Genomic DNA, 461373 nt, shown 5'->3' with positions numbered 1-461373 from the left:
CCGCCTCATCGAGTTCGCGCGGGACGGACTCGAACGAGATGCGCATCATGAACATCGAGAACGGAAGCTGGAACATCGTCAGGACCAACGCGACCCCCACGAGCGAGTTCTGGAGCCCCACCGCGTTCAGGATCACGTAGAGCGGGATGAGCAGCGTGGCGTACGGGACCATCAGGATCGCCAGCACCAGCAGGAACAGCATGTTCTTGCCCGGGAACGAGAAGCGCGCGAACGCGTAGCCGCCGAAGAACGACACGATGAGCGTCAGGGCGACGGTCAACACCGACACGAACAGCGAGTTGCCCAGGTACACCCAGATCCCCGACTGGAAACTCGCCAGCTTGGCGTAGTTGGCGAACCCCCACCCGTCGACCTGGCTCGTCCCCGCCTGCGGGCTGACGGACGCCACGCCCGTCCACACCAGCGGGTACAGGAAGATGATCGCCAGCGCGCCGGTGAAGATCTTCGAGGGGAGTCCCCAGAGCACGAGTCCCTGGGAGCGACGGCGACGGCCCGTGGATCCCGGTGCGACGATCGCTCGCGTGCTCAGGGTCGCGGGGCGGGCGGGAGTGTCGGTCAGGGCCATGTCAGGCCTCCTCGGTGCGGCGGAACGCGCGCAGCTGCACGACGTTGATGACGACGAGCGCGACCAGGATGATCACCGACAGCGCGGCGGCGATGCCGAGGCTGTTCTGACCCTGGAAGGCGATGTTGTAAATGAGCTGGACCACCGTCATGGTGCTGTTGTCGGGTCCGCCCTTGGTGAGGATGTAGAACTGGTCGAACGCCAGGAGCGAGCCGGTCACGCACATCACGGTCGTGAGCGCGAACGTGGGCCGCAGCAGCGGCACGGTGATGTCGCGGAAGATCTGCCAGCGGCTCCCGCCGTCGATGCGCGCGGCTTCGTAGATGTCCTCCGGGATGCCCTGGAGACCCACGAGCAGCAGCAGCATGTAGAAGCCGGCGAAGCGCCAGACGATGAGGAACACCGTCGACCACAGCGCGCCCTCGGGGGAGCCGAGGAATGTGATCCCCCACGACTGCATGAGGCCCGCGAAGGGCCCGGCGATGGGGGAGTAGAGCACGTAGAAGAGGAGGGATGCCGAGGCCAGGCCCAGCGCGCTCGGCAGGAGGAACGCGGTGCGAAGGAATCCCTTCCAGGCGGTGGACTCCTGGACGAGGAGCGCGAGCCCCAGGCCCAGGCCGATCAGGAGCACCGTCGTGATCACGGTGTACATCACCGTGAACCGCACCGAATCCCAGAAGAGGCGGTGGTTCACGGCATCCGCGAAGTTCTCGGGGAAGTTCGGGCCCATGTTCCCGCGCAGGAGGGGCCACTCGGACCCGGACATCTGCAGGACCAGGAGCAGGGGGATGACGAAGAGGGCGACCACGAACAGTGCCGTCGGGGCGGCGTAGAGCCAGCCCTGGACGGGGCCGCCGAGCGCGGAGCGCGCGTACCGGCGGGGGCGCCGGGTCGAGAGGGAGAGAGCCACGGTGTTCCTTCCGAGGGGTGCGGGGGTGCCGACGTGTCCGCCGGCACCCCCGCGAGGATTACTGCGACAGGACCGCGGTGATCTCGTCGTTGTCCGCGTCGACGGTGTTGCCGTCGCCGAGGACCGCGTTGCGCACGAGCGTCAGCCACGGGCTGCCGGGGGCGTTGAACGCCTGCTGGAAGTTCAGCGCGACGGGCGTCTTGCCCTTGCCGGCGACCTCGTTGATCGCGACCTGGCGGGGGTCCTTCGCGGAGTACTCGTTGTCGGCGAGGTCGGAGCGCGCCACGGTGCTGCCGCCCTTGGCGAGAACGCCCACCTGCGCGTCCTCGGAGGTCAGCCACGACAGGAAGTTCCAGGCCTGGGCCGACTGCTTCGAGTCCTTCGAGATGCCGATGCCGTCACCACCGACGAAGGTGGACTCGCCGCCGTCGACGCCCGGGATGCCCGCGACGCCGGCGTCGAAGGTCAGGCCCGGCAGCAGGGTGGCGGGGAACGGCATGATGCCGACGTTGCCCTCCTGGAAGCCGGCGACCCAGGTGGCGCCGGTCTCGTCGGTCGAGCCGGGGGCGACGGCGCCCGAGGCCTGGAGGTCCTTCCACGTGGAGTAGACGTCCTTGGCCGCACTGTTGTTCAGCAGCGACTCGGTGCCGTCGGCGTTGAGCACGTCCTCGCCCGAGGCCCAGATCGAGGGGAACCAGGTGAACAGGAGGCAGCCGCCGCAGTTCAGGCCCGTCGAGGTGCCGGAGACGCCGGGCTTGTTCAGCGCCTGCACGGCCTTGGCGGTCTTGGCGAAGTCGGCGAGGGTCGCGGGGGCCTTCTCGGGGTCGAGTCCGGCCTCCTTCACGAGGTCCTTGTTCCACATCATGACCGACAGGTCGAGCACGAACGGCAGGACGTACTGCTTGCCGTCGAGGGTGCCGGCATCCAGGTGTCCCTTGTTGAGGGTGTCCTTGTAGGAGAGGCCGTCGATCTGCGAGGTGACGTCCTGGAAGAGGCCCTGCTGCACCCAGTTCGGCACGTAGACGATGTCGGCGGCGAAGAGGTCGGGCAGTCCGCCGGAGCCCGCGGCGGCGCCGACCTTGGCGACGTAGTCGTCGTTGGGCACGACGGTCAGCTCGACCTGGTTCTTGTGGCTGGAGTTGTAGGCCTCCACCAGTTCCTTCGCCTGCTTCTCCAGCGGCGCGCGCGTCCACAGCGTCAGGCTGGTGCCGTCGTCGGTGCCCTCCGCCGGGATGTCAGCGGGGGCGGTGGTGGTGCTGCTGCTGCCACAGGCGGTGAGCGACCCCACCAGCACGCCTGCCGCGAGCGCGGCGGTCAGCGTCCGCAGTGCGGTCCGGCTCCGGGAATGCATCATCGGTACTCCTCTTGCTCTTCATCGAGTAAGCGCTGCGGCGGGCGCCGCTGTCGCACATGTGATCGGGACGGGCTCGAAAACTCGAAACCCATTTCGGGACACTATCCACCTGAGGCACTATGGTCAACACATCTCGATAAGGTTTTCGGAAGGAGGCGCCGGTGAGTGGCAATGGAGCGAATCGTGCGGTGACGCTCGGCGACGTGGCCAAGCGGGCGCAGGTCTCCATCGCGACGGCGTCGAAGGCGCTGAACGGGCGCGAGGATGTCGCCGACGCGACGCGCCGTCGTGTGCTGCTCGCGGCCGACGAGCTCTCCTTCACCCCGAACGCGATGGCGCGGGGTCTGGTGGCGGGCCGGACGGGCACCGTGGGCCTGCTCACGAGCGACCTCGAGGGCCGCTTCGTGCTGCCGATCCTCATGGGCGCCGAAGACGCGTTCGGGGCGGGGCAGGTCAACGTCTTCCTCTGCGACGCCCGCGGGGATGCCATCCGCGAGCAGCACCACCTGCGGGCGCTGCTCAGCCGGCGGGTCGACGGCATCATCGTGGTCGGCCGGCAGACCGACCCGCGGCCGTCGCTGGGACCGGACATCCCCGTTCCCGTGGTCTACGCCTACTCTCCCTCCGACGATCCGCGCGACCTCTCGCTCGTACCCGACAACCGCGCCGGCGGGCGTCTCGCCGTCGAGCACCTGATCTCGTGCGGCCGCACGCGCATCGCCCACGTGTCGGGCGACCCGACCTACGCCGCGGCCAAAGACCGTCTCGCCGGAGCCCGCGAGGGGCTCGCGGCGGCGGGGCTGGAGCTGGTGGGCGAGCCGATGTTCTCGGAGTGGTCCGAGAACTGGGGGCGCGACGCGGCCGCGATGCTGCTGGCCCGGCATCCCGACATCGACGGGATCTTCGCGGGGTCGGATCAGATCGCGCGCGGCGTGCTGGAGACCGTGCGCGAGCTCGGCCGCACGGTGCCCGACGATCTCGCGGTGGTCGGCTACGACAACTGGGAGATCCTCGCGACGAACTCGCGTCCGGCGCTGACGACGGTGGATGCCAACCTCCAACGCCTCGGCCGGCTCGCGGCGCAACGGGTCTTCGAGGCGATCGACGGCGCGCGCCTGGATTCGGGGACGACCGAGCTCCCGGTGCGTCTGATCATCCGCGGATCGACGATCGCGCGCCGCTGACTTTTCGCTCCCTTCGAAATCTTCGAAAAGGATTGAGAAAACGTAAGCGTTTCCTTAGCGTTTCATCCCGCATGTCTCTCTCGGCGAAGAGAGAGACCGAGAGGATGAGACATCGTGGACTCCCCACATCGCTCGAGCCGTCGCACCTGCCGCGCGGCCATCGGCACGATCGCCTCCGCGGCCATCGTCGCCACCCTGGTCGCCGCAGCCCCCGCGCAGGCCGCCAACGCCGACATCGGCTACCCCACGTTCTCGGGTAGCCCGACCCCCGTCCCGGCCACGGGCGTGACCTACACCCCCGGCAACCAGCTCCAGAAGATCTTCGACGCCGATGTCGCGGCCGGCGCGGGCACGAGTGTCGACAAGGACTTCTGGATGGACCGCATGCTCGCCCGCACGGGCGACGCGGGCAGCTTCGGCGACAACAACCAGTGGCTCTTCACCCGCGGACGCGCGGCGTTCATGAAGGAGCACAACCCCGCAGCCCTCGGGTTCGGCGGCCAGCTGGCCTACTGGGAGGCCATCGACGGCCGCTCCGGCTACACGATCACCGCCCGGGTCGGCGGCGCCGACGTCACCCTGACCGAGGACGTCGCGCAGCGGAAGCAGACGCCGAGCTACTGGCGGAGCGTCCACCGCGGCGGCGGCATCGAGGTCGTCCAGACGAAGTTCATCACCGATGCCAACGTGCTCGTGACCGACCTCGAGGTGCGCTCCACGGGTGGGGCGGTCGACGTCGAGCTCGTGGCATCCTCGCCCTACGCCACCACCGCCGAGGGCGACGAACTCGTCGGCCACGTCACGGCGCTGAACGACCTGACGAAGCTGTCTCCCCGCTTCTCCGGCGACGGCTTCTCGCCCGCGGGCGCGACCCTGGCGCGCACCCTGTCGATCCCCGCCGGCGGCAGCGCGACGACCAAGGTGCAGCTGGGGCTGATCACCGACGAGATCGCCGAGGCGCGGACCGACTACGACGCCACGCGGACGCAGTCGCCGGCCGAGGCGTACACGACTCACGTGACCGCCTACAACCGGTGGTGGGCCGAGAACGTGCCCTACCTGGACACCCCCGAGGACAACATCGACAAGACGTTGTTCTACCGCTGGTGGCTCATGCGGTTCAACTTCCTCGACGCCGACATGCCCGGCAACACTTACCAGTTCCCGGTCGCGATGGAGGGCGTCCTCGGGTACAACAACTCGATCGTGCTGACCACCGGCATGTTCATCGACGACCTGAAGTACTTCCGCGACCCGATCTACTCGTACGGGCCCTGGGTCTCGACGGGCGAGACGAGCAAGAGCTACAAGTTCGTCGACAACCCCGGCGACCCCGCGAACTGGTCGAACAGCTACACCCAGTACATCTCCGAGGCGGCGTGGCGCTCGTACGAGTTGCACGGTGGCCCGACCGCGATCGCGGGGAACCTGGCGAAGTACGCCGAGGACGACGTCGAGGGTCTGCAGGACGCGTACGACTTCAACAAGAACGGCCTCATCGAGTACAACTGGGGCGCGATGACCGGCAACGACGCGGATGCCGTGTCCTTCCATTGGAAGGGCGGATACCAGGATCGCGCCGAGAACGCCTACCTCTACTCCAACGCCCTCGCCTCGGCCGAGGCCTACCGGACGGCCGGCAACACCGCCAAGGCCGACGAGATGGAGGCGTTCGCGCAGAACATCAAGACCCAGGTCATGAAGGTGCTCTGGAACCCCGACACCAAGCTCCTCGAGCACGCGATGGCCAGCAACGGCGAGCACGTGCCCTGGAAGGAGATCAACAACTACTACCCGTTCTCGGTCGGCCTCGTGCCCAAACCCGGCGACCCCGACTACAAGGACGACTACGTCGAGGCGCTGCGGCTGTTCGCGGACGACAAGCAGTACCCGATCTTCCCCTTCTACACCGCGAACCAGGCCGACCAGGCGGCCTACAACGCCACCGGCGGCCAGGGCAGCAACAACTTCTCGGTCATCAACTCGACCGTGACCTTCCGGATGCTGTCGAAGGTGCTGCGCGACTACCCCACCGACGCGATCAACGCGGAGTGGTACAAGAAGCTCCTGTACTGGAACGCGTGGGCGCACTACCAGAACGGCGGTGACAACCGTCTGCCCGACCAGAACGAGTTCTGGGCCAACGGCTCGGCGGACCCGCAGAAGATCGACTACCGCTCCTGGATCCACCACACGATCCTCGGCGCGACGAACTTCACCATGATCGAGGACGCGATGGGTGTGCGCACCCGTGACGACGCCAAGATCGAGCTCGACCCGATCGACATCGGTTGGGACCACTTCACCGCGAACAACATCCGCTACCGCGACCGCGACCTGACGGTCACGTGGGACGCGCCCGGCGGCACGCGGTACTACGGCGACGACGTGCCCGAGGGGTACTCCGTCTTCCTCGACGGCACGCTCGCCTTCACCGTCGACAAGCTCTCGCACGTCGTCTACGACCCCGCGTCGGGGACGGTCGAGGTCGTCAAGGGCGACGCCAAGGTCACCACGGCCACGGCATCGTCGGTGAAGGCCCCGCAGGACGTGCGCTTCGCCGATGACGCCCGCGTCGTCGACCTGTTCGCCAAGGCGGGTGCGGACGTCCGCACCGCCAGCACGGGCAGCGCGAACCTCGCGAGCTCGGCCACCGCGACCTTCTCCGCTTCCGGCCGTGCGCCCTCGGGGGCCGTGGACGGGACGACGATCAACGAGCCCTTCTGGGGCACCGCGGGCTCGCCCAACGCGAAGGACTCCCTCACCGTCGAACTCGGCGGCGAGAAGACCTTCGACGACATCCGCCCGTACTTCTACGACAGCTCCTCGTCGGCGACCGCGCCGGGATACGCCGAGCCGTCGGTCTACACCCTCGAGGTGCGTCGCGGTGGGCAGTGGTCGGTGATCCCGCAGCAAGCCCGCACGCCGGCGTATCCGCGCGCGAACTACAACCACGTGCAGTTCCCGGAGGTGACCGGTGACGCCGTGCGTCTGACGGTGACCCACGCCAGCGGATTCAAGACCGGGGTCAAGGAACTGCAAGTCTTCCGCACGGGCGTGGCCGCTCCGGCATCCACGAACGAAGCTCCGCTGGTGACGGCGTGGCAGAACCTCCAGGCATCGGTCGGAGGCGCGGCGGCCTTGGTCGGCACGGTCAAGGACGACGGACTGCCCACGGGGACGGTGTCGTCAACCTGGAGCGTGGTGAGCGCGCCCGAGGGGGCGACGGTGCTCTTCGACGACGCCGCGGCCGCCTCCACCACCGCGCGTTTCTCCGACAAGGGCCAGTACGTGCTGCGCCTGACCGCCGATGACGGGGAGAAGACGTCGCAGACCGACGTGACCGTCCAGGGCGAGCCGGTCACCGCGGGGACGAACGTCGCGCCCGAGGCGACCCCGACCGCCGAGTACACGGCGGGATGGAACAACGTCAAGGCCGTCAACGACGGCAAGGTGTTCTTCACCGGCGGCAGCCAGAGCGACATCTGGGGCACCTGGTCGGGCAATCACCCGGCGACCCGCTGGCTGCAGTACGAGTGGAGCGCGCCGCAGCGCATCGCCGGAGCCGAGATCGGCTTCTGGCGCGACCAGGACGACGCGAACTCCGCCAACGGCGTCAACGTGCCGAAGGGATGGAAGGCGCAGTACTGGACCGGTTCGGACTGGGCCGACGTCGCCGACGCCTCGGAGTACACCGTGAAGCGCGACGAGACGAACTCCGTCACGTTCGACGCGGTCACGACGACGAAGTTCCGCGTCGTGCTGCAGGCGGCCGGGAACGGACCGTACGCGGCGGTCGCCGTCAGCGAGCTGAAGGTGTTCGCCGACGCCCCCACCTCGATCGAGCCGATCGACGTGCGCACGTCCATCGGCACGAAGCCGGTGCTGCCCGCGACGGTGGATGCCACCTTCTCCGACGGCAGCCACGCCGACCTCCCCGTGACGTGGGCCGCGGTCAGCGACGCGCAGGTCGCCGGTGAGGGCAGCTTCCCCGTGTCGGGCATCGTCCCCGGCTCGCCGGCGTCGGCCAAGGCCACGGTCTGGGTCCGCGCGACGGCTCCGGGACAGATCAATCAGGTGGATGCCGTGACCAGCCGCACCCAGCCGGGTGTCGCGCCGGTGCTGCCCAAGGCGGTGGGCGTGCTGTTCAACGACGGCTCGCGCCAGGACCTGCCGGTGACGTGGGACGCGGTCGCCGCGGACTCCTACGCCGCCCCCGGGCAGTTCACGGTCGCCGGGACGGTCCAGAGCGACCTGCCCGGTACCAAGGCCGCGTCGGCCGCGGTGACCGTCGGTGAGGGCGGCGACGACACGAAGGCGCCCACGGTGGCGTTCCAGGTGTCGCCCGCGGCCCCCGGCTCGGGCTGGTACACGCAGGCGGTCGCCGTCGACGTGACGGCGCGCGACGACCAGGACGCCTCTCCGCGCATCGAGGTGCGCGTGGATGCCGGAGCGTGGGCCGCCTACACCGGCACCGTCTCGGTGACCGGCGACGGATCCCACGTGGTGCAGGCGCGGGCGACGGATGCGGCGGGCAACACCTCGCCGGTGGCCGAGCAGACCGTGCGCATCGATACCACGGCCCCGGCCGTCGAGGTCACGACCGACGCGGTCTCGCGCACGGTCAAGGCGTCGGCGACGGATGCCGGGTCGGGCGTCGCGTCGATCGAGTACCGCCTGGGCGACTCGGGTGACTGGACGGCACTGACGGGCTCCGTGCTCGTCGGACTCGACGAGACCAAGGTGCAGGTGCGTTCCACCGACAAGGCCGGCAACGTCTCGCCGGTCGTCGAGCGCACGGTGCCGAAGGCCGACGGCTCGCAGAAGCGCAACGTCGCTCTGCTCGCCACGCCCACGGCATCCGGAACCGCCGGATGGAACAAGGTCACCGGCCTCAACGACAACGTCCAGCCCACGTCGTCGGGCGATGTCACGCCCAACGACAACGCGAACGTCTGGGGCATCTGGCCCCAGGTGGCCGACCAGTGGGTGCAGTACGACTGGACCGAGCCCGTGACCATCGGCGAGCTGGGCGTCTACTTCGTGTCGAACATCGACGCGCAGGGGCTCGGCATCGACGTCCCGGCGAAATGGGAGGCCGAGTACTGGGATGCCACGACGAGCGCGTGGGTGCCGGTGAAGAACGCGGGGGCCTACGGCACCGCGAAAGACACGTACAACACGGTGTCGTTCGACCCGGTGACCACGACGAAGCTCCGCCTCACGCTCGACCCGGTCGGGACCGAGCAGGGCAAGGGCAGCGTGGGCATCAAGGAATGGCAGGTGTGGGAGCAGCCGGAGACCCCGGTCCCCGACACCCAGGCGCCCGTCGTCACCACCACGGTCGACCCGGCCGCTCCCGCGAGCGGCTGGCACACCGGCACGGTGACGGTCTCGGCCTCCGCCATCGACGACCGTGACGACGCTCCCGTCGTCGAGGTGCGGGTCGGCGACGGCGCGTGGGCGGCCTACACCGCGCCCGTCGAGGTCGCGACCGACGGGACGACCACCGTGTCGTTCCGGGCCAAGGATGCCGCCGGCAACACCTCCGAGCCCGTGGGCGTCGAGGTGAAGCGGGACGCCACCCAGCCGACCGCGGACGCGGGGTGGAACGCCGCATCGCGCACGGTGACCCCCACCGGCGCGGATGCCGGCTCGGGCGTGGCTGTCGTCGAGTACCAGCTGGGCGAGGGGGCGTGGACCGCCGCATCGGGTCCGATCGCCGTCGGCGACGCCGCCACCACGGTGCGCGTGCGGGTGACCGACGTCGCCGGCAACGTCTCCGACGTCGCCGAGGTCGCGGTGCCCGTCAAGACGACCGACCCCGGCACCGACCCCGGCACCAACCCCGGTGGCGGTGGCGGCACCGATCCGGGATCGGAGCCGACGGGGTCGCTCACCGGCAACGAGGTCGTCCGGATCGGCGTCGCCCAGGTGGCACCGGGTGGGCAGCTGCCGGTCTCGGTCAGCGGCGCGGCTCCGGGAACGGTGTTCGCGGTGGAGTTCCGCTCCACCCCGGCGCGCCTGGGCACCCTGACGGTCGGCGCCGACGGCACCGCCGGCGGAGTGTTCACGGTTCCGGCCTACGCCGAGGCGGGGGTCCACACGGTGGCGCTGATCGTGCCCGGCGGTGAGCTCACCGCGCAGGTGACGGTGGTCGCCCCCGGGGCGACGTCGTCGCAGACGCCGCCGCTGGCCGTCACGGGACAGGATGCCGCGTCGACCCAGGTCGCGATCGGCATCGGCGTGAGCGTGCTGCTGCTCGGGCTGATCGTCCTGGCGATCGCCCGCTTCCGTCGGCGCCGCTCGGCCTGACATCCCGGGGCCGGGGGCGTCTCGCCCCCGGCCCCTCCCGCTCGTCCCGTCGGTCGAAGGAGACCACCGTGATCCGTCCTGCCCCTCGCCGCTTCTGGGCGGCCGCGACCGTCGTCGGCCTGATGGGAGGGCTGCTGGCGCTGGCGCCGGCGAGCCCCGTCGCCGCGCTGCCCAATCCCCTGATCGGCGACGGCTCGGTCTACTCGGCCGACCCCGCCACTCTCGTCGCCGACGACACGCTGTACGTCTACGCCGGTCGCGACGAGGCCGATGCGACGACGAACGACTTCATCATGAACGAGTGGCAGGCGTTCTCCACGACCGACGTCGAGGGCGGCGCGTGGGAGCACCACCCCTCGCTGATGCGCCCCGAGCAGGTCTTCTCGTGGGCGACGCCGGGCCGCGCCTACGCGGGTCAGGTCGTGCAGGGCGGCGACGGCCGCTACTACTGGTACGTCCCCGTGCACGAGGCCGGCAGCAGCTCGCCCGATCCGTTCGGCATCGGCGTCGCGGTGTCCGACACCCCGCTGGGCCCGTGGAAGGACTACGCGGGCGGGCCGATCGTGTCGCAGGAGATCCTGGGCAACAACGCCCACAACATCGACCCCACCGTCTACGTCGCCGACGACGGGCGCGTCTGGATGTACTGGGGCAGTTTCGGTCGCCTGCTCGGTGTCGAGCTGGCATCCGACATGAAGACGTTGATCGGCACCCCCACCGAGTTCCGCAGCGGAGTCGACGGCTTCTTCGAGGCCGCGTGGCTGTTCGAACGGAAGGGCACCTACTACCTCGCCTACGCCGCCAACACGGCCGGGCTCGACAGCTGGTGCACCCCGGCGGTGTACCACGCGTGCATCGCCTACTCCACGGCCCCGACGCCGATGGGGCCGTGGACCTCGCAAGGTCGCGTGCTCGCGCCCGTCTCGTCGACCACGAGCCACCCCGCCATCACCGAGTACCACGACAAGTGGTACATGGCGTATCACACGGCGGATGCCGTCGGAGGGAACCACTTCCGCCGATCGGTCGCCGTCGACGAGGTGCAGTGGGACGACTCGGTGACCCCGGCGCGCATGAAGCCCGTGGTCACCACTCCGCCCCACGACGTCACGACGACCCCCTCGGCGAACGTCGCCCCGTGGGCCGCGGTCTCGGCGTCGAACGAGCCGGTGCCCGTGCAGTATTGGAAGGCGGCGCTGAATGACGGCATCATCCGCCCGAATCCGCTGCCACCGGACATGTGGGGCTCGTACGCCGCCGACCGACCGGCATCCCAGTGGATCCAGTACGACTGGTCGGAACCCGTGCGCCTCGACCGCTCGTCGATCCAGTTCTGGAGCGATCGCGAGCCGGGGAGCGGCGACGGGGTGTCGGCGCCGTCGTCGTGGAAGCTGCAGTACTGGGCGGACGGTCGCTGGAGCGACGTCGAGAATCCGAGCGGATACCCGACGACGACGCGCGAACTGCACGAGGTGACCTTCTCGCCCGTGACAACGACCCGGTTGCGGGCGGTCCTGAACGCCTCCGCGGGCACCGGTCCGTCGTCGGGCTACTCCGCCCTCGCGGTGGAGGAATGGACCGCGGGTGCCGTCGCGCCGACGGGGGTCGAGCCGGCCGCGTCGAGCACGCTCGTCGGAGAGGCTCCGGTGCTCCCCGACACCGTCGCGCTCCTCTACGGCGACGAGCGCGTGGCCGCGCCCGTGACCTGGGATGCCGTCGACCCCGGCGCCTACGCCGCTCCCGGCACGTTCACGGTGAACGGCACCGCGCGGGGCTACGCCGCCGGTCGCGTGCAGGCCACGGTGACGGTGATCGGCGCGGACGCGTGGCGCACCAACCTCGCGAAGACGGGCACGCCGGTCGCCGACTTCACCGCCGGCTGGAATTCGCTCGCGTCGATCAACGACGGCACCATCGTCTACGAGGGCGGCGAGGGGTCGCAGGTCTGGGCCACGTGGGCCGGTGTCCGTCCGGCGAGCCGCGACGTGGGGTACACCTGGGAGGAGCCGGTCACCGTCGACGCGGTGACCGCGCACTTCTGGAGCGACGTGCCCGGAGCCTCGGGCGCCGGCAACGGCGTGGCCCTCCCCGCCGCCTGGCACGTCGAGGCGCTCGTGGACGGGAACTGGACCGAGGTCTCGGGGGCCGGCGGCTACCCGGTCGAGGCATCGGCTCCCAGCCGCGTGTCCTTCACCCCCGTGACGACCACCGGCATCCGTGTCGTGCTCGACGCGCAGTCCGACGGCACCACGCATGCTGCCGTGGGCCTGTCCGAACTCGAGGTGCTCGGCGAGACGGTGGATGCCGCCGCCCCCGAGGTGTCGCTCGAGGCGCGGGGTCCGCAGGGCGCGGGCGGGTGGTTCGTCGGTCCCGTGACGGCGCGGGCCGAGGCGACCGACGACCGCGACCTGCGCGTCGCCATCTCGGTGGCGGTGGACGGCGCCCCGGAGGAGACCACGACCGATGTGCGCCGCGTCGACACCGTCGTCCGTCAGGACGGATCGCACACCGTCACCGCGAGGGCCACGGACGCCGCGGGCAACGTCTCGCCCGAGGCGACGGCATCCTTCCGCATCGACGCGACCGCCCCCGCGGTCACGGCGACCGTGGACGAGGGAGCCCGATCGGTCTCGGCGACGGCGACCGATGCCGTCTCGGGCCTGGCGGGTGTGGAGTACGCGCTGGACGACCCGCTGCAGTGGAAGCCGTACACGGCCGCCGTCGCGGCGCCCGACCTGGAGCGGCACGTCGTCTACGTGCGCGCGACGGACGCGGCCGGCAACGTCTCGAACCCGACGGCGGTGACCGTTCCGCGGTCGCCCGACGCGCCGCTGACCGGCAACATCGCGCCGTACGCGACGCCGACGGCCTCTTCGGCGTCCGGCTGGGCGCCCGTCGGCGGGGTGAACGACGGCAGCACGACGGGGACCCCCTGGGGCACCTGGCCGCGCGTCGGTGAGCAGTGGGTCCAGCTGACCTGGGATCGCGCGGTGACAGTGGACCGGGCGAGCGTGCAGTTCGCCCGCGACGCGGCCGACGACGCGAACGCCGGTCTCATCCCGCCCCGCTCGTGGGTGCTGCAGTACCGCGACGACTCGGGCGCTTGGAAGGACGTCACGACCTCGGACGCCTACGGCCGGTCGTCGGATGCCGCGAACGAGGTGCACTTCGCCGCGGTCGAGACCACCGCCGTGCGCGCGCTGATGCAGTCGTGGGGCGCCGCCGAGAGCCAGGGGTCGGCCGGTATCGCGGAGTTCGAGGTGTGGGCGGCTGCGGACCAGCCACCGGTCGACACCACGCCGCCCGCGCTGGACTTCGAGGCGGCCTCCCCGGCCCCCGCGTCGGGCTGGTACCGCGAAGCCGTGCGCGTCGCCGCGACCGTCACCGACGACACCGATCCGTCTCCGGCCGTGCGCGTGCGGATCGACGGCGGGGCATGGACCCCGCTGGCCGACGACTTCCGGGTCACCGGTGACGGCACGCACCTCGTCGAGGCCGAGGCGGTCGACGCCGCCGGCAACGTGTCCTCGCGGATCGCGCGGACGGTGAAGATCGACGGGGCCGCGCCCACCGTGACGACCGTCGTGACGCACGAGGCCTCGGGGCCCGTGGTCGAGGTCGTCGCCGCGGACGAACTGTCCGGCGTCGGATCGATCGAGCGCCGCGTGGACGAGACGTGGGTCGCCCTGGTCGACGGCCGGGTGGCGCTGCCCTCGGGCGAGGGAACGGTTCCGGTCGTGCTGCGGGCGACCGACGTCGCCGGCAACACGTCCGACCCGCTCACCGTGGCGGTCGACACGGGTACGACCGAGCCGGTCGACCCGTCGCCGACGCCGACACGGACATCCTCGCCGTCTCCGACCGGGGCGAGCGCGTCGGCCGACGGATCGGCGACGGCCGGGGTCACGGGTCCCGCGACCCTCGCCCGGACCGGCACCATCTGGCCCCTGTCCGCGCTCGCGCTCGCGGTCGTCCTGCTCTACGTCGGCGTGATCGTCCGTCGCCCGCGGCGGGATCGCCAATAGGCGGGGCTGTGCGGGGCCGCGTTGTCGCGGCCCCGCATCGCGCTACTTCTTGGCATCCTGACGCGGGATGATGATCTGCTTCACGATCAGCAGCAGCGAGGCCGTGACGGGGATCGCGACGAGGGCGCCGAGCAGACCCAGCAGCGTGCCGCCGACGAGTGCACCGATCACGACGAGCGACCCCGGGACCGAGATGGTCCGGCTCATGACCCGCGGCGTCAGGATGTATGCCTCGAGCTGCATGTAGACGAGGTACACGATCGCGAAGATGAGTCCCGCGGTCGGGTTGACGATGAGGGTGAACACGGTGGCGGTGCCCCAGAAGAGCACCGATCCGACGAGGGGGATCAGGGTGATGCCGAACGCGAGCGCCGCGAGCAGGGCGGCGAAGGGCTGCCCGACGATCGTCAGGACGATGAAGGCGAAGACCGCGTTGATCAGCGCCAGCACGACCATGCCCGACAGGTACCCACCGACCGAGTCGGTGATCTGACCCGTCATCTCCGACACCGTCGCGCGGTTGCGGGCAGGGCTGAGGCGCACGAGCGAGTTCTTCATCGACGGCAGGGATGCCAGGAAGTACAGGCTCAGCACGAGCACGATGATCGCGCCGGAGATGCCCGTCGCGATCGTCACGCCGGCCTGCAGCAGACCGCCGCCGATCGCGGTGAGGTTCGACGGGTTCGTGAAGAACTTCTGCACCTCGTTGATGATGTCGCCCACGCTGTCGCCGAAGTTCGACTCGATCCACAGGACGAAGTCGCTGGTGCGCAGGTCCGAGACGAAGGTCGGGACGTCCTCGATGAATTGCGAGATCTGCCGGACGACCGGCGGGATCAGCAACCACAGGGCGGCGGCGAGGATGACCGCCAGCCCGCCGAACACGATGACGATCGCCCAGGCGCGCGAGATGCCGCGGCGCACGAGACGGCGCACGAGCGGATCGAGGGCGAGGGCGATGAACAGGGCGATCGCGATGTAGATGAGGACCGTGGAGAGGTTCGCCAGCGACAGGCCGAGGAGGAGCGCGGTCAGCCCACCCAGCGTGAGGAAGAAACCCGCCGCGTAGGGCCGCGCGATCGCCGACCACACGGGGCGGTCACGCGAGGTGACCTCCCCGGCGTTGGCGCCGGCGGCGGAGGGATCGGGGTGCGACGAGCGGCTCATGGTCACACTGTAGGGCTCGCCGCGGCCGAGCGCGGGTGCGCGATAGGGTCGGGTCCGGAGGACCCATGACCGACGCCGACCCCACGACGATCCTGCAGGGCCTGCGCGGCAGCATCGACAACATCGACGCCGCGCTCATCTTCCTGCTCGCCGAGCGATTCCGCTGCACCAAGCAGGTCGGTGTGCTCAAGGCGCAGCACGGGATGCCGGCATCCGATCCTTCTCGCGAAGAGCAGCAGATCGCCCGCTTGAAGCGTCTGGCCGCCGAGGCCGACCTCGACCCGGAGTTCGCGGAGAAGTGGTTCAACTTCGTCGTGGCCGAGGTCATCCGTCACCACCGGTCGGCCGCGGGCACGTCGGCCGACGACTGATCCGGCGCCGCGACACGCCCGGGCGTCGTCGCGACGTCGGGGTCGCGCACCTCTCCGGCACGCGCCCGCGCGTGCCACGGTCGCCCGGAGATCGCAACCCGACCGCTGGTTTGCCAGCGGATCCATCAGCGTGAAACGGTAGATACGGCCCCCAGCGGGCCGCCCACCCGACCAGTCCGCGGTCGCCGGTGCCGGCTCGGGGGAGTCGCACCGCGAGCGTACGGTCGGCGGCCAGGACCCGGATCCGACATCCGGTGTCGGAGCGCTCGCACCCCCGGTGAGCGCCGGACGGCTGCCACCCGGGCGTGACCGATGCGGCCACCCGAGGCCGCGCAGGTGCACACAGTGACCCCTCCGCACGCCATCGCGGCGAAGAACCTCTTCAAGGTCTTCGGCCGCTCCCCGCAGTCCGCCGTCGAGAAGCTCCGTGCCGGTGCGCGGCGCGACGACCTCGGCGACGCCGGAACCGCCGCCGTCATCGACGCGAGCTTCAACGTCGAGCCCGGCGAGATCTTCGTGATCATGGGCCTCTCCGGCTCCGGCAAATCCACCATCATCCGCATGCTCAACGGCCTGCACGACGCCACGGCCGGCACCGTCGAGGTGCAGGGCGACCCGCTCACCGGCGTGAGCCCCGCACGCCTGCGGAGCCTGCGACGGGAGCGCATCGCGATGGTGTTCCAGCACTTCGCCCTCCTTCCGCACCGCACGGTTGCCGCGAACGTGGCGTACCCGCTCGAGATCCGTGGCGTCGGCAAGGCCGAACGTCTGGCGAAGGCGAACGAGATCCTCGCGCTCGTGGGCCTCGAGGGCTGGGGCGACAAGCTTCCCTCGGCCCTGTCCGGCGGGATGCAGCAGCGTGTGGGCATCGCCCGCGCGCTCGCCGCCGACACCGACATCCTGCTCATGGACGAGGCGTTCAGCGCTCTCGACCCGCTCATCCGCCGCGAGATGCAGGAGCAGCTCCTCGAGCTGCAACGGACGCTGAAGAAGACGATCGTGTTCATCACGCACGACCTCAACGAGGCGATGTTCCTCGGTGACCGCATCGCCGTCATGCGCGACGGCCGCATCGTCCAGATCGGCACGCCCGAGGACATCCTCACCGATCCCGCCAACGACTACGTCGAGCAGTTCGTGCAGGACGTCGACCGCGCCCGTGTGCTCACGGCGGCGAACGTCATGGAGCGTCCCCGTCCCCGGGTGGATGCCGCCGCCGGCCCGCGCACGGCCCTGCGCCAGATGCGCGACGCGTACATGTCGGCCGTCTACGTCACCGACCGCGACCGCAAGCTCCTCGGGATCGTCACCGACCGGGATGCCGTGAAGCTCGTCCGCGCGGGCGAGAGCTCGCTCCTCGGGCGGCTCAAGCCCGTGCCGCAGAGCGTCCGCGAGGACGAGGTGCTCATGAACCTGTTCGTGCCCGCTGTCGAGTCGCCGCTGCCGTTGGCGGTCCTGGATGCCGAGGGTCGCCTCACCGGCGTCATCCCGCGCGTGACGCTGCTCGCCGCCCTCGGGCCCGGGCCCACCGCCACGGAGGAGATCACTGTGCTCCCGCAGCCCGTGCCGTCCGCCGAGATCGACGCCGTGCTGGCCGACGCGGGTGACGCGCCGGAAGCTGTGGCATCCGGAATCGAGGGGGTGCGCTGATGGACGGGTTCCGCATTCCTGTCGGCACGTGGGTCGACGCGGGCGTGGATTGGCTCCGCGACAATCTGTCGGGCCTGTTCGACGTCATCGCCGTGGTCGTCCGCTTCCTCGTCGGGGGACTCAGCGACGTACTGCTGGCCGCGCCGATCATCGTCGTGATCGTGGTCGCCGCGCTGCTGGCCTGGCTGATCCGTTCGTGGAAGCTCGCGCTCGGCACCCTCGTCGGGTTCGCGCTCATCCTCGCGATGGGGCAGTGGGTGACCGCGATGCAGACGCTCGCGCTCGTCGTCGTGGCGGCGGCCGTCGCCGTGGCGATCTCGGTGCCGCTGGGCATCTGGTCGGCGCGCAACCCGGCGGTTCGGGCGGTCATGAAGCCGGTGCTCGACTTCATGCAGACGATGCCCGCGTTCGTCTACCTGATCCCGGCGATCACGTTCTTCAGCATCGGTGTCGTCCCCGGCGTCGTCGCGACGGTCATCTTCGCGCTGCCTCCCGGCGTGCGCCTGACCGAGCTCGGCATCCGGGGTGTGGATGCCGAGACGGTCGAGGCCGGACACGCCTTCGGTGCGACGCCCGCGCAGATCCTCCGTGGCATCCAGCTCCCGCTCGCGATGCCTACGATCATGGCCGGGGTCAACCAGGTCATCATGCTCGCGCTGTCGATGGCCGTCGTGGCCGGAATGGTCGGCGCCGACGGTCTCGGCAAGGAGGTCGTGCAGTCGATCTCGACGGTCAACCTCCCCAAGGGCGTCGAGGCGGGCCTCAGCGTGGTGATCCTCGCGGTGTACCTCGACCGCCTGACCGCCGCTCTCGGCACCCGCGCCGCGAACACGTCGTCGCTCCTGGCCGCACTGGCCCGCCGCCGCGGCCCCGGCACCCCGGCAAGCCCGCAGGGCGATGCCGCAGGCGAGGCCGACCGCGAGGTCGCCTCCCCGCGCCGCGCCCCGATCACGACGGGCGCCTGACCCTTTGCGTGAGTCGCCAGGATTTGCCGCCTGCGATGCACCGATGGCGACAAATCTTGGCGACTCACGCGAGAACGAAACGACATACGGAACCAGAAAGAGAGCATTCACATGAAGAACACGCGACACTTCACAGCAACCCTCGCCCTCGGCACCGTGGCGGCCCTCGCGCTCGCCGGATGCGCGAGCGGCAACCAGGCCGAAGGCGGCGCCGGCGACGGCGGCGACAAGGGCACGATCACGCTGGGGTTCCTGCCCTCGTGGACCGACGGGCTCAGCACCGCGTACCTCCTCGAAGACCAGCTGGGCAAGCTCGGCTACACCGTGAAGATGCAGACGCTCACCGAGGCCGGCCCGCTGTACGCCGGCCTCGCGCAGGGCGACGTCGACATCTACCCGTCGGCGTGGCCCGAGCTGACCCACAAGTCCTACATGGACACCTACGGTGACGCCATCGAAGACCTCGGCTCGTACTACGACAACGCCAAGCTCACCATCGCGGTCCCGAGCTACGTCGACATCGACTCGATCGACCAGCTGCAGGCGAACGCCGCGCGCTTCGACGGCAAGATCTACGGCATCGAGCCGGGTGCCGGCCTGACCAAGCAGACGCAGGAGACGATGCTCCCCGGCTACGGCCTCGACGGCGACTACGAGCTCGTGACCTCGTCGACCGCGGCGATGCTCACCGAGCTCGACAACGCCATCGCCGCGCAGAAGGACATCGCGGTGACGCTCTGGCGTCCGTTCTGGGCCAACGACGCCTACGACGTGAAGGACCTCGCCGACCCGCAGGGCCTCATGGGCGACCCCGAGAAGCTGCACTTCCTCGGCACGGCCGGCTTCGCAGAGAAGTATCCGGATGCCGCCGAGCTCATCGCCGGCATCCAGCTCGACGACGCGCAGTACGGCTCCCTCGAAGACCTCGTCGTCAACGAGTACGGCGAGGGCCGTGAGGCCGAGGCCGTCGACGCGTGGCTCGAGCAGAACCCCGCCGCGTTCTCGACGCAGCGCGACTGACCCCCGCGTCCCGAGCCCCCTTCGCCGCCTCAGGCGGAGGGGGCTTTCGCGATCCCGCGGGCGGCCGTGAAGCGGGTGCGGAAGCCCGGGTGTCCGGCGGGCATCGCGAGCACCGAGTCGGGGGTGCGTCCGCGCAGCCGCGGGAAACCGGCATCCGCGACGAGGTCGTCGTCGAGCGTCTCGAGCTCCGCCCGCACCAGCGGCCACGGCTCGTGGGAGTTGGCGGCCCAGATCGTCCGCCCCAGATGCCTCTCGTGGAAGCCCCAGCGCGCCGTGAGGAATCGCGAGAGCGGGGTGTCGACGGGGTCTGTGCCGAGGCGCGCCCGCAGCCGGGTGCCCGGATGCCGCCCGGTGTGCCGCCGCGACCGGTACTCGATGAGCGGCCCGTCGGTGCGCACCCCCGCGCGCGCCCAGCGGTAGGGCAGGCCGAACAACGCGCGCGCCGCGAGCACGGGCGCGAGATGCTCGGCCTCGAGCGTGCGGAAGACGACGCCGCGCCGGCCGGCGTCGTCCACGGCGTACGTGCGGACGTTGATCTCGGTGAACGTGCCGACGAAAGGAACCGGCGGGAGCGGCAGGAAGCGGAACTCGCTCAGCACGAACGGCACGAGCCCTACCCATGCCGAGCCGTCGTGCACGTCGGGCCGGGTCCCGGCGGGGAGCATCGGCGCGATCTCGTCCGGGTCGACGCGCCAGTGCACGAAGACGGCGCGGTTCCACCGCTGCTCGATGACGGCGCGGCCGGGGAGGGTGGGAGCATGGCGTTCGACAGGCACGGGCCGATTCTCGCCCTCAGCCCGGCGAGCGGGGGGACACTGGACACATGCCCCCGTCATCTGCTGCGGATCCTCGGCTCGTGGCATCCATCCGCGCCCTGCTCGCGCTGCGCGCCGAGGGGGCGACGATCTGCCCGTCCGAGGCGGCGCGTGAGGTCGGCGGCGACGACTGGCGCGACCTCATGCAGCCGGCTCGGGATGCCGCGCGCGAGCTGGTCGACGCCGGTGAGGTCGAGGTCACGCAGCGCGGCGAGGTCGTCGACGTGACGACCGCGCGGGGGCCCGTGCGGATCCGCCGGGCGCGCTGATCCGGTGGGTCAGGGGGCGGGCTCGGGCGGCGTCGCGGAGGGCAGTTCGAGCGCGACCTTCTTCTCGAGGTTCTCGACGGCTTCGTCGCTCAGCCAGATGAGGCCGTCCAGCTCCTGCCGCACGCGGCGGTAGGCGACCTGCCGCTCGTTCGGGCTGGCGGCCTGGTCCACGGCGACACCGAGGAGCTGCTGCGCCGTCTCGAGGCGCTTGCGCTCGTCGGGTGTGAACGCGGCCGCCTTCACGCGCCGCGCATCGCGCTCGGCGAGCTCGAACGCGACCTCGTAGTCGGTCACGGCGTCGCGGTACTCCTTCGCCCGCTCGGGGGACGGTGTCTCGCCCGCGGCGGGGCGCAGGTTGTCCGCGACCTTCTTGGCCCGCAGGAACGCCGCCGTCAGCGGCTGCCGCCCGTCGCTCATGGCGGGGTACGCGATGAGCTTCGACACGTCGAGCTCGTAGTCGAGCCAGCGGTGCGTGACGTCATCGTGCTGCGCCTCGACTCGCGTGAGGTCGTCGCCCGCGGCGGGCGCCGCGACCGCCGGGGCGGGGCGGGATGCCGCGACCTCGCCGCCCTGCATCCGGATCAATTCCAGCTGCTCGCGGTGGCGGCGGCGGGCGGAGAGCTCGCGTTGCTTGTTCACCGTTCCGATGGCGCCCATCGTCATCCCGAACAGGGGGAAGACGAGCCACCAGTAATGTCCGGCGAACTGCAGGAATTCGTTCACGGCGCCACGCTACGCGTTCGGGTCGTTCTTGCGGGCGCGCTTCGCCTGACGCTCGGTCCAGGACTTGGATGCCGCGCGCCCCATGTTCTCCATCGACCAGGTCAGCGCGCGCTGCGCCTGCTCCGCCCATTCCGACGTCATCCATCCCCAGGCCTCGGCGGGCTCGGCCTCCGGTCGATCGCCGCGGCCGTGGCGCGCGGCACGCTCGGCGCGCTCGAACGCGTGGTGCAGGGCCCGCACGGCGTCGCGGTAGGCGAGGAAGTCGGCGGGTTCGAGGCGGGCGGCCGTCGAGGAGGGTCGCAGCCACTGCGCGCGCTCCTGCGCCCGGAGGAACTCGGCGGTGAGCGGCGACCGCGAATCGCTCATGGTCGGGAAGTCGATCGCGAGCGCCGGGTCGGTCTCGTAGGCCATCCAGCGCTGGAGGATCGCGTCGTGCTCGGCGAACAACCGCGCCACCGGAAGCGGGGCGCTGCCGGCGCGGATCGCGGGCAGCATCGCCTTCGCGGCCCGCACGGCCGCCCGGCGCGCGCGGATCTCCGCCGAAGCCGCGCGCAGCTCGCGCTGGGCCGCGGCGAGGCGAGCGCGTGCGGCGCCGACGACGTCGGACGAGGCACGGGATGCCGCCCGCTCGGCCTGCGCGCGCATGACCTCGGCATCCGCAATCTTCACCTCGGCACGCCCCCGCGTGACGGCGTGGCGGGCGGTCTGCAGGTCGAGGAGCGTGGCATCCAGCTCCAGACGTCGGGCCGCCGACTTGCTCATGGGGCGGTTCGCCCACGCCCGCGTGGCGCGGTCGGTCGTGGAGGCGCCGGCCGGGAGGGCGCGGCGACGTGTGCCGCGCACGCCGATCCAGCCGACGGTGCCGGCTCCGGCCGCGGCGGGAGCGATCCACCACCAATCGGCTATCAGCGCGAGGAGCGGTTCCACGGTTTCATGCTACGTCTGTGTTCCGCGAAGCGCCTGAGTCGCCAGGATTTGTCGCCTCCCGCCAGCCCGAGGCGACGATTCCTGGCGACTCACGTCTCGTGCGGCGGGAGGATTAGCCCGGCCGTCGGGGTGTGAGATCGTTACCGAGTGAGGAACCGGCGATTCGCGGCGCGGGGCGATAACCGCCCCCGGGCCCCTTTCCGGCTCACGCCCGGGCAGGCGATCACGCTCGCGTTCGGCTTCGTCCTCGCGGTGGGGACCGGGCTGCTCAGCCTTCCGATCGCGACCGAGGGGCGAGCTGCGACCTTCCTCGAAGCGCTGTTCACCGCCACCAGCGCCCTGTGCGTGACGGGGCATATCGTCGTGGACACCCCGACGTTCTGGACACCCTTCGGGCAGGTCGTCATCATGGTGCTCATTCAGATCGGCGGCTTCGGGGTCATGTCGCTCGCGACCCTCCTCGGCCTGCTCGTCGCCCGACGCCTCGGATTGCGCACGCGGTTGACCGCTGTCAGCGAGACGCACACGGTCGCGGTGGGCGACGTGCGACGCGTCCTCCTCGGCGTCGCGGCGATCACCGTGATCGTCGAGGCCGTCGTCGCGATCGTGCTCGCGGGGCGATTCGGACTCGGCTACGGCGAGCCCCTCGGACGTGCGCTGTGGCTCGGGGTCTTCCACGCCGTGTCCTCCTTCAACAACGCCGGCTTCGCGTTGTTCAGCGACAACCTGATGTCGTTCGCGACGGACCCGTGGGTATGTCTGCCCATCTGCGCCGCCATCATCCTCGGCGGTCTCGGTTTCCCGGTGATCATGGAGCTACGTCGGCGGATCCGCTTCCCTCGCCGCTGGACCCTCAATACCGTGACGGTGATCTCCGGCACGCTCGTCCTGCTCGTGGCCGGTGCGGTCGCGCTCACCGCGCTCGAGTGGTCGAACCCGGCGACCCTCGGTCCCCTGGACCCGGCCGGTCGTGTCCTCGCCGGGTTCACGATGTCGGTCATGCCGCGCACCGCCGGATTCAACTCGATCGACGTGTCGCAGATGCACGGAGCGAGTTGGTACGTGACGGACATCCTCATGTTCATCGGCGGTGGGCCGGCGGGAACGGCGGGTGGACTCAAGATCACGACTTTCGCCGTCCTGCTCTTCATCATCGTGGCCGAGCTGCGCGGTGACACCGCGGTCAACATGTTCGGCAAACGCCTCCCGCGGTCCACGCACCGCGAGGCGCTGACCGTGGCGCTCCTGTCCCTCGCTCTGGTGGTGGGCTCGACGCTGGCCATCATGGTGATGAGCCCCTTCGGCCTGGACCGCGTCCTGTTCGAAGTGATCTCGGCGTTCGGCACGGTCGGGCTGTCGACCGGCATCACCGCGGACCTCCCCGCGGCCGCCCAGCTCATCCTCATCGGCCTGATGTTCATCGGCCGACTGGGCCCCGTCCTGCTCGGGACAGCACTGGCTCTGACCCGAGAGAAACGCATGTACGAACTCCCCAAGGAGCGTCCGATCATTGGATAACGCAGCCCCCTTCTTCCGTCGTCGTCGCGCGCGCGAGAACGCCTCCGCCGTCGCGGTCATCGGTCTCGGGCGCTTCGGCGGCGCACTCGCGGTCGAGCTGGCCAGATCCGGTACCGAAGTGCTCGGCATCGACACCGATGAGGACATCGTCCAGTCCCTGAACGGCGTGCTCACGCACGTTGTGCGCGCGGACTCCACCAAGCAGGGCGCCCTGGAGCAACTGGGGGTCGTGGACTTCGATCGTGTCGTGGTGGGGATCGGCAGCGACATCCAGGCCAGCATCCTCACGACGTCCCTCCTCAAGCGGATGGGCGTGCGTTCGATCTGGGCGAAAGCGATCAGCGAGCAGCACGGGCTGATCCTCGAACAGCTCGGCATCGAGCACGTGATCTTCCCCGAGGCCGACATGGGTCGCCGCGTCGCGCACCTTGTTCGCGGGTCGATGCTCGACTATGTCGAGTTCGACACGGACCTCGTCGTCGCCAAGACCGTCGCTCCGCAGGAGATGGTCGGACTGACGCTGGAGGAGGCGGCCGTGCGTCGTCGTCACGGCGTCACGGTGGTCAAGATCAAGGGGGCTGACGGGGAGTGGCACGCCGCGGGCGGATCGTCCGTGGTCGAGGCGGGGAATCTGCTGATCGTCATCGGTCCCGTCGAGCGAACCGAGCGTTTCGCAGCCCTGCTCTGAACGCGTGAGTCGCCAGGATTCGTCGCCTGGCCGTGGCCCGCGGCGACAATTCCTGGCGTCTCACGCCACGGGTGTCAGCCGAAGATCAGCGACAGGACGGTCGCGCCGCCGCCGGTGATGACGAGGGCGCCGATCACCACCCACGCGGTGATCCTGACGCGGCGCTGCCGGCGCGCGTCGAAGCCCGCCATGTCGTCGTCGTGGTCGGTCATCGGCGACTCCTTCTCGTGGGGCGGTAACCGCGAACGGCTCAGGCGACGGGCTCGGTGACCGTCGGACCGAAGACGCCGGGAAGCGTCTCGGTCGACAGGCGGCGCAGCTCCGACACGGGGACGGTGAAGACGTCCTGGATCTCGAGCGTCGCCTCGGCACCCGGCTCGACGTCCGTGACGCCGATGCGGAGCACCGGGTATCCGCGTCCGTTGCACAGACCGCGGAACTTCACGTCCTCCTCGCGCGGCACGCTCACCAGCACGCGGCCGGTGGACTCGCTGAACAGGGCGGCGGTGGCATCCACCCCGTCACGTTCCATCAGCTCGGTGAGCCAGACGCGCGCGCCGACGCCGAAGCGCATCACGCCCTCGGCGAGGGCCTGTGCGAGACCGCCCGACGAGAGGTCGTGGGCGCTGGAGACGAGCGACTGCGACCCCGCGGCCTGCAGCAGCTCGGCGAGTTTGCGCTCCTGAGCGAGGTCGACCTTGGGCGGAAGACCGCCGAGGTGGTCGTGGATGGTCCCCGCCCACTGCGAGCCGTCGAGCTCGTCGGCGGTGACGCCCAGCAGGTACAGGTTCTCGCCGGCATCCTGCCAACCGCTCGGGATGCGCGCGGCGACGTCGTCGATGATGCCCATGACGCCCACCACGGGGGTCGGGTGGATCGGCTGGTCTCCGGTCTGGTTGTAGAACGACACGTTGCCGCCGGTGACCGGGATGCCGAGTTCGAGGCATCCATCGGAGAGACCCTCGACAGCCTGGCTGAACTGCCACATGACCTCGGGGTTCTCGGGGCTGCCGAAGTTCAGGCAGTCGGTGACGGCCGTCGGCACGGCACCGGTGACGGCGACGTTGCGGTACGCCTCGGCGAGGGCGAGCTTCGCGCCGGTGTACGGGTCGAGCTGGCAGTAGCGGCCGTTGCAGTCGGTGGCGATCGCGAAGCCGAGGCCCGTCTCCTCGTCGACGCGGATCATTCCGGCGTCGTCGGGGAAGCTCAGCGCGGTGTTGCCGAGCACGTAGTAGTCGTACTGGTTCGTGATCCACGAGGTGTCGGCGAGGTTGGGGCTCGCGACGAGGGTCGTGAACTGCGCGCGGAGGGTGTCGGCATCCGTCGCCCGGGGGAGCTTCGCGGCGGAGTCGGCCTGCAGTGCGTCGATCCACGTCGGGTAGGCGACCGGGCGCTCGTACACGGGACCGTCGACCGCGACGGTAGAGGGGTCGACGTCGACGATGCGCTCGCCGTACCAGTCGATGATGAGGCGGCCGTCGCCGGTGACCTCGCCGAGCACGCTCGTCTCGACGTCCCACTTGCCGACGACCTCGAGGAACGCGTCGAGCTTCTCGGGAGCCACGATCGCCATCATGCGCTCCTGGCTCTCGCTCATGAGGATCTCTTCCGGCGTGAGCGACGGGTCGCGCAGCAGCACCTTCGACAGCTCGACCTTCATGCCGCTGTTGCCGTTGGCGGCCAGCTCGCTCGTGGCGCACGAGATGCCCGCGGCCCCGAGGTCTTGAATGGCCTCGACGAGGTCGTCGCGGTAGAGCTCGAGGCAGCACTCGATGAGCACCTTCTCGGCGAACGGGTCGCCGACCTGGACCGCGGGACGCTTGGTGGGTCCGCCGTCGGCGAAGGTGTCGGATGCCAGGATGCTCGCGCCGCCGATCCCGTCGCCGCCCGTGCGGGCACCGAACAGCACGACCTTGTTGCCCGCACCGGAGGCGTTGGCGAGCTTGAGGTCTTCGTGGCGGAGGACGCCGACCGCGAGGGCGTTGACGAGCGGGTTGCCCTGGTAGACGGAGTCGAACACCGTCTCGCCGCCGATGTTCGGCAGGCCCAGGCAGTTGCCGTAGAAGGAGATGCCGCTGGTGACGCCGTGGACGACGCGCGGGGTGTCGGGGTGGTCGATGGCGCCGAAGCGGAGCTGGTCCATGACCGCGACCGGGCGCGCGCCCATCGAGATGATGTCGCGGACGATGCCGCCGACGCCGGTGGCCGCGCCCTGGAAGGGCTCGATGTAGCTCGGGTGGTTGTGCGACTCGACCTTGAAGGTGACCGCCCAGCCGTCGCCCACGTCGACGACGCCGGCGTTCTGACCCATGCCGACCATGAGGCGGGTCTTCATCTCGTCGCTGACCTTCTGGCCGAACTGGCGCAGGTAGATCTTGCTGGACTTGTAGGAGCAGTGCTCGCTCCACATGACGGAGTACATCGCCAGCTCGCCGCTCGTGGGGCGACGGCCGAGGATCTCGCGGATCTTCGCGTATTCGTCGTCCTTGAGTCCGAGGGCGCCGTACGGCTGGTCCTTCTCGGGAGTCGCGATCGCGTTCTCGACGGTGTCAGCGAGAGCTGAACGGGCGGCGGGGTTCGGGGTGGTCACGCGGCTGAGCTCCAAGAATCGCAGGGGCCGGACGGGGACAGTCTAGTTGGGCGGCCGCCGCGGGCCGCCGTGGCTCCGGGATCCGCGCAACCTCAGCCGATTCGGGGGGATCCGGGCCGCGGCTGCGCGAATCGCTGAGGTTGCGCAGAGGCGGTGGGGCGCGGCATCCGCCCGGTCACTCCGCGACGTGGACGACCTCGCGGTTGCGCCAGTGGCCGATCGCGCTGAGCACGACGCCGACGAGCGCCCACGCCGCCAGCACGAGCCAGGGCTGGGTCGTGTCGGCTGCGGGGAAGTAGCTCAGGTCGCGGATGAGGGTCGCCGAGGCGCCGGGCACGAAGAACTGGCCGACGCCGCCCCACGGTGCCGCGAGGAACTGGACCGGCATGCTCGCCGCCGACAGGGGATTGCCGATGAGCATCGTCGTCACGGCGCCGACCGCGATGCCCGGAGGGCCGATGAGCGCGTTCAGGCCCACGATGAACGACGCGGTCCCGAGCATGGCGAGAGTGACCCCCGCCGCGAGGGGGAGCGCGTCGCCGGGCAGGATGCCGAACCAGGTGTGCGCGATGAGGGTGACGGCGGTTCCGGCCACGACCGCGTAGACGACCAGGGCGGTGATCCGTCGGGCCACCCCCGTCACCAGGAGCGAGATCAGGATGCCGCCGACCAGGCCGCCCAGGACGAGGGGGAAGCCGATCGCGACGATGCCCGCACCGTTCGGGTCGGCGTCGACGAGGGGCACGACGTCGGTGACGGTGACCGTGACGGCCAGGGGGTTCTGCCCCAGCGCGGCCAGCTGCGCGGACACCTGCGCCTGCAGGCCCTGCGCCACTCCCCGGAGCGCCGTCGCCACGGCCGGGCCGGCCGCCGTCGCGACGACGACCTCGGGTTGCGGGCCCGTCACGATCGCGCCGTAGACCTCCCGTCGCTGGATCGCGTCGATCGCAGCGTCCCGGCTGTCGTAGGTCGTCGGGGCGAAGACGCCGTCGGCGTTCTCCGCCAGGCCGTCCTCGACCTGGGTGACGGATGCCGCATCGCCGACGACGGCGAGCGGGATGTTCTTCGCGGATGCCGTGGCCACCGGCCACAGGAAGGCGAGCACGATCAGCGTGACGGCGACCGCCGCGCCGACGGCGATGGCGAGAGAGCGGGCCCAGTGCGTGGGCGGATCGACGCGGGCGGACATGGGTGCCTCCAAAGAGAATGAGCGTTCTGGGTGTGACTATACAGAACGGGTACTCTGTTTGCATGCCGAGACTCACGGAAGCGTCCTCGCAGGCCCGCCGCGACGAAATCGTGAGCGCCGCCATCCGGGTGATGGAGCGAAAAGGCATCGCGCGCACGGCGATCGCCGACATCTCATCCGAGTCGGGACTGTCGACCGGCTCGATCTACTCGCACTTCGAGAGCAAGGCGCAGATCGCCCTCTACGCCGCCAACGCCGTGATCGGGGCGCGCGAAGCGCACATCGCGGCCGCAGGCGGGGAGCCGCGCTCGCCGTGGGACCTCGTGGCAGGCTTCCTCCGCGGGTTCGACGACGACGGCACCCCCGCCTCGGTCGTCCTGCAGATGTGGGCGGAAGCCGCGGTCGACCCCGAGATGAAGCAGCTGATCACCCACATCGTGGGGCGCATCCGGCGCGCCTACGAGGAGGCCCTCGGTCCGTGGGTGGCCGAGCACCCCGGCACGGATGCCGCGGACCTCAGCCTCCACATGGTCGCGCTCGCGCAGGGGTACATCGTGCAGCGCGCGTTCGGCGTGAAGACGACGTTCGAGGAGTACTCCGTCGGTCTGCGCGCGGTGCTCGGTGGTGACTCCGCGGTGTGAGAGCGCGCCGTCACGGCAGGTGCCGCGGCACCACCCGTCTCAGGCGCTCGACGAGGTCGGCATCCATGAATCCGTAGTCGTTCGGGATGCCGAGCACCACCACGCGCGTGTCACGCAGCTGCGGCACGAACCGGCGCGACAGCTCGCGCTTGTGCGTCGGCTCCATGACGAGGATGAGGTCGGCCCATGCGATGTCCTCGGGGGTCGCGACCTCCTCGGCGTCGGGCTTCAGGCCGACCGAAGCGACCTCGATCCCCGGCCAGTCGCGGAAGACCGCCTCCGCCGTCGGACTGCGGAGGCGGTTGCGCGAGCACACGAAAAGAACGTGCAGCGGCGGCATCCGGTCAGGCGGTCCTGGCCACCCGCACGCGCAGGCTCTTCATCAGCGGCTGGTCGCTCTGACGGCTGTAGTCGTCGGGGCCGAGCAGCACGTTCATCTCGGGGAAGTACCCGGCGGCGCTGCCGCGCGGGGTGTCGTACTCCAGCGCCCGGAACGCCGTGATGCTGCGGACCGACCCGTCGCGCGAGGTGGCGACGATGTCGACGAGGTCGCCCTCGGCGATGCCGCGGTCGCGCATGTCTCTGCGGTTCATGAAGATGAGCTCGCGGATGTTGCGGACACCGCGGTAGCGGTCGTCGGCCGAGTAGATCGTGGTGTTCCACTGGTCGTGCGAGCGCATGGTCTGGAGCACCAGCACGTCGGAGTCGGCGGGGATGACGTCGGGCAGCTCGGCGGTGGAGAACTCGGCCTTGCCCGAGGGGGTGCGGAAGTCGCGTTCGCGCGCCGGCTGCGGGATGCGGAAGCCCCAGTGCTGGCGGACGAGCTCGTTGAAGCCCTCGAACCCGGGCAGCACCTTCGCCATGGTGTCGCGGATGCGGTCGTAGTCGCCGACGTACCACTCCCACGGCGTCTTCGAGGCGGGCATCGCGGCGCGGGCTAGGCGCGCGATGATCGCCGGCTCGCTGAGCAGGTGCGGCGAGGCGGGCTTGCGCGACCCGAGCGAGAGCATGACGGAGCTCATGGCATCCTCGGTCGAGATCGACTGCGGACCCGACTCCTGCTCGTCGCGCTCGGTGCGGCCGAGGCACGGGAGGATCAACGCGGCCTTGCCGTGCGTGAGGTGGCTGCGGTTGAGCTTCGTGCTGACGTGCACCGTGAGTTCGCAGCGGCTCATGCCCTCGGCCGTGAGCTTGGTGTCGGGAGCGGCCCGCACGAAGTTGCCGCCCATGCCGACGAACACTCTGAGGTCGCCGCGGTGGAGGGCCGCGACCGTGTGCACGGTGTCGAGTCCGGGATCGCGGGGCGAGCGGATGCCGCAGACCTCGTCGAGCTTCGCGAGCCACTCCTCCGTCGGCTTGTGGTTGATGCCGCACGTGCGGTTGCCCTGCACGTTGCTGTGGCCGCGCACGGGCGAGGGTCCGGTGCCGAGGCGGCCGACGTTGCCGCGCAGCAGGAGGAGGTTGACGATCTCGCGGACCGTGTCGACGCCGTGCTCGTGCTGGCTGACGCCGAGGCACCAGCTGATCACGGTGCGCTCCGACGCGAGGTAGATGTCGGCGGCCGCGCGGATCTCGGTCTCGGTGAGCCCCGCCTGCGTGACGAGGGCGTCCCACGGCGTCGCCTCGACCAGTGCGCGGTAGGCCTCGTAGTCGTGGGTGTAGCCCTCGAGGAACGCCTGGTCGAGCACCGACGGGTCGCGCTCGGCGGCCTCGAACACGACCTTGGCCATGCCGCGGATGAGCGCCAGGTCGCCGCCCGGGCGCACCTGGAGGTTGAGGGTGCTGGTGGGGTGATCGTGGAACGTCGCCATGTCGACGATCTCGTGCGGCACGATCGTGCGGGTCGCCGCGACCTCGCGGAGCGGGTTCACGTGCACGACCTGCGCCCCGCGCTCGACCGCCTCGGCGAGGCTCGTGAGCATGCGCGGCGCGTTCGAGGCCGCGTTGACGCCGAGGACGAACAGCGCGTCGCAGTTCTGCCAGTCCTCGAGGTCGGCGGTGCCCTTGCCGGTGGCGAGGGAGGCCGTGAGCCCGCGGCCCGAGCCCTCGTGGCACATGTTCGAGCAGTCGGGGAGGTTGTTCGTGCCCAGCTCGCGCGCGAACAGCTGGTAGAGGAACGACGCCTCGTTGCTCAGGCGCCCCGAGGTGTAGAAGGCGGCCTGGTCGGGGCTGTCGAGACCCTGCAGGTGCTGGGCGATCAGGCGGAACGCGTCGTTCCACGAGATCGGCACGTAGTGGTCGGTCGCGGCGTCGTACGCCATCGGACCGACGAGGCGACCGGCATCCTCGAGCGCGAAGTCCGTCCACTGCGACAGCTCGGTCACGGAGTGCTCGGCGAAGAACTCCTTGCCGACGCGCTTGTGCGTCATCTCCCACGTGACGTGCTTGATGCCGTTCTCGCAGATGTCGAGGGCGACGCCCTTGTCGTCGGGCCACGCGCACCCGGGGCAGTCGAAACCGCTCTTCGGGTGGTTCATCGTGAACATGGCCTTGGTGCCGGCGATCGGCTGGCGCTGCTCGAGCAGGACCTTCCCGACCGTGAGCGCCGCACCCCAGCCGGCGGCCGGGTGCTCGTACTCGCCGGTGCTCTCCCAGTCGCCCGTGACCGCGGGGCCGAGGCCGCCCTGACGCGGTGCGTCCTTCATCAGCCCGAACGCGTCACCCATGTTCACCCTCCGATGGTTTCGGCGCCGAGTCGGTGGCATCCACACACCGTGCGCCTGCCGTCAGCGTACGCCGGAGCTTTCCGCGAGTGCGGGGGTTGTGGATGGAACGAGGATGCGATCCGGACGTGTGTAGAGGTTCATGCTGCCGCCGCGGACGAACCCCGCGACGGTGAGTCCCGCGCGCTCCGCGAGCTCGATCGCGAGAGACGACGGCGCGGACACGGCGGACAGGATCGGGATGCCGGCCATCACGGCCTTCTGCACCAGCTCGAAGCTCACGCGGCCCGACACCTGCAGCACGGTGCCGCGCAGCGGCAGCCGGTCGTTGAGCAGGGCCCAGCCGACGACCTTGTCGACGGCGTTGTGTCGTCCGACGTCTTCCCGGACGACGAGCATCTCGCCGGTCGCGATGTCGAAGAGCGCCGCGGCGTGCAGTCCGCCGGTCTTCTCGAACACCTTCTGCCCCTCGCGGAGCCGGTCGGGGAAGCCGGCGAGGTCGACGGCATCGACCCGGATGCCGTCCTCCGACACGTCGTACGACGACACCTTCTCGACGGCCTCGATGGATGCCGTGCCGCACACGCCGCACGAACTCGTGGTGTAGAAGTTGCGGGCGATGTCGGGGGAGGGGAGCGTCACGCCGGGAGCGAGCGTGAGGTCGAGGACGTTGTAGGTGTTGCCGTCGGCGCCGCCCGTACCCGGTCCGCCGCAGTGGATCGCCCGCGCGAACTGGTCGCCGCGGTGGAGGACGCCCTCCGACACGAGGAATCCGGCCGCGAGTTCGACGTCGTGCCCGGGCGTGCGCATCGTCACCGACAGCGGGGAACCAGCGACCCGGATCTCGAGCGGCTCCTCGACAGCGACCACGTCCGGCCGCTGCCGGTTCACGCCGTCCAGCGTGATGCGGGTGACGCGACGCGGAGCGGTCAGGCGGCCCATGTCAGGACCGGCCGCGCGAGGAGGGGGACATGGGTCGAGCGTACGCCCGGCCGACGGGCGCGGGGCGGCACCGGGGACCGCCGCCGCGGGGCGCCATACAGCGCCGAGGTGTCCGACCCGTGTGGTGGAATGGCAGCGAACGGATGGAGAGGACCGACATGTCGGCACGGGCGGGGCGCGCGCGCCGCGCGGCACGCGGGGTCTCCGCTGCCGTGGTCGCGACGCTGGTCGCGACCCTGTCGCACACCGTCGCCGCCGGCGAGCTCCCCTCCGTGCTCAACGTCGTCCTGGCCCTGAGCCTCGCGTCGCCCCTGTGCATCGCCCTCGTCGGACGCACCGTGTCGTGGTGGCGTCTGACGGCCGCGATCGCCGCCAGCCAGTTGCTGTTCCACTCGCTGCTGGCCCTCGACCTGAGCGGGGGCATCGCGACGGCCGGTCACCACGGCGAGGCGGTCGCGCTCGCCGAGGTCGCGGCATCCGCCCACTCGCACGGGCTCACGGGCACCGAGTCGCCCTGGATGTGGCTGGCGCACGCGTTCGCCGCGGGGGTCACGGTCCTCGCGCTGGGCTCGGGGGAACGCGCGCTGCGCGCGGTCGCCGGGCTGCTGTCCGACACCTTCCGCGCGCTGGTGCCCCTGACGGCACCGCGCCCGCTCGCGGTGCCCCGGGTGCGTCCGGAGCCGCCGCTGCTGACGGTCGGCATGACCGTCCTGTCGGTGATGAGGCATCGGGGTCCGCCGCTTCCGGCGTGAAACCCTCCCACCTCCTCACCCCTCGCGTTCCGGCGTGCGATCACGCCTGCGCACATTCAGAAAGCAGCATTCATGTCCCGTTCCCTCTCGCGCGCCCTCGTGGGCGCGGCCGCCGGCCTCGCCCTCGCTCTGGGCGTGCCCCTCGCGGCATCCGCACACGTCACCGTCAACCCGAACACCGCCACCCCGGGCAGCTACGCCACGGTGAACTTCCGCGTTCCGACCGAGTCCGAGACAGCCTCTACCGTCAAGGTCGAGGTGACGCTCCCGACCGACACCCCGTTCACCGCCGTTCTCGTGCAGCCGGTGCCCGGCTGGACGGCGACCGTCGAGAAGGGCGCCTACCCCGCGCCCGTCGAGGTCGACGGCAACACCGTCAGCGACGGACCGCTGAAGATCGTCTGGCAGGCCGACCCCGGCGTGGGCATCGGCCAGGACCAGTTCCAGGTCTTCTCGGCCGTCCTCGGACCCGTGCCCGACACCGGACACGTCGTCCTCCCGGCCGTGCAGACGTACTCCGACGGCGAGGTCGTGAACTGGTCGGCGACTCCCGACGAGGTCGCCGCCGACGACACGCTCGAGCCCGCTCCCGTGCTGTACATCAACGACGCGCCCCCGACCACGGGTCACGGTGCGTCGCACGACACGTCGACCGCGGCACCCGCGGCCGACGGACATGACGACCACACCATGTCCGAGGCGTCGGCGTCGTCCACGGACGGTTCCGCGGGCGCGGCCCTGGGCCTCAGCATCGCCGCGCTCGTGATCGGCATCGGCGGCGCGGTGCTGGGCGCACTGGCGTTCGCCCGCCGTCCGAAGAAGGCCTGACCGTGCGCGCGCTCACGGCGCCCCGGCGTCGAGTCGGCGTCCTCAGCCTCATCGTCGCCGCGGTCGCCGTGGGCGCCGCGTTCGGCGGGGCACAGGCCGCATCGGCCCACGACAGCCTTGTCTCGTCGACGCCGGCGGCGGATGCGACGGTGTCGACGGCATCCGATGTGGAGCTGACGTTCAGCGCCAACCTCCTCGGTGCCGACGGGGGGAACGAGGTGATCGTGGTCGGGCCGGACGCCCGTCACTACGAGACCGACTGCACCGCGCTCGCCGGTCCGACGCTGACCACCCCGGTCGAGCTCGGGGCCGCCGGCGAGTACCAGGTGACGTGGCGGGCGGTGTCGTCCGACGGGCACCCCGTGTCGGGAACCTACGCGTTCTCGTACGCGCCCGCCGCGGGAGAGCCGGTCGGCCAGGGCGCCGAGTCGTCGCCCTGCGCGGGCGTCGCTTCGCAGCAGGCGGAGGCGGCACCGGATGCCGCGGCGCCCGCGGCCGCACCCTCGGGGCTGGTGATCGGTCTGTCCGTCGGTGGCGTGGCGGTCATCGTGGTCGGCGTCGTCATCGCGCTGCTCCTGCGGCCGCGCCGGAAGGGCGACGCCGACGCCGAGTGACGCGAACGGGGAGGGGCTGCGCCCCCTCCCCGTTCTCAGCGCGTCGGGGAGTCGAGGGTGCAGAGGTACCGCTGGGTCATGTGGCGCTGCACGAGACGGTTCACCGGCCACGCGAGGCGCGTGAACCAGCGGCCCGGACGCGAGAACGCCGTGATCGTGAAGGTCACCTCTCCCGAGGGGGCCAGGGTCAGTTCGAACCGTTCCTCGCCGCTCTCGGGGTGCCCGGGCAGTGAACCGTAGGCGAAACCGGCGTGGTCGTCGTCGCGCTCCGCCCACACGACCAGACACGGGATGCCGAACGGCCCCAGCCGCATGTCGATCCGGGTCCCGACGCGCAGCGGCGTCTGCGACAACCGCACGGTCGCTCCCGCCCGCCGCTGCACCGCTCCGCACAGGAGCGCGTCGGCGGCCTGCTCGAACGCCACCCGACCGCGACCGATCACGCGTTCCGCGCGCACGTGGTGATACCCCGGCGGCAGCCGCCCCGCCGTCGCCCCGATCTCGGGGTAGGTCAGGTCGCTCATGCCGCACACGGTACTCGCGCGCGGCCGTCGCGGGCGAGGCTTGCGAACAGGACCGGGCCGGATGCCAGGACCCGCCGCCTACGCTGAGGGGATGCCTGTGATCGCGGTCTCCGCGCACCTCGCCGCGATCCTCTCCGCGGTCGTTCCGCTCCCGGCTGAGGAGCGACCTCTCGAACACGCCCGCGGCCGAGTGCTGCGGCATCCGGTGCACGCGGCCGTCGACGTGCCGGGCTTCGACAACTCGGCCATGGACGGGTTCGCCGTGCGGGTCGACGACGTCGCGACCGTCCCCGTCGCGCTGCGGGTGGTGGCCGACCTGCCGGCGGGGACGCCGCAGAATCCAGCCCTGGGGCCCGGCGAAGCCGTGCGGATCATGACCGGTGCTCCCGTGCCGACGGATGCCACGGCCGTCGTCCCCTTCGAGGACACCCGTCTCGGCCTCGACGGGTCGCTGTCCGAGACCGAGGTGCTGATCGCCCCGCCCGGGCCCGGTGCCCACATCCGCCGCCGCGGGTCGGACACGCCCGCCGGCGCCGTGATCGCCCCCGCCGGTGTGCGGCTGACCGCGGCGCGGATCGCGGCGATCGCGGCATCCGGAACCGCGTCCGTCGACATCGCCCGGGCGCCGAGGGTCGCCGTGATCTCGACCGGGTCGGAACTCGTCGCGCCCGGGATGCCGCTGCGGTACGGGCAGATCCCGGAGTCGAACAGCTACCTGCTCGCGGGTCTCGCCGAGGAGGCGGGGGCCGAGGTCGTGCTCCGCGCCAGCATCGCCGACGAGGGCGACGGACCGCGGACATCGATCGCCGAGGCCGAGCGGCTCGGGGCGGACGTCGTCGTGTTCTCGGGCGGGGTGAGCGCGGGCGCGTACGAGGTCGTGAAGAACAGCCTGGGCGACCTGCTGTCGTTCGTGCAGGTCGCGATGCAGCCCGCGCGGCCGCAGGGCTTCGGGCGGACGGCCGCGGGAACCCTCGTGTTCGGTCTGCCGGGCAACCCGGTGAGTGCGGCGGTGTCGTTCGAGGTGTTCGTCCGCCCCGCGCTGCGCGCCTTGGAGGGGGACTCCGGCGAGGACCGCACGGTCGTCCGGCTACCGCTCGCCGAGGGGTGGCGGGTGCGCGCCGACCGGGTGCAGTACGTCCCCGTGCGGCTCGACCGGACCGATCCCGCCGCGTGGCGCGCCGTGCCGCCCGCGCCCGGCACCCGCGGCTCCACCCGCGGTCTCGGCGACGCGGACGGCTACGCCGTGATCCCGCCGGGCGAGCGCGACCTCGAGCCCGGCGACCTCGTCGAGGTGCGGGTCGGATGAGCCTCGACGCGATCCTGCTCGCGGGAGGCCGGGCCGCCCGTGTCGGTGGAGCGCGGAAACCCCTGTTCCGGCTCGACGGAGAGACGCTCCTCGCCCGTGCCGTGGCCGCGGCCCGGGGCGTCGGGGCCGCGCGGATCGTCGTCGCCGCGCCGGTCCTCGCGCCCGACCTCGACGTGATCTGGGTGCGCGAGGATCCGCCGTTCGGCGGTCCCGTCGCCGGGACCGTCGCGGCACTCGCCGCGGTCGAGGCCGACGAGGTGCTGCTGCTCGCGTGCGACCTCGTCGACCCGGCGGCCGCGGTCGGTGCGCTCCCGTCGATCCCCGGCGGCGCCGACGGAGTGTGCCTGGCCGAGGGCGGCCGACCCCAGTGGCTCACGGGCCGGTACCGGATTGCGGCGCTCCGCGCGGCGGCATCCACGGTTCCCGGGGGCGGGCGGGATGCCGCGATGCGGACGCTCCTCGGGGGCTTGCGGATCGCGTTCGTCGACGCGGCCGCGGCTCTGTCGCGCGACATCGACACGTGGGACGATCTGACGGCGGTCGGAGGCTCGGCCGCGAGCGAGCCCGAGGAGGAGCCGTGACCGAATCCCGCACCCTGCCGCCCGAGGCGCTGAACGAGTGGAGCGCCGCGCTCGCCGAGCGCTTCGGCCTCGCCGAGGGCGATGTGCCCATCTCGATGATCCTCGACCTGGCGCGCGACGTCGCGAACGGCGTGGCTCGGCCGGCCGCGCCGTTGAGCGCGTTCGTCGCGGGTCTCGTCGCGGGCCGCGCCGGGGGGACGCCCGCCGACACCGAGGCCGCGGTCGCCGCGGTGGTCGAGCTGGCGAAGGGGTGGAACGCGGGCTGAGCGCCGGGCGGTGTCATCCACCGCCGATCACGTCTACTGCCAGACCGCCCGAGGCGCCCGCGAGGCGCGCATCGTTGGTCCAGAACGCGGTGCACCTCACGCGCTGGGCGACGGCGAGGTGCAGCGCGTCCGCCGTCTGCAGTCCGCGGTACCGCGCCCGAAGCCGAGCGGCGCGGAGATAGTCGTCATCGTCGATGGGGAGGAGCTCGAAGCGGTCGAGGGCGTTCCACATCTGCGCCTGTGGCAGTGCGTCTCCCTCTCGCATCGGGCCGACGAGCGCCTCGAGCATCACCAGCGGGCTCGTCGCGAGCGGCTCGTCGGAACCGGCGAGAGCTTCACGGGCTCGGCTCCCGACGCTGTCATCGCGCTCGACGGCGTAGATGACGAGACAGCTGTCGACGTAGATCACGCCCTGTTCTCGGCGATCACGGCCTCGATCTCATCGACCGGACGCGCCAGGTCAGGAGTCAGGGGGTTCTCCGCGAGCCATTGCGCGAAGGCGTTGCTCGCCCGTCGCGGCTCGGGGGCGATCGGCACGATCCGCGCGACAGGGATACCCCGTCGTGCGATCATGACCTCGACGCCGGACTCGGCGTCGGCGATGAGCCGCGAGAGGTGGTTCCGGGCCTCCAGGACGTTGTACATCATGCCCGGCAACCTAGCCAGGTCCCTGGTGAGGACGAGCGCGAAGGCGGACGCTTTCACCTCCGGCCGCCCGAAACTTCACGTCCCGACGTACTCGCCGCGCGGACGCAGCCGCATCGCGGGCTCGGCGTACTCGGCGGCGATGTGGGCGATCCACCCGGCCGTCCGCCCGACGACGAAGATCGTGGCCGCGGTGTCCTCGGGAAGCCGGGCCGCCGAGGCGAGCGCCGCCAGAGCCAGGTCGACGTTCGGCGCGAGGCGCGCGCGATCGGCGACGACCTCCTGCAGCCGGCGCACGGCATCCATCGTCCCCTCGCCGTCGGGCAGGGTGGCGAGGAGCGGGAACAGGGCGTCGGCCCGATCGTCGACGCTGTCGTAGAGCGGGTGACCGAACCCCGGGATGCCATTGCCCTCCTGCAGCGCCTCGGCCAGGGCCCGTTCCGGCTCCAGGCCGCGACGGACCCGGGCCAGCAGGCGGGCGGTGCGGGTCGCCGCGGAGACGTGGAGAGGGGAATCGGCGGCGCCGAGCGCCGCGCTGACCGCCGCGTACCCGTCGGCGCGTGCGGAGGCCGCGACGCGCGCCGCGAAGGTCGATACCGCCAGATCGTGGTCGATGAGCAGGACGAGGGCGGCGTTGACGGCGGCGACGACCGGAGCCGACGGGCCGGGGATCCAGGCGGTGACGAGGGAGCGCGCGAGATCGGGGTGCGGGTGCCCGCCGAGGGCGACGGGGAGCCCGGTGAGGAGGGTCCAGCCGATGCGATACGCCGTTTCGGGGCTCGCCTCGCGGCGCAGCGGATCGTCGGCGGCGAAGCCCGTCAGGGCCGCGCGCAGTCGGTCCATCGGACCCGTGTGGAGCGGCAGCGCCTGCACCATCGCGCGCGCGGAGCCGATCGCGGTGTCGGGCGCGTCGACGCGCTCGGCATCCCACAGCCACGCGACGACCTTGGCGAACGGGCGGCCGATCAGGTCGCGGGCGCGACGACCGCGGTAGAGGAGCTCGCCGTCCTCGATGTCGGCCACATCGGTGCGGATCACCCCGAGGGGCAGACCGGTCGTCGGGTGCGCGGGCGTGTGCGCGGCCGTGCGCCGACGCGCGGCGGCGAACGCCTCGACCTCGAGCGCGTCGAACGTCGACCCGCGCGCGTCGCGGTCGCGCGCGAGCAGGCCGCGCGAGACGTAGGCGTACAGCGTCGCGGGCTTGACGCCGAGGCGGGAGGCGGCCTGGGCGGCGGTGAGACGAGGAAGTGACGGCGGCACATTGATCCGATCAACGTTGACGGTGGGAACATCATGTTCGCACACTGAGCGCATGAGCGAGCTGATCGATGTCCCCCGCGGACTGACCGGGGTCGTAGCGGCCGAAACCGCCATCGGCGATGTGGACGGCGAGGCCGGCATGTACCACTACCGCGGAATCCCGGCGGTGGATCTCGCGCGCGAGCGCACGTTCGAGGACGTGTGGCACTTGCTGGTCGTGGGTGAGCTTCCGGATGCGACGACCCGGGCATCCTTCCTCGACCTGGTCGCGCAGGCCGCCGCCCACCCCGCCGTCGACCGTGTCGTCGAGACCGTGGTGGCCCGCACCGACGACCCGCTCACCGCGCTGCGCGCGGCCTGGCCGCTGCTGGCATCCGCTCGGGGAACCCGTCCGCTGTACGACCTCGACGAGCGCGGGCGGCTCGACGACGCGATCGCCTTCGCGGCGGTCGCCCCGCGCGTGATCGCCGCCGTCGCCCGCGGCGCCGACCCCGGCCCGACGGGGCCGGTCGTCTCCGGCTACCTCGCCGCGCTCACCGGCATCCATCCCGATCCCGCGCACGAGCGCGCGCTGACGGCGTACCTCATCGCCGCGATGGACCACGGCTTCAACGCCTCGACGTTCACCGCGCGGGTCATCGCCTCGACCGGCGCGGACATGGCCGCGTGCCTCACCGGCGCGCTGGGGGCGCTGTCCGGACCGCTGCACGGCGGAGCGCCGGCGCGGTCGCTGGAGAGCCTCGACCGCGCGGGTGACGACCCGGAGTCGTGGATCCGCGCCGAGCTCGCCGCCGGCCGTCGGCTGATGGGCTTCGGCCACGCGGTGTACCGCACGACCGACCCGCGTTCCGCGCTGCTGCGCGCGGTCGCCGAGAGCTTCGGCGGACCGCGCGTTGCGCAGGCTCTGGCGTTCCAGGGCACGGCCGAGAGGCTCCTCGCCCAGCACAAGCCCGACCGGCCGCTGCACGCCAACGTCGAGTTCTACGCCGCCGTCGTCATGGAGGAGTGCGGCATCCCTCCCGAGATGTTCACGCCGACGTTCGCCCTGGCCCGGACCGTCGGGTGGACGGCGCACGTCCTGGAGCAGGCGCGCGACCCGAAGATCATCCGGCCGTCCGCGCGGTACGTCGGGCGGTCGCCCGCGTAGGTCGCTGGGGCGCCTGTCCTGACGTTGAGTGTCCAAGACACGCCGCATCCCGGCCGCGCGATGCGGCGTGTCTTGGACACTGAGCCGTGAGGCCAGCGGCCATCGGGGTCGCACGTCCTGGACACTCGACAGCAGCCGGGGGCTTACGAGAACACCACCGTCCACGACACCGCGCGGGGCCACAGGGCGTAGCGGGGGAGCACGTCCGGACCGCACGCGCGCGAGCCGAGACCATGCTGTGCGGCGTCGAGGTACAGCCACAGCCCGCGCGACGGCGGCAGTTCGTGGGCGTGCGCGATCCCGGTGCGCTCCTGCGCGGTGTGGCGCTGGAGCTGGAAACCGGGCAGGCCGGTCGACCCCGAGGCGACGGCGCGCAGGTGCAGCGGGCCGAGATCGAGCGCGCGCAGGCCCGGTCGGTGCCCGCTCTCCTGCGGCCGCCCGTACGCGACGGTGAGGTCATCGACGGATGCCGAGAACCGGCCCACGTACGCGGCCTCGGCGCTGTCGGCGTAGGACTCGGCGGGCCCTGTTCCGAACCACTCCACGGGGTCGTCCGCGACCGCGGAGGGCAGCCCGAAACGTGCTCCGACCCGCGGCCACGTGCAGTCCCACGGTCCGAAAGGGCGGATGTCGGTGTGCAGCCGCAGGCCGTCGCCGTCGAGCGCCCACGTGAAGGTGGTCTCGATGCCCTGTGCGCTGTGCGCCGCCATGGACCGGACACGCTGCACGAGTCCCTGGTCGGTGCGGTCGACCGACAGCACACGGTGTTGGAGACGGTCGAGCCCCCGTTCGAGCCAGCGCACCGACGAGGCGGGGGTCAGCTCGTCGCCACGGCCGTGGGTGAGCACGGGGTCGGACGTCTCGTAGGATCCCTGGCCGTCGAGCTGGTCGTTCTCGGTGGGCGCGCGCCACAGCTCCGGGACGGGTCCCGACACGTCGATGCCCCTCCACTGCACTAGCCCGCCGCGGCGGTCGAACACCGCGTCGCCGAGTGCATCGCCGTCCCACGTCGCGGTCCCGCGACGGCGCGGGTGCGCGGGGATCGACCGCAGCACTGCCTGTGCCCGCGACACGACATGACCGGCCGCGCCCCACGGCGGTGCCTCGCGCCACACGGCCTCGAGGGTGATCCAGCGTTCCGTCGCGGCATCCGGGAGCTCGTCGACCGGCAGGTCGATCGTCCCCTCTTCGCCCGGCGCGAGCGGGGGCAGGGTCACGACACCGCCAGCGATGCGGACGCCGTCGTCTTCGACCCGCCAGTGCAGGTCGAGGTGGTCCGTGCCGAGCGTGTGCTGTCGGTTGCGCACGTGCCACGAGCGGCCGCCGAGATGGTCGAGCGCGATCGGTGTCCACACCGCGGCGAGCTCACCGAGGCCGGGCGAGGGTGTGCCGTCCGACAGGACGAGGCCGTCCATGAGGTAGACGCCGTCGTGCACGGGCTCTCCGAAGTCGCCGCCGTACGCGAAGTACTCGGTGCCGTCCACGGTGCGGGTGCGGATGCCGTGGTCGCGCCACTCCCACACGAATCCGCCGTGCAGGCGCGGGTACTTCTCGACGAGCGCCTCGTAGTCCGCGAGGGAGCCGGGTCCGTTTCCCATCGCGTGCGCGAACTCGCACAGGACGAACGGCTTCGCGCGCTGGCGTGCCCCCTCCGCCGGTCCGATCTCGTGGACGGCCATCGTCTGCTCGCCGCAGACCGAGGCGATTTCCTCGAGCGTCGGATACATGCGCGAGTACACGTCGGTGTACGCCCCGCCGTAGTCGCCCTCGTAGTGGATCGGGCGGGTGTCGTCGCGCTCGCGGATCCAGCCCGCCATCTCGGCGAGGTTGCGCCCGGTGCCCGACTCGTTGCCGAGCGACCACATCACGACGCTCGCGTGGTTCTTGTCGCGTTCGACGGTGCGGCGCGCGCGGTCGAGGCACGCGGCGCGCCAGGCGGGGTCGTCGGCGGGATTGCCCGTCCACTCGACGTCCCAGAAGCCGTGCGTCTCGAGGTCGCATTCCAGCACGACCCAGAAGCCGAGCTCATCGGCGAGTTCGAGGACGCGCGGGTGCGGGGGTTGGTGGGCTGTGCGGATCGCGGTGATGTTGTGGCGGCGCACGAGGGCGAGCTCGCCGCGCACGTAGTCCTCGTCGAAGACGCGTCCCCGGTCGGGGTCGGTCTCGTGCCGGTTGACGCCGCGAAAGATCAGCGGACGCCCGTCGGCGAGGAGCCGGTCGCCGACGATCTCGATGCGGCGGAACCCGACGCGCAGGCGCACGGTCTCGGCATCCGTCGACACCTCGACGTCGTAGAGGCGCGGGGTCTCGGCGGTCCACGCGTCGACCGCGTCGATCGGCAGCGGCATCACCTCGTCCGCGGAGGCCCACGTCTCGTCGACACCGAGCTCGGGGACGCGCACGGTCACCGGCCAGCCGCCGCGCGGCTGCACGTCGAGCACGCCGGCGCCGGTGGAAGGATCGCGGTCGCCGCGCACGAACACGTCGTCGAGACCGTTCGCGGGCCGGCCCTGCAGCGAGACGCTCCGGAAGATGCCGGGGAGCCACCACTGGTCCTGATCCTCGAGGTAACTCGCGGCCGACCACTGGTGCACGCGCACGGCGAGCACGTTCTCACCGTCCACGAGGTGGTCGGTGACGTCGAACTCCGTCATGAGACGGCTCCCGGTGAACCAGCCGATCTCCGTGCCGTTGAGCCACACCGTCGCGAGCGACTCCACGCCCTCGAAACGCAGCAGCGTGCGCCCACCCGGGCAGAACTCGGGATGCCAGTCGAAGACGCGCCGATGATCCCCGGTGGGGTTGTGGTCGGGGACGTGGGGCGGATCGAGCGGGAACGGGTAGCGGATGTTCGTGTATGTGGGATGCCCATGCCCGTGCAGCACCCAGTGCGAGGGCACGGGGATCGTGTCCCACCCGGCGATGTCGGCGTCGACGGCGACGAACGGCGGAGGGCCGTCGAGGTCGTCTGCGGGGTCCGCGTCGTGCAGGCGGAACGCCCAGTCGCCGTCGAGGCTCTGGGCGGGCGCGTCCGAACGCAGCCAGGCGCGCGGGGGCAGGCGGGTGTCGGATCCGGGGGTCGGATCGCCGAGGTGGCTCATCGGTCCTCTCGAAGGGCATCGGGATCGGCCACGACGGTGACGTCGGGATGCCGCTGCAGGAACGACGCGGGATTGTCGGCCGTGACGGGGCCGAGGAGGGCGGAGCGCAGAGCGGCGGCCTTGGCGGCGCCGGAGGCGACGAGCACGATCCGGCGGGCCGCGAGGATCGTTGCGACGCCCTGGGTCATCGCGTGCGTCGGCACCCGGGCGAGATCGCCGTCGAAGTGCTCGGCGTTGGCCCGGCGAGTGCTCTCGTCGAGCGTGACGACGCGCGTGCGGGTGTCGGCATCCGATCCCGGCTCGTTGAACCCGATGTGACCGTTGCGCCCGATGCCGACGATCTGCAGGTCGACTCCTCCCGCCTCGGCGATCGCGCGCTCGTAGGCCGCGGCATCCGCGGCGGTCGACCCGCTCGGCACGCGCACGTGCGCGGCCGGGATGCCGAGCGGCTCGGCGATCACCGAACGGACGTACGCCGCGTACGAGCGGGGGTCGTCGTCGGGCAGCCCGACGTACTCGTCGAGCGCGAACAGGCGCAGGCCCTCGGTCGCGAGTCCCTCGGCGCGCCGCCGGATGAGCGCGGCGTACAGTGCGAGCGGCGATGACCCGGTGGCCACGCCCAGCACGCCGTCGGGGGCGACGGTGGCGACGACACCCGCGGCGACGTCGCCGATCTCCTCCGGAGCGCAGACGACCACGCGGGTGGTCGCGGAGACGGGGGCGAGGCCGGTCGGAAGGGTGACCCCGGTCACTTGATCGCACCCTTGGCGATGTCGCCGATGAACTGGCGCGCCCCCAAGAGGAAGACGACCAGCAGCGGCAGGACGGCGAGCAGCGCGCCCGCCATGACCATGCCGTAGTCCTGGCCGAACGCGGTGTTCAGCTGCGCCATCGCGACCTGCAGGGTCACCTGGTTCGGGTTCGTCAGGACGACCAAGGGCCAGAGGTAGTCGTTCCAGGCGGCGATGAAGGTGAAGATGCCGAGGAAGCCGAGACCCGGGCGGATGAGCGGCAGGCACACCGTGAACCACTGGCGGAAGAAGCCCGCGCCGTCGAGCACCGAGGCATCCATCAACTCGTCGGGGATCGACGACACCATGTACTGGCGCAGCCAGAAGATGCCGAACGCGTTCGCCGCGGCCGGCACGATGAGCGCCTGCAACTGACCGACCCATCCCAGGTTCGTCATCGTGATGAACTGCGGGATCACGGCGAGCTGCATGGGCAGCATGAACGTCACGAGCGTGATCGTGAAGAGCGTCCGGCGCAGGGGGAACTCGAACTTCGCGAACGCGAAGGCCGCGAGCGAATCGAAGACGAGCACGAGGAACGTCACGCTGCACGCGACGATGACGGTGTTCAGCAGCGAGCCCGCGAAGTCGATCCGCGAGAACACCGCGCCGATGTTGTCGAACAGGCGCGGGCCGGGGATGAACGTCGGCGGCGTCGTGTAGATGTCGCTCGTCGAGTTGCTGGCCATGACCACCAGCCAGTACAGCGGGAAGAGCGAGATGATCGCGCCGAAGGTCAGGCCGCCGTAGAGCAGCACGCGCCCCGGGGTCGCCTTGCGCCGCCGGCGGAGGGGAACGCCGGCGGTGGTGATGTGCTCGGTGACCGTGGCGGGCGGGGGCGTGGTGACGGTCATGCGCGGGCCTTGTCTTCCTTCTTGCCGGCCGTGAAGCGCCAGCTGATGATCGTGAAGATGACGACGATGAGGAAGACTCCCCAGGCGATCGCGGCGCCGTAGCCGAAGCGGTTGTAGCTGAAGGCCTGCTGGTAGAAGTACAGGACCATCGTGAGGCCGCCCTGCCCGGCGCCGCCGCTGTTCGGGTTCGTCGTGCTGGAGCTCGCGGTGAGCACCTGGGCCTCGGTGAAGCTCTGCATGCCGGTGACGGTCGAGACGACGAGCACGAAGATGATGGTGGGGCGCAGGAGCGGCAGCGTGATCGAGAAGAAGCTGCGGATGGGGCCGGCGCCGTCGAGCTTGGCGGCCTCGTACACTTCGCCGCCGATGGACTGCATCCCGGCGAGGAAGATGATCGCGTTGTACCCGGTCCACTGGTACGTGATGAGGATCGAGATCGTCAATTGGATGCCGAAGGGCGTCGACAGCCACTGCACGCCGGGCAGACCGATCGCGTGGAGGAACGAGTTGGCCAGACCGAAGTTCTCTCCGAAGATCGAGCCGAAGAGCACCGCCATCGCCACGACGGAGGTGATGTTGGGCACGAAGTAGGCGATGCGGAACGCGGTGCTGAACCGCACGGCGTTGTTGAGCATCGCGGCGATGGCGATCGCGATGGCGAGCATCGGGAACGTCGACAGCGCGAAGATGATGAACGTGTTGCGGACCGACAGCCAGAACGTGGGGTCGGTGAACAGGCGCGTGTAGTTGTCGATCCCGGTCCAGTGCGCCGCGCCGAGCCCGTTCCAGTCCTGGAACGACAGCACGAGCGAGTACAGCGTGGGGAAGATGCCGAAGCCGAGGAACAGCAGGAAGAAGGGGGCGATGGCCACGTACATCGGCCAGTGCCGCTTGAGTCCCCGGCCCCGGGGGCGCGCGCTGGGGCGCACCCCCGAGGCCGTCATGACGCGCGTGGCGGATGTCACTTAGAGCGCTCCCACACCTGCTGGGCGGCGGCCAGGGCGTCGTTCCAAGCCTGCTGCGGGTCCTTGCCCTGCGACTGCACGTTGGCGAGCTCCGTGATGAAGGGCGCCTGGAGCTCGTTGTCGATCGGGCTGGTGTAGCTGATCGGCATCTTCTCGGAGGCGGCCTTGAAGACGTCCGTGGTCACCTGGCCCCCGAAGAAGGCGTCCGGCTCCTGCAGCGCGGGCTGTTCCAGCGCCTTGCTCGAGGAGGGGAAGTTGCCGACCTCGGTGTAGGTCGTGGCCTGGTTCTCGGGCGAGAGGAGGTAGTCGACGATCTTGACCGCCTCGTCCTTGTTGCCCGTGGCAGCGGGGATCGTCAGGAACGAGCCGCCGACGTTGGCGGGCCCGCCGGGCATCGCCGTGACGTTCCACTTGCCCGAGGTGTCGGGAGCGTTGCTCTTGAGGTCGCCCTGGTACCAGGCGGCACCGAGAAGCGTCGGGAGCGATCCGTTGTTGACGGCGGCGGCCCAGTCGGGGCTGCCGTCCTGGATGCCGGCGACGAGGCCGCGCTGGTTGGCTTCGATCGCGGTGTCCCAGGCCTTCTTGACCTGAGCGCTGTCCCCGAGGAATTCCCCGTCCTGCGAGACCATCTTCGTTTCGCCCTGGCCCATGACCTTGGTGAAGACATCCTCGAGTGAGACCTCGAGGTAGGCGCCCGTGGCGGCCTTGAGCTTCTCTCCGAACGCGAAGTAGTCCTCCCACGTCGAGGTGGCGGCGGCCACCTCGGCCGGGTCGGTCGGCAGGCCCGCTGCTGCCAACACGTCGGTGCGGTAGTACAGCGCGGTGGGACCGATGTCGGTGGGCAGGCCGATGAGCTTGCCGTCGGCGGTGGTGGCCTCGGCGAGCTTCCAGGCGGGGAAGTCCGCGAGCTGGTCGTCGATGCCGAGCGTCTTGAGGTCGGTGAAGAGGTCGGCCTGCTGCAGGAAGTAGGGCATGTCCTCGCCCTTGATCCCCGTGATGGAGGGGATGCCGCTGCGACCGGTGAAGACGGTGACGAGCTTCTGCTTGACGTCGTCGCCGATCGTGGTCACCTCGAGCTTCGCGTCGGGGAACTGCGTCTTGGCGGAGTCGACGACGGACTCGCCGAGGCCGCCGGGCCACGTCCACAGGGTGAGGGGGCCGTCGGACGAGCCGCCGGCGCCACCGGAGCAGGCGGAGAGGGAGAGGGCTGCGACAGCGGCGACGGCGACGGTGCCGAGCGCGCGTCGGCGGCGCGGGGTGAGGGTCGTCATGGGTGGGTCACTCCTTGATTCGGGTGGGAGGTGCGGGGGTCAGGGGACGGGCGTGGGGGCGGCGTCGAACGGGAAGGCGCCGTCGTGCAGCGCGTCGCGGAGGAAGGCGAAGCGCGCGGGGTCGGCGGCTCCGGGGTGGGCGTCGAGCCAGGGCACGAGTTCGTCGAGTCGCGGGGAGGCGGCGGCGCCACCGGGGCGGGACACGGTGACCGCGGCGACGAGCGTGGCGAAGTCGACGCGTTCGCGCAGCGCCCACGCGGTGAGTTCGGCCGCGGCGAGGGCGCCGCCGAAGACATCGCCGGCGCCGGTGGCATCCAGGAAATCGATCCGGACGGCGCCGACCTCGATCTCCTCGCCGGTCGAGGAGTCGACGGCGATCGCGCCGTGTCCGCCGCGGGTGACGACGCTGAGCGGCACCCGCTCGGCGAGGGCGCGGGCGGCGGCGCGGGCGTCGTCGCGGCGCGTGTAGGCGCGGGCCTCGGCTTCATTCGGCAGGAAGGCGTGGCATCCGTCGAGGACCGAGAGGACGTCGGGGTCCCAGTTCTCGTCGGCGTCCCAGCCGATGTCGGCGAAGACCTTCGTGCCTCGAGCAGCACGCTCGCGCACCCAGTCGGAGACCGACGCGTCGATGTGGACGGCGGCGACCGGGGTGACCGGGGCGGTGGCAAGGACGGATGCCAGGGGGGCAGCGGGACGCCCGCCGGTGACGAGCGCGCGGTCGCCGCCGTAGCCGAGGGCGGTGGTGACGGGGAGGTTCCAGTCGGCGCGCTCGTGCAGGTCGGCGGCGATGCCCTCGTCGGTCAGGCGTTCGCGCACCAGGTGCGAGAACGCGTCGACGCCCACGTCGGCCGTCAGGGCGGTCGGCACCCCGAGGCGGGCGGCGGCGATGGCGTAGTTGGCGATGCCGCCGGGACCCCAGCCGAACGCGGGGGTCCAGTGCTCCTCGCCGAGACGCGGCGCGTCGGCCAGATCGGCGAAGACGAGGTCGAGGAAGAGCTGACCCGCCGTCAGGAGGCGGGGCGTGGGACCGGATGCAGCTGTCATCGGCCCCTCCTCTCTGCGGTGACGACCGGGGCGTTGCACCGTTTATAGCACTGAGCGATCAGGAACGCGCAAATTTTTGCGTGTAAACATTTTGTTACTGAGCGATTTTGAGCGCTATGGTGATCGCATCATGAAAGACGTGAGAGACCGCGAGATCCTCCAGCACCTCCGCACCGCGCGTGCGGCGACGGTCGCCGAGCTCGCCGACGCCACCGGTTCGAGCATCGCCACGATCCGCCGCGACCTGCAGCGCCTCGACGACGCCGGACTCCTCCGCCGCACCCACGGGGGCGCGGTGATGAGCGAGGGCGACGCCCCGTTCGCCACCGTCGAGCCCGTGAACCGCGAGGGCAAGGAACGCATCGCACGCGCGGCCGCCGAGACCGTCCGAGATGGCCAGGCCGTCATCCTCGACGTCGGGACGACGACCCTGCAGCTCGCGCGTCTCCTGCGCGGGCGTGCGATCACCGTCATCACGAACAACCTCGCGATCTACGACGTGCTGCGCGACGAGCGCGAGACGCACCTCGTGCTGCTGCCCGGCGACTACGACCCCGTGTACCGCAGCGTCGCCGGCCATCTGACGACCGAGTCCCTGCGCCTCATCCGCGCCGACCACGCCTTCCTCGGAGTCAGCGGCATGTCGCCGGAAGGCGACCTGCGCGACACCACGCTCGCTCAGGTCCCGATCAAGCAGGCCATGCTCGCCGCGTGCGACGCGGCGACCGTGCTGGCCGACCACAGCAAGTTCCCCGGCAGCGGCGCCGGACGTATCGCCCTGCCCCTCGCCCTGCGGCGGCTCATCACGGATGCGCCGCTCGAGGGCCCGATCGTCGAGTCCCTGGGCCGACGGAATGTCGAGATTGTGACCGCATGAAGCTTGCCATGATCGGTGGCGGAGGATTCCGCACCCCCTTGGTGTATCGCGCCCTGCTGCTGGACCGCGACCCCGGGCGCGTCGACGAGGTCGCCCTCATCGACACCGACGGCGCTCGCCTCCGCACGATGGCGCGCATCCTCGCCGACCAGGCATCCGACTTCCCCGACGCGCCGCGCGTGAGTGTCCACACCGATGCCGAGGAAGGCCTGCGCGGAGCGGACTTCGTCTTCTCCGCCATCCGCGTGGGCGGCATGGCGGGCCGCGCGACCGACGAGCGGATCGGTCAGTCGCACGGCGTCATCGGCCAGGAGACGGTCGGCTTCGGCGGCATCTCCTACGCGCTGCGGACGCTGCCCGTGGCGATGAGGCTCGCCGAGCTGATCCAGCGCGTCGCCCCGGACGCGTGGGTCATCAACTTCACCAACCCCGCCGGGGTCGTCACCGAGGCCATGGGGCGGGTGCTGGGCAAACGCGTGATCGGCATCTGCGACTCGCCGATCGGTCTCGCCCGTCGCGCGCTCGGCGCCCTCGGCATCCGGGATTCCGCCGACGTCGAGATCGAGTACGCCGGGCTCAACCACCTCGGCTGGCTCACCGCCCTCCGCCGTGACGGGGTCGACCTCCTCCCCGAACTGCTCGCCGCTCCCGAGCGCATCGAGTCGTTCGAGGAAGGCGCCCTGTTCGGAGCCGATTGGATCCAGACCCTCGGTGCGCTCCCGAACGAGTACCTGCACTACTACTCGTACCGCCGTGACGTGCTCCAGGCCGACCAGTACGCCGCGACCACCCGCGGCCGCTACCTGCTCGACCAGCAGGCCGACTTCTGGGTCGACGCGGCGACGGCCCCGCACCCGCACGCCGCGTGGGAGGCCTGCCGTCACGAGCGCGAGGTCACCTACATGGCGACCAACCGCGACTCCGCCGGCATGGGCGACCGGGACGAGGACGACCTCGTCTCGGGCGGCTACGAGAACGTGGCGATCGCCCTCATGCGCGCGATCGCCTACGACCAGTCGGCGCGTCTCATCCTCAACGTCCCCGGTGGCGGCGTGCTCGCCGGCCTGGATGCCGAGGCCGTCGTCGAGGTTCCCTGCATCGTCGGGGCCGACGGCCCGCGCCCCATCGCCAGCGCGACCCTCCCGGCGTACGGGCAGGGTCTGGTCACCACGGTGAAGTACGTCGAGCGGCAGACCATCGAGGCGGCGCTCCACGGATCCCGCGCCGCTGCGCTGCGCGCGCTCGCGCACCACCCGCTCATCGACTCGGTGCGCGTGGCCCGCGCGCTGCTCGACGACGCCGCGTCGAGCTTCACCGATCTGTCCTACCTCCGCTGAACCCGGGGGCGCGGCGCCGACCCGAACCGCGCCGCGTCCCCGCACCACGTCCTCACCCTCACGAAGCCCGAAAACGGAGACACCGTGCACCAGAACCTCACGCTCGTCGAAGAGCGCATCCACCGCGTTCTCACCGAGCGCATCGTTCCCGCCGTCTACTCGGCGCGTGTCCCCGTCGCGCTTTCGGCCTGGACGGTGCCCGACGAGCCGGTCCCGGCATCCGAAGCGCTCGCCGCCGAGTACACGCCCTTCGCCGTCGGCGACAGCTGGGGCCGCGCGTGGTCGACGTGGTGGTTCGAGGTCACCGGGCAGATCCCGGCCGAGTGGGCCGGTCGCACGGTCGAGCTGCTGCTGGACCCCGGGTTCCAGGGCGACTGGCCCGGCAACCAGGCCGAGGCCCTGGTCCACACGCCCGACGGCGTGCAGGTGAAGGGCATCCACCCCCGCAACCACTACGTGCGTCTGGCTGAAGAGGCCGTCGGTGGGGAGCCCGTGCACTTCTTCGTCGAGGCTGCCGCCAACCCCGACATCCTCAAGAACGACTTCGTGCCCACCGTGTTCGGCTCGAAGAAGACCGCCCCCGAGACACCGATCTACACCTTCCGCACCGCCGAGCTCGCGGTGTTCGAGCCCGAGGTGTGGGCGCTGCAGTTCGATGTCGAGGTGCTGTACCAGCTGCTGAAGGAGCTGCCCGAGACGGAGCCCCGGCGCCACGAGGTGCTGCGCGCCCTCGAGAGGGCACTGAACGTGCTGCGCCTCGACGACATCGTCGGCACCGCCGCCGCCGCCCGCGCCGAGCTGGTCGACGTGCTGTCGCGCCCGGCATCCGCCTCGGCCCACCGACTGTCGGGCATCGGACACGCGCACATCGACACCGCGTGGCTGTGGCCGATCCGCGAGACCAAGCGGAAGACGGCCCGCACGTTCTCGAACGTGCTCGCGCTCGCCGAGCAGTACCCCGACTTCCGCTTCGCGGCGTCCTCCGCGCAGCAATACGCCTGGGTCAAGGAGCGCTACCCGCACGTCTGGGAGGGCATCAAGGCCGCGATCGCCAAGGGCAGTGGATCGTCGTCGGCTCGCAGTGGGTGGAGCCCGACGGCAACCTCCCCGGCGGCGAGGCCATGGTGCGTCAGATCACGCAGGGCATGCGGTTCTTCCGCGACGAGCTCGACGTCGAAACGCACGGCATCTGGTTGCCCGACTCGTTCGGCTACACCGCGGCCTTCCCGCAGATCGCGAAGCTCGCGGGTCTCGACTGGTTCCTCACGCAGAAGATCTCGTGGAGCCAGACCAACAAGTTCCCCCACCACACCTTCTGGTGGGAGGGCATCGACGGCTCGCGGATCTTCACGCACTTCCCGCCGATCGACACCTACAACTCCACTCTCGAGGGCGAGGAACTGCACCACGCCGTGCGCCAGTTCCGCGACAAGGGCGTGGCGACCACCTCGCTCGTGCCCTTCGGCTACGGCGACGGCGGCGGCGGGCCCATCCGCGAGATGATGGAACGCCAGCGCCGGGTCGAGTCGCTCGAGGGCTCGCCCCGTGTCGAGATCGAGCATCCCGACGACTTCTTCGCCGCAGCGCAGGCCGAGTACCCCGACGCCCCCGTGTGGGTGGGCGAGCTGTATCTGGAGCTCCACCGCGGCACCTTCACCTCGCACGCTCGCGAGAAGCGCGGCAACCGCGAGGCCGAGCACCGTCTGCGCGAGGCCGAGCTGTGGTGGACCGCCGCGGCGCTGAAGGGTGCCGACTACCCCTACGAGACGCTCGACCGTCTGTGGCAGGGCGTCCTGCTGCAGCAGTTCCACGACATCCTCCCCGGATCTTCGATCCAGTGGGTGCACGAGCAGAACGAAGAGGACTACGCGGCAGCCCTCGCCGAGCTCGACCGCTCCATCGCCGATGCGCTGGCGGCCGCGGGTCTGTCGGGTGCGGTCGTGAACTCCGCCGACCACGCGCGCCGGTCTCTGGCCCTGGATGCCGCGGGCACCCCGCTCGCGCTCGTGGAGACGCCCGCGCTGGGCGTGGCATCCCTCGTCCCCGTCGCCCCCGCGAACCCCGTGGCCGCGCGACGCGACGGCGACGACATCGTCCTCGAGAACGGTCTGGTGCGCGTGCGGCTCGACGCGCGCGGGCTCGTCACGTCGATCGTCGACCTGGTCGAGGGGCGTGAGCTCGTACCCGCCGGACGTGCCGCGAACCTGCTGCGCCTGCACCAGGACCTTCCGAACGCGTGGGACGCGTGGGACATCGACGCCCACTACCGGAACACGTTCGACGACCTGGACACCGCGGACTCGGTGGAGCTCACCGTCGACGGGGACCTGCGCGCCCGCGTGCTCGTGACGCGCACCTTCGGCACGTCGCGCCTGACCCAGACGATCGGGGTGAACGCCGACGACGTGCGGGTGCACTTCGCGGTCGACCTGGACTGGAACGAGCGCGAGAAGCTGCTCAAGGCCTCGCTGCCGTTCGTCGTGCACGCCCACCACCACAGCGCCGAGATCCAGTACGGGCACGTCCGCCGCGCGACCCACACGAACACGTCGTGGGAAGACGCGAAGTTCGAGGTCATGGCGCACCGGTGGGTGCACGTCGAGGAGCCCGGCTACGGCATCGGCGTCACCAACGACGCCACCTACGGCCACGACATCACCCGCACCGTCGGGGCGTCGGGCGAGGTGGAGACCGAGGTGCGTCTCAGCCTCGTGCGCGCGGCGAACTCGCCCGACCCGATCCAGGATGCCGGCCACCACACGTTCGCGTACGCGGTGCACCCCGGAGCCGACATCGCCGCCGTCGTGGCATCCGGTTACGAGCAGAACCTGCCGCTGCGTCGCCCCGCGGTCGACGGCGTCGTCGTCGAGCCGTGGAGCGTGCTGCGGTCGACCGACGAAGGCGTGCGGATCGAGGCCGTGAAGCTCGCCGACGATCGCTCGGGCGACGTCATCGTGCGGGTCTACGAGGCGCTGGGGCGCCGCGCGGCCACGATCCTCGTTCCGGGGTTCGCCGTGGCATCCGTCGACGAAGTAGATCTGCTCGAGCGGCCCCTGCGCGACGACATGGCGCACGCGCGGCACCTGGCGCACGAGGGCGACGGCATCGCGCTCGAGCTGCGACCCTTCCAGGTCGTGACTCTGCGCCTCACGCGCGGATGACGGACGTCGTCGCGCAGGCCCCCGCAGCGCGCGACGGGGGCCTGCGCATCGGCGTGCTCGTCGTGTGGGGTGTCGGGGTTCTCGCGTACATCGTCTCGATCGTGAACCGCACGTCGCTCGCGGCTCTCGGGCTCGAGGCGGCGGACCGGTTCGCGATCACCGCCGCGACGCTGTCGCTGCTGGCCGTCGTGCAGCTCGGCATCTACGGCGCCCTGCAGCTGCCCGTCGGGCTCCTGCTCGACCGGTTCGGTGCGCGGGTCGTGCTGACGGTCGGAATGGTCGTGATGGCGGGAGCGCAGGTGCTGCTGGCCGTCGCGCCGGACGTCGGTGTCGCGATCGCCGCGCGACTTCTCATGGGCGCCGGCGAGGCCGCGATCTTCCCCGGACTGCTGCGGGTGATCGGGATGCGCTTCCCCCGGGGGCTCGCACCCACCGCGGTGCAGGTCACCGGGCTCATGGGTCAGTTCGGCCAGATCATCAGCGTCGTGCCCTTGGCGGCCCTCGTGGGGCTCGCCGGCTGGACCTCGGCGTTCCTCTCGCTCGCAGGGGTGACGGGGGTGGTGGGAGTGCTGGTCGTGGTGGTCGTGCGCGAGAGCCGTCCCGCGGCCGTGGTGCGCACCCCCGTCCTCCGCTCGGTGGGCACGGCGTGGCGGTCGCCCGGCACCCGCCTGGCGTTCTGGGTGCACTTCGTGACCTCCTTCTCAGGCAACGCGTTCGCGATCCTGTGGGGCTTCCCGTTCCTGGTGGCGGGACAGGGCCTGGATGCCGCGACGGCGGGCACCCTCTTCTCGGTCTACGTCGTGTGCGGCATCGTGTTCGGGCCGATCGTCGGCGCCCTGTCCGGCCGGTTCCCCCGCGCGCGCACGACGCTCGTGCTCACGCTCGTCGGGGTGCAGGCGGCGTCCTGGGCTGCGGTCCTGGCGTTCCCCGACCGCGCGCCGCTGCCGCTGCTCGTCGCGCTCGCCGCCGCGATGTGCGTCGGGGGCCCGGCATCCATGGTCGCGTTCGACATCGTGCGCGACCACAACCCGCCGGAGCTGCTCAGCACCGCGACCGGGGTGGTCAACGGTGCGGGCTTCCTCTCCAGCATCCTGGTGATCCTGTTGATCGGTGCCGCCCTCACTGTGCAGGCGGGCGGGTATTCGCCCGCGGCTTTCCGCCTCGCGGAGCTGGTCCAGTTCCCGTTCTGGGCCCTGGGGATCCTCCTCGTGCTACGGGCGCATCGGATCGTGCGCCGCGCGGCGGCCGAGCGGGGCTGAACCCGGCCCCCGCCGGGCGCCGCTCCGGGGCGCCCGGACGTTGAGTGTCCAAGACACGCCGCATCGGCACCGCGCCATTCGGCGTGTCTTGGACACTGAACTGCCGACCCGGGCCCCCGCGCGACGCCCCGGACGAATGGTGGGATGCCGCGGACGATCGGTCGGGCGCCCGAGCCCGCCGCCCGCGAGCATCAGAGGATGACCACCACCGCCCCGGTTCCCGTGACCGCGCCGTCCCGCATGAGATACGGCGGACTCGTCGTCCTCATGCTGCTGAGCTTCCTGCTCGTCACCGCCGAGTTCCTGCCGAACGGCGTGCTGACCGAGATGGCCGCGAGCCTCGGGATCAGCCCGGGCCAGGCGGGACAGACCGTCACCGTCACGGCGTTCGCCGGGCTCCTCGTCGCCCCGACGATCGGCATCCTGGTGCCCCGCCTCGACCGGCGTCTGCTTCTGACCGCCGCGGCGGTGGCCGCCGCGATCTCGAGCGTCGTCGTGGCGATCGCCCCGAGCCTCGTCGCGATCCTGGTGGCGCGGTTCCTGCTCGGGGCGGCGATCAGCACGTTCTGGTCGATGTCGATCCTCGCGGCAGCGGCCCTCGCCGCCCCGGGACGCATCGGTCGAGCCGTCATGTTCACCTCGGCGGGTCTGTCGCTGGCCACGGTCGCGGGGGTGCCGCTCGGTGTCGCCCTCAGCGAACTGCTCGATTGGCGGGTCACGTTCCTCGTCGTCGGTGTCGCCACCGCGGTCGTCGGCGTCGCGGTCCGCGCGGTGCTGCCCCCGGTGCCCGCGGTCACGGTGTCGAGCCTGCGGATCCTCGGCGACACACTGCTCCGCCCCGGCACGCTCCTGGGGATGATCGGCCACGTGCTGGTCGTGCTCGGGCACTTCCTCGCCTACACGTACGTACGTCTGTCGCTCGAGCGGATGCCCGGCATCGAGCCGGGAACCGTCGTACTGCTCCTCGCCGCGTTCGGCGTGGGAGGGTTCGTCGGCAACATCGTGATCGGCATCGTCGTGGACCGCGCGTTCGAGCGGCTCGCGGTGGCGGGACCGGTGGTGATCGCCGCGACGATCGCGGTCGTGGTGCTCCTTCCCGGCGCGTTCGCGGCCGTGGCCGTGGCCGTCGCGATCTGGGGCTTCTTCTTCTCGTCGTGGCTGATCATCGTGAACACGTGGGTCGGCAAGCGCATGCCCGATCGTCTCGAGGCCGGCGGGAGCCTCGTCGTCACCGGTTTCCAGCTCGCGATCACGATCGCCGCGGGCGTCGGCGGCCTCCTCGTCGACACCGCCGGGATCGAGACGGTGGATGCCATCGGCATCCTGCTCCTCCTCCTCGGCGCCGCGCTGTTCGGACTGTCGCTGCGGCGGCGGGGCGCGGAGGTGTCTCCCCGTTGAGTGTCCAAGACACGCGGACGCGGCTGCTCCCCGTCCGCGTGTCTTGGACACCGAACCGGGTGCGGCGGGCCGTTACGCCGTCAGCGCCCGCGCGCGCCAGGCGGACGGCGCGATCCCGGTGTGGCGGCGGAACGCGCGGCGGAAGCCCTCGTCGCTGGCGTAGCCGAGGGCGCGGGAGACCTCCGACACCGAGGCTCCCGCGTCCAGCCGCCGCTGGGCTTCGCGGATGCGGACCTCGGTGACGTAGCCGGCGGGGGAGCGTCCCATGGCGTCGCGAAAGCGTTCGACGAACACGGTCCGCGACATCGCGGCGAGGGATGCCAGGTGGTCGATCGTCCAGTCGTGGCCCGGGTCGGCCTCGACCGCGGCGGCGACGCGGGCGAGGAACGGGTCGGCGATCGGCGCGGGCCAGGCCCCGGTCGACGCCCACGCCCGGACGGCCGACAGCAGCACGGAGCGGATCATCGACCGGCACACGACCGTGTCGCCGGGCCGCTCGCAGGACAGCCCGTCCGGGCGGGGCCCGAGGTTGCCGGCCAGCGCCGCGGCGGCGGGCTCGAGCCGCGCGAACCCGGTGACGAGCACGGTTCCGGGGAGGGATGCCACGATCTCCGACGGGGTGATCTCCGCGGTGACGACGATGACCTCGGCGCCGGACTGCGACGAGAGGACGAGCCCGCGGCATCCGAGCGACATCGCCGCGTCGCCCGCGAGGAGCGTGCGACGCCCGCTGACGGGGTGCCCATCACCGGTCGGGGCGTCGACTTCGCAGCCCGACCCGAGGGCGAGGTCGCCCGTGATCTCGCCCGACAGGAGGTACACCAGCGTCGTCGAGCCCGCCGGTAGGACGATGTCGCCGCCGGCGGTGAGGGTGTGGCGCCGGGTCGAGCCGGCGCGGACGTCGAGGGAGGCGAGGGCGCGCTCGAGGGCGTCGGTCATGCTCGGTCGAACCGTCGCGCGCCCCCGCGCATTCCGCGGGCCTGCGTGCCGCGGGTCGGGCGCGGGCGGTTCGCTGTCCACGACACGCGGGTGCCGCGGCATCCCGTCCGCGTGTCTTGGACACTCGACCGGGAGTCGGGGGCTGTGCCGCACCGCGGGCGCGACCTCAGCTCAGGAAGAGCGCGCCGCTGAAGAGGCCGATCGAGATCGACAGCAGGAACGCCGCGACCCCCGCGATGAAGCCGGCGGCGGCCAGCTCGCGCGCCATGCGCGCATTCAGGCTCAGGATGCCGAGCACGAACGACACGAGCGCCAGGGCCCAGATGCCGATCTGGATCCAGAGGAACTGGTCGAGCTCCGCCACGGCGCTGACCGACACCAGGAAGATGTGCCAGCCGACCACGATCACGCCCGTGATGACCGCGAGGATCGACACGACACGCAGGTCGCCGCGCGGCGTCGGGGGTGCGGGGGGCTGATCCCGCGGCGGCACGTGCTGGCCCGGCTCGAGGGAGTCGGGGAGAGCGTCGTCGGCGGGCATGGGTCGATCCTCGCAGGTTCGCCGCCCCCGCGGCGAGAGGGCTGCGATGTCGACGCCCCCGCGTAGCCTGCGGGGATGAGAACGATCGGCGTCGACCTGGCCGCCGGGGTGCCCGGCACCGCCCTCGCCGAGATCGTGTGGTCGGGCGGCGGTGCGCGGCTCGCGCGGCTCGAGGTGGGAGTCGACGACGCCGCGATCGTGGCATCCGTCGGCGAAGGCGCGTGGCTGGGGCTGGACTGTCCGCTCGGCTGGCCCGACGCGTTCGTCGACTTCGTGCGCGCGCACCACGTCGGAGCGGAGCCCGAGCTCGGCCCCGTCGACGGGGGCGCCGACTGGCGTCGCGGCCTCGTCTACCGCCGCACCGACGTCGTGGTGCGCGAGCGCATCGGACGGTGGCCGCTGAGCGTCTCCACCGATCGGCTCGGCGTGACGGCGCTGCGCGGAGCGGGCCTGCTCCGGCGGCTCGCCGCCCGCGGCTTCCCGGTCGACCGCGCCGGGGAGGGGCGTCTGTTCGAGGTGTATCCCGGCGGCGCCCTGCGCATCTGGGGTTTCGACACCAGGAAATACCGGGTGGATGCCACCCGCCGGGCCGACCTGCTCGCCGTGCTGCGGCAGCGGGCGCCGTGGTTCGATGTCGGTCCGCACGCGGCGCTCGCCGTGGCATCCGCCGACGCGTTCGACGCGATGATCGCGGCGCTCTCGACGCGGGCCGCGGCTCTCGGCCGTTTCTCGCGTCCGGGCGCTGACGACGCCGAAGCCGCACGGCGCGAGGGGTGGGTTGTGCTGCCCGAGGGGGAGCTCGAGGAGCTCGCGCGGCCCTGACCCGCCCGGGGTCCGGGCCGCGCGGCATCCGGGATCAGGAGGCGGTGTAGCCGCCGTCGACCAGGTGGTAGCTGCCGGTCACGAAGCTCGCGGCGTCGCTGGCGAGGAACGCGATGAGGTGCGCGACCTCGTCGGGCTTGCCGAGGCGGCCGATGGGGTGCTTGCTGACCAGGAACTCCTTGACGTCGTCACCGACGCCGTCCAGCAGCGGGGTGTCGATGAAGCCGGGGCCCACCGAGTTCACGCGGACGCCCTGCGCCGAGTACTCCAGCGCGGCGGTCTTCGTCATGCCGACGACGGCGTGCTTCGCGGCGACGTACGCGGGCGACGTGGCGAAGCCGACGCTGCCGAGGATCGAGGCGATGTTGACGACCGAGCCGCCGCCGTTCGCGAGGATCGAGGGGATCTGCGCCTTCATGTTGCGGAAGACGGCGTTGAGGTTGATGGCGATGACCTTGTCCCAGGCCTCGTCGGAGTACTCCGCCGTCGGTGCGGCGGCGCCGCCGATGCCGGCGTTGTTCACGCCGATGCGCAGCGGCGCGAGGGTGTTCGCCAGCTCGACCGACGACGCGATCCAGGCGCTGTCGGTGGCGTCGCCGACCGAGGCCTCGGCGGTCCCCCCGGCCGCGCGGATCTCGTCGACGACCGCGTTCGCGTGTTCGGCGTTGAGGTCGTTCACGACCACGGCGGCGCCATTCTGGGCCAGGAGGAGCGCGGTCGAGCGTCCAATTCCGCTGCCCGCTCCCGTCACGATCGCCGAACGGTTCGCTACGTCGTACTGGGCCATGGGTGGCCTTCTTCCCGGGCGGGCGCGGTGCCGGGAGATCTTCTCGGACGGTCCGTCCTCGTCCTTCGACCCTACGCCCGCGCGAGAGGGGTGGATGCGCATGAATGGATGTTGGGCGGGGTGCAACAACGCTGCGCGAGGGGCCTTGCCACCGTTCACCCCTGCTGCTAACGTGCAACCAAATGGTTGAACGAATCGCACCCACCGACACCGACATCGACCGCGTGTTCCACGCGCTGGCCGACGCGACGCGTCGCGACATCGTGCGCCGCACGCTCGTGGCCGAGCAGTCGGTGTCGGCGCTCGCGGCGGGATACGCGATGTCGTTCGCGGCGGTGTCGAAGCACGTCGGCGTGCTCGTCGAGGCCGGACTCGTCCGCAAGCGCGCCGACGGGAGGGAGCGTCTCGTGAGCGCCGAACCCGAGGCCATCGCCCGCGTGCAGCGCCTCCTCCGCTCGTACGAAGACCTCTGGCGAGGACGCATCGACCGCCTCGACGCCCTCCTCGCCGAAGACCCGGATGCCACGGCATCCACCGGACCGAACTGAAAGACGAAGGAGTCCCTCATGCCTGTCACATCCGTCGAGACCGACACCGAAGCGCTCACCCTGACCCTCGTCGCCGACTTCCCGGTCGGCCCCGAACGGCTGTGGGCGGTCTTCACCGACCCCCGTCAGCTCGAGCGGGTGTGGGGTCCTCCCGGGTGGCCGTCGACCTTCGACACGTTCGAGTTCGCCCCCGGCGGCCGGGCGACGTACCGCATGACGTCGCCGACCGGCGAGAACGCGAACGGCTCCTGGGAGTTCCTCTCCATCGACCCGCCGCGCGGATACGAGGTGGTCGACTCCTTCGCCGACGAGAACGGCGAGCCGCTCGAGTCGATGCCGGCGATGCGCATGGCGCTGACGTTCGAAGCGACGCCCGAGGGCTCGCGCCTCACGAGCGTGTCGCGCTTCGCGTCGGCCGAGGCGCTCGAACAGGTCGTGGCGATGGGCGTCGTCGACGGCTCGACCCTCGCGATGAACCAGCTCGACATCGTGGTGCAGGACCTCCGCGACTACGCGCAGGGAAAGGGCACGCAGCTCGAGGTGCTGAGCGACCAGCACGTGCGCATCACGCGGCTCATCGACGGTCCGCGCGACCTCGTGTGGCGCGCGCACACCGATCCCGACCTGATGCGACGCTGGCTGCTCGGCCCCGACGGCTGGCGCATGACGGTGTGCGAGATCGGCGACACCGTCGGCGCGACGTACCGCACCGCGTGGGCACCCAAACCGGGGACCGAGGGCGAGGCCTTCGGGTTCGACGGCGAGGTGCTGTACATCGAGGCGCCGCGGCGCGTCGTCCAGACCGAGCGCATGAGCGGCACCGACTTCCCGTCCACGAAGAACGACCTCTCGCTCTACGAGGAGGACGGCGTGACGCTCCTGACCCTGCTCATCGAGTACCCGGATGCCGCCACCCGCGACATGGTCCTCGCCACCGGCATGATCGGCGGCATGGAAGACAGCTACCGGCGGCTCGAGGGAGTGCTCGTCCGCTGAGGTGCGGCATCCACGGGTCCGTCCGCCAGATCCATGGATGCGGGCTCCCCGGCGCTGTGTCAGGCGGCCGGGGCCGCCCGGCGCACCAGTTCGCGGATTCTCTGCTCGACCTCGGGCGTGACCTCGATCACGGCGTACGAGACGGCCCACATGGGTCCGTCGTCGAGCTGCGCCGTCTCATCGAAGCTCACGGTGCCGTAGCGCGTCTTGAACTTCGAGCCCGGCTGGTAGAACACCACGACCTTGCCGTCCTTCGCGTACGCCGGGAAGCCGTAGTACGTCTTGGGCGAGAGGTGCGGCGCCTCCTCGAGCACGATGACGTGCACGCGCTCCGCGACCGCGCGGTCGGTGCCCTCGAGCTTGTCGATCGCCTCGAGGCAGGCCTCGTTCTCCTTCTCGAGCTTCGCCGCGCCCTTCAGCCCCTTCATGGCCTTGAGCTCCTCGGCGCGCTGCTTCATCGCCGCGCGTTCTTCGTCGCTGAATCCTGCTCCGCTGGCCGCCATGGCATCCGTCCCTTCGACGTCGTCGCTCCGCAGGATAGCGCCGACGACGGCCGCGCCGGGTGGGGGATCCGCGCCGGGTCGGTCAGGACCGACGGGATGCCACGGAGATTGCGCGGATCGCGGAGTTCCTGCCCACACAGGTCAGGCCTGACGCAGGCCTTCCTCCAGCGCGACCCAGGCGAGCATCGCGCACTTCACGCGCGCGGTGTACTTCGAGACGCCGGACAGCGCCGCGGCGTCGCCGAACGTCTCCTCGTCGAGGGGGATCTGGCCGCGCGAGCGCAGTGCCTCACGGAAGCGACCGATCAGCGCCTCGGCGTCACCGAGCGGCATCCCGTCCTCTCCGCCGTCCTCGTCGAGCAGGGCGACGAGCATCGACGCGGACGCCTGCGAGATCGAGCAGCCCGCGCCCTCCCAGCTGACGGATGCCACGCGGTCGCCGTCGACGTCGACCCGCAACGTGATCTCGTCGCCGCAGATCGGGTTGCGCTGGTGCACCGTGGCGCTGTGCGCTCCGGGGTCGGCCAGTCCGAACCCGCGGCGGTTCTTCGAGTGGTCGAGGATCAGGTCCTGGTACAGGGACTCGAGGCCGCTCATGCGTGCACCCCGAAGAAGCTGCGGACACCGGAAACGGCATCCAGGAAGGTGTCGACCTCGTCGGTCGTGGTGTGGACCGCCGCGCTCGCGCGCACCGACGCGGTCAGGCCGAAACGGCGGTGCAGCGGCTGGGCGCAGTGGTGCCCGACGCGGACCGCGACGCCGCGGCTGTCGAGGAACTGCCCCACGTCGTGCGCGTGGACCCCCTCGACGTCGAACGCCTGCAGGGCGACGCGGTCGGCGGCATCCGTGTCTCCGAGCAGACGGATGCCGTCGATCGAGCGCAGTCCCTCACGGAGACGCCGTTCGAGCGCGGCCTCGTGCGCGTGCGCGGCGTCGCGACCAAGAGCGCCGAACCAGCGGACGGCGGCGGCGAGCCCGATCGCCTGCGACACCGGCTGCGTGCCGGCCTCGAAGCGCTGCGGCGGCGGCAGGAATTCGGCCTTCTCGAGCGTGACGGTGGTGATCATGGATCCGCCGGTGGTGAACGGCGGCAGCGAGTCCAGCACGTCCTCGCGGCCCCAGAGGCCGCCGATCGCGTACGGGCCGAAGATCTTGTGGCCCGAGAAGACGGCGAGGTCGACGCCGGATGCCGGCAGGTCCAGCACGAGGTGCGGGGCCGACTGGCACGCGTCGAGGACGGTCAGCGCGCCGACGCTTCGCGCCAGGGAGACGAGTTCGGCGACCGGGTTCACGATCCCCAGGACGTTCGAGACGTGCGGGAAGGCGACGACCTTCGTGCGCGCGCCGATGAGGCTTTCCGCCGCGGCCATGTCGAGCGTGCCGTCGTCGTGCACCGGGATGTGGCGGAGGCGCGCGCCGGTCCGGGCGGCGAGCTCCTGCCACGGGATGAGGTTCGCGTGATGCTCGCTCTCGGTCACCACGATCTCGTCGCCCTCGCGGAGGCGCCCGGCGTAGCCGAGGGAACCGGCGACGAGGTTGAGTCCGGCGGTGGCGCCGGAGGTCCAGACGAGCTGCTCGGGCGTGCCGCCGACGAACTCCGCGACGGCGGCGCGGGCGTCTTCGAACAGTTCCGTCGCTTCGGCGGCGAGCGTGTGCGCACCCCGGTGCACCGCGGAGTTGGCGGTCTCGAGGAAGCCGCGCTCGGCATCCAGGACCGCGCGCGGTTTCTGGCTCGTCGCGCCGGAGTCGAGGTAGACGAGGGGGCGGCCGTCGATCTCGGTGCCGAGGATCGGGAACTCGGCCCGCACCGCGGCCACGTCGAAGGGGAGTGTCACCCCTCCAGGCTACGCGGCGGCGGCCGGGCGCGGGTGGGGCCCCACCCGCGCGGCCCCACCCGCTGACTTCGGCCGAACGTACGCCGGCGGGGTGATCCCGCGTGCATTCGGCCCGAGTCAGCGGAGGGGGTGGAGGGGCGGGGGCGAGGGGCGGGCGGGGCGGCGCCGTGAGGATCGCGGCAGCGGCCGCACGGAAAACGTCAGCGCCGCAGAAGCCCGGCCCCGCGCGGCGTAGACCGGATGCCATGACCCTCACCGCCCTCCTTCCCACCCTGCGCGCGAGCATCCCGGCGCCCTTCGATGCGACCGCATGGCCCGCCGGATCGGCCCCCACGCTCGACGACGTCACCGTCCGCGCGGTGTCGATCGTCCGCTACGCCGACCTCTGCGGCACGCCGTGCGTCTGCACGGGTCCCGCGGTGATCCCGGCGTCGGGAGGGGTGGCATCCGGAATCCACTCGACGACCGTGGTGGTCGCGACGGTGGTGGATGCCGAGGGTCGGGCGCTCCGGATCGACGCGTGCGTCGCGGAACTCGGCGCGGTGTGGCGCGAGGCGCGTCTGCTCGGCCGGGTGTCGCACGCGTACGACGTGGAGTTCGCCGTCGTGGATGCGGCGGGGCGCGCGGTCGGGAGCGTGACCCTGCCGGACGACGTGCGGGGCGGCGACCGCATCGCCTTCCCGTGCCCCGGATGCCACACGGTCGGCGAGGTCCGCTGATGCTCCTGCACTCGATCGTCTACGCCTGCCGCTGCGCCCGCGTGCAGGCCGAGTTCGAGGCCGCGGAGGCAGCGGACCGCGCGCTCGAGCCCCCGACGACCCGATGACTTCGGGCGAGTGCTCGCCCCCGCGCCGGTCTCGCGTACGTTCGCGGCGAGTCAGCGTCTCGGGAGCGGGGCGGCGCCGCACGGCGGGCGGGGGAGCGCGCGCTACAGCACCAGCCGGTATCCCATGCCCTGCTCGGTCAGCAGGTGCGCGGGGGTCGAGGGCTCGGCCTCGAGCTTCTTCCGCAGCTGTGACATGTACAGGCGCAGGTATCCGCTGTCGGCGACCTGCTCGCTGGCCCAGATCTCCTTGAGGAGCGTCTGCCGCGTCACGAGCGAGCCCGGGTTCCGGGCGAGGAACTCCAGCATCCGCCACTCGGTCGGCGTGAGGTGCACGCGCGCACCGGCGCGGGTGACGGCCTTCGCGGCGAGGTCGACCTCGACGTCTCCGAACCGCACCACCGACTCGCCGCTCGACGGCATCGACCGCCGCGCGTGCACCCGGAGGCGCGCGAGCAGCTCATCGATCTGGAACGGCTTGGTGACGTAGTCGTCGGCGCCGGCATCCAGCGCCTCGACCTTGTCGGCCGAGCCGGTGCGCCCCGACACGACGATGATCGGCGCGGTCGTCCACCCGCGCAGCGCCTGGATCACCTGCACGCCGTCGAGGTGCGGCATCCCGAGGTCGAGGAGCACGATGTCGGGATGCGCTTGGGCGGCGAGCGTGATCGCCGCCGCCCCGTCGGCCGCGGCGACGACGTCGTATCCGTGCGCGGCGAGGGTGATCCGCAGCGCCCGCACGAGCTGCGGGTCGTCGTCGGCGATGAGGACCTTCATCGGGTCTCCGTTCGGGGGAGGGATGCCGAGGCCCCGGCGCCGGGAGCCGTCTGATCGGCGACCGGCAGCGCCACCACCATCGTGAGGCCTCCACCGGGGGTGTCCTCGGGCGTGAGGGTTGCGCCCATGCCCTCGGCGAAGCCGCGCGAGAGCGCCAGCCCCAGGCCGAGGCCGACGGTGTTGTCGGTGTCGCCGAGGCGCTGGAACGGCGCGAACATGTCGCCGCGACGCTCGGGTGCGACCCCGGGCCCGTGGTCGATCACGCGGATCTCGGCGACTCCGCCCAGACGGCTCGTCGCCACCCGTGCGCGCCCTCCGGAAGGCGTGAATCGGACGGCGTTGCTGAGGACGTTCACGAGCACTAGCCGCAGCAGCACCGGATCGGCCCGCAGCGGCGGCAGGTCGGGATCGAGCGCGAGCTCGACGTCGTCGGGACCGAGGCCCAGCTCATCCAGCGCCGCGAGAACGACACCGGCAGAATCCACCGGCCCGAGCGACACCGCGAGCACTCCGGCCTGCACGCGGCTGACGTCCAGCAGGTCGGTGACGAGCACCGACAGCGTGGCCAGGCTCTCGTCCGCGGTCTCCAGCAGCTCGCGGCGATCGTCCGCGGAGAGGTGATCGCCGGCGGCGCGCAGGCCGCCGAGGGCGGCGACGGCGGCGGCGAGCGGCCGGCGCAGGTCGTGGCTCACCGCCGAGAGCAGGGCGCTGCGCACCTGGTCGGTCGCGGCCAGCACTCCCGCCTCGGCGGCGGTCTCGGCCAGATCGGTGCGCTCCAGGGCTGCGGCGAGCTGCGCGACGACGACGTCGAGGAGCCGCCGCTCGGTGGCATCCAGGTCTCTGCCGTGCAGTTCGAGACGGGCGCGTCCGTCGCCGACGGGGATCTCGACGCGTCGGCCGTCCCGCACCGGTTCGCCGTCGGTGGCGAGCACCGACCCGTCGGATGCCACGAGTCGCACCCCCGCGAGCCCGAACGCCTCACGGGCACGGGCGACCAGCGCCGGCACCGCGCTCTCTCCGCGCAGGACGCTGCCGGCAACGGTGGCGAGCAGCTCGGATTCGGCGGCGGCGCGGCGCGCGGCACGGGCGCGGCGGGCGGCCTGGTCGACGACGACGCTGACGAGCATCGCGATGATGACGTAGAGCACGAGGGCGATCGCGTGGATCGGGTCGGCGATCGTGACCGTGTAAAGCGGCTGGATGAACAGGAAGTCGAGGGTCAGGCCCGAGAGCACCGCCGCGAAGACCGCGGGCCAGATGCCGCCGATCAGGGCCACGACGACGACGAGCAGCTGGTAGGCGAGGACGTCGGTGGTGATCGACTCGTCGGTGCCCGTGGCGATGAGGAGCCACGACAGCAGCGGGCCGCCCGCGAGCGCCGTGACGAAGCCGAGGATGCGGCGCTTCGCGCTCAGCGCGGGGCCCGTGAGGCGCGGCAGCGCGAACCGTCCGCCCGCGCGCGCGTGGTTGACGATGTGCACGTCGATGTCGCCGGAGAGGCGGATGACGGTCGCGCCGATGCCGGGGCCCGTGAGGGCTGCGCCGAGGCGTCCCCGCCGGCTGACGCCGATGACGAGCTGCGACGCGTTCACCGAGCGCGCGAAGTCGACCAGCGCCGCGGCGACGTCGTCGCCCACGACCTGGTGGTACGTCCCGCCGAGCGCCTCCACGAGGGCGCGCTGCACGGCGAGGGCGCCGGGTTCCTCGGCGCGCAGACCGTCCTGCGTCGACACGTGCACGGCGAGCAGCTCGCCGCCGGCCGAACGCGCGGCGATGCGGGCACCGCGGCGGAGCAGCGTCTCACCCTCGGCGCCGCCGGTGAGCGCGACGACGACCCGCTCGCGGGCCTGCCACGACCCCTCGATGCCCTGCTCGACGCGGTACCGCTGGAGCGCCGAGTCGACCTCGTCGGCGAGCCACAGCAGCGCGAGTTCGCGCAGCGCCGTGAGGTTGCCGAGCCGGAAGTAGTTCGACAGGGCCGCGTCGATCCGCTCGGCGGGATACACGAACCCGGATGCCAACCGGTCGCGCAGCGACTGCGGCGCGAGGTCGACGACCTCGATCTGGTCGGCCGCGCGGACGACGGCATCCGGAACCGTCTCGCGTTGCACCACGCCGGTGATCTTCTCGACGACGTCGCCGAGCGAGGCGATGTGCTGCACGTTGACCGTCGTGATGACGTCGATGCCCGCGTCGAGGAGCACCTCGACGTCCTGCCACCGCTTCTCGTTCGCCGACCCGGGCGCGTTGGTGTGCGCGAGCTCGTCGACGAGGGCGAGCTGAGGGCGGCGGGAGAGCACGGCATCCAGGTCCATCTCGTCGAGGGCGACGCCCCGGTGCGCGACGTCGCGGCGCGGGACGACCTCGAGTCCCTCGGCCTGAGCGGCGGTGGCGGCGCGGCCGTGGGTCTCGACGATCGCGATGACGACGTCGCGGCCGTCCTCGCGGAGCCGGCGCCCCTCTTCGAGCATCTCGTACGTCTTGCCGACGCCCGGCGCCGCGCCCAGCAGCACGCGAAGGTGCCCGCGCTTCACCGGACGCTCCCGCGGTGGTGCGGCTTCAGTGTCCAAGACACGCCGATGCGGCCCGCGGCCAACGGCGTGTCTTGGACACTCAACCTGGGTGCGGGCGCGAACACGACGCCGGACGCGGCCGCGGGCACCGCGCCGACCGCGGGCGCGCCGAACCGCCGCCGCCCGGGGAGGGCGACGGCGGCGGCGGGAAGCGTGCGCATGTCAGCGATTCTCGCGCGTCATCGGGCGTCCAGCGCGCGGTTGAGCTCGAGGACGTTCACGCGCGGGTCGCCGAGGTAGCCCAGGTCGCGCGGCAGCGTGTGCTCCGCGACCAGCGCTTCGACGTCGGAGACCGGGATGCCACGGGCCTCGGCGACCCGCGCGACCTGGCGCTCCGCGTTCGCAACGGAGATGTCGGGGTCGAGACCGGAGGCCGAGGAGGTGACCGCGTCGGCGGGGATCGCGCCGGACCCGTTCAGCGCCTCGAACGCCGCACGGTTCGTGGAGATCGAGTCGATGAGATCCGCGTTCTCCGGCCCGAGGTTCGACCCGGTCGAGGCGGCGGCGTCCCAGGAGGCGGCGGACGGACGCGACTGGAAGTACTGCGGCAGCGCGGTGCCGTCGGCATCCTGGAACGACTGCGCGATCAGCGACGAGCCGACGACGGTGCCGTCCGCGGAACGCACGAGCGAACCGTTCGCCTGGGACGGGAGGGCGAGCTGGCCGATGCCGGTGATGAGCAGCATGTAGCCGACGCCGAGGAGCGCGGTGAAGACGAGCATCGCGCGGACGGCGACGCCGGCGGTACGCAGGGTGGTGCGCATGACGGGGCCTTTCAGAATCCCGGGAGCAGGCTCACGACGAGGTCGATGAGCTTGATGCCGATGAAGGGGACGAGGATGCCGCCGAGCCCGTACACGAGCAGGTTGCGGCTGAGGATGCTCGAGGCGCTCGCCGCGCGGTACTTCACACCGCGGAGGGCGAGGGGGATGAGCACGATGATGACGATCGCGTTGAAGATGATGGCGCTGAGCACCGCGGATGCCGGCGACGACAGCTGCATGACGTTGAGCACCGCGAGTCCGGGGAAGACGCCCATGAACATCGCCGGGATGATCGCGAAGTACTTCGCGATGTCGTTCGCGAGCGAGAACGTCGTGAGCGCACCGCGCGTGATGAGCAGCTGCTTGCCGATCCGCACGATGTCGATGAGCTTCGTCGGGTCGCTGTCGAGGTCGACCATGTTGCCGGCCTCCTTCGCGGCCGACGTGCCGGTGTTCATCGCGACGCCGACGTCGGCCTGCGCGAGCGCGGGGGCGTCGTTGGTGCCGTCGCCGGTCATGGCGACGAGGTTGCCGCCCTCCTGCTCGCGGCGGATGAGGGCGAGCTTGTCCTCGGGCGTGGCCTCGGCGAGGTAGTCGTCGACGCCGGCCTCGGCGGCGATCGCCTTGGCCGTGAGCGGGTTGTCACCCGTGATCATCACGGTGCGGATGCCCATGGCCCGCAGCTCGCCGAACCGCTCGCGCAGGCCGTCCTTGACGACGTCCTTGAGATGGATGACACCGAGCACGCGCCCCTCGCCCGCGGGCGTGAGGGTCGCGACGACCAGCGGGGTGCCGCCGGACTGGGCGATGGCATCCGTCTCCTCCTGCAGCTGCGCGCGCAGCGTCTCGGGAACGGCCGATCCGGATGCCGCGAGCCAGGCGACCACGGCCGACGCGGCGCCCTTGCGGACCTGCGTGCCGTCGGTGAGGTCGAGGCCGCTCATGCGGGTCTGCGCCGTGAACGGCACGGGCTCCGCGCCCCGGGGCATCTCGGCGACGATCCCCTGCGCGGCGGCGAGTTCGACGACCGAGACGCCCTCGGGCGTGGGGTCGGCCTGCGACGACAGCGACGCGTACTCCGCGAGGAGCGGCCCGCCGACGCCCTCAAGAGGGACGAACGCCGACGCGCGACGGTTGCCGTAGGTGATCGTTCCGGTCTTGTCGAGCAGCAGCGTCGTGACGTCGCCCGCGGCTTCGACCGCGCGACCCGACATCGCCAGGACGTTGCGCTGCACCAGCCGATCCATGCCCGCGATGCCGATCGCGCTCAGGAGCGCCCCGATCGTCGTGGGGATCAGACACACGAGCAGCGCGACGAGCACCGGGATCGACACGGGCGACGCGGCGTAGGAGGCGATCGGGTTCAGCACCAGGACCACGACGACGAACACGATCGACAGGCTCGCCAGCAGGATGTTCAGCGCGATCTCGTTCGGCGTCCGCTGCCGCGAGGCGCCCTCGACGAGCGCGATCATGCGGTCGACGAACGTTTCGCCGGGCTTCGACGTGATCGTGACGACGATCCGGTCGCTGAGCACGCGCGTGCCGCCGGTGACGGCGCTGCGGTCGCCCCCGGACTCGCGCACCACCGGTGCCGACTCGCCCGTGATCGCCGACTCGTCGACGGTCGCGATGCCCGCCACGATGTCGCCGTCGCCGGGGATCAGCTGCCCCGCCTCGACGAGCACGACGTCGCCCACCCTCAGGTCGCCCGAGGGCACGTCCTCGGTGGCGGCTGCGGTGGCCAGCGGGTCCGCGGGGGAGTACGCCACGACGCGGCGCGCGGTCGTGGTCGTCCGGGTCTTCCGGAGCGTCGCCGCCTGCGCCTTGCCGCGCCCCTCGGCGACCGACTCGGCGATGTTCGCGAAGAACACCGTGAGCCACAGCCAGATCGCGATGCCCCACGTGAACCCGAACGGCAGCGAGGCGTCGCCGCCGCCGTCGCCGAGGAACGGCTCGGTGAGCGCGATGAGGGTGGTGAGGGCCGCCCCTACCCACACGAGGAACATCACGGGGTTGCGCCACTGCGACGCGGGGTTGAGCTTCTTCGCCGCTCCGGGGAGGGCGGCGACGATCTGCGCGGCGCTGAACGCGCGGCGCGGAGCGACCGGGGTCGGGGCCTCGGCGGGCGCCGGGGCGTGGGTGAGCGTGGACATGGTCAGACGAGTCCTTCGGCCAGGGGTCCCAGGGTGAGGACCGGGAAGTAGGTGAGGGCGGTGACGATGACCGCCACGCCCGCGAGGAGGCCCGCGAACTGCGGGCGGTGCGTCGGCAGGGTGCCGGCGGTGGCGGGGACGGCATCCTGCGCCGCGAGAGAACCGGCCAGGGCGAGCACGAAGACGATCGGCAGGAACCGCCCGAGCAGCATCGCGACCGCGAGGGCCGTGTTGAACCACGGGGTGTTCGCGGTGAGACCCGCGAACGCCGAGCCGTTGTTGTTCGCCGCCGACGTGAAGGCGTAGAGCACTTCGCTCAGGCCGTGCACGCCCGGGTTGAGGATCGAGGTGGTCTCGACGTCGTCCCGGATGCCGGGGAGCGCGAAGCTCAGCGCGGTGCCGGCCAGCACGAGCGTGGGCGTGACGAGGATGTACAGGCTCGCGAGCTTGATCTCGCGCGGCCCGATCTTCTTGCCGAGGTACTCGGGCGTCCGGCCGATGAGGAGGCCGCCGACGAACACCGCGATCACGGCGAGGATCAGCATGCCGTACAGGCCCGAGCCGACGCCGCCGGGCGCGATCTCGCCGAGCATCATGTTGATCATCGGCATCATGCCGCCGAGCGCCGTGTAGCTGTCGTGCATCGAGTTGACGGCACCCGTCGAGGTCAGGGTGCTGGTGGTTCCGAACAGCGTCGAGCCGAAGATGCCGAAGCGCACCTCCTTGCCCTCCATCGCACCGCCGGCGAGCTGCGGGGCCGTCCCGGCGCCGGCGAGCTCGGCCCACGTGAGCAGAGCCGCGGATGCCACGAAGATCGCGCCCATGACGCCGAGGATCGTGTAGCCCTGGCGGTCGTCGCCGACGATCCGGCCGAACGCGCGGGGGAGCGAGAACGGAATCACGAGCATCAGGAAGATCTCGAACAGGTTCGTCCACGGCGCGGGGTTCTCGAACGGGTGCGCCGAGTTGACGTTGAAGAACCCGCCGCCGTTGGTGCCGAGGAGCTTGATCGCCTCTTGGGATGCCACCGGCCCGCCGGGGATCGACTGGGCCGCGCCCGCGAGGGTCGTCGCATCCGTGAACCCGTTCAGGTTCTGGATGACGCCGCCCGTGAGCAGCACGACGGCCGCGACGATCGAGAACGGCAGCAGCAGGCGGTACGTGCCCCGCACGAGGTCGACCCAGAAGTTGCCGATCACGCCGCTGCGGCGATAAGCGAAGCCGCGCACCAGCGCGACCGCGATCGCGATGCCGACAGCGGCGCTCACGAAGTTCTGGACGGTCAGCGCGGCGAACTGCACCGTGTAGCCGAGCGTCGATTCACCCGCGTACGACTGCCAGTTGGTGTTCGTCACGAACGAGACCGCCGTGTTGAACGACAGGGCCTCGCCGGGGGCGTCGAGTCCGAGCGAGAAGGGCAGCAGCGGCTGCAGGCGCATGAGCGCGTAGACGAACACGACGCCGGCGGCGGAGAACAGCAGCACCGACCGCAGGTACGCCTGCCAGGTCTGGGCACCCCGCGGGTCGACGCCGATGAGGCGATAGGTGCCGCGCTCCACGGCGAGGTCGCGCTCGCCGGTGTAGATGCGCGCGATGTAGTCGCCGAGGGGGCGGTAGGCCAGGCCCAGGGCGACGATGAGGGTGAGGCTGGTCAGGACGATGGACCAGGTGGTTCCGGCATCCATCAGAACTTCTCCGGACGGACGAGCGCGACCACGAGGTAGACGATCGCGGCGACGGCGAGGACGGCGGCGAGGATGCTCATGCGGAGTCGCCCCCTCGCTCGGGTGCGGCGGGGGTCTGCGGGCCGCGGCCGGAGGTGCGCGCGGAGGGAGCGCCGGGCTGCGGGCCCAGCTTCTCGACCCCCTGCGCGATGAGCGCGACCAGCGCGAAGAGCGCCAGGATCGCGACGAGGTAGACGACATCGAGCACGATGACTCCAGGTTCGGGAGCTTCCGCGCGACTGCTGTGGCGCGGGCGCCGCAGGGCGGCACGTGTGTCGATGCAACTCCTGTGCGCCGCGGCATCCCGCGATCCTCACGGTTTCCCTACGGCCCGCCCGCGGACGCATACGGGGTGCTTACGACCCAGTACTCGCTCTTGCTAGGTACCAGTACTCAGTGTTACTTTATAGCGGTAGTCAACGTTGAGGAGTACCGCATGGCGAGGCAAGACACCGAAATGCTCAAGGGGGTGCTCGAGGGCGTCGTCCTGGCCGTCCTCTCGCGTCGGCCGGCGTACGGGTACGAGATCACCGCCGATCTCCGCGAGCGGGGGTTCACCGACCTCGCCGAGGGCACGGTCTACGCGATCCTCGTCCGCATCGAGCAGCGGGATCTCGTCGACGTCGAGAAGGTGGCATCCGAGAAAGGTCCGCCGCGCAAGGTCTTCACCCTCAACGACACGGGGCGAGAACAGCTCGCCGAATTCTGGACCACTTGGGGTCTGCTCGCCGATCGGCTCGAGCAGCTCCGCGACGAAGGGAACTGACATGGCCTGGTACGAGAAGATCATCGGCGACCTGGGCGCCAAGAAGCAGTGGCGGGACTACCGGCGCCGCCTCGACGCCCTTCCCGGCCCCTACCGGCAGGCGGGCCGCGCGCTCGAGCGCTACGTGCTCAACCTCGGGCCGAGCGACGACAGCGACGCGCTGATCCGCATGGTGACCGACCTCGCCGACCTGCTCGAGCAGGCCGCCGCGGCCGAGACGCCCATCCGCGACCTGACGGGCGCCGAACCGTCGGTGTTCGCCGAGGAGTTCATGGCGAACTACGGCGACGGCAGTTGGATCGGACGCGAGCGCGCCCGCCTCGCCCGCGCGATCGACGAGGCGGCGCAGTCGCAGGGCTGAGCGCCCTCTCCCGCACGCGTCCTCCGGAACCGGCTGGCCGGAGGCGATGGCCTCGTGCGCCCTCCGGCCGGAACACGACGAGAGGAACACCATGCCCATCACCGATACCGGTCCCGCCATCCGCGTGCGGAACCTCACCAAGTCGTACGGCGACGTCCGCGTCCTCGACGGCCTCGACCTCGATGTCGAACGCGGCACGATCGTCGCGCTCCTCGGCTCCAACGGCGCCGGGAAGACGACGCCCGTTCGGATCCTGTCGACGCTGCTCCGCGCCGACGGCGGGACCGCGGTCGTCGACGGAGCCGACGTCGCGACCCGGGCCGCGCGCGTCCGCGCCGCCATCAGCCTCACGGGGCAGTTCGCCGCGGTCGACGAGGTCCTGACGGGGCGCGAGACTCTCACGCTCGTCGCCCGCCTGCGTCATCTGCCCGACCCCGCCCGCGTGGCCGACGCGCTGCTCGAGCACTTCTCGCTGACGGATGCCGCGCGCCGGGCGGCATCCACGTATTCCGGTGGCATGCGCCGGCGTCTCGACATCGCGATGAGCCTCGTCGGTGAGCCGGCCGTGGTCTTCCTCGACGAGCCGACGACGGGGCTCGACCCGCAGGCGCGCCTGGACGTATGGGATGCCGTGCGCTCCCTCGCCGCGTCCGGCACCACCGTGCTGCTCACGACGCAGTACCTCGACGAGGCCGAACACCTCGCCGACCGCATCGCGATCCTGCACGGCGGACGCGTCATCGCCGAGGGAACGCTCGCGGAACTCCGCGCGCTGTTCCCGCCGACGACGGTGGAGTACGTCGAGAAGCAGCCCACCCTCGAGGAGATCTTCCTCGCCATCGTCGGCTCCGCCCCGGGCTCCGCCGGCCCGCTCGCCGAGGAGGAATCATGACCACCCACGCCTTGTCCGACACCGCCGTACTCACCGGACGGTCGCTCCGGCACATCCTCCGCAGCCCCGACACGATCGTGACGACCGCGATCATGCCGGTCGCGATCATGCTGCTGTTCGTCTTCGTCCTGGGCGGCGCGGTCGACACCGGCAGCACCGCGTACGTGGACTTCCTGCTGCCCGGCATCCTGCTGATCACCGTGGCATCCGGGATCGCGTACACCGCGTACCGGGTGTTCCTCGACGTGCGCGGAGGGATCGTCGATCGGCTGCGGTCGATGCCCATCGCCCCGGGAAGCGTCCTGTGGGGACACGTCCTCACCTCGCTGCTGGCGAACGCGGTGTCGCTGACCCTGGTGATCGGCGTGGCGCTGCTCGTCGGCTTCCGGTCGGGCGCGTCGTCCGTCGCGTGGCTCGGGGTCGTCGGCATCCTGATGGCGTACACGCTCGCCCTCACCTGGGTGGCGGTGATCGCCGGCCTCGCGGCGAAGACCATCGACGGTGCCAGCGCGTTCAGCTACCCGCTGATCTTCCTGCCCTTCGTCAGCTCGGCGTTCGCGCCCACCGACACGATGCCCGGTCCCGTGCGCTGGTTCGCCGAGAACCAGCCGGTGACGTCCCTCGTGGATGCCATCCGCGCCCTGCTCGCGCAGCAGCCCGTCGGCGCGAGCGTGTGGATCGCACTGGCGTGGTGCGCCGGCATCCTCGCGGTCGCGTGGGCCGTCGCGGTGACGCTGTTCCGGCGGTCCGGCCGCTGACGCCGGACCCGGTGTCCCCGCCCGCCTCGGCGGGTGGGGCGGGGCCGCAACCTCGGTTCAGTGTCCAAGACACGCGGGTCGCCTCGTTCGGCGTCCGCGTGTCTTGGACACTCAACGGGTTGGGGGGCGACCGGAGGCCGGCGCCCGGAGGCGGATCCTGCCGGAGCTGTATGCAGAGACCGCGCATGATGGAGCCATGCCCTCTTCCGACGGACCCGACGTGCGCGTCAGCGCGGGACTCGTGATCCCGGCGTCCGAGCTGTCGTGGCGGTTCTCGCGCTCGTCGGGCCCGGGCGGACAGGGCGTGAACACCACCGACTCCCGCGTGGAGCTGATGTGGGATGCCGCCGGCTCCGCGGTGCTGTCACGGGTGCAGCGCGAGCGTCTTCTCGAGCGACTGGGTGATCGCCTGGTCGGCGGGGTGCTGACGATCGCGGCGTCCGAGCATCGGGCCCAGCTGCGCAACCGCGACGCCGCGCGCGCCCGACTCGCCGCGCTCGTGGGCGAGGCCGTGCGCGCACCCGCGACCCCGCGTCGGGCGACTCGCCCGACCCGTGGTTCTCAGGAGCGTCGCCTGCAGGCCAAACAGCGCCGTACCGATGTGAAGAGGATGCGGCGGCGCCCCACCGACTGAGGCCGAGCGCCCCGGATGCCGCGGGCTCGGCCGTGCGGCGGGGGCGCCCTCGGCTCAGGCCTCCACGCGGACGCGGGCGGGCTCGTCGGCCTCGGCGCGGCCGTGGGCGTCGCCGCGCGTCACGATGAGCAGGACGATGGCCCACGCCACGTAGGCGAACGTGCCCGCGGTCGCCACCAGGTTGGCGGTGTTGACCGACGCGTTCGTGCCGTCGTCGATGCCGCCCGAGGCCAGGATCGTCGTCGGGTCGGTCAGCGCGTGGAGGAGGATCGGCCAGATGAGCGACCCGCCCGTGCGCAGCGTCGCGTACATGCAGATACCGAAGGCGAAGGTGTAGACGACCGTGGGGCCCACGATCGCGAAGCTCTGCCCGGTGAACAGGTTCGACAGGTGCAGCAACGCGAAGATGAGCGAGGAGAGGGTCATGACCGCCCACTCGCGGTACCCGTGGCGTCGGAGCATCGTGACGCCCATGCCGCGGGTGAGGAACTCCTCCGAGAACCCGACGAACAGCCCGGCGATCAGGACCGAGACGACGACCGCCGCCCCGTACCGGCCGTACTCGATGCCGATGAAGTGGAACACGATCGGCACGAGGATGAGGATCGGTCCGAGCCAGAACCACCACTTGCGTCCGACCGGCTGACGTCCGAACAGCGGACGCGGCAGCCACCCGATGCTGGCCGCGATGATCACCAGGATGATCGAGCCGACGAGCGGTTGCACCCCGATGGAGATGAAGGCTCCCAGCGGCGTCGCGAAGATGTCGTCACCCTGCACGAGGCCGCCGAGGACCGGACGCAGAGCGAGGCCGACGAGGTTGTACAGCGCGATGTAGATCGCCGCCATCAGGACGGCGCGCCACCATCCGCCCCGGTTCCAGAATCGCTGCCAGCCGTTCGTGCCGATGGTCTCGCGGTCGGGCGTCGAGGTCGCGCTCACGCGAAGAACCGGTTCGCTCGGGCCGTGTAGAGCAAAGCGATCCCGATGCCGGCCAGGACGATCGTGATGATCGCGCCCACGAGGACGTTCGCGTCCTGGTGGGTCGCCGCCTGGAGGATCGAGCTCAGGATGCTGAGCCCGAGGGATGCCGTGACGATGACGCGGGCGATGCGGTTCGCGCCGAAGAGACCGAAGCTCACCAGCAAGGTGATGACCCCCACGACGATGCCGATCCATGCCGACGGCACGGAGACGCCCGCGGGGGCGATGGCTCCGGTGAGGATCAGAATCGAGAGGCCGATCTGCAGGACGGCGGTGATCCAGGCGATGACGGCGACGAGTGTCACGCCCCCCGGACGGTCGTTGTAGGCCATCAGTGTGCGTCCTTTCCGAGTTCGGCGAGAAGCTCGTTGAGCCCGAGGCCGCCGATGGTCTGAGCCTCGAATTCGAGGGTGGTGCCGGTGTTCGTGTCGGTGAGTTCGATCACGCGGACGGTGCCGCTGTGCCGCGTGCGGACCTCGAGGTCGGCGCGCGCGATGTGGGCGACGGGGTGCAGGTTCTTCCACCCGCCGACGATGCCGGTGGACTGCCGGCCGAGCACGTGGAGCTTCGACTCGGACACGGCCAGGACGATGGAGGGGTAGCTCCCGTGCGAAGCGCTCTGCGCCCGTTGGGCCAGCATCCCGCCCGCGACGCCCCAGGCCGTCTGATTGTCGCCTCCGGCGCTGACGCCGATGACGGAGCCGATGAGGCCCGCCTTCGTCGAACCACGTGGCATGACCACGGCGACGTCGATGATCTGATCATCGGGCACGACCGCCTGGGCACCTTCCCGTGCGTGCTCTTCTCGTGACATTTCCGACTCCTTCGTATCCCTTTCAGGACAGTACCGAGAGAGTTCATTATGGGACAAGTGCGAACAGTTCGCGGTTCTAACAAACCGCGCGTGGAGTCTCAGGCCGTCCGCCAGGCCGCGAGTTCGGCGAAGAGCGCGGCGAGCGACGCGGACTCCTGTTCGATTCCGAAGGCGACGGCCCCGACGGCCTCGAACCCTGCGGGCGTCGCCCGGATCACGACGGCCCGCCGATCCTCGGGCACTGTGCCGCGCACGCGCGCGACGAAACCCTTCGCGCACAGCTGGTCCACGACGTGCGAGGCTCCCGCCGCCGAGAGTTCCAGCGGACCCGCGAGCTCGCTCGGACGTACCCCGCCCTGCATCGCGATCAGGACCAGCGCAGCCCGTTGGCGCGCCGCCAGCTTTCCCCTCGTCGCGGCTGCCGGCATGTACCGGACCAGGCGGGAGCCCGCCTCGCAGATGCGCAGGAGGAGGTCGAGAGCGTCGGAGGGTGAGACGGGAGGCGACGACGGAGCCGGCGTCCCCATCCCGTCGCTGATGGCGCGGGCGATGTCGGTGCTTGCGGAGAAGAACGCGGTCGTCTCCCGGTGAAGGGTGAGCGCCCTCTCCTCACCGGCGGCGGTCAGGACGACCTCCACGGCCCGCGCGTCCGTCGCGGCCGCGCGCGTGACGACCAGGTCCTCCGTCTGCAACCGCAGGACGAGACGCGAGACGGCACGACGCCCGAGCCCGCTGACGTCCGCGAGGCGACGGGTGGTGACCATCCGCTCGGAGGCGAGCAGGACGAGCGCGATGATCTCCTCGATCTCGGCCCAGCTCGTGCCGAAGACGGCGTCGACGACCCGTGTCATCCGGTCGTTGAAGTCGCCCAGCAATCCGATCGCGCGCCCGCGCGCCTCGTCATCCACTCCTGCGCTCGCTCCTCCCCCTCCCGGTATCCAATCAGGATCGCGGGAGGGGCGCCTGCGCGTTCACCCGGCTCGGGTGCTCAGGATGCCGGGGAGTTCGGCGTCTTCCCGCGGTGCGCGGGCACCTCGGCGACGGGCTGGCCACCGCGCTGCTGACCCGGGAGCGGACGCGAGCGCCGGCCGTAGATGAGCTCCGACGAGTCGAGCAGCCACGGGACGAGCGTGATCGAGACGCCGTGCACGAGCATCAGCTGCTGCGCGAGGCGACGCGAGCGGCGGTTGTGGAGGATCGACTCCCACCAGTGGCCCACGATGAACTGCGGCAGGTAGACCGTGACGACGGCCGAGCCGTGCTTCTCGCGGTAGCTCTTGATGAAGGTCGTGACCGGTGACGTGTACGTGCGGTACGGCGATTCGATGATGACGAGCGGGATGGGCATGTCGTGCGCCGCCCACTCCTTCTGCAGGCCCGCGGCATCCTCCTCGGTGATCGCCACGTGCACCGCCAGCGTCTTGTCGTGCTTGGCGGCGAGGGCGTAGTCGATCGCCTTCATGACCGGCTTCTGCAGACGGTTCACGAGGATGATCGCGACGTCGCCCGACGAGCCGAAGTGCACGTCGTCGTCCATGCGGATCTCGTGCTCGACGTCGCGGTAGTAGCGGTTCACGCCGAGCATGAGCGTCGCGAGGATCGGGATCGCGATGAACACCAGCCACGCGCCGTGCGTGAACTTCGTGATCGTGACGATGAGGAGCACGAGCACGGTGAGGGAGGCGCCGAGGGAGTTGATCCACAGGCCCGTGATCGCGGAGCGTCGCTCGTACCGCGCGCTCTGCTGCCGCGCCGCCTCGGGCGACAGCGCGCGAAGGCCGGCCAACGTCCGGCGCCAATGGCGGACCATGCCGATCTGTCCCAGCGAGAAGGACACGAACACGCCGATGATGTATAGCTGGATCAGGGTCGTGAGGTTCGCCTGGTAGACGATCAGCACGCCGATCGCGACGATGCCGAGGATCACCATGCCGTTGGAGTAGACGAGACGGTCACCGCGGGTGTTCAGCGCCTTGGGGGCGTAGCCGTCGCGCGCGAGCACGGCACCCAGCAGCGGGAAGCCGTTGAACGCGGTGTTCGCCGCGAGCAGGAGCACGCACGCGGTCGCGGCCTGGATGATGAAGAACGGGATGCTGCCCATGCCGAACGTGGCGGCGGCCACCTGCGCCATGAGGCTCGGCTGCGGGAGCGTGCAGTCGAAGCCGACCAGGTTGCAGGGGTTCTCGGCGTAGTGCACGCCGGCGAGCAGCGCCAGGAGGGTCAGGCCGACGAAGAGGGCGATCGCGATGCCGCCCATGAGCGTGAGGGTCGTCTGCGCGTTGCGGATCTTGGGCTTGCGGAACGCCGGCACGCCGTTGGAAACGGCCTCGACGCCGGTCAGGGCCGAACACCCGCTCGAGAACGCGCGGAGGACGAGGAGGATGAGCGCGGCCTGCGTCAGCGATTCGGCCTGCACGGCGTATTGGGCGCTGGATGCCATCGGCACATCGCCGAGCACGGCGCGACCGAGACCGACGACGATCATGATGCCGACCGACCCGATGAACAGGTACGTCGGAATGGCGAAGACCGAGGAGGCTTCGCGGACTCCGCGGAGATTGACGATGACGATGAGGATGACGAATCCGACGGCGATCTCGACCCGGAAGGGGTTCAGTTCCGGGAGCGCCGAGATGATGTTGTCGACCCCGGATGCCACCGACACCGCGACCGTGAGCACGTAGTCCACCAGCAGAGCGGCGGCGACCACGACACCGGGGACCTCGCCGAGGTTCTTGCTGGCGACCTCGTAGTCGCCACCGCCCGAGGGGTACGCCTTGATGAGCTGTCGGTAGCTCAGGACGACCACGACCAGCAGGATGACGACGGCTGCGGCGACCCAGGGGCTGAGCGTCAGCAGGGCCGTCCCTCCGATCAGCAGGATCATCAGCAGCTCCTGTGGCGCATAGGCCACGGAGGAGAGTGCGTCGGAGGCGAAGATGGGGAGGGCCATCTTCTTGGGGAGGAGCTGTTCGTCGAGTTTTTCCGACGTGAGAGGCTCGCCGATCAGGATGCGCTTGGCCATCGGCGTCGGTTCGCCGGGCTCGCGACTTTCGTCAGTCACGGCGCGCGACATTACGCGCACTACCGCCCGTACGCAATCTGACCCGCGGCGCGTTCACCGGCTGGTAGTCATCCGGCGAGGTGCACGGGTGACCGTAACGGTGAGAACTCCGTGGCCTCGGGCACTATTCCCTAGGCTCGCCGGGTGCACAACATCATCGGATCGGGGAGCCTGGCGATCTTCCTCGGAGGCGTCGTGGCGTTCCTCGCCTTCGTGCCGTTCGTGGCCGTCAGCTACCGACGGCGCGGGCGGCTCTCGTTCGGCCGGACGCTCCTGTGGGCGGGCGCGGCGGTGTATTTCTGGGCCATCTGGACGTACACCCTCGTCCCGATGCCCGACAGCGACGCCTACCGCTGCGCGGGGAGGAACCTCCGCCCGTTCCAGTTCGTGGACGAGATCCGGGATGCCGTCGCCGTCTCGGGCCGCTACCTCACCGATCCGGTCGTGCTGCAGGTCGCGTTGAACGTTCTCCTGTTCGTGCCGCTCGGATTCTTTCTGCGCGTGCTCGGCGGGCGCGGCATCGTGGTCGCCGGGCTCGTCGGTCTCGCGATCAGCGGGATCATCGAGACGACCCAGCTGACGGGTGTGTGGGGCCTGTTCCCGTGCGCGTACCGCGTCTTCGACGTCGACGACCTCATCGCCAACACCTCCGGCGCGCTCCTGGGATCCCTCGTCGCGTTCGCCGTGCCGCGGAAGCACCGCGGACTGGAGAAGTCCCCGGATGCCGAGATCCCCCGGCCCGTCACGCGCGGCCGCCGGGTGCTCGGCATCCTGTGCGACGTGGTGGGCATCGGACTGCTCGGATCGGGCGTCGCGGTGGCGCTGCAGGCGGCGCTGGTCCTCCTGTTCGACGACCCGGGACGCACGGGTGACCTCGCCTCGGCGGTGGGCACGGGCGTCGGCGCCGCCGTGTGGCTCGTCGTGATCCTCGGTACCGGGCGTTCGGTGGGCGACCTCGCCACCCGCGTGCGGTACACGAACGGCGTGCTGCCGACCTGGCTCGCGCGGGTGCTGCGGTTCCTGACCGGCGCGGGCTCCTACACGGTGCTCGAGGGCCTCCCGGCGCCCTGGTCGCTGCTTTCGGTGGTGCTCCTCATCGCCACGACCGTGCTGCTGTTCGCGTGGCGCGACGGACGGGGCCTCACCGGCTGGATCGGGCGCCGTCGGCTCGTCGACGACCGTGAGGGCGTGGTGAGTCCGATTACCCGCTGAGCCCTGCTCCCCGGGGCTGCTGCGCGGGGCGATACGGGCTGTCGTGCGGAGTTCGTGGGCGACGCGCCGGGTGGTGGCATCCGGTGTCGGCGTGTCGGGCAAGGACTCCGCGGGACGGCACGGCGGACCGAGGCTGGGGGGCCGGGGCCGAGCCCGAGGCCGAGCCCGGACCGAGGCCGAGCCCGAGGCCGAGCCCGGACCGAGGCCGAGCCCGAGGCCGGCCGCCCGGCGTCAGGGCGTCGCGCGGAAGCCGTAGGTCGCCGCGCCGAGTGCCTGGAACTCGGCCGTCGTACCGGAATCCAGGACCTTGGTGTTCGTCGTGCTCCCATCGAGCACCGCCGACCGGACCGCGACGTTCGCGGCGTGGTGGTTCATCGCCAGGTAGTTGTTGCTCCCCGATTTCACCAGGACCATCGTGGGAACCGCACCCGAGGGCAGGACGTTCGCCGGCGGGACGTCGAACGAGAAATGGTTCGTGACCACGGTGTTCCCGCTGCCGCGTACGTGGATCAGCCCGAAGAGGTCGTCCTGCGGGGCGGGGACGCTCTGGAACGGCGGGAAGCTCTCGCGGTTGCGCAGGAAGTGGTTGCTGCTGATCAGGTTGTTGTCGCAGGTGCCCTCGGTCGTGATCATGCCGGAGAAGAAGCTGTGCAGGCGGTTCGCCGTGACGCTGCTGTTCCCGCAGTTCTTCAGGTGGACGCTGCTCTTGCCGCGAGGGAACACGTTGTTGCCCGAGATGAGCAGACCGAAGTGGCCCTCGGCGAAGATCGAGAATCCGTAGGGGCCCGCGCCGACGAGGTTGCCGCTGACGAGGCTGGCCTGTCCGGAGGCGACGAGCTCGATGCAACTGCCGCACTCGGCGATGAAGTTGTTCGTCACCGCCAGCGCGTCGGCGCCCGTGATGACGAGCCCGCGCTGCAGGTACACCAGGCCCATCCCGGCAATCCGCAGGGAGTCGGTGTCGCTGGTGGAGCGGATGCCGATCTTGCCGTTGGTGTAGCTGTTCTGGTTCGGCGTGAATGAGACGCCGTCGAGGCAGAAGTCGATGAACTCGATCGAGCTCAGTCGCGGCGATCCGGAGCGCTGGATGAGGAACGCCTCGGCGTTGCCGTCGGTGTTCTCGACGCGGATCCGGCTGCCGCCGGGGAAGATCTCCCACCACGACGACGTGTCGCCCGCGTTGTACCGGATGCTCGACGACGTGAAACCGTGGCCCGAGCCCTTGATCTGCAGGTAGCTGATGTCGATGACGGCGCGGGTCTTGAGCGAGTAGTCGCCCGGCGGGATGTAGATCACCGCTCCGGGCTTCGACGCCTGGGAGGTCTGCGTCGACTTGATGTCGGCGATGATGCTGTTGATCACGGCGCCGATGTCGGTGGAGGCCGTGACCGTCGGTGCGGAGGGGATCGTCCAGGTCGTCACGTCGTAGATGGCCGAGGGCATGTCGGCTCCTTCGCCGTTCGGGTCGTTCGCGTCAGAGCACGCCGAGCAGCGTGCGGTGGGGTCGTGCGGGTGGCGTGTTCGCGGCGGCGGGGGCTGCTGCGCCGGCCGTGGGTGCCGCGACGGCGGGGCGGGCGCCCCAGGTGCCGACGGCGCCGGCCGCGAGGGCGATGGAGAGGAACCCCCGCCGGGTGAGTCCGCCCGCGGAGGCGGTGGCCGCCGGCGCGAGTCGGCGTGAGCGTATGCGGGTCATGGTTCTCCTTCGAGCCAAATGGATTTGGCATGCAGCCTCGAGGCGAGAGTAGAACGGGCTCGCGGGGCGGGCAAGCGCCAAAGACTTTGGCCTCCGGCCGCGCTTGACGGGTGCGGCATGCGGCCGTTAGCTTCATGCCAAGACGATTTGCCAAAACGTATTGGCGGAGACTCCTACCCACACTTTCCCGAATCACTCACGAAGGAGTCGAAGTGATGAAGCTTCGCACGCAACAGCAGACCGGACTCGTCCGGCGCGCGATCGGACCGCTCGCCGTCGTGGCGGCCGCGGCCGTCGTCCTCACCGGATGCGGTGCCGGCGGCGGCACCGGTGCAGCCGAGGAGGATTCCACCCTCACCGTCGTCGTGGAGGGCGGCGGCAAGGCCGAGCTCCAGCCGATCGCCGACCTCTACAAGAAGGAGAAGGGCACCGACGTCACGCTCGTCGAGCTGCCCTACGACGGCCTGTACGACCGCATCCAGTCCGAACTCCAGGCCGGCACGCCGTCGTTCGACGTCGCCGCCCTGGATGCCATCTGGCTCCCGGCCTTCGCTCCGGGTCTCGCCCCCCTCGACGACCTGTTCACGGACGACGTGAAGAACGATCTCTTCGACGGTCTCGTGGGGGAGTCGCAGGTCGACGGGAAGCACATCGGGATGCCGGTGTGGACGAACTCCGAGATCCTCTTCTACCGCACCGACCTGTTCGAGGACGCCACCAACAAGGCCGACTTCCAGGCGAAGTACGGCTACCCGCTGGCCGCCCCCACCACGTGGGAGCAGTACCGCGACGTCGCCGAATTCTTCACCCGTGACACCGATGGCGATGGAACCGTCGACCTCTACGGCACCGACGTGAAGGGCGCCGTCGAGACCGAGTGGCTCGCCACCGTCTCGCAGGCCGGGGAGTCGCAGATGGTCCTCGACCCCTCGAGCGGCGACGTCACCATCGACGACGCGAAGCACAAGGCGGCTCTCGACTTCTACGTCAGCCTGCTGCCGTACGCGCCGTCCGGTGCCGCCCAGCTCGACTGGGCCGGAGCGCAGAACCTCTTTTACCAGGGCAAACTCGCCATGATGCGCTTCTGGGGCCACGCCTACCGGCAGACTCCGGCGGATTCGCCCGTGAAGGACTCCATCGGCGTCGCGCCCATGATCGGCGGACCCGGGGGAGTGGCCGGGGTTCCCGGCGCCTGGTACCTGTCGGTGCCCGCGAGCGGGACGAAGCAGGATGCCGCGAAGGACTTCATCGCGTTCGCGTACGAGCACAACGACCTCGCCGCCGACACGTCGCTGGGACTCGTCGCCCGCAAGAGCGCGTTCGAGTCGAAGGCCGACGTCGCCGGGTTCGAGAACTACGGGGCCCTCGTGAAGACCCTCGAAGCTCCCGGCTCCGCGCCCCGCCCGGCGACGCCGGAGTGGCAGGAGATCGTCGACTCGGTGCTCGTGCCGATGCTGCAGAAGGCCGTCGAGCCGGGAGCGGACACCGCCAAGCTCCTCTCCGACGCCAAGACCCAGATCCAGTCGATCGTCAACTGACGATCCCGTTCGAAAGCATTCCGTGGAGACCATTGCTCCTCCCGCCCGCGACGGGGTGGCCCCGGCCGCCCCGTCGCGGGACGTGCCGGCGGCCCCGCGTCGGCGCCGCAGCAAGGACGCCGGAGACCGGCGCTTCGCCCTGGCCCTCATGGCCCCGGCAGCGCTGTTTCTCGCTGTGTTCGTGCTGTGGCCGCTCGTCCGCTTCGTCTACGACAGCTTCTTCGAGATCTCGCCGTTCGCGGGAGCCGGTCGCACATTCGTCGGGCTCGCCAACTACGCCGCGGCCTTCGGGTCCGAGACGTTCCAGTCGGCATCGATGCGCACAGTGGTCTACACGGTCGTCGTGGTGACGGCGGAGTTCGTCCTCGGCCTCGCCGTCGCCCTGCTCTTCACCGCTCTGGGACGTCGATCGGCGGTCTTCCGCACGATCTTCATGTATCCGCTCATGATCGCCCCCGTCGTCGCGGGACTCCTGTGGCGTTTCCTGCTCATCGACAACTTCGGCATCGTCAACGAGCTGCTCACCCGTGTCGGCATCCTGTCGGATCCGAGCCAGATCGCGTGGCTGAGCGATCCGCGCATCGCCCTGTTCTCGGTGGCGGTGCCGGACATCTGGCTGACGACGTCGTTCATCACGCTCGTGCTGTTCGCGGGACTGCAGAACATCCCGGGCGACGTCATCGAAGCCGCCCGCATCGACGGGGCTCGCTACCCCCGAATCCTGTTCAGCATCATCCTTCCGCTGCTGCGGCCCGTGATCGCCGTGGCCCTGATCGTCCGGGGCATCGACGCGGCACGGGCGTTCGACATCATCCTCATCCAGACCGACGGTGGGCCGCAGAACAGCACCACCACCCTCAGCCTGCTGATCTACCGCACGATGACGCGCTTCGGCGACCCGGGCCTGGCGAGCGCGATGGGCACGGTCTACCTCGTGGCCATGCTCGCCGTCGCGATCGCGGCCGTCCTGCTCATCTGGCGTCCCGGAGGTACCGCGCGATGAACCCCCTCGAAACGGTCGGCCGCAGCCGCGTGGTGCTGTGGGCACTGCTCGCCGTCGCCGTCGCCCTGTACGGCTTCCCCTTCCTCTACCTCCTCCTGACGTCGTTCAAGACCCCGTTGGATGCCATCGCCGTTCCGCCCACGGTCCTCCCCGGCGTCTGGACGCTCGAGAACTACGTCTCGGCGCTGTCGCGCGCGGGAGTGCCGGCCGCCCTGATCAACAGCGTGGTGACCGCGGTGATCTCGACCGCCCTGTCGCTTCTGTTGGCCGTACCGGCGGCCTACGCGATCACGCGGTTCCGCACACCGAGCGGTCGCGTGTTCATCCTCGCGGCCCTCGTGACCCGCATGGTTCCGACCATCGCCGTCGGAGCGCCTCTCATCGAGGTGATGCGATCGCTGGGCCTCACCGATACCTCGTTCGGGCTGGCCCTCGCGCACACGACGATCTCGCTGCCGTTGTCGATCTGGCTCATGGCCAGCTTCTTCGAGGCGGTGCCCGATGAGCTGGGCGAAGCCGCCGAAGTCGACGGGTGCTCCCGTCTCCAGGCGATGGTGCGCGTCGTGCTGCCTGTGGTGTCCGGGGGGCTCGCGGTCACGGCGATCTTCGCGTTCCTCGCCTCGTGGAACGAGTTCCTCTTCGCGCTGCTCCTCACCTCCGTGCGAGCGCAGACGACGCCCGTCGTCATCGCGAACTTCCAGACCCAGTTCGGCCTCGACTGGGGTGGCATGACGGCGCTGGCGACGGTCTACTCGGTCCCCGTCATCCTGCTCACGCTGTTCCTCCAGCGGCACATCGTCGCCGGTCTCACCCTGGGTGCTGTGAAGGGCTGACATGGCACTCGCAGATAAGGAGAACTCGCCGATGCCTCCGCGCAACAACCGCTACGACGTGACCGAATGGCCCCATGGCGACGCCGCTCAGGACATCGGCGCGGTGATCAACGACATCCTGCGCGACGTCAAAGAGCGCCAGCAGGGGGCCGACGTCGAAGACGGCGGTCGTCCCGGAGCCGTCATCCAGATCCCGCCGGGCGACTACCGCCTGCGCACGCAGGTGGTCATCGACCTCAGCTTCGTGCGCATCGAGGGGGCGGGGCACGGGTTCACGTCCTCCAGCATCCGGTTCAACGTCCCCGAGTCCGAGTGGGCGGGGTTGCACGAGCTTTGGCCGGGCGGGAGCCGGGTCATGGTCGATCTCGTCGACGTTCAGCCGGACGACGAGTCATCCGGAGCCGCGTTTCTCGTGGCGCGCACGGGCAGCCCGCGGATCAGCTCGGTGGAGTTCAGCGGCTTCTGCATCGACGGTCTGCATTTCACGGCGCCCGGACCCGACGACAATGTGGAGAACTCCTACGTCAACGGCAAGACCGGGATCTTCGTCCGGGATGCCAATGACTCCTTCCGCGTGAACGGGATGGGGTTCGTGTACCTCGAGAACGCGCTCACCATCTACAACGCCGACGCGCTGTCGATCCACGACAACTTCATCGCCGAGTGCGGGAGCTGCGTGGAGCTGCGCGGGTGGGGGCAGGCGTCGAAGATCACCGACAACCTCATCGGCGCGGGGTTCGCGGGTCATTCCATCTACGCCGAGAATCACGGCGGTCTGCTCATCACCGCCAACAACGTCTTTCCGCGCGGGTCCAGCAGCGTCTCGCTCCACGCGGTGACACGGTCCAGCGTCACCAACAACCGCCTGCACTCGTTCTACCCCGGCATGGTGGTCCTGGCGGCCGGCAGTTCCGAGAACCTCGTGGCATCCAATCACTTCCTGCGCGACCACGAGCCGTGGACACCGTTCCTCGGGGTCGAGGGACGTTACGACGACGCGTTCGGCCTCGTGAACGTCGACGGCGACGGCAACTCGATCATCGGCAACCACTTCTCCGAGGTGGTCGCCGCGTCACGGGTCCGGCCGGACGGTGCGGCGCCCGTGATCGTCCGGCTGGCCGCGGGCCGCGGCAACCGGGTGTCCGACAATCACGTCGTGGCCTCCGACGTCGACCCGGGCTCACAGGATTCCGCATTCGAGGCGCAGGTCGAGGCATTGCTGTCGACCGCGGAGGCACGGCCGCTCGCGGTGGTCGCGGTGCGCGTGGACGCGGCGTCCACCGGTAACACGATCCTCGACTCCGGGACCGAGGACGAGGTGGATGCCGACCTCACGGTCAACGCGGTCCGCTTCACACCCGCCGTCCGGACGTCGCACAGCACCGTGCCGGGGCAGAAGATGGTACGAACGTGAGGGGGGCGACGATGACCGAGACGCGGCTGACCGAGAAGACGGCGGGGATCCGTGACGTCGCCGCGCGCGCCGGGGTGTCGCAGACCACCGTCTCGCACGTGCTCAACGCCACCCCGCACACCCGGGTCAGCGAAGAGACCGCCGCTCGTGTGCGCGTCGCCGCGGAGGAGCTCGGCTACCGTCCGAACCGCCTGGCCCGTGGCCTGCGCACGCAGGCGTCGGAGATGATCGGACTCCTCACCGAGGAGATCGCGACCACCCCGCACGCCGGTCGCATCATCCTCGGGGCGCAGGAGGAGGCGAGCCGCCACAACCTCACGCTGGCGATCATCAACTCCGAGCTGAACCCCGATCCGGAGGTCCCCCCGGTGCAGGTGCAGGCGTTCCTCGACCGCCAGGTCGACGGCATCATCTACGCCACCGTCTACCACGACGAGATCGTCGCGCCCGAGAACCTCTCCGCCCGCCCGGCCGTTCTCATCGGTGCGCGCGACAGCTCCGGCATCCTGCCCGCCGTCCTCCCCGACGAACGCGCCGGGGCCGTGGCGGTCGTCGAGATGCTCGTCGCGCGGGGGCACCGCCGCATCGCCTTCGCCGCGAGCGCCGAAGACGTCCCGGCCACCCGCGGTCGCCTCGGTGGCTACCTCGAGGCGATGGCCGCGGCGGGGCTGCCCACCGAGGGGTTGGTCGCCGAGGGGAGCTCCGACGCCCGCGGCGGCTACACCGCCACGAACGCCCTCCTGGATGCGGGCCCTACGGCGCTGTTCTGCTACAACGACCGGATGGCGATGGGCGCCTACCGGGCAGCCGGGGAACGCGGGCTCTCGATCCCCGGCGACCTGTCGGTGGTCGGGTTCGACGACCAGGCGCCGATCCCCGAAAGCTTGTTCCCGCCTTTGACCACCGTCGCCCTCCCGCACTACGAGATGGGGGCGTGGGCCGTCGACGCGTTGTACGCCGTCGTCAGCGGGTCGGGCGAGCGGGCGGCATCCTTCGCGCCGACGCTGCTGGCGTGCCCGCTCGTCGAGCGCGAGTCGGTTGCGGCGCCCCGAGCCTGACCTTCCCCCTCCCCCTTCCGGGACCCTTCCTTCGGAGACCCTCCATGCGCCCTTCGCTGCATTTCACCGCCCGTTCGGGCTGGATCAACGACCCCCACGGCATCACCTGGCGTGACGGCGAGTACCACGCGTTCTTCCAGTACGTCCCTGATCGGGTCGAGTGGGCTCCGAGCTGCCACTGGGGCCACGCCAGCGGGCCCGACCTCCTGTCGCTGCAGGAACGCGCCGTCGTCCTCGCGCCGGGAGACGGCGATGACGGGATCTGGACCGGATGCCTCGTGGTCGACGGCGACGACCTGCGCATCTTCTACACCGCGATCACCGAACCCGACTTCGGCATCGGTCGCGTGCGTGTCGCAACGCCCGATGCCGGCCTCGACGGGGCCTGGGTGAAGGGCGAGGTCGTCGTCACCGCGCCCGCCGAGCTCGACCTCATCGCGTTCCGCGACCCCTTCATCCGTCGTGACGGCGATGGTTGGCGGATGTTCGTCGGCGCGGCGGGACGCGACGGGACGGCGATGGCGCTGACCTGGACGTCTCCCGACCTTCGTGCGTGGCGGTACACCGGTGTGGCGCTGCAACGCTCGACCGAGCTGACGGAACCCGTCTGGATGGGGGCGCTGTGGGAGTGTCCGCAGTTCGTCACGCTCGACGGCGGGGACATCATGATCTCGTCGGTCTGGGACGCCGACATCCTGCACTACGCGGGCTACGCCGTCGGCGGGTTCGACGGCGATCGCTTCGACGCCGAGGCGTGGGGGCGCCTGACATACGGCGACGGTCTGTACGCTCCGTCCCTGTTCTTCGACGCCGAGGGCGCCGCGTGCCTCCAATTCTGGATCCGCGGGGTCGGCGACCACGACGCCGGCTGGGAGGGCGCGCACAGCGTGCCGTATCGCCTCGGTCTCGAGGGTTCGGTGCTCACCGCCAGACCGCATCCCGACGTCGCCCGGCACCGCGGCCCGCTCGCCGTCGACGGGCGGGTCGCAGGCCTCGCGGCCGACATCGAGTGGTCGGCGACGAGCGGGCGCCTGACCGTCCGGTCGGGCGGGGCGGAGGCCGTGACGGTGGACAAGGACGACACGGATGCCGTGGTGCGCGTGGGCACGCAGCAGTGGACGGTGCCCGTCGGGGCGGCGGTTCGGATCATCCTCGACGGGCCGGTCTTCGAACTGTCGTCGGAGGCGGGGGTGTTCAGCGCCGTCCTCGCCCCCCTCGGCGACGACCTCCACGTCGAGACGACCGCGGGCACCACGGTCGTGTATCCGTTGAGCTGAACCGTCGGCCTCGGGGACTCCGCCCGTCTCCGCAGGTCAGGGTCTTCGTCGGAGCCCGCGGAACCTCGTCCCACTTCTCGTCGCTCTGGCGCCCTGTGTCCCGCAAGACGTGGGACACACCGCGCCACAAGTGGGACGAGGACCCGGGGCTACAGGCTCGCCGCCGGCACCGAGAACGTGTCGCAGGCGTTGACCCCGCCCGCGCGTCCGGCGTCGAACCATCGCTGGCGCTGCTCGCTCGAACCGTGGGTCCAGCTCTCGGGATTGACGACCCCGCCGGACTCGGCCTGGATGTGATCGTCGCCGACGGATGCCGCGGCGGCCAGGGCGTCGGCGATCTGCTGATCGGTCGGCGGTTCGAGGTAGGGCGTGCCGCTCTCGTCGACCTGATCGCCCGCGTCGGCCACCCACGCGCCGGCGAAGCAGTCGGCCTGGAGCTCGGTGCGCACGCCGTTGCTGTCCGGGCCGGTGCCGTTGTTCGGGTACTGCTCCATGACGCCGATGAGGTTCTGCACGTGGTGGCCGTATTCGTGGGCGAGGACGTACAACTGGGCCAGGGGGCCTGCCGTGGTGTCGAACTGCTCGCGCAGCAGCGCGAAGAACGTCGGGTCGACGTAGACGGTCTCCTCGGGCGGGCAGTAGAACGGCCCGGTCGCGTTCGACGCGGTGCCGCACTGCGTCGAGGTCGCGCCGTCGACGATGATCAGCTGCGGCTCACGGTACCCCTCGACGGTCTTGCCCCAGAACTGGTCGATGTTCAGCGATGCGGCGGCGAGCCGGCAGTCGTCGTTGCGGTTGGCATCCTGCCCGGTCTCGCAGTTCGCGATGCGCTCGCCGCCGGTCTGCGGCGCCGCGGCGCCTCCGCCTCCGACGATCCCGCTCAGGTCGGTGCCGGTGAAGAGCTGGATGAGCAGGAAGACCACCGCGCCGAGGCCCACCGCGCCACCGCCGACGGCGGCGACCGTGCCGCCGCGGCGCTTCGCCGAATTGCCGCCGACGCGGGCGTTGTCGTTGAACGTCACGTCCGAGACGGTAGCGCGTGGCGGGCGCGAAGGAAGGGGGCTTGAAACGCGGCCGTCAGCCGATTCGGCGCACCGTCGCGGTCGCCCGCGGCGGCGCCGTACTCTCCCGCACCACGAGTTGTGGACGGTCCGACGAGAAGCGGCGTCCCGTCTCGCCGGCGATCTCGTTGAGGAGCAGCTGCAGACCCCGGCGCCCGAGCCCGGCGAAGTCCTGGTCGACCGTGGTGAGTGGGGGAGACCACAATGCGGCGAGCGGATGGTCGTCGAAGCCGGCGACCGAGATGTCGTCCGGAACACGCAGACCGGATGCCGTGATCCCGCGGATCACTCCCATCGCGATCTCATCGTTGCCGCAGAACACCGCGGTGACGGCGGGATCCTCCGCCAGACGGCGTCCGATCTCGATACCGGAGCGCGGGTCCCACGTGGCGTCCTCGAGCGGGGGGATGACCGCGACGCGACGCTTGAGCGCGCGACGCCAGCCGGTCGTCCGGCCGTCCTCCCGTCGCGACGGCGGCACCCGCACGTGGTGCACGGTCGCGTGGCCGAGGTCGAGCAGGTGGTCGGTGAGCTCCTCCGCGGCGCGGGACTCGTCCAGCACCGCTTGCCGCAGCCCCGGCTCGCGGACACCCGAGAGCGCGACCACGGGGAGGGAGGGCGGGATGCGATGCAGCGCGGCGACGCCCGGAGGGTCGAACTTCAGGACGCACACGCCGGCGAGCGGCTGCGAGAGCGTGGCGGCGATCGCCCGGTCGATCTCGACGTCGTCGGTGCTCTCGACCACGGTGATCATCACCGTGTAGTCCCCGGCGCGGGCGGCCTCCTCGATCCCCCGGATGGTCTCGGCGTAGCCGTACTGCGACGTGTCGCCGGCGATGACGGCGATTACCTGCGCCTTGCGGGAGGCCAGCACGCGGGCCGCGGCGCTGGGACGGAATCCCAGCTCCGCGATGGCCACCTCCACTGCCTCGCGCTTGGCGGGGCTCACCTTCGCGGCGCCCGTCAGCACGCGCGACACCGTGGGGACGGAGACTCCCGCGCGCGCGGCGACGTCGGCGATCGTCGCCGGCTTGTTGCGCGAGGGGTCCATCGCTCTCCGTCTCTGCGGGCCGCCGCTGATGGTCACTTGACGGCGCCGCTCGTGATGCCCGAGATGATCTTCCGCTGGGCCACCATGAACGTGATCAGCAGCGGAAGGCTCATCAGGATGATGTACGCGAAGATCAGGTGCCAATTCTGAAGGTAAAGACCGGCGCTCGCCACCTGGTAGAGGTTCAGGGGCAGCGTGTCGAGTCGACCGCCCACGACGAACAACGCGTAGAAGACGTCGTTCCAGATGTAGAGGCAGATGAGGATCGTCGCGGTCGCGAGCACCGGCATGAGCAGCGGCAGGATGATCTTGACGAACACCCGCACGGGCGAGGCTCCATCCACGCGGGCCGCCTCTTCGAGTTCGACGGGGATCGTGCGTACGAAGCCCGTGACGAAGAAGATCACGGTCGACATGTACATGCCCATGTAGACGCCGATCATGCCGACGGGGGTGCCCGCGAGCCCCAGCTGACGCAGCAGGAGCACGATCGTGACCACGGCCGGAGGGAGCACGATGCCGCTGATCGCGACGGCGTAGACGAAGGCCAGGCCCTTGGAGCGCCGGCGCCCGAGGATCCAGGCCGCCATGGACCCGAGGACCAGCACACCCAGCACCGCCGGCACCATCACGAGGACGCTGCCGCCGAACGCGGCGAGCATGCGCCCGTCGCCGATGACCGTCGCGAAGTTGTCGAAGAGGTGCCACTCCGTCGGGAGCGCCAACGACGGAACGAAGGCTTCGGCCTGCGTCTTGGCGGCGGTGAGGATTGTGAGCAGGAACGGGATGCCGAGCAGGGCGACGGCCACGAGGATCGCGGCGGCGGGCTGCACGACCCGCCCGATCGGCGTGCGGCGGCGAGGAAGTCGACGCGCGCGCCCCGTGGTGAGGGTCATTGTCTCGGTCACAGGACGTCCTCCCGCTTGCGCAGAATCCGGATGACGGGGAAGGCGAGGATCGCGACCACGAGGAACAGCACGAGGCTCATCGTCGTGGCCTGGGCGAACAGGCCCTGGCCGAAGGTCCGGAAGATGAAGATGTTGAGCAGCTCGGTGGTTCCGCCGGGGCCGCCTGCGGTGGTCGCCTGCACGATGTCGAAGCCGTTCATCGAGCCGAGCAGGGCGGTGGCGACGTTGAAGGTGACCGCCGGGGCGAGCAGCGGGAAGCGGATCGCGCGGAACGTCGTCCACCACCCCGCACCGTCCAGGCGCGCGGCCTCGAGCACGTCGTCGCTGATGGTCTTGAGGCCGGCGAGGTAGATGAGCATCGACAGGCCCATCCACTTCCACGCGTGGATGAGTGCGACGACGACGATCGTCCAGGTCGTGCTGCCGAGCCAGGCGATGTCGATGTTCTGCCCCGTCACGGCGCTGAGGATGTCGTTGAGCGCGCCGTCGGGCTTGAGCATGGCCTGGAAGATGTAGCCGACGGCCAGGGCCGACATGATCACGGGCACGAAGAACGCCACGCGCAGCGCGCGGTTCGTCCGGGTGTCCCGCTCGAGCAGTAGTGCGAGGGCGAGGCCGAAGAGGTTCTGGAAGATCGCCACCAGAACGGCGTAGACGAGCGTCACGGTCAGCGCATTCACCAGCGAGCCGTTGGAGAACAACGAGACGAAGTTGTCGGTGCCGATGAAGTCGATGGAGCTCTTGAAGCTCGACCAGTTCGTGAACGCGTAGACGAAGTTGAAGACGGTGGGGACGGCGAAGAACACCACCAGGACGGCGAGCGCCGGGATCAGGAACCACAGCGGGTGGTCCTTCGCGTGCCGACCGCGCGGAGCGGGACGCGCGGATCGCGGCGGCGGCGTCACCGTGCGGGGACGCTCGAGGGTCGAAGTCATGCGTGTTCCTCCCGGGGGAAGGGGAGCGCCGGGTCGGGTCCCGGCGCCCCCTAGGGATCAGAAGCCGGAGGCGCCGATGGCCTTGGCGAGTTCGGCGAACTGCGACTGCGTGGCCTCCGCGACCTGGGTCTGGGTCTTGGTGCCCTGGATCATGTCGCCGAGGTTGAGGTACAGGTCGGGGTTGGCCACTGCCAGTGCCTGCATCGAGCCGACCGAGTCGCCGAGCGAGCTGCTGACGTCCAGCAGCGCCTGCGGCACGTCGGACGAAGACTTCACGTCGCTCTGCAGCGACACCGTCTTCTGCGCCTGGACGAAGTCGCTGTAGCCGTCGCCGAGCCAGTACGACAGCAGCTGACGCGCTGCGGCCTCGCGCTTGGCGTCCCCCGTCTTGAACGCCACGAGAGCGTTGGACTGGTCGGGGATGAAGGTACCGACGTTGCCGTTGGGGGAGATCGGGAAGAAGCCGATCTTCTCGTTCAGCTCCTGGGTGTCGGCGAGCGACTGCAGTTGCCCGAAGAAGGAGTTGACCTGCACGGCCATCGCGGCCTTGCCGGACAGCAGCGCCGGACCCTGGTCCTCGAACTTCGCGGTCTTCAGGTCGGAGTTGAACAGCCCCTCCTGGATCAGGCCCTGGTAGGTGTCGATCGCGCCCTGGATGGTCGGGTCGGTGAACTTCTCCTTGTTCTCGTTCACGCGGTCCCACAGGCCGTCCTTGGCGGCGTCGGCGAGCTGCACCTGCACCCACCACTGCGTGGCCCACGGGGTTCCGCCGCCGAAGTCGAAGAACGGCGTGACGCCCGCGGACTTCAGCTGGCGGGCGTCGGCGAGGAATTCGTCCCAGTTGCCGGGAGTCGTGGTGATGCCCGCCTTCGCGAACACCTCCTTGTTGTAGTAGACGCCTTCGACCGCCGGGGTCGTGATGAGCGCCGCGTAGCGCGTGCCGTTCAGGATGCCGGTGATGTCCTTCAGCTCGGGCGTGTAGGCGTCGATGAAGGGGGCACCGTCGAGCGACTGCAGGTTCGTCGTGGCGTTCAGCGCCGTCAGCTGCGAGGCGGTGGGCTGCCAGAAGGCGAGGTCGGGCTTGTCGCCGGTGGCGACCTTGGTCTGCACGCTCTGCTCGTAGGGGTCGGGGATCGTCACGACATTGACCGTCGCGCCGGTGGCCGCCTCGAAGCCCTTGACGACGCTGTCAGGGACCTTGTTCGAGTTCTGCGCGGCCCAGATGGTGAGGGTCGTGCCGTCGAGCTTGGTGTCCTGGGCGGGCCAGTCCGACGATCCCGCGGCGGCGCCTCCGCCGGCGCCGGGGTCCGAGCAGCCTGCGAGGGCGAGGGCGGCCACGGCGGCGAGGGCCGTGGCGGCGAAGAACCGCTTCTTCATTGAATTGCTCCTTGTTGGTGTGATCTGTCTGATCCGGTGCGAGCGCCTTCGTCGACCGGGACCGGTCGGGCCGAGAGGCGGAGGGTACGCGCGGAGACACGGGCATCTCCGGCGCGCACGTGGAGGGTCCCCGTCGTGGCATCCCATTCGGTGTGCCAGGAAGGGAGGTCCAGGGGGAAGACCGGGGTCACCTCGACGTCGTGGCCGACGAGGTGGGGGAAGGAGAGGGCCGTGGAGACCGCGTCACCGCGTCGCCAGACCGACACGAGATCGGCGGCGGGCAGGCGTAGGCCCAGGGCGAACCACGGGTCGTCCCAGCGCGGGAGGTCCAGGGGCCAGTGCGGGTGCGCGGTCGCGATCTCGCCGCGCAGTTCCTTCGCGACCGCGATGGCGTCGGCCACCCGCTGTAGCTGCGCGGGCGTCATGCGGTTGAGGTGGCCCGACACGTAGAAGCGGCCGAGGAGGCCGGTGACCAGCGAGAACGTCGACTCTTCTGCATCCATCTCCGGCTGGGGGTAGGCCCAGCTCGCGGCCTGTTCGGGAAGGATCGCCATCGGTGCCGCCGCCGCGATCGGCGGGTACTTGCGGAAGTCCTGCTGGTCGGAGGTCGACTGCATCGCCAGCCGGGACAGCATCGCGTAGTCCATGCGCATCGCGCCCGAGCTGCAGTTCTCGATGATGAGGGTCGGATGCCGGTCCAGCACGCCGTCCAGCCACTCGAGCACCGCCCGGTTGTGGCCGAGCAGCCCGTCGCCGACGCTGTCGGCATCCAGGTCCGTTCCCGGGCCAGGGTTGATGTTGTAATCCATCTTGAAGAATCCGAGACCGAAGTCCGCCACGAGCCGATCGACGACGCCGTCGAGGTGCGCGCGGGCGGCCGGGTGACGCAGATCCAGGTGGAAGCGGTCGTGCTCGACGACGCGCTGACCGTGGCGCTGCAGGAAGGCCTCCGCCGGCAGGCGGTCGGCGAGGGCGCTCCGGATGCCGACTACCTCGGGCTCGAGCCAGAGCCCGGCGACCATGCCCTCGGCGCGGATCGCGTCGATGACCTCCGCGAGTCCCCCGGGGAAACGGGTCGTCGAGGGGATCCATTCGCCCACCGAATCCCACCAGTGTCCCGAGTCGTCGTACCACCCGGCGTCGATGCAGAACACCTCGGCGCCGACCTCGGCCGCGGCGCGGATGAGGGGGAGGAGCTTCTCGGTGGTGGGGTCGCCGTCGAGGGTGTTCATGTAGTCGTTGAAGACCACGGGCATCGCGGCGTTGTCGGGGTGCGGGCGCCGCGTCGCGCGGCGGTGGTCGGTCAACGCCGACACCGCGGCGGTGGCATGCGGGGCGAAGGCGACCGTAACGGGCACGCTCGTGAACGAGTCTGCGGGGCCGAGCACGTGCGTCCACGCTGCGTCGGCGTCGGTGGGACCGGCCAGCGCCAGGTAGCCACCGGCGGTGTCCTCTCCGATCTCCCAACGCCACGCGCCGTTGTGCTCGATCTGCCATGCGAGCGCGAAACCGGCCGCCCGGGACGCGAGCACGCCCATGGGCAGGGCGTGCGCCGTCGACCACGTCCCGGTGGAGACAGCGGTGAAGGCCCCACGCGGGTTATGGCCGGTGAGGTGCTCGGCGAGGGGCACGAAGTCCGGGCCGCGCAGAGGAGTACGCGTCCACCTCCCCTCGCCGAGCCAGTCGCTCTCGCCGGTCACCCGCTCCCAGTCCGAGAGCGCGTCGTCGGTCGTGCCGGCGTCGGTGAACCCGGCCGCCCAGGACGCGACCGACCGCAGCACGACGCGTCCGGTGCCGACGTTGGTGAGAGCGACGCTGCTCGAGACCGCCGCTACGCCCTCGCGAACGGTGAGCGTCAGACGCGTCTCGATGTCACCGGAGCGCTGCCGGATGACGAGGGTCTTCTCGCCGTCGCGGGCGGTCTCGGTGTGGTCGATGTACCGCATCCGAAGGCCGAGCTCGGTGTGCGCGAGCCGGCCCGAGGCGGGCCGGTGGCCGGCGTCGGCGGTGAGGACCTCGACGAACGGGATGCGGTGGACCGGGAACTCCCGGTCGGCGACGCGCACCGCGCTGCAGACCACGGGCGCATCGTCGTCCCACTGGAACGTGAGTGCCACGAGGTCGGTGCCCCACTCGAGGCGCGGGGCCGGGGCCGCGTCGGTGGGGGCGGGGTGCATCGTCGTCATTCGTCTCTCCGTCGTGTCGAACGAGAGGGACGCTAACCGATTCTGAAAGCGTTATCAAGCACAATGTGAAAGCGATATCAAAAATGTGACGACCTCCTTGCGGTCGGAAGTCGCACACCCTATGCTCGCGGTCTGAAAGCGCTATCAAGATGCGATGCGCGTGTCCCGTCACTCAACGTCGAGGAAACATGAGACCCCACACCCATCCCCCGTGCCGCGTCTCCGCGGCCGTCGCCGCCTGCGTGACCGTGCCCCTGGTCGTCGGCCTCGTCGGTGCTCCCGCGGCCTTCGCTGCGCCCGACGACACCCCACCCCGCCCCATCGTCGAGTACACCTTCGACGGGGATGCCGCGGCATCCGTCATCGCCAACGAAGGCTCCAAGGGCGGCGCGTTCGACGCGCACGTGCGCAACGCGGCGTCGCTCGCGCGCGGCACCGGACCCACCTCCGCCGCCGGCGCGTCGGGACTGTTCCCGGGCGCCGCCCAGGGCTCGTCGGGCTCGGCGAGCCCGTACCTCGACATCCCCGCCGGGCTCTTCGACGGAGTCACCGCGCTCACCGTCTCGACCTGGATCAAGTGGGACGGCAAGAACTCCGGCAACCTGCCCTGGGCCTACATCATCGGCAGCGACGCACTGCCGCGCGACAACTGGGGTCTCTACTACGTCCCGAACGAGGGCGGACAGTCCAAGGCCGTCGCCAACTCCGGTGCCGAAGTGAAGGCCGTCTCGCCTGTCCCGCTCACCGCGGGCGCCTGGGCGCAGATCACCTCGGTGGCCGACGGTCAGACGCTGTCGTACTACATCAACGGCGAGCTGGTCCGACGTGAAGCCGCGGCGGTCGACTTCACGAAGCTGGCCGCAGAGTCGAGCACCCGCTCCGGGCTGATCGGGCGGGTGCCGTGGGCGCCGCAGTGGGCCGCCCTGTTCGGCGGCGAGTTCGACGACTTCTCGATCTACGACGTCGCCCTGACATCCGACCAGGTGGCGCAGAGCTTCGCCGCCACCGCGGGCCCCGTCACGGCGGTGGACCAGACGGCCTGGCAGGTGCCGACCACCGCCGGCCAGGCGCCCGTGCTGCCCGCTCGGGTCGGCGTGACGCGCGAGTCCGGACTGAAGACCGACGCGGCCGTCCGCTGGGACGCCGTACGATCGTCGCAGTACGCGACGGCGGGCACGACGTTCACCGTCGACGGCGTGGTCGAGGGTACGGAGCGCAAGGTCACCGCGACCGTCTCGGTCGCCGAGCGGCAGACCGAGGACATCGTCGCCGACCTGAGCCGTCGCACCGGCGACTTCCGCGGCGGCGCCTCGGGAACCCTCTACGGCCTCGGCGACGAGCAGTCGCCCACGCAGGCCCTCGTCAACGGCGCGGCCATGACCAACGTGTCGCAGAAGCCGCCGTTCGGCACGCAGCACCCGGGCGGCGACGCCTTCAACATCGAGAAGACGTTCTTCGACAAGCACGGCGAAGACCTCTACATCTACACCCAGGACTACTACCCGGACTGGCCCTACAACCAGGGCGTTCGCCCCGGCGACGACCGCACGTACGTGCGCGACGCGGACGGAAAGCTCACGTCGGAGTGGACGCCCGGAGGCGACGGGGTGTGGGACTACCTCGAAGTGCTGGAGATCGTGACCGAGGCGGTCGCGACCGGGGCCGACGACCCCGAGAAGTACACGTTCATCCCCTTCAACGAGCTCGACCTGCAGTGGCTCAATACCGACGACAAGTACAACCGCTACCTGCAGCAGGGCGGCCAGCCCGACAGCTACACCCCCGGCGGGGCGAGCGACTGGGCCGCGGCCTGGAAGGTCATCACCGACGTCTACGCCAAGCACGGGCTGAGCCGGCCCCGCATCGCCGGACCCGGGGATGCCGCGTGGCGCGGTGAGGGCAACATCAAGGCGTTCCTGCGCTCCGCGATCGCCACGAACACCGTCCCCGACGTGTACGTGTGGCACGAGCTGCGCGGATACCAGTGGATGCCGGATCGCGCGAACGCGTTCCGCCAGTACGCGCGGGATCTCGGCATCGCCGAGGACAAGGTCCCCCAGATCAACATCACCGAGTACGGCGCGAGCAACGACATGAGCTCGCCCGCCAACCTCCTGCGCTGGTTCTCCAGCTTCGAGGCGGCGAAGATCGACGCGCAGACCGCGTACTGGACGGCATCCGGCACGTTGTCCGACAACCAGGCCAAGGTCAACGCCGCCAACGGCGGCTGGTGGATGTTCAAGTGGTACGGCGACCTGCAGGGCTCGCAGACCGCCGAGGTCACCACCAACCGCGAGAAGGCGATCGCCGCGATCGACGACGCCAACCGCCGCGCGCAGGTGATCGTCGGCGGAGTGCAGCAGGGCCGCGACGGGCTGCTCACGGTCAACGGCCTGTCGAGCGACACCTTCGGCGGCTCGGTCGACATCGAGGTGCGCGAGGACCTCATCTCGGGCACCGACGGCATCGCCGACACTCCGCGCGTCGTCGCCGCGTATGACGACGTCGCGGTCTCGGGCGGCTCCGTGCAAGTGCGCATCCCGTCGGCCGACGCCAGCGCCGCGTACCAGGTGGTCATCACCCCGGCCACCGACCGCGATGTCGCGGCCGAAGCCGCGCAGCAGGCGCCGCACCGGTGGGCGGAGGCCGAGGACCTCGCGATCACCGGGGGAGCCGTGCGCTCACAGCCGGGTGGCGGCTACCGCCTCTCGGGCGACCGCGACGTCACGGGCCTTACGGGCGCCGACGCGCGCCTGGACTGGCAGGTCGACGTGGCCGAGCCGGGCCTGTACCGCTACACGGTGCTCGCCGCCACGCCGGGTCGCGCCGCCCAGCACGAGCTGTTCGTCGACGATGCCGACTCCGCGACCGTGCAGTACGGAGCCAACGCGATCAAGCCCGACAACGTGCGCGGCACGGCCCGCGGCACCGCCGAGGTGTACGTCAATCTGGATGCCGGCACCCACACGCTGAGCCTGCGCACCAGCCGAGACGGGCAGAACCTGCTTCCGGGTGCCGGCGCGGACGGCGGTGTCACCGTCGACCGTGTCGAGCTCACCCGCGTGGGCGATGACACCAACACGCAGCACGCGGTGTACCCCGCCACGACCCTGCGTCTGGCGGGCTCCGCGAAGCTCGAGGGAGGAGCGGTGTCGATCGGCGACGGTGACCGGGTCGACGTCTACCCGTCGGCGGACGAGTCGGGTTACTACGACGTGGTGGTCGACTGGCAGGGCTCCGACCTCGGCCTGACCGTCAACGGCCGCCTCGCGACCACCTTCGCCGAGGGGCAGAAGCGAGCGCGCATCCACCTGCCCGAGGGCATCAGCGAGATCGAACTCCGCAGCACGGGCGGTGCCCGCGTGAGCGCGGTCAGCACGACCCGCGCGGTCGAGGGCGACGCCGCGATCGTCAAGGTCGAGGTGGAGGATGCCACGAAGGCCACGCTCGGCGGAACCGCGGCGGTGAAGGGCTTCGGCTCGGAGCTGACGAACGGTTCCGGCTCGGGCTACGTCGGCGGGCTCGGCATCACCGACGCCGTCCCGGCGAACCAGGGAACGCTCACGATCGCCCGCGGGGCGGGGTTCGACACGGCGGGGGCGTACGACGCGATCGTGCACTACTCGAACGACGACATCGAGGGCCGCCACGATTACAACCCGCAGGTCGTCGACCTGGGGCTGCAGGCGCAGGAAGCCGGTCACGACGGGTTGGTGGGGCGCTCGACGTTCCGCTACACGTACACCGCGACCAACTTCTGGGAGGCCGTGATGCCGCTGAACCTCACCACCGACGGTGGGGCGGTGACGTTCGGCAACACGAAGCAGACCCTTGTGATCGACGAACGCACCAGCCAGCAGGACCAGGTCGTGCTGAACGGGTATGCGATCGCCCCCGACGTCGATTGGATCGCGTTCGCCCCGTTCGTGCTCGAGACCGACGGTGTCGAGATCGGCGTCCCCGCCGCCCCCGCGGCGCCGGGGGTCCAGGTCGACGGCACCACGGCGGTCGTATCGTGGGAGGCTCCGGCCGACAACGGCTCGGCGATCACGGGGTACACGCTCGAGTTCGTCTCGGATGCCGGCGCGGACCGGTCGGTCTCCGTCGACGCCGCGGCGGTCTCCGCCACCGTGGCCGACCTCGCGCCGGGCACGTGGACGGTGCGGGTCATCGCGATCAACGCGGCGGGATCGTCGCCGGCCTCCGAGGCTTCCGCTCCGTTCGTGATCGCGGAGGCCGCAGGCCCGGGTGAGCCGACGCCGACGCCCACGCCCACCGAGCCCGGCTCGGGTGTCGGCTCGGGCTCAGGCACGGCCCCCGGCTCGATCGCGTCGTCGGGAACGGCAGGTGCGCTCGCCGTCACCGGCACCGTGCTCCCGCTCGCCGCGCTGCTGCTGGCGGTCGCGGGCATCGGCGCCGGTGTGATCCTCCGCCGTCGCACCCCCTCGTCACGGGTCGACCGCCGCGAGGACTGAGACTCGGTGGGGGCGGCCGTTGCGGACGCCCCCACCCGAGTGCGTGCACTCGCGCGCTGACGGAGGGTTCCAGGCCGGTCAGCCCCGAGGGCGCGGGGTCCGCGGCGCGTTCGTGAGCCTTCTCAGGCGGCCCGTTCCGCGATGAAGGATGCCACCGCGTCGGCGCCTGCGTGATCGTTCGCGGTGACCGTGACGACCGCGTCGCCGGCGAAGACGATCAACTGTCCGTGGGCACCGTGCAGGCGCCAGGCGTTCCCCGGACCGTCCCACCCGGCCATCGCATAGCGGCGGTAGCCCTCGCCCGCACTGCCCGTCTCGATCCACGCCGAGTGCATGGCATCCACCGTCTTCGCCGAGACGAGGCGGCGACCGTTCCAGAGCCCGCGGTCGCGGATCAGCAGGCCCAGGCGCGCCATCTCGTCGGTGCGGAGGGCAAGACCTTCGCCGCCGAGCACGCGGCCGTTCGGGCAGCGGCGCCAGTGCACCTCATCGAGGCCCAGCGGGGCGAACAGCCGTGGCCGCAGGTACTCCTCGACGTCGCCGGTGCGCTTCGACAGCGCGTGCATCGCGGTATACGTGCTGGCATTGGAGTACTGGAAGACGCGGCCGCGCGAGGGCCGCGCGAGGAACTCGGCGGCGAGGTCGGCCAGTCGCCCATCATCGTCTCGGAGTACGCGAAGTCGATTCCGCCGGTCATGGTGAGCAGGTGCCGCAGGGTGAGCTCGGCGGAGGTGGGCACGAGCTCGCCCAGCGGGGCGTCGAGCGACACGAGACCCTCATCCGCCGCGATTCCGGCCGCGAGCACGGCGACGGCCTTGGCGACGGAGTGGATCTCCTTGCGCACGTCGGGCGCCCAGCGGTGGGTCGCGGTGTCGTCGCCGACCCTCACGTGCACACCGTGCGCGGCGAAACCGGTCGCGTCGATGCGGGCGACGAGCTCGTCGCGGAGGCGGGCGGCGGCGGACACGTCCACAAGGCTACGCAGGTGTGCTCGCCGTCTTCGCGGGCGTCGTCGCCCCCGCCGGCGGTCGCGCACGCGCGCCTGCTGACGCGAGCGCCAGGGCCGGTCAGCCCATCGGGCGCGTCGTGATGTCGAACCCGGCGAAGGGGAGGGGCGCGAACAGCGAGTAGTCGTTCCAGTCCTCGACGCGAAGGGTCGAGATGGCCCAGAAGCCCACGACGAACGTGACGAGGGTGAGCACCACGATCACCATCCGGGCGTTGTGGAGGATGCTCAAGGCGCGTTCGACGGTGTCGGCACGGCGCAGGATCCTCGTCAGCGAGAACAGCACGACCAGGCCGATCGCCACGTAGATCAGCGGGTGCGCGCTCACGGTGACCGAGCCGCACATCGGGGCGACGTCGGTCGGTCGTCCCTCGGCGTCGAGAAAACCCCCGCTGCCGGTGACGCCGCCCGAGCAGCTGCCCATGCTGCCGCGCAGGAACACCGCCAGCATCGTCACCGCCACGATCGCCCAGATCAGGAGCGAGCGGATGCCGACGACCACCGCCGCCCCCGGAAGCAGCGCGTTCACGTGGGTCTCATCCTGCGTGATGGTCATGACGGCCTCCCCAAAGGTTCCTCCCACCCTCACACGGGCGCGCCGATCAGTCCAGGAACTCCCGGGCCGCGACCACGAGGTTCTCGACGCCGCGATCGATCGTCGGCTGCATGACGGGCGCGAAGAACGGCGAGTGGTTGGTGGGGATGTCGCGCTCGATCGTGCCGCCGGCCAGGGCCTCCGCGAAGGTCTGCGGATCCACTCCGCCCCAGAACCAGAACAACAGCGGCGCGCCGGATTCGCGGGCGAACCACGACACGTCCTCGCTGCCCGTGAACATGCCCGGGTCGACGACGCCCGCCTCGCCGAACGCCCGACGGAAGGCCGCGGTCAGGCGGGCCGTGGCATCCGGGTCGTTGATGGTGGGCGGCAGGGAGTGATCGGTCGTGATGGTGGGGGTCTTCTCGGCTCCGGATGCCTCGGCCTCGGCGCGGATGATCCGCTCGACCTTGCTCATGACCCGCGCGCGGGCCGCGTCGTCGGGGTAGCGGAGGCTGAGCTCGAGCTTCGCCTCGGCCGGGATGATGTTGTTCTTCAGGCCCGCGTGGATCGAGCCGACCGTGACGACCGCGACATCGCGCGGGTCGACCTCGCGCGAGACGACCGTCTGCAGGCGCATGACGGTGGCGGCGGCCATGACGACCGGGTCGATCGTGGAGTGGGGGCGCGAGCCGTGTCCGCCGCGGCCGTGGAGGACGACGGTGAGCCCGTCGGATGCCGCCATCTGGGTGCCGGGGCGCACGCCGATCGTTCCGGCGGGGAGCGGTGTCACGTGCTGCCCGAGCACGATGTCGGGCCGCGGATACCGGTCGAGCACGCCGTCGGCGATCATCGCCTGCGAGCCCGCGCCGTACTCCTCGGCGGGCTGGAACACCGCGACGACCGTGCCCGACCACTCCGACGTGGTGGCGACGAGACGCTCGAGCGCCCCGATCAGGGCGGTGACGTGCATGTCGTGACCGCACGCGTGCATCACGGGAACGGCGTTGCCGGCCGGGTCGGTCCCGCGCGCGGTGCTCGCGTAGGCCAGGCCCGTCTGCTCCTCGACGGGCAGGCCGTCCATGTCGGCGCGCAGCCAGACCACCGGACCGGGGCCGTTGTCGATCTTCGTGACGACGCCCGTCCGTCCGACGCCCTCTTCGACCTCGAGTCCGAGGTCCGCGAGGTGCCGGGCGATGACGCCGGCGGTCCGGGTCTCCTGGAACGACAGCTCGGGGTGGGTGTGAAGGTCGGTGTACAGGCTTTCGAGGTCGACACTCATGCCTCCGAGCCTATGCGTCGCGTCGTGCGGTGTCCCGTGCCGCGGCACTCCCGGCGCTTGAGTGTCCAAGACACGCCGCATCCGCCCGACGCCGTACGGCGTGTCTTGGACACTGAATCTCCTCACAGGCCCCCGCTACCCGATGCCACCTCGCCTGTCCAGCCGTCCCGGGTGGGCGGCGAGGGCGGCGAGGCTGGCGGCATGGCCACGACACACTTCGACTACCTCATCGTCGGCGGCGGGATGGTCGCCGACACCGCGGCGCGCGGCATCCGCGAGATCGACGCCGACGGGTCGATCGGCATCCTGAGCGACGATGTCGACGAGCCCTACACGCGCCCCGCCCTCAGCAAGAAGCTGTGGACCGACGACGAGTTCACGTGGGAGAAGGTGCCGCTCGGCACCGCCGACGACACCGGCGCCGACATCCGGCTGCGCACGCGCGCGACCGCGGTCCGCCCCGAGGCGCACGAAGTGGATGCCGACGGCGAGACGTACTCGTACGGAAAGCTGCTGCTCGCGACCGGCGGACACCCCGTGCCGCTCCCGATCGACGACCGCTCCGGCGGCGAACGGGCCCTGACGTTCCGCACCGCCGCGGATTACCGGCGGCTGCGCGCCCTGTCCGAGGAGGTCGAGCGCATCGCGGTCGTCGGCGGCGGCTACATCGGCTCCGAACTCGCGGCCGCCCTCGTGCAGAACGGGGTCGACACGGTCCTGATCCACACCGGCGCGGTGCTCGGCGACGCGGTGTTCCCGGCCGCGCTCGCGGAGCGGTTCGAGAAGCTGTTCCGCGACGCCGGGGTCGAGATCGTCGCGGGATCGAAGGTCGAGGCAGGAGAGGCGGATGCCGACGGCATCCGGCTCGCGCTCGAGGGCGGCGGCGAGGTGCGCGCGGACGCCGTGGTGAGCGGGCTCGGCATCGAGGTCGCGACCGACCTGGCCGAGGCGGCGGGGATCGCCGTCGACGACGGCGTGGTGGTCGACGCGCAGCTGCGTTCGTCGGTCGACGACGTGTGGGCCGCGGGGGATGTCGCGAGCTACCCCGACCGGCTGCTCGGGCGCCGCCGGGTCGAGCACGTCGACAACGCCCATGAGATGGGCCGGGCCGTCGGCCGCAACCTCGCCGGCGCCGCGGAGCCGTACACGCACACGCCGTATTACTACTCGGCGGTGTTCGGCATCCGGTACGAGGCCGTCGGCACGCTCGACTCCTCGCTCGCCACGGTGGAGGACTGGATCGACGCCGACCGCGGCGTCGTCTACTACCTCGACGACGACCGGGTCGTCGGCGTGCTGCTGTGGAACGTCGAGGACGCCCGCGACGCCGCCCGCTCCGTGCTCGCGGAGGCCGACACCCTGACGCGCGACGACCTGGTGGGCCGTATCCGCTGACCGCCGGGCGATAGCCTGATCGCTGCCGTGGCACTCGCCGTGCGACGAGATCAGGGGGCATCCGTGGCGACCGCAGAACTGCGACTTCTTCTTCCGCTCGATCAGGCACGGGATGCCGTGGGCTCGGCGCTGGCCGAGCAGGGCTTCACCGTGCAGCCGACGCCCGGCGGTTCGCTCGACGTCTCCCGCGGGAGCCTGGGGACGACGGTGGTCGCGGGCGCGTTCGCCGAACAGGACATGCACGTGCGGTTCGACGTGCATCTCTCCCCGGGTGCCGAGGGCACCCTGGCCGTGTTCGAGCACTCCGCGGTCGGCGGGTTCTTCAAGGGCGGCGCCGTCGGCGCGGCCCGCGTGGGCGAGATCATCCGCGACGCGGCGCACCTGGCCGGGGTGCGTCTCGCGCAGCAGGGGCTGCTGGCCGGTGGTGCCGGGAGCGTCCCTGCCCCCGCCGGCCCGGACACGGCGTCCGGCATCGACGCGCCGGAGGGCGCACCCGCGCCGCCGGTCGCGCCCGGCGGCCACCCGGCCCCGCCCGCCCCCGGCGGTTACCCCGCGTCCACCGTTCCCGGCGGTTCCCCCGTCCCGCCCGCCGGGTACGCCGCGGTACCTCCCGGGTTTCGGTACGGCGCCCCGGCTCCGGTTCCGGGCGCCGAGCAGCGGACGAACACCGTCGCGATCGTCGCGATCGTCTTGGGCTTCGTCTTCCCGATCGGTGGCATCATCGCCGGTTCCGTGGCGCTCGCCCAGGTGAAGCGGACGGGTGAGAAGGGCCGCGGCCTCGCCATCGGCGGCATCGTGGCCGGGGCGGTCATGACGGTGCTCTCGATCATCGTCGGCATCGCCCTCTTCCTCTTGTTCGCCCTGGGCGCGGCGTCGTCGAGTGCCGGCTCTCCTCTCGATCCGTTCCTCCCCCCGGCGGAGAACGACACCTTCGCGCTCCCGGTGGGCACGTGCCTCGACGAGTTGGCGACCACCTACATCACGAGCGACAACGTGCTCGACTGCGCCCAGCCCCACAACTTCGAGATCTTCAGCTCGTTCCTGGTCGACGACGGCGCCTTCCCCGGGGAGAGCGTGTTCGAGGAGCAGGCCTACGAGAAGTGCGACGCGGCGTTCGCCGCCTTCGTGGGCATCCCGTACGCGGACTCGACTCTCGACTACACCTACCTCTCTCCGACCAAGGAGACCTGGGCGCAGGGCGACCGCGAGATCCTGTGCATGATCTTCGACCCGTCCGTCGCGCAGACGACCGGGTCGCTGGCCGCTTCGAAGCGCTGACCGGACGGGCGTCTCGTTCCGCTCGCGAGCGATGCGAGCCGCGCGATAGTCCTGCGGTGCGGCATCCCTGCGCGTGTGTCCGTCGGGCGGGACGCGCCATGCAGGAGTCGTGCCGGGATGCGACGGCCCCGGCCACGGCCCTGCCTCAGACCGGCGCCAGCGCCGTCGAGCCGCGCTCAAGCAAGGCGAACGGGAGCGTGCCGCGACGAAGGGTGGGGGCGGCCCCGTCGAGGTCGGCGAGGACCGCCTCGGCGGCGCGCTCGCCCTGACCGCGGGCGAACTGGTCGATGGTGGTGAGTCCGAACCAGCGGCCCAGGTCGTTGCCGTCGACGCCGATGATCGAGACGTCCTGCGGCACCCGCAGCCCCGCCTCCCGTGCGGCGAGGACGGCGCCGATCGCCATCTCGTCCGACGCGGCGAAGATCGCGGTCGGGCGGTCGACGGCGTCGAGGAGGCGCCGCGCCGCAGCCGATCCCCCCTCGATCGTGAAGTCCGCGTCGGCGAACGAGGGCGTCGCGCCGGCGGCATCCATCTCTTCGGTGAAGCCACGACGGCGGAGGGCCGGCACCGACGACCCCCTCGTCTCGTGCGAGCCGATGTGCGCGATCCGCCGGTGACCGAGGTCGAGCAGGTGCCGGGTGGCGAGGCGACCCACGGCGCGGTCGTCGACGGTGAGGGTCGTCACCAGGGGATTGGGGCCGGCGATCGCGACGATCGGGACACCGAGGCTGCGCAGGAGCTCGGCCTCTTCGGCGTCGAGCTCGGGTGCGATGGTGATGATCCCGTCGACCCGGCGGCGGCGCACGTTGTCGGAGAACACGCGATGCCGTTCCTCGGCCGCCGCGCTCACGCCGTAGAGGGTGATGTCGAAGCCGCGACGCACGAGACCGTCCGAGATCCCCGCGAGCACCGTGCTGTAGAACCACCGGTCCAGGAACGGCACGATGACCCCGATCGCCCGCGCCCGGCCGGTCGCCAGCGCCGACGCGGCCGCCGACACGACGTAGCCCAGCTCATCCGCGGCGGTCTGCACGCGCTGCCGCGTCGTGGGCGACACGGGCCCGCGCCCGCTGAGGGCTCGCGAGACCGTGGCCGTCGACACGCCCGCCCGGCGGGCGACCTCGTCGATGCCGACCACGGTCTCGCGGATCCCGGATGCCACGGCTCAGGCCGCGGCGATCCAGACGGTCGTGTCGGTCGGGAGCGCGGCGCCGTCCAGCGGTCCGCTCGCCACCAGGACGTCTCCGGCGGGAAGCTCGACCGCGGTGTCGCCGAGGTTGGCGATCACGGTGACGGAGCCGTTGCGGAACGCCACCACGTCGTTGCCGAAACCGTCGATCCACTCGAGCGACCCCGCCCCGAGGTCGCGCGCGCGGCGCTCGGCGAGCAGCGAGCGGTAGAGCGACAGGGTGGATGCCGGGTCCTCGCGCTGCACGTCCCGGGCGAACTCCGCCCACTCGGCGGGCTGCGGCAGCCAAGCGGCGCCGGTCTCGTTGAAGCCGTACGCGGGGGCGTCGGCCGTCCACGGGATCGGGACGCGGCAGCCGTCGCGACCGTACCGCTCGCCCTCGGTGCGGAACCAGGTGGGGTCCTGACGCGCGTCGTCGGGCAGGTCGATGACCTCGGGCAGGCCCAGCTCCTCGCCCTGGTACAGGTACGACGAGCCGGGGAGCGCCAGCATGAGCGAGGTCGCGGCTCGGGCGCGCCGCAGCCCCTTCACGGGGTCGGGCTGGCCCGGCGACTTCGGGCCGATGCCCGCGCCCTGCGGGTTCTCCGCGGTGAGTGCGAGTCGCGAGGCGTGCCGGACGACGTCGTGGTTGGACAGCACCCACGTGCTCGGGGCGCCGACCGCGGCGTACTCGTCGAGCGACTCCGTGATCACGTCGCGGAGGGCCTCGGCATCCCACTTCGTCTCGAGGTAGGCGAAGTTGAACGCCTGGTGCATCTCGTCGGGGCGCACCCACAGCGCCGTCTGCGCGACGGTGGGGAGCCATGCTTCGGCGCACAGGGCGCGGTCGCCGTCGTACTCGGCGAGAACCTCGTGCCACTCGCGCCACACCTCGTGGACGCCCGGCTGGCCCCAGTACGGCACCTCGTCGGCGTCGCCGCCCATCGAGCCGCCCTCGGGGTCGGGGGTGAAGTCGGGGAGGCCGTCGGCCTTGATGAGGCCGTGGGCGACGTCGACGCGGAAGCCGTCGACCCCGCGGTCGAGCCAGAAGCGCAGGATGTCGCGGAACTCGGCCCGCACTTCGGGGTTGGTCCAGTCGAAGTCGGGCTGGGTCTCGTCGAAGATGTGCAGGTACCACTGGCCCGGCGTGCCGTCGGCCTCGGTCACGCGCTTCCACATGCCGCCGCCGAACACCGACTCCCAGTTGTTCGGGGGCAGCTCGCCGTTCTCGCCCTTCCCGTCGCGGAAGATGTACCGCGCGCGCTCGGGGCTGCCGGGGGCGGCCTTCAGCGCCTCCTGGAACCACACGTGCTGGTCGCTGGAGTGGTTCGGCACCAGGTCGACGATCACCCGGATGCCACGGTCGTGGGCGCCCGCGAGCATCGCGTCGAAATCGGTGAGGGTGCCGAAGATCGGGTCGACGTCACGGTAGTCGGCGACGTCGTACCCCGCGTCCTTCTGCGGCGACCGTTGGAAGGGGCTCAGCCAGATGGCATCCACACCCAGCTCCTGGAGGTCGTCGAGGTGCGCGGTGACGCCGGGGAGGTCGCCCAGGCCGTCGCCCGAGGCGTCCGCGAAGGAGCGGGGGTAGATCTGGTAGATGACGGCGGTCCGCCACCACTCGGAGCCGGGAGCGGACTCGAGTTCGGGGCGCGCGTCCTGCTGCGTGAAAGTCATGCGGTACAACCTAGTGCAAGCGCTTGCAGCGCGGGGGAGGGGGTCGACACGTTCGCAGACTACCGGGGCCGCGTTTCCGCCGTGTCACAGGGCGCCCCACGGCTCACCCCGCTCCACCGGGCCGCCGCTCCGCCGCGCCGCGGCCGCCCACCCGTCGCCGCCGCTCCGCCGCGCGTTCCCGGGTGCCGTCCTCCTCGGTGCGTGAGTGTCCTCCTCTGCGCTTCGGCGCCCTCGCCGGTGTTTCGGTGTCCAAGACACGCGGATGCCGCCCACTGCCGTCCGCGTGTCTTGGACACCGAAGCGGACGTCAGGGCGAGGGCCGCCGGACAGGCGGGGGGTCCCGGCGCGGAGAACCCGCGGCGATTAGGCTGGGACGGTGCCCGACGCCTCCGCTCTCTCCCGTGCCGAATCGCTGATCGGCAGCATCCCCGACTACCCCGAGCCCGGGGTGATGTTCCGCGACATCACGCCGCTGCTGGCGGATGCCGAGGCCTTGCGCGTCACCATCGAGGCGCTGCTCGAGCCGTTCGCGGGTCGTTTCGACGTGGTGGCCGGCATCGAGGCGCGCGGCTTCCTCCTCGCCGGAGCCGCAGCCGTCGCGGCCGGCGTGGGACTCGTTCCCATCCGCAAGGCGGGCAAGCTGCCGCGGCCCGCGGCATCCGTCTCGTACGCGCTCGAATACGGCACCGCCGAGATCGAGATGCATGACGACATCGCCGACGGCACGCGCGTCCTGCTGCTCGACGACGTCCTCGCCACCGGCGGCACTCTCGAAGCGGGGCGTGCCCTCGTCGCCCGCCTCGGCGGAGAGGTCACCGGCACCGCCGTGCTGCTCGAGATCGACGCCCTCGGCGGCCGCCATGTGCTCGGCGGCGACGTGCACAGCATCTTCCACGTCTGACCCGCCAGGCGTCCGCCTCCCCGCCGGGGCGCGTCGGTGGTGCCCCTCACGTGAGTGTCCAAGACACGCGGACCGCGCGCCGTGGCATTCGCGTGTCCTGGACACTGAAGCCCAGACACCGTGCCGCCCGCAGCGGCGCGCAACGGCGGGTGTCCAGGACACGCCGTTACGCCGGGCCCCGATGCGGCGTGTCTTGGACACTCGGGCCCGCGCGTGACAGGGCGGCTACCGTGGCCGAATGACAGAACCGACGGATGCCACCCCCTCGGCCAGCGAGCAGGATGCCGCCGATCCCACGGCGCCGCGGCCGCCCGCGGCGAGTTATGTGTCCTCGCAGCGGACGTCGGATCGGCCGTCACCGAGCCCGCAAGGGTTGACGCCGCAGGAGCAGAAGCACCAGCGCGAGACGAGCCTCGTGATGTCGATCGTCGTGATCGCGGCCGTGGTGCTCGGGGCCGTGCCGCTTCTCTACGCGGCCGTGATTGCGCTCTTCCTTCCCGTCCTCCTCGTCCCCTGGCTCGTCGTGCCGGTCCTGCTCACGGTCCTCGCGACGACGGCTCTGCGTCGCGCCCAGCGCGGCGGTCGCCGCGGGCCGCGCATCACCGCGCGGTGGGCGCTCGGCGCCGCGATCGCGCTGTTCGCGCTGCCGCTCGCCGCCATTGCGTACTTCAACGTCGCGATGAACTGAGCGCCCCGCGCGGGCGCTGAGTGTCCAAGACACGCGGACCGCGGGTCGTGGCATCCGCGCGTCCTGGACACTGAAGCCCAGACACCGTGCCGCCCGCAGCGGCGCGCAACGGCGAGTGTCCAGGACACGCCGTTACGTCGGGCCCCGATGCGGCGTGTCTTGGACACTGAACCCGCCGCGCCGCCGCGCCGCCCCGCGTCAGCGCAGCACGCTTGCGCCGAGCTCCACGGGGCTGCCCTCGATGTTGCCGACGATGCCGCGGATGACGCCGGAGCCGTCCTCGCGCCGCAGGCCGTCGTACCAGGCCTGCGTCGCCTCGACGTCGAACGCGTGCGTCTCGTGCGCACGCTTGCGGGCGCGCAGCACGAGATCGCCGGCCCGCTCGGTGCGGATGCGTTCGTAGCGCTTCAGCGAATCCTCGACGCCGAGCGTCGTCGTGGCGAACACGATCCCGAGCGCGAAGCTGTCCTCCAGTGCCGAGCACGCGCCCTGCCCGATGTCGGGGGCGGTGTTGTGCGCGGCGTCGCCGAGGATCGCCACGCGTCCCCGCACCCAGGTGTCGAACGGGTCGATGTCCCAGATCTCGACGCGGTTGAGCGAGGCATCGGGGTCGATGGCATCCAGGAGGGCCCGCACGCCCGGCGCTCCCCACGAGCCGAACGCGGACTCGAGCGCCGCCACACGGTCTTCGAGCACGCCCGAGGGCCCGGGGACGTCGACGAAGAAGTAGAACCGGTCGCCCGCGACGGGCATCACGGCGCAGCGCTTGCCGTCGCCGACGTATGTCGTCCACTGATGCGGCGGCCCGATGCGGGGGTCGGCGGCGACCAGGCCGTTGTAGTTGACGTACCCCGAGTAGCGCCTCTCGGGACGGATGCCGGTCGGCTCGGTGACGTAGTCCCGCACGAGCGAGCGCGCCCCGTCGGCGCCGATGAGGAGGTCGGCCGTGTCGGTCGAACCGTCGGCGAACGTCGCGGTCACCGTCTCGCCGTCGTCGGAGACCCCGACCAGTCGCATCCCGAGGTGGATGCGGTCTGCGCCGACGGCATCCATCATCAGCGCCTGCAGATCGGCGCGGGCGACCGGGTAGGGCCGCTGTCCGGTCTGAGAGGTGACGGATGCCAACGAGAAACGGCACATCTCCTCCCCGGTGTGGCCGTCGTAGTAGGCCATGTCGTCCATCTGGCCGCCGAGGGCGGCGACCTCGGCGCCGAGTCCGAGCCAGTTGAGCACCTTCACGCCGTTCGACCACAGCGACAGCGCGGCGCCGACCGGCCGGTTCTCGCGCATACGGTCGTAGACGACGACGTCGTGGCCGAGCTTCTGCAGCGCCAGGGCGGCGGAGGTTCCGCCGATGCCGGCTCCGATGACGATGACCTTCATGGCTCCTCCTCAGCTGCCGCGGTAGGTCGAGTACGCGAACGGGCTCAGCAGCAGCGGCACGTGCAGGTGGCCCTCGCCGCTCACGGTGAACGCGACCGTCGCGACGGGGTGGAACGACGCGACGCCGCGGCTCCGGAAGTAGGCGCCGGTTCCGAACGTCAGGGAGTAGTCGCCGTCGGCGAGACGGTCGGGGCCGAGCGCGAGGCGCCCGTCGGCGTCGGTCGCGGCGGAGTCGATCGTCGCGCCGTCGAGGTGCGCGAGCGTCACAGCGACGCCGGACGCGGGCGTGCCGGTCGCCGCATCCAGGACGTGCGTGGTGAGGTGCGTCATTCGGTGCCCTCCGGAGCGTCGGTGACGCTGCCGCGCAGGCGCAGCAGCGCGATCTCGGCGAGCTGCCGCGTCGCCTCGAGGGTCTCGGCGTCGGGGTCGTTGGTGAGGCGGCGCTCGAGTTCGGCCCGGATCTCGCCGGGGGTCCGGCCCGCCGCGCGGATCAGGAAGACGCGACCGAACCGCTCCTCGTACGCGGCGTTGCCGGCGGCGATCGCGGCGACGTCGTCGTCCGCGGCGGTGGTCATCGCGGCCTGTTCGCGACGGGATGCCGCGGCCTCCGCGTTCTCGCCCGACACTCTCGCGCCGATGCGGGGGTGAGCGTGCAGGGCCTGCTCCAGGTCGGCGGGCGACCAGGTCGCGGCGAGGTCGCCGGCGTAGGCGGCGAGGGCGTCGACGTCGGCGTAGGGCCGGCCGGCGACGACGGCGTCGACCCATCCCGGGATGTCGGCCCAGACGCGGACGACTCCCGCCGCGTCGGCGGGCGAAGCCGCGTTGAAGGCGGTGAGGTGCATGCCCGCCACGCTATGCGGCGCGCGTTACGGGGCTGTGGCGGGATGTGTCCGCGATGTTGCTGTGGGGAACATTTTCAAGGGGGAGCCGCGGGTGGCATCCGTGATTCGGGGCGGATTCCGCGCTTCGGGGCGCGATATTCACGCCCCGAAGCGCGAATCGCGCCCCAAACCCGACGCGACCCCGTGAACCCGCGCCCGCACGCCGCCGCGAACCCGCGCCCACACACCCGAGCCCGTCAGGCGTGGACGATCAACCAGTGCGCCACGGCGTCGGCGGTGCCGGTGTTGTGCAGGCGGTGGGGGACCGAGCAGGGGTAGCTGATGGCATCCCCGGCCCGGAGGATCACGCGCTCGGCCTCGAAGTCGATGGTCAGCTCGCCCGAGACGACCGTGCCGACCTCGTACCCCTCGTGGTGGAACAGTCCGTCGGCGCCGTGCGCCGATGTCCCGGGCGGGTAGATCGACTCGAAGTAGTCGACGCCGGGCGAGGTGCCGGGGGTGAGGCGGCGGAACGAGACCCCGCTGTCGAGCACGATGTCGGGCGACTGCCCGGCGCGCTGCAGGGTGAAGCCCGAGGGGCCGGCGGGTTCGACGGGACGGTCGGATGCCGGGTCGAACGCCGCCACGAGGGGAACGCCGAGGGCGTCGGTGATGGCGATGAGCCGCGAGACGCTCGGCTGGAGGACGCCCCGCTCGATCTGCGACACGGCGCTGGGGGAGATGCCGAGTTTCGCCGCGAGGGTGCGCGCCGACATGCCGCGGGCGGTGCGCAGCTCGCGGATGCGGGTGCCGACGGCGGAGCCCGCGAGGTCGTCCACGGCGGCGGGCTGCGTCATGCCCCGAGTCTAGGGAAGCCCAAAGTGTGAAGGAGCGACTTCACACAGCTGTTACATCAGCGAAACCAGAGCGAATGTGTGAACCCATAGCTTCACATCAGTGCACCACTCTGGCCGCGGACTCCACGTCGTGGCATCCACCGTCCTGAGAGGAATGACATGACCACGACACCGCTCACCGGCCCCCACGATCTCGTGGAGGCCGCAGGCCACCCCACCGGCGGCGGCAACATGAAGCCGCAGTACGACGACCGGCTCGCCAACGAGGACCTCGCTCCGCTGAAGAAGCAGAAGTGGACCTCGTACAACATCTTCGCGTTCTGGATGAGCGACGTGCACTCGGTCGGCGGCTACGTCACCGCGGGCTCGCTGTTCGCCCTCGGCCTGCAGTCCTGGCAGGTGCTCGTCGCCCTGATCGCCGGCATCGTCATCGTGCAGGTCTTCGCGAACCTCGTCGCCAAGCCCAGCCAGAAGACCGGCGTCCCCTACCCGGTGATCAACCGGGTGGTGTTCGGCATCCGGGGGGCGAACATCCCCGCGATCATCCGCGGTCTCATCGCGATCGCCTGGTACGGCGTGCAGACGTTCCTCGCGGCGGAGTCGCTGAACATCGTGTTCCTGAAGTTCATCCCGGGTTCCGCGGCCCTGCTCGACGTGTCCTTCGCGGGCCTGTCGGCGCTCGGCTGGATCTCGTACGCGATCCTGTGGACCGCGCAGTTCCTCCTGTTCTGGAACGGCATGGAGGTCATCCGACGCTTCATCGACTGGGCGGGCCCGGCGGTGTACCTCGTGATGATCGTGCTCGCGGTGTACCTCGTGTCGCAGGCCGGCATCCAGAACATCTCGTTCACCCTCTCGACCACGCAGCTGGACTTCTGGGCCTCGATCCCCGTGATGCTCGGCGCGATCGCCCTCGTGGTGTCGTACTTCTCCGGTCCGATGCTGAACTTCGGCGACTTCGCCCGGTACGGGAAGAGCTTCGCGGCGGTCAAGCGCGGCAACTTCTGGGGTCTGCCGATCAACTTCCTGTTCTTCTCGCTGCTCACCGTCATCACGGCATCCGCGACGGTGCCCGTCTTCGGCGAGCTGATCACCGACCCGATCAAGACCGTCGAGGCGATCGACGCGCCCTTCGCGATCCTCCTCGGCGGCCTCACGTTCGTCACCGCGACGGTCGGCATCAACATCGTCGCGAACTTCATCTCGCCCGCGTTCGACTTCTCCAACGTCGCCCCGAAGAAGATCTCGTGGCGCGCGGGCGGAATGATCGCCGCCGTCGGCTCGACCTTCCTCATGCCGTGGAACTGGTACGCCAACGACGACGCGATCCACTACTCGCTCGGCGTCCTGGGTGCGCTCATCGGGCCGCTCTTCGGCATCCTGATCGCCGGCTACTACATCTCCGCCCGCCAGCGCGTGAAGGTCGACGCGATGTTCACGATGGATGCCAAGGGCCCTTACTGGTACCGCAACGGGTTCAACCCCAACGGGGTCAAGGCCGTCATCGCGGCAGGCATCCCGACGGTGGCCATCGCGGTCTTCCCGAAGCTCTTCGCCGACCTGGGTCTGTTCGACGTCTCCGCGATCAGCGACTACAGCTGGTTCATCGGCTGCGGCCTTGGGTACGTCCTGTTCCTCCTGTTCGAGCGTCTCGACCCCCGCATCCCGACCTTCGCGGGCGAGGCCGAGAACATCTCGGACGGCACCGTCGACGGGGCGGCGGACACCGCGGCATCCGAGCCGCCGGCGATCTCGGGTGCGATCCCCGTGGATGCCACGGCCTCGGCGTCGACGGTCATCTCGGGGTCGGGCGCGACCGCGTGAGGATCCTGCTCATCAACCCCAACACCTCCCGGGCGATGACCGCGAAGATCGCGGATGCCGCCCGGGGGGTGGCGGGGCCCGACGTGATCGTCGATGCGGTGTGCCCCGCGGTCGGGGCCTCGGCCATCGAGAGCCACGTCGACGAGGTCGCGGCCGCGGTCGCGGTCGTCGAGTTCGTCACGGCCGACCGCGACGGTCCCGCCCCCGCCGACGCCTACGTCATCGCGTGCTTCGGCGACCCGGGACTCGACGCGGCGCGCGAGCTGGTCGACGCCCCGGTCGTCGGGATCGCCGAGGCCGCGATGCACCTGGCCGCGGTGTCGGGACGGCACTTCGGCGTCGTCACGACCCTGAGCCGCACTCTCGGCCGGGCCCGCGACCTCGTCGGCCGGTACGGCATGGAGCGCGCGTGCGTGTCGCTGGCGGCGACGGGCATCCCGGTCCTCGATCTCGAGGACACCGGGTCGGACGCCGTCGCGATCATCGAACGCTTCGCGGCCGACGCGGCGTCCGGGGGTGCGGATGTCATCGTGCTGGGCTGCGCCGGTATGGCCGACCTCTGCGCCGAACTCACGGCCCGCGTGGGCGTGCCGGTCGTCGACGGGGTCGCGGCCGCGGTGGGACTGGCATCCGGGATGGTCCGCATGGGCCTCGGCACGAGCAAGCGCGACGAGTACGCGGCGCCTCCGGTGCGGGGCGTCACCGGTGCCCGTTCGGGGCGCGAATTTCCGTTTGGGGCGGGGGATGCCGTGCCCCAAACGGACGATCACGCCCCGAACCCGGAGCCGCACCCCTCCTCCCCAGCCCGAGTTTTCGCGTGAATGTTGATGACGGTTACATCGGCGAAACGCGGGGCCTTTAGCGTGATCGGCATGAGCACCAGGATCTCGGCCCGGCGCACGTTCGTGGACGGGCGCTTCGTCCCCGCGACCGTCGTGATCGATGAGGGCCGTATCGCGGCCGTGACCGTCTTCGATCCGATGGCCGACCGCGTGCTGCCCGACGACGCCGTGCTGCTGCCCGGCCTCGTCGACTCGCACGTGCACCTCGACGAGCCCGGCCGCACCGAGTGGGAGGGCTTCGCCACCGGCACCGCGGCCGCCGCGGCCGGGGGAGTGACGACCGTCGTCGACATGCCGCTGAACAGCTCGCCGGTCACCACGACCCCCGAAGCCCTGGATGCCAAGCGCGCAGCCGCCGTCGGAAAGCTCGCGGTCGACGTGGCCTACTGGGGAGGAGCCGTCCCCGAGAACCTCGGCTCGCTGCGCGCGCTGACGGATGCCGGTGTGGTGGGGGTGAAGTGCTTCCTGTCGCCGAGCGGGATCGACGAGTTCGGACACCTGGATGGCGTGCAGCTCGAGGCCTGCCTCGCCGAGCTCGCGGAGTTCGACGGGCTGCTGATCGTGCACGCCGAAGACCCCGCGCATCTGCACGCCGACGGCGCCCTCGGCCCGCACTACGCCGACTTCGAGGCCAGCCGCCCGCCGATGAGCGAGCGCACGGCGATCGGTCGGGTGATCGAGGCGGCCCGCCGCACGGGTGCCCGCGCGCACATCGTGCACGTGTCCGACGGCGAGGCGCTGGACGACGTCCGTGCCGCGAAGGCCGAGGGCGTGCGCCTGACCGTCGAGACGTGCCCGCACTACCTCACGCTGGACGCCGCCGAGGTGCCCGACGGAGCCGCGGCGTTCAAGTGCTGCCCGCCGATCCGGGGAGCCGCGAACCGCGACCTGCTGTGGGCCGGGGTGGTCGACGGCACCATCGACGCCATCGTCAGCGACCACTCGCCCGCGACGGTGGAGTTGAAGTCCAACCCCGACTTCGGCCTGGCCTGGGGCGGGATCGCGGGCCTCCAGACCGGACTGTCGTCGGTCCATACCGCGGCGCGGGGGCGTGGCATCCCGCTCGAAGACTTTCTGCCGCTCCTGACCACCGGACCCGCGCGGATCGCCGGACTCGGGGGCCTCGGCGTCATCGCCACCGGCGCACCGGCGCATCTGGTGGCGTTCGCTCCCGACGAGGAATTCGTCGTGGATGCCGCCGCCCTCGAATACCGCAACCCCGTCTCGCCGTGGCACGGGCAGACGCTCGCCGGCGTCGTGCGCGAGACGTGGCTGCGCGGTGAGTCGGTGTTCCGCCGCGGTGAACCGGTGACACTCCGCTCGGGGCGCGAGCTCGTGACCACGGTGGTCGAGGCGTGAGCGCCGTCCCGATCCTGCAGCCCGGCGCGGGCGCGATCCCCGGCGACCACTACGTCGCGGCGACGCCCCGAACGGTGCTGTGGGGACGCCTCCCGTGCGCGGCCGATGCCGCGGTGCTCGAGATCGCGTCGGGCGAGACCGTGACGTTCGACACCGTGAGCCACGAGGGCATCCTCGACGACCAGGGCAAAGACCCGGCGGCGTACTTCGCGGCGCACGGTGTTGCGCCCGAGCAGGTGCTGGACGACGCGATCGAGATCGCGGCATCCGTTTCGCGTGACGTGATGGCGGACGGTCCGCACGTCGTCGTCGGTCCCGTGCACGTGCGCGGCGCGCACCCCGGCGATCTGCTGAAGATCACCGTCGAGGCGCTCGCACCGCGCGTGCCGTACGGCGTGATCTCGAACCGCCACGGCAAGGGCGCGCTCGTGGGCGAACTGCCCCGCGGAGAACACAACGTCAGCGTTTTCGCGTCGGTCAGCGAGCGGGACGGCGTCCTGCACGGCACGCTCCCCGTCGCCGAGGGCGGCGAGCCGGTGGTGGCGTTCCCGCTCGCGCCGTTCCTCGGAACCATGGGCGTCGCGGTCGCCGGGCACGAGCGCCCGCACTCGGTTCCGCCCGGAACCCACGGCGGCAACATCGACATCAACCTGCTCGTCGAGGGGACGACGCTGTTCCTCCCGGTGCAGGTCGAGGGGGCGCTCGCGTACGTCGGCGACCCGCACTTCGCGCAGGGCGACGGCGAGGTCGCGCTCACCGCGCTCGAGGCCTCGCTCCGGGCGACGCTGCGCTTCGAGGTGATCCCCGCGGATGCCGCCCGCGCAGCGTTCGGACACGTCACCGGCCCGCTCGTCCGGACGCCCGAGTACCTCGTGCCGACCGGCATGGACCCCGACCTGGATGCAGCGATGCGCGCCTGCGTCCGCGCGTCGCTGTCGCTGATCGGGGGCCGCTGGGGCATGGACGAGCACCTCGCGTACGCGTACCTCAGCGCCGCGACCGACTTCGACATCTCGCAGGTCGTCGACATCGTGTCCGGCGTGCACGCCCGCATCCGCGAGGCGGACTTCGCCGGGGTGGCCGCGGTGGAGCCGGTGGCGCTGGGTGCCGACGGGGAGCCCGGGGGCGCCGCATGAGTCTCGCTCCCGTCGCCACCAGTTCAGTGTCCAAGACACGCCGATCGCGCGCCGTGGCATCCGCGTGTTCTGGACACTCAACTCCAGGTGACGCTGCTGGGCGGCGCGCGGTGGGTGGTGCCCCGGGTTCAGTGTCCAAGACACGCCGACCGCGCGCTGTGGCATCCGCGTGTTCTGGACACTCAACGCGAGCCGCCGCAACCCCCGCGGCCCCCGCAACCCCCGAGGGAGATGCCGCATGACCCCCGCGCTCGCCGCCGCACTCGCTCGCGCCGAGGCCGCGGACGCCGCCGGTGCCGCCCCCGGCACGGTTCCGCGCCGCGCCGCCAGTGATGGTTCAGTGTCCAAGACACGCGGATGGGTCACGCGAGCATCCGCGTGTCTTGGACACTCAACGTTCGACGACGCACCCAGGAGGGGCCGACAGTGACGGATGCCACGATCCCGGGCGACCTGCGTGAGGCGTTCGACGCGTACGAGCGGGCGATCGTCGCGAACGACCTCGACGCGCTCGACGCGTTCTTCGCGCCGGGTGAGGACACGCTGCGCGGCGACGGTGGCGGCCTCCTCGTCGGACACGACGCGATCAGCGGGTTCCGGGCGCTCCGCGGCGGCGTTCCCCCGCGAGAGATCGCCGAGGTGCACTACCGTCCGCTCGCTCGCGGCGGGGAGGCCGTGGCATCCGGATCTCCGGAGGAAAGCACCGACGGCGACGTCGCGCTCCTCGTGTCCGTCTCGGCGTTCCGCGGCGGCGGGCGGGGGCTGCAGACGCAGGTGTGGCAGCGGATCGACGGGCGCTGGCGCATCGTCGCGGCGCACGTGACCCCGCGCACGCCCGCCCTCGACCGCACGATCTGGCGCAGCGTCGGCGACCCGTTCCAGCAGGGCGCGTGGGAGGGTCCGCTCGAGGGCCTCACTGTCGCCGTGAAGGATCTGTTCGCGATCGCGGGCTTCCGCATCGGTGCGGGCAACCCCACGTTCCTCGAGGAGGCCCGCCCCGAGAAGGCCACCGCCCCGGCCGTCGCCGACCTGCTCCGTGCGGGAGCGTCACTCCGCGGCATCGCCCGCACCGATGAGTTCGCGTACTCGATCGCGGGCGACAACGTGCACTACGGAACTCCGCCGAACGGTGCCGTCGTGGGCGCCCTCCCCGGCGGTTCGTCGAGCGGACCGGCATCCGCCGTCGCCCTCGGGCATGCCGACATCGGTCTCGCGACCGACACGGCCGGGTCCATCCGCGTGCCCGCGTCGTACCAGGGCCTCTGGGGCCTCCGCACGACGCACGACCTCGTGCCGCGGCAGGGCATGCTGCCGCTCGCGCAGTCGTTCGACACGGTCGGCTGGCTCACCCGCGACGGCGAGACCCTCCACCGCGTCGCCGACTGGTGCCTGAGCTACGACGGCTCGGCCTCGACCGAGAACGTCTACGGCGCCTCCGGCGACGACCTCCCGTGGCGCTTCCTCGTGCCCGAGGAGATCCTCGACTGCGTCGAACCGGCGACCCGCGAAGCCTTCTCTCGGATGCTCGCCGCGCTCGCGGCATCCGACGATCCGCCTCCGTTCCGCGCCGTGCATTCCGGAGACCTGGATGCCACCTTCACCGCGTTCCGTACGGTCCAGGGTGCCGAGGCCTGGCGCAACGACGGCGAGTGGCTGCGCGCGCACCCCGGGGCGGTGGGTCCGGCGGTCGCCGAGCGCTTCCGCGCCGCGTCACAGATCACCGCCGCCGAGGAGGCCGCCGCGCGCGTCGACCTCGAGTCGATCGCCGCGCACCTGGCCGAGCTCGTCGACGGTGCCGTGCTGATCTTCCCGACCGTTCCCGGCCCCGCCCCGCTACGCACGGCGGACGTGGATGCCGTCCGCGCGGCGACCCTCCGCATGACCGCCCCCGCGGCGGCCGCGGGTCTCCCCGCGATCTCGGTGCCGCTGCTGACGGTCGCCGGCGCCCCCGTCGGCGTGTGCCTCGTGTCGCGCGCCGGCACCGACATCGCGCTCGTGCGTCTGGCCCGGCGCCTCGCGGCGCTGGTCGGTGCGGAGGCCGGCCGATGACCCGCGCCGTGTGTGCCGCGCTCCGGACAGAACGCCGCCCCGCGCGAATCCCCAGCCACCCACAGCCTCGAAGGGCCCGAATCTCCGGAGCCCGGCACGCCACCCCACGTATCCCCACGTCACACCCCCGCACCACGGAGCCAAGATGACCCACCTTCCCGGCCCGATCGACCCGCCCGCGCGCCTGCTGATGGGCCCCGGCCCCATCTCGGCGTACCCGAGCGTGCTGCGCGCGATGGGCGCCCCGCTCGTCGGCCAGTACGACCCGTTCATGACCGCCACCATGAACGAGACGCAGGATCTCTACCGGCAGGTCTGGGGCACCGCCAACGACGCAACCCTGCTCATCGACGGCACGAGCCGCGCCGGCATCGAGGCGGCCATGGTGTCGCTCATCCGCCCCGGCGATCGCGTGCTCGTACCTGTCTTCGGCCGCTTCGGGCACCTCCTCGCCGAGATCGCCGAGCGTGCGCTCGCCGAGGTGCACACGATCGAGGTGCCCTGGGGAGAGGTCTTCCCGGTCTCGACGATCCGCGAGGCGATCGTGCGGGTGAAGCCGCACCTCGTCGCGTGCGTGCAGGGCGACACGTCGACCACGATGCTGCAGCCGCTCGACGAGATCGGCGAGATCTGCCGCGCCCACGGCGCTTTGTTCTACACCGATGCCACGGCTTCGCTCGGCGGCAACCCGTTCGAGATGGATGCCTGGGGCCTGGATGCCGCGACCGCGGGCCTGCAGAAGTGCCTCGGCGGACCCTCCGGCTCGGCGCCGATCAGCCTGTCCGACCGCGCCGTCGAGGTCGTGCGGTCGCGTGCCCGAGTCGAGGCGGGGATCCGGGAAGAGGGGGATGCCGTGGCATCCGACTTCATCCGCTCGAACTACTTCGACCTGGCGATGATCCTGGATTACTGGGGTCCGCGGCGCCTGAACCACCACACCGAGGCGACCACGATGCTCTACGGCGCGCGGGAGTGCGCGCGCGTGCTGCTCCTCGAGGGACGGGATGCCGTGATCGCGCGGCACCAGCTGCACGGCGACGCGATGCTCGCCGGTGTCGAGGGCCTCGGGCTCACCGTCTTCGGCGACGTCGCGCACAAGATGACGAACGTCGTGGCAATGGAGATCCCGGATGCCGTCGTCGGCGACGCCGTGCGCGCCGAGCTGCTGAACGACTTCGGGATCGAGATCGGCACGTCGTTCGGTCCGCTGCACGGCCGCGTCTGGCGCATCGGCACGATGGGCTACAACGCCCGGAAGGACGCCGTGCTCACCACGCTCGCCGCCCTCGAGACGGTGCTGCGCCGCCACGGCGCGGCGGTCGCCGCGGGCGGTGGCGTCGAGGCCGCGCAGGGCGTGTACGGGGCGGCCGGATGAAGACGCGGCTCCAGGTCGCGCCCGAGCGCATCGCGTCGGCCGCGCGCCGCGTGATGGGGCGCTGCGAGGAGCTCGCCCGCGTCACCGCGACCCCCGGCAGCATCGAGCGCGTGTACCTGTCGCCCGAGCACGCGCGCGTGAACCGGCTCGCCGCCGAGTGGATGCGCGAGCTCGGCATGTCGACCCGCCAGGACGCCGCCGGCAATCAGGTCGGTCGCCTCGCCCCCGCCGGCGCCCGCGACGCCCCGGCCCTGTTGATGGGGTCGCACCTCGATACGGTGCCGGATGCCGGGCGCTTCGACGGCATCGTGGGTGTGCTGATGGCGCTCGAGGTGGTGCGGCTGGTGCGCCGCGTGGACGACGAGGGCATGGCATCCAGTCCGTTCCCGTTCGCGCTCGAGGTGATCGCGTTCTCGGACGAGGAGGGCACGCGCTTCGGCAAGGCGCTCCTCGGGTCGTCGGCCGTGGCCGGGCAGTGGGACCCGTCTTGGTGGGATCTGACGGATGCCGACGGCTCGACGCTGCGGCAGGCGTTCCGCGAGTTCGGCCTCGACCCGGGCCGCGTCGGCGAGGCCGCGCGCAAGCCCGAAGAACTGGTCGGGTACCTGGAGGCGCACATCGAGCAGGGGCCCGAGCTCGACCGCGCGGGGCTGCCGCTCGCGGCGGTGTCGTCGATCGCGTCGGCGCGGCGGTTCCAGCTCGTGGTCGAGGGCGAGGCCCGGCACGCCGGCGGAACGCCGTACGACATGCGCCGCGACGCGCTGCTCGGCGCGAGCGAGGCGGCGCTCGCGGTGGAGCGAATCTGCAGAGCTGAGCACCACATCGTCGGCACGGTGGGTCAGCTCGAGGCGTTCCCGGGGGCGGTGAACGTCGTGCCCGGCGAGGCGGTGTTCTCGCTCGACCTGCGCGGCGAGTTCGACGAGACCCGCGACCACACGTGGTCCGAGATCTCCGCGGAACTGGATGCCATCATGGGCCGCCGCGGCCTCCGCTGGCGGTCGCGCGAGGTGCACTCCGCGCCGGCCGTGTTCTGCGAGCCGCTGCTCCAGGACGTGGTGCGGGCGGGAATCGGCGGTGAGGCCCCGACCTTGTTCAGTCGCGCCGGTCACGACGCGATGGCGATCGGGGCCATCACCGGGGTGGGGATGCTGTTCCTCCGCAACCCCGACGGGATCAGTCACCACCCCGACGAGGCCGTCTCCGGCGCCGACGTCTCGGCGGGGATCCGGGCACTCGCCGAGGCGGTGCTGGGGCTGGGGGCGGAGCGGGGTTAGTAGTCCCGCAGGTCAGAAGCCGCGGTTCAGCCCAATCGGCTTCAGGGAACGTCGCGCAACGGTCGGCTCGCCGATGCCCTCGTGGCCACGGGCCTGTCGTCCACCGAGATCGCGCGACGGTCGGGGTTCCTGTCGGCCCGCGCTCTGTCGCACGCCCGCCGCGACCGCGACACCCGTGACTGACGGCCCGTCATCGCGACCAACGCGTCCGCTATTCGAGGTTGTGGCCGGTAACCAGGACTAGCGCGTCGGCTATTCCAGGTTGTGGGCCGTGACCACGACCAACGGCCGTCGCTCGGGCCCGTCGACGCAGTCCACAGGCGCCGGGTTGGCCCGCGACGCCCCGCCCCGCGGCCGGAAGAATCGACGCATGACCGACGCCCCCGGCATCCTGCACCTGCTCGCCTTCGCCGCGGAACCGGGCGGCGGCAACCCCGCCGGAGTCGTCCTGGATGCCACGGCCCTCGACGACGCCGACATGCTGCGGATCGCGGCTGACCTGGGGTATCCCGAGACGGCGTACGTCACGGCCCGCGACGGGGAGCGGCTGCGGGTCCGCTACTTCTCGCCCGAGGCCGAGGTGCCGTTCTGCGGGCACGCGACGATCGCGACGGCGGTCGCCCTCGCTGAAGCATCGGGGCCGGGGGAGTTCGTGTTCGAGACGTCCGCGGGCGACGTGCACGTCTCGACGCGCGACGAGGGCGGCCGTATCGCCGCCGGGTTCACGAGCGTCGAGCCGACGGTCCGCGACTTCCAGGACCCCGCACCCTTGCTGGCGCTTCTCGGACTCGACGCCGCCGACCTCGACCCGCGGATGCCGATCGCCGAGGCCTTCGCGGGGAACTGGCATCCGGTGGTCGCCGTCCGCACGATCGAGCGGTTCGACGCCTTCGGATACGACCCGGCTGAGCTGCGGGTGCTGATGGATGAGCGCGGCTGGACGGGCACGGTCACGGTCGTGCACGTTCCCGGCGATGTCGCGGACGGCGCGGTCGTTGAGGCGCGCAACCTGTTCCCGGTCGGAGACATCACCGAGGATCCGGCCACGGGTTCGGCGGCTGCCGCGCTCGGCGCCTACTTCCGCGACCACGTCGGGATGCCGCCGCCGTTCCACGTCACCGTGCACCAGGGGCGGCACATCGGTCGGTCGAGCGTCCTCGAGGTGGACGCGCCGCCAGTCGGTGGCATCCAGGTGTCCGGAACGGCCGTGCCGCTGGAGGGGTGACCTTCCGCGGGGGTATGTCCCGAGTCTGGTTGGCTGGACTCCACTCAGGCGGCGAAAAGTGGGACATGCACCCACATAAGTGGGACGAGGGGCCAGCGCCGCGTCGGCGATCCGAACCCATGTCCCACTTCTTGCTGTCTGAGGCCCCTCCAAACAGCAACAACTGGGACATGCGCCCCCATAAGTGGGACGAGGGGCCAGCGCCGCGTCGGCGATCCGAACCCATGTCCCACTTCTTGCTGTCTGAGGCCCCTCCAAACAGCAACAACTGGGACATGCGCCCCCATAAGTGGGACGAGGGGGGAACAGCAACGCCTCACTCCCCGCCGGCCAGCCTCCACACGCGGTCGCGGGAGAACGGCAGTTCGTAGCCGCGGCGGCCGAGGGCCCGCGAGACGGCGTTGCCGATCGCCGCGCCGACCGGGTTGTACGGCGATTCGCTCATCGACTTCGCGCCGAACGGACCCAGCGCATCGTCGGTCTCGGCGAAGTACACCTCGGTGTCGGGAACGTCGGCGAACTGCGGCACGCGATACGTGCGGAACACGGCGTTCTGCACCACGCCGTCGTCGAGCAGCACCTCTTCGTACAGCGCGCCGCCGAGGGCCTGCGCGGCGCCGCCCTCGATCTGCCCGCGGCACTGCGCCGGGTTGATCACGACACCGGCGTCGGCGGTCTGGATCGACTGCAGCACTCTCACCGTCCCCGTCTCGGGGTCGACGGCCACCCGCACCGCGTGGACGTTGAACGCGAGCGACCGGAAGTCGCCGAACTCCGCGCCGTCCGCCGTGAGTCCGTGCTCGTCGCGGAGCGTGGCGGGGGCGGCATCCACGATCCGTTCCCACGAGACGAGCTCGTCTCCGGCCAGAACCCCGGATGCCACGACCTCCGCCGACACCACGTCACCCCCGGTCAGCTGCGCGGCGATGTCGACCATCCGCCGCCGCAGCACGGTGCACGCGGCATGGAGCGCCTTTCCGGCGACCGTCGTGCCGGCCGACGCGAAGGCGCCGGTGTCGTGGCGGACGGCGTCGGTGTCGGCGGCCCAGAGTTCCAGGCGGTCGTGCGGGACGTCGAGGACGGTCGCCGCGATCTGCCGGTGCACCGTGGACGTGCCGTTGCCGAACTCGGCGGTGCCGACGCGCAGCAGGAACGTGCCGTCGGGACGCAGGGTCGCGGTCGTGTGCGCGATGTGCCCGCGCGGGGCCATCGTCGCGATCATCGCCGCGGCCATGCCCTCGCCGACCGCCCAGCCCGCGGGAGCGTCGACGCCGTTGCCACGCCGCAGGGCGTCCTGCGCGAGATCGAGGCACTGGTCGAGGCCGTAACTCCCCCAGATCAGGTCTTCCTCGTACTTCTCGTCCTCGTCGGGGTGGAGCGGGTCGCCCTCCTTCACTGCGTTGATCCGGCGCAGGTCGAACGGGTCGATGTCGAGCTCCTCGGCGAGAGCGTCCATCGCCGACTCGACCGCGAACACGACCTGCCCGAGCCCGTAGCCGCGGAACGCCCCCGACGGCGGGTTGTTCGTGTAGACCGCTTCGGCGTCGATCCACTTCGTCGGCACACGGTACAGCGTCGTCGACTCGGCGCACGAGTGGAACAGCACGCCGATCGCGTGGTTGCCGTACGCGCCGGTGTCGCTGAGGACGTCGAGCTTCATCGCGGTCAGGCGCCCCTCGGCATCCGCGCCCAGCGTCGTACGCACGCGCATCGGATGCCGGAGCGAAGCACGCACGAACTGGTCGGTGCGCGAGTACTCGTAAGCGACCGGACGGCCGAGCTTCAGCACGGCGAGGGCGGTGAGGTCTTCCGTGAACAGCTCCTGCTTGCCGCCGAAGCCGCCGCCGACGCGGGTCGCGAAGACGCGGATGCGATCGCGCTCGAGGCCGAGGATGTGCGCGAGCTCGTTGCGCGCGAGGAACGGCACCTGGGTCGACGAGCGGATGACGAGACGCCCGTCGTCGTCCAGCCAGCCCACCGCGCCGTGCGTTTCGAGAGCCGCATGGGTGACCCGCGCCGACCGCCACTCGCCCGTGACGGTGACGTGGCTCGCCGCGAGAGCCGCGTCGATGTCGCCGCCGTGGCCCGTGTGGAATCCGGCGACGACGTTGCGCCCGGCATCCATCACCCGCTCGTCGGGCGTCCGGTCGGGGTGCAGCAGCGGAGCCCCGGGTCGTCGTGCCTCCTCGGGGTCGAAGACCGTCGGGAGCAGCTCGTACTCGACGCGGACCGCGCGGCAGCCGGCATCCGCCGCCTCCGCCGTCTCGGCGACGACCGCCGCGACCCGCTGGCCGACGTGGCGGACGACGTCGTCGAGCATCCGCGTGTCGTCGGGGTCGTCGGTGCGGTGCTCGTGGCGGCCGGTCGAGTAGCGGATGTCGGGGACGTCGAGGTGGGTGAAGACCGCCACGACACCGGGTGTTGCGAGAGCCGCAGCCGTGTCGATCGAGGTGATCCGCGCGTGTGCGTGGGGTGAGGTGACGACGCGCAGCACGAGCGGCGGACCGCCCGGCACGGGCTCGTCGAAGGTGAAGGGCTCCTTGCCCTGCGCGATGCGGCGGGCGGCCTCGGGGGCGACCGAGGTGCCGACGCGGCCGGCGTCCGTGGCCGCGCTCCCGGTCTCGCGCACGGGACCGAGCACGGACTCGCGGATCGCCTCGCGGATCGGGCGGTACCCCGTGCACCGGCACAGGTTGCCCTTCATGCGGCGGTCGAGGTCGTCGAGGTCGGTTTCGCACAGCGTGGAGGCCGTGACGCTCATCCCCGGGGTGCAGAATCCGCACTGGAACCCGAATCCGGATGCCAGCGCCTCCTGCACCGGGTGCAGCTCGTCGCCCGGAGCGAGCCCCGCGGCCGTCGTGATCGAACGCCCCTCGAGACGCATCGCCGGGACGATGCAGGAGTGCGTCGGCTCACCGTCGAGCAGCACCGAGCACGCGCCGCAGTCACCCGCGTCGCATCCCTTCTTCACCTCGACGTGCCCGGTCTCGCGCAGCAGCGTGCGCGCGCACTGACCGGGCCGCGGGTCGGCCTCGACGGCGGACCCGTTGACCTGGAACTTCACTCGGTGTCCTCCTGCTGGACCGTGCCGGCTCGGTGTCGCGTGCTCACGCGGCGACCTCGCGCGCGAACCTCGCGCGCAACCGCTCCGCGAGCACCACGCTCACCCCGCGCCGCCAGTCGGCGCTCCCGAGCGGATCGGTGTAGAAATCGGTGGCGGATGCCACGGCATCCCGAAGCTCGCCCGCACCGGGGATGCGCGCGAATCGCAGCACGCGCGGCCGACGCACCGCGGCCGTGACGACGAACACCGATGACCCGTCCGGATCGACGCGGGCCGTAACCACTGACCCGGAGCGGCCGAGCTCGGCCAACGCGATCTTCTGCAGACCGACGCGCGAGGCGAGGGCCGCGAGGGGGACGTCGAGCGCGCGAACGACCTCGCCGCGCTCGAGCGAGGTCGCGGCGTTGTCGATGACGAGTTCCGCGACGGCGATCCGGCGCTCGCCGCCGTCGGGCGTCCAGATCAGGGCCGTGGCATCCAGGGTCGAGAGGAAGGCGATCATCGCGCCCGCCGCGAACGCCTGGCAGACGTTGCCGCCGACGGTGGCGGTGTTCCAGATCTTGAACGACGCGAGCAGCGCGTCGGCCGACGGCCGCGCGAGCGCGAGCGATGTCCACGCCGCGGGCGCCTCGCGCTCGACCCACGCCAGGAGCCGCGCGATCGTGCAGGTCGCCCCGATGCGCAGGCCCTCGTCGGTGACCTCGACGTCGGGCCAGCCGAGGGTGGTGAGATCGACGAACCCGGTGGTGTGCGGCTGCGGTTCGCTCATGATCCACGTTCCGCCGGCCATGACGACCTCGCCGGGGGCGAGCGCGAGATCCGCCCGGGTGCGAGCGGCGCGGTACGAGGTGACGGTGGTGATGTCCACGCGTCAGCCCGCCAGGATCTCGCCCGACCAGGCTCCATCGGCGAGTCGGTAGTGCTGACGGGTGCTCTGCCCGGCGGGGTCGCCGCGCCAGAACGTCAGGGTCAGGGGACGCAGCCGGAAACCCACCCAGCGCTGCGGCGGGTCGAGGATCGGGTGCGAGGAATCGAACTCGGCCCACACACGCCGACGCTCGTCGGCGGGGAGCTGTGCGTTGTCGAGCGTGTTCATCCAGGCCAGCAGCTGCAGATACCGCGACCGCTGCGCGTACACGGCGGCGGCCTCGCGCGCGCTCACGCGCTCGACGATCCCGCGGACGACGAGCTGCCGACCCACCTCGGGCCACGCGACCGCCATCGCCGCGACGGGATTCGCCGCGATCTCGGTGACCTTGGCGCTGGCGGAGTCGGTGTGGAAGTAGAGGCCCGTGGCATCCCGATCGCTCACGAGCACGTGGCGGAGCGAAGGCAGTCCGTCGCGTCCGATCGTCGACAGCGCGGCGAGGGGCCGCAGCTCGCTGTCGTGCGGCGGAAGCCATCGCACCATCAGCGCCAGCGGGTCGGCGACGAGGGCGTCGGCCTCGTCGATGTCGGAACCGAACGTGGTACCTGCCGTGATCATGGCCACCTCCGGGGTGCAGTGTCATCGCTGAGCGTAGGCATCGTGCATTTCGGCGATGTTGCCGCCATGAACATTCGCTGAAACACAGGGTTCGTACACTCCGGGCATGACCCTGCTGCCCCTGCTGGACGCGTGCCCCAAGCGCATGGAATACGGCCCGTGCGGGGGCGTCGGCTTCGACGGATCGTGCGAGATCGACGCGGAGCACACGTGCGCGTTCCTGCCGCGCGGCACGGTGCCGTGGACGGGCGTCGACCGCGTCTCGGCACCTGCCCCAGGCCCCCGCAGCGCTGCCGCCGCGGAGACCCTGGCCTCGCTCGGCACGCGTCCGTGGGTCGTGGCCGACCTCCCCGCGCGGGCGCTGAGCGTGGCATCCATCGACTCGTGCGCCGCGGTGCTGGCCGGAGAAGTGGATGCCGTCCTCGCCGGCGACGCGGGAACCGCGCGCGTCCAGTTCCCCCCGGCCTACCGCGCCCACCTGCTGCAGCGCGCGGGGCTGCGGGTGTGGACGGGGCTGAACATGCGCGACCGCAACCGCGTGGCGATCGAGGGGGAGCTGGCGGCCCTGGCCGTCGAGGGGGTGGCCGGGGTGCACTGCGTGACCGGCGACCACACCCGCACGGGGCACCGGCCCGATGCCGCGCCCGTGTTCGACCTCGACTCGACCGAGGCCGCCGCCCTCGCCCGTGCCGCCGGACACGTCGTGTCGGTCGCGGCGTCGCCGGTCGCGCCGCCGGTGGAGCGTCGGGCCGCGCGGCTGCGCGAGAAGCTGCGCGCCGGCGCCGACGTCTGCTTCGTGAACCACGCCGGGGGAGCGGAACCGGTGCGGCGGTTCATCGACTCCGTGGCCGCCCCGGTGCGGTTCATCCCGTGCGTGCCGGTCGTCGTGGACCACGCCTCGGCCGACGTGCTGGAGTCGTTCACGACGCTCGCGGTGCCGGACGGGTTCCTCGCGCGCATCCGCGGCGCCGCCGACCCCCGCGCCGAGGGCATCGCGCTCGCGGTCGCGCTCGCCGAGGAGATGCTCGCGATCCCGGGCGTCGTCGGCGTGAACCTGTCGGGCGGACGCGACGGCGGCGAAGAGTCGTTCGCCGAGGCCCAGGCGGAGATCGCGCGGCGGCTGCGCTGACGCCGGCCGGGGACACAACGAAGGAGAACAGCGGCCCGGGGTGGTGGCATCCGGGGTGCAGATCTCCTGCGTTGTGTCCGCCGGGGGTGCGCGGATGCCGCGGAGGCGGCGGCTTCGCGGGAGTTGTGCGGTGTCGCGCCGGCGGGTCAGGCCGGAGTGCGGACCGCGGCGAACCGGTTGACCCGGCGGTGCGCGAAGCCGAGGCGCTCGTACGCCGCGATCGCGCCGACATTCGTCGCGGCCGCGTGCATCATGGCGCGGTCGCCGCGTTGCTGGATGTGGAACGCGACGTCCAGCACGAGCCGCGAGGCGAGGCCCTGCCGCCGGTGTTCCTCGTCGACGGCGACGGCGCTGATCTCGGTCCACCCGGTCGGGTGGAGCCGCTCGCCGGCCATCGCGACCAGGCGTCCTCCGCGACGGATGCCGATGTACCGGCCCAGCTCGTACGTGCGGGGCCGGAAGGGTCCGGGCTGGTTCCGATCGACGATCGCCATCATCTCGGCCGCGTCGGCGGCGTCGAGCTCGACCGCCACGTCGAACGGCCGCGGCTGCAGCGCCGGGGTCTCGACGAGCTGAACGCCCTCGCCCCCACCGAGGAACTCCCACCCGTCCGGGATCTCCCCCTCGTAGCCCGACAGGCCGACCTCGGCGCCCGCGCCGACGAGGTCGCGCAGCGCATCCCAGACGCCCGGGTCGTCCCACGTCCGCACGGCCACGAACGGGGCCACGTCCTCCGGATACCGCCGTACCAGGTCGCCGCCGATCGCGAAGTGCGCGTGCGGCCCCGCGAGCGAGTGCCACGCGGCGTTGTCGAGCACCGCGGCGTTGTCGAGCGGAGCGCCCGTTGAAGCGTCGACGCGGGCGGAGTCGTCGGCGGTCGAGGCGGTGGGAGAGAGATCGGCCGAGCTCATGGCATCCATTCCGGGTGGGGTACCCGGAATGCAACGCCGGACGGGGCGGGTCATTCCCAGTCCTCGGCGAGCCGAACTCCCGAGAGACTGCCGTGTCGGAGAGCCGTGGCCGTCGGATTCGGCTGGGCGACTCGATTTCTCAGGAGTTTCCGCCCGCCGCCCCCGCGTGCTCAGTGCATGATCATGCCGCCGGTGACGTTGATCGCCTGGCCGGTGAGGTAGCCCCCGGCGGGCGAGGCGAGGAAGTGCGTCACCCCGGCGACGTCCTCCGGGATGCCGAGGCGACCGAGCGGCGACTTCGCGCTCCACGCCGCGACGTCGGCCTCGGACCGGGTGTCGGCGCCCATGTCGGTGAGCACGTACCCCGGGCAGACGGCGTTGACGGTGACGCCGTGGCATCCCCATTCCTGCGCCCCGGCGCGCGTGAGCGCCACGACCGCCGCCTTCGACGCCGCGTAGTGCCCCTCGCCGCCGCCGCCGTGCTTGGCGGCCATGCTCGCGATGTTGACGATCGAGCCCTGCCGGGCCTCGAGCATCACGGGGGCGACCGCCTGCATCGTGACGAGGGTCGCGCGGGCGTTGATGTCGAGGACGCGATCCCAGTCGTCGACGGTGATGTCCAGGAGCGACGCGTGCTGGAAGATCCCGGCGCAGTTCACCAGGACGTCGACGCCGCCGAGCGCCTCGATCGCCTCGCCCACCGCGCGCCGCGTGTCGAGCGGGTCGAGAAGATCGACCGGGAAGAAGGATGCCGAGCAGCCCGCGGGCGCGCGCCGGTCGAGCACCGCGACCTCCGCGCCGTCGGCCGTGAAGCGCTGGACGATGGCGGCGCCGATGCCGCCGGAACCCCCGGTCACGATGACGCGCTGCGACATGGTTCTCCTCACCCGGGCGTCGGGAGCGCCCGTCGGCGTCACCGTACGCCCGGGCGCGAACGGCCCCGCGACGCGGGTGTTTCGGCGGCGTAACGGGGCGCCGTGGCGTCGTCCCGGCGGCCCCTCCGCGCGAGAAACGGCGTTCGCGTCCAGAAACGGCGGGTCGTCCCGTTTCTGGCCGGGATCAGCGTTTATCGGCGGGGGCCGCGAGCATCGCCCACACCTCGGTGACGTCGACCTCGAGCCGGGCATCGGTCCCGCGCGAGCGCCAGGCGTCGCGATCGAAGACGAACGCCCGCTCCGCCTCGAGCACGTACAGCCGCTTCGTCGGCACGTCGAGCACCGTCGCCGGATCGTCGTCGCCGGCATCGCGGGGGAGCCGCGCGCCCAGCACCGCACGGATCGCCGAGGCCTCGGCATCCACCTCCCGCGCCGCGAAAGCCAGCTGCACGCCGTCGGCGTCGGCGGGCGCGGCCGTGGAGTCGAAGACGACCCCGGATGCCATCCTCGACGCCGCGATCGCGCGCGCGTGCCGCGACGAGACGTCGGACTCGACGTACAGACCCCGCGGGAGGAGCCGGTACTGCGCCGCCGCAGTCCAGGGGCCGTCGGCGTCGGCGGTGCCGATCACGACGAAACGCTGGGTCGCGAGGATCGCGGCCGCGCGCTGCACGGGAGAGGTCATGCGGCCATGTTTCGGCATGTGGGCGACGGCGGTGTTTCCGCGCCGTAACGCTTGCCGCGGCGGGCCCAGTTCCGGCGCCCGAGGGTGTATCGAGGGTGTTGAGTGTCCAAGACACGCGGACGTGGTCGCGGGGCATCCGCGTGTCTTGGACACTGACTGGTCGCCGCACCCGCGCCACCCGCCCGACCGCACCGCCCGACCCGAGGAGCACCGTGAGCGACAGCGTCCACCCCGCGATCACCGACCCCGGCGTCCGCGCGCACCTCGCGCGTCTCGCGGCGCGGGCGGGCACGATCCCCTCGGGAGCAACGGATGCCGAGGGTGACGACGCCGCGCGGATCGCCGAGCTGCGCGCCAACCCGTCGTGGGTGCGGCTGCCCGACGACGACGTGGTCGAGTCGATCGACACCGCCGACGGCGACCTCGCCCTGCGGCTCTACCGGCCGAGGGCGGGGCACCGCGGGACGCTCGTGTTCGCCCACGGCGGCGGCTGGGTCGCGGGCGACCTCGACAACAACGACGCCCTGTGCCGCGCGCTCGCCGCGGCCACCGGCGCGCAGGTGCTGAGCGTCGACTACCGCCTCGCGCCCGAGCACCCTTTCCCCGCGGGTCTCGACGACCTCGACCGCGCGCTGCGCTTCGCCGCCGCGGGAGCCGGCGGTCTCGTCGATCCCGCGCTCCTCGGCGTCGCCGGGCACAGCGCGGGCGGCAACCTCGCCGCCGCTCTGGCGTTGCGCTCCCGCGAGGCTCGGGCCCCCGGCATCCGGATCCAGGTTCTACTGTGCCCCGTGCTCGACGCCCCCGATCCCGACCGGCCCAGCTACCGTGCGCACACCGAGAACCTGCCGCTGACCGCGAAGGGCATGCAGTGGTACTGGGGGCTGTACGTTCAGGATGCCGCGGGGGCGGGCGCCGCCGCCCCGGTGCCCGTCGAGGCCGCGCCGTTGCGCGCGCCGGAGCTCGCCGGTTCGGCTCCGGCCGTGATCGTCGCGGCGGGCGTCGACCCGCTGTCGGACGAAGCCGAGGAGTACGTCGAGCGGCTGACGGCATCCGGAACCCCCGTCGAGTTCGTGCGGCGGGAGGGGGTTCCGCACCTGTTCCTGGTGTTCCCGTCGACGCCCGCGCGCGACGCCGTGCTGGCGGCGGTGGCACCGGCGGTGCGGGCGGCGTTCGCCTGACCTTCTCGGACCTCGTCCCATTTGTGGTCGGTCTGACCCCTTCACAGCGACCGTTTGTGGGACATGTTCTGCCGAGAGTGGGACGAGGGACGCCCGCAAACAGCCCGCCACCCTCTCGGAACACCGCGGAAACACGCGATTGTTACCGTCATCAACATGTCGCTTCTGGTCACCAACGCACGGCTCATCACGGTCCCCGCGGGTACCGACGACCCCGGCTACATCGAGCGCGGATACCTGCTCGTCCAGGACGGACGCATCGCCGCGATCGGCGCCGGCGACCCCGCCCCGGGGCTCACGGCCGACGAGATCCTCGACGTCGACGGCAAGTTCGTCGCCCCCGGGTTCGTCTCCTCCCACAGCCACCTCTTCACCAGCGGCTCGCGCGGCCTCGGCGTCGACCAGACGCTGTACGGCTGGTGCACGTCGATGTTCAGCGTTCTCAACAACGCCTCGCCCGACCAGATCTACTGGGCGACGCTGCACGGGTCGCTCGACTTCCTCGCCAACGGCGTGACGACCGCCTACAACTTCACCGACCCGCTGCTGCCATGGGAGCCGATGGTCGAGGGCAAGCGCGCCGACGGCGGCGGCGTCCTGCGCGATCACGCGTGGCACACCCGACAGGCGGATGGATGCCACGACGCGGGACTCCGCTTCGTCGACTCCATCGCCCTGGACGCGACCGTCGGCACCGACGACGAGATCTTCGCCCGGTTCGAGGCCTCCCTCGACCACGTCCTGGCCATGGATCCGGACATCGCGCTCGGCGCCTCGATCATGGGACAGGTGCAGTGGTCGACGCGGCCCGACGCCGCCGAGATCGAGGTCGCCGTCATGGACCGCTTCGGAGTCACGAACCAGGCGCACTTCCTCGAGACGTACGAAGCGATCGAGCACCAGCAGACGAAGTTCCAGCTCTACAAGAACGCCGGCGCCCTGCGCCCCGGCATGATGTTCGGGCACTTCATCCAGACGACGCCCGAGATCATCGCGGATGCCGCCGCCGGCGGCGCCAGCATGTCGTGGCAGCCGGCATCCAACGGGCGTCTCGCGTCGGGCATCGCGCACGTGCCCGAGATGCTCGATCTCGGCATGAAGGTCGGCATGGGCCTGGACGACCAGGCGTGCACCGACGTCGCCGACCCGTGGCAGAACATGCGCATGGGCATGTTCATGCAGCGCGCCCGCACCCACGATCCGCTGTCGATGATGCCCGAGCGGGTCCTCCGCCTGCACACCCTCGGCGGGGCCGAGATCATGGGCGTCGACGACCGCGTCGGCAGCCTCGAGGTCGGGAAGTTCGCCGACTTCGTGGTCGTCGACCCGCGGCTTCCCGACGTCGGCCCGCTGTGGAACCCGGTGCGCAGCTACGTACTCGCGTGCGGCCTGCGCAACCTGAAGCAGGTGTACGTCGGCGGGAAGCTCGTGAACGAGAACGGTGTCTCGACGAACCCGCTCGCCGCGGAGGCGACGCACGTGCTGCACACGGAGCTCCCGGCGCTGGCGGAGGAGTTCGGCGTCATCCTCTGACACGCGTCCACGCCGTCTCGCGTCCGAGACATCGGGCCGGCCCTCGCGGGGCGCTCGGGTGTCCCGGCACGCGACGCTCGGCGGCGGCAGGGGCCGCCCCAGCCCGCGCCTCCGCGATGCCCCGACCCGCCGAGCAGCCGGGGCGCGCATCGGCGCGGCCACGGTCTTCTCAGCGCGCGGAAGGGGAGACGCCCACCCGCACGTGGGCGCCGGTCGAGGCCACCCGGAGCGCGTCGTCGAGCTGCGACAGCGGGTAGGTCGCACCGACCAGTTCCGCGAGGGGGTGCTCGCGGCCGTTGCCGTGCAGCCACCGTGAGGCGGCGACGAGGTGGTCGGGGCCGTAGTTGTGGACGCCCCGCACGGTCAAGAGGTTCCGCACCACGCGCTCGGCGTCCAGCGCCACCGGCGGGGCGGGGAAGACGCTGCCCACCAGTACGACGACGGCACCCACTCCGGCCACCGCCAGGGCGCTCGTCACCGCGGCGGGTGCGCCCGACGCCTCGACGACCACGGTGATCTCCGTCTGCGGCAGGATCTCACGCGGGTCCTGCGCCGGGTCGACGGCCGCGTGAGCGCCGAAACGCACGGCGCGCTCTCGGCGTCGCGGATCGGGGTCGGACACGATGACGCGGGCCCCGCGGTCGCGGGCGATGGCGGTCGCGGTGAGGCCGATCAGGCCCGCCCCCGTGACCAGGACCGTCGCGCCGGCGAGTGGTGTCGCGCCCTCTGCGGCCGCGAGCGCCGCGAACGCGGTGGCCGTTCCGCACGCCAGCGGCGCGAGGACCTCGCCGGGGAGGTCCTCGCCCACCCGGACGATCGCCGTCCCCGTGCGCAGGTGCACGTGGGTGGCGAAGCCGCCGCGCAGCTCCGCGCGGTCGACGACGCGCTCGTGCCCGTACTTCAGGATGGAGCGGCACTTCTGGGGCAGGCCGCGCTCGCAGCGGTCGCATCGGTTGCACGCCGCGAGGATCGACCAGACGACGCGGTCGCCGATGTTCACCGGGCGGTCATCGACGGTCCGCACGGGGCCGTCGCCCAGGGCGACCACGCGGCCCACGTACTCATGACCGAGGACGAGCGGCGCGGGCGCAGCGCGATGGCCCTCGGCGGTGTGCACGTCCGACCCGCAGATCGTCGCGAGCTCGACGGCGACCAGAGCCTCGCCGGGGGTGAGTACGACCCGCGGCACCGCGAGGGTCTCGTGGGCGTGCCCGGGGCCGAGGAAGACGCGCGCCTGCGCGGCTGGTACGAGGTCGACGACCCGCTCGTGAGCGATGGGGAGCACGCTCATCGCCCGACCCTGGCCAGCACGGCGGGCAGGTCGGCGACGGAGTCGATGACCTCCCCGGCCCCCGCCGCCAGGAGATCATCGCGCGTCGACGCTCCGGTCAGCACCCCGACCACGAGGCCCGCGCCCGCGGCGGTACCGCTCCGCGCATCGGAGGGGGTGTCGCCCACCACGGCGACGGCGTCCACTCCCGAGGCGCGGGTTCGGATGAGGGCGGTGAGGTTCAGGTCGGGGGCGGGGCGGCCGCGCCCCACCTCGGCGGGCGTGAGGACGAGGTCGGGCAGGTCGCTCCAGCCGAGTGCGGCGAGGATGCCGTCGGCGGTCTTCTTCGAAAAACCCGTGGTCAGGACGACGCGGCGGCCTTCCGCCTGCAGAGCGCGGATGACGTCTTCCGCCCCCGGAACGGCGGCGGCGCGGCCCTCCTCGACGAGGGCGTCGTAGGCCTCTTCGAAGGCGCGGTTCAGCGCCTGGGCCGCCGGCTCCGACACCAGGTGGCGGAACACCTCGATCTTGGACTGGCCCATCGTCTGCTGCACCCAGAGGACGGCGGCATTCCGATCACCGGTCTCGCCCCGTGCGTCCCACGCGCGAGTGAAGGCCTCGACGACGATGCCGCCGTCCTCCACGGTGGTCCCGGCCATGTCCATGACGATGGTTTCGATGCGGGTCATGAGAGTGCTCCTTGCAGGTCGTCGAGGACGGAGGCGGCGAGTCCGAGACCCGTCGTCATGCCGATGCCGGTGGTGACGGCGACGATGTGGACGCCGTCGGTGGGGGAGGTGCGGAGGAAGTCCTGCGGCGCGCTGGCGTAGACGCCCTGCCAGCGTTGGCGGACGGTCAGGTCGCGGCCGAAGAGCGTCCGGCTCAGGCCCCGAAGCGTGTCGAACGCGCCCTCGTCCTGGAAGGGGGTGACGGTGCTGCCGCGGTAATGCGTGTCACCGACCACCAGGGTCCCGTCCGGGCGCTCGGTGTACATCTCGTTGATGTCGCGTTCGAGCATCTCCGGCTGTTCTCGTGCCAGGCGCGCCCGTAGGGCGCCCGCCGAGGGGGCGTGGGAGAACGCGCTGTACCGCAGCAGCGACGATCCGGTGAGCACCGGAACGTCCAGGCTCACGCCGTCGGTCAGGAGCATGTCGAGCCCGCACCGCTGGACGCCGTACCGCTCCGCGACCTCCGGGTAGAGCTGATCGATGTCGTAGTTCACTGCGATCACGATGTTCTCGGCGCGGATCTCGCCCCGCGACGTGTGGAGGATGCCGGATTCCGCCCCCCACGCCGCAGTGCGCCAGCGGAACTCCACCCCGCATTCGGCGAGGTGACGGGCGATCGCGGGACCCGCCTCGCGCGGGTCGACCTGGAGGTCGTCGTCGACGTGCGCTGCGCCGACCGCACCGACGACGGGCGCCCGACGCCCCGTCTCGTCGGAGCTGAGCATGCGGCCCGCGCCCGACTCCTCGACGACGGCGAGCTCCTCGGCGGTCCGCGCGACCACGAGGGTGCCGTGGCGGCGGATCCAGAACCCCGCACGTTCCGCGAGGTCGAGCCAGATCCCGTGCGAGCGCCGAGCGTACTCCCCGGCCTGCCCGGAGTGGACGTGCGTGCCGATGTGGCCGAAGTTGCGCACGGTGGAGCCCACGATGGCATCCATCCGATCCACCACGACGACGCGGAGGCCTCGTCGGTGCGCGGCCCACGCGTGTCCGAGGCCGACGATGCCCGCGCCGACGACGGCGAGATCGAATTCGGGGGGACGGGTCATTTCAGGGCCTTCCGGATGCCGATGGCGATCGCCTCGATGACGATCACGAGCACGGTGATGAGGATGATGAACATCGACGCCTGCGCGTAGTTCGATACGCGCAGTGAGTCGTACAGGTAGAGACCGATGCCGCCGCCGCCGACGATGCCGAGCAGCGTCGCGGCGCGCACGTTCTGCTCCAGCAGGTACAGCAGATGCCCGACCATCGCCGGAAGCGACAGGGGCAGGGACGACGAGAAGTACACCTGGGCGCGCGTGGCTCCGACCGCGAAGAGCGCGCGCTCCGGCCCGTGCGCGACCTCCTCCAACGAGTCGGCGATGAGCTTGCCGAGCAGGCCCACTCCGCCGATCGCGAGGGCGAGCGTGCCCGCCTGGGCCCCCAGGCCCGTGATGATGACGAAGAAGATCGCGAGGATCAGTTCGGGGATGCCGCGCACGATCAGCAGGAGGCCGCGGAAGGTGCCGCGCACGAGGCGGTTCGGGGCGACATTCGATGCCGCGAGCGAACCGACGATGAGCGACAGCACGGCCGACATCAGTGTGGCGGCGAAAGCGACCTGGAAGGTGACGAGCACGGCACCCCACACCTGCTCGGCGGTGTAGATGCCGAACGTGGGCGGCCACAGGTTGTCTTTCGCGAGCAGGGTGGGCAGGTTTCCCCAGAAGGTGAGCAGATCGCCCCAGGGGGCCTGAGCGGCGACGAAACTCGCGGCGAGGACGGCGACGGTCAGCCACACGGCCACGCGGGAGGCGATCCGCTCGCCCGTCCACGGCTGCTTCATGGCTGCCTGGATCGCCCAGGTGCGGTCCACGCTGCCCTCGGGGGGTCGGACGGCGGACGCGACGGCCGCCGATCGTCGCGAAGCGGCACGCACCAGCCGATCGCCGACGCCACCGCCCACGGGCGAGACGCCGAGGAGCCGGGACCGCACGACGGAGGAGACGACTTCGAACACGATGCACAGCACGACGATGGTGATGGCGATCGGGATGGCGCGGCGGTAGTTCAGCGCGTGGATCGAGTTCGCGAGCTCCAGGCCGAGGCCGGCGACGCCGACGTAACCGAGGATGACGGTCTCGCGCAGGTTGATGTCGGCGCGGTGGAGGCCGATCGCGACCCAGGCCGGGAACGCCTGCGGGACGATGGCCGACCAGAACTGCTGTGCGCCGGTTCCGCCGGTGGAGCGGATCGCGCGACGCGGTCCTTCGTCGACCTGCTCGATGGCATCCGCCATCATCTTCGAGATCATCCCGATGGAGTGCAGGAAGAAGGCCAGGATGCCGGGCAGCGGGCCCAGCGCGAAGAGGAAGACGAAGATGCTGGCGAAGGCGACCGCGGGGATCGCCCGCGAGACGATGCCGATCCCGCGGCAGATCACCATGACGACAGCGTTGGGGGTGGTGGTGCGGGCGGCGCCGTAGGCGATCGGGATGGACACGAGGAAGGCGAGGAACGTTCCGCAGATGACGATGCCGAGGGTCATCACGATCGATGACGCGAACTCACCGACGGGTTCCCAGCCCTCCCACACCAGCGCGTCGCTCGCGCGGTCCCATCGCCAGCCCGGCCAGGCGAACGGCACCGTGCGGGCGAAGAACTGGGGGAGGTTGCCCAGGCTGCCGACGATCGCCGGTATCGAGAAGCCGAGGCCCGAGAGGGAGGCGATCCCCAGGCCGAGGAGGCTCACGAGCGTGAGGATCGAGGCGACCGTCGCGCTCCGCGGGCGAGGGCGGGCGACCGCCGCGATGCGGGCGTGGAGGTCATCCGTCGCGCGGCGTTCGACAAGGGTCATCGCGAGTCTCCCGAGGAGGCCGGCGTCTGCTCGTCGCGGAGAGCGGAGCGCACGTCGGCGAGTTCCCGCTCGATCACGTGCAGTTCGGTCGTCGTGGTGGCGACACGACCGTAGATCTCCATGACCTCGTCGCGACCGATGCCGGCGGTGCGGGTGTCGAGGACGACACGGCCGGCGCGCAGCCCCACGATGCGGTCGGCCCAGTCCAGGGCGAGATCGACCTGGTGGAGGCTGCAGACGACGGTCAATCCTCGTTCGGCGGCGATCTCGCGAATGAGGGCCATGACCTGCGAGCTCGACTCGGGATCCAGCGACGCGACGGGCTCGTCGGCGAGAAGGATCTCGGGGTCCTGCATGAGGGCGCGGGCGATGGCGACGCGCTGCTGCTGTCCGCCCGACAGCGTGTCGGCGCGCTGATAGGCGCGCTCGAGCAATCCGACGCGGTCCAAGTGGCCGAGGGCGCTCAGGCGGAGGGCTTTGGAGTACGACCACAGGCCCAGGCGTGGCCCGCGCACCGTCGACAGCGCCCCGGTCAGAACGTTCTCGAGCACGCTCAGCGGCCCGACGATGTCGAACTGCTGGAAGATGAATCCGATGCGCCCCCGCAGGTGGCGGAGCGCGGCTCCGCGAAGCCCGGCGACGTCCTGGCCGAGGGCCCGGACGCTCCCCGATGTCGGTGTCTCGAGTCCGTCGATGTGTCGGAGCAGCGTGGACTTCCCCGAGCCGGAAAGACCCAGGAGAACGACGATCTCGCCACGCGGGACCGTCAACGACACCCCCGACAGAGCGGGATCGGTGGCGCCGGCGTACGTCTTGCCGAGGTCGGTGATCTCGACGACGGGGGTGTCGTTGACCGTCATGGTGCGATGTCTCCGCGACTCACTGGCAGGATTCGACGGTCGGCAGTTCCGCGCAGAGGTCGCGGATCTGGTCGTAGTAGGAGTCGTCGACGGGCTTCGTGCCCGCGAACCATTCCTTCGCTGCCTTCGCGTCGCTGACCTTCACCCCGGCGGCGATCATGTCGTCCATCGTGGTTTCGCTCAGCTTGGCGACGAGGATGTCCTTGATCTCCTGAGGCAGCTGGTCGGCGTAGACGAGCGGGGCCCCCGGGACCAGCTGGCGGGCGACCTCGACGACGGAGCCGTCGGCGATCTTCGGGTCTGCGACCGCGTCCTCGGCGAAGCCCGCGACGCATTCCGTGCCCGCGGCGACCTTCTCGGCCGACGCGTCGTGCTTCCCCGCGAAGACCGGCGTCAGGTCCTTCGAGGGGTCGACGCCCGCCTCCAGCAGCGCCTTGCTCGGGAAGAGATACCCCGAGGTCGACGTCTCGGACACGAAGCAGACGTTCTTGCCCGCGAAGTCGGCGAGGTCGGCGACGCCGGCCGACGGGTTGGCGATGGCGACGGAGTAGTAGCCGGGCTCCTTCAGGTCGCCGGTCAGCTGACCGGCGAACGGCGTGATCTGGGCGCCGTTCTTCCAGGCGTTGTAGTACGTGAAGCCGGAGAACGCCGCGACGTCGATCTTGCCGGCGATCGATGCCTCGATGAGTGCGGTGTAGTCAGCGGCCTCGAAGTAGTCGACCTGCTTGCCGGTGATGATCGACAGGTACTGACCGAGGGGTTCCCAGTTGTTCTGGGTGGACTCGGTGTCGGGGACGACTCCGAAGATGAGGGTGTCGGATTTGCCGGAGGCGTAGACGCCCTCGGCCGTGGCCGTCTGGCCGGGGGTGTCCGCGGCGCCGGATGCGCACGCGGTGAGCGAGAGGGCGGCGAGACCGAGGGTCGCGCCGACGGCGAGGAGGCGACGAGAGATGCGCATGGCAGTGCCTTTCGGGCGGATGCGGGGTGATCGGGTTCGACTGTCACGGCGTCGTTCTCGCCGCGGCGAACCCGACTCTGCCAGGCTCACCGCCCAGGTGTATACCTACGTTGGCCCTGTTTCACAGTTGTTCACCTATGTGCCGCGGGCTTCTTACTGGGAGTCCTCGTCAAGCGTCGGTAGTCTCGCGGGGTGAGCGACCCCGTGTACAAGCAGATCGCCGACGATCTGCGCCGGCGTATCGACCGCGGCGATCTGGCTCCCGGTGACGAGATCCCCACCGAGGCGGAGCTGGCCACGCGCTGGCAGACCTCCCGAGGCCCGATCCGCAACGCCCTCGGCGCATTGCGCAACGAGGGTCTGATCGAGACCACCAGGGGCCGTCCCGCTCGGGTCGTCGAGAAGAAGGCGGGACAGCGCGTCGATCTCGTCGTCCCGTTCACGCGGTGGGCGCGTGACATCGGAGCGGTGCCCGGGGCGCGGACCGTCGAAGTCGCGCTGCGACGTGCCGACGCGGCGCAAGCGAGGGCGCTCGCGGTCGACCCGGGCACCCCGGTCGTCGATGTGCTGCGGTTGCGACTGCTGGATGACCGACCGACGATGCTCGAGCGTCTGACCTATCTCGAACCGGTGGGGCGGATGCTCTTCGACACGGATCTGGATGCCGTGTCCATCACCGAGTACCTCGAGGGGCGCGGCGTCACATCGTCATCGGTGCAGCACGAGATCGACGCGGTGGCCGCCGACGACACCGACGCCGAATTGCTGCAGGTGGTGCCGGGGCATCCCCTCTTGCGCTTGCGTCGCGTCGCCCGGGATTCCGCGGGGGCTCCCTTCGAGGCTTCGGATGACCGCTATCTGAGCGACATCGTGCGCTTCACCGTGTGGGCCAGTGGACGCTCCGCGACGGGGGACCACTACGTCCGCGCGCTGGGCGCCAGCACCTGATCACGAGGCGATGAGCGCGATGCCGCCGACGACCACGACCGAGACCCCGAGGCGCAGGGCCGGGCTGCTCTCGCGCAGCACCACCACCCCGTAGAGCGACACGATGACCACGCTCACTTCGCGGAGGGGTGCGACGAGCGCGAGCGGAGCGATGGCGACGGCCGTGAGCACGAGGATGTACGCGAGCGGCGAGAGGATTCCGAAGGCGACGAGGGTGCGCCATTGCTCGCGCACGACGGGGACGACCGAGGGCAGGCACCGTCCGAGGATCGCCGTGAAGAGGAGCGTCTCCAGGAAGGTGCATCCCACCATGAACGCCACGGGGCTGATTCCCCAGGTGCGCACCGCGGCGGTGTCCCAGAGTGTGTAGGCGGCGATCGCCACCCCTGTCAGCACGCCGAACACGAGGGCGGGATCGACCCGCTTGCCGGTGGTCCCACGGCCGCGCCTGCCGATGAGTCCGGCGCCGACGACGCCCGCGATGATCAGGGCGATGCCCACGAGGGAGAGTGGCGACGGGCGCTCGCCGAGCACGGCGATGGCCACGACGACGCTCAGCAGGGGCCCCACTCCCCGGGCCGTCGCGTACACGGTGGACAGGTCACCGGAGGTGTACCCGCGCTGCAGAACGAGCATGTAGCCGACGTGGATCAGGGCCGATACGCCGATGCCGGCGAGGAAGCCGCCGACGTCGGTCGTACCGATACCCCCGGTCACCGGGACCGCCGCGGCCCAGATTACCGTGCTGCAGAGCGACCCCGCCCAGAGGAACGGCACGCCCGATCGGCTGGACCCGTGGGCGATGACATTCCACGCGGCGTGGGTGATCGCGGCGGCGAAGACGAGGACGAAAGCGAAAGAGGACACGGGACCCATCTGCGTGTCGCGGGCGCGACAAGCGGGTCCTCCAGGCTTTTGTCCGTTCAGATGACGTCGATCCGCGGTCGGGTCGACGTGGCGCCGCTCGGACCAGGCGAGTCGGAACTCCGGAACCCTAGACGCTGTCCCGGCAGACGTTACACCCTGCGAGTGGCGGGTCCCCCCGCGACGTCGAGGTGATGGATGTCGAGACGGGAGGTGTCGGGACGCACGGGAGGGACCGGTCCCGTAACGTCGAGCGCAGAGGCTCGTCACGACGTCGTGAGGACGTGCTCTCGGACACGGACGCACGAAAGGGCCATCATGACCGCACCCGACCCCGCGATCTCACCACCGGCATCCTCCGATGAGCGCTTCGCCGCGGTCACATCCGGACTGATCGCGGGAGTGAGGTCGCGCGATGACCTGGCGGGTCTCGTCCTCCTGGGCTCCGCCTCCGATGCGGGCGCACATCGTCGTGACGAGTGGTCGGACCACGACTTCTTCGTCATCGCGCAGACAGGGCGAGGCGACGCGGCACGCGCGGACCTCACCTGGCTCCCCGACCCGCACCGCATGGTCCTCCTCGCGCGAGAAGGGGGCATCGGGTTCGTGGCGATGTACGACGACGGGCACGTCCTCGAATTCGCGCTCGCCGAGCCACCGGAACTCGCCGGGGCCGTCGCGGGTGACGCCAGCGTCGTGGTCGACTCCGACCAGGTCACGGCTCAGATCGTCGCCGCCGGTCAGCGGGAAGCGGTCGCGCGTGACGCGTTCGACCCGATCAACGAGACGAATCTCGTCCTGGTCAAGATCCTGCTGGGCATGGGACGGGTCCGGCGCGGGGAGATCCTGAACGGCGGCCAGTTCATCCGTCTCCACGCTGTCAACCACCTCGTACGCGCCATCCGAGCCCGGTACCCCGGAGCCGCACCGGAGTCGCGCGACCGTATCGACCCGACACGGAGATTCGAGCACGATTACCCACGGTGGGCCGCCGAGATCAGCGGTGCCCTCGACAAGCCGGTAGAGGAAGCGGCGCACGCCCTGTTCGTCCTCGCCTGCGACATCCTCCGACCCGGCTGGGAGGACTTCCCCGACCGCGCCGCCCGCGCGGTCGGGCGCCGTCTCGGGTGGTGACGTTCCGGCGCGCCTCGATTCGCATTCTGAAGCAGCGTGTCCGGGATACTCGACCCGGCTTGTGCGAGCCTGGGCGCATGCGCACGACGATCGCGGGTCTCGACGTCCACGTCTCGCACGACGACGTCGCCGGGCGCGACGTGCTGCTCTGGCACCACGGCTCGCCGCAGACCGGTGCGATCCTTCCGCCCGTGCAGGCGGCGGCCGACGCCCGCGGGCTGGCTGTCGTGTCGGTGGCTCGGCCCGCTTATGCGCTCTCCCCGCGCGCGCCGGGTCGGACCGTCGCCGACGTCGCCGTGGGGCTGCGTTCCGTGCTCGAGGCGTTGGGTGTGGCATCCGTCGTCTCCGTCGGGGCGTCGGGCGGCGGACCGCACGCGCTCGCGTGCGCGGCCGTGATGCCCGGGCTCGTCCGCCGCGTCGTGACGCTCGCGTCGCCCGCGCCGTTCGACGGAACCGAGGAGTGGTTCGCCGGGATGCAGGCGCCGCGGGCGCTCCGCGCCGCGGCGGAGGGCGAGGTGGCGCGTCGCCGGTTCGCCGAGATCGACGAATTCGATCCGGACTCCTTCGTGGATGCCGACTACGCGGCACTGCGAGGGGAGTGGGCGTCGCTCGGCGCCGACGTCGGGGCGTCGGCCGAGTTCGGCGACGACGGGCTCATCGACGACGACCTCGCCTTCGCGCGGCCGTGGGGGTTGGATCTGGCGGATGTCACGGCATCCGTCCTGCTGGTGCAGGGCGAGCGGGACCGCGTGATCCCGCCGCGGCACGCGGAGCTGCTCGCGGAGGCGCTCCCGAACGCGGCGCTGCAGACGCACCCCGGCGACGGCCACGTCTCGGTGCTGCGGCACCTCGCGGCCGTGCTCTAGCCGATCCGTGATCGCCCGGCCGTCGACGTGCCGGCAGGCTTGTGGAGCTCGATTGACGTGCGATAGACAGGGCGAAGGGGAACTCGCGACCGCTCGCTACCGAGGCGGCGGGTGAAGTACGGGCGTTCCGTTTCCGGGGGAAAACGACATGCCGCACTATCCGCGCACCCGTGTGCGCTCCTGGTTCGCCGCGACAGCCATCGCGGGGATGGTCCTGGCGGGCTCCGTAGTGGCGAGTCCCGCGTCAGCGGCTTCGACGCCGAGCCCCACTCCGGCCGTGACCGCCACGCCGACAGCGAGCCCCTCCCCGACGGCGACGGGTACTCCCTCGCCGACGCCGTCACCCTCGGCGACCCCGACGCCGACGCCCTCGGCGACCCCGACGCCGACCGCGACGCCGACCCCCTCGACACCGCCCACCGAGAGCCCCGCTCCGCCCACGGCGCGGGCAGCCGCGGCGACCGGGTCGATCTCCGGCCGGGTGACCGTTCCTTCGGGCATCGCGTCGGCAGCCATCAGAGTCGAACTCCGAGCGGTCGGTTCGTCGGAGCGCATTCCCGCCGTACTCAGCGGACCGGTGGCGGGTGTGATGACCTATACGGCCTCCGGCCTCGCCGCCGCGAGCTACACCGTCCGGGTGTACTCCGCGAACGAGTACGATGCCCCGCTCGCGCCCGAATGGTGCCGTCACCGCTGCCGATGCCACGCCCATCACGATCACCTCTGGCGAGAACCGCTCGGGCATCGACTTCGTGCCGAAGAAACTCGCCACGATAAGGGGAACCGTCACGACACCGTCCGGTGTCTCGCGCACCGTTGTCAAGGTCACCGCTGTCCCACTGACGGCCGGTGGCCGGAGCGTCAGCGTCCAAGCTGCGTCCGACGGGAGCTACACCCTGCGAACCCTGACGCCGGGAGACTATCGAGTCTCGTTCACCGACAACTTCGGACGCGTCGCGACCCAGTGGTGGAACAACGCCGCGGTCGCCGCCGACGCGGCGACGATCCGACTCGCCTCGGGAGCCGCGCGAACGGGCGTGAACGCAGCCCTGGTCGCGCCGGCATCCATCTCGGGAACCGTCGCCATTCCGAGCTGGGTCGATCGGTCGGCGGGGACCATCACCGTTGACGTGCTCCGCGTCGGCTCCCCGGACACCCTGTTCACCCGCACAACGGTGAGCATGGCCTCGTTGACGTACTCCGTCGGCGGACTCCCCCCGGGCTCGTACAAGCTGCGTTTCGGCTCGACCGGTCTCCCCCTGCAGACGCAGTGGTGGAAGGGCGCGAAGGGTCCGGCTGATGCGACGGCGGTGGTCGTCGGCGCGGGTCAGAAAGTGACCGTGAACCCGACTCTCGCGGAGGCGCCCTACGCGGCCATCTCCGGTACCGTGACGCTCCCCGCGGGGACGTCGTTCTCGGACGGCACGGTCACCGCGCAGATCGTGTCGGTGTCGACCGGTGCGGTGGTTCGGCAGGAGAAGGTGAACTCCGACGGGACCTACATCGCGCGACTCCTCGACCCGGGGGTGTATCGCGTGAGGATCGTGGCCGAAGGCGTGCGGGTCTTCCCGAAGTGGTGGACCAAGTCGTACGGCGAGTACACCGACATCACGCTCGCCGCGAACCAGAAGTTCACCGGAGTCGACGTCGCCCCCGTCCCGTACTCCGCGATCTCCGGACGCGTGCGGCTTCCGGCAGGGGTCTCTTACCGCGACGGGTACGTCGTCGTCGACGTGTACTCGAAGTACAACCAGATCGTCGCGACGGCGATCGTGACACCCGGGGGGACCTACGTCGTGGACGGGCTGCGCGCCGACACCGGGTACTACGTGCGGTTCTCGTCGCCGAACCTGCCGGTCCGCGCCGAGTACTACGACAATGCGACCTCCACCATCACGGCGAAGAGATTGGATCTCGGGGTCGGTCAGACACTCACCGACATCACGGCGAAGCTCGGAGCCGTGACGACGACGAACCTCGCACGGGTGAGCTGACTCAGGGATCCCCTCCCGGCCGGGCAGGCCGAGCTGTAGCCGACCCGGCCCCGGCTCGCCGGCCCCGACGCGCGCCGCGTCTCACTCCGGTGGGGCGGGAGCCAGCCGGTAGAGGATCCGCGGACGGCCGCGGGCGCCGTACCGGTGCGCGAGGTCGATGACACCGGTCGCGACGAGGTGCTCGAGGTAGCGCTGTGCGGTGGCGCGCGACAGTCCGCACGCGGCCGCCACCTCGGCTGCCGACACGAACGCGACCGGGTCCAGGGCTGCGCGCACCCGCTCGAGGGTCACGGATGCCAAGCCCTTCGGCCGCGCCTCCGGTGCGGTACGCGTCGGCACGCGCACGGTCCCGGTGCCGAGCAGACGGTCGATGTCGCCCTGGCTGAGAGCGCGGTCGCGGTCGGCATCCGCTCTCTCGCTCCGTTCGACGCGGTACGCCTCGAGCCTCCGGCGGAGCGTGTCCGCCGTGAACGGTTTGACGAGGTAGCCGACGACGTGGGCGGCGAGCGCCTGCCGCACGGTGACCTGGTCCTGCGACGAGCTGATGACGAGCACGTCGACCGCCCCGGCGCCGAGGGTCCGGAGTCGGTGCAGCACCTCGACGCCGCTGATGTCGGGGAGGCGCATGTCGAGCAGCACGAGGTCGACGCCCGCCTGCGCCGAAGCGATCGCCCCCGCCCCGTCCGCCGCGGAGCCGACGACCGCGTAGCCCGGCACCTCGGCGACGTAGCGGCCGTGCAGCGCGCGGGCCGCGGCGTCGTCGTCGACGACGAGGACGCGGATCCGGTCGGTCATCGCGGCGCCGCCATGTCGAACTCGAACCTCGTCCCGCCCCACGCCGACCGGGTGACGAGGATCTCGCCGCCGCGCTCGGTCACCGCGCGCCGGACGACGGCGAGCCCGATGCCGCGGCCCGTCCCGGTGAGGTCGGGCTTGGAGGTGTACCCGAGCGTGAACGCGTGCTCGACGTCGCGCGGATCGATCCCCGGGCCGTCGTCGTCGACCGAGCCGTGCAGGACGTCCCCCACGAGGTCGAGGCTGCAGCGTACGCGCGTCGCTCCCGCCTCGGCGGCGTTGCGGCACAGGTTCACGAGCACGAGCACGACGGTCTCGTCGATCGCGATGTCCCGGTCGATCCGCACCTCCAGACGCGCCCCGAGCGACGAGACCTCGCTGCGCAGCGCCTCGATGCTCGCGCTGACGACCGAGGCATCCAGTCGGCTGTCGGAGGGTTCGCGGGGAGTGAGTCCGGGCAGCGCGTCGGAGATGTAGGTCAGGGCGTCGCGGGTGTCGCCGTGCGAGATGAGGCCGTGCAGCACGTGCAGGCGCGTGCCGAATTCATGCGCCTGCTCGCGCAGCGCCACCATCGTGCGGGCCGTCCGCTCCTGCTCGGCGGCGAGGTCGTCCAGCCGCCGGAAGCGTCGCTCGATCGCCGCGGCCAGCAGCGACGACGCGATCGTTCCGATGATGAGCGCCCCGAGCGCCCACGGCAGGAGGTCGCCGAGCGCGTCGTCGCGGTCGGACAGGATGCTCGACTCCAGCACCCCGACGGCCACCATCCCCACGACGGTCTCCCCGGCGCGCACGGGCACCTTCGCGCGCAACGAGCTGCCCGAGGGGCCCGTCTCGGTGCCGAGGAACGGCACTCCCGCCAGCACGCTCGCGTTGGCGGTCTCGACCTGGCGTCCGCGTTGGGCGCTCGCCGGGTGGGTGATGCGGACACCCTCGTCGTCCGTGATGACGACGTAGAACACCCCGGTCGTGCGCTCGATCAGGTCGGCCAGCGGCTGCAGCGTCGCCGTGGCGCCGGTGAGGGCGGCGGCATCCGCGAGCCGTTCCGGCGTGCCGACGGACGACACGGATGCCACGGTGTCGCGGACGTCGTCGAGCTCGGCGAGGCTCGCCGCGACGTCGTACACGCGCTCGGCGGTGTCGTCGCGGATGTGGCGCTCCTGCACCGACGCGGCGATGAAGGTCGTGACGCCGACGGCGGTCAGCACGATGAGGCTCGGCAGCACGACGAGCGCGCGACGGACGCCACGGGTGCGGGCCGCGGGGGCGGTGTCGGACATGGAGGGTGACATTCTTTCGCGCGCAATATGAGCACAAATCGACCGGGGGGTGCGTCGCACTCCCGCCCCTGCGAGCGTCGTCACATTCTGCGAAACGACGACGTTCGCAAGGAGGAGCTGTGATGACGGAGCTTACGCCTCCCGCTGTCCCCGACCATGCCGCGGACGGTCCCCCCGGCCGCCGCCGATGGGTCGGCCGCACGATCGGCGGCATCGTCGGCGTCGCGGCCATCGCGACCGCCGCGTACGGATCGATCACGTCCGCCGCCGCGGGCGACGACATCCACGCATCGATGACGATCATCGCCCCCGCCGCCGCGGGAGGCGGTTGGGACGGCGTCGCGCGCGAGCTGCAGCAGGCCCAGAAGGCGAACGGGCTGGTGAACAACGTCCAAGTGGTGAACATGCCGGGCGCCGGCGGCACGATCGCCCTCGGCAACGTGTCGGTGCTGAACGGCCAGGCCAACAACCTCCTGGTCGGGGGAACGGGTCTCCTCGCCGCGACCGTGCAGTTCAACTCGGCGGCGACCCTCGATGACGTGACGCCCCTCGCGGTCATGGTCGAGGAGTACGACGTCATCGTCGTGCCGGCGAATTCGCCGTTCCAGACGCTCGACGATCTCGTAGAGGCGTGGAAGGCCGACCCCAAGGCCCTGCCCTGGACCGGCGGCGGGTCGTTCGACCAGCTCGTCGTCGCGGAGCTGGCGCTCGCCGCCGGCATCCCGCCCGTCGACATGACCTACATCTCGTCCGACGGTGGAGGCGAGGCGATCCAGGCGCTGCTGAACGGTACCGCGCAGGCCGCCGCGGGCGGTTACCCCGACAACATCGACCAGATCGAGTCGGGGCGTCTGCGCGCCCTCGCGCTGGTCGCCGAACAGCCCCTCGAGGGCGTCGACATCCCGACCGCGATCGACCAGGGCTACGACATGAAGCTCACGAACTGGCGCATGCTCGCCGCCCCGAGCGGTCTGAGTGGCGAGCAGGTCGACAGCCTGACGCAGCTCGTCCTCGATTCGACCGCGACCCCGGAGTGGGCCGACGCGCGCGAGCGCTACCACTGGACCGAACGCCTCATCACCGGTGACGACCTCACGGCGTTCCTCGCCGAGGAGCGGGCGCGCATCGAGCGACTGTACGAGGAGATGGGCCTGTGATGCCGTCGAACAACCCCACCTCCGTCTCGGCGGTCGTGGGCGACAAGCTCCGATTCCGTCGCGGACGCGGTGCGTCCGGCATCGCCAAGGCGCTGGTCATGCCGATCGTGCTCGCGGCGTTCGCGACGTACCTCGTCTACGGCATCGTGACGATGAGGGTGCCCGCCTCTGCGGCGTTCCCCGGGCCGCAGTTCTTCCCCGGGATCATCGCCGCGGGCCTGTACGTCTTCGCCGTGATCCTCGGGATCGCCGCCGTGCGGTCGCTGAGCGAGAACCCGACGGCGGATGCCACGACCCCAGCCGCCAGCGAGGCCCCCGCCACCGCCGCCACCGCCGCCTCCGTGGAGGTCCCTGCGGGGGCCGACGCCACAGCCGAGCGCGCGGTCGGCGTCGACTGGCGGTCCTTCGCGTGGGTCGTGGGGCCGTTCCTGGTCTTCGCGTTCCTCCTCGGCATCCTGGGCTGGATCATCGCCGCGGCCCTGCTGTTCGCCGGGATCGCGCGCGGGTTCGGGCACGCGCGGCCGCTGTTCGCGCTGTTCGTCGGTCTGACGATCAGCTCCCTCACCTACATCGCGTTCGACATGGGGCTGGGGCTTTCCCTGCCCTCCGGCATCCTGGGATGGGCTTTCTGACATGGACGTTCTCGCTCTCCTCGGCGAAGGCTTCGCCGGTGCCCTCACGTGGCAGAACCTCATCTGGGTGCTCGTGGGCTGCGTGCTCGGCACCGCTGTCGGCGTCATGCCGGGCCTGGGCTCGTCGATGGCGGTGGCGCTGCTGCTGCCGGTGACGTTCTCGCTCGACCCGACCGCGGCGTTCATCATGTTCTCGGGCGTGTACTTCGGCGGGCTGTTCGGCGATTCGATCACCGGCATCCTGCTGAACACCCCGGGCCAGGCCTCCGCGATCGCCTCGACGTTCGAGGGGCACAAGATGGCCCTCAACGGACGCGCGGCGCAGGCCCTCGCGACCGCCGCGATCGGCGCGTTCATCGGCGGCATCATCGCGTCGGTGCTGCTGGTGTTCTTCGCGCCGCTGCTGGCCGATCTCTCGAGCAGTTTCGGACCCGCCGAGTTCTTCGCCCTCGCGATCTTCGCGTTCGCCGCGACGTCGTCGGTCGTCACCGACAACGCCGTGAAGGGTCTCGCGTCGCTGTTCCTCGGCCTCGGGATCGCGGTCATCGGCATCGACGGCGTCTCGGGCGCGCCCCGCTTCACGCTGGACTCGCCGAACCTCTTCGACGGCATCTCGCTCATCACCGTGACCGTCGGCATCCTGGCTCTCGGCGAAGTCATCTACGTCGCCTGTCTCGAGCGGCACATCTCCGGGAAGACGATGATCCGCCCGACCGGACGCCCGTGGCTCTCGCGCAAGGAGCTCGCCGAGGCCACCCCGGCGTGGCTCCGCGGCACCGCGATCGGTCTGCCGTTCGGCGTCATCCCGGCGGGCGGCTCGGAGATCCCGACGTTCCTCGCCTACGGCATCGAGAAGCGACTGGATGCCAGACGGCGGACGCCGAAGTTCGGCACCGGGGCGATCCGCGGCCTCGCGGCGCCGGAAGCCGCGGGCAACTCCACGACGGGCATGGCGATGGGTTCGCTGCTGGCGCTGGGTCTGCCGGTGTCGGCGACGGCGGCGATCATGCTCGCGGCGTTCCGCCAGTACGGCCTGCAGCCGGGGCCGCTGCTGTTCGAGCGGGCTCCCGACCTGGTGTGGGCGCTCATCGCGAGCTTCTTCCTCGCGATGGTGGTGCTCCTGATCCTGAACCTGCCGTTCGCGATGCTGTGGGCCAAGCTCCTGGTCATCCCGCGCCCGTACCTGTACGCCTCGATCGCCGTGTTCAGCGGACTCGGTATCTACGCGACCTCGGGTGCGACGTTCGATCTCCTCATGCTGCTCGGTGTCGGGCTCCTCGGGTTCCTGCTGCGAACGAACGACTACCCCCTCGCCCCGCTCATCATCGGCATGGTCCTCGGTCCCCTCGCGGAGACGAGCCTGCGGGATGCCGCGATGAGCGCCAACGGCGACCTCACGACCCTCGTGCAGAGCCCCATCGCCCTGGCGATCTACGCGGTGCTCGCGGTGGTCCTGGTCTTCGCGGTCCGCAACCGCGTGATCGCGCGCCGCGCCGCCGCGGCTCCCGCCGTTCGGACGGAGCGCGCGGACGTCGACGCGCGCTGACGGGCGGTCCCGGCGCTCTCGTCGGTGCCGGGGACGCCCTCAGCGCCGCGCGACCCGCAGCAGCGCCTCGCCCGCCACGGCGATCACGGCGGCGCACGCGAGGGCCACGGCGATGGTCACGAGCGCGGTCGCGGGGCCCGTGGCATCCAGGGCCGATCCGGCGATCACGCCGCCGATCGGGACGCCCAGCGACATCGCGGCGGTCGGGTAGGCGAGCGTTTCGGTCACACGGCCTTCGGGAGCACGGGCGGACGCCACGAGGATCCCCGAGATCATCACGGGGGACAGCAGCAGGCCGAGGACGAGGATCGCCAAGAACAGCACCGGCGTCACGCCCTGCGTGAGCGGCAGCGCCAGCGCGGCGATCGCGGCCGCGCCGGCGAACCCGATGAACCGCGCGATCGGCGACAGCCTCCACGCGCGGGCCCCGGTGATCACCGAGCCCACGGCGATCGCGAGGGCGAGCGCGCTGAACGCGGGTCCGGCGAGCCACGGACGTCCTCCCAGCTCGGCCCATCCGACCAGCGTCACGTCGAACGCCCCGAAAACGCCGCCCAGGGCGATGCACGCGAGCGCGACGGGCACGACCCCGGCCGGGGGCAGCACCAGACGTGCGCGACCCGTCGCCCCGCTCGCGGCCGGCTGCGTGCGGCGCTGCGACGCCAGCCACACCCCTCCGATGACGCCGAGGGTCAGAGAGCCGAGCATCGCGACCGCCGGGTTCACGGCCGCCGCGACCGCGGTGATGACCGGCGGCCCGGAGATGAACACCATCTGGTCGCCGATGGTCTCGAGCGCGAGGGCCGCGGTCCGCTGCGACGGCGGTGCCAGCACGGTCCACCGGGCTCGCACCGCCGAGGTGAGGTCGGGCGTGGCCGCCCCGGTCGCGAACGCGGCGACGAGCCACGTCCAGAACGGCGCCGCCGTCAGCACGAGGGCGAGCAGGGCGGATGCCGCGAGCACGAGGCATCCGAGCGAGATCAGGATGACGCGGGCCTGGCCGTACCGGTCCATACGCGACGACCACAGCGGCGCCGCGACCGCCATGCCGCCGACGAGCGGTGCGACGACGATCCCGGCCGAGCCGAAGCTGCCGGTCGCGGCCGAGACGAGGAGGATCACGCCGAGCGACAGGGTCGCCCGGGGGAACCGGGCCAGGATGCCGGCCGCGACGAAGGTCCGCGCGCCGGGCAGGCGCAGCACCTGTCCGTAGGCGCGGACGCCCGTGGCCTCGGCCGCGACGCTCACTCCGTGCCCTTCCGCGGTGTCCCGCGGGACGCGGGCACCGTCACGCCGTGTAGTCGAATCGGCTGATCTCCCCGAGCGCTTCGACGACGAACGACACGCTGTCCTCGAACAGCTCGGCGCCGTGGGCGGCGTTGGCGCCCGTCGGGTCACCGAGCACCCCCGTGGGGCCGAAGTCGTTCGACAGCCAGCCGAAGGTCACGGGCTTGCCGTTGAAGCCGATGTGCCGGAAGTCGCCGATGTGCGCCGGGACGGTGGCCTCGAATTTCGAGGCATCCACGAGTTCGGGCCGCAGGTGCATGATCATGCTCGTCTCGCCGTGCCCGGCGTGGATACCGGTTCCGTGCTCGTCGGGACCGCCGTCGGTGCCGTTGAAGGACGGCACGCGCGCGGCGGGCATGAAAAACGTCCGCAGACCGAAGCGTCGGCGGAGCTCACGGTTCGCGACGTTCAGCAGCGCGACGTTGCCGCCGTGTCCGTTGAGGAACACCAGCGTGCGGGCGCGCGTGGTCAGGAGCGACCGGCCGATGTCGACGATGGTCTGCATCATCGTCTCGGGCGTGAGCCACAGCGTGCCCGGCGCCCAGGAGTGCTCGTCGGACTTCGTGATCGACAGCGTGGGCAGCTGCCACACGTCGATGCCCTGCGCGGCGGCGCGCGCGACCGCGGCCGTGGCCGAGGCCTCGGCGACGATGGCATCCGTTGCGAGCGGCAGGTGCGGACCGTGGTGCTCGATCGCGCCGGTCGGCAGCACGATGATCGACTTATCGGTGAGGGCTTCGGCTGCGGCGGGGCCGCTGAGCTCGGCGAGGAGACGGCTCACGAGATGATCGCTCCCTTGCGTGCGCCCGAGTAGTCGGGGTTGAGTTTGCCGGGGTTCAGCAGCCCGTTCGGGTCGGTGAGACGCGCGAGCTCCGCGGTCTGCTCGACGTTGAAGTCGACGTTCCACTGGTGGGGGTTGTGCACGCCGACGCCGATCGCGTTGAGGTCGGCGATCCCGCGGTACACGTCCTCCTCGCTGACGTAGGGAGCGGCGAGCATGCCGATCGGGAAGGCCTTCGTCGACTCGATGTGCAGCTTCCCCCCGGCGAAGACGGCCTCGACGGCGTCGACGTCCTCGGCGAGCGGCGTTCCGGCGACCTCGAGGTGGAACACCTCGTGCGGCTGGCTCTTCTGGTACCACTCGATCGGGTGGTTGTAGCTCAGCATCGACAGGCGGATGCTGGCCTGCGGCCCCTCGCGCACCGCCTCGACGCGGCCGCCCGCGCCCTCGACGATCGCGGTGACGGTGTCGATGAGCGACGCGTCGATGATCGCGCGGAGGCTCGACCGGCCCTCGGGGATCGCCTCGTCGGCGGGGAGGGATGCCGAGATCTCGGGCCCGTCGCCCGACACCAGGCGCGGGGTGGGGTCGAGGTTGCCGATGGTCTGCAGCACCGCCAGGGTGCCCGAGAAGTCGGGGAAGCTGGCCCACAGCCCGCGCCACTCGCGCAGCGGCTCGAGCCGGACGGTGGCGCGGACGATGACGCCGGCCGTTCCGTAGTTGTGCACGTACTTCTGGGCCTCGTCGCCCTCGACGTGGATGATGTCGGCGCTGCCGTCGGCGTGCACGACGTCGAGCGCGGCGACGAAGCCGCGGTCGTTCGAGCCGTGCTCGATGGAGCCGGTGCCGCCGGAGCCGCCGGAGAGGAAGCCGCCGAGGGTGGACTGCGCGGTCGAGGGGTACATCCACAGCGCCTGTCCCGCGGCCCATGCGGCCTGTTCGAGCAGCACCATGGGGGTTCCGGCTTCGGCGGTGATGAAGCCGTCGCCGACCTCCACGATCGCCTTGGCGCGGGTGGTGTCGACGACGAGGCCGCCCTGCATCGGGATGGCCTGGCCGTAGTTGCCGGTGCCCTTGCCGCGGACGGTGACGGGCACGCCGTGCCGCGCGGCGGCGGCGACCGCGATCGCGATCTGCTCGGCATCCGCGGGGAAGACCACGAGGTCGGCGAGTCCGAGGGGGAGCTTGGCGGCGATGATCGGCGACATCGGCGACCCGTCCACGCTCGCGCGCTCCCGCACGCGCGGTTCGGTGCTGACGGCGGCGGGACCGAGCAGGTCGAGCAGGTCGTCCTCGAGGGAGAGGACGCGGGTGGCGGTGTCGCTCATGGGGTGTCTCCGGGTGACGCGGGTGGGGTGGATGCCAGGTGTCGGGGCCGCGGTGGGAGGCGGCCGGGTGGGGTGGAGCGTGCGGGATGCGGCCCGGCCCGCACGAGGCGGACCGGGCCGGGTCGATCAGAAGGAGATCGACGTGTCGATGAACTCGTTGGTGTACAGGTCCTTCGCGGTGTAGCCGGACGCGGGCGGGGTACCCAGGTCGGTGTACACCTTGCTGGCCTTGTCGAAGAAGTCCGCGAAGCGGGCGTCGTCGAAGTTGCCGTAGGTGGAGTCGGGGCCGTCACCCACGAGGCCGAGGTCGACCTGCGTCTTGACCGAGTAGTCGGCCACGCCCTGCGTGTAGGTCCAGCCCGTGTCGTACTCCTCGACGAGCTTCAGGATGAGGTCGTTGGCGGCCTTCGGGTCCTGGTAGTACGCCACGCCCGCCTTCTGCAGGAGGGGGACGAGCTTGGTGAGGCAGGGGCTCAGCGTGTCGAAGTCCGCGGCCTTGACCGACATGGACGACTGGTAGGTCTGCCATCCCGAGTCGTGGATGAGGGCGAAGTCCACCGGCTTGCCCCAGGCCGAGACCTCGTTCTGGTAGACGTAGGGCTCAGCGGAGGCGAAGCCCTGCTGCATGTCCTTGCCGCCGGCGGCGACGAAGTTCGACGGGGTGCCGTCGTACGAGCCGTCGAGGATGTCGGCGCTGGCCAGGCCCGCGCTCTTGAGGTACTCGATGTACGCCGAGCCGTCGAAGTAGCGCCACACGCCGCCGTTCTTCTCGAGGGCCGGCTTGACGTCCTGGATGGTCTTGACGTCGGGGTAGGTCTCGGGGTCCCACATGACCATGGTCGGGCTGATGTCCAGCGGCGCCATGACGGCCTTGGTCGGGGTCGTGCTCGAGAGCTGGATCGCCTCGTCGGTGCTGACGTAGCCGAGGGTGATCGAGTCGTCCTGGTACATCTGGGCCGAGACGGTCTGGAATCCGATCGCCGGTCCACCGGCGCGGATCTCGAGGTTGACGCCGGTGTACTCGCCGTCCACCTTGAGGGGGCCGGTCACCGCCTTGGTGCCCGCGTCGATCGTGTAGTCGTCCTTGATCATCTCGTAGAGGTGACCGTGCTCCGCCTCGGGGTTCCAGTCGGTCTGGACGACGATGGTCGCGGGGCAGTCGGCCGACAGGTCGACCGAGCCGACGGTGAGGTCGGAGCTGCTCGGCGCCGAATCCGCGGCGCTGCCGGCGCACGAGGTGAGCGTGAGGGCGATCGCGAACGCGCCGGTGACGGCGGTGCCGCGGACGAGGGTGCTGCGCTTCATGCTGTTTCACTTTCTGTGACGGGTGGAGCTCTCGGGTGCGGAGGTGGTGCAGGAGGGGGCGGATGCCACGGCCGCGGGCACGCCCGAGGGCGCGGTGCCGTGGCATCCGGTGTCTGTGAGGTGGGGGCGGTTCCGCGTCAGCGGACGGCGTCGTACCAGCGGCCGACGGCGACCTTCGACAGCCAGCCGAAGAAGGCGAAGATGACGACGCCGAGGAGGCAGGCCGCGAGGATCGCGGCGAACAGCTCGGCGCTCTGCAGACGCGACTGGTAGTTGGAGATGAGGGAGCCGATGCCCGGCTCGCCGCGGCGGAAGAAGTAGTCGCCGACGATCGCGCCGATCACCGAGAGCCCGGCCGAGGTGCGCATGCCGACGAAGATCGAGGGGAGCGCGGCGGGGAGGGTGAGCTTGGTGAGCACGGTCCACTTGTTCGCCTTCTGAAGGCGGAACAGTTCGCGCTGCGACTTGTCCACCGACTGCAGACCGAACAGGGTGTTGGACACCATCGGGAACAGCGCGATCAGGATGCAGACGATCACACGGGCCGTGAACTCGTAGCCGAACCAGAAGCCGACCAGCGGCACCAGGGCGAGGATCGGGATGCACTGCAGGATCACCGCGTACGCGTACGTGCTGCGCTCGACCCACCGGGCCAGCGACATCGCGACGGCCCAGCCGATGCCGATCACCATGGCGACCGCGAGACCGGTGAGGGCGACGCCCGTGGTGCGGAACAGCGCGGTCCAGATGTCGACGCTGACCTGCGGGTCGAAGAAGCCCTTCGTGAACATCTCGTGCGGCATCGGCAGCAGGAAGCCCTTGCCGGTGGCGGTGAGGATGCCCGCGATGAGGTACCAGATCCCCACGAGCACGGCGAGGACGCCCAGCGGCGGACCGGCGAGGATCAGTGCGCGCGAGATCGGGCCGCGACCGCGGGGCGGTGCCGCCGGGGCGGAGCCGACGGGCGGTACGGGGGTGGATGCCGACGGCTCGGACGTCTCGGAGACGACCGGCTCTGCAGAGGTGGTGCTCATGAGTGTCCTTCCCGGAGGGCGTGGGAGACCTCGCCGACGAGCTTGGCGAACTCGCCCGTGTAGCGGATCTCGGGGTCGCGCGGCATGTCGAAGGGGACCTCGAACGTGTCGACGAGGTGGCCGGGGCGACCCGACATCACGACGACCTTGGTGGAGAGGTAGACCGCTTCGGAGACCGAGTGCGTGATGAACAGTCCGCCGAACTTCTGCTCGACGAAGATCTTCAGCAGCTCGTCGTTCAGGCGTTCGCGGGTGATCTCGTCGAGCGCGCCGAACGGCTCGTCGAAGAGGAACAGTTCGGGGTCGAGGGTGAGCGAACGGGCGAGCGACGCGCGCATCTTCATGCCGCCCGACATCTGCTTGGGCAGGTGCTTCTCGAAACCGTTCAGGCCGACGAGGTCGATGGCCCACTGGGCCTTGGGGGTGCGGATGCGCTTGGGCTGCCAGTTCAGCTCGGCGAGGAGCTCGACGTTGGACTGCACGTCGCGCCAGGGGAGGAGGGTCGCGTCCTGGAAGACGTAGCCGATCCGGTCGGTGTTGACCGTCGCGGTGCCTTCGCTCGCGGACTCGAGTCCCGAGGCGATGCGCAGGAGGGTCGACTTGCCGCAGCCGGAGGGGCCGACGACGCTGACGAACTCGCCGCGCTCGACGACGAGGTCGACACCGGAGAGAGCGGTGGTGCCGTTGGGGAACGTCATGGCGACGTTCCGGAAGTCCAGCAGCGGCGGGGTGGGGCCCGCGAGGGTGGCTGCCGGGGAAGGGGAGGCGAGAGTCACGGAGCGCTCACTTTCCGGTCGGGACGAGGGTCGGAAGCGCCGGTGCGGGTGCGTCGGCGGGCGGTGCGGTCTTCGGGGTGGGGGCGGACGGGGAGGCGATGCGCGTCGAGACCGTGGTGCGGGCGACGACGCGGCCGCGGTGGAGGACCACGCGGTCGGCGGAGGCGAACGCGACGGCCTCGCCGAGCGAGGCGGCGCGGACGGCGACGAGGTCGGCGCGCGCACCGGGGACGGGTCCGGCCGCCGGCAGGCCCATGACGTCGCGCGCGCCGGTGGTGACGGCATCCACCGCTTCTTCGGGGGCGAGGTGTCCCGCGGCGACGAGCAGGGACGCGGTCTCGAGGTGGTCGCACCGGCCGACGGGGTTGAAGGGGTCGCGGACGTTGTCGGCGCCCGCGGCGACGCGGACACCCGCGGCCTTGAGTCGGCCGATCGGGGCGATCCCGCGGGGGACGGCGTGGTCGTCCTCCCACCCCTGCAGGTACAGGTTCGTGATGGGGAGGGCGATGATGCCGATGTCGGCCGCCCGCACCTCGTCGGCGAGTGTCGCGAGGTCTTCGGTCGGCATCATGCTGAGTCGCACGCAGTGGCCGGCGGAGCGGGAGCGGTGCCAGCCGGTCACGGCCGCGGCGTACGCGGCGAGCGTGTCGGCGCCGGCGAGGCTCTCGTCGGTGTGCAGGTCGAGGCCGACGTCGCGGCGCCGGGCGATCGCGATCAGACGGTCGAGGTCCTCGATCGGGTTCTCGGCGAGGTGCGGCGCTCCGCCGACGAGGTCGACGCCCGCGTCGAGGGCGGCGTCGAACACGGCGTCGGGCACGGTCGGCCCGCCGAGGGCGACGAGCTCGATGTCCATGAGGTCGCGGAGCTCTTCGCGCAGCCGCACGAGGGCGCGGACGCCGATCAGCGCGTCCGCCCCGTGCAGCAGGTCGACGTGGGTGCGGACGGCGGTGATCCCGGATGCCAGCATCCGCAGCGCCGTGGAGCGGGCCCGGTCGAGCGTCTCGTCCTCGTCGAGCGTCTGGGCGAAGGCCTGCCAGCTCTCGATGGCGCGCACGAGGTCGCCGAACGGGGGCTGGATGGCATCCCACGACTGGGACTTGTCGAGGTGCCCGTGGGGCTCGGCGCCGGCGGCCGTGACGACGTAGCCGGCGAGGTCGAGGACCTCGCCCCCGGTCTCGGGCAGCGGCGTCCCCGCCGGAACCACCGCGACGACCGTCTCGCCGTCGATCGCAATGTCCACGAGCGCGCCGGACGCCAGCCGCGCGTTGTGGATCGCGGTGATCGAGACGGGTGGAGCGGCGGACACGAGGACCTCCGGAGAATGAGGGTGAGGATGCCACTTCGTCGAGGCGGGCGCCGTCGGGAGCGGCTCTCCAGTGTGGTGTGACCAACATCCGGGCTGTTTCCGATGCTAGGAACCGGTCGTTTCCGCCGTATTTCCCGCTCGTGACCCTCGTGACAAACCTGCGGCGCGCGGCGCCGGATCAGCGATCCGCGCAGCCTCCGCCCCGGCCACCGTGCATGACTGAGGCTCCGCGGATCGCCGAGGAACCGCCGGAGGGCGCGCGCCCGGCGGCTACAGCTCGATCGTGATGCGCGGGCAGGCCGCGCGCGAGACGCACAGCATCATCGTGCGGTTCGCCTCCTGCTCCTCCGGCGAGAGCACCGAATCGCGGTGCTCGACGTCGCCGTCGATCACGGGCACCTCGCACGTGCCGCACGTGCCGACGCGGCAGCTCGAGGGGACGACCGTGCCGTACTCCTCGACGACGTCGAGGATCGACTTCTCCGGCGGCACCACGACCGTCAGCCCCGACATCATGAGGTCGACCTCGAACGGCTCCGTCCACACCGGCGGGCCGAGCACCTTCGCCTCGAACCGTTCGACGTGCAGGCTCCCGCGCGGCCAGCCCGACATCGCGGCATCCAGGGATTCCAGCAGGCGTGCGGGCCCGCACGCGTAGACGACGGTCCGGGATGCCGGTGCGCCCAGGCGCGCGTCCAGGTCGAGGCGGCGTCCCTCGTCGGCGGCGAAGACCTCCACGCGGTCGCCGTAGAGCTCGGCCAGGTCGGCGGCGAACGCCATCGTGCTCCGCGACCGTCCGGCGTAGAGCAGCGTCCACGCGGCGCCGGCCGCCTCGGCGGCCTCGATCATCGGCACGATCGGCGTGATGCCGATGCCTCCGGCGACGAACACGTACGACCGGCCGGCGGTGGGGGCGAAGAGGAAGTGGTTCGCGGGCCCGCGGACGCGGAGGGCGGTCCCGGGGTGGGCGTTCTCGTGCAGCCACACCGAGCCCTCGCGCTCCCGCAGCACGCCGATGCGCCAGGTGCCGCGCTCGGTCGGCGACCCGCACAGCGAGTACTGCCGCTCGACGCCGCCGGGCAGGACGACGTCGATGTGCGCGCCCGGCGACCAGTGCGGCAGCACGCCGCCGGCGCGCTCGAGGTCGAGCACGACGACCCCGTCCGCGGCCTCGCGGCGCTCGCGGACCGTCACCTCGAACGTCAGACCGCCGCTCATGTGTCTCCTTCGCCGGGGTCGGGGGCGCCGTGCACCAGTTCCTTCACGATCAGCAGCCGGTAGGGCGCACCGTCGGGCGAATGCCAGCGGTGAGGGGTCCCGGAACGGCAGTACACCGAATCGCCGACGGCCAGGGTCGTCTCGCCGAACGGGCCGAGCGAGATGACGATCGAGCCCTCGAGCACCGTGAGGAACTCGTCCTCCTCGTGCACGTAGTGGTCGCCCGGCTCGGTGTTCGCGCCGGTGAACTCCATGGGCTCGAAGCGGCGCGGACCTTCGGCGAGCATCCGCGCGCTGCCCTCGGCGTAGGGTCCGACGAGCCCCTCGTCGGCCCGCACGAATGTCGGGTGGGCGCTCTCGTCGGGGCGCGGGGGCTCGGACGCGGCGATGAGTTCGACCCGGCTCGTACCGAGGGCCCGCGCCAGGCGCTCGAGGCTGGCCATGCTGGGCCGGGCGAGGCCGCGCTCGAGCTGGCTGAGGAACGGGTGCGACAGTGCCGCGGCCTCCGCGAGCTGGGTGAGCGTCAGCCCCCGCGCCTTGCGCAGGCCGCGGAGGTGCGCGCCGAGCCGCTCGTCGCCGGTGGAGCCGGTCGCGGGGTCGTCGGCGGGGATCGCGGGAGCCATGGTGGTCATCGTCCCACCCTCTCGAACAGTCGCGCGGTGATCTCGGCCTCGTCGCCGCTGGTCAGGGTCCCGTTCTCCACGACGACGCGGCCCGCGACGACGACCTCGCGCGGACGCCGACCGGGCGAGGCCCACAGGAGCCCCGCGACGCGGTCGGCCACCCCCGCGTCGGCGACGCCCGCGACGTCCCACAGGCACAGGTCGGCGGCCGAACCCGGGGTGAGCCGGCCGAGCTCGCTGCGCCCGAGGCCCGCGGCGGATCCTCCGGTCGCCATCGCCAGAACGGTGGATGCCGCCAGCTGCGGCCCCACGAGCGCGGAGACCTGCATCGCCAGACGCGCGTCGGCGAGCAGATGGCCGGCGTCGTTGCTGCCGCCGCCGCTCGTTCCGAGGCCCACCGGGATGCCGGCATCCCGGAGCTTCGCCACCGGTGCGACGCCCCACCCCATCGGCACGTCGCAGCCGGGGGCGTGGGTGGCCGTGACGCCGGCGGCGGCGAGCCGGGCGATCTCGTCGTCCGTGACCGCGCACAGGTGCGCGAGCGTGACATCGGGGGCGAGCCAGCCCCAGTCCTCCAGCAGGTCGAGGGGACGCCGGCCGTACTTCTGCTGGGCGATCTCGACGTCGACGACCTCGTTCGCCTGCGTGCGGCGCCGGAGCCCGCGGCGCTCGGCGACCTCGCCCAGCAGCGCGAACGTCTCGCGCGGGTCGCTGTGCACGCCCGCCGGCCCCACGGCGACCTGCAGCATCCCGTCGGCGCTGACACCGCCCGGGCGACCGTCGACGAGCGCGGCGGCGATCGCCTCGGCCGACAGTGCGGCCTCCTGCGGATCGTCGCGCGCGGCGCCGCGGACGAACGCGAGCCGCGCACCGAGGTCGGCGGCCGCCTCGGCGGCGGCGCGGGCCATGCCGACCGTGTCGGCGCCGGAGGGCCAGGTCAGGTGGTGGTCGGAGACGGTCGTGACACCGCTCAACAGCGCCTCGGCGAGTCCCGCGCGCGCGGCGATCCCGGTCAATCCGGGGTCGACACCGGCCTCGGCGTAGGCGGCCGCCATCGCCGGCAGCCACTCGCGCATCGGGATGCCGCGGGTGCCGGGCAGCGTCCGGAACGCCGTCTGCAGCAGGTGGTGGTGGGCGTTGACGAGGCCGGGCGTCACGACGCAGCCGCTCGCGTCGATCACCGTCGCGTCGGCGGGGGCGGGGGTGTCGACGACCAGCCCGTCGACGCACACGACGTCGCCCGTGCGAATCCGGCCCTCGGCCTCGACGACCGCGACCGCGTCGCGGATGACGAGCGCCGTCATCCCGCGATCACCGTCGTCGGCACGGCGCATCCCCGCGCGGCATCGACGTGCAGCGGGCCGCCGGTCGACCGCAGCGGGAGCGCGCTCGCGCCACGTCGGGCCGCGACGATCTCGGCGATCACCGACAGGGCCGTCTCCTCCATCGTCTCCGCGCCGAGGTCGAGGCCCAGCGGCGAGTGCAGCCGGCCGAGCTCGGCATCCGTCACTCCGGCCTGCGTGAGCAGCGCCGCACGTCGTGCCACGGTCGCGCGCGAGCCCATCGCTCCGACGAAGCCGACCGGGAGTCGCAACGCCGTGCGGATGGCGGGGACGTCGAGGCGCTCGTCGTGGGTCAGGACGCAGACGGCCGTGCGCTCGTCGGGCGCCTCGAGCGAGGCGAGGTATTCGTGCGGCGGCGCGACGACGAGATCGGATGCCTCGGGGAAACGGTCGCGCGTGACCAGCAGCGCCCACGCGTCGCACACCGTCACCGCGAAACCGGCGGCAGCTCCCACGCGGCACAGGGCCGCCGCGTGTTCGCCGGCGCCCAGCACGATGAGGCGCGGGCGGGACCGTCGGTGCAGTCCGAGCACGGTCCCGTCGCCGAGGTCGAGGTCGATCGCGCTCTCGAGTCCGGCCGCGGCGCGTCGCAACGCGTCGCGCACAGCGGGGTCGTCGCCGTCGACGGTGTACGCGACCACCTCGATCGCACCGCCGCAGGCGAGGCCGGCCGCGACGATCGCGTCATCGGGACCGGTGAAACCGAAGCTTCCGCGGCGGACCCCGCCCGAGCGGAGGGCGTCGAGACCGAGCATCACGGCGTCGCCCTCGACGCAGCCGCCGGAGAGCGAACCGATGACGCGGGCGTCCGCGGTCACGGCGAGTGTGGCCCCCACCCCGCGCGGCGCGCTGCGCACGACCCGGGTGATCGTGACCGCGGCCACGGGCACCCCCGCCTCCAGCAGGGGCAGCAGGTCGGCGGCCAGTTCGAGCATGTGGGCGACCGTATCCGCGCCGTGTTTCGCGCACGCTACGCTGTCGTGACCATGCCCGCCGAGCCGTCCGCGCCCCCCGTCGGCGGGCCCTCCGGCGCCCCGCTCGCAGGTCTCGTGCTGGCCGCCGGTGCGGGTCGCCGGTTCGGCGGACCGAAGGCCCTCGCGCGTGATCCGGATGGCGTCGCGTGGGTTGCGAGGGCGGTCGGCGCGCTGCGCGACGGCGGGTGCGACCCGGTCGTCGTCGTCCTGGGCGCGGCGTCCGACGACGCGGCTCGCCTCGTTCCCCCCGGCGCCATCGTCACGATCGCCGATGCCTGGTCAGAGGGTGTTTCCGCGTCTCTTCGCGCGGGCCTCGACGCCGTGGCGCGCACCGCGGCGAGCGCGGTCGTCGTGGTTCCGGTCGACACCCCCGACCTGCCCGCCGCGGCCGTGCGCCGGCTCGCCGCCCGCGTCGGCGCGGACGCTGCGGTGCTCGCGTCCGCGGAGTACGCCGGTGTCCCCGGGCACCCCGTCGTGATCGGCCGCGACCACTGGGTCGCGCTCGCCGCCGCGGTCCGCGGCGACGTCGGAGCGCGCCCGTACCTTCGCGCGCACGGTGCCTTGGCGGTGGAGTGCGGCGACCTGTGGTCCGGGGCCGATCAGGACGTCCGCTGACGACCGCCGCGCCGCGGTGAGGGACCGACGAGTCCCGTTCCGTTACGCGTTCGTTGCATTCCTTCCGGGGTCGGACTCTGGACAAATCCGGGGAGGCGGGGATATGTTCACGGAGCCGTCATAATTACGACGGAACCAGGAAGCCGGGACGAGGACGTACCCGATCCGACGCCGGGGAGGGCGGCGGGTGCGGACCACGGGGGTCCCTGCAGTTCAGAGAGGAACGCAGATCACAATGCTGAAGAAAATCCTGACCGGCGCGGCCATCGCGGCGCTCGCCGTCGGCCTCGGAGCCTGTAGCTCCACGCGCCCCGCCGATGGCGGCGGAGACGCCGCCGGGGGCAGCGGCGACTGCAACGTCGGCATCGCGATGCCGACCCGCAGCCTCGAGCGCTGGATCAACGACGGTGAGCAGCTCCAGAAGAAGCTCACGGACGCCGGCTGCACCGTCGACCTGCAGTACGCCGACAACAAGACCGACCAGCAGATCAGCCAGATCCAGAACCAGATCTCGGGCGGTGCCAAGATCCTCGTGATCGCGGCCATCGACGGTTCGACGCTGGGGCCGGTGCTGCAGGAGGCCAAGGCCCAGAACGCGACCGTCATCGCGTACGACCGCCTCATCAACGGCAGCGAGAACGTCGACTACTACGCCACGTTCGACAACTACAAGGTGGGCACCCTGCAGGGTCAGTTCATCGAGGAGCAGCTGGGCCTCAAGGACGGCAAGGGTCCGTTCAACCTCGAGCCCTTCGCCGGCAGCCCCGACGACAACAACGCGAAGTTCTTCTTCGCGGGTGCCTGGGACGTGCTGAAGCCGTACATCGACAAGGGTCAGCTCGTCGTCCCCAGCGGCAAGTCGCCGGCCAACGACGACGCGTGGGCCAGCATCGGCATCCAGGGCTGGGCGTCCGACAAGGCGCAGGCCGAGATGGACAACCGCCTCTCGTCGTTCTACGGCGACGGCAAGAAGGTCAACGTCGTCCTCTCGCCCAACGACAGCCTCGCCATCGGTATCGAGGCATCCCTCAAGTCGGCCGGCTACACCGCCGGTGCCGACTACCCGATCATCACGGGTCAGGATGCCGACAAGGCCAACGTCAAGGCGATCCTCGAGGGTCTGCAGGCCATGACGGTCTGGAAGGACACCCGTGCTCTGGGTGACCGCGTCTTCCAGATGATCCAGGAGATCAAGGACGGCAAGACCGTCGAGGTCAACGACACCAAGACCTACGACAACGGCAAGAAGGTCGTCCCGTCCTACCTGCTGACGCCTGAGGTCGTCGTCAAGGACGACGTGCAGTCCAAGCTCATCGACTCGGGCTTCCTCAAGGCCTCCGACGTCGGGCTCTGATCCACTCTGCGGCGGGGCGGGTTCGCCCGCCCCGCCGCTCTCTCCGTCGCCGCACGGCGGCGGAGCTACCTGTCGCCCGCGGGCGACGGAGGGAGACACCATGACCGAACCGATCCTGCGCATGTCGGGGATCTCCAAGTCGTTCAACGGCGTCCCGGCTCTCGCCGACGTGTCGGTGGACGTGCATCGCGGTGAGGTGCACGCGATCTGCGGCGAGAACGGCGCGGGGAAGTCGACGCTGATGAAGGTGCTGAGCGGTGTCTATCCCGCCGGCAGCTTCGACGGGACGATCACCCTCGAGGGGCAGCCGGTCGCGTTCCGCTCGATCAACGACAGCGAGGCCGCCGGCATCGTCATCATCCACCAGGAGCTGGCCCTCAGCCCCTACCTCTCGATCGCCGAGAACATCTTCCTCGGCAACGAGAAGTCCAAGCGCGGTGTGATCGACTGGAACGCCACCAACACCGCCGCCGCAGACCTGCTCAAGCGCGTGGGGCTCCGCGAGAACCCGGCGACCAAGATCTACGAGCTCGGCGTCGGCAAGCAGCAGCTCGTCGAGATCGCGAAGGCGCTGGCCAAGGAGGTCAAGCTCCTCATCCTCGACGAGCCGACCGCCGCCCTGAACGACGACGACTCCGCGCACCTGCTCGACCTCATCGACCAGCTGCGCGACCAGGGGATCACCTGCATCATCATCAGCCACAAGCTGAAGGAGGTGCTGCGCATCGCCGACCGCATCACGATCATCCGCGACGGCCGGACGATCGAGACCATGCGGCGCGACGACCCCGACACCGACGAGGGCCGCATCATCCGGGCGATGGTCGGTCGCGACCTCAACAGCCTCTTCCCGCCGCGCGAGCCCGACATCGGCGAGGAGCTGTTCCGCGTCGAGAACTGGACCGTGCACCACCCCGTCGACACCGAGCGCGTGGTCATCGACGACGCGTCCTTCATGGTGCGCGCGGGCGAGATCGTCGGCTTCGCCGGTCTCATGGGTGCCGGGCGCACCGAGCTCGCGATGAGCATCTTCGGACGCATGTACGGCACCGGCATCTCCGGTGAGGTGTACAAGGGCGGCCGGCAGATCGACGTCCGCACCGTCGACGCGGCGATCAAGAACGGCATCGCGTATGCCACGGAGGACCGCAAGAAGTACGGCCTCAACCTCATCGGCGACATCCAGGTCAACGTCTCGGCATCCGCCCTCGCCCGCCTCGCGCGCCTCGGCGTCGTCGACCGGTACCGCGAGTACAAGGTCGCCGATTCGTACCGCTACAAGATGAACATCAAGGCGCCCAGTGTCGCCGCGATCACCGGACGCCTCTCCGGCGGGAACCAGCAGAAGGTGGTCCTGTCGAAGTGGATGTTCACCGGACCCGACGTGCTGATCCTCGACGAGCCGACCCGCGGCATCGACGTCGGGGCGAAGTACGAGATCTACGGCATCATCAACGAACTCGCGGCCCAGGGGAAGGCCGTCATCGTCATCTCGTCGGAGCTGCCCGAGGTCATCGGCCTCTCCGACCGCATCTACACCATCTCCGAGGGACGCATCACGGCCGAGGTCAGCCGTGAGGAAGCCACGCAGGAGACGCTCATGCGGCACATGACCGCCGGAAGGAACTGACAGCAATGGCCACCGCATCCACCCAGACGGTCGAAGCGCCGACGCAACCGGGACCGCGCCGCCGCGGTCTGCTCGCGCGCATCAACTTCCGGCAGTTCGGCATCCTCGCTGCCCTGGTCATCATCATCGTGCTGTTCCAGGTGCTCACCGGCGGGCGCCTGCTCATGCCGGGCAACGTCAACAACCTCATCCAGCAGAACGCGTACGTCCTGATCCTCGCGATCGGCATGGTGATGGTCATCATCGCCGGCCACATCGACCTGTCGGTCGGTTCGGTCGTCGCCATGGTCGGCGCGATCGCGGCGATCGCCATGAACCAATGGGGTCTGCCCTGGTACATCGCGGTCGTCCTGTCGCTCGTCGTCGGCGCGATCGTCGGCGCGTGGCAGGGCTTCTGGGTCGCCTTCGTCGGGATACCCGCGTTCATCGTCACGCTCGCGGGCATGCTGCTCTTCCGCGGGCTCACGCTCGTCCTCCTCACCGGCGGCACGATCAGCGGTCTGCCCGACGGGTTCACCGCCATCGGTGCCGGATGGCTCCCGCCCGTGCTCGGCTACGTCGGCAACTGGGACAGCCTCACCCTCGTGCTCGGCGCGATCGCGAGCGTCCTGCTCATCGTCCAGCAGCTGCGCACCCGTGCGACGCTCCGCCGCCTCGAGCTGCCCCGCGAGGTCGCGTGGTCGTTCTGGCTGAAGAACGCGATCGCCGTCGTGGCGATCATGGCCGTCGCCTTCACCATCGCCGCCTACAACGGCACGCCGATCGTGCTCATCATCCTCGCCGTGCTCGTGCTGGCGTACACGTTCGTGCTCAACCGCACGACGTTCGGTCGGCACATCTACGCGATGGGCGGCAACCTGTTCGCCGCCGTGATGAGCGGCGTGAAGACGAAGTGGGTCAACTTCTTCATCTTCGTCAACATGGGTGTGCTCGCCGGTCTCGCCGCGGTGGTCAGCACCGCTCGCGCCGGTGGGGCCGTGGCATCCGCCGGTCAGAACTACGAACTGGATGCCATCGCGGCGGTGTTCATCGGTGGCGCCGCGGTCCAGGGCGGTATCGGTACGGTCGTCGGCGCCGTCGTCGGTGGTCTGGTCATGGGCGTGCTCAACATGGGCCTGTCCATCCTCAGCGTCGACGCGGCCTGGCAGATGGCGATCAAGGGCATCGTTCTGCTCCTGGCCGTCGCGTTCGACATCTTCAACAAGCGACGCAACGGCGGTGTCTGATCGGGTGGGGAGCGCGGCCGTCCGCCGTGCTCCCCACACCGGCCGTAACCGGGGGGCCGTCGATGCGAGAATGGGGGAGGTGCCCTCATGACCCCTGCCGTGTTCGAGCCCGCCACGCCGCTCGCACCACCCTCAGGTCGTACGACGAACGACCTGATCCGTCAGCAGAACCTCGCGTCCGTCTTGTCGATGCTGCACCTCCGGGGAGCGCTCTCACGCGCACAGCTGGGCGCGACGATCGGCCTGAACCGCTCGACGGTCACGGGCCTCGTCATGGAGCTGACCGAACTGGGACTCGTCCGCGAGGTCGCCGCCGGCGAACGCACCGGTAAGGTCGGCCGCCCCACGCTCGACATCGAGCCCGAGGATCACGTCGCCGCGCTGAGCGTGCGGGCCGAGCCCCACGCCGTGACGGTCGCCCTCGTCGGGCTCGGCGGCGTCGTCCACGCGCGGCTGCGCCACGACACCGCGAGCGCGCCGTCGCCCCGCCGCTTCGTGCAGATCGTCGCCTCCTCGGTCGAGGCGATGCGCGCCGACATCGACCGCCACTACCGGGTCGTCGGCGCCGGCCTCGCCGTCCCGGGACTCGTCAACGCCAACGGCTCCGTGCTGGTGTCGCCCACCCTCGGGTGGCGCCGGGATCCGGTGGCCGCGCGGTTGAGCGACGAACTCGGCATCCAGGTCTCCGCCGGAAACGACGCGAGCATCGGCGCGCTCGCCGAGTCGCGGTTCGGCGTGGGCGTCGGCGTCTCCAACCTGCTCTACCTCGGCGGCGCGATGCACAGCATCGGCGGCGGCCTGATCATCGACGGCACGCTCCTGCGGGGAACCTCCGGCTACGCCGGCGAACTGGGCCACACCGTCGTCGACCCGCGCGGCCGCACGTGCGTGTGCGGACGCAAGGGATGCCTCGAAGCCGAGGTCCGGCTCGACCTCCTCGAGCCGCTGCTCGGCCGGCGGAAGCTCGACGAGGACGAACTCGACGTGGAGCTCGGCGTCGCCCGCGATCCCCGGGTGCTCGCGGAGGTGACGCGCCAGGTCGAGGTGCTCTCGCTGGCGCTGACGAACTTCGTCAACGCCTTCAGTCCCGAGACGGTCGTGCTGTCGGGATATCTCGGCGCGCTGCTGTCGGTCAGCCGCGAGCGTCTGGCCGAGGCGGTACGCGTGCACCCGCTGGGCGCGGACGGCCGTACGATCCGTCTCGAACGCGCGCACCTGCGCTCGCGCCTGATGCTCATCGGCCCCGCCGAGCTCGCCTTCGCCGACCTCCTCGCGAATCCGGCCGGGTTCCGCGGCTGACGCCGGTCCCGCGGCATCCGGCCGCGCTCGGTGCCTCCTCCGAGTTCGGTGCCCCCTCTCCCGGTTGAGTGTCCAAGACACGCGGACGCCCTCGCGACGCATCCGCGTGTCTTGGACACCGAACCGGACGAGCGTGCCGCGGCGCCCCGGCTCGACGGCCGCCGTTCACCCGCACGTCGCCTCGCGTGGCTAGTCTCGCCGCGGCGTTCCTTACCCGGGTGGATGCCGAGGGAGGGTCCGCGTGGATCTCGACGCCGACCGCGGACGCTCGTGGTCTTCGATCGCCGCCGCCGTCGCGGCGGTGCTCTTCGTCGTGATCGCGATCGCCCTCGTCGTGTCGTCGCAGGCCGTCGGCCGTGAGCGTCCCCTCGAGGAGAGGGTGGGGGCGTACGCCCCCGCGGTCGAGCCGGATGCCGCGCCCGTCGCCGACGCGCCGGCCTCCGCCCCCGTGCCGACCGCGGTTCCCGTGCCGTCGGCCCCGCCCCTCGCGGAGATCGTCCCCGCCGATCCGGCCTGGACCGCCCGCACGGCGGCGGCGACCGGCATCCCGGAGCGGGCCCTGCGCGCCTACGCGTCGGCCGCGCTCACGCTGAAGGCCGAACAGCCGGGCTGCGGGCTCGGCTGGAACACCCTCGCGGGGATCGGCGCCATCGAATCCGCCCACGGCACGCACTCCGGTGGTCACCTCGACGACGCGGGGTATCCGCAGCCGGCGATCCGCGGCATCCCCCTCGACGGCACCGCCAGCGCTGCGATCGGCGACACCGACGGCGGACGCTGGGACGGGGATGCCACCTGGGACCGCGCCGTGGGCCCGTTGCAGTTCATCCCCGCGACGTGGCAGCGGTGGGGAGCCGACGGCAACGGCGACGGGGTGGCCGACCCGAACCAGATCGACGACGCCGCGCTCGCCGCGGGCCGCTACCTGTGCGCCGCCGGCGAGATGACGAGCGCCTCCGGCTGGCGGCGGGCGATCTTCTCGTACAACCACCTCGACAGCTACGTCGACGACGTCGCCGCCACGGCGAACACGTACGCCGCACGCGCGGCCGGCTGAACGGCGGATCAGCCGCGCAGCACCACGTTCTCGGGCTCTTCGCCCGCGAGGAAGTGCTCGATCTGCCGGCGGACGAGCCGCGCGATCCGGGGACGCATCGCTCCTGTGGCGCCGCCGACGTGCGGCGCGATGAGCACGCCCTCGAGAGTCCACAGCGGGTGGTCGGCGGGCAGCGGCTCGGGGTCGGTGACGTCCAGCGCCGCGCGGATGCGCCCGCGCCGCACGTGGTCGACGAGGGCGTCGGTGTCGATCACGGGGCCGCGGCCGACGTTCACGACGAGCGCTCCGTCGGGCAGGGCCGACAGCGCGGCGTCGTCGACGAGGTGCTGGGTCTTGTCGCCGCCGGGGAGCGACACGATCAGCACGTCGGTGGCGGCGAGGACGTCGTACAGCTCGCCGAGGGGGAGGACCTCGACGTCGTCCTGCAGTCGTCCGTGCGACGCGACCGCGCGGAGATCGACCTCGAAGGGCTTCAGCCTCGCCGCGATGGCGCGCCCGACACCGCCGAAACCGAGCAGAGTGACGCGGGCGTCGGCGAGGCCCGGTGTCCACTTCCCCTCCCACTCCGCCCGGTCCTGCGCGCGGACGAAGTCCGCAAGCGCGCGCTGGGCCGCGAGGGCGAGGGCGACGGCGAGTTCGGCGGTCGCCGTCTCGTGGACGCTGGTGGCGTTGGCGAACACGATGCCCTCGGGGAGGCGCCCCTCGACGTTGTCGTACCCGATCGATTGGCCCTGCACGAGCCGCGTCGTCACCTCGGTCAGGCGCGCGATGACGCCGTCCATCGACATGTACGGCGGCACCACGATGTCGATGTGCGGGCGGGGAGCGGCATCCGTCATGTCCCAGACGAGCACCTCCACGCCCTCGGGCAGGGGCTGCAGATCGTCGCGGAGCTGCGCGGTGGGCACGGACACGATCAGCGGGGAAGTCACTCGCCCCACGCTACCCGCGGGTCCGGCGACCGCGGCCCCGCGGACACGCGGCGCAGCCGGTTCACCCGGTGACGTCCGCCGGTACGGGCCGCCGCCCGACGTGCACCCCGACCGGGACGTCGTAGGCGAGGTACTCCGCCATCAGCGCCTCGGCGTCGCGGGTGAAGAGCCGTCGCGACAGCGCCGCGGCGAGCTTGGTCGCGCCCCCGACGAGTCCCGGGATCTGGTGGCTGAGCATGCCCTGGCTGATCCGCGCGCCGTGGTTGAACATGTGGATGCGCGACAGCGCCGACCCCGCGGCCGCACTCCGGCTGACGAGGCCGAAGTCGTCGTCGAGGTACGGGAACGCCGCGAGCCCGGGGTTCTCCGCGACCTGCGCCGGGGTGAGTCGATCGCTCCAGAGCGTGGCATCCGGGGCCACCGTCGACAGTTCCGGGCGGCGCGAGAGATCCGCGACGATCCCGGTCGCGGCGATCACGACGTCATAGCGATGGATGCCGTGCGGCGTCGTCACGACGATCTCGGTGCCGTCCCACTCGACGGATCGCCACGGCGACGCCGTTAGGAAACGGAAGCCGTCGAAGGCGTGCGCGCGCCAGATCGCGTTCTGCGTCGCGGGCTGGTCGACGGCGGACAGGTGCACGTTGAACGTCCACTTCTGCGCGTCGGTGAGCGAGCCGTAGTTCTCGATGAGGCCCGAGAATTCCATCCACCGGTAGGGGCTGACCTGCGGCATCTCGGGGCGCCGCATGTGCACGTCGACCGAGGCCGCGCCGTGCTCGAGGGCGGTGGCGGCGTTGTCGAACGCGCCGGTGCCGGCGCCCAGGATGCCGATGCGCTTCCCGGCGAGGGCGGCGAAATCGATCGCGTCGTGGGTGTGGTGCACCCGCTCGGCCGGGAGGGTGTCGAGGAGCGCCGGAACCTGCCGGCCCCCGGCGCCCTCGATGCCGGTGGCGAGCACGACGTGCCGGGCGAGGAGCACCCACGAGCCGTCGGGGCCCTCGAGGTGCAGGCGCAGGGGGCCGTCGGCATCCGGCGGCGTGATCGACGTGACGGCGGTGGAACCGACGACCTCGATGCCGGCGACCGTGCGGTACCACTGCAGGAACCCCTGCCACGCGACGGTCGGGAAGAAGGCGATGTCGTCCCACGCTGCTGCGCCGTACACGGCCTCGAACCACGCGCGCGGACTCACCGCTGGGACGCCCCACGTCGGCCACGCGATGTCCTTCGGGGTGCGCAGCGTGTGCATGCGCGCGTACGTGGTCCACGGCCCGGTGGCGTCGACCGGGGCGGAGTCGAGGACGACGACGTCGTCGATGCCGCGGCGGCGCAGGCCCCGGGCGAGCACGAGCCCGGCCTGTCCGCCGCCGACGATCACGACCGGGTGTTCACCGTCGCGTTCGCCGACCCACGACCGTCCGTCTCCGGCGCTCAGTGCTTCCTGGTGCGCGGCCTCGCGTTCGAGGGCGGCCAGGCGAGCACTCGCATCGGCGAGCGGGGTGAGGGTGCTCACTCGACGACGACGCGCACGCCGTAGGTGTCGTCGAGACGGAAGTTGTGGTGATCGGTGACGTTGGTGTCGTCGAGCTCGAGGTTGACGAAGTCCATGCTCGGCTCGGCGAAGAACGGGCCGGCGTGCCACGTGCCCTTGAGCATCGTGATCGCGGTGCGTGCCGGGATCCGGAACGCGCGCAGGTCGTCGAGCGTGGGCTCGTCGATGCCGGCGGGCGCGACGGCGATCGTCCACTCGACGTCGCCGACGGCCATGAGGGTCTGGGTGGTCTCGAGGTGCCGCGTGACCCGGACGAACTCGGGCTTCTTGTCGTCGAGCGACATCAGGTAGAAGCGCGGGATGCCGGCGGACACGTCGAGCACGGCCTCTTCCGCCGTGAAGGGTGTGCCGTCTGCCATAGGGGTCAGAACGACACCGAACGGGGCGAACGCCTCGGCGGTGATGGTCGCGGCGGCGAGGGGGTGGGTGCGGAGCGGCTCGGTCATGCCCCGAAGATACGTCTGTCAGACAAGTCCTGGGACAACTTGTCTGACACGTTCACGACCTCGTTACGACCCCGAAACGCCCCGATCGTGGCGGACGCGCCGGATGAGGGCGTTCCGCAGCCCCGCGGGGGCGGACACCTGCACCTCCCGCGACCAGTAACCGACGTCGTCGCCCGTCCCGTATCCGCAGTAGGTCATCTCGACGACCGGAACACCCGGCGTCGTCGACAGCAGCGCCGCCCGCTCGGCATCCAGGCTCACCGCGTCGACCCACAGGGTCTCCCACGCGACCCGGATGCCGTTGGCCTCTTCCGCCAGGTCGAACACCGGCCGCCGGGGGTCGAGGTCGACGACCTGGGCCAGGGGGACGAGGTCTTCCGCCAGCGCGTACGGCGTGCCGTCGACGCTCCACACCTTCACGGTGCGGAACACCCGCGTGCCGTCGGGCAGATCGTCGAACCGCTCGGGGTCGCCTGCCGCGAGAACCCGGACCCCGGATGCCGCGACCTCGAGTCGTGGCTCGTATCCGGCCGCACGGATCGACAGGGAGTGATCGAACTGCTCGTCGATCCGGCGCCCGACGTCGGGCAGCCGGCGGTTGGGGGTCGTGCGCGTCCCCTGCGTCCGGTGCACGTACCCGCGCTCTTCGAGCCGGACGAGTGCTTCGCGGACCGAGGCCCTGCTCGCCCCCGTGAGCTCCGCGAGCCGCGGTTCGGACGGCAACGTCTCGAGATCGCCGCTCCAGAGCGCGAGGATCCGGTCGATGACGGCATCCTGGTCTGTCGCGCGTATGGGCTCCTCGTTCGGTGCGAGCTCCCCGGTCACTCGTCCGGACGCTGCAGCAACGCGACGGCATCCTCTCGGCTCGACACCCCCAGCTTGCCGTAGATCGACCGGACCTGTGACTTCACGGTGTTCACCGACACGTTCCGCGCCCGCGCGATGTCGGGGATGCCGAGGCTCGAGGTGAGGAGGTACGCGAGCTCCCGCTCGGTGGTGGTCAGCACGGCGAAGGCATCGTCGCGGGCGGAAGGGGCGGCGATCTTCGGCAGCATCTGTCGCGTCGTCGCTGCCGCGGACGCGAGGTCGGGAGTGGTCGCCGACAGACGATCCAGAAGGAGGTCGGTCTCCGAGAACGGGATCATGAGGAACGGCATCATCGAACCCCCCGTGCGTTGGATGAGCCGGAACGCGGACTCCATGCTCTGCAGTGCGCGCTTCTCGCCGCCCATCCGGAGGAAAGCGACGGCGCGGACAGTCAGGACCTGGGTCAGGGTGCGCAGGCAATGTTCGTCGTGCAGGGCGACACAGGCGTTCGTGTTCTCGATGACCTCGCGCTCGCGTCCCATCTGCAGGAGCGTCCGCGAGCGCTGCATAGGGAAGCACACGGCATGGCCGGGGTTGGTGACGGCGTTGTCGAGCACGGCGAGGGCCTCTTCGTACTCACCGAGGGCGGTGAGCATGTCGGCGTGCAGGCCGAGGAGCAGGCCGCGGACGATCCGGAAGCTCCGCGTACGGCCCGAGGAGTGCAGGAGTTCCCAGCTCTTGGCGAGTGCCTCCGGAACTGAGCGGCCGATGAACATCGCGGCTACCCGGGTCATCTCGGCGCTGAAGACCCAATACGGATCATCGGGCTGGGCGTGCTCGAGTTCGTCGGCGATCGCGTGCATACGTGCTGATTCCGCGCGGCTGGCAGCGACGAATCCGTCTCCGAGCAGGATGCAGTGCGAGACGTCCTCGGCGGCCCACCCGCAGTCGCCGTACAGCCGGCGCGCGTCGTCGATCGCCCTTGCCGCGCCGGGGTATTCGGCGTTCAGCCCGAGATTCAACGCCTGCACGCTCAACGCGCGGTAGCGCTGCGCCGGGGTCTCGGCGAAGAGCAGGGCCTCGGCCGCGTAGTGCCCACCGATCTGCGGCCATCCGACCGCGGCGCAGTACTCCGCGACGCCCGCGTACAGCGCGGAGCGGGCCGGACCCGACAGTGCCGCGGGACGCGTGAGACGTCCGCTGTCGAAGTAGCGCGACACGAGTTCGATGCCGTCGCCGAGCGCGTCATGACGCGCGCGTGCCACCAGCATCGAGGTGAGGACCATCGCCCGGGTGTCTGTCCAGATCAGGGGGGTCGCGCCCGGCTCGGCTTCCGCCAGGAGGGCGAGGTGGCGCGCGAGCGGTTGCCCGTGCCCGGGTTCCAGGCGCGCGAACGTGTGGGCCGCAGCCGCGCGGAGCGCGGCGCTCGGGCTGATGGGACCATCGGAATCGCTCATGTGACCTCCGTGACACGAACGCGACCGCCTACGTGCGGCGCATCGGTGCGCCCCACGGTCGCGTCATGGATAGACAGGCACCCAGGACGGGCGGTCGGACACGGATTCGGGTTCGCGAGCGGCCGCTGGAACCGCCAGCCCCCGGGGAGCGGTCCCATTCATGAGGATAGGACAAATGTCCGCCTTCCGCCCGGGGAGGGGCGGAGAAGCGGATGAAACTCGGCTGAGCGGCGCGGGGGAGGAGGGGTGGCCTGCGGCGAGCTCACGGGAGAGCCTGCTCGGTGACGGGTCGCTGGTCTCCGCGCGCCCGGGCGCCTCGCAGGCCCCTCAGTCGGGGCGGGACTCCAGCACCCGCAGGGCCTCTTCGCGTCGGGAGACGCCGAGCTTGCCGTAGATCGAGCGCATCTGCGACTTCACGGTGTTCACCGAGACCCCGCGAGCCCGGGCGATCTCGGACGCCGACCGGGTCGTGCGCAACAGGTGCGCGAGTTCCCGTTCGGTCGGTGTCAGCGGCGTCAGGGCCGGGGACAGGGCCTGGCGGGCGGCGAGGGCCGGGAGGGCGGAACGCAGCCGGTCGATGGTCTCGCCCAGATCGTCGCGGACTCCGGCCACGAGGTCGAGGAGTCGTGCCGCGTCCGAGCTCGGGATCATCAGGAACGGCATGAGCGATCCGCCGGTCTGGGCGATGAGCACCACGGCGGATTCCATGCTCTGCGTCGCGCGCTGGTCGTTGCCCAGTCGCAGGAACGCCACCGCGCGGCGCGTGAGCAGCGGCGTGAGCGTGCGCAGGCAGTGCTCGTCGTGGAGGGCGACGCACGCGTTCGTCGACTCGATCACCTCGCGTTCGCGACCGGTGAGCAGCAGCGTCGCGGCGCGCTGCATCGGGAAGCACACGGCGTGACCGGGATGCGTGACGCCGGTGGACAGCACCGCGAGGGCTTCGTCGAACTCGCCGTGGAGGGCGAGCATGTCGGCGTGCATCCCGAGGAGGAGGTCGCGCTCGAGGCGGGGGCTGCGGGCGCGATCGGAGGCGTGCAGCAGACGACGGCTCTCGGCCAGGCCGGACGCGAGATCGCGGTCGAAGAAGTGCGCGGCGACACGCATCACCGCTGCACCGAAGTTCCAGTACGGCTGATCCGACGGTGTGCGCTGCAAGCCGTCGGCGAGCTGGCGGAGGCGCTCGGCGTCGGCGCGGGTGAGGGCGAGCATCGCTTCGCCGAGGAAGAGACAGTGCGAGAGGTCGTCGTCGTGCCAGTCGTGCGCAGCGAACAGGGCATGCGCCTCGCGGACGGCGTCGGCGGCCGAGACGTATTCCGCGTTGAGGGCGAGAGCGAGGGCGTGCACGCTGTGCGCGCGGTATCGCTGCGCATCGGTGTCGGCGAACTCCCGGGCCTCCGCGGCGTACCGCGCCGCGATCTGCGGCCATCCGACCGCGGAGCAGTACTCGCTGACGCTCGCGTACAGACGCGAGCGGGCCGCCGTCGAGAGGGAGGCCGGCCGGGTGAGACGTCCGTCGACGAAGTAGCGGTGGATCAGGTCCAGGCCGTCGCCGAGGGCGTCCCGCCGAGCGCGTGCGGCGAGGACGCTCGAGAGTACGCCGGCGCGGGCGTCGGTCCACGTCGCGGGTGCCGGCCCGGGGTCCACCTCCGCGAGCAGGGTCAGATGCCGCCCGATCGGCTGGCCGTGCCCGGGTTCCAGTCGCAGCAGCGTCTGGACGGATGCCGCGCGCAAGAGGTCCCCGCCCGCGGGTGCTTCCTCTGCCACGACGATCCCCCTCCGCCCGCGCACGCGTCGACGTGCACCGGACTCCCCGTCCGTCGGTGCGGGTGAGCGTCGGCGATCGCTGCGGTACGACGCGCAACGAATGGTGTGGATCGGGCGATGTCGGGTCCGCCGCGACCGTGCCGCCGGGCTCTCCGACCGTCGGTAGGAAGAACGATAGTCAGTCGGCCGGCATCGCGCACGATCAGGAGGTGGGACGGCGGGTACCCGCGAGGGGTGTTACGCCGCCGCGGCGACGACGGCCGAGATGGCCGAGGTGAAGAAACCGAGCCCGTCGACGCCGGAGCGCATCGCGACGGAGGTGCCCGGGCCGAAGCCGGGCTCGACGGCGTGCTCCGGGTGCGGCATCAGGCCGACGACGTTGCCGCGCTCGTTCGTGAGGCCGGCGATGTCGTCGAGCGAACCGTTCGGGTTCACGCCCAGGTACCGGAACGCGACGAGGCCCTCGCCGTTGACGCGAGCCAGGGTCTCGGCATCCGCGATGTATCCGCCGTCGGCGTTCTTCAGCGGGATGACGATCTCGTCGCCCTCGTCGAATGCGCTGGTCCAGGCGGTGGAGGCGTTCTCGACGCGCAGGCGCTGGTCGCGGCGGATGAACTGCTGGTGCGCATTGCGGATCAGCCCACCGGGAAGCAGGTGCGCCTCGACGAGCATCTGGAAACCGTTGCAGATGCCGAGGATCGGCATGCCCTTGGCGGCGGCATCCTTCACCTCGGCCATGATCGGCGCGAACGCGGCGATCGCGCCGGCGCGGAGGTAGTCGCCGTAGCTGAAGCCGCCGGGCAGGACGAGCGCGTCGACGCTCCGGAGGTCGTGCTCGCCGTGCCACAGCGCGACCGGCTCGGCCCCCGCGAGGCGGATGGCCCGCTGCGCGTCGCGATCGTCGAGGGAGCCGGGGAAGGTGATGACCCCGATGCGCGTCGTCACTCGACGACCTCGATGTTCACCACGTCCTCGATCACGGCGTTCGAGAGCATCTCGTCGGCGAGCTCGCGGGCGCGGGCCAGCGTGGCCTCGTCGACCTCGCCCTCGACGGTCAGCTCGAAGCGCTTGCCGATCCGCACGTCGGAGAAGCGGTTCTCGCCCAGTCGCGACAGGGCGCCGGCGACGGCCTTCCCCTGCGGGTCGAGAAGCTCGGCCTTGGGCATGACGTCGACGACGATGGTGGGCATTCCAGCTCCAGGTGTCGGAAGGGCAGTGGATGCCATTCTACGGGGCCGTCCCATGCCGCCGCCGACACCGGCTTGCGCCGTCGAGACAAGGGATTGCGTCCTGCGGCGGAGTGTGGGAGCGCTCCCTTGACACTTTGGGAGCGATCCCATAACGTCATGCGGGATCGGTGAGAGCGCTCCCACGGTTCAGAGGTCGAGGGGGCGCCGCGCACAGGAGCACACCGCATCACCCACCACGAAGGAGTGTTCTGTGAAATCACGTGCCCTGCGTCGTGCCGCCCTCGTCGCGGCCGTCGCCTCCACCTCCGCCCTCGTGCTCGCCGGTTGCTCCGGTGGCGGGGGCACCGCATCGGCCGACGGCGAGGTCACCCTCACCGTCGCCACGTTCAACGACTTCGGGTACACCGACGCGCTCCTGCAGGAGTACATGGACGCGCACCCGAACGTGAAGATCGTCCACAACAAGGCCGCGACCAGCAACGAGGCCCGCGAGAACTACTTCCAGAAGCTCGGCAAGACCGGCCTCGCCGACATCGAGGCGATCGAGGTCGACTGGCTGCCTGAGGTCATGCAGTACGCCGACCTCCTCGCCCCGGTCCCCGACGACCTGAAGAGCCGCTGGCTCGACTACAAGGTGACGGCCGCGACGAGCCCCGAAGGCAATCTCATCGGCTACGGCACCGACATCGGACCCGAAGGCGTCTGCTACCGCTCCGATCTGTTCGCCGCGGCGGGTCTGCCCACCGATCGCGCCGAGGTCGCCAAGCTCCTCGAGGGCGACTGGTCCACCTATTTCGCCCTGGGTGACAAGTACGTCGCCGCGACCGGGAAGGCGTTCTTCGACTCCGCCGGCGGCACCTACCAGGGCGCCATCAACCAGGTCGAGGCCGCGTACGAGAACCCCGACAGCGGCGAGATCACCGCGACCCAGAACCCCGAGGTCAAGAAGATCTACGACGAGGTCCTCGCGGCCAGCGCCACGCAGTCGGCGCACCTCGGCCAGTGGTCCGACGACTGGTTCGCGGGTCTGTCCAACGGCGCGTTCGCGACGATGCTCTGCCCCGGCTGGATGCTCGGCGTCATCTCGGGCAACGCCCCCGACGTCACGGGCTGGGACATCGCCAACGTCTTCCCCGGTGGCGCCGGCAACTGGGGCGGCTCGTACCTGACCGTCCCCGCCAACGGCAAGAACGTCGAGGCCGCGCAGGAGCTGGCCGACTGGCTGACGAACCCCGAGACGCAGGTCAAGGCGTTCGAGAGCGCCGGGACGTTCCCCAGCCAGACGGACGCGCTGAAGGCCGATTCGCTGTTGAGCAACACCAACGAGTACTTCAACAACGCACCCGTCGGGGAGATCCTCTCCGAGCGTGCGCAGGCCGTGAAGGTCTCGCCCTACAAGGGGAAGTTCTACTTCCAGATCAACGACGCCATGCAGAAGGCGCTGACCCGTGTCGAGGACGGCACGCAGAGCGCGACCGACTCCTGGAAGCAGTGGGCGGCAGAGGTCGACGCCCTGTCCTGACCCCCGCGAACGGATGCCAGGGGCCGCGGCTTCGCGCCCCTGGCATCCGTCGCCCATCCCCTTCTCGCGCGAGGGGTCAAGAATTGTCGCTTCGGCTCCGTCGCAGGCGACAGATTCTGACCCCTCACGCGTCAGAAACGGAGCACACACCGTGACCAGCACACTCGAACGACCCACGGGGGCCGCGGCGCCGAGGGCGCGCGAGCCCCGGCGGGTGGGCTTCAGCAAGCGCCGCAGCGCGTGGGACCTGAAGCTCTCGCCCTACCTCTACATCTCGCCGTTCTTCGTCCTGTTCGCGGTCACCGGGCTCTTCCCGATCGCGTACACCGCCGTGATCTCGTTCATGGATTGGGACCTGGTGCGCAACTCGGGCCAGTTCATCGGGTTCGACCAGTACGCGTGGGTGCTCAGCCAGCCGAAGTTCTGGATCGCGCTGCGCAACACGTTCAGCATCTTCCTGCTCTCGAGCGTGCCGCAGCTGATCCTGGCGATCTTCATCGCCGCGATGCTCGACCAGAACATCCGCGCCAAGACCTTCTGGCGCATGAGCGTCCTCATCCCCTACGTCATGGCCCCCGTGGCCGTGGCCCTGATCTTCAGCAACATGTTCGGCGACCAGTACGGCGTCGTGAACACCACGCTGCAGAACCTCGGCCTGCCCGCGGTGCCGTGGCACTCGGATGCCTTCGCCAGCCACATCGCGATCGCGACGATGGTGAACTTCCGCTGGACCGGGTACAACACCCTGATCCTTCTGGCCGCGATGCAGGCCGTGCCCCGCGAGTACTACGAGGCCGCGACCGTCGACGGCGCCGGCAAGGTCCGGCAGTTCTTCTCGATCACGATGCCGAGCCTGAAGCCGACGCTGATCTTCGTCATCATCACCTCGACCATCGGCGGCCTGCAGATCTTCGACGAGCCGCGCATGTACGACCAGTACGGCACCGGCGGCGCCGACAACCAGTGGCTGACCGTGACGCTGTGGCTCTACAACGTCGGGTGGGGGGAGTGGAACTTCGGACGCGCGGCGGCGCTCGCGTGGATCCTGTTCCTCATCATCCTCGCCATCGGCGTCGTCAATCTGTTCATCACGCGCTCGCTCGTGCGCGACGAGGGCCGACGCGACACGCGGTCCCGCCGCGAGCTGCGCGCCCAGGCGCGCGCGGCGAAGAAGCAGCTCCAGCGAGAGGAGGCGGCCCGATGACCGCCGTCAACGCCGTCCCGGTCGCCGTCGTCGACCCCGACCTGCCCGCGAAGCCGCGCCGTCCCCGCGCGGTGCGCGGCTCGCGCCCGGGCTGGTTCGTGTACACCGCCCTCGGCGCGGTGCTGCTCGCGAGCGTGTTCCCCTTCTACTGGTCGCTGCTGATCGGGTCGGGCGATTCGTCGACCATCCGCGACGCGAACCGGTCGTGGATCCCCGGGGGCAACTTCTTCGCCAATGCCGCGTCCGTCATGGGCGACCCGGCGGTCAACTTCTGGCCGGCGCTGGTGAACTCCATCGTCAGCTCGGGTCTGATCGCGGCATCCGTCGTCTTCTTCTCCACCCTCGCGGGGTGGGCGTTCGCGAAGCTGAAGTTCCGCGGAGGACCGTGGCTGCTCGTCTTCGTCGTGGCGACGATGGCCGTGCCGACGCAGCTCGGCGTCGTGCCGCTGTACATCCTGTTCAGCGAGCTCGGGTGGACCGGGCAGCTCGGCGCGATCATCATTCCGGCGCTGACCAGCGCGTTCGGCGTGTTCTGGATGACGCAGTACCTGCGCCAGGCGGTGCCGGACGAGCTGATCGAGGCGGCGCGCGTCGATGGTGCCAGCTCGTTCCGCACGTTCCTCACGGTGGGGGTGCCCGCGGCGCGGCCCGCCGCGGCGATGCTCGCGCTGTTCACATTCGTGAGCGCGTGGAACAACTTCTTCTGGCCGTTCATCGTGCTCGACCGCCAGAACCCGACGCTGCCGGTGGCGTTGTCGCTCCTGCAGTCCAACTACTTCGTCGACTACTCCATCGTGCTCGCGGGCGTGCTGCTGTCGACGATCCCGCTGCTGCTGCTGTTCGTCTTCGCGGGCAAGCAGCTGGTCAGTGGCATCATGCAAGGGGCGGTCAAGGGATGACGCTTGCGCCCACGGAAGGAACCCGATCCATGTCCCACACTCGAGCCTTTCCCGAGGGCTTCCTCTTCGGTGCGGCGACCGCCGCGTACCAGATCGAGGGGGCCGCGTTCGAGGACGGGCGCACGGCCTCGATCTGGGACGCCTTCAGCCGGGTTCCCGACGCGGTGATCAACGCCGACAACGGCGATGTCGCGTGCGACCACTACCACCGCTACGCCGGCGACGTGCAGGTCATGAAGAGCCTCGGCCTGCAGACCTACCGCTTCTCGACCTCGTGGTCGCGCGTGCGTCCCGACGGTGGCGCGCTCAACGCGAAGGGCGTCGACTTCTACAAGCGTCTCGTCGACGAGCTCCTGGATGCCGGCATCCTCCCGTGGCTGACCCTGTACCACTGGGATCTTCCCCAGGCCCTGCAGGAACGCGGCGGCTGGACCGTCCGCGAGACGAGCGACCTCTTCACCGAGTACGCGCTCGACATGCACGACGCCCTGGGCGACCGCGTGAACGTGTGGACGACGCTCAACGAGCCGTGGTGCTCGTCGTTCCTCAGCTACACCGCCGGCGCCCACGCGCCCGGACACTACTCGCAGGCCGAGGGCATGCTCGCCGCGCACCACCTGCTCCTGGGGCACGGTCAGACCGTGCGCGAGCTCCGGGCCCGCGACGCCTCGCTCAACCTCGGGCTCACGCTGAACCTGACCGTGGCGGATGCCGTCGACCCCACGGACCCCGCCGACCTCGACGCCGCGCGCCGCATCGACGGCCAGTTCAACCGCTGGTTCCTCGACCCGGTGTTCCGCGGCAGCTACCCGGCCGACATCATCCAGGACTTCCGGAACGTGGATGCCGCCGCGGTGCGGCAGTGGCAGGAGGCCGTGCGCCCGGGCGACCTCGACGTCATCTCGACCCCGATCGACACCCTCGGCGTGAACTACTACCACGGCGAGTACGTCGGTGGCAGGCCGCCGCTGGTCAACCCGCCGGCGGGCGACGCCCCCACGGTGCGCCCGATCGCGTCGCCGTTCCCCGCGCACGAGAACCTGTACTGGCACGAGCGGGGCCTTCCCCGCACCACGATGGGCTGGGAGGTGCAGCCCGAGGCCCTCACCGGCCTGCTCGAGCGCGTGAGCGCCGAGTACTCTGCCGAGGCCGGTGTCGCGCTCTACATCACCGAGAACGGTGCCGCCTACGACGACGTGCCCGTGACCGAGGACGGCGAGACGCGCGTCCACGACTCCGAGCGCGTGGAGTTCGTGGAGGCGCATCTCGCCGCCGTCCTGGATGCCGTCGACAAGGGCATCGACGTCCGCGGCTACTTCTACTGGTCGCTGCTCGACAACTTCGAGTGGGCCTGGGGCTACGAGAAGCGTTTCGGTATCGTGCACGTCGACTACGCGACGCAGGAGCGCTCCGTGAAGGACTCCGGCCTGGCGTACGCGCGGGTGATCGCGGAGAGGGCGCTGGTGGCGCCGGCTTCGGCCGACGCGCTGCCTGCCGCCTGACGTACTTCACCCTCATCGTCGACCTGCTCGGCGCGTCATTCGGTCGCGCCGAGCGGGTTGTGCGACAGCGCGAAGGAGTACGCTCGCAACGTCGCCGGGAGTGATCCGGCTCACCGTCGCGTCGCTGATCCCGGGAGGAGCCCGATGTCACTGACCCCCGTGCGCGGTGCCGCCACCATCGAAGAAGTCGCCGCTCGAGCGGGTGTCTCCCGCTCCACCGTGTCCCGGGTCGTCAACGGCTCGACCGCCGTCTCTCCGTCGGCGCTCGAAGCGGTCCGCCGGGCGATAGAAGAGCTCCAGTACGTCCCCAACCGCGCGGCCCGTTCGCTCGCCAGCCGGCAGACGCGCGCGATCGCCCTGGTCATCCCCGAAGACACCGACCGCTTCTTCGGCGACCCGTTCTTCGGATCGATCGTCGCCGGGATCTCGCAGGTCATCGGCGAGTCCGACTACGTGATGAACATGCTCATCGCCACCGACGACGCCAGCGCCAAAGCCCTCGGCTACCTCCGCGGGGGCAGCGTCGACGGTGCCATCGTCGCCTCCCACCACACCAGCGACACGTTCGTCGACCGCCTGGCCGACACCGTGCCCGTGGTCTTCGGCGGGCGCCCCGCGCGCGTGCGTCCCGCCGACCACTACGTCGACGTCGACAACGTCCGGGGCGGGCGGGATGCCACCCGCTACCTGATCGACCGCGGCCACCGCCGAATCGCGACCGTCGCCGGACCCGCCGACATGCCCGCCGGCATCGACCGTCTGCAGGGCTTCCGCGACGTGCTCGCCGAGGCGGGACTGGAGCCCGTCGCGGTGGAGGACGGCGACTTCACCGAGGCCGGGGGCGCCGACGCGATGCGGAGGATCCTGGCATCCGGCGATCTTCCCGAGGCGCTGTTCGTCGCGAGCGATCTCATGGCCCGCGGCGCGTACACCGCTCTGCGCGAGCAGGGGCACGAGCCGGGTCGCGACATCGCGATCATCGGCTTCGACGACTCTGCGGTCGCGACCTCGCTCGTTCCCGCCCTCACGACCGTGCGGCAACCCTCGCGCGACCAGGGGCGACAGATGGCGACGATGCTGCTCGACGTGCTCGCCGGCCGGGCGACGGCGAACACCGCGATCCTGCCGACGGAGATCATCGAGCGCGGATCCGCCTGACCCCGTCGGGTGACGGGTCGGGCGGACGTCGGCGCCAGCCGATACTGTGAGCGCTATCGAGCGCGCGGATACCCGAGTCCGCGCCGGTGTCGAGAGGATCGACGATGCGTCGATGGAGAAGCGTCGCCGCGGTCGCCGCGCTGGTGGCGATCGCGAGCCTGGCCGGATGCGTACCCGAACAGGCGACGCCCGTCGCGTCCGAGACCGCGACGCCGACGGTGACGGTCGCGACGCCGAGTCCGACGCCGACACCCACCGCTTCCGAGACGCCTCCGAGCGCGGCGGCCAACATCCCGGCATCCTGCGACGACCTCGGCACCGCAAGCAGCCGGGCCGAAACCGTCGGCAACCTCACCGCGCAGCACGCCGACGGGTTCGTCCGCCCCTCGCCCCCCAACGCCACCACGAAGCTGTCGTGCAACTGGATCCAGGAAGAAGCCGCGGCGGTCCTGATCATCGTCAGCACCGCGAGCGACGCCGACGTCTCGACCGGCCTCCAGCAGCTGGCATCCGAGGGGTACCAGTGCCAGGCGGCACAGGACTTCGGGGCGCAGTACTGCATGCGCCCCGGCGACGCGGCCACGAGCGAAGACGTCGTCGTCGCGCGTGACGACGTCTGGATCTACCTCGAGACCGTGAACGTCAACGCGCGGGCCTGGTTGTCGGACATCGCCGCGCAGATCTACGGCTGACCCGCTCCGGGATCAGCTGTCGCGGGGGAGCGGCTGCTGGTACACATCGGGGACGTCGTCGCCGTCGGCATCCACGTCCTCCATCGCCGCGAGCTGCTTGTAGCGGCGGTTGCGGGTGAGCAGCACGCTGGCCGCCAGCACGGATGCCAGCAGCGACGCGACCATGATCGCGATCTTCGCGTCGTCGGTGTGCGGTGAACCCGCGGGGAAACTGAGCTCGGCGATCAGAAGCGACACGGTGAAGCCGATCCCCGCGAGGAGGCCCACTCCCGCGAGGTCGATCCACTTGAGCGCCGGGTCGAGGCGCACCTTCGTCACGAGCGTGAGCAGACGGACCCCGAGCAGGATGCCGATGGGCTTTCCGAGCACGAGACCCGCGACGACGCCGATGGTGACGGGGTCCTGGATGGCGCGGAGCAGGCCCTCGCCGCCGCCGATCGCGACGCCGGCCGCGAAGAACGCGAAGATCGGCACGGCGATGCCCGCGGACAGGGGGCGGAAGCGGTGCTCGAACTGCTCGGCGAGATCCATGCCGCGGATCTCGGGCTTCCGCTTCGACGCGGCCACCGGGATCGTGAACGCCAGCGCGACGCCCGCGATCGTCGCGTGGACGCCCGACGCGTGCAGGAACGCCCACGCCGCGAAACCGATCGGCAGCAGCACGACCCACGCCGCCCACGCGTTGCGGGCGAACCAGGCGCGGCCGAGGTGCGCGATCGTGCCGTAGACCACGACCAGAACCGCGAAGACGGCGAGGGGGATGAGCGAGATGTCGCTCGTGTAGAACAGCGCGATGATCGCGATCGCGATGAGGTCGTCGACCACCGCGAGGGTGAGAAGGAAGATGCGGAGCGGCCCGGGCAGATGCGAACCGACGAGCGCGAGCACGGCGACGGCGAACGCGATGTCGGTCGCGGCGGGGATCGCCCAGCCGGCGAGCAGGCTCGGCTGCGACGCGACGACGGCGACGTAGATGAGCGCGGGAACCGCGACACCGGCCGCGGCCGCGGTGATCGGCACGATCGCGGTGCTGAAGCGCCGGAGGCTTCCCACCACGATCTCGCGCTTGAGCTCCAGCCCGACCATGAAGAAGAAGATCGCCAGCAGCCCGTCGGCCGCCCACGCGCCGACGCTCAGCTCGAGGTGCCACGGCTCGTACCCGAAGCGCAGGTCGCGAAGCGCGAAGTACGCGTCCGCGGCGGGGGAGTTGGCCCAGATGATCGCCGCGATCGCAGCGATGACGAGCAGCATCCCCCCGACCGACTCGCGGCGCAGCACGGTCGTGACGCGGTGGACTTCGCGGTAGCCCGGCCAGCTCGGCGCGCGCGTGTGGGTCTCGGTCATGGCATCCCTTCCAGGGGTCGATCGACTCATTCGTCGACCAGACTTCCCGACACGCCTCATCCAGTTTACCGGGACGGCCTGGGTGATCGGTGCGGGGCGGCGGTGCCGCGGTGGCCCATTTCACGTGATCCGGCCGAGCGCACGGCTCCTGGCCGCGTCACGTCGTGTACGGTCGCCCAGTTCACGTGAAACGGCTCCCGGTGGCGCAGGCCCTGGGCCGCGCGCCCCGGTCCGCGCGCCGTCGCTCCCCGGCGCCGCGCGCCGCCGCGCCGGGCTGTGCCGAGCGCATACGATCCGGCCGAGCGCACACGATCCGGCCGAGCGCACATGCCCGGGCCGTCCAGAGCGTGTGCGCTCGACCCGAACGTGTGCTTTCGGCGGCAGCGCGCGGACGCGCGGACGCGCCGGATGCCGGATGCTCGCGCGTCAGGACGGGTCGCCGCCCAGCGGGCCGACCGCGGGGATCGGACCGCCGTCGTCGGCGCCCGTCTTGCGGGCCCGGGCGATCGCGTTGCCGAGGTGGTAGATCACCAGGGCCGCGACGGCGCCGAGCACGATCGCGCCGAGCTGGAAGTCGCCCCACTGCATCGTGAACCCGGCGATCGCGAGCACCAGCGCGACGGCGCCGGTGTACTGGTTCACGGGGCGCGAGAAGTCGACGCGGTTGTCGACCCAGATCTTGATGCCGATGATCCCGATGAGGCCGTACAGCGCGGTCGTGACACCGCCGAGCACTCCCGGCGGGATGGTGTTGAACACCGCTCCGACCTTCGGTGACAGGCTGAGCACGATGGCCGTGAGACCGGCGACCCAGTACACCGCCGTCGAGTACACGCGGGTGGCGGCCATGACGCCGATGTTCTCGCCGTACGTCGTGGTGCCCGACCCGCCGAATGTTCCGGCCAGCGTGGTGGCGACGCCGTCGGCGATCAGCGCACGTCCGGTGGAGCGGTTGGCCGTGGCATCCGTCATCGCGGCGACACCCCGCACGTGACCGACGTTCTCGGCCACCAGCACCAGCACGACGGGGAGGAACATCGCGATGACCGACCAGGTCTGCGGCGTCGTGAAATCGGCGAGGTGGAACTCCGGCAGGCCGATCCACGGCGCGGCCTCGACGGGCGCGAAGTCGATGAGCGTCTCACCCGTCCCGAGTTGGATCAGCACCGTCGCGACATAGCCGACGATGACGCCGAGGAAGATCGAGATGCGGCCGAGGAACCCGCGGAACAGGACGCTGAACAGGATCACCGCGACGAGCGTGATCGTGCCGGGGAGCGGCTGCAGCTGGAAGTTCGACCACGCGACGGGGGCGAGGTTGAAGCCGATGAGGGCGACGATGGCCCCCGCGACGACCGGCGGCATGACCTTGTCGACCCACCCGAGGCCGGCGAACTGCACGACGACCCCGATGAGCGCGAGCAGGATGCCGACCGCGACGATGCCCGCGAGAGCCGACCCCGTTCCGCCGATCGTGGTGGCGGCGGTCACCGGCGCGATGAACGCGAACGACGAACCGAGGTAGCTGGGGAGCCGGTTTCGGGTGACGAGCAGGAACAGCAGCGTCCCGAGACCCGAGAACAGCAGCGTCGTCGACACCGGGAAGCCGGTGAGCACGGGGACGAGGAACGTCGCCCCGAACATCGCGATCACGTGCTGGAGCCCGATCGCGACCGTGGCGCCCCAGTTCAGGCGTTCACCCGGTGCGACGACCGCTCCGGCCTCGACGGTGCGCCCGTTGCCGTGCAGCTTCCACTGGAACATGGTTCTCCTCGCGATGGGGGTGGGGGATGGATGCCGAGCGCACACGTTCCGGCCGAATGCACATGCTCCGTGCGTCCGCAGCGTACGCGCTGGGCCCGAACGTGTGTTCTCGACGTCGTGCGACGCCGCGCCGGCGGCGGCGTCAGGACGTCAGCTGCTCGAGCAGCTCGGCGTAGCGGGCGCGGGTGCGCGTCACGATGTCGTCGGGCAGCGCGGGCGGCTCGCCCTGCTTGTCCCAGTTCGCGGCGAGCCAGTCGCGGACGATCTGCTTGTCGAAGCTCGCCATGCGCTCGGTGGGGGTCGTGCCGGTGCGCCAAGCCTCGGCATCCCAGTACCGGGACGAGTCCGAGGTCAGCACCTCGTCGGCGAGCGTCAGCACCCCGGCGTCGTCGTATCCGAACTCGAACTTCGTGTCGGCGAGGATCAGCCCCCGCTCCTCGGCGATCGCGGCGGCGCGGCGGTAGATCTCGAGCGAAAGGTCGCGCAGCGCGGCGGCGGTGTCGTCGCCGACGAGCTCGACGGAGCGCTCGTACGTGATGTTCTCGTCGTGCTCGCCCATCGGCGCCTTGTACGCGGGCGTGTACAGCGGTTCGGGGAGACGGTCGCCGTCCGTGAGCCCCTCGGGCAACGGGATGCCGCACACCGTGCGCGACGCCTGGTACTCGGCCCACCCCGACCCGGTCAGGTAGCCGCGCACGACGCACTCGATCGGCTGCATGTCGAGCGAGCGGACGAGCATGGCGCGTCCGCGCACGGCATCCGGGATCAGCTCGACGGCCTCATCGCCCTCGAGCGCGTGGTCGGCGGCGAGATGATTCGGGATGCCACGTCCCCCGTCGGAGCCCGCGAGACGGTCGAACCACCACAGGCTCAGCGTCGTCAGCAGCACGCCCTTGTCGGGGATGCCGGGGCTCAGCACGTGGTCGAAGGCGCTCACCCGGTCGCTCGCCACGACGAGGAGGTGCGCGGGCGAGGCTCCCTCGGCGGTGTCGGCGGGGACGTACAGGTCGCGGACCTTGCCCGAGTAGACGTGGCGCCAGCCGTCGAGGGCGAGGGGGGAAGCGGGGATCACCCGCTCATTATCGCGGGTCGGCTCGACCGACGACGGCCCCGAGGCCGCGGATTTTGTCACATCGTGCCCGCGCGCGCCCGCCCCCCCTGCGCCGCGGGGACACCTCGCTACCGTTGAAGGATGACCGAGGCGACCCCCGACACCGCGGCATCCATCGATCCCTCCGACGGAAGCTCCCACCGCCACACCCTGCGCGGCTGGGTGTTCTGGCCCGCCGCCGCCATCGCACTGGTGTTCATCGCTTTCTCGCTGATCTTCCCGGCCTCCGCCGAGGCGGCCTTCAGCGCACTGCAGACGGCGATCGTCTCGGCATTCAACTGGTACTACATGCTCATCGCGGCGTTCTTCGTCGTGTTCGCGCTCGTCGTCGGCTTCAGCCGGTTCGGCCGCATCAAGCTCGGTCGGGACGACGACGAGCCCGAATTCTCGACGATGTCGTGGTTCTCGTTGCTGTTCGCCGCGGGCATGGGCATCGGTCTGGTGTTCTACGGCGTGAGCGAGCCGCTCAGCCACTTCGTCTCGCCCCGCCCCGGCGTCGAGGGGACGCCCACGCAGCTCGCGCAACAGGCGATGTCGCAGACGTTCCTCCACTGGGGGGTGCACGCATGGTCGATCTACGTCGTGCTCGGCCTCGCGCTGGCCTACGCCTTCCACCGTCGCCAGCGCCCCCGCACGATCCGGTGGGCGCTCGAACCGATCCTCGGCGCCCGGCTCGTGCAGGGCGGGTGGGGCAACGCCATCGACGTCGCCGCCCTCGTGGGGACGCTGTTCGGTGTCGCGACGTCGCTCGGCCTCGGGGTCATCCAGATCAGCGCCGGCCTCGAGTTCTTGAACGTCGTGCCGACGTCGATCGTCAGCCAGGCGATCCTCATCGGCATCATCACCGGATTCGTCCTGTTCTCGGTGCTGTCGGGCGTGGGCCGCGGCATGAAGTGGCTGTCGAACATCAACCTCGTGCTGGCCGGGGTGCTGATGCTGTTCCTGCTCTTCGTCGGGCCCACCGAATTCCTCCTGCGCGATGTCGTGCAGTCGCTGGGCAACTACATCCAGAACTTCATCGGACTGTCGTTCACGGTGAGCGCCTATTCCGGCGACGCGGGCGTGGCGTGGCAGGGCGCGTGGACGGCCTTCTACTGGGGCTGGTGGATCTCGTGGGCGCCCTTCGTCGGCATCTTCATCGCGCGTATCTCGCGCGGCCGGACGGTGCGCGAGTTCGTCACCGGGGTGATCCTCGTGCCCACGCTCGTCGGCATCCTGTGGTTCACCGTCCTCGGTGGCTCGGCGATCTACGCGCAACTCACCGATTCGGCGTCGTTCGTCGGGCCGGACGGCACGGTCGACGTGTCCACCGCGCTGTTCCAGTTGCTCGAGACGGTCCCCGGGTCGGTGTTCCTCGTCGTCGGGTTCCTGCTCCTCATCGGGATCTTCTTCATCACCTCCGCCGACTCCGGCGCCCTCGTGATGAGCATGATCGCCACGGGCGGCGAGGAGGAGCCCCCGCGCTGGACGCGCGTGTTCTTCGCGCTCGCGACCTCCGTGATCGCCTTCGCCCTGCTCCTCGCGGGCGGGCTCACGGCCCTGCAGGCGGCGGCAATCAGCATCGCCCTGCCCTTCAGTGTCGTCCTCCTGGCGATCTGCTGGGCCACCGTGGTCGCCTTCCGGCGCGAGCTCAAGGCGTACGACAAGGCCGACCGCGCTCGGCTGCGCGAGCAGATCGGCGAGCACTACGGCCTCGAGGTCGAAGAGGCCAACCAACGCGGCATCTTCGGCCTCCCCGCTCGCTGGCGGCGTCACCGCGCCGCGGAGCACGACACCCCCGTCGGCTGACGCCCCCGTGCGCTGACGCCGGTCTCGGGTGACGCCCGGCGCCGTGGCATCCAGCGTTCCGCCCCCCGCTCCCCCTTGAGTGTCCAAGACACGCGGACGACCCGCGAGCGCATCCGTGTGTCCTGGACACCGAACGTTCATCCGTCGCGCGCGCCCCCGCCGGCCATCCGTGCGATATAGTCCACATGGACTAGTCGACACGGACCATGGAGAGTGGATGCCAGAGACCACGCGCCTCACACCGCTCGCGGTGATGTTGCTCGCGACGCTGCGCGAGGGCGACATGCACCCGTACGAGCTGCTGCGCCTCCTGCGTGACCGCCGCGACGACCGGCTCGTCCCCCTCCAGAAGGGCACGATCTACCACACGATCGCGCGCCTCGAACGGGAGGGGCTGATCGCCGAGGTGGGCGTCGACCGCGACGGCAACCGCCCCGAGCGCACCACCTATCGGCTGCTCGACGCCGGACGCGACGCCGTCGACTCGTGGGTGCGCGCGGAACTCCCGCAGATCGATCGGCCCGGCGACTTCCGCGTCGCGCTCGCCGAAGCCCACAACCTCGATCGCGACGATGTCGTCGCGCTCCTCGACCGGCGGCGGGAGCTCCTCGTCGCCTCGCGCGAAGTGCACCGCGACGGGCTCTCCCGTGCGCGCGAGCGCGCGGTGCCGCATCAATTCATGGTCGAGGTCGAACGGCAGGCCGTCCTCCTCGACGCCGAACTCGCCTGGCAGGACTCCCTGCGCCACGGCCTGGTCACCGGCACCCTGCCCTGGGGTGTCGACGGCATTCCCTCTCACCACCAACGACTCCACGTCTCGAAGGAGACCCTCGCATGACCGACTCCCGCGCCGCCTCCGCGGCATCCCCTCGAACCGGGACGCACGGCACACCCGCGCGCAGCCCGTGGCCGGCCCTCTGGGCGCTGGTCATCGGGTTCTTCATGATCCTGGTCGACACCACGATCGTCTCGGTCGCGAATCCCGCGATTAAGGCGGCCCTCGACCCGAACACCAACAACCTCGACAACGTCGTGTGGGTCACGAGCGCCTACCTGCTCACCTACGCGGTGCCCCTGCTGATCACCGGTCGTCTCGGCGACCGCTTCGGACCGAAGAACGTCTACCTCACGGGCCTTGCGATCTTCACCCTCGCCTCGCTCGCGTGCGGTCTGGCCCCGACGCTCGAGGTGCTCATCATCGCCCGCGCGGTGCAGGGTCTGGGCGCCGCGCTCATGACCCCGCAGACGATGGCCGTCATCACGCGCACCTTCCCGCCGCAGAACCGCGGTGCGGCGATGGGCCTGTGGGGCGCCACGGCCGGCGTCGCCACCCTCGTCGGCCCGCTCGCCGGCGGACTGCTCGTCGACGGACTCGGGTGGGAATGGATCTTCTTCATCAACATCCCCGTCGGCGTGATCGGCTTCATCGCCGCGCTGATCCTCGTTCCTCAGCTCCCGCGCACCGCCCACAAGTTCGACATCCTCGGTGTCGTCCTCAGCGCCATCGGTCTGTTCCTCATCGTGTTCGGCCTGCAGGAGGGGGAGCACTTCAGCTGGGCGCCCTGGATCTGGGCCATGGTCGCCGGCGGTGTCGTCGTCATGGCCCTGTTCGTGTGGACGCAGGCCCGGAGCACGACCGAGCCGCTCGTGCCGCTCGACCTGTTCCGCGATCGCAACTTCTCGATCGCGAACATCGCGATCGCGGCCGTCGGCTTCACCGTCACGAGCATGGCGCTGCCTCAGATGTTCTATCTGCAGCTCGCCCGCGGTCTCACGCCCACGGAGTCGGCGCTGCTGCTCATCCCGCTCGCGATCCTGTCGGGCGTGCTCGCTCCCTTCGCCGGCAAGCTGCTCGACCGCACCGACCCGCGCTTCCTCCTCGTGCCGGGCCTCCTCCTGGTCGGCGGATCCCTGGGCCTGTACACCGCGCTCATCCTGAACAACGCCCCGATCTGGGCGTTCCTCATCCCCTCCGCTCTCATGGGCGTCGGCAACGCCGGCATGTGGGGTCCGCTCGCCACGACCGCGACGCGGAACCTCCCCCCTCGGCAGGCGGGTGCCGGCGCGGGCATCTACAACACCACCCGCACCGTCGGGTCGGTGATCGGATCGGCATCGATCGCGGCCTTCATGCAGGCCCGCCTCGAAGCGAACCTGCCCGGGGCAGCGGATGCCGGTGCGAGCTTCGGTTCCGGGACGCTGCCGCCGCAGGTCGTCGACGGCTTCTCGCAGGCGATGGGCCAGTCGCTGCTGCTGCCGATCATCGTCATCGCGGTGGGCCTGGTCGCCGTGCTGTTCATGCAGCGTCCGTCGGTGATCCGTCCGCACGGCGCCCCGCGCGACGCGGCCCCCGCCGCCCAGGCAGCGCCGGCCACCGCCGGCGAGTAGCCGCGTCGTTGGTCCGGGAGCCCCGGATCGCCGAGACTGCACGCGCCTGACATCTCCCTTGCAGATCGCAGTGGAGATGTCAGGCAGCTGCAGTCTCGGCGATGTCGCGCGAGGAGGTGGCAGCCCCCGCGCGCCGGGCCGGCCGCCGCGGCGGCAGCGGAGGCGACGGACTCAGGGCGTGATCTCGTCGACGAAACGGTGCGCCTCGTCGATCAGGGCGGCCCAGGTCTCGCCGGCGTCGGGTGAGACCTCGGCCCATTCCCGGAGCGGGCGCCCCCGCATGATCATCGGGGCAGCGACGCCGTCGGCGGTGAGCTCGCCGATGCGCTGCTCCGGCAGCTTCACGACGAGAGACCCCTCGTGCGCGACGAAGGCGAACACCTTGCCGCGCACGCGAACGCCCTCCGTGCCGAACATCCGTCCCCTGTCGACGTCGGGCAGCGCGCACAGATCCTGCACGACGGGGTCGAAGATCGCGCGCCCGCGCGCCATGGCATCCCGGTCCACCATGCGCACACGGTAGCCCGAACCGGATGCCAGGGCGAGGGGCCGCAGCCTCAGGACGACGCCGGTCCGCCCGGGTCAGTCCTCGACGACGCGGGCGGCGATGTCGGTGCGGTACTGGCCGCCCTCGAGTCCGATCAGGCCCAGCGCCTCGTAGGCGGCGGAGCGGGCCTCGCGGAACGTCGTGCCGAGCGCCACGACGTTGAGCACGCGACCCCCGGTGGCGTGCAGACGGCCGTCGCGCAGCGCGGTCGCGGCGTGGGCGACGTGCACCCCGTCGACCTCGTCCGCCTCGTCGAGCCCGGTGAGCGGGCGACCCGTGATCGGGGCCTCGGGATAGCCCTCGCTCGCCAGCACGACCGTCACCGCGGTCGCGTCTGCGAACGCCGGGCGAGGCTGATCCTCGAGGGTGCCCGAGGCCGCGGCCATGAGCAGGGTCGACAGCGGGTCGACGAGGCGCGGCAGCACGACCTGCGTCTCGGGGTCGCCGAAGCGCGCGTTGAACTCGATGACCTTCACGCCCGACTCCGTGAGGATCAGCCCGGCGTACAGCAGTCCGATGAACGGGGTGCCCTCGGCATCCATCTGCCGGATCACCGGCTCGGCCACCTCGCGCGTGATCTGATCGACGAACTGCTCCTCGCCGCCGAAGCGCTCGAGCAGCCACGGCAGCGGCGAGTACGCGCCCATGCCGCCGGTGTTCGGGCCCTCATCGCCGTCGCGGAGGCGCTTGAAGTCCTGCGCGGGGCTGAGCGGCAGTACGCGGTCGCCGTCGCTGAGGAAGAAGAGCGACACCTCGGGGCCGGCGAGGAACTCCTCGATGAGCACCGGGCCGGTCGGCAGATACGCCTCGGCGTGGGCCAGGGCTGCGGCGCGGTCGGACGTCACGATGACGCCCTTGCCCGCGGCGAGCCCGTCGGCCTTCACCACGTGCGGAGCGCCGAGCTCGTCGAGCGCTGCCTCGACGCCGGCGAGATCGTGCGCGCGCACGGCGCGGCCGGTCGGCACGCCCGCGGCATCCATGATCCGCTTCGCGTACGTCTTCGAGCCCTCGAGCTGCGCGGCGGCCCTGCCCGGGCCGAACACCGGGATGCCGCGCTCGCGGAGCGCATCGGCGACACCGGCGACGAGAGGCGCCTCGGGACCGATCACGACGAGGTCGATGGCCTCGGTGTTCGCGAACCCGGTGACGGCGGCCGGGTCGTTCGCGTCGAGCTCGACGACGTGGGCGTCGCGGGCGATGCCGGCGTTGCCGGGGGCGGCGTAGATCGCGTGCGAGACCTCTTCGGAGCGCAGGGCGAGGATGATGGCGTGCTCGCGCGCGCCCGAACCGAGGACCAGGATTCTCACGCCGTCAGCCTACCGAGCGCCCCGGACACCGCCCGCCGCGCACCCGGCCCCTCTCGTTCGGTGTCCAAGACACGCGGACGCCGCGCCGCCTCATCCGCGTGTCTTGGACACTGAACCGACGCCCGCCCCGTCGCAACGCTCACGAGTACCGTGGATGCCATGCCTCCCCGCCGCATCGAGACCGGAGACGGCCGCGCGGCGCTCGCCGCGGTGGCCGCGGGCGACACGCCCCGGACGGCGACCGCCACCGCCGTCCGATACCTGCTGCAACTGCTCGTGGAGAAGGCGCCGGGCAACTCGGTCGAGATGCGCGTCCCGCCGTTCGGCGCCGTCCAGGTGATCGAAGGACCCCGGCACACGCGCGGCACCCCGCCCAACGTCGTCGAGACCGACGCCGCCACCTGGATCGCCGTCGCCACGGGCGCGGAGGACTGGGCGGATGCCGCGGCCTCGGGGCGGATCGTCGCCTCCGGCGTCCGCGCCGACCTCAGCGCGCTGCTGCCGCTGCGGCCGTGACCGTCGCGGACGCTGCGCCCATGATCTCGTCGTCGCGGAATCGACGACCCGCCGATGCTGCCGCGGTGGGACAATGTGAGCATGGCTGAGCAGCCCGCCCCCGAACGCAAGCCCCTCGTGCACGAGGAGATCGTCACGCTGCGCGTGCGGCGCGCCCCGAAGTACGGCGTGTTCTTGGCCGCCGGTGCGGTGCTCGGCATCCTGGCCGCCCTCATCCTCACCTTCGCGATCGACGGCACCGACCTGAGCCCGTACACGAACGTCGTCTATTCGCAGCTGCAGGTCTTCGGGTTCACCGCCCTCATCTGCGTCGTCATCGGCGCGACGCTCGGGGCGATCGCGGCGCTCATCTTCGAGCGCGTCGTGGGTCGGAAGGTCCGCGACGTCGCCGTCGACCACGAGCGCTACCGCTACTGATCCCGGGGATCACGCCAGCTCGGCGATGATCGGGTGGATCGCGGCGTCGAAGGCGACGACGTCGCTGCGCAGTCCGTCGGTCACCGCGACGGTGAGCGAGCCGATCCACCACACCCCCCGCTGGGCCAGCGGAAGCACCTGGACGTTCAATTCGAACGAGTGCGCGCGGCGACCCACCCGGCGCTCGTGCACCGCGATCGCGCTGGCGTAGGCGCGATACGAGACGCCCGGGCGCGCGGCGCCCTCGGCTCCGTACCGGGCGTGGGCGGATCGGGCGAACTCCAGAGCGCCGGCCGCGTGCGGTGCGATCGCCTCACGCAACGCCTCGGCTCGACCGACCGGCAGCGCCAACAGGTCGTCGAAGCCCTCGACCAGTTCGAGCGGGACGGGCGAGGGGTGCGCCAGCGGCTCGACGCTCATCGCCCAGAACTCCCGCCATTCCCGTTCGAGGAGCGCCTGATCGTCGTCGGGGCGGGCGACGCCGTCGTACCCCGGGACCCTCCGCAGCGCCGGGAGCTCCTCGGGGGAGCGGATGCCGCAGGCCTGCCGGAGGTAGAGCGCGATGAGCACGGGAATCGCCGCGTCCTCGCGGATCACCCACTCCGGCTGGCCGCCCGTCATGGCGCCATTGTAGGGATCGAGGCGGTCGCCGGGGGCGGGCCTTGCATCCACGTCGAGCGCGGGGGCCCCTGGCGCCGGCGCAGACGGGCGCGGGGAGCGTGTCGGATCCTGCGGGTAGTCTGGTGCGGTGGCCTCTGCTCCCCACGAAAACCCCTATTCCGCTGCCGGCGTCGACACCGCCGCGGGTGACCTCGCCGTCGAACTGATGAAGTCGGCCGTCAAACGCACCCACGGCCCCGAGGTCCTCGGGGGAGTGGGCGGCTTCGCGGGCCTCTTCGACGCCTCCGCCCTGCGCGACTACGCGCGTCCGCTCCTCGCGACCAGCACCGACGGCGTCGGCACGAAGGTCGCGATCGCGCAGGCGATCGACAAGCACGACACGATCGGCGAAGACCTCGTCGGCATGGTCGTCGACGACATCGTCGTGGTCGGTGCGCGGCCGCTCTTCATGACCGACTACATCGCGTGCGGCAAGGTCGTCCCCACGCGCATCGCCGACATCGTCGCCGGGATCGCGCGCGGCTGCGCGCTCACCGGCACGGCCCTGGTCGGCGGAGAGACGGCTGAGCACCCCGGCCTGCTCGGCATCGACGACTACGACGTCGCGGGCGCCGCGACCGGTGCAGTCGAGGCCGACCGCGTGCTCGGGGCCGACCGTGTCCGCGGCGGCGACGTCGTGCTCGCCCTCGCCTCCAGCGGTCTGCACTCCAACGGGTACTCCCTCGTGCGGCACATCGTCGCCGGCCGTGGCATCGCGTACGGCGCGGCCTCCGCCGAGCTCGGCGGCACCTGGGGAGAAGCGCTGCTCGAGCCCACGCGCCTGTACACCTCGCCGCTGCTGCGCCTGATCGACGATGCGGCCGTGGGGGCCGGCATCCATTCGCTCAGCCACGTGACCGGCGGCGGCATCGCCGCGAACCTCGCCCGGGTGCTGCCGCAGAACACGTGGGTCGACGTCGACCGCTCGACGTGGAGCCCCTCGCCGGTGTTCCGCGTCCTGGCCGACATGGGCGGCCTCGACCTGACCGCGACCGAGGGGACGTGGAACCTCGGGATCGGCTTCCTGGCCGTCGTCGCGCCCGAGGTCGCGGATGCCGCGACCGCGGCGCTCCGGGCCGACGGCATCGACACCTGGCAGGTCGGTGTGGTGCGCGACGACGCGCGCCCCGACGGAGAGTTCGAACAGGGCGCGAAGGGCGTCGACGGAGGCGCGGTGCGCCTGGTCGGCTCGTACGCGGATGCCGGGTTCCCGGCGAACGGAGCGAAGTAACCCCCCATGTGCGGCATCGTCGGCATGGCCGGGCAGGGCCCGGTCAACCAGGAGATCTACGACGCGCTCCTTCTCCTCCAGCACCGCGGGCAGGACTCCACGGGCATGGCCACCGCCGAGTCCAGCGGCGTGTTCCACATCCACAAGGCCCGCGGGCAGGTGCGCGAGGCGTTCCGCACGCGCGACATGCGTGCGCTGCTGGGCGACATCGGTCTCGGCCACGTCCGGTACGCCACGAAGGGCACGGCCTCCAACGAAGAAGAGGCGCAGCCCTTCTACGTCAACGCCCCGTACGGCATCGTGCTGGTGCACAACGGCAACCTGACCAACACGCGCGAGCTCACGCGCGAGCTGTTCAGCAAGGACCGCCGGCACCTCAACACCAGCAGCGACACCGAGCTGCTGGTGAACATCCTCGGCTCCGAGCTGCAGTCCGAGATCTCCGGCCCCGACCTCGACCCGGCGCAGGTGTTCCGCGCGGTCGCGCGGGTGCATGAACGCGTCGAGGGCTCGTACGCGACGATCGCACTGATCGCCGGCTACGGCCTCCTCGCGTTCCGCGACCCTTTCGGCATCCGTCCCCTCATCCTCGGCAAGCGCCCGGCGAACGGGCGCGACGGCCGTGAGGAATGGGTCGTCGCCTCCGAGTCGCTCGTGCTCGAGAACGCCGGTTTCGAGGTCGTCCGCGATGTCGAGCCCGGCGAGGCCGTGTTCATCACCCTCGACGGCACGCTCCACGCGCAGCAGTGCGCCCAGAACCCGACGCTGGCGCCGTGCTCGTTCGAGTACGTGTACCTCGCCCGTCCCGACTCCGTGATGAACGGCATCTCGGTGTACGAGGCGCGCCTGCGCATGGGCGAGCGCCTCGCCGACACGATCGCGAAGTACACCCCGCACGGCTCGATCGACGTCGTCATGCCGATCCCCGACTCCTCGCGCCCCGCCGCGATGCAGGTCGCCCGCAAGCTCGGCATCGAGTACCGCGAGGGCTTCTACAAGAACCGCTACGTCGGCCGGACGTTCATCATGCCCGGCCAGGCGATCCGCAAGAAGAGCGTGCGTCAGAAGCTCAACGCGATGTCGACGGAGTTCCAGGGCAAGAACGTCCTGCTCATCGACGACTCGATCGTGCGGGGGACGACCAGCCGCGAGATCATCCAGATGGCTCGGGATGCCGGTGCCAAGAGCGTGACGTTCGCGTCGGCGGCCCCGCCGGTGCGCTACCCGCACGTGTACGGCATCAACATGCCGTCGCGCCAGGAGCTCGTCGCCCACGGCCGCACGATCCCGCAGATCGCCGAGGAGCTCGGCTGCGACTACCTCGTGTACCAGGAGGTCGAGGACCTCAAGGCCGCGATCATGGAGGGCACCGACCTCGTCGACCTCGACATGAGCTGCTTCGACGGCCGGTACGTCACCGGCACCGTGTCGGAGGAGTACCTCGCCTGGGTCGAGGGCAGCCAGGAGTCTTGACGCCCCGCCGCGCGGGGACGGTCGTGTGGGCGGCTGCGGCCATCGTGCTGCTCGCGTTGACGTTGCGCATCGCCGTGGCGTCCCTGTCGCCGCTGCTGACCGTCATCTCGCGTGACTTCCCTCTGCCGGCGGCGGTCGTGGGGCTCATCGGCATGGCGCCGCCCGTGGCCTTCGCGCTCTCGGCGGTCGTGACACCTGTCATCGAGCGTCGGGTCGGGCTGGAGCGCCTCGTGCTCATCGCCGCGGTGGCTGCGGCTGCGGCGCTGGGCCTCCGGGCGGTGGCGGTGGATGCCTGGACCCTCCTCGCCGCGACGGCGGGGGTGTTCGCGGCGGTCGGCGTCGCCAACGTGCTGATCCCGGCGGTGGTGAAGAAGTACTTCCCCGAGCGCGTCGGGCTGATGACCACGGTCTACACGACGACGATGGCGGTCGCGACCTTCACCCCGCCGCTGGTCGCGGTGCCGCTCGCCGGAGCGATCGGGTGGCGCGGATCGTTCGCGGTGTGGGCCTTCGTCGCGGTCGTCGCGGTCGTGCCCTGGGTGGTGACGAGCTTCCGGGCCCGGGCCGGACGCGGGGATGCCGTGGAGGAACCGCGCGCGTCAGTGCTCTCCCGCGTGGTGCGCGTGCCGCAGGCGTGGGCGCTCGTGATCACCTTCGCCGTCAACTCGTCGGTCGCGTACGGCATGTTCGCGTGGCTGCCGACGATCCTCATCGACACCGCCGGTGTCGACGCCGCCACCGCGGGGAGTCTGCTCGCGCTATTCTCGTTCATGGGGCTGCCGGTGTCGCTGGTGGTGCCGCTTCTCGTGGCACGCCTGCGGCGGACCACACCGTTCTACGTCTTCGCGGTCGCCAGCGGCCTCGCCGGGGTCGCCGGGCTGCTCTTCGCGCCGGGCGCCGCCACCGTGCTGTGGGTCGTCCTCATCGGACTCCCCCCGCTGATGTTCCCGATGGTGCTGGTGCTGTTCGGGTTGCGCACGCGGTCGCACGAGACGGCGGTCGCGCTGAGCGGGTTCGTGCAGAGCCTGGGCTACGCCCTGGCCGCGCTCGTTCCGCTCGCGATCGGAGTCACCCACGAACTGACCGGCGGATGGACCGCCGGACTGCTCGTCGTGGGCGGTGTCATCGTGCTCGTCGTCCCCGCGGCCGTTGTCGTGGCGCGCTCGGAATCGATCGAGGAGGCGTGGGAACGCCGCCACGGTCGAGCGTGGGACGAGGGCTAGGCCTTCTCGTCTTCGTACTCGTCCGCGTACTGGTCGGCCCACTTGTCGACGTACGCGTCCTCACCCGGTTCGGGTGCACCCAGTTCGCGCTCGAGAGCGGAGTAGTTCACCGAGTAGGTGTCGTACTTCAGCTCACGGGCGATCTTGGTGTTCTTCGCCTTCTGACGGCCACGCCCCATGCGAGACCCCCTCACGATCGACGTCGAGGGCCATGCTGTGGGCCCTGCGTATTGCGGTTCCGGACCGAGCCGGTAAGAGTAACAGCCAGGATATCACGGTGCTTTCCGCCCCCGCCTGCTGTGGGCCGACGGGAGCGGTGCCGCACGTTCAGAGGAGTCACCATGGCAGACGACAACCCCGCCCCGAAGCGCCCCGGTGTCGTGATCGCGGGCGTCGTTCCCGGCCAGTCGCCGCGGGTCCTGAGGGCCGCCGCGCGGCAGGCCGCGCTCGCGGGAACGGACCTGATCGTGGCGCACGTCGACACGACCCGTTTCGTCGCCTTCGAGGACCCTGACGGTTACGTGAGCCCCTCGACGGTCGACGTCGCGGGAGCGGCGGCCAAGGCGGCCCTCTCCGAGGTGCAGGCCGCGGCGGACGCCGCGCTGGCCGACGCGCAGGTGACGTGGTCGGTGCGGCAGGCGATCGGCGACCCCGCGCTCGCGCTGATCCACCTCGCGGACGAGCTGGACGCGTCGCTCCTCGTCGTCGGCACCCGCAAACGCGGGCTGGGGGAGTCGCTGCGCGAGTTCCTCACCGGGTCTGTCGCCGCGCGACTCACCCACCGGCAGCGTCGACCGGTGCTGGTCGTCCCGCTGGGTGAGCCGCTCGCACCCGACGAGGAACTCGTCTGGGAGTGACCCTCAGCCGCGCACCGCGCGGGCGACGGCCTCCGACGCCTGCTGCAGCGCGGACTCGATGGCATCCACACCGGATGCCGTGAGCTCGCCGCCGCGAGCCACGTGCGAGCGCAGTTCGGAGCGGACGCGTCCGCGGAACTCGGTGATCGCGGCATCCGCGCGATGGAGCTGTTCGCGGCTGAGTGCGCGCGGGTCGTGCGCGGGCGCCCTGTCGGCCTGCTCGCGTTCGTCGCGCGAGGCGGCGGCGAGGTCGGCGCGGAGGCTGCGCATGGCATCCCGGACGCTCCCGCGGACTTCGTCGGCGATGAGGCGGACGCTGTCGGCGAGACCCGCCTGGATGCCTTCGAGGTCTCCCTCGCGGGAGGCGACCTCGGCGCGACCGGCATCCGTGATCTCGTAGACGGTCTTGCGGCCGTCGACGGTCTTGGTGACGAGACCCTCCTCCTCGAGCTTCGCGAGGCGCGGGTAGATCGTGCCGGCCGAGGGCGAGTAGGTCCCGCCCGTGCGCTCGGTGAGCGCCTGCATGAGGTCGTAGCCGTGGCGGGGGGCCTCAGCGAGCAGGCTCAGGATGTAGAGGCGCAGATCACCGTGGGAGAAGACGGGGCTCATCACCACTCCTCCTCTCCGGCGAGTTCGTCGGGGCGCAGACCCGAGACGCCGCGGCGGAGGACCGTGATCTCGCCCGAGACGGTGTTCGCCCGCACGTCGACGAACGACCCCGCGAGGGCGCCGGTCGAACCGGTGTAGTTGGTGGGGCCCGAGCCCGAGCGCACGCTTCCGTCGATCTGCACGCGTCCGCTCACCGACCGCGCGACGTAGTTGGCGGGGAGGCCGCGGTCGAGACGGATCGTGGCCGAGCCGCTGACGGAGTTCAGGGTGATGGATTGCACGGTGCCGGTCGAGTCCACGAGCAGAGCGCCCGCGACGGTGTCGACGGAGGCCTTCGTGACGGCGCCGGTCACGGCGATGTCGCCCGAGACGCTGTTGGCGGTGAGGGCGCCCTCGAGTTCGCGCACCTGCACGTCGCCCGAGACGGCGTTGAGGCTCACGTCGCCGACGAGTCCGTCGACCATGATGTCGCCCGAGACGGTGTTGAGCTTGGCATCCGTCCGGAGGCCGGAGACGAGCGCGCTCGCGCTGACGACGCCGAGGGTGAGGGCGACGGTGCGGGGGACGGCGACGCTTACCTCGGCCTTGGGGCCGCCGGCGCCGAAGTTGCGGAACACCTCGAGGAAGTTGTCCCACCGCAGCTGCGGGTGGTCGATCTCGAGGCGGCCGTCGATCATCTCGATGCGCAGGTCCTTGACGGTGACGCCGTGCACCTCGATGCGTGCGCCCGGGTCGTCGTGTGCGATCACGTCGACCTGGCCCCCGACGAGGCCGATCTTCAGTTCCCGCAGTCCGTCGACGTCGATGACGCGCGTCTCGCCGGGGTGGACGATCCATTTCTCCATGGCGATCTCCTTACTCACGATATATCGCGTTGGTTCGAGTATCGCGATATATCGCGTCAGCGTCAAGGCCTGCGCTGGGGTTCGTGCCGGGGTCGTGCGCCGGGCCCCCGGGTCGAGCCCCCGCGTCTCGCTGTGCGTTCAGCGTCCCGGCATCCATCCATTTCACGTGAACTGGCCGAGCGCACACGCGGTGCACGGTCGCGGCGTGTGCATTCGACCAGATCACGTGAACTGGCTCCGCAGGAACCCGGGCGCGTGATGGGGCTCCGCAGGAACCCGGGCGCGTGATGCGGCGCCGCAGGGACCCGGGCGCGTGGCTCCGCAGGAACCAGATCACGTGAAGTGGCTCCGCAGGGACCCGCAGAAACGACGGATGCCACGTCCTGGGGGAGGACGTGGCATCCGGGGCGGGCGGACCCGCGGGGATGAGGAGGCTCGTGCACCCGAAACGCGAGCGCTCCTCTCGGGGGTTAAACCGGCTTGCGGCCGCTGATCAGGCGGAACAGCAGCACGATCAGGGCGATGAGGCCGACGATGATGGCGACCCAGAGCAGGAAGCTCGCGGCCTGACCCAGTCCGCTGAAGATCGCGATGACGATCGCGGCGACGATGATGATGATCAGGAAGATGTTCATGGGGGGCTCCTTGCTGTCTCCGCTGGGCGCGGCAACCGGCGAGTGGTTGACCTCCACGTTCTCATTGCGCGCGGATCCCGGCAGGGGGTTGACGTTCCTGGAAATCGGCTGATAGCCCGCGCGGGCTTTGAGTGGGGGCGGTCCGGGTGCGGCTGTCAACCCCGCCGAGGCCGGTCGGCGTCGAGTCGTACCGTCATGGCATTCCACGGAAGGAGGCGGCCATGCCCCAGGGGCGAGGATCGAACAGCCTGAAGGACCCGGATCTCTACGAGGAGCTGCGGAAGCAGGGCGACTCGAAGGAGAAGGCCGCGCGCATCTCGAACGCCGCCGCCGCGCAGGGGCGCGGAAGGGTCGGCGCCCGCGGGGGCCGCGCGGAGGACTACGAGGACCGCACCGTGGACGAGCTGAAGAAGCGGGCGAAGGAACTGGGCATCACCGGGTACTCCGGCAAGAAGAAGGCGGAGCTGATCGAGATGCTCCGCACCCACTGACAGTGGCGCGCCTCGTCCGGGTGCGTCCCTACGAGGACCCCGGCTTCCGTCGTGTCCGCTCCGGATCGGGGTTCCGTTTCGTCGACCACACCGGGGCGGCCGTCCCCGAGCGGGAGGCGGATCGCGCCCGGGGGCTCGTCATCCCGCCCGCCTGGCGCGAGGTGTGGATCGCCCGCGAGCCGAACGCCCACATCCAGGCGGTGGGCACCGACGAGGCCGGGCGACGCCAGTACACGTACCACGCGGACTGGTCGAAGCGTCAGGACAAGGGCAAGTACGCTCGTGCCCTGCAACTGGCCGAGGCGCTGCCGCGGGCTCGCGCGCGCGTCACCCAGTCGCTGCGCCGCTCGGACGTCGACCGTGAGCGGGTGCTCGCGGTCTCGTTCCGCCTGCTCGACCAGGTCGCCCCGCGCGTGGGCAACGCCCGCTACTTCGTCAGCAACGGCAGCCGCGGACTCACGACCCTCCAGCGCCGGGATGCCACGGTCGAGGGCGATCTCATCCGCTTGTCCTTCCCCGCGAAGAGCGGCAAGCGTGCCGAGCTCTCGTTGAAGGACGCCGAGGTCGCGGCGCTCATGACGGAGCTCGCGACCGGTCGCTCCCGCGCGGCACTCCTCAGCTACCGCCGGGGACGCCGTCGCGTCCCGCTCACGCCGGGCGACGTGAACGCCTACGTGCGGTCGCTCACCGGCGGGCCGTTCAGCGCGAAGGACTTCCGAACCCTGCGCGGCACGATCCTCGCCGCCGAGGCGCTCGCGGAGGCGGGCGTCGCCACGACGAAGAACGAGCGCAAGAAGGTCGAGCTCGCCGCCGTGCGCGCGGCGGCCGCCGCCCTCGGCAACACGCCCGCGGTGGCCCGCTCGAGCTACATCGACCCGCGGGTGTTCTCGCTCTACCGTCGCGGCCACACGATGGAGCTGGGCGGATCGAAGGATGCCGCGATCCGCCGCCTCATCCTGGGCGAGTAGCTCAGGCCAGGGTCAGGAACAGCTTCTCGAGGTCCTCGAGCGAGAGCCGGTCGTCCTCTCGGTCCGCGGCTTCGTCGTCGGTGAGACACGTCCGCATCGCGGTGCTCACCACCGCGAATCCCGCCCGGTCGATCGCCTTGCTGACCGCCGCGAGCTGCGTCACGACCGCGCGGCAGTCGCCGCCGGCCTCGATCGCCTCGATGACGGCGGTGAGCTGGCCGCGGGCGCGCTTGAGGCGGTTCGCGGTCTTGCGGATGGTCTCGGCGTCCGTCTCGGTCACGAGCGGGTCCCTTCGGTAACGGTGCGGCCGGCGAGCCAGGTGAGGTAACCGCCGTCGAGATTGCGGACGTCGCGCCCCGCCCCGGCCAGGAGCCGGGCGGCCGTGTGTCCGCGCTGTCCGACCTGGCAGTGTACGACGAGGGGGCCGTCCGGGAGCGGGGTCGTGCCCGCGCGGAGGTCGTCCAGCGGGATGTTCGTGCTGCCGGGGATCGCCCCGGCCGCGACCTCGGCGGGGGAGCGCACGTCGATGAGGGTCGCTCCCTCGGCCAGGACGCCGGCGAGTTCGTGCCACTGCACGGCGCGCGTCAGGCCGGTGCGGAGGTTGTCGGCGACGTACCCGAGCTGGTTGACCGGGTCTTTGGCCGACCCGAACGGCGGTGCGTAGGCGAGTTCGAGGCGGGACAGACGCGAAGCGCTGACGCCGGTCTGCATCGCCAGGGACAGCACGTCGATGCGTCGGTCGACGCCACGCCCGCCGACGATCTGCGCGCCCAGGAGGCGGTCATCGCCCGGGTCCACGAGCAGCTTCATCGACATGCGCTCGGCCCCGGGGAAGTAGCCGGCGTGGTCGGTGGGGTGCGTGTGCAGCACCCGGTGCGGTCGCCCCTCGGCGCGCAGGCGTGCTTCTCCGGCCCCGACGGTGGCGATGACGAGGTCGAACACCCGCAGGATGGCCAGGCCGGTCGCGTCGTCGGCGGCGTCGACGGCATCCGTCCCGAGCGCGATGACGTCGGCGACGGTGCGCCCGTGCCGATTGGCCAGCCCCGCCATGGTGACCAGCGCCGGTGCCCCCGAGACGATGTCGACCTTCTCGACCGCGTCGCCCACGGCGAAGATCCGGTGATCGGAGGTGCGCTGCCACGGGTCGACCGCGATGCCGCCGCTCGGTCCGAGCGCGAGGCCCGCCGCCGCGGCGAGGGCGGTGTCGGGACGAGTCCCCCGCGCGTCGATCACGAGGTCCGTCTCGATCTGGGCGCCGGAGGCCAGCGTCACCGCGGTCGCCGAGACGTGGGTGATCTCGTCCGCGAGGTGAAGGTCGATGTCGTGCCGCCGGAGCTCGTCGATCACGGGCCCTGCCATCTCGGCATCCAGAGGGCGGAAGGGGTGCGAACCGCGGTGCACGAGCGAGACGCGGATGCCGCGGCGCGCGAGGTTCTCGACGGCCTCGAGCCCGATGAAGCCGCCGCCGGCGACCACCGCGCGTCGGGCGCCGGCGTCGAGTCGGGCGACGATGTCGTCGACGTCGTCGATGGTGCGCAGCGTCAGGATCGGAACGGAGTCCTCGTCGGCCGGCGGAGGGGGGACCGGCACGGACCCGGGCGACAGGATCAGTTGGTCGTACGTCATCGTCTGATCCGTGCCCGTGGCGAGGTCGTGAACCCGCACCGCCCGGGCGATCCGATCGATGGCGACCACCTCGGTGCGGACGCGGACGTCGAGGCCGAAGCGGGCACCGAGGGTCTGCGGGGTCTGCAGGAGGAGGGCGGATCGATCCTCGATCTCGCCGCCGACGTAGTACGGCAGTCCGCAGTTCGCGAAGCTCACGTGCGGTCCCCGCTCGATGACGATGATCTCGCGGGCGTCGTCGAGTCGACGCAGGCGGGTGGCGGCGGACATGCCCCCGGCCACGCCGCCGACGATGACCGTGCGGGCTGCCGTCATCGTCCGAACAGCCGCGACCAGAGTCCGCCGGACTCCGAGCGCTCGTGCCCGGGGCAGCGGTCGGCCCGGGGGACCCCGGCCATGACCATGTCCACGTGCTGGCCGCATCCGGCCCACGTGGTCTTCCCGCAGGTGCGGCAGGTGACGGCTCGACACATATCTGTCTCCTTCTCGGTCGTGGGCTCAGCGTAGCAATACCCCCGGGGGTATGCAAAACGGACGGCCGAGACCCGGGGCGCATAAGGTGATCGCGTGGTGTCCTGGCGCGATCTCGTCTCGGTCTTCGTCGGCGGTGCGCTCGGAACCGCGGCGCGCGCCGGCCTGACCCTCGCCCTCGCCGGTGACCTCGGCCCCGCGCTCGTTCCGCTCATCAACGTCGTCGGCGCGTTCGCCATCGGCATCCTGTTCGGGATCCGTGCGCGGATGCCGATGTCCACCCGCGCCCAGCGGGCGCAGCTGTTCTTCGGCACCGGCGTCCTCGGCGGATTCACGACGTACAGCGCGCTGGCGGTCGAGTCCGCCGACCTGTTGCTGCTGTGGTGGGGGGCTGTGACCGTCGTGGTCGGGACGTTCGCCGCGTGGCTCGGCGTTCTGATCGGGCGCGGGGGGCGCGTCGCGTGACGCCCCTGGTCTTCCTCGCGGTGCTCGTGGCCGGTGGAGTCGGCGCGGCGCTCCGCTTCACGCTGGACACCGCCGTGCGCGCGCGCACCGGCGACCGGTTCCCCTGGGGGATCCTCGTGGTGAACCTGACCGGAGCCTTCGTGCTCGGCCTCGTCACCCCGCTCGTCGTCGACGAGGCGTGGCGCTGGTTCGTCGGGACCGGGTTGCTCGGGGGGTACACGACCTTCAGTGCGGTCGCGGTGACCACCGCCCTGCTCGCCGAAGAGGGGCGTGCCCGCGCGGCCACGACGTACGCGGTCGCCTCGTTCGTGGGATCCGTCCTCGCGGCGGCGGCGGGTCTCGCCCTCGGCCGCGCCCTCTGAGCGCGCTCCCACCACCGCGGCCGTGGGATACTGGCCCTCGATACAGTCCTGTATCGAGTCGGTCGACCCGAAGGGCCCCGCGTGTCGTATCTGGCCGTCCTGAGCCTCCGCAACAGGGCGCTCATCGCGCTCGTCACGATCGTCGCCGCCGTCTTCGGCGGACTCGCGCTGACGAACTTGAAGCAGGAGCTGATCCCGTCGATCGAGTTCCCGCAGCTCGCGGTCGTCACGACCTACCCGGGGGCTTCGCCCGAGGTGGTCGAAGCCGACGTGTCGACGCCCATCGAGGGCGCGATCCGCGGCGTCGAGGGACTGGAATCCACGACGGCCACGAGCACGACGAACTCCTCGATCGTCTCGGCCTCCTTCACCTACGGCACCGACCTGGCCGCCGCGCAGCAGAAGATCCTCGCGGCGATCGCCCGCATCAAGGACCAGCTCCCCGAATCCGCCGACACGACCGTGGCTTCCGCGAGCATCGACGACTTCCCCGTCATCCAGCTCGCCGTCACCGGCTATTCCGACGCCCAGACCATCCAGTCCACGCTGGAGTCGGTGGTCGTCCCGGCGCTCGAGGACGTCACGGGGGTCAATGCCGCCCAGGTGGTCGGCGGCACCGGCCAGCGCGTCACGATCACGCCGGACCCGACGCGCCTGGGCGAACGCGGGTTCGGCCAGCAGGCCATCTCCGACGCCCTCGAGGCCAACGGCGTGCTCTTCCCCGGCGGATCGATCACCGAGGGCGACCAGACGCTGACGGTGCAGACGGGCGCCAAGCTCACCAGCGTCGACGAGATCACGGCGCTCCCGCTCGTCCCCACCGACGCCGCGCAGGCATCCGCCGGGCCCACGACGATCGGCGACGTCGCGACCGTGGCGCAGCAGTCCGACCCGGTCACGACCCTGTCGCGGGTCAACGGCGAGCCCGCGCTCACGATCGCGGTCACGAAGCTCCCCGCGGCCAACACCGTCGACGTCTCGCGCGCCGTGCTGGCGGCGATCCCCGGCCTCGAGTCCTCGCTCAACGGCGCGACGTTCACGGTCGTGTTCGATCAGGCGCCGTTCGTGGAGCAGTCGATCGAGGCGCTCGCGCAGGAAGGACTCCTCGGACTCGCGTTCGCCGTCGTCGTCATCCTGATCTTCTTGATGTCCGTGCGCTCGACGCTCGTGGCGGCGATCTCGATCCCCACGAGCGTCCTCGTGACCTTCGTCGGGTTGCAGGCATTCGGCTACTCGCTCAACGTCCTGACCCTCGGCGCCCTCACGATCGCCATCGGGCGCGTGGTCGACGACTCCATCGTCGTCATCGAGAACATCAAGCGCCACTACGTCGGCGACGCCGACAAGATCCCCACGATCATCCGCGCCGTGCGGGAGGTGGCCGCCGCCATCACGGCATCGACGATCACTTCGGTCGCGGTGTTCCTCCCCATCGCCTTCGTCGGCGACGTCACCGGCGAGCTGTTCCGACCGTTCGCGCTCACGGTCACCATCGCCATGGCGGCGTCACTGCTCGTGTCGCTGACGATCGTGCCCGTCCTGGCCTCGTGGTTCCTCAAGCCCGGGAAGGTGGTCCGGGACGCCGAGGGCAACCCGGTCGATCCCGAATCGCCGACCGCGCCGCCCTCGCGCCTGCAGAAGGCCTACGTCCCCATCCTGAGCTGGACCCTCCGGCACTCCTGGGTGACCCTGGGCCTCGCTCTCCTCGTGCTCGCCGGGACCGTGGCATCCGTCCCCCTCCTCAAGACCGACTTCCTGGGCGACTCGGGTCAGAACACGTTCACCGTGACGCAGAAGATCGGTTCGGCGCCCAGCCTCACCGCCGAGGATGCCGCCGCTCAGAAGGTCGAGGCGGTGCTGCGCGACATCCCCGGTGTCGAGACCGTGCAGACCTCGATCGGGTCCAGCGGCTCCGCCCTCCGCGATGCCTTCTCCGGTGGGGGCTCGGGGATCACCTACTCGATCACGTCGGAGGCCGGGGTCGACCAGGTCGACCTGCGTGAGCGCGTCCGCACCGCCGTGTCCGACATCGCCGACGCCGGCGACATCGAGGTCAGTGCGCAGGGCAGCGGATTCGGCTCGACCGACATCACCATCGACGTGACCGCCGCCGACGCCGACGGCCTGCAGCAGGCCACCGACGCGGTGGTCGGGGGGCTCGAGGGCCGCGACGGCATCGGACAGGTCTCCAGCAGCCTGTCGGCCTCGTTGCCCTTCGTATCGGTGCGGGTGGACCGGGATGCCGCCGCCGAGCGCGGACTCTCGGAGCGGACCGTGGGAGCGCTCGTATCGGGGGCGATGCAGCCGCGCCAGGCCGGCACCGTCGAGATCGACGGGCGCGGCGTGAGCGTCTACATCGCGTCGGACGACCCGCCCACCACGATCGACACGCTCAAGGCTCTCGAGATCCCCACGGCCGGCGGTGCCGTGCGGCTCGACGAGATCGCCACGGTGGAGACGAGTCAGACTCCGCCGAGCATCACCACGTCGCGGGGCCTTCGCACCGCGACCGTGACCGTCACCCCGACGACCGACGACCTCAGCAGTTCTTCGGCGAGCGTCCGCGACGCGCTCGCGGACGTGGCGCTGCCGGACGGGGCCACGGCGAAGCTCGGCGGCGTCGTGACGAACCAGCAGGACGCCTTCGGGCAGCTCGGCCTCGCGCTGCTCGCGGCGATCCTCATCGTCTACGTCGTGATGGTCGCGACGTTCAAGTCGCTGCGGCAGCCGCTCGAGCTGCTCGTCTCGGTGCCGTTCGCCGCGACCGGTGCCATCCTCATGCTGGCGATCACGGGCGTCCCGCTCGGTGTGGCCGGCATGATCGGCGCATTGATGCTCGTGGGCATCGTCGTCACGAACGCCATCGTCCTGATCGACCTGGTGAATCAGTATCGCGCGCGCGGACTCAGCGTCTTCGACGCCACCGTCGTCGGCGGCTCACGCCGACTGCGTCCGATCCTCATGACCGCCCTCGCGGCGATCTTCGCGCTCGTGCCCATGGCGCTGGGGATCACGGGGCACGGGGGCTTCATCTCGCAGCCGCTGGCCGTCGTGGTGATCGGCGGACTCGTGTCGTCGACGTTCCTGACGCTGCTCGTGCTGCCGACGCTGTACAACCTCGTCGAGGGAGCGCGGGAGCGGAGGACCGCCCGCCGCGCGGCGACATCGACGCCGGACGCAGGCGCGGCGGAGCCGACGACGGGCGAGCACCCGGTGAGCCGGCGACAGCTGCGCGAGGGCCACTGACGATCACCGGGCGGCGCCGGGCCAGGCTCGAACGGGCTCGGCCGGTGCCGACGAGCGCGCCGCGCATGCGCCGCGTCGGGCGCGACGAGAGCGCCGCCACGGCGACGTCGGTTCCCCGGGGCAGGATGCGGGGCGCGACGACGGTCGCGGGTGCGTGGACGGGCTCCACCGCGGAACGGGTCCCGACGCCCGTCAGGCAGTGGGTGAACACGCCCGACCAGGCGAACATGGCGCTGAACGCGATGACCTCGAACAGGGCGAGGTTGATCGTCGCCGTCACGAACATCCAGGCGCCGGCGAAGAGGAACACGAACACGACCGATGTGGAGATGACCAGGCGCTTCGGCAGGCGGTGCAGCAGGAAGGGCGACGTGAGCAGGAGTGCCGCGAAACCGAGGACCATCATTCCGGCGACCTTGTCGTGCAGGTCTTTGTTGGTGTTGAGCGGAACGCATCCGACGAGGGCGAGGTTCACGCCGATCACGGTCAGGAAGAACGCCGCCGAGGTGGGCGCGCCGCGGCGTCCGGCGCGACGACCGAGCCGACGGAGATCCCGCCGCACACGGACCGCGTAGACGACGACCAGCGACCCGCCGATCTTGAGCGTGTTGTTGAAGAATGCGGCCGACAGGTCGTGGAACGTGCCGAGCTGGCTGAAGTGCAGCTGCCACCAGAGCGGGTCGCTGGTGGTCAGGATCGACGCGAGGATGCCGCCCACGAGCACGACGAGCACGAGCCCGGCGAGGTGCATGGTGGGGATGTCGTCGAAGCGGCGGGCCAGTCGGCGCGCCAGGACGGGAAGGGAGGCGGAAGGGACGGCGGGGCGGACCGCGATGCTCATGTCGGGCACTTTCGTCGTGGACGGAACGGGTGTCCCCCCACACCGCGAGACCCCCGGCCCCCGTCGGCTCATTCGGGTTGTGAACCGAGGGAACGATGGTCCTCGGTCTCCCCGGTGGCGACGGAATCCGTCAAGGGAATGGTAACTTTCCCCGAGCCCTCATAGGAAAGGTCTTGCCTGCGAATTCCCCAGATCGTCGGCGGAATTTCTTGTCCCCCATTTGGGGGACAAGGGCCGTAATCGGGGGAACGAGAACCTCATCCGCGGTAGGAAATACCCCATTCGCGACGCAATTCTCCACCCGGTTCGAGCGACAGCAGATCCGTCCCCGTCGCGAAAGAGTTCGACGGCGCCGTCATCGGTTCGACGGCCACGGCCAGGGGGTTCCCCGGGTATCGGTCGGTGGTGAAGACCTGCACCCACTCGAAGCCCGCATCCTGCCAGAGCTCGACGACCTGACCGTCGGGGGCCGTGAGGGTGTGACGCGCGCGGCCGTCGGCATCCCGCTCGAGCCCGCGATAGGCGTTGTCGAGCGAGACGTCTCCGAGGCGCCGACCGGCGCGGAGGTCGGTGGCTTCGTCGACCGGGACCTCGTCGACCGGGAGCTTCCGGTCGTCCAGGACGAGCGTCGTCGTGCCCGTCGAGTGCACGACGAGATCCTCGGTGGCGACCCCGCCGATCTGCAGATACGGGTGGATGCCGAGCGCCACCGGCGCCGTGTCGGCGCCGACGTTCTCGATGCGGTGCTCCACGTGCAGACCGTCCGGGAGCAGGGTGAAGGTCACGTGCGTGCGCAGGTGGAACGGGTACCCGGTCTGGGGGACGACGTCCGCCGTCAGCACGAGCCGCTCGTCGGCGACCTCTTCGGCCGTGTACGAGCCGAAGCGCAGCAGTCCGTGGCTGGCGTTGCCGAACGCCGGCTCGCTGATGGCGAGCTGACGGTCCACGCCGCCGAAGGAGTACTTGCCGTCGCGGATGCGGTTCGGCCAGGGCACCAGGACGACACCGGATGCCGCCGGCGTGGGCACGTCGTCGGCGTAGCGCGGGACGAGATCGACGCCGTCGACGGTGAGGGCGCGCAGAGCCGCGCCCACCTGAGCGATCTCGGCCGAGGAACGGGGTCCGTTCAGGCGGAACCGGTGGCCGGTGGGGTCGGCGGTCATGAGGACACCTTTCGAGGACGCGGCGGGCGTTGCAACCAGGGTCGCAGCAGGCGGGTCACCCAGGGAAGAACCGCGTAGGTCATCACGGGGGTGAGCAGCAGCGTCGTGCCGAGGACGCGCAGCGGCAGCGGCACCTCGGCGAAGCCCGGGATGAACCCGAGCAGCCAGCTGGCGAGCAGGTTCGTGGGGAAGAAACCGATCCAGATCGTCACGGCCTGCTTCCATCGGGGCGGTGCGGGCGGGACCGGCTGCTGCACGGTCTGGGTCGTGGCATCCGTCCCGGTCAGCACCGATCCGAGCGAGGCGTCGAACCAGCCTTCGATGCCGGTGCGCCGTTCCACGCGCTCCTCGCGGGCGAACGGGCGGCCGGAATCCAGCCACCACTGCCGCTGTGACGAGGTCTCCCACTGCTCGAGCGTGGTGATGTCGCGGAAGCGGTACAGCATGTACCAGAGGTCGCTGTCCTCCCCCGCGCGCACCCAGCCCGAGCCGAGGAATCCGGGGAAGGCGGTCGCGAGGTCGGTGCCGGCCTGCATCCAGGAGGTCGCTTCGGCGGTGCGCGTCGGGTCGATGCGCCGCTCGATCGCCACCGTGATGGGGTGGGCGTCGGTGTCTGCCATGGTTCCATCTTCGGGTACCGTCCGCGTCCCGGTTCTCCCGGCCCTCGTCCCGGTTGTCGCGCCGCATGTTCCGGAAGTGGCCGGTCTGCGGGTGCGAGAACCGCAGAAGGTGGGACGAGGTCCGACTCGGCAAAGACATGGATGCCATTCCCAGGCGCGGGCTGTAACGTGGTGCGGTCGGCTCTGGACGCCGCGTGTGATGCGCGGATGGGTTTGTGAGTCCAAGGGGCCGATGGACAGGACGCGATCGCGGCCTCGACCATCATCAGTGAATGGCCCCCGGCCGACGACAGTCCGGGTTTCGCACCGCCACGAGCGGTGTCGCTGTTTCGCGCGAACAGAACCCAGGAAGTCCCCCATGCCTAAGAACAAGAAGCCCGCCGGCGGTCGCGCCGCGAAGAACTTCGAGCCCCGCTACGGCGCTCAGACCTCGTTCCAGGATCGCAAGCGTCGTCCCGGTGCCGACGCGCCCGCCAAGCCCGGCAGCAAGAGCCCCACCCACCGCGGCTACCGCGCCCCCGAGGCCGACACCGCACCCGCCAAGCGCCGCTGGAGCGCGTCGGACCGTGCCGGTCGCGACGAGGCCCGCGGCATCCGCAGCAACGCGCGCGCCGATGAGCGTCCGGCCCGGTCGTTCGATGACCGCCCCGCGCGATCGTTCGACCGTAACGACCGTCCGGCCCGTTCGTTCGACCGCAACGACCGTCCGGCTCGGTCCTTCGACCGCAACGATCGTCCGGCCCGCGATGACCGTCCGGCTCGGTCCTTCGACCGCAACGACCGTCCGGCCCGGGATGACCGTCCGGCGCGTTCGTTCGACCGCAGCGACCGTCCGGCTCGTTCGTTCGACCGTGACGACCGTCCGGCGCGGTCGTTCGACCGTCGCGACGACCGTCCCGCCCGGGATGACCGTCCCGCCCGGTCCTTCGACCGCAGCGACCGTCCGGCCCGGGATGACCGTCCGGCTCGTTCGTTCGACCGCAGCGACCGTCCGGCTCGGGATGACCGTCCCGCTCGTTCCTTCGATCGCAGCGACCGTCCGGCTCGTTCCTTCGAGCGCCGCGACGATCGTCCGGCTCGTTCTTTCGACCGCAGCGACCGCCCCGCTCGTTCGTTCGACCGCAGCGACCGTCCGGCCCGCGACGACCGCCCCGCCCGTTCGTTCGACCGTGACGACCGTCCGGCCCGTTCGTTCGACCGCAGCGACCGGCCCGCTCGTTCGTTCGACCGCAACGATCGTCCCGCCCGCGATGACCGTCCCGCGCGGTCTTTCGAGCGTCGTGACGACCGTCCCCGCCGCACGGACGGCCCCAACCGTTCGGACTGGAACGCGTCGCCGAAGCGCTCGGCCGAGCACGAGCAGCGGGTCGACGTCGTGCACGAGCGACTCCAGGCCGAGGCCGTCGATGCGGCGACCGTGACCGGTGCCGGCTTCGCCGACCTGGGTCTGGGCGACAACATCGTCCGCGCGCTCGCCGGACTCGGGGCCGAGAAGCCCTTCCCGATCCAGGCGGCCACGGTCGTGCCCATCCTCGAGGGCCGCGACGTCCTCGCCCGCGGCCGCACCGGCTCCGGCAAGACGATCGCCTTCGGCGCGCCGCTCGTCGAGCGCATCCTCCGTGCCCAGGCCGGTCAGCGTCGCGAGTTCGCCCGTGCGCCCAAGGCGCTCATCATGGCCCCCACGCGCGAGCTGGCCTTGCAGATCGACCGCACGGTGCAGGCCATCGCGCGCAGCGTCGGCCTGTTCACCACGCAGATCTACGGCGGTGTGCCTCAGGCGCGCCAGGTCGGTGCGCTGAAGAAGGGCGTCGACATCGTCATCGGCACCCCCGGCCGCATCGAAGACCTGCTCAACCAGGGCAAGCTCGACCTCTCGCAGGTGCAGGTGGCCGTGCTCGACGAGGCCGATCACATGTGCGAGCTCGGGTTCCTCGAGCCGGTCCAGCGCATCCTGCGCGCGACCGCCGAGGGCAGTCAGAAGCTGCTCTTCTCGGCCACGCTCGACCGCGAGGTCGCGGCCCTGGTCGACGAGTTCCTCGTCGAGCCGGCCGTCTACGAGGTCGCCGGCGAAGACCAGGACTCGAGCACCATCGAGCACCGCGTCCTCGTGATCGAGCACCGCGACAAGGCGCAGATCCTCGACTCGCTCGTCGACCGCGAGGGCAAGACGCTCGTCTTCGCCCGCACGCGCGCCTACGCCGAGATGCTCGCCGAGCAGTTCGACGAGGCGGGCATCGCCGCGGTCGCCCTGCACGGTGACCTCAACCAGCAGAAGCGCACCCGCAACCTGGAGAAGCTCACCTCGGGTCGCGTGAACGTGCTCGTCGCCACGGACGTCGCCGCGCGCGGCATCCATGTCGACGACATCGATCTGGTCATCCAGGCCGACGCCCCCGACGAGTACAAGACCTACCTGCACCGCTCCGGTCGTACCGGTCGCGCCGGTCGCCGCGGCACCGTCGTGACGCTTATCACGCGTCAGCGTCAGCGCCGTATGACCGAGCTGCTCGATCGTGCCGAGATCGAGGCGCCGTTCGAGCCGACGCAGCTGGGTGACGACGTGCTCGAGGAGCTCGCGGGTCGTCAGCTCTCCGACGTCACGTCCTGAGTCGATCTCGAAAGCCCCGTCCGCCGTGTGCGGGCGGGGCTTTCGCCGTTTCAGAACAGGGTCGGTTCGCTGGCGGGGGCGACGGACGGGCGGGCGGATGCCGCCGACCCGGTGGTGCGGACGGGTCCGAGTCGCGGTGCGGTCGCCGTGCGCGCGGCGAGCCCCGGCTGCGGTCGGCCGCGCGGGTGGTCGTCCTCGTCCCATCCGTCTAGGCGATGCATCTTCAGCAGCGGCTGCACGCGCTTGCCGAGCCAGCGCCGGTAGGCCTGCGGTGCCTGCACCGACACCCCCGGGTACAGACCCCGGTAGGAGGACATGAGTTCCGGATGCTCGCGCTCGAGCCACTGCAGGAACCACTCCTTCGCCCCGGGCCGAAGGTGAAGTGCCCCGTACACGACTCGCGCCGCGCCGGCGGCACGGATGCGCCCGAGAGCGTGGTCGAGGGCGGCGACCGAGTCGGTGAGGTGCGGGAGGATCGGCATGAGGAAGACCGTCACGCGGAACCCGGCCGCGGTCGCCGCCCGAACGGTGTCGAGTCGCGCCTCCGCGGTGGGGGTGCCGGGCTCGAGCGATCGTTGCAGCGCGTCGTCGAACACCGCGATCGACATCGCGAGCGTCACCCGCACCTCTTTCGCCGCATCGGTGAGGAGCGGTAGGTCACGCCGGAGCAGCGTGCCCTTGGTGAGGATCGAGAACGGCGTGCGGTTCTCGGCGAGCGCGCCGATGATGTCGGGCATCAGGCGGTAGCGACCCTCGGCCCGCTGATACGGATCGGTGTTCGTCCCGAGCATCACGGGTTCCCGCGCCCACGATCCTCGTCGCAGCTCGCTGCGCAGTACGTCGGCGACGTTGATCTTCACGACGATCTGGGAGTCGAAGTCGGCCCCCGAGTCGAGGTCCAGGTATTCGTGCGTCTTGCGGGCGAAGCAGTTGTGGCTGACGACGCCGTTGGCGATGAAGTCCCCCGTGCCGGTGCTGATATCGATCATGTCGATCTCGTACCCGAGGTCTTCCACGGCGACGACGCGGAGGTCGGAGCTGGTCTTCACGGCGGCCCCTACGACGTCGAGCTTCCGCGTCAGGGCAGGGCGCGCGATACGGAAGAAGCGCTGTCGCGCAGCCAGCCCGCCGCGAAGTCGAACGGAGCACACGTCCGTGGTCGTCTTGCTCTCGCGCACGGCATCGAAGCCGAAGTGTGCGAAGCCCTCCTCGATCAGATCGAGCAGTTCGGGGTTCGCGTTCGAGATTCTCAGGATGCCGCGGGAGCAGGACCCCTCCGCATCGAAGATCCCGCCCAGGAATCCCGCGAGCCACTCCGAGGATCGGTGTTGCGGGACCCTGATGTGATCCTCGAGGCGGGCGATGTCCGCTGAACGCGCTGTGTGTAGAGCCGTCATCGGCCGGTATCCCTCAGGCACCGCGAATGGGCGTTGCGTCGTCTGGATATCGAGATCATCCATGTAGGCGCGAGTCAGCGCCAGCGGCTCCGGGTCTGCGAGCGCGACGCGGAATCGGTGGATGTCGCGGACCCGATGTCCGTCGTCGTATGTTCGGTGGAAGATCATGCCGTCGCCGCGGATCATGCCGGTGACATACCCCTGCTTGCGGTCTTCGCTCTCGACTGGATGAGCGATCGGGGCGCCCAGACCGAACCCCTGCAGACGGTTCGACGTCGTCAGATAGGGGCGCTGATTCGACCCCTGCATCGCGCCGGAGACGAACTTCCACCCTCGGTCGGTAAGGAAGCGGTGGTCAGCGCTGGCGACGATCTCCGTTCCGTCGGCCAACGTCACTCGGAAGGCGCGCTTTCTCGTGGGCCACTTGGCTGTGACCGTCGTGCGCACGAATCGGCGGTAGGCGCCCTGCTTCTGCGTGCCGATGATCTCATCGTCGATCTTGACCTCGCGGAGAGGCACATGTCTCCCGTCGGCGGTCATGATGAGCGTGTCGGGGGACAGGCAGTAGGCACACGCATGACTGCATCCCCGGTAGGGATTCACCGTCCAGTCGAAGGGCATCGCCGAGGCGCCCGGGACGCGGTTGAGCGCCGTCTTGGCGAGCACCTCGTGGAAGGTCATTCCTGCGAACTCGGGAGTCGTCACGGAACGGACGAGACCGTCCATGCGCTCCATGCCGGGCAGCGCCGCCGTGTCGTCGACGCCCAGCTTCTGTCCCTGCCACCTCATCCCCCAATGGGAACATGTGTTCGATGAATTGGCAAGCGTGTGCGTCACTGACTAGAAGAAAGAGACTCCCGTCCGCCGAGCAACAGCCGGGTCAGCGCCGCGCCAGACGACAGCAGGTCGTCGAGCGCGGCCGCGAGGTCGTCGTCGGTGGGCAGCTCGTCCCCGCGGAGCGCCGCCCGCAGGACCGCACGGCGCACCAGTTCTTTCGCGAACGAGCCGGTCGTGCCCTCGGCGCGCTCAGCGGCGGCGTGCAGCGCGTCGGCGGAGAAGGGAAGGCTGCCCGCGTAGTGCTGGAACAGGCGGCGTCGGGCGGTGACATCGGGCAGGGCGATCTCGACGCCGAGGTCGACGCGGCCGGGGCGGGCCGCGAGGGCCTCCTCGAGGATCTGCACGTGGTTCGTGGTCATCACGAACGCGATGTCGGCATCCGGTTCCAGGCCGTCCAACGCGTCGAGCACGTCGAACAGGACCGGCTCGGGCGAGTACGCGCGGTCGGCGGCGACGAGGTCGATGTCCTCGAGCACGACGAGCGCGGGCGCGAACGTGCGCGCGATCTCCGCGGCCGCGGACACGAAGCGGATGCTCGACCCGGTGAGCACGACGGCGGTGGTGCCCGGCGTGCGCGACAGCAGATGGCGCACCGTCAGCGTCTTGCCGGTGCCGGGCGGCCCGTACAGCAGGACACCGCGCTTGAGGTGCTGCCCCGCGGCGCGCAGGACCTCGCGCTGGTCGCCGATGCCCACCACGTGGTCGACGATGGTCTGCAGCACGCCGTCCGCGAGCACGACGTCGTCGGCCTCGACGGACGGGCGGGGGAGGAACGTCGCTCCCGCGTGCGACCCGTACTCGGTCGGCGCGAACGACAGCACCTGGCCGCGCAGCACGCTCCGCTCGACCATGAGGCGTCGGATTTCGGCGAGCGCGGCGCTCGTGGCATCCGGGTCGGATCCGAACACTTCCAGCCGTGCGGCCGGCGGCATGACGTTCGGCGAACTCGAACGCTGCACCACCGCCAGGGGGTGCCCGTCGAACGTCAGAAGCCGAACGCCGAAGGCGACGACGCGTCGCTCGGTGCCGGGACCGATCGCGCGCGTCTCGTACGAGATGGGGCCGGGTGCGAACCGCGCGTAGGAGGACGCCAGGAGCTCGGATGCCGAGACGTGCCACCGCTGGTCGCCGCCCGTGACGCCGATGACGCGGCCGCCGCCGACGGCCGTCAACTCGTCGAGGGCGATGTCCGCATCCACGTACCGGTGCAGCGACAGCGACTCCGTCGTGACGGGGACGGTCGCGGCATCCACCCCCAAATGGTCGGAGATGACGTCGGCCAACGCGCTGCGTCCGTCCGCGTGGTCGTCTGCGGCGACCCTCTGCACGTGCTCCAGGTAGCGGGAAACCGTACGCAGCGCTTCGCGGTCGTGGTCGTCGATCATCGTTGCCCCCCGGTCGGATTCCACCCCTCCCACCCTGCCCGGGCGGGCGCTTCCGGGCAACGGGGGATTCCGTGCCCGTCCGTGCGCCCCCTCGACCGGCTCGGAGCGGCGGGAGAGAATGGGTCGAGTGACTTCCTTCGATCCCGAGCTCTCGCCCCGCCGCGCCGCGCGCGCCGAGGCCGAACGGCGGGCGACGGAAGCGATCGAGGTGGTCGCGCCTCCGGGAGAGCCCGTCGCGCCGATGACGCGGCGCCTGCGACGCGACGCCCCCTCGGCCGCGGGTCTGGGCGTGCGGTGGGTTTCGCGCCCACGGCGGGTCCGTCGACGGGTGGCGGTGCTGGCGCTCGGGCTGACGGCCGTGGCCGCGGGACTCATCGCCGCGGGCATTGCGACGGCGGGAAACGTGTCCACCCCGGTGGCCGCGCCCGAGGCGGCGGCGATGGTCGGTCCACCGGCGGTGCCGGCGGAGGGCCTGCCCGTCCCGGTGATCGCCGAGGCGCCCGCGCCGACGAGCCCGTGCGACGACCCGGCGTTCACCGCCGTCCTCGCAACGGGCGACGACACCGCGACGATCGCCGCGATCGGCGGGGCGGGGGCGTTCCGGTCCGCCGTGGCATCCGGGATCGCTCCGTGCATCTCGCTGTCGGACCCGAACCGCGAATGGGTCGTGGTGAACAAGAAGCGTCCGTTCGACCCCGCCGACTACCGGCCCGGCGACCTCGTGATGCCCGACGATGTGCGCGCCCTCAAGGAATCGGGCCTGCGCCGAACCGCGGCCGACGCGTTGACGACGCTCGTGGGCGCGGCCGCGGATGCCGCGGCGGGCGAGATCGGGTATCTCAGCGCCTTCCGCTCCTACGAGAACCAGCAGGCGACGTACGCGGATCGCGTCGCGGTCGGTGGGGTGGAAGAAGCCGACCGCGAGAGCGCGCGCGCCGGGTTCAGCGAGCACCAGTCGGGGCTGGCGGTCGACATCGTGCCGTGCAACCGCTCCTGCGGCACCCTCGACGACGTCGCCGGGTCGAGCCAGGGCGCGTGGGTGCGCGACCACGCCTGGGAGTACGGCTTCATCACCCGGTACGACGTCGGTCGCATCGACGTCACCGGGTACGAGCCCGAGGCGTGGCACCTCCGTTACATCGGGCCCGAGCTCGCGAAGGCGTATCACGACGGGGGTTTCACGACCCTCGAGGAGTTCTTCGGTCTCCCGGCCGCGCCGACGTACTGACCCGCGTCACACGGCGAGGAACACCGCCGCCGACACCGCCCAGAACGCCAGCACGAACGCGGTGTCCCGCCGTCGCCACGGGACGAGGTGCCTCTCCGTGCGATCGGGGTGGGCGCCGAAGGCGCGGGCATCCATCGCCAGGGCCACCCGCTCCGCGTGGCGGATCGCGCCGGCGAGAAGGGGCACCACGGTGCGGATCCACCGGGTCGGCGCGAAGCCCCCGACCCCTCGGACACGCTGCGCCTGGCGGATGGTCTCGAGCTCGCGACCGAAGCGCGGGACGAAGCGGATCGCCGCGAGGGCCGCGTAGCCGACCCGGTACGGCACGCGCAGCTGCTGCACGAGGGCGCGGACGAGGTCGGTGCCGGCGGTCGTGAGTCCCCCGAGGAGGGCGAGCGTCATGATCGCGGCCAGGCGCAGTCCGGTCGAGAAGCCCACGGCGAGGGCGCCGTCGGTGAGGGTCCAGCCGCCGACACGCAGTACCGCGACGCCGCCGATCGAGGGATCCACCCAGACGGCGAAGCCCAGGCCGACCACGGTCACCGCGAGCGGCACGACCGCTCCGAGCATCGTGAACAGCCGCGCAGACCACCGGGCGCCGCACAGGAGCAGGACGTACGACAGGACGAGGAAGGTCGTGGGGGTCGTGAGATCGCGCGCGAAGACGAGCGCCAGCATCGCGGGGAGCGCCGCGGCGATCTTCGCGAGCGGGTTCAGGCCGACGAGGAACGCCGTCGGGGCCGGCGCGAGCGCGACGGCGGTCACGATCCACCGCCGGGGACGTCGCGGAGGCGCGTGATCGCCGCCAGCTCCGGATGCCGCTGCAGCCCGGTGAACGCGCGGCGCAGGGGCGGGACGCCCAGGCCCGTGCGCTCGAGCAGCGGCGCGTCGGCGAACACGGCATCGGCGGGGGCGTCGGCGGCGAGGCGCCCGGCATCCATCACGACCACCCGGTCGGCGTGCTCGGCGACGAGCTGCAGATCGTGCGTGACCACGATGATCGTCGTGCCCCCGTCGCGGAGATCGTCGAGCATCGCCATCATCTCGTCGACGCGGGCGCGATCCTGTCCGTAGGTCGGCTCGTCGAGCACGAGCAGCCGGGCCCCGCCGACGAGCGCCGTCCCCACCGACAGTCGTCGCTTCTGCCCGCCCGAGAGCAGGAACGGGTGGGTGTCCGCGAGATCGGCGAGGCCGAACCGCCCGAGCATCTCGTCGACGCGGCTGCGCACCTCCGCTTCGGGGAGCCGCATCCGACGGAGGCCGTGGGCGAGCTCGTCGAGGACCGTCGTCGTGACGAACTGGTGCTCGGGGTTCTGGAACACGAACCCGACGTGGCGCGACAGCCGTCGAGGGGACAGGCGTCGCACGTCGCGCCCGTCGATGCGGACGGCACCGCGCGGAGGCCGTCGGACGCCGGCGATCGCCTGGGCCAGGGTCGTCTTCCCGGCACCGTTGGGGCCGACGACGGCGACGAACTCGCCTTCTCGCACGTCGAGGTCGACGGCGTGCAGCACGGGCGTGCGGCCCCGCGTCACCCTCAGACCGCGCACGCGGACGATCGGCTCGCCCCCGACCCGCACCGGGGTCGGACCGGGAACGGATGCCACAGCGGGGGGCGCCGCATCCTCGAGCGCCGCCCGAAGCTCCTCGGGCGTGAGCGGCAGTCGCGGCAGCGCATAGCCCGCGCGGCGGAGCCGCAGCGCCGCAAGTGTCGCGGTCGGGAGCCACACCCCGAGTCCGTGCAGCTCGAGCGCCCGCCCGCGCAGAACCTCGTCGACGTCACCGTCGGCGATCACGCGCCCCGCGCCGTCGAGCGCGACGACCCGATCGACGAGCTCCACCGCGGCATCCAGGTCGTGCTCGATGAGCAGAATCGCCCGATCCCCGGTCGCGACGACCTCGCGCAGCGCCGAGTAGACCTCCGCGACCCCGGCCGGATCGAGGCTCGCGGTCGGCTCGTCGAGCACCAGGAGAGGGGAGGCCATGGCCAGCGCGCACGCGATCGCGAGACGCTGCCGGCCCCCTCCGGAGAGGATGTCGGGGGAGTCGTCGCGCCGGTCCCAGAGCCCCACGCGGCGGAGGGCCGCCTCGGCTCGCGCGAGCACCTCGTCGACGGGGAGGCGGAGGTTCTCCGGACCGAAGCACACCTCGTCGAGCACGGTGCCGGTGATGAGCTGGGCGTCGGGGTCCTGGAAGACCATCGCGACGGTCTGCGCGAGCTCGGCGACCGGGGTGGTCGCGGCATCCGTCCCGCTCACGATCACCGTGCCGGTGACGTCGCCCGGGACGACGTGCGGGAGCAGCCCGTTCATCGTGAGAGCCAGGGTCGACTTGCCCGACCCGCTCGGTCCGAGCACGAGCACCACCTCGCCGGGGCGCACCTCGAAGCTCACATCGGCGGGGGTCGCGCGGTCGGCCTCGAAGTGCGTGACGGCGACGTTCCGCAGGCGCAGGAGGGCGTCGACGCCCGCGCGGGGCGCCGCGGCGGTCGGGTGCGGGTGGGCGGTCACGGGTGTCCTTCGGCGAGGCGTCCAGTCTATTTAGGTTCGCCTTACCCGTGTGGGGAGGCGTCTCGACGTCGAGGCGACGCGCTCGGTCGGGGGCTCCCGCCGCCGCGACACGGAGGCACGGCATCCTGCGCTCTGGACGCCTGAAATGCGCGAACGGTACATTCGAGGTTCCTCCGCCCGAACGGACGATCTCGTGACCGGTCTCTCCCGCCGTCAGTTCCTGCACGCCACCGCCGCCGCTGCCGCCGCGACGGGGCTCGGGTTCGACGTCCTCGCACCGCAGCTGGCGCGGGCGGCGACGCCGTCCGCCGACGTCCCGTCGACCCTGCTGCAGACGATCCGCCAGGGCTCGGTGCTCTCGGGCAGGTACCGCACGCTCACCACCGGGCCGGGGGAGCCGTACCTCCCGCGCATCGACGTTCTGCGGCGCACCCCGTCGCCGACGCGCACCACGGCGCGCCGCTCGCTGCTGTACCTCGGCCACCTGTCCGACCTCCACGTCATCGAGGCGCAGTCCCCGGGACGCATCGAGCCGATGATCGTGCAGGACCACTCCGCGTGGGGCTCGGCCTTCCACCCGCAGGATCCGCTGAGCCCCCACGCGACCGCGGCGATGGTGCAGGCGTTCTCCGACGCCCGCTACAGCCCGCTCACGGGCGCGCCGATGAGCGCGGCGATCGTCACCGGCGACAGCGCCGACATGCACTCGCACCTCGAGCTGCGCTGGTACATCGACCTCATGGACGGCCTCGCGGTCGACCCGGCCACCGGCGGACCGACGTGGCAGGGCGTGCAGGCGTGGAGCGAGGCGGCGTGGGCGTACCGTCCCGGCGATCCGAGCGGCGGCGACTTCGGCGACTACGGATTCCCGCGCCTCCCCGACCTCCTCGCGCAGGCGATCGCCCAGCCCGTGCAGTCCGTCGGCCTCCCGGCGCCCTGGTACGCCGTGTACGGCAACCACGACACCCTGCTCCTCGGAACCTTCGACATCAGCCCGCAGCTGCGCGCACTCGCCGTCGGCGCGCGGAAGTCGTACACCCTGGATGCCACGGCCTCCACGGCCCTCGAGGGGTGGGCCGCGGGGACGAGCGTCCTCGCGCAGGTGCTCGCGGCGCTGGGGCTGGCATCCGGGGGTACGGGGTTCACGGAGGTCACGGCCAACCCCGAGCGCTACCTGTTCGAGCAGCGCGACTTCATGGCCGAGCACTTCCGGACCGAGCCCACGCCCGGACCCGTCGGCCACGGCTTCACCGCCCACAACCTCGCCTCGGGCGAGACGTGGTGGCAGGCCGACCTGAGCCCGCGCGTCCGGGCGTTCGGACTCGACACGTGCAACGCCGTCGCCGGCCCCGACGGTGCGGTGCCCGAATCCCAGATGCAGTGGCTGCGCGCGCAGCTCGAGATCGCGCAGCGCGACCAGGTGCTCGCGCTGATCTTCAGCCACCACAACAGCCTCACGCTCGAGAACCGCGCGACCCGACCGGGGGTCGACGAGAAGCTCTACGGGGCGGACGAGTTCGTCGCCCTGCTGCTGGAATTCCCCGTCGTCGTCGGATGGCTGAACGGCCACACGCACCTCAACCAGATCCTCGCGCACACGAACGCGAAGGGCGGGTTCTGGGAGATCACGACCGCGTCCTGCATCGACTTCCCCCAGCAGCAACAGGTCGTGGAGATCGTCGACAACCGCGACGGCACGCTGTCGCTGTTCACGACGGTGCTCGATCACGCCTCGCCCGCGGCTCCGGGGAACTCCGGTTCGGTCGCCGACCTCGCCGCGCGCAGCCGCGAGCTCGCGGCGAACGACTGGGCCGAGACGCCGCTCATGCGACGCGGGTCGCCGCTGGACCGCAACACCGAACTGCTGCTCCCCGCGCCGTTCGACCTCTCGGTGATCACCGACGCGCAGCTCGAGGCGCAGCACGTGACCGAGCGGGCGCGGATCCTCGCGTACGAGAAGGAGCGGGGGCTGTGAGGCGGTTGTTCGGAGTGTGCGCCCTTGCGGCGACCCTCGCGCTGGCCGGTTGCTCGCAGGTCGCCGCGATCGCGCCCGTGGGCGGGAACCACCTGACCGAGGTGCGCTTCGCCACGATCGACGTGCTGCAGCAGAAGGGCATCGCGCTCGAGGCCGTGCCGACGTGCACGCGCGCGTCCGACGGCGCGATCTCCTGCACCGGGACGACGGAGGACGGCGCCGCGGTCACCGCAGCCTCCCCCGCGGCCGACCCCGACAGCTTCACCGTGACGGTGGGCTCCGACACGGTGTTCACCGGCAGCGTCAGCGCCGTGATCGACCAGGCCGCGGGGGTGACCCCGTGAGGCGCGTCCTGCTCGTCGCGGCCGTCGTGCTGGGGAACGCCGTCGTGCAGGCGCTGTGCGTCCTGCCGGGAGCGACGCCCGCCGTCGACCCGCTGTTCCTCGCGATGCTCTCGGCATCCGTTCTCTCGCTCGTCGCCGCGGCGACGGCCGTGATCGCGCTCGTGGGCGGTCCGGGTGCCCGGTGGCTGCGTGCGCTCGCCGCCGTGGCCGTCGCGCTCGTCGTCGTCGGGGCGCTCGCCGTGGTGTCGTCGGCGACCGTCGTTCCGTCCCTGCTCGTCGCCTTCGTCCTCGTGTCGCCCGCCGGTGATCCGGATGCCACGGCGTGGGGCGGTCTGCGCGCGTTCGCGCGACATCCGGTCCGGGCCGTCCTGCTCGCCGTCGTGACGCTGCTGGTGATCGCGGTGCTCGTCGTGGCCGCGCTGCTCCTCGGCTTCCTCGTGACCGGGTGGCTGGGGTCGCTCCTGACGTGGATCGTCGCGGGCGCCGCGGCCGCGCTGCTCGTGCGGGCGTGGGTCGGGCTGGCGCGGCGGCCGCGGCGGGCGGACTAGCGCCGCGACAGTCCGCGGGCGACGCCCGCGCCGCGCAGGCCCGACCCGATCGCGAGACCGACGGCTGTCCAGACGACCGGACCCAGCACGCCGATCACGAGATAGGTGATCTGGGCCCACGGGGCGAGCGCGCCGATGTCGGCGGCGAACCACACGGCCGCGGCAACGAGCACCCCGATGATCACGGCCGACACGAAGAAGCGGGCCGCGGCCCACACGCGGTAGCGGGTGAGGGCGGCGACGGCCTCCTGGATGCCGCCGAAGAGGATCGCGGTCCCGAGGAAGCGGAAGGTCCACTGCGGAGCCATGGCGCTCGCCACCAGCGCCGCGAGCACGTGGGTCAGCAGCGCCACCCACGCCCGGCGGACGACCTGCTGCGCGATGATCCCCGGCAGGACGTGCGACCCGAGCACGAGGCCGTACGCCCAGGGCGCGGTGGCCAGCACGACGAGCGTCAGCCAACCCGCGGCACCGCCGAGGATCCCCGTGCCCACGCCGATCGCCGCGCAGACGAGGAGGACGCGAGTGGACAGACGGGATGCCGACGACACGGGGTCAGCGTATCGGGACCGCGGCATCCGGTTACCGGACGGAGTCCAAAAGAAACCGTTGGTGATGAATTCGCCGTGAGTTATGTTTATGCGACGCGCGCCGAAGAAGTCGCGCACATCGCTCAATTCATCCCCCCGTTTGGAGCGCACTATGGGTCGTACCCTGCGTTCGGCCGCGGCCATCGCATTGGCCGGGCTTTTCACCGCTGCCGGAGTCACCTCCGCGCAGGCCGCCGTCGTGGGCGAGGGGGTGACCCCTCCCACACCCATCGAATCCGCCACCGGGCGGTACATCGTCGTCCTCGACGAAGCGCCCGTCGCCACCTATGACGGCGGCGAAGCGGGCCTGCGCGTGACGAAGTCCGACGATGCCCGCCTCGACACCGGTTCGGATGCCGTCCGCGAGTACTCGGCCTTCCTCGAGCAGCGCCAGCAGGACGTCGCCGACGAAGCCGGGGTGGACGCCGACTACTCGTACACGCTCGCCGTCAACGGCTTCAGCGCATCGATGGACCCGAACCAGGCCGCGAAGCTCGCCGCCACGAAGGGCGTGCAGAAGGTCGTCCCCGACGAGATCCGCCACCCGGCGGCCGTCCCCTCGACCGAGTTCCTCGGGCTCGAGGGCGACGGCGGCGTGTGGCAGCAGGTCGGCGGAGTCGACGCGGCGGGCGAGGGTGTCGTGGTCGGTGTCGTCGACACCGGCATCGCGCCCGAGAACCCGTCGTTCGCGGGCGACCCGCTCGGCACGACGCCCGGTGACCAGCCGTACCTCGACGGCAACGACGTCGTCTACCGCAAGGCCGACGGCACCGACTTCCGGTCGCCGCGCGTCGCCACGGGCGACGGCTGGTCGGTCGACGACTACTCCACGAAGCTCGTCGGCGCGCGCTACTTCGACCAGGGTGCCGCCGCGACCGGCTTCACCTTCGAGGCCGACTACCGCTCGCCGCGCAACGGCGACGCGCACGGCTCGCACACCGCGAGCACGGCCGCCGGCAACAACGGCGTCGACGCCAGCGTCGAGGGCATCGACTTCGGTGCCATCTCGGGCGTGGCCCCGGCCGCGAAGGTCGCCGCGTACAAGGCCTGCTACTCCGGTCCTGACCCGCTCGTCACCACCGACGACGTCTGCGCGCTGAGCGATCTGCTCGGCGCCATCAACGCCGCCGTCGCCGACGGCGTCGACGTGATCAACTACTCCATCGGCGGCGGGGCGGCCACCACCACCCTCGCCCTCGAGGACGCGGCGTTCTTCAACGCCGCCGCGGCGGGCATCTTCGTCGCCGTCTCGGCCGGCAACTCCGGCCCCGACGCCTCGACCGCCGACCACGCCTCGCCCTGGTACACCACCGTCGCGGCATCCACGATCCCGACCTACGAGGGCACCGTGAAGCTCCCGAACGGATTCCAGGCCGCGGGCGCCTCGGTCTCCGTCCGCGCGGGTGAGGACGTGACGGGACCGGTGGTCTACGCCGGCGACATCGCTGCATCCGGAGCGGATCCGGCGAACGCCGCCCTGTGCCTCCTCGGATCGCTCGACGCGGCGCAGGCCGCCGGCAAGATCGTCGTGTGCGACCGCGGGCAGAACGCGCGCATCGAGAAGTCGCAGGCCGTGAAGGAGGCGGGCGGGATCGGCATGATCCTCGTCAACGTCACCCCCGCGTCGGTCGACAACGACTTCCACTCCGTGCCGACCGTCCACATCGACGCGCGCTACCGCGACGACCTCCTCGCCTACGTGCGGGGGAACGCGGATGCCACGGCGACCCTCGTGGGCGAGAACGTCACGGGAGTCGAGACGCCGACGCCGCAGGTCGCCGGCTTCTCGAGCCGCGGACCGATGCTCGCCGACGGCAGCGACGTGCTCAAGCCCGACATCTCGGCGCCCGGCGTGGCGATTCTCGCCGCCGCCGCGAACGCCGAGGGTGCGGCTCCCACGTTCGAGTTCCTCTCGGGCACGTCCATGTCCTCGCCGCACATCGCCGGTCTCGCCGCCCTGTACCTGGGCGAGCGGCCGCTGGCCACGCCCGCCGAGGTGAAGTCCGCCATGATGACCACGGCGTACGACACCGTCGACGTCGAGGGCGCCCCCGCGCAGGATCCGTTCGCGCAGGGTGCGGGTCACGTCGACCCGACGAAGTACTTCGACCCGGGTCTGCTGTACCTCAACGGTCCCGCCGACTGGGCGGCGTTCCTGCAGGGCAAGGGCCTCGAGGACTTCGGCGTCGAGCCGATCGACGGCAGCGACCTGAACCTGGCATCCATCTCCATCGGATCCCTGGCCAAGCCGCAGACCGTCACGCGCACCGTAACCTCCACGCAGGCGGGCACGTTCGAGGCATCCATCGACGTCCCCGGACTGGATGCCACGGTCGAGCCGTCCACGCTGACCTTCGGCGCGGCGGGCGAGACGCAGACCTTCACGGTCACGTTCTCCCGCACCACCGCGGCAGCCGAGCAGTGGACGACGGGCTTCCTCACGTGGACCAGCGGCGACACCCAGGTGCGCTCGCCGATCGCCGTGCGGCCGACGACCGCCGAGGCCCCGGCCGAGGTCGCGGGCACCGGGCTGTCGGGTTCGACGGGCGTGGAGATCCTTCCCGGCGTGAGCGGCGACCTGCCGCTGACGGTGTCGGGTCTGTCGGCCGTCACCCTGCTGACCGATCCCGACAACCCGGTCGACGGACACTCCGGTGACCAGGACTCGGGTGACGCGGACGGCTACGTCCGGTGGATCGTGGACGTGCCCGAGGGGACGACGCTCTCGCGCTTCGACCTCGACTCCTCCGACGACACCGGCAGCGACCTCGACCTGTTCGTGTCGCGCGTGGTGAGCCCGGACGACCTCCGGTACTACGAGCGGTTCACCTCGGCAACCGGCTCGGCGGACGAGCGCGTCTCGCTGCCGAACCCGACCCCCGGCACCTACCTCGTCGAGGCGAACATCTACTCGTTCACGGCGCCGTTCACGTGGGACATGACCTACGCGAACGTCCAGCCCGGTGGCGAGGGGCAGCTCACGGCCACGCCGAACCCGATCCCCGCCGAGCAGGGAGTGGCGACGACCTACGACCTGTCGTGGCAGGGACTGCAGCCGCAGACCCGGTACCTCGGGGTCGTGCAGTACGGCGAATCCAACGTGCAGACGGTGCTGACGGTCGACTCGGGTCAGGCGGCCCCCGTCAACGTCGACGCTCCGACGATCTCGGGCACGCCGAAGCTCGGCCGCACCCTGACGGCGACCGCCGGCACCTGGGACCCGGCCGAGGTCACCACGACGTTCCAGTGGCTGCGCGGCGGTGAGCCGATCGAGGGCGCGACCTCGTCGACGTACCGCGTGAAGCGCGACGACGTCGGTGCGGTGCTCTCGGTGCGGGTGACCGCGACCGACGCCGGCACCGGGCTCACCGGTACGGCGGACAGCGCGGGCGTGCCCGTCGTGGCCTCGTCGCGGACGACCGTGACGGTGAACCCGTGGGTCGGCCGCACGAGCGACACCTACACCCTGACCGTCAAGGTCCGCCCCTCGGGTGGTCCCGCGGCGACCGGTGAGGTGACGGTGACCGTCGCCGGCAAGCCGTACACGGCGACGCTCGAGGACGGCCGTGCCACGATCACGCTCGACCCGCAGACGCGGGGCCTGCGCATCGTGGCCGCGGAGTACGCCGGCAGTGACACCGTCTCGGCCTCGGAGACGTACAGCGCGTTCATCGTGCTGCGCTGATCCTCACGCCGACGCGGCGCCCGGACTCCGGCTCGGGCGCCGCGTTCGCGTTCGGGGCGTGCGTTCGCTCGGGCCCCAGGCTGAGTGTCCAAGACACGCGGACGCCGGGCCGGGCCGTCCGCGTGTCCTGGACAGTGAAGCCCCGCCCGACGCGCGCTACACCCGGCGGCGGCGCGGCGTGAGCCGCACCGCGGGGAGCGGCGGGGCGGGGATGCGCTCGGGACCGTGGTCGACGACGGTGCCGAAGCGCGGAGCACCGGCCTCCCAGGCCTCGCGGGCCGCGGCGATCTCGTCGTGCGAACGACCCACGAAGTTCCACCACATCACGATGTCCGCTTCGAACGGCTCACCGCCGAGCAGAAAGACGCGGGCGCCCTCGGCGCACACCAGTTCCACGTGGTCCCGGCCCGTGCCGAGGTAGAGCAGACGCGATCCGTCGACGGATGCCGTGGCCTCCGCTGTCGGGAGAGGAGTGGTGCGGCGTGCGGCGTCGGCGTCGACGGCATCCACCCCCGTCTGCACCTCGGCGGAACCGATCATGCCGTAGAGGGCATATTCCCATCGGGTGTCGAGGGGCACGCGGACCGGGATGCCGGCGGGCAGCCGGAGCTCCGCTCCCACGATGGCGGTGTGGACGGTGGCGGGGGACGAGACTCCCCCGAGCGAACCCATGACGACGATGGCGTCCGCGCCCTCGCCGAGATCCAGGACCGGGAGGTTCTCGTGCCGCTCGAACTCCGGTCCGCCGTGACGGCGGGACTCCGGCAGCGCCACCCAGAGCTGGAGTGCGTCGAGGGGGACGGGGTCGTCGCCGACCGAATATTCCGAGTGCGCGATGCCGTCGCCGCTGGTCATCAGGTTCAGAGCGCCGGGGCGGACGACGACGTCGCTGCCCACGGCATCCCGGTGGCGTACCTCGCCGACGATCGGCCAGGTCACGGTCTGCAGACCGATGTGGGGGTGCGGCTCGACCCGCATCAGGGTCTCCTGTGGTCCGAACCGGTCGAGGAAGCACCACGCCCCCACCATCGGCAGCGCACGATGCGGAAGGGTGCGGTGCACCTCCATGTTGCGGACGCCCCCGAGCGGGACCTCCCGGGCCTCGACCACGAGGGCGCGCGGTCCGTCGCACTCGACCGGGCCCTCGGATGCCGGTGGCGCGACGTCGAGTCGGGTCATGCCGGCTCGCCGGGATCCGCCGAGTCGGCCGCGTCTTCCTCGCGGGGCCACTCGATGACGAGGCCGGGGACGTCGTGCTCGCGAAGGTAGTGCGCGACGAACGGGCACGTGGGCACGATCGTGTCGCCGCGCCGGGCGAGATCGGCCAGCGCTTCGCTGGCGAGTGTCGAACCCAGGCCCTTGCCCTTGAACGAGGAGTCGATCTCGGTGTGGGGGAGGACCACGCGTCCCTCACCGGCCGGACGGAACTGCAGCACCCCGCCCAGTTCGCCGTCCACGTGCACTTCGTATCGGCGCGCCTCGTCGTTGCGGGTCACGGTCACTGCGTCGGTCATGTCGCCTCCGGTCGTCGGTACTGCCCTCAACGTTCGCAGGGCGAGCCCTGTTCCGCCATCCCCGGTGCCGCGCGGCACGCTGTGCCAGCGCCGGTGGGCGTTCGTGGTTCGGGGTTCGTGGTTCAGCCGCGCGCGCGGTGCCGGCGCACGGCGGCGCGGTTCGCGCAGCGCACCGAGCAGTAGCGCTGACGGCCGTTGCGGGTGACGTCGACGACGACGCGGTCGCAGGGGGCGGCGCCGCATCGGCCCAGGCGGTGGATGCCGCGGGTGACGAGGTGCAGCGCGGTGCCCACCGAGATCACCGCCGCCAGCACTCGGGGGAGCGAGTCGTCGGTGTCGCGGTAGTGGACATGCCAGCCCTCGCCGTCGTGGTCGGTGAGCCGCGGATACGCCGCCGCCCCGGCCATCTCAAGGTTCAGCAGCGCCGCGCGCGCCGCGGGGTCGGGCTCATCGACGACCCGCAGCCACCGGTCGATCACGTCGCGCGTGTGCGGGTGGTCGTCGGATGCCACCGGGAACGTCATCGTCATGCCGAGCTCGCGCGTGCGCTCCTCGATGCCCGCGCGGTCGGCGGGCCAGTCGTTCGCGAGCGACGCCGCTAGCAGCACGGCGTACTCCCCGTAAGGGTTGAGATGCATAACGGCATTACAGCACGCTGGCCTCATGACCGCCGCCTCGCCCGTCGCCTCGCCCGTCGCCCCCGTCCACGAACACGCGTGGATCACCGACTCGGTGCACGCGACGAGCGAAGGGCGGGTGCGGTACGTCCGCTGCGTCGGCTGCTCCGCGCGACGTGTCGAGCTCGAGGCATCCGACCTCCCGCCGACGCCGCTGACCCGCGCGTCGCATTGATCCTCCACACCCCCGATTCCTGACGATTCCTCCCCCGAACAGAGCGCTCGCCGGATGCGTGTCCGTGCCCGGGGCTACCGTGGTGGAGTGACTTTCCCCGGCGCCGCCCCCGAGCCGTACGCCGATGCGCCTCCCGAGGCGTTCGACGGATACGACGATCCGTACGCGGGGGCGGACTGGGATCCCGATCTGTTCGCCCCGCCCGACGACCCCGACGCTCCGCCCCCGCCGATGGATGCCACGACCTCCCCGTTCGCGCGCGCCGCGGTGGTGACCGGAACCGCTCGCGAACTGCCCGACGTGCGCGATTTCACCGGGCGCGATCCGCGCGAGGTGCTGCACGAGGTCTACGGCTACGACGCCTTCCGCGGCGACCAGGCCGAGATCGTGCAGCACGTGGTCGACGGTGGCGACGCCGTCGTGCTCATGCCCACCGGTGGTGGCAAGAGCGTCACCTACCAGGTCCCGGCGCTCGTGCGCCCGGGCACCGGTCTGGTGGTGAGCCCCCTCATCGCCCTCATGCACGATCAGGTCGACGCGCTCGTGGCCAATGGCGTGCGAGCGGCCTACCTCAACTCGACCCAGGCGCCCGCGGAACGCCAGGCCGTCGAGCAGGCGTACCTCGCCGGCGACCTCGACCTGCTGTACGTCGCTCCGGAGCGGCTCAACGGAGCGCAGACCCTGGCGCTCCTGTCGCGCGGACAGCTCAGCGTCATCGCGATCGACGAAGCCCACTGCGTGTCGCAGTGGGGCCACGACTTCCGGCCGGACTATCTCGCCCTGGGTGACCTCGCCGAGCGGTTCCCCGGTGTCCCGCGCATGGCTCTCACGGCGACCGCCACCCCCGAGACCGCCGGCGAGATCGTCGAGCGCCTGCGCCTCCGCGACGCCCGCACGTTCGTCGCGAGCTTCGACCGGCCCAACATCCAGTACCGCGTCGACGCGAAGGTCGACCCCCGCCGCCAGCTCGTGTCGTTCATCCGCTCCCAGCCCGAGGGGTCGGCGGGCATCGTGTATGCCCTGAGCCGCAAGAGCGTCGAGCAGACCGCGGCGTACCTCGCCGCGCAGGGCCTCGACGCCCTGCCGTACCACGCGGGCCTCGACACCTCGGTGCGCGCGGCGAACCAGTCCCGCTTCCTCCGCGACGACGGGGTGATCATGGTCGCCACGATCGCCTTCGGCATGGGCATCGACAAGCCGGACGTCCGCTTCGTCGCGCACATCGATCTGCCGAAGTCCGTCGAGGGCTACTACCAGGAGACGGGTCGCGCGGGCCGCGACGGCGATCCCTCGGTGGTGTGGATGGCGTACGGCCTCGGCGACGTCGTGCAGCAGCGCCGCATGATCGACCAGTCTCCCGGCGACCGTTCCTACAAGATGCGTCTCGGCCAGCACCTCGACGCCATGCTCGCCTTGTGCGAGACGGTCGGATGCCGCCGCCAGAACCTGCTGTCGTACTTCGGTGAACCGTCCGAGCCGTGCGGCAACTGCGACACGTGCCTGACGCCGCCCGACACGTGGGACGGCCTGGTGGCGGCGCAAAAGCTGCTGTCCACGATCGTCCGGTTGCAGCGCGAGCGCGGGCAGGCCTTCGGCGCCGGCCACCTGATCGACATCCTGCGCGGCGCCAAGACCGAGCGCATCGCTCAGCAGGGCCACGATCGACTCTCCACGTACGGGCTCGGCGCCGACCTGTCCGATCAGGACTGGCGCAGTGTCATCCGTCAGCTCCTCGCGCGCGGCATCATCGTCGCCCAGGGTGACTACGGCACCCTCGCGCTCAGCGAGGCCTCGGGTGGCGTGCTGCGCGGAGAGACGCCGGTACCTCTGCGCCGCGATGCCCTCGGTCGCTCCGGTGGGGGTGGCGGATCGCGCCCGCGCAAGTCCAGTGCCGACGACGTCGCTGCCGGCGACCGCGATCTGTTCGAGGCGCTGCGCGCGTGGCGCGCCGAGCAGGCGCGCGAGCAGGGCGTGCCGGCATACATCGTCTTCGGCGACGCCACTCTGCGCGCGATCGCCGCCGAGCGGCCCGGCTCGATGGGCGACCTCGATGGCATCACCGGCATCGGCGCCAAGAAGCGGGAGGCCTACGGCGATGGCATCCTCGCGGTCGTCGCCCAGCACTGACGCGCTCGGCACCCTCCCAGGGATGTTGACCCCCCACAACCAACCGACCCGGCGTCGCGCCAGAGCATTGTGGCCACCTCACACAATGTTTGATCCGCTGTTGTGGGACTCCTACCGTGGAGACATCCCTTTGCAACGTCGAAAGGTGCCGAAATGACCGACGCCGCCGTCCGTCCCACCACGCCCGCCACGAGCACGCGTACCCCCGTCGGGGGTGCGCCGACAGCCGCGCATTCCGCCGCCGAGGCCGCCGAGAACCGCATCGACATCGAGAAGGTCACCGACCTCCTGCTCGGAACGTGGGCGGACACGCGCCGGGAGGCGCGCGCGATGCTGAAGGATCCGATCTTCTGGCGCGACGACAGCCTCGCCATGGACGCGCACCGCGAGCGGACCCTCGGCCAGCTGCACGAGCTCGTCGCGCGCAAGGCCGTGCACCGCGCGTTCCCGAAGCGGTTCGGGGGCGAGGAGAACAACGGCGCGAACATCGCCGGATTCGAAGAGCTGGTGGCCGCCGACCCCAGCCTGCAGATCAAGTCGGGCGTGCAGTGGGGCCTGTTCGGCTCGGCCGTCCTGCAGCTCGGAACCGAGAAGCACCACGAGAAGTGGCTGCCCGGCATCATGAGCCTCGACATCCCCGGGGCCTTCGCGATGACCGAGACCGGCCACGGCTCCGACGTCGCCGCCATCGGCACGACGGCCACGTACGACGCCGACACCGAGGAGTTCGTCATCCACACGCCGTTCCGCGGCGCGTGGAAGGACTACCTCGGCAACGCCGCCTTGCACGGCAAGGCCGCGACCGTGTTCGCCCAGCTCATCACCAACGGCGTGAACCACGGCGTGCACTGCTTCTACGTTCCGCTCCGCGATGACGAGGGGGCCTTCCTCCCCGGCATCGGCGGCGAGGACGACGGCCTCAAGGGCGGCCTCAACGGCATCGACAACGGACGCCTCCACTTCGACCACGTGCGCGTCCCCCGTGAGAACCTGTTGAACCGCTACGGCGACGTCGCCGCCGACGGCACGTACTCGAGCGACATCGCCAGCCCCGGGCGTCGCTTCTTCACGATGCTCGGCACCCTCGTCCAGGGACGCGTCTCGCTCGACGGTGCGGCCGCGTGGGCGTCCGCGATCGGCCTCACGATCGCGATCACCTACGGCAACCAGCGTCGGCAGTTCGACTCGGGCAGCGGGACCCCCGAGGTCACCCTGCTCGACTACGGCAAGCACCAGCGCCGCCTCCTGCCGCGCCTGGCGACGACCTACGCGCAGATCTTCGCGCACGACGAGTTCCTTCAGAAGTTCGACGGCGTCTTCAGCGGACGCCTCGACACGGATGCCGATCGCGAAGACCTCGAGACGCTCGCCGCCGCGCTCAAGCCGCTGTCGACGTGGCACGCGCTGGACACGCTGCAGGAGTCGCGCGAAGCATGCGGCGGTCAGGGCTTCCTCTTCGAGAACCGTCTCGTGGGGCTCCGCGCCGACCTCGACATCTACGTCACCTTCGAGGGCGACAACAACGTCCTCCTGCAGCTCGTCGGCAAGCGCCTGCTCGCCGACTACGCCCGTCAGTTCAAGGGCAAGGATGCCAAGGCCCTCGCCGCGTTCGCGGTGGGACAGACTGCGGGCAAGCTCTTCCACGGCGCGGGTCTGCGTCAGCTGGGGCAGGCCGTGACCGACCGCGGCTCGACGGCCCGCTCGGTGGAGAAGGGACTTCGCGCTCAGCAGCAGCACGAGTTGCTGGCCGACCGCGTGCAGCAGATGGTTGCCGACGTCGCGGGGCGGCTGCGCCCGGCATCCAAGCTCTCCCGCGAGGAGGCGGCGGCACTCTTCAACGAGAACCAGGCCGAGCTGATCGAAGCTGCCCGGGCCCACGGTGAGCTCCTGCAGTGGGAGGCGTTCACCGACGCCGTCAACCGTCTCGGCGACGACGGCTCCCGCCAGGTGCTGACGTGGCTGCGCGACCTCTTCGGCCTGCAGCTCATCGAGAAGCACCTGGCCTGGTACCTGATCAACGGCCGCCTCTCGACGCAGCGCGCGGCGGCGGTGTCGAGCTACATCGACCGGCTCTGCGTCCGACTGCGTCCGCACGCGCAGGACCTCGTGGACGCGTTCGGTTACGGCCCCGAGCACATCCGCGCCTCGATCGCCACGGGCGTCGAGGACGAACGGCAGAACGAGGCGGCGTCGTACTACGCGGCCCTGCGGGCCTCGGGCAACGCCCCGGTGCCGGAGAAGAAGCCGGGCAAGTAGGCGCACGGACGGAGGGCGGTGGTCGCGAGGGTCGCCGCCCTCCGTCGTGTCAGCTGCGGCGCAGCAGCGCCAGACGCACGAGGGCGAGCGCGGCGATGAGCGCGCCCGCGACGAGCAGGACGATCGCGAACCAGAGCGGTCCGTTCACGCCGATGGTGACGATGCCGATCACGATCATGACGAGCGCGAGGACCAGGCCGAGGACGAGCGAAACGCGTGTCCGGCGGGGACCGAGGGGAACGGTGTGCATGCCCGGGAAGGTAGCGGTCGGCTGATCGCGGGGCCAGGGCTTGCGCCCGGCCCGTGTCCGACCCCCGGCCTACGCTGAGAGCATGAGCGACCTCATCATCGACGCCGACGGCGTCGCCCGGTGCGCGTGGGTCGGCGACGACACCGAGTACCGGCGCTACCACGACGAGGAGTGGGGCACCGAGTTGCGCGGCGACCGGCCGCTGTTCGAGAAGATGAGCCTCGAGGGCTTCCAGGCGGGTCTGTCGTGGATCACGATCCTGCGCAAACGCCCGCGGTTCCGCGAGGTGTTCCACGGGTTCGAACCGTCCACCGTCGCCGCGTTCGGGCCCGACGACGTCGATCGCCTGCTTCAGGATGCCGGGATCATCCGCCACCGCGGCAAGATCGAGGCCGTGATCGGCAACGCCGCCCTCGTCGCCGGCATGGACACGGGCGAGCTCGACGCCCTGCTGTGGTCGTTCGCTCCCGCCGCGCACACGCCTCCGTCATCGTTCGCCGAGGTTCCGGCCGTGACGCCCGAGTCCGAGGCGATGAGCAAAGAGCTGCGGCGCCGCGGGTTCCGCTTCGTCGGACCCACCACCATGTACGCGTTGATGCAGTCCTCGGGAATGGTCGACGATCATGTCGCGGGCTGCTGGCGAGCGGCGGCTTGACCGCACCCGCTAGACTGGATCCTGGAGCTCTCACTCCCAGCGTCGTCGAACGCACCGGCCCCCTTCCCGCGGGCCTTTGACCTTCACGGCGAACGGATGCGCCACCCGGCGCCTTCGCCCATTGCAGCCGCAGCATCGCGGCATCCCGAACCGCCGTGCGTGCGTGCGCGCCGGCAGGAGACTTCATGACGTCCCAGAACTTCACCGACCTCGGCGTGCCCGCGCCGCTGATCGCCGTGCTCGCCGAGCAGGGCAAGAACGAGCCGTTCCCGATCCAGGCCGACACCCTGCCCGACACCCTCGCCGGCCGCGACGTGCTCGGCCGCGGCAAGACCGGCTCCGGCAAGACCCTCGCCTTCTCGCTGCCCCTCGTGGCGCGTCTGGCCGCGAAGAGCGACCGCCGACGCGGACGCAAGCCCCGCGCGCTCGTGCTCGCCCCCACCCGTGAGCTCGCCAACCAGATCGACGAGGTCATCAAGCCCCTCGCCGCGGCGTACGACCTCACGACCACGACCGTCTACGGCGGCGTGAACCAGAAGCGTCAGGTCGACGCTCTGAACGCCGGCGTCGACATCCTCGTCGCCTGCCCCGGCCGTCTCGAAGACCTCATCGGTCAGGGCTTCGCGAGCCTCGACGCGGTCGAGATCACCGTCCTCGACGAGGCCGACCACATGGCCGACCTCGGCTTCCTCCCCGGCGTCACTCGTCTGCTGGCGCGCACGCCCGCCGACGGACAGCGCCTCCTCTTCTCGGCCACGCTCGACAACGGCGTGGACAAGCTCGTGAAGCGCTTCCTCCGCAACGAGGTCCTCCACTCCGTCGACGAGGCCCACTCGCACGTCGCCGCGATGACGCACCACGTGTTCGTCCCGGCGGACGCGGATGCCAAGAAGAAGCTCGTCGAGACCCTCGCGTCCGGCACGGCTCGCCGCATCCTCTTCATGCGCACCAAGCACCAGGCCAAGAAGCTCGCGAAGGCGCTCACGGCCGCAGGCATCCCGTCGGTCGACCTGCACGGCAACCTGTCGCAGCCGGCCCGTGACCGCAACCTCGCGGCGTTCGGCGACGGCCGGGCGAAGGTCCTCGTCGCCACCGACGTCGCCGCCCGCGGTGTGCACGTCGACGGCGTCGAGCTCGTCGTCCACGTCGACCCTCCCGTGGAGCACAAGGCGTACCTGCACCGCTCCGGTCGTACGGCGCGCGCGGGTTCGGCCGGCGACGTCGTGACGATCATGCTGCCCGAGCAGCGTCGCGACACCCTCGACATCCTGCGCAAGGCCAAGATCGACGTCACCCCGCAGCCGGTCACCTCGGCCTCGCCCGAGGTCGTCGCGCTCGTCGGCGAGGTCGCGCCGTACGTCAAGCCCGAGCCGGTCGTCGCGCAGCCCCAGGGCGGCGGACGCTCGCAGGGCGCCAACGCCCAGCGCAAGCGCGCGGCCCGCGGTCAGGGGTCCTCGGACGCCGCTCCCCGCGTGTCCGCTCCCGGTGAGGGTCGTCGTCGCCGCGGTCGCGGTGCCGGTCAGGCCGCTTCCACGGGAGACGCCGCGCAGCCCGCTCGTCAGGGCCAGCGTTCGGGTGCCGGTCGCGGCCAGGGTGCCGGCGGCAACGCCCGCACGGGTGGCAACGCCGGTCGTACGCAGAGCGCCGGGCGGTCGGCATCCGGTGCCCCCACGACGGGCATGGTCGTCGGGCGCAGCGCCCGCACCAACCGTCGCGCCCAGGGCTGACCCGCTCTTCTCGTCGCCCCCGCGGATCCGTCCGCGGGGGCGACGTCGTTCCTGCGGGCACGCGGGCGCCGTCGCACGGTCGCGCATGTCGGAGGCCTCGGGCACACTGAGGGGCGACCCATCCGAGGAGGCCGCCATGCCCGATGCCCCCGCCGACGCCCACGGCGTCATCCGCGTGCGCGGTGCACGCGAGAACAACCTCAAGAACATCGACGTCGACGTGCCGAAGCGGCGCCTGACGGTGTTCACGGGCGTGAGCGGTTCGGGCAAGTCGTCGCTGGTGTTCGGCACGATCGCCGCCGAGTCGCAGCGGTTGATCAACGACACCTACCCGACGTTCGTCCAGCAGTTCATGGGGCAGCCCGCGCGGCCCGAGGTCGATGCGCTTGAGAACCTCAGCGCGACGATCCGCGTCGACCAGGAGCGCATGGCTCCCAACTCCCGCTCGACCGTCGGCACCGCGACCGACGTGCACGCGATGCTGCGCGTGCTCTTCAGCCGGCTCGGGCAGCCCCACGTCGGGTCGTCGCAGGCGTTCTCCTTCAACGTCCCGTCCCTCTCCGGCGCGGGAGCCGTGACGATCGCGACCGGAGCCCGAAAGGGGCAGAGGGAGCGGCGGTCGTTCGAGATCACCGGCGGCATGTGTCCGGACTGCGAGGGGCTCGGACAGGTGAGCGACATCGACGTCTCCCAGCTCGTCGACGAGTCGCTCTCGCTCAACGACGGCGCGATCCTCGTGCCCGGCTACACCGCCGACGGCTGGATGGTGCGGATCTTCGCGGAGGCGGGCTTCTTCGACGGTGACACCCCCGTGCGCGACTTCACCCCGGAGCAGCGGCAGACCTTCCTCTACGGCGAGCAGCGGAAGGTGCGGATCGCCAGCTCGAACATGACCTACGAGGGTCTCGTCCCGAAGATCACGAAGAGCATGCTGCAGAAGGACCGCGACGGGCTGCAGCCGCACATCCGCGCCTTCGTCGACCGCGCCGTCACGTTCGTGCCGTGCCCCGCGTGCGGCGGTACGCGGCTCAACGAGGGGGCTCGCTCGTCGCGCATCGACGGGATCAACATCGCGGATGCCGCGGCGATGCAGATCACCGACCTCGCCGCCTGGGTGCGCACCATCGATGACCCGTCCGTCGCCCCCATCGTCGACGGTCTCCGCGACACGCTCGATGCCTTCGTCCACATCGGGCTCGGATACCTCTCCCTCGACCGCGCGAGCGGCACCCTCTCGGGGGGCGAGGCGCAGCGCACGAAGATGATCCGTCACCTCGGCTCGAGCCTGACCGACATCACGTACGTCTTCGACGAGCCGACGGCGGGGCTGCACCCCCACGACATCCAGCGGATGAACGACACCCTGCGCCAGCTGCGCGACAAGGGCAACACCGTGCTCGTCGTCGAGCACAAGCCCGAGGTCATCGAGATCGCCGACCACGTCGTCGACCTCGGTCCCCGCGCCGGTCGCGACGGCGGGGCGATCCAGTACGAGGGCGATGTCGCCGGACTCCGCGGTTCCGACACGCTGACCGGCCGCTTCCTCGATCACCGCGCGCGACTGAAGCCTTCGGTCCGGGAGCGCACCGGCGCGCTGCCGATCCGCGGGGCAACCCAGCACAACCTCAAGAACGTCGACGTCGACGTCCCCCTCGGCATCCTGACCGTCGTGACCGGGGTGGCCGGGTCGGGCAAGTCCTCTCTCATCCACGGCAATCTTCCGGCGTTCGACGACGTCGTCGTCGTCGACCAGTCGCCCATCAAGGGCTCCCGGCGAAGCAGCCCCGCGACCTACACCGGCATCCTCGACGCCGTGCGCGCGGCCTTCGCGAAGGCGAACGGCGTCAAGCCGGCGCTGTTCAGCGCGAACTCCGAGGGCGCGTGTCCCGCGTGCAACGGGCTGGGCGTGATCGTCACCCAGCTCGGCTTCCAGTCCACGGTCGAGACGGCCTGCGAACTCTGCGGCGGCACGGGCTTCGCGGACGAGGTTCTCGAGTACACCCTCGACGGCAGGAACATCGCGGAGGTGCTGCAGATGTCGATCGCCGAGGCATCCGCATTCCTCACCACCGGGCCGGCGGTCGCGGTGCTGGGCCGGCTGGTCGATGTGGGGCTCGGGTACATCACGCTCGGGCAGTCGCTCAACACCCTGTCCGGCGGTGAGCGCCAGCGCCTGAAGCTGGCGATCTCGATGGCCAAGAAGGGGGCCGTGTACGTGCTCGACGAACCGACGACGGGCCTGCACCTCGCCGACGTCGACACCCTGCTGGCCCTCCTGGATTCCCTCGTGGATGCCGGCAACACCGTCGTCGTGATCGAGCATCACCAGGCGGTCATGGCGCATGCCGACTGGATCATCGACATCGGCCCGGGGGCCGGACGTGATGGCGGATCGATCGTGTTCGAGGGGGTTCCCGCCGACCTCGTGGACGGTCGGTCCACCCTCACGGGCGAGCACCTCGCGCGCTACGTCGGATCCTGACCGACGCCGTCGAACGCCGGCGGGACGGCCCGCGGGCGGGCGCCGCGGCGGCGACGCTCAGGCCGGGGGAGTCACCGTGGCGGTGTGCAGGTGGCGGTCACCGTGGGCGAGCACCTTCACGATGACCCCGCGCTGACGCAGCTCCGCCACGGCGCGCGAGGCGTCGGCGCGCGACACCCCGAGCGCCTCGAGGGTCGTGACGACCAGGACGTCGCCGCGGGTCAGCGTGCCGAAGAAGCGATCGAGGCGGGCCGCCCAGTCCTCGAGGGTCTCGGGCGCCGGGTGGCGGAACCCCTCGATGGGCACGCCGAATCGGGTCAGATCGTCGCGCTGCTGCACGACGGAGGGAAGGCCGTCGCGCGAGACGACGAGTCCGACCAGGCGCGACCCGGCGGGACGAGCCCGCCACCACGCGCCGTCGCCCTGCATCTCGGTGAAGCACTGCGGGCAGTCGGCTGCGGTGTGCGCGACGGGGACAGCGGCGCTCGTGGCGTCCGCCGGTGACGTCGGCGTCGGGATCGGATCGCTCATGGGCACCTCCACGTCCATTGTGCCGCACACCGCGGCTCGCAACCGTCTCGTCGCGCGCCCGTCCTGGCGGGACGGCGGGGGCGGGACGCCTAGTCGTCGCCGTCGATGCGCAGCTCGAGGCTCAACTGGTCGGCGTCGAGTTCGGCCAGCGCGTGACGGAGCGCCGCGGTGCTGTACCGCCCGTCGTGGCTGATGCGGTTGAGTTCCTGGCGCATCGCGTCGATCGAGGCGAGCCGCAGCTCCAGCAGGTCGCGCGCCCGCGTGGTGACGTCGTCGTCCGGCGGGCGGGTCAGCCGCGCTCCGGCCTGCTCGATGAGATCCGCGGGGAACGCCTCGCCGTTGCGGCGGGCGAGGGTGCCCGACGTGACCGCGGCCACCGCGGCCTGTCGCAGCTCGGCATCCAGGGCGTGCTGTTCTTCGCGCGTGGGTCCTTCTCCGCCGCCCTCCGACAGTCCGACCGCGCGGACGACGGCCGTCAGCGTCAGTCCCTGCAGCAGCAGGCTGAACAGGGCCACGAGGAAGGCGACGAAGATGAGCAGCGGGCGGTCCGACACGCCCTCGCTGGGCAGGGTCTGCGCGGCGGCGAGGGTGACGACGCCGCGCATCCCCGCCCATACGACGATGACGCCGTGGCGCCAACCGAGGGGGCTGTCGCGGTAGTAGTCGAGGTCGGCCGTGGTGCGGGCGAGCCGTCGGCGCATCCACGAGAATCGGCGTTCTGCGCGCTCGGGATCCGTTCCGCGGCGGCCGAACGTCTCGGGGTCGGAGCGATAGGCCTCGTGCAGCTGGTCGACCCGTTCCCCGATGCGTTCAGCGCGCTCGCGGTACCGGGAGTGCCCGCGGCTGCGTCGACCCTGCAGCCAGATCAGACCGGCGACGTACAGCGCTCGCACGCCGAGGGCGATGCCGAGCGCCGAGAGCGCGAGCCACGTGCCGTACCAGAGCCCCTCGTGCTCCCGGAGGTTCGCGCCGACGATGTCCTTCAGCTCCAGGCCGAAGACGAGGAAGACGCCGCCCTCGAGGATGAGCTCGATGGTGCGCCAGTTGACGCGGTCGCTGACACGCTGCTCCGGGGTGAAGCGCCGGGCGGCGCCCTGACCCGTGACGATGCCCGCGACCACGGCGGCGACGAGTCCCGAGCCGCCGAGGTGTTCGGTCGGCAGGTAGGCGATGAACGGAACGGTGAAGCTCAGCGCCGTGTTGGCCGCCGGATTGGTCACCCGCTCGCGGATCCGCAGATTGCCCCACCCGACGAGCGCCCCCAGCGCGAGCGCCAGCAGCACGCCCCAGGCGAAGTTCGCGACGGCGTCGGCGAACGCGAATCCGGATGCCACGGCCGCCACCGCCGTGCGCAGGAGAACGAGCGCGGTCGCGTCGTTCAGCAGGCTCTCGCCCTCGAGCAGCGTGACCACGCGCGGAGCGATGCCCAGGCGCTTGGCGATGGAGGTGGCCACGGCATCCGTCGGGCTCAGGATCGCGCCCAGCGCCACGCCGAGCGCGAGCCCCATGCCGGGGATGACCGCTGAGAAGAACAGGCCGAGTCCGAGCGCGCTCAGCACGACCAGCAGCACCGACAGTCCGGCGATGGGTGCGAAATCGCGGCGGAACTCGATCGCCGGAAGCTGCACGGCCGCGGAATAGAGCAGCGGGGGGAGCACGCCGATGAGGATCACCTCGGGCGGGACGGCGAACGCCGGCACGAACGGCAGCAGGCTCACCCCGAGCCCGATGGCCATGAGGACCAGGGGACCGGCGACGTTGAATCGCGGCGCGATCACGGTGACGAGGGAGATCACCACGATCCCGCCGACGATGATGAGGAGGGGGTCGACCACGCTCCGAGGCTAGCGCCGCCACCTTGTCGATGACGACGTCGCGCCTCAGCTCTCGGTGCGGACCGCCTCGGCGACGGCCATGAGTCCCGTGAGGGTTTCGGTGAAGCTCGTCGAGAGCGGGGCCAGTCCGATCCGCAGGCCGTGCGGGTCGCGGTAGTCGGGGATGACGTCCTGCTGCCACAGTCGTGCCGTGACCGCTCGCATCGCCGGGTGCGACAGCGTCAGATGCCCGCCGCGCTCCGAGGGGTCGCGCGGCGAGGCCAGGGTCACTCCGAGCGGGCTCAGGATGCCATCGCCCACCCGCAGCGCGAACTCGGTCAGGGCCACGGATTTCGCGCGGATCGCCGCGATGCCGGCGTCGTCGATGAGATCCAGGGTGTCCTGCATCGCCAGCATCGCGAGGACCGGCGGGGTGCCTGACAGGAACCGCCGCATTCCGTCGGCCGGGCGGTATTCCGGTCCCATCGCGAAGACGTCGGCCGCGCCCATCCAGCCCTGGATCGGCTGGGTGAGCGTCCCCTGATGCCGAGCCGCGACGTAGGCGAAGGCGGGTGCTCCGGGGCCGCCGTTCAGGTACTTGTAGGTGCAGCCGACCGCGAGGTCGACGCCCCACGCGTCGAGCGCGACCGGGACGGAACCCGCGGAATGGCAGAGGTCCCACAGCACGAGCGCGCCGGCGTCGTGGGCGATGCGGGTGAGTTCCTCGGCATCCGCGAGATACCCGGAGCGGTAGGAGACGTGGCTGAGCAGGACGACGGCGGTCCGCGGGCCCACCGCGGCGCGGAGCAGGTCGGCATCCACCCCGCGGGCGGTGTCGACCTCGATCCACACGACCCGCGCGCCGCGCTCGGCGGCGATGCCCTCGACGAGATACCGGTCGGTGGGGAAGTCGTCCCGCCCGACGACGATCTCGACGCGTCCCGGGTCGGTCGCCGAACGCTCGGAGAGCGCGGCCCGCAGCAGCTTGTAGAGCAGGACCGTCGTGGAGTCGCCGATGATCGTCTGCCCCGTCGCCGCGCCGAGGGTCAGGCGCCCGAGCCTGTCGCCGATCCGGAACGGCAGGTCCATCCACGATTCGTCCCATCCGCGGATGAGGCGACCGCCCCACTCGGCCGTCACGAATTCGGCGAGCCGACTCGCGGTGGCGCGCGGCGGCCTCCCGAGGGAGTTGCCGTCGAAGTAGACCAGGGACGTCTCGGATCCGACGAAGGCATCGCGGTGCGCCGCCAGCGGATCGGCCGCGTCCAGGGCCTCGGCCTCGGCGGCGAACGGTTCAGTCGACACGGCTGAGCTCCTCGGTCGGGACGACGATCGCGTGCGACAACCACGTCGCGATGTCGTCGGGGTCGGCGGGGGCGGGTCCGGCGACGAACGTGCGGACGCCGTCGGGACCGGAGCGGGCGGGCCAGGGATCGCTGAGGGATGCCACGAGGGCGTCACCGCGCACGCCCGCGTCCTGCAGCGCGAGGAGCTCGCGGCGGTTGACGCCGAGAGGGAGCGGGCCGTTGCCGAGGTCGGTGCCGTAGAGGACGCGGCCGCCGCGCGCGGCGAACGCGCGCAGGTGGTGCACCGCTCGGGTGCGTGCGTCGCCGCGGTGGATGTCGAGGGTCGAGATCCACACCTGGCCGCTGTCCGCGGCGCGCGCGAGCATCCGCCGGGACGGCGCGCCGTCGAAGGGTGCGTGGGCGAGGGCCTCGACGCCGACGTCGATCGCCCGCTCGACCTGGCCGGCGCCCTGCGCGTGCGCGACGACCGGCAGGCCGCGTTCCCGCGCGGCGACGAGGATCGCGGTGAGGACCTCGTCCGACGGCACGGGGCCCGCGTCGGCGTTCAGGGCGACTTTGATGACCGAGGCGCCGGCGTCGGCCTGCGCGTCCACGGCGGTGCGGGCACCGCCGGGTTCTCCGGGATGGGGCGAGCCGTTCGAGACCGTGTGCACGATGGCATCCGGCGCCCAGGACCGTCCGCCGGGGTATCCGCCCGGGACGGTGAGGAAGGCGCCCGCGAAGGCGACGTGCGGAAGACCCCGCGCGATCCGCGCGAGGGCGACCGGGTCGCCACCGAGGTCGAGGACTCCGGCGATACCGCGCGCTGGCAACGCGTGCAGATCGACCAGGTGCGCGTGCACGTGGTGGTCGACGAACGCGGGAAGGGCCGTTCCGGTCTCACCGGTCACGTGTCGGCGAACCGGCCACGCGGCGGTGAGCATCGGGCGGGGTCAGATCAGCGACAGCTCGCGGAGCTTGGCCTCGACGTCGGCGTTGGAGGGCTCGACGTGGTGCGAGGCGTCGGGGTAGACCACGACGGGGATGTTCGTGCGGCCCGAGATCTCCTTGGCCACGTCGGCCGCCGAGGGGTCGGCCACGAGGTCGACGTACTCGTAGGCGACACCGAGGTCGTCGAGCTGCTTCTTCGTGCGGATGCAGTCACGGCACCAGTCGGCGCCGAACATGCGGATGGATGCGTCGGACATGCTTCCAGCGTACGCCGACCGGGGGTTGCCTGGTCGCGGGTGGGGTCAGGCGGCGAGTTCGTCTTCGAGGGTCTCGGGGAGGGGCATCTGCGCGAGGCGGCTGCGCTTGGGGGCGTAGACGACCAGCGCGTGGTACACGAACCGGACCACGAACGCCGCGATCAGCGTGAGGGCGGTGGCGATGACGACGTGCAGGTGCGCGGCGCTGACCAGCAGCCACAGCAGCGGGATGCGCACGAGCGCTTCGATGCCGTTGAAGGTGAACGACTTCAGGAACCGGTGGCGCATCAGCCCGGACTCGGCGCGCATGTCGGCGAACACGAGGTATTCCAGGGCGAGGAAGTTGCCGACGATGGTGAGCACGCTCGCGATGACCGACGCGATCAGGTACTGCACCCCCAGTCCCGTCAGCGCCCACGTGATGAGGAGGTTCGCGACCGCACCGATCCCGCCCACGACCGCGAACGCGGACATCCGCCCGAATCGCAGCATCGTGAGCTGGGTCAGGAACCGCAGGCCCTGACTGAACGACGCCTTCGACTCCCCCGCGAAGCGCGCAGCGAACGAGAACGGCACCTCGGCCACCCGCATCTGCTTACGGGCGAGGATCTCCAGAAGGATCTTGAACCCGCGCGGGCGCAGCCCCTCGACATCCAACGCGCGACGATCCACGAGGAAGAACCCCGTCATCGGGTCGGAGCAGTTGTGCAGCTTCCGGGGGAACATCGCCTTGGTCAGCATCGTCGATCCCCGCGAGACCAGCGTGCGCACCGCGTTGGCCAGCCCCTCGGACGTCCCACCCGCGATGTACCGGGACGCCACGACGACATCGGCGTCGCCGACCTCGGCGCGGGCGAGGAGTTCGGCGATGACCTCCGGCGGGTGCTGCAGGTCACCGTCCATCACGACACAGAAATCGGACTGCGCGGCCCGGATGCCATCGACCACCGCACCCCCGAGACCCCCCACGGGCTCGTCGCGGTGCAGCAACCGCACCGGAACCGCAGCCTCGGCGGCGACGGCACGGATCACGTCCGGGGTGTCATCGGTCGAGTCATCCACGAAGATGATCTCGACCGAACGACCCGGAACCGCAGCCGTCGTTCGACGGACGAGTTCGGCGACGTTCGGACCCTCATTGAAGGTCGGAACGATGACGGAAAGGTCCATGGATACTCGCGTTTCGGTGAAGCCGGAAGTACACAGCGTAGAACGGCCGACGCGTGCCCAAATGAGCATTGTGGATCATTTAGCTGGGAGCTAGCGGGGCGTGCATCCCCGGGAGCGGTGCCACGGCGCGCCGTCAGCCGATGGCATCCCTCAGATCGTCCACCGTCATGCCGTAGTTCATCCGGATGACGGGGAGCGCGAGCTTGTCCGTCCCGACGTGCACGTACCCGTGCTCGATGGTGCGGCCGAGCTCGAATCCGGCACGGCGGACGCCTTCCTTGGTCGTCTCGTCGTAGTGCCCGAAGGGGTAGGCCACCACCTCCTTCGCGCCGAGGATCGCTGCGGACTGCTCCAGATCGGCGGCGATGGTGTCGGCGTCGTCGTTCACCATGCGACCCTTGCCGTTCGCGCCGGCGCGGTGCATGTCGTGCGTGTGCGAGCGCTGCAGGACGAAGCGGTTGGGCGTCCCCTCGGTGCGGGCCGAGGTGATGACGAACGACGTGGTGAGCAGGTTGCGCCCGTCGACGACCGGGGCCGCCTGTTCGAGCCACGTGCTGTCGGCGTCGTCGTCGGTGATGATGACCGAGTGCTTCGGCAGGAACAGGGCCCCGTCGATGAAGGCGCTCAGCTCGTCCCACGTCGGCAGGTAGAAACCGGACTGCTGGATGTAGGCCATCTGCGCATCGAAGTCGCCGATGTAGATGTAGTTCGCGCGCAGCCAGTTGTCCTCGCCCTCGGGATTCCGCGTGAACTGGTGGTACATCAGGATCGGGATGCCGGCGTCCTCCGCCGTATTCGCCTCGGGTGTCGTCCACGCGGCGTACAACGTCTTCTCGCGGCCGGTGCACGCGACGAGGTCGGCCCCGTTCACCCGCGCCGGGAGCGTCAGGGCGGCCGCGTCGGCGGCGCTGGCGTACCAGCCGGCGAAGACGCGACCCTCGGCCCGGGGGATCGGGAGCTTGTCGAAGCGCAGGTCCTGCGTCTGCAGTTGCGGGTCGAGAGCGATGCCCTCGCCCGCGAACGACACCGCGCACGCACGCGGGTCGGTCGTCGAGGACAGGAGCTGCTGCGCGGCCGTGAGCGGCGTCGGGGTGGGGGTGGGGGTGGGTGTGGGAGTGGACGTCGGGCTCGGCGGCGGCGCGGTCTCCGCCACGGGCAGGCCGGTCGACCCGCGCAGCACCGCGAACAGGGACACGCCGCCCGCGATGAGGGCGACGGCCACGACCGCGACGATCGTGCGGCGCAGGCGGACCCGCCGCGAAGTGAGGCGGCGTCGTTGCGCGCGCGTGACCATCGAATCTTCCCCCGGGTTGCGACGATCGTCCCCACGATCAGGGCGATCCTAGCGGGACGGATCGCGCGATCCCCGGATGCTCGCGCGGGTGAGGACACGGGATGATGAGGGGATGATCCGCATCGGCATCGTCGGCACGAGTTCCATCTCCGAGCAGCTGGCGCGGGCCGTGCACGCCGTCGACGGCGTCGAGCTCGGGCGGGTGGCCTCCCGTGACCTCGCCCGGGGGCGGGATTTCGCCGAACGCGTCCGGGCGCCGGGCGTCGCCGACGGCCTCGCGGGGCTGCTCGACGCCGGTGACTGCGACGCCGTGTACATCGCGAGCCCCAACTCCGTGCACGCCGAGCAGGTGCGGGCGGCGGTGGATGCCGGCATCCCGGTGCTCGTCGAGAAGCCTGCGGCCCTCACGGCGGAGGAGTGGGAGGAGCTCGTCGAGCTCGCCCGCGAACGGGAGGTCGTGCTGCTCGAGGCGATGCGCACGGCCTACGACCCCGGCATCCGGACGATCCAGGAGCTCCTGCCGCGGCTCGGCCGGATCCGCCGGGTCTCGTTCCGGTACGAGAAGCGCTCCGCGCGGTACGACCACGTGCTGGCCGGCGAGCCGACGAACATCTTCGACCCTGCGCTCGGGGGCAGCGCCCTGCGCGATCTGGGCGTCTACCCCCTGCACGCGCTCGTCCTCCTCTTCGGCGATCCCCGCGACATCGTGGGAGCGCGCGTGGGGATCGCCTCGGGCACGGACGGGCTCGGCAGCGCGATCGCCGAGTACGACGGCTTCCTCGCCGATGTGGCCTGGTCGAAGATCACCGACACGTCGCTGCCGAGCGAGATCCAGGGCGAGGAGGCCTCCCTCTCCATCGACGCCATCGATGCGCCGCGACGGCTGGTCCTCACGCCGCGCGGAGGAGAGCCCGAGACCCGCGACGTCGCCGCCCCCGGGAACCCGATGATCGGCGAGGTCGAGCGCCTCCGTGACGCCGTGCGCGGGGCCGACGTCTCCATCGACCAGGACCGCACCACCCGCACGCTGCGCCTGGTCGACGCGCTCCTGCGCCGGCCGCTCCGCTGAGCGGATTCACCCGCCGTTTGCCCGGGGGCGTTAGGAACGACGGATGACACGAGCCGGAACAGTTCCCGAGGTCTTCCTCGCGTTCCTGCGACTGGGAGTGACGTCCTTCGGCGGACCGATCGCGCACCTCGGGTACTTCCGCGACGATCTCGTCACCCGGCGGCGGTGGATGGACGACCGTGCGTACGCCGACCTCGTCGCGCTGTGCCAGTTCCTGCCGGGCCCCGCGTCCAGCCAGGTCGGCTTCGCGATGGGCCTGCAGCGCGCCGGGTTCTGGGGTGCGATCGTGGCGTTCCTGGGCTTCACCCTGCCGTCCGCCGTGCTGCTCGTCGCGTTCGCCGCGGGCGCCTCGCTCTTCGGCGGCCCGGTGGGCGGCGGCATCCTCGACGGCTTGAAGATCGTCGCGGTCGCGATCGTCGCCCAGGCCGTGTGGGGGATGGCCCGCTCTCTCACGCCCGACGCTCCCCGCGCCGGGATCGCGGTCGTCGCCGCGGCGCTCGCTCTGTTCGCCCCGGGCGCGGTCGGACAGCTGGGGGCGCTGGCGATCGGCGTCGTGGCGGGTCTCGTGCTGCTGCGTGAGGCTGCGGAGCAGCCGGGGGAGACCCTGCCCTCGTTCGGTGTGCCCCGTGCCGTCGCGATCGGAAGCCTCGTGGTCGCCGCCGCCGCCCTCATCGGACTCCCGCTCCTCGCGGCGACCACGGGATCGGGGCTCGTCGCGCTCGCCGACGCCTTCTTCCGGTCGGGTGCGCTCGTGTTCGGCGGAGGCCACGTGGTCCTCCCGCTGCTGCAGGCCGAGGTCGTGCAGACCGGGTGGGTGTCGCCCGACGTGTTCCTGGCGGGCTACGGCGCCGCCCAGGCCGTTCCGGGGCCGCTGTTCACGTTCGCCGCCTACCTCGGGGCCGACTCCGCGGTCGGGCCCGGGGGCGTCGCGGGGGCGGCGGTCGCTCTCGTGGCGATCTTCCTTCCCGGCTTCCTCGTGCTCGTCGGGGTTCTGCCGTTCTGGGACGCGTTGCGCGGTCGCCCCCGCGTCCGCGCGGCGATGCGGGGGGCGAACGCGGCCGTCGTCGGCATCCTCGGGGCGGCGCTGTACACCCCCGTGTTCACCACGGCGGTCACCGGCCCCGGGCCGTTCGTGCTCGCGCTCATCGGCTTCGTGCTGCTGACGGCGTTCCGCGCGCCGGCGTGGGTCGTCGTGATCGTCGGGGCGATCGGCGGGGTGATCGCCGCTCTCCTCTGACGCAGCGGCCCGTTCCCGAGACGAGGATGGTCGGGTGACGGAGGAACGTGCGACCCGGCTGCTGGTCATCGCACTCATCGTCGGCGGGATCATGCCCGTCGTGGACACCACGATCGTCGCGATCGGACTGCACCGCATCGGCGAAGACCTCGGCGCCGATGTCGCGACGCTGCAGTGGGTGTCGACGGTCTATCTGCTGGCACTGGCCGTGGTCATCCCCGTCGCCGGATGGGTGCAGGCCCGCCTCGGGGACCGGAACGCCTGGATCCTGGCATCCGGGATCTTCCTCGCGGCATCCGTCCTGTGCGCGATGGCGAGCGGCATCGGCGAGCTCATCGCGTTCCGGGCGCTCCAGGGCGCGGGCGCGGGGCTCCTGCTCCCGCTCATGCAGACGCTGCCCATGCAGCGCACGCCGCGCGAGGCCATGGCGCGCACCATGGCGGTGATGAGCGTGCCGATCTCGCTCGGCCCCGTGATCGGCCCGGTGCTCGGCGGGCTCGTGCTCAGCGCCCTGGACTGGCGGTGGCTTTTCCTCATCAACCTGCCGCTGGGGGCGGTCGGCCTCGTCCTCGCCGTCCTGTGGCTGCCGGGCGGGCGGTCGGGTGCCCGGACGACTCTGGATGCCATCGGCCTCCTGCTCCTGGCCCCCGGCCTCGTCGGCGTGCTGCTGGCGCTGTCGAACCTCGCCGGCGGCACCGGTGCGGGCGAGGTGGCCGTCTGGGTGCCGGCGGTGGTCGGGCTGGTGCTGCTGGTGGCGTTCGTGCCGTGGACCGTCGGTCGGCGCGATCCGCTGGTCGACCTCCGTCTCCTCGGCGTCCGGACTCTGCGCGCTTCGACCGTCGCGATGGCGTTCTTGGGCGCGAACCTCTACGCGGCGACCTTCCTGCTTCCGCTCGCGCTCCAGGCCGATCGCGGGGTGTCGGTGCTGGACGCGGCTCTCCTGCTGATCCCGCAGGGCGTCGGCTCGCTGCTCGCCCGTGCCGGTGCCGGACGCCTGGTCGCGCGCTGGGGTCCGCGTGCCGTCGCGATCTCGGGTTTCGCCCTGGTCGCGGTGATGACGGTGCCGTTCGCCCTCGACGACGGCACGCTCGCGCTCGCGGTGTGGGCCGGGGTGCTGTTCGTCCGAGGCCTGGGGCTGGGAGTCGTGCTGGTCCCCATCATGGCGTCGGGGTACCTCGACGTCGCCCCCGACCGGATGCCGCACGCCTCCGCCTTCTCCCGCATGGCGCAGCAGCTCGGCGGCGCCTTCGGCACGGCCACGGCGGCTCTCGTGCTCGCCGCGGTGACGACGGCATCCGGGACCCGTGCCGGATTCGACGCGGCGTTCGTCGTGGTGATCGGGATCTGCGCAGCCGCGATGGCCGCTTCCCTGGCGCTCCCGGGGCGCCGGGGCGCCGCGCGCTGAGAGTCGGCTGAGCCTGCGTATCAAGGCGCGTGACACCGGGTTCCGCCTTTGGCAGGATGAGCGCACGGCGGCGTCGCCGCGTCGGTATCGAAGGAGATCCCGTGTTCCAGAGCCCCTACCCGCGCATCGACGTTCCGTCGCACAGCGTCTACGACCACCTCTTCGGCTCGCTCGACGAGGACGACCTCGACCGCGTCGCGCTGATCGACCCCGCCTCGGGCGACGAGACGACCTACGGCCGCCTGCGGGCCCAGGTCGACGCGTTCGCCGGCGCGCTGGCCCACCGGGGTGTCGGCACCGACACGGTGGTCGCGCTGCTGTGCCCCAACATCCCCGCGTTCGCGACGGTCTTCCACGGCATCCTCCGTCTGGGCGCCGCCGTAACGACGGTCAACTCCCTCTACACCGCGCACGAGATCGAGACGCAGCTGACGGATGCCGGGGCCACCTGGCTCGTCACCGTCTCGCCGCTGCTCGGACCCGCTGCGGAAGCGGCCGCCGCGGCCGGTATCCCCGACGACCGCGTGATCGTGCTGGACGGCGCTCCGGAGCACCTCGATCTGCGGTCACTGCTCGCGGAGCAGCGCACCCCGCCCGCCGTCGACTTCGATCCCGAGACGCACGTGGCCGTGCTGCCGTACTCGTCGGGGACGACGGGGGTGCCGAAGGGGGTGATGCTTTCGCACCGCAACCTCGTGGCGAACGTGGATCAGTGCCGCGTGAGCATCCGGCTCGGAAGCGATGACCGCGTCCTCGCGGTGCTGCCGTTCTTCCACATCTACGGGATGACGGTGCTGCTGAATCTGGCGCTCCGGCAGCGCGCGACGCTCGTCACGATGCCGAAGTTCGACCTGCTGGCCTTCCTCCGGTGCATCCAGGCGCACCGCTGCACGTTCCTCTTCATCGCGCCGCCGATCGCGGTGGCCCTCGCGAAGCATCCCGTCGTCGACGACTTCGACATCTCCAGCGTCCACACCGTGTTCTCGGGCGCGGCGCCCCTGGACGGCGAGACGGCCGAGACGGCCGGTCGTCGCATCCACGCGCGGTTCTTCCAGGGTTACGGGATGAGTGAGCTCAGCCCGGTGTCGCACGCGATCCCGCCGGAGCGCGACGACATGCCCGTGAGCTCGGTGGGCGTGCTCATCCCCAACGTCGAGGCGAAGCTCGTCGACACCGAGACCGGCGTCGAGATCGAGGAGCACGGCGCTGACGGACTGACCGCTCCCGGCGAGCTGTGGGTGCGCGGGCCGAACGTGATGCTCGGCTACCTCAATCGTCCGGATGCCACCGCCGACACGATCGACGCCGACGGCTTCCTCCACACCGGTGACATCGCCACGCACCACGTCGACGGGTACTTCACGATCGTGGACCGACTGAAGGAGCTCATCAAGTACAAGGGCTATCAGATCGCCCCCGCTGAGCTCGAGGCGCTGCTGCTGTCGCATCCGAGAATCCAGGATGCCGCTGTCATCGGCGTCCTCGACGAGGACAAGCAGGAGATCCCGAAGGCGTTCGTGGTCGTCGCGCCGGGCGCGGAGCTGACAGCGGAGGACGTCATGGAGTTCGTCGCCGCGGAGGTCGCGCCCCACAAGAAGGTGCGGCGGGTGGAGTTCATCGACGCCATCCCCAAGTCCGCGTCGGGGAAGATCCTCCGGAAGGACCTGCGCGCCCGGGAGGGATGACGCAGGCCTCACACGCGGCGAAGGGCCCAGGCCATCGCGAGACCGGCCACGACGAGGAGCCCCGCGGAGGTCGCGACGGCGGCATGGAAGCCGCCCGCGATCGAGGGGGCGGAGACGGCGACGGCGCCGAGGACAGCCGTGCCGAAGCCGCCGCCGAGGTCGTAGGAGATCTCCTCGAGCGCGGCTGCACCCCCGACTTCGTGCACCCCCGCGGACGACACGATGAGATCGTTCGCGCTGACCGCGGCGATCTCGATGGCGAGCCCCGCCAGCGCTGTCGTGGCGGCGAAGACCGCGAGGTTCACGGGCTCACCCGCGAGCGTGAGGCCGGCCAGCGCGAGCCCCGCGACGGTGAGCGTCGACGCGATCGTCGCGCGGTGCCGCAGGAGTCGCAGCACCCACGGCGACAGCAGCGCGCCGACCACCGTGGCCAGGGCGAGCGGGACGAGGGCGATCGCGGCATCCAGCGGGGCGAAGCCGCGCTCGAGTTGGAGGTAGCGCGCGAACTGCAGCTCGAGGCCGACGATCGCGAACATCGCCAACGCCACCGCGATGAGCGCGCTCGAGAACGCGGCGTTGCGGAAGAGCGCCATGTCCAGCGTGGGCTGCTCGCCCCGGCGGCCCAGCCCGAACTGCCGCCGGACGAACGCCCACCCGAGGCCGAGTGAGAGCACCGTGCCGCCGATGAACACCTCGACGTGGTGCTCGGCGAGACTGTTCGCCGCGACGGCGGCCGCGAGCACCGCTCCGATCGCGAGGCCCTGACCGGCCAGGTCGGTGCTGCCGGGGCGATCCGAGCGCGATTCCGGCACCCACCGCAGCGCCGCGGCGATCACGAGCGCCGCGAGCGGCACGTTCACGAGGAACACCCCGCCCCACCAGCTGTGCGCGACGATGACCCCGCCGATGACCGGGCCCGCCGCCGCGGCGGCCGCCGACGACATCGACCAGATCGCCACCGCCCGGACGCGCTTCTGCCGATCCGGGTAGGCCACGCGGAGGAGCGACATCGTCGGGGGCAGGATGCCGGCGGCCCCCACCGCCATCGCGGCGCGGGCGGCGATGAGCCAGACGGGTCCGGGAGCGAAGGCCGCCGCGGCCGAGGCCGCCGCGAACAGCGCCATCCCGACGACGAGAAACAGTCGCCGGCCGTAGCGGTCGCTCAGGACGCCCGCCGACAGCAGGAGCGGCGCGATCACGAACGGGAACGCGTCGATGATCCAGAGCAGCTCGGCGTCGGTGGCGGGGAGCTCTCGCGCGATCGTGGGGGCGACCACGTGGAGCACGGTGACGTCGATGGAGACGAGGGCGAGCGCGCCGCAGACGGTCGCGAGGACGAGGCCGGGTCGGGTGCGGCGCCGGCCATCCACCTCGAGCGGCACCGATTCGTTCACCGGTTCATCGTGCCCGTTCGAACGCCCGGGCGGGGAGAGCCTCACCCGGTCGGGTGACGCGGGCCGCGCGCACGTGGCGCGAGGGCGCCGGAAAAAGACGAAACCCCCGCGATGTAGAAGCTACGCGAGGGTTCCTGGGGTGACTGTAACGGTCACCCGTGTGGCTCCGACCGGCATCGATCCGGTGACCTTTCGATTTTCAGTCGAACGCTCTACCAACTGAGCTACAGAGCCGAGCGGCATGTCTGCCGCTTCCGAGACGAAAGGCCTCCTCGAAAGAAGGCCCGTCGCTGTGGAGCGACCCTGACGGGACTTGAACCCGCGACCTCCGCCGTGACAGGGCGGCACGCTAACCAACTGCGCTACAGGGCCATGCTTGTTCAATTGTGTTCGGCGAGTGACCCCAACGGGATTCGAACCCGTGCTACCGCCGTGAAAGGGCGGCGTCCTAGGCCGCTAAACGATGGGGCCGGATGAACCCCGAAATCCTGCGATTCCGTGCTCACTTGCCGACGACCGAGCCTACTTCATGATTCTCGAGATTGCCAATCGGGGGCGTGGCGGTCCTCGTCCCCGGCGTGTCGAGGGGCCAGACTGGGCCGCGGCAGCGGGAACTCGCCCTGTTGTTCGTGTGATTCGTGTTGCTACTGTGGTGCGAGTTGCGAACCGGTGAGATGAGGTATTCCCGTGACGCCTGAACCCCCCGAAGGCGCGGACGACTGCGGTTGCGCGCCCAGCCCGAGCGAGCGCGCACGTCTGTGGCCCTCGCTCGACCGCCGCGGAGCGTTGCGACTGGGTGCCTTCGGCGCCGTCGCCCTCGGCGCGATCGGTGCCACGGTGCCCTCCTTCATCTCGACGTCCCCCGCTTTCGCCGCCGACTACCCGTCCTGGGCCGATGTCGAGGCCGCGCGAGCGAATGAAGCCGCCAAGGGCGCCGAGATCACCCGCATCCAGGGTCTGATCGCGGGCCTGCAGTCCGAGGTCGAGCGCACGCAGGCCGAGGTGGTCGCCCGGTCCGACGAGTACTACACCGCGCAGCAGGCCTTCTTCGACGCCGACTACCGCGCGCAGCAGCTGCGCTCGCAAGCCGACGCCGAGGCCGCCAAGGCGACGGATGCCGCGACGAAGGCCGGCAAGGTGGCCGCGCAGCTCTACCGCTCCGGCGGCGACGACACCTCCCTCGACCTCTTCTTCTCGAGCTCGGCAGCCAGCGCCGACGACCTCCTCGCGAAGCTCGGCACGATGGACAAGCTGCTCGACCGCAACCGTTCCGTTTACGCGGCCGCGGTCGCCGCCCGTGACAGCGCGAAGAACCTCAGCGGCCAGGCCGACGACGCCAAGGCCGAGCGCGACCGCCTGCAGAAGATCGCCGAAGACAAGATGGTCGCCGCGCAGCAGGCGGCGGACGCCGCGCAGGCCGCACTCACCGAGCAGCAGGCCAATCAGGTCGTGCTGCAGGCGCAGCTGGCCGCCCTGCAGGACACGACCGCCAAGACGGTCGCCGACTACCAGGCCGGTGTCGAGGCCGAGCGCAAGGCCCGCGAGGAGCGGGAGCGCAAAGCCCGCGAAGAGGCCGAGGCCCGTGACCGCGCCGCCCGCGAGGCGGCTGCGGCTGCCGCGGCGGCGGCTGCCGCCAACAACAACAACGGCGGTGGAGGCGGCAGCAGCGGTGGCGGCGGGAGCAGCAGTGGCGGCGGCGGCGGAGGCGGAGGCGGAGATGTCGTCAGCTCGGGGTGGGCGCGTCCTTCCTGGGCCGGTACGACGTCCGGTTATGGACCGCGCACCGGGCAGTGTGGCGCGAGTTATTGCGCGAGCACCTGGCACCTCGGGCTCGACTTCGGTGCGAGCTGCTGGTCGCCGATCTACGCCGCGGCGAGCGGACGCGTCACGTACGCCGGGTTGAACAGCGGATACGGCAACTACATCCGCATCCAGCACGACGACGGCTCGGGCACCGGATACGCCCACATCGTCAACGGCGGCATCTACGTCTCCTACGGCCAGCGTGTGTCCGCCGGTCAGCAGATCGCCGCGACCGGGCAGACGGGCAACTCCTTCGGATGCCACCTCCACTTCGAGGTCTACCCGCCGTGGGGCGGGACGACCGACCCCGCGCCGTGGCTGCGCGACCGCGGAGTCTGGGTCTGAGCGACGCGAAAGCCCCCGGTCGAGGACCGGGGGCTTTCGTCATGACCGGGGAGGTCAGAGGGTGCTCGGGGACTCGCCCTCGCCCTGCGTCTTGGTCTGGGCGTCGTGCTCCTCGAAGCGCGCGAACGCCTCGTCGACGAGGCGCTCGGCCTCGGCGGCATCCGCCCACTCGTCGACCTTGACCCACTTGTTGGGCTCGAGGTCCTTGTAGTGCTCGAAGAAGTGCGAGATCTCCTTCTTCGTCCAGTCGTCGATGTCGTCGACGTCCTGGATGTGGTCCCAGCGCGGGTCCTTCGCGAGGACCGCGACGACCTTGTCGTCGCCGCCGGCCTCATCGCTCATCTTCAGCACGCCGACGGGGCGGACCTTCGCGAGGATGCCGGGGTAGAGGTCGCGGTCGAGCAGCACGAGCACGTCGAGCGGGTCGCCGTCTTCGCCGAGGGTGTTCTCGAAGAAGCCGTAGTTGGCCGGGTAGCCGAACACCGTGTACAGGATGCGGTCGAGGAAGACCCGGCCGGTGCCGTGGTCGACCTCGTACTTCACGCGGCTGCCGCGCGGGATCTCGATGACGGCGTCGTACGCGCCCATACGTGTGCTCCTTAGATCGGTGGAATTCCGCGCCCAGCCTAGTCGGGGCGCCCTCGCCGCCGTCGGCTCCGGTACTCACGGCGACACGACGGATAGCGTGGATGCCATGCACGAAGGGCGCCCCGGACTCGATCCCGCCGTCGCCGAGGTGCGTCGGGCGGTCCGTGTCACGCTCGACGGGCGCGGCGGCGCCGTCGTCGTCGCGCTCTCCGGTGGTGCCGACTCCCTCGCGCTCGCGGCGGCCACCGCGTTCGAGGCGCCGCGGCTCGGCATCCGGGCGGAGGCCGTCGTGATCGATCACGGTCTGCAGGACAGGTCCGCCGCGATCGCCTCCCGTGCCGCCGACCTCGCCCGCGGCCTCGGGCTCGCCGCCCGTGTCGTGGCGGTCGACGTGCGGCCCGGGAGCGGCCCGGAGGCCGCCGCGCGCGACGCGCGGTACGCCGGCCTGGCCGGTGCCGCCGCCGAGACGGGAGCCGACGCGGTGCTGGTGGGGCACACCCTCGACGATCAGGCCGAGACGGTGCTCCTGGGTCTCGCCCGCGGTTCCGGCGCCACGAGCCTGTCCGGGATGTCGCCGGAGCGGAGGGATGCCACGGGCCCGGTGTGGCTGCGTCCGCTGCTCGGCATCCGACGCGAGACGACCGCGGCGGCGTGCGCCGCGGAAGGCCTCGACCCGTGGCGCGACCCGCACAACCTCGACCCCGCGTACGCGCGTGTGCGGGTCCGCGAGACGGTGCTGCCGACGCTCGAGCGCGAGCTCGGACCCGGTGTCGCCGAGGCCCTCGCCCGCACCGCGGAGCAGCTGCGCGAGGATGCGGCGGCGTTCCAGGACATGATCGACGAGACCATCGAGGACATCGTCGAGCACGCCGAAGCGGGCATCTCGGTGTCGGTCGCGGCGCTGGCGGCCAACCCCGCGGCGCTGCGCAACCGGATCGTGCGCTACGTCGTCGACAGCGAGTTCGGGGTGTCGCTCACGCGGGCGCAGACCCTCGAGGTCGCGCGGCTGGCGACCGACTGGCGCGGTCAGGGGCCCATCGACCTGCCCGGATGCCTCGCCCGCCGTGTCGGCGGCCGGATCGAGATCGTCGCGCGGGCGGCATCCTGAGTCGTCCCGCGTAGGATTCAGGGATGCGCGCGGCCGACATTCCCGACGACATCAGCGAAGTCCTCCTCACCGAGGAGCAGATCCACGAGAAGCTAGCCGAACTGGCGCAGCTGGTCGTCGCCGACTACGCCGGCAAAGAGGTCGTGCTCGTCGGCGTCCTCAAGGGCGCGGTCATGGTCATGGCCGACTTCGCCCGTCACCTTCCCCGGCACATCACGATGGACTGGATGGCGGTCTCGTCGTACGGGGCGAGCACCCGCTCGAGCGGTGTCGTGCAGATCCGGAAGGACCTCGACACCGACATCACCGGCAAGCACGTGCTCATCGTCGAGGACATCATCGACTCGGGTCTGACCCTCAGCTGGCTGCTGGAGAACTTCGCGTCGCGCGGCGCGGAGTCCGTCGAGGTCCTGGCGCTCCTGCGCAAGCCCGACGCGATGAAGGTCGAGGTCGACTGCCGCTACGTCGGGTTCGACATCCCCAACGACTTCGTCATCGGCTACGGCCTGGACTACGCCGAGAAGTACCGGAACCTCCGCGACGTCGCCGTCCTCGCGCCGCACGTCTACTCCTGACCGCGGACCGGATGCCGGGCGCGCCTCGGCGCGGCATCCGTCGCCCGGGGTACGCCCACGACGAACGCACAGTCCCGGCATAGCCGGCGGGCGTTACCCTGATCCCACCGCTTTTTCCGAAGCGGATCACGAAAGGGCTGGGCTCGCCCACCATGGATTTCAAGAAGATCACGCGCAATCCGATCATCTACGTTCTGCTGGTCGGTCTGCTTCTGGTCATCGGTTTCTCGCTGATCTCGAACCTCAGCGGAGCCAAGCAGATCTCCACCCAGGAGGGTCTGGAGCTGCTCAAGGGGACCACGGTCACCTCGGCGACGACCAATGACACCGATCAGCGCGTCGATCTGAAGCTGTCCCAGCCCTTCGAGGGCGCCGACTCCGTGCAGTTCTACTACGGCGGTGCGCGCGCGTCCGAGGTGGCCACGGCCATCGACGCGGCCGCCCCGAAGGACGGGTTCAACGACGTCGTTCCGCGTCCGGGATTCCTCGACGGATTCATCTCCCTGATGCTGCCGCTCGTGCTGCTCGGTCTGCTGTTCTGGTGGCTGCTCTCCAGCGCGCAGGGCGGCGGCAGCAAGGTGATGCAGTTCGGCAAGTCGCGGGCGAAGCTCGTGACGAAGGAGACCCCGACCGTGACGTTCCAGGACGTCGCCGGCTCCGACGAAGCCATCGAGGAGCTCGAGGAGATCAAGGACTTCCTGAAGGACCCGAAGAAGTTCGAGGAGGTCGGTGCGCGCATCCCCAAGGGCGTGCTGCTGTACGGCCCTCCCGGAACCGGTAAGACGCTGCTCGCCCGCGCGGTCGCCGGGGAGGCGGGCGTGCCGTTCTACTCGATCTCGGGTTCGGACTTCGTCGAGATGTTCGTCGGCGTCGGTGCGAGCCGCGTCCGCGACCTGTTCAACCAGGCGAAGGAGAACTCGCCCTCGATCATCTTCATCGACGAGATCGACGCCGTCGGTCGCCACCGCGGCGCCGGAATGGGCGGCGGGCACGACGAGCGCGAGCAGACCCTGAACCAGATGCTCGTCGAGATGGACGGCTTCGACCCCAAGGTCAACGTGATCGTGATCGCGGCCACCAACCGCCCCGACATCCTCGACCCCGCACTGCTGCGCCCGGGCCGGTTCGACCGCCAGATCGGCGTCGACGCCCCCGACCTCAAGGGCCGCCAGCGCATCCTCGAGGTGCACGGTCGCGGCAAGCCGCTGTCGGACTCCGTCGACCTCGAGGTCGTCGCACGCAAGACGCCCGGCTTCACCGGCGCCGATCTCGCGAACGTGCTCAACGAGGCCGCCCTGCTGACCGCGCGCTCGAACGCCCAGCTCATCGACAACCGTGCCCTCGACGAGGCGATCGACCGCGTCATCGCGGGTCCGCAGCGGCGCACGCGCGTGATGAAGGACAAGGAGAAGCTCATCACGGCGTACCACGAGGGCGGACACGCGCTCGCGGCAGCGGCGATGAACCACACCGACCCCGTCACCAAGGTCACGATCCTCCCGCGCGGCAAGGCGCTCGGCTACACGATGGTCCTGCCGCTGGATGACAAGTACTCCGTCACCCGCAACGAGCTGCAGGACCAGCTGACCTACGCGATGGGCGGCCGTGTGGCGGAGGAGATCGTGTTCCACGACCCCACCACGGGTGCCTCGAACGACATCGAGAAGGCGACGAGCATCGCCCGCAAGATGGTCACCGAGTACGGCATGACGAACGAGGTCGGTCCGGTCAAGCTGGGTTCCTCGTCCGGTGAGGTGTTCATGGGCCGCGACATGGGTCACGGCCGCGACTTCTCGGAGCGCATCGCCGAGCGCGTCGACGCGCAGGTGCGCGGGCTCATCGAGCAGGCCCACAACGAGGCCTACCAGGTGATCAACGACAACCGCGAGGTGCTCGACCGCCTCGCGCTCGCGCTGCTCGAGAAGGAGACGCTCGACCACCTGGAGCTCGCCGAGATCTTCAAGGACGTCAAGCGTCTGCCCCCGCGCCCGCAGTGGCTCTCGTCGGGCGACCGTCCGGTGTCGAGCCTGCCGCCCGTCGAGGTCCCGCGTCGCTCGGCCCCCGCCGGGGTCGCGGCGTCCACCGAGGCCGACGCGCAGACCGCGACCCAGCCGCAGCGCCGGCCGAGCGGACAGACGCGTCCGGCCACCGCCTAAGGCGCCGTGGCCGTCGACCGGGAGCGCGTGTCCGCGCTCGTACGCGAGCTGCTCGAAGCGATCGGTGAGGATCCCGATCGCCCGGGTCTCCGGCAGACCCCGGCCCGCGTCGCCGACTCGTGGAGCGAGTTCTTCGGGGGAGTGGGCGAGGATGCCGGTGCTCCGCTGCAGCACACCATCTCGGTGACCCGCGGGCCGGCGCCCGACACCCTGCCCTCGGGGGCGGTGATGCTGCGCGACATCGCGTTCCGCTCGATGTGCGAGCATCATCTGCTCCCGTTCCGGGGTCACGCGCACGTCGCGTACCTCCCCGGCGAGGAGGTCGTCGGGCTCGGTGCTCTGCCCCGTGTCATCGACGTCCTGGCCGCGCGACCGCAGGTGCAGGAGCGCCTCGGCGAGCAGGTGGCCGATACGATCGCGGGGTCGCTCGACGCCCGTGGCGTGCTGGTCGTGCTGGATGCCACGCACGAATGCGTCACGATGCGCGGGGGACGCCAGCCCGACGCGTCGACCGTCACGATCGCCGCGCGCGGGGTGTACTCCGACCCCGTCGCCCGCGCGGAGCTGATCGCGCTGATCGGTCGAGGTCGCGGATGACGCTCGTCATGGGGATCGTCAACGTGACCCCCGACTCGTTCAGCGACGGCGGCCGGTTCCTCGATCCCGACGTCGCGATCGCGCACGCCCGTGCGCTCCACGCGCAGGGCGCAGACCTCCTCGACGTCGGCGGCGAGTCGACGCGCCCCGGAGCCGAGCGGGTCGCGCCCCGGATCGAGCAGCAGCGGGTGCTTCCCGTCGTCGAGGCGCTGGCATCCGCGGGTCTGTACGTGAGCGTCGACACGATGAACGCGACGACCGCGCGCGCGGCCGTCGCCCTGGGAGCGCGACTGGTCAACGACGTGTCGGGCGGGCTGGCCGACCCGGAGATGCTCGCCGCCGTCGCCGAATCGGCCGCCGACGTCGCGCTCGGACACTGGCGGGGTCCGTCGGCCGAGATGTACGCGCGCGCCGAGTACGGCGACGTGGTGGCCGAGGTGCTCGCGGAACTCCACGAGCGGGTCGACGCGGCCGAGGCCGCCGGCATCCCGCGTTCCCGTGTCGTCGTCGACCCGGGCATCGGGTTCGGCAAGCGCGGCGACCAGAACTGGCAGGTGCTGCGCGCGCTCCCGCGGGTGGCGGGGCTCGGATGCCGCGTGCTCGTCGGCACGAGCCGGAAGCGGTTCCTCGCCGAGACGATCGGCGCCGACGCCGATCTGGTCCGCCGCGACCTCGCCACGGCCGTCACCAGTGCTCTCGCGGACCGCGCGGGCGCGTGGGCCGTGCGCGTGCACGACGTCCCGACCACTCGCGACGCCCTCGCCGTCGCCCGCGCCTGGGAGGCCTGATGGACTTCGCCGACGAGATCACGCTGACGGGGGTGCGCGCCTTCGGCTTCCACGGCGTCTACGCCGATGAGAAGCGGGAGGGGCAGGAGTTCGTCGTCGACGTGGTGCTGCAGCTCTCGCTGCGACCGGCGGCCGAGTCGGACGATGTCGTGGATACGGTGCACTACGGGGAACTGGCCGAACGCATCGTGGCCCACGTCGAGGGCGACGCCGTCGACCTGCTGGAGACGCTCGCGCAGCGCATCGCCGACGACGTCCTCGCCGACGAGCGCATCATGCTGGTGACCGTGACCGTGCACAAACCCCAGGCCCCGATCACCGTGCCGTTCGCGGACGTCTCGGTGACGATCCGGAGGGGACGCGCGTGAGCGTCCGTCTCGCCCACGGCATCGGCGACCCGCCCTCCGACGAACCGGTCGCCGCCGTCGTCGCCCTCGGCGCAAACCTCGGTGCCCGCGCCGAGACTCTCGCAGCAGCCGTCGACGAGCTGCGCCTCCTGCCTCTGACGACCGACGTCCGGGTGTCGGCGCCCATCGAGACCGTCGCCGTGACCCTCACCGGAGAGGACGCCGACGCGCCGCGCTATCTGAACGCCGTCGCGCTGCTGCAGACGCGGCTGGCGCCGGCGACGCTGCTGCGCGAGCTGCACCGCATCGAGGCGGACCACGGGCGCGTGCGTCGCGAGAAGTGGGGCGACCGAACCCTCGACCTCGATCTCATCGCCTACGGCGACGCCCGCATCGACGAGCCCCACCTGACGGTCCCGCACCCGCGTGCGCACGAGCGCGAGTTCGTGCTCGCTCCCTGGCACGACGTCGACCCGGATGCCGAGATCGCCGGCCGCGGTCGCGTCGACGCGCTGCTCGCCGCCCTGCGCGAGGGGGCATCGTGAAGCGCACCGGGGCGACGATCCTCATCGTGGCAGCCCTCGCGGGGCTGGTCGTCGGGTTCCTCGTCGACGCGGCGCTGACGGCGGCCGGACGTCCGACCTTCGTCCCGGCGGCGAGCCTGCCGACGATTCTCGTGCTCCTGGGCGCGATCGTGGTGGCGGTGGCGGTGCCGATCTTCCGCGCCTCCCGCGGACGGACCGATCGGCGCATCGACCCGTTCCGCGCGCTGCGGGTCGCGATGCTGGCCAAGGCGTCCTCGCTCGTGGGGGCGGCGGCGACGGGTTTCGCTCTCGGGCTCCTGGCGTTCGTCTTCACGCGGCCGTTCACTCCGTCGCTAGGCTCGTTGGGATCGGTGATCGCGACGGCCGTGTGCGGTGCCGTCCTCGTCGCCGCGGGCCTCGTGGCCGAACAGCTGTGCACCATCCGGAAGGACGACGATGACGAACACCCCGGATCTTCCGGAGCGCACCCCGACGCCGGACCCTCCGTTCGCTGAGTCGTCGGCTCCCGTCCTGGACGAGGCCACGTACGACCGAATTCTCGAGCCGCGGGGCGCCGGCCGTCTGCCGCTCGGCGATGGCACGTGGCACCAGCTCGCTCGCGCGTACGTGCGGGTGCAGCTGATCTCGCAGGGTGCGGTCTTCGTCCTGGTGCTCGTCGCCGCGATCGTGGCGCAGGCCGTCTCCGGATTCATGTGGCCGTGGATCCCGGCCGGTGTCGTGCTCCTCGTCACGGCGATCGGCATGATCATCACGCCCCGCCAGGCGCGGTCCTTCGGCTATCAGCTGCGACGCGACGATCTGGTCTTCCGCCGCGGCATCCTGTGGCAGCGCGTCGTCGCCGTTCCCTACGGCCGCATGCAGCTCGTCGACATCACCCATGGTCCCCTCGACCGCGGCTTCGGCATCGCGCAGCTCAAGCTCGTCACGGCGGCCGCGTCGTCGGGGGTCACGATCCCGGGCCTGACGCAGGGGGCGGCCGAACAGCTGCGCGACACCCTCATCGACGTCGCCGAGACCCGCCGGACCGGGCTGTGACCGACCCGCACGATGCCGACCGCCGGGGTCCCGATTCCCCGGTGGCACGTGCACTCGTCCGATCGCCGCTGAGCGACGGCGAGTGGCAGCGCCTCCACCCGCTGACACCTCTGCTGCGGGGCGGGCTGTTCCTCCTCGTGATCATCGGCGTCATCGTCGCGAACCTGCGCGAGCGGCTGTTCGAGCTGTTCCTCCCGGCCGTCACGGATCTGCCGCCGGGAGTCCTCCCGCCCGACCCGGTCGACTTCATCCTCGCGAACAACCTCATCCTCATCGCCGGCGGCGGTGCCCTCGCGGTCCTCATCGTGCTGCTCGTGATCTTCCGCCTGTCCTGGCGGTTCCACACCTTCCGCATCAGCGACGACGACGTCGAGGTGCGTTCCGGCGTCCTCTTCCGCACCCACCGCCGTGCCCCGCTCGATCGGGTGCAGGGCGTCAACCTCACGCGTCCGATGGTGGCGCGCCTCCTGGGGTTGGCGAAGCTCGAGGTGGTCGGTGCCGGGCTCGACTCCAACGTCAAGCTGGAGTACCTGTCCGCGAAGGCCGCCGAGACGGTCCGCGGCGACATTCTTCGCCTGGCCTCGGGCCGGCGCCTCTCGGAGCGCGGAGTCGCGGCTGCGCCGGCGGGTTCGGCGGTCCAGCAGGCCGCCGATGCGGTGGCGGCCGGCATCCAGGGCATCGTCGACGGCGAGGACTTCTCGGATGCCGAGCCCGAGAGCATCGTGCGGATCCCGTTCGGACGACTCGTCGCCTCGCGCGTGCTGAGCGGGTCGACGCTCATGCTGGTGGCACTGATCGTCGCGATCATCGTCGCGGCCTCGCTCTCGACACTGTGGCTCCTGTTCACGATCGTCCCGGCGTTCCTCGCGTTCGGGGCGTACTACGTGCGCTCGATCGCCCGGGGTCTGCGCTATTCGATCGCTCCGACCTCCGACGGCGTGCGGCTGACGTTCGGGCTGTTCACGACGATCAGCGAGGTGGTCCCGCCGGGCCGCGTGCACGCGATCGAGGTGCATCAGCCGCTGCTGTGGCGCCCGTTCGGGTGGTGGAGCATCTCGGTCAATCGGCTCACCGGCCGGGGCTCGACCGACTCGACCACCGACCCCTTCGCGGCGGTGCTCCCCATCGGCACACGCGACGACATCGAGCGGGTTCTGCACATCCTCGCTCCGGCGCTGCCGTCGGAGGAGTGGAGCTTCGTGTTCCGTGACGGCATCCTCGGCCCGGTGGACGATGACCCGTACGTCGTCACCCCGCGGCGCGTGCGGCTGCTCCGACCCCTTTCGTGGCGACGCAACGGTGCGGTGGTGACGGAGGACGCGCTGTTCCTCCGTCGCGGATGGTTGCGCCGCACGCTCGCGATCGTGCCCTTGGCAAGGCTGCAGTCGATCGGCCTGCATCAGGGCCCTCTGGCGCGCGCCACGCATACCGCCACCCTGGCGGCGCACGTGATCGCGGGGACGGTGCGGACCTCGGTCGGAGCCCTCGACCGTGACGCCGCGCTGACCCTGTTCGACGAGACGGCCCGTGCGACCGTCGCCGCCTCGGCCGGCGACCGCAGCCACCGGTGGGCCGGATGAGCGGGGGGCGTGACGGTCGGCTCGGCGTCGGCATCATCGGCGCGGGTCGCGTGGGTCCGGTGATCGGGGCGGCGCTGGCGGGAGCGGGTCATGCGCTGACCGGGATCACGTCGGGATCCGACGACGACCGCGTCGAGGCGATCCTGCCGGGTGTGCCGGTGCTGCCACCCGAGGAGGTCGTCCGTCGGAGCGAACTCGTGGTCGTCGCTGTCCCGCACGATCAACTTCCCGGCCTCGTCGCCGGGCTCGCCGATCTGGGCGCGTGGCAGCCCGGGCAGCTCGTGATGCACACCGACCCCGGATACGGCGTCGAGGTTCTCGCGCCGGCGCTGCAACGCGGCGCGATCCCGCTCGCCATCCATCCGGCGATCGTGTTCACGGGCGCGTCGTCGATCGATCTGCGCCAGCTCGCGCAGGCGTACGCCGCCGTGACCGCACCGGGGCCGGTACTGCCGATCGCCCAGGCGCTCGCCGTCGAGCTGGGGTGCGAGCCGGTGGTCGTCGCCGAGGCGGACCGCGTCGCGTACGCCGAGGCGGTGGCCACGGCGACGCAGTTCTCGCGCTCGATCATCCGCCAGTCCGCGGCGCTGCTCACCGGGGTGGGTGTGGAGAATGCGGGGGCGTACCTGTCGGCACTCGTGCGGTCGAGCGTGGACCAGGCGCTCGCCGAAGGCGCGGGGCCGGTCGGTGCGGACGGTGCGCCGCCGGACGCTACGATCGACGGATGATCCGCACCATCGAGGATCTGCGCACCCGACTGGCCGAGGCCAGAAGCGCAGACCGCCCGGGCGGTGCGGCCCGCGTCGCGCTCGTCTCGACGCTCGGGGCCCTGCACGACGGCCATGTCGACCTCATCCGCGCGGCGCGCGAGCGCGCGGACGTCGTCGTCGTGTCGACCTTCGTCAATCCGCTGCGTTTCCGCACGGCCGAGGAGACCGCGGCCTATCCGCGCACGCCGGACGCCGACGCCGATCTTCTCGACGACCTCGGCATCGATCTGGTCTTCGCGCCGACCGCCGCGGAATTCCTGCCCGCCGGAACGGCGACCACGCGGGTGTCGGCGGGCGACCTGGGGCTCCGATACGAGGGGCGAGTCCGCCCGTTCTACTTCGACGGCGTCCTCACGGTCGAGGCGAAGCTGTTCCACCTCATCCGGCCCGACGTCGCCGTGTACGGAGAGCGGGATCTGCAGCGGGCCTTCCTCGTGCGCCGCATGATCCGCGACCTCGACTTCGGCATCGACACGATCCTCGTCCCGACCGTGCGCGCCGAGGACGGCCTGCCCGTCTCGAGCCGCGTGGGTCTGTTGGACGAGGCCGATCGCCGAGCCGCCGCCAAGCTCCCCGTGGCCCTGGAAGCGGCGGCATCCAACGCCGATCTGGGTGTGGATTCCTGCATCGCGGCGGCGCAGTCCTCGCTCATGGGCGAGGCGCGGATCCACCTGGAGTACCTGTCGGTCGTCGACCCCGAGACGTTCCTGCCCGTGGACGACGGCCACCGCGGGCGCGCGATCGCGCTCATCGCCGCGACCGTGGGCGGGCACCGGTTCATCGACAACGCGGAGATCTCGCTGCGCTGACGCTCCTCGCGGGCCGCACCGCGCGGGGAAACGTCCCGCGCCTCGCGGATAAACTCGATGCGACCCCGAGGAGCCTTCACGATGACCGACGCGCCCGCGAACGACGCCGAACCGACCGAAGACGACGTCTTCGAGCAGAAGGCGGTCCGCCTCGCCAAGCGGGAACGCCTGCTCGAGGAGCGGTCGGATGCCGCCGGGGGCCCGTACCCCGTCGTCGTCCCGGTGACGGACACGATCCCGTCGCTCCGCGAACGCTACGCCGACCTCGAGGCGGGCGCCGAGACCGGCGTGACCGCGGGCGTCGCGGGGCGAGTCGTCTTCAGCCGCAACACCGGGAAGCTGTGCTTCGCGTCGCTGCAGTCCGGCGACGGCAGCCGGATCCAGGCGATGGTGTCGCTCGCGAACGTGGGTGACGAGTCGCTGCAGGCGTGGAAGGAACTCGTCGACCTCGGCGACCACGTCTTCGTCTCGGGAGAGGTGATCTCCAGTCGCCGCGGCGAGCTGTCGATCATGGTGTCGGAGTGGGCCATCGCCGCCAAGGCCGTCCTGCCCCTGCCCAACATGTACTCCGAGTTGAACGAGGAGAGCCGGGTCCGCAGTCGGTTCCTCGATCTCATCGTGCGCGATCGTGCCCGCGAGACCGTGCTCGCGCGCGCCAAGGTCAACGCCAGCCTGCGACGCACCTTCGCCGACCGGGCGTTCGTCGAGGTCGAGACGCCCATGCTGCAGGTGCAGCACGGCGGTGCCAGTGCTCGCCCGTTCATCACGCACTCGAACGCGTTCGACGCCGACCTGTACCTGCGCATCGCGCCCGAGTTGTTCCTCAAGCGCGCGGTCGTGGGCGGTATCGACCGGGTGTTCGAGATCAATCGCAATTTCCGCAACGAGGGTGCCGACTCCACGCACAGCCCCGAGTTCGCGATGCTCGAGGCGTACCAGGCCTACACCGATTACAACGGCATCGCGGATCTGACGCAGACGCTGATCCAGGACGCGGCCATCGCGGTGGCCGGTTCGACGACGGTGACCTGGGCGGACGGGACCGAGTACGACCTCGGGGGCGAGTGGGATCGCATCTCGATGTACGACTCGCTGTCCGAAGCCGCCGGCCGGACCATCACGCCCGAGACCACGCTGGAGGATCTGCGGGCCTTCGGCGCCGAAGCCGGTGTCGAGGCGCCGGCTCACGAGACGCACGGCAAGTGGGTCGAGGAGCTGTGGGAGCACTTCGTCAAGGGCGGACTCACGCGGCCGACGTTCGTCATGGATTTCCCCCTCGACACCAGCCCGCTGGTGCGCGAACACCGTTCCATCGCCGGCGTCGTGGAGAAGTGGGACCTGTACGTGCGCGGCTTCGAGCTGGCGACCGGGTACTCCGAGCTGGTCGACCCCGTCATCCAGCGCGAACGCTTCACCGAGCAGGCCAAGCTCGCCGCGCGGGGCGACGACGAGGCGATGCCCATCGATGAAGAGTTCCTCCGTGCGCTCGAGCACGGCATGCCCCCCACCGGCGGCATGGGGATGGGTATCGATCGACTGCTCATGGCCATCACCGGTCTCGGAATCCGCGAGACGATCCTGTTCCCGCTGGTGAAGTGACCGGCTCGCGCTCGAAGACCCACTCCGGCAGTCGTCCCTGAGCGCACATGATCCGCACGATGTCGGCGAGTCCGTGGTCGGGGTCGATCTCGAGCGCGTCGGCGGCGTAGGCGGCGGCGTGCGTCGACCTGCCCGTCGCCCACGCGAGCCACGCGCACGCGGCGAGAGGGCCGGCGCGTCGCGCGCGCGGTGTCGCGGCGGCCGCGTACCGGCACCGGTCGAGCGCCCGCAGCAGCCGCGGAGGGTCGGGGTGGGCGCCCTCTCCCCACATCGGCCGGGCGAGGTCCGCCGGGAACGGCTGCCCCGCCGCGTAGGCGGTCTGCGCCCCGTAGGTCGCATCGCCGGTGGCGAGGTCGCTGAGCCACTGCATCAGGGCGACGTCGCGCAGGAGCGGCCGTTGCAAGCCGAACGAGACGGCCGCGACCGCGCGATGATCCGGATCGTCGTCGGGGGAGACGAACGCCTCGAACACCGCCGGCGGGTCGGCGATGTCGTCGAGGAGGAGCGTGGCGGCGGCGCGCCGCCGGGCCGGGAGGCGCTTGGCCTCGCGCGAGCGGGCGACCAGCTGCTCGGCGTCGTCCAGAAGCCGGTGCACCGCCGCGCGTTCGGCGGCGGTGATCGCGGGGAGGGTCGCTGCGGCGAACTGGTCGCCGTCGACCTCCGGCGTCGGCACGAGATCGGGGTCGGGCGCGATCTCCGCGAGCGGCCGCGGCTCACCCTCCCCTCCGCTCAGATAGCCGTTCCATCCGTCGGGGCCGACGGCGAACGCATCGATCACGCGGAGGCCGCAGATGTCGGCGCGGGCCAGGACGGCGTCGACGAGGGCGCGATGGGGGAGCTCCCCGGCATCCCGGAGTGCGAGATCGGTGTACACGACCAGCGCGACGGCATCCGTCCGCGAGACCTTGCAGGCCATGCCGATCACGGTCGAGGCGACGCTCTCGACGTCCGCGACGGTGCCCGGGGCGGGCAGGTCGATCCGGAGTGCGCCGAGTGAGCGGCCCGCCGCAAACGTGACGACGGCGAGGCTGGAGCGGGGCGTGCATCCCAGCAGATGGGGGACGAGGGAGAGGAACTCGGCGGGAGCGCCGGCGCGGACGATCTGTGACATGTCCCGAGAGTGCCCGGGCGGCGCATGCTCGCGGGGCCGGGGACGCGCGATCGGGGGAGAGCGGGGCGGATCCGTACGGTGGGGAGGAGGGGTGCGTTCCCTCCCGACACTCAGGCGGTGCCCGTATCCTGGAACCGTGGATGACATCTGGGCCGCTGTGCTGTGGCCACTCCTGCCGACGCTCGCCGTGTCGGTGAGCTTCTTCTTCATCCTGCGCGGCGTGATCCGGATGGATCGCACCGAGCGCAAGGCGTACGCGCGCATCGAGGCGCAGGAGCGCGCCAAGCGCGGTCTCCCCGCCTCCGACGGCACGACCCGCTGATCGCCCGGATCCCCCGCGTGTCGGGGCCGATCACTACGCTGGGGGGACATCCCGCCCAGGAGGTCCCGTGATCGACACCACGTTCGAGGCGAGCTGGCTCGTCATCGCGCTGTTCGTGATCGATCTGGTCGTGCGCATCGCCGCGGTCATCATCGTGCCGCGCAACCGTCGCCCGACCGCGGCCATGGCGTGGCTGCTGGCGATCTACTTCATCCCCTTCGTCGGCGTGGTCCTGTTCCTCCTGATCGGGAATCCGCGGCTGCCGCGCACGCGCCGCCGCAAGCAGGCCGACATCAACCGGTACATCCACGACACGAGCGAATCCCTCGAGTTCGGCACGCTGCGACCGAACGCGCCCGACTGGTTCCGTGCGCTCGTCCGGCTGAACCGCAACCTCGGCGCCATGCCCATCGCGGGTGACAACGGCGCGACCCTCATCGCCGACTACCAGGAGAGCCTGGACACGATGGCGGATGCCATCCGCCGGGCCGATCGGTACGTGCACGTCGAGTTCTACATCCTCCAGGCCGACGCCGCGACCGACAACTTCTTCCGCGCCCTCGAAGAGGTCGCCGCACGGGGCGTGGTCGTGCGCGTCCTGCTCGACCACTGGGCGAACAGGGGCAAGCCGTACTACCGGCAGACGCTTCGCCGGCTCGACGAGATGGGCGCGCACTGGCATCTGATGCTGCCCGTCCAGCCGCTGCGGGGCCGGTATCAGCGCCCCGACCTGCGCAACCACCGGAAGCTCCTGGTCATCGACGGCGACGTGGCGTTCATGGGTTCGCAGAACGTGACCGACTCGACGTACAACCTGAGCAAGAACATCCGCCGCGGGCTCCACTGGGTCGACCTCATGGTCCGGGTCGAGGGCCCCGTCGTCGCGAGCATCAACGCCGTGTTCCTCAGCGATTGGTACAGCGAGACCGACGAGACGTTGACCGACGAGATCGACCTGTTCAGCGTCGAATCCGGCCCCGGCGACCTCGACTGCCAGATCGTCCCCTCCGGCCCCGGCTTCGACTTCCAGAACAACCTCAAGCTGTTCCTCGGCCTGCTCTTCGCCGCCCGCGAGCGCATCATCATCGTGAGCCCGTACTTCGTGCCCGACGAGGCGCTCCTGCTGGCGATCACGACGGCCTGCCAGCGCGGCGTCCACGTGGAGCTGTTCGTCTCGGAAGAGGGCGATCAGGCGATGGTCTACCACGCCCAGCGCAGCTACTACGAGGCACTGCTGACGGCCGGCGTGAAGATCTGGATGTACCGCAAGCCCTTCATCCTGCACAGCAAGAGCCTGACGATCGACGACGAGGTCGCCGTGATCGGGTCGAGCAACATGGACATGCGCTCGTTCGGTCTCAACCTCGAGATCTCCATGCTCGTGCGCGGCGAGGAGTTCGTCCGCGACATGCGGCGCGTCGAAGACGTGTACCGGACGCTCAGCCGCGAACTCACGGTCGAGGAGTGGCGCCGTCAGCCCCTCCGCTCGACGATCCTCGACAACCTCGCGCGCCTCACCTCGGCGCTGCAGTGACCTTCCGGAGGCACAGATGACCCGCCGTTCCCTCGTCGCACTCCTGAGCGTCGGCATCCTGTCGATGGGCGCGCTGGTCGGATGCGCGACGGGCGCCGCCTCGTCCCCGACGTCGGAGGCGACCCCGGATGCCACGGCATCCATCGCCCCCTCCGAGGTCCGCGCGGGGTGGCTCGACGCGGGCCGCGGGATCGCGGTCGTGACGCTCGGCAGCTCCTCGTGCGTTCCGGTCGCGACCGAGCCCGTCCTCTCCGGAACGACGCTCACCGTCGACCTCGTCGAGCCGTCGGACGGGCCGTGCACGCGCGATCTGGCGCCGCGGGCGACGTACGTGGGCCTGCCCGCCGGTGTCGACCCGAGCCGCGATCTCGAGGTCGTGGTGACCGGTGCGGTCGAGGGCTCCACGTCGCTCGCGGGCCTCGCCGACGCACCGGCCGCGGGCGACGAGTTCCTTCCCAGCGCCGGGTGGGTCGGAGACGGACAGGTCGCGATCCTCACCTGGGGGAGTTCCGGCTGCCGGCCACAGGTCGAAGCGGTGACATCGGCCGGCGCGGGGGCGACGGTGACGTTCGTGGAACCGCCCGCCGATCAGGTCTGCACGGCCGACATGGCGCCTCGCGTGAGCCTGGCCGACTTGACGGGCATCGTCGACGACGGACCCGTGGAGCTCACGTTGACCGGCGGCAACGTCGCGTCCGAGGGCCCGATCGCCGTCCTCGGCACCCGCTGAGCTACCCCTGCACCACCAGCAGGTCGCCGACCTCGCAGTCGAGGGCGCGGCAGATCGCGGCGAGCGTCGAATAGCGGATCGCGCGAGCGCGGTCGTTCTTGAGCACCGAGAGATTGACGATGCTCACCCCGACCAGCTCGCTCAGCCGCGTCAGCGTCATGCCCCGTTCGGCGAGCAGCTCGTCGAGTCGGCAGTGGATGCCGCTGGGGCCTTCGTCGTCGATCGCGGGGCTCACACGAGTCCTTCCGTGTCGCGCTGCAGGCGGGTTCCGTAGGAGAACACGACGGAAAGGGCCAGTACGGCCAGACCGACCAGCGCCCAGGCAGGGTCGAAGGCGGATCCGACGACGAAGACGTCCCCGGCCGAGGGGTTCAACTCGGAGGCGGCCATCATGCGACCGAGACCGGTCAGACCGGCAGACAGGACGCCGCCGATGAGCAGGGAGGCCCCCGCGACGAGCGTCGCGACCACCAGGGCACGATGGAACGGGCGCCGCCACATCAGCAGCAGGAAGAACAGCATCAGCGCTCCGATGGTGAAGAGGGTCGTCAGCGCTCCTGCAGCGATACCGAGCACGAGAAGGGTGCGCGCGCCGAAACTCAGGGCGTCGGTGATCACCCACGCCGATTCGTACCGGGCCGACAGGATCGGCGCGCCGGGGTCCGTCGCGACGGGCGCCTCCGTCAAGAGGCTGAAGCCGCCCGCACCCGTGGCGATGCCGATCGCCGCGCGAACGCCGGGGAGGGCGAGGGTGAAGCCCATCACGAGACCCGCCGCGACGAACAGCAGCACGATGCCGCGCTCCATCCGGGGAGAGACCGGTGTCGCATCGGTCATCACACGAGTCCTTCCGTGTCGCGCTGCAGGCGGTCGCCGACGGTGAACACCGTGCCGGCCAGGGCGGCGACGAAGGCCGCTCCGAAGAGCGTCGGCAGATCGATGACCTGCACGGCTCCGCGGTCGTAGGTGTAGTCCGACATCCGCGCCAGCGCGCCGTTGGCCACCATGTTCTGGAAGAACGGGACGCCCGCGAGGCCGACGAGGGTCACGGTGCCCGCGACCGACACGAGGGCCGTGTTGCGTCGGCTGAAGATGCGGCCGCGCAGGATGTCGGCGGTGAGCAGGAGGAGGAGCACGACGACGGTCACGACGACGGCGGCGAGGAGGACCTCGGCGAGGACGAGCGCCCACAGGGAGGCGATCGGCAGCTCGGGGGCGACGATGACGCCGGTGCCGAGCTCGACCGGTACGGGTTCGCCGTTCGGGCCGAGCGGCGCCTGCGCGACGGTGTCGAGGAACGGTGCGTTCACGCGCACGTCGCGGTTCGGGAGGACCTCGACGATGCGCATCACGCTGTGCACGACGGCCCACACCGCGAGGCCCACGCCGAGCACGACGAAGAAGAGGAACCCCGCGGTGTCACCGCGGGAGAGGATGCGCGAGGTCGGACGGGGGGATGCCATGGCTCACTCCTTATCGAGATTCGTTGTTATCGGTTGTCGATAAGTTATCGACTGTCGATGTGTTCCGCAACCCCGATGGCGCGACGGCTATGCCCACGGCGAACACGGGGCTCTGGCATCCGGCCGCTGGTTACTCTCGATGTACGGCGCGCGGAGGCGTGCCTGTCAGCCCATTTCTGGAGGGACTGAGAGATGTTCGAGAGATTCACCGACCGTGCCCGTCGCGTGGTTGTGCTCGCCCAAGAAGAGGCGAAGATGCTCAACCACAACTACATCGGGACCGAGCACATCCTCCTCGGCCTCATCCACGAGGGAGAAGGTGTCGCCGCCAAGGCGCTCGAATCCCTCGGGATCTCGCTCGACGCCGTGCGCGAGCAGGTGCAGGACATCATCGGCCAGGGCCAGCAGCAGCCGACCGGGCACATCCCCTTCACGCCGCGCGCGAAGAAGGTGCTCGAGCTGTCGCTGCGCGAAGCGCTGCAGCTCGGCCACAACTACATCGGCACCGAGCACATCCTGCTCGGGCTCATCCGCGAGGGCGAGGGCGTCGCCGCCCAGGTGCTCGTCAAGCTCGGCGCCGACCTGAACAAGGTCCGCCAGCAGGTCATCCAGCTGCTCTCGGGTTACCAGGGCAAGGAGCCCGCGGGCGTCGCGTCCGGCGCCGGCGAGCAGACCTCGCAGGGTGCCCAGGGCGGATCTGCAGTGCTCGACCAGTTCGGTCGCAACCTTACGCAGGCCGCGCGCGACAACAAGCTCGACCCCGTGATCGGGCGCGAGAAGGAGATCGAGCGGGTCATGCAGATCCTCTCGCGTCGCTCCAAGAACAACCCCGTCCTCATCGGCGAGCCCGGTGTCGGAAAGACGGCGGTCGTCGAGGGTCTCGCGCAGGCCATCGTCAAGGGCGATGTCCCCGAGACGCTCAAGGACAAGCAGGTCTACTCGCTCGACCTCGGTTCGCTCATCGCCGGTTCCCGCTACCGCGGTGACTTCGAGGAGCGTCTGAAGAAGGTCACGAAGGAGATCCGCACGCGCGGCGACATCATCGTCTTCATCGACGAGATCCACACCCTCGTGGGTGCCGGTGCCGCCGAGGGCGCGATCGACGCGGCATCCATCCTCAAGCCGCTCCTCGCCCGCGGCGAGCTCCAGACCATCGGTGCCACCACGCTCGACGAGTACCGAAAGCACTTCGAGAAGGATGCCGCGCTCGAGCGCCGCTTCCAGCCGATCCAGGTCGCCGAGCCGAGCCTGCCCCACGCGATCAACATCCTGAAGGGGCTGCGCGACCGCTACGAGGCGCACCACAAGGTGCAGATCACCGACGGCGCGATCGTCGCCGCGGCGAACCTCGCCGACCGGTACATCAGCGACCGCTTCCTGCCCGACAAGGCGATCGACCTGATCGACGAGGCCGGCGCGCGCCTCCGCCTGTCGATCCTGTCGTCGCCGCCGGAGCTGCGCGAGTTCGACGAGAAGATCGCCAAGGTCCGTGAGCAGAAGGAGTTCGCCTCCGAGGAGCAGGACTTCGAGAAGGCCGCCGCCCTCCGCGACGAGGAGAAGTCCCTCCTCGCCGAGCGTCTGCGCCTCGAGAAGCAGTGGCGCTCGGGCGACGTCGCCTCCCACGCGGTGGTCGACGAGGGCCTGATCGCCGAGGTGCTCGCCCAGGCGACCGGCATCCCGGTGTTCAAGCTCACCGAGGAGGAGTCCAGCCGCCTCATGTTCATGGAGAAGGCCCTGCACCAGCGGGTCATCGGCCAGGAAGAGGCGATCGCGGCCCTGTCGCGCACGATCCGTCGTCAGCGCGCGGGCCTCAAGGACCCGAAGCGTCCCAGCGGCTCGTTCATCTTCGCCGGCCCCACGGGCGTCGGAAAGACCGAGCTGGCCAAGGCGCTCGCCGAGTTCCTCTTCGACGACGAGGGCGCGCTGATCTCCCTCGACATGTCGGAGTTCGGTGAGAAGCACACGGTCTCGCGTCTGTTCGGTGCCCCTCCCGGATTCGTCGGCTTCGAAGAGGGCGGCCAGCTCACCGAGAAGGTGCGCCGCAAGCCGTTCTCGGTCGTGCTGTTCGACGAGATCGAGAAGGCCCACCCCGACATCTTCAACTCGCTCCTGCAGATCCTCGAAGAGGGTCGTCTGACCGACGGTCAGGGCCGCGTCGTCGACTTCAAGAACACCGTGATCATCATGACGACGAACCTCGGTTCGTCGGCGATCGCCGGTGGTCCGGTCGGCTTCCAGATCGAGGGCAGCGCGCAGACGTCCTACGAGCGGATGAAGGGCAAGGTCGACGAAGAGCTCAAGCGCCACTTCAAGCCCGAGTTCCTCAACCGCGTCGACGACGTCATCGTCTTCCCGCAGCTGAACAAGGACGAGCTCCGCCAGATCGTCGGCCTGTTCGTGAAGCGTCTCGCCGATCGTCTGCTGGACCGCGACATGACGGTCGAGCTGTCGGACGACGCCAAGGACAAGCTCATCGAGATCGGCTTCGACCCGACCCTCGGTGCCCGACCGCTCCGCCGCGCCATGCAGCGCGAGGTCGAGGACCGGCTGAGCGAGAAGATCCTGCACGGCGAGCTCGAGTCCGGCGACCACGTCAAGGTCGGCGTCGAGAACGGGCAGTTCACCTTCGACACCGCTCCGCGCGGCGACAAGGTGGCGATCGGCGTCGGCACCGCGGGAGAGATCTCCGCGACGCCCGACATCGTCGCCGGCAGCTGACCATCACACGACAACAGGGCCCGGATGCCATGGCATCCGGGCCCTCGTCGTACCCTGGGACGATGACCTCCGCCGCGCCGTTCGTCGTCCGCCCCGCCGCGACCGGCGACGTGCGACGCATCCACGAACTGCTCGAGCCGTTCGTGCAGAAGCGCATCCTCCTCGGCAAGGACCTGGTCGTCCTGTACGGCTCGGTGCAGCAGTTCGTCGTCGCCGAGGTCGACGGCGAGGTCATCGGGTGCGGGGCGCTGCACGTCATGTGGGAGGACCTGGGCGAGATCCGCACCCTCATCGTCCACGACGACTGGCTGCACCACGGGGTGGGCCGGGCGATCGTGGAGATGCTGGAGGAGAACGCGCGCGAGCTCGGCGTCTCGCGACTCTTCTGCCTCACCTTCGAGGTCGACTTCTTCACGCGCCGCGGCTTCGCGCCCATCGGTGAGCAGGTCGTCGATCCCGACGTCTACTCGCAGCTGGTCCGCAGCCCCGACGAGGGCGTCGCGGAGTTCCTCGACCTCGCGCACGTCAAGCCCAACACCCTCGGCAACACGCGGATGCTGAAGCAGCTGTGAGCGCGGCATGGCGCGGGCGCTCAGCCTCGCGGCCTACGCTGGAACGATGACCGATGCCCCCCGCAGGCGGCGGCAATCCCCGGCGGTCTACCGTCGTCGCCGTCTCGCCGCCGCGCTCTTCGCGCTGCTCGTGATCGGCCTCGTCGTGTGGCTCGTCGCGGCGCCCCCGTGGCGCTCCGCCCCGACCGCCGACCCCGCGCCCGCGGCGAGCTCGACGGCCCCCGCGGCGTCCGCTCCCGCCGTCGTCGCCTCACCGACACCGACGCCCACCCCGACGCCCACAGCGCCGGCCGGACCGGTCGAGTGCACCCCGGCGGACATCACCGTCGAAGCGCTCACCGACAAGGGGGAGTACGGCCAGGGCGAGAACCCGCAGCTGTCGATCCGCCTCACGAACACCTCGGCGAACGCGTGCACGATGAACGTCGGCACGAGCGCGCAGTCCTTCACGGTCACCAGCGGGTCGGATGTTTGGTGGCGCTCGACGGACTGCCAGTCCGAGCCGAGCGACATGGAGGTCACCCTCGCCGCCGGCCAGGAGGTCACGAGCGCCGCGCCCCTGACCTGGGATCGCACCCGCTCGTCCGTGTCGTCGTGCGGCGGCGAGCGCCCGTTCGCCCCGGGTGGTGGCGCCACGTATCACTTGAGCGTGTCGATCGGCGGCATCCCGTCGACCGGGACGGTGTCGTTCATCCTCCGGTGAGGGCTCCCCGGCACTGAGTGTCCAGAACACGCGGACGCGAAGCCCGCGCGTCCGCGCGTCTTGGACACTGAACCCGCGCCGGCGCCGGCGGCGGCGATCGAGCAAACGAAGCGGGACGGATGCCAGTGGCATCCGTCCCGCTTTCGTCAGCGCTTCTCGCCGAAGACCTCGTCTTCCATCGCGTCGTAGCCCTCTGCCTGGGGGTCGCGGTGCAGACCGCCGGACAGGGCGTACTCCTCCTCCGGGGAGAGCACGAGCCGGTGGCGCCCATAGACCGCGAAGCCGATGAAGATCACCGCGTACACGGCGATGATCGCGACGATCGCGAGCAGGTAGGCGGGGTTCAGCAGCAGGCCGAAGAACACGATCGCCGCGATGATCGCCGCCGAGTACGCGCCGAACAGACCCCACGGGCTCTTGTACGGGCGGAGGGCGTTCGGGAACTTCCGTCGCAGCACGATGAACGACACCATCTGCAGGAAGTAGGCCACGACCGCGCCCCACACGGCGATGTTCAGCACGATGGCGCCGGCGGGGCTGGCATCCCCACCCGCGAACTGGACGACGACGAGAGCCGCGAAGCCGAGCACCGCACCGAAGACCAGTGCGACCCACGGCGTCTTACGGGCACCGGTGAGCGACAGCCACCGCGGGTAGTAGCCGGCCCGCGACAGCGAGTACATGTTGCGGCCGTAGGCGAACATGATGCCCATCAACGAGGCCAGGAGCCCGACGAGCGCGAGGAGCGACAGCAGGGCTGCCGCCTGGTCGCCGACCATCGCGCGGAAGCCGTCGAGCAGCGGTTCGAGCGAGCTGCCGGTGGCCTCGGCGCCGAGGACGCCGGTGTTGAGGAACAGCACGATGAGGCCCGTGGCGATGAGCGTCCCGCGGGCCCAGAGTCCGGCGCGGGGGATGTCGCGGGCGGGGTTGTGCGACTCCTCGGCCGCGAGGGGGAGTTCCTCGATGCCGAGGAAGAACCACATCGCGAAGGGGAGGGCGAGCAGGATCGAACCCACGCCGAAGGGCAGGAACTCGGACTGGCCGGGGTCGGGGACGATGTTCCACAGCGACCCCCAGTCGAAGGCCCCGGATGCCAGTGCCATGACGCCGAAGACCACGATGATGCCGATCGAGATGATCGACACGACGATCGCGAAGACGAAGGAGATGTTGGCTCCGGCGGCGTTGAGGGCGATGAACACGGCGTAGAGGATGATCCACCAGACGAACGCGGGCAGACTCACGCCGGTGAGCAGTTCCAGCGCGGAGTCGGCGTACTGCCCCGAGAAGTAGACGACGACGGCGGTCGTCGCGACGTACTCGATGGTCTCGGCGAGGCCGGTCGCCAGGCCTCCCCACGGCCCCATCGCCGACCGGGCGAACGAGTACGCGCCGCCGGTGTGCGGCATCGCCGCGGCCATCTCGCCGATCGAGAACGTCAGGCCGTAGTACATGACCACGAGCACGACGAAGGCGATCAGCATGCCACCGAAGCCGGCGAAGCCGATGCCGAAGTTCCAGCCGGAGAAGTCGCCCGAGATCACGGCGGCGACCGCGAGGCCCCACAGGCCCCACACTCCCGCGGAGCGTTTGAGCGTGCGTTTTTCGAAGTACGTGGAGTCGGTCGCCGTATAGGTGGCCCCGGCGACCTTTTTCTGTGAACTGCTCGAGGTGGACATGGAGCCTCCAGACGTATACGGACAGGCTTCGGGAGCGCCTTTGCGGAGAATCATGGCGTTCTATTGGTCGACCTGTCTACCTTTGGCGTGTAAGTTCCTCGTTACGTCCTCCGATCGTGGGGACCTCGAGCAGGCGAGAGGGAGACCATGGCGGGCAATCTCACCACCGCGGAATTGGATGCCGCGATCGACTCCGGCGAGATCGACACCGTCGTCGTCGCCTTCCCCGACGCCCAGGGCCGCCTCGTCGGCAAGCGCGTCGCCGCACGGTTCTGGCGCGACGAGGTGCTACCGCACGGAGCCGAAGCGTGCAACTACCTGCTGTCGGTCGACGTCGACATGAACACCGTCGACGGGTACGCGATGTCGAGCTGGGAGAAGGGCTACGGCGACATGCTGCTCGTGCCCGACCTCGACACCCTGCGCCGCGTCCCGTGGCAGGAGGGGACGGCGCTCGTCATGGCCGACCTCGCGTGGGAGGACCGCGCGCCGGTCGTGCAGTCGCCGCGTGGCATCCTGAACGCCCAGCGCGCCCGGCTCGCGGAGCGCGGGCTGACCCCCTTCGTCGGTACGGAGCTGGAGTTCATCGTCTTCGACGATTCATTCCGGGATGCCTGGGCCAAGGGCTACACCGGGCTCACGGCCTCCACCGACTACAACGTCGACTACAACCTCCTCGCCACCACGCGGCTCGAGCCGCTCCTGCGCGACATCCGCCGCGGAATGGACGGCGCGGGCATGTACTGCGAGGGCGTCAAGGGCGAGTGCAACGACGGTCAGCAGGAGATCGCGTTCCGCTACGCCGAAGCGCTCGAGACCGCCGACAACCACACGATCTACAAGAACGGCGCGAAGGAGATCGCCGACCGGCACGGCAAGTCGCTGACCTTCATGGCCAAGTTCGACCAGCGCGAGGGCAACAGCTGCCACATCCACCTGTCGGTCCGCGGCGAGAACGGCGAGGCCGTCATGGCCGGCGACGGAGAGCACGGCTTCAGCCCGCTCATGGAGCACTGGATCGCCGGCATCCTCGCCACCCTGCGCGAGTTCACGCTGCTATACGCCCCGACCATCAACTCCTACAAGCGGTACGCCAAGGGCTCGTTCGCGCCGACCGGCGTCGCGTGGGGCGTCGACAACCGCACGTGCGCGCTCCGCGTCGTCGGCCACGGCGCCTCCCTCCGCGTCGAGAACCGCGTGCCCGGCGGAGACGTGAACCCGTACCTCGCGATCTCGGCGATCATCGCGGGGGGCCTCCACGGCATCGAGAACGAACTGCCGCTGCCCGCGCCCCTCACCGGTAACGCCTACGCGGCCGGCGTCGACACCCTGCCGACGACGCTCCGCGAGGCCGCGAAGCTCTTCTCGGAGTCGACCGTGGCGCGTGCCGCCTTCGGCGACGACGTCGTCGAGCACTACCTGAACCAGGCCCGCATCGAGGTCGAAGCCTTCGACGCGGCCGTCACCGACTGGGAGCGCGTGCGTGGTTTCGAGCGTCTCTGATCCGGCCCGGACCCCCGTCGTGGGGCTCACGACCTACCTCGAACGCGCGACGCAGGGCGTGTGGGACGTGCGCGCGTCGTTCCTCCCGCAGCAGTACTTCGACGCGGTGACCGCCTCGGGCGCCACCGCCGTGCTGCTCCCGCCGCAGCCCCGGCCCGTCGAAGCCGCCGCCGCGGTGCTCGACGGCCTGGACGGACTCATCCTCACCGGGGGCCTCGACGTGCAGCCCGGGCTGTACGGCGCCGAGCGGCACCCGCTCACCGACCCGCCGCGCGCCGACCGCGACGCGTGGGAGCTCGCGCTCCTCGCCGGAGCGCGGGAGCGCGGCATCCCGGTGTTCGGGATCTGCCGCGGACTGCAGCTCATCAACGTGGCCCTCGGCGGCACGCTGCACCAGCACCTGCCCGAGGCCCTCGGCACCGAGCGCTACAAGATCGGCGGAGGGGTCTTCGCCGAGAACGTCGTCGACGTGGATGCCGGCACCCGGCTCGCCGGTCTCGTCGGTGCCGGAGCGCTGACCGTCCACAGCTACCACCACCAGGGCATCGACCGGGTCGGCGAGGGACTGCGGGTCACCGCGCGGACCGACGACGGGCTCGTGCAGGCCATCGAGACCCCCGGCGACGACTACCTGGTCGCCGTGCAGTGGCATCCCGAGGAGAACGCCGAGGACCGACGCCTGTTCCTCGGGCTCGTCGCCGCCGCCGCGGCCCACCGCGCCGCACGTTCCTCCGCGCACCAGGGAGTTCCCGCATGAGCACCTTCACCGTCACCGACCCCTCGACCGGCGCCCCGATCACGACGCTCGAGCGCGCCGAGGTCGCCGAGGTGGATGCCGCCGTCGCCGACGCCGTCCGCGCGCAGCGCGCGTGGGCCGCGCTCGCCCCCGTCGCCCGCGCCGACGCGCTGCGGTCGTTCGCGCGGGTCGTGGAGGCGCATGTGGAGGAGCTCGCGGCCCTCGAGGTCCGCAACTCCGGTCACCCGATCGGTTCGGCCCGGTGGGAGGCGCAGCACGTCGCCCAGGTTCTCAACTACTACGCCGGATCGCCGGAACGCCTGATCGGGAAGCAGATCCCCGTCGCCGGCGGCCTCGACGTGACCTACCACGAGCCGTACGGCGTCGTCGGGATCATCGTGCCGTGGAACTTCCCGATGACCATCGCCGCGTGGGGCTTCGCCCCGGCGCTCGCCGCGGGCAACGCCGTGGTGCTGAAGCCCGCCGAACTGACCCCGCTCACGGCCATCCGTCTGGGGGAGCTGGCGATGGAGGCGGGGCTGCCGGAGGGGCTGTTCCGGGTGATCGTCGGATCGGGCTCGGTCGTGGGGCAGCGTTTCGTCTCGCACCCCGACGTGCACAAGGTCGTCTTCACCGGGTCGACCGAGGTCGGCACGGAGGTCGCCGCCGGGTGCGCGCAGCTGCTCAAGCCGGTCACGCTCGAACTCGGCGGCAAGAGCGCCAACATCGTCTTCGCGGATGCCGACCTCGAGAAGGCCGCGGCCGGGGTCCCCGGTTCCGTCTTCGACAACGCCGGCCAGGACTGCTGCGCCCGCAGCCGCCTCCTCGTCGAGCGGAGCGTCTACGACCGGTTCCTCGAGCTGCTCGAACCCGCCGTCGCCGCGTGGCGCGTCGGCGACCCGCACGACGAGGACACCCAGATGGGGCCGTTGATCTCGGCATCCCACCGCTCCACCGTCGCGGGCTTCCTCGACGGGACCGACGTCGCGTTCCGCGGGTCGGCGCCGGAGGGCGACGGCTTCTGGTTCGCCCCCGCCGTCGTGCTCGCGCAGCCCGGCGACCGCATCGCGCGCGACGAGGTGTTCGGTCCGGTGCTCGCCGTGCTCCCGTTCGACGACGAAGCGGATGCCATCCGCCTCGCCAACGACACCGCCTACGGTCTCGCGGGCTCGATCTGGACCGAGAACCTGGGGCGCGGCATCCGGGTCTCACGGGGTGTGCGCAGCGGGGTGCTGTCGGTGAACTCGCACTCGTCGGTGCGGTACTCCACCCCCTTCGGCGGCATGAAGGCTTCGGGCCTCGGTCGGGAGCTGGGCCCGGATGCCGCCGAGCACTTCACCGAGACCAAGAACGTCTTCTACGCCACCGAGTGACCCCGCCCGCCGATTCTCGTCCCACTCATGACGCCCCTCGTCCCACTTCCGGCTGTTCTGGAGGCTCCAGAACAGCAATGAATGGGACGAGGTTCAGCTCGAAAGGAACCACCGCACCATGACCATCGACCTCACCCAGCGGCTCCGCGACCGCGTCGCCATCGTCACCGGCGGGGCGTCGGGCATCGGCCTGGCCACGGCTCGCCGCTTCGCCGCCGAGGGCGCGCGCGTCGTCATCGCCGACCTCGACGAAACCACCGGCACCGCGGCGGCCGCCGAGGTCGACGGCGTGTTCCGGCAGGTGAACGTCGCCGACGAGGCCTCCGTCAACGCCCTCTTCGACGGTGTCGCGGCGGACCTCGGCAGCGTCGACATCGCGTTCAACAACGCCGGCATCTCGCCCGCCGACGACGACTCGATCGAGACGACGGAACTGCCCGCCTGGGACCGCGTGCAGGACGTCAACCTCAAGAGCGTGTACCTCTGCTCGCGCGCCGCGCTCCGGCACATGGTGCCCGCGGGGCGCGGCTCGATCATCAACACCGCGTCGTTCGTCGCGCTGCTCGGGTCGGCCACGTCGCAGATCTCGTACACGGCGTCCAAGGGCGGCGTGCTCGCGATGACCCGCGAGCTCGGCGTGCAGTTCGCGCGGCAGGGCATCCGGGTGAACGCGCTGTGCCCGGGGCCGGTGAACACGCCGCTGCTCCAGGAGCTGTTCGCCAAGGACCCCGAGCGCGCGCAGCGCCGGCTCGTGCATGTGCCGATGGGCCGCTTCGCGGATCCTGCGGAGATGGCCGCGGCCGTGGCGTTCCTGGCATCCGACGACGCCTCGTTCATCACCGCGACCGCGTTCGTCGTCGACGGCGGGATCACCAACGCGTACGTGACGCCCCTGTGACCCGCGGCGTGACAGGCTGACGGGATGACCGAAGCGCCGTTGGACGATCTGCGCCGGGCCGTGTATCGGCCCGTCCGCAGCGGCAACGCGCTCGAGGACACCACGGCGCGCATCGTGCAGACGGTGCGGCTGGGGCTCGTCGCACCGGGGGAGTCGCTTCCCGCGGAGCGCGAGCTCGCGGCGATGTACGGCGTCAGCCGCGACACGGTCCGGGAGGCGATCCGTGAGCTCTCCGACGCCGGCTGGCTCGAGACGCGCCGCGGGCGCTACGGCGGCACGTTCGTCGTCGACCCGGTGCCCCGGCCCGCGGGCCCGGCGGAGGTGGCCGCGGGTGAGCTGGATGACGTCATCGCCCTGCGGGGCGTGCTCGAACCCGGCGCCGCCTGGGCCGCCGCCGGGCGCACGCTGGCGCCGGAGGAACGCGACGTGCTGTGGGCGCGGCACGAGGCCGCGGCCGTCGCCGGCGGCGAGGACTACCGCCGGCTCGACACGCTGCTGCACCTGACGATCGCGGAACTCGCCGGCATCCCCTCTCTCGTCCCGCTCGTCGCCGACAACCGCGCGCGCGTGAACGCGTGGCTCGACACGTTCCCGCTGCTGCCGCGCAACATCGACCACTCCACCGCGCAGCACGCCGCGATCGTGTCGGCGATCCTGGCCGGGCGACCGGATGCCGCCCACGCGGCGATGCGCGACCACCTCGCCGGCAGCGAGGCGCTGCTGCGCGGGTTCCTCGCGTAGCGCGGGGGAGGGGGCGGTGGGGCGGTCGTGCCGGGGTCTCGACGGGTTTGGGGCGGGTTCTTCCGCTCGGGGCGTGGAATTGCGCGCCCCAACCGGAAGAACCCGCCCCAAGATCGGGGTCGGCGGCTGGGCGATTAGGCTCGGAGGATGGCCGGTGGGAAGAAGCGCAAGGGGAAGAGGGTCGACGTGGAGTTCAAGAACACCGCCCTCACCGACGCGCTGCAGACGCAGGACATGGCCGCGATCGCCTTCGCGCTGCGGCACGGACCCACGGTCGTGCCGCTGATGCGTGCGGGCGATGCCGACAACCCGCTCGACGTCGGCGAGGTGTGGACGTACCGCGACCCGAACACGGCGCAGATCGCGTTGCTGCTCTTCAGCGACGCGGCGCACAAGCCCGAGACGCTCCCGCCGCACGTCGCCCTGCAGTCGCCGCAGTGGCTGCGGGCCTTCCTCGATCGTCACCGCGACGAGATCACGACGGTGTTCATCGACATCGCGGGTCCGCATCCGATCCAGGCCACCCCCGCCGACCTGCTCGCCGCCCTCGACGCCTGAGCGCGCATCTGCGAGGCAGGGGTGGATGCCAGGACTCGGAGACACTCCGAGGGTGAAGTACCTGGGTCGCGCGGGTGAGGCGCTCGTGTAAGACTCGGGGCATGGAGTACTTGATCGCCGGCGCTGTGTGCGCCGCCGGGCTCGTGATCCCCGCAGTGCTCGGCTTCACGTCGCCGCACCGCCGCCGCCGTTCCGCGCCTCCCGGCCGCTGACCCGACGCCCTCGTCGCGCTGCAACGCCGGCGTCGCCGGGCCGGGGGCTGAGACTCAGAACTCGGGCACGGCCTCCTCGCGTGGCATCCCGCGTACCTTCAACTCGTTGAGCGCCTGTGCGAGCTTGCGCGACGACGAGTCGAGGACCGTGTGGTAACCGAGGCGCGCGGCCTCGGACGCACGCTGCGCCGCCTGCGTGACGTTGCGGATCTCGCCGGTGAGCGTCAGCTCGCCGATCGCGGCGAGCCGCTTCGAGACCTTGCGGTTCTGCACGGCGTTGGCCACGGCGATCGCGATCGCGAGATCGGCGGCGGGTTCGACGAGGCGCACCCCGCCCACGGTCGAGACGTAGACGTCTTTGTCGGACAGCGAGACGCCCATGCGGCTCTCGAGCACGGCGAGCACCATCGCCACGCGGGACGAATCGACACCGTTGACGATGCGCCGCGGGTTCGGAGCCGACTGCTTCACGGTGAGCGCCTGGATCTCGACGGGCAGGGCGCGGCGCCCCTCCATCGCGATCGTGACGCACGTACCGGGCTCGGGGTCGCCGTGTCCGAGGAACAGCGCGCTGGGATCGCTGACCTCGGCGATGCCGCTGCCGGTCATGTCGAAACAGCCGACCTCGTCGGTGGGGCCGAAGCGGTTCTTGAGCGCACGGACGAAGCGCAGCGACGTCTGCCGGTCACCCTCGAAGTGGCAGACGACGTCGACGAGGTGCTCCAGCACGCGCGGCCCGGCGATGGTGCCGTCCTTCGTCACGTGACCCACGATCACGACGGGGAGTCCGCGCTCCTTCGCGATCCGGATGAGCGTGGATGCCACCTCCCGCACCTGCGCGGGCTGGCCCGCGGCTCCGTCGCTCAGCGCGGACGACACGGTCTGCACGGAGTCGACGATGAGCAGCTCGGGCTCGACCTGGTCGATGTGCCCCAGGATCGTGGCGAGGTCGGTCTCGGCGGCGAGGAACAGCTCGTGGTGCAGTGCACCGGTGCGCTCGGCGCGGAGGCGCACCTGCGCCGCCGACTCCTCGCCGCTCGCGTAGAGGACGCGGCGACCGGCGCGGGCGCTCTGCGCTGCGACCTCGAGCAGCAGCGTGGACTTGCCGACGCCGGGCTCGCCGCTCAGCAGGATGGCGGCGCCGGGCACGATGCCGCCGCCGAGCACCCGGTCGAACTCGCCGACACCGCTCGTGCGCCGGGGGGCGTCTTGCGTGTCGATCTCGGTGATGCGCCGGGCCGCGCGCGCGGCGCCGGGCGCGACCGGAGTGACCGACCGCGTGATGCCCGTCTGCTCGGCCGCCTCGACGACCGTGCCCCACGACTGGCACTCGCCGCACCGGCCGACCCACTTCAGCGTCGTCCATCCGCACTCGGTGCACCGGTACGGAGCGGCCGTGGGGGAGGGGCGACGGGATGCCATGCGCCCAGGCTACGCGGGCCCTCCGACATCGCCCGCGCAGGGCGCCGGTGGCCTCCCGATAAACGCGATCCGCGGGTATGAACGCGGTGGCGGCGCGTTTCTCGTCGCGGATCGCGTTTATCGAGGACAGGCACCCGCCGGGGCGCCGGGCCAGCGCCGACACGACGCTGGCGCCGACGCGAACCCCGGGCCGGCACGACGCCGGCGGGGGTGCGAGCCCCGAGCGCTCAGTCTCGGAGCGACTCGGCCACCGTCGTCAGGGCGTCGGCGGAGCGGCGCAGGAGCGTCAGCTCCCGGTCGGAGAACGGCGTCCCGGTCAGGGGCACCGCGCCCTGCGCGCTGACGATCGACGGCACCGACAGCGCCATGCCGGTGATCCCGTGGAAGTCCTGCAGCACGGTGCTCACGGGGAGGATCGCGTGCTCGTCGCGCAGGATCGCCTCCACGATGCGCGCGCTGGAGAGCCCGATCGCGTAGTTGGTCGCGCCCTTGCCCTGGATGACCTTGTAGGCCGCGTCGCGGACGTCGATGGCGATGGCATCCAATTCGGCTTCGTCGAAGCGCGTGCCGTCGGGGAGGTCGTACTCGGTGATCGGGATCGAGCCGATCGTCGCGGTCGACCACAGCGGGAACTCGGTGTCGCCGTGCTCGCCGACGATCCAGGCGTGCACGCTCGAGGTGGCGACACCGGCGCGCTGCGCGATCTTCCAGCGCAGGCGCGAGGTGTCGAGCACCGTGCCGGACGCGAAGATCCGCTCCTGGGGCAGCCCCGTCGCCTGCTGCGCGAGAACGGTGAGCACGTCGCACGGGTTGGTGACGATGACGTAGATCGCGTTCGGGGCCACCTCGAGCAGCTGGGGCATCATGCGCTGGATGATCCCCGCGTTCGTTGCGGCGAGCTCGGTGCGCGTCTGGCCGGGGTTCTGCTTCGCGCCGGCGGTGATGACGACGACGTGCGACCCTTCGGCGACCGAGACGTCGCTGCCGCCGGTGATGTCGCTCGATCCGGTGAACTGCGTGCCGTGGGCGAGGTCGAGCACCTCGGCCTCGACCTTCGCCTCGGCGATGTCGTAGAGGGCGACGTGCCGGGCCGACCCGCGGATGAGGGCGGCGTACGCGACGCTGGCCCCCACGCTTCCCGCGCCGACGACGGTCAGTTTGGAGTTCTCGATCACGCTCATGGCTCGATCCTGGCACCCGGGTGGGACCGCTGCCAGGGGGTTTCTCGACGGTGGAGGAGTGGATACCGGCGGCTGGGGGCGCGTGCCGGTCGACGGGGCCGACGTGGGCGGGCGTCGGCGGGCCGAACTCCTGAGTTCCTTGGGTCAGCATGCCCCGGCATGTCCCGGGGGAGGCATGGGCCGTGATTCTTCAGGAGTTCGGCTCGCGAGGGCCGAGGAGGCGCGCCCCTTCCGATTCGCGGCATCCCGCCGAGTGTCGTAAGCTGGTCGGCGGTGACGTGTCCGAGCGGCCGAAGGTGCAACTCTCGAAAAGTTGTGTAGGGTAACCCCCTACCGTGGGTTCAAATCCCACCGTCACCGCCACTTTCACCAGATCAGCCCCGCTTTCGAGCGGGGCTGATCTGCGTTACGGCGCCTCGCCGTCCGTCGATGACGCTCCGCGCGTGTCGCGTTCGAGCGATTGCCGGTATTGGCGCCGGAAAGATCCGCGGATGCCGAGTGCTCCTTGCGGCCTCGCGGGTCCGGGCCCGCCGAGCCAGGGCGCTCACGCCCTTGGACACCGAGTAGACGTTGACGCGATCGTCGCTGCGCCATCGGTGCTCCGCCACGTCGTCTCCGAGGGCGACGTGGACGCCGTAGGCACCGAGGCCCTCGCCGTCGACCGACGCCACGATCCGGTCGAGCACGGTGGATGCGGATGCCACGGGGAGGCCTTCCTTCTCGGGCGGAGTCATCCGTTCAGGATCGCAGGTCGGGGCGCACCCGCCGCTCTCTCGCGGGACCTTCGCCCCCCGCGCCGAGGCAGGCGACGCGTAGCGTGCGGGATGACGGGAGGGTCCCATGGAGAAGATCGTTCTCGGGGTCGATGACAGCGCCGCGGCGCGGTCCGCGCTCGCGTGGGTGGTCGACCGGTGCATCCAGCGGGCGGCCGAGGTCGACGTGGTCCACGTGGTGGGGCCGGCCGAGGCGCACACCACGCCGCAGCAGGATCCCCTCGCAAACGCCCGACGGGTGCTGCGGGCCGCCGTCCCCGAGCAGAGCGCGACGTGCCACCGCGCGCAGGGCGGCGTGGCGAAGACGCTGGCGGGGGTCTCCGCGCACGCGGACCTCCTCGTCATCGGGGTCGATCCCGAGCATCCGATCCGTGCCGCCCTCGGCGGGTGGCTGCCCGTGCGGGTCATCGCGCGGACCGAGCCGCCGGTGTGCATCGTGCCAGCCGGGTGGGCGCCGCGGCCCGGCGCCGTGACCGTCGGGCTCGAGGACGACGTGTCGTCGGCGGAGGCACTGACGTTCGCCGCGCGCGAGGCGGAGAGGACCTCCGGCCGGCTCCGGATCGTCCACGCCTGGCGCCTGCCCGAGCCCTCGATCGACGGCGCCGCGGCGCTGCTCGTGCAGCCGGAACGCATCCTCGAGGACCATCGCGAGCTGCTCGACGCCGCCGTCCGATCCGTGCACCGGCGTTTCCCCGCCCTCCACATCGAGGAGGATCTGGTGCGCGCAGACCCCGCGTCCGCCCTTCTGCAGCAGGCGCCGCACTCGGCGATGATCGTGGTCGGCACCCATCGCGAGGGCGTCCTGTCGGGGGCGTACGTCGGCTCGGTCGACCGCGACCTTCTGCGGCGTGCCGGATGCCCCATCGCGGTGGTGCCCTCGGCGGGCTTCCCGGCGAAAGGCGCGTGAGCCGGGATCCGCCCGTCGGTGACGGGCTCAGACGCCGCGGGAGGAAACGGGCACCACGCCGATCGGTCGGTCCAGACTCCCGATGAGATCCAGTCCCACGGAGCCGAGCAGAGCACCGCTGACGAGGCCGCGCCCGTGGGAGCCGATCACGACCATGCTCGAACGCCGCGCGGCGCGGGTCAGCGCGGAGGTGGGGTTGTCCCGCACCAGCTCCGGTCGGACCTCGAGGTCGGGGAAGTCCGCGTGGATGCGCGCGACGGCGGCATCCAGGATCCGGGCGTGCTCGTCGGCGACCCGGTGCGGGCTCGGCTGCAGCGCGGTGGTCCCCTGCACGTGCGATCCGCCCATGAGCCAGGAGTGGATGACGCGGAGCGGCACGTCGGCGGAGGACGCCGCCGCCGCCGCGAAGAGGAGGGCATCCTCCGATGAGGCGTCGTCGTCCAGTCCGACGACGACCGGATCGTCGGCGGCGGCCCACCCCGCGGGCACCAGCACCGTCGGCGCGCCGGATCGGAGTGCCGCGCGCAGCGGCATCCATCCGCCGAGGACGGACCGCTCGCGCGATCCCGTCTGAATCCCGAGGACCAGCAGGCCGGCGCCGCGGGCCGCGTTCGTCAGCGTCGCGGGCATCGTGCCGTCGAGTCGGGAGACGTCGACCGGCGAATCGGGCGCCAGGGCGCGCCATCGCCGGACGGCGGCATCCAGGATCCGATCCGCTTCGACGCGGTCGGCGAGGAACATGTTCGTGACCAGGACGAGGTCCACCTCGAACCGTTCGCCGCGGGTCCTCTCCGCCGCCCACTCCAGGGCTGCCTCGGACGCGGGGCTGCCATCGAACCCCAGCACCATTCGTTCCATGGTGTGACTCCCTCCGGACGCCCCGAGCGTAGGAGCGGGCGGAGGTGCTCGGGAGGGCCGAAGGTCCCGCGGATCAGAGGTCCGGGTGGCCGAGGCGCAGGACCGCCGCCTGCGTGCGCGACTCCACCCCCAGCTTCAGCAGCAGCGAGGACACGTAGTTCTTCACGGTCTTCTCCGCCAACCCCAGGCGCTCGCCGATCTGGCGGTTGGTCAGACCGTCGGCGATGAGCGCGAGCACCTGCCGCTCCCGCATCCCCAGCGACCCCCAGCGGGGGTCGTCGTCGCGGGAGCCGTCGCGCAGGCTCGCCGCGGCCCGCGCCGCGGCCGCGCCGTTCAGCAGGATGCGGCCGGTGCTGACGGCGCGGATGTCTTCGAGCAGCCGCATCGCGGCGATGTTCTTCAGCAGGTATCCGGCCGCCCCCGCGAGCACGGCGGCGTAGGTGGCGGCGTCGTCGTCGTAGGCCGTGAGGATGAGGCATGCGACCTGGGGCATCGACGAGCGGATCTGCCGGCACAGGTCGATCCCGCTGCCGTCGGGCAGGCGCACGTCGAGCACGGCCACGTCCGGCCGGGCCGCCTCGATGCGGGCGAGCGCCTGGCGGACGGTGCCCGCTTCGCCGACCACCTCGAGACCCGGGCTGCCGTCGATCAGATCGGACAGGCCGCGCCGGACGATCTCGTGATCGTCGACGAGGAAGACGCGTGTCATCGGGTCGATCTCCGTTCCTCGGTGTCCTCGAGCGGAACGCGCCACTCGGCGCGCGTGCCGTCCGGGCCGGTGTCCAGGGTCAGCGAACCCCCGCGCGCGGCGGCACGCTGCGTGAGGTTGGCCAGGCCGCTGCGTCGTTCGTCGCGGATCCCCGTGCCGTCGTCGGTGACGACGACGGACACGTCCCGCCCCGTGATCCCGACGTCCAGGGCCATGGTGTCGGCACCGGCGTGGCGCACGCTGTTGGTGAGCAGTTCCCGCGCGACACCGACGACGTCGTCGGCCAAGGCGCCACGGATGGTGTGGTCGACCGCCCCGGCGAACCGCAGCGCGGGCGGCCGGTGCAGCGCCCCGGACACCTCGGCGACCACGTCGATCAGGCGGTGGCGCAGCGAGCTCCCGTCGCGGGCCGACAGGGCGAACACGACGGTGCGGATCTGGGTGATCGCATCGTCGAGCTGGCGGATCACCTCGTCGACGCGATCCCGCTGGCGCGTGTCGTCCACCGTGGCGGCCATCGACTGGAGCGTGAGGCCCGCCCCGAAGATCTGCTGGATGACGTGGTCGTGCAGGTCCCGCGCGATACGCGCCCGTTCGTCGGTGAGCATCGCCCGCTGCTGAGCTCCGCGCGCGCGGGAGAGTTCCGCCGCGATGCTCGCCTGCGCGCCGAGGCTGCCGAGCACCTCGAGTTCGACGGCGGTGAACCCGCGCTCGCCGGGTGCCCGTGCGACGCACAGCACGCCGCGGGTCCGGTGCCGCGTGCGCAGGGGGACGGCGATCGCGGGACCGGTCTCGTGGTCGACCCGGAGCAACGCCGGGTCGGGGTGCTCCCCGGCGGCGACGGTGGCGACCCGGACGCCGTCCTCCTCGATCGCGGCGCCCGCGATGGTCGCGGTCTCCTCGACGGTCGTGCCCAGCACGTCTTCCTCGCGCGGGCCGCGGGCGGCCGCGACGCGGAGCGCCGGCGTCCCCTCGACCGGGACGAGAACGGTCACCAGGCTCCCCTCGACGAGGTCTGCGACACGTCCCGCGAGCAGGTCGTACACGTTGTCCGGCGGGGTCGAGAGGATCGCCGCGGACAGTTCCGCCGTCGCCGCCATCCACGTCGCCCGGGTGCGGGCCTCGTCGAACAGTCGAGCGTTCTGGATCGCGAAACCCGCGGTGGATGCCAGAGCGCGGACGAGCTCCTCGTCCTCCGCCGAGAACGAGCCCCGCCGTGCGTTCGTGAGGTACAGGTTCCCGTACACCTCGCCACGCACACGGATCGGCGCCCCGAGGAACGACTCCATCCGCGGGTGGTGGGCCGGGAAGCCGGCCGCCCGGGGATCCGTCCCGAGGCGGTCGAGGCGGATGGGCTCGGGGTGCGCGATCAGCGCGCCGAGCACACCGCGACCGCGGGGGAGGTGGCCGATGGCATCCGCGTCCTCGGTCGGGAGGCCGACGTGGATGAACTGATCCAGGGAGGAGCGATCGGCGGCGATGATCCCGAGCGCCCCGTACTCGGCATCCACCAGTTCGACGGCCGCTTCGACGACGCGACGCAGGACGACGGGCAGCTCGATCTCGCCGACCACCGTCTCCACCGCTCGGAGGAGCCCCCTCAGGCGGTCCTGCGAAGACGACGGTGGCTCCGCGGCGACGACGGCGGGATCCTCGCTCGGCATCCGGCACCCCTCTCCCCGCTTCAATCTACGACCGGTGCCGGTGTCTGACCAGATCAGGGGACCTTCGACCCGTCGATCCCGGTCGGCGCGCGCTGGACTGTGAGAGGGAGGTCCCTCATGACCCACGATCAGAACCCCGCCGCGGCCGTCGTCGAGCTCGGACCCGCGGAATGCTGGCGCCTGCTCGAATCGCAGCATCTCGGGCGGCTGGCACTCGTCGACGCCTCCGGCGAGCCGCGGATCTACCCGGTGAACTACGCCACCGGCGACGGTGTGCTCTACGTCCGCAGCGCCGAGGACGCCAAGCTGCGCTACCTGCGCTCGCGGCCGGCCGTCGCATTCGAGATCGACGGAGAGGATGCCGGCGACCGATGGAGCGTCGTCGTCCTCGGGCACGCGTTCCGGGTGGACCGGGACGCCGAGATCCGCCGCACGCGTGCGACCGGGCTGCGATCGATGAGCCCGGCGCCGAAGCCGTACGTCGTCCGCATCCTGCCGCGCAGCGTCGCGGGCCGTCGCTTCACAGCGCGCCCCGAGGGCGGGGAGGAGGACCCGCTGCGCGCACGGATCTTCCGACCGAGCGACGAGTCCCTGCCGGCGTCGGCGCGTCCGCCGCACCCGATCCCGGGACTCGCACCCCGAGGGGACGGCTGAGTCCCGGCGCGAGCCGTCCGGCGGCGAGGCGGGGCCGCGGGGGAGGCCTCGCCGCCGGACGTTCACCGGAGGCTGACTGCGCTCTCGGACGCCTCGGTCACTGGGTGTGGCCGACCTCGGCCAGGCGCTCCTCGAGGAAGGCCCGCTCCGCGGCATTCGACGTGAGCTCTCTCGCGCGCTGATAGGACCGGGTCGCCGCGTCGGTGTCGCCCAGACGCTGCAATACGTGAGCCCGCGTGGCGTGTAGGTAGGGGTAGTCGGAGAGCCGGGGATCGCTCGCCAGGTCGTTCAGGAGCGGCAACGCGGCGTCGGGGCCATCGGCGAACGCGACGGCCGCGGCCCGGTTCAACGCGACCACCGGGGTGTCCCACACCGTTTGGAGGAGGTCGTAGAGGTGGACGATGCGCGACCAGTCGGTCTGCTCGAGCGACGGCGCCACCGCGTGGATTCCGGCGATGGCCGCTTGCAGGGTGAACCGCCCCGGCGGTCCGAAGGCCAGAGCCCCGGCCGTCACCGTGAGCCCCTCCAGGATCGCGCGCTGATCCCAGCGGGTCCGGTCCTGGTCGGCGAGGAGGAGCAGCCGACCCTGCTCGTCGGTTCGGGTGGCGCGGCGCGCGTCCGTGAGGAGCAGGAGGCCGAGCAGCCCGCGTGCCTCGGCCTGTTCGGGGAGCAAAGCGGCGAGCGTGCGGGCGAGGTGCAGTGCGCGGTCGCACAGATCTCCCTGGACGAGCGCGTCGCCCTCGCCAGCCGTGTGGCCGGCGCTGAAGAGCAAATGGACGGTGGTAAGTACGCTGTCCACCCGCTCGGAGAGCTCGGCACGGTCCGGCACCCGGTAGGGGATCCGCGCCTCGGAGATCTTCTTCTTGGCCCGGGTGATCCGCGCCGCCATCGTCGACTCGGACACCAGGAACGCCCGGGCGACATCGGGAGTGGGAACGCCGCAGACCAGACGCAGGGTCAGGGCCACCCGGGCCTCGGGGGCGAGCGCGGGGTGACAGCAGGTGAAGACGAGACGGAGTCGGTCGTCCGGGACCGCCGTGTCGGCCTCGCCCGCCACGGTGGGATCGTGCGGATCGACGGTCGCCGGCTCCACGAGGAGCGGGAGCTTCCGCCGGAGGGTCGCCTCACGACGCAAGCGGTCCAGCGCCTGGTTCCGGGCGGCCGTGGTGAGCCAGGCGCCGGGCCGTTCCGGGATGCCGCCCCGGGTCCAGGCGCGGAGGGCGCTGACGTAGGCCTCCTGCGCGCACTCTTCGGCGAGGTCCAGGTCGCCCGCCACGCGCACGGTGGCGGACAGCACGAAGGCCCACTCGGTGCGGTGCGCCTCCGCCAGCGCGGCCACGACCGCGTCCGCCTTCCCGGCGGACGCGGTCGGCTCGTCGAACGGAGCGATCAGAACGGATTCGACGCGGGGTCGACGATCGGTCGCACCTCGACACCGCCTCCGGGCGCGGGGCACAACTTCCCGATCTCGACGGCGTGATCGAGGTCGCGAGCCTCGACGACGTAGAAGCCGCCGAAGGCCTCCTTGGTCTCGACGAACGGTCCGTCCGTCACCGCGCCGCCGGCTTTGATGGTCGTGGCGGTCGTGGTGGACGCCAGCGCCGCGCCGCCCTCGATGGAGCCACCGAGCTCGGCGACCTGCTTCGTGAAGGCATCGTGCGCGTCGATCACCGCACCCCATGCCTCGGGCGACATCGTCGCGTAGGTGTTCGGGTCTTCGTAGATGAGGATCGCGTACTTGGCCATGAGATGTCTCCTGCATTGGTCGCGGACCGGCCTGTCCGGCTCCGTCATCATTGACGACGAACAGCGTGCCGACGAATCGACAGGGATGCCGGGATTCGTTCGAGATTATTCCGCCACGGGCCCGCTCCACGAGGGGCGCGCTGCGACGACGTCCCGTCGGGGTTCGGGCGCGGCGGAGCTCACCGGACGATGGCCGTGACGGTGGGCAGGTGCGACAGCACCGCCTGACTCGTCGACCCGAGCAGGAACCGGGCCAGGAGTCCGCGTCCGTGACTGCCCACGACGAGCAGTCGGGCGGGGCGCGCCGTCCGCAGCAGGACGCCCGTGGGGTACCCGGACTCGACGACCGTGGACACCGCGAGATCGGGATAGTCCTGCCGGAGCCCCGCGAGCGAGATCGCCAGCTCCTCCGTCGTGAGGGACTGCATCCGATCGAGGTAGTCCTGCGGGTACTCGTCCAGTTCGAAGGGCACCGGCACCGGCGACCAGGTCATGACGGCGGTGAGGGCCTCGCCCGTCCGGTCCGCCTCGGCGGCCGCGAACGCCACGGCTTTCTCGGACGCCTCCGACCCGTCGACCCCGACGACGACGCCGGAACGGCCCGCGACGTCGTTCTCGGGGACGACGACGACGGGGCAGTGGGCTCCGGCGGTGATCCGCACCCCGCGCACCCCGCGCAGATGCGAACCGTCCCGAGCGAAGTCGCTGCCCAGCACGAGCAGGTCGGCGCGCTCGGACACCGCGATCAGCCGCGCCACGGGGTCTCCGCGCTCGATGAGGATCTCGGCATCCACCCCGGCGTTCCGAGCCTGCTCGGCCGCGTACTCGAGCAGGGCCGTGGCGCGGGTGAGCGCGCGTGCGACGAGCGTCTCCTCGCCGGCGACACCCCACGCCGAGCCCACGACGGACACCAGCAGAAGTCGCTCCCGTCGAGCGAGCGCGCGCTCGATCGCCCACTGGAGCGCGCTCCGCGCTCCCGCTGCGTCGGTGACTCCGACCGCGATCGTCCCGTTCATCATCAGCCTCCGTCCGAGCCGGGGATCGGCTCGTTCCGATCGTCCCGCCCGCGGAGCGAACGCCGCGGGACCTTCGACCCGCCGCCCGGGGACTCACCGGCGAAGACTCGGATCAGCACAGAATCCAAGGAGAGATCATGCGTGCAGCAGTCGTCGATCGGTTCGGTTCGCCCGCGGAGGTCGAGGAGCGGGCCATCCCCCGCCCGGGAGCCGGGCAGGTGCTCGTGCGGCTCGAGACCTGCGGGCTGTGTCACACCGACATCCACGCGATGAACGGGGACTGGCCCGTCAAGCCCGGCCTTCCACTCGTCCCGGGACACGAGGGAGTGGGGATCATCGAAGAGCTCGGCGCCGGCGTCACCGGCCGCACGGTCGGCCAGCGCGTCGCGATGCCGTGGCTCGGTCACGCGTGCGGTGAGTGCCGCTACTGCGTCGACGGGCGCGAGAACCTCTGCGAGAAGCAGTACAACAACGGCTACGGCGTGGACGGCGCGTACGCCGAGTACATGCTCGCCGACGCGCGCTTCGCCGTGCCCGTCCCGGACGGTGTCACGCCGCTCGACGCGGCGCCGCTGACCTGCGCCGGGGTCACCACGTACGCCGCCGTGAAGAACGCCCGGGTGACGCCGGGGGAGACCGTCGCGGTGTTCGGCGTCGGCGGGCTCGGGCATCTCGCCGTGCAGTACGCGCGTCTCGTGGGGGCGAAGGTCATCGCCGTCGACGTCACCGACGAGAAGCTGCGCCTGGCGAGCGAGCTCGGCGCCGACCATGTCGTCAACGCCCGCACCACCGACCCGGTCGAGGCGATCCGCCAGTACGGCGGGGCCGACGCCGTCATCGTGCTCGCGGTCGCGCCCACCGTGTTCCGGCAGGCGTTCGACTCGCTGAACCGGGGCGGTCGGCTCGTGCTCGTGTCGCTCCCGGCGGACGGCGAACTGACGATCCCCATCTTCGACACCGTGCTCAAGGGCATCAGCGTCATCGGTTCCATCGTCGGGACGCGTCAGGACCTCGCCGAAGTGTTCGCCCTGCACGCGCTCGGGCGTACGCGGGTCATCACCGAGACACGCGACCTGGCGGACGTGAACCGCTCGGTGGAGGAAGTGCTTGCGGGGTCGGTGCCGGCGCGCCTGGTCTTCGCGTACCACACGGCCGATCTGGTGCCGGTGGCCGAGGCAGTGGAGACCGTCTCCTAGAACGGTCTCTTTCGGGCCTGCCTCCCGAACGCCGGCCGGTTCCGCGGGACGCGGGGCGGGCCGGCGTTCGGTCGTTCAGTCCGGGGTTCCCGGGGGCAGCTCCGACCGGTCGACGACGTCCGCGTCGGTCTCGCCCGTGAGGCGCCACCAGCTCGGACCGGACTTATACCGGTCGTACGGCATCCACTCACCGCCGCGGAGGATGAAGTCGTGCCCGGCGGAGAAAGCGAAGTAGCGGGGCCCGAGACTCGTCGAGTGTCGCCAGTACTCCCGTGGTGCGGGCGTCTCGTCGGTCGCCGCGTGAGCCGCCTGGCCGTCGGGGTCAGGGGCGGTGTCGGGCGTTTCGCCGGTCGCCGGTCGATCCGCTTGCCGGTCGGGGCGAGGGCTGATGTCGGGCGTCTCGCCGGTCGCCGCGCGATCGGCCTGCCGGTCGGACCGAGGGGCGATGTGCGGAGGGGGAGGTTCTCCGCCGTCCCACCCCGCGTACCAGAACGCGCGTGAGGTCAGCGCGGCGACGGCGTCGTCCTCGAGCGAGGGAAGCAGGGCGCGGAGGCGGGATGCGAAACGGGAGCCGCCCTCGGGCGCGAGCTCGTCCACGCGGATCGTGTTCGCCGCGGTGACCGCGTACTCCACGGCGCGCGCCAGGTCGGAAGCGGGAACACCGTGCCGATGCGCGAGGTCCGCGACCGCCTGCGCGTCCGCGGCCGGGTGCGGGCCGCGCCCCCACCCGAGGTAGGCGACGACGGCCGCGGAGACCATGTCGCCGTTCACCGGTGCACTCATCTCATCGAGCCTAACGAGAGGCGTGATCTGCGTCCGGGGTGCCGGGGCGCGGGGCGCTCCCTGGCGCGTCCCGGTGGTGGCGCTCAGCCGAGCGTCACGACGCGGCCCTCCCACGGGCCGGGCCTCTGCCACGCCACCTCGTTGTCGACGTCGAGCAGCGCTCCGCAGTGCTCGCAGACCTCTGACCGATCGGATGCCACGCCACAGGCGCCGCAGATCACGGCGAACGTCGGGTCCTCGTTCTCGGACGGGCGGTGCTCGTGCGCCCAGGCCGCATACGCCTGCAGGATCGGCAGCGCATCGGTCGCGGCGCGCGTGGGGAGGTACTCGACGCGCGGGCGCGGTCCGGTCGTGTAGGCCCGCGTCTCGAGGAGTCCCGACGACACCATGCTCGACAGGCGCGACGACAGCACGTTGTCCGCGGCATCCATCCGACGCTTGAAGTCGTCGAAGCGGCGCGCGCCGGCGAGCGACTCGCGAAGGATCAACAGCACCCACGGGTCGCCGACGGCGTCGATCCCGCGCGCGATCGGGCAGACGTTCCCGCTCCAGTCGGACCGCAGGGGCATGGCATCCTCCTCTGACTTGCTTGAAGCAAGCATACGCGCTAGCGTTCCGGTACTTACTCCTTTGAAGAAAGTAAATGTCGTGAGCGAGACCACCGTTTCCGCCGCCCCTCCGCGTGCCGGCACGCCGTCCGGCCCGCCCGCCCGGTGGACGACGCGTGCCCGCTGGTACACGGCGTTGAACCTTCTCGGCTCCCTCGCCGTCGCGGCCGCCGCGGGCGCGGGCAGTCCGCTGTTCGTCTACGACCAAAGGCGGTGGGGCTTCGACGACGGGACGCTCACCGTGATGTTCTCCGTCTACGCGTTCACGCTGCTGGTCACGCTCCTGACGGCCGGGTCGTTGTCCGACCACGTCGGCCGCCGGCCCGTCATGATCGGGGCGTTGCTGCTGCTCCTCGTCGCGTGCGGCCTCCACCTGGCGGCGACATCGGCGGAGTGGGTCGTCGTGGCCCGCGCGGTGCAGGGGATCTCGACGGGCGCGGCGATCGGCACGTTCACCGCGATGGTGTCCGAAACCGTGCCGCCGCACGCGCGAGGTCGCATGACGCAGATCGCGGGGACGATCCCGATCGGTGGCCTCGCGCTGGGCGCGCTGTTCGGTGGCGTGGCCGTCGCCGTGGCCCCCGCTCCCTCACTCGCCGTGTTCGTGCCGATCGCGCTGCTCGTGGTGGTCGCCCTCGGTGCGGTCCTGCTCACGCCGGAGTCCTCGTCGAGGGTCGCGGGCGCGTGGCGCTCGCTCGTCCCGCGCGTCGCGGTTCCCCGTCGCGTCCGTCCGGAGTTCCTCCGCGGGGCCTGGCTCGTCTCCGCCGCGTGGATGAGCTCGGGCCTGTTCCTGGGGCTCATGCCGTCCCTCGCGCACCACACCCTCGGGCTCGACACCGTGGCCGCCTCGACGCTCGTGTTCCTCCAGCCCGCCGTCGCCGCCGTCACGGGACTCGCCGCGACCGGCCTCGCGCCACGGACCTCGGCGGTGGTGGGCGCGCTCGGGTGCGCGGTCGGCGGCATACTTCTGATCGTCGGCATCGGCGCCGCGTCGACCGGGATCGTGGTGGCCGCCGCGCTCGCCGCGGGCATCGGCAACGGCCTCGGCTTCGCGGCCGTGCTCCGACCCCTGAGCGCGGCCGCCCACACCCACGAACGCGGCGGTCTCATGGCCGCGATCTACGTCGTCGCCTACCTCAGCTACGGCGTGCCCGCGCTCGTCGCCGGTCAGTTCGCGACGGTGTTCGCGCTGCCCGCGACGGCGATCGGATACGCGGCGTTCCTGGCCGCGGTCGCCCTCGTCGCGCTGGCGTCGCGCGCGGGTGTCCGGACACCCGGCGCCGGCATCCCGGGCCCCGGCGCCGCGACACCCGGCAGCGGCGTTCCGGGCTCCGGCGCGGCGAGCCCCCGCGGTGGCGTTCCGGGCTCCGGTGCGGCGAGCCCCCGCGGTGGCGTTCCGGGCTCCGGTGCCTTCATCCCGACCCCCGCCCGCTCGGGCGGACTCGAACAAGAACCCGCCCGCTCGGGCGGACAGGAACCCGCCCGCTCGGGCGGACTCGAACAAGGAGAGAAGAAATGACGGAAATCTCGGATGCCGTCGTGCTCGTCACGGGCGCGAACGGCGGGCTGGGCACGGAGTTCGTGCGGCAGGCGCTCGCGGGCGGAGCGAAGAAGGTCTACGCGGCGACGCGCTCGCCGCGGGAGTGGGGCGACGCGCGCGTCGTGCCCCTTGTCCTCGACGTCACCGACGAGAGCGCGATCGAGCGGGCGGCGCGGGATGCCGCGGATGTCGACGTGCTCGTCAACAACGCCGGCATCCTGCGTCAGGGTGACCTGGTGACCGGCGACGTGGCGGACATCCGCGCTCAGCTGGAGACGAATCTGTTCGGCCCCCTCCTGCTGACCCGTGCGTTCGCGCCGCGCCTGGTCGCCGCGAAGGGTGCGGTGATCAACGTCGCGTCGGTGCTGTCCTGGCTGGCGTGGGGCAAGGGCTACAGCATTTCCAAGGCGGCCCTCTGGTCGGCGACCGAGGGGCTGCGCCTCGAACTGGAGCCGCAGGGTGTGCAGGTCGTGGGGGCGTACCTCGCCTTCACCGACACCCCGATGAACGACGGTCTGACCGACCAGCCGCTGAACGACCCCGCCGACGTCGTCGCGGCGATCTACGACGGGTTGCGCCGCGGGCACGGCGAGGTCCTCGCCGACGAGACGACGCGCGCGGTCCGCGCGGGCTTGTCGCGGGTCGCGAACGCGGCCTGACGGCGGCCAGCTCGGGGCATCGCTGCGCGTCTGCAGAAGTTCACCCGCGGCATGTTCCTCCGCGCAAAACCCCGATCAATCGTGGATTCTGCTGATGCGACGGTGCGGCCCCCCTCCTCCCCATCGGGTGGTGTGTCGGATCCGTCCCCATTCGGGTGGGTGGGGCGGGTTCGATGTCGGACCCCCTCGTTAGCATGCATACATGACCTTCGATCCGTCTCTGGCACCACCCGATGACGGGGCTTCTGCCCTGTCGTCGGTGCTGGTCGAGGTGCGCGGCGTGGATGCCGAAGTCGCCTCTGCCGAAGCGCGGCGGGTGCGGGCGTTGGCCCGCGCGGGACACCTCGCCCTGGACGCGTCGGCGGGGGTGCGGGCGTCGTCGAGGGCGGCGGAGATGGCGGTGCGGGAGGTCGCGTCCGAGATCGCGGCCGCGTCACACCTGTCGGATCGGAGCGTGCAGGCGCAGATCGGGCGGGCGATGACCCTCGCCGACGACTTCCCCGTGACCCTGGACGCGTGGGAGGCGGGGGTCCTGTCCCACGCGCACGTGCAGGTGATCGTGGATGCCGGCATCTCGCTGCCCCAGGATCGTCGCCACGAGTTCGATGTCCTCGCCGCCGCCACCGCTGACGGCCTGAGCCCCGGACGGGTGAAGACACGGTTGGCGGCGCTGGTCGAGTCCCTCCAGCCGACGACGCTCACCGAACGGCACCGGCGGGGACGGGAGACACGGTGCGTGCGGGTCGTGACCGGGGAGGACGGGATGTCCGACCTGATCGCGACACTCCCCACGGTGCTGGCGGTGGGGATCTACGACCGGCTCGTGCAGCAGAGTGCCGCGATCGTGGACCTGTGGAGGGATGCCGCGCGTGGCGGGCTGGGGTCTCCCGCGGGCTCCGCGGTCACCGTCGCCGCGTCCGGTGCGGAGGCCCGAGCCGCGGGCAGCGGCGGGTGCCCGGCAGACGCGGCCGCAGCGCACGGCAACACGGATACGCCCGCGCCCGGACCCGGACTGGCGCAGGCGCCCGATACTCGCACGGCCGATCAGGTGCGCGCCGACATCCTCGCCGACCTGCTGCTCACCGCTGCGCCGGAGGCCGACCCCACCCGCACCGACGACGGCCCCGGCATGCTCGGCGCGATCCGCGCGCGCATCCAGGTCGTCGTCCCGGCGTTGACGATGCTGCGGCCCGACTCGGAGAACTCCGATCCCGCCGACCTCGTCGGCCACGGACCCATCGACGCCGCCACCGCCCGCACCCTCGCCGAGACCACCCCCGTCCCCTGGGACCGGGTCATCACCCACCCCGTCACCGGGGAGGTACTCCGCACCGACACCTACCACCGCACCGCCGCGATCGACCGGCACCTCAGAGCCCGCGACCGCCACTGCCGCTGGCCCGGGTGCGTCGCCCCGGCCGTGCGCTGCGAAGTCGACCACACCTACGACCACGCCCTCGGCGGCCCCACCGACGTACGAAACCTCGCGCACCTGTGCCAGCGACACCACACCCAGAAACAATTCACCCGCTGGAAAGTGAGACAACTCCCCGCCGGAATCCTCGAATGGACCTCCCCCACCGGACGCGTCTACACCGACGAACCCCTCCCGTATACACCCGCGGTCCGATTCCTCCCCGACGACCCCGCCGGGCCACCGCCACCACCCCACCCGCCCGGAACCTGCAGCGCAGAGCCCGCACCGTTCTGAGGAATGCCCGCGCGGCGGGGCCCGGTGCGGGTGCGTGTGCGAGTGCGGGCGCGTGGGCGGCCGTGGCCATCGCCGCACGGCTCGCGGGCGCGGTTCACGCACATCGAGCGAGGGGAAACTCGCACCACCGTGGTCGGTCCTGGCCGAGCCATCGACCGTCGGTCCTGGTCGAGCCGGCGACTGTCCGTCCTCGCCGAGGGCACCGCGACTCGCGCAGCCTAGTCCCGACCGCTCTGCCACAGGGGGGTCATTCAGAATTGTCTCGATTCTCGCTAGCGTGAAGCCGTCGACGCGGTCTCTGCACGCCGCGACGAGAGAGGGGCAGCTCGTGGATTCGGAAGAACTGTCGGCACCGGCGGGAGTCGCCGCAGCCCTCGGGGTGAGCGATCGGCTCGACCACCACGAGCGGAAGCGTCTTCTGGCGAGCGAAGTCATCGCCGCACTCCTGGGCGCCGAGCCCCGCGATGTCAGGGTCGTCCGCGAGGCTCCCGCGCAGTTCGGCTATCACCCCCGCCTGCTCGCGACGGTGGCGGGTGAAGAGGTGCCCCTGTCCATCCACACGTGCAGCAGGGGTCCGGCGACCGTCGTCGCGGTCGCCGACACCGTCATCCCGCTCGGCGTCGACCTGCGCGCGGCGAACCCGACGGCGGCAGACCTCGAAGAGATGCGTCGGCACTCGCACCTCTTCCCGGATGCCGGCGCGGCGCAGCTGCTCGCCCACTGGACCCGCGTCACCGCCGTCCGTCACGCCGACGGCCGCGGATCCCGGGTTCAGCCCGAGCACATCCGCCTCGATGAGGACCTCTCCCGGGGATGGGTGCCGGACCGCCCGGTGCACTACTCTCTGGCCGACCTTTCGCGCGACCCGTGGACCGTGACCCTGGCATACGGGGTGGGGCCGCGATGACCGACGCGCTGTGGACCCAGAACGTCGATCCCCTCTCCAGCCTCTGGCTGTCGGCGCTCGTCGCCGCCATCCCGCTCGTGATCTTCCTGCTGTGCCTGGTCGTACTCAAGCTCACCGGGATCGTCTCCGCAGCCATCGCGGTCGTCGCCGAAGTCATCGTCGCGGCCCTGGTCTTCGGGATGCCCGCTCCCGCGATCGGCGGGTCGGCGCTGATCGGCCTGCTCACTGCCGTCTGGCCGATCGCCTACATCATCGTCATGGCCGTCTGGCTGTACCGGTTGGCGGTCGAGAGCGGGCGATTCGACGTCATCCGGGCCTCGATCTCGGGCATCTCCACCGACCAACGCATCCAGGTGCTGCTGATCACCTTCGCCTTCGGAGCGTTCCTCGAGGGGGCCGCGGGGTTCGGCGTCCCGATCGCGATCTGCGCGGCGCTGCTCGTGCAGCTGGGATTCCGCCCGGTCAAGGCGGCGATGCTGTCGCTCGTAGCCAACGTCGCGGCGGGGGCGTACGGCGCGATCGGCATCCCGGTGATCGTCGGTGCCCAGGTGGCGGGGATCGATGTCGCCGAGCTGTCGCGCACGATGGTCCTCCTTCTGCAGCCGCTGACGTTCCTCGTGCCGTTCCTCCTCGTCGTGATCCTCGACGGATGGCGCGGGCTGCGGGAGACGTGGCCGGCCGTCCTCCTCGTGAGCGTCGTGTTCAGCGGCATCCAGGCGGGAGTCCTGTGGTTCCTCGGACCCGAGCTGGCCGACCTCGGTGCGGGCCTCGGCGCGATGGTGGCGCTGTTCCTCTTCGGCCGCGTATGGCAACCCCGGCACGTCTTCCGCGAGGGGGGCACCGAGGCGCCCCCGGTCGAGCGGCACACGGCGCGCGAGGTGATCGTGGCGTGGAGTCCGTTCTACATCCTGACCGGCTTCATCCTCGTGTGGAGCCTGCCGTGGTTCAAGGCGCTCTTCGCCGCCGGCGGACCGCTGAGTGCGGCGGTGCTGAAGCTGCCGATTCCCGGCCTCACCGGCGAAGTCGCCACCGCCAGCGGCACGACCGTCGCGGTGACGTGGGATTTCACGCCCCTCAACGCCACCGGGACGGCGATCCTCCTCGCGGTGCTCGTGTCGTTCTTCACGACGCCGCGCCTGTCGGGCTCCGATCTGGGCCGCGAGCTCGCCGCCACGCTGCGCGAGCTCTGGCGGGCACTGGTGCTGATCGCCGCGATCCTGGTGCTGGCCAACATCGCGAACTACTCCGGAGGGTCGGCGAGCATCGGGAGCGCGCTGGCCGCGGTGGGTCCGCTGTTCCCGCTGTTCGCGCCGATCATCGGGTGGATCGGAGTGTTCCTCACCGGGTCGGTGGTCAACAACAACACCCTCTTCGGTCCCCTCCAGGTCGCGACGGCCGAGCGCATCGCCGTTCAGCCCGACCTCCTCATCGCCGCGAACACCGCCGGCGGCACCACGGCGAAGGTGGTGTCCCCGCAGTCGATCGCGATCGCGGCGGGAGCGGTCGGCCTGTCGGGGCGAGAGGGCGAGATCCTTCGGGCGTCCATCGGCTACAGCCTGGGGATGCTCGTGGTGATCAGCCTGTGGGCCTTCGTGCTCTCAGGGCTGTTCCCGGGGTGACGCCCACCCCGCCCCGTCCCGTTCCCCCCACGTCCATTCGGCGTCTCCTTCACGTCTGTACCCTCGGACCCGACACGCGCGGGAACGGGGGCTCTCATGACGACGTCCGCGCCGACACGGGTGTCCCGGCTGAGGACCCTCGGCATCGCAGGGCTCGTCCTGGCCGCCATCGGACTCGGCGGCGGCTTCGTGCTGGTCTTCGGCTGGTCGATCGATGAGACGCACTTCGATCGCCCGAGCGCGGAATTCGATGCCTTTGCTGCGGAGATCGCCGCGATGCCGGGCGTCGGGGCCGTCGAGAAGGAACGGTGGGTGGAGGCGCCCGCCTTCTGGAGCCCGGTGTCCTCCCTCCGGGTCACGGTCGAGCGCTCCGGGCTGCCGGCCGTCCTCGAGATCGCGTGCTCTTCGCGGAACGCCGACCCGATCGACTGGGGGCTCGTCGTGCAGACACCCGCGCGTGCCCAGGTGTGGGTGTTCGCCGACCGTACGGAATCCGGCTGCCCGGACTTCCGGCTCGACGTGGTGCCCACGGTGGATGCGGTGGACCGCCTCGCCCCGGGGCGCAGCATCCAGGCCGCCGTATGGGAGAACGGTCGCCTCTCGTTCTCGGACCTGCTCGACGGCCGCGCGGAGGTCTCGTCGATGATCCCGTTCGTCGCCGCGGCCGACGACCTGCGGGGGGCCGCCGGCGTCGAGGCCGACCGCGAGATCGAGATCAGCGGGCCGCAGCTGACCGCTGTACCTGCGCCGGGAGAATCAGCCGCGTACGCCGCGCTGCTGCGCACGATCGTCGACGAGTACGGCGTGACGGAATTCTGGGACGGTACCGGCGGAGGTACGCCGATCGACGGTGTCCCGAGAACCCAGATCAGAGGCGATCCTGCCTCCGCGGACGCCGTCGAGGCGGCTATCCGTGCCTCGGGCCTCCGTCTCGCGGACGCGCCCGTCGTGTTCCGAGAGGACTGATCCGACGGTTCGCAAGTGCCCCCTCTGGCGGGGAGCCGCTTGCCATGATGTGGGAATGGATGCCTCCACCGACGACGCCGCGGCGGTCGACACCGATCCCCCCGCCTCGCCCGTCGGTCCTGATGCGCGCCGCGCCCGCGCGCTCGTCGTCGGGGTCGTCGCCACCGTGCTCTTCGTCGCTCTGCGACTCGTCGTCGCCCTGTCGGATTCGGCACCCTTGCCGATCGACGCCGCGTGGGACGACATGATGTCGGCCATCGCCTCGCCCGTCGGCGTCATCGTCGCGTGGGTGCCGGCGATCGTGGGCGGCACGGTCGGCATGATCCTGATCGGGGTCGCGACGACCATCGTGTTCCTCGTGCGCCGCCGCCCCTGGGATGCGCTCAACGTCGGGGGAGCCATCGCCCTCGTCGTCGCAATCGGAGCTCCGATGGCCGCGGTGATCGCCCGGGCGAGGCCGGCCGACTCGCTCGCCGAGACGGTCGCGACGTCGTTCCCCTCGGGGCATACGGCCGTGGCCACCACGATCGCGGTGACGCTCGGGCTCATCCTCCGACGCCGCTGGGTGTGGGCGGTCGGCGCGACCTGGGTCGTGCTCATGATGTGGAGCCGGACCTACCTGCACGCCCACTGGCTGTCGGATGTGACGGCGGGGATGCTGGAGGGCGTGGCGGTCGCGACGCTGGTGTGGGCCGCCATCGAAGTGGCAAGAGAGCGCCGCGCGCAACGGGCTGCCACGGCGGCGGTCTGAGCGCTACGGTGCACGGATGACATCTGCCAGTGCCGCCGCAGACAAGGCGCAAGATTCGACCGCTTTCCGTGTCGCCGCCCGTGTGGGCTACGTCGTCCTCGGGCTGCTGCATCTTCTCATCGGCGTGATCGCGATCACCATCGCCACCGGCGGCGCGGGAGACAGCGCCGACCAGTCCGGGGCCCTCGGTCAGGTGGCCGCCGCACCCGCGGGGATGTTCCTCCTGTGGGTCATCGTCGTCGGCCTCGCCGCCCTGGCGATCTGGCAGATCAGCGAGGCGATCGTCGAGCGGAACCCGGATGCCAAGAAGCGCTGGGGATATCGGGCGAAGTACCTCGGCACGGCGGTGGCGTACGCCGCGATCGCCGGCACCGCGTACACGGTGGCGACGGGCGGCCAGGCCGACTCGTCGGGCCAGACGAAGAACTTCAGCGCCACGCTGCTCGCGTCGCCCGGCGGTGTCTTCCTCCTCGTCCTCGTCGGTGTGGCCGTCGCGGCGGTGGGCGTCGCATTCGTCGTCCGCGGCATCACGCGCGCGTTCCTCAAGAGCCTGTCGGTGCCGAGCGGCCCCGCGGGCCGAGGCATCCGTGTGTTCGGCACCGTCGGATACGTCGCGAAGGGTATTGCCGTGGGCGTGGCCGGCATCCTGTTCGTCGTCGCGGCGCTGACCCACGACCCGAATGCCGCCAGTGGTCTCGACGGTGCCCTGCGTTCCCTCGCCGGCCTGCCGTTCGGCCAGATCGTGCTCTGGCTCGTCGGTGCGGGTCTCGTGGTCTACGGACTGTTCTGCTTCGCCCGTTCGCGCTACGCCCGCATGTGACGCGCGGCGCTCGGCCGTGGGAGGGTTCGGGTATGCACGCTTCTCTCCCGGGCGGCGCGTTCGCGCCCACCGACGTCGATCCCCGCGCCGCCGACTGGAGTGCGCGGTGGGACCGCCTCTGGCCGGACGCCGAGCCGAGCGGTCCTTCGTTGCGGACGGTGCACCCCGACCGCTGGGTGCGTTTCCACACGCTCCCCGGTGCCGCCCGGGTCGCGCAGACGCCCGCCGATCGCGCCCGGGTCGCGCGCATCGTCGACGAGCTGTGCGACGCCGCGCGCGCGGCATCCGGTGACGGCCCGCTCCTCGTCGTCGGCGAGGACTGGGATGCCGCCGACGGTGCCGGCGGATGGACGCGGCACCTCCTGCCCGGGGCGCGCGCCTGGCGCGTCGCCGACGGGGAGGACGCTCCCGCCTACTTCTGGGTCGACGTCGACGTGGACCTCGAGCCGGTCCTCGCCGCGGTGATCGACGATCGCGCCGCCGTGCTGCTCACCGACGCGGGCATGCGTTGGGGCGTCGCCCCCTACGACGGCGGTGTCGACGTCTTCCTTCCGGATGCCGAGACCCGCGCGGCACTGGCGGAGCGATTCTCCGCGTGGCGCTCGCCGCGGCCCGACGGGCTGTGACGCGCGCGGATCACCCGCGCGGACGGGCTCCGGCGATGAGCAGCGACAGGCCGAGCTCGAACGCGCGCGTGGCGACCGGGTCGACCGGGTCGTAGCGCTCGAGCGTCGCATAGGCGGCGGCGAAGCGCGGCACCGTCTCCTCCTGCCCGGTGGGGTCGAACATGACGCTCGGTCCCGACATGTCGAGCACGCTGCCGAGGATGAAGGACTCGAAAGCCGTCAGCAGCGGCAGGATGTCGTCGCTCGTCCAGCCCACTCGCTCGGCGGCCCGTGCGAAGTCCTCGTACTGCGACATCAATGAGGGCGCGGACGACCGGTGCGACATCAGCAGCGGGATCGTCTTCGGATGCCGCCGGAAGGCATCGCGATAGGACCGTGCCCACAGCGCCAGCCCTTCTTCCCACTCCCGCTCGCGGAGGCCGGTCGAGTCGATACGCGCGGAGACGAGCGCGCGGACGTCCTCGATGAGGGCGGCCAGGTTCGGCACGTGGTTGTAGAGCGACGTCGGGTGCACGTTCAACCGGTCGGCGACGCGGCGGATGCTCGCGCCGTCGGGTCCGTCGCGATCGACCAGGGCGAGCGTCGCGCGCGCGATCGCCTCGCGGGAGAGCTTCGGATGCGACGGCCGGGGCACGACGGAGCCTTTCGGTCGGGGTCCGACAACGCTACGCGATAGGCCGTGTTTCGGCGGTGTATCGGTGCCGTGAAGAGTCGGCGAAACGGGCAACGGGGGATCGAACGAAACCGTAGCGTTCCTAAAACCTACGCTGTATGTTTCTTTCCAGCGTGGTCTCAAGGAGGTTTCCATGGCAGTCGTCGTGTTCCACGGTGGCGCGATCCGTGTCGATGGCGTAGGCCCGGACGTCGATCGGCTGGTCGTCGTCGACGGCGTGATCGCGCACCCCGATCACCCGATCCCCGCGGATGCCGCGACGATCGATCTCGACGGTGGACTGCTGCTCCCCGCCTTCCGCGACGGGCACGCCCACCCGCTGCTGGCGGGGCGTGAGCACAGCGGCCCCGTCCTGCGCGATGCCGGCTCGGTCGACGAGATCGTGAAGCGGGTGCGCGCCTGGAGCGCCGCGTCCGACGAGCCGTGGTTGATCGGGGGCAGCTACGACGCCACCCTCGCCGACGGCGGCGTCTTCGACGCGCGCTGGCTCGACGCGGCCGTATCCGATCGCCCGGTCGTGCTCCACGCGTGGGATTACCACACGGCCTGGGTCAACACCGCGGCTCTGGAAGCCGCGGGCGTGGATGCCGGTACCCCCGATCCCGCGCTCGGGCGCATCCTGCGCCGGGCCGACGGATCGCCGCGCGGCACCCTCGTCGAGCGACCCGCGATCGATCTCGTGCTCGATCGCGCCCCCCGCCCGAGCGTGGCCGCCGATGTCGAGGCGCTCGGCTGGGCCACGCGGCACCTTGCGGCGCAGGGCATCACGTGGGTGCAGGAGGCCTGGACGGAGGAGCACGACGTCCCGTCCTGGATCGCCGCAGCCCGCGCCGGCCGCCTGAACGTCGACGTCGACCTCGCCCTCCGCGCCGACCCGCGGCGGTGGCCGGGACAGCTCGAGCATCTGGATCGCATCGCCCGCGCCGTGCGGGACGAGCCCGGCCTGACGTGTCGCACGGTGAAGTTCTTCGTCGACGGCATCCTGGAGAATCACACCGCCCACCTGCTCGAGTGCTACCACGACGCCCAGACCCGGGGCGTCCCCAACTGGCAGCCGGGCCAGCTGGTCGATGCGGTCGCCGCGTGCGACGCCGCCGGGTTCGACGTCCACCTGCACGCGATCGGCGACGCGGCGGTCCGCGCCGCGATCGACGCGGCAGAACGGATCCGCGAGAGTCTGCGCCGCGGACGACGGCTGACCGTCGCGCACGCCCAGGTCATCGACCCGGCGGATCTGCCGCGCCTGGCCGAACTCGACGTGACCTTCTGCTTCCAACCGCAGTGGGCCATGCCCGACGCGGTGATGACCGACCTCACCCTTCCGCGCCTGGGACCCGGGCGCGAACGGCAGTACCGCATGCACTCGGCCCAGAAGGCCGGTGCCCGCCTCAGCTTCGGCAGCGACTGGCCCGTCACCTCGCCCGGAGTGCTCGCCGGGATCCGCACCGCCGTCACCCGCCAGGATGCCGACGGGCTCCCCATCGGCGGCTGGCAGCCCGACGAGCGACTCACCATCGCTGAGGCCCTCGACGCCGCCACCCTCGGCGTCGCCCACCAGGCCGGCGATCAGGACCACCGGGGGACCCTGCGCCCCGGAATGATCGCCGATCTCGTCTGGCTCGACCGGGACATCCGCCGCATCCCGGCGTCCCGGATCGCCGACGCGCGTGTCCGCGGCACCTGGCGCCGCGGCATCCCCACCTTCACCGCCGTCCCCGCGGCAACCGTTCTCTGACCCGAACAGGAACCCGATGTCCTCCTCCACCGACACCTCGCTGCGGCGAGTCATGGGAGTGCCCTCCCTCGTCATCTTCGGCCTGGCGTACATGGTGCCGCTCACCGTGTTCACCACCTACGGTCTCGTCGCGGTCACCACCGGCGGCCACGTGCCGACGGCCTACCTGGTGACGCTCGTGGCGATGCTCTTCACCGCATTCAGCTATGCCGCTCTCGTGAAGGCGTTCCCGCGCGCCGGCAGCGCGTACACCTACGCGCGACGGGCGTTCGGTGGCCACGTCGGCTTCCTCACCGGGTGGTCGTTGATGATCGACTACCTGCTGCTGCCGCTCATCAACTACGTGCTCATGGGCATTTACCTCAACGCCCAGCTCCCCGGCATCCCGCCCTGGGTGTTCGCTCTCGCGGGCGTGCTGCTGATCACGGGACTCAACATCGTCGGAATCACCGTCGTGCGAAACGCGAACCTCGTCCTGGTCGGCCTGCAGCTGGTGTTCGCGGCCGTGTTCGTGGTCTGCGCGATCGTGCACGTCGCGCAGAACCCCGGGGTGTCGCTGCTGCAGCCGCTCTACGACGCCGGGCTGACCTTCCCGGGCCTGCTGGCCGGCGCGGCGATGCTCGCGCTGTCGTTCCTCGGCTTCGACGCGATCTCGACCCTGTCGGAAGAGGCGCGCGACGCGCAGCGCACCGTCCCGCGCGCGATCATCCTCACGACGATCATCGGCGGGCTCATCTTCACCGTGATCGCCTACGTCTCGACGCTCGTCGTCCCGAACGTGGCCGACCTGACGAACCCGGATGCCGCGGCGAACCAGATCATGGAGGTCTCGGCGGGCCGCTGGCTCGAGGTGTTCTTCCTCGTCGCCTACATCGCCGGGTGCATCGCCGCCGCGCTGGCCTCCCAGGCCAGTGTCTCTCGCATCCTGTTCGCCATGGGACGCGACGGCGTCCTGCCGCGGTTCTTCGCCCGACTCAGCCGCCGATACCAGACGCCGATCGGCGCCGCCCTCTTCGTCGGTGTGGTGTCGCTGGCGGCCCTGTTCGCGGACCTGAACACCGTGGCATCCCTCATCAGCTTCGGGGCGCTCGCCGCGTTCTCGCTGGTGAACCTGTCGGTGATCAAGCACTTCCTGATCGACGAGAAGCGGCGCGGGGGAGCGGCGGTGTTCCGCTTCGGGGTGCTCCCCGCCCTCGGGTTCGCCCTGACCGCGTGGCTGTGGTTCAGCCTCTCGCCGCTGGCGCTCACGGTCGGTCTGGTGTGGATCGGCGTCGGCATCGTGTGGCTCGCGGTCCTCACGCGCGGCTTCCGTCGGCGCCCGCCCGAGGTCGAGTTCGACGACGAGGCCCCCGCCCCCGAGCGCGTTCTGGCCTGACACTCCGGCGCGGTGTCCCGTTCCCCGGGGCACCGCGCCACCCTAGTGTTTTCTTCGTCACCCGAAGACCCGGGGCGTCGTCGCCCCACCCCGTTCCGCGCCCCATGGAGCCCGTCATGACCGACACCCTGTTCGACTACTTCACGGCCGGCGAGCTGCCGACGCCGACCCTTCCCACCGACGAAGCCGTCGCGCTCCTGCGTGACGTGCACGGGCTCGACGCCGAACTCGGCAGCCTCGGCAGCCAGCAGGACCAGAACTTCCTCGTCCGTCCCCGAGGCGCGGGCGAGCCGCTGGGCGTGCTGAAGATCAGCAACCCCGTGTTCAGCGAGACCGAGATCGAGATGCAGGATGCCGCGGCCGCCGCGGTCGCGCGGGCGGAACCGGGGTTGCGCATCCCCGAGATCGTCGCCGGACCCCGCGGCCCGCTCACCGGCTGGTGGGAGACGAGTCAGGGTCGGCTGCACGCGCGGGTGATCTCGTTCGTCCCGGGCGCGACCCTCACCGGCTCGGGCTACCTCCCGCCCCGGACCGTCGAACGTCTCGGCGAGCTGGCCGCGGCCGTCAGCGTCGCGCTCGCGGGGGAGACGCATCCCGCGGCCGGCCGTGTGCTGCAGTGGGACCTGCAGCACGCGGAGCGCGTGATCGCCGAGATCGCCGCGACCGAACCGGATGCCGAGGTGCGCGACTACTGCGCCGCGGCGACGGCCGCCGCCCTGGCCGCGCTGCACCCCGTCGCCGCCGCCCTGCCGCGGCAGCTCGGTCACTTCGACGTGACCGATGACAACGTGCTGCGCCCGCACGGTGTGGGCACGCTCCCCGATGCCGTCATCGACTTCGGCGACGTCATCGAGTCGTGGGCGGTGGGTGAGATCGCGGTCACGGTGTCGTCGGTGCTGCACCACGACGGAGCCTCCTACGCCTCGACGTTGCCCGCGATCGCGGCGTTCGACCGGCGCCGTCCGCTGTCCGACGACGAGATCACGGCGCTGTGGCCGCTCGTCGTGCTGCGTGGGGTGGTGCTCGTCCTCAGCGGCCGCCAGCAGGTGCGCCTCGACGACGCGAACGACTACGCCAGCGGCGCGCTCGACCGCGAGTTCGAGATCCTCCGCCGCGCGATCGCGGTCCCGGTCGAGGTCGCGACGGCCCGCATCCGCCACGCGCTGGGCCGCCCCTCCGCCGACGCCGCCGCATGGGAGTGTGCACCGATTCTTCCCGCCGGCATCCACCCCGTCGTGCTGGACGCCACGACCCTCTCGCCCCTGTCGGACGAGGGCGCGTGGCTCGACCCGGACGCCCTCGACGCCGCGGCGCAGCGCCTGCTGGACGACGGCGCCGACGCGGTCGTCCTCCCCGCGCTCGTCCCGACGCTGCTCGGGGCCCCGTCCCGGACTCCCGAGGAGCCGGCGACCGTGCCGACGGCCGCGTCCGTCTGGTTCGCCGCGCCGACACACCTCGAGCTGCCCGACGGTGCGCTCTCGGTGCGCGTGGGAGATGGCATCCCGAACTCTTCCGCGGAGGTTCCCGCGCGAACGCGCGTGCGGGTACTGCTCACCACGCTCGACCCCGCCGAGATCCCGGATGCCGTGCGCCCCAGCGACCTGCCCGGGTGGCGCGCCGTGATCGGCGACGCGACCCCCGCGCTCGGCGTCACCGCGCCGGAGGCCGCAGCCGACGACCTCCTCGCACGCCGTGAGGCCGTCGTCGCCGAGGTGCAGGAGCACTACTACGCCCGACCGCCGCGGATCGAGCGCGGTTGGCGCGAGTATCTCGTCGGCGTCGACGGACGCGTGTACCTCGACATGGTCAACAACGTCGCCTCCGTGGGGCACGCGCACCCGCGAATCCACGCCGCCGTCTCGCGTCAGACGCGGCTGCTGAACACCAATTCGCGGTTCCACTACGCCGCGATCACCGAGTACGGCGAGCGCCTTGCGGCGACCCTCCCGGACGAGCTCGACACGGTGTTCTTCGTCAACTCCGGGTCGGAGGCTGTGGACCTCGCGATCCGTCTCGGCATGGCGGCCACCGGCCGGACGGACGTCGTGGCGATGGCCGAGGCGTACCACGGCTGGACCTACGCCAGTGACGCCGTGTCGACCTCGATCGCCGACAACCCCTACGCGCTCGAGACCCGCCCCGACTGGGTGCACACGGTCGAGGCCGCGAACTCGTACCGGGGCCGTCATCGCGGGCCGGATGCCGCGCGCTACGCGCCCGAAGCGGTCGAACGCATCCGCGCGCTCGCCGCCGACGGCCACGCCCCCGCGGCGTTCCTCAGCGAGACCTTCTACGGCAACGCCGGCGGCGTGGCCCTCCCCGACGGCTACCTGCGCGAGGTCTACGCCGCCGTCCGCGACCTCGGCGGACTCGCGATCGCCGACGAGGTGCAGGTCGGTTTCGGTCGCCTGGGGTCGTGGTTCTGGGGCTTCCGACAGCAGGGCGTCGTGCCCGATATCGTCGCGGTCGCGAAGTCGATCGGTGCGGGCTTCCCGCTCGGCGCGGTCATCACCCGCCGCGAGATCGCGGACCGCTACCGCACGCAGGGCTACTTCTTCTCCTCGACGGGAGGTTCCCCGCTGTCGTCGGTCGTCGGCACGACCGTGCTCGACATCATCGAGGACGAGGGGCTGCAGGAGAACGCCCGCGTCGTCGGCGGACACCTCAAGGCCCGTCTCGAGGAGCTGGGGAAGCGGCATCCGTTGGTCGGGACGGTGCACGGGGCGGGGCTGTACCTCGGCCTCGAGTTCGTGCGGGACCGCGACACCCTCCAGCCCGCCACCGAGGAGACCGCCGCGATCTGCGACCGCCTTCTCGAACTCGGCGTCGTCATGCAGCCCACCGGTGATCACCAGAACGTGCTGAAGATCAAGCCGCCGCTGTGCGTCTCGCGGGAGTCGGTCGACTACTTCGCCGACATGCTCGACCGGGTGCTGTCGACCGGATTCTGATCCCGCAAGCCCTCGGCGCCGCACAGCTCGGAGGAGTACACCGGAGACAGCCGCTTTCCACCCGAGAGGAACCGCCATGCGTGGAGTCATCATGCACGCCGCCGGAGACGTGCGCGTCGAAGACCGCGACGACCCCATCATCCAGGAGCCGACGGATGCCGTCATCCGGCTCGCCGCGTCGTGCATCTGCGGCTCCGACCTGTGGCCGTACCGCGGGGCGGACGATGTGGATGCCACGCCGATGGGGCACGAGTACGTCGGCGTGGTCACCGAGATCGGCGACGCGGTGAAGAACGTGAAGGTGGGCGACTTCGTCGTGGGCTCGTTCATGGCCTCGGACAACACCTGCGAGATCTGCCAGGCGGGCTACCAGTCGCGGTGCGTGCACGTGGTTCCGATGGGACGCGTCGGAACCCAGGCCGAGTTCGCCCGCATCCCGCTCGCCGACGGCACGCTCGTGGCGACCCCCGGGCAGCCCGACGCCGACCTGATCCCCTCCCTCCTCGCCGCGAGCGACGTGCTCGGCACCGGCTGGTTCGCCGCGGTCGCCGCCGAGGTGGGTCCGGGGAAGACCGTCGCGGTGGTGGGTGACGGGGCCGTGGGGCTGCTCGGCATCCTGGCCGCGAAGCAGCTCGGTGCGGAGCGCATCATCGCCATGTCGCGGCACGCCGACCGGCAGGAGCTCGCGCGTCGTTTCGGGGCCACCGACATCGTCGAGGAGCGCGGCGACGAGGGCATCGCGAAGGTCAAGGAGCTCACGCACGGGCTCGGCGCGCACTCGGTCATCGAGGCCGTCGGCACGCAGCAGTCGATGGAGCAGGCGGTGCGCTCGACGCGCCCCGGCGGGCACATCGGGTTCGTCGGCGTCTCGCACGACGTCACGCTCGAGGGGCAGGAGCTGTTCCGCTCCGCCGTGCACCTCCACGGCGGACCCGCTCCGGTGCGCCGCTTCCTCCCCGAGCTGATCCAGCTCATCTGGGACCGCGAGATCGACCCGGGCGCGGTCTTCGACCTCACCCTCCCGCTCGAGGAGGCCGCGGAGGGTTACCGCGCGATGGACGAACGCCGCGCGACGAAGGTCCTCCTCACGATCTGAGCCGCGACCGTCAGGGCGTGAGCACCGTCACGCCGGCCTCCTCCAGCGCGGCGGCGAGCGCCGCCGACGGGGGAGCGTCGGTGATGAGGTAGTCGGCCTTCTCCAGGGCGGCGACCTGGGCGAAGAGGCGTCGATCGAGTTTTGTCGAGTCGGCGAGGATCGCGGTGCGGTCGGCGCGTTGGATCATCTCGCTCATCATCGTCGCGTCGCCGAGATTGCTGGTCGAGAAGCCCGAGGCATCCACTGCTCCGACCGCGATGAGGGCGTAGTCGCAGCGGATCTCCACGTCGGCGCTGCTCGACGCGGCCGCCAGCGTCACCGGACCGGTCGTGGCCTGGGTGATCGTCCGGACGGCGCCGCCGAAGATGAACAGATCGCGGAAGACGCTGGGGGAGATCTCCGCGGGGATCCGCAGATTGTTCGTGGCGATCGTGAGGTTGCGGTGGTTGCGGAGCGCCCGGGCCACGGCCAGCGTCGTGGTGCCGGCGTTGAGCATCACGACCGAGCCGTCTTCGATGAGGTCCGCGGCGATCGTGGCGATCTTCTCCTTCTCGGCGGTCTGCATCTGCAGACGCACGTCGAGTCCGCGGTCGCGTCCGGGGACCGACATCGCGCTCACCGCGCCCCCGTGGGTACGTACGACGATGCCCTCGCGGTCCAGCTGATCCAGGTCACGACGGACGGTGTCGATCGAGACGCCGAAGTGCGAGGCCAGGTCGACGACCGTGACCTGGCCGGTTTCGGCGACGTAGGCGGCGAGTTCGGCTTTCCGCCCTGCCGGAAGCCGCTTCTTGGTCTGAGTGGTTGTGCCCTCCATGCCGTCATCTCTAGCACAGAGCGGCACACAGATCGACGTGTTTCTGCCGAATTCAGCATGAAACGGCACGATTTTGCGGCTCTCATGCGTAAAGGCCGCCGTTCCTTGCCGCAATAGTCACGAATCTGCATCGTGATCTTGACGCACGCCGCACATCCGCGCATACTCGTGCTGAAAGACGCAAGAAGGCGCATAACAGCGCGAATAACAGCAGATCTCAATGAGGAGAAACGATGGACAACAGCGGGCGCGGGCGTCGAAACGCCATCAAGCTCGTCGGTGCCGCCGCGGCGGCCACGACACTCCTGGCGATGGCGGGGTGCTCGTCCAGCTCGGCAGCCCCCGAAAGCGGCGGAGACGTGACGATCGAGTTCGCCCAGTGGTGGGAGCCCGAGCTGCCCGACGGACAGTTCCGCGCGCTCATGGACACCTTCGAGCAGGAGAACCCCGGCATCAAGGTCGACCTGGTCAGCGGCCCCTACGCCTCGACCAAGGAGCAGCTCTTCGCGGGTGCCGCCTCGGGCACCATGCCCGACGTCGTCGGTCTCGACGGCGCGTGGGTCAGCGACTTCGCGAAGCAGGGCGTGATCGCCGACCTGTCGAAGCTGATGAGCGACGCCGGTTTCGACGACAGCCAGCTCGCCAGCCAGATCCAGGTGGACGGCAGCACGTACATGATCCCGGTCGTCAACTTCGTGTACCCGATGTTCACGAACGACGCGATCCTCGCCCAGGCGGGCGTCAGCACGCCCCCCTCCACCCGCACCGAGTTCGCCGACGCAGCGAAGAAGATCAAGGCCCTCGGTGGGGATGCTTCGGGGTGGGTGCTCCCGCTGTCGCTCGAGGCGCCCAACGGCGTGCAGAACGACGTGATGTCCTGGGTGTGGGCCTCGGGCGGATCGATGCTGAAGGACGGACAGCCCGACCTGACCAACGCCGACGTCGCTTCGGCCACCGACTACATCCAGCAGCTCTGGAACGACGGGGTGATCGCGCCCGGATCGTTCACGATGAAGGAGCAGGACAAGGTCGAGGAGTTCACGAACGGTCGCGTCGGCATGATGATCGACTCGCTCGCGCACATCAACCTCATCCGCGAGTCGAACCCCGACCTGAAGTTCTCGATCTCGGCCATCCCGGCCGAGGACGGCTTCACCGGGGAACGCGGCATCCCCTACGCCTCGTGGGGCATCGGCGTCGCCGAGAACTCCGAGCACAAGGACGCCGCCTTCAAGCTGGTGCAGTTCCTGATGGGCAAGCACGTCAACTCCGAGCTGTCGACCATGGCTAAGGCGTTCCCCGGCAACACCCAGTCCGAGCCGACCTTCGTGCAGGACGACGAGCTGTTCAAGAAGGCGTTCGAGATCTACAAGGCCGGCTACCCGGCGAACGAGTTCACCGGACTGCCCGTCGCCGAGGAGCTCATGCGCCAGTTCGGCGAGCAGTTCCAGTCCGCCCTGGACGGCCAGCAGTCGATGAAGGACGCGCTGAAGAAGGCCCAGGACGAGTGGACGTCGAAGTTCTGATCCGACGCTGACAGGGAATGCCGCGCCGATGAACCCGGGCGGCGCGGCATCCCCGCCAGGAAGGCCGCACACCATGACCATGCGCACCCTCACTCCCCCCGATACCGAGCTGATCGTCACCGGGCGCCCCGCGTCCCGGCGGACGCGCCAGCTCCGCAAGGCCTCCGAGGCCTATGCCTTCCTGTCGCCGACGCTGATCCTGCTGTTCGTGCTGATGATCGTGCCGATCGTCATGGTCATCGGGTACTCGTTCCAGGACAACGTCATCACCAACAAGAACCCGCAGTTCGTCGGGCTCGACAACTACATCGCCGTCCTCACCGACACCGGGTTCTGGAAGGCCACCGGCAACACGCTCTTCTTCACCCTGACGAGCGTCGCCGCGCACCTCGTCCTCGGTCTCTCGTTCGCGCTGCTGCTGAACAGCCGCCTGATCGGCGCCGTCCCCCGGGCGATCTTCCGGGGCCTCTACGTGCTGCCGTGGCTGTTCACCGTCGCCGTCATCGCCGTGCTGTGGCGCATGCTCCTCGCCCCCAACGGCATCATGAACTTCCTCCTGAACACGAACATCGAGTGGCTCGCCTCCCCCCAGCTCGCCCTCGGCACGGTCACGTTCATCAACATCTGGGCCGGCTACCCCTTCTTCATGGTGAGCCTGCTCGCCGGGCTCCAGGGCATCCCCAGCGACCTCTACGAAGCCGCGACCGTCGACGGCGCGAGCCCGGTGCAGCGCTTCTGGAACGTCACCATCCCGCAGCTGCGGCCGATCATCGTCAGCCTCCTGCTCCTCGACCTGATCTGGACGTCGCAGCAGTTCGCGCTCATCTGGCTCACCACCGGCGGCGGCCCGATCGACGTGACCGAGATGCTCAGCACCTACACCTACAAGCTCGCGTTCGCCACGTACGACTTCTCCACGGCTGCCACCTCGGCGGTGCTCGTGCTGGCGATGTCCATGATCATCGCGGTCCTCTACGTCCGCCACCAGAAGGCGAGGGACTGACATGGCCCTGACCACCGTCGCACGCACCCGCGTCGCCAAGACCGGCGTGCTGATCGGACTGGTGCTCGGCGCCGTCTTCGCCGCCGGCCCCGTCCTGTGGATGCTCTCGAGCTCGTTCAAGTCGAACACGCAGATCTTCGAGCTGCCCCCGCGGCTGATCACCGAGACGTTCTCGTTCGACGCCTACGTGAAGATCTTCACCACGCCCGAGACCGTGCGCTTCTTCATCAACAGCTACGTCGTGGCCGGGGCGGTGACCGTCCTCACGCTGCTCGTGGCGATCCAGGCCGCGTACGCGTTCAGTCGGTTCGACTTCCGCGGCAAACGCATCGTCAACGTCATCATCGTCAGCGTCCAGGCGGTCCCGCCGATCACGCTGCTCATCCCGTACTTCGGGCTCATGGTGGCGCTGAAGCTGTACAACACCTACCCGGGCCTGATCCTCACCTACATGGTGTTCACGCTGCCCTACGCGATCATCATGATGACCGGCTACTTCAACACCCTCCCCAAGGAGCTCGACGAAGCGGTCCGGGTCGACGGTGCGGGATCGTTCACCGCCCTCTGGCGGGTCCTCGTGCCGATCTCCATCCCCGGGATCGTGTCGGTCGGCATCTACACGTTCATGATCGCGTGGAACGAGTTCCTCTTCGCGCTGACCCTCACGCGCACCCTCGACATGCGCACCGTGCCGATCGGCATCCAGTTGCTCATGGGCCAGCACTCGTACGAGTGGAACCAGATCATGGCGATGAGCATCCTCGGCTCGATCCCCGTCCTGGTGCTCTTCCTCTTCTTCCAGCGCTTCTTCATCAGCGGCCTCACGGCCGGCTCGGTGAAGAGCTGATCCCGCCTACCCAACCCCGAACAAGGAGAAATCCGTGCTCTACACCGGCAAGTCCATCCTCGACGTGGCCAACGCCCACAGCTTCGCCATCCCGGCGTTCAACATCAGCGACTGGGCGATGTTCACCGGGATCATGGACATCAGCGAAGAGAAGAACGCTCCGGTCATCATCGCCATCCACCCTGACGAGGTCTCGCACATCACCACCGACCTCATTCCGGCGATGCACGCACGGGCCCACCGGTCCAGCGTCCCCGTCGCCATCCACTGGGACCACGGCGGCTCCTACGAGCAGATGATCACGGCGATCCACTCCGGCTTCACGTCCGTCATGATCGACGCCTCGCTCGAGCCGTTCGAGCAGAACGTCGCGATCACCCGCAAGGTCGTCGAGGCGGCGCACGCGGCCGGCATCCAGGTCGAGGGCGAGCTCGGAACGATCGGCGCGAACGACAGCTACGGCGAGTCCGGCGCGGCCGAGATCATCTACACGAACGTCGACGATGCGGTGCGGTTCGTCGAGCAGACCGGGGTCGACAGCCTCGCGATCGCCATCGGCACCTCGCACGGTCTGTACCCGTCCGACAAGAACCCCGAGCTGCGCCACGACCTGCTCGAGCAGATCAAGGCGGCCGTCGGCATCCCGCTGGTGCTGCACGGCGGATCCAGCAACCCGGACGCCGAACTCGCGCGCGCGGTGTCGCTGGGCATCAACAAGATCAACATCTCCAGCGACATCAAGGTCGCGTACCACGACCGTATGCGCGAGGTGCTCGGCACCGACCGTCGCCTGCGCGAGCCGAACGCGATCCAGCCGGAGCCCATCGCGGCGATGAAGGTGACCGCGGCCGAGAAGATCGACCTGTTCGGCGCCGCCGGCAAGGCCGACCTGTACTGATCGGGGAGGATCGGCGTCATGGCAGGAGACCTCGTCCTCGGACTCGGCGGAACCGTCGACTACGAGATCCGGTGGGATGCCACCGTGCTCACCGCCCTCGCGGCCGAGTACGGCATCCACCGGGGCGAGCTCGTCACCACGGCGCCGATCGTCGACGAGCGCACGCTCGTCGTGACCGTGCTCGCCTTCCTCGCCCACGGCGGGGGAGGCGAGCGGCACGTCCGAAGCTCCGACATCATCGAGGACTTCGCCGCCCGGTTCGACGTGGCGGTGACCCTCGGCGGGACGGGCGTGCGCGCGGGGATCGCCCTCGACCGGATCGGCGTGCCGACGGTGCAGCATCTCGTGAGCATCGACGACACCGTGCGCCGGCTCCTGCCCGCGTCGATGCGGGTCGTCTCCTCGGCCGCGCGCGACACCCTCGATCCGCACCTCATCGTGCAGTACCCCGAGGGGACGACCGTGACCCTCCCCGACGGCGCGGTCACCGCACCGTCGGCGAACCGCCTGATCTTCGCGAACGACGCCCCGAACCGCGAGATGGCGATCGCCGCCGACCTCGGCGACGCGCTCGCGGAAGCGGACGCCTTCCTGGTGTCGGGGTTCAACACGATGCAGGATGCCGCCCTGCTCGCGAGCCGCCTCGACGATCTCGTCGCGGCGATGCGCGGCCTGCCGCCGGAGGCGCTCGTCTATTACGAGGACGCCGGGTTCTACGACCGCACCTTCGCCGAGATCGTGCGCCGACGCCTCCTCGACCGCATCGACGTGTACGGCATGAACGAGGACGAGCTGCAGGAGTACCTCGGCCGCCGCGTCGACCTGCTGTCGCCGGACGACGTCGCGACCGCTCTCGCCGAGGCCCGCGCGCTCATCCCCGCTCCCGCGCTCGTGGTGCACACGAAGTACTGGGCGATCGCCGTGGGGCCCGAGGCCGATCGTCACCGCGCGAGTCTGGAGAGCGCGGTGCGCACGGCGGCGACCCGCTACCGGGTCGGTGACGCGTGCACGCTCGCCGACCTCGACGCGACCGCGGCCTTTCCGCGTCACCCCGGCGGCGCGGCCGTCGTCGCCGCGGTGGAGGAGCGGATGCCGGCCGTCGGCGTCGCCGCCCACGTGGTCGACGTCCCCCACCCGACCACGATCGGGCTCGGCGACACGTTCGTCGGCGGTTTCCTCGCCGCGGTTCCCGCCGCCGCCCGTGCCGCGACGCTCGCCGGTCAGCGCCGGGAGACGTAGGCGCGCCACAGGATGCGGGCGTGGCGGGCCTTGGCCCGTTCGACTCCGTCCTGGTCGTGGTGCAGCGCGCTGAACCACTCCGCGAAGCGGCTGGCCGTGGCATCCAGGATCATCCGGAGGTCCTTGTGTCGCGCGGGCGGAACGCGCGCCTCCTCGGAGGTGAGCCGTCCGCGGGCGGCGAGGTCGTCGTCGAGGTGCTCCCGCACCAGGCGGGCGACCCCGACGGCATGGCCGTTGATGATCGAGTGGGCCGCGCCCTCGATCTCCCAGCGCCGCGCGTGGCGGGCGCGGGCGACGAGACGGGAGTGCAGCCGCCGCGGCGACGGACGGTCGAACTCGCCGCGGATGAGGAGCAGCCGCGCGCGGACCAGCCCGACCCGGTCCGAGATCCGGTACCTCAGCATGTGCGGCAGCACCTCGGCGAAGTAGAGGAACCCGCACAGGAGGTACGCCGAGACCGCCATCACCGCGATGTGCAGGGACTCCCGCGCGGTGGACTGCACGAAGCGCACGGCCTGCAGCGGGGCCGTCGCCTCGCTCTCGTCCACGACGGGACTCACGAGCACCGCTCGGGACAGGTCGTCGCGCCGCGTGAGCACCTCGACCACGACCTGGGTGCCCATCGAGTGCCCGACGAGTACGGGATCGTCCAGGCGGTAATGGTCGATCACGCCCTCGACCTGGTCGGCGAAGAACGCGGCGGTCGGTTCGTGACCGGATGCCGGCATCCCGGCGAATCCCGGGAGATCGAGCGCGTACACGTCGCCGTGCTCGGCGAGGAGCGGCGCGAGGAACTCGAAGTAGCTGGCCGCGACCCCGATCCCGGCGACGAGCACGAAGGGGCGACCGGATGCGCCGGTCGACACGATCGTCACCCGGGTCTGCGCTGCGCCGCGCCGGAACGTCTGGACGTCGACGTCGGCGGGGCGGGTGTCGTCGGGCATCCGTCCAGGATGCCGCACCCACCGGGCGGGGGCTGTCAATCCCGGCGGAGCGCCGGTGACGCCGACCTAGCCTGGCGCGATGACCGATGCTCCCCGTGACCATGAAGAAGAGACCCTCGGCGCCGTGCGTGAGGGACAGGACCCCGTAGAGAAGGACCCCTCGGACTGGGTCACCGGCGACGAGCCGATGACCGCACCGCAGCGCAGCTACCTCGACACGCTCGCGCGCGAGGCCGGTGAGGAGATCACCGCCGACTTGACCAAGGCCGAGGCCTCGGAAGAGATCGACCGTCTCCAGCACGAGACGGGTCGCACGAACGACTGACCCGTGCCCGCCCCGCCGCTCAGGCGGGGCGGGACTGTCCGGCGCGGGGGTTCAGGTGCTCGACGCGCTGCGTCTCGGCGCGGGCGACCTCGTCGAGGAACTCCGCGACGACTCGGCGTTCGTCGGCCCCCAGTCGCGACGCGGCTTCGGCCACCGACGAGCGCCGCACCGCCAGGAGGTGGCGTGCGGGGGAGGCCGCGTCGATGGTCGCGCGCACGACGATGGAGCGGCGGTCGCCGGGGAACGGAACCCGTTCGACCCAGCCGGCGTCGGCGAGGCGGTCGATCAGTGCGGTCGTGGCTGCGGACGAGATGCCCAGCATCTCGGCGAGGAGTCGCGGGGTCACCGGCTCGTCGTCGTCCTCGCGGTCGAGGAGGAATCGGAGCACCTTGGCGTCGTTCGGGCCGATGCCGAGGGACTGCAGGGCGACGCGCTCGGAGGCGGCGCCGGATTCGGACAGGTCGCTGACGGCCTTCACCACGTCTTGTTCCGTGGTCATGATCTCGTCACCTCCCCGACGGGGTAGTTCGCATTCCTCGTATCTCGAACGCCCATCAAGTAGCGGGCCGATATATTTACCATCGTACCTGTACGCCATGCGAAGGGGCAGGGCCCTTGCGCGGTCCTCCTGACGTAGGATGCCGAAGTGGAAAACGGCTCGCAGGCGTCGCGCTACTGGTACGGCGCGAGCGAAGAAGACCGCCGCCGTCGGGCCGTGGAGGTGCTGCAGGCGTTCCGCGTCTACCGCGCGGCCGAGATCGCGATGCGGCGCCGCACCCGTGAGTCCATGTCCATGGGAGAGAACGAGCTCCTCGTTCTCCGCTACCTCCTGCGGGCGACCGGGCAGGGCCGGCAGGTCTCGCCGAGCGAACTGACCCGTTACCTCGGTGTCTCGACGGCGTCGACGACGGCGATCATCGATCGGCTCGAGAAGTCCGGCCACGTGACGCGCGCGCCGCACCCCACCGACCGGCGCAGCATCTACATCGTGGCCACCGCGGCGAGCGATGCCGAGGTGCGCGCCACGCTCGGCTCGATGCATTCGCGCATGATGGCGGCCGTCGTCGACATGACCGCCGAGGAGTGCGCGACCGTCATCGCCTGCCTCGGCCGGCTCCAGGATGCCGTCGACCAGGTCGACCCGCATCACGACGGGGAGCCCTCGCCGATCGGGGCCGACGTCTCCCTCTGATCGGAATGCGCGGCCCGCGTAAGAAGCTAGGCAGCCTAGTTGAATTCTGAGTATTAGGAATCGTTCGGCGTCCGTGAAACCATGAGGTCATGGACGAAAATGCGATCGAGGCGCGCGTGAGCGTGACCGCCGTCGACGCCGTCCAGACGGTGGAGGGCGTGCCCGTGGCATCCCTGCATTCGGTCGTTTCGCGACTGCGCCTGGACTACCCCGGCGAAGACCCCGTGCACATCGAGACGATCGTCCTGCGGGAGTGGGAGGCCTTCTCGGCCGGACGTCCGCTCGTCGTTCCCACCGCGGTCGAAGAGGGCGCGCGCGAGATCCTCGACCAGCGCACCGCCTGACTCAGGTCCGCGGAGCGTCGCTCCCGGGCTCGGGGACGAGCAGGAGTCCACCCGAGGAGTTCGCCGAGTTGGCCAGGTCCTCGATCCACGCCCGGCTGAGGAGCGCGGGTTCGGGGTCGTCGAACACGAAGCGCAACGGGATCGACGGGTGCAGCCAGACGGTGCTGCGGCCCACCTCCTGGCCCGGGCCGTGCGTCCACGAGAGGGTGAAACTCTCGCCGCGGCGGAGCTTCGTGGCGATCACGACCTTGACGTGCGCGAGCGCGCGATCCTCGATCTCGATCGGCGTCGCGACATCCCCGTAGTACAACGTTCCCACGCGAGTCAGTCAACACCGGTCGGGAATCCACGACCGGGGGCTTGATTCGGCACCCCGTGCCGTGGCATTCGCGGGACGGCCGCACGCGGGTCTCGGATAGGCTCGACATCATGGGCCGTTTCATTTACGACACCGTCGCGAACGCCGTCGACATCGATGACCGCACGCTTGCGCACCTCCGCATCGTCGTGATGAACAAGCTCCGGCGTTCGGAGTCGTTCATGTTCGACGTCGAGGTCGGCGACGGCAGCGGTCGCCGCAGCTTCTGGATGCACCCCTCGGTGCCGATCCAGTTCCACTTCTACGGAAGCCGCCAGCCGCGCATCAACCGCGTCTGGGTGGAGGACCTCATGCTGGCCGCCTCGGGTCCGAACGGTCTGGCGATCACGCCCGAGCCTTCGGAGGACACCCTCGTCGAAGAGGGCTGACCTCAGCGCTTCGGAGTCTCCTCGACCGGGGCGATGTCCTCGGGGACGAGCAGGATGCCGCCCGAGGAGTTCGCCGAGTCGGCGAGCCGCTCGATCCACTCGCGGCTGAGTTTCGTGGGCTCGGCCTCGTCGAAGACGAAGCGGAGCGGGATCGCCGGGTGCAGCCACAGCGTGCTGCGGCCCCGCGGCTGACCCTCGGGGTGCTGCCAGGAGAGAGTGAAGCTCTCACCGCGGCGGAGCTTCGTGGAGATGACGACCTTGAGATGCGCCAATGCGCGGTCCTCGATGGGGACCGCCGTCCCGCCGCCGCCGTAGAAGATCGTGCCCATGGTCTCCACGATACCGGCGGGGATCCGGAGAGCTACGTGGCCGCCGACGGGGTGTCAAGGCCACCCGTTGCGCCTGGCGGCTCTGTCAGTCTGGGGACATCCAGCAAAGGACCCCGCCGTGAGCGACAGCCGATTCCCCCTCCTTCCCGAACCCGGTGACGCCGGCGACCTCCCCGAGGTTTTCGACCAACTCACCGGGATCGACGTCGTGGACGGCGAACTCATCCCGCGGTCGGCCCCGCCGGCGGGGGAGTGACCTCCCAGGACCCTCGTAGGAGCCGACGCTAGCGTCGCTCCCATGTCCGACCCGCTGGAGGATCAGCAGATCACGGTGTCCGGAGCCTCGCTCCGCGCGATGCGCGACGAGTTCCAGCGCTTCCTCATGGAGTACCGGTTCGGTCTCGCCGAGGTCGAGACGAAGATCACCATCCTGCGCGAAGAGTTCCAGGAGATGCACGACTACAACCCGATCGAGCACGTCTCGAGTCGCGTGAAGTCGCCCGACAGTCTCGTGGACAAGGTCCGGCGCAAAGGCATCGAACCCGACTTCGACTCCATCCGGAGCGCGATCACCGACATCGCGGGCATCCGGATCACCTGCAGCTTCGTCGACGACGCCTACCGGCTGTCCAACCTCCTCACGCAGCAGGACGACATCACCGTGCGCGACGTGAAGGACTACATCGCGCGCCCGAAGGCGAACGGCTACAAGAGCCTGCACGTGATCGTCGATGTGCCCGTGTTCCTTTCGACCGGACGCGTCGACGTCCCCGTCGAGGTGCAGTTCCGCACGATCGCGATGCACTTCTGGGCCAGCCTCGAGCACAAGATCTATTACAAGTACGACCGCCTCGTACCCGACGAACTGCTGGCGGAGCTGAAGGATGCCGCCGACACCGCGGCCGAGCTGGACGCGCGCATGGAGCGCCTGCACCGCGAGATCCGCGGTCCGCGTCCCGGGGTGGTCCCCCTCTGACCGGACGGGTCACAATGGGGGGATGAGTGACGCGGCGACCCTCCTCGACGAGGTCGCGGCCGAGTTGCTCGCCCTTCCGCCCGCGCGATTCACCGCGGCGCGCAACGGTCGCGCCGAGGAGATCGGCGGCGCGGTGGGGCGCCGCATCGCGAAGTTGCGCAAGCCGACGCTGGCCGCGTGGGCGGTCAATCTGCTTTCCCGCGACGGCCAGCTCGCCGAGGCCGTCGAGCTGGCGCAGGCGCTCCGGGAAGCGCAGGACGACGCGGATGCCGTGGAGATGACCCGTCTCGGTCGGCAGCGTCGTCAGCTGGTCGCCGCCCTCGCCCGGCGGGCGGCCGATCTCGCGGCCGAAGCGGGAACACCCCTGAGCGCTCCGATGCGGGACGCCGTGGAGAAGACCGTCAACGCGGCCATCATCGACCCGCACGCTGCGGCGATGATCCTGACCGGGCGGCTGGTGGCATCCGTCGATCTGGCCGACGACACCGACCCGAGCGCCGCGGTGGCCGGTTCGGTGCCGGAGGGCGCGGCCGTCGTGGAGACGCCCACGCGGGACGACCTGGCGCAGCGCCGGGCTCGGAAGGCCGCGGAGCGCGCGGTGCGCGAGGCGGAGCGGGCACGCGCGGACGCCGACCGCGCGCTCGCCGGGGCGACGGCGCGGGAGACCGCCGCCCGGGAGAAGGCCGACCGGGTCCGCGAACGGCTCGAGGGCCTCCGCGCCGAGATCGCGCGGGTCGAGAAGGACGCGGACGCAGCCCACGCGGCGATCGATGCGGCCGAGGAGGAGACGGCGGCGGCGCGCGAGACGGCCACCGCTCGGACGCGAGACCTCGACCACGCGCGCTCCGTGGTGGAGGGGATGCCGTGAGCACGGTCGACGACCTCCTCGCCGCGGCGCGTGAACGGCTCGCCGACGCCCCCCGCGAGCGGATCGGCGAACTCCAGGAGGGGCGGCGGCTGCTCGGCATCCCGCGTGCTCCCCGCATCGTGGACCGGGGCCGAGCCTGGCATCTGGGCGTACTGCTGCTCACCGACGACGGCGTCCTCGCGACCGGTGACATCGTGCGCTCGCGCGCCGAGGTGCGCCGGGGCTTCGCCGCCGAGTCGCAGCGCCGTCGGGCCGAGCTGTCCGCCGCCGCGCATCGCGGGGGAGTGCCCGAGGGGGAGACGGTGCACATCGGCTGGCGGGCACTCGATCCGGCCGCGCTCGACGCCCGGACGGCGCCGCTCGCGTTGCGCGACGGCGAGCTCACCGTGCGCTGGAGCGCGCAGGGCGGGTACCTGCCGCTCGCACGGTATCTCGACGAGCGGATCGACCTGCTCGTCCACCCTCCGGAGCGCGCATAGAGATCCGCGCGCATAGTCGGCGGAGGGGGTGCTGTCAACGACGATGACCCGGCCCATCGGCCGCAACTTCCCTGGTCTATCGTGAGCGACGTGCAGCAGGTATGGCCAGGATCCAGTTATCCCCTCGGGGCCACTTACGACGGTAACGGGACGAACTTCGCCCTGTTCAGCGAGAACGCGGAGAAAGTCGAGCTGTGCCTCTTCGACGCCGACGGCACGGAGACGTGCGTCGAGCTCGTCGACGTCGACGCGTTCGTCTGGCACGCGTACCTCCCGAACATCCAGCCGGGCCAGCGGTACGGCTACCGCGTGCACGGCGAGTACGACCCCGCCAGCGGCAAGCGGTTCAACCCGAGCAAGCTTCTGCTCGACCCCTACGCCAAGGCCGTCGAGGGTCAGATCGACTGGGGGCAGCCCGTCTTCAGCTACGAGTTCGGCGACCCCGACTCGTTCAACGACGACGACTCGGCCGCGCACATGATGAAGGGCGTGGTCATCAACCCGTTCTTCGACTGGGCGGGTGACCGTCAGCCCAAGATCCCCTACGCCGAGAGCTTCATCTACGAGGCGCACGTCAAGGGCCTCACCCAGCTGCATCCCGACGTCCCGGAGGAGTTGCGCGGCACGTACGCCGGCATCGCCCACCCGGCCGTCATCGACCACCTGCGCAAGCTCGGCGTCACCGCGATCGAGCTCATGCCCGTGCACCAGTTCGTCAACGACTCCACGCTCGAGGAGAAGGGGCTGTCGAACTACTGGGGCTACAACACCATCGCGTTCCTCGCGCCCCAGAACACCTACTCCTCCACCGGCGACCACGGTCAGCAGGTGCAGGAGTTCAAGGCCATGGTCAAGGCGCTGCATGCCGCCGGCATCGAGGTCATCCTCGACGTGGTCTACAACCACACCGCCGAGGGCAACCACATGGGCCCGACCCTCTCGATGCGGGGCATCGACAACGAGGCGTACTACCGCCTCGAAGACGACGACAAGCGCTACTACACCGACTACACCGGCACCGGCAACAGCATGAACGTGGGCAACCCCCACACGCTGCAGCTCATCATGGACTCGCTGCGGTACTGGGTGCTGGAGATGCACGTGGACGGATTCCGCTTCGACCTGGCATCCACCCTGGCCCGGGAGTTCTACGAGGTCGACCGCCTCGCGGCCTTCTTCGAACTCGTCCAGCAGGATCCGATCGTCTCGCAGGTCAAGCTCATCGCCGAACCGTGGGACGTCGGTCCCGGCGGATACCAGGTCGGCAACTTCCCGCCGCAGTGGACGGAGTGGAACGGCAAGTACCGCGACACCGTCCGCGACTTCTGGCGCGGTGAGCCGCAGGCCCTCGGCGAGTTCGCCTCCCGTCTCACCGGCTCGGCCGACCTCTACGAGCACTCCGGGCGCCGGCCCGTGGCATCCATCAACTTCGTCACCGCGCACGACGGGTTCACGCTCCGCGACCTCGTCTCGTACAACGAGAAGCACAACGAGGCCAACGGCGAAGACAACAACGACGGCGAATCGCACAACCGGTCCAACAACCTGGGCGTGGAGGGGCCGACCGACGACCCCGAGGTGCGCAAGCGCCGCGCGCAGCAGCAGCGCAACTTCATCGCGACGCTGCTGCTCAGCCAGGGCGTGCCGATGCTGCTCCACGGCGACGAGCTGGGCCGCACCCAGGGCGGCAACAACAACGGCTACGCGCAGGACAACGAGATCACGTGGGTGGACTGGTCGGCCGTCGACCACCCGCTCATCGAGTTCACCGCGGCCCTCGCGCGCCTCCGCAAGGAGCACCCCACCTTCCGCCGCAGCCGGTTCTTCGACGGGCGCCCGGTGAAGATGGAGGAGGGCGACAACATCCCCGACGTGGTGTGGCTGCGCCCGGACGGCTCGCTCATGCAGCCCGAGGACTGGGATTCCGGCTTCGGCCGCGCGGTCGGCGTGTTCCTCAACGGGCAGGGCATCCGCGAGCGCGATCGCCGCGGCGAGACCATCAGCGACGACCACTTCCTCGTGCTGTTCAACGCCGGCGACGACACCGTCGACTTCCACGTGCCCGACATCCAGTACTCGCCCGAGTGGGACGTGTACGTCGACACGGCGGGCGAGCGCGCCAACACCGAGCCGATCGCGCCCGGGGAGGCGCTGAAGCTCGAGCCGAAGTCGCTCATCGTGCTGCGCGAGCACCACCTGCCCGAGCCTGAGATCGACCACACCGTGGCCGCTTCGCTCACCGCGCAGATCGCCGTCACCGCCACCGACGACCTGCCCGGGCAGGCCCCCAAACCGGAGCTCTGATTCAGAATGCGGCATCCGCTTTCGACCTACCGCCTGCAGATCCGCGAATCCTTCCCCCTCGGCACCGCCGCCGAGGTCACGGGCTACCTCCGTGACCTCGGGGTGTCGTGGGCCTACCTGTCGCCGCTGCTGGAGGCGACGCCGGGCTCCGACCACGGCTACGACGTCGTCGACGTCACCCGCGTCGACCCCGCGCGGGGCAGCGCCGAGGGGCTGGCCCGGTTCGCCGAGGCCGCCCGCGCCGAGGGCCTCGGCATCCTGATCGACATCGTGCCGAACCACATGGGCATGTCCGAGCCCCGCACGAACGCCTGGTGGTGGGACGTGCTCCGCCAGGGGCGCGCCTCGGCGCACGCAGACGCGTTCGACATCGACTGGGAGTTCGGCGGCGGCAAGGTGCGCGTTCCCGTGCTCGGCGCCGATCTCGCCGAGGTGATCGACGAGATCTCCTACGATCCGACCCCCGCGACCGATGCCCCCGACGGCCTGGTCCGCTACTACGACCATGTCTTCCCGGTCGCGCCCGGAACGGGGACGTCGGATATCCGCGCCCTCCTCGACGCGCAGAACTTCGAGCTGCGGTTCTGGCAGGACGAAGCGGCCGACCTCAACTACCGACGCTTCTTCGCCGTCACCACCCTCGCGGGCGTGCGGGTCGAGCGCCCCGAGGTGTTCGACGCCACGCACGCCGAGATCCTGCGCTGGGTGCGCGAGGGCCTCGCCGACGGCCTGCGCGTCGACCACCCGGACGGACTCGTCGACCCCGGCGGCTACCTCGACCGGCTCGCCACGGCACTGCGCGACGCGGGCGGCGAGGATGCCGGGTATGTGCTCGTGGAGAAGATCCTCGAGCACGGCGAGGCCCTGCCGTCGTGGTGGAGGACCGCCGGCACGACCGGGTACGACGCGCTGGCCGAGATCGACCGCGTGCTCACCGACCCCGCGGGCGAGGCGGCGCTGGACGCGTTGGACGCGCGCCTGCGGGCCGACAGCGACCTCGCGCCGCTCACCGGCTGGCACGACCTGATCCACGACACCAAGCGACGGATCGCCGACACGATCCAGGTGTCCGAGATCCGCCGCATCGTCCGCGGACTCCCGTCCGCGCTGCGCGACGAGTTCGCCGCCGCCGACCTGCAGGACGCGCTCGCCGAGATCCTCGCGTGCTTCCCCGTCTACCGCTCCTACCTCCCGGCCGGCCGGGCGCACCTGGATGCCGCCGTCGGCGAGGCCGAGGAGCGCCGGCCCGAGCTCGGCGACGTCATCGAGGCGCTGGTCCCTGCCCTGACCGACACCGACCTCGAGATCGCGTGGCGGTTCCAGCAGACCACCGGTCCGGTCATGGCCAAGGGCGTCGAGGACACCGCGTTCTACCGCTACACGCGCCTCGGATCGCTGACCGAGGTCGGCGGCGACCCGGCGGAGTTCTCCCTCGACGTCGACGGTTTCCACGCTGCCCAGGCCCAGCGGCAGGCGTCGTGGCCCACGGCCATGACGACGCTGTCGACCCACGACACCAAGCGCGGAGAGGACACCCGCGCCCGCATCGCGGTGCTCGCGGAGATCCCGGCGCGCTGGGCCGAGGTGCTGGGGGAGTTCCGCGCGATCGCCTCGACTGGGCACGGCCCGTTCGACGCGCTGCTGTGGCAGGCGATCGTCGGGGCGTGGCCGGCCTCGGCATCCACGTCCTCGGGTCTCGCGGAGTACCGCGAGCGCCTGCACGCGTACGCCGAGAAGGCCGCGCGCGAGGCGTCCGAGGTCACCGGCTGGTGGGAGCAGGACGAGGCGTTCGAGGAGCGCATGCACGCCGTCGTCGATGCGGCGACGGGGCCGGCGGCATCCCGTGTCCAGGCGTTCGTCGACGAGATCGCCGACGCGGGCTGGTCCAACGGCCTCGCCGCGAAGCTGCTGCAGATCACCGGACCCGGCGTGCCCGACGTGTACCAGGGCTCGGAGCTGTGGGAGCAGTCGCTGGTCGACCCCGACAACCGTCGCGCGGTGGACTTCGCCGAGCGGGCGCGTCTCCTGGCCTCGCTCGACGCCGAGGACGCCCCGCCGCCGAAGGTGGATGCCACCGGCGCGGCGAAGCTCCTCGTGACCTCGCGCGCCCTGCGCGTGCGGCGCGACTGCCCCGAGCGGTACGCGCTGTACCGTCCGCTCGAGGCTGCGGGCGCGGCATCCGGACACGTCGTCGCGTTCGACCGCGGCGGTGTGTCCGCGGTGGCGACCCGCCTCCCGCACGGTCTGCGCGCGGCTGGGGGCTGGCGCGACACCGTGCTGCTGCGCCCGGACGTCGCCGCGGTGGACGTCCTGACCGGCCGTCGCTTCCCGGGTGGCCCGGTGCTGCTGTCGGAGCTGCTGGAGTTCCTTCCGGTCGCTCTCCTGGTGGACGAACCGGCCTGCTCCTGAGGCCGTACCCATTCGCGTGAGTCGCCAAGATTCGTCGCTTCCGGGTAGCCCCAGGCGACGATTTCTGGCGACTCACGCGTGAGAACTGTGAGAACTGACGAAGAAGGAGACGGGGACCTGTGAGCATCGAGGTGTGGGCACCCAAGGCGCAGCGCATGCGGCTGCGGCGGCTGGACGAGAGTGGCGAGAACGTCGTCGAAGACGTCGAGATGGAGCCCGGCGCCGGGGGCTGGTGGACGGCGCCGGTCGAGCTCGCGGACGGCGAACGCTACGGCTTCGTCCTCGGCGACGGCGACGACCTGCGCCCCGACCCGCGGTCGCGCCGTCAGCCCGCCGGTGTGCACGAGGCATCCGCGTGGTTCGATCCTTCGACCTTCGCGTGGACGGATGCCGCCTGGACCGGGCGCCAGCTCGCCGGCGGCCTCATCTACGAGCTGCACCTCGGCACCTTCACCCCCGAGGGGACCCTGGATGCCGCGATCGAGCGCCTCGACCACCTCGTCGACCTAGGCGTGACCCACGTCGAACTGCTGCCGGTCAACGGCTTCAACGGCGTCTGGAACTGGGGCTACGACGGTGTGCTCTGGTACACGGTCCACGAGGCGTACGGCGGCCCGGCCGCGTACCAGCGGTTCGTGGACGCCGCCCACGCGGCGGGGCTCGCGGTCGTGCAGGACGTGGTCTACAACCACCTCGGACCGTCGGGGAACTACCTGCCCGAGTTCGGTCCGTACCTGCGCGAGGGCAGCCGCAACACGTGGGGCGACTCGATCAACCTCGACGAGGACGCCGTCCGCTCCTACATCGTCGAGAACGCGCTCCTGTGGATGCGGGACTACCACGTCGACGGTCTCCGCCTGGATGCCGTGCACGCGTTGCTCGACGAGCGTCCGGTGCACGTGCTGCAGGAGATCGCCGAACGCACCGACGCCCTGTCGGCGCACCGCGGCATCCCGCTCACCACCATCGCCGAGTCGGACATGAACGACCCGAAGCTGATCCTGCCGCGCGAGGCCGGCGGGTACGGGCTCACCGCGCAGTGGTCGGACGACTGGCACCACACCGCGCACGTCGCCCTCACCGGCGAGACGATCGGTTACTACGAGGACTTCGCCGCGATCGACGCGTTCGAGAAGGTGTCGGAGGGCGGGTTCTTCCATGACGGCACGTACTCCACGTTCCGCGGGCGCGCGCACGGCCACCCGATCCCGGAGGACGTGCCGAACTGGCGCCTCGTCACGTTCGCGCAGGACCACGACCAGATCGGCAACCGCGCCGCCGGCGACCGCCTGTCGCAGAGCCTGCCCTTCGACCGCCTCGCCGCGGCCGCCGTGCTCACCCTCACCGCCCCGGGTACGCCGATGCTCTTCATGGGCGAGGAGTGGGGCGCGAGAACCCCCTGGCAGTTCTTCACCTCGCACCCCGAGCCCGAGCTCGGCGAGGCCACGGCCAAGGGCCGCGTGGCCGAGTTCGAGAAGATGGGCTGGGACGAGTCGGTGGTCCCCGACCCGCAGGACCCGGACACGTTCCGCCGGTCCAAGCTCGACTGGTCGGAGCCCGACGGTGACGGCCACGCCGAACTCCTCGCCCTGTACCGCGAGCTGGCGAAGCTTCGCCGCGCGCGTCCCGAGCTCACCGACCCCTCCCGCCACGGCCTGTCCGCGCGTGCTCTGGAGGCCCCCGGCGGCCGCGTGTACGAGCTGCACCGGGGCGACCTCGTCGTGCTCGTGAACCTCTCGGATGCCGAGGCGGCGGTGCCCGTGGCATCCGGTGCCGGTGTGCTGCTCGCGACCGTCGACGGGACCGTGCTGGAGGACGGACTGCTGACCGTCCCCGCGGGAGGCAGCGCGATCGCGGCTCCCGCGCTCTGACGGGACGCGGCGGCTCAGTCGATCGAGGGACGGATCAGACGCAGCCCCGAGACGACGGCCGGCGGCAGCAGGACGACGAGGGCGACGAGGATCGCGGTGATCGCGATGGGGGTGTTCGTCGGAGATCCGGTGAGGCGCTCCACGGCGAGCCACGACAGCCCCCACGCGAGGGCGAGCGCCGGAGCCACACGCCAGCCGCTCCGCCAGGCGATCGCCAGGCCGATGATCGCGACGACGACCAGGACCGTGACCCCGATCGCGCTCGCCGCGTCCTCCCACGACGGCGGGACGACGGTGGTCAACCACGCCGCGGTGTTGGCGACGGTCGCCAGGGTGACCCAGCCGAGGTGCAGCCCCGTGACCCCGTCGATCAGCACGGAGTCGACGACGCCACCGCGCGGGTCGCGCGTGACGACCGCGGTCCGGAAGGCCCAGCCCAGCGCCGCGAGCAGCAGCACGATCACCACGACGGTGAGGAACAGCGTGCCGAAGCGCGCGGCGACGAGCCACAGCCCGTTCAGAACCATCGTCACGGCGATTGGCCAGCCCATCGCCCGCTGGCGCTCCGAGGCGCGCTGGCGGGGGAGCGCCTGCCAGATCGCGTACGCGATCAGGCCGAGGTAGATCACGGACCAGATCGAGAAGGCGGGTCCCGCCGGAGCCAGGTAGGACCCGTCCGTGTCGAGCGCACCGCCCTGCTGGTCTTCGACGGCGGTGTTGCCGAAGGCTCCCGCCCCGATCACCGCGGCGATCAGCATGAACGACACCGCGGAGAGGAGGACGATCTGGCGTACCAGGTCGGATCCGTGCGGGGTGGTGGTGACGTGATCTCTCGCGTTCATGGATAGAACACTAGATAAGCTAGCCAGTTCCGCGCTCCGGCTTGACAGCGACCGGCGCCGTCGTGCGCGCGTCGCGGGCGGTCAGACCGCGAGGGCGGCGAAGGTGCGCAGCAGCAGGGTCGGCTGCTCGACCGAGGCGGTGCGGACGTGCGCGGCCACCTCGTCGAAGGCGTCCGCGTCGAAGTAGCCCGCCGCGCGGTACACGGCCATGCGTGCGACGAACGCGTCCGCCGTGGGTTCGGGGTGGAACTGCGTCGCCCACAGGCTCGTGCCCGCCCGGTACGCCTGCACGGGACAGTCGTCGTTGCGGGCCAGCAGTGTCGCCCCGGGAGGGACCTCGGCGGTGCCCTCCTTGTGCGCGGTGAGCGCCTCGAAACGGGGGTTCAGGATGCCGAACAGCTCGTCGCCTGCCCCCTCCTCGGTCAGCTCGATCTCGGCGGGGCCGGTGCCCTCGGGGTGATCGAGGGTCACGACGCCGCCGAGGAGCCGCGTGACGACCCCGATCCCGAAGCAGGTGAACAGGGTCCGCGTCCGCCCGGTGAGCCCCGCGGATGCCAGTTCCTCCAGGTCGCGCTCGAGGCGGAGCTGTTCGTCGGTCTTGTCCGTGTCCGTGACGTTGAAGGGACTGCCGCCGACCACGACCCCGGCGTAGCGCTCGAGGTCGGACGGAAGCGCTGTGCGGACGAGATCGTGGTGCACCAGGTCGCCGTCGGTGACGCCGAGCCCGTCGCGGAAGGACGCCCATTCGGCGACGGCCGCCTCGCGCTGCGGACGCGCGCAGACGTAGAGGAGTCGACCGGTCACCCAGGGATTCTATGCGTGTCGCGCGCACGACCCCCGGGGCGTGACTCGCCGCGACAATGGGGGTATGACCACCGCGACCCTTCTCGTGACCGATGTCGAGAACCTCGGCGAGGTCGTGGCCCTGCTGCGCGCGGCCGCCGCCGAGCTCGACTGCGGGCTCACCCTCCGCACGCTCGCCGGGGACGAGGTCGACGAAGCCGAGGCGGCCGCGGCCGCGCATCGTGATCGCGAGCGCAAGCGACTGCCGATCCCGGTGAAGGTCGACCTGCACGCGCTGTCGGACGGACCCGTGGATGCCGAGGCGGTCCTGCGCGGCGCGCGGGCGCGGGGGCTGCGGGGCGGAGCGACCGTCGACGAGGTACGGCGCACGACGAAGCGCTGAGAGGCGTTCGGGGCCCCGCCTCAGCGCGAGGAGCGCGCGGTGCGGCCGCGCACGACGCCGACGAACGTCTCCACGTCGTCGGTCGTCGCGTCCCGCCGCCACGCGAGGGCGACCGTCGAGACCGGGCCGTCCGCGAGGATGCGGTACTCCACGTCCCGGCGCTGGTGGGCGCGGGCCAGCGACATGGGCACGATCACGACGCCGACCCCGGCGGCCACCGTCGCGATCGCCTCTGCGGTGTCGGCGGGAGGCGCGAACGCCGGGGGCGCGGCATCCGGGATCCGGGCTCCGAGGACGTCGTCAGCGGGGACGATCAGGATCTCGCCGGCGAGATCGTCGGCCGTGATCTCCTCGTCCGCGGCGGTCAGCGGCGACTCGGTCGACATCACGACGACCGGGAGCTCGTCGTACAGGGGGATGACGTGCAGGTCGTCGGCGCCGTCGATCGGGAGGCGCACGAGAGCGGCATCCACGTCGTCGAGGGCGGCGCGCTGACCGGACACGGAGATCTCGCGCAGCTCCAGCGGTACGTGCGGCATCCGGTCGCGCCAGAGCCCGATCCACTTGCCCGGTGTCGCACCCGGAACCGCGCCGAGGGTGAATGTGCGGGCGAGGTCGGCGGTCGGCGACGACGACGGGCGAGGCGCGCGGGCCGCGGCGTTCTTGCGCGCCGGGGCGGTCTTACGCGCCGGCGCGGGCTTGCGCGCCGACGCCCCGGACCGCGGGCGTCCCGCGCCCCCGCGCGCACCCCGTGATCCGCTTCCGCTCTTGGCCATACCCCCCAGGCTAACGTGGGCACATGCTCGGCATCCTGGCGCTCGTCTTCGCGGGGCTCGCCGCCCTGCTCCACGTCTACATCTTCGTTCTCGAGAGCGTGCGCTGGTCGCACCCGAGCGTGTGGCGGATCTTCGGCCTGACGTCGCAGGAGGCGGCCGACACGACCAAGCCCCTGGCGTACAACCAGGGCTTCTACAACCTCTTCCTCGCGATCGGTGCGGCCCTCGGTGTCGTGCTCTGGGCGGTGAATGGAGTCGGTGACGTCGCCGGTCGGACGCTGCTGCTGTTCTCGCTCGGCTCCATGGTCGCCGCGGCGCTCGTGCTCGTCACGTCCGGCCGCAAATACCTGCGACCGGCCACGGTTCAGGGAACGCTCCCGCTCATCGGATTCGTGCTGACGTTGCTCGCGTGAGTTTCTCGATGTCGAGGAAATTCGGCAGCGGAATCTCGACGTCGAGGAAATCGCGAGCTTTCGAATTCTTCGACGTCGAAACGAATTGGCGCCGTTTTCTCTCGACGTCGAAGCACATTTCATCCCGAGAAGACGAAACCCGCACGTTCCGAAGAACGTGCGGGTGATGGATGCCGAGAGGCGTGAGCCTCAGGCCGCCAGGCGAAGACCTCGTCGATCGGTGGCGACGGCTTCGCCGTCGTTAATGATCTCGTCGTCGCCGATGAGCGAGCCGACCGCCACGCGGGCCTTCGATCCCACTTGGGTGCGGACGCCGATGTGCGCGCCCGCGCCGATCACCGCTCCCGCGCAGATGTGCGCGTGCGGTTCGATGCGTGCTTCCGGCCCGATCACGGCATCGGATTCGATCCACGCGCCTCTACCGACACGGACACCCGCCGCGATCTGCACTCCGGGCTCGACGTACGCGCCGTTCTCCACCAGTGCCGACGGGTGGACCTTCGCGCCGTGCGCGACGAGTCCACGACCGTTGACGTGCTTGCGGTAGCGCAGCGTCTCGCCGTGGTCGTTCTCGATGTCGATGTAGTTCTTTCCCACGATCCCCTCCGATCGGCTCTTCGGGTGAGCCGACTAATGTGACAACCGATGCGGGTTCACTCTCATTCCCGTGCATGGTTGTTCGGCGCGGACGCCCGAGCGGATTCCCGCCGGACCACGGATTTTCCGCTGCGCCGGTTTGTCTTCCACCGTTGTCGCATGCCCGGCTCAACAGAAACGGCGGGTTGACAGCGGCGAGGAATCCGCTCTCTGTTCCCGCCGTGGATCGGTCGATACGGTGAGGGCATGCCGTGGCGAATATATGGACCCGCTCTGATCGCGGCCCTGCCCCTCGGGGCCGGGATGGGCGCGGTTCTCGGGTCCACTCTCACGTGGACCGGTTGGGGCTCTCTCGGTGCGTTCGTCGTCAGCGGAGCGGTCTTCGGTGCTGCGAGTGCGATGCTCGGCGCCGCCGGTGCGATCGTCGGCGTCTCCCCCGCGGTGCGACGAGGTGAGCACGCTGTGATTCCCGCGGCCGTCGCGGGGACGGCGGTGGGGGTGGCATCCCTGTGGATCCTCCTGCTCGCGTACGTGGCGATCATCGCGGGCGCGTCCGTGCTTCTGGTGCTGGTGCCCGCCGTCCTCCTGGGCGCACTGGCATCGGCCGTGGCGGCGGCGGTGTGCGCGGCTCTCATGGCCGGATGCCGCGCCCTGGATCGTCGACGCAATCCGCCGCCGCTCCTGCCCGGGGCCGCGGGGTGAATCAGCCCGGTTGGCAGGTAGGGCACCAGAAGACGTTGCGTTCGCTCGTCGCCGAGGCGCCCAAAGTGGTCGCGCGGATCGGGGTGCCGCACCGTCGGCACGGTGCTCCGTCGCGCCCGTAGACCCACATGCGCCGGCCGGGCCGATTGTCGCCGGTGAAGGTGCGTTCGGCCCGCGGGAGGTTGGCGTGGATCATGCGATGGCCGAGCGCGATCGTGGCCGCCACGTCGATCTGGTTCGCCGGGGTGGTGGGGGCGATGCCGCGGACGAAGAGCAGTTCGTTCGCGTAGACGTTGCCGAAGCCGGCGACGTTCCGCTGGTCGAGGAGAGCGACGTGCGCGGCGCGCGTGTCGGCCGAGACCCTTCGCACGGCCTCCGCCGCGTTCCAGTCGGGACCGAGCAGGTCGGGGCCGAGGTGTCCGACGACGCGGTCTTCGTCGGAGGTCGGCAGCACCTCGACCATCGCGAGGTCGAACCCGACGGTGTCGGCACCCGTGACACCGACGATCGCCCGGGCCTTGAAGGCGGGGCGGCGCCAGCGTTCGCCCGGACGATAGACGTCCCACCGGCCCTCCATCTTGAGGTGCGAGTGGAGCGTGTAGGCGCCGATGCGTTCGAGCAGGTGCTTCCCGCGCGCGACCACCTCGTGCACCGTCTCGCCGCGGAGGTCGGCGGTGGCGCTCCCCGGGACGCGGATGTCGAACCTCGTCACCTCGCGGCCGGCGAGCGCGGCGGAGAGCTTCGCGGCCGCGCGGTGAACGGTGTCGCCCTCAGGCACGGGCGGCCTCGCGGAGCGTGTCTCCCGCCGTCAGGCGCCGCAGCGTGAGCCCGCGCGGCGACTCGACGAACCCCGCCTCGCGGAGGGCCCGGCCGACGGCCGTGCCGTACACGAACTCGCCGTTGACCTGCTCGACCGTCAGGGTGTCGAGTCGGCGTCGGCGCGAGGTCTCGGCCAGGTCGCGGGCGGCCGCCTGCAACCGCGCCTCGTCGTCGGTGAACGCCAACGCGCTGCGCCCGCCCCGCTCGAGGTACAGCGTCAACTCGCCGTCGACGAGCACGACCAGACCGCCCGCCTTGCGTCCCGGGCGGTGGGTCACCCCCTCCAGCGCGGGCCAGCCGAGCGCCGCCCCATAGGGGTTGGCGGGGTCGGTCGCGGCGAGGGTGACGGTCCGCAGCGGCGGCGGGTCGGCGACCGCGGCGAATTCGCGGAGCCTGTCGACGGTGGCCGAGGCCGCGAACTGGGCGGCGCCGAGCTTCTCGATCACGTACCCGCGGCGGCAGTGCCCCGCCTCCTCGAAGCCGGCGAGGATGCGGTACACCTGAGCGAAGCCGCCCGGCACGCCCTCCGACTGCACGGCGCCGCGCGTCACGACGCCGTACCGGTCGAGCAGCAGGCTCGCCGTCGCGGTCGCGCGGGCAGCGGCATCCGGTTCACGGTCCGGGAGGAGCGACCAGCGTCCGCCGAGCGACGGCGGTCGGGGCGCCGAGGTCGGGCGCGGCAGGGTCGCTCCGCGGTACATGCGGGCGCGGGGGGCGCGACGGGCGACGCGGTGGGCCTGTCCGCCGCCGCCGAGGAGCGCGCGGACGGGAGCGAACGTGTCGTTGGTGACCCGACCGGCCCAGGTGAGGGCCCACAGCGCGTCGTTGACGGACTGCTCGTTCTCGGCGCCGACCAGCTGCTTCAGCTGTGCGGCGAAGTAGGCGCCGCCGCCCTCGAGAGCGGTGAGCAGGCGGGCCTCGAGCGAATCGGGCGCGGGATCTTCGGGGTCGTCCGGATCTTGCAGCGTGAAGGGTGCCGCCTCGGCGGGGTGCAGGGCGATCCACCCGTCCCGCCCGGGCAGGGTGCCGTGCCCCGACCACACGACCTCGCCCGTCGCGGTCAGCTCGTCGAGCAGCGCGGGGGTGTAGTCGGCGACGCGCGAGGGCAGCACGAGCGACTCCCACGCGCTCGCCGGGATCGGGACGCCGGCGAGCTGCTCGATCACCGCGAGCACCCCGTCGACACCCTCGAGGGGCCGTGTGAGGTGCTGCCAGACGGGGAGGAACCGCGCGTACGCCGACGGGGGCACGGGCTCGACGCTGCCGCGGATCGCCGCGAGCGACCGCATGCGCAGGCGGCGGAGCACCTCGGCGTCGCACCACTCGGTGTCGTCGCCGCGGCCGGCGGTGGCCTCGGGCAGGAAGAATCCGCTCGACAGTCGCCCCTGCGATTCGAGACGCTGCAGCGTGAGTCGCGCGACCGCGACACCGACGCCCAGCCGCTCGGCCACCGCGTCGGTCGTGAAGGGGCCGTGCGTGCGGGCGTAGCGGGCCACGAGGTCGCCGAGGGGATCGGCCACGGGTTCGAGGAAGGCGTTCGGGATGCCGACGGGCAGGGCCGCGCCGAGCGCATCGCGCAACCGCCCGGCGTCCTCGATGCCGGCGACGCGGGAGACTCCCGCGATCGTCACGGGGATCGCGCGCCGATCCTCGATGAGTGCCTGGAGATGCGCCGAAGCCTCCTCGGACGACTCCCCCTCGAGACGGGCGGCCACCTCCGCGGCATCCAGGGGGCCGAGAAGGCGCAGCAGGTCGGCGACGCCCTCGACGCCGCGCGCACGACGGTCCGGATCGAGGCGCTGGGCCTCGCGCTCGAACTGGGCGATGACCTCGGGGTCGAGGAGCTCGCGCATCTCGACCTTGCCGAGGAGCTCGCTCAGCAGCGCCGGGTCGACCGACAGCGCGGCCGCGCGGCGCTCGGCGAGCGGCGAGTCGCCCTCGTACATGAAGGCGCCGACGTAGCCGAAGAGCAGGTCGCGCGCGTACGGGGAGGGCTGGCTGGTCGTCGTCTCGACCAGGCGGATCCGGCGTTCGCCGATCTGCCGCGCCACGCGGAGGAGCGCGGGGAGGTCGTAGACGTCTTGCAGGACCTCGCGCAGCGTCTCGAGGATGATCGGGAACGACGGATGCCGTCGGGCCACCTCGAGCAGCTGGGCCGAGCGCTGACGCTGCTGCCAGAGCGGCGACCGCCGGTTGGGGTTCAGCCGCGGGAGCAGCAGCGCGCGGGCGGCGCACTCGCGGAACCGGGAGGCAAAGAGCGCGGAGCCGCCGACCTCGTCGGTGACGATCTGCTCGAGCTCGTCGGGCTCGAAGACGAAGAGATCGGCCCCGGGCGGCTCGGCCGCGGCATCCGGAACCCGCGCGATGATGCCGTCGTCGCTCGCGACCGCGGCGCCCTCGACGCCCAGCCGCTCGCGGATGCGGGCGTTCACCGCCAGCGCCCACGGCGAGTGCACCTGCATGCCGTACGGCGAGTGCAGGATGATGCGCCAGTCGCCGACCTCGTCGCGGCTGCGCTCCACCGTCAGCGTGCGGTCGGTCGGGAGGCTGCCCGTGGCCTCGCGCTGTTCGGCCAGGTAGGCGAGGAGGTTGGTGATCGCGTTGTCATCGAGGCCGGATTCGCGCAGGCGCTCCTCGGCCTTGGCGCGGTCGGCTCCGGCGATGTCGCGTGAGAACTTGCCGAGCGCCTCGCCGAGCTCGGCGGGACGACCCAGGCCGTCGCCGTGCCAGAACGGCAGCTTCCCGGGCTGCCCGAAGGCGGGGAGGACGTTCACCCGGTCGTGCGTGATCTCGACGATGCGCCAACTCGTCGTGCCGAGGGTGAAGACGTCGTTCACCCGCGACTCGTAGACCATCTCTTCGTCGAGCTCGCCGACGCGGGCGTTCTGCGACTCCCCGGCGACGAAGACGCCGAAGAGGCCCCGGTCGGGGATCGTGCCGCCGCTCGTGACCGCGACGCGCTGGGCTCCGGGGCGGCCGGTGAGGGTGCCCGCGTCGCGGTCCCAGACGAGCCGCGGGCGGAGCTCGGCGAACTCGTCGGACGGGTAGCGGCCCGCGAGCAGATCGAGCGTCGCCTCGTACGCCGATCGGGGGAGCGAGCGGAACGGCGCGCTGCGCTTGACCGTCTCGAACCACTCCTCGACGTCGATCGACCCGAGAGCGCACGCCGCGACGGTCTGCTGCGCCAGGATGTCGAGCGGGTTCTGGGGGACGGCGATCGCCTCGATCTTGCCCGACAGCATGCGCTCGGTGACGACCGCGGTGTGCAGCACGTCGCTGCGGTGCTTCGGGAACAGCGCCGCGCGGCTGACTTCGCCGACCTGGTGGCCCGCGCGACCGACGCGCTGCAGGCCGGATGCCGCACTCGGCGGCGCCTCGACCTGGATCACGAGGTCGACCGCGCCCATGTCGATGCCGAGCTCCAGGCTGCTGGTCGCGACCACGCACCGCAGGGTGCCGGACTTCAACTCGTCTTCGACCTGGGCGCGCTGCTCCTTCGAGACCGAGCCGTGGTGCGCCTTGGCGAGGATCGCGGCGACACCGGCCGAGGACCCGGCCTGCGCCATCATCGTGGCCGGGACCGTCGGCTCGGGAACGTCGATGCCCTGCCGCTCGGCGTAGATCTCGTTCAGACGCCCGGTCAGGCGCTCGGCGAGTCGGCGGGAGTTGGCGAAGACGATGGTCGAGCGGCGCTCGAGGATGCGATCGACGATCGCCTCCTCGACGTGCGGCCACACCGACCCCGACATCTCGGTGCTCTCGGGCCGCTCGGAGAACCACTCGCCGTCGGTCGGGTCGTCGGGAGCGGGGCTGCCGGGCGGGGGCGGGGGATTGAGCATGTCGTCCACCGGCACGACGACCGACAGGTCGAAGGCCTTGGTCGCCCGCGGGGCCACGATGTCGACGGGCTGCGCACCTCCGAGGAACCGGGCGACCTCGTCGATCGGGCGCACGGTCGCCGAGAGCCCGATGCGCTGCGCCGGGGCGTCGAGGAGCGCGTCGAGCCGTTCGAGGCTCACCGCGAGGTGCGCACCGCGCTTGGTCGCGGCGACCGCGTGGACCTCGTCGATGATGACCGTGTGCACCCCCCGCAGAGTCTCGGCGGCCTGGCTCGTCAGCATGAGGTACAGCGACTCGGGGGTCGTGATGAGGATGTCGGGCGGATCGGAGACGAGCTTGCGGCGATCGCTCGAGGTCGAGTCACCCGAGCGCACGCCCACTGTGACCGCCGGGACGTCGATTCCGAGCCGCCGCGCCGACTGCCCGATCCCGACGAGCGGCGAACGCAGGTTCCGCTCGACGTCGACGCCGAGGGCCTTCAGCGGCGAGATGTAGAGGATGCGGGTGCGCGTGGGCGTCTTCTTCGCGCCGCGGCGCGGGGGAGTGGCATCCGGGACCTCGGGCGCCTTCTCGCGGAAGACGCGGTCGATCGCGAACAGGAAGGCCGAGAGCGTCTTGCCCGATCCGGTGGGCGCGACGACCAGGGCGTTGCGACCGGATGCCACGGACTCCCACGCGCCCTTCTGCGCCGTGGTGGGCGCCGAGAACGCACCGCGGAACCAGTCCTGCGTCGCAGGACCGAACCTGTCGAGTACGTCGGCCATGCCGACATCCTCCCCCGGACCTCCGACATCGGGCCGGGGTTGACGTTCGCCGGTCGCGGAACGACGTTCCCCCGCGGGGTCGGCCTTCGGCCGGCGGCGGTGCCCCGTCGAGGTCACGGCGCGCGCTCGATCAGCCTCCCGTCGCTCAGCTCCAGCCGCAGGTCCAGCCCGAGGCGGGCGAGGAACGCGTCGTCGTGACTGACCAGGAGTACCGCCCCGCGGTACGCCTGGAGGGCCGACACCACCTGGTCGACCGTGTCGATATCGAGGTTGTTGGTCGGTTCGTCGAGCACGAGGAGCTGCGGCGGCGGATCCGCCAGCAGCACGCGGGCGAGCGCGACGCGGAATCGCTCGCCGCCGGAGAGCGAGCCGACGGGGCGGGTGACCGCGTCGCCGCGGACGAGGAAGCGGGCGAGCCGGTCGCGGACCGCGGGGACGGGAACGCCCGGCGCCGCCGCGCAGACGGCGTCGAGGACGGAGGCGGCGTCGTCGAGGTCGTCGAGACGCTGGGGGAGATATCCGACGTGTTCCACGCTCGCCCGGGCGCGGACCGCTCCCGCCGCCTCCGCGCCGCGCACGACGCTCTCGAGCAGCGTCGTCTTCCCCGCGCCGTTGCGCCCCACCAGGGCGACCCGCTCCCGGCCGGTGACGATCCATTCGCGTTCGCCATCCCCCAGGGAGAGGACGCGCCGACCGGGCGCGTTGCCCGGATCGGGCAGGTCGATGCGCACCACGTCGTCGTCGCGGACGCGGGCCGACGCCTCGTCCAGCGCCGCGCGCGCGGCATCCTCGTTCCCCCTCATCTCGGTGCTCAATCGGCCGGCGCTCACCTGCGCGGCGTTGGCCCGTCCTCCCGCGATGATCTTCGGAACCCGCTTCTCGACCTGCGCCTTGTGCGCGACGCGGGCGCGGGCGGCGAGCTTGTCGTTCGACTCGATGCGTTGTCGTCGCTCGCGTCGAAGACTCTGCGCGGCGTCGCGCTCGGCGCGCACGGCGGCCTCCTGTTCGGCGTCGCGGTGCGCTCTCCAGACGCTGTACGGACCGCCGACGACGCTCAGGCTGTGGCCGTAGAGCTCGGCGGTGGCATCCATCAGCTCGAGCAGGCCCACATCGTGACTCACCACGACGAGCGTGCCCGGCCAGGCGCGGACGAGCTCTCCCACCCGCGCACGCGCCTCACGGTCGAGGTCGTTGGTCGGCTCGTCGAGCAGAGTGATGTCGGCCGCGCGGCCGCGCAGGCCCACGAGCGCCGCCAGCATCGTCTCGCCGCCGGAGAGCTCGCCGACGGTCCGATCCAGCGCATCGGATGCCAAGCCGACCTCGGCGAGGAGGGTGTGGGCGCGCGCCTCGACGTCCCAGTCGTCGCCGACGGCGTCGAAGTGATGCGGAGCCACATCGCCCGACTCGATCGCGCGAAGGGCGGTCAGCGCCGTCTCCACGCCGAGGAGCCAGGAGACCGGGCGGCGGGGATCGGCCGCCAGACGCTGGGGAAGCATCGCCACCTCACCGGATGCCGAGACCGTCCCGGACGAGGGGGTGAGACGGCCCGCCGCTACGCGGAGGAGCGTGGACTTGCCGGCGCCGTTACGGCCGACGAGACCGGTGCGGCCGGTGCCGATGGCACCGGAGACGCCGTCGAGGGCGACGGCGCCGTCCGGCCAGACGACGCGGACGCGGTCGAAGACGAGAGAGGAGGAAAGGGAAGGCATGACGGGACTCCGGGGACGCGGGATGCGCGGACACCGGACCCGTCCACAGCAGCGGAGGGCGGCCGAGAAACGGCGGGTCGACGGGTCAGCGCGCGGACAGGGGCGCGGAAGCGTCGACGTTCTTCACCGGAGGAGACCTCGTTCTCGGGGACAGGGTTGTCCACGATAGTCGCTCGGTCTCCTTCTTCTCAACCCTCGGATGCCGCGGACCCCGCCGCCAGCCGCGCGTCGAGGAACGCGCGCACGTCGGCGAGCTCCTCCTCGGACACCGAGTGCGTCAGCCCCGGGTACACGCGGCCGGTCAACTCGCTGTGGGCGGGCAGCCACTGCGCCGTCATGTCGACGAGAGCGGGCGGGATGACGTCGTCGCGCGACCCGCGGCCCCAGAAGACCGGCGGTCGGCGCTCGGCCAGCACCGCGTCGCCGGGCAGCTCGCCGCCCGCGGCGTACCCGGCGAGCACCACCGCGAACGACACGGCCTCCGGAGCGACCCGCAGGGTCTGGATCGCGACCGCGCCGCCCTGCGAGAAGCCGAGGAGTCCGACGGGACGGTCGCCGAGATGCTCGGCGATCCACGCCAGGAGGGACTCGGCGGCGAGTGTGACCGCGACGGGATCGCGGCCGTTCAGCCCCTCGATCGGGTACCACGACGCCCCCGGCGTCGGCCACGGAGGCGTCAGGGGTGCGCGGACGCTCGCGACCGCGAAATCGTCCGGCAGGTAGGGCACGAGGCCGAACAGGTCGTGCTCGTCGGCCGCGTAGCCGTGCAGCAGGAGCAGCACGGGGCGCTCGCCGATGTCGGCCGGTGGCACGGACCAGCGGACGACGGACGGGTCGAGGATCGGGCGCTCGCTCATGCGGCCATTGTGGCAAACGCCTCCGACACGGGCTCCGCCCGCCCGCGCGCGGCGGCGCGGGGAGGGGATTCGGGGAGCGGAGGACGCGGAGGGCTCCGCGCGCCCTCCGCTCCCCGAAAGTCCTCCCTCGACCGCGGCCCCGACCGCCCATCGGACCGCGGCCGCGACCGCGCCGCGGCGGCAAGCCGTCGCCTCCCGCGTAGGCAACGCCGCGGACCGTTGATATACAGGGAGCATGCCCGTGCGCACACCCGACCCCGATCCCGGCGACAACGGCGACGAGCGCGAGCCGCTCTCGACGCCCTTCTCGGGTGCTCCCTCAGGCTCCGGTCCCAACACGAACCCGGCGTGGCTGAGCGAGGTCGAGCTCGCCGAGGCGCGGCGGCGACTGCCGATGCTGTACGTCGAGGCACTGCCGGTGCGGACCGACGGCATGGGGGCGGTGACCCAGGTCGGCATCCTGCTGCGGGCCACCCCGCTCGGCGAGATGACGCGCACACTGGTGTCCGGCCGCGTGCGCTACGGCGAGACGGTGCGCGACGCGCTGTTTCGTCACGTCGAGAACGACCTGGGCCCGATGGCCTTCCCCCTCCTTCCGCCGCAGCCGGCGCCCTTCACGGTCGCCGAGTACTTCCCGCTCCCCGGCATGAGCGCCTTCCACGACGACCGCCAGCACGCGGTGTCGCTGGCGTACGTCGTGCCCGTCACGGGAACGTGCGAACCGCGGCAGGACGCGCTCGAAGTCACGTGGCTCTCGCCCGAGGAGGCGGCATCCGATGCCCTCTCCGCCGAGATGGAGGGCGGGCGGGGCACGCTGATCCGGCTCGGTCTGGCGTCGGTGGGCGCGCTGCGCTGACCCTCGCGAGAACCGGATGCCGATGGACACCTCCCTCGTCGATCTCGCGATCGCGCTGCCCGTCGTGCTGGCGTTGGCCGCGCTCATCGCCCTCCTGCTGCGTCGCGTGTTCGGCCCCGCGCGGTCGCTGAGCATGCCGACCATGACGGTCATCGGCGTGCTGGGCGTGAGCGTCGGACTGCTGCTGTCGGCTTGGGTCGGCGGCGCGGCGCGCCTGTGGGTGCCCACGACGATCCTGTTCTCGGTCGGGGCGAGCCTCGGGCTCTCGGCGGTCGTCGCGGCGGTGGTCGCCGCCGCTCGCCGCGACGGCGGCGACATCGACGTCACGGCCGTGCTGCGGGCGGGCGAGTCCGACCGCGTGGAGTTCAAGGAGACCGCGCGCTGGAACGTCCGCGAGAACCGCAAGGACGCGCGCATGGAGATCGCGATCGCGAAATCCGTCGCGGCGTTCCTGAACTCGCGCGGCGGAACGCTGGTCATCGGTGCGGACGACGCCGGCACGGCGATCGGACTCGACCGCGATCTCGCGACCCTGCGCACCGCCGACCACGACCGGTTCGAGCTCTGGCTGCGCGACATGCTCTCGACCGCCCTCGGCCGCAACGCCGCTGCTCAACCGCGGATCGTCTTCGCGACTCCCGGGCCGGAGCTTCCCGCGGTGTGCGTCGTCGTGTGCCGTCCGGCACCCCGACCGGTGTTCCTCACGCAGCCCAAGGACGGCGGGTCGACCACCGATCTCTGGGTGCGCGTGGGGAACTCCAGCCGGGCGCTCGGCGTCGACGAGGCCGTCGAGTACGTGGCCCGGCACTGGCGGCCCTCGCCGTCGACGCTCGTGCTCGGCCGCCCGTCCGCGCGCTGAGCGGCCGCCGGGGGTCGGGTGTCAGCGCGCGGTCTCGCGCGCGATCGCGGCGACGAACGCGTCGATGTCGGACTCGGTGGTGTCGAACGAGCACATCCAGCGGACCTCGCGGCGCGCCTCGTCCCAGTCGTAGAAGCGGAAGCTCTCGCGCAGGCGATCGGCGACGCCCTCGGGCAGGATCGCGAAGACGCCGTTCGCCTGCGTCGGCTGCGTGAACTCCACGCCCTGGATCGACCCGTCGGCGATCCCTGCCTCGACGCCGGCGCGCAGCCGCTGGGCCATGGCGTTGGAGTGCCGCGCGTTGCGCAGCCACAGGTCGTTCTCGAGGAGGGCGACCAGCTGGGCCGACACGAAGCGCATCTTGCTCGAGAGCTGCATGTCGAGCTTGCGCAGGTAGGTGAGCCCGGTGGATGCCGCGGGGTCGAGCACCACGATCGCCTCGCCGATCATCGCGCCGTTCTTCGTGCCGCCGAAGCTCAGGACGTCGACACCGGCGTCGCGGGTGAAGGCCCGCAGCGGCAGGTCGAGGGCTGCGGCGGCGTTCGAGATGCGGGCGCCGTCCATGTGCAGGCGCATGCCGCGAGCGTGCGCGTGGTCGGCGAGGGCGCGGATCTCGTCGGGCGTGTACAGGGTGCCGAGCTCGGTCGACTGCGTGATCGACACGACCAGCGGCTGCGCGCGGTGCTCGTCGCCCCAGCCCCAGGCTTCGCGGTCGACGAGCTCGGGCGTGAGCTTGCCGTCGTCGGTGGGGACGGTCAGGAGCTTGATGCCGCCGACGCGCTCGGGTGCACCGCCCTCGTCGACGTTGATGTGCGCGGTGGATGCCGAGATCACGGCGCCCCAGCGGGGGAGCATCGACTGCAGCCCGACGACGTTGGCTCCGGTGCCGTTGAAGACGGGGTAGGCCTCGACGCCGTCGCCGAGCAGGCCGGCGAAGAGCTCCTGCAGTCGCGCGGTGTAGACGTCCTCGCCGTAGGCGACCTGGTGGCCCTCGTTCGCCGAGGCGATGGCCGCCAGCACGTCGGGGTGGATGCCGGAGTAGTTGTCGGACGCGAAGCCGCGGACGGCGGTGTCATGCAGGGGGGTCACCCCTCCAGCGTAGTCATCGCGGATGCCGTCCACGCCGGGGCCCTGGCCGATGTCGGAGGGGGTGGCTAACGTGTGCCGCATGACCGAGACGCCCCCGCCCGCCACCGCCGTCACGGCGCACGGCGCCGCGAGCCGTCGCGCCTTCCTCGGTGTTCTCGTGAACACGGCGGCGGCCAACGTCACCACGAGCTACCTCTGGTTCGCGCTGACGTTCTGGGTGTACCTCGAGACGCGGTCGGTGCTCGCGACGGGCATCATCGGCGGCGCGTACATGCTGCTGCTGGCGGTCTTCGCGATGCTCTTCGGCACCATCGTCGACCGGCACCGCAAGCACCGCGTCATGGTGGTGTCGGGGGTCGTCACGCTCGTGGCCTTCCTCATCGCGGGGGCGCTCTGGCTCGCCTTCCCCGAGCGAGCGCTGCTCGATCTCGGCGGCCCCTGGTTCTGGGTCTTCTCCGGGGTCGTGCTCGGCGGGGCCGTGATCGAGAACATGCGCAACATCGCGCTGTCGACGACGGTGACCCTTCTCATCCCCGAAGACCGTCGGGCCAACGCCAACGGTCTCGTCGGCACGGTGCAGGGGTTGTCGTTCGTGGTGACGAGCGTGTTCAGCGGTCTGTCGGTCGGGCAGCTGGGCATGGGGTGGACGCTCGCGATCGCGATCGTCCTCACCCTGGCCGCCCTCGTGCACCTGCTCACGATCCGGATCCCCGAGGCGCGCCCCGAGCCCGCGGGCGAGCGCGCTCCCGCGGTCGACGTCCGCGGTGCGATCCGGGCTGTCCGGGCGTCCCCGGGTCTGTTCGCGCTCCTGATCTTCTCGACGTTCAACAACCTCATCGGCGGCGTCTACCTCGCCCTCATGGACCCGTACGGCCTCCAGCTCTTCACGGTCGAGGGCTGGGGTCTGGTCCTCGGCGTCACCGCCACCGGCTTCATCATCGGCGGCGCGCTCGTGGCGAAGTTCGGGCTCGGGCGGAACCCCATCCGCACCATGCTCCTCATCGTGATCGCCATGGGCGTCCTGGGGGCGGCGTTCACGCTCCGCGACTGGTGGTGGCTGTACGTCGCCGGCATCTGGGTGTACATGGCGCTCATCCCCGCGGTCGAGGCCGCCGAGCAGACCGTGATCCAGAAGGTCGTCCCGTTCGAGACGCAGGGGCGCGTCTTCGGTTTCGCCGCCGCGTTCGAGTCGGCGTCGGCCCCGATCACGGCGTTCCTCATCGCCCCGATCGCCCAGTTCGTGATCATCCCCTACATGGATGCCGCCGAGGGCAAGGCGACCTGGGGATGGCTCCTCGGCGACGGCATCGGGCGGGGGATCGCGCTCGTGTTCTTCTTCGCGGGGCTGGTGATGGTGGTCGTCGGCGCGGCGGCCTTCCTCACCCGCTCGTATCGCGTGCTGTCCCGGCAGTACCAGGCGATGCCGACCGACGACGCCTCCGGCGCGGACGATGCTCCCGGGCCGGAGGACGAGGCGTCGTCGCTCGCCGCGCGGGCGGGCGGGATTCCGGATGCCGCGGTGCCGGCTCCCCGCGACCGCCCCGCTGCGCCGGGCGACCGAGACGGCTGAGCCCGGTCCGCGCGGCCTCAGGCTCCCGCGAGCTCGATCGTGACGTCGTTGACGTCGTCCGCGGGGTCTCCCCACAGCCCGAGGAAGGCGAGAGCGAGCGCGTCCTCCAGTCCCGCCAGGCTCTTCACGCGGAACACCACGGCGGCCGCGGACGGGTCCGCTCCGGCGTCCCGGGCCGCTTTGGCGAAGCCCTGGGCGACGGCCCGCGTCCACGCCTCGCTCGCGGCCTTCACCGCGGCGTAGTTCGCGCCGCCCGCGAGGGGCCGTGCGACCGAGGTCGACGACACGATCGCCAGGCGGCCGGCATCGGATGCGCGGAGGTCGTCGTCGAACGCGCGGGTGACGTTCCGCAGTGCCGTGAAGGACCGCAGCAGGAAGGCGAAGTCCTCGTCGCTCTGACCGGCGAGACCTCCACCGCCGCGCCACCCCCCGACCAGGTGGAGGATGCCGTCGACCCCGCCGTGCGCGGCGTGCACGCGGTCGCGGAGTGCCGCCACGGCATCCGGATCGGTGAGGTCGCACTGCTCGGTGACCACGCCGGGAATTTCGGCGGCGACGGATGCCAGTCGCCCGGCGTCGGATCCGACGACGACGGCCGTGGCCCCCGCCGCCCGCAGCGCGCGAGCGACGCTGCGGCCGGCCGCGCTCGTTCCGCCGGCGAGCAGCACCGTCCGGCCCTCGATACCCGTGTCCATGCCGTCTCCTCCGTGGATCGGTCCGGTCGACGTCGGCCGCGGCGACGTACCGTCGTGCAGACATCGTGTCCGACACCCCGCCTTCACCGCCACCCCCGCGGAGTGCGGGCCGGACCGGGTGTCGGCTCAGTCGCGCCCGGTGATGCCCTCGGTCGAGGCGATGACGGGGCGCATCTTCTTCTCCAGCGCCTCGAAGAACATCGACAGCGGGAACTCGTCGTCCAGCACCGCGTCGGTGTACCCCTTCGGGAGCCCGGCGAGCACGTCGTCCGACAGTCCGCGCGCCCACACCGAGGCGGGGTGCGGGGTGACGACCGAACGGACGAGGTCGTACGCGGCCAGCCAGTGCGCCGTCTTCGGGCGGTCGATCGACCGCCAGTACAGCTCGTCGATCGCGTCGGCGAGGGCCACGACGGCGGCGGGCACCTCGTCCCAGTCGAAGGCCAGCGACGTGTCGGTCCAGTGCAGCACGCGGCGCTGGTGCAGCCACGCGAACAGCAGCTGGCCGCCGAGCCCGTCGTAGTTGCGGACGCGCGAGCCGGTGATGGCGAAGCGGAAGATGCGGTCGAAGATCACCGCGTACTGCACGAGCTCGGCGTGCTCGAGCATCGCCTGCTCGGCGGCATCCAGGTCGTCCCGCGCCGACAGGCGCTTCTGGATCTCGACGCACTCGCGGAACGCGGTGAGATCGCAGCGCAGCTCCTCGAGCGAGTAGAGGAAGAACGGCATCCGCTGCTTGATCATGAACGGATCGAACGGGAGGTCGCCCCGCATGTGCGTGCGGTCGTGGATGATGTCCCACATCACGAACGTCTGCTCGGTGAGCGACTGGTCGTCGAGCATGCGAGCGGCGGCTTCCGGCAGCTCGAGCTTGGTGATCTCGGCGGCCGCGCGGGTCACACGGCGGTAGCGCGCGGCCTCCCGGTCCTGGAAGATCGCACCCCACGTGAACGTCGGCACCTCGCGCATCGCGACGGTCTCGGGGAAGAGCACCGCGGAGTTCGTGTCGTACCCGGGCGTGAAGTCGACCAGGCGCAGCGAGACGAACAGGCCGTTGGTGTACTCGGTCTCGAGCCGCGCGATGAACTCGGGCCAGATGACCTCGACGAGGACGGCCTCGACGTGCCGGTCGCGCGACCCGTTCTGGGTGTACATGGGGAACACGACGAGGTGGCGGATGCCGTCGACCCGGTGCTGCTGGGGCTGGAAGGCGACGAGGGAGTCGAGGAAGTCGGGCACTCCGAAGCCGGCGTCCTTCCACCGGTCGAAGTCCACCACGACGGCGCGGAGGTAGGCGTCGTCATGGGGGAAGAGCGGGGTCAGGGCGGCGATCGCGTCCACGATGTCGGCCACCAGTGCGGCGGCGCGGGGGTGGTCGGCGGCCTCGGGGATGGAGCCGTCCGAGGCCTGCAGGGTCTGCAGTTCGACCGCTGCGTCCTTCAGCAGGGTCCACGCCGGAGTGCGCTCGACATCGGCCACACCGTGCCCGTCGAGCAGGTCGTGAGCGGAACGCGCGGGCGTTGCGAGGGACATGGTGGCCTCCGATCGGCAGTACGGGAAATATTCCTGTCAAAACGTCATGCTAACGGAAAACTTACGTGACTCGCACGGGGAGGGGCGCGGCATCCGCTACCCTCGGCCCATGTCCGATGGTTCCGCTCGCCGTGTCCGGCTCGATGACACCGTCGACGCGGCCATCGTGCGGGAGATCTCCCTCGACGCGCGAGCGACGCTCGCGCACCTCTCCGAGAAGGTGGGCCTGTCCGTGTCGGCCGTGCAGTCGCGTCTGCGTCGGCTGGAGGCGCGGGGGATCGTCCGCGGCTATCGCCCCGTGCTCGACGCGGAGGCCCTCGGTCGCCCGCTCGCCGCGTTCGTCGAGATCACCCCGCTGGACCCCGCGCAACCCGACAACGCCCCCGACCTGCTCGCGCACCTGAGCGCCATCGAGGCGTGCCACTCCGTCGCCGGCGACGCCGCGTACATGCTGTTCGTCCGCGTCCCCACGCCGCGCGACCTCGAGACCCTCATCCGCGACATCCGCGCGGCCGCTCAGGTCAACACCCGCACCACGATCGTGCTGCAGACCTTCTTCGAGGCGCGCCCCATCGAACCCGCCGACTTCCCCGCCTGACCCGGCGCGCGTGCGCGTGCGCGTGCGCCTGCCGCTGTTGAGTGTCCAAGACACGCCGATAGGGCTCGCCCGGGTCCGCGTGTCTTGGACACTCGACGTGAGGCCGGCGCCGCGGGGCGAGGGAACCGAACGCCAGGAGGGGTTCGCGGATGCCGAGAGGCGCCTGCCGCACCGTGCGCGAATACATCTGCGGACGGATGCCACGGCGCCACGTGCCGCGTAGCGTGACAGGGATGCGCATCGCCCTGCGTCCCCTCCTCCGATACCAGCTGGTCGTCGACCTCGTCGCGGCCGGTCTCTTCGGGTTGCTCTCGTTCGTGATCGAGCTCGAGCCGGGCGACGTGATCGGCAACCTCGGTGCGCTCGTGGTGGTGGTGCTCTTCTCGGCCGCCTTCGCCTTCCGTCGTCTGCAGCCGGGAGTGGCGCTGGCCCTCGCCTGGGTGGCGGCCGTCGTGCAGATGGCGTTGCTGCGCTCCCCGACCACCACGGACTTCGCCGTCTTCGTGGTCCTCTACGCCGTAGCCGCCTACGGCAGCCGGCGCGCGTACTGGGCGGGCTTCATCTCGACGTTCGTGGGCGCAGCGACCGTGACCGGCTACCTGATCGTGCGGGGCGGGCAGGAGATCTTCCACCCCGAGAACGTGCTCGCCGTGCTCGCCGTGCTGCTGACGTCGGGCTTCGCCTTCCTGCTGAGCTGGGGGTCGGGCGCCCTCGTGCGCACCACGCGCCGCGCGGCCGAGAACGCGGCGGCGCAGCGTGCGGCCGAGGAAGCCACGATCGCCGAGCAGGAGCGCGTGCGCATCGCGCGCGACATGCACGACGTCGTCGCGCACTCGCTCGCGGTGGTGATCGCCCAGGCCGACGGGGCGCGCTACGCCGCCGGTCAGAACCCCGCCGCGGCCGCCGACGCGCTGGCCACGATCTCGTCCACCGCCCGTGCGGCCCTGTCCGACGTCCGGCTTCTCCTCCAGCAACTCCGGCACAGTCAGGCGGACGGGCCGCAGCCCACGCTCGCCGACATCGAGACCCTCGCCGCGCAGATGCGGGCGGCCGGCGTCGACCTCGAGACCACCGTCGACCCCGCTCCGCCCGCCGACCCGCCCGCCGCCGTCCAGCTCGCGCTCTACCGCATCCTCCAGGAGGCGCTCACCAACGCGCTCCGGCACGGAGCCGACCCGCGCGTGACGGTGCGCTTCGCGTGGCATCCGGACCGCGTCGAGATGACGGTGCGCAACCGCCGGGCCGTCGGCATCGCCGCGTCCGCGGGCGGGCACGGGATCATCGGCATGCGCGAGCGCGCGCAGCTCGCCGGGGGAACCCTGTCGGCGCAGCCCGAAGCGGACGCGTTCGTCGTCCGTGCGACGCTTCCGGTCGGCGCCCCCGCGCCGGGAAAGGAGTCGACCTCATGACCTCCCCGATCCGCCTCGTGCTCGTGGACGACCAGGCGCTGTTCCGCGCCGGCATCCGGATGGTGCTGGATTCGCAACCCGATCTCGAGGTCGTGGGCGAGGCGTCCGACGGCCGCGAGGGCATCGACGTCGTGCGGGCGACGCGTCCCGACATCGTGCTGATGGATGTCCGGATGCCGGTGATGGACGGGTTGGCCGCGACGACCGAGATCCTGCGCGACCCCGGCGCCCCGCGGATCGTGGTGCTGACGACGTTCGACCTCGACGAGGCCGCGGCCCGGGCGATCCAGCACGGGGCGAGCGGTTTCCTGCTGAAGGACTCCGATCCGGAGTTCCTCCTCTCGGCGGTGCGCACGGTACACGCCGGATCCGCGGTGATCGCCGCGCAGGCGACCCGCGACCTGTTCGCCCACATCGCCCAGGGCGGGGCGACCGACCCGGTGCCGTCGAGCTACGGGGCCCTCACCGAACGGGAGCGCGAGATCTTCGCCCTCGCCGCGGCGGGCCTGAGCAACGCCGAGATCGCCGCGCGCGAGTTCCTCTCGGAGGCGACGGTGAAGACGCACGTGAGCCGCATCCTCACCAAGCTCGCGCTCCGCGACCGGGTGCAACTCGTCGTGTTCGCCTACCGGCACGGGCTGGTCTGAGCGCGACTCAGTCCTCGTCGAGCTCCGGGTCGTGCGCCCAGGTGGGGGCGAGCGCGCGGATGCGCGCCGCGCGCCACTGCCACATCGCCCAGAGGCCGGGCCACAGGGCGGGCGCGGCGGCACCGCCGATCGTGAGGCGCTCGCGCCACAGCGTCCGGTTCGGGTCGCCGGGCACGGCCGAGACCGCCATCTGGTGGTCCCAGACGTCCAGCGCCGCGAGCGGACCCGTGAGGGGCACACCCCAGTCGCGGAACACTCGCACGCGGCCGTTGCCGTCGGACGTCTCGCGGTCGGCGACCGAGATCAATTGGCGCCCCACGGGGAAGACACCCGCCGCACGCATCTGCACCGGGACGTCGTCACCCGAGGCGAACGACGTCGGAGTCTCCTCGAGCGGCTCGACGTCGAGGAGGGGTCCGTACAGCTCCGCGACGGCGCGCGGGGAGTGCAGGGCCCGCCAGGCGGCATCCGGATCGCAGTCGATCTCGAACTTCAGCAGAATGCGCATGCTCGCATTGTGCCAACTCTCCGCGGGGAACGCGGTCGGGTTGACGAGCCGGGCGACTCCCGACGCCCGTCGTAGGCTCGAGGGATGCCGAACACCCCCGCCGCTCTCTCGCAGGTCGACTACCAGGTGCGCCTGGAGTGGGGCGAGGCGGGGCTCGCACGCGTGGCCCCGGCGCACGTCGTCGCCGTGGTGCAGACGCTGGGACTGACCGCGCGGGCGCTCGCGGCCGCCGAGAGCGGGGAAGCCGCTCCCGCACAGGCCGACGCCGCCGACCGCATCGCGCTCGCCGCCGAGCGGGAGGGCGCGCACGTCGTGGCCGGGGGGATCCGCAACGCCGCCGCCGTCGCCGCGCACGTGCTCGAGGTGCAGCGCTCGCGCGGCGACCGCACGAGCATCGCGATCATCGCGGTCGGCGACGACGGCGAGTCGGGCCCGCGATTCGCCGTGGAGGATTCGCTGGGTGCCGGCGCCGTCGTGGCGGCGCTCGGCGACCTCGGAATCGACCATGCCTCGCCGGACGCGGCCGTCGCCGGCGAGGGGTTCCGGGCGCTGCGTGGGGCCGTGCGGCACCTGCTCACCGCCAGCGGCACCGGCCGGCTGCGCGCGGACGCGGGCGAGCGCGACCTCGTCCTCGCCGCGGCCGAGCGCGACGCGGCATCCGTGGTCCCCGTGCTGCGCGACGGGGCTTTCACCGCCGCCTGAAACGGTGCCGGACGCGGCTCAGCGCGGCGTCGCCGCGGCCAGCCGCGTCGCGGGGGTGATCTCGCGGTGCACCCACGTCAGCGCGAAGCGCGGGTCGAAGTACGGTGCGCACTTGGCGCACGAGGTGGGACGCGTCGCCCGGCGGTGCCGGTAGGCGACGTGACCGGACGGGCACGTGCCCACCCACGGGGCCAGCTCGGTGGCCGTCTCGCCGGCGTGGGTCGTGCCGCCGACGTACCCGAGCTCGCGCGCCGCCCTCTTCCACACCGGACCGTGCCCGGCCGCGGCTCCCGCGAGCGCGTGGGCGACCTCGTGCAGGAGCGTCTGGTGGTTGGTGTCGTCGTCGTACCGCGCCGTGAGGTAGCGCGAGACGCTGATGCGGCGACGGCCGTAGTCGCAGAGACCAGCGCGCCGCTTGGCGTTGTCGAAGGCGAACGACCACGATTCGTCGAGGTGCAGAGCGATCAGGGCCTCTGCCCACACGCGCACACGCTGCAGATCGGACATGAGGGGAATCGTAGAGAGGGGCTCCGACGTCAGCTCGCCACGACCGCGCGGGCCCGTCGGCGGTCGGCGGCGTCGATCGCCAGCAGCGTCGACTCGAGCTCGGCGTCGCCGGCTCCCGCGTTCTGGCGGAGGAACAGCGCGCGCTTGAAGTCGCGACGGGCCGACTCGAAGTCGCCCTCGTCGTAGTGGACCTTGCCGCGGTGCTGCAGGGCGAACGCGGCGATGCCGGACCACCCCTGCCCCTCGGCCTCTTCGGCGCACGCGGTGAGCTCCTGCTCGGCCGCGGCGAACGCGCCCCGGCACTGCTGGATCGTCGCGTGCAGGATGCGCGCGCGCAGCAGGTCGCGGCGGGTTCCGGCCATCCGCGCCACGCGCACCGACTGCTCGGACACCGTCAGCGCCTCGTCGAACCGGTCGAGCACCTTCAGGAGCCAGGTGCGCTCGAGGAGGGCGGGGAGGCTGCGCTGCGAACCGATCTCCTCGAGTCGTTCCGCGCACTCGCGAGAGTCGGTGATCTCGCGCAATGTGTCGGGGTCGTACCCGTGGATGTAGCTCACCGTCGCTCCTCTCGAATGGCCGATGGTCTCCAGTCTGCGGTGCGTCGGCGGCCGGAGCCGCATCGCCACACCGTCCGGCCGCGAACAGGTCGTGACCTCGGGGCTCACCGGTCGAAGATGGATGCCGAGGGCTTCGGCGACGGTGTCGCGTCGGCATCCGTCGCCGGACGCGCGCCGCGGATGAACTCGTCGATCTCGCCGCCCTGGGCGACCTTCGCGGGGTGGGGTCCGGCGGCCATCAGACGCGGCAACCACTCGACCGGGAGTGGCGCGGCGGAGGCCGCCACGACGAGGTTCCCGAACCGCCGGCCCTTGAGAACCTGCACCTCGGCGAGGACGATGACCTCGGGCAGCACCTCGCGCACGGTCGCGACCTGACGCCGTGCGAACGCGAGCCCCGGTCCGTCGGAGACGTTGACGAGCAGGACGCCGTCGGGTGCGAGGAGGGACGCGGCGTCCCGGTAGAACTCCACCGTGGTCAGGTGCGCGGGGGTCTGTGCGCCCGAGTAGACGTCGCTGACCAGCAGGTCGACCGCGCCGTGCAGGCCCGCGGGCAGGCGGCCCAGGCCCGCGCGGGCATCGCCGATGCGGACGCGGATCGCCGCCCCGCGGGGAAGGGGGAGGTTATCGCGCACCAGGTCCCACAGCGCCGGCTCCAACTCGATGATTTGTTGCCGTGATCCGGGTCGGGTGGCCTCGACGTAGCGGGGGAGCGTCAGGGCGCCCGCGCCGAGGTGGACCGCGGTCAGCGGCTGTCCCGGCATCCGGAGTCTGTCGATGACCGCGCCCATGCGCGCGACGTACTCGAAGTGCAAGTGCGTGGGGTCTTCCAGGTCGACGTGCGACTGCGGGGTGCCGTCGACGACGAGCTCCGACCCCGACACGTAGGTGGACGCGGTCACCCGCGCGATCGCCCCGTCGGACAGTCGCGCCGTCGGCGCATCGTCCGGTTCCACCCGCATCCGTGCCATGTCTCCACGCTATCCCGCGCTCCTCGCGCCCCACGCGCGTGAGTCGCCAGGAAGTGTCGCCTCCACCACCACCGGAGCGACAATTCTTGGCGACTCACGCGCTCGCGCGACGGGGGACGGGGGTGGATGCCACGGACGCGGGGGTGACCAGCGAGACCGTGTCGGCGGGGAGAGGGGTCCAGCCGGCGAGGGGGATGCCGGTCGTCGCGACTAGGCGTGCACCGGACGCGGTGCGGCGGGTGAAGAGGACGTTGTAGTCGTCGCCGTGGCCGGGGGGCAGATCGGCCTCCGCGAATCCGCGGGCGGCGAACGCGGCGTGCGGGGCGGGCCGTGACGCGGAGGAGTGCACGGCCACGAGCGCCGTGGGGGTGAGGAGGAGGGCGTTCAGGCACGCCTCCGGGTAGGACTCGCGGACGGCCGCGACGGCATCCGCGATCCGGACGGGGTCGGGAACGGTGCCGGGCGTGAGGGCGCGTCGGAGCCGGGCGAAGTAAAGCTCGCTGTCGTTGCTCCCGCGGAGGTCGGCCCGCTCGCCGTCGGTGAGCTCGGCGCGCAGTCGGTCGGGCGGGGACAGTGCTCCGTTGTGCTGGAACGCCTCGTCGCCGAACAGGAAGGGCTGCGCCTCCGCCTCCCCGGTGCCGCTTTCGGCGCTGCCGAAGCGGAGGTACAGCAGCGCCGCGGTCGCCGGGACGCGGACGGCGCGGGCGAGGTCGTGGCGCGTGGCGGGTCGTCCCGCGACGACTCGAGCCCCCACGCCCGCGCTCGTCCGCCAGCCCGCTCCCCAGCCGTCGGCGTGCACGCGCGAGAGCGCGGCGAAGGATGTCAGGACGTCGTCGCCGAGGGCGGCGGGCACGTCGGCCGGGCCCGGGCTGACGTAGGCGATCATGCGCGACATGGCACCTCCGGGGGCCGGGATCATGGATTGGATCCACATGTAGTATGTTTGGATCCTACTCGGAGGTAACCCGTCCCCCATGAACCCGCTCCCCATCGCAGACGCCGCACCGGCCTCGGCATCCGCGCTCCCCGCGGACGGATCCTCCATCGACGTCGCCGCCGAGCGTGAACGCACCACGGGCTCCACGCTCGCGAGCCACTTCAACGCCGCGGGTGCGGCTCTACCGTCGCGCGGAGTAGTCGCCACGGTGGTCGAGCACCTCCGTCTGGAAGAGGCGAAGGGCGGCTACGAGGCGGCGGCGGAGCGGCGCGGACACCTTGACGCGGTGTACGCCTCGGCGGCCGGCCTCGTCGGCGCCGACCCGAGCGAGATCGCCCTGTTCGACAGCGCGTCCACCGGACTCCGGGTCCTGCTCGATGCGCTGCGACCCGCGCGGGGGCAGCGCATCGTCGCCTCGAGCAGCACCTACGTCAGCCACGCGCTGCACCTCATGAGCCTCGCTCGCGAGCAGGGGATCGATCTCGTGATCGCCCCGTACGACGCGCGCCGCCGCGTCGATGTCGCCGCGCTCGAAGCGCTCCTGTCCGACGGGGTACCGTCGATCGTGACGGTCGCCCACGTGCCCACTTCGTCCGGTCTCGTCGAGCCGGCCGCCCAGATCGGGGAGGTCGTGCGGCGCTACGGCGGGACCTACATCCTCGATGCCACCCAGTCGGTCGGGCACCTCGCGGTCGACGTGGCCGAGATCGACTGCGACGTCATGGTGACCACCGGCCGCAAGTTCCTCCGCGCCCCGCGCGGCACCGGGTTCGCGTACGTGCGCGGCGCCCTGCTCGAGCGACTGCTGCCCGCGGCCCCGGACGTGCGGGGTGCGCGCTGGACGACGAGCTCCGAGTGGGAGCTCGACGCCTCGGCGCGGCGGTACGAGACCTGGGAGGGCGCGATCGCCGCACGCCTCGGTCTCGGCGCCGCACTGGACGAGGCCGCGGAGCGCGGCATCCCGGTCACCCAGGCGTGGCTGGTGGATGCCGGTCGACGGCTCCGCGAGGTGCTCGCCTCCCTCGACGGCGTGACCGTCGCCGACCCCCCGGGGACGCGCTCGGCCATCGTGACCTTCGTCATCGAGGGAGTGGCATCCGCCGACGCCGTCGTCGAGCTCGCACGCCGCGGCGTGCGGGTCGTCTCGGTGCCGGCGACGCACGGCCAGTGGGACCTGGGCGATCGGGGTGTGCCGAGCGTCGTGCGCGCCTCGCCGCACGTGTACAACGACGACACCGACCTGTCCGCCCTCGTCGACGGGGTCGCGGCGATCGCCACCGGGATCACGCGATGACCGCGGTCGTCTCGGCCGACGTCGTCGTGCTCGGGCTCGGCATCCACGGGATGTCCACCGTCGCGAGCGTCGCCCGACGCGGGGTGCGCGTGGTGGGCATCGACCGCTTCGCCGCGGGGCACTCGCGCGGCTCCTCGCACGGGCGCACCCGCATGATCCGCCGCGCGTACCCGAACCCGGTGTGGAATCCGCTCGTCGAGAAGGCCTTCGACGCGTGGGGCGCGCTCGAGCGCGCGTCGGGGGAGACGCTGTTCCACCGCACCGGCGGCCTCTACGCCCACGAGGGCGCGTCGCAGCTGCAGGGACCGGACTGCGTCCTGGTCGACGATCGTGACGAGATGGCGGCGCTGATGCCCGGTTTCGCGGTGCCCGCGGGGTACCGCGCCGTGTACGACCCCTCGGCAGGTGTGCTGGAGGCCGAACGGGCACTCCTCGCGCTGCGGCGTCTCGCCGTGGCGGCCGGTGCCGACCTCCGCGACGGGGAGCGCGTGCTCGGCTGGGAGCCGGTGTCCGACGGCGTGGAGGTCCGCACCGATCAGGGTGTCGTGCGCGCCGCGCGGCTCGTCGTCGCCGGCGGCTCGTGGGCCGGCCGTCTGCTGCCGCAGCTGGCGAACCTCCTCGAGGTGTGGCGCATCCTCACCGTCACCGTCCGCGCGGGGCAGTCGGCCGGATCCCCGCCGTCGCTCGGAGCTTTCTCCGTCGATCGCCCCGAGGGGCTCGTCTTCGGCATCCCGGATGCCGACGGGAACGGCGTGAAGCTCGGAGTGGATGCCGGCGAGGTCTGGGACCCCGAGACGCCCGTCGCCCCGCCCACCCCCGCCGAGGTCGACGCGCTGCGCGATCTGCTGCACGCCTTCGTGCCCGGCGTCGACACCACCCCCGTCGAGGCGGCCGCGTGCCTGTACACGATGACCGAGGACAAGCGCTTCATCGTCGGACCGCTCGCCGACGCCCCCGAGGTCATCGCCGTGTCGGCCTGCTCGGGGCATGGGTTCAAGTTCGGGCCCGCGATCGGCGACGCCGTCGCCGACCTCGCCACGGGAATCGAGCGCCCCGACCTCGACTTCGTCTCGACCGCACGACGGGGGATCTGACATGGCCATCGCCCTCGCCGCCCCCCACGCCGCCGCCGTCGACGCGGGACGCTCCGCGATCGCCGCGGGAGGAAACGCCCTGGATGCCGCGCTCGCCGCGGCCGCCATGCTCACCGTCGTCTACCCGCACCAGTGCGCGATCGGCGGCGACGTCATCGCCCTGGTCCGCCGCCCGGACGGCTCCACGACCGCGGTCGTCGCCGCGGGCACCGCGCCGGCTGCCGTCGCCGAGGCCGCGGCCGCCTGGAGCGAGGTGCCGCGCGCGGGCGCCGGCTCGGTGACCGTGCCGGGCATGGTCGCCGGGTGGACCGCGATCGCCGAGCTCGGCGCGGTGCTGCCGGTCTCGCGGGCGCTGGCGGCGGCCGCCGAGGTCGCCGACGCCGGAACGCCGGTGAGTGCGGGTCTCGTGCGCGCCTTGGTCTCGCGTGCCGACGCGATCCATGCGGACGCCGGGCTGCGTGAGGTCTTCACCCGGGACGGGGCGCTGCTCGCCGAGGGCGACGTCCTCGTCCAGCCGGCGCTCGCGGCGTCGCTCCGCCGCCTCGCGGCCGACCCGCGCGACTTCTACGACGGCGAGATCGCCCGCGCTCTCGTCCGGACGCTGCGCGCCCACGGCGGCGTCCACACCGACGACGACTTCGCCGGCTACCGCCCCGAGGTCGTCGGCGCCCTGACCCGCACGATCGGCGACGCGGAGTACAGCGTCGCCCCGCCGCCCTCGGTGGGTGCGATCCTCCTCGGCGTCGCGGCGGCGGGTGAGCGCGAGCCGGGGGCGCCCGAGCTCCTCGAGGCGAGCGTCCGCGGCGCACGGGCGCGCGGCGCCCACCTCGGCGATCCCGCCGCGGGCCCGGTCGACCTCGAGGCGCTGCTCGCGCTCGACGACCCGCCCCTCACGGGTCCGGGCGAGCCGCGTCCGCAGGGCGACACCGCCGCCGTGGTCGCGATCGACGACGACGGCTACGCCGTGACGATCGTGCAGAGCGTCTACCAGACCTTCGGTTCGGGTGTGCTCGATCCCGTCACCGGCATCCTGCTCCACAACCGCGGCGGAGCGTTCTCGATCGATCCGACTTCCCCCGCGGCGATCCGTCCCGGCGCCCGCCCGCCGCACACGCTCGCGCCCGCGATCGTCGACCGCAGCGACGTGACGGTGGTGGCGGGATGCCAGGGGGGTCGGGCGCAGCCCTGGATCCTCGCGCAACTGCTGCCCGACGCCACCGACCCCGCCACCGACCTCGACGAGCTGCTCGGCCGCCCGCGCTGGGTGATCGGCGACCGCGACCTCGGTCACGACCGGCTGACCCTCGTGACCGAACCGGGGGTCGCATCCGACGTGATCGAACGGGCCGAGACCCTCGGCCTCGGCGTCGCGGCCTTCCCCGGCCCCGCCGATGAAGCCGGACACGTCCAGTTCGTCCGCCGCGTCGGCGACGCCGGCGTGCGCGACGCGGCGAGCGATCCCCGCGCCGACGGCGTCGCCGTGCTCGTCCCGGCACCCTGAACCCACCCGCATCGCCCGCACCACCGCAGCAAGGAGACCCGATGACCGCCGACCGGCACTGGAGCGACCCCCTCACCCCGAGCGAGATCGTCGAGATCACCGCGCTCGTGCGCGCGGACGACCGCATCGGCGCCGAGCCCCGCTTCTGGGGCATCGCCGTCGAGGAGGGCCTGGCCCGCAGCCTCGCCCCCGGCCAGGGACGCCCGGTGCGCCTGGTGGTCATGAACCCGGCCGCGCACGCGGCGTGGGAGGTCACCGGCTGGACCTCGGGCACCGATCGCGCCGAGGCGTCGCTGGCATCCTGGAGCCCGGTGGATGCCAAGCGCCCCGGCGTCTCCAGCGACGAGGCGCGCGCGATCGCCCGCGCCGCCCGCGAGCACCCGCTGTTGAAGGAAGCCCTGGCCAAGCGCGGGATCATCGACACCACGCACGTGTGGGTCGACCCCGAGTCGATCACCGGCTTCGAGCCCGAGGACCTCGCCGACCGCCGCCTGTCGTGGGGCACCGTCTGGTACCGCGAGGACGCCGACGACAACGGCTACGCGCGTCCCGTCGCGGGGCTCGTGCCGATCCTCGACCTCGAGACGCTCGACATCATCCGCATCGAGGACCACGGCGTCATCCCGATGGCCAGCGAGGGCGGCAACTACCGCTCCGGCACCTGGGGTCCGGACCGGCACGTCGCGCCGCTGGAGATCACCCAGCCCGAGGGGCCCGGCTTCACCGTCGAGGGCCACCGGGTCACGTGGCAGAACTGGTCGTTCCGCATCGGCTTCACGCACCGCGAGGGGCTCGTCCTGCACGACATCGCCTACCGCGACGGCGACGTCGAGCGTCCCGTCCTCCGCCGCGCCGCGGTCAACGAGATGTACGTGCCGTACCTCGACGCCGACCCGACGGCGTACCGCAAGAACTTCTTCGACTGGGGCGAGTACGGGGCCGGCCCCCTCACGGCATCCCTCGAACTCGGATGCGACTGCCTCGGCGAGATCCACTACTTCGACGCGCACGTGCTCGACGGCGTCGGCGAGGCCCAGACCATCACCAACGGCGTGTGCCTGCACGAGGAGGACTCCTCCATCCTGTGGAAGCACGTCAACACCCGCACCGGCGAGGCCGACGTCCGCCGCTCGCGCCGCCTCGTGATCTCGTTCTTCGCCACCGTCGCGAACTACGACTACGGGTTCTACTGGTCGCTTTACCAGGACGGCTCGATCGAGCTGGAGATCAAGCTCACCGGCATCCTGTCGGTCTCTGGTATCGACGACGGCAGGATGCCCGCGTTCGGTCGCATGGTCAGCCCCAACGTCCAGGCCCCGACGCACCAGCACTACTTCGCCGTGCGCATGGACACCGCGATCGACGGCCCGAAGAACCGCCTGGTCGAGGTGCATGCCGAGGTCGAGGAGGACGAGGAGCTGAACCCCTGGGGCAACGCGGTCAAGATGGTCTCCGAGGTCATCGCCTCCGAGAAGGATGCCGGCCGGATGGCCGACGCGTCCCGGGCGGTGCACTGGCGCGTGGAGAACACCGAGCGCACCAACCGGTTCGGCGAGAGCACCGCGTACCGCCTGTCGGCGATGCACACGACGCGTCTGTTCGCCAAGCCCGGCAGCATCGTCGAGCGCAAGGCCCCCTTCGTGTCGAAGCACCTGTGGGCGACCGCCTACGACCCGAACGAGCGCTTCATCACGGGCGACTACCCCAACCAGGCTCCGCTCGAGGCGGAGGGCATCACGGCCTGGCAGCAGGCCGATCGCCCGCTCGACGGCGCCGAACTGGTGCTGTGGCCGATCGTCGGCGTGCACCACTATCCGAAGCCCGAGGAGTGGCCGATCATGCCGGTCCACCGCATCGGTCTGCGCTTCGAGCCGGACGGGTTCTTCACGCGGAACCCGTCGCTCGACCTGCCGCCGTCTTCGGGCGGTGACCACTGCCACGCGCCGACAGCGGGTTCCGGCGGGGCCGTCGCCGAGGGGCACGCGTTCCACGGACACGACGCCGGCGGGCACGAGCACCACGACCACTCCGCGCACGGGCACCACGGGCACGACCACCACGGGCACTGATGGGCGAGGTCCTGCACGTCGGCGCGCTCGTGACGACGGCGGCCGGCGCGTGCTGCGTCGCCGCCGACCGTCCCGCCGCGCGTGTGCGCGAGCTGCTCATCGCGGCGCTCATGCTGCTGGCCATGGGCGACATGGTTCTCGGCGGGGGGAGCGTGCCGGCGGTGTTCTGGGCGGCGGCGCTGCTCCTCGCGGCGCTGGTGGCGGTGGCGCCGGGGCGGGTGCGGCGCGGCGAGCCCCGGCGGATGCGCGCGTTCGACGCGCTCGGCGCCGTGCTCATGGCATCCCTTCTGCTGGCCGCGCACGTCCCGGCATCCGCGGGCTCGTCCCATCACGGGGCGGGGGCGATGCCGCTCGTGCTGCTGACCCTCCTCGGCGTGGCCGCCTATGCCGTCGGGGGTGTGGTGCTGTTCGCCACGGCGCATCGCGACCGGCCGCTCGTGACGCGGCTCCCGCCGTTGGCGATGGGCGCGTCGGCGGTGCTGATGGCCGCGCCGCTCGTGGTCGGCTGAGGAGCGCTTACTGAGATTGACGTGACACGTGCTGTCACGCGGGTCTCAGCAAGTCCGTCGCCGGGAGGGAAACCGACGCTCGCTGACCTTGTGCCGCGTCAGCCGGTGAACACCGTCGCGGAGCGCCGCTCGTACCAGCGCGCCAGCTGCTCGCCGGCCTTGAGGACGTGCTCGCGCATCTCGCGGCGGGCGGCTTCGGCGTCGCCCCGCTCGATCGCCTCGATGATGCGGACGTGCTCCTGGAAGTTCTCCTCGCGGTGGCGGTCGTCGCCGACGAGCAGCTGAGCCGACACGTTGCGGGGGAAGGTCTCGTTGATCTCGTCGATCGCGCGGGCGAGGCGCGCGTTGGCGGAGACCTGCGCGATGGTGTTGTGGAAGACGTCGTTCTCGCGGCGGCTGGCGAGGGCCGGGTCGCCCTGGCCGCGCTCGCGCTCGACGGAGCGGTCGTACATGTCCTGGTTCGCCTCGCGCAGGCGCGTGACGTCGCCGCGCGAGATGCGCTCGACGGCGCGGGCGGCGGCGAGGGCTTCGAGCTCGGCGCGCACTTCATAGGCCTCGCGCACCTCCCACGGCGCGGGCACGCGCACGACGGCACCGCGGTTGGGGAGGACCTCGATGAGGCCGCCCGTCTGCAACTGCCGCAGCGCCTCGCGCACCGGGGTGCGGCTGACTCCGAAGTCGCTCGCGAGCTCCGCCTGACGCAGCTGCGCGCCGATCGGGATGTCTCCCGACATGATGCGTTCCCGGATCTTGGCGGCGATCTCGTCGACGAGGGCGTGTCCCCCGGCGGCCGAGATCTCGGTGTCCCCCCGTGCGGCCATGCTGCCCCTCTCGGTCGATCGCGGTCGCGATCCCACGAGGTGCGAACCTAGCAGAACGGCCGCCGGATGCCACGCAATCCACGCGGGTCTGGCTCCCAGGCTGATGATTCGGGATCCAATCTGTATCTGTTAGGATCCAAATATGACGACCCGAGAGGATGCCACCGAGCTCCGCGCCCGTGTGCGTTCCTTGACGCTCGAGTCGGCCGATGTGCTGTCGGTCGAGCTCGAGGGGGTCGACGGCCCGCTTCCCGAATGGACGCCCGGCGCCCACATCGACCTGGCCCTCCCGGGTGCGCCCGTGCGCCAGTACTCGCTGTGCGGAGAGCCCGCTTCGGCGCGGTACCGCATCGCCGTCCTCCGCGAGGAGCAGAGCCGCGGCGGCTCCCGCGCCGTGCACGAGCGGCTGCGCCCGGGTGACGTCGTGTCGCTCCGCGGTCCGCGCACCCACTTCGGCCTCGAACCCGCCGACGAGTACCTGTTCCTCGCGGGCGGCATCGGCATCACGCCGGTTCTGCCCATGGTGCGCGCCGCCGCCGCGGCGGGCGTGCCGTGGCGTGTGCTGTACCTCGGCGCCTCGCGCACCCGCATGGCGTTCCTCGACGATCTCGCGGCCCTGCCCGGCGGGACGGTCGACGTCGTCGCCCGCGACGAGGGGGTGCGCGCCGACCTCGCGGCCGAGCTCGCGGCGCATCCGGACGCCGCGGTGTACGCGTGCGGTCCCGCGCGCATGCTCGAGGAGGTCACGCGCCTGGTGCCCGCGGCATCCGGTCGCCTTCACCTGGAGTACTTCACCGCCCCCGTCGTGGAGTACGAGCCCGGCGGACCGTTCGCCGTGCGCCTCGCGCTCACGGGCGTCGAGGTGACCGTCGAACCCGCGCAGACCGTGCTCGGGGTGCTGCGCGACGCGGGTGTCGACGTGCTCTCCGACTGCGAGGAGGGCATCTGCGGCAGCTGCGAGACGGGCGTCCTGGAGGGGGAGGTCGAGCATCGCGACTTCGTCCTCACCGCCCAGGAGCGTGCCGCGAACGACTGCATGATGGTGTGCGTCTCGCGCTCGGCGTGCCCCGTCCTCGTCCTCCAGGCCTGACCCGCCTGCACCACACCCGCACCGACCACGAGAGGCCACGGCCATGCTGAAGCAGGAAGACAACGAGAAGATCACCCGCTCCGGGCCGGGTACGCCGCTCGGCAACCTTCTGCGCTCGTACTGGCAGCCGGCCGCCCTGGTGTCCGAGATGCCGGGGGAGCGGCCGGTCAAGGCCGTCCGCATCATGAGCGAAGACCTCGTGCTGTTCAAGAAGCGCGAGGGCTGGGGGCTCATCAGCCGCTACTGCGCCCACCGGGGCGTCGACCTGTCGTACGGCCGCCTCGAGGAGGACGGCATCCGGTGCCTCTACCACGGGTGGCTCTACAACGGCGAGGGCAAGTGCGTCGAGCAGCCCGCCGAGCCCGAGCACAGCCAGTTCCTCGGCAAGATCCGCATCGCCAACTACCCGTGCGTCGAGAAGAACGGGATCATCTTCACCTACATGGGCGCGGGCGACCCGCCGCCTTTCCCCGACTACGACTGCTTCGTCGCGCCGGAGGAGTACACCTTCGCCTTCAAGGGCCTGTGGGACTGCAACTGGCTGCAGGGGCTCGAGGGCGGCATCGACCCGAGCCACGTGTCGTTCCTGCACCGCTTCATCGAAGAGGACCCCCGCGAGATGTACGGGCAGCAGTTCGCGGAGGAGGTCGAGGGCACCGGGAAGAAGCTCTCGATGCTCGTGGGCGAGAGCTACCGCCCCGACATCGAGGTCGAGAGCGCCGATCATGGCCTCCGGGTCTTCGCTCTGCGCCAGCTCACCGAGGACATCAAGCACGTGCGCGTCACGAACCTGATGTTCCCCAACGCCTTCGTCGTCCCCTTCGGCAACACCAAGGTGTTCACGCAGTGGCACGTGCCGATCGACGACGAGCATCACTACTGGTACATGATCTGGTACGACTTCGCGGAAGTCACCGACAAGGACACCCTGCTGCAGCAGCGACTGGAGGGCGTGACGCTGCCGGACTACCGACCGATCCGCAACCGCGACAACAACTGGGGCTTCGACCCGCAGGAGCAGAAGGAGCTCACCTACACGGGCATGGGGCTCGACATCAACGTCCACGACCAGTGGGCCGTCGAGAGCATGGGCGCCATCCAGGACCGCACGGTCGAGCGCCTCGGCGTCTCGGACCGCGCGGTCACCGCCAACCGGCGCCTGCTGCTCCGCGCGATCGACTCCTTCGCCGCGGGCGGGCAGACGCCGTCGCACCCCGTGAGCGACGAGGATGCCGCGAAGCTCACCGGGCCGCTCGCGATGGACACGATCGCCGCCAACGACGCGTGGCAGGAGCGCTGGGTGCAACGCGAGCACGAGCGCCGCGCGGCCTCGCCGTGGGCGGCCCCGAAGACGACCGCCGAGGAGACCGTCGATGCGTGAGCGCAACGTCGACGAGCGCCCGGTCTCGGAGAGCGGCGGCGGGATCTCCGCCCGCCCGATGCTCGCCGCCGACCGCGAGGGATTCGTCCACCGGCACGGGCTGTGGAGCGAGGCGCAGTACGCCGCGGCCGGACAGATGCGCCGCGTCGTGGACGAGCTCGGCATCGACATGGTGCGGTTCTCGTTCGTCGACCAGCACGGCATCCTGCGCGGCAAGACGATCGCGCGGGGCGGCATCGCCGCGGCGATGCGCTCGGGCGTCACCGCCCCCAGCTCGCTGCTGCTGAAGGACACCTCCGGCCAGTCGGTGTTCCCGGTGTTCAGCTCCGAGACGGGCGTCGGGGTCGACGGCTTCAGCGGCGCGGGCGACATCGTCCTCGTGCCCGACCCCACCACGTTCCGCGTGCTGCCGTGGGCACCGGGGACCGCCTGGATCCTGTGCGACCTCCGCTTCCCCGACGGCAGCCCGGTTCCGTTCTGCACCCGGACGATCCTGCGCAACGAGCTGACCGCCCTCGCCGCGCGCGGCTACGACATGACCGTCGGTGCCGAGCTGGAGTTCCACGTCTTCCGCGCCGACGACGCAGCGCTCGGTACCGAGCACGTCGGTGCCCCCGGTCGCCCCGGGGCAGCCTCCCTCACCGCACCGACCACGCGCGGCTCGCAGCTGCTGCTCGAGGAGGGCCTCGACCGCATGCAGCCGCTCGTCGATGCGCTGTACCGCGGGCTGACGCTCCTCGACCTGCCGCTGCGCTCGATCGAGCTCGAGTTCGGCCCCAGCCAGTTCGAGATCACGATGGAGGCCGGATCAGCGGCCGAGATCGCGGATGCCATCGTCCTGTGCCGCACCGCCGTCCGGCGCATCGCCGCGGGTCTCGGGTATCACGCGACCTTCATGTCGCGCCCGCAGGGCGCCGACGGGGCCTCGACCGGGTGGCACCTGCACCAGTCGCTCACCGAGCGGGCCACCGGTCGCGGCGCGTTCGTGCCCGATGCGCCGGGGACGACCCTGTCGCTGCTCGGCTCGGCGTACCTCGGGGGCCTCCTCGCCCACGCCGGGGCGGCGGCGGTGTTCACCACGCCGACGGTCAACGGCTACAAGCGCTACCAGCCGAACTCGCTCGCGCCCGACCGCATCGCGTGGGGCATCGACAACAAGGGCGCGATGGTGCGTGCCGTCGGCGGGATGGGCGACCCGGCGACGCGGCTCGAGAACCGGTCGGGCGAGCCCGCGGCCAACCCGTACCTCTACATCGCGTCGCAGCTGATCAGCGGCGTCGACGGGATCGAGCGCGGGCTCATCCCGCCCGCACCCACGACCGACCCCTACCGCACGGACGCCCCGGCGCTGCCGGCATCCCTCGGGGCCGCCGTCGACGCCTTCGAGGCCGACGATGTCTTCCGCGCTGCCCTCGGCGACGTCGTGGTGGAGTGGTACGCGACCATCAAGAGGGCCGAGTTCGCCCGTTATCTTCGCCACGTCTCCGACTGGGAGCAGCGCGAGTACTTCGAGATCTTCTGAGGACCCCCATGAGCCTTCGCCCCACCGTCACCGCGCTGCCGGAGTACGAACCGTTCCTCCTCGGTGGAGAGTGGATGCCGCTCGGCGAACGCCCCGCGCGCGCGGTGATCGACCCCGCCACCGGCGAGGTGCTCACGAGCGTGGCCGACGCCACGGCCGCCGATGTCGACACCGCGGTCGCGATCGCGGTCGAAGCCCACGCCGACCGGCGCTGGCGCGGGCTCGCGCCCCTCGAACGCGCCCGGATCCTCAACCGGGTCGCCGACCTCATCGAGGAGCGACTCGAAGAGCTGGCGGTGCTCGAGACGCGCGACAACGGCAAGCCCATCGAGCGCTCCCGCGCCGACACGGCCATGGCGGCGCGCACGTTCCGGCACTTCGCCGGAGCGCCGTCGCGCCTGGGCGGCACGGTCGTCGCGGTCGACGGCGGGGGACACCACGTCTACACCGTGCAGGAGCCGGTCGGCCCGGTGGCGATCATCCTGCCGTGGAACTTCCCGATCATGACGGCGGCGTTCAAGCTCGCCCCCGCGCTCGCCGCGGGCTGCCCCGTGGTGGCCAAGCCCGCGGAGGACACCCCGCTGACGCTCCTCCGCCTCGGCGGCATCCTGGCCGAGGCGGGTGTCCCCGCCGGCACCGTGAGCATCCTGACGGGCGACGGATCCGTCGGCGCCGCGCTCACCGCGCACCCGGGCATCGCGAAGATCACCTTCACCGGCTCGACCGAGGTGGGGCGGCTCGTCGCGCACGCCGCGGCCGACGACTTCACGCGCGTGACGCTGGAGCTCGGCGGCAAGAGCCCGAACATCGTCTTCGAGGACGCCGACCTGGATGCCGCGGTCCTCACCGCGATGCGCGCGTCGTTCGGCCACTCCGGGCAGATGTGCACCGCGGGGAGCCGTCTGCTCGTGCAGCGTTCGATCCTCGCCGAGATGACCGAGCGCATGACCGCCGCGGTCGCCCGCGTGCCCGTCGGCGACGGCCTCGACGGCGGCATCACGGTCGGCCCGCTCGTGTCGGAGGAGCAGCGCGAGCGCGTGCTCGGCTACATCCGCGCGGGCGTCGACGAGGGCGCGACCCTCCTCGCCGGCGGCGGGGTCCGCGAGCCGGGCTTCTACGTCGAGCCGACGCTGTTCTCGGGCGTCACGAACGACATGCGCATCGCCCGCGAGGAGATCTTCGGACCCGTCGTCGGCATCATCCCGTTCGACGACGAGGCGGATGCCCTCCGCATCGCCAACGACACCGCGTACGGTCTCGCCGCGGGCGTGTGGACCCGCGACCTCGGGCGGGCGCACCGGATGGCCGCGGCCCTGGACGCCGGCACGGTGTGGATCAACACGTACAACCTCTTCGACCCGGCGCTGTCGTTCGGCGGCACGGGAGAGTCGGGCCTCGGACGCGACCTCGGCGAAGAGGGGCTCCGCGGGTTCCTCGAGACCAAGAGCGTCGTCATCGCGATCCCGGAGGCCTGACCGGCATGCTCACCGTCCACGGCGTCTCGGGACCGATCTCCCCGGAACAGCTCGGCGTCACGCTGCCGCACGAGCACGTGTACATCAACATGACGCGGACGACCCCGCAGGACGGCTACCTCGCGGTCGAGGAGGAGATGCTCGCCGAGCTGGCGCTGTTCCGCGCGGCGGGCGGATCGACGCTCATCGACCTGACGAACGGCGAACTCAGCGACTACGCGGCGCCGTTCGGCGAGAGCGACGACATCACCGAGCTGCAGCAGAACCGGCGGACCGGATCGCGCTCGATCGCGAACGTCCGGGCGACCCGGCGGGCCGCCGAGGCCAGTGGCATCCAGGTCATCCTCGGGACGGGCCACTACTACGACACCTACCTCGACAAGGAGTGGTTCGACCGCACTCCGACGAACACGCTCGCCGACTTCCTCATCGCCGACCTCCTCGACGAGATCCCCGGGACCGGCGTGCGCGCGGGCGTCATCGGCGAGATCGCGTCCGACCTGTCGCACATCACCGCCGTCGAGGAGCGCTCGTTCCGCGCGGCCGCCCGCGCCGGCCGCGAGACCGGTGCCCTCATCTCCACGCACGCGGCATCCTTCCCGACGGGCCTCGCCCAGCTCGAGATCCTCACCGAGGAGGGCGTCGACCCCTCGCGCGTCGTCATCGGCCACGCCGACACCGTGAAGAGCATCGACTACTCGCTCGAGCTCCTCCGGCGCGGGGCCGTCGTCGAGTTCGACTGCCTCATGACGTGCCGGGTCGGCGGTGCGCTGGTGCGCCACCAGATCGACCGGCGCATCGAGTACCTCCGCCGCATCATCGACGCGGGCTACGCGCACAAGGTGCTGCTCTCCCACGACGTCTGCCAGCGTTCGCACCTGCGGGCGTACGGTGGCCCGGGATACACCTTCCTCTTCGAGGAGTTCCGGCAGATCGCCGTCGAGGCCGGCATCGCACCCGAGACCCTCGACGCCATCCACCGCGACAACCCGCGTCGCGCCGTCTTCGGGGAGTGACCGATGCCCATCCACACCGTCCTCGGGCCCATCGACGCCGCCGACCTGGGCCGCACCTCGATGCACGAGCACCTGCTCAGCGACCTGCGCATCTGGGCGAAGACCCCCACCGAGCTCCCGCCCGAGGGGGTGCCGATGGGCCCCGAGCTCATGGCGTACCTGCGCTGGAACTTCCTCTCGATCCCCGAGAACATCGTCCTGCACGACCCCGCCGTCGCCGCCGAGGAGCTCGCCCACGTCGTCACCGCCGGGGGATCGGGCGTCGTCGAGCTCACGCTCGACGGCATGGGCCGGCGCCTCGCCGAACTCCCCGAGATCTCCCGCCGGTCGGGCGTGCACGTCATGGTCGGTGCGGGTTTCTACGTCGAGCCCACGATGCCCGATGACGTCCGGACCGCCGACGTCGACACCCTCACCGAGCTGCTGCTGACCCAGCTGCGCGACGGCATCGAGGGCACCGGCATCCTTCCCGCCCTCCTCGGTGAGATCGGCACGAGCTACCCCGTGACGGATGCCGAGTGGCGCTCGCTCCGCGCGGCGGCGCGCGCCGGGGCGGAGACCGGGGCAACCGTCTACACCCACCAGTCGTTCCGCGGCATGGCGGGGACCGAGGTCCTCGAGGTGCTGGTGGCGGAGGGCATGTCGCCCGACCGCGTGATCATCGGGCACCTCGATGAGTATTGGGACAAGGCCTACCACCGCGACATCGCCCAGGCCGGGGCCGTGCTCGCGTATGACACGTTCGGGTCGGACTTCTACTACGGCGGCGCCGACCTCCGGAACCCGACGGATGCCGAGCGGCTCGAGATGGTCGAGTGGCTGCTGTCCGAGGGGTACGGCGAACAGCTCGTCATCGCGCAGGACGTGTGGGCGCAGGCGAACCTCCGCCGCAACGGCGGGCGCGGCTACGACCACCTCTTCGCCCGCATCGGCCCCGCGATCGCGAAGATCGCCGGCGACCCGGCGGCCGCCGACCAGATCCTCATCCACACTCCGCGGCGGTTGCTCGACCGCCCGACGCTCTAGGAGACACCCGTGACCGACATCGCACCCATCGGCCCCGCCCACCTGGTCGGCCGCACCGTCCTGATCGTCGTCGACATCCAGGGCGGCGCGGGCACCACCCCGCCCGAGGAGGGCGGCATCCCCGTGCTCATGGGCGGCCGCGCCGAGCGCCGCGAGCGCGTCCGTGCGCTGGTCGACGGAGCCCGCGCCGCCGGGGTGCCCGTCGTGTGGATCCAGGAGGTGCACAAGCGTTCCCTGGTGGACATCGGCCGCGAGCTCGACGGTGCCGAGGGTCCGCACTGCATCGAGGGCGACCCCGACACCGAGATCGCGGCGTGGCTCGACCCGCAGCCCGAGGAGTTCCTCATCCGCAAGCGCCGCTACTCGGCGTTCTTCGGCACCGAGCTCGAGATCGTGCTGAAGGCGTATAAGGCCGACACGGTCGTGCTCGTGGGGGGCCTCACGGACGTCTGCATCCACTACACCGCCGTCGACGCGCACCAGCACGACTACCGCGTCCGGGTCGTGACCGACTGCGTCGCCGGGTCCACCCAGCGCGCGCACGACAACGCCCTCGAGGCCGTGCAGTACCTGCAGCGGGACGCGCTCGTCACGGCGGCCGACGCGCACGCGTCGCTGGACGGCGCACCGGTGCCCGCGTGACGACGCCCCTCCCCGCCGCGGCCGAGTACGTCGTCGTCGGCGGCGGCACGGCGGGCAACGTGGTGGCGGCACGGCTGGCCGAGTCCGGCCGCGAGGTGCTCGTCCTGGAGGCGGGTCCCGACTTCGGACCCCGCGGCGACGCCGCCTGGCCCGCGGATCTCGTGGATGCCACGCGCCTGGGTCGCTCCCACGACTGGGGGTACGACTCCGGTGACACCTACCCGTGGAAGGTGGGGTTCGAGCGGGCGCGCGCGATCGGCGGATCGTCCGACATGAACGGCTGCACCCAGACGTGGGGCCACCGGCGCGACTACGACGCGTGGGCCGAGGCGGGGCTCGCCGGGTGGGCGGCCGACGACCTGCGGCCGCTGTTCGAGGAGGGCACGCGGCGCATGCGCGTGCGCCGCTACCTCGCCTCCGAACTCACCCCCTGGCAGCACGCCTGGTACGACGCCGCCCCCGCGGTCGGCATGCCGCGCGTCGCCACCCTCAACGACCTCGACGAGAACGCGGGCTTCGCCCCCGAGGACGTGAACATCGAGGACGGCGTGCGCGTGAACACCGCGTTCGCGTACCTGGATCCCGCGCGGTCGCTCCCGAACCTCACGATCGTCGGCGAGGCGCTCGTGGACCGCGTCGTCGTCGAGGGCGGCCGCGCGACCGGTGTCGTCGTCGTCCATCGCGGCCAGACGCGCACGGTCCGCGCGGGCACGGTGGTCCTCGCCGGCGGGGCGTACAACTCCCCGACCGTGCTGCTGCGCTCGGGCATCGGCCCGGCGGCGCAGCTGGCGCCGCTCGGCATCCCGATCGTCCAGCACCTGCCCGGGGTGGGGGAGAACCTCCACGATCAGCCGTTCCTCCTCATGAACTGGGAGGGGTCGGCGCGGATGACGGCGGCGATGGATGCCGCCCGCGCGGCGGGATGGGCCCCGGACGAGCAGGCGATGGGCAAGGCGGCATCCAGTCTGGAGAGCGAGGCGTTCGACCTGCACTTCCTCCCGTACAGTCCGACGCATCGCGGCGAACGCACGCGGTGGAGCATCGGCACGTCGGCCCTTCAGCCGCGCTCGCGCGGTTTCGTGCGGATCCGGAGCACCGACCCCGAGGCCGCACCCGTCATCGACCACCGGTTCCTGACCGATCCGGAGGGCGCGGACGTGCGGATGCTCGTCGACGGCGTCGGGATCCTCCGCGAGCTCGCCGCGTCACCGGACCTCGCGCCCCTCGTCGGCCGAGAGCTGCACCCCGGCCCCGACACCTTCACGCGCGAGGCACTCGCGGCCCACCTCTACGCGAACCCCGACAACTACTGGCATCCGGTCGGCACGTGTCGGATGGGACTCGCCGACGACCCGCTCGCCGTCGTCGACGCGCGCGGACGCGTCCACGGGATCGACGGGCTGCGCGTCGCGGACTGCGCGATCATGCCTCGCGTCCCCCGTGCCACCACCGCCATGCCCGCCGTCGTGGTGGGCGAGAACATCGCCCGGATGCTGATCGAGGACGCCGCATGAGCACGCCCGAACTGACCGAACGCGCCGCCGCCGACCTGGCCGACGCGATCCGCCGCCGGGAGGTGTCGTCGGAGGAGGTCGTACGCGCGCACCTGGAGCGCATCGACGAGATCAACCCCGCGGTCAACGCCATCGTCTCGTACCGCCCCGACGAGGCCATCGATCGCGCGCGCGAACTCGACGCCCTCAGCGCCCGCGGCCTCTCGATGGGCGCGCTGCACGGTCTGCCGTTCGCCGTGAAAGACCTCATGGACGTCGCGGGGCTGCCCACGACATCGGGGTCGCGCATCCACGTCGGCACCGTCGCGCAGACCGACAGCGTCATCTCGGGCCGGATCCGCGACGCCGGGGCCGTGTTCGTCGGGAAGACCAACACCCCCGAGTTCGGCGTCGGCTCGCACACGTTCAACGACGTCTTCGGCATCACGCGCAACCCGTACGACCTCTCCCGTTCGGCCGGGGGCAGCAGCGGCGGCGCCGCCGCGGCCGTCACCAGCGGCATGCTGCCGGTGGCGGACGGATCCGACCTCGGCGGCAGCATCCGCAACCCCGCGTCGTTCGGCAACCTCGTGGGCCTGCGTCCCACCGCCGGCCGCGTCGCCTCGGCCCGCCCCGGCAACGCGTGGGACCCGGGCTCAGTGCTCGGTCCGCTCGCGCGCACCGTCCGCGATGCGGCGCTGTTGCTGTCGGTGATCTCGGCTCCCGAGCGTCGGGCGCCGCTGTCGATCGACGAGGATCCTTCGCTGTTCCTGTCGCTGCAGCCCCGCCCGTTCGCGGGGGCGCGCATCGCCTACAGCCCCGACCTCGGCGGGCTGCCCCTGGACCCGCAGGTGCGCCAGGCGACCGACGCGGCCGCGCGCCTCGCCGCCGACCTCGGGGCCGAGGTGATCCCCGTCGACCTCGACCTGTCCGAGGCCGACCTCGTCTTCGAGACGTTCCGGTCGCTGGAGTTCCTCGACGCGCACGGCGACGAGGCCGCGGAGCACCCCGATCTCGTCAAGCAGACGCTGAAGGACGACATCGCGTGGGCCGCGGGATTCACGGCCGAGACGCTGGTGCGCGCGGCCGGCGCCCGGACGCGCCTGTTCCGCCGGTTCCAGGCGCTGTTCGAGAACGTCGACCTGTTGCTCGCACCGTGCGTGCAGGTGCTGCCGTTCCCCGTCGAGTGGGAGTACCCCACCGAGATCGACGGCGTCGCGATGGACCGCTACTACTCCTGGCAGCGCTCGTGCAGCCGGATCACGGCGACCGCGATGCCCGCGCTGTCGCTCCCCTTCACCTTCTCGACCGAGGGGCTGCCGATCGGCGTGCAGTTCGTCGGCCCCTACCGCGCCGACCGCATGCTGCTGGAGTTCGGCCTGACCTGGGAGGGCGCCGTCGCCGACACGATGGCGCGCCGCCCGCCCCTCTGACCCGCCTCCTAGGAGCCCCGCATGACCGCGTCCCCCTGGAACGACACCCCCACCCTGCTGATCGCGCCCGTCCGCACGATGGACCCCGACCGGCCGCACGCCGAGGCGTTCGCGGTGCACGGGGGTCGCATCCTCACGGTCGGCGACCTCGACGAGGTGCGCGCGGCGCTCCCGGCCGATTACGAGACGGAGGAGCTCGACGGCGTCGTGCTCCCCGGCCTGATCGACGCGCACCTGCACATGCAGCGCGGCGGCCTCAAGGCGAGCGAGCACGTGGCCGACGACGTCGATGTCGACGGTTTCATCGACGCGATGGCGCGCACGTTCGACGACGAGGACTGGACGGGCGAGGAGCCGCCCACGCTCGACCAGCGGGTCGCGGCCCTCGATCTCGTCCAGCCGCTCTTCCACGCCCTCGGCTTCACCGGTGTCGTCGACCCCGCCGTCACGATCGACGAGATGCGCGGGTACCAGCAGGCCCACCGCCGCGGCCGGCTGACGATGCGCACCGTCGCGATGCCCTACCTCGAGATCGGGTCGCCCGAGACCCCCGACGTCGACGCCGTCATCGCCCACCTCGAGGGGACCGGTGTCTCGACCGGGTTCGGCGATGACCACCTCCGACTCGGACCGATCAAGGTCTACGCCGACGGCGAGGCCCTGAAGGGCCAGGCGCTCCTCGACGAGCCGTGGGACGCCACCGGCTACCGCGGCGAGCAGCGCATCCCGGATGCCGACTACGCCCGCCTCGTCGCGTTCTGCGCCGAGAACGGCTGGGGCGTCGGCACGCACGCCGTGGGGGGAGCGGCCATCGCGCTCGTGGCCCGCGAGTACGCGCGCGCCGGCGCCGCCGTGGGAGAGAACCGGTACCAGGTCATCCACGGCTACCTCGAGCCGAGCCGCGAGACGATGCGTCTCGCCGGGAGCGTCGGGACCGTGGCATCCCTCCAGCCCTCGATCATCTGGCACAACGGCGTGGGCCTCCGCGAGAAGCTGGGGGAGCGCGCCGAGCGCGCCAACCCCATGCGGTCGTGGATCGACTCCGGCGCGGTGCTCGCGCTCGGATCGGACGGGCCGTACTTCGCCTTCGACCCGCGTCACCTCATGTGGCAGGCGGTGACGCGGTTCGTCGCGAATTCTCCCGACCCTCTCGACCCGTCCGAGGCCATCACGCTCGACGAGGCGCTCGCCGGGTACACGACCGGTGCCGCGTACGCGAGCCTCGCCGAGCACGACCGCGGCATGATCCGCCCGGGCATGCTCGCGGACTGGGCGCTGTGGTCGGCGGATCCCGTGGATGCCGGTGTCGAGGCGCTCCGCGGACTGCGCGTGCGCCGCACCGTCGTCGGCGGACGCACCGTGTACCGATCGGCCGGCGCGTGATCGAGACCGTCCTCGGCCCCGTCCCCGCGGAGGGGTGGGGTCCGACCTCGACCAACGAGCACCTGCTCACCGATTCGCGGGGGCTGGCCCGTCCCCTCCCGGACGGCTCGTTCCTCGACGGCCCGCCGCGCCTGGAGACGTGGGGCGACCTCCGGTGGAACTGGATGTCGATGCCCGACAACCTCGCGCTCGACGCGCCCGACATCGCAGCCGAGGAACTCGCCGCCGCGCGAGCCGCGGGCCTGCACGCGGTCGTGGAGGCGACGTCGTGGGGCATGGGGCCGCGGCACGCGGACCTGCCGGACATCTCCCGCCGCAGCGGCGTGCAGATCGTCGCGGCCTACGGCTCGTACATCGACAAGACCCTGCCCGCGGGATGGCGCGACCTCGACGAGGCGGAGATGCTCGCACGTTTCCGCGCCGCGCTCACCGACGCGGTGCCCGGGACCTCGTATCGCGCCGGTCTCCTCGGCCTCCTCGGCACGAGCGCCGAGATCACCGCGGCCGAGGGACGCGCCCTCCGTGCCGCGGGACGCGCCGCCGCCGAGGCCGGAGCGTCGGTGAGCATCCGCCTGGATGCCGCCGCGCGGCGCGGCCCCGAGGTTGCCGGCATCCTCACCGCCACAGGCCTCGCACCCGAGCGGATCCTGTTCTGCAACATCGACAAGGTGCTCGATCTCGGCTACGTCACCGACGTCGTCGACACCGGCGCGGTGGTGGAGTTCGCCTTCGGAAGCGACCACTCCTTCGGTGGCGGGATCCGCGACCACACCGACCGCGAGCGCCTCGACTTCCTCGGCGCGCTCGTGGCCGCACGGCCCGACGCGGCGATCACGCTGAGCTGCTCCGTGTGGACCAAAGGACAGCTCACCCGCTACGGCGGGATGGGGTACGCCCACGTCCTCACCCGCATCGTCCCGCTCCTCGCGGGCGTCGGCGTCGACGACGCCCGCCTCACCGACATGCTCGTCGCGCGCCCCGTCGCGCTCCTGGACCGGACGGAGACCCCCGGATGACCCCCACCGACACCCCCCTGCACCGACGGAGCGCCCGCGCCCTCGCCGCCGGCATCCGCGCCCGGGAGTTCTCCGCCGAGGAGGTGATGCGCGCCCACCTCGCGCGGATCGAGGAGCACAACCCGGCGATCGCCGCGATCGTGACGATGGTGCCCGAGTCCGAGGCGCTCGCGATGGCGCGCGAAGCCGACCGCGTGGTCGCGCGCGGTGACGAGGTGGGGCTGCTCCACGGACTGCCCACCGCCGTGAAGGACCTCCTCGACGTCGAGGGGCTGCCGACCCGTCACGGCTCGCGCCTGCACGCGGACGCCGCGCCCGCCCGCGCAGATGCGATGGTCGTCGGGCGCATGCGGCGCGCCGGCGCGCTCGTCATCGGCAAGACCAACACCCCCGAGGCGGGGCTCGGCACGCTCACCTTCAGCGCGATCGCCGACACGTGCCGCAACCCCTACGATCTGTCCCGCCACGCCGGCGGGTCCAGCGGGGGAGCGGCGGCGGCCGTCGCGGCGGGGATGCTGCCGTTCGCCGACGGTTCCGACAGCGGCGGGAGCCTGCGCTACCCCGCGGCGTTCTGCAACGTCGTGGGGCTCCGCCCGACCCCCGGCCGTGTCGCGAGCGGCCGGCTCGACAACGGCTGGACCGCGCACGGCGTCCTCGGGCCGATGGCGCGCACGAGCGACGACGTCGCCTACGCGCTCGCCGCGATGGCCGGGCCCGACCCGATGGCGCCGCTGTCGATCGCGGAGGAGCCGGCCGTGTTCGCCTCACTGACGCCGCGGCATCCGGGGTCCGTCCGGATCGGGTGGAGCCGGGATGCCGGGGGTGTCCCGATCTCGGCCGAGGTCGCGGCCGTCCACGCCGGCACGCGGGAGGCCCTGGTGGCCGCGGGATACGACGTCGTCGATCTGGATCTCGAGCTGACGGATGCCGAGGCGGCCTGGGAGACCGTGGAGATGTACAACTTCTTCGCCTCCTACCGGGGCGAGGCGGCCGCGCACCCGGAGCTCATGCGCCCGGATCTGCTGCGCAACGTGCGCCAGGGCGAGCGGATCACGGCGACCGAGCTCGCCGATGCGCTGCGGACGCGCACGGAGGTGTTCCGGCGCACCGAGCGCCTGTTCACCGACGTGGACGTCATCATCGCCCCCGCCACCCCGGTCGTCGCGCCTCCCGCCGAGGTCGAGTGGGTCGAGCGGGTGGGGGACGCCGTCTACGATCGCTATTTCCGGTGGCAGATGCTGGCGAACCGCTTCACGGTGACCGCGCACCCCGTGGTCGTCACCCCGGCGGGATTCGACGGGCATCTGCCGGTCGGGATACAGGTGATGGGCCGTCATCGCGGCGAGGCGGAGCTGCTCCCGGTGACCGCGGGAATCGAGGGGATCCTCGGGTTCACCGGCCGCACGCCGGGGGAATGAGCGACGTTTTACATCCGCGAAACAATCTCGGCATGTACAAGAGGATCCAATCCTGCAATATTGGATCCAGTTCCACACCAGATACATCCATGATCCTCCACCCGGCCGCCGCGTGCGGCGCGTGACCCGACACGCGCCGCGTCCGCGCCGCCCCATCCGTACAGCACGAGGAGTACCCCCATCATGAAGACCCCGAACCGCTCCCGGCGCATCGCCGCCACCGTCGCGGGACTCGCCGCGATGAGCCTGCTGGCAGCCGGCTGCGCCGGCGCCACCGGCTCCGAGCCCGCCTCCAGCGACGGTGCCGCCCTCAGCGGCCAGGTCGTCTGGGCCGACTACGGCGGGCCGACGAACGAGAGCCGCCAGGTCGCGTACTTCGACAGCTTCATCGACGAGACCGGTGTCGATGTCGTCTCGACGAGCATCGAGGACGCCGTCTACAAGAGCGAGCTCAAGGGCGAGGAGGGCGACTACGACATCTTCCAGGCCGGCATCTCCGACATCCTGCCCAACCTCGACAACCTCACCGAGGTCCCCGCGGACGCCCAGGGGAGCCTCCTCCCCGAGAACGTCCGGCCCTACTACATCGGCGGCTTCGTCTTCGGCATCGCGCAGGGCTGGCTGACCTCGACGTTCCCGGACGGCGGACCCCAGGACTGGGCCGACTTCTTCGACACGACGAAGTTCCCCGGCAAGCGCGCCTGGCCCGGCGACCCGGGCTCGTACGACTCCTCGTACGAGATCGCCCTCATCGCGGACGGCGTCGACCCGGCCGACCTCTACCCGCTGGACATCCCGCGCGCGGAGAAGAAGCTGGACTCGATCCGCGACAGCCTCGTCTTCTACCAGTCCTACCCCGAGACCCAGCAGCTGCTGAGCAGCGGCAGCGTGGCCATCGCCGTGACCGTCACGGGCCAGTTCCGTGCCCTGCAGAACGCCGGGCAGGACATCACCGTCCAGTGGAACCAGGCCTTCGCGATCCCCTCGGGCTTCGTCTCCCCCAAGTCGGCCAAGAACCCGGATGCCGTCGCGGCCCTCGCCTCGTGGATCAACGACCCGGCCCGCCAGGCCGTCTTCACCACGCGCACCGGCTACGGCCCCGTGAACCCCGCGGTGTTCGACGAGCTCCCCGACGACGTCAAGTCGCAGGTCGTGAACGCCCCCTCCCACACCAACCTCCTGTCGTACGGCGAGGAGTGGCGTGCCGAGAACGCGGACCTGCTGCTGAACTCCTACACGGCGTGGCTCGCGGGCTGATCTCCCGCACCTTCGCGAAGGGCGTCTCCCCCCGGGGAGGCGCCCTTCCGCTGTTTCCGGGTGCGCTGTTACCCGCCGGAAACACGGCCCGTTTACAATCGGATCCACAAGAGCTAACTTTGGATCCACAATGTCGGCTGACCCCGCCGACACGGATCCCTCCCGGGGGAAACTCCCCCGCAATCTCGACCGAGGAGCATGAACCCGTGAGCAGTGCGACCTTAGCCACGAGGATGCCGCGGGCGCGGTCCGCCGGCGGCCTCCGCGGCGGGATCAGCCGAGCCGAGGTCCGCTGGCTCGTGTGGCCGCCCCTGGCCTTCTTCGCCATCGCCCTCGGCGTCCCGATGATCGCCCTCATCGCGATGTCGTTCGAGGGCGGCGGTTCCGCGTACCCCGAGGCGTTCGCCGTGCCGGCGTTCCTCGGCTCCCTGGGCCGCACGATCGTGATCGCGGTGGTGACGATGGTGCTCACCATGATCCTCGGGGCCGCCTACGCGCTCGCGATCGTGACGTCGCCGGCCTGGCTCCGCGTCGCCCTCCTGGCCGCGCTCCTGCTCTCGCTGTGGACGTCGGTCATGGTGCGCTCGTTCGGGTGGGTGCTGCTGGAACTCCCGAAGGGGGCGATCCACTGGTTCCTGGGCGTCATCGGTTTCGGTGACCAGCCCGTGGAGATCTACCAGACCGTCGCCGGCATGTACCCCGCGATGATCGCGGTCATGCTCCCGTTCGCGGTGCTGCCCGTGATGAGCTCCCTCCAGTCGATCGACAAGGAGCAGCTCAACGCCGCCACGATCTTCGGCGCCGGTCCGCTCCTGACCTTCCGCACGGTGACCTGGCCGCACATCGTGCCCTCGGTCATCAGCGGCGGCGTCCTGGTGTTCGTGATGTCGCTCGGCTTCTACGTCACGCCGCTGCTGCTCGGCGGCCCCGCCAACATGACCGTCTCCGGCGTCATCAACGCGCAGATGAGCAAGGCCGACCGCCCCGACCTGGCGGCGGCCATGAGCATCCTGCTGGTCGGGGGGACGATGCTCATCTACCTCGTCGCCGACCGCCTGTTCAAGGTGAGCGAGAAGTGGGGCTGACATGACGACCACCGTTGCCCGGAGCCTGGGCGCCTGGCGGATCCCCGTCATCTTCGTCGCGCTGCTGGCGAGCCTGCTCCTGATCGTGCCGTTCCTCATCCTGGTGTCCACCTCGTGGACGCAGGGCGGCTTCATCCTCTTCCCGCCGGACGGGTTCTCCCTGCAGTGGTACGCGAAGGTCCTCGGCGACCGGCGCTGGATGAACGCCTTCACCTTCTCGCTGTGGGAGAGCGCCGCCGCCACGCTCCTGGCCACCGTGCTGGGAGCGGTGGGCGCCATCGGCCTCACGCGGGTCCGCAGCCGTGCCGCCCAGCGGTGGATCCGGACCCTGTTCATCGTCCCGATCGCCCTCCCGCCGATCGCGTACGCCGTCGGACTCTACGGCGCCGGGTCCGAGCTGTCGTTCCTCCGCGGCTCGGTGCTCACCCTGGTCCTCGGCCACGCGCTCCTCGCGCTGCCGTACGTGTTCGTCATCGTCTCGGGCGGCGTCGCGCGCATCGACCCGGCTCTCCGGCCGGCCGCCTGGACCCTTGGTGCCCGCTGGCCGCTCGTGCTGTGGAAGATCGAGCTCCCGGCCCTGCTGCCCTACATCCTCTCGGGCGCGCTGTTCGCGTTCGTCGTCGTGTTCGACGAGGTCGTGCTGGCGGTCTTCCTGCTGCCACCGGGAGTGCAGACCCTCCCGCTGAAGATGCTGAACGCGGCATCCGAGGCGTTCTCCCCGGAGCTGACGGCGGCCTCGACGCTCGTCTCCGTCCTCGCGATCGTGGTCCTCGCGGTCGTCCCCCTCGTCATCGGCCGCGCATCGCGCCGGTCCGGAGCACGCCGCGAGCGCGCCCGCACCGCGGCGGTCCGCCCGGAAGGAGTCATCGAATGACCGTCGCACTCTCCGTCACCGACGTCGAGGTCACACTCGGCGCCAACCACGTCCTCAAGGGCGTCTCGCTCGACGTCCAGCCGGGGGAGTTCGTCACCCTCCTCGGCGCGAGCGGCAGCGGCAAGTCGACGCTGCTCAACGTCATCGCCGGGCTCCAGGCGGTGGATGCCGGTCACGTCGCCTTCGACGGGAAGAACGTCGAACGTCTCGCCCCGCAGAAGCGCAACGTCGGCGTCGTGTTCCAGTCGTACGCCCTGTTCCCGCATCTGAACATCGGCGACAACGTCGCCTTCCCGCTGCTCGCGGCCCGGCGCCCGGTCAAGGAGCGTCGCGCGGTCGCCGACGAGATGCTGTCGCTCGTGCAGCTCCCCGGCATGGCCGATCGCTCGCCGGCGTCGCTCTCGGGCGGACAGCGCCAGCGCGTGGCCCTGGCCCGCGCGCTCGCCGCCAACCCCGGCATCCTGCTCCTGGACGAGCCCATGGCCGCCCTCGACAAGCAGCTGCGCGAACAGATGCAGGTGGAGATCACCCGCATCCAGCGGAAGGTCGGCATCACCACCGTTTCGGTCACGCACGACCAGACCGAGGCGCTGACGATGTCGGACCGCGTCGCGATCATGCACGAGGGCCGCCTCGTGCAGGTCGCCACGCCCGAAGACCTCTACCGCCGGCCCGTCAACGCCTACGTGGCGAGCTTCCTCGGCGAGGCGAACCTCCTCCCCGTCTCCGACGGCGCGCTCGTCGACGACACCGCCGGCCTGATCGTGGATGCCACGGCGGTGCTGCGTCCCGAGGACATGAGCGTCGTCGCCCCCGGCGAGACCACCCCGGTCTGGTCGGTCGAGGGGACGGTGCGGCTCGTGAGCTTCCAGGGCTCGCGCTACCGCCTCGAGCTCGTGACCCCGTACGGGCGCAAGGTCGTCGCCTCCCTCTCTCCGTCTACCGACCTGTCGGCGCTCGCCGTGGGGGAGCGCGTGCGCCTGGCGTGCGGCACCCCCGAGCGCGTCCACCTCATCGAAGCCGTCGCGACGGCCGCGATCCCCGTCCCGGTCTGAACCCGGATCCCCCTTTTCCTTCCCCTCGACTGCCAGGAGTGCCCATGATCATCGACGCCTACAACACCACCCAAGACGTCCGGGGCCGCTCCGACTACTTGACCGGCGCACGCCCCGGTGAGGAGCCGCCGGCCCACGTCCCGTTCGATCCGCAGCGGATTCTCTCGCGCATGGATGCCGCCGGCGTCGACATGGCGATGGTGTGCTCGCTCGCGCAGCGCATCGAGAACGACTTCATCATCGGGCTGCAGGACGCCCACCCCGACCGGTTCATCGGGTTCGGGCAGGTCATGCCGCAGGCCGACGACGCCGTCGAGGAGATCCAGCGACTCGCGGATGCCGGCATCCGGGGTCTGAAGCTCCACCCGAGCATGCACGGCTACCACGTCGCCGACCACGGCCTGCTCGACCCGGTGTTCCGCGCGTGCGCCGCGAACGGCATGGCCGTCATCATCAACGCGCTCGACGACGCCTTCTGCGCGCCGTTCTCGATCGAGGAGATCGCCAAGGACCACCCCGACGTGCCGACGATCATCGCCCACATGGGTGCCGTCTGGAACGTGCCCGAGGCGATCATCGTGGCCGAGCGCCGCGAGAACGTGTACCTCGAGACCTCCGCGACCCTCATGGCCGACGTGAAGCGCGCGTACGCGCGGCTCGGGCCCGAGAAGATCCTCATGGGTTCGGAGTGGCCGGGGTCGGACTTCGACCTCGAGCGCATGAAGATCGCGAAGGCGATCCCGGATGCCGCCGACCGCGCCCTCGTCGAGGGTGGCAACTACGCCCGCATCATGCGCATCGCGGTGCCGGTGTGACCCATCGGCCGCCGCTCGGGCGTCCCGCGGCGATGTCCGACGCGGATGCCGAGCTGCTCGAGGCCGCGCGGACGCAGCTCGGCGCGGTCTACCGCGAGGGCCGGCACGAGGTGGTGGCCGCGTTCCGGCTCGCCGACGGCCGGATCGTCACGGGCGTGCACGTCGACGGCTCGGCCCGCCGCTCCTCGGTGTGCGCCGAGGGCGTCGCCGCGGGCAACGTGATCGCTTCCGCCGGGACCGTCTTGGCCGGGGTGAGTGTGCTGCGCCGCCCGGGCGGCAGCGAGCACGTGATCGAGCCGTGCGGCGTGTGCGCCGAACTGCTCACTGACTACTGGCCCGACGCGCGCGTCTGGATCACCCGCGGCGACGACACCGTCGCGGTGGCGATGAGCGACCTGCTGCCGGCGAAGCGCCTCCGCGGCTGGTGAGGCGCGCGGGTAACCAGGAAGGGTGCGGTCGAAGGGGCCGTCGTGCGGTTGGTCGACGGGCGGGGGAAGAGCACATCAGAGGCCTCGCGCTTGGAAAGAACGCCCCCGACCGGGAGCGTCGCGCGTGTCTCTGCGTCGACCATCGCCTCTCAGCCGTTCGCCAGCGCGGGGCTTCGTCGGTAGAAGGTCGCACGGGACATGCGAGGTCGCGAGCAACCTGCACGGCGGGTTGTCCGGCGTCGACGTCGTCGCGGCCGAGGTTGAACGCGCAGGCCCGCACCGCAGCTCCGGAGTCCATCGGCGAAGGCGAGCAAGTTCTGTCGATCGGCCGGGCTGGTCTAGGGTCGTGATGACCAGGGCGTCGCCTGCCTCGAGTGCTGCCAGCGCTCGATCGAACCCTCGGCGTGAGGCGCTGCGCCGGAGACGCCGTGGTCGAGGTAGAGGTCGTCGCGGCTTCTCCGGCGGCCACCCGGTCGGTCACTGATCGGTCGGTGGTCTGCGTTTTCGTTGACACTCGCGCGTAGTCGATGAGTTCGGTCATGTCCGACCACTTCTCCGTCTCGCAACCAACCTCCCGCATCATGAGCGTCTCAGGCGGTTGGGACACGTAGTCTCGAGAATGGCCCGGGATGGGGAATCGCGGCCGATGCGACGTGGCGCGGGAGAGCGGCGAGACGCCTTGCAAGGGAGCGATTCGAGACACACAGCGTCGATCGAATCGTCGACCCGGGCAACACGACGGGTGACAGTCTGGCTGAGAAGATTGCTCATCGCATCCTGAGCCCGGGTGGGCGCGCTGGGGGAGTAATGATCGCATCAGACATTAAGCGAGCGATCGCACGGCTAATTCGACCAGCGGCCGTTCCGGTTGAGCGCGAGGAAACTCGCCCCGCCCACTTGGCGCGATTGCGACGCGCCACGGTCTACTTCGTCTACACACAGGGGACCGCCAAGCCGCTCAATCTCGGCAAAGCGACGCAGATGCTTCTCGAGGCCGAAGTAGCCACCACAGGAGCGTGGCCGAGTGAAGACAAGGTTCGCCTCGCGCCGTCGCTTGCCCGAATCGACGCGTCGGTCGCCAGAGCTCGCGCCACGGCGGCCTTCGTCGAGACCATCACCACCTGGCGGTCACTCCTCGCAGCCGTGATGTTTCATCCCATCCTCTTGGCGCGCGCTCTCGTCTTCCTCATTCGCGGAATGCGCAACGAGGATCCCGAGGCGTCTGCTCAGCCCGAGGCCGATGAGAATGGCGCCGATCCCTGGGACGAGGTCGAGGCGCTCCTCCTTGAGTCACAGAAGGTCACCGTGTCCGAGCGCTTCCTCGACGCTGACTTGTTCGGTGGGGACGCACAAGCCGAGGACCACTTTGTTCGCCTGTTCCTGCGACCCACGTCCCACGAGATTGTCATCGACGGGACCTCCACCGAGATCACAGTCGAACCGCGCCTGCTCCTGCACCGTGACGGCGTCATTCAACTTGTTGCCGGGTTCGAGCTCCCGCGTCACGCAACCGTGAGCCAGGTCGTCTACGGCGCCAACATGGACGAACCACTGATTCGCAGGTCCGAGGTGCCGGAAACATTCCGGCCCGCCGGTGCAACGTGGGCGGGAGGCGACTGGCTGGAAGCGCCAGTCGCGGGTGTCCGCTATCGCCGTCTTCAACATGACGAAGAGCCATCAACCGTTGCCGAGTACATGAGCTTTCTTGCTGACAATGTCGCCGGTCACATCTCCGCGACGCTGGGCGGCGGATGGAACGGATACCCCGTCGTCATAGCTGAGGCAGACAGTTGCTGCGCGGACTGGGCGCAGCAACACCCAGCCGAGTTGGCAAATCTCGTAGCCCGAGAAGGGGTCGCGCCGGGCGGCCGCCGCCTTCGTGACGTCACATTGCGGGACTTCGCCTCCTTCGATGACCACAGCATGTTTCACACGCTCGCCTCCGCCACGATCATGAACTGGCGGCCGTGGCAGCCCGGGATTAAGGACTTAAGCTTCACGATGCTGTACGAGCACGCCTTGCTGCTGTATTGGCGGGCGACGCGCGTGGAACGCGAGGTTCGAACGGTACCTTCCAAACGTCGACGAGTCACCGAGCTCTCCCAGACGGCTTTGTTCATGGAAGCGGAGGCGCGAGGAGTATTCGTGCGCGCTGGGGGCGCGCGAGACATCTTTCGGGACGTCGCGGGGACGCTGGGCGTGCCGGAGATTTTGCAAACCGTTTCCAAAGGGCTCTCACTCTCCAGTGATCGTGCCGCAGCGCGAGCAAGTGACCGAGTCGCGAGAGGTGCCCGGAACGTGGCCGTGTTTGGTTTGGCCGTGGCAACCTTCGCTGCTGTTCCCGCAGTACCTCAACTTTTCGAATTGGTGGAAGCACAGCGCGAGGCCGACCCCGGCAGCAGTTGGTGGGTGACGCTGCAAACGGTAATCTCGTCACCACTGCAGATCTCAGGGATTCTTCTCGCCGTGATCAGCTTATTCGGCGTTGTGTGGGTAGGGCGTGTGGTTGTTGCCGTCGTGTCCTATCTCTGGGGCATCCGTAAGCGCGGGTATGCCTCACATCTATCAGGGTACGAAGTGGATCTGGAGCAGCCCAAAAACGTCACCGAAGATTCGACACGGGGCCGCACAACCTAAGGCAGCTGACGACGCTACGCTGCGCGATGAGGCCGACCAAGCCCACTCTCGAGAGAGTCGCGGCCTGCCCCAGTAGGGGGCGTCGGCCTGCTACTGAGATAGACGAACTAACATAGGATCCATTAACGGCGCAACCTCAGTCGCCTTGCACGAGCGTCTAGATGGTTCATCCGCGCAACACCCGGCGGCCGGCTTTCGCGTTTGCGCAGTGGGTCGAAGGTGGGGGCTCAGCTCAGCGCACTGTCGTCTAGCTAAGTGAATCGCCGAGCTGCTGCATAACGTCGCGAGCCAGGTCGGCCGTCTCATCTGTTGCCGCGCGAGTCAGCCCTGCTGCGATCGGGCCGAGAACGCCGCGCAGTAGCGTTACACCACGTCGAATTATTTCCTTGCGGGGAGCCTCCGCGACGACCTCGTCGAGGATGGCGCGCGCGGCTTGTCGGCCGTCTTCCTCCTCCTCCGCGGGCAACTCAAAGACGGGGAGGCTGGCCACGAGGTTGGTGACCGTGGCCGCGAGCTGCTCGTACCCTGGCGCGATTGAAGAGGCGGTTTGCTTAGCGGTGCCGTTGCTCCAGGCGAGTTGAGCGTGGTCCCCGTTGACCGTGACGACCGGGCCGTTGTAGTTGTTGATGGTTGCGGCTGGGGGGAACGAGGAGGGTGCGTCCATCTCGACCGGGATGCGCACGGGGTTACGTGCGAACTCGCGCTCGATGTCCCGCGTCATCTGGCGGATGGCCTGGTGGTTGATTTTGAATCCGCTAGCCATGAGTTGATCCTTTCGAGTGACGAGCGTCAGGCGATGAGTGTCAGTGAGAGTTGCTTTCCTTCTGGCCGAAGAAGAACCCCACCGTTGCGGCCGCCAGCGCCTGCAGCGGGGCCAAGGCAGCGATCGTCCGCACGAACGTCTCGTCATTGATCCACTTGCAGACAACGGCGACCACGAGGTAGCCGTAAAGCAGGAGGGTGGCAATCACGATCCCGACTGCGAGGGCGCGCTGCGTATCTGCGACGTGAAGCCACGGAACGGGACGGCCCCTTTTTGAGCGCACGACTTGGCGGGTGAAATTCGGGTCGTCGGAGGGGTTCTCCGTCTCCTCGAACTCATTGGCTGAGGTTCCCACGATCAGACGACCTTGACCGCGATGATCACGGGAGACCAGGCTTCATGGCGCGGCTCCTCATACTCCTCGATGTCGGTCGGTGTCACCGCGACGGCCACCTCAACCTCAGCCATGGGAATCTGAGGTTCGATGTCGCCAGTGGAAATTGAGAACTCTGATACTGACGCCTTATCGAGAGCGCGGAGGATTGGGCGGAGAAGAGCCGGCGGCACTCGTGAGGGTCCGTTGAGAGCAGCCTGGCCGTCTTCGTCTGTGACGGCATAGATGTTGAGAAGACCTGGAGCCTCTGGGGCCTTCTCGCAGTGGAAGAAGTACGCGCTCTCGTCGAGGTAGGGGGCCTCGTCCACGACCGCACTGGGTGCGGGCTGAGCTACCAGGTGGAGTCGATCGACCCGGTTCGAACTCATCCAAGCGATCAGGGGGCCGAGAGCATCCCAGGGGAGCTGGGGGAACGAATGCTCATCGTCGTCGTCGGTGTTCATGAAAATCCTTGGGCTCGGAACGGGTGCGTGGCTGCCTCTCGGGTGAGGGCCAGCATGCTCACAACATCGAGGGTAGCATGAGGGTGCGTCAGATACACACGGGATGTGTATCTGTAGCGCCTTTTCGTGATACAGTTTGGACGTGAACCACCACATAAGGAGGGCGCTCCCATCAGGCGCCCCCTGACGCATACGAAGAAACCGGCGGCCCAACGCCAACCTCTTCAGCCGGGCCCCCTCGCACCGATGCATGCCCGCATCGACAGGAGGGCCCGCGCATCCGGCCGACAACGGATGCGCTCCAGCGCGCCTAAGCGACCGTCATCGCTAGGTGCGTCGTGCGTTCTCACCCCGAAGGAGCAACCCGTGAGCGACAACGAAGCGACCCGCGAGCCACGTACTGTCACGCAGAATCTCGTACGCCTCAGCGTCAACATGAATCCCGAGACCGCAGAGGCGTTGAAGGAGTTTGCTGCAAGCAAGCACCTCTCGTACACAGAGGCCGTCCGCCGAGCCATCGCGATTGCAAAGTACATCGATGACGAGATCAACGAGGGCCGGAAGGTTCAAACCGTCGACCCTGAGCGAGCGGACATCCGTGAACTGATTCTCATCTGACCCAACAGCGACGAAGGAGGGGTCCGCATGCATGCGGACCCCTCCTTTTGTGCGTCACCGGCTGTTCATGTGCCACGAACACGAACCGCGAGGCCGGACCCGTGTCAGGAAACTTGCATAACGGTGAGTATCGGTGATGACGCGAAGCGGGTGCGGACGGACTGCCCTTCGGGAGCGTCATCAGCTGCTCGGCGCCGCTGGGCTTGAGCCCCGCGAGGTTCGCAATCATCCCCGCGTTATCGCTCTTGGATTGGCGGAACAGATTCAGAGTCCCTGTCCGTGCCGGGGCGTCCCCGTCAGGCGGCCGGATCGCGAGGCTCGATGGCATCCGATCGCGTCCGGGGGGAGTCGTCGCGCGTGAAGATCACCAGCACCGCGAGCGCCACCAGCTGCAGCCCCGCGACGAGGAGGAACGCCCACATCGAAGGAGCCGTGGCGATCACGGCGCCGCCGATGATGGCGCCGCCGCCGTAGCCGATGCTCGTGAAACTCGAGAACAGGCCGACGCCGAGGGCGCGGTTCTCGGGGTGGAGGCCGCGCGTGGCGAGCATCGTCAGAGACGGGTAGAGCGGCGAGAAACCGACGCCGATGAGCGCGGCGCCCACCGACGCGATCCAGAAGTCACCGGCCAGGGCCAGCGTCGTCAGGCCCGCCGTGAGGGCGACGAGCGAGATCGCCGTCGCCCGGAGCGGACCGATCCGGTCGGGGAGGCTCGCGAGGAACAGGCGCGCGACGATGACCGACACCGCGAAGACGGCGAACACGGATGCCGCGCCGGTGATGCCCGTCGCGGGGATGCCGGCGGCCGAGAGGTGCACGATGAGGAACCCGAGCATGAGCCCCTCGCCGCACCAGGCGGCCGCAGCGACGACCCCGGGCGTCCAGACCGCGAGGAAGGCGCGCCACAGGGCCCGCAGGCCCCGGGGGCCCGGTGACGCTCCGGCGCGCGGCAGCGCGCGGGGGACGCGGGGGAGCGCGAGGATGAGCAGCCCGGTGAGCAGTTCCAGCCCGGCGCACATCAGGAACACGGTGCGCGGATCCGCGATCGCCTCGACCGCGGTGCCGAGGGGCGGTCCCAGTGCCAGGCCGATCCAGACGCTCAGGCCGTAGATGCTCAGCGCCTTCCCGCGCTGCCCCGGCGCGGCCATGGTCACGAGCCACGCCATGAGGAGCGTCACCGCGGCCGAGCCGCCGAGACCGAACAGGATGCGGCTGAGACCCGCGCCCCACACGGTCGGAACGCTCACGAGCAGCACCATCGCGGCGGTCGCCACGGCGCTTCCGATCACGGCGACGAGACGGTAGCCGAAGCGGTCGCCGAGCACCCCCGCGATCGGCATCGACAGCATCGAGGCCACCGCGGCCAGCGAGATGAGAGCGCCGGCGAGCTCGGTCCCGCCCCCGAGGACGTCGGTGACGTAGACGGGGATCAGGGGAGTGCTGGCGGAGTTGGTGATGCCGCCGAGCGTCGACGCGGCGAAGATCAGCCAGAACGGCACGGTGCGGGTGATGTCCCGCGCGCCGTTCATGCCGCGGGGGTCTCCGGTGCGCACTCGAGACTGAGCCACAGTTCGAAGCAGTTGTTGCGCGACAGGCTCGTCGCGCCGATCGAGGCGCGGCCGACGCTGCCGGCATCCTCTCCGAAGACGTCCAGGAAGAGGTCGGTCGCGCCGTTGGAGACGAGGTGCAGGTCTTCGAAACCGGGCGGGCAGACCACGAAGCAGAGGGCGCGCGACAGGCTCACCACGTTGTCGAGCGACCCGAGCGCGTAGCGGATCATGCCGAGGGTGTGGACGGCGGTGAGGCGCGCGGCGGCGTAACCCTCCTCGACGGTCACGTCGACGCTGACCACGCCCGGGTGCAGCCGATCCCCCGCGCGGTTCTCGGGGGTGAGGCCCGCGAGCTCGATGAGCGAGCCGATCCGGTGGAACGGCTTCATGCGGCCGTAGCGGATGCCGAACGGCGGGTCGCTGTAGTCGGGGATCTCGAGGCCGAGTTCGCGGACGCGTGCTTCCGGGGATGTCATGGCGCACCTCTCTTCGGTTGTATCCTATCTCACACAGAATGGATCCATTACGACGGGAGCTGTCATGGCGTGGTCCGCGGAGCAACGCGTGAAGGAACTGGGGTTGGTCATCCCCGACTACAGCGACCCGCCCTACGGTGAGCGCTACGCCACCATGAAGGCCTTCCATCACCTGGGACGCACGCTCACGATCAGCGGCATCACGCCCGAGGATCGCCGGGGCAACAAGGTGCACCCCGGTCGCGTCGGCGAGACCGTCACCCTCGAGGAGGGCTACGCGGCCGCCCGGTACGCCGCGATCAACGTCCTGGGCCTCATCCGGTATGCCGTGGGGTCGCTCGACGAGGTGTCCGCCTTCATCCGCACGCTGACCTTCGTGTGCGTCGCCCCGGACTTCACCGACGTGAACCTCGTCACCAACGGGGCGGCCGACCTCTTCGTCGAGGTCTTCGGCGACCGCATCGGACGTTCGACGTCCGCCGGCATCGGGGTCACCACGCTGTCGGGCAACAACGTGTTCGAGATGGTCACGGTCGTCGAGACCCGGCATCCGGCACCGGAGGTCGACGATGAGGATTGACACCCACCTGCACCTGTACGCCGATCCGGCGCAGGGCCTCCACGACCTGACCGCCTACCCCATCGTCGAGTACGGCGAGAAGGACGACGTGACCTTCGCGGGTCTCGCCGGCACCGTCGCCGACGCGCTCGCGACGCTCGAGACCGAGGGGTTCGACTACGCCGCCGTGCTCGGGAGCTTCGAACTGCCCGAGCTCCCGCACCCGCCCGGCGGTGCCGACTACTGGCCGGCGGTCCCGCCGCACGCCGACCTCCGCGACGACCTCGTCGCGTACAACCGGTGGCTGTGCGACGTGGGCGCGCAGCATCCGCGCCTGCTGCCGTTCCTCGCTGCCAATCCCGCCGTGATGACGTCCGCGGAGGTGTACGCGCACTTCGCCGAGATGTTCGGTGACCACGGTGCGCGGGGCCTGAAGCTGCACCCCATCGCCATCCGCACGTACCCGGACGACCCGGGCCTCGCCGGCGCCTACGACGCGCTGGAGGAGGCCGGTGCGCCGGTCGTGTTCCACGGAGGCCCCGACGTCCGCGGCTTCGGCTGGGCCGACCCGAAGCGCATCGCCGCCGTGGCTGGGGAGCGGCCGGGGCTCGCCGTCATCATGGCGCACCTGGGCGGGGCGGCGTGGCGCGACGTCGCGGCGCTCGCCGAGGCGCAGCCGACGCTGCGGTTCGACCTGTCCGAGATCGTGCACTGGATCGGTGCGCCCCTGGCGCCCACGGCTGTGCAGGTCGTGGCCCTCGTACGCGAGGTCGGAGTGGAGCGCGTCGTGCTCGGGTCGGACTTCCCCTGGTACACCCCGGGCGCCACGGCCGCGATCGTCGAGGAGCTGCCCGGGCTCTCGGAATCCGAAGCCGCCGCGATCATCGGCGAGAACGCCGCGCGGCTCCTGCGCCTCGGCTGAGCGGCTCGGGCTGCACGTCCCGGCGGGAGCCGAGGGCGTGCAGCCTGGGGAGATCAGGCGGCGGGCTTGTAGACCACGTAGAGCTTGCGGACCGGCTCGATGACGGTCCACACGCCCGTCCACCCGATCGGGAAGTACGCGGCGCTGCCGGCGGTGAGCTCCACCGCCTCTTCGCCGTCCCGCTGCACGGTCATGCGTCCAGCGAGGATGTGCACGATCTCGCCGCGGGTGAGGAACTCCCACCGCGAGGTGCCGGGGTCGCTCTCCCAGACGCCGGAGATGATGGTGCGGTCGTCGTTCACGAACTGCACCTTGCCGCGGACGATGATCTCGCCCGACAGTGGCTCGGCGTTCGGCGGGGCGAGGGGTTTGGCTTCCAGCTCGGCGGCATCCAGCTCGGCGGGGCGAATCACAAGTGTCATGATTGGATCCTAAAGACGCAATAATGGATCCGCAACGGGGAATGAGCATGATCGAGACCGTCCTGGGGCCCCTCCCGGCCGAGGCGCTCGGCGCGACGTCGATGCACGACCACGTGCTCGCCGACTCGGCCCGCCTGCAGCGCCCCGGCGAGCAGCCCCCGCCCCCGGGGCCGCCCACCGTGCGCCCCGAGACGCGTGCGTACCTCCGCCGCAACATGCTGGCCTTCGCCGACAACCTGCGGCTGGACGATCCGGATGCCGCCGTGGACGAACTCCGCGCGGCGGTCGCCGCGGGGCAGCGGGCGCTCGTCGAGTCCACGTCGTGGGGTCTGGGGCCCGACCACGGGCGGCTGCCCGCCATCGCGCGGCGGTCGGGGATGACCATCGTCGTCGCGTACGGCACCTACATCCGCTCGACGCTTCCGCCCGCGATCGCGGCGCTCGACGAGGACGGCCTGCGCGACCTGTTCGCCGTCGCGCTCGACGACGCGGTCCCCGGCACGGACTACCGCGCGGGTCTCCTCGGCATCCTGGGCGCCACCGCCGGGCTCCCGGACGCCGAACGCGGCATGCTGCGCGCGGCGGCCGATGCGGCGGCCCACGGTGGTGCGAGCGTCACGGTGCGCCTCGACCCCGATGCGCGTGACGGCATCGCCGTGCTCGACGAGCTCGCGGGTGCGGGGCTGCCGACGGATCGCGTGATCTTCACCAACGCCGACGAGTTCCTGGATGCCCCATACTGGCGCGATCTGTCGGATGCGGGCGCCACGCTCGAGATGTGCTTCGGCACCGAGGACGTGCACGTCGGACGCGTGTTCAACCCCACGGACGGGGAGCGTCTGCGCTTCTTCGTCGACGCCGTGGCCGAGCGGCCGTCGGCGTCGTACGTGCTCGGGCAGTCGGTGTGGACGAAGGCGCAGCTCGCCCGCCACGGCGGGTACGGCTACGCCCGGCTGCTCGGAACCGTCGTGCCGGAGCTGCGGGCGCGTCTGGGCGAGGTGCGGGTCGAGGAGATGCTCATCGGCGAACCTCGGCGCCTGCTCGACCGCGGAGCGGGACGCCCCGGCGCCTGACGGCATCCGGGGCGCCCCGCGCGCGGGTCAGACGACGTTCGCCGTCTCGGCCGGGAGCAGCAGCGCCGGGGCGGGCGCGGCCTCGCGGCCCTCGAAGGGCACCGGCTGGCAGACGAGGTAGTAGTCGCCCGCTTCCGTGTCGGCGAGGTTCGCGTTCTCGAGGATGACGACCCCGGCGTTGCAGAGGATGACGTGGGTGGGCCACTCGACCGTGTGGTCGGGGGCCTCCATCGTCATGTAGTCGTTGGCGGCGAAGACGACGCCCTGGTCGACGAGCCACTGTGCGCCGGAGGGGCCGAGCCCCACCCACGTGGGGCTCTTCTCGTTGCGCGTGAGGGCATCGGTGGAGTTGCGCGTCTTGAACAGCACGCGCGTCGCCCCCTCGGCGCCCGCGGCGATCAGGTCGTCGGCGGTGATCTCCTTCTCGACGTGGCGCAGGTCGAGCACCCGCGCCGGGCCGACGGTGTGGGTGAGGGGCAGGGAGTCCACGGTCGTCCCGCCGGGCACGAAATGGCTCGGGGCGTCGACGTGGGTGCCGGTGTGCGCTCCGATGAGCCAGCGCGACACCTCGCTCGGGTTGGTGTCGGAGATCTCCTCCACCATCTCGTACGTGGGTCGGCGACCCCAGTGCAGCATGTCGGGATGGACGGGGATGCTCAGATCGATGATGGTCACGGGCAGCACCCTAGCGCCAGGGATCCGAAAAGTGCATCTTTGGATCCAAACTCACGCGGCGACCTCGACGCCCTCGCGCTCCGACGCCTCCCGCTCGGCCGCGAGGTCGGCCAGCACGGCCATCTCGCGGTCGAGTTCGGGCTCCCGGCGCGGTACCACGAAGGCCAGCACCACGTAGGTCCCGAATCCGACGAGCGCCGACACGAGCGTCGCCCATCCGTCGAACTCCGGGCCGATCAGGTCGTTCGGAATGTAGAAGATGTCGTTCGGTACGCCGTAGAGCGTCGGGGTGAGGGCGAGCAGCGTCATCCGGACCACGAATCCGACGGCCATGGCGCCGAGGGCGGCGACGGCGCCCGGGCGCTTCCAGAACACGCCGATGACGAACGGCGCCGCGAGGCACGCGAGCATCAGGTCGAAGGCGAGGGTGAGCAGGATGCCGGTCTGGCTGACGCGGATGGCGAGGAAGGCGCCCGCGATCACGAACGGGATCATGGCGATCCGCGTCCAGCGCAGCAGCGGGTCGGGGCCGCTGCCGGTGTGGCGGCGGACCGTGAAGATGTTGCGGACGGCGATCGCCGAGGTCGCCAGCATCGCGCCGGACGCCGTCGAGAACGACGCGGCGACGATGCCCGAGAGGACGAGGATCGCGATGATCGGCGGGGCGTAGTCGCCGAGGAGCTGGTACAGCACCGGGCCGTTCTCGACCGAGAGCCCGAGGGTCGACGAGACGCTCAGGGCCACGATGGCGAAGACCGAGCCGATGGCCGCGGTGAGGCCGGCGGCGATGAAGCACGAGCGCTGCGCGACCGTGGGGCTCTTCGCGCCGAAGATGCGCTGCATGAAGTCGATCGCGACGATGTCGCCGATGGCCAGCGAGATGAGCGTCGCCCAGTTGATCGGGGCTCCGGCGGCGGGGTCGGTGAGCTGCTGGAGGTCCAGCGGTCCCATGCCCTCGGGGATCACGATCCCGTACGAGAGGGCGACCCAGGCGAGCAGGACGATGGCCGCCACCACGGTGATCGTGGTCTGGATCGCCGCGGTGTAGGCATCCGAGAACAGGCCGCCGGCGACCGTGTACGCGAGCACGAGGACGACGGCGAGCACCACGCCCCACGCGTAGGGGATGTTGGCGAAGCGCTCGAGGAGGAAGCCGCAGGCGACGAGGTTGCCCGCGAGCAGGAACGTGAACGACACGATCATGAGCACGGATGCCAGCAGCTCCACGGGGCGTCCGTACCGCAGGCGGAAGAAGTCGCCCAGCGTGAAGAGCTTCATGGAGTTCATGCGCTTGGCGAGGAAGAGCCCCGTCAGGAGGAGGCAGACGGCGAGGCCGATGGCGAGCGACGCCCCCGACCAGAAGCCGAACTGCGACGTGAGGTCGGTGTTCCCGACCGTCGCGTTGGCGTCGACGGCGGCGGCGGTGAGGCTGACGGCGACGAGCGGCACGCCGAGGCGGCGCCCGGCGACGAGGTAGTTCGCACTGTCGCCGTCGACCTTGCGTGCAACGACGATGCCGACGACGAGGATGAGGACGACGCTGAGCGCGACTCCGAAGATGATCATGGCGGACTCCCGGCGATGAGGGACGGATCGGGTTTCTGTTGCTTGACAGAAACGATCCGCTCGCCGGGGTCCCGCGTGGTTTCGGCCGTGTAAAAGGCGCGTGAAATCGCCCGCGGCGCCGGGGTGCGGCATCCGGGGCCCCGGCTCCCACTCACGCATAAACGCTTTTCGCGCGCAGAAACGCGTGGACGGCGCGTTTATGGTCGCGAATCGCGTTTATGCGTGCTCGCGCGGACGTGGCGGCTCCGGGATCGGGGCGCCACCGCGCGGACGCGGCTCAGTCGAGCGCCGACAGCACCCCGGGCCCCAGCGCGGCCGCGCGCTCGCGCGTCGCGGCGTCGAGGTCGAGCACCCGCAATGCGGCGGCGGCGATGGTCGTGGCATCCAGGGTCGCCGTCTGCCCGCCCTTCCGCTGCAGGATGACGCTCTCCACCAGCGCCAGCACGAGGGAGGCGCCGGCTGCCGCGGCAGCGACGCCGCACGCGGCCACGAGCGTGCGGTAGGTCGTCTCGAGCTCGCTCCGGCGTTCGCGGAACGGCTCGAACGCCGCGTCCGACACCTCGGGCAGCAGGTACAGCGCGCCGGTGTTGTGCGGGGCTTCGGCGAGGAGCGTGACGTCCGCGACGCACAGTGCCCACAGGCGCGCGGCGGGTTCCTCCTCGCGCGCGAGCAACTCGGCGGCGACGTCGAGCGAGGGCTGGACGGTGTCGAGCAGCAGCGCGAGGAGGATGTCCTGCTTGCGCGCGAAGTGGTGGTACAGCGTGGCTTGGCGGATGCCGGCGGCCTCGGCGATCGCGTGGGTGCTGGCCGAGGCGTACCCGCGCGTGCCGAAGAGGGCGGCCGCGGCGGCCAGGACGTCGGCGCGCGTGCCGAGTCCGGTGGGGGACGCACCCGAGGCGCGGGGGCGTCCGGTTCGGGTGGCGGTCATGCGCTCCACCGTACCCGGGGGTCGCGTAACGCCACCGAAACGCACGCCTGCTCTAATACCTGTCAAGCGACAGAAAGAGGCTGCACATGGAAGGTCGTGTCGACGCTCTCGGCAACGTGGGGCGCGCCCGTGAGGACGCCCGCGCCCGCGCCGCACAGTCGGAATGGATGCCGTATCTCCCGCCCTCTGCGGCTCCCTTCGCGCCGGAGGGGGTCGCCGCGGAAGACCTGCGCTGGGCCGAGACGGTGGCCCCGGGCGGCTACACGCACCTGCGCGTCGCCCGCGGCACGCGCCTGCGCTTCACGGATCCCACCGGCGACGCGTGCGCGACCGTGCTCCTCTTCAACGCCGTCGAAGCCGGCGAGCGACTCAACGTCGCGGACACGCAGAAGATCCCGTGGCAGGCGTACCTCGGCGAGGGCCACCCGCTGCTCTCGGGCGATGGCCGCGTCCTCGCGACGATCGCCGCCGACACCTCCGGCCACCATGACGCGTTCTGCGGCACCTCCACGGACGCCTGGAACGAGCAGCGCTACGGCGACGCGGCGCCCGAGGGTCCGTCGCCGTCGGGTCACGGTCTGCTGCGCCTCGCCGCGAGCAAGCACGGCCTGACCGTCCGCGACCTGCCGCCCGCGGTCTCGTTCTTCCAGGGTGTGCGCGCGAACCCCGAGGGCGACCTCGAGTGGCTCGGTTCCGCCGGTCCGGGGTCGTTCGTCGAGCTCGTCGCGGAACTGCCGTTGATCGTGCTGATCGCCGACGTCCCGCACCCGCTCGACCCGCGCGAGGACTACATCGTCGGTCCGCTGCAGGTCACGGCGTGGGCGTCCGAGCCGACCGGCGAGAGGGATGCCGTGTTCTCCCTCACCCCCGAGCGCGAACGCGCCTACCGCAACAGCATCACGTACGCCGCCCTGGCCGGGCTCTGAGCAGGAGTCGTCATGATCACCACCGTTCCCGAACGTCCCGTCCACGCCGACGGCGTGCCCCTCGACTGGTCCGAGCCGCTCGTGCCCGGCGAGGTCGTGCTCGATGAGCGCGTCGCGCCGCGCGGACCGTGGTCGGGCATCGTCCGCGCCGGCGACGTCCTGACGATCGTCGACGTGGGCGGCAACCAGTCCGCCGACTTCCTCGTCTACGCAGCCGACGACACCGACGAGCGCTACAGCGCCGCCGACACCATCGCGTGGCAGCGCAACGTCTACGTCCGCACCGGCACGGTGCTGCGCAGCAACCTCGGCCTTCCGCTCATGACCGTGGTCGGCAACGAGGTCGACCGGCAGGACACCATCGGCGGCGCCTGCTCCAAGGAGTCGAACACGCTCCGCTACGGCCACCACACCCTGTACCAACACGGATGCCGCGAGAACTTCCTCGCCGAAGCGGCGCGCTACGGCCTCGGTGCCCGCGACCTCGTCTCTAACCTCAACTGGTTCATGAACGTGCCGGTCGAGGAGGACGGGTCGCTCGGCATCGTCGACGGCATGTCGGCGCCCGGGAAACGCGTGGCCCTCCGCGCCGAGCGCGACGTGCTCGTGATCGTGTCGAACTGCCCGCAGATGAACAACCCGTGCAACGACTTCAGCTGCACGCCGCTGCGCATGGTGGTGACGCGCCCGTGACCGGTTTCGACACGCTCCTCGTCGCCAACCGCGGCGAGATCGCCCGCCGCATCCTGCGCTCCGCGCGGGAGCGCGGGCTCCGGACGGTCGCGGTGTTCTCCGACGCCGACCGCGCGGCGCCCCACGTCCGCGAGGCCGACGAGGCCGTGCGCCTCGGCCCCGCCCCCGCCGCGGAGTCGTACCTCCGCATCGACGCGATCCTCGACGCCGCCCGCGCCACGGGGGCCGGGGCGATCCACCCCGGGTACGGGTTCCTCGCCGAGAACGCCGACGCGGCACGCGCCGTCGAGGCGGCGGGGCTCGCGTGGGTCGGTCCGACGCCCGAGCAGCTCGAGGCCTTCGGGCTGAAGCACCGCGCGCGGGCGCTCGCCGAGGCCGCGGGCGTGCCGCTCCTCCCCGGCACCGGCGTGCTCGAGTCGGTCGACGAGGCCGAGGCCGCGGCATCCGTCATCGGATATCCCGTGATGCTGAAGGCCACCGGCGGCGGAGGCGGCATCGGCATGCGCGTGTGCGCGGATGCCGGCGAGCTCCGCGCCGCGTACGACGCGGTGGTCCGCCAGGCCGAGGCGAGCTTCGGCACGCCCGGAGTGTTCCTGGAGAAGTTCGTGCGCCCCGCGCGGCACGTCGAGGTGCAGCTCTTCGGCGACGGCGCGGGACGCGTCGCGGTCCTCGGCGACCGCGACTGCTCGCTGCAGCGCCGGAACCAGAAGGTCGTCGAGGAGGCACCGGCGCCCGGACTCCCCGACGCGGTCCGCGCGGAACTGCACCGCACCGCGGCGGCGCTGGCCTCCGGCATCCGGTACCGCTCCGCCGGGACGGCCGAGTTCGTCTACGACCCCGTCGCCGAGCGCGCGTACTTCCTCGAGGTCAACGCGCGCCTGCAGGTCGAGCACCCGGTCACCGAGGCGGTGTTCGGCGTCGACCTGGTCGGCCTGATGCTGGATCTCGCCGGCGGCGGCCCTGACGCGGTGCCCGACGAACTGTTCGCGGAGGTCCGCGAACCCCGCGGACACGCGGTCGAGGCCCGCATCTACGCCGAGGACCCCGACCGCGGCAACACCCCGTCCACCGGACTCGTGACCGCCGTGAAGCTGCCCGAGGGCGATGGCATCCGGGTCGACGCCTGGGTCGAGGCCGGCAGCGAGGTGTCGCCGTTCTACGACCCGCTGCTGGGCAAGGTCATCGCGTACGGCTCCGACCGCGATCAGGCGCTCGACCGGCTCTCCGCCGCGCTCGCCGACACGCGCATCGACGGCATCGTCACCGGCGCCGGCATGATCCGCGAGATCGTGAACGACCCGCGCGTCCGCGCCGTGGCGCATGACACCGGAACCCTCGACGACGCGCGCGACCCCGACCCCCGCATCGACGTCGTGGATGCCGGCATGCTCACGACCGTGCAGGACCTGCCCGGACGCGTCGGGTATTGGCAGATCGGCGTCCCGCCGTCGGGGCCCATGGATGCCGTGTCCTTCCGTGAGGCCAACCTCGCCGTCGGCAACCCCGAGGGGGAGCCGGGCCTGGAGATCACGCTCACCGGTCCGACTCTGCGCTTCAGCGTGGCGTCGGTCGTCGCCGTCACCGGAGCGCCGGTCGCGGTCGAGGTCGACGGTGTCGCCGCCGCGCAGTGGGAGCCGATCGAGGTTCCCGCGGGCGGCGTGCTGCGCATCGGCACTGCCGAGGGCCCGGGCATGCGCGTGTTCCTCGCCGTGCGCGGCGGCATCGACGTGCCGTCGTACCTCGGCAGCGCGTCGACCTTCACGCTCGGCGGCTTCGGCGGACACGGCGGCCGCGCGCTCGTGACCGGAGACGTGCTGCGCCCCGGCGCCGCCGCGATCGCCGACCCGGCGCCGATCCTCGCGGAGCGACGCCCGCACCTCGACACGACCTGGGTCCTGGCGGTGACCGAGGGGCCGCACGGCGCTCCCGAGTTCTTCACCCGCGCCGACATCGATGCGCTGTACTCCGCGGAGTACCGCGTCCAGGTCAACTCCGCCCGCACCGGCGTGCGGCTCACCGGCCCGAAGCCGGCGTGGGCGCGCACCGACGGTGGGGAGGCGGGGCTGCACCCCTCCAACATCCACGACACGCCCTACGCCGTCGGCGCGCTCGACTTCACCGGCGACACCCCCGTGCTCCTCGGCCCCGACGGGCCGAGCCTCGGCGGGTTCGTGTGCCCGGTGGTCGTGGCATCCGGGGATCTCTGGAAGCTCGGGCAGCTGCGGCCGGGAGACGTCGTGCGGTTCGCGCCGGTGCGCGAGGCCGATGCGGCCACGCTCGACCCGGCGATCGCCGCCCCCGCCCTCGTCGGTACCGGCGACGGCGACGACGGCGTGATCGCGTCGCGCGAGGCCGAGGTCGAGGGGGAGCGCGTCCTCCGTCCGCGGACGACGTACCGCCGCGACGGCGACGACAACGTCCTCGTCGAGTTCGGCGACCAGGTGCTCGATCTGGGGCTGCGCATGCGCGTGCACGCGCTGCAGGAACGCCTCGCGCAAGAGGCGCCGAGAGGGATCTTCGACGTCACCCCCGGCATCCGGTCGCTCCAGGTGCACACGGATGCCTCGGTGCTGCGCGCGTCGCAGCTCGTGGGACTGCTGCGCGAACTCGACGACGACCTGCCGCCGACGTCCGAGCTCGTCGTGCCCTCGCGCGAGGTACGGCTGCCGCTGTCGTGGGACGATCCCGCGACGCGTCTGGCGATCGAACGGTACATGGCGGGAGTCCGCGACGACGCCCCGTGGACGCCGTGGAACATCGAGTTCATCCGCCGCATCAACGGCCTCGACAGCGTCGACGACGTCTACCGCACCGTGTTCGACGCGCAGTACCTCGTGATGGGGCTGGGAGACGTGTACCTCGGCGCGCCGGTGGCGACGCCGCTCGACCCGCGCCACCGTCTGGTCACGACGAAGTACAACCCGGCGCGCACGTGGACGGCCGAGAACTCCGTCGGCATCGGCGGCGCGTACATGTGCATCTACGGCATGGAGGGCCCGGGCGGCTACCAGTTCGTCGGCCGTACCGTGCAGATCTGGAACCGTTTCCGCCGCGGCGGGCTGTTCGCCGAGAACCCGTGGGCGCTGCGGTTCTTCGACCGCATCCGCTGGTACCCCGTCTCGGCCGAGGAGCTCCTCGACCTCCGGGCGGACGTGGATGCCGGGCGCGGCGACTTCGAGACCGTCGAAGGCGAGTTCGCCCTGGCGGAGTACGAGCGGTTCCTCGCCGACGAGGCGCCCGGGATCGAGGCGTTCCGTGAGCGCCAGCGCCGCGCTTTCGACGAGGAGCGCGAGCGGTGGCGCGCGAGCGGCGAGTTCGACCGCGTCGACGAGGCACCTGCCGCGGCCCCGACCGCGGGCCGCGAGCTGCCGCCCGGAACGGTGGGGGTGACCGCGCCGTTCGCCGCCGCGGTCTGGCGCGTGGATGCCGCTCAGGGAGCGGCCGTGCAGAAGGAGCAGAAGATGATCGTGCTGGAGGCGATGAAGATGGAGACCCCGATCGGGTCGCCGGTGACGGGGACCGTCGCCGAGGTGTTCGTGCGGCCCGGCGAGACCGTGGCCGCGGGCCAGTTGCTCGCCGCCGTGGCGGTGGACGCGTGAGCGCCGTCGAGCGGGTCCGCGCCGCGTACGCCCGGATGCGCGAGGTCGACCGCCCCGAGGTGTGGATCACGGTCCGCGACGAGGACGACGCGCTCGCCGAAGCGGCCGAGGTCGATCTCGGCGTCGCGGCGGGGGAGCGCCTGCCGCTCGCCGGCACGGTCGTCGCGGTGAAGGACAACATCGACGTCGAGGGGATGCCGACCACCGCCGGGAGCCGCGCGTACGCGTACCGTCCCGAGCGCGACGCGACCGCGGTGGCGCGCCTGCGCGCGGCCGGGGCCGTGGTGGTCGGCAAGACGAACCTCGACCAGTTCGCCACCGGACTCGTGGGCACCCGCAGTCCGTTCGGCGCCGTCCGCAACGCGTGGGACCCCACCCGCATCTCGGGCGGCTCCAGCTCGGGATCGGCCGTGGCCGTGGCCCTCGGGATCGTCGACCTCGCGCTCGGCACCGACACGGCCGGTTCCGGTCGCGTGCCCGCGGCGCTCAACGGCATCGTGGGCGTCAAGCCGACGGTCGGGCTCGTGCCCGCCACCGGCGTCGTGCCCGCGTGCCGCACGCTCGACTGCGTCACGGTGTTCGCGCGCGACCTGTCCGACGCCCGCGCCGCGGCCGAGCTCATGGCCGGCCCCGACGGGATCGATCCGCTCGGCCGCGAGGACCGCCCCGCGCCGCCGCTCGACGCGCGCCCGCGCGTGGCCGTCCCGACGCCCGAGCACCTCGAGGGGCTCGCCGACGGCTGGGCCGAAGCCTTCGCCGGCGTCGTCGCCGCGCTCGCCGCCTCGGGGGTAGAGATCGTCGAGGTCGACATCGCGCCGCTCCTCGAAGCGGCGTCGCTGCTGTACGGCGGCGCGTTCGTCGCGGAGCGCACCGCGGCCGTCGGCGACTTCATCGCGGCCCACCCCGAGCTCGTCGGCACCGACCTCGATTCGACGGTCGCCGGCATCGTGCTCGCCGGTGCCGAGGCGCGGGCCGCGGACTACTTCCGCGACCGCGAGCGTCTCGACCGCCTCGGAGCGGAGGGGCTGCGCCGACTCGACGGGACCGTGGCGCTGCTCACGCCGACGACCACGTGGCATCCGACCCTCGACGAGGTCGCGGCCGACCCGGTCGGGGCCAACAGCCGCATGGGTCGGTACACGAACTTCGCGAACCTGCTCGACCGGAGCGCGCTCGCCGTCCCCGCCGGGGTGGTGGGTGGCCGCGCGTTCGGGGTGATGCTCACCGGTGCGCCGTTCGCCGACCGCACGCTCGCGCAGCTCGCCGAACGCATCCAGGCGCCGTCCGTCGACCTCCTCGTCGTGGGCGCGCACCTGCGCGGGCAGCCGCTGAACCACCAGCTCGTCGCCGCGGGCGGAACGTTCGTCGCCGAGGTCGAGACCGCCGCGCAGTATCGGCTCCACGCCCTCGACACTGTTCCGCCGAAGCCGGGCCTCGCCCGCGCGGCCGAGGGCGGCGCCGCGATCGCGGGGGAGGTGTGGCGGCTTCCGGCCGCCGGGTTCGGACGCTTCGTCGCGGATCTGCCCGCACCCATGGGGATCGGTTCCGCCGTCCTCTCCGACGGGTCGAGTGTCGCCGGGTTCCTGTGCGAGGCCGTCGCCCTGGAGGGCGCGACCGACATCACCGCCCACGGCGGGTGGCGCGCGTACCGGGCGGCGACGGCGTGAGCTCGACGGTCGTCGATCACGCCGACCTGCCGCCGCTGCGGCTGGGCGGCCGGCCGCGCCGCCTGGTCCCCATGGTCGTGGCGTACGAGCCGATCCCCGAGGCCGTGTCCCTCCACGGCGGCAGCAGCTTCCGGTTCCTCATGGAGCCGGTGACCGCGGTCGCGGTCGTGTTCGACGAGGGGTGGGTGATCGTCGACGGCGGGTTCGATCCGGCGCGCATCCGAGACCGCGCGACGCGCACGGCATCCTTCGACTACGAGAACTACACGCCGATCGTCCCGCCCGGCGACCCGTTGGTCGACCAGATCGCCGAGGCCGGGCTCGACCTCGACGATCTCGCGGCGGCGCTGCTCACGCACTCGCACTTCGACCACACCGGTGCCGCCCGTCTGCTCACTCCCGATCAGCCGCTGCTGCTGCAGCGCAGGGAGTGGCAGCACGTCAACGAGACCACCGACGCCCGCGGGAACTTCCTCTTCCGCGCCGACCTCGACCGCGACGGACTCACGCTCGGCCTGCTCGACGGCGATACGCCGCTGGCCGCGGGTCTCACCGCGATCGACACGTCGGGGCACACCCCGGGGCACCAGTCGTTCGCCGTGGAGCTGCCGGAGCGCACCGTCGTCCTGGCCGGAGACGCCGCGGACCTGCTCGACAACATCGAGCGCGAGGTCCGCTGCGGTTCGACGGTGGGCGACGACGGCCCCGCGCTCGCCGATCGCGCGATCTCCCGCCTGGCCTCCCTCCATCGCCGCCCCGGTTCCGAGGTCTGGCCCGCCCACGACCCCGCTTTCCCGGTCTGGTCGGCGATCGTCCGCTCCCGCTGACCCCCCGCCGCTCGGGGCGTGAGTCGCCAAGATTTGTCGCCTCCGCGGCCGGCGAAGCGACAAATCCTGGCGACTCACGCGCGCGAAGCGTGGGTAGCGTGAGGGGCGTGGACCTCAACGCCGACCTCGGAGAGACGCGCGACGGGATGCCGACCGCCGACGACGAGGCGATGTTCGCGGTCATCAGCAGCGCGTCCGTCGCGTGCGGCGGGCATGCGGGCGACGACGCCTCGATGCGGGCCTCGGTCGAGCGCGCGGCGCGGTTCGGCGTCGCGATCGGCGCGCACCCGTCGTACGAGGACCGCGCGAACTTCGGCCGCATCCGCCGCGACCCGCCCGCGTCCGAGTTGCGCGCGAGTGTGGCCCGTCAGCTCGATGCCCTCGAGGCCGCCGGCGCCGACCTCCGCTACGTGAAGCCCCACGGTGCCCTATACCACGCGGTCTCCGCCGACCCGGTGCAGGCCGCCGCGGTCGTCGCCGCGGTCGCCGACCACTCCGCCCGCCTCGGCCGACCCCTGCCCGTGCTCGGTCTCCCGGGTGCGATCGTCGAGGCCGCGGCATCCGCGGGACTCCCGTTCGTGCCCGAGGCGTTCCTCGACCGCGGATACACCGCGAGCGGCGGGCTCGTGCCGCGCGACCGGCCCGGAGCGCTCATCGCCGACCCCGCTCGCGTCGCCGACCGCCCGCTGCGCCTGGCCCTCGAGGGGACGGTGGATGCCGTCGACGGCACGTCCCTCACGGTGGATGCCGCATCCCTGTGCCTGCACGGCGACACCCCCGCCGCGGTCGCCATGGCCCGCGCCGTGCGGGCTGCACTGGACGCGGCGCATATAGAGGTACGCGCGCCGTGGTGACACTGCGGCCGATGGGGGAGCGGGCGATCCTGGCCGAGGTCGACGATCTCGCCCGGGTCCTGGGACTCCACGCGGCGCTCGCCGCGAGCCCGCCCGCGGGTGTCGACGACCTCGTCCCGGCGGCCCGCACCGTGCTCGTCGCCTTCGACCCGGCGCGCATCGCCCCCGCCGCGGTCCGGGCGTGGATCCTCTCGGTCGGGCAGACCCCTCCGGATGCCACGGCACCCGGCGCGCTCGTCGAGATCCCGACGCGGTACGACGGCCCCGACCTCGAGGAGACGGCCGCCCTGCTCGGCATCCGTCCCGCCGACCTCGTGGCGCGGCACGCCGGCGCCGAGTGGACCGTCGCCTTCACGGGCTTCGCCCCCGGGTTCGCCTACCTGGTGAGCGACGCCTGGCCCCACGACGTCCCGCGGCTCGCGCAACCGCGCACCCGCGTCCCCGCCGGGTCGATCGGTCTCGCCGGCGGCTTCTCGGGCGCCTATCCCCGCGAGACCCCCGGCGGCTGGCGCCTGATCGGCACCACCGATGCTCCGCTCTTCGATCCGGATGCCGCTGACCCGGTGCTCCTCGCCCCCGGCGCCCGCGTCCGGTTCGTGCCCCTGCGCGCGGCCGTGTCGGCGGCCACGGGAGGGGATTCGGCGAGCGGAGGGGCGGATGCCGCCGCGGCATCCTCCGATCCCGGAATCTCCTCCCGCCTCCCCGCGCTCCGCATCGTCGCCCCCGGCGCTCTCGCGACCGTGCAGGACCTCGGCCGCCCCGGACGCGCCGCGCTCGGCGTCGCACGGTCCGGCGCGCTCGACCGCGGAGCACTCCGCATCGCCAACCGCCTGGTCGGCAACGCCGAGGGCGCTGCGGGCGTCGAGATCGTGCTCGGCGGATTCCGCGCCGTCGCCGAGCGTGACACGTGGGTCGCTGTCACGGGCGCGCTCGGCGATCTCCACCTCGACGGAAGGGCGGTGGATGCCTACACCCCGGTGCTCCTCCCCGCCGGCGCCGAGCTGTCGATCGGTGTCGCCCGCGGGGGTGCGCGCTTCGCGCTCGCCGTGCGCGGCGGGGTCACGGGACCGGAGACGCTCGGGTCCCGCTCGACCGACGTGCTCGCGTCGCTCGGCCCGCCCGCGCTCCGCGCCGGCGACGTGCTGCGCGCGGGCGAGGCGTCGCACCCGATCCCCGTCGTGGATGTCTTCCCGTGGTCCGTGCCGGACTCCTCGATCGACGTGGACGTCGCCCCCGGTCCGCGCGCCGACTGGTTCACGCCCGCCGCCCGGCGAACCCTGGGCGAGGCGACGTGGACCGTCTCGCGCGACGCCGACCGGGTCGGCATCCGTCTCGACGGTCCGGCGCTCGAGCGCGTGCGGCACGACGAACTCCCCAGCGAGGGCATGCGGCCCGGCGCCCTGCAGATACCGCCCCACGGGCGTCCGGTCGTGCTGCTCGCCGACGGGCCCGTGACCGGCGGGTACCCCGTGATCGCCGTGGTGACGGATGCGACGCTCGATCGACTCGCGCAGGTCCGGCCCGGTGATCGCGTGCGATTCCGCGGGTCTCGGTAGGGTCGGACGCGGGAATCCCGGAGGAGCGCCCGCGGTTATACCGCAGGTACGCAAAGTCGTCAAGAATTCGACTGGACACGGCGCGTCCTCCCGCGTATGCTTGGACTTTGCGCTCCTCGATTCCCCCTGCCCTCATATGGTGGTCGGCTGAGCCTGCCCGTCCCCGCTTCACCGCGGTGTGCGACTCGCAGGTTATCGGGGCAGGAACGCACTCCACCTGACGACAAGGAATCACGAGCCCCTCGCCCGGGCTTCTGGAGGTTTTTCCCTTGGCTGCTGCGAGCAACGCATCCACCACCACCCCGAAGAGCGGACGCGGCGCATCCCGCCTCTCGTTCGCGAAGATCTCCGACAAGCTGACCGTTCCCGATCTGCTCGCACTGCAGACCGAGTCGTTCGACTGGCTGGTCGGCAACGAGGCCTGGAAGGCGCGCGTCGCCGAAGCCCAGGCGACCGGGCGCACCGATGTGCCCGAGATCAGCGGTCTCGAGGAGATCTTCGAGGAGATCTCGCCCATCGAAGACCTGAGCGAGACCATGCAGCTCTCGTTCACGAACCCGTACCTCGAGCCCGAGAAGTACTCGATCGAAGAGTGCAAGGAGCGCGGCAAGACCTACGCCGCCCCGCTGTACGTCGAGGCCGAGTTCATGAACCACCAGACCGGTGAGATCAAGACCCAGACGGTCTTCATGGGCGACTTCCCGCTCCAGACCGACAAGGGCACGTTCATCATCAACGGCACCGAGCGTGTCGTGGTGTCGCAGCTCGTGCGTTCGCCCGGTGTCTACTTCGACAAGACGCCCGACAAGACCTCCGACAAGGACATCGTCTCGGCGCGCGTGATCCCCTCGCGCGGTGCCTGGCTCGAGTTCGAGATCGACAAGCGCGACCAGGTCGGCGTGCGCATCGACCGCAAGCGCAAGCAGTCCGTCACCGTCTTCCTCAAGGCCCTCGGCCTCACCAGCGAGGACATCCTCGCCGAGTTCGCCGGCTTCGACTCCATCGAGGAGACGCTGTCGAAGGACACGATCCTCACGAAGGAAGACGCGCTCCGCGACATCTACCGCAAGCTCCGTCCGGGCGAGCAGGTCGCCGCCGAGGCCGCCCGCGCGCTGCTGGACAACTTCTACTTCAACCCGAAGCGCTACGACCTGGCAAAGGTGGGTCGCTACAAGATCAACCAGAAGCTCGGCCTCGACAAGCCGCTGTCGGACTCGGTGCTGACCGTCGACGACATCGTCGCCACGATCAAGTACCTCGTGCGTCTGCACCGCGGCGACACCGCCTTCGACGGCGTGCGTCACGGCCAGGCCGCCGAGATCCGCCTCGACGTCGACGACATCGACAACTTCGGCAACCGTCGCATCCGCGCCGTCGGCGAGCTCATCCAGAACCAGGTCCGCACCGGCCTGTCGCGCATGGAGCGCGTCGTCCGCGAGCGCATGACCACGCAGGACATCGAGGCGATCACGCCGCAGACCCTGATCAACGTGCGCCCCGTCGTGGCCGCGATCAAGGAGTTCTTCGGCACGTCGCAGCTGTCGCAGTTCATGGACCAGAACAACCCGCTCGCGGGTCTGACCCACAAGCGTCGCCTCTCGGCGCTGGGCCCCGGTGGTCTGTCCCGTGAGCGTGCCGGCGTCGAGGTCCGTGACGTCCACCCCTCGCACTACGGCCGCATGTGCCCGATCGAGACGCCGGAAGGCCCGAACATCGGTCTGATCGGTTCGCTGGCCTCGTTCGCGCGCATCAACGCGTTCGGCTTCATCGAGACCCCGTACCGTCGCGTCGTCGACGGTCGCGTGACCGACCAGATCGACTACCTCACCGCGAGCGAGGAGAGCGACCACATCGTCGCTCAGGCCGGTGTCGCCCTCAAGGCCGACGGCCACTTCGTCGAGGACCGCATCCTGGCCCGCCGCGGCCAGGGTGGCGAGGTCGACCTGTTCCCCGTCGACGAGATCGGCTACATGGACGTCTCGCCGCGCCAGATGGTGTCGGTGGCGACCTCGCTCATCCCGTTCCTCGAGCACGACGACGCCAACCGCGCCCTCATGGGTGCGAACATGCAGCGCCAGGCGGTCCCGCTCGTGCGCAGCGAGTCGCCCGTCGTGGGTACCGGTATGGAGGGCTTCGCCGCGATCGACGCCGGTGACGTCGTCACCGCCGAGAAGGCGGGCGTCGTCCTGGAGGTCTCGGCCGACGTCGTGACCATCCAGCTCGACGAGGGCGGCACCCAGGACTACTTCCTCCGGAAGTTCGACCGCTCCAACCAGGGCACGTCCTACAACCAGCGCGTGGTCGTCTCGGCCGGTGAGCGCATCGAGGTCGGCGAGGTCATCGCCGACGGTCCCGCGACCGAGAACGGCGAGCTCGCCCTCGGCAAGAACCTCCTCGTGGCGTTCATGACGTGGGAGGGTCACAACTTCGAGGACGCGATCATCCTCAGCCAGGACCTCGTGAAGGACGACACGCTCTCGTCGATCCACATCGAGGAGTACGAGGTCGACGCGCGCGACACCAAGCTCGGCAAGGAGGAGATCACCCGTGACCTCCCCAACGTCAGCCCCGACCTGCTGAAGGACCTCGACGAGCGCGGCATCGTCCGCATCGGCGCCGAGGTGCGTCCCGGCGACATCCTCGTCGGCAAGGTCACGCCCAAGGGCGAGACCGAGCTGTCGGCCGAGGAGCGCCTGCTCCGCGCGATCTTCAACGAGAAGAGCCGCGAAGTCCGTGACACCTCGCTGAAGGTGCCCCACGGCGAGCAGGGCACGATCATCGCCGTCAAGGAGTTCAACGCCGAGGACGGCGACGACGAGCTCGGCTCGGGCGTCAACCGTCGCGTCGTGGTCTACATCGCCCAGAAGCGCAAGATCACCGAGGGCGACAAGCTCGCCGGCCGCCACGGCAACAAGGGTGTCATCGCCAAGATCCTCCCGATCGAGGACATGCCCTTCCTCGCCGACGGCACCCCGGTCGACGTCGTGCTCAACCCGCTCGGCATCCCCGGTCGAATGAACTTCGGCCAGGTCCTCGAGCTCCACCTCGGCTGGATCGCCCAGCAGGGCTGGAAGGTCGAGGGCACGCCCGAGTGGGCCGCGCACCTGCCCGAGCAGGCCCGTGAGGCCGCGCCCGGCACCAAGGTCGCGACCCCCGTGTTCGACGGCGCCTTCGAGGACGAGATCGCGGGTCTGCTCGACTCGACGATCCCGAACCGCGACGGCGAGCGACTGATCGACTCCACCGGGAAGACCATCCTGTTCGACGGTCGTCACGGCGAGCCGTTCCCGGCGCCCATCTCGGTCGGCTACATGTACATCCTGAAGCTGCACCACCTCGTCGACGACAAGATCCACGCTCGCTCGACGGGCCCCTACTCGATGATCACCCAGCAGCCGCTCGGCGGTAAGGCCCAGTTCGGTGGCCAGCGCTTCGGTGAGATGGAGGTGTGGGCGCTCGAGGCCTACGGCGCCGCATACGCGCTGCAGGAGCTCCTCACGATCAAGTCCGACGACATCCTCGGCCGCGTCAAGGTGTACGAGGCGATCGTCAAGGGCGAGAACATCCAGGAGCCCGGCATCCCCGAGTCCTTCAAGGTGCTCATGAAGGAGATGCAGTCGCTCTGCCTGAACGTCGAGGTCCTCTCGGCCGACGGCACGGCGGTCAACCTCCGTGACACCGACGACGACGCCTTCCGCGCCGCCGAAGAGCTCGGCATCAACATCTCCAGCCGCTTCGAGTCCTCGTCCATCGACGAGATCTGACCCGGCCAGGCAACGAACAGAATTCCGACACAGGAGAACCAGTGCTCGAATCAACCACTTTCGATCAGCTTCGTATCGGCCTGGCCACCGCCGACGACATCCGTCGTTGGTCTTTCGGTGAGGTCAAGAAGCCCGAAACCATCAACTACCGCACCCTGAAGCCCGAGAAGGACGGTCTGTTCGGCGAGCAGATCTTCGGACCCTCGCGCGACTGGGAGTGCGCGTGCGGCAAGTACAAGCGCGTCCGCTTCAAGGGCATCGTCTGCGAGCGCTGCGGCGTCGAGGTCACCAAGTCCTCGGTCCGTCGCGAGCGCATGGGCCACATCGAGCTCGCCGCGCCCGTCACCCACATCTGGTACTTCAAGGGCGTGCCCTCGCGCCTCGGGTACCTGCTGGACATGGCTCCGAAGGACCTCGAGAAGGTCATCTACTTCGCCGCCTACATGGTCATCTCGGTCGACGAGGATGCTCGTCACCGCGACCTGGCGACGCAGGAGAACAACATCCGTCTCGAGCTGAAGACGCTCGGCGACCGTCGCGACTCGCGCATCGCCGCCCGTCTGGCGAAGCTGGAGGAGGAGCTCGCGGCTCTCGAGGCCGAGGGTGCCAAGGCGGACCAGAAGAAGAAGGTCAAGGACGCCGCCGAGAAGGACATGACCTCGATCCGCAAGAACGCGGACGAGCAGATCGCCAAGCTCGAGCGCGTGTGGGAGGACTTCCGCACGCTCGAGGTCGGCGCCCTGAAGCCCGAGGACGACGTCTTCCACGAGCTCCAGGACCGGTTCGGTCAGTACTTCGAGGCCCACATGGGTGCGGAGTCGATCAAGCGTCGCCTGGAGACCTTCGACCTGGCCGCCGAGTCGGAGAGCCTGCACCTGCAGATCTCCGAGGGCAAGGGCCAGCGCAAGATCCGCGCGATCAAGCGTCTGAAGGTCGTCAACTCGTTCCTGCAGACCGGCATGTCGCCGGCCTCGATGGTGCTCGACGTCGTTCCGGTGATCCCACCGGAGCTGCGCCCGATGGTCCAGCTCGACGGTGGCCGTTTCGCCACCTCCGACCTGAACGACCTCTACCGTCGCGTGATCAACCGCAACAACCGCCTCCGTCGCCTGATCGACCTCGGTGCCCCCGAGATCATCGTCAACAACGAGAAGCGCATGCTGCAGGAGGCCGTCGACGCGCTGTTCGACAACGGCCGCCGCGGTCGCCCCGTCACCGGTACCGGCAACCGCGCCCTGAAGTCCCTGAGCGACATGCTCAAGGGAAAGCAGGGTCGTTTCCGCCAGAACCTGCTCGGCAAGCGCGTGGACTACTCGGGTCGTTCGGTCATCATCGTCGGACCCCAGCTGAAGCTCCACCAGTGCGGTCTGCCCAAGCAGATGGCGCTCGAGCTGTTCAAGCCGTTCGTGATCAAGCGCCTGATCGACCTCGGCCACTCGCAGAACATCAAGGCCGCCAAGCGCGCCGTCGAGCGCTACCGTCCCGAGGTCTGGGACGTGCTGGAAGAGATCATCCGCGAGCGTCCCGTGCTGCTGAACCGTGCACCCACCCTGCACCGTCTCGGCATCCAGGCGTTCGAGCCCCAGCTCGTCGAGGGCAAGGCGATCCAGCTGCACCCGCTCGTGTGCGCGGCGTTCAACGCCGACTTCGACGGTGACCAGATGGCCGTCCACCTGCCGCTGTCCGTCGAGGCCCAGGCCGAGGCGCGCGTGCTCATGCTCGCGTCGAACAACATCCTGAAGCCGTCCGACGGCCGCCCGGTGACCCTGCCCTCGCAGGACATGATCATCGGCCTCCACCACCTCACCACCCTCAAGGAGGGTGCCGTGGGCGAGGGTCGTGCGTTCGGTTCGGTGGGCGAGGCGATCCTGGCCAAGGACGAGGGCACCCTCGACCTGCAGGCCAAGGCGCGCATCCGCATCCCCGGCCTCACGTTCCTCGAGGGCCAGGCGCCCGAGGGCTACGAGAAGCACGGTCTCGTGGATGCGTCGCTCGGTCAGGCGATCTTCAACGACACGCTCCCCAAGGGCTACCCGTTCGTCCGCGAGCAGGCCGACAAGGGCAAGCTGTCGCAGATCGTCAACAAGCTGGCCGAGGAGTACCCCAAGGTCGAGGTCGCGGCATCGCTCGACCGGATCAAGGACGCCGGTTTCTACTGGGCCACGCGTTCGGGTGTGACGGTCGCGCTGAGCGACATCCTCACGCCCCCGAACAAGGGCGAGATCGTCGCGGGCTACGAGAAGCAGGCCGCGAAGGTCCAGGCGCAGTACGAGAAGGGTCTCACCACCGACGCCGAGCGTCGCCAGGAGCTCATCAAGATCTGGACCGAGGCCACGGATGCCGTCCAGAAGGCGATGCGCGACAACTTCCCGGCCGACAACACCATCAACCGCATGGTCTCGTCGGGCGCCCGTGGTAACTGGCTGCAGATCCGCAACATCGCGGGTATGCGTGGTCTGGTGAACAACCCGAAGGGTGAGATCATCCCGCGTCCGATCATCTCCTCGTACCGCGAGGGTCTGTCGGTCGCCGAGTACTTCATCGCGACGCACGGTGCCCGTAAGGGTCTGGCCGACACGGCTCTCCGTACGGCCGATTCGGGTTACCTCACGCGTCGTCTGGTGGACGTCTCGCAGGACGTCATCATCCGCGAGGAGGACTGCGGCACGTCGAAGGGCCTCGAGCTCCCGATCGCCGCGGTCGACTCGACCGGCACCCTGGTCAAGGACGCCAACGTCGAGAACTCGGTCTTCGCCCGTACGCTCGCCACGGCGGTCGTCGACGCGCAGGGCACGGTTCTGGCCGAGGCCGGCGACGACGTGGGCGACGTGCTCATCGACAAGCTGGTCGCCGGTGGCGTCGAGACCATCAAGGTCCGCTCGGTCCTCACGTGCGACTCGGCCGTCGGTGTCTGCGCGAAGTGCTACGGCCGTTCGCTCGCCACCGGGAAGATCGTCGACATCGGCGAGGCCGTCGGCATCATCGCGGCCCAGTCGATCGGTGAGCCCGGTACTCAGCTGACGATGCGTACCTTCCACACCGGTGGTTCCGCGTCGGCCGACGACATCACGCAGGGTCTGCCCCGCGTGCAGGAGCTGTTCGAGGCCCGTACCCCCAAGGGTGCGTCGCCGATCGCGGAGGCCGACGGCCGCATCACGATCGACGAGACCGACAAGGCCAAGAAGGTCATCCTCACGCCCGACAACGGCGACGAGCCCGTGGTCTACCCGGTCCTGAAGCGTGCGACCCTCCTCGTCGAGGACGGCCAGCACGTCAAGGTCGGCGAGCCCCTCCAGGTCGGAACGCTCGACCCCAAGGAGGTCATGCGCGTGCAGGGTGCCCGCGAGGTGCAGAAGTACCTCGTGAACGGCGTCCAGGGCGTGTACCGCTCGCAGGGTGTGCCGATCCACGACAAGCACATCGAGGTCATCGTGCGCCAGATGCTGCGCAAGGTCACCGTCGTCGACCACGGCGACACCGACCTGCTGCCCGGCGAGCTGGTGGACTTCAAGCGCTACCAGACCATCAACCGCGAGACGGTCGGCGAGGGCAAGCGTCCCGCGTCGGGTCGTCCCGAGCTGATGGGTATCACGAAGGCGTCGCTCGCGACCGAATCGTGGCTGTCGGCGGCATCGTTCCAGGAGACCACCCGCGTCCTGACGCAGGCGGCCATGGAGGGCAAGAGCGACCCGCTCGTCGGCCTCAAGGAGAACGTCATCATCGGAAAGCTCATCCCCGCCGGAACCGGTCTTGCGAAGTACCGCAACGTCACGGTCGAGGCGACGGAGGAGGCCAAGAGCGAGCGGTACCCCAACCGCATCTTCGCCTCGGACGGCGCCTACAGCGACGCCGACCTGAGCTACGTCGACTTCGACAGCTTCTCGACGGACGACTTCACGCCCGGTACCTATAACTGAGTGAGACGGATGCCACGCCTCGGCGCGGCATCCTGATCCCCGAAGGCCCCCGGCTCGCGCCGGGGGCCTTCGTCGTGCCCGGCGCGTTTCCGACGGATGACGTGTCAGGGCGCGCGGCGTGTCGCCGCGCCGACGCGCCGGGGTCCGTCGCCTACCGTGGACGGGGAGGAACGGATGGCTCGAGTCGCGGGACGCAGCGTCTGGATCGCATGGCCGGTCGGCGTGCTGTGCGCGGCCGTGGTCGCGGTGCTCGCGTTCCTCGCTGCGCCGGGGGTGCCCGGAGCGGTGAGCTTCGTCGGCGATACGCTGCGGGCCGGCTCCACGACGACGCCGTGGACGGACGCCCCGCGCGTCCCCGGGCCGGCCACCACGTGCCGTGACCTGTACACGCAGCCGATGTGGTCGGAGTTGGTGTGGTCGCCCGAGGCGCTGCTGACGCAGCGGCACTCCGCAGCCTCGTCGACACCCGAGGCGGTCGCGGCGGCCGCCGGCACGCCCGTCGTCACCTGCCATTGGCGCGGCGAGTCGGGACGGTGGCTGGAGACGAGCGTCGCCACGGTCTCGGCGGAGGGGGCTGCCGCCGTGGTGGCGACGCTGACCGGTCAGGGCTTCGCGTGCACGACCGCGGGGGACACCGAGCACTGCGAGCGCACGGCCGGAGACGTCGTGGAGGTGCACGACGTCCGCGGCGACCGGTGGGTGTCGTCGACCTTCGACGGATGGATGCCGGACGGGTACGTCGCGGTCGTGGCATCCCGCGCCTTCGGCGAGTAGTCCGCGGCGCCGTCCCCGGCACGCATAAACGCGATCCGCACGTATAAACACGGGGAGCACGCGTTTATGTGTGCGAATCGTGTTTATGCCTGTGACGACTCCCGGCCCCGCGGCCGTACCCCGCACCCGGCGCGCACGGACCCCCTCCGCGCCGGAGTGCCGCCCCGGCCGGGCGCGGTGACGCGTCAGCCGTAGATCGCGGAGATGATGCTCGCCGTGTAGCCCGTGGGGGCGAGGTTGGAGTACTGGGTGTCGATGAGGACGTCGTCGCGCCAGAACAGCGTGCGCCCGTCGTTGACGGCGTACGTGGTGTTGATCCAGGTCTTCTCGCAGCGGGTGCCGTCGTCGGGCGTGTAGCAGCTGAACCCCTGGGTGTTGACGAGGTCGTTGAGCATGTCGAGGGCGGGACCCCGGTCGATGCGCGTGATCGTGGTCATGAGGCCGGTCGTGTCGGCGCCGGGGTCACGCCAGATGCAGATGAGGGATCCATCGGGCTGGACGCCCGAGGGGCCCGCCGCCGGATCGTTCAGGGGGATGGACCCGAGCTGCGACAGCACGTCGGGCGTGAGGATCGCGCGGCAGTCGGTGGGGATCGCCGCCGGGGCGACGGTGGGGGTGATCGTGGGGATCGGGGTGCCACCCGGGGTGCCGGACGCACTCGGGGAGGCGGCGGTGGGCGCGGGCTCCGCGGTGCCCTGCTCGGGAGCGCACCCGCTCAGCGCGAGCGCGGCGGTCAGCGCGAGCACCGCGGCGAGGGCCGCAGCGGGGGGTCGACCGGTCATGTCGCCCACCCTAGGCGGACCCGCCGTCACGGTCGAGACCGACACACGACGGCACGCCTCCGCCGCGCGGGCCGTGGCGCGGGTTAGCCTGGCGCCGCACCATATCTGCGCGCGTGAGGAGACCCCGATGAGCGACCCCCAGTCGTACGGCGACCCCGTCGACGAGCCCAAGGAAGAGGCGCACGACGTCGTCGGCCGTGCCCACGAGGGGCTCGCCGACGCCGAGGCCGCCCGCCGCGACGCGGTCGACCCGGAGGAAGCGGCCGCGGCCTGGAACGAGCGCGAGGGCGGTCACGACTCGGCGGCCCCCGCCGCCACGACCACCGTGCACGACGCCTCGCCCGTCGAGCCGCGCAGCCAGACCCCCGTCTCGGCTCCCGCCGCGCACCGTTCCGTCGATCTCGAGGACGAGGACGCCCGGTGGGCGGCCTACGCCGCGTCGGCCGAGCCGGAAGCCGGCGCTTCGCACACCGCCACCGCCGAGCCCGTGCGCGAAGAGCACCGTGCCGACGCCGCCCCCGCCGCGGGCGCCGCGGCAGCGGGTGCCGCGTCGGCGACCGCCGTCGCTCCCGCCTACGCGGACGAGACGCGGCCCGTCGGTGCCGCGCAGCCGATCTTCGTCCAGGCCCCCGAGGCTCCGCGTCCCCGGGGCAACCGCGGTGCGGCCGGTGCGATCGGTCTCCTCGCGACCCTCGTCTTCGCCGTCCTGTACCTCGCCGCGACCCTGGGCCTCGGGCTGCTGCTCGGCACGATCCAGACGTCCGACCTGGCAGACGCCGCACTGGCGGCCCTCACCACGTGGAGCCTCTGGGTGCCCACGGTGGCCTTCTTCGTGGGCTTCTGGTTCCTCGGCGCGATCATCAACCGCGGCGGATGGGGCCACTGGGTGGTGTGGGGCCTCCTGGTCGGCGTCATCAGCTGGGGCGGCTACCTCCTGGGAGCCCTCTTCGCCGCGCCGTTCTGGATGCTCACGAACCGCCAGGGCGTCGACCTCCTGCAGGAGAGCGTCCTCGCGCCGCTCGCCATCGTCGCCTTCGTCCTCGGCCGTGAGCTCACCATCTGGTTCGGGGCGTGGGTCGCCCGCCGCGGACGCCGCGTCACGGAACTGAACGACGAGGCGCAGCGCGAGTACGAGCGCACGCTCGAAGCCGGACCCCTGCTGGCCCGCTGAGACCGGATGCCATGACAGACGCGTCGCGACCGGCGGGGGTGACCCCGCCGGTCGCCGTCGTTTTCGCGACGGCCGTCTTCCTCGCGCTGGCCATCGCCGCTCTGGGCGTGGCGAGCCTTGCCCTCGACGCCGATGTGATCCCGGTGCGCGGGCTCGGGCCGCTGCCCGGCGTGGCGGGCATGCTCCTGGCCCTGACGGTGTTCGCCGGCGTGCTGCTGTGGGGCCTGCGAGCCGTCCCACCCGGTTACCTGACGGCGGTGCCGTGCGCGCTCGGCGCGTACGTGGGGGAGACCGTGGGGATCGCCGTCGGCGCTGCGGCCACCGGAGGTGACGCGGCGCGCGGGCTCGCCGCCGCGGGGGCGGTGGCCCTCGGGTGGCCGGGTGTGGTCGTCGCGGTCTCGGCCCTCGTCGCCGGGGCGTTCGGAGTCCTGCTCGTCCGCAGCGGCGGGGAGCGCCCGCACTGGCGCTGGGAGCGCGAAGACGACGAAGATCGCTGATCCGGGGGCCGTGGCATCCGCCGCTCGGGGGTCTGTCGCACTAGCGTAGGAGCGTGGAGCGGTCGCTCGAGACCCAGGTCGGCCAGGCGGTGGACGCCTGGCTCGCGTGGCTGCCCCGATGGGAGCCGGCGAATCATCGCGGGCGAGTCGCCCCGTGCCGTCGGTGCTTCGGTTCGCCGGTGCTGTCGGCGGCCGGCCTCGGGTCCGATGTCCCGCACGGCGTGCAGCACGGCCTCTCGACGCGCGTGAAGTCGATCGTCGACCACGCCGTCGCCGAGTACACGTCGCGGAACCTCCCGATGCTGCAGACCGAGCTCGACCAGCAGGCGGCCCGCAACCGCCGTCGCTCGTACCGTCCCGCCGAGGGCCTCGAGCCCGAGTTCGAGGGGATGCCGCTGGACCCGGAGCCCGAGCCCGGTGCGCCGTTCCTCTTCACGCTGACGGGTCTGGCCGCCGAAGAGGACGCCGCGATCCCCGCGCTCCCGCCGCTGTCGGATGCCGCGAAGGCGGCGCTGCGGCAGGAGGTCGGCCTCGCCGACGACTACGCCAACATGATCGGGCGGGAGGTATGCGCGGTGCTGCTGCATCATCGGCTGCGCATCCAGGCGGCCGTGGCGGAGTACGTCGAGCCGCAGGTCGCGGCGATGCTCGACGACCTCTCGCGCTCGCTCGACGCCCCGTTCGATCCTCGCGACCCCGGACCGCTGGCATCCTGAGCCCTCTCCACAAGCCCGCGACCGGATCAGGGGGCTTTGTTAGAGTTGCCGGGTTGTCCGCGCGAGGTGTGGCGGACGCGAGTTCCGGGGAGGGGGCACAATGCCGCAGCGCCTGCCCTCGTCACCCCCGATCCTGCCGGGGCTCGCCTACATCCGTCCCCTCGGTTCCGGTGGTTTCGCCGACGTCTTCCTCTACGGGCAGGACATGCCCCGTCGCGACGTCGCGGTGAAGGTACTGCCGAGCGATGTCCGCGACCCCGACCTTCTGCGCATGTTCAACGCCGAGGCCGACGTCCTCGCCCACCTCTCGGCGCACCCCTCGATCGTCACGGTCTACCAGGCCGGGATCTCGGCCGACGGTCGGCCCTACATCGTCATGGAGTACTGCCCCGGCTCGCTCGCGCAGCGGTATCGGGTGGAACGGATGCCGGTGGCCGAGGTGCTCTCGATCGGGGTCCGCATGGCCGGCGCCCTCGAGTCGGCGCACCACGCCGGCCTCGTCCACCGCGACGTGAAGCCCAGCAACATCCTCGTGACGACGTTCGGGGCGCCGGTGCTGGCCGACTTCGGCATCTCGTCGTCGCTGGTGCGGCAGGGGGCCGACGAGATGCTCGCGATGAGCGTCCCGTGGAGCGCCCCCGAGGTCATCGCCGAGCAGACGGCCGGCACGGTGTCGAGCGAGGTCTGGAGTCTGGGCGCGACCGTGTACTCGCTGCTGGCCGGCCACAGCCCGTTCGAGCGACGCGAGCGCGGGCAGAACTCCCGCGAGCAGTTGCGCCGCCGCATCGCCCGCGCGTCCTACACCGAGATCGCCCGCACCGATGTCCCGCCCGCGCTGCAGGCGGTCCTGGCACGGGCGATGTCGCGCAGCCCCGCGGACCGCTTCGCCAGCGCCCGCGAGGTGGGCGAGGCTCTGCAGAAGGTGCAGTCCGAGCTCGGGCTCCCCGCGTCGCCGCTCGAGGTGCCGGCGGCCGAATGGGCGCCCGCAGCGCGGGCGGTCGACTTCGCCGACGGCGCGCTGCGCGGCCCCGCACGCTCCCGGGTCGAGCGCGAGAGCGTCCGCAAGCTCCGCGACCCGTCCGGGGTCGCGGGCCTCGCCCGTGACGAGGACACCGACATCTCCGCGCCCACGCGTTCGGCCCACCGCGTCCTGCCGTGGGTGCTCGCCGGGGCCACCCTGGTCGCCTCCGCCGCGGTCGTCGTCGTGGCACTGCTGGCCACCGGGGTCATCCGATGAAGCGTCGGACCATCGCGGGGCTCACCTCGACCCTCGTCGCGGCGGCGCTCGTCGTCACCGCCAGCATCGTCTGGCCCGGTCTCGACGCGCAGGAGACCCCCGAGGTCGACACCGCGGTCTGGGCCCTCCAGACCGGCGAGGGGCAGCGCTACGCCCGGGTGAACACCACGGTCGGCGAACTCGACACGGTGCGCACCGCCGGCAACCCCAGCCAGGTCGCGCAGGGTCCGGAGGGCGCCTACCTCTTCACCGACGGCTACAGCAAGATCGCCCGCATCGACGAGGCTCAGCCGGTCGACCTACAGGAGGAGCAGCTCGATTCCGCTCCCGACACCCCGCCGGGGACGACCTCGGTCGTGACAGCGGGCGACTTCGTCGTCTACCGCACCGACAGCGGAGCCCTGTACGCGAGTCGGCTCAGCCGGGCCGGGCAGTCGGTCACCGAGCTCGACCCGTTCGGGACCGCGGGCGACGAGGACGCGCGCACGTACACCGCGGATGCCGTGACCGTCGATGCCCGCGGCATGCTGTTCGCCTACTCGTCCGTGGACGCCTCGGTGATCCGGTACGACATCGAGGCCGACGAGCTGAAGGGGCGCGACGCCCTCGAGGTCGATGTGACCTCCCCGGTGATCACCGCCGCGGGGGATCAGTGGGTGCTCGTCGACGCCGACGCGGGCCGCGTGTGGGTGCGCGGCCACGACCCGGTCGACCTCGACACCACCGAGCAGCTCATCGTGGGCGACCCTGACCCGCGCGGCAGCTCCGTCTACCTCGCCGACGACCAGTCGCTGTGGAGCATCCCCGTCGACGGCGGCGAACCGCGGCGCGAGGTCGGCGCGGGCGGCAACGTGCTCGGGCAGCCGGCCAAGCCCGTGCAGCACGACGGAGTGGCGTACGCCGCGTGGCTCCTGCCCGGCGACGCCCGCGGAACCCTGTGGCGATCGGATGCCGGCGAGACCGATCTCCCCTACGGCGGGGCGACCATGCCCGATCAGCGCAGGCCCGTGTTCGTCGCGACCGACCACGCCGTGATCCTCAACGAGACCCGCACCGGATGGGTGTGGACCGTTCCGGACGGCACGCTCCTCGCGTCGAGCCAGAGCTGGACGCTCGACGACCGCACCGAAGAGGCCGCGGTCCAGAGCGAGGAGCAGCTGAGCGTCGTGCTCGACCCGAAGCCCCCGATCGCCGAGCCCGACAGCTTCGGCGTGCGTGCCGGTCGGCTGATCACCCTGCCGGTCCTGCTGAACGACCACGATCCCAACGAGGACGTCCTGAGCATCGTCGGCGAGAGCGTGACGGGCCTCGACCCCGGGTTCGGCAGTCTCTCCGTCACCGACGACGGTCAGCGGCTCGCGGTCCGGGTGGCCCCGGATGCCGCCGGCTCGGCGACGTTCTCGTACGCGGTGACCGACGGCACCACCGCCGACGGTCTCACCTCCCCGTCGACGACGGTGACCCTGTCGGTCGCCCCCGACGATTCCAACGCCGCCCCGGTCTGGTGCGGTGTCGAGAAGTGCCTCCAGGCCTGGCCCACGCCCGAGGTCGCGCGCGGCGGCACCATCACCGTCCCCGTCCTCCCCGGGTGGGTCGATCCGGACGGCGACCCGCTGCTGCTGCTGTCGGTCGACAATCCGAGCGGCGTCGGGAGCGTGGCATCCACTCCGGCCGGCGAGGTCGTCTACCAGCACTCCGACGACGGGTCCGGCGGCGAGCAGACCGTCCAGCTCGACGTGACCGTGGCCGACACCCGCGGCGCGACGACGACGAAGCCGCTGCTGATCCGCGTGGCACCCGACCCGGCGCTCGCGGTGCAGTCCTTCGCGGTCGTCGACACGGCCGGCTCGGCACTGACGGTCGACGTCGGCCCCCACGTGACCGGCACGGCGGGCGACGTGACCATCGGTTCGGTCCGCGTCCTCGACGACGCGCAGGCGACCGCGACCGTCGTCGGCGGCACGACGACGTTCGACTTCTCGGCGTCGCAGCCGGGCGTCTACCGCGTCGACTTCACCGTCACCGGGGCCGGACGCGACGCCACCGGCACCGCGCGGATCACGCTGCTGCCCGGTGACGCCCCCGCCCAGCTGTCGACCGCACCCGTCGTCGCCTTCGTGCGGCCGCAGGAGGACGCCACGCTCGACGTGTTCGCCGCGGTGTCCAACCCGACCGGGCGCGTGCTCCTGTTGAGCGACGTCGTCGCGTCCGCGGAGGACGGCGCGTCCCTGACGGTCGACACGGTCGGCCAGAACGACCTCCGGGTCTCGGGATCCACCGCCGAAGGCGGCCCGGGTCTGCTCGGAACCGTCGCCTACACCGTCAGCGACGGCACCGACGACGAGGGTTCGCGCGTCGGCGGCGAGGCCACGGTCTACCTGCTCCCTCCCGCTCCCGAAATCGCCCCGATCGCCGTCGACGACACCGTCACCGTGCGCGCCGGTACCCAGGCCGACATCCCGGTGCTCGACAACGACGTGTCCCCGGCCGGCGGGCGTCCCACCCTCGACCCGGCATCCGTGCAGGCCACTCCGTCCGTGGACGGGCTCGCGTTCGCTTCCGGCGGTGTGCTGCGCTACCTCGCGCCGACGACGCCGGGATCCTACGAGGTGACCTATCGCGTCTACACGACGGGGACGCCGTCGCTGTGGGACGAGGCGACCGTGCGCATCACCGTCCTCGGTCCCGAGGCCAACCGCGCCCCCGTCCCCGACACGCTGCAGGGACGGGTCCTCAGCGGCGGCACGACGACCGTGCCGTTCCGCAGCTTCGGCGCCGACCCCGACGGCGACGCGGTGGTGCTCGACCGCATCGTGACGCAGCCCGATCGGGGGACCGCCTCGATCTCCGCCGACGGCTCCTCCATCGTGTACTCCTCCGTCGCCGGCGACCGGGGGCAGGTCTCGTTCCGCTACCGCGTGTCCGACCCCTCCGGCGCGACGGGCGAGGGAACGGTCCGCATCGGAGTCCTGGATGCCGAGGCCAACCCGAGTCCCATCACGTTCACCGACTACGTCCAGGTGCAGGCCGGCCCCGACAGCCGCATCCGCGTGAGCCCGCTCGCGAACGACATCGACCCCACGCAGGGCCGCCTGAAGCTCACGGGCGTGCGACCGGATCTGCCGAAGACCCTCGTGGACGGCAGCGACAATCCCGAGTACGCGCGACTGGACGCGATGGTCGAGAACGTCTCCGAGACGGGGGTCGTGATCCGCGCCGGCGAGGCCTCCGCGACGATGTCGTTCCTCTACGACGTCGAGTCGGACTCGGGGAACACCGGGCGCGGCCTGGTCGTGGTCAAGGTCGTGCGGGAGAGCGTGCCCGACTATCCCGTGGTGTCCGACACCGTCCTCACGCTCGAGGACCGCGACCAGTTCGTCTCGGGCGTCGACGTGCTCGACGGCCGCGCGACCTGGTCGGGGGGCGATGTGGGCGACCTGCGCGTGTCGCTCTGGGGCGAGCCGACCGGTGTCCGCGTCGACGGCCGACGGGTCTCGGGAGAGCTTCCCGCCACGCGGCGCGTCATCCCGTTCGCCGTGACCGGTACCGTCGGCGGCCAGGAGGTCACGACGTACGCCTTCGTCCGGGTCCCCGGCGACGACGACCTCACTCTGGCACTGCGGCCCGGGTCCGCGCAGCGCGTCGACGAGCTGGCATCCGTGGAGTTCGACATGGCGGCCCTCGTCGCCGTCCCGCGGAGGGCGACCCTGGAAGTCGGTCCCGCCGTCACGACGACCGGCGTGCGCCCGGACGGACGCTGCAGCGTCACCGGCACCGTCGTCCGCTACGACGCGGGCAGCGGTTCGCCGTGGACCGACGCGTGCCAGGTGCCGGTGCGCGTCGCGGGCACGGAGGAGTGGACGGTGCTGTCCGTGCCGATCGGCGTCGTGGCGCGCGAGCCCCAGCCGGAGCTGCGTCCCGGCTCGCTCACGGTGGGACCGGGCGAGACGGCGACGTTCGACCTGCGCAACATGACCGGCTGGCAACTGGGTCGCGAGGACTGGGCCGGCATCCGGTACGCGCTCGAATACTCGGGGTCCGCGTTCTCGTCCGTGACGCTCGACGGCTCGATCGTGACCGTCACCGGCGCCGACCGCGCCGTCCCGGGCAGCGAGAACGCCGCGATCGTGTCGGTGACGAGCCACAAGGCGGTCGCGCCCGCGCGTCTTCTGCTGCGCGTCGGTGCCGCCCCGTCGACCCTTCCGCAGGGCGGGACGACGACGCTGCAGTGCTCGCAGGCATCCGGCTCGAGCTGCACCATCGACGCGGTGGGGCTGCCGGGCGAGGTGAATCCGCTGCCGCGCACCCCGCTCGAGGTCGTGAGCGTGCGTCCCACGAGCGCGTGCGTCGGGGTCGGATTCGACGTCGTTTCGTCGGCGAGCGTGCGGGCCTCGTGGACGGCCGACGCGCCGGGCGCCACGTGCGCGGCCACGGTCACGCTCAAGGACGCCCAGGGGCGCTCGACGGCCGGCACGCGCGACGCCCGCGTGGTGCTGGATCTCCAGGGCTTCCCCCGCGCGCCCGCGAGCGTCCGCCAGACGGCCTACGCCGACGGATCGCTCACCTTGCGGATCGACCCCGGAGAGGCCCGACGGGCGTACCCGTCGCTGACCGGGTTCCGCGTGCGCTTCGGTGGGCAGGTCGTCGCCGAGTGCGGACCCGACGGTTCGTGCCCCTCGATCAGCGCCCCCAACGGGGAACAGCGCGAGTACGTCGTCACCGCGGTGAACGCGGTGGGCGAGTCGAGCGGCTCGGTGCGCACGAACGGGTGGGCGTACGATCCGCCCGCACAGCCCCGATCCGGGGAGTTCACCCCCGTCGTCACGCGCGGTGGCGAGGGCAACGTCGCCGACCTCGTCATCCGGGGCGTGGAGTCCGCCGAGACCGGGCAGCTCGAGATCCGCAGCGCGGCCGGTGAGACGCGCACCGTCAGCGTGGGGCGCAACCAGAACGATGTGCGGGTCGACGGGTTCCAGGTCGGCAGCAACTCGAGCACGCAGATCACGGTCACCCCGACGTCGCGTTTCCAGGTCCCGGCGGGACTCGGCGGTTCGGCGCAGGGCGGGGCGCTCACCTTCTCGGCGCACGGTGTGGGGGCGCCGCTCGAGCCGAACATGACGATCACCTCGCGCTCCACCGGCGACGGGGTCTCCACCGTGACGGTCGAGGGAACCGCGCGGCAGAACGGCACCGACTCGAAGCTGCGGTACGGCATCGTCGAGGGCGGCTTCTGCCGCGTCGGCGACGACGGTCCGCGGCGGGAGTTCCCCGGCAAGCTCGACGGCGTGGCGTACACCTTCACGTTCTGCGTCGAGTCGAGCTACGACGGCACCTCGTACGGGTCGCAGAGCGTGACGCAGGAGTATCGCGTGGCCCAGGACACCGCGGCACCGCGCGGATACACGTTCGAGGTGGGGGCGCGGCCCGACTACGCGGAGAACGGCTCCATCGCGAGGTGGCGCATCTCCGGCATCGACGAGGGCAGCAAGCCCCCGCGGTTCAACGAGGTCAGATACACCAACTTCGACGGCGACCGGACCTCGGTCTTCGGTTCGGATCCGAACATCGGCGTGTACTTCCAGCATCAGATCTGGGGCACGACGTCCGAGACCGGTCGGGTCGCGCCCGCGTCGGGGAGCGCGCCGTACCAGGTGCAGGCGAGTACCCGGGTGGCATCCTGTGTCGCCGGCGAACGCCTTCAGGTGTCGTCGAGCTCGAGCAACGACCAGGCCGCGATGAGCCTCGACCGCGCGGCCGCCCGCTACACCGACAAGAACGGCAAGGTCCTCACCCCGCCCGAGGGGTCGGACCTGGTCCCCAAGGGCGCGACGACGGTCACCAACGTCCTGGTCACCGTCGACTGGTCCGCCCGCGGCTGGGGCCTCGACACCGCGGTCCTCGAGACGAGCGGCACGTGCCAGCCGGGCACCGCCTCGGACGATCCGTCCGCCCCCACCACCCCCTGACCCTCCCGATCCCCCCGACAGAGAGACGCACCGCCATGACGATCACCCAGGAGCAGGCGACCTGGTACGCCCAGACCTTCGCGCAGATCGCCGACAACGTCGAGCGCGCCGTACTCGGCAAGCGGCACGTCGTCGAGCTCGTGCTGACGGCCATGCTCAGTGACGGGCACGTGCTCCTCGAGGATGTCCCGGGAACGGGCAAGACCTCGCTCGCGCGCGCGATCGCGCAGTCGGTGCAGGGGACGAACACCCGCATCCAGTTCACCCCCGACCTGCTGCCGGGCGACATCACCGGCATCACGGTGTACGACCAGAAGACCGGCACCTTCGAGTTCCACGCCGGCCCGATCTTCGCCAACATCGTCCTGGCCGACGAGATCAACCGCGCGAGCCCGAAGACGCAGTCCGCCCTGCTCGAGGTCATGGAGGAGGCGCGGGTCACCATCGACGGCGTCTCGCGCGAGGTCGGCGTACCGTTCCTCGTCCTGGCGACGCAGAACCCGGTCGAGCAGGCGGGAACGTACCGGCTGCCCGAGGCGCAGCTCGACCGGTTCCTGCTGCGCACCTCGCTCGGTTACCCCGACCACGCCGCCACCGTCCGCATCCTGGACGGCGCTCCGGTCGCCACCGCGGATCTGCGTCCCATCATCACGCCGCAGGCGCTCGTCGGCATGGCCGACCTCGCCGCGAGCGTCTACGTCGACGCCCTGGTCCTCGACTACATCGCCCGGATCGTGGATGCCACCCGCTCGGCCGACGAGGTCCGGCTCGGCGTGAGCATCCGCGGCGCGCTGGCTCTGACGCGGGCGACGCGGGCGCGCGCCGCGGCGCAGGGGCGTACCTACGCGACCCCCGACGACGTCAAGGCGCTGGCCGTCGCGGTGCTCTCGCACCGTCTGATCCTGCACCCCGAGGCGGAGTTCGACGGTGTCACCCAGGAGGCCGTCGTCGGTCAGGTGCTCCTGGACACCGTGCCCCCCACGCAGCGCGAGAGCGCCTGAGTCGTGCACGCCCGCCCGATCCTCCACCACCGAGGGGTGACGTCGTGCCCGACGTGAGCCTCACCGAGTCGCGGCTGACGCGCACCTCCGCCGGCACGGTCGGGACCGGTTCGCGCACCTCGATCACGTCCACGTCGACCCGTCGCACCCGTCGGCTGGTGCGCGCCGCCGTGCGCGCCGCCGAGGTGTGGCGGACGGTGGTGGATGCCGGAGAGGCGGCGGCGCGGTGGGCGGGTCGCACGGTGCGACCGGCGGGCGCGGTCGTGGCGGTCGCGGCCACGGCGGGGCTGGTCCTCGGCCTGGTCTTCGGGTGGGTGGAGTGGATGGTCGCAGGGTCCGTCGCGCTGCTGCTGCTGCTGATGAGCGTCCCGTTCCTGTTCGGGGCACGCGCGTACGACGTCGATCTGTCGCTGACCCACGAGCGGGTCGTCGCCGGGCACGGGGTCACGGGTGAGATCGCCGTCCGCAATTCCAGCGGTCGCCCCGCGCTCCCGGGGCGCCTGGACATCCCCGTCGGCCGGGGTCTGGTGGAGTTCGCCGTCCCGCTGCTGCGGCCGGGCCACGGTGTCACCGAGCCCCTGGAGATCCCGCCCCTGCCCCGCGGGGTCGTGCGCATCGGACCCGTGACGACGGTGCGCAGCGACCCGGTCGGTCTGCTGCGCCGCGAGCACGCGTTCGACGACGTCCACGACCTGTACGTCCACCCGCGCACGGTGGGACTCCCGTCCACGAGTGCCGGTCTGATCCGCGACCTCGAGGGCAGCGCCACCCGGCGGCTGGTCGACGCCGACATGTCCTTCCACGCGATCCGCGAGTACGTCCCGGGGGATTCCCGACGGCAGGTGCACTGGAAGTCGACCGCCAAGACCGGGCGGCTGATGGTGCGGCAGTACGAGGAGTCGCGACGGTCGCGGATGGCCGTGGTGCTGGCCGCGGCGACCCAGGAGTACGCGGATGCCGACGAGTACGAGCTCGCGGTGTCGGCCGCCGCGTCGCTGGGGCTCCGTGCCGTCCGCGACGCGCGCGACATCGACGTGGTGACCGGGACCGAGATCCCGCGGGTCGTCAAGGGCCGGCTCCGCGCGATCCGGCACGTCCCGACGGCGACGCCGCGCGCCATGCTGGACGGCTTCAGCGCGATCGCCCACCACGAGAACACCATGCCGGTCGAGGACGTCTGCCGCCTGGCATCCGAGGCGAACGAGAGGCTGTCGATCGCGTTCGTGGTCGTCGGCTCCGCCGTGTCGATCGGGCGGCTGCGTCAGGCTGCTCTGGCCTTCCCCTCCGACACCGCCGTCGCGGCGGTCGTGTGCGACGAACGGGCCCACCCGCGCATGCGGAGCGTCGCGGGCCTCACGGTCCTGACGATCGGCACGCTCGACGATCTCGCGGGCCTCCTCGTGCGGGGAGCGACCTCGTGAGCGGTTCCGCGCGTCGGACGGATCCGGCCCGACGTGTCCGCGTCGTCGCGGCGGGGGCGTTCACCGGCGTGTCCGTTCTCCTCGCCACCGTCGCGGCGTGGCCGGTGTACGCGTCGCCGACCTTCCTCGTCCTCGTGGCCGTCGCGGTGCCCGTTTCGGCGGGGCTCGTCGGGGTGAGTGCGTGGCGCCGCTGGGGCGGCTGGGTCACCGCCGCCCTCCTCGTCGGCGCGTTCGCGGTGCTGGCCGTGCCGCTGGCCGTGCCGTCGCGTCTGGGTGGTCCCGTGGAGATCCTGCGCGGTCTCGGCGAGGCGTTCGCCGGTGTGGTGCTCGCGTGGAAAGACCTGGTGACGGTCGAGCTCCCCGTCGGCGACTACCGCAATCTCCTCGTGCCGGCCCTCCTGGTGTTCCTGGTCGGGACGGCGGCGACCCTCGGGCTCGCCCTCCGCTCCGACCGACTCGCCCCGTTCGCCGTCGTGAGCGGGCTCGCGATGAGCGGGTTCGGACTCTTCTTCGGTCGCACCTCGACGAGCGCGCCGCTGACGGTCGGCCCGCTGTCGCTCGCGGCCCCCGTCGAGACCGGTATCGGGGTCGCGGCCGTTCTCTCGGGGGTGCTGTGGCTCGCGTGGCGCACGCGCGACGAACGCACGCGCGCGCTCCGTCGGGCGAGCGAGAGCGGCGCGGTCGCCCAGCCGCGGCGGCGGTCGCGCACCGATCGGCGCCGTGCGGCGCTGGGTGCGGCGATGGTCGTGGTGGCCGTCGTCGCCGCCGTGGCGGTCGTGCCGTGGGCCGCCCAGGATGCCGATCGCCGCGTGCTGCGATCCGCCGCGGGTCCGGAGCGGCAGATCGCCGAGGCGGTGAGCCCGCTCTCCGAGTACCGGGCGATGTTCTCCGACGCCCGCGACGAAGACGTGCTGTTCCGTGTCGACAGCACCGGCATCGCGCCCGAGCGCATCCGTGTGGCGACCCTGGACGTGTACGACGGCGAGGTCTACCGCTCCTCCGGCTCGAGGCAGGGCGCGTTCGTCCGGGTGCCCTCGAGCCTGCCGGCCGGCTCCGGCCGCGCGGTGGAGGCCGACATCCGGATCGGCGACCTGGGCGGGATCTGGATGCCGACGGCCGCCGGACTCGTGTCGGCGACGTTCGAGGGCGACCGCCGGAACGTCCTCGCCGACCGCTTCTACTACAGCGCGGATGCCCAGGCCGGCGTCGAGATCGCGGACGGCGGACTGATCCCCGGCGACGCGTACACGATCTCCGCGGTGGAGCCGACCGATGTCGACCCGGCGACCTTCACGGCATCCGGTGTCGACGGTGGCGTGGCGGGCGGGGAGAACCTTCGCCGGTGGGTCGACGAGCACGCCACCGGGAGCTCGGGTGCGGATCTGGTCGCGCTGATCCGTCTCCTGCGCGATCGCGGCTACCTGAGCCACGGACTCGCCCCCGCCGCCGGTGCGACGGCACCGAGGTGGACGATGGACCTCGCCGGCTACCAGCTGCAGCCGAGCGCGTCGGGCCACTCGCTGGCGCGCATCGAGACGATGTTCCAGCGGTTGCTCGAACGTGAGGATGACCCGCGCGCGCAGTCGACCGGCAACTACGTCGCCGCCGTCGGCGACGACGAGCAGTTCGCCGTCGCCGCCGCGCTCGTCGCCCAGGAACTCGGCTTCCCCGCGCGCGTCGTCGTCGGCACGCGCCTCACCTCGAGCGACGCCGGTGTGGCGACGTGCGAGGCGGGCGAATGCCGCGCGCGGGATCTGAGCGCGTGGACCGAGGTGCGCGACGTCGACGGGCGATGGGCCGCGATCGATGCGACCCCGCAGTGGGAGCTCTCGCCCAGCCTCGAGGTGACGCAGCAGCGCGACCCCGAGAACGTCACCGAGGTGCGCCCGGACACCGTCGACGAGGTCGTTCCGCCCGACCCGGTGCAGGAGGACAACGCGCTCACCGACGACGACAGGAACGACGACGGGCTCGATCTCGCGTGGCTCTGGCCGATCCTGCGGATCAGCGGTATCGCGCTGCTGGTCGTGCTGATCCTGTTCGGTCCGTTCCTCGCCGTCGTGGTGGCCAAGGCCGTCCGTCGTCGGGGTCGGCGTCGCGACCCGGATCCGCGCGTGTCGATCGCGGGCGGGTGGGACGAGTACGTGGATGCCGGGGTGGATGCCGGCCGCGACCCGCGGCCTTCCTCGACCCGGCGTGAGGTGGCGGAGTCCTTCGACACCCCGTCGGGGAGGCGACTCGCCGACGACGCGGACCGGGCCGTCTTCTCGGCCCGCACCGTGACGGCCGACGAAGCGGCGGAGTTCTGGCGCATCGTGGAGGACGAGCGCCGCGTGCTGACGCGTCAGCGCGGCTGGTGGCGCCGCGTCCGCGCGGCCGTATCGTTGAGATCGTTCCTGCGGTTCTTCGCCCCGAGCCCCATGCGCCGACGGCCGCCGCACCGCGACGAGAGGGGGAAGCGCCCGCCCGCCGGGCGGCGCGAGACGACATGAACGATTCCACGGGTGTACTCCTGGGAGCGCTGACGCTGCTCCTCTTCGTGATCGTGTACGTCTGGTACGCGCTGGCGCTCGCCGCCGTGTTCGCGAAGACGGGGGAGTCGACCTGGAAGGCGTGGGTGCCGTTGGTCAACCTCGGGACGATCCTGAAGGTCGGCGGGTTCTCGCCGTGGCTCGTCCTGCTGATCTTCATCCCCTTGTTCGGTGCTCTGGCCTTCGCCGTCGTCTTCATCGTCGCGGTGCACCGCGTCAACCGCGGGTTCGACCGTGGGGCGGGCATGACCGTCCTCGGGGCGCTTCTGGGCGTCGTGTGGGCGAGCATCCTCGGATTCGGTTCGGCGCGCTGGGCGGGGGAGAAGCCCGGCGTCCGTCGCTCCGGCGGGGTCGACGAGAACTCCGCGCCGGTGCGTCGCGGCCAGGACTTCGCCGGCCCGTACGTCCCCCTCGTGGGGGGCTGGACGCCCGAGCCGCCGGCGGCACCGGACACCGCGCGCGGCGAGGACGCGTCGGTCGCCCCACCGGTGTCGGAGCCGATCGCCCTGCCCTTCTCGGCGGTGTCCCCGTCGCTCGCGGATGCGCCGCCCCCGCCCACGGACTGGGCGCCGCCCACGCTCCCCGGTGCGCCGGTGTTCGCGCCGCCCCCCTCCGATGCGCGGGTCGACGCGTCGGACGGCCCGCAGACTTCGACACCCGAGGACGCCCGCACCTCCGTGTCCGAGGCGCTGGCGGCCCTGCGGGCACCGGCCGACCCGCCCGCGGGCGCCCGCGAGGAACCCCCCGCCGCGTCGCCCGTTGCCGACGCGGATGCCCCGTGGAGCGCGGCTCCCCTCACCCCGGCCGTTCCGCCGCGCGCCCGCCCCGCCGCGTCAGCCGGAGCCGTCGCCCCTTCCGAGCGCGAGCCCGATGCCCCCGTGGGCGCACAGGACGACGCTGAGCCGTGGCGTGCGCCGTCGCCCTCCTCTGCCGAGAAGGATGCGGCGATCGACGAACCGCTCACGCGTCCGGCGCCGGGCGGCGCCCCCGTGCCCGCACCCGCGGACGAAGGGCCGGACGAGGATTTCCCGGAGCTCTCGGAGGCGGTGTCCGCCGTCGCCGACGCCCCGCAGGCGGGTGCGCCGCGGTCGGCGCGCACGTCGGTGTCGGCGCTCTACACGCAGCCGGAGTTCCCCGCCGAGCCCGATGACGCCGACTTCGATGCCCTCGACCGCACGGTGGTCACCCGGCGCCGTCGGATCCCGTGGGCTCTCGTGCCGCCGAACGGCGTGCCCGTCGACCTGACGTCCGACGTGGTGATCCTCGGACGCCGGCCGGCTCCGGATGCCGCGCACCCCGACGCCCAGCTCGTGCCGATCGCCGACGAGACCCGCACCGTCTCGAAGACCCACGCCCGACTGCAGCTGCGCGGCGAGACCTGGTTCGTCACCGACTTGGACTCCACGAACGGCGTGCTGTTCGCGACGCTCATGGGCACCGAGGTGGAGGCCCCTCCCGGTGAGGAGATCGAGGCGGGCGAGCGGTTCTTCCTCGGTGACGCGGAGGTGCGACTGACGAGGAGGGAACCGTGAGCGGCCCCTACGACGTCCCCGACGATCCGGACGAGGTCACCCTGTGGGCGGGTCGTCTGCGCGCCTGGCCGACTCGTCCCTCCGCTCCGGTCGACGCGGATGAGATCGACGAGGACACCGCGGTCTCCGCCCGGCTCGCCGCGGGGGAGGACACCGTCCGCGTCGCGCGTGATGCCCCGGTGGGGGACACGGTCCGTGTCGTTCGCGATGCGCCGGGGGACGACACCGTCCGCGTGACGCGTGACGCGCCGACGGAGGACACGGTCCAGGTGCGGCAGGTCCGTCCGGCGCCCGAGCCGGAATCCGCCCCGTCGGACGTCCCCGCCGATGAGACGGTCCGGGTGGCGCGCGAACGACGGGCTCCCGATCCATCGGACGGGCCCGCCGTCGACGAGACCACCGCTCCCGGTCGGCGGCGTGCCACCGGGCCCGCGCAGGCCACGCCCGCGAGCACCGAGGACGAGGCATCCACGGTCGACGACGACACCGCGACGGGCACGCGCCGCAGCAGATCGCGTGACCGTGCCGAGACGCCCGAGATCCCGTCGGGCGACCCCGCACCCGTGCCCCGCGCGGCGCGTGTCCCCGTCGGCGATCATGAGCTGTACCGCCCCCGTGCGGACGAGGCGATCCGCGTGACCCGCGCCGTCCCGCCCGTACGCCCGACCGACGCGCCGGATGCCGCCGAGGTGCGGCCGCGCACGCCCCGGCGCGCTCGGATCCGCGGTCTGGTTCTCGCGGTGACGGTCGTGGCGGTCGTCGTCGCCGCAGCGATCACCCTGTTCCTGCTGATGGGCTGAGCGTCGGGCCGCGCACGTTTGCCCGCACCCTCCCGGGCGCGTATCATTGAGCGGGTGTGCGTTCACGCGCGCCGTGCGTCATGCCTCCGGGTCTGCGGCACGGAACAACGCTCGCACCATCTCAGGGAAGGGCCTGCGAACAGGTCACCCCCACGGCATATCCACCACAATCGCGTTCGATCATTCTGGCGCGCGGTGGATCACACGTGAGCCCGACACGTCACGAATCGCAAGATCCGCACCGAGTCGGGGGAGACACGACGCTGTCACCGTGCAGCACAAACAAGGAGAGAACGTGCCAACCATTCAGCAGTTGGTTCGCAAGGGCCGCTCGCCGAAGGTCTCGAAGACCAAGGCTCCCGCGCTGAAGTCGAACCCCCAGCAGGCCGGCGTGTGCACCCGCGTGTACACGACGACCCCCAAGAAGCCGAACTCGGCGATGCGCAAGGTCGCCCGCGTGAAGCTGCGCAACGGCACCGAGGTCACGGCCTACATCCCCGGTGAGGGCCACAACCTGCAGGAGCACTCGCTCGTGCTCGTCCGCGGTGGTCGTGTGAAGGACCTCCCCGGTGTCCGCTACAAGATCGTCCGCGGTGCGCTCGACACCCAGGCTGTCAAGAACCGTAAGCAGGCTCGCAGCCGCTACGGCGCGAAGAAGGGCTGAGAACCATGCCTCGTAAGGGTCCCGCCCCGAAGCGTCCCGTCGTCAACGACCCGGTGTACGGCGCTCCCGTCGTCACCCAGCTCGTCAACAAGATCCTCGTCGACGGCAAGAAGTCGCTGGCCGAGTCGATCGTCTACGACGCCCTCCGTGGCGTCGAGGCGAAGAACAGCCAGGATGCCGTCGCCACCCTCAAGAAGGCGCTCGACAACGTGCGCCCCACCCTCGAGGTCAAGAGCCGCCGCGTCGGTGGCTCGACCTACCAGGTTCCGGTCGAGGTCAAGCCGCACCGCGCGAACACCCTCGCGCTGCGCTGGCTCGTGAGCTACGCGAAGGGTCGTCGTGAGAAGACGATGACCGAGCGTCTGCAGAACGAGATCCTCGACGCCTCGAACGGTCTCGGTGCCGCGGTCAAGCGCCGCGAAGACACCCACAAGATGGCCGAGTCGAACCGCGCCTTCGCGCACTACCGCTGGTAACACCCGCGGAGGGTCCGCGACCGAACCCCGGTCGCGGACCCTCCGATGGGCCCGGCATCAACCTCCCAACAGGTAAGGAAGACACCCGTGGCACAAGACGTGCTCACCGACCTCCACAAGGTCCGCAACATCGGCATCATGGCGCACATCGATGCCGGCAAGACGACGACGACCGAGCGCATCCTGTTCTACACGGGCGTCAACCACAAGATCGGTGAGACGCACGACGGTGCCGCCACCACCGACTGGATGGAGCAGGAGCAGGAGCGTGGCATCACGATCACCTCCGCCGCCGTCACCTGCTTCTGGGACAAGAACCAGATCAACATCATCGACACCCCCGGGCACGTCGACTTCACGGTCGAGGTCGAGCGTTCGCTGCGCGTGCTCGACGGTGCCGTCGCCGTCTTCGACGGCAAGGAGGGCGTCGAGCCCCAGTCCGAGACGGTGTGGCGCCAGGCCGACAAGTACGACGTCCCCCGTATCTGCTTCGTCAACAAGATGGACAAGCTGGGCGCCGACTTCTACTTCACGGTCGACACGATCGTCAACCGCCTGAAGGCCAAGCCGCTCGTCATCCAGCTCCCCATCGGTGCCGAGAACGACTTCGTCGGCGTCATCGACCTCGTCGAGATGCGTGCCCTGGTGTGGCCCGGCGACGCCAAGGGTGACGTGACCATGGGTGCGAAGTACGAGATCCAGGAGATCCCGGCCGACCTCGCCGACAAGGCCGCCGAGTACCGTCACAAGCTGCTCGAGACCGTCGCCGAGTCCGACGACGTGCTTCTCGAGAAGTACTTCGGTGGCGAGGAGCTCACGGTCGCCGAGATCAAGGGCGCGATCCGCAAGCTGACGATCGCTTCCGAGCTCTACCCCGTGCTCTGCGGTTCGGCGTTCAAGAACCGCGGTGTCCAGCCGATGCTCGACGCGGTCGTCGACTACCTCCCCTCGCCCCTGGACGTGCCGGCCATCGAGGCCCACGACCCCAAGGACGAAGAGGTCGTCATCGAGCGCCACGCCGACCGCGAGGAGCCGTTCGCGGCCCTGGCGTTCAAGATCGTGACGCACCCGTTCTTCGGCCGTCTGACCTACATCCGCGTCTACTCGGGTCACCTCGACTCGGGTGCGCAGGTCGTCAACGCCACCAAGGGCAAGAAGGAGCGCATCGGGAAGATCTTCCAGATGCACGCCAACAAGGAGATGCCCGTCGACTCCGTGACCGCCGGTCACATCTACGCCGTCATCGGTCTGAAGGACACGACGACCGGTGACACCCTGAGCGACCCGTCGAACCAGGTCGTCCTCGAGTCGATGACGTTCCCGGAGCCGGTCATCGAGGTCGCGATCGAGCCCAAGACCAAGGCCGACCAGGAGAAGCTGGGTGTCGCCATCCAGAAGCTCGCCGAGGAAGACCCGACGTTCCGCGTCGAGCAGAACTCGGAGACCGGTCAGACGGTCATCAAGGGCATGGGCGAGCTGCACCTCGACATCCTCGTGGACCGCATGAAGCGCGAGTTCAAGGTCGAGGCCAACGTCGGAAAGCCCCAGGTGGCGTACCGCGAGACCATCCGCAAGGCGGTCGACCGTCACGACTACACCCACAAGAAGCAGACCGGTGGTTCGGGTCAGTTCGCGAAGATCCAGTTCGCGCTGGAGCCGCTCGAGGTCACGGCCGACAAGACCTACGAGTTCGAGAACAAGGTCACCGGTGGTCGTATCCCGCGCGAGTACATCGCGCCGACCGACCAGGGCTTCCAGGACGCCATGAACGTCGGCGTGCTCGCCGGCTACCCCATGGTGGGCGTGAAGGCGATCCTGCTCGACGGTGCCTCGCACGACGTCGACTCGTCGGAAATGGCGTTCAAGATCGCCGGCTCCATGGGCTTCAAGGAGGCGGTCCGCAAGGCGAACCCCACCATCCTCGAGCCGATCATGGCCGTCGAGGTGCGTACCCCCGAGGAGTACATGGGCGACGTCATCGGCGACCTGAACTCGCGTCGTGGCCAGATCCAGTCCATGGAGGACGCCGCCGGCGTCAAGGTCGTGCGGGCCAACGTCCCGCTGTCGGAGATGTTCGGCTACATCGGTGACCTGCGCTCGAAGACCTCGGGTCGCGCCGTCTACTCGATGGAGTTCGACAGCTACGCCGACGTGCCGAAGGCCGTCGCCGACGAGATCGTCCAGAAGAACAAGGGCGAGTAACACCGCCCTCGTGGATGCCGGGGGTCCGCGCCCCGGCCGGGTTCCCGGCATCCGCTCAAACTCAATACCGACTCTCTAGTAACCTGAGAACCATCCCCGTAGAGAACCGGTCGCAATCCAGCGCCCGTCACTCTGCATTGAACGTCCTGAGGAGGACCCAGTGGCTAAGGCCAAGTTCGAGCGGACCAAGCCGCACGTGAACATCGGAACGATCGGTCACGTCGACCACGGCAAGACCACGCTCACCGCTGCCATCTCGAAGGTGCTCGCCGACAAGTTCCCGTCGGCCACCAACGTCCAGCGTGACTTCGCGTCGATCGACTCGGCGCCGGAAGAGCGTCAGCGCGGTATCACCATCAACATCTCGCACGTCGAGTACGAGACCCCGAAGCGTCACTACGCTCACGTCGACGCGCCCGGTCACGCCGACTACATCAAGAACATGATCACCGGTGCCGCTCAGATGGACGGCGCGATCCTCGTGGTCGCGGCGACCGACGGCCCGATGGCCCAGACGCGTGAGCACGTGCTGCTCGCCAAGCAGGTCGGCGTCCCCTACCTGCTGGTCGCGCTGAACAAGGCCGACATGGTCGACGACGAGGAGATCCTGGAGCTCGTCGAGCTCGAGGTTCGCGAGCTCCTCTCCTCGCAGGACTTCGATGGCGACAACGCCCCCGTCGTGCGCGTCTCGGGCCTCAAGGCTCTCGAGGGCGACGAGCAGTGGGTCAACTCGATCGTCGAGCTCATGGAGGCCGTCGACGAGTCCATCCCCGACCCGGTGCGTGACAAGGACAAGCCGTTCCTCATGCCCATCGAGGACGTCTTCACCATCACGGGTCGTGGAACGGTCGTCACGGGTCGCGCCGAGCGCGGTACCCTCGCGATCAACTCCGAGGTCGAGATCGTCGGCATCCGCCCGACGCAGAAGACCACGGTCACGGGTATCGAGATGTTCCACAAGCAGCTCGACGAGGCCTGGGCCGGCGAGAACTGTGGTCTGCTCCTTCGCGGCACCAAGCGTGACGACGTCGAGCGCGGCCAGGTCGTCGTGAAGCCCGGTTCGGTCACCCCGCACACCAACTTCGAGGGCACGGCGTACATCCTGTCCAAGGAGGAGGGCGGCCGTCACAACCCGTTCTTCACGAACTACCGCCCGCAGTTCTACTTCCGCACCACGGACGTGACCGGCGTCATCACGCTGCCCGAGGGCACCGAGATGGTCATGCCCGGTGACACCACCGAGATGTCGGTCGAGCTCATCCAGCCGATCGCCATGGAAGAGGGCCTCGGCTACGCGATCCGTGAGGGTGGCCGCACCGTCGGTGCCGGTACCGTCACCAAGATCCTCAAGTAAGTCCTTCACGGACTGACCGGCAAGGGCCGGGCCCTCGGGCCCGGCCCTTCGTCGTTCCCTCACGGCTGCCGCCGGTAGAGTCGCTCGGGTGAAGCCGCTCTCGCGTGTCCTCGGCGTCGTCTCCCTTCTGCTCGCCATCGTGGCGGTGGGGGTTCCGGCACTCGGTGCGCTGCTCCTGTTGCGGAACGACTCATCCGGTCTGATCGAACGCGCCGCGGTGATCGGACTCGCCGTCGCTGCGGCGGGCGTCCTGTTCGCGGTCGTCGGATACGTCACGGGTCGCCGCGTCGGTGCGACCGCGCTGCCCATCATGGGCGGTCTCAGTTCCATCCTCGTCGCCGCGGGTTTCGCGGTGGCCCCGCTCTTCGTCTGAGGTCCGCGCCCCCGGCGTCGGCGGACGATGCTGGCAGGGGGCGCTCAGACGGTCTGACCTAGGATTCCCCCATGGGTGACAACCTGCGCCGCCACAACCGAAGCCGAGCGACGAGCGGGACAGGCGCCGAGGATGCCGCGATCGCGGAGTCCGACGCCACCTCTGTGACCGAGCCTGGCGAGACCGCACGTCGTCGCCCTCGCGTCTGGCCCTGGGTGCTGGGCGGTGCGTTCGGCCTGATCGGGGGAGCGGCCGCGGTAGCCGGCATCCTCGGCGCGACACTGGCCGTGCAGGCCGTCGAGGTCCGCGACGATCTCCTGGCGGCCAAGGCCACGCTCGGGCGACTCGGCTCGCTGGTCGAGGCGAAGGATGAGGCCGGTCTCCAGGCCGCCGCCGACGATGTGAGCGTCCGGACGGCCCGCGCGGCTCAGACGGTGCAGAGTCCGTTGTGGCAGAAGGCCTCCGAGATCCCCGTCGTGGGGGCCAACATCGACGCCGTCTCGCGTGTCACGCGCGCGGTGGACATCCTCGTGCGCGACGCCCTCCCCCCGGGCATCCAGATGATCTCCGACCTGGACATCAAGAAGCTCGCGCTCGAGGGCGGGGGCTTCGATCTGCAGCCCTTCCAGCAGGCGCAGGCGTCGATCCCCGTGGTGTCGCAGGCGTTCACCGCGGCCAAGGCCGAGACCGACGGCATCCATTCCGACCAGCTCCTGGATGCCGTCGCCGGGCCCGTCGGAGAGATCCGGGATGTCATCGACCGCACGGCGCCCACCCTCGACGTCGTGAACCGGTACCTGCCGACGCTGCTCAGCATGGCCGGTGGCGAGGGGAGCAAGACGTACCTGATCATCTTCCAGAACAACGCGGAGATCCGCGCGACCGGCGGCAACCCGGCGGCGAGCATCATCATGGAGGTCGACCAGGGCAAGTTCGAGCTGCTCGACCAGGCCAGCTCCGCGACCTTCTATCAGGAGGGCACGGCGGGTCAGCAGTTCAGCGACATCCCCGGCGACGCGCTCGCGCTGTACCCGGCGACCTTCGCGCGCTACTCGCAGGACTACACGATGACGCCGGACTTCCCGACGACCGTGCAGCTGTTCCAGGACCTGTGGACGCGCACCAACGGCGAGAGGTTCGACGGCGTCATCTCCATCGACCCCGTCGTCCTGTCGCACATGCTGGCGGTCGCCGGTCCGGTCGACGTCGCGGGGGAGCAGATCTCGAGCGACAACGCCGTGCAGCTGCTTCTGAGCGACGCCTACGAGCGGTTCCCGTCCGGGGCGGACTCGGACGCGTTCTTCTCCGAAGTGTCCCGTGCGGTGTTCTCCCACCTGACGTCGGGCAAATGGGACCCGGCGAAGATGCTGGACGCGCTGACGCAGTCCGCCGACGAGCAGCGCCTCTTCCTGTCGTTCACGGACGAGGCCGCACAGCGGCTCTCGACCGAGTTGGGCCTGGACGGCGCGCTGCACGCCGACAACACGACGGCGACCCAGGTGGGTACGTACCTGAACGACTACTCCGTCGGGAAGCTCGAGTATCACCTCGCGCAGGCCGTCTCCGCGACATGCGACGCGTCCGCGCGGACGATCACGACGACCACCACGCTGACCAATTCGATTCCGAACAGCATCACGAGCAAGTACACGCTGGGTGCGCGAAACGGGAACTTCGGGCTGCCTCGCACGTCGATGATGCTCGACGTGCTGTTCTTCGCCCCACCGGGCGGCCAGGTCATCGCCACGGATCCGGCCGTCAGCGAGGTGTCGGGCTTCGACCGGTCGGGGTCGCAGACCGGCAACACCGCGCTCAGTCGGCTCGTGGTGGTTCCCCAGGGCGGCTCTCGAACGGTTTCCTCGACGGTGCAACTGCCCGAGGGGCCGCTCGGCCCGCTGCAGTTGCGGCATACACCGACCGCTTCGGACACACCGGTCACGATCGACCCGTCCTGCGACGTCCTCTTCACCCCTGCGGCATGACGATGCGCGCGGGCCGGGCCGCTGAGGTGTTCACCCGCCGTCCGTGAACAGCCGGAGGCGATCCAGCGGCCAGACGATCGTCACGACCTTGCCGATGATGTCCTCCCGCGGAACGAATCGAGCACAATCGGGCGGAGGGGTCGCATTCCCGCGACAGGCGATGACCGAATCGGCGGAGTTCGCACGATTGTCGCCGAGGACCAGATATTCGCCCGCGGGGACGGTGATCGGGCCGAAACATCGAGCCGATGCCGGGGAGCTCGAGCAATCGTTCGCCCCCGGGGTGAACGGAAGGTCGGTGACGATGTAGCCCTCGCTCAGCGGAACACCGTCCACCTCGACCTGTCCCGCGTCGGAACAGCAACGGACCGTGGTCCCGGGTTCGCCGATGATGCGTTTTACGAGGGCATCCTGATTGCTCGGACCGAACCCGACGATGTCGCCGATCCATCCCAGTGCGGTGCGCAGCGCGCCGCGCTCGGGTCGCGGGCCCCAGGTGTCCGGACGGGCGAAGACGGCGACGTCCCCGGCGCCGGGCGCGGACACCGTGTATGCAATGCGGCTGGCGAGCAGACGGTCCCCGGCCTCGAGGGTGGGGGACATGGACTCAGACGGCACCTGGAACGGCTTGATCACCAGCCCCTGGACGAGAGCCAGCAACACGAGGGCGAGCGCGAGGTGCGTCAACGGCGACCGACGGATCCGTCGCCAACGGGTCGGTCGGGCAGCGGTCGGCGTCGGCGTCGTCATGCCCGCTCGAGGAGTCCGTGGCCGACGAGCTCGTCGATGGTCTGCGCGATCAGGGCGGCCGGGTCCCCGTCCGCGGGCTCGCCGAACGCGGCGACCGCGGCATCGGTGATCTCCCGTGCGTCCGCCCCCTGGCGGCACAACGTCCACACGAGGCACCCGCGGTGGTCGAGTGCGGTGACCACGCCCTCGCGCAGGATGCACGCGCGACCGTCGACCAGAATGGCGTCCTCGACCGCCGCGCACCGCCACGGCCCCGATGCGCTCCCCTCGGGCGCGCTCGACCAGGGCTGGGCGGCGGGCGGAGTGGCGGCGAACATCTCGTCCACCACGGCGGGGAGTTCGGTGGCATCCCGGTAGATCAACCGGGTGACGCCTCCGATCCGGTCGATGATCCGGGCGACGTACTGCAGCGGCGAGGGCAGCTCGGGCAGGTAGCTGATCTGCGGGGTCATCTCGCAGATCGCATCGATCAGGTCGACCGGGGAGATACCCGGCGCGTGCGTGTCCGGATCGCGCTCCAGGAGGGTGATCCCCGCGAGCTGCAGCGGAGCCGGGGGGAGGGGGAGGAGCCCGAGGTCGCTCGGGGCGATCTGCTGCTTGAACTGCTCTCCCTCGACGATCACCGAGAGCGGTTTGCGGTACGGCCACACCGTCAGCGCGGCATCCACGGCCACGCTCTCGTCGCTGACGTAGCCGAAACGGGCGCCCAGGTGGCGCGCCGCCGTGGTCTTGCCGCGGCCGGAGGGGCCCACGAACGCGAACACGCGGCCGTCGGGGGCCGCGACACCGGCGGCGTGCAGGAGCAACCGCGAGCCGCGCAACGCGTCCAGAGCGGCCAAGGTGACGTGGGTCGAGAGGTCGGACAGCGCGCCGGCGACGTCGTCCTCACCGGACAGCGAGACCTCGACCGCCCGGAGCTGCGTCGTACCGGGTGAGGAGACCGCGTCGCGCCACGCGGAGCGGCCGCGATCGACGGCCCCGGGTTCCCCGCCATCGCGCACGAGGATGGACACACCGACGCCGAGAGCGTCGACGCACGCGAGCACGGACGTCGAAGGGGCGTCGGACGTCGATCTCATGTTGCTCCTGACTGTGCGCCTGGTCCGGTCCGGTACACGGATCCGGTGCGGCAGCGCCTGAGCGATCATCCTAATCACGGGCATTCGAGCGACTTCGACGCCGTCGAGCGGCGCAGGGGGAGTATCCCGCCTGCGAGGGCTCGGGGCACTGCGCGGCCACCTCAACGTCGTGAATTCGAGAGGAACGTGTCGTAAATATGACCGGATTGCCCGAGGGCCGCCAATGCATCACCCATAAGGGTGGCTGGAAATCACCTCGTCTACAATCTCCTTGAGCCTTTCTCCATTGCGCGCCGTGGCAATGCAGCATCGGGAAGTCCAGGGGCTCCCAATCGGGGGGATGAATCACCTGTGGAACTGCGAACGTACTGGCGAATCGCCCGCACCGGATGGTGGATGATCCTCCTCGGAATCCTCTTGGGCGTCCTCGCCGCAGCCGGATGGGTCAGCCTCCAGAAGCCTGTGTACACGGCCGACGCCGGAGGCTTCGTGTCGGCATCCACCGGCGCCAGCTCCGACACGGGCTCCGCCCTGATCGCCGACAACCTGGCGAAATCGAAGGTCAAGTCCTACATCGATGTGGGGACGTGGCGGTCGGTGGCCGACGAAGTCATCTCCGATCTCGGTCTGCAGTCTCAGCCCGAGTCGCTGGTCCGTCAGGTGAAGGTCACCAACCCCCTCGACACCGTCAACATCGTCGTCCAGGCCTCCGCCTCGACGCCGGAGGGCGCCCGAGACCTCGCCCAGGCGTGGGTGCGCGCCATGTCCTCCGAGATCAACAAGCTCGAGAGCGCCACCGGTGGCGAGGCGCTCGTCCAGTTGGTCCCGGGCGACTCCGCTCAGCTTCCGGACTCGCCGAGCTCCCCGAATCTGCGGATCGCGCTCATCATCGGGGCCGTCGTCGGACTCGCGGCGGGCGTGGGAGCCGCGACGACGCGGTACATCGTCGACCGCCGCATCCGCTCGGCCGAGGTCGTGGAGCGCGAGACGGGCCATGCCGTGGTCGGCACCATCCCGTTCGAGAAGTCGTTCACCTCGGCGGGTCGTCTGATCCCCCTCGACGGCGGCTTCGACGAGGGTGCGCGCGCGAAGCACTACCGTGTCGCGGAGGCGATGCGCGAACTGCGGACGAACATTCAGTTCATGGACGTGGATCGACCGCCTCGGATCATCGTGGTCAGCAGCCCGCTGCCCGGCGATGGGAAGTCGACCACGAGCGCCAACCTCGCCATCATCCTCGCCGCGAGCGGACAGCGCGTGGTCCTCGTCGACGGCGACCTGAGGCGGCCCATGGTCGCCAGCATCTTCGGTCTGGTCGAGGGAGTCGGGCTCACCGACGTGCTCTCGGGGCGCGCCGACTTCGAGGACGTGGCACAGCCGGTGGGACTCGACGGAAACCTCCGCGTCCTCGGCGCGGGCAAGCTGCCCCCGAACCCGTCCGAGGTCTTGGGGTCGGCGCGCATGCACGACCTTCTGCACCGTCTTGCGGCGGACGCCACCGTCATCATCGACGCCCCTCCGCTCCTGCCCGTCACCGACGCCGCGGTCCTCGCCCACAACGCCGACGGGGCCATGATCGTCGCGAGCGTCGGGAAGACCACCGTGGAGACGCTGCAGAGGGCGATCCAGAACCTCGAGCGCGCCGGGGCCCGCTGCCTGGGCGTCGTGATCAACCGGGTGCCCGTCCGCGGCCGCGGAAAGGGCTACGACGACTACCGCTACGCGGGGGACTATTACGCCACGTCGGCTGCGTCCGCATCGGTTCCGCTCGATACGCCCGCGCCGACGGAACCCCGGACCGCGCGGTCGACGCACGTCGCGGTGCCCGCTTCGGAGTCGCCCACCACGGCCGGATCGACGTCGCGCAGATCTCGCCGAGAGGGCCGCCCCTCCTCCTGAGGCGCCCTACATCGGTGCCGGGGGCGATGTCTCGGGGATTGTGGCCTCCCATACGACGAGATGCTGATCGGTGAGTTGCCGGAGGAACGAGCGGACGCCTTCGGCGACATCGTCCGTCCCGACTCCCCACTCGTCCGCAACGCGGCGGACGATCGAGGGCACGGCAGCAGTGCCGTCGATATGCATCCAGACGGAAGACCCGGTCTCGGACAACTCGACGACCGTGAACGGCGTCGGGCCCGCCGGGGAGACGGCGTAGACGCATCCGTCCACCGCCGTCCACGCGACGTGCTCGGCCCGGTGGGGGATCGCCGTGCCCGTCATCGCCCTTCCTTCGTACGTGCACGCCGGTGGAGTCGGAGATAGGCCGACATCTTCGACGGGGCCAGAGCGAGCCGCGCGAGATAGAACCGGAACAGCCCGAATGGTCCCTCGCCCACGTCGTGGAACGCGCGTGCGGAGCGAGGTGTCGGCCATGCCTGCCGGAACGCCAGGCGGATGCGTGTCGCACCGCTCGCCTCGCGGAACTGTTCGAGGAACGCGTCCGGAAGGTTGCCGGGGTCGTGGATGCGTCGCGTCCACTCGACGAGAAGGTCGACATCGGATTCCGGGACGACCGGGGACGCCCCGAGGAGTCGCGTGAGCGGCTCCCGCAGCGGTCCGACGGCTCCCAGATCCTCGGCGCGGGTGAGGAGGTCCTGCTCGCGCCCGCGGAGGACGTCTGCGGCCGCGGTCTCGAGCTCCCGCAATTGCGGCTCGTCGCCGGAGCGGAGGACGTGGAGGGCGGCCAGCAGCCAGTGATCCGTCGGGGAGGGGACGTCGCAGTCCGCGTGCGCGAGCTGTGCGGTGTGACGATCTGCCCACAGGCGGTCGAACACGTCCTGCGCCGGACGGAGGAATCCGGGGTAGTACCTGTGCAGGTCGAGCTGGCAGGGCCAGCGGGGGTGCTCGAGCGTCCGTGCGTGCGGCGCGAGCACCGTACCGTCGCGGGGGAGGGGGACCAGCACCTTCCCGTCCCGGTCTCGCCACCCCATCGAGCGCAGGAGTAGCACCAGATCCTCGAACCGCGCAGGGTCCACCAGGACGTCGACGTCCGATGGCCGCCGACGCGAACGCAGACCCTGCTGGGAAAGCACTGCTCCTTTGATCGAGAGCACGCGGATGCCGTGCGCCGCCGCGATGTGATGGATCGCGGGGGGCAGGAGGGCGACGGCGACGGCATGCGGCATCACGACGGACGAGTCCTCGTCCGGCGCATTCGTTGCGGCGCTCGGGCCGTGCGGATCTCTCAAGGAATTCGCCTTCGCGGTCGGCGGTCGATCCGCCGGCCGGGTTTCGATTTGCTTCTTCATCCTAGGAGTCGGGTCGGCTTTCATTCACGCTCGGTGTCAATTGTCCACGCCTGCGCCGCCCGTCAACCATTCGTGCGTTTCCGCGTCTTGGCGTAAATTGATGCAAACGCGGTCGCTTTGGGCCGCAATCCCCTCTCTCGTTGGGCATCGATATGCGGGCAGGCATTCGTTTTTCGACCGGAGTCATCGGAGTCGTCTCGGCGCTGGTGGCTACTCTCTTCGTCGCGGTACCGGCGGCGGAAGCGGCCGGACCGCCGCTCCCCGCGGCCGGCGGGCATCCCCGGCTGATCGCTTCGGCGGACCGGATGCAGCAGCTGTCCGCGCAGGTGGCGGGCGATCCCGTCTCCGCGGAGCTCGCGGGCTGGGTCACGGACTCCGCGACCAGTCTGCTCACCGCCGGGAAGCTGAAGTACAACGCCGCCGACGACGGCAACATGCTGGACGACGCGCAGATGCTCGGCCGTCGCATCCAGGACCTCCTTCTCGCCAAGCGCATCACGGGGGACACGCGTTTCCTCACCCGCGCCTGGCAGGAGGTGTCCCAGGCCATGGCGCTGGCCAACTGGAATCCGGACCACTTCCTCGACACGGCCGAGATGACATCGGCGCTGGCCGTCGCGCTGGACTGGGGATACGACGACTGGACGACCGCGCAGCGGACGGCCATCACGAACGCGATCGTGACGAAGGGGCTGCAACCCTCGCTCGCGGTCTACCGCGTCGCCGACAACACCCCCGGGCCCTATCGCAACATCGGGAACTGGACCGGGCGTGCGGACAACGTCAACGTCATCGTGAACTCGGCGATGATCATGGGCGCGCTGGCGGTGAACGGCGAGACCACGTCGTCCGTCCCCGCCGAGGTGTACGGCGAGGGCATGGACAGCCTGACCAACGGGCTGCGCGCCTACGCCGCCGCCGGCGGTTTCGTCGAGGGGCAGTCCTACTGGGCGTACGCCACCCGTCACCTCGCATCCCTCGCGAACAGCCTGATCATCACGACGGGATCGGACCAGGGCCTCCTCAGCGGGACGGGCGTGCGCGCCAGCGGAACTTTCATGCTCGGCACACGCATGCCCAACGGGCAGTTCGCGACGTTCGCCGACACCCTCCCCACCGTCGATCCGGCCCCCGCCTTCGCGGGGCTCGGGTTCGCCCTGCAGGACACCCAGCTGATGAGCGCCGCCGCGCAGGCCCGGTCGACGCGGTTCGCCTCCCTCACTCTGCTGTGGCGTACGCCGAGCCTGGACGCGGGGTCCTCGGAGGCGCCGCTCGACTACGAGGACCCCGTGACGGGCGTCTTCGCGGCACGCGGCTCGCACACCGACACCGACGCCACTTTCCTGTCGATGCGCACGGCGAGCGATCCGAAGCTCAGCCACCAGCACATGGACGCGGGCGACTTCCTCCTCTCTGCCATGGGGGAGACGTGGGCCGTCGACCTCGGACGCGACGAGGCGACCTACGACCTGCTCAACGACAAGACGAACCGGTGGGACTACTACCGGGTCGGTCCGCAGGGGCACAATACGATCCTCATCAACCCGCAGAAGGGGCAGATCCCGCAACCCGGGTCGCCGACGACCGCCGTCGCATCGGGGTTCTCCGCGGAGTCGGCGTTCGCGGTCTCGGACATCACGAACCTCTACTCCGCCGACGTCCAGAGCTGGCGCCGTGGCGCCAGGCTCTTCGACCAGCGGACCAGTGTGCGCATCCAGGACGAGATCCAGACGTCGCGGACCACGTCGATCCTGTGGTCGATGCACACGGGGGCCGACGTCGAGATCGCCGCCGACGGGAAGACGGCGATCCTCTATCAGAACGGCAAGCGCCTCGCCGCGACGCTCGTCAGCCCGTCGAACGCCCGGTTCGAAGTGACGGCGGCGCAGCCCTGGGTGACCATGCCCAACCCGTCGCAGGCGGCCAACACGAACATCCGCAAACTCATCGTGAGAACCGACCTCATCGGCACCGCGACCGTCGCCGTGGACTTCGCCCCCCTGCTCCCCGGCGAGACCAGCTCGGAGCTGCCGCCGACGGAGGCCGTCGTGCCGCTGTCGGCGTGGGCGGCGGCGCCGGCTTCCGCCGAGCTGTCCGGTATCGACATCAACGGACGTGCCCTGGACACCTTCCGGGCGGACACGCCGAGCTACCGGGTGCCCGTGACGGGCCCCGCGGTGCCTCAGGTGACGGCGACGGCGTCCTCCGGCACGGTGACCGTCACGCAAGCCTCCGGCATCCCCGGATCGGCAACCGTCACCGTGTCCGGTTCAGGGGTGGCGGCGCGCACGTATCGCATCGACTTCTTCCGCGCGCCGATCGCCATCGCCGGGGCGAAGATCTCGGCATCCGACGGGGGTCGTGCGGAGTACACCTACGACAACGACCGGGGGACGAGTTGGTACGCGAACCGGGACCGCGCCGTCGTGACGTGGGATCTGGGCGGACTCAAGCTCTTCAAGGCGGGGCGGTTCGCGTGGGCGCCCGGCGACGGTACTCCCGTGCGGTATCAGATCGAGACGACGCAGGACGGCAAGACCTGGACGACGGTGAAGTCCCTGGTGCACAACGGAGAGACGCAGTGGGACGACGCGGTCCTCGGCGGCGCACGGTGGTCGACCGCGGTGCGCCTGGTCCTCACCGGGCCGGGAAGGCTCCAGGAGGCCCGCCTCTTCGAGTTCGACTACGGCCAGGACTGGTTCTCCGCGCCGACGTCCGTGCTCAGCGGCGCCAGTGTCACGGGGGTCCCGGGCGACATGAAGGTCGGCGATACAGCGACGCTCTCGAGCGCCCTCACGTGGACGGGGACTCCCGGAACGGCCGACAGCTCGTACGTCTCCAGCGACAGTTCGATCCTGAGCGTGGACGCGAACGGCAACGTCGTGGCGAGGAAGGCCGGCGTCGTCCGGGTCGGGGTGTCGGCGCGGTTCGCCGGCGTGGTGGTGTCGTCCTCGATCCAAGTGACGGTCGACGATCCCAACCGTGTCCGGATTTATGTGTCTGAGGATGCGTATACGGACAGTGTGAATTCGTCGACGAATTATGGGTCGTCGTGGTCGTTGCGGGTGAAGGGGGCGTTGGCGACG

The 461373-nt window shown here is 71.1% G+C and carries 405 protein-coding genes, 4 tRNA genes and 3 pseudogenes (1 of these 412 only partly in view); 229 read left to right on the top strand and 183 right to left on the bottom strand.

Annotation, left to right across the window (positions count from 1 at the left end):
- The 3 genes in view from CSIV_RS08740 to CSIV_RS08730 are tightly spaced (at most 58 nt apart) and all read right to left on the bottom strand, a layout consistent with a single transcriptional unit that may run on beyond the window.
- Positions 1–586, bottom strand: partial view of a carbohydrate ABC transporter permease gene (locus tag CSIV_RS08740; RefSeq protein ID WP_083735076.1) — the 5' portion only. It extends 323 nt beyond the left edge of the window; only the first 586 of its 909 coding nucleotides appear in the window; the start codon lies at positions 584–586; its stop codon lies off the left edge, out of view.
- Position 587: 1 nt separating this feature from the next.
- Positions 588–1496: a carbohydrate ABC transporter permease gene (locus tag CSIV_RS08735; RefSeq protein WP_077050998.1), complete on the bottom strand. Its 909-nt coding sequence runs from the start codon at positions 1494–1496 to the stop codon at positions 588–590.
- 58 nt (positions 1497–1554) lie between these two features.
- Positions 1555–2850: an ABC transporter substrate-binding protein gene (locus CSIV_RS08730; RefSeq protein WP_077050997.1), complete on the bottom strand. Its 1296-nt coding sequence runs from the start codon at positions 2848–2850 to the stop codon at positions 1555–1557.
- A gap of 161 nt (positions 2851–3011) precedes the next feature.
- Here CSIV_RS08730 and CSIV_RS08725 point away from each other — a divergent pair, with 161 nt between their 5' ends.
- The 3 genes from CSIV_RS08725 to CSIV_RS08715 all read left to right on the top strand — a co-directional run bounded on the left by CSIV_RS08725 (position 3012) and on the right by CSIV_RS08715 (position 14374).
- Positions 3012–4034 (top strand): LacI family DNA-binding transcriptional regulator, encoded by a 1023-nt coding sequence (locus CSIV_RS08725; protein WP_077050996.1) that lies wholly within the window; start codon positions 3012–3014, stop codon positions 4032–4034.
- A gap of 114 nt (positions 4035–4148) precedes the next feature.
- Entirely contained in the window at positions 4149–10349 is a 6201-nt protein-coding gene (locus CSIV_RS08720) for an OmpL47-type beta-barrel domain-containing protein (RefSeq protein ID WP_077050995.1), read from the top strand.
- Between the two features lie 68 nt (positions 10350–10417).
- Positions 10418–14374, top strand: coding sequence for an OmpL47-type beta-barrel domain-containing protein (locus CSIV_RS08715; protein WP_077050994.1), 3957 nt, complete (start codon positions 10418–10420; stop codon positions 14372–14374).
- A gap of 42 nt (positions 14375–14416) precedes the next feature.
- On the opposite strand, the gene CSIV_RS08710 is transcribed toward CSIV_RS08715, so the two are convergent.
- Positions 14417–15541 carry an AI-2E family transporter gene (locus CSIV_RS08710; RefSeq protein ID WP_083735075.1) on the bottom strand — a complete coding sequence of 375 codons (1125 nt, stop codon included), beginning with the start codon at positions 15539–15541 and terminating at the stop codon, positions 14417–14419.
- 65 nt (positions 15542–15606) lie between these two features.
- On the opposite strand from CSIV_RS08710, the gene CSIV_RS08705 reads away from it, so the two are divergent.
- From CSIV_RS08705 to CSIV_RS08690, 4 genes are all read left to right on the top strand, one after another.
- On the top strand, positions 15607–15912 hold the full coding sequence (locus tag CSIV_RS08705) for a chorismate mutase (protein ID WP_077050992.1): 306 nt from the start codon (positions 15607–15609) through the stop codon (positions 15910–15912).
- 312 nt (positions 15913–16224) lie between these two features.
- Positions 16225–17562: a quaternary amine ABC transporter ATP-binding protein gene (locus CSIV_RS08700; protein ID WP_077050991.1), complete on the top strand. Its 1338-nt coding sequence runs from the start codon at positions 16225–16227 to the stop codon at positions 17560–17562.
- Positions 17562–18527: an ABC transporter permease gene (locus tag CSIV_RS08695; RefSeq protein WP_077050990.1), complete on the top strand. Its 966-nt coding sequence runs from the start codon at positions 17562–17564 to the stop codon at positions 18525–18527. The genes CSIV_RS08700 and CSIV_RS08695 overlap by 1 nt, the downstream gene beginning before the upstream one ends.
- Positions 18528–18638: 111 nt before the next feature.
- A complete protein-coding gene (locus tag CSIV_RS08690) occupies positions 18639–19547 on the top strand; it encodes a glycine betaine ABC transporter substrate-binding protein (RefSeq protein WP_077050989.1) in 909 nt (302 codons plus the stop codon).
- Between the two features lie 29 nt (positions 19548–19576).
- On the opposite strand, the gene CSIV_RS08685 is transcribed toward CSIV_RS08690, so the two are convergent.
- Positions 19577–20323, bottom strand: coding sequence for a YqjF family protein (locus tag CSIV_RS08685; RefSeq protein WP_077050988.1), 747 nt, complete (start codon positions 20321–20323; stop codon positions 19577–19579).
- A 47-nt stretch (positions 20324–20370) separates the two neighbouring features.
- Here CSIV_RS08685 and CSIV_RS08680 point away from each other — a divergent pair, with 47 nt between their 5' ends.
- A complete protein-coding gene (locus tag CSIV_RS08680; RefSeq protein ID WP_077050987.1) occupies positions 20371–20631 on the top strand; it encodes a DUF3253 domain-containing protein in 261 nt (86 codons plus the stop codon).
- Between the two features lie 9 nt (positions 20632–20640).
- Here the strand turns inward: CSIV_RS08680 and CSIV_RS08675 are convergent, their stop codons facing one another.
- Positions 20641–21354 (bottom strand): hypothetical protein, encoded by a 714-nt coding sequence (locus CSIV_RS08675; protein WP_077050986.1) that lies wholly within the window; start codon positions 21352–21354, stop codon positions 20641–20643.
- Between the two features lie 9 nt (positions 21355–21363).
- A complete protein-coding gene (locus CSIV_RS08670; protein ID WP_077050985.1) occupies positions 21364–22281 on the bottom strand; it encodes a hypothetical protein in 918 nt (305 codons plus the stop codon).
- Positions 22282–22428: 147 nt separating this feature from the next.
- Here CSIV_RS08670 and CSIV_RS08665 point away from each other — a divergent pair, with 147 nt between their 5' ends.
- Together CSIV_RS08665 and CSIV_RS08660 are read left to right on the top strand one after the other, a co-directional pair.
- The gene (locus tag CSIV_RS08665) at positions 22429–23799 is read left to right on the top strand and encodes a potassium transporter TrkG (RefSeq protein WP_083735073.1); all 1371 of its coding nucleotides are present in this window, start codon (positions 22429–22431) and stop codon (positions 23797–23799) included.
- Positions 23792–24487 carry a potassium channel family protein gene (locus CSIV_RS08660; RefSeq protein ID WP_077050984.1) on the top strand — a complete coding sequence of 232 codons (696 nt, stop codon included), beginning with the start codon at positions 23792–23794 and terminating at the stop codon, positions 24485–24487. Before CSIV_RS08665 ends, CSIV_RS08660 begins: the two co-directional genes overlap by 8 nt.
- A gap of 74 nt (positions 24488–24561) precedes the next feature.
- Here CSIV_RS08660 and CSIV_RS18365 read toward each other — a convergent pair whose 3' ends face one another.
- From CSIV_RS18365 to CSIV_RS08650, 3 genes are all read right to left on the bottom strand, one after another.
- Complete coding sequence (locus tag CSIV_RS18365) at positions 24562–24699, bottom strand: hypothetical protein (RefSeq protein WP_175627586.1); 138 nt, start codon at positions 24697–24699, stop codon at positions 24562–24564.
- A 38-nt stretch (positions 24700–24737) separates the two neighbouring features.
- Entirely contained in the window at positions 24738–27077 is a 2340-nt protein-coding gene (gene purL / locus CSIV_RS08655; protein WP_077050983.1) for a phosphoribosylformylglycinamidine synthase subunit PurL, read from the bottom strand.
- Between the two features lie 175 nt (positions 27078–27252).
- Positions 27253–28266 carry an ABC transporter permease gene (locus CSIV_RS08650; protein ID WP_077050982.1) on the bottom strand — a complete coding sequence of 338 codons (1014 nt, stop codon included), beginning with the start codon at positions 28264–28266 and terminating at the stop codon, positions 27253–27255.
- Between the two features lie 62 nt (positions 28267–28328).
- Between CSIV_RS08650 and CSIV_RS08645 the strand changes: the two genes are divergently transcribed.
- Positions 28329–28907, top strand: coding sequence for a TetR/AcrR family transcriptional regulator (locus tag CSIV_RS08645; protein WP_160897616.1), 579 nt, complete (start codon positions 28329–28331; stop codon positions 28905–28907).
- Between the two features lie 10 nt (positions 28908–28917).
- On the opposite strand, the gene CSIV_RS08640 is transcribed toward CSIV_RS08645, so the two are convergent.
- From CSIV_RS08640 to fdhD, 3 genes are read right to left on the bottom strand one after another with little or no spacing between them, the layout of a single operon-like run.
- Complete coding sequence (locus tag CSIV_RS08640) at positions 28918–29223, bottom strand: low molecular weight protein tyrosine phosphatase family protein (protein ID WP_202969671.1); 306 nt, start codon at positions 29221–29223, stop codon at positions 28918–28920.
- Positions 29224–29251: 28 nt separating this feature from the next.
- Positions 29252–31573 (bottom strand): FdhF/YdeP family oxidoreductase, encoded by a 2322-nt coding sequence (locus tag CSIV_RS08635; RefSeq protein WP_077051383.1) that lies wholly within the window; start codon positions 31571–31573, stop codon positions 29252–29254.
- 60 nt (positions 31574–31633) lie between these two features.
- Entirely contained in the window at positions 31634–32512 is an 879-nt protein-coding gene (gene fdhD, locus CSIV_RS08630; protein WP_077050979.1) for a formate dehydrogenase accessory sulfurtransferase FdhD, read from the bottom strand.
- 158 nt (positions 32513–32670) lie between these two features.
- Here fdhD and CSIV_RS08625 point away from each other — a divergent pair, with 158 nt between their 5' ends.
- The 3 genes from CSIV_RS08625 (at position 32671) to CSIV_RS08615 (ending at position 34706) form a co-directional block, all read left to right on the top strand.
- Positions 32671–33264: a hypothetical protein gene (locus CSIV_RS08625; RefSeq protein ID WP_077051382.1), complete on the top strand. Its 594-nt coding sequence runs from the start codon at positions 32671–32673 to the stop codon at positions 33262–33264.
- Between the two features lie 72 nt (positions 33265–33336).
- On the top strand, positions 33337–34092 hold the full coding sequence (locus CSIV_RS08620; RefSeq protein WP_077050978.1) for a YcnI family copper-binding membrane protein: 756 nt from the start codon (positions 33337–33339) through the stop codon (positions 34090–34092).
- 2 nt (positions 34093–34094) lie between these two features.
- Entirely contained in the window at positions 34095–34706 is a 612-nt protein-coding gene (locus tag CSIV_RS08615; RefSeq protein WP_160897615.1) for a copper resistance CopC family protein, read from the top strand.
- A 35-nt stretch (positions 34707–34741) separates the two neighbouring features.
- Here CSIV_RS08615 and CSIV_RS08610 read toward each other — a convergent pair whose 3' ends face one another.
- The gene (locus CSIV_RS08610) at positions 34742–35230 is read right to left on the bottom strand and encodes a DUF1990 family protein (protein WP_077050977.1); all 489 of its coding nucleotides are present in this window, start codon (positions 35228–35230) and stop codon (positions 34742–34744) included.
- A 91-nt stretch (positions 35231–35321) separates the two neighbouring features.
- On the opposite strand from CSIV_RS08610, the gene CSIV_RS08605 reads away from it, so the two are divergent.
- From CSIV_RS08605 to CSIV_RS08595, 3 genes are read left to right on the top strand one after another with little or no spacing between them, the layout of a single operon-like run.
- Positions 35322–36536: a molybdopterin molybdotransferase MoeA gene (locus CSIV_RS08605; RefSeq protein ID WP_175627585.1), complete on the top strand. Its 1215-nt coding sequence runs from the start codon at positions 35322–35324 to the stop codon at positions 36534–36536.
- Positions 36533–37117 carry a molybdenum cofactor guanylyltransferase gene (gene mobA, locus CSIV_RS08600; protein ID WP_077050975.1) on the top strand — a complete coding sequence of 195 codons (585 nt, stop codon included), beginning with the start codon at positions 36533–36535 and terminating at the stop codon, positions 37115–37117. Before CSIV_RS08605 ends, mobA begins: the two co-directional genes overlap by 4 nt.
- Entirely contained in the window at positions 37114–37383 is a 270-nt protein-coding gene (locus CSIV_RS08595) for a DUF6457 domain-containing protein (protein WP_077050974.1), read from the top strand. The genes mobA and CSIV_RS08595 overlap by 4 nt, the downstream gene beginning before the upstream one ends.
- Before the next feature lie 13 nt (positions 37384–37396).
- Here CSIV_RS08595 and CSIV_RS08590 read toward each other — a convergent pair whose 3' ends face one another.
- The 3 genes from CSIV_RS08590 to CSIV_RS08580 form a co-directional block, all read right to left on the bottom strand.
- Complete coding sequence (locus tag CSIV_RS08590; protein ID WP_077050973.1) at positions 37397–37792, bottom strand: type II toxin-antitoxin system VapC family toxin; 396 nt, start codon at positions 37790–37792, stop codon at positions 37397–37399.
- A complete protein-coding gene (locus CSIV_RS08585) occupies positions 37789–38031 on the bottom strand; it encodes a type II toxin-antitoxin system Phd/YefM family antitoxin (RefSeq protein WP_077050972.1) in 243 nt (80 codons plus the stop codon). The genes CSIV_RS08590 and CSIV_RS08585 overlap by 4 nt, the downstream gene beginning before the upstream one ends.
- Before the next feature lie 75 nt (positions 38032–38106).
- Positions 38107–39288 carry a citrate/2-methylcitrate synthase gene (locus CSIV_RS08580; RefSeq protein ID WP_077050971.1) on the bottom strand — a complete coding sequence of 394 codons (1182 nt, stop codon included), beginning with the start codon at positions 39286–39288 and terminating at the stop codon, positions 38107–38109.
- A 52-nt stretch (positions 39289–39340) separates the two neighbouring features.
- Here CSIV_RS08580 and CSIV_RS08575 point away from each other — a divergent pair, with 52 nt between their 5' ends.
- Positions 39341–40435 carry a citrate synthase gene (locus tag CSIV_RS08575; RefSeq protein WP_077050970.1) on the top strand — a complete coding sequence of 365 codons (1095 nt, stop codon included), beginning with the start codon at positions 39341–39343 and terminating at the stop codon, positions 40433–40435.
- A 143-nt stretch (positions 40436–40578) separates the two neighbouring features.
- Here the strand turns inward: CSIV_RS08575 and CSIV_RS08570 are convergent, their stop codons facing one another.
- The 6 genes from CSIV_RS08570 to CSIV_RS08545 are packed head-to-tail and all read right to left on the bottom strand — an operon-like array spanning position 40579 to position 48461.
- The gene (locus tag CSIV_RS08570; RefSeq protein WP_077050969.1) at positions 40579–43536 is read right to left on the bottom strand and encodes a glycoside hydrolase family 2 TIM barrel-domain containing protein; all 2958 of its coding nucleotides are present in this window, start codon (positions 43534–43536) and stop codon (positions 40579–40581) included.
- Positions 43533–44288 carry a glucosamine-6-phosphate deaminase gene (locus CSIV_RS08565; protein ID WP_238592354.1) on the bottom strand — a complete coding sequence of 252 codons (756 nt, stop codon included), beginning with the start codon at positions 44286–44288 and terminating at the stop codon, positions 43533–43535. The genes CSIV_RS08570 and CSIV_RS08565 overlap by 4 nt, the downstream gene beginning before the upstream one ends.
- On the bottom strand, positions 44285–45181 hold the full coding sequence (locus tag CSIV_RS08560) for a carbohydrate ABC transporter permease (RefSeq protein ID WP_083735068.1): 897 nt from the start codon (positions 45179–45181) through the stop codon (positions 44285–44287). Before CSIV_RS08560 ends, CSIV_RS08565 begins: the two co-directional genes overlap by 4 nt.
- Positions 45178–46146: a carbohydrate ABC transporter permease gene (locus CSIV_RS08555; protein WP_238592353.1), complete on the bottom strand. Its 969-nt coding sequence runs from the start codon at positions 46144–46146 to the stop codon at positions 45178–45180. Before CSIV_RS08555 ends, CSIV_RS08560 begins: the two co-directional genes overlap by 4 nt.
- Positions 46143–47417 (bottom strand): ABC transporter substrate-binding protein, encoded by a 1275-nt coding sequence (locus CSIV_RS08550; protein ID WP_077050968.1) that lies wholly within the window; start codon positions 47415–47417, stop codon positions 46143–46145. Before CSIV_RS08550 ends, CSIV_RS08555 begins: the two co-directional genes overlap by 4 nt.
- A 39-nt stretch (positions 47418–47456) precedes the next feature.
- Positions 47457–48461, bottom strand: coding sequence for a carbohydrate kinase family protein (locus CSIV_RS08545; RefSeq protein ID WP_077050967.1), 1005 nt, complete (start codon positions 48459–48461; stop codon positions 47457–47459).
- A 130-nt stretch (positions 48462–48591) separates the two neighbouring features.
- On the opposite strand from CSIV_RS08545, the gene CSIV_RS08540 reads away from it, so the two are divergent.
- The 5 genes and pseudogenes from CSIV_RS08540 to CSIV_RS08520 all read left to right on the top strand — a co-directional run bounded on the left by CSIV_RS08540 (position 48592) and on the right by CSIV_RS08520 (position 56493).
- On the top strand, positions 48592–49338 hold the full coding sequence (locus CSIV_RS08540; protein ID WP_083735067.1) for a DeoR/GlpR family DNA-binding transcription regulator: 747 nt from the start codon (positions 48592–48594) through the stop codon (positions 49336–49338).
- On the top strand, positions 49335–50675 hold the full coding sequence (locus CSIV_RS08535) for a family 4 glycosyl hydrolase (protein WP_077050966.1): 1341 nt from the start codon (positions 49335–49337) through the stop codon (positions 50673–50675). Before CSIV_RS08540 ends, CSIV_RS08535 begins: the two co-directional genes overlap by 4 nt.
- An 84-nt stretch (positions 50676–50759) precedes the next feature.
- A pseudogene (locus tag CSIV_RS08530) lies at positions 50760–53836 on the top strand (alpha-mannosidase).
- On the top strand, positions 53833–55095 hold the full coding sequence (locus CSIV_RS08525; RefSeq protein WP_083735066.1) for an MFS transporter: 1263 nt from the start codon (positions 53833–53835) through the stop codon (positions 55093–55095). The pseudogene CSIV_RS08530 and the gene CSIV_RS08525 overlap by 4 nt, the downstream one beginning before the upstream one ends.
- 198 nt (positions 55096–55293) lie before the next feature.
- Positions 55294–56493 (top strand): MFS transporter, encoded by a 1200-nt coding sequence (locus CSIV_RS08520; protein WP_077051375.1) that lies wholly within the window; start codon positions 55294–55296, stop codon positions 56491–56493.
- Between the two features lie 72 nt (positions 56494–56565).
- Here CSIV_RS08520 and CSIV_RS17855 read toward each other — a convergent pair whose 3' ends face one another.
- Together CSIV_RS17855 and CSIV_RS08510 are read right to left on the bottom strand one after the other, a co-directional pair.
- Positions 56566–57432, bottom strand: coding sequence for a helix-turn-helix domain-containing protein (locus CSIV_RS17855; protein WP_083735065.1), 867 nt, complete (start codon positions 57430–57432; stop codon positions 56566–56568).
- Between the two features lie 166 nt (positions 57433–57598).
- Positions 57599–57973, bottom strand: a complete 375-nt coding sequence (locus CSIV_RS08510; protein WP_077050965.1) for a hypothetical protein — start codon at positions 57971–57973, stop codon at positions 57599–57601.
- 75 nt (positions 57974–58048) lie between these two features.
- On the opposite strand from CSIV_RS08510, the gene CSIV_RS08505 reads away from it, so the two are divergent.
- Complete coding sequence (locus tag CSIV_RS08505) at positions 58049–58795, top strand: DUF429 domain-containing protein (protein WP_077050964.1); 747 nt, start codon at positions 58049–58051, stop codon at positions 58793–58795.
- A 34-nt stretch (positions 58796–58829) separates the two neighbouring features.
- Here the strand turns inward: CSIV_RS08505 and CSIV_RS08500 are convergent, their stop codons facing one another.
- Positions 58830–59582 carry an SDR family NAD(P)-dependent oxidoreductase gene (locus CSIV_RS08500; RefSeq protein WP_077050963.1) on the bottom strand — a complete coding sequence of 251 codons (753 nt, stop codon included), beginning with the start codon at positions 59580–59582 and terminating at the stop codon, positions 58830–58832.
- Between the two features lie 182 nt (positions 59583–59764).
- Here CSIV_RS08500 and CSIV_RS08495 point away from each other — a divergent pair, with 182 nt between their 5' ends.
- On the top strand, positions 59765–60130 hold the full coding sequence (locus CSIV_RS08495; protein WP_077050962.1) for an ArsR/SmtB family transcription factor: 366 nt from the start codon (positions 59765–59767) through the stop codon (positions 60128–60130).
- A gap of 18 nt (positions 60131–60148) precedes the next feature.
- Positions 60149–61126: an SRPBCC family protein gene (locus CSIV_RS08490; RefSeq protein WP_077050961.1), complete on the top strand. Its 978-nt coding sequence runs from the start codon at positions 60149–60151 to the stop codon at positions 61124–61126.
- Positions 61127–61185: 59 nt separating this feature from the next.
- Here the strand turns inward: CSIV_RS08490 and CSIV_RS08485 are convergent, their stop codons facing one another.
- The 3 genes from CSIV_RS08485 to CSIV_RS08475 form a co-directional block, all read right to left on the bottom strand.
- On the bottom strand, positions 61186–61629 hold the full coding sequence (locus CSIV_RS08485; protein ID WP_077050960.1) for a hypothetical protein: 444 nt from the start codon (positions 61627–61629) through the stop codon (positions 61186–61188).
- A 141-nt stretch (positions 61630–61770) separates the two neighbouring features.
- On the bottom strand, positions 61771–62226 hold the full coding sequence (sufU, locus tag CSIV_RS08480; RefSeq protein ID WP_077050959.1) for a Fe-S cluster assembly sulfur transfer protein SufU: 456 nt from the start codon (positions 62224–62226) through the stop codon (positions 61771–61773).
- On the bottom strand, positions 62223–63464 hold the full coding sequence (locus CSIV_RS08475) for an aminotransferase class V-fold PLP-dependent enzyme (protein WP_077050958.1): 1242 nt from the start codon (positions 63462–63464) through the stop codon (positions 62223–62225). Before CSIV_RS08475 ends, sufU begins: the two co-directional genes overlap by 4 nt.
- 245 nt (positions 63465–63709) lie before the next feature.
- On the opposite strand from CSIV_RS08475, the gene CSIV_RS08470 reads away from it, so the two are divergent.
- Positions 63710–64183: a hypothetical protein gene (locus tag CSIV_RS08470; protein ID WP_077050957.1), complete on the top strand. Its 474-nt coding sequence runs from the start codon at positions 63710–63712 to the stop codon at positions 64181–64183.
- 209 nt (positions 64184–64392) lie between these two features.
- On the opposite strand, the gene CSIV_RS08465 is transcribed toward CSIV_RS08470, so the two are convergent.
- From CSIV_RS08465 to CSIV_RS18360, 8 genes are read right to left on the bottom strand one after another with little or no spacing between them, the layout of a single operon-like run.
- Positions 64393–65064 carry a response regulator gene (locus CSIV_RS08465; RefSeq protein ID WP_077050956.1) on the bottom strand — a complete coding sequence of 224 codons (672 nt, stop codon included), beginning with the start codon at positions 65062–65064 and terminating at the stop codon, positions 64393–64395.
- On the bottom strand, positions 65061–67598 hold the full coding sequence (locus tag CSIV_RS08460) for a sensor histidine kinase (RefSeq protein WP_077050955.1): 2538 nt from the start codon (positions 67596–67598) through the stop codon (positions 65061–65063). Before CSIV_RS08460 ends, CSIV_RS08465 begins: the two co-directional genes overlap by 4 nt.
- Complete coding sequence (locus CSIV_RS08455) at positions 67595–67798, bottom strand: hypothetical protein (RefSeq protein ID WP_077050954.1); 204 nt, start codon at positions 67796–67798, stop codon at positions 67595–67597. The genes CSIV_RS08460 and CSIV_RS08455 overlap by 4 nt, the downstream gene beginning before the upstream one ends.
- Positions 67799–67816: 18 nt before the next feature.
- Positions 67817–68401, bottom strand: a complete 585-nt coding sequence (kdpC, locus tag CSIV_RS08450; protein WP_077050953.1) for a potassium-transporting ATPase subunit KdpC — start codon at positions 68399–68401, stop codon at positions 67817–67819.
- 11 nt (positions 68402–68412) lie between these two features.
- The gene (gene kdpB / locus CSIV_RS08445) at positions 68413–70557 is read right to left on the bottom strand and encodes a potassium-transporting ATPase subunit KdpB (protein WP_077050952.1); all 2145 of its coding nucleotides are present in this window, start codon (positions 70555–70557) and stop codon (positions 68413–68415) included.
- Between the two features lie 2 nt (positions 70558–70559).
- Entirely contained in the window at positions 70560–72242 is a 1683-nt protein-coding gene (gene kdpA, locus CSIV_RS08440; RefSeq protein ID WP_077050951.1) for a potassium-transporting ATPase subunit KdpA, read from the bottom strand.
- Positions 72242–72322, bottom strand: a complete 81-nt coding sequence (gene kdpF, locus CSIV_RS18020; protein WP_077050950.1) for a K(+)-transporting ATPase subunit F — start codon at positions 72320–72322, stop codon at positions 72242–72244. The genes kdpA and kdpF overlap by 1 nt, the downstream gene beginning before the upstream one ends.
- Positions 72319–72489 carry a hypothetical protein gene (locus CSIV_RS18360; RefSeq protein WP_175627576.1) on the bottom strand — a complete coding sequence of 57 codons (171 nt, stop codon included), beginning with the start codon at positions 72487–72489 and terminating at the stop codon, positions 72319–72321. Before CSIV_RS18360 ends, kdpF begins: the two co-directional genes overlap by 4 nt.
- Before the next feature lie 228 nt (positions 72490–72717).
- Here CSIV_RS18360 and CSIV_RS08430 point away from each other — a divergent pair, with 228 nt between their 5' ends.
- The 5 genes from CSIV_RS08430 to arfB all read left to right on the top strand — a co-directional run bounded on the left by CSIV_RS08430 (position 72718) and on the right by arfB (position 75692).
- Positions 72718–73047 carry a PadR family transcriptional regulator gene (locus CSIV_RS08430; RefSeq protein ID WP_077050949.1) on the top strand — a complete coding sequence of 110 codons (330 nt, stop codon included), beginning with the start codon at positions 72718–72720 and terminating at the stop codon, positions 73045–73047.
- Position 73048: 1 nt separating this feature from the next.
- Positions 73049–73408 carry a DUF1048 domain-containing protein gene (locus tag CSIV_RS08425; RefSeq protein ID WP_077050948.1) on the top strand — a complete coding sequence of 120 codons (360 nt, stop codon included), beginning with the start codon at positions 73049–73051 and terminating at the stop codon, positions 73406–73408.
- Between the two features lie 91 nt (positions 73409–73499).
- Entirely contained in the window at positions 73500–74300 is an 801-nt protein-coding gene (locus CSIV_RS08420) for an ABC transporter ATP-binding protein (protein ID WP_077050947.1), read from the top strand.
- On the top strand, positions 74297–75058 hold the full coding sequence (locus CSIV_RS08415) for an ABC transporter permease (RefSeq protein ID WP_077050946.1): 762 nt from the start codon (positions 74297–74299) through the stop codon (positions 75056–75058). Before CSIV_RS08420 ends, CSIV_RS08415 begins: the two co-directional genes overlap by 4 nt.
- Before the next feature lie 196 nt (positions 75059–75254).
- Positions 75255–75692 carry an alternative ribosome rescue aminoacyl-tRNA hydrolase ArfB gene (gene arfB / locus CSIV_RS08410; RefSeq protein WP_077050945.1) on the top strand — a complete coding sequence of 146 codons (438 nt, stop codon included), beginning with the start codon at positions 75255–75257 and terminating at the stop codon, positions 75690–75692.
- Between the two features lie 54 nt (positions 75693–75746).
- Here the strand turns inward: arfB and CSIV_RS08405 are convergent, their stop codons facing one another.
- The 5 genes from CSIV_RS08405 to CSIV_RS08385 form a co-directional block, all read right to left on the bottom strand.
- Positions 75747–76634 (bottom strand): CPBP family intramembrane glutamic endopeptidase, encoded by an 888-nt coding sequence (locus tag CSIV_RS08405; RefSeq protein WP_238592352.1) that lies wholly within the window; start codon positions 76632–76634, stop codon positions 75747–75749.
- The gene (locus CSIV_RS08400) at positions 76631–77008 is read right to left on the bottom strand and encodes a hypothetical protein (RefSeq protein WP_077050944.1); all 378 of its coding nucleotides are present in this window, start codon (positions 77006–77008) and stop codon (positions 76631–76633) included. The genes CSIV_RS08405 and CSIV_RS08400 overlap by 4 nt, the downstream gene beginning before the upstream one ends.
- On the bottom strand, positions 77008–77448 hold the full coding sequence (locus tag CSIV_RS08395; RefSeq protein WP_175627584.1) for a hypothetical protein: 441 nt from the start codon (positions 77446–77448) through the stop codon (positions 77008–77010). The genes CSIV_RS08400 and CSIV_RS08395 overlap by 1 nt, the downstream gene beginning before the upstream one ends.
- Positions 77449–77588: 140 nt before the next feature.
- On the bottom strand, positions 77589–78398 hold the full coding sequence (locus tag CSIV_RS08390) for a MarR family transcriptional regulator (RefSeq protein ID WP_077050942.1): 810 nt from the start codon (positions 78396–78398) through the stop codon (positions 77589–77591).
- An 80-nt stretch (positions 78399–78478) separates the two neighbouring features.
- Complete coding sequence (locus CSIV_RS08385) at positions 78479–80566, bottom strand: APC family permease (protein WP_077050941.1); 2088 nt, start codon at positions 80564–80566, stop codon at positions 78479–78481.
- A 132-nt stretch (positions 80567–80698) separates the two neighbouring features.
- Here CSIV_RS08385 and CSIV_RS08380 point away from each other — a divergent pair, with 132 nt between their 5' ends.
- Positions 80699–81766, top strand: coding sequence for a VanZ family protein (locus CSIV_RS08380; protein WP_077050940.1), 1068 nt, complete (start codon positions 80699–80701; stop codon positions 81764–81766).
- Between the two features lie 231 nt (positions 81767–81997).
- Here the strand turns inward: CSIV_RS08380 and CSIV_RS08375 are convergent, their stop codons facing one another.
- Both CSIV_RS08375 and CSIV_RS08370 read right to left on the bottom strand, forming a co-directional pair.
- Positions 81998–83209 carry a NosD domain-containing protein gene (locus CSIV_RS08375; protein ID WP_077050939.1) on the bottom strand — a complete coding sequence of 404 codons (1212 nt, stop codon included), beginning with the start codon at positions 83207–83209 and terminating at the stop codon, positions 81998–82000.
- A 31-nt stretch (positions 83210–83240) separates the two neighbouring features.
- Positions 83241–83459, bottom strand: a complete 219-nt coding sequence (locus CSIV_RS08370) for a hypothetical protein (RefSeq protein ID WP_077050938.1) — start codon at positions 83457–83459, stop codon at positions 83241–83243.
- A 215-nt stretch (positions 83460–83674) separates the two neighbouring features.
- Between CSIV_RS08370 and CSIV_RS08365 the strand changes: the two genes are divergently transcribed.
- The 6 genes from CSIV_RS08365 (at position 83675) to CSIV_RS08340 (ending at position 90582) form a co-directional block, all read left to right on the top strand.
- Positions 83675–84997, top strand: a complete 1323-nt coding sequence (locus CSIV_RS08365; RefSeq protein WP_083735063.1) for an ABC transporter substrate-binding protein — start codon at positions 83675–83677, stop codon at positions 84995–84997.
- A 148-nt stretch (positions 84998–85145) separates the two neighbouring features.
- A complete protein-coding gene (locus tag CSIV_RS08360; RefSeq protein ID WP_077051371.1) occupies positions 85146–86000 on the top strand; it encodes a carbohydrate ABC transporter permease in 855 nt (284 codons plus the stop codon).
- Complete coding sequence (locus CSIV_RS08355; RefSeq protein ID WP_077050937.1) at positions 85997–86833, top strand: carbohydrate ABC transporter permease; 837 nt, start codon at positions 85997–85999, stop codon at positions 86831–86833. Before CSIV_RS08360 ends, CSIV_RS08355 begins: the two co-directional genes overlap by 4 nt.
- Before the next feature lies 1 nt (position 86834).
- The gene (locus CSIV_RS08350; protein ID WP_237488866.1) at positions 86835–88247 is read left to right on the top strand and encodes a NosD domain-containing protein; all 1413 of its coding nucleotides are present in this window, start codon (positions 86835–86837) and stop codon (positions 88245–88247) included.
- An 11-nt stretch (positions 88248–88258) separates the two neighbouring features.
- Complete coding sequence (locus tag CSIV_RS08345) at positions 88259–89305, top strand: LacI family DNA-binding transcriptional regulator (protein WP_077050935.1); 1047 nt, start codon at positions 88259–88261, stop codon at positions 89303–89305.
- A 44-nt stretch (positions 89306–89349) separates the two neighbouring features.
- On the top strand, positions 89350–90582 hold the full coding sequence (locus CSIV_RS08340) for a glycoside hydrolase family 32 protein (protein ID WP_077050934.1): 1233 nt from the start codon (positions 89350–89352) through the stop codon (positions 90580–90582).
- A 149-nt stretch (positions 90583–90731) separates the two neighbouring features.
- Here the strand turns inward: CSIV_RS08340 and ypfJ are convergent, their stop codons facing one another.
- The 6 genes from ypfJ to CSIV_RS08310 are packed head-to-tail and all read right to left on the bottom strand — an operon-like array spanning position 90732 to position 98100.
- Positions 90732–91604, bottom strand: coding sequence for a KPN_02809 family neutral zinc metallopeptidase (ypfJ, locus tag CSIV_RS08335; protein ID WP_077050933.1), 873 nt, complete (start codon positions 91602–91604; stop codon positions 90732–90734).
- Between the two features lie 55 nt (positions 91605–91659).
- Positions 91660–92694, bottom strand: a complete 1035-nt coding sequence (locus CSIV_RS08330) for a LacI family DNA-binding transcriptional regulator (RefSeq protein ID WP_077050932.1) — start codon at positions 92692–92694, stop codon at positions 91660–91662.
- A gap of 32 nt (positions 92695–92726) precedes the next feature.
- Positions 92727–93602 carry a carbohydrate ABC transporter permease gene (locus tag CSIV_RS08325; protein WP_238592351.1) on the bottom strand — a complete coding sequence of 292 codons (876 nt, stop codon included), beginning with the start codon at positions 93600–93602 and terminating at the stop codon, positions 92727–92729.
- Positions 93599–94537: a carbohydrate ABC transporter permease gene (locus tag CSIV_RS08320; protein WP_175627583.1), complete on the bottom strand. Its 939-nt coding sequence runs from the start codon at positions 94535–94537 to the stop codon at positions 93599–93601. Before CSIV_RS08320 ends, CSIV_RS08325 begins: the two co-directional genes overlap by 4 nt.
- 57 nt (positions 94538–94594) lie before the next feature.
- A complete protein-coding gene (locus tag CSIV_RS08315; RefSeq protein WP_077050930.1) occupies positions 94595–95914 on the bottom strand; it encodes an ABC transporter substrate-binding protein in 1320 nt (439 codons plus the stop codon).
- Positions 95911–98100, bottom strand: coding sequence for a glycoside hydrolase family 36 protein (locus CSIV_RS08310; RefSeq protein ID WP_077050929.1), 2190 nt, complete (start codon positions 98098–98100; stop codon positions 95911–95913). Before CSIV_RS08310 ends, CSIV_RS08315 begins: the two co-directional genes overlap by 4 nt.
- 188 nt (positions 98101–98288) lie before the next feature.
- Between CSIV_RS08310 and CSIV_RS08305 the strand changes: the two genes are divergently transcribed.
- Positions 98289–102575: a LamG-like jellyroll fold domain-containing protein gene (locus CSIV_RS08305; RefSeq protein ID WP_077050928.1), complete on the top strand. Its 4287-nt coding sequence runs from the start codon at positions 98289–98291 to the stop codon at positions 102573–102575.
- Positions 102576–102697: 122 nt separating this feature from the next.
- Here the strand turns inward: CSIV_RS08305 and CSIV_RS08300 are convergent.
- The 3 genes and pseudogenes from CSIV_RS08300 to CSIV_RS08290 all read right to left on the bottom strand — a co-directional run bounded on the left by CSIV_RS08300 (position 102698) and on the right by CSIV_RS08290 (position 105398).
- Positions 102698–103419, bottom strand: a pseudogene (locus tag CSIV_RS08300) (serine hydrolase domain-containing protein).
- A 223-nt stretch (positions 103420–103642) separates the two neighbouring features.
- Positions 103643–104137: a hypothetical protein gene (locus CSIV_RS08295; RefSeq protein ID WP_077050927.1), complete on the bottom strand. Its 495-nt coding sequence runs from the start codon at positions 104135–104137 to the stop codon at positions 103643–103645.
- 46 nt (positions 104138–104183) lie between these two features.
- Entirely contained in the window at positions 104184–105398 is a 1215-nt protein-coding gene (locus tag CSIV_RS08290; protein ID WP_077050926.1) for an amidohydrolase, read from the bottom strand.
- Between the two features lie 201 nt (positions 105399–105599).
- Between CSIV_RS08290 and CSIV_RS08285 the strand changes: the two genes are divergently transcribed.
- Both CSIV_RS08285 and CSIV_RS08280 read left to right on the top strand, forming a co-directional pair.
- Positions 105600–106793 carry an NAD(P)/FAD-dependent oxidoreductase gene (locus CSIV_RS08285; protein ID WP_077051369.1) on the top strand — a complete coding sequence of 398 codons (1194 nt, stop codon included), beginning with the start codon at positions 105600–105602 and terminating at the stop codon, positions 106791–106793.
- A gap of 27 nt (positions 106794–106820) precedes the next feature.
- Positions 106821–108071 (top strand): DUF4190 domain-containing protein, encoded by a 1251-nt coding sequence (locus CSIV_RS08280; protein WP_139340648.1) that lies wholly within the window; start codon positions 106821–106823, stop codon positions 108069–108071.
- Positions 108072–108216: 145 nt separating this feature from the next.
- Here the strand turns inward: CSIV_RS08280 and CSIV_RS08275 are convergent, their stop codons facing one another.
- Both CSIV_RS08275 and CSIV_RS08270 read right to left on the bottom strand, forming a co-directional pair.
- Positions 108217–109209, bottom strand: coding sequence for a LacI family DNA-binding transcriptional regulator (locus CSIV_RS08275; protein WP_077051368.1), 993 nt, complete (start codon positions 109207–109209; stop codon positions 108217–108219).
- 27 nt (positions 109210–109236) lie between these two features.
- On the bottom strand, positions 109237–110916 hold the full coding sequence (locus CSIV_RS08270) for a glycoside hydrolase family 13 protein (protein ID WP_077050924.1): 1680 nt from the start codon (positions 110914–110916) through the stop codon (positions 109237–109239).
- A gap of 376 nt (positions 110917–111292) precedes the next feature.
- Between CSIV_RS08270 and CSIV_RS08265 the strand changes: the two genes are divergently transcribed.
- Positions 111293–111817 (top strand): adenine phosphoribosyltransferase, encoded by a 525-nt coding sequence (locus CSIV_RS08265; RefSeq protein ID WP_077050923.1) that lies wholly within the window; start codon positions 111293–111295, stop codon positions 111815–111817.
- A 238-nt stretch (positions 111818–112055) separates the two neighbouring features.
- Positions 112056–112505 (top strand): hypothetical protein, encoded by a 450-nt coding sequence (locus CSIV_RS08260; protein ID WP_139340647.1) that lies wholly within the window; start codon positions 112056–112058, stop codon positions 112503–112505.
- A 198-nt stretch (positions 112506–112703) separates the two neighbouring features.
- On the opposite strand, the gene hpxO is transcribed toward CSIV_RS08260, so the two are convergent.
- The 4 genes from hpxO to CSIV_RS08240 form a co-directional block, all read right to left on the bottom strand.
- The gene (gene hpxO / locus CSIV_RS08255) at positions 112704–113888 is read right to left on the bottom strand and encodes an FAD-dependent urate hydroxylase HpxO (protein ID WP_077050921.1); all 1185 of its coding nucleotides are present in this window, start codon (positions 113886–113888) and stop codon (positions 112704–112706) included.
- 9 nt (positions 113889–113897) lie between these two features.
- Positions 113898–114218 (bottom strand): hydroxyisourate hydrolase, encoded by a 321-nt coding sequence (gene uraH / locus CSIV_RS08250; RefSeq protein ID WP_077050920.1) that lies wholly within the window; start codon positions 114216–114218, stop codon positions 113898–113900.
- Positions 114215–114730, bottom strand: coding sequence for a 2-oxo-4-hydroxy-4-carboxy-5-ureidoimidazoline decarboxylase (gene uraD, locus CSIV_RS08245; protein WP_077050919.1), 516 nt, complete (start codon positions 114728–114730; stop codon positions 114215–114217). The genes uraH and uraD overlap by 4 nt, the downstream gene beginning before the upstream one ends.
- A 236-nt stretch (positions 114731–114966) precedes the next feature.
- On the bottom strand, positions 114967–115566 hold the full coding sequence (locus tag CSIV_RS08240) for a helix-turn-helix domain-containing protein (protein ID WP_077050918.1): 600 nt from the start codon (positions 115564–115566) through the stop codon (positions 114967–114969).
- 159 nt (positions 115567–115725) lie between these two features.
- Between CSIV_RS08240 and CSIV_RS08235 the strand changes: the two genes are divergently transcribed.
- From CSIV_RS08235 to CSIV_RS08200, 8 genes are all read left to right on the top strand, one after another.
- The gene (locus tag CSIV_RS08235; protein ID WP_077050917.1) at positions 115726–117390 is read left to right on the top strand and encodes an NCS1 family nucleobase:cation symporter-1; all 1665 of its coding nucleotides are present in this window, start codon (positions 115726–115728) and stop codon (positions 117388–117390) included.
- Complete coding sequence (locus CSIV_RS08230) at positions 117387–118211, top strand: aspartate/glutamate racemase family protein (protein WP_083735061.1); 825 nt, start codon at positions 117387–117389, stop codon at positions 118209–118211. The genes CSIV_RS08235 and CSIV_RS08230 overlap by 4 nt, the downstream gene beginning before the upstream one ends.
- A gap of 51 nt (positions 118212–118262) precedes the next feature.
- Positions 118263–119591: an allantoinase AllB gene (gene allB / locus CSIV_RS08225; RefSeq protein ID WP_077051367.1), complete on the top strand. Its 1329-nt coding sequence runs from the start codon at positions 118263–118265 to the stop codon at positions 119589–119591.
- Positions 119588–120727 carry an acetamidase/formamidase family protein gene (locus CSIV_RS08220; RefSeq protein ID WP_077050916.1) on the top strand — a complete coding sequence of 380 codons (1140 nt, stop codon included), beginning with the start codon at positions 119588–119590 and terminating at the stop codon, positions 120725–120727. Before allB ends, CSIV_RS08220 begins: the two co-directional genes overlap by 4 nt.
- A 426-nt stretch (positions 120728–121153) precedes the next feature.
- Positions 121154–122776 carry an AtzH-like domain-containing protein gene (locus tag CSIV_RS08215; RefSeq protein ID WP_077050915.1) on the top strand — a complete coding sequence of 541 codons (1623 nt, stop codon included), beginning with the start codon at positions 121154–121156 and terminating at the stop codon, positions 122774–122776.
- 145 nt (positions 122777–122921) lie between these two features.
- The gene (locus tag CSIV_RS08210) at positions 122922–124151 is read left to right on the top strand and encodes a pyridoxal-phosphate-dependent aminotransferase family protein (RefSeq protein ID WP_077050914.1); all 1230 of its coding nucleotides are present in this window, start codon (positions 122922–122924) and stop codon (positions 124149–124151) included.
- Positions 124148–125425 (top strand): allantoate amidohydrolase, encoded by a 1278-nt coding sequence (locus CSIV_RS08205; protein ID WP_077050913.1) that lies wholly within the window; start codon positions 124148–124150, stop codon positions 125423–125425. The genes CSIV_RS08210 and CSIV_RS08205 overlap by 4 nt, the downstream gene beginning before the upstream one ends.
- A gap of 370 nt (positions 125426–125795) precedes the next feature.
- Positions 125796–126650 carry a PhzF family phenazine biosynthesis protein gene (locus tag CSIV_RS08200; protein WP_077050912.1) on the top strand — a complete coding sequence of 285 codons (855 nt, stop codon included), beginning with the start codon at positions 125796–125798 and terminating at the stop codon, positions 126648–126650.
- Positions 126651–126966: 316 nt separating this feature from the next.
- Here CSIV_RS08200 and CSIV_RS08195 read toward each other — a convergent pair whose 3' ends face one another.
- The 3 genes from CSIV_RS08195 to CSIV_RS08185 are packed head-to-tail and all read right to left on the bottom strand — an operon-like array spanning position 126967 to position 131200.
- Entirely contained in the window at positions 126967–129714 is a 2748-nt protein-coding gene (locus CSIV_RS08195) for a molybdopterin-dependent oxidoreductase (RefSeq protein WP_077050911.1), read from the bottom strand.
- Positions 129715–129757: 43 nt separating this feature from the next.
- Entirely contained in the window at positions 129758–130582 is an 825-nt protein-coding gene (locus CSIV_RS08190) for an FAD binding domain-containing protein (RefSeq protein ID WP_077050910.1), read from the bottom strand.
- 3 nt (positions 130583–130585) lie between these two features.
- A complete protein-coding gene (locus CSIV_RS08185) occupies positions 130586–131200 on the bottom strand; it encodes a pyridoxine/pyridoxamine 5'-phosphate oxidase (RefSeq protein WP_077050909.1) in 615 nt (204 codons plus the stop codon).
- A 106-nt stretch (positions 131201–131306) separates the two neighbouring features.
- Between CSIV_RS08185 and CSIV_RS08180 the strand changes: the two genes are divergently transcribed.
- Positions 131307–132329, top strand: coding sequence for a methylenetetrahydrofolate reductase C-terminal domain-containing protein (locus CSIV_RS08180; RefSeq protein WP_077050908.1), 1023 nt, complete (start codon positions 131307–131309; stop codon positions 132327–132329).
- A 146-nt stretch (positions 132330–132475) separates the two neighbouring features.
- Here the strand turns inward: CSIV_RS08180 and CSIV_RS08175 are convergent, their stop codons facing one another.
- The 3 genes from CSIV_RS08175 to CSIV_RS18355 all read right to left on the bottom strand — a co-directional run bounded on the left by CSIV_RS08175 (position 132476) and on the right by CSIV_RS18355 (position 134800).
- Positions 132476–133240 carry a GNAT family N-acetyltransferase gene (locus tag CSIV_RS08175; protein WP_077050907.1) on the bottom strand — a complete coding sequence of 255 codons (765 nt, stop codon included), beginning with the start codon at positions 133238–133240 and terminating at the stop codon, positions 132476–132478.
- Positions 133241–133410: 170 nt separating this feature from the next.
- Positions 133411–134115, bottom strand: a complete 705-nt coding sequence (locus CSIV_RS08170) for an SDR family NAD(P)-dependent oxidoreductase (RefSeq protein ID WP_077050906.1) — start codon at positions 134113–134115, stop codon at positions 133411–133413.
- Between the two features lie 184 nt (positions 134116–134299).
- Positions 134300–134800, bottom strand: coding sequence for a pyridoxamine 5'-phosphate oxidase family protein (locus tag CSIV_RS18355; RefSeq protein ID WP_077050905.1), 501 nt, complete (start codon positions 134798–134800; stop codon positions 134300–134302).
- 212 nt (positions 134801–135012) lie between these two features.
- Between CSIV_RS18355 and CSIV_RS08160 the strand changes: the two genes are divergently transcribed.
- Together CSIV_RS08160 and CSIV_RS08155 are read left to right on the top strand one after the other, a co-directional pair.
- Complete coding sequence (locus CSIV_RS08160; RefSeq protein ID WP_160897607.1) at positions 135013–135978, top strand: alpha/beta hydrolase; 966 nt, start codon at positions 135013–135015, stop codon at positions 135976–135978.
- Between the two features lie 156 nt (positions 135979–136134).
- Entirely contained in the window at positions 136135–137511 is a 1377-nt protein-coding gene (locus tag CSIV_RS08155) for an amidohydrolase family protein (protein WP_077050904.1), read from the top strand.
- Positions 137512–137680: 169 nt separating this feature from the next.
- Here the strand turns inward: CSIV_RS08155 and CSIV_RS08150 are convergent, their stop codons facing one another.
- Genes CSIV_RS08150 through phnD form a run of 6 tightly spaced genes read right to left on the bottom strand, consistent with a single transcriptional unit; the run spans position 137681 to position 144169 of the window.
- Positions 137681–138802, bottom strand: a complete 1122-nt coding sequence (locus CSIV_RS08150; RefSeq protein ID WP_077050903.1) for an alcohol dehydrogenase catalytic domain-containing protein — start codon at positions 138800–138802, stop codon at positions 137681–137683.
- Positions 138799–139470: a phosphonatase-like hydrolase gene (locus CSIV_RS08145; RefSeq protein ID WP_077050902.1), complete on the bottom strand. Its 672-nt coding sequence runs from the start codon at positions 139468–139470 to the stop codon at positions 138799–138801. Before CSIV_RS08145 ends, CSIV_RS08150 begins: the two co-directional genes overlap by 4 nt.
- Positions 139467–140558: a TIGR03364 family FAD-dependent oxidoreductase gene (locus CSIV_RS08140; protein ID WP_077050901.1), complete on the bottom strand. Its 1092-nt coding sequence runs from the start codon at positions 140556–140558 to the stop codon at positions 139467–139469. The genes CSIV_RS08145 and CSIV_RS08140 overlap by 4 nt, the downstream gene beginning before the upstream one ends.
- A complete protein-coding gene (locus CSIV_RS08135) occupies positions 140555–142351 on the bottom strand; it encodes a PhnE/PtxC family ABC transporter permease (RefSeq protein ID WP_083735057.1) in 1797 nt (598 codons plus the stop codon). The genes CSIV_RS08140 and CSIV_RS08135 overlap by 4 nt, the downstream gene beginning before the upstream one ends.
- On the bottom strand, positions 142348–143211 hold the full coding sequence (gene phnC, locus CSIV_RS08130) for a phosphonate ABC transporter ATP-binding protein (RefSeq protein WP_077050900.1): 864 nt from the start codon (positions 143209–143211) through the stop codon (positions 142348–142350). Before phnC ends, CSIV_RS08135 begins: the two co-directional genes overlap by 4 nt.
- A gap of 19 nt (positions 143212–143230) precedes the next feature.
- Complete coding sequence (phnD, locus tag CSIV_RS08125) at positions 143231–144169, bottom strand: phosphate/phosphite/phosphonate ABC transporter substrate-binding protein (RefSeq protein ID WP_077050899.1); 939 nt, start codon at positions 144167–144169, stop codon at positions 143231–143233.
- Positions 144170–144361: 192 nt separating this feature from the next.
- On the opposite strand from phnD, the gene CSIV_RS08120 reads away from it, so the two are divergent.
- Complete coding sequence (locus tag CSIV_RS08120; protein ID WP_077050898.1) at positions 144362–145117, top strand: GntR family transcriptional regulator; 756 nt, start codon at positions 144362–144364, stop codon at positions 145115–145117.
- On the opposite strand, the gene CSIV_RS08115 is transcribed toward CSIV_RS08120, so the two are convergent.
- Positions 145118–145993 carry a hypothetical protein gene (locus CSIV_RS08115; RefSeq protein ID WP_077050897.1) on the bottom strand — a complete coding sequence of 292 codons (876 nt, stop codon included), beginning with the start codon at positions 145991–145993 and terminating at the stop codon, positions 145118–145120.
- 306 nt (positions 145994–146299) lie between these two features.
- On the opposite strand from CSIV_RS08115, the gene CSIV_RS08110 reads away from it, so the two are divergent.
- Both CSIV_RS08110 and CSIV_RS08105 read left to right on the top strand, forming a co-directional pair.
- On the top strand, positions 146300–147115 hold the full coding sequence (locus CSIV_RS08110; RefSeq protein WP_077050896.1) for a hypothetical protein: 816 nt from the start codon (positions 146300–146302) through the stop codon (positions 147113–147115).
- A gap of 77 nt (positions 147116–147192) precedes the next feature.
- The gene (locus CSIV_RS08105) at positions 147193–147981 is read left to right on the top strand and encodes an alpha/beta fold hydrolase (protein WP_083735056.1); all 789 of its coding nucleotides are present in this window, start codon (positions 147193–147195) and stop codon (positions 147979–147981) included.
- 156 nt (positions 147982–148137) lie between these two features.
- Here CSIV_RS08105 and CSIV_RS18350 read toward each other — a convergent pair whose 3' ends face one another.
- On the bottom strand, positions 148138–148497 hold the full coding sequence (locus CSIV_RS18350) for a hypothetical protein (RefSeq protein WP_077050895.1): 360 nt from the start codon (positions 148495–148497) through the stop codon (positions 148138–148140).
- A 143-nt stretch (positions 148498–148640) separates the two neighbouring features.
- Between CSIV_RS18350 and CSIV_RS08095 the strand changes: the two genes are divergently transcribed.
- A complete protein-coding gene (locus tag CSIV_RS08095) occupies positions 148641–149975 on the top strand; it encodes a carboxypeptidase-like regulatory domain-containing protein (RefSeq protein WP_077050894.1) in 1335 nt (444 codons plus the stop codon).
- An 81-nt stretch (positions 149976–150056) separates the two neighbouring features.
- On the opposite strand, the gene CSIV_RS08090 is transcribed toward CSIV_RS08095, so the two are convergent.
- Together CSIV_RS08090 and CSIV_RS08085 are read right to left on the bottom strand one after the other, a co-directional pair.
- Positions 150057–150770: a response regulator gene (locus CSIV_RS08090; protein WP_077050893.1), complete on the bottom strand. Its 714-nt coding sequence runs from the start codon at positions 150768–150770 to the stop codon at positions 150057–150059.
- The gene (locus CSIV_RS08085; protein ID WP_077050892.1) at positions 150767–152047 is read right to left on the bottom strand and encodes a sensor histidine kinase; all 1281 of its coding nucleotides are present in this window, start codon (positions 152045–152047) and stop codon (positions 150767–150769) included. Before CSIV_RS08085 ends, CSIV_RS08090 begins: the two co-directional genes overlap by 4 nt.
- Before the next feature lie 122 nt (positions 152048–152169).
- On the opposite strand from CSIV_RS08085, the gene CSIV_RS08080 reads away from it, so the two are divergent.
- From CSIV_RS08080 to CSIV_RS08070, 3 genes are read left to right on the top strand one after another with little or no spacing between them, the layout of a single operon-like run.
- Positions 152170–153204, top strand: coding sequence for a tripartite tricarboxylate transporter substrate binding protein (locus CSIV_RS08080; protein WP_077050891.1), 1035 nt, complete (start codon positions 152170–152172; stop codon positions 153202–153204).
- Entirely contained in the window at positions 153204–153836 is a 633-nt protein-coding gene (locus CSIV_RS08075; protein WP_077050890.1) for a tripartite tricarboxylate transporter TctB family protein, read from the top strand. Before CSIV_RS08080 ends, CSIV_RS08075 begins: the two co-directional genes overlap by 1 nt.
- Position 153837: 1 nt before the next feature.
- Positions 153838–155382 carry a tripartite tricarboxylate transporter permease gene (locus CSIV_RS08070; protein WP_077050889.1) on the top strand — a complete coding sequence of 515 codons (1545 nt, stop codon included), beginning with the start codon at positions 153838–153840 and terminating at the stop codon, positions 155380–155382.
- 39 nt (positions 155383–155421) lie between these two features.
- On the opposite strand, the gene CSIV_RS08065 is transcribed toward CSIV_RS08070, so the two are convergent.
- From CSIV_RS08065 to CSIV_RS08015, 11 genes are all read right to left on the bottom strand, one after another.
- Positions 155422–156630, bottom strand: a complete 1209-nt coding sequence (locus CSIV_RS08065; protein ID WP_077050888.1) for an MFS transporter — start codon at positions 156628–156630, stop codon at positions 155422–155424.
- 40 nt (positions 156631–156670) lie between these two features.
- On the bottom strand, positions 156671–157450 hold the full coding sequence (locus CSIV_RS08060; RefSeq protein WP_077050887.1) for a creatininase family protein: 780 nt from the start codon (positions 157448–157450) through the stop codon (positions 156671–156673).
- Positions 157447–158778, bottom strand: a complete 1332-nt coding sequence (locus CSIV_RS08055; protein WP_077050886.1) for an FAD-binding oxidoreductase — start codon at positions 158776–158778, stop codon at positions 157447–157449. Before CSIV_RS08055 ends, CSIV_RS08060 begins: the two co-directional genes overlap by 4 nt.
- 126 nt (positions 158779–158904) lie before the next feature.
- The gene (locus tag CSIV_RS08050; RefSeq protein WP_077050885.1) at positions 158905–160083 is read right to left on the bottom strand and encodes a nitrate ABC transporter substrate-binding protein; all 1179 of its coding nucleotides are present in this window, start codon (positions 160081–160083) and stop codon (positions 158905–158907) included.
- Between the two features lie 137 nt (positions 160084–160220).
- Positions 160221–161117, bottom strand: coding sequence for an ABC transporter permease (locus CSIV_RS08045; protein ID WP_077050884.1), 897 nt, complete (start codon positions 161115–161117; stop codon positions 160221–160223).
- Positions 161114–161893, bottom strand: coding sequence for an ABC transporter ATP-binding protein (locus CSIV_RS08040; RefSeq protein ID WP_077050883.1), 780 nt, complete (start codon positions 161891–161893; stop codon positions 161114–161116). Before CSIV_RS08040 ends, CSIV_RS08045 begins: the two co-directional genes overlap by 4 nt.
- Positions 161894–161900: 7 nt before the next feature.
- Positions 161901–163199, bottom strand: coding sequence for an amidohydrolase family protein (locus CSIV_RS08035; RefSeq protein WP_083735054.1), 1299 nt, complete (start codon positions 163197–163199; stop codon positions 161901–161903).
- A gap of 270 nt (positions 163200–163469) precedes the next feature.
- Complete coding sequence (locus CSIV_RS08030; RefSeq protein WP_077050882.1) at positions 163470–164417, bottom strand: PDR/VanB family oxidoreductase; 948 nt, start codon at positions 164415–164417, stop codon at positions 163470–163472.
- Positions 164414–165049: a helix-turn-helix domain-containing protein gene (locus CSIV_RS08025; protein ID WP_083735053.1), complete on the bottom strand. Its 636-nt coding sequence runs from the start codon at positions 165047–165049 to the stop codon at positions 164414–164416. The genes CSIV_RS08030 and CSIV_RS08025 overlap by 4 nt, the downstream gene beginning before the upstream one ends.
- Positions 165046–166344 carry an amidohydrolase family protein gene (locus tag CSIV_RS08020; RefSeq protein WP_077050880.1) on the bottom strand — a complete coding sequence of 433 codons (1299 nt, stop codon included), beginning with the start codon at positions 166342–166344 and terminating at the stop codon, positions 165046–165048. The genes CSIV_RS08025 and CSIV_RS08020 overlap by 4 nt, the downstream gene beginning before the upstream one ends.
- Positions 166341–167318, bottom strand: coding sequence for an XdhC family protein (locus tag CSIV_RS08015; protein ID WP_077050879.1), 978 nt, complete (start codon positions 167316–167318; stop codon positions 166341–166343). Before CSIV_RS08015 ends, CSIV_RS08020 begins: the two co-directional genes overlap by 4 nt.
- Positions 167319–167369: 51 nt before the next feature.
- On the opposite strand from CSIV_RS08015, the gene CSIV_RS08010 reads away from it, so the two are divergent.
- From CSIV_RS08010 to CSIV_RS07985, 6 genes are all read left to right on the top strand, one after another.
- The gene (locus tag CSIV_RS08010) at positions 167370–167972 is read left to right on the top strand and encodes a nucleotidyltransferase family protein (RefSeq protein ID WP_077051363.1); all 603 of its coding nucleotides are present in this window, start codon (positions 167370–167372) and stop codon (positions 167970–167972) included.
- A gap of 235 nt (positions 167973–168207) precedes the next feature.
- Positions 168208–169326, top strand: a complete 1119-nt coding sequence (chvE, locus tag CSIV_RS08005) for a multiple monosaccharide ABC transporter substrate-binding protein (protein WP_077050878.1) — start codon at positions 168208–168210, stop codon at positions 169324–169326.
- 100 nt (positions 169327–169426) lie between these two features.
- The gene (mmsA, locus tag CSIV_RS08000; protein WP_077050877.1) at positions 169427–170956 is read left to right on the top strand and encodes a multiple monosaccharide ABC transporter ATP-binding protein; all 1530 of its coding nucleotides are present in this window, start codon (positions 169427–169429) and stop codon (positions 170954–170956) included.
- 5 nt (positions 170957–170961) lie between these two features.
- Complete coding sequence (gene mmsB, locus CSIV_RS07995; RefSeq protein ID WP_077050876.1) at positions 170962–172182, top strand: multiple monosaccharide ABC transporter permease; 1221 nt, start codon at positions 170962–170964, stop codon at positions 172180–172182.
- Positions 172183–172269: 87 nt separating this feature from the next.
- Positions 172270–173481 carry an ROK family protein gene (locus tag CSIV_RS07990; protein WP_077050875.1) on the top strand — a complete coding sequence of 404 codons (1212 nt, stop codon included), beginning with the start codon at positions 172270–172272 and terminating at the stop codon, positions 173479–173481.
- A gap of 241 nt (positions 173482–173722) precedes the next feature.
- Complete coding sequence (locus tag CSIV_RS07985; RefSeq protein WP_238592350.1) at positions 173723–174538, top strand: lytic transglycosylase domain-containing protein; 816 nt, start codon at positions 173723–173725, stop codon at positions 174536–174538.
- Between the two features lie 8 nt (positions 174539–174546).
- On the opposite strand, the gene CSIV_RS07980 is transcribed toward CSIV_RS07985, so the two are convergent.
- The 8 genes from CSIV_RS07980 to purS form a co-directional block, all read right to left on the bottom strand.
- On the bottom strand, positions 174547–175470 hold the full coding sequence (locus tag CSIV_RS07980; RefSeq protein WP_077050874.1) for an NAD(P)-dependent oxidoreductase: 924 nt from the start codon (positions 175468–175470) through the stop codon (positions 174547–174549).
- Between the two features lie 61 nt (positions 175471–175531).
- Positions 175532–176986 carry an NAD(P)-binding domain-containing protein gene (locus CSIV_RS07975; protein WP_077050873.1) on the bottom strand — a complete coding sequence of 485 codons (1455 nt, stop codon included), beginning with the start codon at positions 176984–176986 and terminating at the stop codon, positions 175532–175534.
- The gene (locus CSIV_RS07970) at positions 176983–177471 is read right to left on the bottom strand and encodes an ureidoglycolate lyase (RefSeq protein WP_077050872.1); all 489 of its coding nucleotides are present in this window, start codon (positions 177469–177471) and stop codon (positions 176983–176985) included. Before CSIV_RS07970 ends, CSIV_RS07975 begins: the two co-directional genes overlap by 4 nt.
- 63 nt (positions 177472–177534) lie before the next feature.
- Entirely contained in the window at positions 177535–178296 is a 762-nt protein-coding gene (locus CSIV_RS07965; protein WP_077050871.1) for a GntR family transcriptional regulator, read from the bottom strand.
- Positions 178293–179735 (bottom strand): LuxR family transcriptional regulator, encoded by a 1443-nt coding sequence (locus CSIV_RS18635; protein WP_077050870.1) that lies wholly within the window; start codon positions 179733–179735, stop codon positions 178293–178295. Before CSIV_RS18635 ends, CSIV_RS07965 begins: the two co-directional genes overlap by 4 nt.
- 327 nt (positions 179736–180062) lie before the next feature.
- Positions 180063–181499: a helix-turn-helix transcriptional regulator gene (locus CSIV_RS07955; protein WP_077050869.1), complete on the bottom strand. Its 1437-nt coding sequence runs from the start codon at positions 181497–181499 to the stop codon at positions 180063–180065.
- 237 nt (positions 181500–181736) lie between these two features.
- Positions 181737–182444 (bottom strand): phosphoribosylformylglycinamidine synthase subunit PurQ, encoded by a 708-nt coding sequence (purQ, locus tag CSIV_RS07950; RefSeq protein ID WP_077050868.1) that lies wholly within the window; start codon positions 182442–182444, stop codon positions 181737–181739.
- Positions 182441–182689 (bottom strand): phosphoribosylformylglycinamidine synthase subunit PurS, encoded by a 249-nt coding sequence (gene purS, locus CSIV_RS07945; protein ID WP_022878640.1) that lies wholly within the window; start codon positions 182687–182689, stop codon positions 182441–182443. The genes purQ and purS overlap by 4 nt, the downstream gene beginning before the upstream one ends.
- Positions 182690–182939: 250 nt before the next feature.
- Here purS and CSIV_RS07940 point away from each other — a divergent pair, with 250 nt between their 5' ends.
- The 6 genes from CSIV_RS07940 to CSIV_RS18345 all read left to right on the top strand — a co-directional run bounded on the left by CSIV_RS07940 (position 182940) and on the right by CSIV_RS18345 (position 189666).
- On the top strand, positions 182940–184211 hold the full coding sequence (locus CSIV_RS07940) for an ABC transporter substrate-binding protein (protein ID WP_077050867.1): 1272 nt from the start codon (positions 182940–182942) through the stop codon (positions 184209–184211).
- Positions 184212–184362: 151 nt separating this feature from the next.
- Positions 184363–185415, top strand: a complete 1053-nt coding sequence (locus CSIV_RS07935) for a carbohydrate ABC transporter permease (protein ID WP_077050866.1) — start codon at positions 184363–184365, stop codon at positions 185413–185415.
- On the top strand, positions 185412–186314 hold the full coding sequence (locus CSIV_RS07930) for a carbohydrate ABC transporter permease (RefSeq protein ID WP_077050865.1): 903 nt from the start codon (positions 185412–185414) through the stop codon (positions 186312–186314). The genes CSIV_RS07935 and CSIV_RS07930 overlap by 4 nt, the downstream gene beginning before the upstream one ends.
- A 29-nt stretch (positions 186315–186343) precedes the next feature.
- The gene (locus CSIV_RS07925) at positions 186344–187816 is read left to right on the top strand and encodes a glycoside hydrolase family 1 protein (RefSeq protein ID WP_077050864.1); all 1473 of its coding nucleotides are present in this window, start codon (positions 186344–186346) and stop codon (positions 187814–187816) included.
- A 144-nt stretch (positions 187817–187960) separates the two neighbouring features.
- Positions 187961–188974: a LacI family DNA-binding transcriptional regulator gene (locus CSIV_RS07920; protein ID WP_077050863.1), complete on the top strand. Its 1014-nt coding sequence runs from the start codon at positions 187961–187963 to the stop codon at positions 188972–188974.
- 104 nt (positions 188975–189078) lie between these two features.
- Entirely contained in the window at positions 189079–189666 is a 588-nt protein-coding gene (locus CSIV_RS18345; protein WP_077050862.1) for a hypothetical protein, read from the top strand.
- A gap of 12 nt (positions 189667–189678) precedes the next feature.
- On the opposite strand, the gene nhaA is transcribed toward CSIV_RS18345, so the two are convergent.
- The 3 genes from nhaA to CSIV_RS07900 all read right to left on the bottom strand — a co-directional run bounded on the left by nhaA (position 189679) and on the right by CSIV_RS07900 (position 193846).
- Positions 189679–191010 (bottom strand): Na+/H+ antiporter NhaA, encoded by a 1332-nt coding sequence (gene nhaA / locus CSIV_RS07910; protein WP_077050861.1) that lies wholly within the window; start codon positions 191008–191010, stop codon positions 189679–189681.
- 426 nt (positions 191011–191436) lie between these two features.
- Positions 191437–192774, bottom strand: coding sequence for a uracil-xanthine permease family protein (locus tag CSIV_RS07905; RefSeq protein ID WP_077050860.1), 1338 nt, complete (start codon positions 192772–192774; stop codon positions 191437–191439).
- Positions 192775–192916: 142 nt separating this feature from the next.
- Positions 192917–193846 carry a phosphoribosylaminoimidazolesuccinocarboxamide synthase gene (locus CSIV_RS07900; protein WP_083735052.1) on the bottom strand — a complete coding sequence of 310 codons (930 nt, stop codon included), beginning with the start codon at positions 193844–193846 and terminating at the stop codon, positions 192917–192919.
- Positions 193847–193966: 120 nt separating this feature from the next.
- On the opposite strand from CSIV_RS07900, the gene CSIV_RS07895 reads away from it, so the two are divergent.
- The 3 genes from CSIV_RS07895 (at position 193967) to CSIV_RS07885 (ending at position 198061) form a co-directional block, all read left to right on the top strand.
- Positions 193967–195673, top strand: a complete 1707-nt coding sequence (locus CSIV_RS07895) for a BCCT family transporter (RefSeq protein ID WP_077050859.1) — start codon at positions 193967–193969, stop codon at positions 195671–195673.
- Positions 195674–195890: 217 nt separating this feature from the next.
- Entirely contained in the window at positions 195891–196511 is a 621-nt protein-coding gene (locus CSIV_RS07890; RefSeq protein WP_077050858.1) for a PadR family transcriptional regulator, read from the top strand.
- Entirely contained in the window at positions 196508–198061 is a 1554-nt protein-coding gene (locus CSIV_RS07885) for a DHA2 family efflux MFS transporter permease subunit (RefSeq protein ID WP_077050857.1), read from the top strand. The genes CSIV_RS07890 and CSIV_RS07885 overlap by 4 nt, the downstream gene beginning before the upstream one ends.
- 171 nt (positions 198062–198232) lie before the next feature.
- Here the strand turns inward: CSIV_RS07885 and CSIV_RS07880 are convergent, their stop codons facing one another.
- Both CSIV_RS07880 and purD read right to left on the bottom strand, forming a co-directional pair.
- Positions 198233–198571, bottom strand: a complete 339-nt coding sequence (locus CSIV_RS07880; RefSeq protein WP_077050856.1) for a TfoX/Sxy family protein — start codon at positions 198569–198571, stop codon at positions 198233–198235.
- Positions 198572–198643: 72 nt separating this feature from the next.
- Positions 198644–199915 (bottom strand): phosphoribosylamine--glycine ligase, encoded by a 1272-nt coding sequence (gene purD / locus CSIV_RS07875; RefSeq protein WP_077050855.1) that lies wholly within the window; start codon positions 199913–199915, stop codon positions 198644–198646.
- Positions 199916–200074: 159 nt separating this feature from the next.
- Between purD and CSIV_RS07870 the strand changes: the two genes are divergently transcribed.
- Together CSIV_RS07870 and CSIV_RS07865 are read left to right on the top strand one after the other, a co-directional pair.
- Entirely contained in the window at positions 200075–200431 is a 357-nt protein-coding gene (locus CSIV_RS07870) for a sterol carrier family protein (RefSeq protein ID WP_077050854.1), read from the top strand.
- Between the two features lie 81 nt (positions 200432–200512).
- Complete coding sequence (locus CSIV_RS07865; RefSeq protein WP_077051360.1) at positions 200513–200848, top strand: potassium transporter Trk; 336 nt, start codon at positions 200513–200515, stop codon at positions 200846–200848.
- Positions 200849–200857: 9 nt separating this feature from the next.
- Here the strand turns inward: CSIV_RS07865 and CSIV_RS07860 are convergent, their stop codons facing one another.
- On the bottom strand, positions 200858–201469 hold the full coding sequence (locus CSIV_RS07860; RefSeq protein ID WP_077050853.1) for a zinc-binding alcohol dehydrogenase: 612 nt from the start codon (positions 201467–201469) through the stop codon (positions 200858–200860).
- A gap of 127 nt (positions 201470–201596) precedes the next feature.
- Between CSIV_RS07860 and purM the strand changes: the two genes are divergently transcribed.
- Genes purM through CSIV_RS07845 form a run of 3 tightly spaced genes read left to right on the top strand, consistent with a single transcriptional unit; the run spans position 201597 to position 205435 of the window.
- Entirely contained in the window at positions 201597–202739 is a 1143-nt protein-coding gene (purM, locus tag CSIV_RS07855) for a phosphoribosylformylglycinamidine cyclo-ligase (protein ID WP_077050852.1), read from the top strand.
- Positions 202740–202745: 6 nt separating this feature from the next.
- Positions 202746–204212 carry an amidophosphoribosyltransferase gene (gene purF, locus CSIV_RS07850; RefSeq protein ID WP_077050851.1) on the top strand — a complete coding sequence of 489 codons (1467 nt, stop codon included), beginning with the start codon at positions 202746–202748 and terminating at the stop codon, positions 204210–204212.
- Complete coding sequence (locus CSIV_RS07845; RefSeq protein ID WP_077050850.1) at positions 204209–205435, top strand: MFS transporter; 1227 nt, start codon at positions 204209–204211, stop codon at positions 205433–205435. Before purF ends, CSIV_RS07845 begins: the two co-directional genes overlap by 4 nt.
- Here the strand turns inward: CSIV_RS07845 and CSIV_RS07840 are convergent.
- On the bottom strand, positions 205432–205614 hold the full coding sequence (locus CSIV_RS07840) for a DUF3073 domain-containing protein (protein WP_077050849.1): 183 nt from the start codon (positions 205612–205614) through the stop codon (positions 205432–205434). The two genes, CSIV_RS07845 and CSIV_RS07840, sit on opposite strands and share 4 nt — an antisense overlap.
- 162 nt (positions 205615–205776) lie before the next feature.
- Between CSIV_RS07840 and CSIV_RS07835 the strand changes: the two genes are divergently transcribed.
- Positions 205777–206292, top strand: coding sequence for a universal stress protein (locus CSIV_RS07835; RefSeq protein WP_077050848.1), 516 nt, complete (start codon positions 205777–205779; stop codon positions 206290–206292).
- Between the two features lie 3 nt (positions 206293–206295).
- On the opposite strand, the gene CSIV_RS07830 is transcribed toward CSIV_RS07835, so the two are convergent.
- The 3 genes from CSIV_RS07830 to CSIV_RS18340 form a co-directional block, all read right to left on the bottom strand.
- Complete coding sequence (locus tag CSIV_RS07830) at positions 206296–206901, bottom strand: PadR family transcriptional regulator (RefSeq protein ID WP_077050847.1); 606 nt, start codon at positions 206899–206901, stop codon at positions 206296–206298.
- Positions 206901–207752, bottom strand: coding sequence for a DUF4097 family beta strand repeat-containing protein (locus CSIV_RS07825; RefSeq protein WP_077051359.1), 852 nt, complete (start codon positions 207750–207752; stop codon positions 206901–206903). Before CSIV_RS07825 ends, CSIV_RS07830 begins: the two co-directional genes overlap by 1 nt.
- Positions 207753–208216: 464 nt before the next feature.
- The gene (locus CSIV_RS18340) at positions 208217–208381 is read right to left on the bottom strand and encodes a hypothetical protein (RefSeq protein ID WP_175611068.1); all 165 of its coding nucleotides are present in this window, start codon (positions 208379–208381) and stop codon (positions 208217–208219) included.
- Between the two features lie 221 nt (positions 208382–208602).
- Between CSIV_RS18340 and CSIV_RS07820 the strand changes: the two genes are divergently transcribed.
- Positions 208603–208872 carry a DUF7218 family protein gene (locus CSIV_RS07820; protein ID WP_077050846.1) on the top strand — a complete coding sequence of 90 codons (270 nt, stop codon included), beginning with the start codon at positions 208603–208605 and terminating at the stop codon, positions 208870–208872.
- 2 nt (positions 208873–208874) lie between these two features.
- Entirely contained in the window at positions 208875–209840 is a 966-nt protein-coding gene (locus CSIV_RS07815) for a DNA topoisomerase IB (protein ID WP_077050845.1), read from the top strand.
- Position 209841: 1 nt separating this feature from the next.
- On the opposite strand, the gene CSIV_RS07810 is transcribed toward CSIV_RS07815, so the two are convergent.
- Both CSIV_RS07810 and CSIV_RS07805 read right to left on the bottom strand, forming a co-directional pair.
- Positions 209842–210120 (bottom strand): metal-sensitive transcriptional regulator, encoded by a 279-nt coding sequence (locus CSIV_RS07810; RefSeq protein ID WP_077050844.1) that lies wholly within the window; start codon positions 210118–210120, stop codon positions 209842–209844.
- A complete protein-coding gene (locus tag CSIV_RS07805) occupies positions 210117–211781 on the bottom strand; it encodes an FAD-dependent oxidoreductase (RefSeq protein ID WP_077050843.1) in 1665 nt (554 codons plus the stop codon). The genes CSIV_RS07810 and CSIV_RS07805 overlap by 4 nt, the downstream gene beginning before the upstream one ends.
- Before the next feature lie 252 nt (positions 211782–212033).
- Between CSIV_RS07805 and CSIV_RS07800 the strand changes: the two genes are divergently transcribed.
- The 3 genes from CSIV_RS07800 to CSIV_RS07790 all read left to right on the top strand — a co-directional run bounded on the left by CSIV_RS07800 (position 212034) and on the right by CSIV_RS07790 (position 216010).
- Entirely contained in the window at positions 212034–212402 is a 369-nt protein-coding gene (locus tag CSIV_RS07800; protein WP_077050842.1) for a fluoride efflux transporter FluC, read from the top strand.
- On the top strand, positions 212399–212764 hold the full coding sequence (locus CSIV_RS07795) for a fluoride efflux transporter FluC (protein ID WP_077050841.1): 366 nt from the start codon (positions 212399–212401) through the stop codon (positions 212762–212764). Before CSIV_RS07800 ends, CSIV_RS07795 begins: the two co-directional genes overlap by 4 nt.
- Before the next feature lie 81 nt (positions 212765–212845).
- Positions 212846–216010 carry an efflux RND transporter permease subunit gene (locus CSIV_RS07790; protein WP_077050840.1) on the top strand — a complete coding sequence of 1055 codons (3165 nt, stop codon included), beginning with the start codon at positions 212846–212848 and terminating at the stop codon, positions 216008–216010.
- A 265-nt stretch (positions 216011–216275) separates the two neighbouring features.
- On the opposite strand, the pseudogene CSIV_RS18630 reads toward CSIV_RS07790, so the two are convergent.
- From CSIV_RS18630 to CSIV_RS07780, 3 genes and pseudogenes are all read right to left on the bottom strand, one after another.
- Positions 216276–216761 (bottom strand): annotated as a pseudogene (locus CSIV_RS18630) (hypothetical protein); the annotation flags it as partial.
- 347 nt (positions 216762–217108) lie between these two features.
- A complete protein-coding gene (locus tag CSIV_RS07785) occupies positions 217109–218014 on the bottom strand; it encodes an aldose 1-epimerase family protein (RefSeq protein WP_077050839.1) in 906 nt (301 codons plus the stop codon).
- Positions 218011–218634: an antibiotic biosynthesis monooxygenase gene (locus CSIV_RS07780; RefSeq protein ID WP_077050838.1), complete on the bottom strand. Its 624-nt coding sequence runs from the start codon at positions 218632–218634 to the stop codon at positions 218011–218013. The genes CSIV_RS07785 and CSIV_RS07780 overlap by 4 nt, the downstream gene beginning before the upstream one ends.
- 358 nt (positions 218635–218992) lie before the next feature.
- Between CSIV_RS07780 and CSIV_RS07775 the strand changes: the two genes are divergently transcribed.
- Complete coding sequence (locus CSIV_RS07775) at positions 218993–221242, top strand: DEAD/DEAH box helicase (protein ID WP_077050837.1); 2250 nt, start codon at positions 218993–218995, stop codon at positions 221240–221242.
- Between the two features lie 50 nt (positions 221243–221292).
- Here CSIV_RS07775 and CSIV_RS07770 read toward each other — a convergent pair whose 3' ends face one another.
- On the bottom strand, positions 221293–223428 hold the full coding sequence (locus tag CSIV_RS07770; RefSeq protein ID WP_139340645.1) for an intein-containing Rv2578c family radical SAM protein: 2136 nt from the start codon (positions 223426–223428) through the stop codon (positions 221293–221295).
- A gap of 44 nt (positions 223429–223472) precedes the next feature.
- A complete protein-coding gene (locus CSIV_RS07765) occupies positions 223473–224885 on the bottom strand; it encodes an AAA family ATPase (RefSeq protein ID WP_238592349.1) in 1413 nt (470 codons plus the stop codon).
- Between the two features lie 103 nt (positions 224886–224988).
- On the opposite strand from CSIV_RS07765, the gene CSIV_RS07760 reads away from it, so the two are divergent.
- Positions 224989–226089, top strand: a complete 1101-nt coding sequence (locus CSIV_RS07760) for a M15 family metallopeptidase (protein WP_238592348.1) — start codon at positions 224989–224991, stop codon at positions 226087–226089.
- Between the two features lie 6 nt (positions 226090–226095).
- On the opposite strand, the gene CSIV_RS07755 is transcribed toward CSIV_RS07760, so the two are convergent.
- Together CSIV_RS07755 and CSIV_RS07750 are read right to left on the bottom strand one after the other, a co-directional pair.
- The gene (locus CSIV_RS07755; RefSeq protein WP_077050836.1) at positions 226096–226854 is read right to left on the bottom strand and encodes an energy-coupling factor transporter transmembrane component T family protein; all 759 of its coding nucleotides are present in this window, start codon (positions 226852–226854) and stop codon (positions 226096–226098) included.
- The gene (locus CSIV_RS07750; protein WP_077050835.1) at positions 226851–228599 is read right to left on the bottom strand and encodes an ABC transporter ATP-binding protein; all 1749 of its coding nucleotides are present in this window, start codon (positions 228597–228599) and stop codon (positions 226851–226853) included. Before CSIV_RS07750 ends, CSIV_RS07755 begins: the two co-directional genes overlap by 4 nt.
- 193 nt (positions 228600–228792) lie before the next feature.
- Between CSIV_RS07750 and CSIV_RS07745 the strand changes: the two genes are divergently transcribed.
- Genes CSIV_RS07745 through CSIV_RS07735 form a run of 3 tightly spaced genes read left to right on the top strand, consistent with a single transcriptional unit; the run spans position 228793 to position 231466 of the window.
- Positions 228793–230574: a TIGR03767 family metallophosphoesterase gene (locus tag CSIV_RS07745; protein ID WP_077050834.1), complete on the top strand. Its 1782-nt coding sequence runs from the start codon at positions 228793–228795 to the stop codon at positions 230572–230574.
- Positions 230571–230918: a hypothetical protein gene (locus CSIV_RS07740; protein ID WP_139340644.1), complete on the top strand. Its 348-nt coding sequence runs from the start codon at positions 230571–230573 to the stop codon at positions 230916–230918. Before CSIV_RS07745 ends, CSIV_RS07740 begins: the two co-directional genes overlap by 4 nt.
- Positions 230915–231466, top strand: a complete 552-nt coding sequence (locus CSIV_RS07735; protein WP_077050832.1) for a hypothetical protein — start codon at positions 230915–230917, stop codon at positions 231464–231466. Before CSIV_RS07740 ends, CSIV_RS07735 begins: the two co-directional genes overlap by 4 nt.
- Here CSIV_RS07735 and CSIV_RS07730 read toward each other — a convergent pair.
- Positions 231463–232017: an ECF transporter S component gene (locus CSIV_RS07730; protein WP_077050831.1), complete on the bottom strand. Its 555-nt coding sequence runs from the start codon at positions 232015–232017 to the stop codon at positions 231463–231465. The two genes, CSIV_RS07735 and CSIV_RS07730, sit on opposite strands and share 4 nt — an antisense overlap.
- Before the next feature lie 151 nt (positions 232018–232168).
- Here CSIV_RS07730 and CSIV_RS07725 point away from each other — a divergent pair, with 151 nt between their 5' ends.
- Complete coding sequence (locus tag CSIV_RS07725; protein WP_139340643.1) at positions 232169–235741, top strand: S8 family serine peptidase; 3573 nt, start codon at positions 232169–232171, stop codon at positions 235739–235741.
- A gap of 156 nt (positions 235742–235897) precedes the next feature.
- On the opposite strand, the gene CSIV_RS07720 is transcribed toward CSIV_RS07725, so the two are convergent.
- The 3 genes from CSIV_RS07720 to CSIV_RS07710 all read right to left on the bottom strand — a co-directional run bounded on the left by CSIV_RS07720 (position 235898) and on the right by CSIV_RS07710 (position 237893).
- Positions 235898–236920, bottom strand: coding sequence for a pirin family protein (locus tag CSIV_RS07720; protein ID WP_077050829.1), 1023 nt, complete (start codon positions 236918–236920; stop codon positions 235898–235900).
- Complete coding sequence (locus CSIV_RS07715) at positions 236917–237255, bottom strand: GNAT family N-acetyltransferase (RefSeq protein ID WP_077050828.1); 339 nt, start codon at positions 237253–237255, stop codon at positions 236917–236919. The genes CSIV_RS07720 and CSIV_RS07715 overlap by 4 nt, the downstream gene beginning before the upstream one ends.
- A 122-nt stretch (positions 237256–237377) precedes the next feature.
- The gene (locus CSIV_RS07710) at positions 237378–237893 is read right to left on the bottom strand and encodes a CGNR zinc finger domain-containing protein (protein WP_077050827.1); all 516 of its coding nucleotides are present in this window, start codon (positions 237891–237893) and stop codon (positions 237378–237380) included.
- 25 nt (positions 237894–237918) lie between these two features.
- Here CSIV_RS07710 and CSIV_RS07705 point away from each other — a divergent pair, with 25 nt between their 5' ends.
- From CSIV_RS07705 to CSIV_RS07695, 3 genes are all read left to right on the top strand, one after another.
- On the top strand, positions 237919–238107 hold the full coding sequence (locus CSIV_RS07705) for a hypothetical protein (protein ID WP_077050826.1): 189 nt from the start codon (positions 237919–237921) through the stop codon (positions 238105–238107).
- A gap of 87 nt (positions 238108–238194) precedes the next feature.
- The gene (gene recQ / locus CSIV_RS07700) at positions 238195–240234 is read left to right on the top strand and encodes a DNA helicase RecQ (protein WP_083735050.1); all 2040 of its coding nucleotides are present in this window, start codon (positions 238195–238197) and stop codon (positions 240232–240234) included.
- Between the two features lie 153 nt (positions 240235–240387).
- A complete protein-coding gene (locus CSIV_RS07695) occupies positions 240388–242490 on the top strand; it encodes an acyl-CoA dehydrogenase family protein (RefSeq protein WP_077050824.1) in 2103 nt (700 codons plus the stop codon).
- A 49-nt stretch (positions 242491–242539) separates the two neighbouring features.
- Here the strand turns inward: CSIV_RS07695 and CSIV_RS07690 are convergent, their stop codons facing one another.
- Entirely contained in the window at positions 242540–242740 is a 201-nt protein-coding gene (locus tag CSIV_RS07690; protein ID WP_077050823.1) for a hypothetical protein, read from the bottom strand.
- Between the two features lie 82 nt (positions 242741–242822).
- On the opposite strand from CSIV_RS07690, the gene CSIV_RS07685 reads away from it, so the two are divergent.
- The 3 genes from CSIV_RS07685 (at position 242823) to CSIV_RS07675 (ending at position 247604) form a co-directional block, all read left to right on the top strand.
- Complete coding sequence (locus tag CSIV_RS07685) at positions 242823–243395, top strand: DNA-3-methyladenine glycosylase I (RefSeq protein WP_077050822.1); 573 nt, start codon at positions 242823–242825, stop codon at positions 243393–243395.
- A gap of 185 nt (positions 243396–243580) precedes the next feature.
- A complete protein-coding gene (locus CSIV_RS07680) occupies positions 243581–245122 on the top strand; it encodes a DEAD/DEAH box helicase (protein ID WP_077050821.1) in 1542 nt (513 codons plus the stop codon).
- Between the two features lie 136 nt (positions 245123–245258).
- On the top strand, positions 245259–247604 hold the full coding sequence (locus CSIV_RS07675) for an ATP-binding cassette domain-containing protein (protein WP_077050820.1): 2346 nt from the start codon (positions 245259–245261) through the stop codon (positions 247602–247604).
- A gap of 57 nt (positions 247605–247661) precedes the next feature.
- On the opposite strand, the gene CSIV_RS07670 is transcribed toward CSIV_RS07675, so the two are convergent.
- From CSIV_RS07670 to CSIV_RS07640, 7 genes are all read right to left on the bottom strand, one after another.
- A complete protein-coding gene (locus CSIV_RS07670; RefSeq protein ID WP_077051355.1) occupies positions 247662–248135 on the bottom strand; it encodes a dehydrogenase in 474 nt (157 codons plus the stop codon).
- Positions 248136–248224: 89 nt separating this feature from the next.
- The gene (locus CSIV_RS07665; protein ID WP_077050819.1) at positions 248225–249970 is read right to left on the bottom strand and encodes a cation:proton antiporter domain-containing protein; all 1746 of its coding nucleotides are present in this window, start codon (positions 249968–249970) and stop codon (positions 248225–248227) included.
- 45 nt (positions 249971–250015) lie between these two features.
- On the bottom strand, positions 250016–251254 hold the full coding sequence (locus CSIV_RS07660; protein WP_077050818.1) for a kynureninase: 1239 nt from the start codon (positions 251252–251254) through the stop codon (positions 250016–250018).
- On the bottom strand, positions 251244–252146 hold the full coding sequence (locus tag CSIV_RS07655) for a hypothetical protein (RefSeq protein ID WP_238592347.1): 903 nt from the start codon (positions 252144–252146) through the stop codon (positions 251244–251246). The genes CSIV_RS07660 and CSIV_RS07655 overlap by 11 nt, the downstream gene beginning before the upstream one ends.
- A 42-nt stretch (positions 252147–252188) precedes the next feature.
- Positions 252189–252443, bottom strand: coding sequence for a glutaredoxin family protein (locus CSIV_RS07650; protein ID WP_077050816.1), 255 nt, complete (start codon positions 252441–252443; stop codon positions 252189–252191).
- A 45-nt stretch (positions 252444–252488) separates the two neighbouring features.
- A complete protein-coding gene (locus tag CSIV_RS07645; RefSeq protein WP_077050815.1) occupies positions 252489–253613 on the bottom strand; it encodes a glycosyltransferase in 1125 nt (374 codons plus the stop codon).
- Between the two features lie 133 nt (positions 253614–253746).
- Positions 253747–254907 (bottom strand): polysaccharide deacetylase family protein, encoded by a 1161-nt coding sequence (locus CSIV_RS07640; protein ID WP_077050814.1) that lies wholly within the window; start codon positions 254905–254907, stop codon positions 253747–253749.
- A gap of 112 nt (positions 254908–255019) precedes the next feature.
- Here CSIV_RS07640 and CSIV_RS07635 point away from each other — a divergent pair, with 112 nt between their 5' ends.
- The 4 genes from CSIV_RS07635 (at position 255020) to CSIV_RS07620 (ending at position 260303) form a co-directional block, all read left to right on the top strand.
- Positions 255020–255976, top strand: a complete 957-nt coding sequence (locus CSIV_RS07635) for a Gfo/Idh/MocA family protein (protein ID WP_077050813.1) — start codon at positions 255020–255022, stop codon at positions 255974–255976.
- A 43-nt stretch (positions 255977–256019) separates the two neighbouring features.
- Positions 256020–257213: a chromate efflux transporter gene (gene chrA, locus CSIV_RS07630; protein ID WP_077050812.1), complete on the top strand. Its 1194-nt coding sequence runs from the start codon at positions 256020–256022 to the stop codon at positions 257211–257213.
- Positions 257214–257247: 34 nt separating this feature from the next.
- Positions 257248–258618 carry an MDR family MFS transporter gene (locus tag CSIV_RS07625; protein ID WP_077050811.1) on the top strand — a complete coding sequence of 457 codons (1371 nt, stop codon included), beginning with the start codon at positions 257248–257250 and terminating at the stop codon, positions 258616–258618.
- Between the two features lie 101 nt (positions 258619–258719).
- On the top strand, positions 258720–260303 hold the full coding sequence (locus CSIV_RS07620; protein WP_083735049.1) for an AMP-binding protein: 1584 nt from the start codon (positions 258720–258722) through the stop codon (positions 260301–260303).
- Between the two features lie 8 nt (positions 260304–260311).
- On the opposite strand, the gene CSIV_RS07615 is transcribed toward CSIV_RS07620, so the two are convergent.
- The 4 genes from CSIV_RS07615 to CSIV_RS07600 form a co-directional block, all read right to left on the bottom strand.
- Complete coding sequence (locus tag CSIV_RS07615; protein ID WP_077050809.1) at positions 260312–261697, bottom strand: MFS transporter; 1386 nt, start codon at positions 261695–261697, stop codon at positions 260312–260314.
- A gap of 161 nt (positions 261698–261858) precedes the next feature.
- Positions 261859–261931, bottom strand: a tRNA-Phe gene (locus CSIV_RS07610).
- A 64-nt stretch (positions 261932–261995) separates the two neighbouring features.
- Positions 261996–262069, bottom strand: a tRNA-Asp gene (locus CSIV_RS07605).
- Positions 262070–262095: 26 nt separating this feature from the next.
- A tRNA-Glu gene (locus CSIV_RS07600) sits at positions 262096–262168 on the bottom strand.
- Between the two features lie 216 nt (positions 262169–262384).
- On the opposite strand from CSIV_RS07600, the gene CSIV_RS07595 reads away from it, so the two are divergent.
- Positions 262385–263845, top strand: a complete 1461-nt coding sequence (locus CSIV_RS07595) for a peptidoglycan DD-metalloendopeptidase family protein (RefSeq protein ID WP_077050808.1) — start codon at positions 262385–262387, stop codon at positions 263843–263845.
- Positions 263846–263899: 54 nt separating this feature from the next.
- Here the strand turns inward: CSIV_RS07595 and CSIV_RS07590 are convergent, their stop codons facing one another.
- Complete coding sequence (locus tag CSIV_RS07590) at positions 263900–264433, bottom strand: inorganic diphosphatase (protein WP_077050807.1); 534 nt, start codon at positions 264431–264433, stop codon at positions 263900–263902.
- A gap of 106 nt (positions 264434–264539) precedes the next feature.
- Here CSIV_RS07590 and tilS point away from each other — a divergent pair, with 106 nt between their 5' ends.
- The 13 genes from tilS (at position 264540) to lysS (ending at position 276342) form a co-directional block, all read left to right on the top strand.
- Positions 264540–265541: a tRNA lysidine(34) synthetase TilS gene (gene tilS, locus CSIV_RS07585; protein ID WP_077051354.1), complete on the top strand. Its 1002-nt coding sequence runs from the start codon at positions 264540–264542 to the stop codon at positions 265539–265541.
- Between the two features lie 23 nt (positions 265542–265564).
- Entirely contained in the window at positions 265565–266116 is a 552-nt protein-coding gene (gene hpt / locus CSIV_RS07580) for a hypoxanthine phosphoribosyltransferase (protein WP_077050806.1), read from the top strand.
- 152 nt (positions 266117–266268) lie between these two features.
- Complete coding sequence (gene ftsH / locus CSIV_RS07575; RefSeq protein WP_077050805.1) at positions 266269–268272, top strand: ATP-dependent zinc metalloprotease FtsH; 2004 nt, start codon at positions 266269–266271, stop codon at positions 268270–268272.
- Positions 268273–268278: 6 nt separating this feature from the next.
- A complete protein-coding gene (gene folE / locus CSIV_RS07570) occupies positions 268279–268869 on the top strand; it encodes a GTP cyclohydrolase I (protein WP_077050804.1) in 591 nt (196 codons plus the stop codon).
- The gene (gene folP / locus CSIV_RS07565; RefSeq protein ID WP_077050803.1) at positions 268866–269657 is read left to right on the top strand and encodes a dihydropteroate synthase; all 792 of its coding nucleotides are present in this window, start codon (positions 268866–268868) and stop codon (positions 269655–269657) included. Before folE ends, folP begins: the two co-directional genes overlap by 4 nt.
- On the top strand, positions 269657–270025 hold the full coding sequence (gene folB, locus CSIV_RS07560; RefSeq protein WP_077050802.1) for a dihydroneopterin aldolase: 369 nt from the start codon (positions 269657–269659) through the stop codon (positions 270023–270025). The genes folP and folB overlap by 1 nt, the downstream gene beginning before the upstream one ends.
- On the top strand, positions 270022–270549 hold the full coding sequence (gene folK / locus CSIV_RS07555; protein ID WP_077050801.1) for a 2-amino-4-hydroxy-6-hydroxymethyldihydropteridine diphosphokinase: 528 nt from the start codon (positions 270022–270024) through the stop codon (positions 270547–270549). Before folB ends, folK begins: the two co-directional genes overlap by 4 nt.
- Positions 270546–271043 (top strand): DUF3180 domain-containing protein, encoded by a 498-nt coding sequence (locus tag CSIV_RS07550; protein ID WP_077050800.1) that lies wholly within the window; start codon positions 270546–270548, stop codon positions 271041–271043. Before folK ends, CSIV_RS07550 begins: the two co-directional genes overlap by 4 nt.
- Entirely contained in the window at positions 270985–271584 is a 600-nt protein-coding gene (locus CSIV_RS07545) for a PH domain-containing protein (RefSeq protein WP_083735047.1), read from the top strand. The genes CSIV_RS07550 and CSIV_RS07545 overlap by 59 nt, the downstream gene beginning before the upstream one ends.
- Positions 271585–271625: 41 nt before the next feature.
- On the top strand, positions 271626–273164 hold the full coding sequence (locus tag CSIV_RS07540) for a PH domain-containing protein (RefSeq protein ID WP_238592346.1): 1539 nt from the start codon (positions 271626–271628) through the stop codon (positions 273162–273164).
- Positions 273161–273892: a DUF2520 domain-containing protein gene (locus tag CSIV_RS07535; RefSeq protein ID WP_077051351.1), complete on the top strand. Its 732-nt coding sequence runs from the start codon at positions 273161–273163 to the stop codon at positions 273890–273892. Before CSIV_RS07540 ends, CSIV_RS07535 begins: the two co-directional genes overlap by 4 nt.
- Entirely contained in the window at positions 273889–274743 is an 855-nt protein-coding gene (gene panC, locus CSIV_RS07530) for a pantoate--beta-alanine ligase (RefSeq protein ID WP_077050799.1), read from the top strand. Before CSIV_RS07535 ends, panC begins: the two co-directional genes overlap by 4 nt.
- Before the next feature lie 81 nt (positions 274744–274824).
- Positions 274825–276342, top strand: a complete 1518-nt coding sequence (gene lysS / locus CSIV_RS07525) for a lysine--tRNA ligase (protein ID WP_077050798.1) — start codon at positions 274825–274827, stop codon at positions 276340–276342.
- Here the strand turns inward: lysS and CSIV_RS07520 are convergent.
- On the bottom strand, positions 276293–277453 hold the full coding sequence (locus CSIV_RS07520) for a DUF4192 family protein (RefSeq protein ID WP_077050797.1): 1161 nt from the start codon (positions 277451–277453) through the stop codon (positions 276293–276295). The genes lysS and CSIV_RS07520 overlap by 50 nt on opposite strands.
- 136 nt (positions 277454–277589) lie before the next feature.
- Between CSIV_RS07520 and CSIV_RS07515 the strand changes: the two genes are divergently transcribed.
- The 3 genes from CSIV_RS07515 (at position 277590) to CSIV_RS07505 (ending at position 280039) form a co-directional block, all read left to right on the top strand.
- Positions 277590–277775: a hypothetical protein gene (locus CSIV_RS07515; RefSeq protein WP_077050796.1), complete on the top strand. Its 186-nt coding sequence runs from the start codon at positions 277590–277592 to the stop codon at positions 277773–277775.
- A 70-nt stretch (positions 277776–277845) separates the two neighbouring features.
- On the top strand, positions 277846–279309 hold the full coding sequence (cls, locus tag CSIV_RS07510; protein ID WP_077051350.1) for a cardiolipin synthase: 1464 nt from the start codon (positions 277846–277848) through the stop codon (positions 279307–279309).
- Positions 279310–279325: 16 nt separating this feature from the next.
- Complete coding sequence (locus tag CSIV_RS07505; RefSeq protein WP_077050795.1) at positions 279326–280039, top strand: hypothetical protein; 714 nt, start codon at positions 279326–279328, stop codon at positions 280037–280039.
- A gap of 1 nt (position 280040) precedes the next feature.
- Here CSIV_RS07505 and CSIV_RS07500 read toward each other — a convergent pair whose 3' ends face one another.
- Genes CSIV_RS07500 through CSIV_RS07490 form a run of 3 tightly spaced genes read right to left on the bottom strand, consistent with a single transcriptional unit; the run spans position 280041 to position 281502 of the window.
- Positions 280041–280274 (bottom strand): helix-turn-helix domain-containing protein, encoded by a 234-nt coding sequence (locus tag CSIV_RS07500; RefSeq protein ID WP_077050794.1) that lies wholly within the window; start codon positions 280272–280274, stop codon positions 280041–280043.
- Positions 280271–280876, bottom strand: a complete 606-nt coding sequence (locus CSIV_RS07495; RefSeq protein ID WP_077050793.1) for a hypothetical protein — start codon at positions 280874–280876, stop codon at positions 280271–280273. The genes CSIV_RS07500 and CSIV_RS07495 overlap by 4 nt, the downstream gene beginning before the upstream one ends.
- Positions 280876–281502, bottom strand: a complete 627-nt coding sequence (locus CSIV_RS07490) for a hypothetical protein (protein ID WP_077050792.1) — start codon at positions 281500–281502, stop codon at positions 280876–280878. The genes CSIV_RS07495 and CSIV_RS07490 overlap by 1 nt, the downstream gene beginning before the upstream one ends.
- A gap of 192 nt (positions 281503–281694) precedes the next feature.
- Between CSIV_RS07490 and CSIV_RS07485 the strand changes: the two genes are divergently transcribed.
- The 3 genes from CSIV_RS07485 (at position 281695) to CSIV_RS07475 (ending at position 285495) form a co-directional block, all read left to right on the top strand.
- The gene (locus CSIV_RS07485) at positions 281695–284220 is read left to right on the top strand and encodes an ATP-dependent Clp protease ATP-binding subunit (RefSeq protein ID WP_077050791.1); all 2526 of its coding nucleotides are present in this window, start codon (positions 281695–281697) and stop codon (positions 284218–284220) included.
- A 62-nt stretch (positions 284221–284282) separates the two neighbouring features.
- Positions 284283–284792 carry an amino-acid N-acetyltransferase gene (locus tag CSIV_RS07480; protein WP_077050790.1) on the top strand — a complete coding sequence of 170 codons (510 nt, stop codon included), beginning with the start codon at positions 284283–284285 and terminating at the stop codon, positions 284790–284792.
- Positions 284793–284838: 46 nt separating this feature from the next.
- A complete protein-coding gene (locus tag CSIV_RS07475) occupies positions 284839–285495 on the top strand; it encodes a hypothetical protein (RefSeq protein WP_175627579.1) in 657 nt (218 codons plus the stop codon).
- A gap of 146 nt (positions 285496–285641) precedes the next feature.
- Here CSIV_RS07475 and CSIV_RS07470 read toward each other — a convergent pair whose 3' ends face one another.
- Positions 285642–287174 carry an amino acid permease gene (locus CSIV_RS07470; RefSeq protein WP_077050789.1) on the bottom strand — a complete coding sequence of 511 codons (1533 nt, stop codon included), beginning with the start codon at positions 287172–287174 and terminating at the stop codon, positions 285642–285644.
- 147 nt (positions 287175–287321) lie between these two features.
- Between CSIV_RS07470 and CSIV_RS07465 the strand changes: the two genes are divergently transcribed.
- The 6 genes from CSIV_RS07465 (at position 287322) to CSIV_RS07440 (ending at position 292983) form a co-directional block, all read left to right on the top strand.
- A complete protein-coding gene (locus tag CSIV_RS07465; protein ID WP_077050788.1) occupies positions 287322–288677 on the top strand; it encodes a glutamine synthetase family protein in 1356 nt (451 codons plus the stop codon).
- Positions 288658–289434 (top strand): gamma-glutamyl-gamma-aminobutyrate hydrolase family protein, encoded by a 777-nt coding sequence (locus tag CSIV_RS07460; RefSeq protein ID WP_077050787.1) that lies wholly within the window; start codon positions 288658–288660, stop codon positions 289432–289434. Before CSIV_RS07465 ends, CSIV_RS07460 begins: the two co-directional genes overlap by 20 nt.
- Positions 289431–290786, top strand: a complete 1356-nt coding sequence (locus CSIV_RS07455; protein WP_077050786.1) for an aldehyde dehydrogenase family protein — start codon at positions 289431–289433, stop codon at positions 290784–290786. Before CSIV_RS07460 ends, CSIV_RS07455 begins: the two co-directional genes overlap by 4 nt.
- Positions 290787–290904: 118 nt before the next feature.
- Positions 290905–291684, top strand: a complete 780-nt coding sequence (locus CSIV_RS07450; RefSeq protein ID WP_077050785.1) for a 3-oxoacyl-ACP reductase — start codon at positions 290905–290907, stop codon at positions 291682–291684.
- A gap of 24 nt (positions 291685–291708) precedes the next feature.
- Positions 291709–292425, top strand: coding sequence for a FadR/GntR family transcriptional regulator (locus CSIV_RS07445; protein WP_077050784.1), 717 nt, complete (start codon positions 291709–291711; stop codon positions 292423–292425).
- Positions 292426–292572: 147 nt separating this feature from the next.
- Positions 292573–292983, top strand: coding sequence for a dehydrogenase (locus CSIV_RS07440; RefSeq protein ID WP_077050783.1), 411 nt, complete (start codon positions 292573–292575; stop codon positions 292981–292983).
- 266 nt (positions 292984–293249) lie between these two features.
- Here the strand turns inward: CSIV_RS07440 and radA are convergent, their stop codons facing one another.
- Together radA and CSIV_RS07430 are read right to left on the bottom strand one after the other, a co-directional pair.
- On the bottom strand, positions 293250–294617 hold the full coding sequence (radA, locus tag CSIV_RS07435) for a DNA repair protein RadA (RefSeq protein WP_077050782.1): 1368 nt from the start codon (positions 294615–294617) through the stop codon (positions 293250–293252).
- A 227-nt stretch (positions 294618–294844) separates the two neighbouring features.
- The gene (locus CSIV_RS07430) at positions 294845–295798 is read right to left on the bottom strand and encodes an L-lactate dehydrogenase (RefSeq protein WP_077050781.1); all 954 of its coding nucleotides are present in this window, start codon (positions 295796–295798) and stop codon (positions 294845–294847) included.
- 272 nt (positions 295799–296070) lie between these two features.
- Between CSIV_RS07430 and CSIV_RS07425 the strand changes: the two genes are divergently transcribed.
- A tRNA-Ser gene (locus CSIV_RS07425) sits at positions 296071–296161 on the top strand.
- 11 nt (positions 296162–296172) lie between these two features.
- Here CSIV_RS07425 and CSIV_RS18625 read toward each other — a convergent pair.
- Positions 296173–296532, bottom strand: coding sequence for a hypothetical protein (locus CSIV_RS18625; protein ID WP_237488874.1), 360 nt, complete (start codon positions 296530–296532; stop codon positions 296173–296175).
- Positions 296533–296638: 106 nt separating this feature from the next.
- Here CSIV_RS18625 and CSIV_RS07420 point away from each other — a divergent pair, with 106 nt between their 5' ends.
- Positions 296639–297478, top strand: a complete 840-nt coding sequence (locus CSIV_RS07420) for a universal stress protein (RefSeq protein WP_077050780.1) — start codon at positions 296639–296641, stop codon at positions 297476–297478.
- A 27-nt stretch (positions 297479–297505) separates the two neighbouring features.
- On the opposite strand, the gene CSIV_RS07415 is transcribed toward CSIV_RS07420, so the two are convergent.
- From CSIV_RS07415 to CSIV_RS07405, 3 genes are all read right to left on the bottom strand, one after another.
- Positions 297506–298336, bottom strand: a complete 831-nt coding sequence (locus CSIV_RS07415) for a universal stress protein (RefSeq protein WP_083735045.1) — start codon at positions 298334–298336, stop codon at positions 297506–297508.
- A 73-nt stretch (positions 298337–298409) separates the two neighbouring features.
- Positions 298410–299045, bottom strand: coding sequence for a response regulator (locus CSIV_RS07410; protein WP_077050778.1), 636 nt, complete (start codon positions 299043–299045; stop codon positions 298410–298412).
- Entirely contained in the window at positions 299042–300709 is a 1668-nt protein-coding gene (locus tag CSIV_RS07405; RefSeq protein WP_077050777.1) for a sensor histidine kinase, read from the bottom strand. The genes CSIV_RS07410 and CSIV_RS07405 overlap by 4 nt, the downstream gene beginning before the upstream one ends.
- Positions 300710–300826: 117 nt before the next feature.
- On the opposite strand from CSIV_RS07405, the gene CSIV_RS07400 reads away from it, so the two are divergent.
- Complete coding sequence (locus CSIV_RS07400) at positions 300827–301363, top strand: pyridoxamine 5'-phosphate oxidase family protein (protein ID WP_077050776.1); 537 nt, start codon at positions 300827–300829, stop codon at positions 301361–301363.
- A gap of 97 nt (positions 301364–301460) precedes the next feature.
- On the opposite strand, the gene CSIV_RS07395 is transcribed toward CSIV_RS07400, so the two are convergent.
- The 3 genes from CSIV_RS07395 to CSIV_RS07385 all read right to left on the bottom strand — a co-directional run bounded on the left by CSIV_RS07395 (position 301461) and on the right by CSIV_RS07385 (position 304125).
- Positions 301461–302702, bottom strand: a complete 1242-nt coding sequence (locus CSIV_RS07395) for an RNA polymerase sigma factor (RefSeq protein WP_202969670.1) — start codon at positions 302700–302702, stop codon at positions 301461–301463.
- Positions 302703–302752: 50 nt separating this feature from the next.
- Positions 302753–303109, bottom strand: coding sequence for a YciI family protein (locus CSIV_RS07390; protein WP_083735043.1), 357 nt, complete (start codon positions 303107–303109; stop codon positions 302753–302755).
- 179 nt (positions 303110–303288) lie between these two features.
- A complete protein-coding gene (locus CSIV_RS07385) occupies positions 303289–304125 on the bottom strand; it encodes a universal stress protein (protein ID WP_077051346.1) in 837 nt (278 codons plus the stop codon).
- Between the two features lie 137 nt (positions 304126–304262).
- Here CSIV_RS07385 and adhP point away from each other — a divergent pair, with 137 nt between their 5' ends.
- The gene (adhP, locus tag CSIV_RS07380; RefSeq protein WP_077050775.1) at positions 304263–305321 is read left to right on the top strand and encodes an alcohol dehydrogenase AdhP; all 1059 of its coding nucleotides are present in this window, start codon (positions 304263–304265) and stop codon (positions 305319–305321) included.
- 75 nt (positions 305322–305396) lie between these two features.
- Here the strand turns inward: adhP and CSIV_RS07375 are convergent, their stop codons facing one another.
- Both CSIV_RS07375 and CSIV_RS07370 read right to left on the bottom strand, forming a co-directional pair.
- Positions 305397–306104, bottom strand: a complete 708-nt coding sequence (locus CSIV_RS07375) for a hypothetical protein (RefSeq protein WP_077050774.1) — start codon at positions 306102–306104, stop codon at positions 305397–305399.
- 83 nt (positions 306105–306187) lie between these two features.
- Positions 306188–306673 carry a winged helix-turn-helix transcriptional regulator gene (locus CSIV_RS07370; RefSeq protein WP_077050773.1) on the bottom strand — a complete coding sequence of 162 codons (486 nt, stop codon included), beginning with the start codon at positions 306671–306673 and terminating at the stop codon, positions 306188–306190.
- 79 nt (positions 306674–306752) lie between these two features.
- Between CSIV_RS07370 and CSIV_RS07365 the strand changes: the two genes are divergently transcribed.
- The 9 genes from CSIV_RS07365 to CSIV_RS07325 all read left to right on the top strand — a co-directional run bounded on the left by CSIV_RS07365 (position 306753) and on the right by CSIV_RS07325 (position 316311).
- Positions 306753–308231, top strand: a complete 1479-nt coding sequence (locus CSIV_RS07365) for an MFS transporter (RefSeq protein WP_077050772.1) — start codon at positions 306753–306755, stop codon at positions 308229–308231.
- Positions 308228–308911 (top strand): SDR family oxidoreductase, encoded by a 684-nt coding sequence (locus CSIV_RS07360; RefSeq protein ID WP_077050771.1) that lies wholly within the window; start codon positions 308228–308230, stop codon positions 308909–308911. Before CSIV_RS07365 ends, CSIV_RS07360 begins: the two co-directional genes overlap by 4 nt.
- 202 nt (positions 308912–309113) lie before the next feature.
- Positions 309114–310622, top strand: coding sequence for an HNH endonuclease (locus CSIV_RS07355; RefSeq protein WP_077050770.1), 1509 nt, complete (start codon positions 309114–309116; stop codon positions 310620–310622).
- A gap of 328 nt (positions 310623–310950) precedes the next feature.
- Entirely contained in the window at positions 310951–311529 is a 579-nt protein-coding gene (locus CSIV_RS07350; RefSeq protein ID WP_077051345.1) for a hypothetical protein, read from the top strand.
- A gap of 8 nt (positions 311530–311537) precedes the next feature.
- Positions 311538–313148, top strand: a complete 1611-nt coding sequence (locus CSIV_RS07345) for an L-lactate permease (protein ID WP_077051344.1) — start codon at positions 311538–311540, stop codon at positions 313146–313148.
- A 96-nt stretch (positions 313149–313244) separates the two neighbouring features.
- Complete coding sequence (locus tag CSIV_RS07340; RefSeq protein ID WP_077050769.1) at positions 313245–314114, top strand: hypothetical protein; 870 nt, start codon at positions 313245–313247, stop codon at positions 314112–314114.
- 55 nt (positions 314115–314169) lie between these two features.
- Entirely contained in the window at positions 314170–314865 is a 696-nt protein-coding gene (locus CSIV_RS07335; RefSeq protein WP_077050768.1) for a phosphatase PAP2 family protein, read from the top strand.
- A 16-nt stretch (positions 314866–314881) separates the two neighbouring features.
- A complete protein-coding gene (locus CSIV_RS07330; protein WP_077050767.1) occupies positions 314882–315685 on the top strand; it encodes a DUF1206 domain-containing protein in 804 nt (267 codons plus the stop codon).
- 32 nt (positions 315686–315717) lie between these two features.
- Entirely contained in the window at positions 315718–316311 is a 594-nt protein-coding gene (locus CSIV_RS07325; RefSeq protein ID WP_077050766.1) for a DUF3885 domain-containing protein, read from the top strand.
- A 10-nt stretch (positions 316312–316321) separates the two neighbouring features.
- Here the strand turns inward: CSIV_RS07325 and CSIV_RS07320 are convergent, their stop codons facing one another.
- Entirely contained in the window at positions 316322–316945 is a 624-nt protein-coding gene (locus tag CSIV_RS07320) for a TetR/AcrR family transcriptional regulator (RefSeq protein WP_077050765.1), read from the bottom strand.
- Positions 316946–317117: 172 nt separating this feature from the next.
- Between CSIV_RS07320 and CSIV_RS07315 the strand changes: the two genes are divergently transcribed.
- The 4 genes from CSIV_RS07315 (at position 317118) to CSIV_RS07300 (ending at position 324141) form a co-directional block, all read left to right on the top strand.
- Entirely contained in the window at positions 317118–318719 is a 1602-nt protein-coding gene (locus CSIV_RS07315) for an amidohydrolase (RefSeq protein ID WP_077050764.1), read from the top strand.
- A 16-nt stretch (positions 318720–318735) separates the two neighbouring features.
- Positions 318736–320094 (top strand): APC family permease, encoded by a 1359-nt coding sequence (locus CSIV_RS07310; RefSeq protein ID WP_077050763.1) that lies wholly within the window; start codon positions 318736–318738, stop codon positions 320092–320094.
- 116 nt (positions 320095–320210) lie between these two features.
- Complete coding sequence (locus CSIV_RS07305; protein WP_202401121.1) at positions 320211–323045, top strand: aminotransferase class III-fold pyridoxal phosphate-dependent enzyme; 2835 nt, start codon at positions 320211–320213, stop codon at positions 323043–323045.
- A gap of 76 nt (positions 323046–323121) precedes the next feature.
- Positions 323122–324141, top strand: coding sequence for a zinc-dependent alcohol dehydrogenase family protein (locus CSIV_RS07300; RefSeq protein ID WP_077050761.1), 1020 nt, complete (start codon positions 323122–323124; stop codon positions 324139–324141).
- Positions 324142–324151: 10 nt separating this feature from the next.
- Here CSIV_RS07300 and CSIV_RS07295 read toward each other — a convergent pair whose 3' ends face one another.
- Positions 324152–324958 (bottom strand): DeoR/GlpR family DNA-binding transcription regulator, encoded by an 807-nt coding sequence (locus CSIV_RS07295; protein ID WP_077050760.1) that lies wholly within the window; start codon positions 324956–324958, stop codon positions 324152–324154.
- A 233-nt stretch (positions 324959–325191) separates the two neighbouring features.
- Between CSIV_RS07295 and CSIV_RS07290 the strand changes: the two genes are divergently transcribed.
- From CSIV_RS07290 to CSIV_RS07270, 5 genes are all read left to right on the top strand, one after another.
- Positions 325192–326484: an ABC transporter substrate-binding protein gene (locus CSIV_RS07290; protein ID WP_077050759.1), complete on the top strand. Its 1293-nt coding sequence runs from the start codon at positions 325192–325194 to the stop codon at positions 326482–326484.
- A 73-nt stretch (positions 326485–326557) separates the two neighbouring features.
- The gene (locus CSIV_RS07285) at positions 326558–327487 is read left to right on the top strand and encodes a carbohydrate ABC transporter permease (RefSeq protein ID WP_077050758.1); all 930 of its coding nucleotides are present in this window, start codon (positions 326558–326560) and stop codon (positions 327485–327487) included.
- Between the two features lies 1 nt (position 327488).
- Positions 327489–328334 carry a carbohydrate ABC transporter permease gene (locus CSIV_RS07280; RefSeq protein ID WP_077050757.1) on the top strand — a complete coding sequence of 282 codons (846 nt, stop codon included), beginning with the start codon at positions 327489–327491 and terminating at the stop codon, positions 328332–328334.
- A gap of 34 nt (positions 328335–328368) precedes the next feature.
- On the top strand, positions 328369–329232 hold the full coding sequence (locus tag CSIV_RS07275) for a ketose-bisphosphate aldolase (RefSeq protein ID WP_077050756.1): 864 nt from the start codon (positions 328369–328371) through the stop codon (positions 329230–329232).
- A gap of 18 nt (positions 329233–329250) precedes the next feature.
- Positions 329251–330471: an ADP-dependent glucokinase/phosphofructokinase gene (locus tag CSIV_RS07270; protein ID WP_077050755.1), complete on the top strand. Its 1221-nt coding sequence runs from the start codon at positions 329251–329253 to the stop codon at positions 330469–330471.
- Here CSIV_RS07270 and CSIV_RS07265 read toward each other — a convergent pair.
- The gene (locus tag CSIV_RS07265) at positions 330453–331415 is read right to left on the bottom strand and encodes an alpha/beta fold hydrolase (RefSeq protein WP_077050754.1); all 963 of its coding nucleotides are present in this window, start codon (positions 331413–331415) and stop codon (positions 330453–330455) included. The two genes, CSIV_RS07270 and CSIV_RS07265, sit on opposite strands and share 19 nt — an antisense overlap.
- Positions 331416–331494: 79 nt before the next feature.
- Here CSIV_RS07265 and CSIV_RS07260 point away from each other — a divergent pair, with 79 nt between their 5' ends.
- The gene (locus CSIV_RS07260) at positions 331495–331740 is read left to right on the top strand and encodes a DUF3072 domain-containing protein (protein ID WP_077050753.1); all 246 of its coding nucleotides are present in this window, start codon (positions 331495–331497) and stop codon (positions 331738–331740) included.
- A 19-nt stretch (positions 331741–331759) separates the two neighbouring features.
- On the opposite strand, the gene CSIV_RS07255 is transcribed toward CSIV_RS07260, so the two are convergent.
- Complete coding sequence (locus tag CSIV_RS07255) at positions 331760–332239, bottom strand: MarR family winged helix-turn-helix transcriptional regulator (protein ID WP_077050752.1); 480 nt, start codon at positions 332237–332239, stop codon at positions 331760–331762.
- 147 nt (positions 332240–332386) lie between these two features.
- Here CSIV_RS07255 and CSIV_RS07250 point away from each other — a divergent pair, with 147 nt between their 5' ends.
- Together CSIV_RS07250 and CSIV_RS07245 are read left to right on the top strand one after the other, a co-directional pair.
- Positions 332387–332932, top strand: coding sequence for a MarR family winged helix-turn-helix transcriptional regulator (locus tag CSIV_RS07250; protein ID WP_077050751.1), 546 nt, complete (start codon positions 332387–332389; stop codon positions 332930–332932).
- 89 nt (positions 332933–333021) lie between these two features.
- Positions 333022–333276 carry a hypothetical protein gene (locus CSIV_RS07245; RefSeq protein ID WP_077050750.1) on the top strand — a complete coding sequence of 85 codons (255 nt, stop codon included), beginning with the start codon at positions 333022–333024 and terminating at the stop codon, positions 333274–333276.
- 1 nt (position 333277) lies between these two features.
- Here the strand turns inward: CSIV_RS07245 and CSIV_RS07240 are convergent, their stop codons facing one another.
- Positions 333278–333595 carry a DUF7882 family protein gene (locus CSIV_RS07240; RefSeq protein WP_077050749.1) on the bottom strand — a complete coding sequence of 106 codons (318 nt, stop codon included), beginning with the start codon at positions 333593–333595 and terminating at the stop codon, positions 333278–333280.
- A gap of 110 nt (positions 333596–333705) precedes the next feature.
- Here CSIV_RS07240 and CSIV_RS07235 point away from each other — a divergent pair, with 110 nt between their 5' ends.
- On the top strand, positions 333706–334023 hold the full coding sequence (locus CSIV_RS07235; protein ID WP_022879211.1) for a DUF7882 family protein: 318 nt from the start codon (positions 333706–333708) through the stop codon (positions 334021–334023).
- A gap of 2 nt (positions 334024–334025) precedes the next feature.
- Here the strand turns inward: CSIV_RS07235 and CSIV_RS07230 are convergent, their stop codons facing one another.
- Entirely contained in the window at positions 334026–334352 is a 327-nt protein-coding gene (locus CSIV_RS07230; protein WP_077050748.1) for a DUF7882 family protein, read from the bottom strand.
- Between the two features lie 118 nt (positions 334353–334470).
- Between CSIV_RS07230 and CSIV_RS18335 the strand changes: the two genes are divergently transcribed.
- The 7 genes from CSIV_RS18335 (at position 334471) to treZ (ending at position 343259) form a co-directional block, all read left to right on the top strand.
- Positions 334471–334608, top strand: coding sequence for a hypothetical protein (locus tag CSIV_RS18335; protein WP_160897655.1), 138 nt, complete (start codon positions 334471–334473; stop codon positions 334606–334608).
- Positions 334609–334650: 42 nt separating this feature from the next.
- Positions 334651–335328, top strand: a complete 678-nt coding sequence (locus CSIV_RS07225; protein ID WP_077050747.1) for a GTP pyrophosphokinase — start codon at positions 334651–334653, stop codon at positions 335326–335328.
- Positions 335329–335350: 22 nt separating this feature from the next.
- Positions 335351–336196, top strand: coding sequence for a transposase (locus CSIV_RS07220; RefSeq protein WP_077050746.1), 846 nt, complete (start codon positions 335351–335353; stop codon positions 336194–336196).
- Complete coding sequence (locus tag CSIV_RS07215) at positions 336193–336675, top strand: glutaminase (protein ID WP_077050745.1); 483 nt, start codon at positions 336193–336195, stop codon at positions 336673–336675. The genes CSIV_RS07220 and CSIV_RS07215 overlap by 4 nt, the downstream gene beginning before the upstream one ends.
- An 81-nt stretch (positions 336676–336756) precedes the next feature.
- Complete coding sequence (gene glgX / locus CSIV_RS07210; protein ID WP_238592345.1) at positions 336757–338979, top strand: glycogen debranching protein GlgX; 2223 nt, start codon at positions 336757–336759, stop codon at positions 338977–338979.
- A 6-nt stretch (positions 338980–338985) separates the two neighbouring features.
- Complete coding sequence (gene treY / locus CSIV_RS07205; RefSeq protein WP_077050744.1) at positions 338986–341388, top strand: malto-oligosyltrehalose synthase; 2403 nt, start codon at positions 338986–338988, stop codon at positions 341386–341388.
- Between the two features lie 155 nt (positions 341389–341543).
- Positions 341544–343259, top strand: coding sequence for a malto-oligosyltrehalose trehalohydrolase (gene treZ / locus CSIV_RS07200; protein WP_202401215.1), 1716 nt, complete (start codon positions 341544–341546; stop codon positions 343257–343259).
- Between the two features lie 14 nt (positions 343260–343273).
- Here the strand turns inward: treZ and CSIV_RS07195 are convergent, their stop codons facing one another.
- Positions 343274–344101 (bottom strand): tryptophan-rich sensory protein, encoded by an 828-nt coding sequence (locus tag CSIV_RS07195; protein ID WP_077050742.1) that lies wholly within the window; start codon positions 344099–344101, stop codon positions 343274–343276.
- A gap of 81 nt (positions 344102–344182) precedes the next feature.
- Positions 344183–344905 carry a glutamine amidotransferase-related protein gene (locus tag CSIV_RS07190; protein ID WP_077050741.1) on the bottom strand — a complete coding sequence of 241 codons (723 nt, stop codon included), beginning with the start codon at positions 344903–344905 and terminating at the stop codon, positions 344183–344185.
- Between the two features lie 64 nt (positions 344906–344969).
- Here CSIV_RS07190 and CSIV_RS07185 point away from each other — a divergent pair, with 64 nt between their 5' ends.
- A complete protein-coding gene (locus tag CSIV_RS07185; RefSeq protein WP_077050740.1) occupies positions 344970–345287 on the top strand; it encodes a hypothetical protein in 318 nt (105 codons plus the stop codon).
- A gap of 20 nt (positions 345288–345307) precedes the next feature.
- Here the strand turns inward: CSIV_RS07185 and CSIV_RS07180 are convergent, their stop codons facing one another.
- Positions 345308–346063, bottom strand: a complete 756-nt coding sequence (locus CSIV_RS07180) for a LysR substrate-binding domain-containing protein (RefSeq protein WP_077050739.1) — start codon at positions 346061–346063, stop codon at positions 345308–345310.
- 23 nt (positions 346064–346086) lie between these two features.
- On the opposite strand from CSIV_RS07180, the gene CSIV_RS07175 reads away from it, so the two are divergent.
- A complete protein-coding gene (locus tag CSIV_RS07175; RefSeq protein WP_077050738.1) occupies positions 346087–346476 on the top strand; it encodes a DUF1304 domain-containing protein in 390 nt (129 codons plus the stop codon).
- Positions 346477–346665: 189 nt separating this feature from the next.
- Here CSIV_RS07175 and CSIV_RS07170 read toward each other — a convergent pair whose 3' ends face one another.
- Positions 346666–347073: a transferase gene (locus CSIV_RS07170; RefSeq protein ID WP_077050737.1), complete on the bottom strand. Its 408-nt coding sequence runs from the start codon at positions 347071–347073 to the stop codon at positions 346666–346668.
- Positions 347074–347319: 246 nt separating this feature from the next.
- Between CSIV_RS07170 and CSIV_RS07165 the strand changes: the two genes are divergently transcribed.
- Positions 347320–347775, top strand: coding sequence for a hypothetical protein (locus CSIV_RS07165; RefSeq protein ID WP_139340640.1), 456 nt, complete (start codon positions 347320–347322; stop codon positions 347773–347775).
- 1 nt (position 347776) lies between these two features.
- Here CSIV_RS07165 and CSIV_RS07160 read toward each other — a convergent pair whose 3' ends face one another.
- The 4 genes from CSIV_RS07160 to CSIV_RS07145 form a co-directional block, all read right to left on the bottom strand.
- A complete protein-coding gene (locus tag CSIV_RS07160; protein WP_077050735.1) occupies positions 347777–348553 on the bottom strand; it encodes a DNA-formamidopyrimidine glycosylase family protein in 777 nt (258 codons plus the stop codon).
- Positions 348546–353198: an ATP-dependent helicase gene (locus tag CSIV_RS07155; protein WP_077050734.1), complete on the bottom strand. Its 4653-nt coding sequence runs from the start codon at positions 353196–353198 to the stop codon at positions 348546–348548. The genes CSIV_RS07160 and CSIV_RS07155 overlap by 8 nt, the downstream gene beginning before the upstream one ends.
- A 113-nt stretch (positions 353199–353311) precedes the next feature.
- Positions 353312–354907, bottom strand: a complete 1596-nt coding sequence (locus CSIV_RS07150) for an ABC-F family ATP-binding cassette domain-containing protein (RefSeq protein WP_077050733.1) — start codon at positions 354905–354907, stop codon at positions 353312–353314.
- A 188-nt stretch (positions 354908–355095) separates the two neighbouring features.
- Positions 355096–355764: an alpha/beta hydrolase gene (locus CSIV_RS07145; RefSeq protein WP_077050732.1), complete on the bottom strand. Its 669-nt coding sequence runs from the start codon at positions 355762–355764 to the stop codon at positions 355096–355098.
- Positions 355765–355999: 235 nt separating this feature from the next.
- Between CSIV_RS07145 and CSIV_RS07140 the strand changes: the two genes are divergently transcribed.
- The gene (locus tag CSIV_RS07140; RefSeq protein WP_077050731.1) at positions 356000–356620 is read left to right on the top strand and encodes an NUDIX hydrolase family protein; all 621 of its coding nucleotides are present in this window, start codon (positions 356000–356002) and stop codon (positions 356618–356620) included.
- Positions 356621–356642: 22 nt separating this feature from the next.
- Positions 356643–357479 carry an AlbA family DNA-binding domain-containing protein gene (locus CSIV_RS07135; RefSeq protein WP_077050730.1) on the top strand — a complete coding sequence of 279 codons (837 nt, stop codon included), beginning with the start codon at positions 356643–356645 and terminating at the stop codon, positions 357477–357479.
- A gap of 21 nt (positions 357480–357500) precedes the next feature.
- On the opposite strand, the gene CSIV_RS07130 is transcribed toward CSIV_RS07135, so the two are convergent.
- Positions 357501–358568: a threonine aldolase family protein gene (locus tag CSIV_RS07130; RefSeq protein WP_077050729.1), complete on the bottom strand. Its 1068-nt coding sequence runs from the start codon at positions 358566–358568 to the stop codon at positions 357501–357503.
- 79 nt (positions 358569–358647) lie between these two features.
- Here CSIV_RS07130 and CSIV_RS07125 point away from each other — a divergent pair, with 79 nt between their 5' ends.
- Positions 358648–360138: an MFS transporter gene (locus CSIV_RS07125; RefSeq protein WP_083735039.1), complete on the top strand. Its 1491-nt coding sequence runs from the start codon at positions 358648–358650 to the stop codon at positions 360136–360138.
- Positions 360139–360155: 17 nt separating this feature from the next.
- On the opposite strand, the gene CSIV_RS07120 is transcribed toward CSIV_RS07125, so the two are convergent.
- A complete protein-coding gene (locus CSIV_RS07120) occupies positions 360156–360833 on the bottom strand; it encodes an SDR family NAD(P)-dependent oxidoreductase (RefSeq protein WP_077050728.1) in 678 nt (225 codons plus the stop codon).
- Positions 360834–360959: 126 nt separating this feature from the next.
- Positions 360960–362366, bottom strand: coding sequence for a DUF6421 family protein (locus CSIV_RS07115; protein WP_077050727.1), 1407 nt, complete (start codon positions 362364–362366; stop codon positions 360960–360962).
- Between the two features lie 109 nt (positions 362367–362475).
- Between CSIV_RS07115 and CSIV_RS07110 the strand changes: the two genes are divergently transcribed.
- From CSIV_RS07110 to CSIV_RS07100, 3 genes are all read left to right on the top strand, one after another.
- Entirely contained in the window at positions 362476–362964 is a 489-nt protein-coding gene (locus tag CSIV_RS07110; RefSeq protein ID WP_077050726.1) for an Lrp/AsnC family transcriptional regulator, read from the top strand.
- A 233-nt stretch (positions 362965–363197) separates the two neighbouring features.
- Positions 363198–364373 (top strand): sensor histidine kinase, encoded by a 1176-nt coding sequence (locus CSIV_RS07105; RefSeq protein ID WP_175627578.1) that lies wholly within the window; start codon positions 363198–363200, stop codon positions 364371–364373.
- The gene (locus tag CSIV_RS07100) at positions 364370–365020 is read left to right on the top strand and encodes a response regulator (protein WP_077050724.1); all 651 of its coding nucleotides are present in this window, start codon (positions 364370–364372) and stop codon (positions 365018–365020) included. Before CSIV_RS07105 ends, CSIV_RS07100 begins: the two co-directional genes overlap by 4 nt.
- Positions 365021–365027: 7 nt before the next feature.
- Here the strand turns inward: CSIV_RS07100 and CSIV_RS07095 are convergent, their stop codons facing one another.
- Positions 365028–365528 carry a hypothetical protein gene (locus CSIV_RS07095; RefSeq protein WP_077050723.1) on the bottom strand — a complete coding sequence of 167 codons (501 nt, stop codon included), beginning with the start codon at positions 365526–365528 and terminating at the stop codon, positions 365028–365030.
- 84 nt (positions 365529–365612) lie between these two features.
- On the opposite strand from CSIV_RS07095, the gene CSIV_RS07090 reads away from it, so the two are divergent.
- On the top strand, positions 365613–366230 hold the full coding sequence (locus tag CSIV_RS07090; RefSeq protein WP_077050722.1) for a 2-phosphosulfolactate phosphatase: 618 nt from the start codon (positions 365613–365615) through the stop codon (positions 366228–366230).
- 18 nt (positions 366231–366248) lie between these two features.
- Here the strand turns inward: CSIV_RS07090 and CSIV_RS07085 are convergent, their stop codons facing one another.
- The 4 genes from CSIV_RS07085 to CSIV_RS07070 all read right to left on the bottom strand — a co-directional run bounded on the left by CSIV_RS07085 (position 366249) and on the right by CSIV_RS07070 (position 369160).
- A complete protein-coding gene (locus CSIV_RS07085) occupies positions 366249–366737 on the bottom strand; it encodes a SprT-like domain-containing protein (RefSeq protein ID WP_077050721.1) in 489 nt (162 codons plus the stop codon).
- A gap of 29 nt (positions 366738–366766) precedes the next feature.
- Entirely contained in the window at positions 366767–367294 is a 528-nt protein-coding gene (locus CSIV_RS07080; protein WP_077050720.1) for a hypothetical protein, read from the bottom strand.
- 104 nt (positions 367295–367398) lie between these two features.
- A complete protein-coding gene (locus CSIV_RS07075; protein WP_077050719.1) occupies positions 367399–368265 on the bottom strand; it encodes a spermidine synthase in 867 nt (288 codons plus the stop codon).
- Between the two features lie 94 nt (positions 368266–368359).
- The gene (locus CSIV_RS07070; protein WP_077050718.1) at positions 368360–369160 is read right to left on the bottom strand and encodes a class II glutamine amidotransferase; all 801 of its coding nucleotides are present in this window, start codon (positions 369158–369160) and stop codon (positions 368360–368362) included.
- Positions 369161–369239: 79 nt separating this feature from the next.
- On the opposite strand from CSIV_RS07070, the gene CSIV_RS18560 reads away from it, so the two are divergent.
- Genes CSIV_RS18560 through CSIV_RS07045 form a run of 5 tightly spaced genes read left to right on the top strand, consistent with a single transcriptional unit; the run spans position 369240 to position 375669 of the window.
- On the top strand, positions 369240–370496 hold the full coding sequence (locus CSIV_RS18560) for an aminotransferase class V-fold PLP-dependent enzyme (RefSeq protein ID WP_202401120.1): 1257 nt from the start codon (positions 369240–369242) through the stop codon (positions 370494–370496).
- Complete coding sequence (gene solA, locus CSIV_RS18555) at positions 370493–371590, top strand: N-methyl-L-tryptophan oxidase (protein WP_077050717.1); 1098 nt, start codon at positions 370493–370495, stop codon at positions 371588–371590. Before CSIV_RS18560 ends, solA begins: the two co-directional genes overlap by 4 nt.
- 1 nt (position 371591) lies before the next feature.
- On the top strand, positions 371592–373091 hold the full coding sequence (locus CSIV_RS07055; RefSeq protein WP_077050716.1) for a gamma-glutamyltransferase: 1500 nt from the start codon (positions 371592–371594) through the stop codon (positions 373089–373091).
- 41 nt (positions 373092–373132) lie between these two features.
- Positions 373133–375160 (top strand): primary-amine oxidase, encoded by a 2028-nt coding sequence (locus CSIV_RS07050; protein ID WP_077050715.1) that lies wholly within the window; start codon positions 373133–373135, stop codon positions 375158–375160.
- The gene (locus CSIV_RS07045; protein WP_077050714.1) at positions 375160–375669 is read left to right on the top strand and encodes a hypothetical protein; all 510 of its coding nucleotides are present in this window, start codon (positions 375160–375162) and stop codon (positions 375667–375669) included. Before CSIV_RS07050 ends, CSIV_RS07045 begins: the two co-directional genes overlap by 1 nt.
- A 98-nt stretch (positions 375670–375767) precedes the next feature.
- Here CSIV_RS07045 and CSIV_RS07040 read toward each other — a convergent pair whose 3' ends face one another.
- Entirely contained in the window at positions 375768–376490 is a 723-nt protein-coding gene (locus CSIV_RS07040; RefSeq protein WP_077050713.1) for a GntR family transcriptional regulator, read from the bottom strand.
- Between the two features lie 142 nt (positions 376491–376632).
- Between CSIV_RS07040 and CSIV_RS07035 the strand changes: the two genes are divergently transcribed.
- The 19 genes from CSIV_RS07035 to CSIV_RS06945 all read left to right on the top strand — a co-directional run bounded on the left by CSIV_RS07035 (position 376633) and on the right by CSIV_RS06945 (position 399536).
- The gene (locus CSIV_RS07035; protein ID WP_077050712.1) at positions 376633–377580 is read left to right on the top strand and encodes a PDR/VanB family oxidoreductase; all 948 of its coding nucleotides are present in this window, start codon (positions 376633–376635) and stop codon (positions 377578–377580) included.
- A gap of 43 nt (positions 377581–377623) precedes the next feature.
- Positions 377624–378961, top strand: coding sequence for a Rieske 2Fe-2S domain-containing protein (locus CSIV_RS07030; protein WP_077050711.1), 1338 nt, complete (start codon positions 377624–377626; stop codon positions 378959–378961).
- Complete coding sequence (locus CSIV_RS07025) at positions 378954–380483, top strand: glutamine synthetase family protein (protein WP_139340638.1); 1530 nt, start codon at positions 378954–378956, stop codon at positions 380481–380483. Before CSIV_RS07030 ends, CSIV_RS07025 begins: the two co-directional genes overlap by 8 nt.
- 8 nt (positions 380484–380491) lie before the next feature.
- Positions 380492–381958 carry an aldehyde dehydrogenase family protein gene (locus tag CSIV_RS07020; RefSeq protein ID WP_077050710.1) on the top strand — a complete coding sequence of 489 codons (1467 nt, stop codon included), beginning with the start codon at positions 380492–380494 and terminating at the stop codon, positions 381956–381958.
- 5 nt (positions 381959–381963) lie between these two features.
- Entirely contained in the window at positions 381964–382974 is a 1011-nt protein-coding gene (locus CSIV_RS07015) for a phosphotriesterase family protein (RefSeq protein ID WP_077050709.1), read from the top strand.
- Positions 382975–382977: 3 nt separating this feature from the next.
- Positions 382978–384000 carry a phosphotriesterase family protein gene (locus tag CSIV_RS07010; RefSeq protein ID WP_077050708.1) on the top strand — a complete coding sequence of 341 codons (1023 nt, stop codon included), beginning with the start codon at positions 382978–382980 and terminating at the stop codon, positions 383998–384000.
- 9 nt (positions 384001–384009) lie between these two features.
- Positions 384010–384642 carry a cysteine hydrolase family protein gene (locus CSIV_RS07005; RefSeq protein WP_077050707.1) on the top strand — a complete coding sequence of 211 codons (633 nt, stop codon included), beginning with the start codon at positions 384010–384012 and terminating at the stop codon, positions 384640–384642.
- Entirely contained in the window at positions 384639–386156 is a 1518-nt protein-coding gene (locus CSIV_RS07000) for a GMC family oxidoreductase (RefSeq protein WP_077050706.1), read from the top strand. The genes CSIV_RS07005 and CSIV_RS07000 overlap by 4 nt, the downstream gene beginning before the upstream one ends.
- Positions 386153–387568, top strand: a complete 1416-nt coding sequence (locus tag CSIV_RS06995) for an amidase family protein (RefSeq protein ID WP_077050705.1) — start codon at positions 386153–386155, stop codon at positions 387566–387568. The genes CSIV_RS07000 and CSIV_RS06995 overlap by 4 nt, the downstream gene beginning before the upstream one ends.
- A gap of 21 nt (positions 387569–387589) precedes the next feature.
- Positions 387590–388951 carry an amidohydrolase gene (locus tag CSIV_RS06990; protein WP_077050704.1) on the top strand — a complete coding sequence of 454 codons (1362 nt, stop codon included), beginning with the start codon at positions 387590–387592 and terminating at the stop codon, positions 388949–388951.
- Positions 388948–389967, top strand: a complete 1020-nt coding sequence (locus CSIV_RS06985) for a hypothetical protein (protein ID WP_077050703.1) — start codon at positions 388948–388950, stop codon at positions 389965–389967. The genes CSIV_RS06990 and CSIV_RS06985 overlap by 4 nt, the downstream gene beginning before the upstream one ends.
- Positions 389964–391385, top strand: a complete 1422-nt coding sequence (locus CSIV_RS06980) for an amidase (RefSeq protein WP_077050702.1) — start codon at positions 389964–389966, stop codon at positions 391383–391385. Before CSIV_RS06985 ends, CSIV_RS06980 begins: the two co-directional genes overlap by 4 nt.
- Positions 391386–391568: 183 nt before the next feature.
- Positions 391569–392642, top strand: coding sequence for an ABC transporter substrate-binding protein (locus CSIV_RS06975; RefSeq protein WP_077050701.1), 1074 nt, complete (start codon positions 391569–391571; stop codon positions 392640–392642).
- 206 nt (positions 392643–392848) lie between these two features.
- Entirely contained in the window at positions 392849–393727 is an 879-nt protein-coding gene (locus tag CSIV_RS06970; protein ID WP_139340637.1) for an ABC transporter permease, read from the top strand.
- A gap of 1 nt (position 393728) precedes the next feature.
- Complete coding sequence (locus CSIV_RS06965) at positions 393729–394601, top strand: ABC transporter permease (RefSeq protein ID WP_077050699.1); 873 nt, start codon at positions 393729–393731, stop codon at positions 394599–394601.
- Positions 394598–395656, top strand: coding sequence for an ABC transporter ATP-binding protein (locus tag CSIV_RS06960; RefSeq protein WP_077050698.1), 1059 nt, complete (start codon positions 394598–394600; stop codon positions 395654–395656). Before CSIV_RS06965 ends, CSIV_RS06960 begins: the two co-directional genes overlap by 4 nt.
- A 44-nt stretch (positions 395657–395700) precedes the next feature.
- The gene (locus CSIV_RS06955) at positions 395701–396471 is read left to right on the top strand and encodes an amidohydrolase family protein (RefSeq protein WP_077050697.1); all 771 of its coding nucleotides are present in this window, start codon (positions 395701–395703) and stop codon (positions 396469–396471) included.
- Positions 396468–396899 carry a hypothetical protein gene (locus CSIV_RS06950; protein ID WP_202401119.1) on the top strand — a complete coding sequence of 144 codons (432 nt, stop codon included), beginning with the start codon at positions 396468–396470 and terminating at the stop codon, positions 396897–396899. Before CSIV_RS06955 ends, CSIV_RS06950 begins: the two co-directional genes overlap by 4 nt.
- A gap of 807 nt (positions 396900–397706) precedes the next feature.
- Entirely contained in the window at positions 397707–399536 is a 1830-nt protein-coding gene (locus CSIV_RS06945; RefSeq protein WP_139340636.1) for a hypothetical protein, read from the top strand.
- 247 nt (positions 399537–399783) lie between these two features.
- On the opposite strand, the gene CSIV_RS06940 is transcribed toward CSIV_RS06945, so the two are convergent.
- Genes CSIV_RS06940 through CSIV_RS06930 form a run of 3 tightly spaced genes read right to left on the bottom strand, consistent with a single transcriptional unit; the run spans position 399784 to position 401136 of the window.
- A complete protein-coding gene (locus CSIV_RS06940; protein WP_077050695.1) occupies positions 399784–400299 on the bottom strand; it encodes a hypothetical protein in 516 nt (171 codons plus the stop codon).
- A 40-nt stretch (positions 400300–400339) separates the two neighbouring features.
- Entirely contained in the window at positions 400340–400654 is a 315-nt protein-coding gene (locus CSIV_RS06935) for a hypothetical protein (RefSeq protein ID WP_077050694.1), read from the bottom strand.
- A 2-nt stretch (positions 400655–400656) separates the two neighbouring features.
- On the bottom strand, positions 400657–401136 hold the full coding sequence (locus CSIV_RS06930; RefSeq protein WP_077050693.1) for a hypothetical protein: 480 nt from the start codon (positions 401134–401136) through the stop codon (positions 400657–400659).
- 366 nt (positions 401137–401502) lie between these two features.
- Here CSIV_RS06930 and CSIV_RS06925 point away from each other — a divergent pair, with 366 nt between their 5' ends.
- Positions 401503–401754 (top strand): hypothetical protein, encoded by a 252-nt coding sequence (locus CSIV_RS06925; RefSeq protein ID WP_083735038.1) that lies wholly within the window; start codon positions 401503–401505, stop codon positions 401752–401754.
- Positions 401755–402050: 296 nt separating this feature from the next.
- Here the strand turns inward: CSIV_RS06925 and CSIV_RS06920 are convergent, their stop codons facing one another.
- Positions 402051–403283 carry an MFS transporter gene (locus tag CSIV_RS06920; protein WP_139340635.1) on the bottom strand — a complete coding sequence of 411 codons (1233 nt, stop codon included), beginning with the start codon at positions 403281–403283 and terminating at the stop codon, positions 402051–402053.
- Positions 403280–403780, bottom strand: coding sequence for a RidA family protein (locus CSIV_RS06915; RefSeq protein WP_077050691.1), 501 nt, complete (start codon positions 403778–403780; stop codon positions 403280–403282). Before CSIV_RS06915 ends, CSIV_RS06920 begins: the two co-directional genes overlap by 4 nt.
- 64 nt (positions 403781–403844) lie before the next feature.
- On the opposite strand from CSIV_RS06915, the gene CSIV_RS06910 reads away from it, so the two are divergent.
- Positions 403845–404360: a RidA family protein gene (locus CSIV_RS06910; protein WP_077050690.1), complete on the top strand. Its 516-nt coding sequence runs from the start codon at positions 403845–403847 to the stop codon at positions 404358–404360.
- A complete protein-coding gene (locus CSIV_RS06905; protein ID WP_077050689.1) occupies positions 404350–405261 on the top strand; it encodes an amidohydrolase family protein in 912 nt (303 codons plus the stop codon). The genes CSIV_RS06910 and CSIV_RS06905 overlap by 11 nt, the downstream gene beginning before the upstream one ends.
- 53 nt (positions 405262–405314) lie before the next feature.
- Here the strand turns inward: CSIV_RS06905 and CSIV_RS06900 are convergent, their stop codons facing one another.
- On the bottom strand, positions 405315–405683 hold the full coding sequence (locus CSIV_RS06900; protein WP_077050688.1) for a cupin domain-containing protein: 369 nt from the start codon (positions 405681–405683) through the stop codon (positions 405315–405317).
- Positions 405684–405730: 47 nt separating this feature from the next.
- On the opposite strand from CSIV_RS06900, the gene CSIV_RS06895 reads away from it, so the two are divergent.
- Positions 405731–406756, top strand: a complete 1026-nt coding sequence (locus tag CSIV_RS06895; RefSeq protein ID WP_077051338.1) for a hypothetical protein — start codon at positions 405731–405733, stop codon at positions 406754–406756.
- A gap of 27 nt (positions 406757–406783) precedes the next feature.
- On the opposite strand, the gene CSIV_RS06890 is transcribed toward CSIV_RS06895, so the two are convergent.
- The 3 genes from CSIV_RS06890 to CSIV_RS06880 all read right to left on the bottom strand — a co-directional run bounded on the left by CSIV_RS06890 (position 406784) and on the right by CSIV_RS06880 (position 409925).
- Complete coding sequence (locus CSIV_RS06890) at positions 406784–407431, bottom strand: cyclase family protein (protein ID WP_202401118.1); 648 nt, start codon at positions 407429–407431, stop codon at positions 406784–406786.
- Positions 407432–407482: 51 nt separating this feature from the next.
- Entirely contained in the window at positions 407483–408997 is a 1515-nt protein-coding gene (locus tag CSIV_RS06885) for a sodium:solute symporter family protein (RefSeq protein ID WP_077050687.1), read from the bottom strand.
- Positions 408998–409274: 277 nt separating this feature from the next.
- Entirely contained in the window at positions 409275–409925 is a 651-nt protein-coding gene (locus tag CSIV_RS06880) for a TetR/AcrR family transcriptional regulator (protein ID WP_077050686.1), read from the bottom strand.
- 86 nt (positions 409926–410011) lie between these two features.
- Here CSIV_RS06880 and CSIV_RS06875 point away from each other — a divergent pair, with 86 nt between their 5' ends.
- The 10 genes from CSIV_RS06875 (at position 410012) to CSIV_RS06830 (ending at position 428502) form a co-directional block, all read left to right on the top strand.
- A complete protein-coding gene (locus CSIV_RS06875; protein ID WP_077050685.1) occupies positions 410012–410851 on the top strand; it encodes an urea amidolyase associated protein UAAP1 in 840 nt (279 codons plus the stop codon).
- A 12-nt stretch (positions 410852–410863) separates the two neighbouring features.
- Entirely contained in the window at positions 410864–411544 is a 681-nt protein-coding gene (locus CSIV_RS06870; RefSeq protein WP_026095988.1) for an urea amidolyase associated protein UAAP2, read from the top strand.
- The gene (gene uca / locus CSIV_RS06865; RefSeq protein WP_077050684.1) at positions 411541–415143 is read left to right on the top strand and encodes an urea carboxylase; all 3603 of its coding nucleotides are present in this window, start codon (positions 411541–411543) and stop codon (positions 415141–415143) included. Before CSIV_RS06870 ends, uca begins: the two co-directional genes overlap by 4 nt.
- On the top strand, positions 415140–416810 hold the full coding sequence (locus CSIV_RS06860) for an allophanate hydrolase (RefSeq protein WP_077050683.1): 1671 nt from the start codon (positions 415140–415142) through the stop codon (positions 416808–416810). Before uca ends, CSIV_RS06860 begins: the two co-directional genes overlap by 4 nt.
- Complete coding sequence (locus CSIV_RS06855) at positions 416807–417637, top strand: MBL fold metallo-hydrolase (protein ID WP_139340634.1); 831 nt, start codon at positions 416807–416809, stop codon at positions 417635–417637. The genes CSIV_RS06860 and CSIV_RS06855 overlap by 4 nt, the downstream gene beginning before the upstream one ends.
- A 98-nt stretch (positions 417638–417735) precedes the next feature.
- Positions 417736–418491: a 5-oxoprolinase subunit PxpA gene (locus CSIV_RS06850; protein ID WP_139340633.1), complete on the top strand. Its 756-nt coding sequence runs from the start codon at positions 417736–417738 to the stop codon at positions 418489–418491.
- Complete coding sequence (locus tag CSIV_RS06845; protein WP_238592344.1) at positions 418485–420047, top strand: urea amidolyase family protein; 1563 nt, start codon at positions 418485–418487, stop codon at positions 420045–420047. The genes CSIV_RS06850 and CSIV_RS06845 overlap by 7 nt, the downstream gene beginning before the upstream one ends.
- A gap of 269 nt (positions 420048–420316) precedes the next feature.
- Complete coding sequence (gene rpoB, locus CSIV_RS06840; RefSeq protein WP_077050682.1) at positions 420317–423811, top strand: DNA-directed RNA polymerase subunit beta; 3495 nt, start codon at positions 420317–420319, stop codon at positions 423809–423811.
- Positions 423812–423852: 41 nt separating this feature from the next.
- On the top strand, positions 423853–427728 hold the full coding sequence (rpoC, locus tag CSIV_RS06835) for a DNA-directed RNA polymerase subunit beta' (protein ID WP_077050681.1): 3876 nt from the start codon (positions 423853–423855) through the stop codon (positions 427726–427728).
- Between the two features lie 174 nt (positions 427729–427902).
- A complete protein-coding gene (locus CSIV_RS06830; RefSeq protein WP_077050680.1) occupies positions 427903–428502 on the top strand; it encodes a hypothetical protein in 600 nt (199 codons plus the stop codon).
- A gap of 185 nt (positions 428503–428687) precedes the next feature.
- Here CSIV_RS06830 and CSIV_RS06825 read toward each other — a convergent pair whose 3' ends face one another.
- A complete protein-coding gene (locus tag CSIV_RS06825; RefSeq protein WP_077050679.1) occupies positions 428688–429284 on the bottom strand; it encodes a hypothetical protein in 597 nt (198 codons plus the stop codon).
- A 127-nt stretch (positions 429285–429411) separates the two neighbouring features.
- Between CSIV_RS06825 and CSIV_RS06820 the strand changes: the two genes are divergently transcribed.
- The 16 genes from CSIV_RS06820 (at position 429412) to CSIV_RS06745 (ending at position 453207) form a co-directional block, all read left to right on the top strand.
- Positions 429412–430455, top strand: a complete 1044-nt coding sequence (locus CSIV_RS06820) for a hypothetical protein (protein ID WP_077050678.1) — start codon at positions 429412–429414, stop codon at positions 430453–430455.
- An 11-nt stretch (positions 430456–430466) separates the two neighbouring features.
- Positions 430467–430952, top strand: coding sequence for a hypothetical protein (locus CSIV_RS06815; protein WP_077050677.1), 486 nt, complete (start codon positions 430467–430469; stop codon positions 430950–430952).
- Between the two features lie 53 nt (positions 430953–431005).
- Positions 431006–431668: a spermidine/putrescine ABC transporter substrate-binding protein gene (locus tag CSIV_RS06810; protein ID WP_077050676.1), complete on the top strand. Its 663-nt coding sequence runs from the start codon at positions 431006–431008 to the stop codon at positions 431666–431668.
- A 100-nt stretch (positions 431669–431768) separates the two neighbouring features.
- Positions 431769–432905 (top strand): serine/threonine-protein kinase, encoded by a 1137-nt coding sequence (locus CSIV_RS06805; RefSeq protein WP_077050675.1) that lies wholly within the window; start codon positions 431769–431771, stop codon positions 432903–432905.
- Positions 432902–438871, top strand: coding sequence for an Ig-like domain-containing protein (locus tag CSIV_RS06800; protein WP_077050674.1), 5970 nt, complete (start codon positions 432902–432904; stop codon positions 438869–438871). The genes CSIV_RS06805 and CSIV_RS06800 overlap by 4 nt, the downstream gene beginning before the upstream one ends.
- Positions 438872–438906: 35 nt before the next feature.
- The gene (locus CSIV_RS06795) at positions 438907–439872 is read left to right on the top strand and encodes an AAA family ATPase (RefSeq protein WP_077050673.1); all 966 of its coding nucleotides are present in this window, start codon (positions 438907–438909) and stop codon (positions 439870–439872) included.
- A gap of 44 nt (positions 439873–439916) precedes the next feature.
- Positions 439917–441293: a DUF58 domain-containing protein gene (locus CSIV_RS06790; RefSeq protein WP_083735034.1), complete on the top strand. Its 1377-nt coding sequence runs from the start codon at positions 439917–439919 to the stop codon at positions 441291–441293.
- Positions 441290–443785, top strand: coding sequence for a transglutaminase domain-containing protein (locus CSIV_RS06785; protein WP_077050672.1), 2496 nt, complete (start codon positions 441290–441292; stop codon positions 443783–443785). Before CSIV_RS06790 ends, CSIV_RS06785 begins: the two co-directional genes overlap by 4 nt.
- Positions 443782–445356, top strand: coding sequence for a DUF5684 domain-containing protein (locus CSIV_RS06780; protein ID WP_077050671.1), 1575 nt, complete (start codon positions 443782–443784; stop codon positions 445354–445356). Before CSIV_RS06785 ends, CSIV_RS06780 begins: the two co-directional genes overlap by 4 nt.
- Positions 445353–446156: a hypothetical protein gene (locus CSIV_RS06775; protein WP_077050670.1), complete on the top strand. Its 804-nt coding sequence runs from the start codon at positions 445353–445355 to the stop codon at positions 446154–446156. The genes CSIV_RS06780 and CSIV_RS06775 overlap by 4 nt, the downstream gene beginning before the upstream one ends.
- A gap of 295 nt (positions 446157–446451) precedes the next feature.
- Positions 446452–446820 carry a 30S ribosomal protein S12 gene (gene rpsL / locus CSIV_RS06770; protein ID WP_013584051.1) on the top strand — a complete coding sequence of 123 codons (369 nt, stop codon included), beginning with the start codon at positions 446452–446454 and terminating at the stop codon, positions 446818–446820.
- A gap of 5 nt (positions 446821–446825) precedes the next feature.
- Entirely contained in the window at positions 446826–447296 is a 471-nt protein-coding gene (rpsG, locus tag CSIV_RS06765) for a 30S ribosomal protein S7 (protein WP_022878284.1), read from the top strand.
- An 87-nt stretch (positions 447297–447383) separates the two neighbouring features.
- Positions 447384–449498, top strand: coding sequence for an elongation factor G (fusA, locus tag CSIV_RS06760; protein WP_077050669.1), 2115 nt, complete (start codon positions 447384–447386; stop codon positions 449496–449498).
- A gap of 160 nt (positions 449499–449658) precedes the next feature.
- Positions 449659–450852 carry an elongation factor Tu gene (tuf, locus tag CSIV_RS06755; protein WP_077050668.1) on the top strand — a complete coding sequence of 398 codons (1194 nt, stop codon included), beginning with the start codon at positions 449659–449661 and terminating at the stop codon, positions 450850–450852.
- Positions 450853–450940: 88 nt separating this feature from the next.
- Positions 450941–451225: a hypothetical protein gene (locus CSIV_RS06750; protein WP_077050667.1), complete on the top strand. Its 285-nt coding sequence runs from the start codon at positions 450941–450943 to the stop codon at positions 451223–451225.
- Between the two features lie 71 nt (positions 451226–451296).
- Positions 451297–453207, top strand: a complete 1911-nt coding sequence (locus CSIV_RS06745; protein WP_077050666.1) for a DUF4012 domain-containing protein — start codon at positions 451297–451299, stop codon at positions 453205–453207.
- Positions 453208–453237: 30 nt separating this feature from the next.
- Here the strand turns inward: CSIV_RS06745 and lepB are convergent, their stop codons facing one another.
- Both lepB and CSIV_RS06735 read right to left on the bottom strand, forming a co-directional pair.
- Positions 453238–453957, bottom strand: coding sequence for a signal peptidase I (gene lepB, locus CSIV_RS06740; protein ID WP_077050665.1), 720 nt, complete (start codon positions 453955–453957; stop codon positions 453238–453240).
- Entirely contained in the window at positions 453954–455036 is a 1083-nt protein-coding gene (locus CSIV_RS06735) for an ATP-binding cassette domain-containing protein (RefSeq protein ID WP_077050664.1), read from the bottom strand. The genes lepB and CSIV_RS06735 overlap by 4 nt, the downstream gene beginning before the upstream one ends.
- A 351-nt stretch (positions 455037–455387) precedes the next feature.
- On the opposite strand from CSIV_RS06735, the gene CSIV_RS06730 reads away from it, so the two are divergent.
- A complete protein-coding gene (locus tag CSIV_RS06730; protein WP_077050663.1) occupies positions 455388–456935 on the top strand; it encodes a polysaccharide biosynthesis tyrosine autokinase in 1548 nt (515 codons plus the stop codon).
- 6 nt (positions 456936–456941) lie between these two features.
- Here CSIV_RS06730 and CSIV_RS06725 read toward each other — a convergent pair whose 3' ends face one another.
- A complete protein-coding gene (locus CSIV_RS06725; protein WP_077050662.1) occupies positions 456942–457259 on the bottom strand; it encodes a PqqD family protein in 318 nt (105 codons plus the stop codon).
- On the bottom strand, positions 457256–458164 hold the full coding sequence (locus tag CSIV_RS06720; protein WP_077050661.1) for a nucleotidyltransferase family protein: 909 nt from the start codon (positions 458162–458164) through the stop codon (positions 457256–457258). Before CSIV_RS06720 ends, CSIV_RS06725 begins: the two co-directional genes overlap by 4 nt.
- A 329-nt stretch (positions 458165–458493) precedes the next feature.
- On the opposite strand from CSIV_RS06720, the gene CSIV_RS06715 reads away from it, so the two are divergent.
- The coding region (locus tag CSIV_RS06715) for a heparinase II/III domain-containing protein (protein ID WP_175627577.1) at positions 458494–461373 on the top strand (2880 nt) is incomplete at its 3' end.

Source organism: Microbacterium sp. CSI-V, from assembly GCF_001984105.1.
GTDB lineage: Bacteria > Actinomycetota > Actinomycetes > Actinomycetales > Microbacteriaceae > Microbacterium.
This window is presented reverse-complemented; position numbering and strand designations above follow the sequence as displayed.

What these genes read in the sequence shown, in the direction of transcription:
- CSIV_RS07805 (WP_077050843.1), bottom strand. Translation starts at nt 211,781, where the DNA reads ATGACGGCAGCCCGCACGGTCATCGTCGGCGGCGTGGCCGGGGGCATG.
- CSIV_RS08365 (WP_083735063.1), top strand. Translation starts at nt 83,675, where the DNA reads ATGAAGCTTCGCACGCAACAGCAGACCGGACTCGTCCGGCGCGCGATC.
- CSIV_RS06720 (WP_077050661.1), bottom strand. Translation starts at nt 458,164, where the DNA reads ATGCCGCATGCCGTCGCCGTCGCCCTCCTGCCCCCCGCGATCCATCAC.
- CSIV_RS18355 (WP_077050905.1), bottom strand. Translation starts at nt 134,800, where the DNA reads ATGACCTCTCCCGTGCAGCGCGCGGCCGCGATCCTCGCGACCCAGCGT.
- CSIV_RS07300 (WP_077050761.1), top strand. Translation starts at nt 323,122, where the DNA reads ATGCGTGGAGTCATCATGCACGCCGCCGGAGACGTGCGCGTCGAAGAC.
- CSIV_RS07930 (WP_077050865.1), top strand. Translation starts at nt 185,412, where the DNA reads ATGACCGCCGTCAACGCCGTCCCGGTCGCCGTCGTCGACCCCGACCTG.
- CSIV_RS07285 (WP_077050758.1), top strand. Translation starts at nt 326,558, where the DNA reads ATGACCATGCGCACCCTCACTCCCCCCGATACCGAGCTGATCGTCACC.
- CSIV_RS08585 (WP_077050972.1), bottom strand. Translation starts at nt 38,031, where the DNA reads ATGATGTACAACGTCCTGGAGGCCCGGAACCACCTCTCGCGGCTCATC.
- CSIV_RS07375 (WP_077050774.1), bottom strand. Translation starts at nt 306,104, where the DNA reads ATGAGTGCACCGGTGAACGGCGACATGGTCTCCGCGGCCGTCGTCGCC.
- CSIV_RS08570 (WP_077050969.1), bottom strand. Translation starts at nt 43,536, where the DNA reads ATGAGCCACCTCGGCGATCCGACCCCCGGATCCGACACCCGCCTGCCC.
- CSIV_RS08730 (WP_077050997.1), bottom strand. Translation starts at nt 2,850, where the DNA reads ATGATGCATTCCCGGAGCCGGACCGCACTGCGGACGCTGACCGCCGCG.
- CSIV_RS06885 (WP_077050687.1), bottom strand. Translation starts at nt 408,997, where the DNA reads ATGATCATCTTCGGAGTCGCGCTCAGCGTCGTCCTCATCCTCGTCGTC.
- arfB (WP_077050945.1), top strand. Translation starts at nt 75,255, where the DNA reads ATGCCCTCTTCCGACGGACCCGACGTGCGCGTCAGCGCGGGACTCGTG.
- CSIV_RS07330 (WP_077050767.1), top strand. Translation starts at nt 314,882, where the DNA reads ATGACATCTGCCAGTGCCGCCGCAGACAAGGCGCAAGATTCGACCGCT.
- purS (WP_022878640.1), bottom strand. Translation starts at nt 182,689, where the DNA reads ATGCCCACCATCGTCGTCGACGTCATGCCCAAGGCCGAGCTTCTCGAC.
- CSIV_RS07165 (WP_139340640.1), top strand. Translation starts at nt 347,320, where the DNA reads ATGCCGTGGCGAATATATGGACCCGCTCTGATCGCGGCCCTGCCCCTC.
- CSIV_RS07865 (WP_077051360.1), top strand. Translation starts at nt 200,513, where the DNA reads ATGGCTGAGCAGCCCGCCCCCGAACGCAAGCCCCTCGTGCACGAGGAG.
- CSIV_RS06735 (WP_077050664.1), bottom strand. Translation starts at nt 455,036, where the DNA reads ATGAGATCGACGTCCGACGCCCCTTCGACGTCCGTGCTCGCGTGCGTC.
- CSIV_RS06945 (WP_139340636.1), top strand. Translation starts at nt 397,707, where the DNA reads ATGATCGCATCAGACATTAAGCGAGCGATCGCACGGCTAATTCGACCA.
- CSIV_RS07045 (WP_077050714.1), top strand. Translation starts at nt 375,160, where the DNA reads ATGGGCGAGGTCCTGCACGTCGGCGCGCTCGTGACGACGGCGGCCGGC.
- CSIV_RS07770 (WP_139340645.1), bottom strand. Translation starts at nt 223,428, where the DNA reads ATGAGGTGGCAGGGACAGAAGCTGGGCGTCGACGACACGGCGGCGCTG.
- CSIV_RS08635 (WP_077051383.1), bottom strand. Translation starts at nt 31,573, where the DNA reads ATGGGTGACGCGTTCGGGCTGATGAAGGACGCACCGCGTCAGGGCGGC.
- CSIV_RS07155 (WP_077050734.1), bottom strand. Translation starts at nt 353,198, where the DNA reads ATGGCCGACGTACTCGACAGGTTCGGTCCTGCGACGCAGGACTGGTTC.
- CSIV_RS08150 (WP_077050903.1), bottom strand. Translation starts at nt 138,802, where the DNA reads ATGAGCGTGCTCCCCATCGCTCACGAGCGGGTCGTCGACCTCGTACCA.
- CSIV_RS08575 (WP_077050970.1), top strand. Translation starts at nt 39,341, where the DNA reads ATGAGCGAGCTGATCGATGTCCCCCGCGGACTGACCGGGGTCGTAGCG.
- CSIV_RS07035 (WP_077050712.1), top strand. Translation starts at nt 376,633, where the DNA reads ATGACGACCCGAGAGGATGCCACCGAGCTCCGCGCCCGTGTGCGTTCC.
- sufU (WP_077050959.1), bottom strand. Translation starts at nt 62,226, where the DNA reads ATGAGCGGCCTCGAGTCCCTGTACCAGGACCTGATCCTCGACCACTCG.
- CSIV_RS07290 (WP_077050759.1), top strand. Translation starts at nt 325,192, where the DNA reads ATGGACAACAGCGGGCGCGGGCGTCGAAACGCCATCAAGCTCGTCGGT.
- CSIV_RS07445 (WP_077050784.1), top strand. Translation starts at nt 291,709, where the DNA reads ATGACCGAAGCGCCGTTGGACGATCTGCGCCGGGCCGTGTATCGGCCC.
- CSIV_RS06965 (WP_077050699.1), top strand. Translation starts at nt 393,729, where the DNA reads ATGACGACCACCGTTGCCCGGAGCCTGGGCGCCTGGCGGATCCCCGTC.
- CSIV_RS07725 (WP_139340643.1), top strand. Translation starts at nt 232,169, where the DNA reads ATGGGTCGTACCCTGCGTTCGGCCGCGGCCATCGCATTGGCCGGGCTT.
- CSIV_RS07370 (WP_077050773.1), bottom strand. Translation starts at nt 306,673, where the DNA reads ATGCCCCTGCGGTCCGACTGGAGCGGGAACGTCTGCCCGATCGCGCGC.
- panC (WP_077050799.1), top strand. Translation starts at nt 273,889, where the DNA reads ATGATCCGCACCATCGAGGATCTGCGCACCCGACTGGCCGAGGCCAGA.
- CSIV_RS08155 (WP_077050904.1), top strand. Translation starts at nt 136,135, where the DNA reads ATGTCGCTTCTGGTCACCAACGCACGGCTCATCACGGTCCCCGCGGGT.
- CSIV_RS08360 (WP_077051371.1), top strand. Translation starts at nt 85,146, where the DNA reads ATGGCCCCGGCAGCGCTGTTTCTCGCTGTGTTCGTGCTGTGGCCGCTC.
- CSIV_RS18560 (WP_202401120.1), top strand. Translation starts at nt 369,240, where the DNA reads ATGAACCCGCTCCCCATCGCAGACGCCGCACCGGCCTCGGCATCCGCG.
- CSIV_RS08110 (WP_077050896.1), top strand. Translation starts at nt 146,300, where the DNA reads ATGACCGCACCCGACCCCGCGATCTCACCACCGGCATCCTCCGATGAG.
- CSIV_RS06910 (WP_077050690.1), top strand. Translation starts at nt 403,845, where the DNA reads ATGGCGTGGTCCGCGGAGCAACGCGTGAAGGAACTGGGGTTGGTCATC.
- CSIV_RS07775 (WP_077050837.1), top strand. Translation starts at nt 218,993, where the DNA reads ATGCCTAAGAACAAGAAGCCCGCCGGCGGTCGCGCCGCGAAGAACTTC.
- CSIV_RS07635 (WP_077050813.1), top strand. Translation starts at nt 255,020, where the DNA reads ATGATCCGCATCGGCATCGTCGGCACGAGTTCCATCTCCGAGCAGCTG.
- mobA (WP_077050975.1), top strand. Translation starts at nt 36,533, where the DNA reads ATGAGCCTCGACGCGATCCTGCTCGCGGGAGGCCGGGCCGCCCGTGTC.
- CSIV_RS07070 (WP_077050718.1), bottom strand. Translation starts at nt 369,160, where the DNA reads ATGTCGCGCATGATCGCCTACGTCAGCCCGGGCCCGGCCGACGTGCCC.
- hpxO (WP_077050921.1), bottom strand. Translation starts at nt 113,888, where the DNA reads ATGAAGGTCATCGTCATCGGAGCCGGCATCGGCGGAACCTCCGCCGCC.
- CSIV_RS08020 (WP_077050880.1), bottom strand. Translation starts at nt 166,344, where the DNA reads ATGACGGCGCTCGTCATCCGCGACGCGGTCGCGGTCGTCGAGGCCGAG.
- CSIV_RS07675 (WP_077050820.1), top strand. Translation starts at nt 245,259, where the DNA reads ATGCCCGATGCCCCCGCCGACGCCCACGGCGTCATCCGCGTGCGCGGT.
- CSIV_RS07895 (WP_077050859.1), top strand. Translation starts at nt 193,967, where the DNA reads ATGACCGAGGCGACCCCCGACACCGCGGCATCCATCGATCCCTCCGAC.
- CSIV_RS07590 (WP_077050807.1), bottom strand. Translation starts at nt 264,433, where the DNA reads ATGGGCGCGTACGACGCCGTCATCGAGATCCCGCGCGGCAGCCGCGTG.
- CSIV_RS08285 (WP_077051369.1), top strand. Translation starts at nt 105,600, where the DNA reads ATGGCCACGACACACTTCGACTACCTCATCGTCGGCGGCGGGATGGTC.
- CSIV_RS07050 (WP_077050715.1), top strand. Translation starts at nt 373,133, where the DNA reads ATGACCGCCGACCGGCACTGGAGCGACCCCCTCACCCCGAGCGAGATC.
- CSIV_RS06805 (WP_077050675.1), top strand. Translation starts at nt 431,769, where the DNA reads ATGCCGCAGCGCCTGCCCTCGTCACCCCCGATCCTGCCGGGGCTCGCC.
- rpsG (WP_022878284.1), top strand. Translation starts at nt 446,826, where the DNA reads ATGCCTCGTAAGGGTCCCGCCCCGAAGCGTCCCGTCGTCAACGACCCG.
- CSIV_RS07135 (WP_077050730.1), top strand. Translation starts at nt 356,643, where the DNA reads ATGGACACCTCCCTCGTCGATCTCGCGATCGCGCTGCCCGTCGTGCTG.
- purF (WP_077050851.1), top strand. Translation starts at nt 202,746, where the DNA reads ATGTGCGGCATCGTCGGCATGGCCGGGCAGGGCCCGGTCAACCAGGAG.
- CSIV_RS08525 (WP_083735066.1), top strand. Translation starts at nt 53,833, where the DNA reads ATGACGGACGTCGTCGCGCAGGCCCCCGCAGCGCGCGACGGGGGCCTG.
- CSIV_RS07145 (WP_077050732.1), bottom strand. Translation starts at nt 355,764, where the DNA reads ATGAGCGAGCGCCCGATCCTCGACCCGTCCGTCGTCCGCTGGTCCGTG.
- CSIV_RS07890 (WP_077050858.1), top strand. Translation starts at nt 195,891, where the DNA reads ATGCCAGAGACCACGCGCCTCACACCGCTCGCGGTGATGTTGCTCGCG.
- CSIV_RS07295 (WP_077050760.1), bottom strand. Translation starts at nt 324,958, where the DNA reads ATGGAGGGCACAACCACTCAGACCAAGAAGCGGCTTCCGGCAGGGCGG.
- CSIV_RS06895 (WP_077051338.1), top strand. Translation starts at nt 405,731, where the DNA reads ATGATCGAGACCGTCCTGGGGCCCCTCCCGGCCGAGGCGCTCGGCGCG.
- CSIV_RS08505 (WP_077050964.1), top strand. Translation starts at nt 58,049, where the DNA reads ATGAGAACGATCGGCGTCGACCTGGCCGCCGGGGTGCCCGGCACCGCC.
- CSIV_RS08550 (WP_077050968.1), bottom strand. Translation starts at nt 47,417, where the DNA reads ATGACGACCCTCACCCCGCGCCGCCGACGCGCGCTCGGCACCGTCGCC.
- CSIV_RS08295 (WP_077050927.1), bottom strand. Translation starts at nt 104,137, where the DNA reads ATGACCATCACGCAGGATGAGACCCACGTGAACGCGCTGCTTCCGGGG.
- CSIV_RS08115 (WP_077050897.1), bottom strand. Translation starts at nt 145,993, where the DNA reads ATGGGTCCCGTGTCCTCTTTCGCTTTCGTCCTCGTCTTCGCCGCCGCG.
- CSIV_RS08135 (WP_083735057.1), bottom strand. Translation starts at nt 142,351, where the DNA reads ATGACCCTTGTCGAACGCCGCGCGACGGATGACCTCCACGCCCGCATC.
- CSIV_RS07260 (WP_077050753.1), top strand. Translation starts at nt 331,495, where the DNA reads ATGACCGATGCTCCCCGTGACCATGAAGAAGAGACCCTCGGCGCCGTG.
- CSIV_RS08200 (WP_077050912.1), top strand. Translation starts at nt 125,796, where the DNA reads ATGACCGACGCCCCCGGCATCCTGCACCTGCTCGCCTTCGCCGCGGAA.
- CSIV_RS07305 (WP_202401121.1), top strand. Translation starts at nt 320,211, where the DNA reads ATGACCGACACCCTGTTCGACTACTTCACGGCCGGCGAGCTGCCGACG.
- CSIV_RS07125 (WP_083735039.1), top strand. Translation starts at nt 358,648, where the DNA reads ATGACCGAGACGCCCCCGCCCGCCACCGCCGTCACGGCGCACGGCGCC.
- CSIV_RS08235 (WP_077050917.1), top strand. Translation starts at nt 115,726, where the DNA reads ATGACCACGACACCGCTCACCGGCCCCCACGATCTCGTGGAGGCCGCA.
- CSIV_RS07315 (WP_077050764.1), top strand. Translation starts at nt 317,118, where the DNA reads ATGGCAGTCGTCGTGTTCCACGGTGGCGCGATCCGTGTCGATGGCGTA.
- kdpC (WP_077050953.1), bottom strand. Translation starts at nt 68,401, where the DNA reads ATGCGCACCACCCTGCGTACCGCCGGCGTCGCCGTCCGCGCGATGCTC.
- CSIV_RS07465 (WP_077050788.1), top strand. Translation starts at nt 287,322, where the DNA reads ATGGCGGGCAATCTCACCACCGCGGAATTGGATGCCGCGATCGACTCC.
- CSIV_RS08015 (WP_077050879.1), bottom strand. Translation starts at nt 167,318, where the DNA reads ATGCTCGAACTGGCCGCCGACCTGCTGCCCCTGCTGGAGGCGGGGGTG.
- CSIV_RS07105 (WP_175627578.1), top strand. Translation starts at nt 363,198, where the DNA reads ATGCGCATCGCCCTGCGTCCCCTCCTCCGATACCAGCTGGTCGTCGAC.
- CSIV_RS08620 (WP_077050978.1), top strand. Translation starts at nt 33,337, where the DNA reads ATGTCCCGTTCCCTCTCGCGCGCCCTCGTGGGCGCGGCCGCCGGCCTC.
- CSIV_RS06955 (WP_077050697.1), top strand. Translation starts at nt 395,701, where the DNA reads ATGATCATCGACGCCTACAACACCACCCAAGACGTCCGGGGCCGCTCC.
- CSIV_RS08695 (WP_077050990.1), top strand. Translation starts at nt 17,562, where the DNA reads ATGGACGGGTTCCGCATTCCTGTCGGCACGTGGGTCGACGCGGGCGTG.
- CSIV_RS06725 (WP_077050662.1), bottom strand. Translation starts at nt 457,259, where the DNA reads ATGACGGGCACGGCGATCCCCCACCGGGCCGAGCACGTCGCGTGGACG.
- uraH (WP_077050920.1), bottom strand. Translation starts at nt 114,218, where the DNA reads ATGACGCACCTCACCACGCACGTCCTGGATGCGGCGACCGGCACGCCC.
- CSIV_RS08375 (WP_077050939.1), bottom strand. Translation starts at nt 83,209, where the DNA reads ATGCCCTCGGCCATCTACGACGTGACGACCTGGACGATCCCCTCCGCA.
- chrA (WP_077050812.1), top strand. Translation starts at nt 256,020, where the DNA reads ATGACACGAGCCGGAACAGTTCCCGAGGTCTTCCTCGCGTTCCTGCGA.
- lysS (WP_077050798.1), top strand. Translation starts at nt 274,825, where the DNA reads ATGACCGACGCGCCCGCGAACGACGCCGAACCGACCGAAGACGACGTC.
- CSIV_RS07235 (WP_022879211.1), top strand. Translation starts at nt 333,706, where the DNA reads ATGGGCCGTTTCATTTACGACACCGTCGCGAACGCCGTCGACATCGAT.
- CSIV_RS18340 (WP_175611068.1), bottom strand. Translation starts at nt 208,381, where the DNA reads ATGAACATCTTCCTGATCATCATCATCGTCGCCGCGATCGTCATCGCG.
- CSIV_RS07885 (WP_077050857.1), top strand. Translation starts at nt 196,508, where the DNA reads ATGACCGACTCCCGCGCCGCCTCCGCGGCATCCCCTCGAACCGGGACG.
- CSIV_RS07055 (WP_077050716.1), top strand. Translation starts at nt 371,592, where the DNA reads ATGGCCATCGCCCTCGCCGCCCCCCACGCCGCCGCCGTCGACGCGGGA.
- uraD (WP_077050919.1), bottom strand. Translation starts at nt 114,730, where the DNA reads ATGCACCTCACCGCCTTCAACGCGGCTTCGCCCGCCGACGCGGCGGGA.
- kdpA (WP_077050951.1), bottom strand. Translation starts at nt 72,242, where the DNA reads ATGGATGCCGGAACCACCTGGTCCATCGTCCTGACCAGCCTCACCCTC.
- CSIV_RS08400 (WP_077050944.1), bottom strand. Translation starts at nt 77,008, where the DNA reads ATGGCCTACAACGACCGTCCGGGGGGCGTGACACTCGTCGCCGTCATC.
- CSIV_RS08205 (WP_077050913.1), top strand. Translation starts at nt 124,148, where the DNA reads ATGAAGACGCGGCTCCAGGTCGCGCCCGAGCGCATCGCGTCGGCCGCG.
- solA (WP_077050717.1), top strand. Translation starts at nt 370,493, where the DNA reads ATGACCGCGGTCGTCTCGGCCGACGTCGTCGTGCTCGGGCTCGGCATC.
- CSIV_RS08625 (WP_077051382.1), top strand. Translation starts at nt 32,671, where the DNA reads ATGTCGGCACGGGCGGGGCGCGCGCGCCGCGCGGCACGCGGGGTCTCC.
- CSIV_RS08700 (WP_077050991.1), top strand. Translation starts at nt 16,225, where the DNA reads ATGCGGCCACCCGAGGCCGCGCAGGTGCACACAGTGACCCCTCCGCAC.
- CSIV_RS07860 (WP_077050853.1), bottom strand. Translation starts at nt 201,469, where the DNA reads ATGACGGGCGGCCAGCCGGAGTGGGTGATCCGCGAGGACGCGGCGATT.
- CSIV_RS07780 (WP_077050838.1), bottom strand. Translation starts at nt 218,634, where the DNA reads ATGGCAGACACCGACGCCCACCCCATCACGGTGGCGATCGAGCGGCGC.
- treZ (WP_202401215.1), top strand. Translation starts at nt 341,544, where the DNA reads ATGCGGCTGCGGCGGCTGGACGAGAGTGGCGAGAACGTCGTCGAAGAC.
- CSIV_RS07835 (WP_077050848.1), top strand. Translation starts at nt 205,777, where the DNA reads ATGGCAGACGACAACCCCGCCCCGAAGCGCCCCGGTGTCGTGATCGCG.
- CSIV_RS07325 (WP_077050766.1), top strand. Translation starts at nt 315,718, where the DNA reads ATGCACGCTTCTCTCCCGGGCGGCGCGTTCGCGCCCACCGACGTCGAT.
- hpt (WP_077050806.1), top strand. Translation starts at nt 265,565, where the DNA reads ATGCGCGCGGCCGACATTCCCGACGACATCAGCGAAGTCCTCCTCACC.
- CSIV_RS08350 (WP_237488866.1), top strand. Translation starts at nt 86,835, where the DNA reads ATGGCACTCGCAGATAAGGAGAACTCGCCGATGCCTCCGCGCAACAAC.
- CSIV_RS07075 (WP_077050719.1), bottom strand. Translation starts at nt 368,265, where the DNA reads ATGGCACGGATGCGGGTGGAACCGGACGATGCGCCGACGGCGCGACTG.
- CSIV_RS08610 (WP_077050977.1), bottom strand. Translation starts at nt 35,230, where the DNA reads ATGAGCGACCTGACCTACCCCGAGATCGGGGCGACGGCGGGGCGGCTG.
- CSIV_RS07120 (WP_077050728.1), bottom strand. Translation starts at nt 360,833, where the DNA reads ATGGACACGGGTATCGAGGGCCGGACGGTGCTGCTCGCCGGCGGAACG.
- CSIV_RS08510 (WP_077050965.1), bottom strand. Translation starts at nt 57,973, where the DNA reads ATGCCCGCCGACGACGCTCTCCCCGACTCCCTCGAGCCGGGCCAGCAC.
- CSIV_RS07670 (WP_077051355.1), bottom strand. Translation starts at nt 248,135, where the DNA reads ATGAGCGATCCGATCCCGACGCCGACGTCACCGGCGGACGCCACGAGC.
- tilS (WP_077051354.1), top strand. Translation starts at nt 264,540, where the DNA reads ATGCACGAAGGGCGCCCCGGACTCGATCCCGCCGTCGCCGAGGTGCGT.
- CSIV_RS07840 (WP_077050849.1), bottom strand. Translation starts at nt 205,614, where the DNA reads ATGGGGCGTGGCCGTCAGAAGGCGAAGAACACCAAGATCGCCCGTGAG.
- CSIV_RS07385 (WP_077051346.1), bottom strand. Translation starts at nt 304,125, where the DNA reads ATGAACGGGACGATCGCGGTCGGAGTCACCGACGCAGCGGGAGCGCGG.
- CSIV_RS06745 (WP_077050666.1), top strand. Translation starts at nt 451,297, where the DNA reads ATGGGTGACAACCTGCGCCGCCACAACCGAAGCCGAGCGACGAGCGGG.
- CSIV_RS08340 (WP_077050934.1), top strand. Translation starts at nt 89,350, where the DNA reads ATGCGCCCTTCGCTGCATTTCACCGCCCGTTCGGGCTGGATCAACGAC.
- CSIV_RS08270 (WP_077050924.1), bottom strand. Translation starts at nt 110,916, where the DNA reads ATGACTTTCACGCAGCAGGACGCGCGCCCCGAACTCGAGTCCGCTCCC.
- CSIV_RS07025 (WP_139340638.1), top strand. Translation starts at nt 378,954, where the DNA reads ATGCGTGAGCGCAACGTCGACGAGCGCCCGGTCTCGGAGAGCGGCGGC.
- CSIV_RS08470 (WP_077050957.1), top strand. Translation starts at nt 63,710, where the DNA reads ATGACCCTCACCGCCCTCCTTCCCACCCTGCGCGCGAGCATCCCGGCG.
- CSIV_RS08315 (WP_077050930.1), bottom strand. Translation starts at nt 95,914, where the DNA reads ATGAAGAAGCGGTTCTTCGCCGCCACGGCCCTCGCCGCCGTGGCCGCC.
- CSIV_RS08010 (WP_077051363.1), top strand. Translation starts at nt 167,370, where the DNA reads ATGCCCGCCGAGCCGTCCGCGCCCCCCGTCGGCGGGCCCTCCGGCGCC.
- CSIV_RS07280 (WP_077050757.1), top strand. Translation starts at nt 327,489, where the DNA reads ATGGCCCTGACCACCGTCGCACGCACCCGCGTCGCCAAGACCGGCGTG.
- CSIV_RS07195 (WP_077050742.1), bottom strand. Translation starts at nt 344,101, where the DNA reads ATGAACGCGAGAGATCACGTCACCACCACCCCGCACGGATCCGACCTG.
- CSIV_RS07690 (WP_077050823.1), bottom strand. Translation starts at nt 242,740, where the DNA reads ATGCACACCGTTCCCCTCGGTCCCCGCCGGACACGCGTTTCGCTCGTC.
- CSIV_RS06905 (WP_077050689.1), top strand. Translation starts at nt 404,350, where the DNA reads ATGAGGATTGACACCCACCTGCACCTGTACGCCGATCCGGCGCAGGGC.
- CSIV_RS08425 (WP_077050948.1), top strand. Translation starts at nt 73,049, where the DNA reads ATGGCCTGGTACGAGAAGATCATCGGCGACCTGGGCGCCAAGAAGCAG.
- CSIV_RS18350 (WP_077050895.1), bottom strand. Translation starts at nt 148,497, where the DNA reads ATGGCTGCCGACGCGATGCCCGAAGGAACGGTCACCCGGCCGGAGATC.
- CSIV_RS07115 (WP_077050727.1), bottom strand. Translation starts at nt 362,366, where the DNA reads ATGTCCCTCGCAACGCCCGCGCGTTCCGCTCACGACCTGCTCGACGGG.
- CSIV_RS07830 (WP_077050847.1), bottom strand. Translation starts at nt 206,901, where the DNA reads ATGAGCCCCGTCTTCTCCCACGGTGATCTGCGCCTCTACATCCTGAGC.
- CSIV_RS08055 (WP_077050886.1), bottom strand. Translation starts at nt 158,778, where the DNA reads ATGAGCGACACCGCCACCCGCGTCCTCTCCCTCGAGGACGACCTGCTC.
- CSIV_RS07420 (WP_077050780.1), top strand. Translation starts at nt 296,639, where the DNA reads ATGGAGAAGATCGTTCTCGGGGTCGATGACAGCGCCGCGGCGCGGTCC.
- CSIV_RS08680 (WP_077050987.1), top strand. Translation starts at nt 20,371, where the DNA reads ATGCCCCCGTCATCTGCTGCGGATCCTCGGCTCGTGGCATCCATCCGC.
- CSIV_RS07140 (WP_077050731.1), top strand. Translation starts at nt 356,000, where the DNA reads ATGCCCGTGCGCACACCCGACCCCGATCCCGGCGACAACGGCGACGAG.
- CSIV_RS06830 (WP_077050680.1), top strand. Translation starts at nt 427,903, where the DNA reads ATGGCTCGAGTCGCGGGACGCAGCGTCTGGATCGCATGGCCGGTCGGC.
- CSIV_RS07255 (WP_077050752.1), bottom strand. Translation starts at nt 332,239, where the DNA reads ATGACCACGGAACAAGACGTGGTGAAGGCCGTCAGCGACCTGTCCGAA.
- CSIV_RS07040 (WP_077050713.1), bottom strand. Translation starts at nt 376,490, where the DNA reads ATGGCCGCACGGGGGGACACCGAGATCTCGGCCGCCGGGGGACACGCC.
- CSIV_RS08030 (WP_077050882.1), bottom strand. Translation starts at nt 164,417, where the DNA reads ATGAGCGGCGGTCTGACGTTCGAGGTGACGGTCCGCGAGCGCCGCGAG.
- CSIV_RS08520 (WP_077051375.1), top strand. Translation starts at nt 55,294, where the DNA reads ATGACCACCACCGCCCCGGTTCCCGTGACCGCGCCGTCCCGCATGAGA.
- CSIV_RS08180 (WP_077050908.1), top strand. Translation starts at nt 131,307, where the DNA reads ATGACCCTGCTGCCCCTGCTGGACGCGTGCCCCAAGCGCATGGAATAC.
- treY (WP_077050744.1), top strand. Translation starts at nt 338,986, where the DNA reads ATGCGGCATCCGCTTTCGACCTACCGCCTGCAGATCCGCGAATCCTTC.
- CSIV_RS07310 (WP_077050763.1), top strand. Translation starts at nt 318,736, where the DNA reads ATGTCCTCCTCCACCGACACCTCGCTGCGGCGAGTCATGGGAGTGCCC.
- CSIV_RS06795 (WP_077050673.1), top strand. Translation starts at nt 438,907, where the DNA reads ATGACGATCACCCAGGAGCAGGCGACCTGGTACGCCCAGACCTTCGCG.
- CSIV_RS06975 (WP_077050701.1), top strand. Translation starts at nt 391,569, where the DNA reads ATGAAGACCCCGAACCGCTCCCGGCGCATCGCCGCCACCGTCGCGGGA.
- CSIV_RS07110 (WP_077050726.1), top strand. Translation starts at nt 362,476, where the DNA reads ATGTCCGATGGTTCCGCTCGCCGTGTCCGGCTCGATGACACCGTCGAC.
- CSIV_RS06880 (WP_077050686.1), bottom strand. Translation starts at nt 409,925, where the DNA reads ATGACCGCCACCCGAACCGGACGCCCCCGCGCCTCGGGTGCGTCCCCC.
- CSIV_RS08085 (WP_077050892.1), bottom strand. Translation starts at nt 152,047, where the DNA reads ATGTCCGACACCGCCCCCGCGGCCCGCACCCGTGGCGTCCGTCGCGCG.
- CSIV_RS06930 (WP_077050693.1), bottom strand. Translation starts at nt 401,136, where the DNA reads ATGAACACCGACGACGACGATGAGCATTCGTTCCCCCAGCTCCCCTGG.
- CSIV_RS07705 (WP_077050826.1), top strand. Translation starts at nt 237,919, where the DNA reads ATGACCGCCGCCTCGCCCGTCGCCTCGCCCGTCGCCCCCGTCCACGAA.
- CSIV_RS08465 (WP_077050956.1), bottom strand. Translation starts at nt 65,064, where the DNA reads ATGAAGGTCCTCATCGCCGACGACGACCCGCAGCTCGTGCGGGCGCTG.
- CSIV_RS06980 (WP_077050702.1), top strand. Translation starts at nt 389,964, where the DNA reads ATGACCCCCACCGACACCCCCCTGCACCGACGGAGCGCCCGCGCCCTC.
- CSIV_RS08185 (WP_077050909.1), bottom strand. Translation starts at nt 131,200, where the DNA reads ATGATCACGGCAGGTACCACGTTCGGTTCCGACATCGACGAGGCCGAC.
- CSIV_RS07505 (WP_077050795.1), top strand. Translation starts at nt 279,326, where the DNA reads ATGACCCGCCGTTCCCTCGTCGCACTCCTGAGCGTCGGCATCCTGTCG.
- CSIV_RS07520 (WP_077050797.1), bottom strand. Translation starts at nt 277,453, where the DNA reads ATGTCACAGATCGTCCGCGCCGGCGCTCCCGCCGAGTTCCTCTCCCTC.
- CSIV_RS07400 (WP_077050776.1), top strand. Translation starts at nt 300,827, where the DNA reads ATGACCCACGATCAGAACCCCGCCGCGGCCGTCGTCGAGCTCGGACCC.
- CSIV_RS07905 (WP_077050860.1), bottom strand. Translation starts at nt 192,774, where the DNA reads ATGTTCCAGTGGAAGCTGCACGGCAACGGGCGCACCGTCGAGGCCGGA.
- CSIV_RS07095 (WP_077050723.1), bottom strand. Translation starts at nt 365,528, where the DNA reads ATGCGCATTCTGCTGAAGTTCGAGATCGACTGCGATCCGGATGCCGCC.
- CSIV_RS07990 (WP_077050875.1), top strand. Translation starts at nt 172,270, where the DNA reads ATGACCCCTGCCGTGTTCGAGCCCGCCACGCCGCTCGCACCACCCTCA.
- CSIV_RS08025 (WP_083735053.1), bottom strand. Translation starts at nt 165,049, where the DNA reads ATGACCACCATGGCTCCCGCGATCCCCGCCGACGACCCCGCGACCGGC.
- CSIV_RS07220 (WP_077050746.1), top strand. Translation starts at nt 335,351, where the DNA reads ATGAGTGACGCGGCGACCCTCCTCGACGAGGTCGCGGCCGAGTTGCTC.
- CSIV_RS08345 (WP_077050935.1), top strand. Translation starts at nt 88,259, where the DNA reads ATGACCGAGACGCGGCTGACCGAGAAGACGGCGGGGATCCGTGACGTC.
- kdpF (WP_077050950.1), bottom strand. Translation starts at nt 72,322, where the DNA reads ATGAGCATCCTCGCCGCCGTCCTCGCCGTCGCCGCGATCGTCTACCTC.
- CSIV_RS07335 (WP_077050768.1), top strand. Translation starts at nt 314,170, where the DNA reads ATGGATGCCTCCACCGACGACGCCGCGGCGGTCGACACCGATCCCCCC.
- CSIV_RS08545 (WP_077050967.1), bottom strand. Translation starts at nt 48,461, where the DNA reads ATGACAGCTGCATCCGGTCCCACGCCCCGCCTCCTGACGGCGGGTCAG.
- radA (WP_077050782.1), bottom strand. Translation starts at nt 294,617, where the DNA reads ATGGCATCCCGTCGCCCCTCCCCCACGGCCGCTCCGTACCGGTGCACC.
- CSIV_RS07020 (WP_077050710.1), top strand. Translation starts at nt 380,492, where the DNA reads ATGAGCCTTCGCCCCACCGTCACCGCGCTGCCGGAGTACGAACCGTTC.
- CSIV_RS08605 (WP_175627585.1), top strand. Translation starts at nt 35,322, where the DNA reads ATGCCTGTGATCGCGGTCTCCGCGCACCTCGCCGCGATCCTCTCCGCG.
- CSIV_RS06800 (WP_077050674.1), top strand. Translation starts at nt 432,902, where the DNA reads ATGAAGCGTCGGACCATCGCGGGGCTCACCTCGACCCTCGTCGCGGCG.
- CSIV_RS07880 (WP_077050856.1), bottom strand. Translation starts at nt 198,571, where the DNA reads ATGGTGGACCGGGATGCCATGGCGCGCGGGCGCGCGATCTTCGACCCC.
- CSIV_RS08105 (WP_083735056.1), top strand. Translation starts at nt 147,193, where the DNA reads ATGCGCACGACGATCGCGGGTCTCGACGTCCACGTCTCGCACGACGAC.
- CSIV_RS08170 (WP_077050906.1), bottom strand. Translation starts at nt 134,115, where the DNA reads ATGTCGCAGCGCGTCATCGTGACCGGGGGTTCCGGCGGCATCGGCGCC.
- CSIV_RS07710 (WP_077050827.1), bottom strand. Translation starts at nt 237,893, where the DNA reads ATGCATCTCAACCCTTACGGGGAGTACGCCGTGCTGCTAGCGGCGTCG.
- CSIV_RS06960 (WP_077050698.1), top strand. Translation starts at nt 394,598, where the DNA reads ATGACCGTCGCACTCTCCGTCACCGACGTCGAGGTCACACTCGGCGCC.
- CSIV_RS08420 (WP_077050947.1), top strand. Translation starts at nt 73,500, where the DNA reads ATGCCCATCACCGATACCGGTCCCGCCATCCGCGTGCGGAACCTCACC.
- CSIV_RS08540 (WP_083735067.1), top strand. Translation starts at nt 48,592, where the DNA reads ATGAAAGACGTGAGAGACCGCGAGATCCTCCAGCACCTCCGCACCGCG.
- CSIV_RS07480 (WP_077050790.1), top strand. Translation starts at nt 284,283, where the DNA reads ATGACCTCCGCCGCGCCGTTCGTCGTCCGCCCCGCCGCGACCGGCGAC.
- CSIV_RS07695 (WP_077050824.1), top strand. Translation starts at nt 240,388, where the DNA reads ATGACCGACGCCGCCGTCCGTCCCACCACGCCCGCCACGAGCACGCGT.
- CSIV_RS08075 (WP_077050890.1), top strand. Translation starts at nt 153,204, where the DNA reads ATGCCGTCGAACAACCCCACCTCCGTCTCGGCGGTCGTGGGCGACAAG.
- CSIV_RS07410 (WP_077050778.1), bottom strand. Translation starts at nt 299,045, where the DNA reads ATGACACGCGTCTTCCTCGTCGACGATCACGAGATCGTCCGGCGCGGC.
- CSIV_RS07230 (WP_077050748.1), bottom strand. Translation starts at nt 334,352, where the DNA reads ATGGGCACGATCTTCTACGGCGGCGGCGGGACGGCGGTCCCCATCGAG.
- CSIV_RS07495 (WP_077050793.1), bottom strand. Translation starts at nt 280,876, where the DNA reads ATGACCGATGCGACACCGGTCTCTCCCCGGATGGAGCGCGGCATCGTG.
- CSIV_RS08305 (WP_077050928.1), top strand. Translation starts at nt 98,289, where the DNA reads ATGAGACCCCACACCCATCCCCCGTGCCGCGTCTCCGCGGCCGTCGCC.
- CSIV_RS08145 (WP_077050902.1), bottom strand. Translation starts at nt 139,470, where the DNA reads ATGACCCGCATCGAAACCATCGTCATGGACATGGCCGGGACCACCGTG.
- nhaA (WP_077050861.1), bottom strand. Translation starts at nt 191,010, where the DNA reads ATGACCGAGACCCACACGCGCGCGCCGAGCTGGCCGGGCTACCGCGAA.
- folB (WP_077050802.1), top strand. Translation starts at nt 269,657, where the DNA reads ATGGACTTCGCCGACGAGATCACGCTGACGGGGGTGCGCGCCTTCGGC.
- CSIV_RS07645 (WP_077050815.1), bottom strand. Translation starts at nt 253,613, where the DNA reads ATGGACCTTTCCGTCATCGTTCCGACCTTCAATGAGGGTCCGAACGTC.
- CSIV_RS06815 (WP_077050677.1), top strand. Translation starts at nt 430,467, where the DNA reads ATGACAGACGCGTCGCGACCGGCGGGGGTGACCCCGCCGGTCGCCGTC.
- CSIV_RS07545 (WP_083735047.1), top strand. Translation starts at nt 270,985, where the DNA reads ATGACGAACACCCCGGATCTTCCGGAGCGCACCCCGACGCCGGACCCT.
- allB (WP_077051367.1), top strand. Translation starts at nt 118,263, where the DNA reads ATGAGCACCAGGATCTCGGCCCGGCGCACGTTCGTGGACGGGCGCTTC.
- kdpB (WP_077050952.1), bottom strand. Translation starts at nt 70,557, where the DNA reads ATGTCCACGCTCACCCACGCCCCGGCGCCCGCCGAGGCCCCGACCCCG.
- CSIV_RS06940 (WP_077050695.1), bottom strand. Translation starts at nt 400,299, where the DNA reads ATGGCTAGCGGATTCAAAATCAACCACCAGGCCATCCGCCAGATGACG.
- CSIV_RS07085 (WP_077050721.1), bottom strand. Translation starts at nt 366,737, where the DNA reads ATGTCCGATCTGCAGCGTGTGCGCGTGTGGGCAGAGGCCCTGATCGCT.
- CSIV_RS08095 (WP_077050894.1), top strand. Translation starts at nt 148,641, where the DNA reads ATGCCCCGCTCGCGCCCGAATGGTGCCGTCACCGCTGCCGATGCCACG.
- CSIV_RS06990 (WP_077050704.1), top strand. Translation starts at nt 387,590, where the DNA reads ATGACCGCGTCCCCCTGGAACGACACCCCCACCCTGCTGATCGCGCCC.
- CSIV_RS08500 (WP_077050963.1), bottom strand. Translation starts at nt 59,582, where the DNA reads ATGGCCCAGTACGACGTAGCGAACCGTTCGGCGATCGTGACGGGAGCG.
- CSIV_RS07430 (WP_077050781.1), bottom strand. Translation starts at nt 295,798, where the DNA reads ATGAGCGTGATCGAGAACTCCAAACTGACCGTCGTCGGCGCGGGAAGC.
- CSIV_RS07415 (WP_083735045.1), bottom strand. Translation starts at nt 298,336, where the DNA reads ATGGAACGAATGGTGCTGGGGTTCGATGGCAGCCCCGCGTCCGAGGCA.
- CSIV_RS08080 (WP_077050891.1), top strand. Translation starts at nt 152,170, where the DNA reads ATGACGGAGCTTACGCCTCCCGCTGTCCCCGACCATGCCGCGGACGGT.
- CSIV_RS07390 (WP_083735043.1), bottom strand. Translation starts at nt 303,109, where the DNA reads ATGGCCAAGTACGCGATCCTCATCTACGAAGACCCGAACACCTACGCG.
- CSIV_RS07090 (WP_077050722.1), top strand. Translation starts at nt 365,613, where the DNA reads ATGCCGAACACCCCCGCCGCTCTCTCGCAGGTCGACTACCAGGTGCGC.
- CSIV_RS06875 (WP_077050685.1), top strand. Translation starts at nt 410,012, where the DNA reads ATGGAAGGTCGTGTCGACGCTCTCGGCAACGTGGGGCGCGCCCGTGAG.
- CSIV_RS08330 (WP_077050932.1), bottom strand. Translation starts at nt 92,694, where the DNA reads ATGGACCCCTCGCGCAACAAGCCGGCGACGATCGCCGACGTCGCCGCG.
- CSIV_RS08385 (WP_077050941.1), bottom strand. Translation starts at nt 80,566, where the DNA reads ATGTCGCGCGCCGTGACTGACGAAAGTCGCGAGCCCGGCGAACCGACG.
- CSIV_RS07245 (WP_077050750.1), top strand. Translation starts at nt 333,022, where the DNA reads ATGGACGAAAATGCGATCGAGGCGCGCGTGAGCGTGACCGCCGTCGAC.
- CSIV_RS06780 (WP_077050671.1), top strand. Translation starts at nt 443,782, where the DNA reads ATGAACGATTCCACGGGTGTACTCCTGGGAGCGCTGACGCTGCTCCTC.
- CSIV_RS06820 (WP_077050678.1), top strand. Translation starts at nt 429,412, where the DNA reads ATGAGCGACCCCCAGTCGTACGGCGACCCCGTCGACGAGCCCAAGGAA.
- CSIV_RS07490 (WP_077050792.1), bottom strand. Translation starts at nt 281,502, where the DNA reads ATGGCATCCCCCCGTCCGACCTCGCGCATCCTCTCCCGCGGTGACACC.
- adhP (WP_077050775.1), top strand. Translation starts at nt 304,263, where the DNA reads ATGCGTGCAGCAGTCGTCGATCGGTTCGGTTCGCCCGCGGAGGTCGAG.
- CSIV_RS08690 (WP_077050989.1), top strand. Translation starts at nt 18,639, where the DNA reads ATGAAGAACACGCGACACTTCACAGCAACCCTCGCCCTCGGCACCGTG.
- CSIV_RS08490 (WP_077050961.1), top strand. Translation starts at nt 60,149, where the DNA reads ATGCCTGTCACATCCGTCGAGACCGACACCGAAGCGCTCACCCTGACC.
- CSIV_RS07440 (WP_077050783.1), top strand. Translation starts at nt 292,573, where the DNA reads ATGGCCGGTGGGAAGAAGCGCAAGGGGAAGAGGGTCGACGTGGAGTTC.
- CSIV_RS07225 (WP_077050747.1), top strand. Translation starts at nt 334,651, where the DNA reads ATGTCCGACCCGCTGGAGGATCAGCAGATCACGGTGTCCGGAGCCTCG.
- fdhD (WP_077050979.1), bottom strand. Translation starts at nt 32,512, where the DNA reads ATGGGCCGCCTGACCGCTCCGCGTCGCGTCACCCGCATCACGCTGGAC.
- CSIV_RS07920 (WP_077050863.1), top strand. Translation starts at nt 187,961, where the DNA reads ATGTCACTGACCCCCGTGCGCGGTGCCGCCACCATCGAAGAAGTCGCC.
- CSIV_RS08370 (WP_077050938.1), bottom strand. Translation starts at nt 83,459, where the DNA reads ATGACCCGCATACGCTCACGCCGACTCGCGCCGGCGGCCACCGCCTCC.
- CSIV_RS07640 (WP_077050814.1), bottom strand. Translation starts at nt 254,907, where the DNA reads ATGGTCACGCGCGCGCAACGACGCCGCCTCACTTCGCGGCGGGTCCGC.
- CSIV_RS06915 (WP_077050691.1), bottom strand. Translation starts at nt 403,780, where the DNA reads ATGACATCCCCGGAAGCACGCGTCCGCGAACTCGGCCTCGAGATCCCC.
- CSIV_RS07970 (WP_077050872.1), bottom strand. Translation starts at nt 177,471, where the DNA reads ATGACCGAGCCGCTCCGCACCCACCCCCTCGCCGCCGCGACCATCACC.
- phnC (WP_077050900.1), bottom strand. Translation starts at nt 143,211, where the DNA reads ATGACGGTCAACGACACCCCCGTCGTCGAGATCACCGACCTCGGCAAG.
- CSIV_RS08560 (WP_083735068.1), bottom strand. Translation starts at nt 45,181, where the DNA reads ATGACCGTCACCACGCCCCCGCCCGCCACGGTCACCGAGCACATCACC.
- CSIV_RS07685 (WP_077050822.1), top strand. Translation starts at nt 242,823, where the DNA reads ATGAGCGACCTCATCATCGACGCCGACGGCGTCGCCCGGTGCGCGTGG.
- CSIV_RS17855 (WP_083735065.1), bottom strand. Translation starts at nt 57,432, where the DNA reads ATGACCGACGCCCTCGAGCGCGCCCTCGCCTCCCTCGACGTCCGCGCC.
- CSIV_RS07470 (WP_077050789.1), bottom strand. Translation starts at nt 287,174, where the DNA reads ATGTCCACCTCGAGCAGTTCACAGAAAAAGGTCGCCGGGGCCACCTAT.
- CSIV_RS07270 (WP_077050755.1), top strand. Translation starts at nt 329,251, where the DNA reads ATGGCAGGAGACCTCGTCCTCGGACTCGGCGGAACCGTCGACTACGAG.
- CSIV_RS06920 (WP_139340635.1), bottom strand. Translation starts at nt 403,283, where the DNA reads ATGAACGGCGCGCGGGACATCACCCGCACCGTGCCGTTCTGGCTGATC.
- CSIV_RS07100 (WP_077050724.1), top strand. Translation starts at nt 364,370, where the DNA reads ATGACCTCCCCGATCCGCCTCGTGCTCGTGGACGACCAGGCGCTGTTC.
- CSIV_RS07820 (WP_077050846.1), top strand. Translation starts at nt 208,603, where the DNA reads ATGCCCCAGGGGCGAGGATCGAACAGCCTGAAGGACCCGGATCTCTAC.
- CSIV_RS07870 (WP_077050854.1), top strand. Translation starts at nt 200,075, where the DNA reads ATGCCTCCCCGCCGCATCGAGACCGGAGACGGCCGCGCGGCGCTCGCC.
- chvE (WP_077050878.1), top strand. Translation starts at nt 168,208, where the DNA reads ATGCTGAAGAAAATCCTGACCGGCGCGGCCATCGCGGCGCTCGCCGTC.
- CSIV_RS08240 (WP_077050918.1), bottom strand. Translation starts at nt 115,566, where the DNA reads ATGACGCAGCCCGCCGCCGTGGACGACCTCGCGGGCTCCGCCGTCGGC.
- CSIV_RS08495 (WP_077050962.1), top strand. Translation starts at nt 59,765, where the DNA reads ATGGTTGAACGAATCGCACCCACCGACACCGACATCGACCGCGTGTTC.
- CSIV_RS07185 (WP_077050740.1), top strand. Translation starts at nt 344,970, where the DNA reads ATGACCACCGCGACCCTTCTCGTGACCGATGTCGAGAACCTCGGCGAG.
- CSIV_RS08355 (WP_077050937.1), top strand. Translation starts at nt 85,997, where the DNA reads ATGAACCCCCTCGAAACGGTCGGCCGCAGCCGCGTGGTGCTGTGGGCA.
- CSIV_RS08705 (WP_077050992.1), top strand. Translation starts at nt 15,607, where the DNA reads ATGACCGACGCCGACCCCACGACGATCCTGCAGGGCCTGCGCGGCAGC.
- CSIV_RS07785 (WP_077050839.1), bottom strand. Translation starts at nt 218,014, where the DNA reads ATGACCGCCGACCCCACCGGCCACCGGTTCCGCCTGAACGGACCCCGT.
- CSIV_RS08710 (WP_083735075.1), bottom strand. Translation starts at nt 15,541, where the DNA reads ATGAGCCGCTCGTCGCACCCCGATCCCTCCGCCGCCGGCGCCAACGCC.
- CSIV_RS08415 (WP_077050946.1), top strand. Translation starts at nt 74,297, where the DNA reads ATGACCACCCACGCCTTGTCCGACACCGCCGTACTCACCGGACGGTCG.
- CSIV_RS18625 (WP_237488874.1), bottom strand. Translation starts at nt 296,532, where the DNA reads ATGACTCCGCCCGAGAAGGAAGGCCTCCCCGTGGCATCCGCATCCACC.
- CSIV_RS08430 (WP_077050949.1), top strand. Translation starts at nt 72,718, where the DNA reads ATGGCGAGGCAAGACACCGAAATGCTCAAGGGGGTGCTCGAGGGCGTC.
- CSIV_RS08310 (WP_077050929.1), bottom strand. Translation starts at nt 98,100, where the DNA reads ATGACGACGATGCACCCCGCCCCCACCGACGCGGCCCCGGCCCCGCGC.
- CSIV_RS06995 (WP_077050705.1), top strand. Translation starts at nt 386,153, where the DNA reads ATGAGCACGCCCGAACTGACCGAACGCGCCGCCGCCGACCTGGCCGAC.
- CSIV_RS18365 (WP_175627586.1), bottom strand. Translation starts at nt 24,699, where the DNA reads ATGACCGACCACGACGACGACATGGCGGGCTTCGACGCGCGCCGGCAG.
- CSIV_RS08535 (WP_077050966.1), top strand. Translation starts at nt 49,335, where the DNA reads ATGAAGCTTGCCATGATCGGTGGCGGAGGATTCCGCACCCCCTTGGTG.
- CSIV_RS07715 (WP_077050828.1), bottom strand. Translation starts at nt 237,255, where the DNA reads ATGACCGACGCAGTGACCGTGACCCGCAACGACGAGGCGCGCCGATAC.
- CSIV_RS07485 (WP_077050791.1), top strand. Translation starts at nt 281,695, where the DNA reads ATGTTCGAGAGATTCACCGACCGTGCCCGTCGCGTGGTTGTGCTCGCC.
- CSIV_RS08485 (WP_077050960.1), bottom strand. Translation starts at nt 61,629, where the DNA reads ATGGCGGCCAGCGGAGCAGGATTCAGCGACGAAGAACGCGCGGCGATG.
- CSIV_RS07650 (WP_077050816.1), bottom strand. Translation starts at nt 252,443, where the DNA reads ATGTCCGACGCATCCATCCGCATGTTCGGCGCCGACTGGTGCCGTGAC.
- mmsB (WP_077050876.1), top strand. Translation starts at nt 170,962, where the DNA reads ATGGCCACCGCATCCACCCAGACGGTCGAAGCGCCGACGCAACCGGGA.
- CSIV_RS08070 (WP_077050889.1), top strand. Translation starts at nt 153,838, where the DNA reads ATGGACGTTCTCGCTCTCCTCGGCGAAGGCTTCGCCGGTGCCCTCACG.
- CSIV_RS07720 (WP_077050829.1), bottom strand. Translation starts at nt 236,920, where the DNA reads ATGACCCGACTCGACGTCGCGCCACCGGCATCCGAGGGCCCGGTCGAG.
- CSIV_RS08645 (WP_160897616.1), top strand. Translation starts at nt 28,329, where the DNA reads ATGCCGAGACTCACGGAAGCGTCCTCGCAGGCCCGCCGCGACGAAATC.
- CSIV_RS08140 (WP_077050901.1), bottom strand. Translation starts at nt 140,558, where the DNA reads ATGACCCGTCCCCCCGAATTCGATCTCGCCGTCGTCGGCGCGGGCATC.
- CSIV_RS07680 (WP_077050821.1), top strand. Translation starts at nt 243,581, where the DNA reads ATGACGTCCCAGAACTTCACCGACCTCGGCGTGCCCGCGCCGCTGATC.
- CSIV_RS07265 (WP_077050754.1), bottom strand. Translation starts at nt 331,415, where the DNA reads ATGCCCGACGACACCCGCCCCGCCGACGTCGACGTCCAGACGTTCCGG.
- CSIV_RS18635 (WP_077050870.1), bottom strand. Translation starts at nt 179,735, where the DNA reads ATGAGCGATTCCGATGGTCCCATCAGCCCGAGCGCCGCGCTCCGCGCG.
- CSIV_RS07360 (WP_077050771.1), top strand. Translation starts at nt 308,228, where the DNA reads ATGACGGAAATCTCGGATGCCGTCGTGCTCGTCACGGGCGCGAACGGC.
- CSIV_RS06870 (WP_026095988.1), top strand. Translation starts at nt 410,864, where the DNA reads ATGATCACCACCGTTCCCGAACGTCCCGTCCACGCCGACGGCGTGCCC.
- CSIV_RS07355 (WP_077050770.1), top strand. Translation starts at nt 309,114, where the DNA reads ATGACCTTCGATCCGTCTCTGGCACCACCCGATGACGGGGCTTCTGCC.
- CSIV_RS08650 (WP_077050982.1), bottom strand. Translation starts at nt 28,266, where the DNA reads ATGTCCGCCCGCGTCGATCCGCCCACGCACTGGGCCCGCTCTCTCGCC.
- mmsA (WP_077050877.1), top strand. Translation starts at nt 169,427, where the DNA reads ATGACCGAACCGATCCTGCGCATGTCGGGGATCTCCAAGTCGTTCAAC.
- phnD (WP_077050899.1), bottom strand. Translation starts at nt 144,169, where the DNA reads ATGCGCATCTCTCGTCGCCTCCTCGCCGTCGGCGCGACCCTCGGTCTC.
- CSIV_RS07535 (WP_077051351.1), top strand. Translation starts at nt 273,161, where the DNA reads ATGAGCGGGGGGCGTGACGGTCGGCTCGGCGTCGGCATCATCGGCGCG.
- CSIV_RS07150 (WP_077050733.1), bottom strand. Translation starts at nt 354,907, where the DNA reads ATGCCTTCCCTTTCCTCCTCTCTCGTCTTCGACCGCGTCCGCGTCGTC.
- CSIV_RS07030 (WP_077050711.1), top strand. Translation starts at nt 377,624, where the DNA reads ATGCTGAAGCAGGAAGACAACGAGAAGATCACCCGCTCCGGGCCGGGT.
- CSIV_RS07925 (WP_077050864.1), top strand. Translation starts at nt 186,344, where the DNA reads ATGTCCCACACTCGAGCCTTTCCCGAGGGCTTCCTCTTCGGTGCGGCG.
- CSIV_RS08210 (WP_077050914.1), top strand. Translation starts at nt 122,922, where the DNA reads ATGACCCACCTTCCCGGCCCGATCGACCCGCCCGCGCGCCTGCTGATG.
- CSIV_RS07455 (WP_077050786.1), top strand. Translation starts at nt 289,431, where the DNA reads ATGAGCACCTTCACCGTCACCGACCCCTCGACCGGCGCCCCGATCACG.
- CSIV_RS07405 (WP_077050777.1), bottom strand. Translation starts at nt 300,709, where the DNA reads ATGCCGAGCGAGGATCCCGCCGTCGTCGCCGCGGAGCCACCGTCGTCT.
- CSIV_RS06825 (WP_077050679.1), bottom strand. Translation starts at nt 429,284, where the DNA reads ATGACCGGTCGACCCCCCGCTGCGGCCCTCGCCGCGGTGCTCGCGCTG.
- lepB (WP_077050665.1), bottom strand. Translation starts at nt 453,957, where the DNA reads ATGACGACGCCGACGCCGACCGCTGCCCGACCGACCCGTTGGCGACGG.
- CSIV_RS06900 (WP_077050688.1), bottom strand. Translation starts at nt 405,683, where the DNA reads ATGACACTTGTGATTCGCCCCGCCGAGCTGGATGCCGCCGAGCTGGAA.
- CSIV_RS07180 (WP_077050739.1), bottom strand. Translation starts at nt 346,063, where the DNA reads ATGGCCAAGAGCGGAAGCGGATCACGGGGTGCGCGCGGGGGCGCGGGA.
- folP (WP_077050803.1), top strand. Translation starts at nt 268,866, where the DNA reads ATGACGCTCGTCATGGGGATCGTCAACGTGACCCCCGACTCGTTCAGC.
- CSIV_RS08090 (WP_077050893.1), bottom strand. Translation starts at nt 150,770, where the DNA reads ATGACCGACCGGATCCGCGTCCTCGTCGTCGACGACGACGCCGCGGCC.
- CSIV_RS08290 (WP_077050926.1), bottom strand. Translation starts at nt 105,398, where the DNA reads ATGAGTGTCGACCTCGAAAGCCTGTACACCGACCTTCACACCCACCCC.
- CSIV_RS07475 (WP_175627579.1), top strand. Translation starts at nt 284,839, where the DNA reads ATGACCGATGCCCCCCGCAGGCGGCGGCAATCCCCGGCGGTCTACCGT.
- CSIV_RS07175 (WP_077050738.1), top strand. Translation starts at nt 346,087, where the DNA reads ATGCTCGGCATCCTGGCGCTCGTCTTCGCGGGGCTCGCCGCCCTGCTC.
- CSIV_RS08050 (WP_077050885.1), bottom strand. Translation starts at nt 160,083, where the DNA reads ATGAAGCGCAGCACCCTCGTCCGCGGCACCGCCGTCACCGGCGCGTTC.
- CSIV_RS07450 (WP_077050785.1), top strand. Translation starts at nt 290,905, where the DNA reads ATGACCATCGACCTCACCCAGCGGCTCCGCGACCGCGTCGCCATCGTC.
- CSIV_RS07010 (WP_077050708.1), top strand. Translation starts at nt 382,978, where the DNA reads ATGCCCATCCACACCGTCCTCGGGCCCATCGACGCCGCCGACCTGGGC.
- ftsH (WP_077050805.1), top strand. Translation starts at nt 266,269, where the DNA reads ATGGATTTCAAGAAGATCACGCGCAATCCGATCATCTACGTTCTGCTG.
- CSIV_RS08175 (WP_077050907.1), bottom strand. Translation starts at nt 133,240, where the DNA reads ATGAGCTCGGCCGATCTCTCTCCCACCGCCTCGACCGCCGACGACTCC.
- CSIV_RS08045 (WP_077050884.1), bottom strand. Translation starts at nt 161,117, where the DNA reads ATGAGCACCACCTCTGCAGAGCCGGTCGTCTCCGAGACGTCCGAGCCG.
- CSIV_RS07340 (WP_077050769.1), top strand. Translation starts at nt 313,245, where the DNA reads ATGACGACGTCCGCGCCGACACGGGTGTCCCGGCTGAGGACCCTCGGC.
- CSIV_RS08455 (WP_077050954.1), bottom strand. Translation starts at nt 67,798, where the DNA reads ATGCGCACGCTTCCCGCCGCCGCCGTCGCCCTCCCCGGGCGGCGGCGG.
- CSIV_RS07015 (WP_077050709.1), top strand. Translation starts at nt 381,964, where the DNA reads ATGCTCACCGTCCACGGCGTCTCGGGACCGATCTCCCCGGAACAGCTC.
- CSIV_RS08260 (WP_139340647.1), top strand. Translation starts at nt 112,056, where the DNA reads ATGACAGAACCGACGGATGCCACCCCCTCGGCCAGCGAGCAGGATGCC.
- CSIV_RS08320 (WP_175627583.1), bottom strand. Translation starts at nt 94,537, where the DNA reads ATGACTTCGACCCTCGAGCGTCCCCGCACGGTGACGCCGCCGCCGCGA.
- CSIV_RS18345 (WP_077050862.1), top strand. Translation starts at nt 189,079, where the DNA reads ATGCGTCGATGGAGAAGCGTCGCCGCGGTCGCCGCGCTGGTGGCGATC.